Source organism: Steroidobacter flavus (assembly GCF_042651805.1).
Classification (GTDB): Bacteria; Pseudomonadota; Gammaproteobacteria; order Steroidobacterales; family Steroidobacteraceae; genus Steroidobacter; species Steroidobacter flavus.
In genome coordinates, this window is sequence record NZ_JBHSDU010000001.1 from 172,491 (window position 1) to 633,863 (window position 461,373).

At 61.9% G+C, this 461,373-nt stretch carries 348 protein-coding genes, 4 tRNA genes, 5 pseudogenes and 2 riboswitches (3 of these 359 only partly in view); of the genes and pseudogenes, 132 read left to right on the top strand and 225 right to left on the bottom strand.

Annotation, left to right across the window (positions count from 1 at the left end):
* Together ACFPN2_RS00725 and ACFPN2_RS00730 are read left to right on the top strand one after the other, a co-directional pair.
* A protein-coding gene (locus tag ACFPN2_RS00725; RefSeq protein WP_380593991.1) for a hybrid sensor histidine kinase/response regulator crosses the window boundary here: on the top strand, nucleotides 1–1,991 show its 3' portion. The gene continues 856 nt to the left of window position 1, outside the view; only the last 1,991 of its 2,847 coding nucleotides appear in the window; its start codon lies off the left edge, out of view; the stop codon is at nucleotides 1,989–1,991.
* 134 nt (nucleotides 1,992–2,125) lie between these two features.
* Complete coding sequence (locus ACFPN2_RS00730; RefSeq protein ID WP_380593993.1) at nucleotides 2,126–5,998, top strand: ATP-binding protein; 3,873 nt, start codon at nucleotides 2,126–2,128, stop codon at nucleotides 5,996–5,998.
* Here the strand turns inward: ACFPN2_RS00730 and ACFPN2_RS00735 are convergent.
* Genes ACFPN2_RS00735 through ccmA form a run of 11 tightly spaced genes read right to left on the bottom strand, consistent with a single transcriptional unit; the run spans nucleotide 5,985 to nucleotide 14,219 of the window.
* Entirely contained in the window at nucleotides 5,985–6,527 is a 543-nt protein-coding gene (locus ACFPN2_RS00735; protein ID WP_380593995.1) for a nitroreductase family protein, read from the bottom strand. The genes ACFPN2_RS00730 and ACFPN2_RS00735 overlap by 14 nt on opposite strands.
* A gap of 11 nt (nucleotides 6,528–6,538) precedes the next feature.
* Nucleotides 6,539–7,426 (bottom strand): MaoC family dehydratase, encoded by an 888-nt coding sequence (locus ACFPN2_RS00740; protein WP_380593997.1) that lies wholly within the window; start codon nucleotides 7,424–7,426, stop codon nucleotides 6,539–6,541.
* Between the two features lie 46 nt (nucleotides 7,427–7,472).
* A complete protein-coding gene (locus tag ACFPN2_RS00745) occupies nucleotides 7,473–8,552 on the bottom strand; it encodes a tetratricopeptide repeat protein (RefSeq protein ID WP_380593999.1) in 1,080 nt (359 codons plus the stop codon).
* Complete coding sequence (locus ACFPN2_RS00750) at nucleotides 8,549–8,980, bottom strand: cytochrome c-type biogenesis protein (RefSeq protein WP_380594001.1); 432 nt, start codon at nucleotides 8,978–8,980, stop codon at nucleotides 8,549–8,551. The genes ACFPN2_RS00745 and ACFPN2_RS00750 overlap by 4 nt, the downstream gene beginning before the upstream one ends.
* Nucleotides 8,977–9,510, bottom strand: coding sequence for a DsbE family thiol:disulfide interchange protein (locus ACFPN2_RS00755; RefSeq protein ID WP_380594003.1), 534 nt, complete (start codon nucleotides 9,508–9,510; stop codon nucleotides 8,977–8,979). Before ACFPN2_RS00755 ends, ACFPN2_RS00750 begins: the two co-directional genes overlap by 4 nt.
* 12 nt (nucleotides 9,511–9,522) lie before the next feature.
* Entirely contained in the window at nucleotides 9,523–11,478 is a 1,956-nt protein-coding gene (locus ACFPN2_RS00760) for a heme lyase CcmF/NrfE family subunit (RefSeq protein ID WP_380594005.1), read from the bottom strand.
* Nucleotides 11,479–11,486: 8 nt separating this feature from the next.
* Entirely contained in the window at nucleotides 11,487–11,945 is a 459-nt protein-coding gene (ccmE, locus tag ACFPN2_RS00765; protein ID WP_380594007.1) for a cytochrome c maturation protein CcmE, read from the bottom strand.
* Nucleotides 11,942–12,130: a heme exporter protein CcmD gene (ccmD, locus tag ACFPN2_RS00770; RefSeq protein WP_380594009.1), complete on the bottom strand. Its 189-nt coding sequence runs from the start codon at nucleotides 12,128–12,130 to the stop codon at nucleotides 11,942–11,944. Before ccmD ends, ccmE begins: the two co-directional genes overlap by 4 nt.
* Before the next feature lie 2 nt (nucleotides 12,131–12,132).
* The gene (gene ccmC, locus ACFPN2_RS00775; protein WP_380594011.1) at nucleotides 12,133–12,864 is read right to left on the bottom strand and encodes a heme ABC transporter permease CcmC; all 732 of its coding nucleotides are present in this window, start codon (nucleotides 12,862–12,864) and stop codon (nucleotides 12,133–12,135) included.
* A gap of 6 nt (nucleotides 12,865–12,870) precedes the next feature.
* Nucleotides 12,871–13,542: a heme exporter protein CcmB gene (gene ccmB, locus ACFPN2_RS00780; protein ID WP_380595260.1), complete on the bottom strand. Its 672-nt coding sequence runs from the start codon at nucleotides 13,540–13,542 to the stop codon at nucleotides 12,871–12,873.
* 29 nt (nucleotides 13,543–13,571) lie between these two features.
* Nucleotides 13,572–14,219, bottom strand: coding sequence for a cytochrome c biogenesis heme-transporting ATPase CcmA (ccmA, locus tag ACFPN2_RS00785; RefSeq protein ID WP_380594013.1), 648 nt, complete (start codon nucleotides 14,217–14,219; stop codon nucleotides 13,572–13,574).
* Between the two features lie 594 nt (nucleotides 14,220–14,813).
* Here ccmA and ACFPN2_RS00790 point away from each other — a divergent pair.
* From ACFPN2_RS00790 to ACFPN2_RS00815, 6 genes are all read left to right on the top strand, one after another.
* A complete protein-coding gene (locus tag ACFPN2_RS00790; RefSeq protein WP_380594015.1) occupies nucleotides 14,814–16,022 on the top strand; it encodes a tyrosine-type recombinase/integrase in 1,209 nt (402 codons plus the stop codon).
* Nucleotides 16,023–16,095: 73 nt separating this feature from the next.
* The gene (locus ACFPN2_RS00795) at nucleotides 16,096–17,079 is read left to right on the top strand and encodes a hypothetical protein (protein WP_380594017.1); all 984 of its coding nucleotides are present in this window, start codon (nucleotides 16,096–16,098) and stop codon (nucleotides 17,077–17,079) included.
* A 197-nt stretch (nucleotides 17,080–17,276) separates the two neighbouring features.
* The gene (locus tag ACFPN2_RS00800) at nucleotides 17,277–17,459 is read left to right on the top strand and encodes a helix-turn-helix transcriptional regulator (RefSeq protein ID WP_380595262.1); all 183 of its coding nucleotides are present in this window, start codon (nucleotides 17,277–17,279) and stop codon (nucleotides 17,457–17,459) included.
* Nucleotides 17,460–17,642: 183 nt separating this feature from the next.
* Nucleotides 17,643–18,101 carry a hypothetical protein gene (locus ACFPN2_RS00805; protein WP_380594019.1) on the top strand — a complete coding sequence of 153 codons (459 nt, stop codon included), beginning with the start codon at nucleotides 17,643–17,645 and terminating at the stop codon, nucleotides 18,099–18,101.
* Nucleotides 18,102–18,241: 140 nt separating this feature from the next.
* The gene (locus ACFPN2_RS00810) at nucleotides 18,242–18,478 is read left to right on the top strand and encodes a hypothetical protein (RefSeq protein WP_380594021.1); all 237 of its coding nucleotides are present in this window, start codon (nucleotides 18,242–18,244) and stop codon (nucleotides 18,476–18,478) included.
* Between the two features lie 8 nt (nucleotides 18,479–18,486).
* Nucleotides 18,487–19,104 (top strand): hypothetical protein, encoded by a 618-nt coding sequence (locus ACFPN2_RS00815; protein ID WP_380594023.1) that lies wholly within the window; start codon nucleotides 18,487–18,489, stop codon nucleotides 19,102–19,104.
* Between the two features lie 65 nt (nucleotides 19,105–19,169).
* Here ACFPN2_RS00815 and ACFPN2_RS00820 read toward each other — a convergent pair whose 3' ends face one another.
* The 14 genes from ACFPN2_RS00820 to ACFPN2_RS00885 all read right to left on the bottom strand — a co-directional run bounded on the left by ACFPN2_RS00820 (nucleotide 19,170) and on the right by ACFPN2_RS00885 (nucleotide 30,550).
* Entirely contained in the window at nucleotides 19,170–19,517 is a 348-nt protein-coding gene (locus ACFPN2_RS00820) for an addiction module antidote protein (protein ID WP_380594025.1), read from the bottom strand.
* A 3-nt stretch (nucleotides 19,518–19,520) separates the two neighbouring features.
* A complete protein-coding gene (locus tag ACFPN2_RS00825; protein WP_380594026.1) occupies nucleotides 19,521–19,817 on the bottom strand; it encodes a type II toxin-antitoxin system RelE/ParE family toxin in 297 nt (98 codons plus the stop codon).
* Nucleotides 19,818–20,024: 207 nt separating this feature from the next.
* The gene (locus ACFPN2_RS00830) at nucleotides 20,025–20,396 is read right to left on the bottom strand and encodes a helix-turn-helix domain-containing protein (RefSeq protein WP_380594028.1); all 372 of its coding nucleotides are present in this window, start codon (nucleotides 20,394–20,396) and stop codon (nucleotides 20,025–20,027) included.
* Nucleotides 20,397–20,598: 202 nt separating this feature from the next.
* Nucleotides 20,599–20,868 carry a hypothetical protein gene (locus ACFPN2_RS00835; RefSeq protein WP_380594030.1) on the bottom strand — a complete coding sequence of 90 codons (270 nt, stop codon included), beginning with the start codon at nucleotides 20,866–20,868 and terminating at the stop codon, nucleotides 20,599–20,601.
* Nucleotides 20,869–21,225: 357 nt separating this feature from the next.
* Nucleotides 21,226–22,233 carry a hypothetical protein gene (locus ACFPN2_RS00840; protein WP_380594032.1) on the bottom strand — a complete coding sequence of 336 codons (1,008 nt, stop codon included), beginning with the start codon at nucleotides 22,231–22,233 and terminating at the stop codon, nucleotides 21,226–21,228.
* 15 nt (nucleotides 22,234–22,248) lie between these two features.
* On the bottom strand, nucleotides 22,249–23,175 hold the full coding sequence (locus ACFPN2_RS00845) for a DUF2971 domain-containing protein (RefSeq protein ID WP_380594034.1): 927 nt from the start codon (nucleotides 23,173–23,175) through the stop codon (nucleotides 22,249–22,251).
* Between the two features lie 41 nt (nucleotides 23,176–23,216).
* On the bottom strand, nucleotides 23,217–23,516 hold the full coding sequence (locus tag ACFPN2_RS00850; protein ID WP_380594036.1) for an addiction module antidote protein: 300 nt from the start codon (nucleotides 23,514–23,516) through the stop codon (nucleotides 23,217–23,219).
* A 2-nt stretch (nucleotides 23,517–23,518) separates the two neighbouring features.
* On the bottom strand, nucleotides 23,519–23,815 hold the full coding sequence (locus ACFPN2_RS00855) for a type II toxin-antitoxin system RelE/ParE family toxin (protein WP_380594038.1): 297 nt from the start codon (nucleotides 23,813–23,815) through the stop codon (nucleotides 23,519–23,521).
* A gap of 213 nt (nucleotides 23,816–24,028) precedes the next feature.
* A complete protein-coding gene (locus tag ACFPN2_RS00860) occupies nucleotides 24,029–24,523 on the bottom strand; it encodes a GspH/FimT family pseudopilin (RefSeq protein ID WP_380594040.1) in 495 nt (164 codons plus the stop codon).
* Nucleotides 24,524–24,527: 4 nt separating this feature from the next.
* The gene (locus tag ACFPN2_RS00865) at nucleotides 24,528–27,632 is read right to left on the bottom strand and encodes a pilus assembly protein (RefSeq protein ID WP_380594042.1); all 3,105 of its coding nucleotides are present in this window, start codon (nucleotides 27,630–27,632) and stop codon (nucleotides 24,528–24,530) included.
* Nucleotides 27,633–27,640: 8 nt separating this feature from the next.
* Nucleotides 27,641–28,168, bottom strand: coding sequence for a pilus assembly PilX family protein (locus tag ACFPN2_RS00870; RefSeq protein WP_380594044.1), 528 nt, complete (start codon nucleotides 28,166–28,168; stop codon nucleotides 27,641–27,643).
* A complete protein-coding gene (locus tag ACFPN2_RS00875; protein WP_380594046.1) occupies nucleotides 28,165–29,589 on the bottom strand; it encodes a PilW family protein in 1,425 nt (474 codons plus the stop codon). The genes ACFPN2_RS00870 and ACFPN2_RS00875 overlap by 4 nt, the downstream gene beginning before the upstream one ends.
* Nucleotides 29,586–30,149 (bottom strand): type IV pilus modification protein PilV, encoded by a 564-nt coding sequence (pilV, locus tag ACFPN2_RS00880; protein ID WP_380595264.1) that lies wholly within the window; start codon nucleotides 30,147–30,149, stop codon nucleotides 29,586–29,588. Before pilV ends, ACFPN2_RS00875 begins: the two co-directional genes overlap by 4 nt.
* Nucleotides 30,146–30,550: a type IV pilin protein gene (locus tag ACFPN2_RS00885; protein ID WP_380594048.1), complete on the bottom strand. Its 405-nt coding sequence runs from the start codon at nucleotides 30,548–30,550 to the stop codon at nucleotides 30,146–30,148. The genes pilV and ACFPN2_RS00885 overlap by 4 nt, the downstream gene beginning before the upstream one ends.
* 152 nt (nucleotides 30,551–30,702) lie before the next feature.
* On the opposite strand from ACFPN2_RS00885, the gene ACFPN2_RS00890 reads away from it, so the two are divergent.
* The 3 genes from ACFPN2_RS00890 (at nucleotide 30,703) to ACFPN2_RS00900 (ending at nucleotide 33,368) form a co-directional block, all read left to right on the top strand.
* Nucleotides 30,703–31,128, top strand: a complete 426-nt coding sequence (locus tag ACFPN2_RS00890) for a hypothetical protein (protein ID WP_380594049.1) — start codon at nucleotides 30,703–30,705, stop codon at nucleotides 31,126–31,128.
* Nucleotides 31,129–31,242: 114 nt separating this feature from the next.
* Nucleotides 31,243–32,337 (top strand): vWA domain-containing protein, encoded by a 1,095-nt coding sequence (locus tag ACFPN2_RS00895; protein WP_380594051.1) that lies wholly within the window; start codon nucleotides 31,243–31,245, stop codon nucleotides 32,335–32,337.
* A gap of 5 nt (nucleotides 32,338–32,342) precedes the next feature.
* Complete coding sequence (locus ACFPN2_RS00900) at nucleotides 32,343–33,368, top strand: VWA domain-containing protein (protein WP_380594053.1); 1,026 nt, start codon at nucleotides 32,343–32,345, stop codon at nucleotides 33,366–33,368.
* Here the strand turns inward: ACFPN2_RS00900 and ACFPN2_RS00905 are convergent.
* From ACFPN2_RS00905 to ACFPN2_RS00975, 16 genes and pseudogenes are all read right to left on the bottom strand, one after another.
* Nucleotides 33,365–34,120: an ABC transporter ATP-binding protein gene (locus ACFPN2_RS00905; RefSeq protein WP_380594055.1), complete on the bottom strand. Its 756-nt coding sequence runs from the start codon at nucleotides 34,118–34,120 to the stop codon at nucleotides 33,365–33,367. The two genes, ACFPN2_RS00900 and ACFPN2_RS00905, sit on opposite strands and share 4 nt — an antisense overlap.
* Entirely contained in the window at nucleotides 34,110–34,868 is a 759-nt protein-coding gene (locus ACFPN2_RS00910; RefSeq protein ID WP_380594057.1) for an ABC transporter permease, read from the bottom strand. The genes ACFPN2_RS00905 and ACFPN2_RS00910 overlap by 11 nt, the downstream gene beginning before the upstream one ends.
* Nucleotides 34,869–34,889: 21 nt before the next feature.
* Nucleotides 34,890–35,339 carry a cupredoxin domain-containing protein gene (locus ACFPN2_RS00915; RefSeq protein ID WP_380594058.1) on the bottom strand — a complete coding sequence of 150 codons (450 nt, stop codon included), beginning with the start codon at nucleotides 35,337–35,339 and terminating at the stop codon, nucleotides 34,890–34,892.
* Between the two features lie 22 nt (nucleotides 35,340–35,361).
* Nucleotides 35,362–35,955, bottom strand: a complete 594-nt coding sequence (locus tag ACFPN2_RS00920) for an SCO family protein (RefSeq protein ID WP_380594060.1) — start codon at nucleotides 35,953–35,955, stop codon at nucleotides 35,362–35,364.
* An 8-nt stretch (nucleotides 35,956–35,963) separates the two neighbouring features.
* Nucleotides 35,964–36,983, bottom strand: coding sequence for an ABC transporter substrate-binding protein (locus ACFPN2_RS00925; RefSeq protein WP_380594062.1), 1,020 nt, complete (start codon nucleotides 36,981–36,983; stop codon nucleotides 35,964–35,966).
* Between the two features lie 57 nt (nucleotides 36,984–37,040).
* The gene (locus tag ACFPN2_RS00930) at nucleotides 37,041–38,261 is read right to left on the bottom strand and encodes an EAL domain-containing response regulator (RefSeq protein ID WP_380594064.1); all 1,221 of its coding nucleotides are present in this window, start codon (nucleotides 38,259–38,261) and stop codon (nucleotides 37,041–37,043) included.
* Nucleotide 38,262: 1 nt separating this feature from the next.
* On the bottom strand, nucleotides 38,263–39,405 hold the full coding sequence (locus tag ACFPN2_RS00935; protein WP_380594066.1) for a protein-glutamate methylesterase/protein-glutamine glutaminase: 1,143 nt from the start codon (nucleotides 39,403–39,405) through the stop codon (nucleotides 38,263–38,265).
* Complete coding sequence (locus ACFPN2_RS00940) at nucleotides 39,399–40,205, bottom strand: CheR family methyltransferase (protein ID WP_380594068.1); 807 nt, start codon at nucleotides 40,203–40,205, stop codon at nucleotides 39,399–39,401. Before ACFPN2_RS00940 ends, ACFPN2_RS00935 begins: the two co-directional genes overlap by 7 nt.
* Nucleotides 40,206–40,247: 42 nt before the next feature.
* Nucleotides 40,248–41,513: pseudogene (locus ACFPN2_RS00945) on the bottom strand (methyl-accepting chemotaxis protein); the annotation flags it as partial.
* Nucleotides 41,490–42,032: pseudogene (locus ACFPN2_RS38520) on the bottom strand (MCP four helix bundle domain-containing protein); the annotation flags it as partial. The pseudogenes ACFPN2_RS00945 and ACFPN2_RS38520, both read right to left, overlap by 24 nt.
* A 33-nt stretch (nucleotides 42,033–42,065) precedes the next feature.
* Entirely contained in the window at nucleotides 42,066–42,431 is a 366-nt protein-coding gene (locus tag ACFPN2_RS00950; protein ID WP_380594072.1) for a response regulator, read from the bottom strand.
* Between the two features lie 14 nt (nucleotides 42,432–42,445).
* Complete coding sequence (locus ACFPN2_RS00955; RefSeq protein WP_380594074.1) at nucleotides 42,446–43,435, bottom strand: methyl-accepting chemotaxis protein; 990 nt, start codon at nucleotides 43,433–43,435, stop codon at nucleotides 42,446–42,448.
* Nucleotides 43,436–43,457: 22 nt separating this feature from the next.
* Nucleotides 43,458–43,997 carry a chemotaxis protein CheW gene (locus tag ACFPN2_RS00960; RefSeq protein ID WP_380594076.1) on the bottom strand — a complete coding sequence of 180 codons (540 nt, stop codon included), beginning with the start codon at nucleotides 43,995–43,997 and terminating at the stop codon, nucleotides 43,458–43,460.
* A 9-nt stretch (nucleotides 43,998–44,006) separates the two neighbouring features.
* Complete coding sequence (locus tag ACFPN2_RS00965; RefSeq protein WP_380594078.1) at nucleotides 44,007–45,704, bottom strand: methyl-accepting chemotaxis protein; 1,698 nt, start codon at nucleotides 45,702–45,704, stop codon at nucleotides 44,007–44,009.
* A 17-nt stretch (nucleotides 45,705–45,721) separates the two neighbouring features.
* Nucleotides 45,722–47,707 (bottom strand): chemotaxis protein CheA, encoded by a 1,986-nt coding sequence (locus ACFPN2_RS00970; RefSeq protein ID WP_380594080.1) that lies wholly within the window; start codon nucleotides 47,705–47,707, stop codon nucleotides 45,722–45,724.
* On the bottom strand, nucleotides 47,704–48,012 hold the full coding sequence (locus tag ACFPN2_RS00975; RefSeq protein ID WP_380594082.1) for an STAS domain-containing protein: 309 nt from the start codon (nucleotides 48,010–48,012) through the stop codon (nucleotides 47,704–47,706). The genes ACFPN2_RS00970 and ACFPN2_RS00975 overlap by 4 nt, the downstream gene beginning before the upstream one ends.
* Nucleotides 48,013–48,210: 198 nt before the next feature.
* Here ACFPN2_RS00975 and ACFPN2_RS00980 point away from each other — a divergent pair, with 198 nt between their 5' ends.
* Nucleotides 48,211–48,846, top strand: coding sequence for a glutathione S-transferase family protein (locus ACFPN2_RS00980; RefSeq protein ID WP_380594084.1), 636 nt, complete (start codon nucleotides 48,211–48,213; stop codon nucleotides 48,844–48,846).
* Nucleotides 48,847–48,848: 2 nt separating this feature from the next.
* On the opposite strand, the gene ACFPN2_RS00985 is transcribed toward ACFPN2_RS00980, so the two are convergent.
* Nucleotides 48,849–49,748, bottom strand: a complete 900-nt coding sequence (locus tag ACFPN2_RS00985) for an ROK family protein (RefSeq protein ID WP_380594086.1) — start codon at nucleotides 49,746–49,748, stop codon at nucleotides 48,849–48,851.
* A gap of 182 nt (nucleotides 49,749–49,930) precedes the next feature.
* Between ACFPN2_RS00985 and ACFPN2_RS00990 the strand changes: the two genes are divergently transcribed.
* Nucleotides 49,931–51,517, top strand: coding sequence for a GAF domain-containing sensor histidine kinase (locus ACFPN2_RS00990; RefSeq protein ID WP_380594088.1), 1,587 nt, complete (start codon nucleotides 49,931–49,933; stop codon nucleotides 51,515–51,517).
* Here ACFPN2_RS00990 and ACFPN2_RS00995 read toward each other — a convergent pair.
* From ACFPN2_RS00995 to ACFPN2_RS01020, 6 genes are read right to left on the bottom strand one after another with little or no spacing between them, the layout of a single operon-like run.
* Nucleotides 51,514–51,987, bottom strand: a complete 474-nt coding sequence (locus ACFPN2_RS00995; RefSeq protein WP_380594090.1) for a DUF6644 family protein — start codon at nucleotides 51,985–51,987, stop codon at nucleotides 51,514–51,516. The two genes, ACFPN2_RS00990 and ACFPN2_RS00995, sit on opposite strands and share 4 nt — an antisense overlap.
* A 3-nt stretch (nucleotides 51,988–51,990) precedes the next feature.
* Nucleotides 51,991–52,494: a DUF6644 family protein gene (locus ACFPN2_RS01000; RefSeq protein ID WP_380594092.1), complete on the bottom strand. Its 504-nt coding sequence runs from the start codon at nucleotides 52,492–52,494 to the stop codon at nucleotides 51,991–51,993.
* Between the two features lie 11 nt (nucleotides 52,495–52,505).
* Nucleotides 52,506–53,456: a hypothetical protein gene (locus tag ACFPN2_RS01005; protein ID WP_380594094.1), complete on the bottom strand. Its 951-nt coding sequence runs from the start codon at nucleotides 53,454–53,456 to the stop codon at nucleotides 52,506–52,508.
* Between the two features lie 11 nt (nucleotides 53,457–53,467).
* Nucleotides 53,468–54,235: a hypothetical protein gene (locus ACFPN2_RS01010; RefSeq protein WP_380595266.1), complete on the bottom strand. Its 768-nt coding sequence runs from the start codon at nucleotides 54,233–54,235 to the stop codon at nucleotides 53,468–53,470.
* A gap of 20 nt (nucleotides 54,236–54,255) precedes the next feature.
* Nucleotides 54,256–54,690: a DUF6152 family protein gene (locus ACFPN2_RS01015; protein ID WP_380594096.1), complete on the bottom strand. Its 435-nt coding sequence runs from the start codon at nucleotides 54,688–54,690 to the stop codon at nucleotides 54,256–54,258.
* Between the two features lie 14 nt (nucleotides 54,691–54,704).
* Nucleotides 54,705–57,275 (bottom strand): TonB-dependent receptor plug domain-containing protein, encoded by a 2,571-nt coding sequence (locus ACFPN2_RS01020; RefSeq protein WP_380594098.1) that lies wholly within the window; start codon nucleotides 57,273–57,275, stop codon nucleotides 54,705–54,707.
* A gap of 376 nt (nucleotides 57,276–57,651) precedes the next feature.
* Here ACFPN2_RS01020 and ACFPN2_RS01025 point away from each other — a divergent pair, with 376 nt between their 5' ends.
* Nucleotides 57,652–59,103, top strand: a complete 1,452-nt coding sequence (locus tag ACFPN2_RS01025) for an esterase-like activity of phytase family protein (protein ID WP_380594100.1) — start codon at nucleotides 57,652–57,654, stop codon at nucleotides 59,101–59,103.
* A 60-nt stretch (nucleotides 59,104–59,163) separates the two neighbouring features.
* Here the strand turns inward: ACFPN2_RS01025 and ACFPN2_RS01030 are convergent, their stop codons facing one another.
* The 4 genes from ACFPN2_RS01030 to ACFPN2_RS01045 form a co-directional block, all read right to left on the bottom strand.
* Entirely contained in the window at nucleotides 59,164–60,108 is a 945-nt protein-coding gene (locus ACFPN2_RS01030) for an SMP-30/gluconolactonase/LRE family protein (protein WP_380594102.1), read from the bottom strand.
* A gap of 16 nt (nucleotides 60,109–60,124) precedes the next feature.
* The gene (locus ACFPN2_RS01035) at nucleotides 60,125–62,527 is read right to left on the bottom strand and encodes a TonB-dependent receptor (RefSeq protein ID WP_380594104.1); all 2,403 of its coding nucleotides are present in this window, start codon (nucleotides 62,525–62,527) and stop codon (nucleotides 60,125–60,127) included.
* A gap of 182 nt (nucleotides 62,528–62,709) precedes the next feature.
* Nucleotides 62,710–63,468, bottom strand: coding sequence for a TfpX/TfpZ family type IV pilin accessory protein (tfpZ, locus tag ACFPN2_RS01040; protein WP_380594106.1), 759 nt, complete (start codon nucleotides 63,466–63,468; stop codon nucleotides 62,710–62,712).
* 102 nt (nucleotides 63,469–63,570) lie between these two features.
* A complete protein-coding gene (locus ACFPN2_RS01045; RefSeq protein WP_380594108.1) occupies nucleotides 63,571–64,032 on the bottom strand; it encodes a hypothetical protein in 462 nt (153 codons plus the stop codon).
* Between the two features lie 184 nt (nucleotides 64,033–64,216).
* Here ACFPN2_RS01045 and zwf point away from each other — a divergent pair, with 184 nt between their 5' ends.
* Nucleotides 64,217–65,680 (top strand): glucose-6-phosphate dehydrogenase, encoded by a 1,464-nt coding sequence (gene zwf, locus ACFPN2_RS01050; protein WP_380594110.1) that lies wholly within the window; start codon nucleotides 64,217–64,219, stop codon nucleotides 65,678–65,680.
* Here zwf and ACFPN2_RS01055 read toward each other — a convergent pair.
* Together ACFPN2_RS01055 and ACFPN2_RS01060 are read right to left on the bottom strand one after the other, a co-directional pair.
* On the bottom strand, nucleotides 65,677–66,366 hold the full coding sequence (locus tag ACFPN2_RS01055; protein WP_380594112.1) for a PEP-CTERM sorting domain-containing protein: 690 nt from the start codon (nucleotides 66,364–66,366) through the stop codon (nucleotides 65,677–65,679). The two genes, zwf and ACFPN2_RS01055, sit on opposite strands and share 4 nt — an antisense overlap.
* A 293-nt stretch (nucleotides 66,367–66,659) precedes the next feature.
* Nucleotides 66,660–68,069 carry a serine hydrolase domain-containing protein gene (locus tag ACFPN2_RS01060; protein WP_380594114.1) on the bottom strand — a complete coding sequence of 470 codons (1,410 nt, stop codon included), beginning with the start codon at nucleotides 68,067–68,069 and terminating at the stop codon, nucleotides 66,660–66,662.
* A 182-nt stretch (nucleotides 68,070–68,251) separates the two neighbouring features.
* On the opposite strand from ACFPN2_RS01060, the gene ACFPN2_RS01065 reads away from it, so the two are divergent.
* Nucleotides 68,252–69,865, top strand: a complete 1,614-nt coding sequence (locus ACFPN2_RS01065; RefSeq protein WP_380595268.1) for an amidase — start codon at nucleotides 68,252–68,254, stop codon at nucleotides 69,863–69,865.
* Nucleotides 69,866–69,888: 23 nt separating this feature from the next.
* Here the strand turns inward: ACFPN2_RS01065 and ACFPN2_RS01070 are convergent, their stop codons facing one another.
* Nucleotides 69,889–72,201, bottom strand: coding sequence for a TonB-dependent receptor (locus ACFPN2_RS01070; RefSeq protein ID WP_380594115.1), 2,313 nt, complete (start codon nucleotides 72,199–72,201; stop codon nucleotides 69,889–69,891).
* 170 nt (nucleotides 72,202–72,371) lie between these two features.
* On the opposite strand from ACFPN2_RS01070, the gene ACFPN2_RS01075 reads away from it, so the two are divergent.
* Genes ACFPN2_RS01075 through ACFPN2_RS01085 form a run of 3 tightly spaced genes read left to right on the top strand, consistent with a single transcriptional unit; the run spans nucleotide 72,372 to nucleotide 75,290 of the window.
* Nucleotides 72,372–73,784: a serine hydrolase domain-containing protein gene (locus ACFPN2_RS01075; RefSeq protein WP_380594117.1), complete on the top strand. Its 1,413-nt coding sequence runs from the start codon at nucleotides 72,372–72,374 to the stop codon at nucleotides 73,782–73,784.
* Nucleotides 73,781–74,476 (top strand): aspartate/glutamate racemase family protein, encoded by a 696-nt coding sequence (locus tag ACFPN2_RS01080; protein WP_380594119.1) that lies wholly within the window; start codon nucleotides 73,781–73,783, stop codon nucleotides 74,474–74,476. Before ACFPN2_RS01075 ends, ACFPN2_RS01080 begins: the two co-directional genes overlap by 4 nt.
* Nucleotides 74,477–74,489: 13 nt before the next feature.
* A complete protein-coding gene (locus ACFPN2_RS01085) occupies nucleotides 74,490–75,290 on the top strand; it encodes a hypothetical protein (RefSeq protein ID WP_380594120.1) in 801 nt (266 codons plus the stop codon).
* Here the strand turns inward: ACFPN2_RS01085 and ACFPN2_RS01090 are convergent.
* Both ACFPN2_RS01090 and ACFPN2_RS01095 read right to left on the bottom strand, forming a co-directional pair.
* Nucleotides 75,278–76,204: a LysR family transcriptional regulator gene (locus ACFPN2_RS01090; protein ID WP_380594122.1), complete on the bottom strand. Its 927-nt coding sequence runs from the start codon at nucleotides 76,202–76,204 to the stop codon at nucleotides 75,278–75,280. The genes ACFPN2_RS01085 and ACFPN2_RS01090 overlap by 13 nt on opposite strands.
* A 41-nt stretch (nucleotides 76,205–76,245) precedes the next feature.
* Complete coding sequence (locus tag ACFPN2_RS01095; protein WP_380594124.1) at nucleotides 76,246–77,583, bottom strand: MFS transporter; 1,338 nt, start codon at nucleotides 77,581–77,583, stop codon at nucleotides 76,246–76,248.
* Nucleotides 77,584–77,697: 114 nt separating this feature from the next.
* Here ACFPN2_RS01095 and ACFPN2_RS01100 point away from each other — a divergent pair, with 114 nt between their 5' ends.
* The 6 genes from ACFPN2_RS01100 (at nucleotide 77,698) to ACFPN2_RS01125 (ending at nucleotide 83,185) form a co-directional block, all read left to right on the top strand.
* Nucleotides 77,698–78,669, top strand: a complete 972-nt coding sequence (locus ACFPN2_RS01100) for a glycosyltransferase family 2 protein (RefSeq protein ID WP_380594126.1) — start codon at nucleotides 77,698–77,700, stop codon at nucleotides 78,667–78,669.
* Nucleotides 78,670–78,779: 110 nt separating this feature from the next.
* Nucleotides 78,780–78,995 (top strand): hypothetical protein, encoded by a 216-nt coding sequence (locus tag ACFPN2_RS01105; protein ID WP_380594128.1) that lies wholly within the window; start codon nucleotides 78,780–78,782, stop codon nucleotides 78,993–78,995.
* Between the two features lie 106 nt (nucleotides 78,996–79,101).
* Nucleotides 79,102–80,253 (top strand): DegT/DnrJ/EryC1/StrS family aminotransferase, encoded by a 1,152-nt coding sequence (locus ACFPN2_RS01110; RefSeq protein ID WP_380594130.1) that lies wholly within the window; start codon nucleotides 79,102–79,104, stop codon nucleotides 80,251–80,253.
* A complete protein-coding gene (locus ACFPN2_RS01115) occupies nucleotides 80,250–81,422 on the top strand; it encodes a glycosyltransferase family 4 protein (RefSeq protein WP_380594132.1) in 1,173 nt (390 codons plus the stop codon). The genes ACFPN2_RS01110 and ACFPN2_RS01115 overlap by 4 nt, the downstream gene beginning before the upstream one ends.
* Before the next feature lie 80 nt (nucleotides 81,423–81,502).
* The gene (locus ACFPN2_RS01120; RefSeq protein ID WP_380594134.1) at nucleotides 81,503–82,099 is read left to right on the top strand and encodes a BON domain-containing protein; all 597 of its coding nucleotides are present in this window, start codon (nucleotides 81,503–81,505) and stop codon (nucleotides 82,097–82,099) included.
* 75 nt (nucleotides 82,100–82,174) lie between these two features.
* Nucleotides 82,175–83,185, top strand: coding sequence for an ATP-grasp domain-containing protein (locus ACFPN2_RS01125; RefSeq protein ID WP_380594136.1), 1,011 nt, complete (start codon nucleotides 82,175–82,177; stop codon nucleotides 83,183–83,185).
* On the opposite strand, the gene ACFPN2_RS01130 is transcribed toward ACFPN2_RS01125, so the two are convergent.
* Nucleotides 83,178–85,301 carry a spermidine synthase gene (locus ACFPN2_RS01130; protein ID WP_380594138.1) on the bottom strand — a complete coding sequence of 708 codons (2,124 nt, stop codon included), beginning with the start codon at nucleotides 85,299–85,301 and terminating at the stop codon, nucleotides 83,178–83,180. The genes ACFPN2_RS01125 and ACFPN2_RS01130 overlap by 8 nt on opposite strands.
* Before the next feature lie 73 nt (nucleotides 85,302–85,374).
* Here ACFPN2_RS01130 and ACFPN2_RS01135 point away from each other — a divergent pair, with 73 nt between their 5' ends.
* A complete protein-coding gene (locus ACFPN2_RS01135; RefSeq protein WP_380594140.1) occupies nucleotides 85,375–86,658 on the top strand; it encodes a PQQ-dependent sugar dehydrogenase in 1,284 nt (427 codons plus the stop codon).
* 120 nt (nucleotides 86,659–86,778) lie between these two features.
* Here ACFPN2_RS01135 and ACFPN2_RS01140 read toward each other — a convergent pair whose 3' ends face one another.
* Nucleotides 86,779–89,517: an exo-rhamnogalacturonan lyase family protein gene (locus ACFPN2_RS01140; RefSeq protein WP_380594142.1), complete on the bottom strand. Its 2,739-nt coding sequence runs from the start codon at nucleotides 89,515–89,517 to the stop codon at nucleotides 86,779–86,781.
* 253 nt (nucleotides 89,518–89,770) lie between these two features.
* Between ACFPN2_RS01140 and ACFPN2_RS01145 the strand changes: the two genes are divergently transcribed.
* The 7 genes from ACFPN2_RS01145 (at nucleotide 89,771) to ACFPN2_RS01175 (ending at nucleotide 97,528) form a co-directional block, all read left to right on the top strand.
* Nucleotides 89,771–92,554, top strand: a complete 2,784-nt coding sequence (locus ACFPN2_RS01145) for a TonB-dependent receptor (RefSeq protein ID WP_380594144.1) — start codon at nucleotides 89,771–89,773, stop codon at nucleotides 92,552–92,554.
* 94 nt (nucleotides 92,555–92,648) lie between these two features.
* The gene (locus ACFPN2_RS01150; RefSeq protein WP_380594146.1) at nucleotides 92,649–94,199 is read left to right on the top strand and encodes an alpha-N-arabinofuranosidase; all 1,551 of its coding nucleotides are present in this window, start codon (nucleotides 92,649–92,651) and stop codon (nucleotides 94,197–94,199) included.
* Between the two features lie 3 nt (nucleotides 94,200–94,202).
* Complete coding sequence (locus ACFPN2_RS01155; RefSeq protein ID WP_380594148.1) at nucleotides 94,203–94,526, top strand: L-rhamnose mutarotase; 324 nt, start codon at nucleotides 94,203–94,205, stop codon at nucleotides 94,524–94,526.
* A gap of 11 nt (nucleotides 94,527–94,537) precedes the next feature.
* A complete protein-coding gene (gene bglB, locus ACFPN2_RS01160; protein WP_380594149.1) occupies nucleotides 94,538–95,644 on the top strand; it encodes a beta-galactosidase BglB in 1,107 nt (368 codons plus the stop codon).
* A gap of 5 nt (nucleotides 95,645–95,649) precedes the next feature.
* Nucleotides 95,650–97,191, top strand: coding sequence for an MFS transporter (locus ACFPN2_RS01165; RefSeq protein WP_380594151.1), 1,542 nt, complete (start codon nucleotides 95,650–95,652; stop codon nucleotides 97,189–97,191).
* A gap of 95 nt (nucleotides 97,192–97,286) precedes the next feature.
* A tRNA-Gly gene (locus ACFPN2_RS01170) sits at nucleotides 97,287–97,362 on the top strand.
* A 92-nt stretch (nucleotides 97,363–97,454) separates the two neighbouring features.
* Nucleotides 97,455–97,528 (top strand) — tRNA-Cys (locus ACFPN2_RS01175).
* A 6-nt stretch (nucleotides 97,529–97,534) separates the two neighbouring features.
* Here ACFPN2_RS01175 and pgsA read toward each other — a convergent pair.
* Together pgsA and uvrC are read right to left on the bottom strand one after the other, a co-directional pair.
* Nucleotides 97,535–98,131 carry a CDP-diacylglycerol--glycerol-3-phosphate 3-phosphatidyltransferase gene (gene pgsA / locus ACFPN2_RS01180; RefSeq protein ID WP_380594153.1) on the bottom strand — a complete coding sequence of 199 codons (597 nt, stop codon included), beginning with the start codon at nucleotides 98,129–98,131 and terminating at the stop codon, nucleotides 97,535–97,537.
* 22 nt (nucleotides 98,132–98,153) lie between these two features.
* Nucleotides 98,154–99,986 (bottom strand): excinuclease ABC subunit UvrC, encoded by a 1,833-nt coding sequence (gene uvrC / locus ACFPN2_RS01185; RefSeq protein WP_380594155.1) that lies wholly within the window; start codon nucleotides 99,984–99,986, stop codon nucleotides 98,154–98,156.
* Between the two features lie 310 nt (nucleotides 99,987–100,296).
* On the opposite strand from uvrC, the gene ACFPN2_RS01190 reads away from it, so the two are divergent.
* The 3 genes and pseudogenes from ACFPN2_RS01190 to ACFPN2_RS01200 all read left to right on the top strand — a co-directional run.
* Nucleotides 100,297–102,882, top strand: a complete 2,586-nt coding sequence (locus ACFPN2_RS01190) for a choice-of-anchor D domain-containing protein (RefSeq protein WP_380594157.1) — start codon at nucleotides 100,297–100,299, stop codon at nucleotides 102,880–102,882.
* Nucleotides 102,883–103,183: 301 nt separating this feature from the next.
* Nucleotides 103,184–104,923 (top strand): NACHT domain-containing protein, encoded by a 1,740-nt coding sequence (locus ACFPN2_RS01195; RefSeq protein ID WP_380594159.1) that lies wholly within the window; start codon nucleotides 103,184–103,186, stop codon nucleotides 104,921–104,923.
* Nucleotides 104,924–105,329: 406 nt separating this feature from the next.
* Nucleotides 105,330–105,413 (top strand): annotated as a pseudogene (locus ACFPN2_RS01200) (hypothetical protein); the annotation flags it as partial.
* A 59-nt stretch (nucleotides 105,414–105,472) separates the two neighbouring features.
* On the opposite strand, the gene ACFPN2_RS01205 reads toward ACFPN2_RS01200, so the two are convergent.
* Nucleotides 105,473–106,255, bottom strand: a complete 783-nt coding sequence (locus ACFPN2_RS01205) for a uracil-DNA glycosylase (protein ID WP_380594161.1) — start codon at nucleotides 106,253–106,255, stop codon at nucleotides 105,473–105,475.
* Nucleotides 106,256–106,348: 93 nt separating this feature from the next.
* On the opposite strand from ACFPN2_RS01205, the gene ACFPN2_RS01210 reads away from it, so the two are divergent.
* Nucleotides 106,349–107,263 (top strand): LysR substrate-binding domain-containing protein, encoded by a 915-nt coding sequence (locus tag ACFPN2_RS01210; protein ID WP_380594163.1) that lies wholly within the window; start codon nucleotides 106,349–106,351, stop codon nucleotides 107,261–107,263.
* The gene (locus tag ACFPN2_RS01215) at nucleotides 107,263–107,883 is read left to right on the top strand and encodes a pseudouridine synthase (protein WP_380594165.1); all 621 of its coding nucleotides are present in this window, start codon (nucleotides 107,263–107,265) and stop codon (nucleotides 107,881–107,883) included. Before ACFPN2_RS01210 ends, ACFPN2_RS01215 begins: the two co-directional genes overlap by 1 nt.
* A gap of 33 nt (nucleotides 107,884–107,916) precedes the next feature.
* On the opposite strand, the gene ACFPN2_RS01220 is transcribed toward ACFPN2_RS01215, so the two are convergent.
* The gene (locus tag ACFPN2_RS01220; protein WP_380594167.1) at nucleotides 107,917–108,828 is read right to left on the bottom strand and encodes a DMT family transporter; all 912 of its coding nucleotides are present in this window, start codon (nucleotides 108,826–108,828) and stop codon (nucleotides 107,917–107,919) included.
* Between the two features lie 3 nt (nucleotides 108,829–108,831).
* Nucleotides 108,832–110,205, bottom strand: coding sequence for a leucyl aminopeptidase family protein (locus ACFPN2_RS01225; RefSeq protein ID WP_380594169.1), 1,374 nt, complete (start codon nucleotides 110,203–110,205; stop codon nucleotides 108,832–108,834).
* Between the two features lie 433 nt (nucleotides 110,206–110,638).
* On the opposite strand from ACFPN2_RS01225, the gene ilvC reads away from it, so the two are divergent.
* The 5 genes from ilvC (at nucleotide 110,639) to leuB (ending at nucleotide 115,906) form a co-directional block, all read left to right on the top strand.
* Complete coding sequence (gene ilvC, locus ACFPN2_RS01230; RefSeq protein WP_380594170.1) at nucleotides 110,639–111,637, top strand: ketol-acid reductoisomerase; 999 nt, start codon at nucleotides 110,639–110,641, stop codon at nucleotides 111,635–111,637.
* Between the two features lie 76 nt (nucleotides 111,638–111,713).
* Nucleotides 111,714–112,670: a branched-chain amino acid transaminase gene (locus ACFPN2_RS01235; RefSeq protein ID WP_380594172.1), complete on the top strand. Its 957-nt coding sequence runs from the start codon at nucleotides 111,714–111,716 to the stop codon at nucleotides 112,668–112,670.
* Nucleotides 112,671–112,807: 137 nt separating this feature from the next.
* Nucleotides 112,808–114,214, top strand: a complete 1,407-nt coding sequence (leuC, locus tag ACFPN2_RS01240; protein WP_380594174.1) for a 3-isopropylmalate dehydratase large subunit — start codon at nucleotides 112,808–112,810, stop codon at nucleotides 114,212–114,214.
* Between the two features lie 11 nt (nucleotides 114,215–114,225).
* Nucleotides 114,226–114,804, top strand: coding sequence for a 3-isopropylmalate dehydratase small subunit (gene leuD, locus ACFPN2_RS01245; RefSeq protein WP_380594176.1), 579 nt, complete (start codon nucleotides 114,226–114,228; stop codon nucleotides 114,802–114,804).
* A gap of 37 nt (nucleotides 114,805–114,841) precedes the next feature.
* Entirely contained in the window at nucleotides 114,842–115,906 is a 1,065-nt protein-coding gene (leuB, locus tag ACFPN2_RS01250; protein ID WP_380594178.1) for a 3-isopropylmalate dehydrogenase, read from the top strand.
* A 335-nt stretch (nucleotides 115,907–116,241) separates the two neighbouring features.
* Here leuB and ACFPN2_RS01255 read toward each other — a convergent pair.
* The 4 genes and pseudogenes from ACFPN2_RS01255 to metX form a co-directional block, all read right to left on the bottom strand.
* Nucleotides 116,242–116,729: pseudogene (locus tag ACFPN2_RS01255) on the bottom strand (enoyl-CoA hydratase-related protein); the annotation flags it as partial.
* 4 nt (nucleotides 116,730–116,733) lie between these two features.
* The gene (locus ACFPN2_RS01260; RefSeq protein ID WP_380594180.1) at nucleotides 116,734–117,699 is read right to left on the bottom strand and encodes an NAD(P)H-dependent flavin oxidoreductase; all 966 of its coding nucleotides are present in this window, start codon (nucleotides 117,697–117,699) and stop codon (nucleotides 116,734–116,736) included.
* Between the two features lie 61 nt (nucleotides 117,700–117,760).
* Nucleotides 117,761–118,927, bottom strand: coding sequence for a cystathionine gamma-synthase (gene metB, locus ACFPN2_RS01265; RefSeq protein WP_380594181.1), 1,167 nt, complete (start codon nucleotides 118,925–118,927; stop codon nucleotides 117,761–117,763).
* The gene (gene metX / locus ACFPN2_RS01270) at nucleotides 118,924–119,940 is read right to left on the bottom strand and encodes a homoserine O-succinyltransferase MetX (RefSeq protein WP_380594183.1); all 1,017 of its coding nucleotides are present in this window, start codon (nucleotides 119,938–119,940) and stop codon (nucleotides 118,924–118,926) included. Before metX ends, metB begins: the two co-directional genes overlap by 4 nt.
* Before the next feature lie 145 nt (nucleotides 119,941–120,085).
* A riboswitch (SAM riboswitch) is annotated at nucleotides 120,086–120,207 on the bottom strand.
* A 208-nt stretch (nucleotides 120,208–120,415) separates the two neighbouring features.
* On the opposite strand from metX, the gene ACFPN2_RS01275 reads away from it, so the two are divergent.
* The 10 genes from ACFPN2_RS01275 to ACFPN2_RS01320 all read left to right on the top strand — a co-directional run bounded on the left by ACFPN2_RS01275 (nucleotide 120,416) and on the right by ACFPN2_RS01320 (nucleotide 129,068).
* A complete protein-coding gene (locus ACFPN2_RS01275) occupies nucleotides 120,416–120,763 on the top strand; it encodes a YerC/YecD family TrpR-related protein (RefSeq protein ID WP_380594185.1) in 348 nt (115 codons plus the stop codon).
* Nucleotides 120,763–121,662, top strand: coding sequence for an ATP phosphoribosyltransferase (gene hisG, locus ACFPN2_RS01280; protein ID WP_380595270.1), 900 nt, complete (start codon nucleotides 120,763–120,765; stop codon nucleotides 121,660–121,662). Before ACFPN2_RS01275 ends, hisG begins: the two co-directional genes overlap by 1 nt.
* A 32-nt stretch (nucleotides 121,663–121,694) precedes the next feature.
* Complete coding sequence (gene hisD, locus ACFPN2_RS01285; RefSeq protein WP_380595272.1) at nucleotides 121,695–123,002, top strand: histidinol dehydrogenase; 1,308 nt, start codon at nucleotides 121,695–121,697, stop codon at nucleotides 123,000–123,002.
* On the top strand, nucleotides 122,999–124,075 hold the full coding sequence (gene hisC, locus ACFPN2_RS01290) for a histidinol-phosphate transaminase (protein ID WP_380594187.1): 1,077 nt from the start codon (nucleotides 122,999–123,001) through the stop codon (nucleotides 124,073–124,075). The genes hisD and hisC overlap by 4 nt, the downstream gene beginning before the upstream one ends.
* A complete protein-coding gene (gene hisB, locus ACFPN2_RS01295) occupies nucleotides 124,072–125,148 on the top strand; it encodes a bifunctional histidinol-phosphatase/imidazoleglycerol-phosphate dehydratase HisB (protein ID WP_380594189.1) in 1,077 nt (358 codons plus the stop codon). The genes hisC and hisB overlap by 4 nt, the downstream gene beginning before the upstream one ends.
* Entirely contained in the window at nucleotides 125,148–125,753 is a 606-nt protein-coding gene (gene hisH, locus ACFPN2_RS01300; RefSeq protein WP_380594190.1) for an imidazole glycerol phosphate synthase subunit HisH, read from the top strand. The genes hisB and hisH overlap by 1 nt, the downstream gene beginning before the upstream one ends.
* 7 nt (nucleotides 125,754–125,760) lie before the next feature.
* On the top strand, nucleotides 125,761–126,519 hold the full coding sequence (gene hisA / locus ACFPN2_RS01305) for a 1-(5-phosphoribosyl)-5-[(5-phosphoribosylamino)methylideneamino]imidazole-4-carboxamide isomerase (RefSeq protein ID WP_380594192.1): 759 nt from the start codon (nucleotides 125,761–125,763) through the stop codon (nucleotides 126,517–126,519).
* Nucleotides 126,483–127,250: an imidazole glycerol phosphate synthase subunit HisF gene (gene hisF, locus ACFPN2_RS01310; RefSeq protein ID WP_380595274.1), complete on the top strand. Its 768-nt coding sequence runs from the start codon at nucleotides 126,483–126,485 to the stop codon at nucleotides 127,248–127,250. Before hisA ends, hisF begins: the two co-directional genes overlap by 37 nt.
* A complete protein-coding gene (hisIE, locus tag ACFPN2_RS01315; protein WP_380594194.1) occupies nucleotides 127,247–127,876 on the top strand; it encodes a bifunctional phosphoribosyl-AMP cyclohydrolase/phosphoribosyl-ATP diphosphatase HisIE in 630 nt (209 codons plus the stop codon). The genes hisF and hisIE overlap by 4 nt, the downstream gene beginning before the upstream one ends.
* A 103-nt stretch (nucleotides 127,877–127,979) precedes the next feature.
* A complete protein-coding gene (locus tag ACFPN2_RS01320; protein WP_380594196.1) occupies nucleotides 127,980–129,068 on the top strand; it encodes a glycosyltransferase family 4 protein in 1,089 nt (362 codons plus the stop codon).
* 3 nt (nucleotides 129,069–129,071) lie between these two features.
* On the opposite strand, the gene ACFPN2_RS01325 is transcribed toward ACFPN2_RS01320, so the two are convergent.
* The 6 genes from ACFPN2_RS01325 to ACFPN2_RS01350 form a co-directional block, all read right to left on the bottom strand.
* A complete protein-coding gene (locus ACFPN2_RS01325; RefSeq protein WP_380594198.1) occupies nucleotides 129,072–129,854 on the bottom strand; it encodes a DUF4198 domain-containing protein in 783 nt (260 codons plus the stop codon).
* A 381-nt stretch (nucleotides 129,855–130,235) separates the two neighbouring features.
* The gene (locus ACFPN2_RS01330) at nucleotides 130,236–132,563 is read right to left on the bottom strand and encodes a TonB-dependent hemoglobin/transferrin/lactoferrin family receptor (protein WP_380594199.1); all 2,328 of its coding nucleotides are present in this window, start codon (nucleotides 132,561–132,563) and stop codon (nucleotides 130,236–130,238) included.
* A 91-nt stretch (nucleotides 132,564–132,654) separates the two neighbouring features.
* The gene (locus ACFPN2_RS01335) at nucleotides 132,655–133,602 is read right to left on the bottom strand and encodes an EF-hand domain-containing protein (RefSeq protein ID WP_380594201.1); all 948 of its coding nucleotides are present in this window, start codon (nucleotides 133,600–133,602) and stop codon (nucleotides 132,655–132,657) included.
* A 187-nt stretch (nucleotides 133,603–133,789) separates the two neighbouring features.
* On the bottom strand, nucleotides 133,790–134,596 hold the full coding sequence (locus tag ACFPN2_RS01340; protein ID WP_380594203.1) for a copper resistance protein B: 807 nt from the start codon (nucleotides 134,594–134,596) through the stop codon (nucleotides 133,790–133,792).
* The gene (locus tag ACFPN2_RS01345) at nucleotides 134,593–136,533 is read right to left on the bottom strand and encodes a copper resistance system multicopper oxidase (RefSeq protein ID WP_380595276.1); all 1,941 of its coding nucleotides are present in this window, start codon (nucleotides 136,531–136,533) and stop codon (nucleotides 134,593–134,595) included. Before ACFPN2_RS01345 ends, ACFPN2_RS01340 begins: the two co-directional genes overlap by 4 nt.
* Before the next feature lie 94 nt (nucleotides 136,534–136,627).
* Complete coding sequence (locus tag ACFPN2_RS01350; protein ID WP_380594205.1) at nucleotides 136,628–137,020, bottom strand: CopL family metal-binding regulatory protein; 393 nt, start codon at nucleotides 137,018–137,020, stop codon at nucleotides 136,628–136,630.
* Nucleotides 137,021–137,208: 188 nt separating this feature from the next.
* Between ACFPN2_RS01350 and ACFPN2_RS01355 the strand changes: the two genes are divergently transcribed.
* Together ACFPN2_RS01355 and ACFPN2_RS01360 are read left to right on the top strand one after the other, a co-directional pair.
* Nucleotides 137,209–137,733, top strand: coding sequence for an EF-hand domain-containing protein (locus tag ACFPN2_RS01355; RefSeq protein ID WP_380594207.1), 525 nt, complete (start codon nucleotides 137,209–137,211; stop codon nucleotides 137,731–137,733).
* Between the two features lie 160 nt (nucleotides 137,734–137,893).
* Nucleotides 137,894–140,398 (top strand): protein kinase domain-containing protein, encoded by a 2,505-nt coding sequence (locus tag ACFPN2_RS01360; protein ID WP_380594209.1) that lies wholly within the window; start codon nucleotides 137,894–137,896, stop codon nucleotides 140,396–140,398.
* Between the two features lie 3 nt (nucleotides 140,399–140,401).
* Here ACFPN2_RS01360 and ACFPN2_RS01365 read toward each other — a convergent pair whose 3' ends face one another.
* From ACFPN2_RS01365 to ACFPN2_RS01380, 4 genes are all read right to left on the bottom strand, one after another.
* A complete protein-coding gene (locus ACFPN2_RS01365) occupies nucleotides 140,402–143,020 on the bottom strand; it encodes a bifunctional aspartate kinase/diaminopimelate decarboxylase (RefSeq protein WP_380594211.1) in 2,619 nt (872 codons plus the stop codon).
* A 134-nt stretch (nucleotides 143,021–143,154) separates the two neighbouring features.
* Complete coding sequence (locus ACFPN2_RS01370) at nucleotides 143,155–143,379, bottom strand: hypothetical protein (RefSeq protein ID WP_380594213.1); 225 nt, start codon at nucleotides 143,377–143,379, stop codon at nucleotides 143,155–143,157.
* 162 nt (nucleotides 143,380–143,541) lie between these two features.
* Nucleotides 143,542–144,345, bottom strand: coding sequence for an SAM hydrolase/SAM-dependent halogenase family protein (locus tag ACFPN2_RS01375; RefSeq protein ID WP_380594215.1), 804 nt, complete (start codon nucleotides 144,343–144,345; stop codon nucleotides 143,542–143,544).
* Between the two features lie 20 nt (nucleotides 144,346–144,365).
* Complete coding sequence (locus ACFPN2_RS01380) at nucleotides 144,366–145,235, bottom strand: MaoC/PaaZ C-terminal domain-containing protein (protein ID WP_380594217.1); 870 nt, start codon at nucleotides 145,233–145,235, stop codon at nucleotides 144,366–144,368.
* A gap of 110 nt (nucleotides 145,236–145,345) precedes the next feature.
* Nucleotides 145,346–145,438, top strand: a riboswitch (ZMP/ZTP riboswitch).
* A gap of 24 nt (nucleotides 145,439–145,462) precedes the next feature.
* On the opposite strand from ACFPN2_RS01380, the gene ACFPN2_RS01385 reads away from it, so the two are divergent.
* The gene (locus ACFPN2_RS01385) at nucleotides 145,463–146,725 is read left to right on the top strand and encodes a serine hydroxymethyltransferase (RefSeq protein WP_380594219.1); all 1,263 of its coding nucleotides are present in this window, start codon (nucleotides 145,463–145,465) and stop codon (nucleotides 146,723–146,725) included.
* A gap of 96 nt (nucleotides 146,726–146,821) precedes the next feature.
* Here the strand turns inward: ACFPN2_RS01385 and ACFPN2_RS01390 are convergent, their stop codons facing one another.
* Nucleotides 146,822–147,922 carry an ABC transporter ATP-binding protein gene (locus tag ACFPN2_RS01390; RefSeq protein WP_380594221.1) on the bottom strand — a complete coding sequence of 367 codons (1,101 nt, stop codon included), beginning with the start codon at nucleotides 147,920–147,922 and terminating at the stop codon, nucleotides 146,822–146,824.
* A 29-nt stretch (nucleotides 147,923–147,951) separates the two neighbouring features.
* On the opposite strand from ACFPN2_RS01390, the gene ACFPN2_RS01395 reads away from it, so the two are divergent.
* Entirely contained in the window at nucleotides 147,952–149,307 is a 1,356-nt protein-coding gene (locus tag ACFPN2_RS01395) for a GH1 family beta-glucosidase (protein ID WP_380594223.1), read from the top strand.
* A gap of 5 nt (nucleotides 149,308–149,312) precedes the next feature.
* On the opposite strand, the gene ACFPN2_RS01400 is transcribed toward ACFPN2_RS01395, so the two are convergent.
* The 11 genes from ACFPN2_RS01400 to ACFPN2_RS01450 form a co-directional block, all read right to left on the bottom strand.
* On the bottom strand, nucleotides 149,313–152,480 hold the full coding sequence (locus ACFPN2_RS01400) for a discoidin domain-containing protein (protein ID WP_380594225.1): 3,168 nt from the start codon (nucleotides 152,478–152,480) through the stop codon (nucleotides 149,313–149,315).
* Nucleotides 152,477–153,298 carry a carbohydrate ABC transporter permease gene (locus ACFPN2_RS01405; RefSeq protein ID WP_380594227.1) on the bottom strand — a complete coding sequence of 274 codons (822 nt, stop codon included), beginning with the start codon at nucleotides 153,296–153,298 and terminating at the stop codon, nucleotides 152,477–152,479. The genes ACFPN2_RS01400 and ACFPN2_RS01405 overlap by 4 nt, the downstream gene beginning before the upstream one ends.
* Nucleotides 153,295–154,173, bottom strand: a complete 879-nt coding sequence (locus ACFPN2_RS01410; RefSeq protein ID WP_380594229.1) for a carbohydrate ABC transporter permease — start codon at nucleotides 154,171–154,173, stop codon at nucleotides 153,295–153,297. Before ACFPN2_RS01410 ends, ACFPN2_RS01405 begins: the two co-directional genes overlap by 4 nt.
* Nucleotides 154,174–154,249: 76 nt before the next feature.
* A complete protein-coding gene (locus ACFPN2_RS01415) occupies nucleotides 154,250–155,557 on the bottom strand; it encodes a sugar ABC transporter substrate-binding protein (protein WP_380594231.1) in 1,308 nt (435 codons plus the stop codon).
* A gap of 10 nt (nucleotides 155,558–155,567) precedes the next feature.
* Nucleotides 155,568–157,073 carry a glucoamylase family protein gene (locus tag ACFPN2_RS01420; RefSeq protein WP_380594233.1) on the bottom strand — a complete coding sequence of 502 codons (1,506 nt, stop codon included), beginning with the start codon at nucleotides 157,071–157,073 and terminating at the stop codon, nucleotides 155,568–155,570.
* 35 nt (nucleotides 157,074–157,108) lie between these two features.
* Nucleotides 157,109–159,997 (bottom strand): TonB-dependent receptor, encoded by a 2,889-nt coding sequence (locus tag ACFPN2_RS01425; RefSeq protein WP_380594235.1) that lies wholly within the window; start codon nucleotides 159,995–159,997, stop codon nucleotides 157,109–157,111.
* Nucleotides 159,998–160,104: 107 nt separating this feature from the next.
* Nucleotides 160,105–161,379, bottom strand: a complete 1,275-nt coding sequence (locus ACFPN2_RS01430) for an MFS transporter (protein ID WP_380594237.1) — start codon at nucleotides 161,377–161,379, stop codon at nucleotides 160,105–160,107.
* Entirely contained in the window at nucleotides 161,372–165,172 is a 3,801-nt protein-coding gene (locus ACFPN2_RS01435) for a hydantoinase B/oxoprolinase family protein (RefSeq protein WP_380594239.1), read from the bottom strand. The genes ACFPN2_RS01430 and ACFPN2_RS01435 overlap by 8 nt, the downstream gene beginning before the upstream one ends.
* Before the next feature lies 1 nt (nucleotide 165,173).
* The gene (locus ACFPN2_RS01440) at nucleotides 165,174–166,391 is read right to left on the bottom strand and encodes a dipeptidase (protein ID WP_380594241.1); all 1,218 of its coding nucleotides are present in this window, start codon (nucleotides 166,389–166,391) and stop codon (nucleotides 165,174–165,176) included.
* Nucleotides 166,392–166,410: 19 nt separating this feature from the next.
* Entirely contained in the window at nucleotides 166,411–168,321 is a 1,911-nt protein-coding gene (locus ACFPN2_RS01445; protein ID WP_380594243.1) for a diguanylate cyclase, read from the bottom strand.
* A gap of 206 nt (nucleotides 168,322–168,527) precedes the next feature.
* Entirely contained in the window at nucleotides 168,528–171,371 is a 2,844-nt protein-coding gene (locus ACFPN2_RS01450) for a YncE family protein (RefSeq protein ID WP_380595278.1), read from the bottom strand.
* A gap of 195 nt (nucleotides 171,372–171,566) precedes the next feature.
* Here ACFPN2_RS01450 and ACFPN2_RS01455 point away from each other — a divergent pair, with 195 nt between their 5' ends.
* Nucleotides 171,567–174,317 (top strand): winged helix-turn-helix domain-containing protein, encoded by a 2,751-nt coding sequence (locus ACFPN2_RS01455; RefSeq protein ID WP_380594245.1) that lies wholly within the window; start codon nucleotides 171,567–171,569, stop codon nucleotides 174,315–174,317.
* A 680-nt stretch (nucleotides 174,318–174,997) separates the two neighbouring features.
* Here the strand turns inward: ACFPN2_RS01455 and ACFPN2_RS01460 are convergent.
* Genes ACFPN2_RS01460 through ACFPN2_RS01470 form a run of 3 tightly spaced genes read right to left on the bottom strand, consistent with a single transcriptional unit; the run spans nucleotide 174,998 to nucleotide 183,214 of the window.
* Complete coding sequence (locus tag ACFPN2_RS01460) at nucleotides 174,998–175,246, bottom strand: hypothetical protein (RefSeq protein ID WP_380594247.1); 249 nt, start codon at nucleotides 175,244–175,246, stop codon at nucleotides 174,998–175,000.
* 10 nt (nucleotides 175,247–175,256) lie between these two features.
* Nucleotides 175,257–182,318, bottom strand: coding sequence for an FG-GAP-like repeat-containing protein (locus ACFPN2_RS01465; protein WP_380594249.1), 7,062 nt, complete (start codon nucleotides 182,316–182,318; stop codon nucleotides 175,257–175,259).
* Complete coding sequence (locus ACFPN2_RS01470) at nucleotides 182,315–183,214, bottom strand: PDZ domain-containing protein (RefSeq protein WP_380594250.1); 900 nt, start codon at nucleotides 183,212–183,214, stop codon at nucleotides 182,315–182,317. Before ACFPN2_RS01470 ends, ACFPN2_RS01465 begins: the two co-directional genes overlap by 4 nt.
* Nucleotides 183,215–183,531: 317 nt before the next feature.
* Here ACFPN2_RS01470 and ACFPN2_RS01475 point away from each other — a divergent pair, with 317 nt between their 5' ends.
* Nucleotides 183,532–183,966 (top strand): hypothetical protein, encoded by a 435-nt coding sequence (locus ACFPN2_RS01475; protein WP_380594252.1) that lies wholly within the window; start codon nucleotides 183,532–183,534, stop codon nucleotides 183,964–183,966.
* Here ACFPN2_RS01475 and dgcN read toward each other — a convergent pair.
* Complete coding sequence (gene dgcN, locus ACFPN2_RS01480; protein ID WP_380594254.1) at nucleotides 183,945–184,952, bottom strand: N-acetyltransferase DgcN; 1,008 nt, start codon at nucleotides 184,950–184,952, stop codon at nucleotides 183,945–183,947. The genes ACFPN2_RS01475 and dgcN overlap by 22 nt on opposite strands.
* 209 nt (nucleotides 184,953–185,161) lie before the next feature.
* Between dgcN and ACFPN2_RS01485 the strand changes: the two genes are divergently transcribed.
* The 3 genes from ACFPN2_RS01485 (at nucleotide 185,162) to ACFPN2_RS01495 (ending at nucleotide 189,367) form a co-directional block, all read left to right on the top strand.
* Nucleotides 185,162–186,265 carry a YkvI family membrane protein gene (locus ACFPN2_RS01485; protein ID WP_380594256.1) on the top strand — a complete coding sequence of 368 codons (1,104 nt, stop codon included), beginning with the start codon at nucleotides 185,162–185,164 and terminating at the stop codon, nucleotides 186,263–186,265.
* A gap of 50 nt (nucleotides 186,266–186,315) precedes the next feature.
* Nucleotides 186,316–187,845 (top strand): N-acyl-D-amino-acid deacylase family protein, encoded by a 1,530-nt coding sequence (locus ACFPN2_RS01490; protein WP_380594258.1) that lies wholly within the window; start codon nucleotides 186,316–186,318, stop codon nucleotides 187,843–187,845.
* A gap of 112 nt (nucleotides 187,846–187,957) precedes the next feature.
* Nucleotides 187,958–189,367 (top strand): amidase family protein, encoded by a 1,410-nt coding sequence (locus ACFPN2_RS01495; protein ID WP_380594259.1) that lies wholly within the window; start codon nucleotides 187,958–187,960, stop codon nucleotides 189,365–189,367.
* Nucleotides 189,368–189,390: 23 nt separating this feature from the next.
* Here ACFPN2_RS01495 and ACFPN2_RS01500 read toward each other — a convergent pair whose 3' ends face one another.
* Nucleotides 189,391–191,988: a sulfatase family protein gene (locus ACFPN2_RS01500; protein ID WP_380594261.1), complete on the bottom strand. Its 2,598-nt coding sequence runs from the start codon at nucleotides 191,986–191,988 to the stop codon at nucleotides 189,391–189,393.
* Nucleotides 191,989–192,128: 140 nt separating this feature from the next.
* Between ACFPN2_RS01500 and ACFPN2_RS01505 the strand changes: the two genes are divergently transcribed.
* Nucleotides 192,129–192,770 (top strand): FMN-binding negative transcriptional regulator, encoded by a 642-nt coding sequence (locus ACFPN2_RS01505; protein WP_380594263.1) that lies wholly within the window; start codon nucleotides 192,129–192,131, stop codon nucleotides 192,768–192,770.
* Here ACFPN2_RS01505 and ACFPN2_RS01510 read toward each other — a convergent pair.
* From ACFPN2_RS01510 to ACFPN2_RS01540, 7 genes are all read right to left on the bottom strand, one after another.
* Nucleotides 192,745–193,446, bottom strand: coding sequence for an aspartate/glutamate racemase family protein (locus ACFPN2_RS01510; protein WP_380594265.1), 702 nt, complete (start codon nucleotides 193,444–193,446; stop codon nucleotides 192,745–192,747). The genes ACFPN2_RS01505 and ACFPN2_RS01510 overlap by 26 nt on opposite strands.
* A 4-nt stretch (nucleotides 193,447–193,450) precedes the next feature.
* A complete protein-coding gene (locus ACFPN2_RS01515) occupies nucleotides 193,451–193,825 on the bottom strand; it encodes a nuclear transport factor 2 family protein (RefSeq protein ID WP_380594267.1) in 375 nt (124 codons plus the stop codon).
* A 5-nt stretch (nucleotides 193,826–193,830) separates the two neighbouring features.
* The gene (locus ACFPN2_RS01520; protein ID WP_380594269.1) at nucleotides 193,831–194,745 is read right to left on the bottom strand and encodes a 3-hydroxyacyl-CoA dehydrogenase NAD-binding domain-containing protein; all 915 of its coding nucleotides are present in this window, start codon (nucleotides 194,743–194,745) and stop codon (nucleotides 193,831–193,833) included.
* A 10-nt stretch (nucleotides 194,746–194,755) separates the two neighbouring features.
* Complete coding sequence (locus ACFPN2_RS01525) at nucleotides 194,756–196,183, bottom strand: aldehyde dehydrogenase family protein (RefSeq protein WP_380594271.1); 1,428 nt, start codon at nucleotides 196,181–196,183, stop codon at nucleotides 194,756–194,758.
* Nucleotides 196,184–196,292: 109 nt separating this feature from the next.
* On the bottom strand, nucleotides 196,293–197,486 hold the full coding sequence (locus tag ACFPN2_RS01530) for a helix-turn-helix domain-containing protein (RefSeq protein WP_380594273.1): 1,194 nt from the start codon (nucleotides 197,484–197,486) through the stop codon (nucleotides 196,293–196,295).
* Between the two features lie 96 nt (nucleotides 197,487–197,582).
* Nucleotides 197,583–200,231 carry a TonB-dependent receptor gene (locus ACFPN2_RS01535; RefSeq protein ID WP_380594275.1) on the bottom strand — a complete coding sequence of 883 codons (2,649 nt, stop codon included), beginning with the start codon at nucleotides 200,229–200,231 and terminating at the stop codon, nucleotides 197,583–197,585.
* A 109-nt stretch (nucleotides 200,232–200,340) separates the two neighbouring features.
* On the bottom strand, nucleotides 200,341–201,483 hold the full coding sequence (locus tag ACFPN2_RS01540) for a glycoside hydrolase family 53 protein (RefSeq protein ID WP_380594277.1): 1,143 nt from the start codon (nucleotides 201,481–201,483) through the stop codon (nucleotides 200,341–200,343).
* An 88-nt stretch (nucleotides 201,484–201,571) separates the two neighbouring features.
* Between ACFPN2_RS01540 and ACFPN2_RS01545 the strand changes: the two genes are divergently transcribed.
* Genes ACFPN2_RS01545 through ACFPN2_RS01555 form a run of 3 tightly spaced genes read left to right on the top strand, consistent with a single transcriptional unit; the run spans nucleotide 201,572 to nucleotide 204,019 of the window.
* Nucleotides 201,572–202,513 carry a 2-dehydro-3-deoxygalactonokinase gene (locus ACFPN2_RS01545; RefSeq protein ID WP_380594279.1) on the top strand — a complete coding sequence of 314 codons (942 nt, stop codon included), beginning with the start codon at nucleotides 201,572–201,574 and terminating at the stop codon, nucleotides 202,511–202,513.
* 5 nt (nucleotides 202,514–202,518) lie between these two features.
* A complete protein-coding gene (locus ACFPN2_RS01550; protein ID WP_380594281.1) occupies nucleotides 202,519–203,148 on the top strand; it encodes a 2-dehydro-3-deoxy-6-phosphogalactonate aldolase in 630 nt (209 codons plus the stop codon).
* 49 nt (nucleotides 203,149–203,197) lie between these two features.
* Nucleotides 203,198–204,019, top strand: coding sequence for a FadR/GntR family transcriptional regulator (locus ACFPN2_RS01555; protein WP_380594283.1), 822 nt, complete (start codon nucleotides 203,198–203,200; stop codon nucleotides 204,017–204,019).
* On the opposite strand, the gene ACFPN2_RS01560 is transcribed toward ACFPN2_RS01555, so the two are convergent.
* Nucleotides 203,995–206,355 (bottom strand): DNA polymerase II, encoded by a 2,361-nt coding sequence (locus ACFPN2_RS01560; RefSeq protein WP_380594285.1) that lies wholly within the window; start codon nucleotides 206,353–206,355, stop codon nucleotides 203,995–203,997. The two genes, ACFPN2_RS01555 and ACFPN2_RS01560, sit on opposite strands and share 25 nt — an antisense overlap.
* 123 nt (nucleotides 206,356–206,478) lie before the next feature.
* Between ACFPN2_RS01560 and ACFPN2_RS01565 the strand changes: the two genes are divergently transcribed.
* The 3 genes from ACFPN2_RS01565 to glgX all read left to right on the top strand — a co-directional run bounded on the left by ACFPN2_RS01565 (nucleotide 206,479) and on the right by glgX (nucleotide 210,068).
* Nucleotides 206,479–207,408: a bifunctional helix-turn-helix transcriptional regulator/GNAT family N-acetyltransferase gene (locus ACFPN2_RS01565; RefSeq protein ID WP_380594287.1), complete on the top strand. Its 930-nt coding sequence runs from the start codon at nucleotides 206,479–206,481 to the stop codon at nucleotides 207,406–207,408.
* A gap of 42 nt (nucleotides 207,409–207,450) precedes the next feature.
* Entirely contained in the window at nucleotides 207,451–207,816 is a 366-nt protein-coding gene (locus ACFPN2_RS01570) for a DUF3175 domain-containing protein (RefSeq protein WP_380594289.1), read from the top strand.
* Nucleotides 207,817–207,878: 62 nt separating this feature from the next.
* Nucleotides 207,879–210,068: a glycogen debranching protein GlgX gene (gene glgX / locus ACFPN2_RS01575; protein WP_380594291.1), complete on the top strand. Its 2,190-nt coding sequence runs from the start codon at nucleotides 207,879–207,881 to the stop codon at nucleotides 210,066–210,068.
* Between the two features lie 4 nt (nucleotides 210,069–210,072).
* Here the strand turns inward: glgX and ACFPN2_RS01580 are convergent, their stop codons facing one another.
* Nucleotides 210,073–211,299 (bottom strand): GAF domain-containing sensor histidine kinase, encoded by a 1,227-nt coding sequence (locus ACFPN2_RS01580; RefSeq protein WP_380594293.1) that lies wholly within the window; start codon nucleotides 211,297–211,299, stop codon nucleotides 210,073–210,075.
* A 131-nt stretch (nucleotides 211,300–211,430) separates the two neighbouring features.
* Between ACFPN2_RS01580 and ACFPN2_RS01585 the strand changes: the two genes are divergently transcribed.
* On the top strand, nucleotides 211,431–211,784 hold the full coding sequence (locus ACFPN2_RS01585; RefSeq protein ID WP_380594295.1) for a RidA family protein: 354 nt from the start codon (nucleotides 211,431–211,433) through the stop codon (nucleotides 211,782–211,784).
* A 22-nt stretch (nucleotides 211,785–211,806) separates the two neighbouring features.
* Here ACFPN2_RS01585 and ACFPN2_RS01590 read toward each other — a convergent pair whose 3' ends face one another.
* The gene (locus ACFPN2_RS01590; protein ID WP_380594296.1) at nucleotides 211,807–212,904 is read right to left on the bottom strand and encodes a serine hydrolase domain-containing protein; all 1,098 of its coding nucleotides are present in this window, start codon (nucleotides 212,902–212,904) and stop codon (nucleotides 211,807–211,809) included.
* Between the two features lie 105 nt (nucleotides 212,905–213,009).
* On the opposite strand from ACFPN2_RS01590, the gene ACFPN2_RS01595 reads away from it, so the two are divergent.
* The 5 genes from ACFPN2_RS01595 to ACFPN2_RS01615 all read left to right on the top strand — a co-directional run bounded on the left by ACFPN2_RS01595 (nucleotide 213,010) and on the right by ACFPN2_RS01615 (nucleotide 218,215).
* Entirely contained in the window at nucleotides 213,010–214,677 is a 1,668-nt protein-coding gene (locus ACFPN2_RS01595; protein ID WP_380594298.1) for an MFS transporter, read from the top strand.
* Nucleotides 214,674–215,819 carry an HlyD family secretion protein gene (locus tag ACFPN2_RS01600; RefSeq protein ID WP_380594300.1) on the top strand — a complete coding sequence of 382 codons (1,146 nt, stop codon included), beginning with the start codon at nucleotides 214,674–214,676 and terminating at the stop codon, nucleotides 215,817–215,819. Before ACFPN2_RS01595 ends, ACFPN2_RS01600 begins: the two co-directional genes overlap by 4 nt.
* Nucleotides 215,819–217,204 (top strand): efflux transporter outer membrane subunit, encoded by a 1,386-nt coding sequence (locus ACFPN2_RS01605; RefSeq protein ID WP_380594302.1) that lies wholly within the window; start codon nucleotides 215,819–215,821, stop codon nucleotides 217,202–217,204. The genes ACFPN2_RS01600 and ACFPN2_RS01605 overlap by 1 nt, the downstream gene beginning before the upstream one ends.
* A 63-nt stretch (nucleotides 217,205–217,267) precedes the next feature.
* Complete coding sequence (locus ACFPN2_RS01610) at nucleotides 217,268–217,645, top strand: VOC family protein (RefSeq protein ID WP_380594304.1); 378 nt, start codon at nucleotides 217,268–217,270, stop codon at nucleotides 217,643–217,645.
* 90 nt (nucleotides 217,646–217,735) lie between these two features.
* Nucleotides 217,736–218,215: a hypothetical protein gene (locus ACFPN2_RS01615; RefSeq protein WP_380594306.1), complete on the top strand. Its 480-nt coding sequence runs from the start codon at nucleotides 217,736–217,738 to the stop codon at nucleotides 218,213–218,215.
* On the opposite strand, the gene ACFPN2_RS01620 is transcribed toward ACFPN2_RS01615, so the two are convergent.
* The 3 genes from ACFPN2_RS01620 to ACFPN2_RS01630 form a co-directional block, all read right to left on the bottom strand.
* The gene (locus ACFPN2_RS01620; RefSeq protein ID WP_380594308.1) at nucleotides 218,212–218,553 is read right to left on the bottom strand and encodes a DUF1963 domain-containing protein; all 342 of its coding nucleotides are present in this window, start codon (nucleotides 218,551–218,553) and stop codon (nucleotides 218,212–218,214) included. The two genes, ACFPN2_RS01615 and ACFPN2_RS01620, sit on opposite strands and share 4 nt — an antisense overlap.
* 114 nt (nucleotides 218,554–218,667) lie before the next feature.
* A tRNA-Pro gene (locus ACFPN2_RS01625) sits at nucleotides 218,668–218,744 on the bottom strand.
* A 173-nt stretch (nucleotides 218,745–218,917) separates the two neighbouring features.
* Nucleotides 218,918–221,212, bottom strand: coding sequence for a DUF349 domain-containing protein (locus ACFPN2_RS01630; protein WP_380594310.1), 2,295 nt, complete (start codon nucleotides 221,210–221,212; stop codon nucleotides 218,918–218,920).
* 93 nt (nucleotides 221,213–221,305) lie between these two features.
* Here ACFPN2_RS01630 and ACFPN2_RS01635 point away from each other — a divergent pair, with 93 nt between their 5' ends.
* From ACFPN2_RS01635 to ACFPN2_RS01645, 3 genes are all read left to right on the top strand, one after another.
* Nucleotides 221,306–221,635 (top strand): hypothetical protein, encoded by a 330-nt coding sequence (locus tag ACFPN2_RS01635; protein ID WP_380594312.1) that lies wholly within the window; start codon nucleotides 221,306–221,308, stop codon nucleotides 221,633–221,635.
* Nucleotides 221,636–222,010: 375 nt separating this feature from the next.
* Nucleotides 222,011–223,990: an acyltransferase family protein gene (locus ACFPN2_RS01640; protein WP_380594314.1), complete on the top strand. Its 1,980-nt coding sequence runs from the start codon at nucleotides 222,011–222,013 to the stop codon at nucleotides 223,988–223,990.
* Nucleotides 223,991–224,102: 112 nt separating this feature from the next.
* A complete protein-coding gene (locus ACFPN2_RS01645; RefSeq protein WP_380594316.1) occupies nucleotides 224,103–225,971 on the top strand; it encodes an SGNH/GDSL hydrolase family protein in 1,869 nt (622 codons plus the stop codon).
* Here ACFPN2_RS01645 and ppk2 read toward each other — a convergent pair.
* The 7 genes from ppk2 to ACFPN2_RS01680 all read right to left on the bottom strand — a co-directional run bounded on the left by ppk2 (nucleotide 225,965) and on the right by ACFPN2_RS01680 (nucleotide 230,644).
* Nucleotides 225,965–226,888: a polyphosphate kinase 2 gene (gene ppk2, locus ACFPN2_RS01650; RefSeq protein WP_380594318.1), complete on the bottom strand. Its 924-nt coding sequence runs from the start codon at nucleotides 226,886–226,888 to the stop codon at nucleotides 225,965–225,967. The two genes, ACFPN2_RS01645 and ppk2, sit on opposite strands and share 7 nt — an antisense overlap.
* A gap of 969 nt (nucleotides 226,889–227,857) precedes the next feature.
* On the bottom strand, nucleotides 227,858–228,271 hold the full coding sequence (locus tag ACFPN2_RS01655) for a hypothetical protein (RefSeq protein ID WP_380594320.1): 414 nt from the start codon (nucleotides 228,269–228,271) through the stop codon (nucleotides 227,858–227,860).
* Nucleotides 228,246–228,569, bottom strand: a complete 324-nt coding sequence (locus tag ACFPN2_RS01660; RefSeq protein WP_380594322.1) for a hypothetical protein — start codon at nucleotides 228,567–228,569, stop codon at nucleotides 228,246–228,248. Before ACFPN2_RS01660 ends, ACFPN2_RS01655 begins: the two co-directional genes overlap by 26 nt.
* A gap of 98 nt (nucleotides 228,570–228,667) precedes the next feature.
* Nucleotides 228,668–229,150: an Hsp20/alpha crystallin family protein gene (locus ACFPN2_RS01665; protein WP_380594324.1), complete on the bottom strand. Its 483-nt coding sequence runs from the start codon at nucleotides 229,148–229,150 to the stop codon at nucleotides 228,668–228,670.
* Nucleotides 229,151–229,422: 272 nt separating this feature from the next.
* A complete protein-coding gene (locus tag ACFPN2_RS01670; RefSeq protein WP_380594326.1) occupies nucleotides 229,423–229,698 on the bottom strand; it encodes a hypothetical protein in 276 nt (91 codons plus the stop codon).
* Nucleotides 229,699–229,945: 247 nt separating this feature from the next.
* The gene (locus ACFPN2_RS01675; protein WP_380594328.1) at nucleotides 229,946–230,191 is read right to left on the bottom strand and encodes a hypothetical protein; all 246 of its coding nucleotides are present in this window, start codon (nucleotides 230,189–230,191) and stop codon (nucleotides 229,946–229,948) included.
* Nucleotides 230,192–230,269: 78 nt separating this feature from the next.
* Nucleotides 230,270–230,644 carry an SPW repeat protein gene (locus ACFPN2_RS01680; protein ID WP_380594330.1) on the bottom strand — a complete coding sequence of 125 codons (375 nt, stop codon included), beginning with the start codon at nucleotides 230,642–230,644 and terminating at the stop codon, nucleotides 230,270–230,272.
* 477 nt (nucleotides 230,645–231,121) lie between these two features.
* Here ACFPN2_RS01680 and ACFPN2_RS01685 point away from each other — a divergent pair, with 477 nt between their 5' ends.
* A complete protein-coding gene (locus ACFPN2_RS01685; protein ID WP_380594332.1) occupies nucleotides 231,122–231,358 on the top strand; it encodes a proline racemase family protein in 237 nt (78 codons plus the stop codon).
* 180 nt (nucleotides 231,359–231,538) lie between these two features.
* Here ACFPN2_RS01685 and ACFPN2_RS01690 read toward each other — a convergent pair whose 3' ends face one another.
* From ACFPN2_RS01690 to ACFPN2_RS01715, 6 genes are all read right to left on the bottom strand, one after another.
* Nucleotides 231,539–232,621: an alpha/beta hydrolase gene (locus tag ACFPN2_RS01690; RefSeq protein ID WP_380594334.1), complete on the bottom strand. Its 1,083-nt coding sequence runs from the start codon at nucleotides 232,619–232,621 to the stop codon at nucleotides 231,539–231,541.
* A gap of 14 nt (nucleotides 232,622–232,635) precedes the next feature.
* Entirely contained in the window at nucleotides 232,636–235,071 is a 2,436-nt protein-coding gene (locus ACFPN2_RS01695; RefSeq protein ID WP_380594335.1) for a M20/M25/M40 family metallo-hydrolase, read from the bottom strand.
* Nucleotides 235,071–236,624, bottom strand: a complete 1,554-nt coding sequence (locus ACFPN2_RS01700) for an alpha/beta hydrolase (protein ID WP_380594337.1) — start codon at nucleotides 236,622–236,624, stop codon at nucleotides 235,071–235,073. The genes ACFPN2_RS01695 and ACFPN2_RS01700 overlap by 1 nt, the downstream gene beginning before the upstream one ends.
* A gap of 54 nt (nucleotides 236,625–236,678) precedes the next feature.
* Nucleotides 236,679–238,850, bottom strand: a complete 2,172-nt coding sequence (locus ACFPN2_RS01705; protein WP_380594339.1) for a TonB-dependent receptor — start codon at nucleotides 238,848–238,850, stop codon at nucleotides 236,679–236,681.
* Nucleotides 238,851–238,969: 119 nt separating this feature from the next.
* Entirely contained in the window at nucleotides 238,970–240,646 is a 1,677-nt protein-coding gene (locus ACFPN2_RS01710; protein WP_380594341.1) for a serine hydrolase domain-containing protein, read from the bottom strand.
* A gap of 6 nt (nucleotides 240,647–240,652) precedes the next feature.
* Nucleotides 240,653–243,724, bottom strand: coding sequence for a TonB-dependent receptor (locus tag ACFPN2_RS01715; protein ID WP_380594343.1), 3,072 nt, complete (start codon nucleotides 243,722–243,724; stop codon nucleotides 240,653–240,655).
* A gap of 100 nt (nucleotides 243,725–243,824) precedes the next feature.
* Between ACFPN2_RS01715 and ACFPN2_RS01720 the strand changes: the two genes are divergently transcribed.
* The gene (locus tag ACFPN2_RS01720) at nucleotides 243,825–244,430 is read left to right on the top strand and encodes an RNA polymerase sigma factor (RefSeq protein WP_380594345.1); all 606 of its coding nucleotides are present in this window, start codon (nucleotides 243,825–243,827) and stop codon (nucleotides 244,428–244,430) included.
* Nucleotides 244,427–245,446, top strand: coding sequence for a FecR family protein (locus tag ACFPN2_RS01725; protein ID WP_380594347.1), 1,020 nt, complete (start codon nucleotides 244,427–244,429; stop codon nucleotides 245,444–245,446). Before ACFPN2_RS01720 ends, ACFPN2_RS01725 begins: the two co-directional genes overlap by 4 nt.
* Before the next feature lie 12 nt (nucleotides 245,447–245,458).
* Here ACFPN2_RS01725 and ACFPN2_RS01730 read toward each other — a convergent pair whose 3' ends face one another.
* Complete coding sequence (locus tag ACFPN2_RS01730; protein WP_380594349.1) at nucleotides 245,459–247,585, bottom strand: TonB-dependent siderophore receptor; 2,127 nt, start codon at nucleotides 247,583–247,585, stop codon at nucleotides 245,459–245,461.
* Nucleotides 247,586–247,999: 414 nt separating this feature from the next.
* Between ACFPN2_RS01730 and ACFPN2_RS01735 the strand changes: the two genes are divergently transcribed.
* Entirely contained in the window at nucleotides 248,000–248,902 is a 903-nt protein-coding gene (locus tag ACFPN2_RS01735; protein ID WP_380594351.1) for a LysR substrate-binding domain-containing protein, read from the top strand.
* Here the strand turns inward: ACFPN2_RS01735 and ACFPN2_RS01740 are convergent.
* The 9 genes from ACFPN2_RS01740 to ACFPN2_RS01780 all read right to left on the bottom strand — a co-directional run bounded on the left by ACFPN2_RS01740 (nucleotide 248,888) and on the right by ACFPN2_RS01780 (nucleotide 264,293).
* Nucleotides 248,888–250,021 carry a threonine synthase gene (locus ACFPN2_RS01740; RefSeq protein ID WP_380594354.1) on the bottom strand — a complete coding sequence of 378 codons (1,134 nt, stop codon included), beginning with the start codon at nucleotides 250,019–250,021 and terminating at the stop codon, nucleotides 248,888–248,890. The two genes, ACFPN2_RS01735 and ACFPN2_RS01740, sit on opposite strands and share 15 nt — an antisense overlap.
* A 98-nt stretch (nucleotides 250,022–250,119) precedes the next feature.
* Nucleotides 250,120–252,456 carry a penicillin acylase family protein gene (locus ACFPN2_RS01745; RefSeq protein ID WP_380594356.1) on the bottom strand — a complete coding sequence of 779 codons (2,337 nt, stop codon included), beginning with the start codon at nucleotides 252,454–252,456 and terminating at the stop codon, nucleotides 250,120–250,122.
* On the bottom strand, nucleotides 252,444–253,988 hold the full coding sequence (locus ACFPN2_RS01750; protein ID WP_380594358.1) for a serine hydrolase domain-containing protein: 1,545 nt from the start codon (nucleotides 253,986–253,988) through the stop codon (nucleotides 252,444–252,446). The genes ACFPN2_RS01745 and ACFPN2_RS01750 overlap by 13 nt, the downstream gene beginning before the upstream one ends.
* Before the next feature lie 569 nt (nucleotides 253,989–254,557).
* Nucleotides 254,558–257,800: an amidohydrolase family protein gene (locus tag ACFPN2_RS01755; RefSeq protein ID WP_380594360.1), complete on the bottom strand. Its 3,243-nt coding sequence runs from the start codon at nucleotides 257,798–257,800 to the stop codon at nucleotides 254,558–254,560.
* The gene (locus ACFPN2_RS01760) at nucleotides 257,800–261,033 is read right to left on the bottom strand and encodes a TonB-dependent receptor (protein WP_380594362.1); all 3,234 of its coding nucleotides are present in this window, start codon (nucleotides 261,031–261,033) and stop codon (nucleotides 257,800–257,802) included. The genes ACFPN2_RS01755 and ACFPN2_RS01760 overlap by 1 nt, the downstream gene beginning before the upstream one ends.
* 126 nt (nucleotides 261,034–261,159) lie before the next feature.
* Entirely contained in the window at nucleotides 261,160–262,164 is a 1,005-nt protein-coding gene (locus ACFPN2_RS01765; RefSeq protein WP_380594364.1) for a FecR family protein, read from the bottom strand.
* On the bottom strand, nucleotides 262,157–262,708 hold the full coding sequence (locus tag ACFPN2_RS01770) for an RNA polymerase sigma factor (RefSeq protein ID WP_380594366.1): 552 nt from the start codon (nucleotides 262,706–262,708) through the stop codon (nucleotides 262,157–262,159). Before ACFPN2_RS01770 ends, ACFPN2_RS01765 begins: the two co-directional genes overlap by 8 nt.
* A 130-nt stretch (nucleotides 262,709–262,838) precedes the next feature.
* Entirely contained in the window at nucleotides 262,839–263,429 is a 591-nt protein-coding gene (locus tag ACFPN2_RS01775; RefSeq protein WP_380594368.1) for a helix-turn-helix domain-containing protein, read from the bottom strand.
* Nucleotides 263,430–263,444: 15 nt separating this feature from the next.
* Nucleotides 263,445–264,293 (bottom strand): alpha/beta fold hydrolase, encoded by an 849-nt coding sequence (locus ACFPN2_RS01780; protein ID WP_380595280.1) that lies wholly within the window; start codon nucleotides 264,291–264,293, stop codon nucleotides 263,445–263,447.
* Nucleotides 264,294–264,434: 141 nt separating this feature from the next.
* Here ACFPN2_RS01780 and ACFPN2_RS01785 point away from each other — a divergent pair, with 141 nt between their 5' ends.
* The 3 genes from ACFPN2_RS01785 to ACFPN2_RS01795 all read left to right on the top strand — a co-directional run bounded on the left by ACFPN2_RS01785 (nucleotide 264,435) and on the right by ACFPN2_RS01795 (nucleotide 268,670).
* Nucleotides 264,435–267,320, top strand: a complete 2,886-nt coding sequence (locus ACFPN2_RS01785) for an ATP-binding protein (protein WP_380594370.1) — start codon at nucleotides 264,435–264,437, stop codon at nucleotides 267,318–267,320.
* A 124-nt stretch (nucleotides 267,321–267,444) separates the two neighbouring features.
* Nucleotides 267,445–268,020 (top strand): glycine zipper family protein, encoded by a 576-nt coding sequence (locus tag ACFPN2_RS01790; RefSeq protein ID WP_380594372.1) that lies wholly within the window; start codon nucleotides 267,445–267,447, stop codon nucleotides 268,018–268,020.
* A 17-nt stretch (nucleotides 268,021–268,037) separates the two neighbouring features.
* Nucleotides 268,038–268,670 carry a DUF6515 family protein gene (locus tag ACFPN2_RS01795; protein WP_380594374.1) on the top strand — a complete coding sequence of 211 codons (633 nt, stop codon included), beginning with the start codon at nucleotides 268,038–268,040 and terminating at the stop codon, nucleotides 268,668–268,670.
* A gap of 72 nt (nucleotides 268,671–268,742) precedes the next feature.
* Here the strand turns inward: ACFPN2_RS01795 and ACFPN2_RS01800 are convergent, their stop codons facing one another.
* A complete protein-coding gene (locus tag ACFPN2_RS01800; protein WP_380594376.1) occupies nucleotides 268,743–268,988 on the bottom strand; it encodes a hypothetical protein in 246 nt (81 codons plus the stop codon).
* Nucleotides 268,989–269,177: 189 nt separating this feature from the next.
* Here ACFPN2_RS01800 and ACFPN2_RS01805 point away from each other — a divergent pair, with 189 nt between their 5' ends.
* Entirely contained in the window at nucleotides 269,178–270,206 is a 1,029-nt protein-coding gene (locus ACFPN2_RS01805) for a methyltransferase (RefSeq protein ID WP_380594378.1), read from the top strand.
* On the opposite strand, the gene ACFPN2_RS01810 is transcribed toward ACFPN2_RS01805, so the two are convergent.
* The 5 genes from ACFPN2_RS01810 to ACFPN2_RS01830 all read right to left on the bottom strand — a co-directional run bounded on the left by ACFPN2_RS01810 (nucleotide 270,207) and on the right by ACFPN2_RS01830 (nucleotide 276,345).
* Nucleotides 270,207–270,929: an oxygen-binding di-iron domain-containing protein gene (locus tag ACFPN2_RS01810; RefSeq protein WP_380594380.1), complete on the bottom strand. Its 723-nt coding sequence runs from the start codon at nucleotides 270,927–270,929 to the stop codon at nucleotides 270,207–270,209.
* Nucleotides 270,926–271,882, bottom strand: coding sequence for an NmrA/HSCARG family protein (locus ACFPN2_RS01815; RefSeq protein ID WP_380594382.1), 957 nt, complete (start codon nucleotides 271,880–271,882; stop codon nucleotides 270,926–270,928). Before ACFPN2_RS01815 ends, ACFPN2_RS01810 begins: the two co-directional genes overlap by 4 nt.
* A gap of 17 nt (nucleotides 271,883–271,899) precedes the next feature.
* On the bottom strand, nucleotides 271,900–272,490 hold the full coding sequence (locus tag ACFPN2_RS01820; protein WP_380594384.1) for a diheme cytochrome c-553: 591 nt from the start codon (nucleotides 272,488–272,490) through the stop codon (nucleotides 271,900–271,902).
* Nucleotides 272,487–273,596 carry a hypothetical protein gene (locus ACFPN2_RS01825; RefSeq protein ID WP_380594386.1) on the bottom strand — a complete coding sequence of 370 codons (1,110 nt, stop codon included), beginning with the start codon at nucleotides 273,594–273,596 and terminating at the stop codon, nucleotides 272,487–272,489. The genes ACFPN2_RS01820 and ACFPN2_RS01825 overlap by 4 nt, the downstream gene beginning before the upstream one ends.
* A 97-nt stretch (nucleotides 273,597–273,693) precedes the next feature.
* Nucleotides 273,694–276,345, bottom strand: coding sequence for a winged helix-turn-helix domain-containing protein (locus ACFPN2_RS01830; protein WP_380594387.1), 2,652 nt, complete (start codon nucleotides 276,343–276,345; stop codon nucleotides 273,694–273,696).
* 127 nt (nucleotides 276,346–276,472) lie between these two features.
* On the opposite strand from ACFPN2_RS01830, the gene ACFPN2_RS01835 reads away from it, so the two are divergent.
* A complete protein-coding gene (locus ACFPN2_RS01835) occupies nucleotides 276,473–277,543 on the top strand; it encodes a phosphotransferase (RefSeq protein WP_380594389.1) in 1,071 nt (356 codons plus the stop codon).
* Nucleotides 277,543–278,778 carry an aspartate aminotransferase family protein gene (locus ACFPN2_RS01840; RefSeq protein WP_380594391.1) on the top strand — a complete coding sequence of 412 codons (1,236 nt, stop codon included), beginning with the start codon at nucleotides 277,543–277,545 and terminating at the stop codon, nucleotides 278,776–278,778. The genes ACFPN2_RS01835 and ACFPN2_RS01840 overlap by 1 nt, the downstream gene beginning before the upstream one ends.
* A gap of 22 nt (nucleotides 278,779–278,800) precedes the next feature.
* On the opposite strand, the gene ACFPN2_RS01845 is transcribed toward ACFPN2_RS01840, so the two are convergent.
* Nucleotides 278,801–279,835, bottom strand: a complete 1,035-nt coding sequence (locus tag ACFPN2_RS01845; RefSeq protein ID WP_380594393.1) for a right-handed parallel beta-helix repeat-containing protein — start codon at nucleotides 279,833–279,835, stop codon at nucleotides 278,801–278,803.
* Nucleotides 279,836–279,952: 117 nt separating this feature from the next.
* On the opposite strand from ACFPN2_RS01845, the gene ACFPN2_RS01850 reads away from it, so the two are divergent.
* Together ACFPN2_RS01850 and ACFPN2_RS01855 are read left to right on the top strand one after the other, a co-directional pair.
* The gene (locus tag ACFPN2_RS01850) at nucleotides 279,953–280,936 is read left to right on the top strand and encodes a LysR substrate-binding domain-containing protein (protein ID WP_380594395.1); all 984 of its coding nucleotides are present in this window, start codon (nucleotides 279,953–279,955) and stop codon (nucleotides 280,934–280,936) included.
* A 114-nt stretch (nucleotides 280,937–281,050) separates the two neighbouring features.
* Nucleotides 281,051–282,436, top strand: a complete 1,386-nt coding sequence (locus tag ACFPN2_RS01855; protein ID WP_380594397.1) for a P1 family peptidase — start codon at nucleotides 281,051–281,053, stop codon at nucleotides 282,434–282,436.
* 29 nt (nucleotides 282,437–282,465) lie between these two features.
* Here the strand turns inward: ACFPN2_RS01855 and ACFPN2_RS01860 are convergent, their stop codons facing one another.
* The 5 genes from ACFPN2_RS01860 to ACFPN2_RS01880 form a co-directional block, all read right to left on the bottom strand.
* Nucleotides 282,466–283,806, bottom strand: a complete 1,341-nt coding sequence (locus tag ACFPN2_RS01860; protein ID WP_380594399.1) for a peptide MFS transporter — start codon at nucleotides 283,804–283,806, stop codon at nucleotides 282,466–282,468.
* 34 nt (nucleotides 283,807–283,840) lie between these two features.
* Entirely contained in the window at nucleotides 283,841–287,101 is a 3,261-nt protein-coding gene (locus ACFPN2_RS01865) for an amidohydrolase family protein (RefSeq protein WP_380594401.1), read from the bottom strand.
* Nucleotides 287,102–287,118: 17 nt separating this feature from the next.
* The gene (locus tag ACFPN2_RS01870; protein WP_380594403.1) at nucleotides 287,119–290,355 is read right to left on the bottom strand and encodes an amidohydrolase family protein; all 3,237 of its coding nucleotides are present in this window, start codon (nucleotides 290,353–290,355) and stop codon (nucleotides 287,119–287,121) included.
* A 76-nt stretch (nucleotides 290,356–290,431) separates the two neighbouring features.
* Complete coding sequence (locus tag ACFPN2_RS01875) at nucleotides 290,432–292,513, bottom strand: TonB-dependent receptor (RefSeq protein ID WP_380594405.1); 2,082 nt, start codon at nucleotides 292,511–292,513, stop codon at nucleotides 290,432–290,434.
* A 95-nt stretch (nucleotides 292,514–292,608) separates the two neighbouring features.
* Nucleotides 292,609–293,778, bottom strand: coding sequence for a serine hydrolase domain-containing protein (locus tag ACFPN2_RS01880; RefSeq protein WP_380594407.1), 1,170 nt, complete (start codon nucleotides 293,776–293,778; stop codon nucleotides 292,609–292,611).
* A 143-nt stretch (nucleotides 293,779–293,921) separates the two neighbouring features.
* Between ACFPN2_RS01880 and ACFPN2_RS01885 the strand changes: the two genes are divergently transcribed.
* Complete coding sequence (locus ACFPN2_RS01885) at nucleotides 293,922–294,878, top strand: LysR substrate-binding domain-containing protein (RefSeq protein WP_380594409.1); 957 nt, start codon at nucleotides 293,922–293,924, stop codon at nucleotides 294,876–294,878.
* Here the strand turns inward: ACFPN2_RS01885 and ACFPN2_RS01890 are convergent, their stop codons facing one another.
* Nucleotides 294,879–296,255, bottom strand: coding sequence for an aminotransferase (locus tag ACFPN2_RS01890; protein WP_380594411.1), 1,377 nt, complete (start codon nucleotides 296,253–296,255; stop codon nucleotides 294,879–294,881).
* 169 nt (nucleotides 296,256–296,424) lie between these two features.
* On the opposite strand from ACFPN2_RS01890, the gene ACFPN2_RS01895 reads away from it, so the two are divergent.
* Nucleotides 296,425–297,801 carry a PhoPQ-activated pathogenicity-related family protein gene (locus tag ACFPN2_RS01895; protein ID WP_380594413.1) on the top strand — a complete coding sequence of 459 codons (1,377 nt, stop codon included), beginning with the start codon at nucleotides 296,425–296,427 and terminating at the stop codon, nucleotides 297,799–297,801.
* A gap of 36 nt (nucleotides 297,802–297,837) precedes the next feature.
* Nucleotides 297,838–298,476 carry a hypothetical protein gene (locus tag ACFPN2_RS01900; protein WP_380594415.1) on the top strand — a complete coding sequence of 213 codons (639 nt, stop codon included), beginning with the start codon at nucleotides 297,838–297,840 and terminating at the stop codon, nucleotides 298,474–298,476.
* Between the two features lie 10 nt (nucleotides 298,477–298,486).
* Here the strand turns inward: ACFPN2_RS01900 and ACFPN2_RS01905 are convergent.
* The 13 genes from ACFPN2_RS01905 to ruvC form a co-directional block, all read right to left on the bottom strand.
* A tRNA-Lys gene (locus ACFPN2_RS01905) sits at nucleotides 298,487–298,562 on the bottom strand.
* A gap of 63 nt (nucleotides 298,563–298,625) precedes the next feature.
* Nucleotides 298,626–299,306: a 7-cyano-7-deazaguanine synthase QueC gene (gene queC / locus ACFPN2_RS01910; protein WP_380594417.1), complete on the bottom strand. Its 681-nt coding sequence runs from the start codon at nucleotides 299,304–299,306 to the stop codon at nucleotides 298,626–298,628.
* An 80-nt stretch (nucleotides 299,307–299,386) separates the two neighbouring features.
* A complete protein-coding gene (gene queE, locus ACFPN2_RS01915) occupies nucleotides 299,387–300,079 on the bottom strand; it encodes a 7-carboxy-7-deazaguanine synthase QueE (protein ID WP_380594419.1) in 693 nt (230 codons plus the stop codon).
* A gap of 71 nt (nucleotides 300,080–300,150) precedes the next feature.
* On the bottom strand, nucleotides 300,151–300,924 hold the full coding sequence (gene ybgF, locus ACFPN2_RS01920; protein WP_380594421.1) for a tol-pal system protein YbgF: 774 nt from the start codon (nucleotides 300,922–300,924) through the stop codon (nucleotides 300,151–300,153).
* Nucleotides 300,925–300,935: 11 nt separating this feature from the next.
* The gene (pal, locus tag ACFPN2_RS01925; protein ID WP_380594423.1) at nucleotides 300,936–301,460 is read right to left on the bottom strand and encodes a peptidoglycan-associated lipoprotein Pal; all 525 of its coding nucleotides are present in this window, start codon (nucleotides 301,458–301,460) and stop codon (nucleotides 300,936–300,938) included.
* A gap of 141 nt (nucleotides 301,461–301,601) precedes the next feature.
* Nucleotides 301,602–302,903, bottom strand: coding sequence for a Tol-Pal system beta propeller repeat protein TolB (gene tolB / locus ACFPN2_RS01930; RefSeq protein ID WP_380594425.1), 1,302 nt, complete (start codon nucleotides 302,901–302,903; stop codon nucleotides 301,602–301,604).
* 41 nt (nucleotides 302,904–302,944) lie between these two features.
* Nucleotides 302,945–303,862 carry a cell envelope integrity protein TolA gene (gene tolA / locus ACFPN2_RS01935; RefSeq protein WP_380594427.1) on the bottom strand — a complete coding sequence of 306 codons (918 nt, stop codon included), beginning with the start codon at nucleotides 303,860–303,862 and terminating at the stop codon, nucleotides 302,945–302,947.
* Nucleotides 303,863–303,868: 6 nt separating this feature from the next.
* Nucleotides 303,869–304,327 (bottom strand): protein TolR, encoded by a 459-nt coding sequence (gene tolR, locus ACFPN2_RS01940; protein WP_380594429.1) that lies wholly within the window; start codon nucleotides 304,325–304,327, stop codon nucleotides 303,869–303,871.
* Nucleotides 304,324–305,034, bottom strand: coding sequence for a protein TolQ (gene tolQ / locus ACFPN2_RS01945; protein ID WP_380594431.1), 711 nt, complete (start codon nucleotides 305,032–305,034; stop codon nucleotides 304,324–304,326). The genes tolR and tolQ overlap by 4 nt, the downstream gene beginning before the upstream one ends.
* A gap of 60 nt (nucleotides 305,035–305,094) precedes the next feature.
* On the bottom strand, nucleotides 305,095–305,496 hold the full coding sequence (gene ybgC, locus ACFPN2_RS01950) for a tol-pal system-associated acyl-CoA thioesterase (RefSeq protein ID WP_380594433.1): 402 nt from the start codon (nucleotides 305,494–305,496) through the stop codon (nucleotides 305,095–305,097).
* Nucleotides 305,489–306,520: a Holliday junction branch migration DNA helicase RuvB gene (gene ruvB, locus ACFPN2_RS01955; RefSeq protein WP_380595282.1), complete on the bottom strand. Its 1,032-nt coding sequence runs from the start codon at nucleotides 306,518–306,520 to the stop codon at nucleotides 305,489–305,491. The genes ybgC and ruvB overlap by 8 nt, the downstream gene beginning before the upstream one ends.
* Before the next feature lie 9 nt (nucleotides 306,521–306,529).
* On the bottom strand, nucleotides 306,530–307,135 hold the full coding sequence (gene ruvA, locus ACFPN2_RS01960; RefSeq protein ID WP_380594435.1) for a Holliday junction branch migration protein RuvA: 606 nt from the start codon (nucleotides 307,133–307,135) through the stop codon (nucleotides 306,530–306,532).
* Nucleotides 307,132–307,635, bottom strand: a complete 504-nt coding sequence (gene ruvC / locus ACFPN2_RS01965) for a crossover junction endodeoxyribonuclease RuvC (protein WP_380595284.1) — start codon at nucleotides 307,633–307,635, stop codon at nucleotides 307,132–307,134. Before ruvC ends, ruvA begins: the two co-directional genes overlap by 4 nt.
* A gap of 221 nt (nucleotides 307,636–307,856) precedes the next feature.
* On the opposite strand from ruvC, the gene ACFPN2_RS01970 reads away from it, so the two are divergent.
* Both ACFPN2_RS01970 and ACFPN2_RS01975 read left to right on the top strand, forming a co-directional pair.
* Nucleotides 307,857–310,028 carry a RelA/SpoT family protein gene (locus tag ACFPN2_RS01970; RefSeq protein WP_380594437.1) on the top strand — a complete coding sequence of 724 codons (2,172 nt, stop codon included), beginning with the start codon at nucleotides 307,857–307,859 and terminating at the stop codon, nucleotides 310,026–310,028.
* A 3-nt stretch (nucleotides 310,029–310,031) separates the two neighbouring features.
* Entirely contained in the window at nucleotides 310,032–310,514 is a 483-nt protein-coding gene (locus tag ACFPN2_RS01975) for a WbuC family cupin fold metalloprotein (RefSeq protein ID WP_380594439.1), read from the top strand.
* A gap of 145 nt (nucleotides 310,515–310,659) precedes the next feature.
* Here ACFPN2_RS01975 and ACFPN2_RS01980 read toward each other — a convergent pair whose 3' ends face one another.
* From ACFPN2_RS01980 to ACFPN2_RS02025, 10 genes are all read right to left on the bottom strand, one after another.
* A complete protein-coding gene (locus ACFPN2_RS01980) occupies nucleotides 310,660–311,388 on the bottom strand; it encodes an ABC transporter ATP-binding protein (RefSeq protein WP_380594441.1) in 729 nt (242 codons plus the stop codon).
* Nucleotides 311,389–311,532: 144 nt separating this feature from the next.
* Complete coding sequence (locus tag ACFPN2_RS01985) at nucleotides 311,533–312,822, bottom strand: hypothetical protein (RefSeq protein WP_380594443.1); 1,290 nt, start codon at nucleotides 312,820–312,822, stop codon at nucleotides 311,533–311,535.
* Nucleotides 312,792–314,105, bottom strand: a complete 1,314-nt coding sequence (locus ACFPN2_RS01990) for an APC family permease (protein ID WP_380594445.1) — start codon at nucleotides 314,103–314,105, stop codon at nucleotides 312,792–312,794. The genes ACFPN2_RS01985 and ACFPN2_RS01990 overlap by 31 nt, the downstream gene beginning before the upstream one ends.
* 72 nt (nucleotides 314,106–314,177) lie before the next feature.
* Complete coding sequence (lpdA, locus tag ACFPN2_RS01995; RefSeq protein WP_380594447.1) at nucleotides 314,178–315,605, bottom strand: dihydrolipoyl dehydrogenase; 1,428 nt, start codon at nucleotides 315,603–315,605, stop codon at nucleotides 314,178–314,180.
* A 90-nt stretch (nucleotides 315,606–315,695) separates the two neighbouring features.
* Nucleotides 315,696–316,913: a 2-oxoglutarate dehydrogenase complex dihydrolipoyllysine-residue succinyltransferase gene (gene odhB, locus ACFPN2_RS02000; RefSeq protein WP_380594449.1), complete on the bottom strand. Its 1,218-nt coding sequence runs from the start codon at nucleotides 316,911–316,913 to the stop codon at nucleotides 315,696–315,698.
* Between the two features lie 26 nt (nucleotides 316,914–316,939).
* Nucleotides 316,940–319,819 (bottom strand): 2-oxoglutarate dehydrogenase E1 component, encoded by a 2,880-nt coding sequence (locus tag ACFPN2_RS02005; RefSeq protein ID WP_380594451.1) that lies wholly within the window; start codon nucleotides 319,817–319,819, stop codon nucleotides 316,940–316,942.
* Between the two features lie 227 nt (nucleotides 319,820–320,046).
* Nucleotides 320,047–321,522, bottom strand: a complete 1,476-nt coding sequence (locus ACFPN2_RS02010) for a hypothetical protein (protein WP_380594453.1) — start codon at nucleotides 321,520–321,522, stop codon at nucleotides 320,047–320,049.
* Nucleotides 321,512–323,005 carry an undecaprenyl-phosphate glucose phosphotransferase gene (locus ACFPN2_RS02015; RefSeq protein WP_380594455.1) on the bottom strand — a complete coding sequence of 498 codons (1,494 nt, stop codon included), beginning with the start codon at nucleotides 323,003–323,005 and terminating at the stop codon, nucleotides 321,512–321,514. The genes ACFPN2_RS02010 and ACFPN2_RS02015 overlap by 11 nt, the downstream gene beginning before the upstream one ends.
* A 191-nt stretch (nucleotides 323,006–323,196) precedes the next feature.
* Nucleotides 323,197–324,048, bottom strand: a complete 852-nt coding sequence (locus tag ACFPN2_RS02020; protein WP_380594457.1) for an IclR family transcriptional regulator — start codon at nucleotides 324,046–324,048, stop codon at nucleotides 323,197–323,199.
* A gap of 49 nt (nucleotides 324,049–324,097) precedes the next feature.
* Nucleotides 324,098–325,756 carry a long-chain fatty acid--CoA ligase gene (locus ACFPN2_RS02025; RefSeq protein ID WP_380594459.1) on the bottom strand — a complete coding sequence of 553 codons (1,659 nt, stop codon included), beginning with the start codon at nucleotides 325,754–325,756 and terminating at the stop codon, nucleotides 324,098–324,100.
* Nucleotides 325,757–326,083: 327 nt separating this feature from the next.
* Between ACFPN2_RS02025 and ACFPN2_RS02030 the strand changes: the two genes are divergently transcribed.
* A complete protein-coding gene (locus ACFPN2_RS02030; protein WP_380594461.1) occupies nucleotides 326,084–327,283 on the top strand; it encodes an acyl-CoA dehydrogenase family protein in 1,200 nt (399 codons plus the stop codon).
* 14 nt (nucleotides 327,284–327,297) lie between these two features.
* Complete coding sequence (locus tag ACFPN2_RS02035; RefSeq protein WP_380594463.1) at nucleotides 327,298–328,440, top strand: acyl-CoA dehydrogenase family protein; 1,143 nt, start codon at nucleotides 327,298–327,300, stop codon at nucleotides 328,438–328,440.
* A gap of 91 nt (nucleotides 328,441–328,531) precedes the next feature.
* Here the strand turns inward: ACFPN2_RS02035 and ACFPN2_RS02040 are convergent, their stop codons facing one another.
* On the bottom strand, nucleotides 328,532–329,176 hold the full coding sequence (locus ACFPN2_RS02040; RefSeq protein ID WP_380594465.1) for a DUF6134 family protein: 645 nt from the start codon (nucleotides 329,174–329,176) through the stop codon (nucleotides 328,532–328,534).
* A gap of 190 nt (nucleotides 329,177–329,366) precedes the next feature.
* Here ACFPN2_RS02040 and ACFPN2_RS02045 point away from each other — a divergent pair, with 190 nt between their 5' ends.
* The 3 genes from ACFPN2_RS02045 (at nucleotide 329,367) to ACFPN2_RS02055 (ending at nucleotide 332,770) form a co-directional block, all read left to right on the top strand.
* Nucleotides 329,367–331,076, top strand: a complete 1,710-nt coding sequence (locus ACFPN2_RS02045; protein WP_380594467.1) for a sensor domain-containing diguanylate cyclase — start codon at nucleotides 329,367–329,369, stop codon at nucleotides 331,074–331,076.
* A gap of 375 nt (nucleotides 331,077–331,451) precedes the next feature.
* Nucleotides 331,452–332,195 carry a hypothetical protein gene (locus tag ACFPN2_RS02050; RefSeq protein WP_380594469.1) on the top strand — a complete coding sequence of 248 codons (744 nt, stop codon included), beginning with the start codon at nucleotides 331,452–331,454 and terminating at the stop codon, nucleotides 332,193–332,195.
* A 293-nt stretch (nucleotides 332,196–332,488) separates the two neighbouring features.
* On the top strand, nucleotides 332,489–332,770 hold the full coding sequence (locus tag ACFPN2_RS02055) for a hypothetical protein (RefSeq protein WP_380594471.1): 282 nt from the start codon (nucleotides 332,489–332,491) through the stop codon (nucleotides 332,768–332,770).
* On the opposite strand, the gene aac(3)-IV is transcribed toward ACFPN2_RS02055, so the two are convergent.
* A complete protein-coding gene (gene aac(3)-IV / locus ACFPN2_RS02060; RefSeq protein WP_380594473.1) occupies nucleotides 332,728–333,519 on the bottom strand; it encodes an AAC(3)-IV family aminoglycoside N-acetyltransferase in 792 nt (263 codons plus the stop codon). The two genes, ACFPN2_RS02055 and aac(3)-IV, sit on opposite strands and share 43 nt — an antisense overlap.
* A 225-nt stretch (nucleotides 333,520–333,744) precedes the next feature.
* Between aac(3)-IV and ACFPN2_RS02065 the strand changes: the two genes are divergently transcribed.
* The 5 genes from ACFPN2_RS02065 (at nucleotide 333,745) to ACFPN2_RS02085 (ending at nucleotide 342,386) form a co-directional block, all read left to right on the top strand.
* On the top strand, nucleotides 333,745–334,302 hold the full coding sequence (locus ACFPN2_RS02065; protein ID WP_380594475.1) for a sigma-70 RNA polymerase sigma factor region 4 domain-containing protein: 558 nt from the start codon (nucleotides 333,745–333,747) through the stop codon (nucleotides 334,300–334,302).
* A gap of 134 nt (nucleotides 334,303–334,436) precedes the next feature.
* Nucleotides 334,437–336,221 carry a lysophospholipid acyltransferase family protein gene (locus ACFPN2_RS02070; RefSeq protein ID WP_380594477.1) on the top strand — a complete coding sequence of 595 codons (1,785 nt, stop codon included), beginning with the start codon at nucleotides 334,437–334,439 and terminating at the stop codon, nucleotides 336,219–336,221.
* Between the two features lie 161 nt (nucleotides 336,222–336,382).
* On the top strand, nucleotides 336,383–339,538 hold the full coding sequence (locus tag ACFPN2_RS02075) for a two-partner secretion domain-containing protein (protein ID WP_380594479.1): 3,156 nt from the start codon (nucleotides 336,383–336,385) through the stop codon (nucleotides 339,536–339,538).
* Nucleotides 339,539–339,550: 12 nt separating this feature from the next.
* Nucleotides 339,551–341,245, top strand: a complete 1,695-nt coding sequence (locus tag ACFPN2_RS02080; RefSeq protein WP_380594481.1) for a ShlB/FhaC/HecB family hemolysin secretion/activation protein — start codon at nucleotides 339,551–339,553, stop codon at nucleotides 341,243–341,245.
* A 124-nt stretch (nucleotides 341,246–341,369) separates the two neighbouring features.
* Nucleotides 341,370–342,386, top strand: a complete 1,017-nt coding sequence (locus tag ACFPN2_RS02085; RefSeq protein ID WP_380594483.1) for a LacI family DNA-binding transcriptional regulator — start codon at nucleotides 341,370–341,372, stop codon at nucleotides 342,384–342,386.
* Here the strand turns inward: ACFPN2_RS02085 and ACFPN2_RS02090 are convergent.
* From ACFPN2_RS02090 to ACFPN2_RS02105, 4 genes are read right to left on the bottom strand one after another with little or no spacing between them, the layout of a single operon-like run.
* Complete coding sequence (locus ACFPN2_RS02090) at nucleotides 342,383–343,207, bottom strand: class I SAM-dependent methyltransferase (RefSeq protein ID WP_380594485.1); 825 nt, start codon at nucleotides 343,205–343,207, stop codon at nucleotides 342,383–342,385. The two genes, ACFPN2_RS02085 and ACFPN2_RS02090, sit on opposite strands and share 4 nt — an antisense overlap.
* 37 nt (nucleotides 343,208–343,244) lie before the next feature.
* A complete protein-coding gene (locus tag ACFPN2_RS02095; RefSeq protein ID WP_380594486.1) occupies nucleotides 343,245–344,315 on the bottom strand; it encodes an NAD(P)H-dependent flavin oxidoreductase in 1,071 nt (356 codons plus the stop codon).
* 47 nt (nucleotides 344,316–344,362) lie between these two features.
* Nucleotides 344,363–345,310 (bottom strand): FecR family protein, encoded by a 948-nt coding sequence (locus ACFPN2_RS02100; RefSeq protein ID WP_380594488.1) that lies wholly within the window; start codon nucleotides 345,308–345,310, stop codon nucleotides 344,363–344,365.
* Nucleotides 345,307–345,864, bottom strand: coding sequence for an RNA polymerase sigma factor (locus ACFPN2_RS02105; RefSeq protein WP_380594490.1), 558 nt, complete (start codon nucleotides 345,862–345,864; stop codon nucleotides 345,307–345,309). The genes ACFPN2_RS02100 and ACFPN2_RS02105 overlap by 4 nt, the downstream gene beginning before the upstream one ends.
* Nucleotides 345,865–345,995: 131 nt before the next feature.
* Between ACFPN2_RS02105 and ACFPN2_RS02110 the strand changes: the two genes are divergently transcribed.
* On the top strand, nucleotides 345,996–348,683 hold the full coding sequence (locus tag ACFPN2_RS02110; RefSeq protein ID WP_380594492.1) for a TonB-dependent receptor domain-containing protein: 2,688 nt from the start codon (nucleotides 345,996–345,998) through the stop codon (nucleotides 348,681–348,683).
* A 4-nt stretch (nucleotides 348,684–348,687) separates the two neighbouring features.
* On the opposite strand, the gene ACFPN2_RS02115 is transcribed toward ACFPN2_RS02110, so the two are convergent.
* Together ACFPN2_RS02115 and ACFPN2_RS02120 are read right to left on the bottom strand one after the other, a co-directional pair.
* Nucleotides 348,688–350,856 carry an FG-GAP repeat protein gene (locus ACFPN2_RS02115; protein WP_380594494.1) on the bottom strand — a complete coding sequence of 723 codons (2,169 nt, stop codon included), beginning with the start codon at nucleotides 350,854–350,856 and terminating at the stop codon, nucleotides 348,688–348,690.
* Nucleotides 350,857–350,970: 114 nt separating this feature from the next.
* Nucleotides 350,971–351,396, bottom strand: a complete 426-nt coding sequence (locus ACFPN2_RS02120; RefSeq protein ID WP_380594496.1) for a MarR family winged helix-turn-helix transcriptional regulator — start codon at nucleotides 351,394–351,396, stop codon at nucleotides 350,971–350,973.
* Between the two features lie 89 nt (nucleotides 351,397–351,485).
* Between ACFPN2_RS02120 and ACFPN2_RS02125 the strand changes: the two genes are divergently transcribed.
* On the top strand, nucleotides 351,486–353,246 hold the full coding sequence (locus ACFPN2_RS02125; protein ID WP_380594498.1) for a chloride channel protein: 1,761 nt from the start codon (nucleotides 351,486–351,488) through the stop codon (nucleotides 353,244–353,246).
* A gap of 173 nt (nucleotides 353,247–353,419) precedes the next feature.
* On the opposite strand, the gene ACFPN2_RS02130 is transcribed toward ACFPN2_RS02125, so the two are convergent.
* The 5 genes from ACFPN2_RS02130 to ACFPN2_RS02150 form a co-directional block, all read right to left on the bottom strand.
* Nucleotides 353,420–355,036, bottom strand: coding sequence for an amidohydrolase (locus ACFPN2_RS02130; protein ID WP_380595286.1), 1,617 nt, complete (start codon nucleotides 355,034–355,036; stop codon nucleotides 353,420–353,422).
* Between the two features lie 34 nt (nucleotides 355,037–355,070).
* Nucleotides 355,071–357,938, bottom strand: a complete 2,868-nt coding sequence (locus ACFPN2_RS02135; protein WP_380594500.1) for a TonB-dependent receptor plug domain-containing protein — start codon at nucleotides 357,936–357,938, stop codon at nucleotides 355,071–355,073.
* A gap of 324 nt (nucleotides 357,939–358,262) precedes the next feature.
* Nucleotides 358,263–358,757: a nitroreductase/quinone reductase family protein gene (locus ACFPN2_RS02140; RefSeq protein WP_380594502.1), complete on the bottom strand. Its 495-nt coding sequence runs from the start codon at nucleotides 358,755–358,757 to the stop codon at nucleotides 358,263–358,265.
* Nucleotides 358,754–359,146, bottom strand: a complete 393-nt coding sequence (locus ACFPN2_RS02145) for an EthD domain-containing protein (RefSeq protein ID WP_380594504.1) — start codon at nucleotides 359,144–359,146, stop codon at nucleotides 358,754–358,756. Before ACFPN2_RS02145 ends, ACFPN2_RS02140 begins: the two co-directional genes overlap by 4 nt.
* Before the next feature lie 70 nt (nucleotides 359,147–359,216).
* A complete protein-coding gene (locus ACFPN2_RS02150; RefSeq protein ID WP_380594506.1) occupies nucleotides 359,217–360,776 on the bottom strand; it encodes a S10 family peptidase in 1,560 nt (519 codons plus the stop codon).
* A gap of 188 nt (nucleotides 360,777–360,964) precedes the next feature.
* On the opposite strand from ACFPN2_RS02150, the gene ACFPN2_RS02155 reads away from it, so the two are divergent.
* The 3 genes from ACFPN2_RS02155 to ACFPN2_RS02165 all read left to right on the top strand — a co-directional run bounded on the left by ACFPN2_RS02155 (nucleotide 360,965) and on the right by ACFPN2_RS02165 (nucleotide 365,774).
* Nucleotides 360,965–363,907, top strand: a complete 2,943-nt coding sequence (locus tag ACFPN2_RS02155; RefSeq protein WP_380594508.1) for a fibronectin type III domain-containing protein — start codon at nucleotides 360,965–360,967, stop codon at nucleotides 363,905–363,907.
* 74 nt (nucleotides 363,908–363,981) lie between these two features.
* Complete coding sequence (locus ACFPN2_RS02160) at nucleotides 363,982–364,551, top strand: cohesin domain-containing protein (RefSeq protein ID WP_380594510.1); 570 nt, start codon at nucleotides 363,982–363,984, stop codon at nucleotides 364,549–364,551.
* 35 nt (nucleotides 364,552–364,586) lie between these two features.
* Entirely contained in the window at nucleotides 364,587–365,774 is a 1,188-nt protein-coding gene (locus ACFPN2_RS02165) for a HupE/UreJ family protein (protein ID WP_380594512.1), read from the top strand.
* Here ACFPN2_RS02165 and ACFPN2_RS02170 read toward each other — a convergent pair.
* Complete coding sequence (locus ACFPN2_RS02170) at nucleotides 365,766–366,740, bottom strand: 2-dehydropantoate 2-reductase (protein WP_380594514.1); 975 nt, start codon at nucleotides 366,738–366,740, stop codon at nucleotides 365,766–365,768. The two genes, ACFPN2_RS02165 and ACFPN2_RS02170, sit on opposite strands and share 9 nt — an antisense overlap.
* A gap of 262 nt (nucleotides 366,741–367,002) precedes the next feature.
* Between ACFPN2_RS02170 and ACFPN2_RS02175 the strand changes: the two genes are divergently transcribed.
* From ACFPN2_RS02175 to ACFPN2_RS02190, 4 genes are all read left to right on the top strand, one after another.
* Nucleotides 367,003–367,359 carry a toxin gene (locus ACFPN2_RS02175; protein WP_380594516.1) on the top strand — a complete coding sequence of 119 codons (357 nt, stop codon included), beginning with the start codon at nucleotides 367,003–367,005 and terminating at the stop codon, nucleotides 367,357–367,359.
* Nucleotides 367,343–367,660 carry a helix-turn-helix domain-containing protein gene (locus ACFPN2_RS02180; protein ID WP_380594518.1) on the top strand — a complete coding sequence of 106 codons (318 nt, stop codon included), beginning with the start codon at nucleotides 367,343–367,345 and terminating at the stop codon, nucleotides 367,658–367,660. Before ACFPN2_RS02175 ends, ACFPN2_RS02180 begins: the two co-directional genes overlap by 17 nt.
* A 99-nt stretch (nucleotides 367,661–367,759) precedes the next feature.
* Nucleotides 367,760–368,587, top strand: coding sequence for a TauD/TfdA dioxygenase family protein (locus ACFPN2_RS02185; RefSeq protein WP_380594520.1), 828 nt, complete (start codon nucleotides 367,760–367,762; stop codon nucleotides 368,585–368,587).
* Between the two features lie 228 nt (nucleotides 368,588–368,815).
* Nucleotides 368,816–371,803, top strand: a complete 2,988-nt coding sequence (locus tag ACFPN2_RS02190; RefSeq protein WP_380594522.1) for a TonB-dependent receptor — start codon at nucleotides 368,816–368,818, stop codon at nucleotides 371,801–371,803.
* Here the strand turns inward: ACFPN2_RS02190 and ACFPN2_RS02195 are convergent.
* Nucleotides 371,793–373,379 carry an MFS transporter gene (locus ACFPN2_RS02195; protein WP_380594524.1) on the bottom strand — a complete coding sequence of 529 codons (1,587 nt, stop codon included), beginning with the start codon at nucleotides 373,377–373,379 and terminating at the stop codon, nucleotides 371,793–371,795. The two genes, ACFPN2_RS02190 and ACFPN2_RS02195, sit on opposite strands and share 11 nt — an antisense overlap.
* Nucleotides 373,380–373,556: 177 nt before the next feature.
* Between ACFPN2_RS02195 and ACFPN2_RS02200 the strand changes: the two genes are divergently transcribed.
* A complete protein-coding gene (locus ACFPN2_RS02200; protein ID WP_380595288.1) occupies nucleotides 373,557–374,033 on the top strand; it encodes a VOC family protein in 477 nt (158 codons plus the stop codon).
* Nucleotides 374,034–374,051: 18 nt separating this feature from the next.
* Here ACFPN2_RS02200 and ACFPN2_RS02205 read toward each other — a convergent pair whose 3' ends face one another.
* A complete protein-coding gene (locus tag ACFPN2_RS02205) occupies nucleotides 374,052–375,779 on the bottom strand; it encodes a hypothetical protein (protein WP_380594526.1) in 1,728 nt (575 codons plus the stop codon).
* A 4-nt stretch (nucleotides 375,780–375,783) separates the two neighbouring features.
* Complete coding sequence (locus ACFPN2_RS02210; protein WP_380594528.1) at nucleotides 375,784–377,874, bottom strand: hypothetical protein; 2,091 nt, start codon at nucleotides 377,872–377,874, stop codon at nucleotides 375,784–375,786.
* A 274-nt stretch (nucleotides 377,875–378,148) separates the two neighbouring features.
* Here ACFPN2_RS02210 and ACFPN2_RS02215 point away from each other — a divergent pair, with 274 nt between their 5' ends.
* Nucleotides 378,149–378,358 carry a FecR family protein gene (locus ACFPN2_RS02215; RefSeq protein WP_380594530.1) on the top strand — a complete coding sequence of 70 codons (210 nt, stop codon included), beginning with the start codon at nucleotides 378,149–378,151 and terminating at the stop codon, nucleotides 378,356–378,358.
* Between the two features lie 18 nt (nucleotides 378,359–378,376).
* Here ACFPN2_RS02215 and ACFPN2_RS02220 read toward each other — a convergent pair whose 3' ends face one another.
* The 12 genes from ACFPN2_RS02220 to ACFPN2_RS02275 all read right to left on the bottom strand — a co-directional run bounded on the left by ACFPN2_RS02220 (nucleotide 378,377) and on the right by ACFPN2_RS02275 (nucleotide 397,845).
* Nucleotides 378,377–380,428: a glycoside hydrolase family 97 protein gene (locus ACFPN2_RS02220; RefSeq protein ID WP_380594532.1), complete on the bottom strand. Its 2,052-nt coding sequence runs from the start codon at nucleotides 380,426–380,428 to the stop codon at nucleotides 378,377–378,379.
* Nucleotides 380,429–380,462: 34 nt separating this feature from the next.
* The gene (locus ACFPN2_RS02225) at nucleotides 380,463–384,092 is read right to left on the bottom strand and encodes a TonB-dependent receptor (RefSeq protein WP_380594534.1); all 3,630 of its coding nucleotides are present in this window, start codon (nucleotides 384,090–384,092) and stop codon (nucleotides 380,463–380,465) included.
* A 54-nt stretch (nucleotides 384,093–384,146) separates the two neighbouring features.
* A complete protein-coding gene (locus tag ACFPN2_RS02230) occupies nucleotides 384,147–385,097 on the bottom strand; it encodes a FecR family protein (protein ID WP_380594536.1) in 951 nt (316 codons plus the stop codon).
* Entirely contained in the window at nucleotides 385,094–385,684 is a 591-nt protein-coding gene (locus ACFPN2_RS02235; protein ID WP_380594538.1) for an RNA polymerase sigma factor, read from the bottom strand. Before ACFPN2_RS02235 ends, ACFPN2_RS02230 begins: the two co-directional genes overlap by 4 nt.
* The gene (locus ACFPN2_RS02240; protein WP_380594540.1) at nucleotides 385,684–386,376 is read right to left on the bottom strand and encodes a DUF6445 family protein; all 693 of its coding nucleotides are present in this window, start codon (nucleotides 386,374–386,376) and stop codon (nucleotides 385,684–385,686) included. Before ACFPN2_RS02240 ends, ACFPN2_RS02235 begins: the two co-directional genes overlap by 1 nt.
* On the bottom strand, nucleotides 386,373–387,824 hold the full coding sequence (locus tag ACFPN2_RS02245) for a tryptophan 7-halogenase (RefSeq protein WP_380594542.1): 1,452 nt from the start codon (nucleotides 387,822–387,824) through the stop codon (nucleotides 386,373–386,375). The genes ACFPN2_RS02240 and ACFPN2_RS02245 overlap by 4 nt, the downstream gene beginning before the upstream one ends.
* Entirely contained in the window at nucleotides 387,821–389,356 is a 1,536-nt protein-coding gene (locus tag ACFPN2_RS02250; RefSeq protein WP_380594544.1) for a tryptophan halogenase family protein, read from the bottom strand. Before ACFPN2_RS02250 ends, ACFPN2_RS02245 begins: the two co-directional genes overlap by 4 nt.
* A gap of 4 nt (nucleotides 389,357–389,360) precedes the next feature.
* Nucleotides 389,361–392,702, bottom strand: coding sequence for a TonB-dependent receptor (locus ACFPN2_RS02255; protein WP_380594546.1), 3,342 nt, complete (start codon nucleotides 392,700–392,702; stop codon nucleotides 389,361–389,363).
* Between the two features lie 93 nt (nucleotides 392,703–392,795).
* Complete coding sequence (locus ACFPN2_RS02260) at nucleotides 392,796–393,206, bottom strand: OsmC family protein (RefSeq protein WP_380594548.1); 411 nt, start codon at nucleotides 393,204–393,206, stop codon at nucleotides 392,796–392,798.
* A gap of 92 nt (nucleotides 393,207–393,298) precedes the next feature.
* Nucleotides 393,299–394,927 (bottom strand): cellulase family glycosylhydrolase, encoded by a 1,629-nt coding sequence (locus ACFPN2_RS02265; protein ID WP_380594551.1) that lies wholly within the window; start codon nucleotides 394,925–394,927, stop codon nucleotides 393,299–393,301.
* 18 nt (nucleotides 394,928–394,945) lie between these two features.
* The gene (locus ACFPN2_RS02270; RefSeq protein ID WP_380594553.1) at nucleotides 394,946–397,210 is read right to left on the bottom strand and encodes a rhamnogalacturonan lyase family protein; all 2,265 of its coding nucleotides are present in this window, start codon (nucleotides 397,208–397,210) and stop codon (nucleotides 394,946–394,948) included.
* Nucleotides 397,211–397,458: 248 nt separating this feature from the next.
* Nucleotides 397,459–397,845, bottom strand: a complete 387-nt coding sequence (locus tag ACFPN2_RS02275) for a winged helix-turn-helix transcriptional regulator (protein ID WP_380595290.1) — start codon at nucleotides 397,843–397,845, stop codon at nucleotides 397,459–397,461.
* Nucleotides 397,846–398,034: 189 nt separating this feature from the next.
* Here ACFPN2_RS02275 and ACFPN2_RS02280 point away from each other — a divergent pair, with 189 nt between their 5' ends.
* The gene (locus ACFPN2_RS02280) at nucleotides 398,035–398,616 is read left to right on the top strand and encodes an NADPH-dependent FMN reductase (protein WP_380594555.1); all 582 of its coding nucleotides are present in this window, start codon (nucleotides 398,035–398,037) and stop codon (nucleotides 398,614–398,616) included.
* A 113-nt stretch (nucleotides 398,617–398,729) separates the two neighbouring features.
* Complete coding sequence (locus tag ACFPN2_RS02285) at nucleotides 398,730–399,509, top strand: hypothetical protein (protein WP_380594557.1); 780 nt, start codon at nucleotides 398,730–398,732, stop codon at nucleotides 399,507–399,509.
* Here ACFPN2_RS02285 and ACFPN2_RS02290 read toward each other — a convergent pair.
* From ACFPN2_RS02290 to ACFPN2_RS02320, 7 genes are all read right to left on the bottom strand, one after another.
* Complete coding sequence (locus ACFPN2_RS02290) at nucleotides 399,484–399,867, bottom strand: phosphopantetheine-binding protein (protein WP_380594559.1); 384 nt, start codon at nucleotides 399,865–399,867, stop codon at nucleotides 399,484–399,486. The two genes, ACFPN2_RS02285 and ACFPN2_RS02290, sit on opposite strands and share 26 nt — an antisense overlap.
* Before the next feature lie 21 nt (nucleotides 399,868–399,888).
* The gene (locus tag ACFPN2_RS02295; protein WP_380594561.1) at nucleotides 399,889–401,250 is read right to left on the bottom strand and encodes a hypothetical protein; all 1,362 of its coding nucleotides are present in this window, start codon (nucleotides 401,248–401,250) and stop codon (nucleotides 399,889–399,891) included.
* A 34-nt stretch (nucleotides 401,251–401,284) separates the two neighbouring features.
* The gene (locus ACFPN2_RS02300; protein WP_380594563.1) at nucleotides 401,285–402,700 is read right to left on the bottom strand and encodes a serine hydrolase domain-containing protein; all 1,416 of its coding nucleotides are present in this window, start codon (nucleotides 402,698–402,700) and stop codon (nucleotides 401,285–401,287) included.
* 106 nt (nucleotides 402,701–402,806) lie between these two features.
* On the bottom strand, nucleotides 402,807–403,025 hold the full coding sequence (locus tag ACFPN2_RS02305) for a hypothetical protein (RefSeq protein WP_380594565.1): 219 nt from the start codon (nucleotides 403,023–403,025) through the stop codon (nucleotides 402,807–402,809).
* Nucleotides 403,018–406,179 (bottom strand): multidrug efflux RND transporter permease subunit, encoded by a 3,162-nt coding sequence (locus ACFPN2_RS02310; protein ID WP_380594567.1) that lies wholly within the window; start codon nucleotides 406,177–406,179, stop codon nucleotides 403,018–403,020. Before ACFPN2_RS02310 ends, ACFPN2_RS02305 begins: the two co-directional genes overlap by 8 nt.
* Nucleotides 406,163–407,308 carry an efflux RND transporter periplasmic adaptor subunit gene (locus ACFPN2_RS02315; protein ID WP_380594569.1) on the bottom strand — a complete coding sequence of 382 codons (1,146 nt, stop codon included), beginning with the start codon at nucleotides 407,306–407,308 and terminating at the stop codon, nucleotides 406,163–406,165. Before ACFPN2_RS02315 ends, ACFPN2_RS02310 begins: the two co-directional genes overlap by 17 nt.
* Nucleotides 407,305–410,172, bottom strand: coding sequence for a TonB-dependent receptor plug domain-containing protein (locus ACFPN2_RS02320; RefSeq protein ID WP_380594571.1), 2,868 nt, complete (start codon nucleotides 410,170–410,172; stop codon nucleotides 407,305–407,307). The genes ACFPN2_RS02315 and ACFPN2_RS02320 overlap by 4 nt, the downstream gene beginning before the upstream one ends.
* A gap of 365 nt (nucleotides 410,173–410,537) precedes the next feature.
* Here ACFPN2_RS02320 and ACFPN2_RS02325 point away from each other — a divergent pair, with 365 nt between their 5' ends.
* The 4 genes from ACFPN2_RS02325 to ACFPN2_RS02340 are packed head-to-tail and all read left to right on the top strand — an operon-like array spanning nucleotide 410,538 to nucleotide 415,800.
* A complete protein-coding gene (locus tag ACFPN2_RS02325) occupies nucleotides 410,538–411,521 on the top strand; it encodes a LysR family transcriptional regulator (RefSeq protein WP_380594573.1) in 984 nt (327 codons plus the stop codon).
* The gene (locus tag ACFPN2_RS02330) at nucleotides 411,518–412,624 is read left to right on the top strand and encodes a HupE/UreJ family protein (protein ID WP_380594575.1); all 1,107 of its coding nucleotides are present in this window, start codon (nucleotides 411,518–411,520) and stop codon (nucleotides 412,622–412,624) included. The genes ACFPN2_RS02325 and ACFPN2_RS02330 overlap by 4 nt, the downstream gene beginning before the upstream one ends.
* A gap of 23 nt (nucleotides 412,625–412,647) precedes the next feature.
* Nucleotides 412,648–414,465, top strand: a complete 1,818-nt coding sequence (locus tag ACFPN2_RS02335) for a vWA domain-containing protein (protein WP_380594577.1) — start codon at nucleotides 412,648–412,650, stop codon at nucleotides 414,463–414,465.
* 12 nt (nucleotides 414,466–414,477) lie between these two features.
* A complete protein-coding gene (locus ACFPN2_RS02340) occupies nucleotides 414,478–415,800 on the top strand; it encodes a hypothetical protein (protein WP_380594579.1) in 1,323 nt (440 codons plus the stop codon).
* A 57-nt stretch (nucleotides 415,801–415,857) separates the two neighbouring features.
* On the opposite strand, the gene ACFPN2_RS02345 is transcribed toward ACFPN2_RS02340, so the two are convergent.
* The 11 genes and pseudogenes from ACFPN2_RS02345 to ACFPN2_RS02390 all read right to left on the bottom strand — a co-directional run bounded on the left by ACFPN2_RS02345 (nucleotide 415,858) and on the right by ACFPN2_RS02390 (nucleotide 429,942).
* On the bottom strand, nucleotides 415,858–417,354 hold the full coding sequence (locus ACFPN2_RS02345; protein WP_380595292.1) for a M81 family metallopeptidase: 1,497 nt from the start codon (nucleotides 417,352–417,354) through the stop codon (nucleotides 415,858–415,860).
* 128 nt (nucleotides 417,355–417,482) lie between these two features.
* The gene (locus tag ACFPN2_RS02350; protein WP_380594581.1) at nucleotides 417,483–418,517 is read right to left on the bottom strand and encodes a VWA domain-containing protein; all 1,035 of its coding nucleotides are present in this window, start codon (nucleotides 418,515–418,517) and stop codon (nucleotides 417,483–417,485) included.
* A gap of 9 nt (nucleotides 418,518–418,526) precedes the next feature.
* Nucleotides 418,527–419,432, bottom strand: coding sequence for a DUF58 domain-containing protein (locus tag ACFPN2_RS02355; protein ID WP_380594583.1), 906 nt, complete (start codon nucleotides 419,430–419,432; stop codon nucleotides 418,527–418,529).
* Nucleotide 419,433: 1 nt separating this feature from the next.
* Entirely contained in the window at nucleotides 419,434–420,435 is a 1,002-nt protein-coding gene (locus tag ACFPN2_RS02360) for an AAA family ATPase (RefSeq protein WP_380594585.1), read from the bottom strand.
* Complete coding sequence (locus ACFPN2_RS02365; protein WP_380594587.1) at nucleotides 420,428–421,684, bottom strand: dicarboxylate/amino acid:cation symporter; 1,257 nt, start codon at nucleotides 421,682–421,684, stop codon at nucleotides 420,428–420,430. Before ACFPN2_RS02365 ends, ACFPN2_RS02360 begins: the two co-directional genes overlap by 8 nt.
* Nucleotides 421,684–423,141: a cysteate racemase gene (gene cuyB, locus ACFPN2_RS02370; RefSeq protein ID WP_380594589.1), complete on the bottom strand. Its 1,458-nt coding sequence runs from the start codon at nucleotides 423,139–423,141 to the stop codon at nucleotides 421,684–421,686. Before cuyB ends, ACFPN2_RS02365 begins: the two co-directional genes overlap by 1 nt.
* Nucleotides 423,142–423,153: 12 nt before the next feature.
* Nucleotides 423,154–424,563 carry a CapA family protein gene (locus ACFPN2_RS02375; protein ID WP_380594591.1) on the bottom strand — a complete coding sequence of 470 codons (1,410 nt, stop codon included), beginning with the start codon at nucleotides 424,561–424,563 and terminating at the stop codon, nucleotides 423,154–423,156.
* Complete coding sequence (locus ACFPN2_RS02380) at nucleotides 424,564–427,644, bottom strand: TonB-dependent receptor domain-containing protein (protein ID WP_380594593.1); 3,081 nt, start codon at nucleotides 427,642–427,644, stop codon at nucleotides 424,564–424,566.
* 165 nt (nucleotides 427,645–427,809) lie between these two features.
* The gene (locus ACFPN2_RS38535; protein WP_465270378.1) at nucleotides 427,810–428,775 is read right to left on the bottom strand and encodes an RluA family pseudouridine synthase; all 966 of its coding nucleotides are present in this window, start codon (nucleotides 428,773–428,775) and stop codon (nucleotides 427,810–427,812) included.
* Nucleotides 428,776–428,778: 3 nt separating this feature from the next.
* Nucleotides 428,779–429,603: pseudogene (locus ACFPN2_RS38540) on the bottom strand (sulfurtransferase); the annotation flags it as partial.
* 75 nt (nucleotides 429,604–429,678) lie between these two features.
* Entirely contained in the window at nucleotides 429,679–429,942 is a 264-nt protein-coding gene (locus ACFPN2_RS02390; RefSeq protein WP_380594597.1) for a hypothetical protein, read from the bottom strand.
* Between the two features lie 299 nt (nucleotides 429,943–430,241).
* On the opposite strand from ACFPN2_RS02390, the gene ACFPN2_RS02395 reads away from it, so the two are divergent.
* Entirely contained in the window at nucleotides 430,242–432,041 is a 1,800-nt protein-coding gene (locus ACFPN2_RS02395; protein ID WP_380594598.1) for a rhomboid family intramembrane serine protease, read from the top strand.
* Here ACFPN2_RS02395 and ACFPN2_RS02400 read toward each other — a convergent pair.
* The gene (locus ACFPN2_RS02400; RefSeq protein ID WP_380594600.1) at nucleotides 431,968–435,282 is read right to left on the bottom strand and encodes a TonB-dependent receptor domain-containing protein; all 3,315 of its coding nucleotides are present in this window, start codon (nucleotides 435,280–435,282) and stop codon (nucleotides 431,968–431,970) included. The genes ACFPN2_RS02395 and ACFPN2_RS02400 overlap by 74 nt on opposite strands.
* Before the next feature lie 176 nt (nucleotides 435,283–435,458).
* Between ACFPN2_RS02400 and ACFPN2_RS02405 the strand changes: the two genes are divergently transcribed.
* Together ACFPN2_RS02405 and ACFPN2_RS02410 are read left to right on the top strand one after the other, a co-directional pair.
* On the top strand, nucleotides 435,459–435,971 hold the full coding sequence (locus ACFPN2_RS02405) for an RNA polymerase sigma factor (RefSeq protein ID WP_380594602.1): 513 nt from the start codon (nucleotides 435,459–435,461) through the stop codon (nucleotides 435,969–435,971).
* Nucleotides 435,968–436,924: a FecR family protein gene (locus ACFPN2_RS02410; RefSeq protein WP_380594604.1), complete on the top strand. Its 957-nt coding sequence runs from the start codon at nucleotides 435,968–435,970 to the stop codon at nucleotides 436,922–436,924. Before ACFPN2_RS02405 ends, ACFPN2_RS02410 begins: the two co-directional genes overlap by 4 nt.
* Here the strand turns inward: ACFPN2_RS02410 and ACFPN2_RS02415 are convergent.
* From ACFPN2_RS02415 to ACFPN2_RS02425, 3 genes are all read right to left on the bottom strand, one after another.
* The gene (locus ACFPN2_RS02415; RefSeq protein WP_380594606.1) at nucleotides 436,843–437,529 is read right to left on the bottom strand and encodes a TerC family protein; all 687 of its coding nucleotides are present in this window, start codon (nucleotides 437,527–437,529) and stop codon (nucleotides 436,843–436,845) included. The genes ACFPN2_RS02410 and ACFPN2_RS02415 overlap by 82 nt on opposite strands.
* A gap of 85 nt (nucleotides 437,530–437,614) precedes the next feature.
* On the bottom strand, nucleotides 437,615–440,164 hold the full coding sequence (locus ACFPN2_RS02420) for a M14 family metallopeptidase (RefSeq protein ID WP_380594608.1): 2,550 nt from the start codon (nucleotides 440,162–440,164) through the stop codon (nucleotides 437,615–437,617).
* Between the two features lie 113 nt (nucleotides 440,165–440,277).
* Nucleotides 440,278–441,387, bottom strand: coding sequence for an acyltransferase family protein (locus tag ACFPN2_RS02425; protein ID WP_380594610.1), 1,110 nt, complete (start codon nucleotides 441,385–441,387; stop codon nucleotides 440,278–440,280).
* A 244-nt stretch (nucleotides 441,388–441,631) separates the two neighbouring features.
* On the opposite strand from ACFPN2_RS02425, the gene ACFPN2_RS02430 reads away from it, so the two are divergent.
* The 4 genes from ACFPN2_RS02430 to ACFPN2_RS02445 all read left to right on the top strand — a co-directional run bounded on the left by ACFPN2_RS02430 (nucleotide 441,632) and on the right by ACFPN2_RS02445 (nucleotide 448,710).
* Nucleotides 441,632–442,186, top strand: coding sequence for an RNA polymerase sigma factor (locus ACFPN2_RS02430; RefSeq protein WP_380594612.1), 555 nt, complete (start codon nucleotides 441,632–441,634; stop codon nucleotides 442,184–442,186).
* Nucleotides 442,179–443,204, top strand: a complete 1,026-nt coding sequence (locus ACFPN2_RS02435; protein ID WP_380594614.1) for a FecR family protein — start codon at nucleotides 442,179–442,181, stop codon at nucleotides 443,202–443,204. Before ACFPN2_RS02430 ends, ACFPN2_RS02435 begins: the two co-directional genes overlap by 8 nt.
* 94 nt (nucleotides 443,205–443,298) lie before the next feature.
* Nucleotides 443,299–446,409: a TonB-dependent receptor gene (locus tag ACFPN2_RS02440; protein WP_380594616.1), complete on the top strand. Its 3,111-nt coding sequence runs from the start codon at nucleotides 443,299–443,301 to the stop codon at nucleotides 446,407–446,409.
* Between the two features lie 9 nt (nucleotides 446,410–446,418).
* Nucleotides 446,419–448,710: a S9 family peptidase gene (locus tag ACFPN2_RS02445; RefSeq protein ID WP_380594618.1), complete on the top strand. Its 2,292-nt coding sequence runs from the start codon at nucleotides 446,419–446,421 to the stop codon at nucleotides 448,708–448,710.
* Between the two features lie 15 nt (nucleotides 448,711–448,725).
* Here the strand turns inward: ACFPN2_RS02445 and ACFPN2_RS02450 are convergent, their stop codons facing one another.
* The 6 genes from ACFPN2_RS02450 to ACFPN2_RS02475 all read right to left on the bottom strand — a co-directional run bounded on the left by ACFPN2_RS02450 (nucleotide 448,726) and on the right by ACFPN2_RS02475 (nucleotide 456,544).
* Nucleotides 448,726–450,321, bottom strand: coding sequence for a serine hydrolase (locus ACFPN2_RS02450; RefSeq protein WP_380594620.1), 1,596 nt, complete (start codon nucleotides 450,319–450,321; stop codon nucleotides 448,726–448,728).
* Nucleotides 450,322–450,353: 32 nt separating this feature from the next.
* The gene (locus tag ACFPN2_RS02455) at nucleotides 450,354–452,345 is read right to left on the bottom strand and encodes a serine hydrolase domain-containing protein (RefSeq protein ID WP_380594622.1); all 1,992 of its coding nucleotides are present in this window, start codon (nucleotides 452,343–452,345) and stop codon (nucleotides 450,354–450,356) included.
* 77 nt (nucleotides 452,346–452,422) lie between these two features.
* Entirely contained in the window at nucleotides 452,423–452,632 is a 210-nt protein-coding gene (locus ACFPN2_RS02460) for a hypothetical protein (protein WP_380594624.1), read from the bottom strand.
* A gap of 50 nt (nucleotides 452,633–452,682) precedes the next feature.
* Nucleotides 452,683–454,635: a serine hydrolase domain-containing protein gene (locus tag ACFPN2_RS02465; protein WP_380594626.1), complete on the bottom strand. Its 1,953-nt coding sequence runs from the start codon at nucleotides 454,633–454,635 to the stop codon at nucleotides 452,683–452,685.
* Between the two features lie 98 nt (nucleotides 454,636–454,733).
* The gene (locus ACFPN2_RS02470) at nucleotides 454,734–455,444 is read right to left on the bottom strand and encodes a LytR/AlgR family response regulator transcription factor (RefSeq protein ID WP_380594628.1); all 711 of its coding nucleotides are present in this window, start codon (nucleotides 455,442–455,444) and stop codon (nucleotides 454,734–454,736) included.
* On the bottom strand, nucleotides 455,441–456,544 hold the full coding sequence (locus ACFPN2_RS02475) for a sensor histidine kinase (RefSeq protein WP_380594630.1): 1,104 nt from the start codon (nucleotides 456,542–456,544) through the stop codon (nucleotides 455,441–455,443). The genes ACFPN2_RS02470 and ACFPN2_RS02475 overlap by 4 nt, the downstream gene beginning before the upstream one ends.
* Before the next feature lie 204 nt (nucleotides 456,545–456,748).
* On the opposite strand from ACFPN2_RS02475, the gene ACFPN2_RS02480 reads away from it, so the two are divergent.
* The gene (locus ACFPN2_RS02480) at nucleotides 456,749–458,659 is read left to right on the top strand and encodes a CocE/NonD family hydrolase (protein ID WP_380594632.1); all 1,911 of its coding nucleotides are present in this window, start codon (nucleotides 456,749–456,751) and stop codon (nucleotides 458,657–458,659) included.
* A gap of 1 nt (nucleotide 458,660) precedes the next feature.
* Here the strand turns inward: ACFPN2_RS02480 and ACFPN2_RS02485 are convergent, their stop codons facing one another.
* Complete coding sequence (locus ACFPN2_RS02485) at nucleotides 458,661–459,392, bottom strand: helix-turn-helix domain-containing protein (RefSeq protein ID WP_380594634.1); 732 nt, start codon at nucleotides 459,390–459,392, stop codon at nucleotides 458,661–458,663.
* A gap of 145 nt (nucleotides 459,393–459,537) precedes the next feature.
* On the opposite strand from ACFPN2_RS02485, the gene ACFPN2_RS02490 reads away from it, so the two are divergent.
* On the top strand, nucleotides 459,538–461,373 hold the 5' portion of the coding sequence (locus tag ACFPN2_RS02490) for an iron-containing redox enzyme family protein (protein ID WP_380594636.1). Its footprint extends 3 nt past the window's final position; only the first 1,836 of its 1,839 coding nucleotides appear in the window; it begins with the start codon at nucleotides 459,538–459,540; the stop codon falls past the right edge of the window.
* On the top strand, nucleotide 461,373 holds a 1-nt sliver of the coding sequence (locus ACFPN2_RS02495; RefSeq protein ID WP_380594638.1) for a DUF6999 family protein. The gene runs 905 nt beyond the window's last position; only 1 of the gene's 906 nt is visible here; its start codon straddles the right edge of the window (only 1 of its three bases is visible, at nucleotide 461,373); the stop codon falls past the right edge of the window. Before ACFPN2_RS02490 ends, ACFPN2_RS02495 begins: the two co-directional genes overlap by 4 nt.

The following is a 461,373-nucleotide window of genomic DNA, read 5'->3' on the forward strand; positions in this document are numbered from 1 at the left end:
CGTTGCGCGGGATGTTTTTCCAAATTGCAGGGCTCGTCGCACTGGCGCTCGTCTTCTGCGCGGCCGCGGCCATCTTCATCGCTCGTCGCACAGCGCGGCCCATCGTCAATCTCACCCAGGTCGTGCGACGAATCGCCGCGGGCGAGTCATCGGCGCGGGCGATGGTGATCGGTCGCGATGAGTCCACCGAGCTGGCCCGCGCCTTCAACGAAATGGCCGACACGCTTCAGAGCAAGACGATCGCGCTCGAAGCCGAGATGACCGAGCGAGCGAAGCGAGCCGAGGAGCTGCGCCGGACCAGCGTGCTCGAAGCGGAGATCGCCGAGCGCGAACGACAGGCGGAGGAACTGCACCAGGCGCGCGTGACCGCCGAATCGGCGAGCCGAGCCAAGAGCGACTTCCTGGCCAACATGAGCCACGAGATTCGCACGCCCATGAACGGCGTGCTCGGCTTCACCAACCTGCTGCTCGACACCGAGCTCGACAAGGATCAGCGCGAGCACGTGCAGATCATTCGCCACTCGGCCGAATCGTTGCTCCACGTGATCAACGACATTCTGGATTTCTCCAAGGTCGAAGCTGGCAAGTTGCGCGTGGAGATGATTCCGTTCGATCTCGCCCGCGCCGCGGAGGAAGTCGCGGAGCTCCTTGCGCATCAGGCGCATGCGAAAGGCCTCGAGATCGGCATCCGGGTCGCGCCCGATGTGCCGGCCATGCTCGAAGGCGATCCAGGTCGCGTGCGTCAGGTGTTGTTGAATCTCGTCGGCAACGCCATCAAGTTCACTCGCAGCGGTCATGTGCTCATCGAGGTGGATCGCATCGTCGGCGAGTCTGGCGCGGCGTTCATTCGCTGTGCCGTCACCGATACCGGCATCGGTATCCCGCAGGAAAAACAGCCGCTGCTGTTCCAGCAATTCTCACAAGCCGACTCGTCGACGACGCGCGAATTCGGCGGCACCGGCCTGGGCCTGGTCATCGGCAAGCGCCTGGTGGAACTGATGGGCGGTCAGATCGGCTTCAGCAGTGCGCTCGGCAAAGGCTCGCAATTCTGGTTCAGCCTGCCGGCGCCTGCGAGCGACACGCCGACTGTCTCGTGCGGCGATGCCTCGTTCCTATCCCGACTTCGCATCCTCGTGGTCGACGATGACGAGTTGAATCGTCGCTTGCTGAGCGAACAGCTGCAGCTGTGGGGCGTGGATCACGCCTGCGCCGATTCCGGGCAGATCGCGCTCTCGATGCTCCAGTCAGCTCATAACGCGGGACGCGCTTATGACATCGCGCTGATCGATTTCATGATGCCGCAGATGGATGGTCTGGATCTCGCGCTTCATATCAAGCGTCACGCGGACCTGGGCGATACCGCGATGATCATGCTCATCTCCAGCAGTCAGCGATCGGCTGCAGAGGCTTGCGTCGCCGCCGGTTGCACGGTGCTGTTGAGCAAACCCGTCGTTCGCCCCGCTCAACTGCTCGATGCCCTGCGCGCCGCCTGGCGGGTCGAGCCCACGGCCACCGCCCCGCCCTCCGATGGCGATCAAACCGCCAAGTTGCCCATCATTGGCGCAGAAGCGATCGAGGAACATGGCACCGCTCGCGTGCTGGTCGCTGAAGACAACGCGGTCAACCGCCTGCTGGTGAAGCGCATGTTTGAGAAGCTTGGCTGCCGGATCGATCTCGCTTGCAACGGACGCGAGGCGGTCGAGATGGCGAGGCAATTGCACTACGACGTGATTTTCATGGACTGCTTCATGCCGGAGCTGGACGGTTACAGCGCCTCTCGCGAGATCCGTGCGCTCGAACAGGATCGGCGCGTGCCGATCATCGCGCTCACGGCAAACGCCATGGCCGACGACCGTGCCAAATGCATTGCTGCCGGAATGGACGATTTCCTCAGCAAGCCGGTGAGCGTGGAGGATATTCGCAAGGCGCTCCAACGCTGGGTTTACGACGGCCGCCCGGCGCGGCCCGCCGGGCATTCCTCGGCCGCGTAGTGCCCCGTTCGCGTCGGCGTCCTGCCGACCCGAGGCCATGAAAAAAGGGCCTCTTATTCGCCCCTCGATGGAACCGCGTAAGTACAACCGCTGTTGTGCTGGTAGCTCACGAACAGGCGATAACTAGGATTCTGATGCCGCCGTCCGCCGCGCCCTCCAACCCTCTCACCTTCAACAATGGCAGTGAACTGGGCCGCCAGGTCAGTGCCTTCGATTGGTCCCAGACCCCGCTCGGTCCGCTCGAACATTGGCCGCAGAGCCTGCGAACGGCGGTCAGCCTGGTGCTCGACTCCCGTCATCCGATGTGGATGAGCTGGGGACCGCGCGCCACTTTTCTGTACAACGACGCCTACGTTCAGGTGCTCGGCCCCGCCAAGCATCCCGGCGCGTTGGGCCGTCCCGCCGAGGAGGTATGGGCTGAGATCTGGGATGTGTGCGGGCCGCTCGCCGACAAGGTGTTTCAGCATGGCGAGGCGAGCTTTGTGGACGACGTGCAGTTGTTCATGAGCCGCGGCGATTTCCTCGAAGAAACGTACTACTCGTTCTCTTACAGTCCGATTCGCGACGAGACCGGCCGCGTCGCCGGCCTGTTCTGCCCGAGCGCCGAGACCACACACAAAGTGCTCAACGCCCGCCGGCTGCGCACGTTGTCGGAACTTGCGGCTAAAGCACTGGTGGAACGCTCAGTGGACGCCGCCTGCACCTCGGCGATCGACACGCTCGCGAAAAATCCGGACGACGTACCGTTTGCCCTGCTCTACTGGATCGATCCCGTGCATCGCCGGGCCGTCCTCAATCGCAGCGCCGGGGTCGCGAGTGACGACGAAGAATGCGCGGCACCGGTGTTGGATCTCGATGCCGAGAGCGCGATGTGGCCGGTGCAAGAGGTGGTGGAAACCTGCCAACCTCAATCCGTCCGTATCGAGCCTTGCAAGTCGCTGCCGCTGGGGCCTGCCGGACGTCCCATCGTCGAAGCGGTGCTGGTGCCGGTCATGTCTGGCGGTCAGGATCAGCCCACCGCGGTATTGATCGGTGGCGTGAATCCCACTCGCCGTCTGGACGAGGAATACCGCACGTTCTTCAACCTGATCGCGAGTCACGTCGCCACCGCGATTCACAACGCCCGCGCCGTCGAAGAAGAACGTGACCGTCTACACAAGCTGGCGGAGCTGGATCGCGCCAAGACCGCGTTCTTCTCCAACGTCAGTCACGAGTTCCGCACGCCGCTCACGCTGATGATGGGGCCGCTGGAAGATGCACTCGCCGACGCGGACGCCTCGCTGCCTGCGGCACAGAAGGAACGTTTGCAGACTGCGCATCGCAACTCGCTGCGACTGTTGCGGCTGGTGAATACGCTGCTGGATTTTTCGCGCATCGAAGCGGGCCGCACGAAGGCGAAGTTTCAGCCGGTCGATCTTGCGATGCTGACCGCGGAGCTGGCGTCCACGTTCCGTTCGGCACTCGCTCGCGCGTCGCTCGAGCTCATCGTCGACTGCTCGCCCTTGCCCGAGCCCGTCTTCGTCGATCGGGAGATGTGGGAAAAGATCGTTCTGAACCTGCTGTCCAATGCATTCAAGTTCACGTTCGAGGGCGGCGTTCGAGTGCGCCTGCGTGCCACTCCGCAAGGCGCGGAGCTGACCGTGAAAGACACCGGCGTCGGCGTGCCGCCCGAAGAATTGCCGAAGCTGTTCGAGCGTTTCCATCGCATCGAGGGACAGAAGAGTCGCACGCACGAAGGCAGCGGCATTGGCCTGGCATTGATCATGGAACTGGTGCGCCTTCATCACGGCAAGATCCACGCGGAAAGCCGCGTGAACGAAGGCACGACCTTTACGGTCATCGTGCCTTTCGGCTCACACCATCTGCCGGCCGATCAGATTTACGACGCGAGCGCCGAGCGCAGCGGCGACGGTGAACGCTCGCGGGCCTTCGTGCAGGAAGCGTTGACGTGGCTATCGAATGACGGCGTGGGTTTACAGGAATATCACGACGATGCCGCGAGCGATGACCTCGCGCAGGTCGAAGGCTCCCGGTTGCTGCTGGCGGATGACAATGCCGACATGCGCCAGTACGTGTCGCGACTACTGAGCAAACATTTGCAAGTCAAAGCCGTCTCCGACGGTGCCGCCGCCCTCGCCTCGATTCGCGCCCATCGGCCGGACCTGGTGCTGACCGACGTGATGATGCCCGAGCTCGACGGCTTCGGTTTACTGAAAGCGATTCGCGAAGATCCGCAGCTGCGCGATCTGCCCGTCATCATGTTGTCGGCACGCGCCGGCGAAGAAGCCCGGATCGAAGGACTGGATGCCGGCGCCGACGATTATCTCATCAAACCTTTCTCGGCCCGCGAGCTGACCGCACGCGTGCATGCCAACCTCAAGCTCGCGAACGTGCGCAGGGAGAGCATGGCGGCGCTGGCGGAGAGCGAGCAGCGCTTCCGGAACATGGCGGAAAGCTCGCCGGTGATGATGTGGATCACTGGCGCCGACGGTCAGTGCGCTTATCTCAACAAGGGCTGGTACGACTTCACCGGGCAATCCGAGGCGGAAGGGCTGGGCCTCGGGTGGACCGACGCCATTCATCCCGAGGATCGTGAGGCGGCAAGACGCGCCTTCATGGAATCGAGCACGGGGCACAAAGGATTTCGCATCGAATACCGCCTGCGCCGGCGCGACGGCGAATATCGATGGGCCATCGACGCCGCCTCGCCCCGCCTGAACGGCGCAGGCCAATTCCTAGGTTATATCGGCTCGGTGATCGACATCACCGAGCGCAAGCAGGCCGAAGAGGCATTGTTGAATCTCAACGAGACGCTCAAGCAACGCGTCGAGGCCGAGATCGAAGCTCGCGGCGATGCCGAGAAAGCGTTACGTCAGGCGCAGAAGATGGAGTCGCTCGGCCAGCTCACCGGCGGCATCGCACACGACTTCAACAACATGTTGAACGTGGTCATCGGCAACCTCGACATGCTGTTGCGACGTCTGGCGCGCGGCGACTCGAATGTGCAGCGGTTTGCTTCCTTCGCGTTGGACGGCGCCTCGCGTGCCGCTCAACTAACCGAGCGCCTGCTCGCCTTCGCACGCCAGCAGCCGCTGCGGCCCGAGCCGATCAATGCAAACAAACTGGTCGCGGGCATGTCCGACCTGCTGCATCGGACGCTCGGTGAAACGATTCGTACCGAGACCGTGCTCGCAGGCGGACTCTGGAAGCTGCACACGGACGCCAATCAGCTGGAAAGCGCGATCCTGAATCTCGCCGTCAACGCTCGCGACGCCATGCCCCACGGCGGCAAGCTCACGGTCGAGACCGGCAATGCGCATCTGGACGATGTTTACGCCGCTCAGCACGCCGGCATCCCGCAAGGTCAGTATGTGATGATCGCGGTCTCCGATACCGGCTGCGGCATGTCGGCCGATGTGATCCAGAAAGCGTTCGATCCGTTCTTCACCACCAAATCCGTCGGCAAAGGCACGGGCCTGGGCTTGAGTCAGGTGCACGGCTTCGTGCATCAGTCCGGCGGCCACGTGAAGATCTACAGCGAAGTCGGCCAAGGCACGACGGTGAAAATCTATCTGCCGCGCTTCTACGGCCCGTCGGAAGAGATTCTGGCCAATGCCCGCTTCACACCGGCGCTGTCGGGCGCAGGCACCACCATTCTGGTGGTCGAGGATGAAGAGAGCGTGCGTCACGTGAGCGTCGAAGCGCTCAACGAGCTGGGCTATAACGTGCTGGAAGCGAACGGCGCGGCGGCGGCGCTACAGCTGCTCGATCAGCATCCGGAGATCAGCATCATGTTCACCGATGTGGTGATGCCGGAGATCAACGGCCGCATGCTGGCGGACGAAGCGCGCCAGCGGCGACCGAATCTGAAAGTGCTGTTTACGACCGGTTATACGCGCAACGCCATCGTGCACAACGGCGTGCTCGATCCCGGCGTGCATTTGATCGGCAAGCCGTTCAACCTGGAACAGCTCGCCCGCAAACTGGCCGAAATCAAAGACGCTTGATGTCCACCGGCGCTTCGACGAGCGGACCGGGCGACGTCACCGTGCCGAGATAAACGATCGCGACGATGTGATCTTCCGGCGCCAGCCCGCAGAGTGCTTTGACGCCCGCATCGTAGGCGGCCGCGCCTGTCTTCCACTGTGCGCCGAACCCGAGCTGCTGTGCGGCCAGCAGCATGTTCTGCACCGCTGCGGCCGTGGCACACACCTGCTCGATCTCAGGAATCTTGCCCTTGCTGATCTTCGCGCCGACCAGGATGACGACCGGCGCCCGCATGGCTTTGGCTTTCTCGGCATCCAGATGCTCCTGCGGCGAGCCCGGCACGCGCGTGCGCAGAGAATTCGCCATCGCTTCGCCGAGCTTTTCGCGAGCGGCACCTTCCAGCACGGTGAAGCGCCAGGGACGCAGCCGTCCATGATCCGGCGCACGCGTGCCGGCCCGAATGATCTGCTCCACCTGCGCAGCGCTAGGCGCCGGCGCCGCGAGCTTCAACGGCGACGTCCGCGACTGAATACCTTCCAGCAAATCCATCGTCTGTCCTCTCAAAGCGCGCGGACTTGCATGGCCAGATGCAAGCGGTCGCCCTTCATCGTGCACATCGAAATATCGGCGCCGCCCGGCACCGCCCAGGTGCGAGCCAGCGCCTGCGAAGGAATGTAGACCGGCAGCTTGAACTGCGTGTCGATCTGAATTTTCATGTTCGGAATATGCGGCGCGGCTGCGGCCAGGCACCGGCCCATGGACCACATGCCATGCGCGACCGCCTGCTTGAAGCCGAACATCTGCGCGGTACGCGCGGTCAGGTGAATCGGATTGAAATCGCCGGACACGCGCGCGTAACGCCAGCCGGTGTTGTCCGCGACTTCGACCGAGTCGGTGTGCGTGCCCGTCTCCGGATGATTCGAGCGCTCGATCACCGGACGCTTGCTGCCCTCTTTCGGGCCCGACGTGCCGCGAGCAAACATCGTGCTGATCTCTTCCCACACCAGCACGCCGTTCTGCTCGTAGCTGGTGGTGAAGTCATATTCCTGGCCGAAGTCGGTCAGCCGCATGGTGTCGAAATACACGCGCTGACGCAGCGGTGCGCGCTCATCGACCGGCGCGAGCACGCGGATCGTATTACGCAGATGGATCAGGCCCAGCACCTTCACCGGGAAGTTCTTCACGACGAACAGCTGCATGTGCAGCGGCATGGCGAGCACGTGCAGATAGGCCGGCGGCAACCCGGTCGCCGAAGCCGGCACGGCACACACTTCGCGATAGCTGCGCAGATGCGACGCCGACAGCACGACCTTGCGCGCTTCGAGCTCGACCGGCTCGATCACCGTGCCTTCGGGCGCGCTGTACGGCTTCTTGCCGAGCAGCACACGCGCGTACGCAGGCACCATCGAAGGGCGGCGGGCATAAGAAATCTTGGTCGGTGCTGACATCAATGAGCGATCGAACGAGCTTAAAGGGCAATGACGGTGGCGAGGCTCAAGGCACGACGCGGTCGATGATGATAGTCAACGGCCCGCTGTTCTTGCCGAATTCATATTCGGCCTCGCCATAGTAGTCTCCGCTTTGCTGCTGAGGCGCGCCCGAGCGCGACAACCGTGCAACAACTACCACCTTCGGCACGGTGGCAATGGAGCGGGACGGAATCATCGCATCCCTTTCGGAGAGTGTCACATTCAACGGCAGCGAGTCGGAACTGTGCCGCTGCACGGCAAGTGGCGGCCCGCCGGCACTCGGGTCCCGAGCCAGGATAAAGAGCGGCAAGGGGCCGCTGAGCTGCTGGCGCAGTTGCGGTGACAAAGAGACGGATACTTGTATTGCACGGCCTGCGGCCGGCACTGCGGAGGGTTGAGCCGTTTGAGCGGGAGGTGCTGCCCCTTCACCGGAAGCCGCCAACTGCTCATCGAGGTCCTGGATCTGCCGGGCCAGCACACCGCGGATTTCTTCGGGGGGATTCTGCGCCATGAGCATCTGCAGGCGGTCCCGCCCCAGGCGCAAGTTGCCCTGGCGCAAGGCCGCCACACCGCCGTACCAGAGCGCCTTGGGATGATTCGGCGCCATGGTCAGCGCCTGATCGAAGAGCTGGCCGGCCCGCCCCGTCAGCGAGGCTTCATCGGTCAGCGCCAGCGCTTCGCCAAGCCCGATGAGCACTTCGACGTTCTGGCCCTTCGACAGGTCATACGCCTGCTGAAACGCATCGGCCGCGCGCGGATAGCGGCTCATCGCCACATACGAGCGACCGAGCATGATCCAGCCATCGAGGTTGTCCGGATTCTGCTTGAGCTTCTCTTCCAGCCCGCTGACAGCCTGCTCTATGTTGGCCGCTTGCGTGGTCTCGATCTGCACCGCCTTCCAGTCCCAGTTGCTGAGACCGGCGTACATGACAATGGCAAGCACCGGTACCAGCAGCGCCACAGCGATCCCGGAGAACCGGCGTTCGGAACGATAGGACGCGAGCTCCGTCGAGTCGCCCGTTTTCGGAGCGCGCACCAGAGGCAACACCATCCACAACAGCGCCGCCACCAGCATGGCGACGCAGACGATGATAAAAGCGGTCACGAGTCACCCAGGCCCGGATCGTCGGGATCGGTGTCAGAGAGCTTGGATTTGCGCGAGATCACGATGGCCGCCGTGATGCCGCCACCAATCACCAGCAATGCCGGCGCCGCCCAGAGCAGCCAGGTGCGCGGCGACACCGGCGGCTTGTACAGCACATAGTCGCCGTATCGATCCGTCATGTACTGCATGATCTCCTTATCGCTCTTGCCGGCCGCCATCAGCTCACGCAGCTGCCGGCGCAGATCGGTCGCGAGTTGCGCGTTGGAATCGGCAATGCTCTCGCTACGGCACTGGAGGCATCGCAGTTCACGAGCCAGATGCTCGTAACGCGCTTGCATCTCCGGATCGTCGAACGCGGGCGCGCGATCGATGGCAAACGCCTGCAAGCCGAACAAAATGAGGGTCGCGGTCAATAACAGCTGTTTCATGGCGACACCGCCCTCGCCTGCGGCAACAGCGGCACGAACTCCTGTTCCCAGATCTCCACCGTGAGGGGCGCGACATGTTTCTTGATGACCTTGCCGTTCGCATCGATCAGGAAGGTTTCAGGCGCGCCGTACACGCCCCAATCGATGCCGACGCGACCTTCGCCATCGAAGGCGTTCACGACGTAGGGATTACCCAGCTGTTGTAGCCAGTTCAGCGCCGCCGGGCGCTCGTCGTTGTAGTTCAAGCCGACGATCGGTACTTCGCCTCGACGTGCGATTTCCAGCAAGGCCCCGTGCTCTTGCCGACAGCCCACGCACCAGGAGCCCCAGACGTTCAGCACATAGGGTTTGCCGGCGAACTCGGTGTTCGAGAAAGTTTTCGTAGGATCGTCCAGGCGCGTCAGCTCGAAAATCGGCGCGGGCTTGCCGATCAGCGGCGACGGCAACGTCTCTTTGTCCCGGCCCAGGCCGAAATACAAAAAGCCGACGAGCACAGCGAACAGTCCGATAGGAACGAGATATTTAAGCATGCGGTCGCGGGCTCAGGCCGTCTTCGCGCCGGCTGCGGCAGCGGCGCCTTCATCGACGGTCACGCGCTTGCGATAGCGCCGGTCGCAGATGGCGATCAATCCGCCGAGCGCCATGATCGCCGCGCCCAACCAGATGAATCGAACCATCGGCTTGTACTGCAGGCGCACGCTCCAGGCGTTGTCGCCCAGCGGCTCGCCCATGGCGACGAACAGATCGCGATTCCAGTGCGCATCGATGCCGGCTTCGGTCATGGCGTTCTTCTGCACGCGATAGACCCGCTTCTGCGGATGCACGACCGCCACTTGCTTGCCGTCGCGCGTGATCACCACTTCGCTCTGAATGGCTTCGTAGTTGGGACCTTTGACGTCGCTCAGCTGAGTCATGGTAAAGGTGAAGCCCGCATGCTCGGTCGACTGTCCCGGCTTCAGGCTCAGGTCGGTCTCTTGCTTGTACGATTCCACCGTGGTCGCGCCGACGATGAACATCGCGAGACCAAAGTGCGCGACGCTCATACCGATGATGCTCGCCGGCAGCGAATGCCCCTTACGCCAGCGGCTGATCGGATCGACCAACGCGGCACCCGCCACCCAGAACGCCGCCGTCAGACCGACGACGGTCATCACTGACTTCCAGCCATACACGCCCGCGGACACGACGAGCGCCAACACGATCGCGACAATCAACAGCACGCCGAGAATTTTCTTGGTCGACTCGAAGGATGTCTTCTTCCACGCCGCGTGCATCCCCGGCGCGAGCAGGAACACCATCGGCAGCATCGGCACGAGGAACATCGCTTCGAAGTACGGCGGCCCCACGGACACTTTGTCGAGCCCGAACGCATCCATGAACATCGGATAGGTCGTGCCGATCAAGATCACCGCGGTCGCACCCACCAACAGAATGTTGTTGAAGAGCAGGAACGACTCACGCGACACCGGCGAGAAACCCGCCTTCGAACGAAACAACGGCGCCCGCCAGGCATACAGACCCAAGGCCCCGCCGACGCATACGCCGAGGAACGACAGGATGAACAAGCCGCGGCCCGGATCGCTCGCAAACGCATGCACCGATTCGATCACGCCGGAGCGGACCAGGAACGTGCCGAGCAACGACAGCGAGAACGCCGTGATCGACAGCAACAACGTCCAGCTCTTGAACAAGCCGCGCTTCTCAGTCACTGCCAACGAATGAATCAGCGCCGTGCCGATGAGCCACGGCATGAACGACGCGTTCTCCACCGGATCCCAGAACCACCAGCCGCCCCAACCGAGCTCGTAGTACGCCCACCAGCTACCGAGTGCGATCCCGCAGGTCAGAAACATCCAGGCAACCGTCGCCCACGGACGCACCCAACGCGCCCACATCGAATCGAGCTTGCCTTCGAGCATCGCCGCGACGGCGAACGCGAACGGCACGGAGAAGCCGACGTAACCGATGTAGAGCATCGGCGGATGAATCGCCAACGCAGGATCCTGCAACAGCGGATTCAAATCGCGGCCATCGGGCGCAGCCGGCCACAAGCGCAGGAACGGATTCGAGGTCAGCAGAATGAACAGCGCGAAGCCGGCGCCGATCACGCCCAACACGCCGAGCACGCGACTCGTCATCTGTTGAGGCATGTTGCCGCTGAATGCCGCGACCCCGAGCGCCCAGGTCGCCTGCACCAGCAACCACAACAACAATGAGCCTTCGTGCGCGCCCCACACGGCGGCGAATCGATAGAACGTCGGCAGCTCCGAATTGGAGTTCTGCGCGACGTACAGCACCGAGAAATCGTTCTGATAGAAAACGTACGAGAGGCAGGCGAACGAGAACAGCGTGAACACCCACTGCCCCGCGACCGCACGATTGGCGAGCGCGATCCAGTGCGGACGACGCCAGTGCGCGCCCATCAAACCGAAAAAGGCCTGAGGCAGCGCCAGGCAGAACGCCAGGATCAGCGCGAAGTGTCCGAGTTCGGCGGCCATGTCACTTCCTAAGTGGTGGGCAACGGCCCGCTGTTCGTGGGCTTCTCATGCTGCTTTTTCAGCGTCTTCGCCACTTCCGGCGGCATGTAGTTCTCGTCGTGCTTGGCGAGCACTTCCTCGGCGACGAACACACCGTCGGCGCCCATGCGACCGCGCGCGATCACACCCTGCCCCTCACGAAACAAGTCGGGCAGCACGCCGGTGTAGCTGACTTTCACCTCGTGCGCATAGTCGGTGAGGATGAAATGCGCTTCGAGGCTGCCGGAAGCGCGACTGAAGCTGCCTTCGGGGACCATGCCACCGACGCGGAACACGCGATCCGTCGGCGCCTTGCCCGCCGTCACATCCGACGGCGAATAGAAGTACAACAGGTTGTCCTGGAACGCAGTGAGCGCGAACGCGGCGGCCGAGCCCACGCCCAGCACGATCAGTGCAACCAGCACCATACGGCGGCGACGTGGGGTCATGACGATGGCGACTCCGGGCTAATCGATTCAGACATCTTCAAGCGGCGCCTGGCATTGAGTACCTGCTCGGCCAGCGAGCGTTTCCCGAGCCATAGGTTGAGCACCAGCACGGCGAACGTCAGCCCATAGCAGGACCAGACGTAAACGCCGTAATCCCCCATGTCAAGCACGTCTTTCAAGTTCATGATCAGGCAACGCTTTCGCTCAACCAGCTGGCGTTCCGCTCACGCCGGAGAATCTCCGCCCGCAGGCGGTCGCAGACCACCGCGCCGACATACAGACCGAAGGCCAGCAGCATGACCAATAACGGCCAGAGCATGGACCCTTCGATCGAGGGGGCGGCAATCTTCGAGATACTGGGGCCTTGGTGCAAGCTGTTCCACCAGACCACCGAGTATTTGACGATGGGCACATTGACCACACCGACGATGGCCAGAATCGCACTGGCCCGGTCGGCCCGTTGCGTGTCGTCAAATGACGCTCGCAGGGTCATGTAGCCCAGATACAAGAAGAGCAGGATCAATTCCGAGGTCAGGCGCGGATCCCACTCCCACCACGTGCCCCACATGGGCTTGCCGTAGATGGAGCCGGTCGCCAGGCACACCGCCGTGAACCAAGCGCCGACGGGGGCGCAGGCCGCGGCGACCGCATGCGCCAGCTTGATCCTCCAGATAATGCCGACAGCCGCGCCCACCGCCATCACGGTGTAGATCGATAACGACAGGATCGCGGTCGGCACATGGACGTAAATAATGCGGAACGCATCCTTCTGCTGGTAATCCTCGGGCGCAAGCACCAGCCCGCCGACCGCGCCGACAATCATCAACAGGACCGCCGGCCAGAACAGCCACGGGCGCACCCGACCGGCCGTGCGGTACGCGTAAGGCGGCGAGCTGAGCTTGTGAAACCACAGCCACATAGCTTGTTAGGACTCCACACTGATCCGCATGGCGGCAGCCATGGCGAAGGGCCCGAGGCTGACAAAGAACAACAACAGCGCTGCCAGCAAGTTTAACGGACCGGCCACCGGTTCGCCGTGCATGGCCAGATCCACGGCGCGGGCACCGAAGATCAGCACCGGCATCTCCAGCGGCAGCACCAGCAACGCTAGCAGCACGCTTCCCCGCCGCACACTCACCGTAAGAGCGGCACCGATGGCTCCAAGGACGGACAGCGATCCGGTCCCCAGGGCCAGCGTTGCCGCCAGTACCGGCCATACAGACTGCGGCATTCCCAAAGCAGTTCCCACGATCGGTGCCATCAACACCAACGGCAGCCCGGTGAGCAGCCAGTGCGTGCCGGTTTTCGCCAGCAACAGCAGGGACAGCGGCTGACCCGACAGCACCCACTGCTCCATGGTCCCGTCTTCGACGTCGGGCCTGAAGAGCGATTCAAGTGCCAGCAACGAAGCAAGCATGGCCGCGACCCACACCACTCCCGGAGAAATCTTGCGCAACTCGTCCAGCGCGGGACTGATCGCCAGCGGGAACAACGTCGTGACGATCACGAAAAAGATCAGCGGCTGGAGCACCTGATCCCAATGGCGCACGGCCAGCCGCAGATCGCGCGCCAGCACCAGCATCAGGATTTTGCCCAAACCGGGCGTCGTCTGAACGGACGACTGCATCAGCGCAGCTCCAGGGTGCGCACGCCGGGCTGGCCCTGGAGCAGCAGCTGATGAGCCGCCGTCAGGATCATGCCGCCGGCTCGCATATGCTCGGTGATCCGCGCTTCGAACAGCGCGATGCCGGCTTTGTCGAGGTTCGTGATGGGCTCGTCGAGAATCCACAGCGACGCGCGCGTCAGCATGATGCGGGCCAAAGCGACCCGACGCTTCTGCCCCGCCGATAACGAGCGCACCGGTAAGTCTGCGCAAGACTCGACGTGCAGTAACTGGAGGGTTTCGCGTAACTCCTCCGTAGTGACGCCCCGCCGGACCGCCACGCCGAAGCGCAGGTTTTCCAGCGCCGTGAGGTCGGATTTGAGCCCGTTGACGTGGCCGAGATACGCCAGCTCCCGATGAAAGTCATCGAGCCCGGCTGACAGCGCCTGCCCCTGCCAGACGATCTCGCCCTGCTCGGTCGGCAACAGCCCCGCCACACAGCGCAAAAGACTGGTCTTGCCCACGCCGTTCGGCCCCACGACTTGCAGCAGCTCGCCGCTGTAAAGGGCAAAGGACACGCCGCGTAACAGGTGTTTTTCGCCGCGCCAGAGATGGACGGCACGCGCTTCTAATTGCGGCTGCGGCGAAGTCGCAGCGACCTGTGCAAGCATGCTTGGGTGTCGCTAGTTGGACTGCGAGTATTGGTATGTGTGCCGGCAGTTTAGCATGCTGCCCTCGAGTGGCTTACAATGTCGGTCCCGCCCGTGCCCGGGTGGCGAAATTGGTAGACGCAAGGGACTTAAAATTTTGAGCACCCGGCTCGGAAACGGCCGGTGTGAATGGGGTCAAATTCGGGGAACCAGCCTCACGCTTCGCACGCGTGCCTGCAATCCCGAGCTAAGCCTGGCTTGCCAGGAAAGTGTAGAGACTTGACGGCCCCTGTCTAACTTCCGCGACATGCGCGGGACACGACAAAGAGAAAGTCCAGACTCCAAAGAGCGGCTGATGCGGAATCGGTCGTTCGCAGCGAAAGCTGTAGTGAGTACGAAAATCCCTCGGGGGCAACTCCGTACCGGTTCGATTCCGGTCCCGGGCACCATCTCTACATCTGAAGGCATCCGAAGAAGATGCCACAGACACAACAGAACACCGTAAATTCCAGGGCGAAACGCTCCGCTACCGTCCGCTGTCATCCGTTGACAGCATAGCACGCGTGGGGGTATACGGAAGGGGTATCCTAAATTCTGGGATTCGAAATACCCCCAATGCTCACTGAAGCAACGGTGCGCTCCGCGAAGCCCGCGCCGAAGGCGTACAAGCGGTTCGATGAGAAAGGGATGTTTCTTTTCGTCACGCCCACGGGCTCACGGCTGTGGCGGCTGAAGTACCGCATTCACGGCAAGGAAAAGCTCCTCGCGCTTGGCTCGTATCCCGAAGTGTCGTTGAAGCGTGCACGCGAGAAACGCGATGACGCCCGGTCACTGATTGCCGATGGCATCGATCCAGCGGCAAAGAAAAGAGCCGAACGTGAAGCGACGGCGGATACCCTTGCTGTCATTGCTGACGAATACATTGAACTTCGGCGTGAGCACATGAGTGCACGCACTCTCTCAAAAGCTCGATGGATTCTTGATGATTGGCTGCTGAAGTATCTGGGCTCGCGACCGATAGCCACCATCAAGGCTGCCGACATTCTTTCAGTCTGCCGCCGGCTGGAGTCACGAGGGAAGCTTGAGACAGCACACCGCACTCGCGCCCTCGCCGGCCGCGTCCTGCGTTACGCCGTAGCCACCGGCCGACTAGAGCGCGATCCCACCGCCGATCTGCGAGGCGCGCTCGCCCCTGTCACGGTCAGGCATCACTCGGCTATAACCGACCCACAGCAGATCGGCGAACTGTTGCGCGCCATTGACGAATATCAGGGACAGCCCGCGACTGCCGCCGCTCTGAGACTCGCCCCTCTAGTCTTCGTCCGCCCGGGCGAGCTGAGGGCCGCCGAATGGTCGGAATTCGATCTCGACAAAGCCGAGTGGCGCATCCCTGGCGCACGCATGAAGATGGGCGAACCTCACATCGTTCCACTTTCGACTCAGGCAGTTGAGGTGCTACGTAAGCTTCAGGCGATCACTGGCGACGGCAAATTCCTTTTCCCCTCCCTGCGAAGTGCCGCTCGCTGTATCAGCGACAACACCATCAATGCCGCCCTTCGTCGCCTCGGCTACAGCAAGGAACAGATGGTGGGGCACGGCTTCCGCTCAATGGCTTCGACCTGCCTCAATGAACAAGGCTGGCATCCCGATCTGATCGAGTTGCAGCTTGCGCATGCAGAAAGAAACAAAGTCCGAGCTGCATACAATCGTGCCGAACGCTTGGCCGAACGTCGGAAGATGATGCAGGGCTGGAGTGACTATCTTGAGGGGCTGAAGGCGAGCGGTCAGGTAGTCGATATTAATACGGGTAAGCGCTGCGCCTAGGCTCGCTACCGAAAGTCGGGGAACCCTGCCCGATTGGCGCAGTGTTCTTTAGGGGTGGGCGCAGGGGTGCGCAATGTCCGACTCCGATGACACTCAGAGTGACCGCAGTCACGCAATCTCGTTCCTAGTGAATTTGCGTGATGACCCTCGGCTCAGAGCTAAGGCCCTCTGTCTTCCCAATCGACTAACTGCCGAGCAAGCGGCCACGAAGGAACGCGCAATCAAACTTGGAATCTCGCTGGCGGAGTACGGAGCTGAACTGAAAAGTCTGTCCGACGAAGAACTATCCGCGAAGGTCCGTGAGGCGAAAGAACTTATTGAAAAGCGCCGGATTGCCGAAGAAGCCAAGTTTCATTTCAACCAAGCAGGCGCACTGGCGGACGTTTCGTACTGGAGTGTTTGGCCTGACTGGTCGATCGACGAAAGGATAGCGCTTGCTTTAGATCGCGACCCACGCGTCGTAAACTCAAAGATGATCCAGCCGTACATCAATGTATCGCAGGTGGCGAAGCTATTCTGCGACCTCGTGACATTGGCGGAACACACGCGGAGAGCGGGCTCCAGTGGATTGAAGGTTCGCACTCCACCTGGCGAGTTCCTACGATGGGTGGAGCGCACGAAGCTAGTGACGATACCCCACCGGCTGGTGGCGGCGCTTGAAGAGCGAGGGATTCAGTTGACCGACTGGAAGGACGTTGCGGACAGCCAAGGTGCAACGTTGAGTCAATGCATGGCCACTATCGATCAGCTCGCTGAAACAATAAATTCACAGAAGGCTGCAATAAAGACGTTGAACGAGGAGCGCGACAAGCTTGTTTTGCAGGCGAGTTCGAGTGGCCCTTGGCCCTGGGGCAACCATGAGACACCGCTTCTGAAACAGCTCGTCGCTGCGGCTGAGAAATTCTGGAGGCTGTACGACCCAAGCGATCCATCGACTGCGCCGACTAATACCCAGGTCAAGTCCTGGCTTTTGGAGCGGAATGTCCCAGATCGAGTTGCGGAAGTCTTTGCGCAGGCGTTGCGACCACCCGATCTTCCGCCGGGTCCCCGGAGATAGTGGTTCGCGCTCGGCGAATAATTTCTCCTCAACAACTTAGTACAAGCCCGCGAACGACTCCGGCGGTCAAGCGCGAACGTTCGCGCCTATCCTTGCTCCATCGGGTCCATAGCATCGCTTGCAACTGGTGCCGGCCGCTCGCATCCGCAAGCGGCGCGTAGCATCCAGGGAGGAAAGCGATGACGACGACCCCTCGCATGCTCCGCCTGCCCCAGGTGATCGAACTCACCGGCCTAGGCCGCGACAGCATCTACCGACTAGGCAATGCCGGGCTATTCCCTCGCCCGAGAAAGATCAGTGAACGCGCCAGCGCTTGGCGCGAAGATGAAATCCAGAAATGGATTGAGTCCCGCCCCCTTGCCGGCAAGTCGGGGGCGTAATGCGCACCCACGACGCCGTGCACCAGTCCGGCGGGGCTGACGGCGGCAGATGCATCGCGAAGATTGCACCAATTCGACCGAGGGTGCGCATCACAGAAAAGCTTCGCACCGTGGGGCTTAGCGTTGAGTTAAGGCGCATCGGCCGCTACGTCGTGCCGATCGTTGTGGCAGAGCGCCGCTGACATGCCGAGGAGGAAATCGGCCGTCGAGAAGGAACACTTCGCTCGCATCCCCGAGAGCGTGATGATGAGTGAGGCGCTGAAGACCGCACCCCATGCTGCCTTCCGCGTCCTAGCGATCTTGGTCATTGGCAAGCCCAGAGAACGAAACGGCACGATGATGTGCACCGACTCGTATGCCGAGAAGTTCGGGATGGCATCGCGTGAGACGGTTTATCGCTCGCTTCGGCTGCTTGAGGATCGCGGGCTGATCGTTCGCACTCGCCAGGGAATGCGACTGCGGAAGATTCCCACGCTGTGGGCAGTGACGTGGTGGCCCATTCACTACCGAGACGGCCAGCCCCTCGACTATCCGCAACCAGCAACGCATGCGTATCTGAAGTGGCAGAGCGCGCCATCGGCAGAATTACACACCGATGGTCGGGGCACAGTCACACCGATAGTCGGTGTGAACACACCCTAGTTACACACCGATTTCACCCCCGAATCGCCCCAAGTACACACCGATGGTCGGGAATACTCTAAGAGTCTGGCCAGGGCGCAGCAAACTGGCACTCTGCCTTCATCCTCATCTGGGAACATTGACCGCAGGAGATCGCAGGCATGACGAACGACGTGCGATCGATGCGCAGCACCTCTGAACGCATCGTCTCGCTGGCTGGCAGCGGGCTGAAGGTTCGCGACATTTCCAGCCTGCTGCACATCCATCCGTTGATCGTCATCCGCGTATTGAACGACTCGGACGTAGACAGCTATCGAAATGGAAGTTCAGTCAGGGAGTTAGGTGTTGATTCAAAGAGCGATCACGACGCGGATGCCCAAGTGATTTGTGATTCATAGGAGCCGCTATGCGTGGCGGATATCGATACAACGCGGGTCGGCCCGGCTGGCGTCGCAAGTGCGAACATATGTTGCGGCTCGATCTTCGGCAGCTCACGAAGAAAGGTCGCGTTGCCGCCGGCCAGAGCTTTGACTGGTACTGGTTTCGGGACGAAGAGAGGATTGCCAGCATCGGTGTGCGAACGATCCCGGATGCGATCCTGCTTAACTACACGTGGACACCTAGCGGCTGCCGACCGCAGGCGATTGCGTGCCGGGTTGAGCTGACGCAGACGCCCTGCACGCTTGGTGGCTGTCGCAGCTGGTTCGTATGTCCTGAGTGCGGCCGTCTGTGTTTGGTGCTTTTTGGGATCTCTCGTCGCGGCAATTTTGCATGCCGTGTGTGCCAGCGGCTCGTGTATGCGTCGGAAGGAGAAAGTCCGATTGACCGCTGCTGGCGCGCTCAGCGAAAGCTGGAGGCAAAGCTCACCGAGGACGGTGCGCGCCCAAAAGGAATGCGCCGGAGGACTTTCGAGCGGATCAACGCGAGATGGGCAGCCATCGAAGAGCGCAAGGATGACTTGTTATGGCCAAGCCTCCTTCGTCTGGTGGGCTATCTCGACCCACCGACCAGTTCCATCGACTGATCGCGAACACCCTCGCAAGTTTGGATGGAATGAACGCTGACACTCCCCGCGCCGCGCGTCCGCCGTCAGGCTGCCGGTTTCAACGACAATCGCAAGCCAAGCGCCTTGCTGATCTTTACGACCGTCTCGAAGGAAGGCTTCGAGCCTGGGGCCAGTGCCTTGTACAGACCTGCGCGCGTCATGCCTGCATCGTTTGCGAGTTTCATGATGCCGCGAGCGCGGGCAATGTCATTCAGCACCGCAGTGATGTATGCCGGGTCGTCCGGCGCTTCTTCCATCGCAGCTTCAAGATAGCCGGCCATGTCTTCCTCGCTCTTGAGGTAATTCGCCGCATCCCAACGTCGATATCCTGCCGGCAATGCATCCTTCACGCGAGATTTCGCGCGAGGCTTCGATCGAGCTTTTGTAGCCATAGGTCAGTCCTCCAGTTCATCCACCATCTTGAGCGCCCGCTTGATGTCGGTCGCCTGCGTTCGCTTGTCACCACCACACAGAAGTAAAATCAACTTTGCGCCGCGTCGCGTGAAATACACGCGATATCCCGGCCCATGGTCGATTCGCATCTCGCTGACGGCACCCTGGATGGCCTTCCAGTCGCCGAAGTTCCCTTGCGCCAGACGAGTGATGCGAGCTGCGATTCGGTTACGTGCTTGCTGATCGCGCAGCTCAGACATCCAAGCCTGGAACACATCGGATTCGATGACTTCGAACATGCGGGCAGTGTAAACAGTCGTATACACCAATGTCAACGAGTGTATACACAGATGAGCCCAACCCTGTCGGGAAAAGAAAAGCATTCGCGACGGGAGGCCATATCAGGCGAACAAAATGCCCGCAGTCAAGAACACCGTCGTACCCCAGATGGAATGAGGAGCCCGCAGCCCAGAGCAGCGCGGGCTGATCCATGACGACGTGTTCGATCAGCTCGGCGGCGAACGATCTTCTAGCACATCGATGATGCTGACGACGAAGCGCTGCTGTGTTCTGGATAGCGCCTGCAATCGTTCAGCGTGCCGCATAGCTCTCCAGGACAGTCGCCGCTTCGGAACAGGCGCCGCCTCCTCCATGCCCATCAGCTTGTCGGCGGTGATCGGGAACAGCTTCGTAATCCTGGCCAAGAGGAGTACCGAGACGCGACGTTCCCCGATCTCGTAAGCGCAAACTGCCTGTGGACTCACTCCGATCGCTCGCGCCAGCTCCGTTTGTGTCATCTGCTGTGACTTTCGCAGCGTCGTGATCCGCTTGCCGAGGGCTCGGAAGTAGGCGCGAGATTCGGCGCCTGCGGCACTCATGGCGCATCCCTCGGCTGATCCAGCATCGTCGCGGTAGCGGTTAGCAGGATTACGAGCCCGCCCACGGCGTCCGCGATATCGATCTGGCTGTCTGCGTGGTCGGCAGCGATTTCGATGCACTGAGCGACCGCCAGTGTCTTTTGGATCTGGCGGAGCGGCTGTTGTGGGGCGCGTTCGAGCCCTGCCCTGGCCCTTCCTCCGCTCATTGGGCACCGCCTTTGAACACGCCAAGCTCGTGCGCATCCAGTCCGATGAGTTCTAAATCCATACTGGCCCCGCCAAGGCGGTCGACCACGCGCTCCAATGCGTGATGCAGACACCAATCTTCGTCGGGGCTGATTGCACGGCGAGCTATGTCGACGATGGCCGTGAGGTCACGCAGATCGGTCCGAACGCCGTGGATACGTTCGGAGAGGGATTGCGCCCCATCGATGCCAACCTCGCCGACGGCAGTCTCCTGATGGGGGCTCATGCGACACCCCCTTCGCGGCGTAGCCGCCGGATCTGCACGGCCAGTCGGGCTTCTCGCTGGGACAGGGCGAGAAAGCACAGCTCACCCCGGATTGTCCGGGGACGAGTACAGCGCGTGGAGCGCAATCCGGCGCACCGGCCGGTAGAATGGTCGGGTTGCGAACCCATGTTGCACCTCATGTAAGGTGTGGCTTGGTAGGCCCTCGTCGGGATTGCCGTCCCGGCGGGGGCCGCTTATGGCGCAACGGAGTTAGTGCAGGGGTATTCCTGGGGGTATAGCTGTTCTTTTGGTATTACCAAGGACTGTAAAAAAGCCAATTTCTGCTCGAAATTCTAGTCCGGTCCCGGCACCATTCCTTCAGATGAGCAGCGTCCTGCTGAACTCTTGAAAGACCTGCGCGCATTTGAGCTTTGCGATATGAACGGCCTCGGGTTCGATGCCGGTCAGCTTGGCCAGATCGTCCACTACGCTATCGCGGTCAGCATCTGACAGCCCGTATCCGGTCCCGTAGTAGTGAACATCGAGTCCATGATGAGCCGCCGTGTCCGGTGGCTGGAGGAGCTCCAGATTCTGCGGATGGTAGTGAAAGCCCAGGAACAACACCGTAGTTGCATCGCTGAATTGCGCGCGAATCTCACCGATCTCACTCGAATCCGGATCCGTGCCTTCGGTGAACGTCTTGATGCGCTCCGCGAGAGCGATCAGTTGATCTGGGCTCGGCGTCGCTCCATAGGCAATCCCGCTCCGGTCGCTCCAAGGTAGCGCGCCAACCGATCCGTAGGGATGAAACACCTTCAAGTGCTGGAGGATCTCCGCGGCCTTCTCCCGCGAAACGCGGTAATAAGTTTGAATACTATTAAACAGGAAGTGCTCTACGCAGCGATCGTAGTTGAAGATGACGAAGGTGATGTTATCTAAGCAGACTGCGAGATCGTCGATGCGTTTGTTTTGTGCCAGCAGCCTCCAGAACGCGACATACCACGTGTCTTTCAGCTGAAAAAAATCCATCTCCCGGCCATCGCCCATAAATAATTTGCTCGCGCTCTCGGCCTGCAGGATCGCGCGAACAATCGCGAATTTTCCGCAAGTTTCGATCTGCACATTGCCCGCATGCGCATCGAGATAGTTATCGATCGACATGGCAAGCGGCATGGCTTTGCTCATGTCCATCGCCGCTTGGTAGTACTCCGGAACGCTGTTGGTCTTCTTGTTAATGGCCAGCGCGATCAACTCGTCTCCGGACTGCCGGCGCCAGCCGTCATAACTGAAATTGAGTAGCCCCCCGATATCCTGCGTGAGCCGGCTACCGATGGGCAAGCCACACTCTTGACTTGCACCCGCCCCCACCACAATGACAGTTCGCATCGACATGCTCCGCCGCTAACCGACATTCCAATCGCGGTAAGGCGCCGCCGAGAAAAGGCAACTCGTGATGTGCCAATCGCGGAACGCCCTATGAACTGAACGTCGAGCCAACGCGGGCTCCGGATTGGGCCCGCAATACACCACGGTTTCCAGCCCGCCCATCATGACGGTACCGCCATCTTTAAACTGGATGGGCGTACGCGCAAAGAGATCCAGATCGAACTGGAACTCGACATAGGGTATCAGTTGCGTATGTCCCGGCCTGAGCTTCGGCTGTCGATGCTTGCTCGTGCCTTTTAACGCCACCCCGGCAACCAAACGCCATTCCTGCTCTTCGACAAAAGCAGGGTGCTTGCACACCGTGGCAACACGCGAGAATTCCTGGTCGAACTCGCGCTTCATATTGGCGAGGCCCCAGTAAGTCTCGAACTCCGAGTCCGTGGGAATCCACTCCAGAGGGTCCGGCGGTAGCTCAATGGGGTGAGCTTGCCACCGAGCCTGCGCGTTCTTTAGAACCGGCAGGATCAGGGAGCGCTGCCGCTCCTCATCATAAATGCATTCCTCGAGCGTAAAGTCGTTGCGCTCGGCTAACGTTCGTAACGCCTTTTCGTCCCAGCCAACGCAGTAGCCGCAGCGCCCCGCATACGATCGCCACTGACTCAGACGGTCCTGGCTCTTGGACAGAGACACCACGAAATAATCATCGGTCCAGTGATTCTCCATCCAATCCCTGCCCGGCGTCTCTTTGCCCAGCAGGAAGTCGAAATACCTGAGCTCGTTGGCGTCAGTCATCGTTAGCGAATCTGCACGCACCTTTCTCGCCACGTCGACGGCATGCAGGTACTCAGTCGAATCGTTGAGATATCGAATGTGCGTTGCCCAGAGCGTTTTACTTTCGGCGATGCCGAGCAGCCCGGCCGGCGTTGTGTAGTGGTACAGCATAGTGTCCGCGGCTGGCCGCTGGTCCGATGTTTTTTTGTGACTCAGGCAACCTTCGGCGTCAGCTTCAATCCCAATGCTTTGACGACCTTGAGCACGGTTGCGAGGCTCGGATTGCCATCCGGCGAAAGCGCCTTATATAACCCTTCGCGCGAGATGCCCGTGTCCTTCGCGAGCTGCGCCATTCCGCGCGCACGAGCGATATCTCCTAACGCCGCGGCGATGTACGCAGCGTCATCTCCCGCCTCTTCCATGCAGGCTTCGAGATACGCAGCGATGTCTTCTTCGGATTTGAGGTAGTCGACAACGTCGTAACGCGCGAACTTCTCTTTCTTGCGTACCATGGTTAAGCGCTCCAGTCTTCCGCCATCTCAATCGCACGCTCGATATCCGCGTCCTGCGTGTGCTTGTCACCGCCACACAGAAGAACAATCACGAACTGGCCCCGCCGCGTGAAGTACACGCGATAACCCGGACCGTAGTCGATTCGCATCTCGCTTACGCCCGAGCCTACCGGCTTTACATCGCCGGGATTACCGCGCGACAACCGCAGGATCCGCGCCTCAACGCGCGCTCGAGCACGGCGGTCCCGCAGTTCGCGGAGCCAGCGATCAAATGCTTCCGACCTGAATATTTCGAGCATGGTGACTGTAAACCATAGATCACACGCCGTCAACCATAGTTAACACAAGGTTTGTATCGGCAAGGCATGGATCGTCACATGCTGCTCGCGGCAACGAAGGGTGAAAAAGTCGGCAATACCTCAGCGATGAGCTGCTTTCTTATTCTGGATTTGTGCTAATGCGGCCATGTATCGAAGGCGCGAACGCGCCGTGGCCCACGGAATCAGGTCGCGCTACGAACAAGCCCCCAAACTCGTCCGCCGAACAAACGCACGCCCCGTCGCATCCATACTGACGACCCGCTCCTGACTCCCAACACTAGGGCTAGAGCGGCACAACGTGAACACCGCAGGAGTCGCATCGACGCCGGTGGACTGAAATTGCAGGGTCACGGTGCCGGAGGATTCGGTGAGCTGGAAGCCGGCGGGGATGGCGCTGACGGTGTGGAGTACGTCGGCGCCCCGGAGTACGACCCAGCCATTGCCCCACCCGCCGCTGCACGTCAGGCCATCCGAGGAAGCGCACAGAGTCACCGACGTCCCGCCCTTGATCGCTTCGCTGCGGGCAAGATTGATGCTGCCGATCAAATCGTTCGACGACGCGCGCAACTGGCTATTCAATCGCGAGCCGCTGTACGAAGGCACCGCGATCGCCAGCAGGATGGCCGCGATGGACAACGTGACCAGCAGTTCAATGAGCGTGAAGCCTCGTTCGGAAGGGAGTCGCATGACGCTAGCGCTCGATGTACCAATACACGCGGTTCTTCGGCTGCGCCGGAATGCTCGACGGCGGGACCTTCGGTTCGCTGCCTTCCAGCGGCGAGTCCGACGTGCAGCCGATACAGAACGGCACGGTTCGTCCATCGTCGAGAGTCACGAGGCCCGCCACCGGTGAAGGCGGCAAGCCGATGTCGGGCGGCAGCTCTTGCGAGCGTTCGTGGTTGCTGCTCTGGCCCCCGGCATTCAAATAGGAAACGTTGTACACGCGCGCCAATCCAAGGTTCGCACTACACATTCCCGGAGCAGCCGCCGCCGGCTCGTGCGTGCTGAAGGTGAGATTGCCGAAGATCGTGATCGCGGCGGTCACCACCTGTTCGGTGGGATTGAGGCCGAGGTACCAACCTTTCTTCGCAGCCAGCTGATCGGCGGTGGGCGTCTGCGAGTCCAGGATCGGCGTGAGCGAGCTCAAGCACAGCACGGCCGCCGAGCAATTGCCCGACTCGGTCGTCAGCCAGGTGGCATCCTGCGGCTTGTCTTTCAGCATGAAGAAATAATTCTGCGTCGTGCTCACATACTCGCGCGGCTTCTCACGATCGCCCGAGCCGAGCAACAGCACGTACGCGCCGTTATCGAGCAGGATGTCCGGGGCGAACATGAACTTGCGGTTGTAACTGCAGCTCGCGCTCGCGGTATCGCAGCCGAGCGACGCGATCTTCGTCATGGTCCAGTCGGCGGGCGCGTCGTTGCCGATGTTGATGCGATAGACGTTGCCGCCAAGATCGACCACGTAAGCATACAAAGCCAGGCCCGTCGTGAGATCCGGCACGACCGCCACTTCGGCAATCACGCCTCGGTCGGTGTTGAAGCTGCGTTGAACAGCACCGGTGGCGCCATCGAGCACATACACCTTGTGACCTTTGCTACTCGAAGTGCAGGTATTCGGCTTGGCGTCTTCGCAGGGATCGTAGCCGCCGCCCATGATCAGCAACTGCTGGGGCGTGCCGCTCGAGCTGTAGCCTTTCGCGGTGAACGGCTTGACCGGCGACCAGGTCTGACCGATTTCGTTGAAGTCGCTGCTGGTGCATTGTGAATCGTTACAACCGATCTTCCACGCCAGCTTGATATCGCTCGGATGGCTGCCATCGATGGTGAACGAGTAAACAGCGCGGCCACCCCGTCGCATGGTCGCAAGCACGCTGGCTTTCGAGCCGGCGCGATAGGCAGTGATCGCACCATCCATGGCATAAGGCTTCGGTTCCGGCGAGCCGGTGGTCACATTCGGAAAGCTCACCGGAATGACGTTGTCGTAAAGCCGTTTGAACTGCTTGTGGAATTCCGGCGGCACGAAGCCCCACAGTTCACCGCCGGGCGCCACGCCGTCGATCTTGCCATCGCTGCTCGTGGCGCCTGGGCGATTGCCGTTGATCGCGCGGAACACACCGTCGTTGGCGGCGTAGAACACCACCACCTTGGGACTGGAATCGGTACCGAAGTTGAGCGCCACAGGCCGCGAGTGCACCACGTCCCCGTGCACCGAGGGCCGCATCGCAGTCGAGGTGGTAGCAGTGGGCGTGATCGAATCAGTCGTATGCTCGTCGTCGATATCCTGGCCGCGAGCCCAGTTGACGATCTTCTGTCGTTCCGTGTCATCGGTCACACCGAGCATGGCGGCCGTGACATTGCTGATGTTGAAGCTGGTGACGGAGGAGCAAGTGAAGCCGGTGCAGGTGCTGAGTTGCCGATTCGCATTCGGCGTCGCTCGGAGCAGCTGCGCCTGGCCGCCCTTCTCCACGAACTTGCCGTCCGGATAATCCGAGCTCATGGGCGGGAACGATTCGTTCTCGACGGCGCAGCCCTCCTGGTCCTCGAACTGCTGAGCGCGGAAGTTCCAATATTTGTTGGGGCTGGTCCAGAAGCTCTTGGAGCAGATCCGGACGAAACCCGTCGTGGTATCGACCGCCGGCGCGCTCAGAGCATCCTGCAATCGCAGGTCGCTGCCGCTGTAGCCGAGCTTGTACTGTTTCAAGTTGCCGGCCCAACGTGGCAGCGCCGTGCCATCGGGGCGGAACAGACCGACATACACCTGATTGAGATAAGTACCCTGCGTGCTGGCGCTCAACGGCAAGCTCACCGAGGCGAACACGCTGTTGGTCGCCTGGATCTGTGCGAGCACGTCCCGGATCGCTTTTTCCAGATCCAGGCTGCTCACGTCCTGGTACGTGCCGCCGTTGGACAGCGCCATGTTTTCCAGCAAGGACGACCAGCCCGGTCCCTGACCGCTGGTCTTCTTGTTCACTTCGATGGCATAGGTGATCACGCCCATGCGGTCGTGGAGAAAACGGGCCCACTCGTCCGTGACGTTGTCCTGAGAGCCTGCGATCGGCAGCGCAATGGCGGTGGTGTTACCGCCCGCCTGTTGCAACATCGTGTTCGCGGTCGAGATGATCGACGCGTTGTCCTGCGACGGACCGTTGCTGAGATAGACGATGAACCGCTTGGTGCAACCCGAGCCGCCGCCCGGCGCGTTGTAAGTGATCGCTGCTTTCGTGTTCAGTGCGTTGCCGGGCAGCGCGTAAATCGCTTTCATCGCCGCCTTCGACGCAGCCGTCGTGGCGCTGTTCGACCAATCCGAGCCGGTGTTGCCGGTGTAATCCGCTTTCGCCTTGTTATTACCGGAGCGCGCCTGACCGCCGCTGAGATAACGATAGGCCTCGGCCATCACCAGGCTAGACTGACCGCCGTTACCTTTGTCCTTACCGACATCCATCGCGGAGAACATCGATGCATACAAACCTCTGTTGGCCGTGTTCATCGGCCGGATCGCCGCGCGCACGTAGCCGCCAGCCACGTTGCTGTCGCTGCTGCCGGTCTCGGCAGAGAACATGACGCCGACCTGCACCTTGTCGGCGGGCAGGCTGTTAAAGACATTACGCAGAGCGGCCATCTCGTTGTCGAAGGCCTGCGTCCAGTTCGCCGTGTTATCGATGATGAACAACACCTGCGGCTGATCGCCGGAGCTGGCCTGGGCACCGATGAACAGATCGATATCCTCGGCGGCCGCGCTCCAGCAGGCGCTGGCGGCGAGCATTCCGATGAACCACTTCAGGGACCGCGTCATGATGGTGCTCACACGTTGCAAACAGCGTTGTACTGAACTTCAGTCAGCAGCACCCGCACGCCTTGATGGACGTGCACCGCCGTGCCATGGGCAACCGTGCCCTGATCGAATGCCGAAACATCGGCCTGCAGATCCCACACCGTTCGATAAGCGTTGCTGGTGGTCACTCCGAACGATGAGCCGAGAAACAAGCTGCTCGGCGGTACGCTGGCGCCGGCGATCCGCTCGGCGCTGACGCAAGTGGGTCTCGCGAAATCGACGTGAAAATCCATGGTGCCGTCGTTGTCGATATCGACATCCACGGTCTGCGCCGCCGGCGCCGCGGTAAAAGCCGAGCTCATCACCAGCTCGATGCCGCGATTGGCCGCCGCGATCGCTTCATCGCGCAGCTGCATGTTGCCGACGGATTGCACGTTGGTGCTGCTCAAGTTGAAGGCGCTGACCACCATGATGGTGATGAGCGCCAGCAGGATCAGGCCCACCACCAAAGCGGCGCCCCGCTGCCGTCCGGCCGAAGATAACGAAGGCGTGTTCATGGCTCGGGCGTTTCCCTGCGGCCAGAGATATTGGTGAGCCGCATGCTGGTCGTGAAGACATGGCGCTTGAAGTTGTCGTTGGCGGCCGCGATGGTGTTGGCTGCCGGGCAGGAACCATCGACATCGGGCTCACCCAAGCAATAAACCTTGCTATCCGTGTAGCCCTGCGATGCGTCGCGGCTGCGCGCCAGCACGTAGAGCTTCACGGCGACGACGTTCATGAGCTCGTCGGCGGTACAGGGATCGGCGGTCGTGCAACGTTTGAACACGTCGGGCGAACCATCGCCACGATTCGTCGGCCGCATTTTGGTGCTGACATCTTCCCAGTGCACGGCCTCGGCATAGTTGACCGCGGCACCCGTCTTGCCCGTGTTATCGATGCCCAGCTCAACGCGCAGCGCTTCCACGCCATCGAGCAATCTCACCGGCGCTCGCTGCACCAACGCGCCACCGGAGAGGTCGAGTTGCGAACGCATCAGCGTCGGCACAGTGCGCCCGCCGCCGTCCGGATGAGGCAGATCCGCGATGTAATAAATGTTTGAGATCAAGCGACGTTTGTCCGCCAGCGTTCCGCCTGTGATCGGCAAGCTCGCCGGCGTTCCGGTGCCCACGCAATCGCGCCGGTGCAAAGGAAACGCGCTGCTGCCCAACGCGTACTCGAACGCGTACACGGAGGTCGTATCGGGAATGACGGTCCAGGGCGAGTCGAACGTAGCCGTTCGGCTGCTGCCCACATATGTGGTGACATTGCGCAGCTGGCCCATACCGGTGCCGCTCACGATGCGCAGAGTGACGCCGGTGTAAGCACCGTTGTTCGTCGATGCGTGACTGTCCAGAACAATGCTGTTCGAAGTAGCACCAATCACGGTCCCGGCGTTCTTCTCGGCCGCGCACATGCTCGTTTGCATATACAACCGCCCTGCGGTGTCGGTGTCGCAGTTCAGTCCGCCAGGAACGCACGTTTCCAAATGCCGGATCATGATCACGTCGGTGCCCGCGCGTTGTGCGGGGAACGAAATGCAGCCTGTGCCTGAAGGCAGCACATCCGAGGTTTGCACCGGGACGGCGATCAGATTGGTCTTGTACGCCCCCGTCCACGATGCCGGGTCCAGACACACATCCGGGATCGAGGTCGGCACATCGGCGGGCACATGTTCAAACGTCAGATCGTCGAACTGCGGCACGAAACCGGCCCAATAGCCGGCGTGCACCAGATCATTCTGTAACAGCTGGAGGGCGGAGCGTCCGTTGTCGATCAGGCTGCTGCTCTTCGCCATCTCGTCGTTGGCGCGGGCCAGATTGACGTAGACGCTCACCAGCGCCAGCAGCACCATGAGCGAGATGGTCATGGCGACCATCAGCTCGACCAAGGTCAAGCCGGCCTGCAGGCATCGAATGTTTCTGTGAGCGGAGCGCATCATTTGAGGTCCGCGATACGCACGAGAGTCGTGACGGCGCGTCGGCACAGATCGCCCGGGCATTGCTCATCGTCATAAGCGCCCTGGCCGCACCCGAGCGTCGCCGGAGGACTCGCAACCGGCGCCATCCCCTGCCACGCGACCGTGATCAAATATTCGTTGGCGGAAAGCGCCTCGACGCAGCCCCGCGCTCCGATCATTGCGCCAGCTTTGCTGCCGCCCTCGATTTCCGCCGCACCGAGCAGCGCGTTACACCACTGATTCGCGTCGATCTCAGCGCGTGTGTCCACTGACACCGGGCAAACGCCCGCGTTCGGCAGCGGGTGCGTGGTGCCTGTGACATAGCTGGCCGCATGCGCACGATTGGTCGCGATACGACTCGACATGTCCTGCAAGAGCATCAGAGCTTGCGCACGCTGATAGCTCTCCACTTGCGAGACGCCGAGACGGGATTGCAGTCCGGCCAGGCCCAGCAGGCCGATCGCCAGGATGACGACCGTGACCAGCACCTCGATCATCGAGGTGCCGTCCTGGGTGGAATGAGTCGATCCGGCCGCGGTCATCGCGACCATTTCTCGGCGGGCGCCTTTCTTCCTTGGCTGTCGAGCGTGATCGCGCCATCGCTGGCCTGCGATCCGGTGGGAGTGAAGGTGATCAGGAAACTTGGCCGGGCGCCGAGGCCCGCAATCGGGGCCATGGTCCACGTGTAATGACTGCTCACCTCGGGCGGCAGCGTGTAACCCGTCGCCACGAAGGCGGTCTTATCCGCGTAGCCGCGATGAGCGAGCAGAAACTGTTGCTGGCGGTTGGCGATGTCCATCATCGCCTCCTTCGCCGCCGCGCGGTTCGCTCGAATCACGTACTGACGGTAGCTCGGCAGAGCCACGGTCGCGAGGATCGCGACGATGACCACCGTGATCATCAGTTCGATGAGCGTAAAACCCTGTTGCGAAGAAGCGCGCATGGCCCAGCCAATAAGTGAAGTGGGCCGGATTGTTTGAGTTGGTGCGCAGCGAATTCTCGGCAACATTCACACTTTCCAGCATGCATGTGGTATCTACTTAACTCATTGCCGCGCACACACGACATAACGATCGCATCGACAGGGAATCGCTGATGCCTCAGTCCGGACTCATCTCCCTCGCCCGCCAACTGAACGAGAAGCTCAAGCCTGTTGGCGAATCAACGATCGATGCGGGTATCCGTGCGGAAGCCGAAACGCTACTCATGTCGCTGCTCGATGCGTACGCGTCCGGAACCGACGCGCAGCGAGCCGCCATTCGAAATCTCTTGCGAGAAAATTCAGCGTTCGCCTGGGCAACGCACGTGCCCCACTCCGCGAGCACGGCGGAAGGGTTTCGCATGCATCTGCTGGAGGTGTCGGCCCGCTGGGGCATCGAAGATCCGCGCGATCTCATGCTCGGCCTGAAGGAGAGTTATGAGGCCGCTCGTGCCGCCGGTGTGAACACGCAGCCCATCCTGTCGGAAATTGCCTCGCTGTCCGAAGACAGCCTGGCCGACATGCTACGACGCATGCGTTAGCGGCCTCCCCGCCCCTTCGTTACGAAATCTTAAGCAACTCTTCATCCCGCCCGGCTGCGGGGTTCTTACCATCGCGAGTAGATCTGGCGTCGTCGGTGCTCCCGAAGGCTTGCCATGGCTCGCCGCAAAACCGAAGTTTTCAGCATGTCGTTTCTCGACTGCATCACCTGCGCGTTCGGGTCGGTGGTGCTGGTCTATACGCTGATCAATGCGCAAGGCGGCTTGCGAAGGATCACCGAAGAGCGCTCCAGCGACGCTGAGGTGAGTCAGCTCGAAGAGAAGGTGCTGGAGGGCGATCAGCAGCTGGTCCAGCTGCGCAACTCCTTGGAACAAACCCAAGCGGAGCGCGTCCGCACCGAAGGCCTGGCGCCGCGGGTGCTCGCACAGATCGAGCACACCAAGCTGCAGCTGGCCGACTCCGACAAGCAAACACTGGCTCAGCACGAAGACATCGCGCGCCTCGAAGCCGATTTGAAATCGATGGAGGAAGGGCAACGGCGGCTCCAAGGCGGAGCACACAGTCCCGGCCCTCGCGGCATGAGCATCCGCGGCTTCGAAGGTGAAGGCAACCGCCACTACCTCACCGGCCTGAAAGTACGCGGCGATCGCATTCTGTTTTTGATCGACACGTCCGCCAGCATGCTCGATGAAACGCTGGTCAACGTCCTGCGACTGCGCAACATGTCCGATGCTCACAAGCGCGCGGCCGACAAATGGCGACGCACGCTCGCCATCACCGAATGGCTTGCGGCGCATATTCCCGAGACCAGCAAGTTTCAGGTGTATGCCTTCAACACTCGTTCGTGGCCGCTCATGAAAGCCAGCGAAGGCAAATGGCTCAACGGCAACGACGCCGATGCGCTCGACGCGACCCTGAAGGCGCTGCATGAGCTCGTTCCCAATGACGGCACCAGCCTCGAGAACGCTTTCGCAGCCATCAACGCCATGACACCGGCACCGGATCGGGTGATTCTGATCACCGACGGGCTGCCCACGCAGGGAGCCGCCGCGCCGGTGATCCGAAAGATGATCGATGGCGACGGCCGCTACAAATTGTTCGAGCGGGCCATGGCGAAATATCCTCACAATGTGCCGTTGAGCGTGGTCCTGCTGCCCTTCGAAGGCGATCCGCAAGCCGCCAGCGCGTTCTGGGTCGCCGCGCGCCACAGCGGCGGCGAATTCATGATGCCAGCCAAGGACTGGCCCTGACGCCTATGCCACGTCGTCACGTCCGCCGCGAAACGGAGGTGTTCAGCATCTCCTTCCTGGATTGCATCACCTGCGGGCTGGGCTCGGTGATCCTGCTGCTCGTGCTGAGTAACGTCCGCAGTCCCGCCATCGAGGAATCCGAGCAAGCGGCGCATGGACGCATTCTGAATCTGGAAGATCAGCTGGTGGACATTCGCGGCGAGAGTGAAATCCTGAACCGGGATCTACGAGCCCAGCAGGAGCAGCTGGCGGACGAAAAGGCACGCATTGCCCGCTTGTATGGCGACCTGAGTGCGCTACGCGGCAAGTTCTCGGCGTCGACCAAAGACTCCGATGCCGCCAACAAGATCCAGGGACAGCTGGTCGCTGCGCGGGAGAAACTTACTGAAGAAATGAAACGGCTGTACGCCGGCCCGGAATTCAAGCATCAGAACGGCGACATCGTCGGCGGCGTGCCCATCGACAGCGAGTACGTGGTCTTCGTCATCGACACGTCCGGCAGCATGTTCAACTACGCCTGGCCGATGATGCTCCAGAGCATGCAGGAGATCCTGAACATCTATCCGCATCTCAAGGGCATTCAGGTGACCAACGACGTCGGCACGCCGATGTTTCCCGGCTATCAGGGCAAGTGGATCACGGACAGCCCGGAAGCGCGCAAGATGGTGCTCGACCGCCTGCGCACCTGGAACGCGTTCTCCGCATCCAACCCCTCGCAAGGCATCGTCAGCGCGATCCGCACGTACTGGGCCGCGGACAAGAAGATCAGTTTGTACGTGTTCGGGGACGAGTTCACCGGCCCCTCGGTCGACACGGTGGTCAAGACCGTCGACATGGTCAATCGCACCGATCAATCCGGCGAACGCCGCGTGCGCATTCACGCCATCGGCTTTCCAGTGACGCCGCTCGCGCCCCAGTACACCAGCATCCGCTTCGCGACCTTGATGCGAATCATCTGCCAAAAGAACAACGGCACGTTCGTCGGCATGCACGAGGCCGACAGCCGCGGCCCTCGCATCAAGATGAGCTAGTCCTCGCTCTCCACGCCCAGCTCCTTGAGAATCGCGACGCGCAGCTGCTGCACTTCGGGGCTCGTGAGCTTGCGCGGGTGAGGCATCTTCACATCGAACGTCGCCTGAATGCGTGTGGGTCGCGGCGACAGCACCATCACGCGATCGGCGAGATGAATCGCCTCCTCCACGTCATGAGTGATCAGCAACACCGTGTGCCGCTCCTGCCCGAGAATTTTCAGCAGCTCATTGCGCATCCGTAAGCTCATCAGCGCGTCGAGCGCCGAGAATGGCTCGTCCATGTAAAGAATGGCGGGCTTCACCGCGAGCGCGCGGGCGATCTCGACGCGCTTGAGCATGCCGCCGGACAGCTCGTGCGGGTAACTGCCTTCGAAGCCCTTCAAGCCGACGATGTTGGCGTAATGATCGGCAATGGCGATCTTCTCGCTGGCCGATTCGGTGCCGTTGAGGCCGAACATCAGATTCTCTTGCACGGTGAGCCACGGAAACACCGAGCCGTGCTGCGAGATCAGGATGCCTTGCGGACTGGGTTGAGTCCGAGTGACGCCGTCGATGAGGATGCGACCGGAATCCGGCGGGATGAAGCCCGCGATCATGCGCATCAACGTCGACTTGCCACAGCCCGAAGGCCCGACGATGGCGATGAACTCACCGTCGCCGACCTGCAAGCTCACCTCGTCGACGACGCCGAGCGTGCCTTTGTCGGTGGTAAAGCTCTTGCGCAGCCCTGCGACTTCGATCTTAGTGGGCATAGCGCCACCGCACGATCTTCAATCCTTCCAACAAACGCATCAGCCCATCCAGTAGCAAGCCGATCAATCCGATGATGATCATGCCCGCGATGACCAGATCGTAACGATTGCCGGCATTGCGCGAGTCGATGATCAAATAGCCGAGCCCGGAGCGCAGCGCAATCATTTCGGCGGCAACGACCACCAGCCAGGCCACCCCCAGGCCGATGCGCATGCCGACGATGATCTGCGGCAGCACCGCCGGGATCACGACCTGAGTAAACAATTTGTAGCGCGACACACCGAAGTTCTCGGCCGCGCGCAGATAGCGCTTCTCGATGGTGTGCACGCCCGCGACCGTCTGCACGATCATCGGGAACACCGAGGAGATGAAGATCAGATAGATCGGCGAGGCATTGCCGACCCCGAACCAGAGAATCGCGATGGGAATCCAGGCAATCGGCGAGATCGGCCGCAGGATCTGAAACAGCGGATTGAGCGTGTCATAGGCGCCGCGCCTCCAGCCCATCCACAATCCGAGCGGCACGCCGACGATCACAGCGAGAGAAAATCCGGCGCCGACGCGGCCTAACGATGCGCCGATATGCATCCACAACGTGCCATCGCGAATCAGCTCGATCGTGCCGGTGACGACTTGCCACGGTGTCGGAAAGATCACGCTCCGAGTCGCGATCACGCTCATCCACCAGGCGGCGATCAGCAACACAATGATCGCGATGCCCGGCAGGGACTGCCGAAGTCTGCTCATGCGAAACCGCTCAGATCGAAATCACGTCGTCGGTTCATGCGTCTTGTTACCGAAGCTTTCCGCCAGTTTGAGGGCCCGCCAGCGCAGCCTGCCCCAGGGTGAGGCGGGAAACGGGTCGACAATGATAGTCATTTGTCCGCTCGCATGCGCGGTGCACGCGAATTGATAGTCGGAGGCGACTTCGAACGGCAAGCGAAAACTCTGGCCGGGCATCAGCAGCGCCGGGCCGAAGGTCTGCGGCACCGTATCCTGATTCTTCAACAACAGCACGTCGTTGATGCCGAGCGTGAGACGAATGTGCTGCGGCAGGATATCGACCGGATCGCCCGACCTCCGTCGTTGCCAGGTGCCCTCGGGAATGACGAACGGTTGCTCGCGAGTTGCACGCACCGGCAAGGGCGCCAATGCAGCCCAGCCAAGGCCGGCCACCAAGCCGATAGCGACAATCAATAGCCAGCCTCGGCGACTCATGGCGCACTCATCACTCGCGAGCTCACTCGCTCAGCAACGCGCGAACGTCGTGCACGTAATCATCAGGCAATCGCCCGTACGGCATCATCCCTCGAAGCAGCCCCTTCTGGTCGATCACATACACCGAGGAAGAATGCGCGATGGTATAGCTGTTACCGAACGGCTTGCGTTCCGCCATCACGCCGTAATTCTTGCGAACGCCCGCGAGCTGTTCGGGCGTGCCGGTGCCGCCGACGAAGGTTGCATCGAAGCCGTGCAGATAGGCGCGCATACGATCCGCATTGTCACGTTCAGGATCGACGGTGACATACACCACTTGCAACTGTTCACCCTGCGCGCCGAGTCGCTTGCGAGCTTGCGCCAAGGTCGCAAGCGTCGTCGGGCAAACCTCGGGACACGAGGTGAAGCCGAAGCCGAGCAATACGACCTTGCCCCGATAATTCGCAAGCGCAAGCTTGCCGCCGCTCGACGCATCCAAGGACAGCTCCGGTGCGGCGCGTGGCGGCTCGAACACACCGGCCTTGAGCGCTGGGCGATCGGCCGCGACCGCACACATCGCACTCAGCGACACAACCATCGCCGTCAGCCAGCCAGTAACGCGTCCGTGATGTTTCATGGCGAGCATCAAAGATTGATGGTCGCGGCCTGCGCCGCCTTGGCAAAGCTCTCATCCATGTAGGTTTCGTAGGCGATCGGATGTTTGATCGTGCCCGCCTCGATCGACAGCTGCATGAGCTCCTCGAACTCGGCGCGGATCATGCGCAGATCGCCGTAGGTCACCCGGTCCGTCGGATTCTCCATCACGAAACGAATGATGTTCGGATCCTGATTGAAGTACTGCTTGCCGGCGGCGATTTGCACCGCCTTGTCGCGATTGCCCTGTTGCTGATCGAGCCACTGCCCCGCGCCGAGCACATAGTTGACCAGGTCCTGCACCAGCGGACGATTCGTCTGAATCAATTCCTCACGCACCGTGAGCACGCAACAGATGTAGTTGCGCCATTCATCGCGCGTCATGCGCAACGGCCGCGCATAGCCCGCGCTTTGAGCGGCCGCGCCGAACGGCTCACCCGTGCAATAGGCGTCGACTGCGTTCGCATACAGAGCGGCAGGCATGTCCGGCGGCGGCATCTCGACGATCTCGATCTCGGCCGGCGTCATGTTTTCCTGCGCCAGCATCTTACGCAGGAACAGAAAGTCGACCGCGAACCGGCTGGGAATGGCGATGCGCTTGCCCGCAAGCTGACGGAACTTCTGATACGGGGAATCGGTGCGAACCATGATGACGGCGCCGGAGCGATGGCCCAGCGACACGATCTTCACCGGAATCTTCTTGTCGGCCAGGTCCATGACCAGCGGCGCCAGCATGTAGGCCGCCTGAATCCGCCCGGCCATGAGCGATTCCTTGATCTCCGGCCAGCCGCTGTACTTGCTGTACTGGAAGGCCGGGCCGGCGGCGCCCGCCCTCTGGCCCTGCGCGACGCAGGCCACCGGCAGCGTCAGATTACAGGTGACAGGCAGGCCGCCGACCACCAGCGGGCCCGCCGAGGCTTGATTGGAACAGGACACCAGGCCGGCGGGCAGCGCCGCGGCCATCATTGCCTGAAGCAATTGTCGACGCTGGATCTGATAGCTATCGGGCATTGCCTACGAGCCGAATGGAAAATCGGCGCGTAGTGTAGCGGAATGGCGGAGGCAACCCTAGGCGCGTAGCTGCGCGGCCTGCACGCGATATTGTTTCATCCAGCCGATGATGTCCTCGCCGGACATTGGCTTGGCGATCAGCCAGCCTTGACCGAGGGTGCAGCCATACTCCTGCAGCATGCGCCACTCCTGCAGCGTCTCGACGCCCTCGGCGACGGTGACCAGCCCGAGCCGGTTGGCCATATCGATGGCCGAGCGCAGGATCACCTGAAGGCTCTCGCGCTCCGGCGCACCTCGCACGAAACTGCGATCGATCTTCAGCTCGGTGAAAGGAATTCGCGCGAGCTGTTGCATGGACGAGAAGCCCGTGCCGTAGTCATCGATGGACAATCCGAAGCCTCGCAGACGCAACTGCGCGAGCACGCTCAATGCCGTGCCGACGCGAGTGACGAGCGAGCTTTCCGTGATCTCGATGACGATTTGATCCGGCGTGAGCCCGTGACACTGCTGTAACGACGATATTTCCAACGCAAGGTCGGAGCGCTCGAGCAGTGTCGGCGATAGATTGATCGCCACCGGTAAATGCAAACCGCGAGCCCGCCACGCCGCGTTCTGCAGCATCGCCTGATTCATCACATCGATGGTCAGGCGATGAATCAATTGACTGCGCTCGGCGACCGGAATGAATTGATCCGGCGGCACCTGGCCCATGGTGGGATGTTTCCAACGCGCCAGAGCTTCCACGCCGCGGACGATGCCGGTGCGAATGTCAGCCTTGGGTTGATAGTGAACGTAGACTTCGCTGCGCTCCAGTGCGTCTGACAACGAGGTGGCGTCGACGCCCAGATCGACTCGCTGCGACGTACGCCTGAGCTCCCTGCCCTCCGCGTTTTGAATGGCGTGCCGTAGAACATCGGCCTGCAGCGGCTTCTGAACGGCCGCGAGCACGTGCAAGCCGAGCACACCGCCCATTTCGCGAACCGTATCGATCAATGCCCGCTCGCGCGATGAAGCGACGATCACGGGAATATCGAAACCGAGCTCCTGCAGCTTCACCAGGAACTCCGGACCATCCATCGTCGGCATTTCCAGATCGACGATCACCAGCTCGGGTCGCGGCGAGATCGCGGTCAACAGCGCCAACGCCTCGCGGCCATTGCTCGCCTCGTGAATCCTGCCGATGCCCAGCTCGCCGCAGATCGTCACCGCATGGCCACGTTGCACGAAGCTGTCGTCAACGATCAGCACGGAAGCAATCGGCACGGGCGACGCGGTCATGTTACTTCCCTTCTATTCGCTTGCCGGCCCCGAAGTCCAGCATGGAGCGCGGCAAGTCGCCGAGCGACAGCACGCGTTGCGCGCCCCCCATGCGAATCGCTTCCTTGGGCATGCCGAACACCACGCAGCTCGCCTCGTCCTGCGCAATCGTGGCCGCGCCAGCATCGCGCATTTCCTTCAGGCCACGAGCGCCATCATCGCCCATGCCAGTCATGATGATGCCGAGCACGTTCGCACCAGCGCACTTGGCCGCCGAGCGAAACAAAACATCGACCGAGGGGCGGTGACGATTCACCAGGGGGCCGTCGACGATTTCCATGTAGTAATACGCGCCGCTGCGCTTGAGCATCATGTGTTTGCCACCGGGCGCAATCAACGCCAGACCCGGCAGCAAACGATCGCCATGCTTGGCCTCGCGCACTTCGATCTGGCATAGACTGTTCAAACGACTCGCAAACGCGGCGGTGAACTTCTCGGGCATGTGTTGAACGATGGCCATGCCCGGACTCACGCGCGGCAGACACGTCAGCACCTGCTCCAGCGCCTGCGTGCCACCGGTCGACGTGCCAATCGCAATGATGCGCTCGGTGGTCTGTTGAAGCGCCTTCGGGCCGCTGGGCGATAGGATCGCATCGGCACTGAACTTCGGCGGCACGCCGAGCGCCTGTTGCGGCTCCATCACGCGAGGCGCCGACGCGCGCAGCTTGCTCACATTCGCATGTGAGGCTGCCTTCACTGCGGATGCAAGATCCGCCGACGCATCTTCGATGAAGCGACGCAGCCCGAGCTTGGGTTTGGTGACGATGCTGACCGCGCCTGCCGCCAGCGCTTCCAGCGTGGTGGCAGCCCCCGCTTCGGTGAGCGTCGAGCAGATGACCACAGGCGTCGGCCGCTCGGCCATGATCTTGCGCAGGAACGTCAGTCCGTCCATGCGCGGCATTTCAACGTCGAGCACGATGACCTGCGGCCACTTCGCCTTCATGCGTTCCATGGCGAGCAATGGATCCGCCACGGCGCACAGCACTTCGATGCCGGGATCCGCGTTCAATACTTCGGTCAACGCCTGGCGCACCACCGCCGAGTCGTCGACGATCATCACCTGCACGCGCCGCTGGCTGGCTTGAAGGGGACGCGTGTTCAGCATGGCTTGCGATAGATCGAGGGAGCCACCGCCACCGCCGATGCATTCAAATCGTTCAAGGTCTCCGAGTGTCCGATCAGCAGATAGCCGCCGGGCTTGAGGGTCGACAACACGCGCTCCACCACCTGACGCTTGGTGTCGGCGCTGAAATAGATCATCACGTTGCGCAGGAACACGAAATCGAACGGCCCGAGCTTGGGCAGCGTCGTATTCAAGTTCACTTGCATGAACCGCACTTTATCGCGCAGCGGCCGGTCGACCAGCACCGTGCCTTCCTGGGCGCCGGTACCGCGCAGACAGAACTGTTGCAAATACGCCTTCGGCGTATGCGTCGTACGCGACACGGGATAGTGACCGGTGCGCGCTCGATCGAGCACGCGCGAGCTGATATCCGAGCCGAGGATTTCGAACGGCGTGTTCTGCAACGTTGCCGCCAGCACCATCGCGATGCTGTAGGGCTCCTCGCCCGTCGAGCACGCCGCGCTCCACACTCGAAACGGCTGCCCGCGACCGCGCGCCAGCTCCGCCTGCTCACGCAGCAGATCGAAATGTTTCGGCTCGCGGAAGAAGTAAGTTTCGTTGGTGGTCAGCAGGTCGATCGCAAGCTGCACTTCCTGCGCGTCCTGTCCGCTCGAGAGCACCTTGAAGTACTCGGCGAACGAAGTCAGCTTGCGCAGGTCGAGCCGCTTGGACAGTCGGCTCATCACCAGCGCTTTCTTCGAGGGTGACATCGTGATGCCGGCCGCGTCGTAGATGAAGCGCTGGAAAAGTGCAAACTCCTTGTCGGTAATGGCAGTCGTCATCGGCGCAGTCGTCTATCCAATGGGCTATGAGCTACAGATCGATCAGAACTTGGCGAAGTTGCCGAGGTCCGGGTCGCTGGCAGCCAGCGCCAGATTGCCAACCGTCGCTGCCGCGCCTTTCTTCAACGTGGCTTTCTCAGTCGGCGCTTTGGCACGCGGCTTCGCGCCCGAGCTGAACACCCCGCCCTGAACTCGGAAGAACGCGACCGTCTGCTGCAGCTGTTCGGCCTGACCGCTCATTTCTTCAGCGGTCGCCGCCAGCTCTTCGGACGACGACGCATTCTGCTGAGTCGTCTGGCTGAGCTGAGTCATCGCCGCATTGATCTGATTCACGCCCGAGGCCTGCTCCTGCGAAGCGGCCGAGATTTCCTGCACCAGGTCCGAGGTCTTGGTGATGCTCGGCACGATCTCATCGAGCAGCTTGCCGGCCCGCTCGGCCAGCTCGACGCTGTTGATCGCGACCGTGCCAATCTCCTGTGCCGCCACCTGGCTGCGCTCGGCGAGCTTGCGCACTTCAGCCGCCACCACCGCGAAGCCCTTGCCGTGTTCGCCAGCGCGAGCCGCTTCGATCGCCGCGTTGAGCGCGAGCAGGTTCGTCTGATACGCGATGTCATCGATGATGCTGATCTTCTGCGCGATCTGTTTCATCGCCGAGACCGTGGCCTTCACCGCCTCGCCACCCTCGCTCGCCTCACCCGCGGACTTGCGGGCCATGCTGTCGGTGACCTTGGCATTCTCAGTGTTCTGCGAGATCGACGCCGTCATCTGCTCGATGGACGCGCTGGTCTCTTCGACACCGGCAGCCTGCTCGCTCGCGGCCTGCGACAACGACTGCGCCGTCGTGCTCACCTGCTGAGACGCGCTCGACATGGCATCGGTGGCGGTGTTGATCTCGCCGATGATCATCGACAGCTTCAGCACGGTGCTGTTGGCGTACTCCTTCATCTCGTTGAACACGCCTTCGTACTGCTTGTCGATGGTCTTGGTCAGGTCGCCTTCGGAGATGGCGCGCATCACACGCGACACATCGTCGATGCTGCCACCGGCAGCGGACACCATGTCGCGCATCGCACGGAGCATGTCGCCGACTTCGTCTTTGGCATCCGATTCGATGGCAACCGAGAAGTCACCCTTCGAGAGCCGGTTGGCCGCCTGCACGGCGACACCGAGCGGACGCGTCACGCCGCGGCTGATGATCAGTGCCAGCATGATGCCGATGGCCACACCGACCGCGAGCGTCACGATGATCCAGTTGCGGCTCACCGTGTAGACGGCGCCTGTCTCTTCGAGCGCCTGTGCCGCGCGCGTTTCTTTCTGATCGGTGAGCTCGCCCATCATCGCGTCGAGCTGATCGGCGTGCTGACGAACGATATCGAGCGAGCGCACCAGGTCCTCACTGCGCGTCTGCAGCGGCTGCTTCGCAGCCAACGTGAGAGCGCGTTGCATTTCAGCGTCGTATTCCGCCCAGGTCTTGCCGATATCCGTGAACAGCTGCTTGGCGCGGTCGGAGATGAACAGCGGCTGCGCCTCTTCCATCGCCTTCAGTGCGTCCGCGGAGTTGTTCTTGATGGACAGCAGATGCTTGTCGCGCTCGGCTTCGCTGGTCGCGAGCAGGAAGTTGGAGCGCGCACGACCGATGGCGATCAGCTTGATGTTCGCCTCCTTGATGTGCGACAGGCCCATCAACTCCTTGGTGTACAGCTCCTCGGCCTTGTTATCGATCTTGCCCGCGCCATACAGGCCGACCGCGCCGATGACGATGCTGATCAGCACCAGCACCATGAAGGCCGCGATCAATCGAGGACCGATCCGCATATTCGACAGCATTGCAATCTCCAGTTCTTGTTCTCGAGGACGCGCTCAGGCCAGGCAGAGCTTGGCGACCGCGTCCAGCATGGTCTGAGGTTGAAACGGTTTGACGATCCACGCTTTGGCGCCCGCCGCGCGGCCTTCGTTCTTCTTGTCCTCGCCGGCTTCGGTGGTCAGCATGATCACCGGCGTGAATTTGTAATTCGGGTGAGCTTTGACGGCTTTCAGGAACGTGATGCCGTCCATGCGCGGCATGTTCACGTCGCTGATGATCAGGTTGATCTTGCCGGCCAGCTTGTCCAGTCCATCCTGGCCGTCGGTGGCCTCGATGACTTCGTAGCCCGCGCGGGTCAGCGCGATGTTCGAGACCTGCCGCACCGAGGCGGAGTCGTCGACGATCAGGATTCGCTTAGCCATTACCATTTACTCCGTCAAAAGAATTCGACATCCGACCCGCCCTGCACCTTCAGGGTCGGCGCGGGAACGCTGCCCGCCGTCACTTGATGATTTCTGCGCTGCTCGTCGGTGGTGTACGAGCTGACCATCTGAGCCATGTAGGCTTCAGTGTCGATCTGCTGCTGTTCGCCGCGAGCCACGGCGCTCGCACGCTCATCGAGGTCGCGCATGCTGCCCACCACCTGCGCCATGATCTGGCCGACGCGGTCCTGGAACTGCAACTGCACCAACGAATCCTCGATCTCGCCTTTGATGGCACCGCTCTCGCGACGCAGATCTTCGGCGGAGCGCGCCAGGCCTTCGCTCATGTCGCTGAACTTGCCGAGCACGCCTTGAATACGATTGCCCGAGTCATGCAGCGCCTCGCCCTCGCGCGCCGAGACGGTTTCGTTGGTCGTGATGATTTCTTCGAGGGATTGATTGACCAGTGCGATCTTCTGCGTGATGCCCTTGCCGGTCTCGCGCGAGGCCGTGGCAAGATTGCGAACTTCGTGAGCGACGACGGCGAAGCCGCGACCGGCCTCGCCCACGTGCGCCGCTTCGATAGCCGCGTTGAGCGCGAGCATGTTGGTCTGAAACGCGATCTGTTCGACTTCGCTCGCCATCTTTGCCAGCTCGCTGCTGTGCGCGGCCAGGGAGCGGATCTGCTCGGCCAGCGTCGAGCGGCTCTTATGAATCTCATTCAAAGCATTCATCACTTGCGCCAGCTCGCGTCGGCCCTCGTCCAGCGCTTGCGACAGATCCGCGCCGCCGGAGTTGTGCTGAGAAGCATCGAGCGCCAGGTCGAGCCGATTGACGATACCGGCAAAGCGGCCGCTGAGCGCGATGATGGCTTCTTCGGACTGCACGCGCGCCGTCTCGACCTGCTTGGTCCAGATCGGCAGAGCCTGGATACACACAGCGTCGGCAGCGTGGGTCTCGGCCTGTGCCGGCTGCGCGCTTCGAGCTCGACTGAACAATTTCACAACGTTTTGCACAATATCGGTCCTATGCGGCCGGCTGCACGACTTCGCCCGAGGCGGCCGCGTGCGTCAGCAGCTCCATCTCTTCGACGCACAGAACGCGGTCCACATCGAGGATGATCACGAACTTGCCACGCACCTTGCCCATGCCTTGAATGAAGTCCGCGCGGATCGACGCACCGAAGCTCGGCGCCGGCTCGATCTCGCTATCGGGAATTTCCAGCACTTCGTTGACCGCATCGACCACGACGCCGATGACATGACTTTCGTCTTCGACGCGGGTCTCGATGATCACGACGCAGGTCTTCTTGGTCACCGCCGCGCTCGGACGACCGAAACGCGCGCACAGATCGACCACCGGCACGGCGGCGCCGCGCAGATTGACGACACCGCGAATGAACGCCGGCATCATCGGGATCTCGGTCGGCGCCGAGTACTCCAGGATTTCTTTGATCGACAGGATGCCGAGCGCGAACGTTTCGCGCCCGAGCACGAACGTCAGATACTGGTTCTGGTCGTGCCGGCGCTCGGCGTCGTCCGCCTTGGCGACAGTATTGTTTGTCATCGTCTGCTCCTAGAAGCGCACGAACTGATCCATCGTCACGCTATGGTCATGGCCGTTGCCATTCGCCTTGCCGTTGCCCGCGTGGGCCGCCATCGCGACCGCGGCTACGGGCATCTCCACCGGCGACTTGGGCGCCCAGCTCGAGGGCACCCGGCTCACGCGCGTCGCCGACTTCGTCGCCGGCTTGGACGACGCATTCGACTTCCCGCCCTCGACCTTGAAGAAGGAGATGGCGGCCTGCAGCTGCTGCGCCTGGCTACTCATCTCTTCGGCAGTCGCAGCAAGTTCTTCACTCGACGACGCATTTTGTTGTGTCAACTGTGACAGCTGCGTCATTGCGGTGTTGATCTGGCCCACGCCTGAGGACTGTTCCTGGCTCGCTGCAGTGATTTCCTGTACGAGCTCGGAGGTCTTGCGAATGGCGGGCACCATCTCATCGAGCAACTTGCCGGCGCGTTCGGCGAGCTCGACCGAGGAGCCGGCGACTTCGCCGATTTCCTGTGCGGCCACTTGCGAACGCTCCGCGAGCTTGCGCACTTCGGCGGCGACGACCGCGAATCCTTTGCCATGCTCGCCAGCGCGAGCGGCTTCGATCGCCGCGTTCAACGCCAGCAGATTGGTCTGATAAGCGATGTCGTCGATGATGGAAATCTTCTGGGCAATCTGTTTCATCGCCTCGACGGTCTGGCGCACGGCCTGGCCGCCTTCGGAGGCTTCGGAGGCCGCTTTGCTCGCCATCTGATCGGTGATCTTGGCGTTGTCGGTGTTCTGGCCGATCGACGCCGTCATCTGCTCCACCGACGCCGAGGTTTCCTCGACGCTCGCGGCCTGCTCGGTCGAAGCCTGCGACAGCGACTGCGCGGTCGCCGACATTTCTTCCGACGCACTCGTCAACGTATCCGCCGAGGAGCGCACTTCGCCGACGACTTGCGACAACCGCTCGGTCATCATGCTGATCGCTTGCAACAGCATGCCCGCCTCATCGGTCGAGTCGGCGGTGACCCGCGCGGTGAGATCGCCGTCGGCCATGCGATTGGCGACCGAAGCCGCCAGCCCGATGGGACGGGTGATCGACAATGTCACCCACACGCCGGCGATGAGCGCGAGCAGTGCCGCGATTCCGGCACCGGTCATCATCATCTTGCCGGCTTCGATGTACGTTTCTTCCGCGGCCTGGCCGGCTTCGTTCACCGACGCGCGCTCATGATCGAAATAAGCATCGGTCGCGGCCGTCATGGCTTCGCGAGCTTCGCGCTGGTCGGTACGCAGCCAGTGCGCGGCGTCTTCTTTCTTGCCCGCCTGCAACAGCTCCACCATCGTGTCCTGCGCCTTTGCGTACTCGAGACGCGCGCGAACCACAGCAGCGAGCTTTTCCTTGCCACGCTCGGAGTTCACCGTCGAGGTCAACGTATCGACGATCTTCGCATTGCGCTCACGCACGGTGAGCATCTGCTGGACGGCCTTGTCGAGCTGCTTGGCATCGGTGGCGAGCAATTGATCGCGGGCCACGAGGCCCAGCGTCTCGGCATTGCGCTGTAACTCCAGCGCCATTTCCATCTTCGGGGTCCGGTTGGTGACGATGTCGTCCGTGCCAGCCTTCATCAGCTTGAAGCCGTCGATACCGATATATGTGACTGCTCCGAGCAGGATCAGGATGAGCGCGAAGCTCAGCCCGAGCCGGATCCCTATCTTCAAATTCCTGAACATGACCTCTCCAATATGAATCAATCCGTGAGTGCGCGGCGCGGCGCTACCTGGACCTGACGCGTGTTCAGGCACAGGTCGAGCAAGCTGGGCACATCCAGTATCAGTGCCAGCTGTCCCGTTCCTAGAATGGTCGAACCGCCGATGCCCCGAATCCGGCTGAACAGCCGCGACAAGGGCTTGATGACCGCCTGCATTTCTCCGAGCAAGTCATCGACGACGATGCCGATGCGCTTGCCGCCGGAGCGGATCACAACGATGCTCTCCCGACGCGAAGCAGACGATCGAATAGAAAACATTTCGCGCAGGCGGACGAACGGCAACACTTGCCCGCGCAGATTGATGTAACGCTGGTCGCCGTCCGAAGAGCGATGCTCATCGCCCAGCTCGACGCACTCCTCGACCAGCTCCAACGGGATCACGAAGGACGAGCCGCCCACGCCGACCAGGAAGCCGTCGATGATGGCGAGCGTCAACGGCAGGCGAATGCGCACTGTCGTGCCCTGACCTTCCTTGCTGTCGAGCTCGACCGTGCCACGCAACGCATTGACGTTGCGCTTGACCACGTCCATGCCGACGCCGCGCCCGGACAGGTTGGTCACCTGCTCCGCCGTCGAGAAGCCCGGCTCGAAGATCAACGCGAACGCTTCGCTGTCGGTCAGCGAGCTGCCATCGGTGATCAAGCCGCGCTCCATCGCCTTGGCGATGATGCGCTCCCGCTTCAAGCCGCCGCCGTCGTCGGCCACTTCGATGACGACCGAGCCGGAGTCGTGATACGCATCGAGGCGCACCACGCCTTCGACGTTCTTGCCGCGGTTACGACGCACCTCGGCGGTTTCGATGCCGTGATCGATGGCGTTACGGACCAGATGAGTCAGCGGATCGGTGATGCTCTCGATCAAGGTCTTGTCGAGCTCGGTCTCGGCGCCGCCGATCTCGAGCCGGATTTCCTTGCCGATCTCGCGCGCCACGTCGCGCACGATGCGCTGGAACCGCGAGAACGTCGGTCCGATCTGCACCATGCGCAGCTTCAACGCCTGATCGCGCACTTCTTCGACGAGCCGCGCCAGGCGCAGCGTCGATTCATTCAATTCCGAGAGTCCCGCCTTGCGAGCGGTAATCGTCGTGGTGGCACCCGCGGTCACGAGCTCGCCGATCAGGTCGATGAGCGCGTCGAGCTTGTCGCCATCGACACGCAGCGAACGATCGCTGCTCTTGGCGGCCTTGGTCTCCTTGATGTCCGAAGACTCGCGCTTCTCGGCCAACGATTCGTTGGCCGCCGGCGCTTTCGGACGCACTTGCAGAGTGCAATCCTCGCGCACGAACTCGAACGCACCTTCTATGCGCTGCTGAGTCTCGCTGCTCGCGAGCTCGATTTCGAAGCCCAGGTAGCAAGCCTCGGCGTCGAATTCTTCCGCAGCGGGCAGCCGCTCAGTGAGCAACTTCAACTCAACGATCTCGCCGAGCGTGCTCAGATAACGAATGAAGGACAACGGGTCCATGCCATTACGCAGGACCTCGGTATGAAACTGCACCGTGATCTGCCACCGCTGCCCTGCGGGGGGCACAACGGAAGCAGAGGCGGCAGCCGCAGAAGCAGTCGTATGTGTGGTGGCTGGGCCACCGGCACGCGCGCTCAGCTTCTGCAGCAGGCTCTCGCCTTTGGTTGCGAGCTGAACGTCATCGGGCTTGCCGTCGGCGACCGCATCGACCAGGTGTTCGATGTGGTCGCGGCATTCGAGCAGGATCGCCGCGAGCGTGCGATCCATCTGCAAGCTGTTCGCGCGGACGCGATCCAGCACGCTTTCGACGACGTGAGTGAAGGCAACGATGCCGTCCAGACCGAACAGGCCGGACGAACCTTTGATCGTGTGGGCCGCGCGGAAGATCGAGTTGACGGCTTCGGCGCCGGTCTCGCCCTGCTCGCATTCGAGCAAGGCCGCTTCCATCTCACGCAGCAGCTCGCGGCTTTCCGCGATGAAAGTAGGTAACGCGGCGTCGGTCATGATGCGGCCTGTGCTTCGCTGTTATTGAGGGCGACGTTGCACAGCTTGAGCACTTCGAGCACGCATTCGCTGGGCTGTACCACCTCGAGGCGATTACCGCTTGCCTCCACCATGCGCCGGGCCATCAACACGAGCTGCAAGCCCGCGGTGTCGAACTCCGTCACGTCCGACATATCCAGGCCCACATCGCCTGTCTGTGCGCGCACGGCGTCGAACAAGGTCTGCGCGACCTCGGTGGCGCGATAGATGGTCATCTCACCATCCACTCGCAGCTCGCTCATCGAAAATTTTTGATCGTGGTCCATCGCTTAGTCCTACGGCTCCACGGTACGTATCGGCCGGGAACGCTGTTGGATAAAGCGCGGAGAATCCCTGAATGTCCTGCGGGTATGCCACCCGCATCCGTATAAGACATCACCCTTAACAAGGAAGGCGGACTGTTGATTCTTCTATGGCGAGCGTCGTAGCTTTGACGAGTTGTTGAAGTCGATCACGGAACTCGCATGACCTCATTGCAAATCGTCGGGCGACGCAGCTCGCATTTCACCCGCATCGCGCGCATCTTCGCTGAAGAGCTCGGCCTGTCGTATGACATCGATCCCATTTACGACATGACGGCACAAACCCCTACGAGCTACGCCGACAACCCGGCGCTGAAGCTGCCCATCCTGCGCATCGGGGACGACGTCGTGTTCGGCACTGAGAATATTTGCCGCGCACTGGCGGATCACGCGCATAAATCCACCGCCATCGTGTGGCCCGAACAGCTCCGGCCCCCAGTGTCGAGGAATGCTCAAGAACTGGTCTGGCATTGCATGACTGCGCAGGTGCAGATCGTGTTCGGCACCCTGGTTGCGAAGCTGCCGGCCGACAATCTTTACTTCGAGAAAGCGCGGACCGGGTTCGAAGGTGCGCTGACCTGGCTCGATACTCACCTGCCCGACGCGCTCAATGCGCTGCCAGCATCGCGACAGGTGAGCCTGTTCGAGGTCTCGCTGTTTTGCATGATCGAGCATCTGCACTTTCGCAAGACGTTGCCCATCGAGCCGTACTCCAAGCTCGAGGCCTTTCGCAAAACCTTCGCGACCCGACCCTCGGCGCAAAACACCTCGTATCAATTCGACGTGGCGCCGGCCTGACGTCAACGAGCCGTCGCGAGCGCCCGCTCCGCCAACAGAAACGCGCCGGCAATCCCGGCGCGCGTTCCCAACTGGGGAGCGCAGATGTATGTATCGAGCGCGCCGGGATGACTCAGCGGCTCGAGATAGCCTTTGAGCGAGCTGGCCGCCGCCTCGCGGATATGAGGGAGTAGCAGGCCATTGGCCATCACGCCGCCCCCGAAGACCACTCGCTCGACCGACACCATGAGCGCAATCGTGGCGGCCAGCTGACCGAGATAACCGCCGATGATCGACCACGCTTCGTGGTTGGGCGGCAAGGCGTCGAGCTGACAACCCCAGCGCGCCTGGATGGCGGGACCGCTCGCGAGGCCTTCCAGACAATCGCCATGGAACGGACAGACGCCGGGAAAATCCTGCTCGCGCGCATCCCTTCGCACGGAGATATGCCCCATCTCGGCATGCATGAGCCGCGGCGTCGACAGATCGTGAGGCGCGACACCGCCGCCAATGCCCGTGCCGACCGTGACATACGCAATCGAGCCCAGCCCGCGTCCCGCGCCGAGCCTCCATTCCGCCAATGCGGCGGCTGACACGTCAGTATCGATCGAGATCGGCACGTCGAAGCGCGCTGTGAGCGGCTTCAGCAAATCCACCCGGGACCAACCAGGCTTCGGAGTCGCGAGCATGTGTCCGTGCGTGGGCCCGTGAGACCGCAAATCGATCGGTCCGAAACAGCCGAAGCCGAACGCTGCGATCCGCCCGAACTTCTGTTCGGCTGTGCTGAAAAACTCCACGCACGCTCTCAACGTGGTTTCGGCCTGGATCGTCGGCAGCACGACGCTGTCGAGCACGTCTTCGGACGAGCGGCCGACCGCGCACACAAACTTGGTTCCGCCGCCCTCGATGGCTCCGTACAACAAGGCAATTCCCTCCCAACGGTGGGGTCGGAAATATAGCGTGTACTTCTGCCTCGCAGGCAGCGTGATCCGCGTCACTCGGGGGTGTTTCGGCAATCCCTGACTTGAGGTGAACGGCCTCTCAGTTCAGCAATGCGCGCTAGCCCGGATCCTCATGGCACGGCAGCCTCGGCCGAAGAATGAACATGTCTGACAGTTTCCGCTTTCCCATTCCGCTCAACGAGCCGTCGCGACTGCGGGCTTTGCAGTCCTACGAGATCATGGATAGCGGGCGGGAACTGCGCTACGACGACATCACGCTGCTCGCCTCCCGGATCTGCCGCACGCCCATGGCGCTGATCACACTGATCAACGAGGACCGGCAGTGGTTCAAATCCAAAGTGGGTCTCGACGGTACTGAAACCCCGCGTGAGCTTGCGTTCTGCGCGCATGCCATCGTGGAGCCGGATAAAGTGCTCACGGTCGTCGACGCACGCACCGACGATCGCTTCTCCTCCAATCCCTATGTCACGGGCGACCCGCACGTTCGCTTTTATGCGGGCGCGCCGCTGGTATCGGCGGACGGTCATGCACTGGGCACGTTGTGTGTGATCGATCGCGAGCCGCGACACCTGGAGCCCGAGCAAAAGGACGCCCTGCTCGCCCTGTCGCGCCAGGTGATGGCGCTGATGGAAGAACGGCGCACATCGGCGGCGCTGCGCGGAGCGATGCAAGCGCTGACTCGTAGCGAGGCATTGTTTCGCGAAGCTTATGAGAACGCGCCCATCGGCATTGCGCTGGTCTCGCCCGAAGGTGAGTGGCTGCGAGTCAACCAGTCTCTTTGCGACATGCTCGGCTATCCGGCCGATGAGCTGACGCGCACCACCTTCCAAGCCATCACGCACCCCGACGATCTGGAGTCCGATCTGCTCCTGGTGCGCCGGGTGCTGGCTCGGGAGATTCGCACCTATCAACTGGAGAAGCGCTATTTACATCGCACCGGTCATGCGGTGTGGGCGCATTTGAGCGTGTCGCTGGTGTGGGACAAGCAGAAACCGCTGTACTTCATTTCGCAGATCCAGGACATCACCGAGCGCAAGAACATCGAGCGCGGCAAAGCCGAGTTCCTGACGATGGTGAGTCATGAGTTGCGCACGCCGGTGACGGCACTGCGCGGCGCGCTCGGAATTCTTGCCGCCGGCGCCGCGGGCGAGCTGCCGCCGAAGGCTCAGGCATTGACGGCGCTTGCCGATCGCAACGCCGATCGACTGCATCGTCTGGTCAATGACATTCTGGATATCGAGAAGATCGAGTCGGGCGCGTTTGCCTATCGTCGCACCGACTTCGATTTGAACCAACTGGTCACGCAAGCGGCGGTCGAGCTCAGACCGTATGCGGATCAGTATCAAGTCAAGATCGACGTGCGCTCCGACCTGCCCCGGGCCTTTTTGCACGCCGACGCCGATCGCTTGATGCAGGTGTTGGCCAATCTGATTTCGAATGCGGTCAAGCATTCGCCGGCGGGCGGCACGATCGACGTGCATGTAACTCGCACGGATGCAAGCATCCGGGTGAACATCACCGATCGCGGCGACGGCATTCCCGAAGAGTTCCGGCCGCACATTTTCGAAAAGTTCGCGCAGGCCAACTGGACCGCGACCAATCGCAAAGGCGGCTCAGGATTGGGCCTGAACATCAGCCGCGCGATCATCCAGCACCACGGCGGCGTGCTCGGGTTCGAAACTCAGCTGGGCGTGGGCTCGACGTTCTATTTCGAGCTGCCCATCCTCTAGATAAAGCCGATCATCCGGCCCGCCATCGCGACGCTGAACCACGCGGCCAGCGAGATACCCACGCTGGCGCGAGCAAACGCCGGCGACGGCTCCTGTTGACTCGCGGTCTTACGGAACAACGCCAGCTGCACGATCACCGCCACGAAGAACAGAATCATCTTCAAGCGGAATGCCGGATTGTAGAAATACAGCTTGGGCGTGGCGATGAACATCAAGGTGCCGCTCAGCGCCGTGAGCGTCAGTCCTACCCACACGAGCTTGGTCGCTTCTTTGGCGATGTCTGTAATCGGCTGATTCTTGAACGCAAGACCCACGAGGTGCAGGCTGATCAGCACCAGCGAGGCGAGCAAAGCCACCAGCCCCATGACGTGGATGATCTGCAGCCCAGCCCCCACCAGATGATCGGTCTTGCTGATCGTGTGAGCGAGCGCGCTGTCTTGCAGCCAGGAAAGGATGTCAGTCGTCGTCATGGCTCAGCCCCACGTCGGCAGATACGGAATCAATCGGCCGCACACCACGACCAGAGTCCACAGCCCAAAAGAGGCCACGCCAGCCACTGCGACACTCGAAGGCAGCACCGGATGGCTCTCCTGCACCGGCGCCCGCTGCGCGATTACCAACTCAAAGTACAGCGCGTTGAGCCCCGCGAAGAACATGAAGATCATCTTCGCGACGAACGCGGGACTGTCGAGCATGCGTGCCGCCGCCGACCAGAACAGCAGTCCGCCCGAAATGAACACCGCAATGAAGCCGCCGATGACGTACGGTCGCAGATGACGCAGCACGTCGATCACCGGCACCTTCTTCATGAACAGATTCATCAGGCGCAGGTCGGTGAGGAAGATCAAGCCCACCGAGACCGACAGGCCGATGAGATGAATGCCCTCGATGATGGGATAGGCATAGCGCGACTCGGCGATGGCCACGCCAATCGCCGACGCCTCGATCTGCTCCGCCAATGCATATAACGTAGACATGAGCCTGTTCCTTACTTGGCGCCGAGCACGGCGACGTTGCCGAACGGCCCATTGTTCTCGACGCAGATGCGCTCATAGCGCTCGATCAGCGGCGGCTTGCCCGCGGGTTGATTCGCCAGGGCCACCTCGTAGTGCCAGCCATCCGGCTCGTCTTCGAGCGTGAAGCGCCGCGCTGGAATGGTCGCTGTCCACGGCCGCGTGAACACGGTGGGGTCGGTGACCGTCGCGACGTAGTTATATCGCGTGCCTTCGTTGTTGAAGATGTAGCGCTCTTCGATGCGTGCGTTCTCGCTGAAGAACTCGCCGGTGCGAGCCAGGCGCGCCTTGGCGTTGTTGTTCGCGACATCGACGATCAGCGTGTTGCCTTCCCAGCGGCCGCGAGAGTCGGCGTTCCACAGTTTGATGTTCTCAGGCAAGTGCGGCTTGCCATCCAGATGAATGACGCGCGTACCGGAGTTGAACAGGAACACCACATAGCCCGGGAACTGGCGGATTTCGTAGCCATGCCACGTGAATGACTTCGGCACACCGGCCGGCGCGCAGCGTGCGAGCGGCTCGACGTATTGTTCCTTGATCGGGTCGTGGAAGTATTTCAGATATTCCTGCTGGACCGCCCGCGCCCAGGGCTGAAACGGCAACTCACCGTCCGGCGGATCGCTGACCCGACTCGGCGCACGCTCTGAACGCTGCGTCTTCGGCCTGGCCCTGGGGTTGGGATCGCCCGGCACGCCGCCTTGCGGATCGGTCCAGTTGTTGTGATTGGCAATGGTGTTCGACCAATGCCCTTCCACATCCGGCTGGCCGTCGGCGAGTCGCTTGCCGGTCCATTTGCCCGACTCGAGCTTCGGCACGGTCGTCTCACGTTGAATGCCCGCGCCCGGTGGCGGCTGTTGCGCGTCAGCCTGCGTCCCAGCGAGCACCGCCGCCACCGTCGCGACCGTCAATAACAATTTCGTCTTCATGCTCTGAGCCATCATTCGGTCGTGCCCTGCTGCGGCACCGGGTAGAACTTGTCGTAGCCCAGCGTGAAGCAGTAGTTCTCGATCAGCTGGAAATCTTTTTCGCGATGCCGGTTCAAGTGCACGCTCAACGTCCAGGGGCGCGAGAACACCTCGGGATCTTCCAGCGTCGCCTGATATTCGATGGTGTTCTCATCGAGGAACTTCCACCGCTCCACCACGTGCAATTTCGGGCCGTGGAAGTTACCGGCGCGGTCCAGCCACGTTTCGGTGTTGAAGTCAGTCACATCAACCACCAACGTGTCGCCTTCCCAACGGCCGCGCGAATCGCCGAGGTAGAACTCGTTGTCCGTGACCTCCGGATGCAACGTGCCGTTCGTATGAATGGTGCGCACCGAATGACCGAACTGGAACAGCAAGGTCAGGTCGCGATCGCGCTGGAAAATCTGGAACGGCTCGCGATAGTAGATGCCGCGCGGGGTGCCGAGGGTCCAGCACTTCAAGCGCGGATCTTCCGTGCCACGGGCAGCGAAGTTTTTCTTCTTCTGCTCCAAGGCGGCGGGCAAATAGGGAATGGTCTTGCCATCGATCACGCCAGCGCTCGGAGGAGCGTCGGCGCGACCGGAATGCGGCTCCAGGTCATATTCCGCGGCACTGGTGGTTTCCCAGATGCCGGAGAAGTCGGGCTTGCCACTCTTCAGTCGCGGAATCTTCGGTGCGGCGGTTGCCAGCGTAGCGGCCAGCAACCCACCTACCAACACAACCGCGATTCGGGCTGTCATCACTGAACGCATCGTTGCCCTCACTGAGTCAGGCTCGCGGTCCGGGCCGACGGCGCGTCTTGCGCACCGCCGGTCTGGAACTCACGCCCATCGGGCAACGTGACGATCACCGAATAGCCGTACGGGCCGCCGTTCTTCGCGAGATAACCGCGAATGTGAACTTCGGTGCCCGGCGCGACATCGGTCTTCTTCAAACCAATCTTCGCCAGCTGATTCGGCGCCCCGAACTCGACGCCCCAATTGGTCACGGCGCCCTTGGCATCGGTCACATCGAAGTACAGCCAGCTGTGCGGGTTGACCCACTTGATCTTGGTCACCTTGCCTTTGAGATCCAGCGGCTTGTCGGCATCGAACTCGGCCGCGAATGCATGATGCGCGGAGACCTGGCTCGATCCCGCCAGCAAGTAGCCCGCGGTAAGCACGGACAGAAATGTTTTGACGATGGCTTTGCTCATGTTGCTGCTTCCGATCAGAACGAGAAGGTCACGCCGCCCTGGATGAAGCGACCGGAGGCCCCGTTGGGCGCGATGAACGAGTACGGATTGATGCCGCTCGAGCGGTTGCCGTTGACGTACTTCTCCGGGTACTTGTTGAACACGTTCTGCACCAGCAGGTTCAGGCGCAAGCCCTGCAGCAGCTCGTAGTCGAAGCCCAGATCGAAATACGTTTCCGGCGAAAATTCCTGATCGATGTTGCCGTTCGCGGTCGCCAGGCCCGGGGTCTCGCCGACGTTATAGGTGTAGCTCGAATAGTACGTGCCGGTGAGATCCACCGACCAGGCGCCATAGCTGTAGCGACCGTTCAAGATGTACTTGTTCTTCGGGATGCCGGTTTCGGCGTCACGAACGCGTGAGGCGCCAATCACCGGCGAGGTGCCGATGTTGGTGAACGGATTCAAGCGCTCCACTTCGGTATCGAGGAAGCTTGCCGCCGCGGTCAGATCGAGCGTGCCGCCCGCCAGCTTCAGTTGCTGGCGGCCGACCAGATCCACACCACGCGTACGCGTGTCCCAGGCGTTCAAGTAGTAGGTCGCCTGTGTGTAACCCGTCAGGCCGATGGCATTGAACGCGGACGTGACCGCCGGCCCCTGAATCGTGTCCGTGATCGTGATGACATCGTCGACGTCCAGCTGATACGCGTCGATGGTCACCGAGCTGCTGCTCGTCGGACGTAGCACCAGGCCCAGCGAGATCGTGGTCGACTCTTCCGGATCCAACGGCTTGGCGCCGAAGGCGGCGGCCTGCGGATCGTTGGAACGGAACAGACGCGTGCGACCCGGCGTGAGAATGCTCGAGCCGTTGTTGGTGAACGTGCTGGTGTAGCCGGTCGACTGGTTACCCAACTGCGCCAGGCTCGGCGCATGGAAGCCGCTGCTCAACGTGCCACGCAAGGCCACGGCAGGAATGAACTCGTAACGACCGGTCAGTCGATAGTTGGTCGTGCTGCCGAAGTCGGAGTAATCCTCGAAGCGCGCGGTCAAGCCGAGATCCAGCTTGTCGAACACGGTGAAGTCGATGCCGGCATAGCCACCGTACACATTGCGCGTCACCGAACCGGCATCGATCGGGTTGATGCCCGAGGTCGACGAACCCGTCGCGCCCACCACCGACGTATCAGCCGCGAAGTTCACGCTCGGGAACAGGGATGCGTACTGGTTGTAGATACCGCCGGCACCATACAGCGACGCGATCGTGCGACCCGCGAGCGGACCACTGGTGTAACCCGCCGCATCGCCGAGATCGGCCGTGCCCCAATACTCATGTCGATACAACACACCGGACGAGAGCACCGAGGACTGCAGGCCCGAAATCTCCAGGTCCTTGGTGTAATCCAACGTCACACTGGTGGTGCGGCTCTTCCACGAGCCGAGATAAAACCTGGTCGGGCTGTCCGGGCCGTAACTGGGGTTGATGGTGTTTTCGGTGGTGCGGCCGGTCTCGTTCTGACCGAAGGACACTGCAAAGTCCAGATCGCCAAGCGATGCGCCTTCATAGCGCACGCCGGCAACGGCCGCGATGTCCTCGGCGTCGTAAGTCATGAACGGCTGGTAGCCATTCGGATACACCGGAATGACCGCGGTCTCGGACACGCGAGTCGGATCGGTCGCGGAGGCCACGCGCGTGTTCGCTTTGACGATGCGCTCGGGGTTGACGTAGTTCAGCGCCGACTTATCGGAGTAGTTGACCCAGCCGTAAGCCCGCACGCTGTCGCTCAAGCCGATCTCGGCATTGATCAACGCGGTCCAGTTGTCACGCGTGGATTGACCCCACTGGCCGTACTCCTTGTTGAACGTCTCGTTGCGCGAATCGCCGTTCGGGAACAGCTGACGCCAGTCGGCCTCGCTGCGATCGACGTTGTCGTTCTTCAAGCGATCGACGCTGACGTTGATGAAGCCGTCTTCACCGATTGAAGTCGCGGCGTTACCCAACAACTGGTGCGTCTCACCGCCACCGTCGCTGTAGCCGCCATAACGACCGCCGAGCGAGCCGCCGGAGGAATCTTTACGAAGCACGATGTTGATGACGCCTGCAATGGCGTCAGAACCGTACTGAGCGGCGGCGCCGTCACGCAGGACTTCGACGCGCTCGATCGCATTCACCGGAATGGTGTTGATGTCGACGACCTGCGCCGCCGGCCAAGGATCGGTGCCGGAAAGCTGCGCCGACAAATGACGACGCTTGCCGTTGACCAGCACCAGCGTGTACGCAGGGCCCACGCCACGCAGCGACGCCGAGCGCACGCCCTGCCCCTTCACCGCATTCTGACCTTGCGGGAAGTTGAACGAAGGATGCAACTTCGACAGCGCCTGATTGACGGTGACCGCACCCGTCTCACGCAGCTGATCGGGAGTGATGACATCGACCGGCGCGGTGCTGGTCAATGCAGTGGTGTTCTCACGCGCCGTGCCAAGCACGACCACGCTATCGATCACGCCGGCATCCGTACCGGCTCCGTTGGCGTCCACATCCTGTGCGTACACTGTCGAAATCGAGTTGACACTCAACAAAGAAACAAAGGCCGCAGCAGAGACGCGACGCATGATGGCAATTCTTCCTCGAAAGACCTACGGGCGGCGCAATCTAGCGACGCAGGCGCTCGCGGCGAAATGCCGTGTCGTTATTTAAATTGCATGCAACCTTATGTGATCGATTTCTAACCTGGCGACGACCGAAAGCGGGTCGAATCGTGACCGCGGTGACCGTTGCGGGGTCGGCGTGACCACCGTGTAACCTGGACGGTCAGTCGCTGTTACACGGCGACGGCCGGTTGGGATGGGAATCTGGGGCTGCCACGCGCAACCGAAGAACCGTCTCATTCCGGTCATCGAACAGAAATATCACCCCCCGATTATGTCGCCGCCGCTCTTTAAGAACGCGTCGAAGGTCGGCGCGTAAGCGCGCCGGAGTCGACACAACATGAAGAGTCTGAACCACCCTCTGCGTACTGCCATGGCGCTGCTTGCCATGGGCGCCGCAGCCTCCACCGTACAAGCCGCCGAACTGCTCGAGCGAGCGGTTCTGCCCAGCGCCAGCTTTTCCACCGGCCCAACATCGGGTCAGTTCGCCACCGGCGGCAACGGCGTCGCCACGCCCTTCATCAACAAGCAACCCGTGCAGGGCTTCTCGGCCGTGCTGCCCGGTCCGCACGACGGCACTTATATGGTGATGGCGGATAACGGCTTCGGTAACAAAGCCAACTCCAACGACGCGTTGCTGCGTGTCTACACCGTGCGCCCGGATTTCGAAGACGGCACGGTGACCCCGGTGAATCGTTTCACGGGCGACAATCTCGATGCGTTCACCTCCGAAAGCTTCATCACGCTGAGCGACCCGTGGAACAAGGTGCCATTCGCCATCGTCGCCGACGGCACCGTGTATCCGAGCACGCCGGTGGGCGGCGGTGCCGCGATCCCGGTCGACGCGTCCATCAAGGCGAACCGTCTGCTGACCGGCTCGGACTTCGACATCGAATCGTTCCGCCGCGCGCCGGATGGCACGCTGTGGTTCGGCGATGAGTTCGGCCCGTATCTGATTCACACTGACTCCAAGGGCCGCGTGCTCGAAGCCCCGATCCCGCTGCCGAACTTCCGCAAGCTGCCCAGCACGATCGGCGGCACCGAGATCAATCCGCTGATCCAGGCGGTGAGCAATCCGGTCCGCACCCTGGCTGCAAACCTCGCCGACTCCGGCGGCTTCGAAGGCATGGCGCTGAACGCCAGCAAGACCAAGCTGTATCCGTTGCTCGAGAAGGCCGTCACCGGCGACTCGGAGCGCACACGCCTGCTGATCAACGAATTCAGCCTCAAGGATCGCAAGTACACCGGCAAGACCTTTGCCTATCCGATGGAAAGCGCCAGCAACGCGATCGGCGACATGACCGCGCTGACCGACACGCAGTTCCTGATCATCGAGCGTGACAGCGGCCAGGGCGATGCCAGCGATCCGCGCTTCACCAGCCCGGCCCGCTTCAAGAAGATCTACAAGATCGACCTGAAGCAGATCGACGCCAACGGCTTCCTGATCAAGCAGGAAGTGGCCGACCTGATGAACATCTACGATCCACGCGACGTGGCAGCCGACGGCAAGGCGAAGAACGTGTTCACCTTCCCGTTCACCACCATCGAAGACGTGCTGATCCTGGACAACAATCGCTTGCTGGTGATCAACGACAACAACTACCCCGGCTCGGCCGGTCGTGAGTTCGGGGTGCCGGACAACAACGAGTTCATCGTGCTCCACACCGCGCCGCTGCTGAAGTGCGATGACGACGGCAAGGGTAAGGGCAAGGACAAGGACAAGTACGACTATCGGTGGGATGACCGCGGTCACGACCGCGATGACAAGGAGTGCCGTCCGGCGAAGGAATGAGCTCCGAGGCTCGAATTGGCCGCGCGGTCATATGATCGCGCGGCCTTTCGAGTAAGGGCCCTACTTCACCCGGCCCGCAAAGCCCGGTGTGAGCACGGCGATCCTATAAGCCGCACCCCGACCCACCACATACAACGTCTTCTTGCCCTCGCCCGCGAAGGCGAGATTCTGCGGAGCCTTCGGCAACGCAATCGTGCCGAGCGCCGCGCCTTTCGAATCGAACACCTGCACACCGGCCGCCGACGCCACATACAAACGTCCCTTGGCATCGACCGCGAGACCGTCGGCGCCACTGGTGATGCCGCCAATATCGTTCTGAGTCACACCGTCGAGCTTGGCGAAATTGCGACGCGCGCCCACCGAGCCATCTTTCTTGATGTCGTAAGCGAGGACGTGATCGCCAAAAGTGTTGGCGACATACAGCGTCTTCTCGTCCGGACTGAGCTGAATGCCATTCGGACGCTCGATATCGGTGGCCAGTTGCTTGAGCGCGCCTTTCGGCGGCAAGTAATAAACCGCAGTCTTAGACGCAGGCTTGCCCGCCTCGGGACGTGCGCCCGGGTCGGTGAAGTACACGCCGCCTTTCTTATCGACGACCAGATCGTTCGGTCGGTTCAGCGCAGTGCCCTCGTATTGATCCACGAGCACTCGCTCCTTGCCGGCCGGCGCCAACACGGCAATACCCGGCTTCGCAGTCACAACCGCAATCAGCTCACCGGCCGAGTTGAATGCAAGACCGTTTGCGCCGCCCGAGTTCTCCAAGTACGAGGAGACACTGTTGTCGGCGGCAATGCGAGTAATGCGATTGGCCTGACCTTCGGTGAAGGCCACCGAGCCATCGGGCAAGGCAATCGGCCCTTCGGTGCCTTTGAAATCTTCCTTGATGAGCACGATGGCCGTACCCGCGGCCACGACCCCGTCGATGGCGGGTGTGACCAATCCATCGGCCTGGGCGCCGAGCGCAATCAACAAACCGGCCAACGGCCAGGAGCGAATCGTCTTCATGTGTTTCCCTGATGAATCAGAAGCTGGAGCGCAAAATCACGCCGACGTAGCGACGCGGACCGATACCGTCGTAGCCCACCGGCGCGCTGTTGCTGAAATCGTTGACGCTGGTGGTGTACTGGGTGTCGAACGCGTTCTTCGCGACGATGCTCAGCTCGTACTTCGCTGAATCCGTCTCGTGGGTGATGCCCGCGCCCAGATCCGTGAGCGAATAGCCGGACTGCTCGCCATAAGGCGACAGCAGCTGTTCCAGGTTGTGCCTGGAGCGGTAGACATGATTGCCGAAGAAATGCGCGCCGAACCCGGACGCGAGCGGCAGTTGGTAATCGAACCCGACGATGCCGGTCCAACGAGGTGCACCCACGATCTGACGACCCGTGTTGTTACACACCGCCACCGTCGAGGGGAACGAGCGCGGGCACGTCGCCGTCGACCAATGGGTGTACTCGGCCTCGTTGTATGCACCGCCCGCCGTAATCTGAAAATTCTCCGTGACTCGAACCGCCGCATCGAACTCCGTGCCGACCGCGCGGATCTCCGGAATGTTTCCGAGTCGCGAGCTGAAGCCTGTTGGTGAGGTGGGATCGGGCTCGCTCGTGACGTTTTGATAGTCGCGCACGCGGGTGTAATAGACGTTCACGTTCAACGTCAGCAGATTCTCGAACAGCTGGCTCTTCACGCCGGCCTCGAAGTTCAACGACTTCTCCGGCTCGACGTTCGCGATGCCGCCATTGTTATCGAAGGCCACCGCACCGGACTTCTCGCCGGCGCTCGCGGAGGCGTACACCAGCACGTCATCGGTCAGCTGAAAGCTGGGATTGATCAACCACGCAATGGAGTCGTCCTTGATGCGCTGGCCTTCAATGACGCCGTAGTCCGCGCCGGCCTGCGCCGCTCGAATCGCATCGGCCGTGGCATTGCCGGTCGACACCAGCGATGAGCCATTCAGCAGCGTCGTGCGCCGATAGACTTCGTTGGTCTTGTACTCCCAGGTCTGACGCAAGCCCAGCGTCAGGCTGGCACGCTCGGTCAGATGCCAGTTCACCTGGCCGAAGACCGCGGCGCTGTCCGACACCGGCTGCTGATTGGTCACCGAGAACACATCGCGCAACGACGCCTGCAACAGCTGCCGGCCAGCGACCGTGTTCAAGGTTCGATACTGCGAATCGCTCGCATAGAACGCACCGGCATCCGCGCCATAGGTATTGCGGCTGGTCGTGTCCGTATCGATGTTGAACAGATAAATGCCGGTCTGATAATCGATGCGATCGTTGATGTCGCCAGCGAGTCGGAACTCCTGCGAGATCTGGCGCGTGTCGACCAGCGTGCCGCTGCGGGCGATGGCAAACCGGGTCTGCTCCTGATCGTTCTTGGCATCGAAGTGAAACCAACGGGCCGCCGTGATGGACGTGAGCTCCACCGGGCCTGCATTCCAAGTCACAACCGCGGACGCGCCGTAATTGTCTGTAATCAACGGCCGCGCCATGTCCAGCTCGATCTTGTCCCACGAGCCGATGATTGGCGTGTAACCGCCGAAGTAATCGCGGGCGAGCCGCGTGGTGTACGTCGTCGCGCGCACCGAGCCGTCGTTCAACGTCGTTGGATCGACCATGAACGGCTTGGTGTTGCTGTTCTCGTCCGTGAAGGCACCGTCGAGATTCAACTTCACCGACAACGTGCTGCTCGGTTGAAGCAGGAACTGCACGCGACCGCCATAGCGATTGCGCTCGTGCCAGTGCCCGCCGTTGGCGACGTTCTCGATATCGCCTTCCTGATTGTCGTAGAAGCCGGACGCACGAAACGCCAGCAGATCGTCGACGAGCGCGTTGGAATACGAGCCCCGCGCCTTATAGGACTCCGTGCTCAGACCGCCTTCGAGCTCGAGCTTGGTCTCGGGACTGAACGACGGCGCGCGACTGGTGTATTTGATCGCGCCGAGCGAGGTGTTCTTGCCGAGCAGCGTGCCTTGCGGACCGCGCAAGATCTCGACGCGCTCAAGATCGGTGAAGTCCTGATAGGTCATGCCGACGTGCCCCAGGAAGACGTCATCGACGATCACGCCGACCGCGGGCTCCATGTTGTCGTTGCCGCTGGTCTTGCCGATGCCGCGAATCGAAATGCCGGAGCGGCGCGCATTCGGCGTGGTTGCAGTCAGGCCGGGCGCACGCTGGCTCAACTCGGCAACGGTGAAGGTGCGATCGCGATCGAGCGTGGCGCCGCTCACGACCGAGATGGGAATCGGCACTTCCTGCAACAGCTCCGAGCGGTTGCGTGCCGTGACCACCACCTCCTCCAGATCGCGCTCGGCCGAGCCCGAGCCGCCGCTGGCATCCTGAGCGAACGCAGGAACATTCAGAGCCACGCCGCTGCTCAGCGCCGTGACCAACCCCAACCAATGTTTCATATGATGAGACCGCATACCGCGCCCCTCCCTGAGGGCGGTGTGCAATCTATGACCTGAACGGTCAACGGATCAGTCACGAAGCGGTTGTGACTCAGTCACCGCTCCGGCACAGTTGTTACCCGAGGCGGCGTGCTGTGCCGCCAATACTCCGGTTACGCCGATAACATCGTATTAATAAATAACCAAACGATCCGAGGTCAGGACTCGTACGGATCGAGCGGCAGATACGCCAGCGGCGGTCCGCCGTTCGAGTCGATCAGCACGGTCCAGAACAATTTGCCGCGGATGGGCAGCCAGCGCAGTTCCGCTTCGGGGAGCTTCAGCTTGGCGTCCGCGACCATTTGTCGGGCCTCGGGATGATGTTTGTAGAGCGCATCCATAGGCTTCGCCCGCTGCTTCACGCGCTCCTGCGCGGCCTCGTACGGCACGTAGTAGCGAGGCATCACTTGCAGATCTTTGCCGTTCAACGACTGGAAGACCAGATCGTTCTGTTCCTTGACGTCGGTCGGCGGTTGGGTGGCAATCAGTCGCGGGCCCCACTGCGGAATGGTGCGATAGGAAGGATCCTTGGCCGCCTGCAAGTCCGCGTCCTTGAGATCGTCGGCGAGCACGACTTCGAACCGATCGTGCACGAACGCCACGTAGACGGGACGCGCATGGGCGATCGCCACGACGCCATAGATGAATGCGGCCAGCTGAACGGCACCGACCACGCTGTAATCGAACAGCAGCTCGCGACGCGATTTCTTGCTGTTATAGATGACCAGCGAGGTCAGCGGCCCCAGCACCAGATCGCAGGCGGCGATCAGCAGAAACAGCTTGGTGCCGCCCATCAGGGTCTGGAACGGATCGGGGAACCATACGAAGAAAATCATCGCGGCCGCGAGTGCCGCCATGCCCAGTGTGATCAGGAAATGCAGCGACAGCGCACGAAACTTTTCGCGCCAGGCAATCATGGACCAGGGTCTCCGACTAACGCGCCAGCCCCGAATTATCGGCCGCGACCCCGCGGGCTGCCAAATCCGGGCCGGCCGCAATCGGCCGACCTGTGCGATAGATCACATCGCGTGGGCCTTGCGGCTGGCGAGCGCGATCGGCACGCCGATGCCGAAGGCATGCACGATCAGGCTGGTGATCAGCAGAATCGGGACGAACTTGACCTGACTCGGGAAGGCCGAGAGCGGCAGGACCACCAGGTTCATGACCCAGTACACCAGGAAACCGTACAACGCGCCCCACCCCACCGGCCGCTCCACCAGAAACCGCAGGCGGGTGCTGGCGAAGTAAAAGATCGCGGCGATGATCATCATCAGCACGAAATGCAGGATCAGGCCGAGGGTCGCGGTGGCATGGCCGCCTTGATACGCCGGCGAGCCCAATAAGCCGCTCGCAACCGATTGCAGGATGCGCGAAGGTGGCACGCCGCGCGTGGCCGAAAAGCCGACCGCGTAGCTGATATCGATGAGCCCGGCGATGAGCCCACCCCACAAAATGGCGTAAGCGGCGCGATTGCGCGGCATGACTGGTCCCCCGTTTAGGGCATTTTCTACGCCCTGTTTCCGTGCACCGGCGAGTTATGGGTGCAATCTAGCGAATCGGCCGACAAATGTCTGCGGCCAGGCCGTACGTGCTGTGGCATGTGGCGATCAGCAGCCGCGCTCAGTGAGCTATGCTGCCCGCTGCTTTTCGTTTCGGACGAGCTCGATGGCGAAAATTCCTCCTGGCGTGGGTCCGCGCTTTCCGCAGGTCGTGGTGCTGTTCGGCGCGACCGGCGATCTCGCCCGACGCAAACTGCTGCCCGGCCTGTTTCATCTGACCAGTGTCGGCTTCATCCCGGGGTGTCGGATCGTGGGCGTGTCGCTCGACGAGCTGAGCTCCGATGGCTTTCGCGACCTGGCACGGCAGGCGCTCTCCGAGTTTTCCGCCCGTCCCGTCGCAGACGCCGAATGGCAGGAGTTCGCCAACAGTCTGGACTATGTGCCACTCAGTGCGGGACCGGCGGCGCTCAAGGCCGCGGTCGAAAAAGCCGAAGCGACGTTCACCGGCGAGAGCCGTCGTCTGCACTATCTCAGTGTGCCGCCCAACGCTGCGTTATCCGCCGTGCGAATGCTGGGCGAAGCTGGCTTGGTCGATCGGGCTCGCATCGTCATGGAAAAACCGTTCGGCGTGGACCTCGCGAGCGCCGTCGAGCTCAACCGCCGTCTGCACGAAGTGTTCAAGGAAGATCAGATCTTTCGTATCGATCATTTCCTCGGCAAGGAGCCGGCGCAGAACATTCTCGCGTTCCGCTTCGCCAACGGCTTGTTCGAGCCGATCTGGAATCGGAATTTCATCGATCACATCCAGATCGACGTGCCCGAGAGCATCGGGCTTGCGACCCGCGCCTCGTTCTACGAGGCGACCGGAGCGTTTCGCGACATGGTGGTCACGCACCTGTTCCAGATTCTGGCGTTCGTCGCGATGGAGCCGCCGACGTCCCTCGAGCCGATTCCCATCGGCGAGGAGAAATACAAAGTCTTTCGCAGCATGTGCCCCATTCAGCCAAGCGATGTTGTCCGAGGCCAGTACGCGGGTTATCGCTCCGAGGAAGGCGTGAATCCGCAGTCCGAGACTGAAACCTTCATCGCCCTCAAATGCGTCATCGACAACTGGCGCTGGGCCGGCGTGCCGTTCTATTTGCGCACCGGCAAGCGCATGGCCGAGGGCCAGCGCATCATCTCGATAGCGTTCCGCGAGCCGCCGAAGAGTATGTTTCCCGCTGGCTCCGGGATTGGCGAGCGGGGTCCCGATCACCTCACCTTCGATCTCGCCGACCAGTCGAAGATGTCATTGTCCTTCTATGGCAAGCGCCCCGGGCCGGGCATGCAACTGGACAAGCTCAGCCTGCAATTCGCGATGCGCGACACGGGGCTGATCGGCGACGTGCTGGAGGCCTATGAGCGTCTGATTCTGGATGCGATGCGCGGCGATCGCACGTTGTTCACGAACGCCGAGGGCATCGAGCGACTGTGGGCGCTATCGACAGCGCTGCTGGAGAACCCGACGCCGATCCGACCCTATCCGCAAGGCTCGTGGGGACCGAACGCGATCCATCAACTGATCGCGCCACGCGCCTGGCGATTGCCTTTCGAGCGCGTGTGGCGCGATCCGGATAAGTTGGGAAGTTAAGCGGTCTTGCGGCGGCGGCGAGCCAGCAGGCCCAAGCCGCCGACAGCAAACAAGGCCATCGTGCCAGGCTCAGGAACATTGGCGGCGTCGACCACCAGATTGTCGAGGAAGAACTTGCCGTCGCCGCGGATGCCAGGAATGCCCGAGATGATCAGCGTATCCATCACGCCGAGATTCGCGCCGTTGAAACCGAACAGCCAGCTCTGCCCGCCGACCCACGCGGCGTAGTTGGACGGATCGGCCGCCGGGAAATAAACATCCGAGCTCGAGGTCAGCACGCCGTTCAAATAAGCATCGAAGCGCAACGACATGCCGGGATTGTTCAAGCCGCTGAGCAGGTCGACGCTGGAGAGCGTGAACTCGCCATCCGCGGTGATCTGCAACGGACCGTAGGCCGTCAGCAGGCCCGAATCGTTGATCGCGCGGTCGGACAGCAGCGCGTCCGGATAGTCACGCGCATAGTTGGTCTCATAGGTGCACAGCGTGTCCGAAGAGATCGCGACCGCCGAGCTGCCATAGGAGCGTGCGCATTTCTGCCAGGGCTCCATCGAGCCTGCGCTCTGATAGTTGGCGTACGAGAATTCGGGCGAAGCATCGAAATCGTTGAATCCCACCGAGACCATGCCGGCGTGCGCCGTGCAAGCCAACCCTGCTGACAATACCGTTGCCAAGACAATGCGCTTCATCGCTGCTCCTTGAACCGTCAACCCGGGCTGCTGCTCGAGCTGGGCCGCACTATGTCTTGACAGGTTATGTCGCGCTAGTGTCGCGTTGCTGTACAGGGGAAACACTGACAGTCGCGGTATCGTCGCGCTCGAGCAGGCTCGGATCGACTGCCAACTGTGACGTCGCGCACTGAAGGGCTGGATGAATATGTGACGCGGATCTCGGAATGGGATCCCGGAGATGAACTAGCCGACTTCTTGCCGGCCGCCAACCTCGACGCGGCGTGCGCAAATCGCCGCGTCGATCAGCTTCCTCAACGGCGCGCCGCGCGCTCGAATTTTATGCCCTGAAGTTCATCCGCGCCGAGCTCGAAGCCCTTGCCGCCAAAGGTCAGAGTCACATCGTGCTGCTTGCTATAAAAGCGACGGCCATCGACGGCATACAACGCGAACGGCGCCTCATAGCCCACCACCGCTTGTAACTGCTCGCCGACCACCTTCAATGTGTATTTCGCATCCAGCTCCCCGCTGTAATAACTACCCGCGAGCTTTTTCAACTCCGCGACTGTCGGCTGACGGTCGGCCGGCGGCGGAACGTTCGGTTCCTCACGCGGTTTCGGTGGCTGCGGTCCTTCCGTGAACTTGCCCTCCAGATAGATATCGGCGATTGCCTTGGCCGCCACGCGCGCCGGGCCGCCGCCGACGTTGCACAAAATCGTAGTGGCGAACTTCTGCTCCGGGAATCGGAGCATGAACGTGTTGTAGCCGGGCACGCTGCCGCCGTGTCCCACCGTGGGCAGACCGCGATAGTCCTCGATCACCAATCCGAGCGCGTAGTCGAGCTTCTTGCCATCATTGAGCGTGCCGACGTGAGTCATGTCGGCAATCAGTTGCTGAGGATTGCGGCCGAGCTTGGGATACAGAAAGTTTCTATCCCACAACGCCATGTCCTGCACTGTCGTCAGTAAGGCGCCATCGCCGACGATCTCATACGTCGGGCGCCACACGCCGAAACCGCCGCCCGGCAACTTCACGTGACCGATGGCGCGGTTCTTCATGATCATCCGACGATCATCATAGAACCGGGAATGCAACATCCCGAGCGGCTGAAAGATGTGATCGCGCGTGAACTCGCTGAAGCGCTGGCCGCTGACTCGCTCCACAACTACGGCCATCAAGTAGTAGCCGGAGTTGCTATAGGAATATTTGCTGCCGGGCTCGAAGTTCAGATGTTTCTGACGGGCGATGACATCGATCGCATATTGGGGAGGCACCGCGTCCAGCCAGTTCCAGCCGGCGAGCGCGAGCACCGACGGCAGATCGCGAATACCGCTGGTGTGATTGGCCAGGTGACGCAACGTGATGCGCTTGCCGTAGTCCGGCAGCTCGCTCACATACTTGCGGACATCGTCATCGAGCGACAGCTTGCCCTGCTCCTGTAGCAACAGCAGCGACACGGCGGTGAACTGCTTGGACAGCGAGGCGATGTTGAATACCGTGTCCGGGCGGACGGCGACGCCCTGCTCCAGATCCGCCATGCCGTAGCCGCGTTCCAGGACGATATTGCCATCCTGACTGACCTCGACCGCGCACCCCGGTCCGTCGGTGCGCGCCCAATCCTTGAACACTTGATCGACGCGCTGAGTCCGATCGACGTCGGCTGCCGCGACATTGGCACAGAGAATGGTCGCAGCCACCGCGGTGGCCAGGTTGGTTGTTCTCATGCTGATCCCCGCGCTTTGTATACAGAAGATCCGCGAGCATACCGGCTGTCGCCACCGATACTTTGCCCCGGGGGCCATATGCTTGTCGGTTCGGGCCTCGCGCCGCTTGTGGCCGGGCGGCAGGTTGGATATACCTGCCCGACAAAGCCAATCCAGGCACGGGGAAACCAAGAATGCTGTCGATGAAGGGAAGCCTGCGGGCATCGCTGCGTCTTTCGTTGGGGATGGTGGTGGCATTGTCGATGGGCGCTGGCGTCGCGCACGCGGCCGATGAGCCTGACACTCGCACGTTGAGCGAGCTGCGCGCCGATCTGGACGCGCGCAAAACCACGTCGGTCGAGCTGGTCCAGGCCTTCACCCGGCGCATCGACGCGATCGATCGTAACGGCCCGCAACTGCGCTCCATCATCGCCATCAATCCCGACGCGCTCAATCAAGCCCGCGCCCTCGACAAAGAGCTGCAAACCAAAGGGCCGCGCGGTCCCCTGCACGGCATCCCCGTGCTCTTGAAGGACAACATCGAAACCGCCGATCCCATGCCCACCACCGCCGGCTCGCTGGCCTTGATCGGCAACGTGACTCGTCGGGATGCGCCCATCGCCGCGAACCTGCGTGCCGCCGGCGCCATCATTCTGGGCAAGACCAATTTGAGTGAGTGGGCCAACTTCCGCTCGCGCAGCTCGACCAGCGGCTGGAGCGCGGTCGGCGGCTTGACCAAGAATCCCCACGTGCTCGATCGCACGCCCTGCGGTTCGAGCGCCGGCAGTGGCGCGGCTGTCGCAGCGGGCCTGGCGCCGGTCGCCATCGGCACAGAGACCGACGGCTCCATCATCTGTCCCTCGGCGATGAACGGTGTGGTCGGCTTGAAACCCACGCTGGGTCTGCTCTCCGGCAAATACATCATTCCGATCTCGCACAGTCAGGACACGGCGGGTCCAATGGCGACCAACGTGAAAGACGCGGCACTGTTTCTGGCCGCGCTGGTAGGCGACGCGCCTGCTTGCGATCCGCCGTCGGCCGGTTGCGCGAAATCCGATTACACCAAGGGCCTCGTGCCCACAGCGCTGCAAGGTAAGCGTATCGGTGTCCTGCGATTCGATCCGCCGGGCCGCAATGCCTATGTCACGCCGGTGTACGAGCGTGCGCTCAATCACTTGAAAGAAGGCGGCGCCACGCTGATCGAGATCAAGCTGCCGGACCTGCCGGGGCTCGATGAGGCCGAAGACGTCGTGCTCCACGCCGAGTTCAAAGCCGACCTCAACGCCTATCTCGCCGGTTCGCCTGCCAAGATCGGCGTGCGCTCGCTGGAGCAGCTGATCGAGTTCAACAAGAAGACGCCGGCGGAGCTGGCGTTGTTCGGTCAGGATACGTTCGAGAAAGCGAACGCGATGCCACCGCTGAGCGATGCGAAGTACATGACGGCGCGTGCCGATGGCAAACGGCTCGCCGGTGTCCAGGGCATCATGAAGATGCTGGCCGAGCATCAGCTGGATTTGATCGTCGCGCCGAGCACCGGTGTCGCCCCGCGCGTCGATTCGATCAATGGCACGCGCTCGCCCGGCTCCTTCACCTCTCTGCCCGCGGTGGCCGGCTATCCGCATCTCACCGTGCCCATGGGTGAGTTGAAGGGCTTGCCGCTGGGCATTTCCTTCATCGGCGCACCGTGGTCCGAGGACGTGCTGCTCTCGGCGGGTTACGCGTTTGAGCAGCGAGCGAAGGCGCGCATCGTTCCGAAGTTCATTCCTTCCATCGAAACGCAGGAACGAGCGTTCGCCCCGGCCGTGCCGTCACCTTAACCGGGGCGTCACTGGCCTGAGGATCAGTACTGGTAGCTCACAGTGACGCCGTAGATGCGCGGATGAACGTCGACCAGATCGCCGCTCAACGGCAGGCGGTCCTGCACGTCGCTCGGGCTCAGGTGATATTCGCTCTCGAACAGATTCTCGATGTAAGCGGCCACTCGCCAGCTGCCCTTGGTGACACCGGCGCTCAGATTCCATAGCGAGTACGACGGCAGCTCGTCGCGCACGCGATTGCCGATGTCATCGTACTGGCTGTCGCGGAAGCTGTAATCGATACGCGCGAAGCCGGTGGCATCGGGCCAGGCGCCGAGGGTCGTTTCATACTGAGCCGAGGCGCTCGCGCTCCAACGCGGCGCATAGGGCAGCTCGTTGCCGGACACGTCGACGACATCGCCATCGACCACGGCATTGCGAAACTCCTCCATGGTCGCATCGAGATAGCCAAGCGCGGCACTGACGGTGAGTCCGCGCATCGGCATGGCGAGCATTTCCAGTTCAACGCCGCGCGCCGTCGCCTTGGCGGCGTTCTGAGTCAGGCTGCTCAATGTCTCCAGATCGAACGCGGACACTTGCACATCCTTCCAATCGATATAGAACACCGCGGCGTTGAACCGCAGGCGGTTGTCGAGCAGCTGCGTCTTGATGCCGGCTTCGTAGTTCCAGGCCTTTTCCGGATCGTAAGTGAAGTCGAACGCATCGATGTCCGCAGCGAACGCCGCCGCCTGTGCGTTGAAACCGCCGGACTTGTAGCCTTCCGAAGCGCTCACATACAAATTCACCGAATCGTTCGCTTTGTACTGCAACGTCAGCCGCGGGGTCAGAGCATCGTAAGTCGTCTCGCCCTTGGCGGTGAAATAGAACGGCTCGAGCACACCTGCGAGCAAGCCCGGCGGTGAGAAGTCGCCGAAGCGACGGAAGTCGGTCGTAATGCGATCGCGGGTGTAACGCACGCCGAGCATCGAGCTGAACTTATCGGTGAACTCGTAGCCCACTTCGGCGAAGGCCGCTTTGCTCACGCTCTCGGTATCGCCGCCGAAGCTATTGAGAGGCGAGCGAACCAACGGGAACGACGGCAGCGGTGCCAGCTCCTGCGCCTGACGCGCCGGATTCGCAACGAAGGTCACGATGTTATTGATGCCGGCCCAGCCATCCACGCCGCCGCCGAACGATTCCAGCTGCGTGCTCTCATCCTCGGAGTAAATCACCCCGAGCAACCAGTTCAGACGCGCGCCCGAGTTCGATTGCAGGCGCAGCTCCTGACTGAAGGAATCGAGCCCCATGACTTCGTCGATGTAGGTGTAGTCGCCCGCCGTCATGTCGGCTTCACCGTAATAGTCATAGTCCGCTTCGATCTTGCCGGTGACCGACACCAGCGAGGCCGAGCCGAAGTCGTAGGCGAGCCGCAGCTGATAAATGTTCGTGTCGACCGATTGCTCGGTCGGCAAGTTGGTGCTGACCTTGTCGCGATTCTGCGGCCAGCGGCCCTCGCCTCCATCCAACGGCACCTCGGCGCCGAAGAACGGACCGAACAACAACGAGTCCGGCGGCAGATCCGTCCCCGGCACCGCACTCGGCAACCCTCGAGTCTTGCGTGACAACGTCACCGCCGCATCGGCCGTCAGCCCGTCGATGCCGGTGAAACGGAACGCGACGCGCCCGCCGTAGTTCTCGTAATCGTTGGTGTTGTTGCCCGGGCCCAGGTCGTCGATGAAGCCATCGGACTCGCTGTGGAAACCCGTCACGCGCATGGCGAGCACATCCTGGACCAGCGGCAACGACACGCCGGCTTTCACCAGATGGGTGTTGTAGCGGCCATAGTCGATCAGGGCATCGCCTTCGAGCTCGTTGCCGGGCTTGCGGGAAGTGATATTCACCGCGCCTGCGATCACATTCCGTCCGAACGCCACGCCCTGCGGACCGCGCAGCACTTCGAGCCGATCGACGTCCTGCAATTCCGGATCGATGCTGATCTGCAGGCCCGAGGGCGCCAGACTGAACTCATCGAGATACACACCGAACGCATTCACGTTGCCGCCGAAGTTCTGCAGGCCGCGGATCACGACCTGGCTGAAGCCCATCTCGCCGGTGTCCGGATACGAGACGTTCGGCGTCTGCTCGACGTAGTCGGCGACGCCGCGAATGCGGTTGCGCTCGATGTCTTCGGCGCTGAACGCCGTGACGCTGATCGGCACCTCCTGGATGGACTGCTCGCGCTTTTGCGCGGTCACCACGACTTCTTCGAGCCCCAGTGAATCCGCTTCCTGTGCACCGACCGCGGTGGCACACAGCAGTCCCATGCCCAATACGGGCGTCAACGATCGCTTCCGCATGACCCTCTCCCCTATGGCGCTGGCTGACGAATCAGCCCGCCAATGTTGTGTGCCGAGAGACTTGCACAGTGCCGCCAGGGCAACCATGCGCCGGCATTGATGGCAGGTATGAGCGCACGAGCGGGCCGGTGGCCGTTACTATTTCGGTGCATCGGGTTACGGGATTTCACATGCGTCGCCTCGCCTCCTTGTCCAGCTTGGGTCTGTTGCTCACCGCCGGTCACGCGAGTGCCCTGGAATTGGGCAAGATGGCGCCGGCCGATCTCGCTCGTCTCAAGGCTCGTACCGTTTGTTCGTGCGTGTTTGTCCAGCGCATGTCGCTCGAGCAATGCGCCGACGGGCGCTCCGCCATCTGGCGCTACGCTTCGCCCGACCCGGCACCGCCGTTGCTCACGTCCAACAAGCAACGATTGGATATCACACGCACCGTCGATGGCGGCTGGGTGCAACTGCTCGAAGGCGAACGGGTGCTCGCACAGTCGCGCTATCTCGCCGATGGCGGCGGTTGCGTGACGCAGACGACCGTGCAAGCACCGCCCCCATCCACCAACGCAACTCCTGCCGAGTCCCCCGACTCCGATCCGCTGCCGAGAGCAACGGTGCCAGCCGGCGTCGATACGAAACAACTCGATGCGATCCTGACGGAGGGATTCTCGGCGACCGGCCCGCTCCAGGGCTTCGCGCGAGCTGCAGTGGTTGTGAGCGGCGGTCGAGTCGTCGCCGACCGATACGCGCCCGGTTACAGCGCGCACAACCTCTTCTACGTCGGTTCGATTGCGAAGACTCAGAACAACTTGCTCGCGGGCTTGCTGGTTCGCGAAGGCAAACTGCAAGTCAAGGAGGCAGTGAACCTGCCCGAGTGGCGCAAGTCCGGCGATGCCCGCGGCAAGATCACCTATGACGACTTGTTGAAGATGGTCAGCGGACTGTCCTGGGACGAGCAGTTCTGGGCGCCTGGCGACAACGGGTATGAACTGTTCTTCGGTGGCGCGGGCAGCATGGATGAGCAGCGCTACATGACCGCGCGCACCTTGGAGGCTCAGCCCGGCACTCACTTCGAATATTCCACGGGCGCCGCGACACTGCTGGGCGGCTTGCTGCAGGCGAAGATCGGGGCCGGCACGCGAGCGCCGCTACTCAAGACTCTGCATGAGCAACTGCTGGAGCCCATCGGCGCTCGTCAGTTTGTGACCGAGTTCGACCCCGCCGGCAATTTCACACCCGGACACACATTGTTCATCGGCGCGGAAGACCTCGCGCGTATCGGCTTCTTGTTTGCCAACGATGGCGTGTGGAATGGCCAGCGTATTCTTCCCGAAGGCTGGGTCGCGTATTCGACGCAACCGGCGCTCGCCTCCGCTCCCGACTACGGCGCGCAGCTCATGTTGAACATGGCCGGCGTGTCGGGCTGCTTCGGTCATCAAGGCGTCGGCTCGAGCTTCCTGGTCGTGTGCCCGCAGCGGGATCTGGTCCTGGTGTGGCTCAACAGTGTTTTCAACTTCACCGGCGCCGTTGCGTTTGACGCGCCGGTGACGCTGTTACGTCGGGTCATCACGTCGTTCCCCGAACGAGCTACGCCGTGACCTCGACGATGAAGCGCATCGGCCTGATCGGCGGCATCTCGTGGGCGGCAACCGCGGATTACTACCGTTACATCAATCTGGAGGTGCGCCGTCGGCTCGGCGGCCATCACAGCGCGCACATGATCATTCGCAGCCTGGATCTCGAGCCGCTGCTGAAACAGGCCGACGATGTTCCCACGCTCGAGCGAGTGATGTTTCATGCGGGCGAGGATCTGCGCGCGGCGAACGCGGACTTGCTCGCTATCGCCTCGTTCACTGGCCATCGCTATGCCCGTCCTTTGCACCAAAGCTCCGTGCCCTTCGTCGATCTCACTCAGGCGATCGGCGCGGCCGTGCGCAGTGCGCGCTACGAACGGATCGCCGTGTGGGCGACGAGCTATGCGTTGCAGGACACGGCACTAATGTCCCAGCTCGGCACCCTGAGCCGTGCGCAGCTGATGCCACCGCCTCGCGACATGCACGCAGCGCTGGATCGAATCGTGTTCTCCGAACTCGCCGCCGGCGCGTTGACCGAGCGCTCGACACAAACGTTACAGCAGCTGTTACTTCAACAAGTCCACGAGGGTGCGCAGGCACTGCTGCTCGCCACCACCGACTTCTCGCCGCTACTGAGCGCCCTCGATGCTCCCGTGCCGCTACTCGATGGCGCCCGGATCCACTGCCACTGCTTAGTCGATGCCGCACTGGCTTGACGGAACGATCATCATGACCGACGCGGATCGTCGCTACCTGTTCATCGCGAAAACCTTCGACGCCCCCGGGCTCTCCCCGACTCAGTTCACCAAGTTGTTGTCGCAAACGGCCTTGCCCGTCTGGCGACAGTTGTATCGGGATTGCCTGCTTGCCTCGGTGCAGACGCTTCGTAAAGTCGGCGACGTCGATCTGCAGACCTCGTCGCAGACAGTGCGCGACTGGGAATATTTCATCCTGTTGGAATTGAGTGAGCACGCCAGTTCCGAGGAGGTACTTCGAGCCGAGATAGCTCATGGCCTCACGGTTGCAAACCTCGCCAGTCAGGGCATCGACTATTTATCGAACGAGCTCCTGCAACGTCCCGCGCAGGCCGGCACAGCGATCCCGGTGCCCTCGCCCCGCTACGCCGAGTGGCCGTCGAATCAGCACGCAGCTATCGAATATATCGACATCCCCGCAGCGCACTGGCTCGACTATCGACAGTTCATGAAGGAAGTCATGGGCCCGGTCGGCGCGCAGCTGGTGCGTCAGGGCGACAGTTATCAGGTGCAGATTCTCGAAGGCCTCGAGGTCGTGCATCGCGACGCTTCATTGCCGGCCTGGAATCGTATTCATTTGTTGTGGGGCGAGTTCGACGACCCGATCAACGGCTTCTTCAAACATACGAATGCCGCGATCGATACGGTGCTCGGTGCGGGCCGGGATGTGCAGACCGTGCTCGGCCAGGTTGCAAGCTATCGAACCAAGCCGCGCATGAGCAAGAACGTCGCGGTGCCGGCGCTGTCGATTCCGCGATCCGCTCAGGTGCGATAAGGCTCGCACGCCTCGAACACAGAGTTACGCAACCACACGTGACGCGGATCGTCGTTGTACTTCGGGCTCCAGAACATATGCAGATCCAGCGGCGGCAGCGGCGACGGCGGATCGACATAGGAGACGGGCAGGAATTCCATCAACCGTTTCGCTAGCCGCTCCTGAACCAGCGCCAGTCGCGACGTGCCGCTCACCAGCAGCGGCAGCAACGAGTAGTACGGCACGACCGCGACATTCCGCTGCGTGCTGCGTAACTGATCGATCTCAGCACTGAAGTAACTGCGCGGCGGCCCGCCGATATGAGGAGCATCGATCACGGTCGCGATGTGGCCGCGCTTCATATACTCGCTCAGCTCGTGCTGTGGCGGCGGCGGATGATCCTTGGAGTGCACGACCACGAAACGATCGCTGAACAAACGACGCGACATCAGCGCGGCGTCGTCGATGATCTGCGGAGGCGCGACGATCATGTCGATGTCCTCGCTGCGCAGGTTCGAGACCGAGCTGCGGGTGATGTTGGTGACTCGCAAGGTCAGCCCCGGCGCAACCTTGTCCAGCTTGTCGATCAGGCTCGGCAACACCAGGGCGGCTACCGCATCGGCCGTCGCCATGATGAATTCGCCGGACCAGCCCGCCGGATCCAGGTCGTTCGATTGAAACGCCGTCTCGAGCAATTCCAGCAGTTGCCGGACCGGCTCGCGAATACGCTCGGCTTTGGGCGTCAGGCGCAGATCGCGACCGACCGGCACCAGCAACTCATCGCCAAAGGCCGCACGCAACTTGGCCAGCGCGGCGCTCGCCGCCGGCTGCGTGAGATCGAACCGCTCGCCCGCGCGCGTCACATTGCGCGTGTCGAGCAGCGCGTCGAGGATGGGCAGCAGATTGAGATTGAATCGCCGGAGGTGCTCGTTCATTCCCAATGACGTCGCATGGTCGGGTAACACCGTCCTCGATCCTATGCGACGCCCGGCTGTTCGACAACGCGGCGGGCACCGAAGGCCCCCGCCAATAGCAGAGTCGCCAGGCCACAGGCCAACATCGGCACGGCCAGCGAAACGAAGATCTGCGCCGGCGCCATTCCCGCCCCCAGCGCCCAGCCGCCCAACAAAGGCCCGGCGAGCGAGCCGACGCGTCCGAAGCCCAATGCTGCACCGACGCCGGTCGAACGAATCTCAGTGGGATAAAAAGTGGTCGCGACCGCCGTGACACAGAACTGCGCTCCCATCACGCCTGCACCGGCGAGCGCGATGATGGCCAGGATCGAACCTCCATCCGCGCGAGCCAGCAACCACACCGTCGCGGCCGCGAGCAAATAGCCCACCGTCAACGTGCGAACCGCACCCAGCTTGTCCACGGCCCGCCCAAGCGCCACCGATCCGAGGATGCCGCCGACGTTGAACATCACTGCCGCCAGATTGGCCGCGGCCTGCGACGCGTTCGCCTGTTTGAGAATGGAAGGCAGCCAGTTGATCAGCAGGTACAGCACCAACAGATTCGCGAAACAGATGAACCAGAACAGCACCGTGCCCAAGCCTCGGCCGTCAGAGAACAACTGCGACAGCCGCGCTCGTCCTGCCGGTGCCTGCTCCACCACGAATCGGTCGCCGGGTTGATAGGAATAATCGGGCGCGATCCGGCTCAGGATGGCACCGACTCGTTCGGGCGCCTCGCCCGCCAGCGCACTGAATCGCAGCGACTCCGGAATCGATCGCCACAACGCCAGAATGAGCAGCAGCGGCGCGAGCCCGCCAAGCACGAACACGCCTTGCCAGCCGAATTGGGCAATCAACGGCGCGGCCACCAGGCCCGCGAGACTGCCGCCGATCGGAAAGCCCACATACATGGCCGTCACCACCGAAGCCCGAGCGTTATCGGGTGCGTATTCGGCAGTGAGTGCGAGACAGGCAACGGTGACGCCGCCGAGTCCAATGCCAGTCACAACGCGGGTGGCAATGAGCTGAGTGACATCCGCTGCGAGCGAGGACAGCAGACTGCCGGCGCTGACCAGCAACACGGCACCGAGCAGGATGGGCCGACGACCGTAACGATCGCACAGCCGGCCCGCGAGCAGCGAACCGACCAGCAATCCGACGACGCCGGCTGTCAGCACCTGGCCCATGACTGCTTTCGGAATCTGCCACAGCGGCGCCAGCACCGGCGCCACGAACGCCATCGACTGCACATCGAACCCGTCGAGCACGGCGATCAACCAGCACGACAACACCACTTGCCAGCGAAAAGCACCCAGCGGCGTACGATTCAGCAGGGAGCGAAGCTCGATGGCGCGGCTCATGGGGTCCGATTCGCTGGAATTTGTTCCAGCCTAGCATTGCGCGAGCCACCCGAGCGCAGCCCCAATCATCGCCATCGCTGATGCCTGCCATCAATGCGCAGGTAGAATGCACGCATGTCCAAGCCCGAACCCGCCCCAGCGTCCGTCAGCGTCATCGTGCCCAGTCACAACGGCGGTCCTTTCCTCGCCGAAGCGCTCGATTCCATCCTCGCCCAGAGTTTGCCGGTCGGGCAGATTCTGATCGTCGACGACGGCTCCACCGACAATACGGCGGAAGTCGTCGCTCGTTACAAAGATCGCCGGATTCAGTACATCCGCAAGCCGCAAGCCGGCCTCGCCGCTGCCTGCAACGTCGGCCTCGAAGCGACCCGCGGCGAATTCATCACGTTTCTGTATCCCGACGATCGCTGGAGCCCCACCTTCGTCGAGCGCATGCATGACTATCTTGGCGAAGACCCGGGCATCGCCTGCGCCTTCAGCAATTTCGTGCACCTCGACGAGGCGACCGGCAAGATGCTCGGCGATCAGTTTCGCCACTATCCCGAGATCAAACGTCCGGTGCTGTTGAAAGACGCGCCCAACGCACACGGTCGCATTCCCCAAGACCGGGCCTTCGGCGCGCTGGTGGCCTGCAGTGACATTCCCGCCTACCTGCAGGTGATGATGTTCCGACGGAGCGCGATCGAAGGACTGCGTTTTGAACCCAGCTTGGGGCTCGGCGCGAATACGATGTTCGCGCTCCAGGCTTTCATGCAAGGCATGGTCGTGTTCACCGATGACATTCTCGCCATCGTGCGTCGGCACGACTGCAAAGCCACGCTCGATCCAGGCAACCTGGCCGTGCAACGCCTCGACGGCTTGAAAGCCCTCGCGCCGCATGTGACTCGCGAGCGCGATGTGGGGCCGTATCGGGAGCGTCTTGGTAGAGCGCAGCTCGACACCGCGATCTCTCTGATGAAGGCCGGCCAGGCGCGTGCCGGTTTTCGCGCTTATCGAGAAGGCTACAAGCTGCCCGGCCCGGGGCTGAGAAAATTCCAAAGCACGTTGCGCTTGTTCGCGGCTTTGCCACAGGGATTGTTGAAGTAGCGCTGTCGCTTCCCCGTATGGCATCGCAACGACTACGATGACTCAATACATGTCGATGTCCTGAATCTCAACCCAGCGGCGTCTGAAAGACGAATACCGCAGGAGTGGCGATGGCATTCGGTAGAGTAGTCTTGCACAGGGACCTGGGCGCCGGCTCGGTGTCGGCCGAATGGGCTCGGCGCCTCTGGCGATGGCGCCACTGGGCCTTGTTTCTCCTGGCCTTGCTGGCGGCCGCGGTCGCCACGGTCAGCCTGGTCACCGATCCTCCTCAGAAGCCGCCGATAACGACCAGTTATCTTCCCGAACCGCACATCGACGCGCCGTGAGGAAACAAAGCACGCACTCGCAGCGTTTCGCGTACGGGGCGGTGAGCGCGCGGCTGCCCTTTATCTCTAATTAATAGTTTCTGGCACGCGCGGGGAGTACCGAAACTTGACTGATTGGCGCGTGCCGTTATCCGTGCTGGACTACGGCGTCGAGGAAGCTGAGGCCGCCCAACGGGTCATCGCCAGCAAGTGGTTGTCCATGGGTCCTGAAGTGGCCGCGTTCGAGCGTGAGTTCGCGCAGATGCAGTCGGCCCGCCACGCCTTTGCCGTCTCCAGCGCCACCGCCGCCCTGCATTTGGCAATGCATGCGATTCGCCTTGGCTCCGGCGATGAAGTCATCCAGCCCGCGATCAATTTCGTCGCCGCCGCGAACATGACCTTGCTCGCCGGTGCCACGCCAGTGTTCGCGGATATTTGCAGTCTCGCCGAACCCACCCTCGATCCCGGGCACGTCGAACGACTCATCACGCCCCGGACCAAAGCCATCGTTCCCATGCACTACGGCGGCAATCTCGCCCGCATGAGTGAGCTGCGAGAATTGTGCAAGCAACGTGGCGTGGCCATGATCGAAGATTCCTGCCACGCGGTTGGCGCCGCTTATCACGATCCGCAGGGCCGCGAGCCTCACGGCGTCATGGCCGGCAGCATCGGCGATCTCGGTACATTTTCCTTCTACGCCAACAAGAATCTGGCGTGCGGCGAAGGCGGCATGCTGGTGACCAACCGCGACGATCTCGGCGAGCGCATCCAGATGATGCGCAGTCATGGCATGACGCGCTCCTCTTGGGAACGTCACCACGGCCGGCCGGGCTCCTATGACATCGCGCTGGCGGGCTTCAACTATCGTCTCGATGAGTTGCATGCCGCCCTGGGCCGGGTGCAACTCGCGAAACTCCTTGCCGGCAACCAACGGCGACAGCAATTGTTGGCACGCTATCGCGAGGGACTGCGGGACGCCGAGCGTTGGACCATGGTGTTCGCCGACCAGATCGAACATTCCTCCGGTCATTTGATGGTCGCGGTGGCGGCTTCTGCCGAGATGCGCGCTAACGCAGCCCATGCGCTGCGCGAAGCGGGCATACAATCGAGCATGCACTACCCTTCCATCCTGGAATTCAGCGGCTTCCGGGGACGCTTTCCCGAGCCGCTGGCATTGACGCATCAATTCGCGAGCCGCGCGATCACCTTGCCCATGCATCCGGGCTTGCGCGCTGAGCAGGTCGACGAGATCACGCACATCCTGCGTGCAGTTGAGTGAAAGTCATCCTGTTTGCCGCCCCGTTTGGGCAGGGCGGCCAGATGCATATTCATTGCCGACGCTATCTGCGGCTGTTGCAGCTGGCAGGCTGCGAGGTGACGCTGATCGAACACGCCGGCGCGCAGTCGCAACCTGTTCCCGGCGTCGACCAGCGCAAGTATCCGCGACGCATGCGCCGTCTCGACGGACTGCTGACGACCCGAGCGCTATCGTTTCTCCACAAACGGCGTCTCAAACCACTCTTGGTATCGGCCAACGCGGATCTCTGTCACGTGCAGTGGCTGGATGAGCGTGTGCTCGATGTGAGTCTCGCGGGCGGTCGCCCGTTGATCGCAACGGCCTGGGGCAGCGACTTGAACGTGCCGGCCCAAGCGGCCCCGAACGATCGAACACGGCAACGTATCGGCGCCGCCCTTCGTGCGCTCGATCTGCTCATCGTCGACGCGGACGACAGCGCGACCACCGCGAATCTGTTGGCTGGGACCCGAGTTCCGGCCGCGACGCTGCCGATCGGGATCGACACAAAGCTCTTCCATCCTGACTTCGCGAAGGAACGCGCCGAGTGGCGGCAGCGATGGCAGATCGAACCCGACGCCCTCGTCTTCCTGTCGGCGCGACAACTCGGCGCTGTATATCGACCGGGCGAGATCATCGCCGCATTCGCAGGCATGCCCTCCGCCGCGCGCGAGCGCGCCTATCTGATCATGCGAACCTTCGGCCACAGCGTCGGCACATCGCTCGCATCTCTCCAACAGCAAACCGAAGCGCTTGGCATCGCGTCGCGGGTGCGCTGGGTTGGAAGCATGCCCTATGAACAACAGCCTGGACTGTTCGTCGCCGCCGACTTCACGGTGAACTTCCCCCACATGGACGCCTTCCCGGTCACGTTTCTCGAGAGCCTGGCGTGCGGCGTGCCGGTGCTGACGAATCGGTTGAAGGCTTATGAATCGAACGGCGCTCTGCCGTACTTGATGTTCGCGAGCGAAGACTCGATCAGCTCGCTGAGCGCAACGATGGCCGCAGCGCTCGATAATGTTGAAGCTCTCCGCACGCAAGCGGCTAAGGGACGCGAGCACGTCGTGCAAAATTTCGACGAGCGTGTGAGCGCGGCCCGGCTGAAAGAAATCTACGATGAGGTCCTGCTGCGCCATTCCGCAGGGAACCGCTGAAAGGCCAACCCGTTTGTTCCTTGCTGAGCTGCGCTGTGCGCGCAGCCGTCGGGAAATCACCGAAGTGCGAGGACACGACCATGGCATTGAGAGACTTGTTTCGCGGGGGCCGTCGTCATCGTGACGAGCACACCCGCTATCCGCTGGATCCGCTGTCGCGCGAATCCTGGCACGAGGAAGCCGACGCCCGTTACGGCTCGGACGTGTACCGGGATTTCGACGACGAACGCCGCCACGTCGAATACGGCGGCTCGAGCAACAATCCGTTCTACGGCGATCATCCGCTCGCGCGTGCCGGCTCCACTTACGACTCCGATTACTTCGGCTCGAAGTTCGGCTTGCCGACGACGCCCTGGCGCAGCGAGGCCGATAGCGAGCAGTTCGACGAGCTGGTATATGGCGGCCGGCCTCGCGGCGAGTTCAGCGGTATGGGACCGCGCGGCTATAGTCGCTCCGACGAGCGCATCAAGGAGGATGTGTGTCAGTGCCTCACTGACGACGATCACATCGATGCGAGCGACATCGAAGTGATGGTGAAAGATCGCGAAGTGATACTGACCGGCACGGTGCGCTCTCGCATGCAGAAACGGCATGCCGAAGATTTGATCGAGCGCTTGTCTGGTGTGCGCGACGTGATCAACAGTCTTCGCGTCGTCGACGACACGCGAAATCTGTAACCACTCTGAAATGGACATGCCGCGCTTGCGCGGGCAGCATGCGAGTTTGTTCACCTCAATGACGAGGACCGTTGCATGCATTGCTGGCTTCTTTTCCATCGGGAACTTCGTCGCGACGTTCCCGAAGCAGCGGAAGTCTTCCGCTTCCAGCAGTCCGCCGCGCAAGCGGGCATTCGCCTCGACGTGCTCAATCCCCGTGATTTCGAGCTCATCGTCGATTCCACCGAAGGCTGGTCCGCGGTTTATCAAGGTCGCAAGCTGCCCAAGCCCGACTTGATCATTCCGCGCACCGGCAGCGAGACCAGCTATTTCACGCTGGCCGTGCTTCGACATTTCGAGCGCCAGGGCATCGCGATGGTGAACAGCCCGGCCGCGGTCGAAGCGGTCGCGGACAAGCTGCAAACTTTGCAAATCCTGTCCGGCGCCGGCTTGCCGATTCCAAAAACCATCCTGGGTAAATTTCCTGTCGACGTGAACGTGATCGAGCGCGAGCTGGGCTTTCCGGTGGTCGTGAAAACTTTGCGTGGTACTCGCGGCAATGGCGTGTTGCTGTGTGCGAATCGCGAACAGTTCAACGATCTCGCCACCCTGCTCGACGGCGCGCAGTCGAGCGCCGATTTCATCTTTCAGGAGTACGTGAAGGCGAGCCACGGCCGCGACGTGCGCGTGCTCGTGATCAATGGTCGCGCCGTCGCCGCGATGGAGCGTCGCTCCACCGACGGCAGCTTCAAATCGAACATCTCGTTGGGCGGCGTGGGCTCGGCGTTCGAGCCGCCACCCGAGATGGCCGAACTCGCGGTTCGCGTAGCAACTGTCCTGGGCCTGGACGTCGCCGGGGTCGACATCCTGCTCGACGACGGTGGCTTTCGGATTTGCGAAGCGAACTCCTCGCCCGGCTTCCAAGGCCTGGAAAAAGCCTGTCGCATCAGCGTGCCGGACGCGATCTTCGGCGCCATGCGGGATCGCCTCGGCTTGCCGGCGCAGGTTCGTCGTCGCAGCTCCTGGCAACGCCTGCTCGACTCGCTGCGTAACGCGGTCCGTCTGGACAGTCGCCCGACTCCCGCCCCGGTGCGCGAACCTACTTAGCCACGGTCGCGTGCGCGGTGCCCCGAAGATGCATCAGCGGCCAGACGCTGCTGTATTGATCCGTCCATCCATGGAATGACGGGGCCGCGGTCGCCTTGTATGTATTGGCGTTTTGGAATTCGGGCCGAGCCAGCAATTCCTGATTTGAGGTCACGACGACCCAGATGCTGGTGTCGTAAGTGCCATCGCTGATACTGCGCACCACTCGGGCCGATCGATTCACGTGCTCGGCGGATCTCGCGCACACCGGCACGAGATCGATGTATCGATTCGAGATGTGCACGGCCAGCACGCCATCGGGTTTCAGATGTTTGAAGTACAGCTCGAACGCTTCGTGCGTGAGCAGATGCGTCGGGATGGCGTCGCTCGAGAAAGCGTCGATGGCCAGCAGATCGAACGCTTGGGGCGACTGATCTTCCAGCGTCAACCGCGCGTCGCCGAGTAGCACCTTCACATCACCATCTTTCCTTGCGGCCGGCAGAAACGTGAAGTACGAGTCTGCAATATCGACGACGGCCGGATTGATCTCGTAGAAGCGCGCGTAGTCGCCGTTTCTCACATAGCCTGACATCACGCCGACGCCCAGGCCGACCACGCCCATCCGCACCGGCCCTTCCGATTGCAGCGCCGTCAACGCGAGCCCGGCGCCGGAGTGCTTGGAAAAATACGAGGATGGCAGACGGCGCAGCTCCTCGTGCAAATACTGGTAGCCGTGACTGATCGTGCCGTGAATCAAATAACGACGCGCCAGTTCGAAGGAGCTCGGATCGTCCTGCACGCTCAGCGTGCCGTAGAAGTTTCTCTGCACCAGCACGCTCTCGCGGCGATCCTGGTACTCCGCCCGCAGCAGCTCGCCCATCAACGTGAGCACGCCGAGGATCATCACGATACGAAACAGCCACAGCGTGCGACGCGCGCCGCGCCGATACCATTGCAGCATCACATACAGCTCGGCAATCAACACCACCAACAGCGGAAACTCGACGTATGTGTGGAAGATGTTGGGCGCGATCAAGCCAACGAATGCGCCACCAATCACGCCACCCAGAGAAATCATCAAGTAGAACCGCGTGAGGTATCGCCCTGTCGGCCGACGCATCACCAGCTCGCCATGACAGGCCATGCAGATGAAGAACAGACTCAGCAGATACGCTGGCACCACATATTGAATCGGCCAGTTCTCCAGCCGGTTGATATACAGATACGCGAGGCCGCCCAGCGACAGGGCCACCAGCGGAAAGAACCAGGTCGGGTGATAGACCCGGTGATTGCCAAAGGCCAGGATGAACGTCAACAAGTACAGTGCGAGCGGCACCACCCAGAGCAGCGGAATCGGCGCGACGTTGGCACTGAGATTTGCCGAGACCGCGACGAGCAATCCGGACGCGCATCCCGACAGCAACAACCACAACACCATTCGCCCCACCGTCGGCGCAGCGTCGTTTGCCTTGGCGACGGGCTCGGCAACTTCCACCGCCTGCGACACAGTTTGTTTGCTGTTGAGATACGCGAGACCGACACACAGCGCGGCGAACACCACAAACAACGCACTCCATCCCAACGCGAGCGTGCGAGAGGTGAAGGCAGGCTCCAGCAACAGCGGGAAGCTGAGCAGCGCCAACAGCGAGCCTGCGTTGGACCATGCGAACAGCCAATACGGCGGCTCGCTGCCCGTTCGACGCATGTACCAGACCTGTAGCAACGGACTGGTGGCGCTCAACATCAGCGACGGCAAGCCCACAGTCACCGTCAACAGCAGCAGGATCTGTAGCGCCGGTTCGCCGCCGCCTTCGGGCCGGAAGGACTCCGCCGGCAGAATGGGCATCATCAGACAACTGACGATCAACAATGCGCCGTGAATCAGACTTTGCCGTTGCGGCGAAACATGCGTCGTGAGCCAGTGGGCATAGCTGTAGCCGCCGAGCACGCAGGCCTGAAAGAACACCAGGGCCGCGCTCCACACCGCGGATGTGCCGCCGAACCAGGGCAGAATTATTTTCGCGATCAGCGGTTGCACGAGGAACAACAGACACGCGCCGACGATCACAGTGACGGCGTATAGCGGTGTCCTGTAAGCCCAGGCTTTGGGCAGCGATCCGACGGTGGAGGCGCTCATTGGGCCGAGGATAGCGCATATACTCCGCAACATGCCCAGCCACTTCAACCAACGAGACATTGCGAGACAACGTATGCATCCGACGTATAAGCATTCATCGCTGCTGAAAGCGGCCACTCTGTCGCTGTTGGCTCTGTGTGCCGCCTGCTCGCGCGAGGCTGCGCCGCCCGTGGCGGATGCGAGTACCCCTGCTGCATCGGCCTCACCACCCACCGCTGCCGGATCACCACTCGAGACCCGGCCGCCGAATGGCACGGACTTCAAGCCCGCGTTTGCCGGTCAGACGCGTGCGCCCGGCATCAAGAGCGAATTCCCGCTGGATATTTCGGTGGTCGCGAAAGACTTGAACGGCGCCTGGTCGTTCGAATTCTTGCCGGATCAGCGCATCCTGGTCACCGAGCGCCAGGGCAACCTGCGCATCGTCGGCAAGGACGGCAAGGTCTCGGCGCCGTTGAAGGGCTTGCCGAAAGTTTATTTCGAGGGCCAGGGCGGCCTGCTCGACGTCGCCCTCGATCCGCAATTCGCCACCAATCGCACCATCTATTGGAGCTATGCCGAACCGCGCGACGGCGGTAATGGCACCGCGCTCGCCAAGGGCGTGATATCGGCGGATGAGAGCAGCGTCGAGAATGTCAAAGTGCTGTTCCGCCAGATGCCGACCTGGGATTCCAAACTGCACTTCGGTTCGCGCATCGTGTTCGCACCCGATGGCAAATTATTCCTGACGCTCGGCGAGCGCTCGCTCCCCGAAACGCGCGTGCACTCGCAGGATCTGAACAGCCACTTCGGCAAGGTGGTGCGCCTCAATCCCGATGGCAGCGTGCCGAGCGACAATCCTTTTGTCGGTCGCAGCGATGCCAAGCCGGAGATCTGGTCCTATGGCCATCGCAACGTCCAGGCCGCGACGCTCGATGCACAAGGCACACTGTGGACCATCGAACATGGTCCGCGCGGCGGCGATGAGTTGAATCATCCGCAAGCCGGTTTGAACTACGGCTGGCCGGTCATCACCTATGGCATCGAATATGCGGGCCCGAAAATCGGCGAGGGCATCACCGCGAAGGAAGGCATGGAACAGCCGGTCTACTACTGGGACCCGGTCATCGCCCCCTCCGGCATGATGTTCTACGACGGCGCCCTGTTCCCCGAATGGCAAGGCAATCTGTTCGTCGGCGGCCTGGGCAGCACCAAGCTCGTCCGTCTGCAGATGCAGGATGGCAAGGTGGTCGGCGAAGAGTGGCTGCTGCAGGATCGCGGCAGCCGCATTCGCGATGTGAAGCAAGGCCCGGATGGGGCCGTGTACGTCGTGACTGAAGCGGCGGACGGACAGCTGTTGAGGATCGGGCGGAAGAGCTGATTCGGCTGGTGAGGATCGCGTGCGTCGCGCAGAGTGACCACGCGATCCTTTGTTACGTCTGCAAGCGGTCCTTTCCTATGCCTGAAAGAAGCGCCACGCGACAGCGTAGGCGCGACCCGCTCAGCTGAGGTCCGCTGTAAACGCCAGGCACTCAATCGCCGCCAATCCCCACTGTGCCGTCGCATTGGTCGACACCCACGCGGCTTCATCCACCGCATTCATCACCGCCGGCCCGGTGATCCTCTGCGTCTCAAATCGCTGATCGGGCGCAAACCCCGCGCGTCCCGCGTAAAACTCCTCCCACGCTCGCCGGGCCAGCGCCGGATCTCGTTTCATCCTGGCTGCGTAAGCGGTCAGCCTCGAATGTCCCTGCCCCAAGTTCAGCTCACCGAGACTCTCACCGAGCGCCGCCTTCTGCTGTTCCGACGGCGCGTTGTATAGCGTGCAGTACTGCACCCACGCCCGCTCAAACTCAGGAATCTTCAGCAACTCGATCAACTCCGCACACACCTCCGGCAATCCAAACGCCGCACTGAGGTGCGAAACATTCAGGGCCTGATCCTTGGAAATATCGAACGCCCCGGTCCGCAAATTCATACGCCCGCCGCCGGTGAAGAACCCTCGCGGCTGCGAGCCAATCGATCGCATGCTCGCAACCAACCGATCACGCATCTCACGCGACCCCGTTCTCTCCCACTCCGTCAGCCACGCGCCAGCAATCGAACCCCAGTCCGTCCCGAAGCCGAGTCGCGCGTAATCACCGTCCGCACTCTCGCGAACACGATCCTGCGCCTCGGGCAACTTCCGCTCTGGAACAACCGTCCGAAGCGTGCGCGCCGCCTCCAATTGCTCCCGCAACAGTTCGCCAATACGCTCATCGGCCGTCAGGAAGTAGTAATAGCGACGATTCAACGCCGTGCTGATGCGCAGTTGCTTGGCGCTACAGCCCCAGTGCATGACGTTGTGCCGCGACCCGAGCGGCGCGAACTTGCCCAAATGATGAACGTCGACCTCGCCGGTATGACGCGTCATCGCCTCGGCGAATCGATAAACATCCGCCCGCCCCGTTCGAAGAAAATACAGCCAAAGCCAGATGTCAGTAGACAGCTCGGAGTTGTCCCACGCATAACCCCCAACGTCATAGCGCCAGGTGTGACGATCCGCATCGTAGGTATGCATCACATCGCCATAGTTCCAGAACCCATACCAGCTATGCTGATCCCGCTGCTTCTCGTAGAAATCGAACAGAAAATCCAACTGCTCTTCGATGCGCACCTGCTTGGCATTGGATCGGTCGGGCAGAGCGAACGTGCCACCAAACACACCAGCCTGATGCAACGTCTGTGGCACGGCGACCATCGCCGCCGGCGCACGCACCGCCGCCGCGAGCTGCACCAAACGTTCGCGAACCGGCGTCGCATCGAGCAACCACAACCGCATTTCGCTGGTGCGCGCGACGCCCACGGGCGTGCCGAAACCGGGCTCATAATCCTCGTAAGTGATATTGAGACCTTCGAGTTGCTTCTCGTGCGTCTCCTGACCCAGCCCGTCGTGATAGAAGCGCAGATCCATCGGCGGCGCATCCGGCGCCCAGAGCCACATCGTGACTTCGGCACGTTCGGTGCGAGCTTTACGAATATCCAGCTGCGCCGGATGACTCTCCCAGAAGTTACGAATGCCGAACGCCACGCCGCCGCTCGGCCCACCGATATATCCCAATCCGGACGCGCGACCGCCACGGCTCGAGTCGAGCCACGCATGACCGAGCCCCGTCCGCTTGCGGATCTGAAAGGAATCCGCCGTGGGTTGCAGCAGCGTCCAGTCGCCGAAGGCGGGAATCAATTCGAGTCCATCCGCCACCTTCGGACCGATCGACGTCACCTTGCGCCCGGCGACCTGCGCCTGACGCGCCTCGACGCCAGGATCGCGACGCAAGCCGGTCAAGCCGCGCACGGCCTCGCCGAACACGCCATCGTTCTCGCCGACGAATCGGACGTGTCGATTGTGGAGTTCATCCACCAGAGGCACATCGAACCGCAGGCCCAGGCCTCGAATGAAATCCCGCGACTCCTCGCCATCGAAAACAAATGTGTGAATCACGCGCACATCGTCGGCGCCCGCGTAGAAATACAGCCGTAGCGTGAAGGGCAACCAGCGACGTCCCTTCGGGCGCGAGTGGTGGCCGGTGATTTTGATCACCGCGCGCAAGGGCCCCTCGTTCTCGATCTCGGCCGACTCGATCATCGACTCGAATGTTTCCACGCTGACGGTCGAGTCCGCCTCCTCCAGCGGCATATTCTGTCGAAGCGCAATCAAGCGGCCCGCGGTGAGCAAGTCCTTGCCACCGCGACGGATCGAATCGATGCAGACCGCGCCATTCCGCAATACGCGGCAAGTCATGACGCCCGTGTCGACCTCGATCGTCCCCGCGTCCTGCTTGACCTTCAATGCCGTCGTTGGCGCCGGACCTTTCTGGCCGGGCTCGATTTGAAACGCGGTGCTCGTCAAAGTCACATCGGGCGCAATCGCATGCGCCGTCCATTTCAACGAGCCATCCGGCCAATACGCCAACGGCCAGGTCTGCAGAGGCACGCGCTTGCCATCGCGATCGCGCAAAGCAAACGGCGTGCGCGGCGAATGTTTGCTACGCGGCCAAGGCATGCCCCAGGTCACACCAGTCGCGACGTCTGACGCGCGTTCATCTAACCAATGACACCACGCACCCTGCTCGAATGTTTGATCCGCCAGGACCGCATTCGACCCGCGCGTCGTCGGTTGCGCATTCGACGCGCCGCCGATCGCGGTCGATGCCAGCGCGCTGGCGGCAATGAACTGCCGTCGTGAAATCCCCTGTGTCATCCCATCCCCCGTCATTCAGGCCCGACCACGATTGAAATTGATCGATACAGCCGGTCTTTTGCGTTGCAAAGACGATTTCTCTGACAAATGATTGCAAATTCGATCAAACTAGCGCAAATATTAGCAACGGGTGGCCGGTGGTCGTGCCGGATTGTTACCGGTGTCACGGATGCTTGCCCGAGCTGACTAAAGCACCGTCGCGCGCTCGCAGGCGCGTCGACGGACAGAAAAGGCACGAGTTTTGGGGGATTACATGGCGAATATCTATGGATATCGCGGTCCACGCTCTGCAACGCGTGCGCCGTGGGCATGGGCCGCCTCCGTGTTGTTCTTACATGGATGGTCCACACCGGCAATCAGCGCTCAATCGGGCGAGCTCGAGGAAGTCGTCGTCACCGGCATTCGTGCCGGCTTGCGCTCCTCGCTCGAGGTCAAGCGCGAGTCGATCACCGTCGTCGATGCGATTTCCGCCGAAGACATCGGCGACTTCCCCGACAAGAATCTGGGTGAAGCGCTCCAACGCATCACGGGCGTACAGATCAGCCGGCAGGATGGCGAGGGTCGCGGCGTCAGCATTCGCGGCGCCGAGCCCGGCCTGAATCGCGTCGAGATCAATGGCGTCACGGCGCTGTCGCTCACCGTCGGTGGCGGTCGCGACGTCGACTTCCGCGATCTGCCGGTCGAATTCGTGTCGCGCCTGGAAGTTTTCAAATCCTCGACCCCCGAGATGACCGAAGGCGGCATCGGCGGCACCGTGCGAGTGGTCACACGTCGACCGCTCGACAGCGCCGAGCCCTATCTCGCAGGCTCCACGCAGATGGTCTACAGCGATCTCGCCCGGGAGTACGACCCCAAGCTCGCCATCATCGGCAGTCGCACGTTCCTGAACAACACGCTGGGCTTGTTGGGCGCGGCGACGTACGAAGAGCGCCATCTCGATAGTCACAACGCTCGCACCACCGGTTGGCTGCGTCGCTCGCCGACGCCAACGGGCTCGGGGGCTACGCCCGGCCGCGGCACCGATGTGAACGGCGACGGCACCAACGACTGGATTCCGGAGATTCCGCGTTACTCGCTCGATCGTCGCGAAACCAAGCGACCGGCGTTCCTCGGGATCGTCGAATGGGCGCCCAACGAAGCCGTGAAGGTGTTCGCCGAAGGCACCTATGCCAAGGCGAAGGAACAAGTGAGCAGCATGTTGATGCAGCTCAGTGCCGCCAGCGGCTTGATCGATTATGCGAACAGCGTGGTCGGGCCCGATAACACGGTGACTCACCTGGAAGTGATTCCACACCCGCTGTTTCAAACCGATCTTGCCTATCGCAACATCGGCGGCTCGCTCGAGCGCGAGCAGTACACGACGGCGCTCGGCGGCGAATGGGATCTGGGCGCCTTCAAGCTCGACGGCCGTGTGACCTACGCATCCGCCGAAGTACAAAACGACGAGAAGAACTCTACCGCCACGATCTTCGGCGTGCCGCGCGCAATCGTTGACTACAACAACAGCGAGCGCGCCCCGAATTTCACCTTCCCTGGCATCGACACCACCACGGGCGATGCCGTGAACAACCTGACGGCCGTGTTCAATCCCCGAACCAACTCTCAGGAAGAGACCAGCGCCCAATTCAACGTCGAGTATCAGCCCGAGATTAACTGGCTCACCTCGATCAAGACCGGTTTCGAAGTGCGTGAGCTGACGATGGACAGCATCCTGTTCCAGCGCACGATCCAGCTGACCAGCCGTCCCGGCATCTCCAGCGGCGGCTCGACCATCAGCATTCCGGTGGCGCAGTCGGTGATCCGGGACATCATCGACAACAACTCGGGCGTCAACGACGTGCGCTTCTTTGCCACCGGCGATCTGGGTTTCAACGGCATTCGTTATTGGAACGACAATGGTGATGCCACCTACAACGCCACCATCGCCGCGAGCGGCCTGGGCAACATCGACGTGCATGGGTTCAATCCGAACACCGAAACCAACAACAGCTTCCAGAACTACCTGGACACCTGGGAAGTCGAGGAAAAAACCAACGCAGCTTATCTGCAGAGCTCGTTCAAGTTCGACGGGCTGGCCATTCCCATCAGCGGCACGCTGGGCGTGCGCTATGTCGACACCGAAACGATGTCTTCGGGATACAACCGCATCCGGCACGCACCGGGCGTTGTGACTTTCCCTCGCGCCTCCCACGACGGCGGCTACAAGAGATGGCTGCCTTCGCTGAACCTGCGCTTCGACCTGAGCGACGACCTCGTCGGGCGCATGACGGCGGGCAAAGTGCTCGCACGTCCCAACCCGAGCCAGCTGGCGCTGCGCAGATCGTTGGATAGCGTGGGTTTCACCGGTTCGCGTGGCAATCCAGAGCTCAAGCCTTATGAAGCGACCCAGTATGACCTGGGCCTGGAATGGTATTTCTCGCGCGACGGCTTCGTCTCCGCCACCGCGTTCCGCAAAGAGATCGCCGAGTTCGTCATCAACAAGTCGTTCTCGGAAGAAGTCGATGGCTCGCCCGGCGACAGTTCCGGCAACGAATACACGGTCGTTCTGCCGGTCAACGGCGGCGATGACGTGACCGTCAACGGCATCGAGGCCGGTGCGCAATACGCCTTCGACTTCCTGCCGCAACCGTTCAACGGCTTCGGCGCATTGGCCAACGTGACCTACCAGAAGGACAAAGGCTTCAAGGGCCCCAACATCATCACCGGTGAAATCCTGCCGTTTCCCGGTCTGTCCCGGCTCAGTTACAACTACTCGCTGTATTTCGAGAACGATCGCTTCAGCGCTCGCGCCTCGTACAACTGGCGCGAGAAATGGCTGATCAGCGCGTCGGGCCGTGGCGCCCTTCCCGAGTTCAACGAAGACTTCGGCTCACTGGATGCTTCGGTCAGTTACAACATCCTGCCGGAGATCACCGTGTTCGTGGAAGCGATCAACCTGCTGGGCGACCAGCGCATCGAGCACAACACCGAGTTGCGACGAATTGCCAACGAAACTTACGGGTCGCGCTACTTTCTCGGAGTGCGAGCGCGATTGTGAGTACGGTTCGAGGCGGTGCGCAGCATGGCAGCCCCCTTTCATCGCTGCGCGCCGTCTCGCAACCGGGTTTCCGACCCCTGGATAAGAACGCGATATGACTATTCGTTTATTGACCTTGTTTCTATTGTCCCTGGTTTCTTTGTCGGCCACCGCGGCGGAAGCGCTGCGAGCCAGCGTGACGGTCCGCACCGATCAGTCCGGCAGCGTCATCGATCCCGGCATCTACGGTCAGTTCGCGGAACATCTGGGCCGCGGCATCTATGAAGGTGTCTGGGTCGGTGAGAACTCGCCGATTCCGAACACGCGCGGTCTGCGCAACGATGTGCTCGCGGCATTGAAGGAGCTCGGCGTTCCAGTGCTACGCTGGCCCGGCGGCTGCTTCGGCGATGAATATCACTGGCGCGACGGTATCGGTCCGCGCAATCGGCGACCGACGCGCATCAATACAACCTGGGGCGGCGTCGTCGACGACAACTCCTTCGGCACGCACGAGTTCATGGACTTCGCCGAGCTCATCGGCGCCGAGGTCTATGTGAATGGCAACGTCGGCACCGGCTCCACGCAGGAGATGGCCGAGTGGGTCGAGTACATGACGGCCGACAACAACTCGACGCTGGCACAACTGCGTCGGGCGAACGGTCGTGACAAGCCCTGGCGATTGCACTACTTCGCTGTCGGCAACGAGACCTGGGGCTGCGGCGGCAACATGCGGCCGGAGTTCTACGCCGATCTCTATCGCCAGTACGCGACCTTCATCAAAACCCCACGCGATAACAAGCCTCAGCACATCGCAAGCGGCGCGAACGGCAGCAACACCGAATGGACCGAAGTGTTGATGCGCGAAGCGGCCAAGCACATGGATGCGATCAGCGTGCACTACTACACCCTGCCCCGAGGCGCGTGGAAGGAAAAAGGCGCGGCCACCCGCTTTCCCGAATCGGAATGGATGTCGACCTTTACGCGCACCATGCGAATGGACGAGATCCTGACCAACCATAGCAAGATCATGGATCGCTACGATCCGGAGCGACGCGTGGCGCTACTGGTCGACGAATGGGGCACCTGGTACGACGTCGAGCCGGGCACCAACGAAGGCTTTCTGTATCAACAGAACAGCCTGCGCGACGCGCTGGTCGCGGCCGTCAATTTCAATATCTTTCACCGTCACGCCGAGCGGGTGCGCATGACGAATATCGCGCAGATGGTGAACGTACTGCAGGCCATGATCCTCACCGACGGGCCGAAGATGCTGAAGACCCCGACCTATCATGCGTTCGCCCTGTACAAGCCCTTTCGAGGTGCCACTCATGTTCCGGTGGAGATTGCGACGGCCGAGTACCGACTGGACAGCGAGAGCGTTCCGGCTGTGCATGCCACAGCCGCGCGAGATAAAGCCGGTGCGCTGCATATCGCGCTCACGAATCTGGATCCGCACCGTGCCGCTACGGTCGAGCTGCGCCTGCCGGGTCAGGCTGGCAAGGCGCTACAAGGGCAGATTCTGACCGCCGCCACCACCGACGCTATCAACACCTTCGCCGCTCCTGATACTGTGCGCCCGGTTCCCTTCAAAACGCTCAAAGCGAGCGGCGAGCGGCTGCAGATCGAGCTGCCCGCCAAGTCGCTGCTGGTCCTGAGTCAGAGGTAACGCATGGGCAAGTCCACGACCATCGCCTTTCGGATGCAGCTGAAGCCCGGCCGGGTGGATGAATACCGGCGGCGCCACGACGAGCTGTGGCCGGAGCTCAAGGAAACGCTGCACGAGGCCGGCATTCACGACTACTCGATCTTCCTCGATCCCAAGACGCTGCAGCTGTTCGCGGTGCTCAAGCTGCGCCCCGGGCATCGGCGCGAGGAACTGCCCGACCATCCCGTCATGAAGCGCTGGTGGCTGTACATGGCGGAGCTGATGGAAACCGACGCCGATCTGCGACCGCGCGAGTGGCCCCTCGTGCCCATGTTTCATCTCGATTGAAGGTAAGTTTCATGCCCGTTCCGCTTCGCGACTACGACACGGCGCGCCTGCATCGCACCGTTCAGCTGCTGATTTCCAATCTGGTCGATCTGAAAGATTCCTCCGGCGAATTCCTGTTGAAGCTCGACGACGGCCGCGTCATCGACACCAAGGGTTGGAACGATTGGGAATGGACGCATGGCATCGGGCTGTACGGCATCCAGCAGTACTACCAGCTCACCGGCGATCCGCGCTGCTTGCAAGTCATCAAGGACTGGTTCCGCGATCGTTTCGCCGCCGGCACGCCGACCAAGAACGTCAACACGGTGGCGCCGTTCCTCACGCTCGCGAATCTCTACGAGCAATACCGCGATCCGACCTACGTGCCTTATCTGGACACGTGGGCCGAATGGGTGATGCACGACATGCCGCGCACCGAAGAAGGCGGCTTACAACACATCGTCTTCAACTCAGAAAATCCCCAGCAGTTGTGGGATGACACGTTGATGATGTGCGTGCTGCCGCTGGCGCGCATCGGCCAGGTGCTGGGACGACCGCAGTATCTCGAAGAGGCACGCCGGCAGTTTCTGCTCCACGTCAAATATCTTCACGACCGCCGCACGGGGTTGTGGTTTCACGGCTGGACCTTCGATGGCCGGCACAATTTCGCCGAAGCGCTGTGGGCCCGAGGCAATTGCTGGGTCACGATTGCGATTCCCGAGTTCATCGAGATGCTGAACCTGCCGCCGGGCGATGCGCTTCGTGAGTTCCTGATCGATACGTTGAAGGCCCAGGTGCGCACACTCCAGAAACATCAAGACGCCAGTGGCCTGTGGCACACGCTGATCAACGATCAATCATCGTACTTGGAAGCCTCCGCGACGGCGGGCTTCGCGTACGGCATTCTGAAGGCGGTGCGCCGGCGCTATCTGCCGGAGAAATATCTGGAGACCGGCCTGCGTGCGGTTCAAGGCGTGCTCGAGAACATCGCCGACAACGGCGAGCTGCGCAATGTTTCTTTCGGCACGGCCATGGGCTCGGATCTGGAGTTTTATCGCAAGATCCCGCTCACACCGATGCCGTACGGCCAAGCCATGGCCATGCTGTGCCTGGGTGAATACCTGCGCACGCGCATCTGACCCGCATGGCCACACGCACGGTTCGGTTCGGCCACTACGTCGCCTACGGCAGCAATGACTTCCTGGGCGCCGGCGCGATGTCGGTCATCAGCGGCTGGATCCTGTTCTTCTACACGACCTTCTGCGGTCTCACCGCCGTGCAAGCCGCCGCGATCTTCGCGATCGCGCGGCTGTTCGATGCCGTGGCCAGCCCCCTGATCGGCTACATCTCCGATCATTTCCATCGCACCTCCCTCGGTCGACGCTTCGGCCGTCGGCGGTTTTTCATTTTGCTCGCCGTGCCGCTGCTGCCCAGCTTCGCGCTGATGTGGATCGACGGCATGAGCTTCTGGTACTACCTCGTCACGTACGTGTTCTTCGAGGTCGTGTATGCGATGGAGCTGATTCCATACGAGACACTGGCTGCGGAGATGTCGCCCGACTACAAGGTCAAGGCGAAGTTCGCCGGGGCTCGCATTCTGTGCGGTCAGGTCGCCGCCATCCTCGCGGGCGTGCTGCCCGGCCGGATCATCGAAGCGTTCGGCAAGAGCTCGGCGGAGACGTTCTTTTATCTGGGCGTGATCTTCTCGGTGATCTTCATGCTGGTCGCGCTGGCCGTGTTCACGTTCACTTGGGAGCGGCCGCGCGAGGAGATCGAGAGCATCGCCCTCGAGCATGGCGATCAATCGCCGTTGCGACGACTGACACAACTGTATTCCGACTTGATCGCAACGCTGCGCATCCGCGCCTTTCGACTGCACCTCGGCATGTACCTCGGCGGTTACATCAGCCAGGACATCTTCAACGCCGTGTTCACCTACTTCATCGTGTTCGCGATCGGCGGCAGCGTCGTCATCGCATCGAACTTGATGGGCACGATGGCGTTCGCCCAGTTGCTGGCCGTCGCCGCGTTCATTCCGATGTGCCTGCGATTGCATCCCGCGCCCTCTTACCGCATCGCTGTCGGCTTGTACGGGACCGCCGTGCTCGGGTTCGTGGTGCTCTATCAGATGCATCCCGTGCCCACGTGGTGGATCTACGTGCCCGTGCTGATCGCTGGTTTGGGACGCGGCGGGCTCAACTACATTCCCTGGAACACCTATAACTACATGGCCGACGTCGACGAGATCGTCACCGGCCGCCGTCGCGAAGGCGCCTTCGCCGGCGTCATGACCTTCATTCGCAAGACCTCGCAAGCGGCCGCGGTCATGGGCGTCGGCTTCATCTTGCAAGCCGGCGGATTCATTTCCGGCAACACGACTCAATCGCCACAAGCGGTGCAGACCATCGTGCTGATGCTCGCGTTAGGCACGCTGACGCTACTGGCCTTCGGCTGGGTCGTCTCCCTGCGCTTCCATCTCGATCGCGACACGCACGCAGTACTGATGCGCGAGATCGCGCGCTTCAAAGAGCAACCCGATCCCGTGCCCGATGCACAGAGCCGACGCATCGTTGAAGACCTCACCGGCTGGCGCTACGAGGAGTTGTGGGGCAGACGAAAAACGGCAACTGGGCATCGCAGCCACCTTGACTCTCCCGCCAACTTGAGCAGTACGACAACGGAGTGAAAGAAAGTTGTGCTAAGTGCACGGACCGCCTTGACAGTTGGCGGCTCGACCCTAGAATAGCGGCCTCTCCGGTGGCCACGCCCGCCGGACGCGACGCGGGAATAGCTCAGTTGGTAGAGCGTAACCTTGCCAAGGTTAAGGTCGCGAGTTCGAGCCTCGTTTCCCGCTCCAATTTCTTCACTGCCGCCAGCAACTTAGAACGTCGATAAGGTCGTGGCGGCAGCGGCGGGAGCTGGGGTTTCACCACTCCTACCCACTCCTACGGCTCGGTAGCAAAGTGGTTATGCAGCGGCCTGCAAAGCCGTCTACGCCGGTTCGATTCCGGCCCGAGCCTCCAGTCTTCTTATCTCGAGCCCGACCGCATCAGGTCCGGCCACGCGGCCCGTAGGTAAACCACCATGGACCACAACGTCAGCGCCGCGGCGGCCACCAGGCAGTAAAAGCCCAGCTCGAAGGCCGGGATGAACCACACATCCTCGCGAAACAGCATCATCGACAGGCCGGTCATCTGGAAGATGGTCTTGAGCTTGCCCATCGAGGACACGGCCACCTTGCCGCGCGCCCCCATCTCCGCCATCCATTCACGAAGCGCCGAAATGGTGATCTCGCGGCCGACGATCACGGCCGCGGTCAGCGTGATCAAGGTGTGGGGATCGAACTTGATGAACTGGAGCATCGGCGGGTCGTAACTGACCAGCAGGATCAGCGCGACGGCGACCATCAACTTGTCCGCCACCGGATCGAGGAACGCGCCGAGCGCGGACATCTGGCCGAGCTTGCGCGCCAGATAGCCGTCGAGCGAATCGGTGACGGCGGCAAGAATGAAAATCCAGCCGGTGGCCGCTTTGGCCCAATGCTCCGGCATATAAAAGAGAACGACCACCAGCGGAATCATGATGATCCGCGCCACAGTCAGGATATTCGCGATGGGAAAAGTCACTGGGACGAATTGTAAGGACTTTTCAGCCATTCGCGTGCAATGTGTCAAAGATAGATTGCGCCAGCTTACGACCGATGCCATGCACCTTGGCTAAATCGTCGATTCCCGCCCGAGTCACCCCCTGCAGACCGCCGAACTGACGCAGCAGTTCCCTCCGTTTGCGCGGCCCGAGCCCCGGCACCGTCTCCAGGACGGACTGAGTCCGCGCCTTGCCCCGCCGCGCCCGGTGACCGGTAATGGCGAAGCGATGCGCTTCGTCGCGCACGCGCTGGATCAAGTGGAGCGCGGGTGAATCCGGCGGCAGCACGGTCGGCAGCTCGTGCCCTGGCAGGAACAGCCGCTCCTGACCCGGCCTGCGATCCGCGCCCTTCGCCACACCCGCGATCAACACGTTCTCAATCTCCAGCTCATTGAGCACTTCGGTGGCCTGGGCCAACTGGCCCGGACCGCCGTCGATCAATAGCACATCGGGGGTCGGCGCCTCACCCTTCTTGATGCGGGCATACCGTCGCGACAATGCCTGGCGCATGGCGCCGTAATCGTCGCCGCCCGCAATCCCTTCGATGTTGAAGCGCCGGTAGTCGCTCTTGATCGGGCCTTCCGGACCGAACACGACGCACGACGCCACGGTGCGCTCGCCCATCGTGTGACTGATGTCGAAGCACTCAATACGCCCCGGCGGATTCGGCAGATTGAACACCTCTTGCATCGCTTGCAGCTGTTCGACACTCGTCGCCTCGGTCGCCCGGCGCATCTTCACGCCCAACTCGGCGTTGGTGCGCGCCATCTCCAGCCAACGCGCCCGCACGCCGCGAACGCTCGGACGGATGCGGACCGTGCGCTCCATGCGCTCGCTCAATGCCTGTTCGAGCGTGTCGGCGTCTTCGATCTGCTCGTTGATCAGAATCTCGCCCGGCGCCTCGCGCCCCAGGTAGTACTGAGCGAGGAAGCCCGAGAGCAACTCGCCCGCCTCCGCGATGCCCGGTTTCGGAAAAAAGTTGTTGCTGCCGAGATTGCGCCCGCCGCGCACGAACACGATGGACACGCAGTGATCGCTGCCATGGGACACGAGCGCGACGGCGTCGATGTCCTCGGTGGCGTTGCGCGTCACCGATTGAGTCGAGTGGATCGCCTTGATGCCATTGATCTGATCGCGCAGACGCGCGGCCTTCTCGAACTCGAGCGCCAGCGACGCCTGCTCCATGCGCTGGGCCAGATCGTCGATCAGCTCACCGCCCTTGCCTTCCAGGACTTTGATCGCATCGTTCACGTCCTGCCGGTACTCCTCCGGCGAGATCAGCCGCACGCAGGGGCCGGAGCAGCGCTTGATCTGGTGCTGAAGGCAGGGCCGCGAGCGATTGGCAAAAAAGGTGTCGCTGCACGGACGGAGCAGGAACAACTTCTGCAGGAGCAGGATGGTCTCGCGCGTGGCCCGCGCGTTCGGATAGGGCCCGAAGAAGCGGCCCGGCAGCTTCCGACTGCCCCGATAGAAGCTGACCCGTGGGTATTCATCTTCGGTCGTGACGTAGAGGTACGGAAAGCTCTTGTCGTCGCGCAGAGTGACGTTGAAGCGCGGCCGATGCCGCTTGATCAAGTTGTACTCGAGCAGCAGCGCCTCGGTCTCCGACGCCGTCACCGTCACTTCGACATTGGCCACCTGCGAGACCATCGCCATGGTCTTCGCCGCCTGCGCCTTGCCGACAAAGTACGTCGTCAGCCGGTTCTTGAGGTTGCGCGCCTTTCCTACATACAGCACCTCGCCATCGGCCCCGATCATGCGATAGACGCCCGGGCGCTGGCTGACGTTGGCCAGGAACAGCTTGGAGTCGAAGGTGGGGCTCGGTGAACCGGTCATGGCGCCATTTTAAAGGATGAAGCCGGTCAGCGCTGGTCAGGCATTTCGCTCCCGGGGCCTGACGCCCCTCGCGCCAGATACGATCAAGCCTTGCGGGACGTTCATCCAATCCTGTCGCGAGACCTGGCATCAACCCTGACGTCGACGCGCCCCACTCAGCGACGATCTGATACGCGACAACCTGCGTTGTCTCCTCCACCGCGAAAACGTCGCCTCATCACGACATCTGTGGAGCAGTCGTCATTCTGACACTGGTGCACTGCCTATATTCGCCGCCGTCGAACCCCGCTCAAAGGAATGTTTTTTTCCCATGTCGAATTCATTGCTCCGCGCGGCACTCATCAGCGCGGGACTCCTACTCACGCTCACGAGCGCGCAAGCTGCGCTCAACCCGTCGCCGTTGCATCTCGACGTTCCGGTCAGCGACATCGGCACCGACAACAACCTCGAGAACTCCAACACGTCACGCAAACTGGCCGTCGGCGCCGACGGCACGGTCTATGCGTTGTTCCGTAGCGCGACCAACGGCATTCGCATCGCCAAGAGCATCAATCGCGGCCAGAGCTTCGGCCCCAGCGTCCAGGTGGACCCGGTCGATGGCGAAGCCGAGATCGCGATCGCCAACGACGGCGATCTGCATGTGACCTGGATCAAGGGCGGCGATGCCGTGCACGCCATCAGTCGCGATGGCGGAGCGACGTTCTCCACCGCTATCACCGCCGGTGCGGCGGGCGCCGCTCACATGGCGGTCGATGGCGACTACGTCTACATCATTCCCCAGGCCGGCAATGCCATTTACCGCAGCACCGACGATGGCGCGAGCTTCGCTCCGACATCGACCGGCGGCTCTTACGCCTTCGCAGATATTTTCGTCGATTACCTGACGCATGACGTGATCGCCGTCGTCGACGATCCTTCGGTCTATTACTTCAAGAGCACCGATCATGCGCAAACGTTCACCGCGGCCATCTCGACCGGCACATCGGTGACCTACTCGGTCGGCGCTCTGTCAATCACCGACAGCGCACGCTACATTTTCATGGCGGGCTCGGGCACGAACCTGGAACGCTTCGATATCGATACGGCCACTTACACCAGCCTGGCGGTGAACGCGACCGCTGGCAGCACCACCCGCTCGCTGTCGGCCGACATCTTCGGCAACGTGGTCTCGGGCTATCTCGAAGCGGGCACCAATGACCTGAAATTCGAGCACAGCAACGATCTGGGCGCGACCTTTGGCCCGCCGACCACCGTGGTCACCAATGCGACTCGCGCCAACGCCGCGATCAACAACATCAACGGCGACATCCTGTTCCTATACGAGAAGGCCAATCAGGTTTATCTGAGCACGTATGAGAGCGCGCTGATCGAGTACGACGTGAACGTCTCGCCGTCCGCGTTGAACTTCGGCAACGTCGATGTGGGCGATCACTCGATCTTGACGCTCACGCTCACCAGCGTCGCGAGCGTGCCCGTGGCGGTCGTGTCCATTGTTCCTACGGCAGGCTTTGCCACCAGCGACAACTGCAACGGCACGATCGCGGTCGGCGGAACCTGCACCGTGACTGTGACATTCACGCCGTCGGCAGCCGGCGCAGTGTCGGGCTCGGTGGCGATGAACTTCGGCGGCGCCAACCGCGTGGTTTCTGCTAACGGCGCGGGCATCGCTCCTCGCCCGGCGACGACGACTGCGCTGTCCGCGACCTCGACGGATCTTGAACCTGGCGACGATGTCACGTTGACTGCGGAAGTCACGGGCAGCTCGCCGACCGGCACGGTGGACTTCACCGAGGGCGGCGCCGCGATTGCGAGCTGCACGGGCGTGGCGCTCTCCGGCACCACTGCAACCTGTGCGCTCACCGGCCTCACGGCTGGAGCGAAACAGTATGCAGCCGTCTACAACGGCGACGTTGGCAATGGTCGGTCGACCTCGCCAGCGGTCACTGTCAACGTGTTTCAACGCTTCACCGTCACTGCCAACGCGGGCTCCAACGGCTCGATCAATCCGGGCACGACGCAGGTGATCAGCGGTCAAACGGCGGCCTTCAACATCGTGCCGAGCAGCGGCTATCGCATCGACTCGGTGTCCGGCTGCGGCGGCTCACTGTCGGGCTCGACCTATACGACCGGCGCAATCACCGGCGCTTGCACGATCAACGCGAGCTTCACACTCGCGAACGAAAACGTCGACGTCGTGGCGAAGTCCAAGGGTGGCGGCGGCGCGATGGGCTGGCCGATGCTGCTGATCGGCGCGCTCGGTGTGTTCGCTCGTCGCATGTTTCCTCTGCTCGTCGCCGGCGTGATGGTCGGCCGCGCGAACGCTGAAGCGCCGGAGGCGTATGTTGGCGCGACGTTCGGCCAGGCCAAGGGTGAACAGAAGCGCGGCGATGTGGCCGCCGATCTGCAAGCTTGGGGCTTCACTGGCAGCAATATCGACCTGGGCGACACGAACCGCGATGCGTATCGTGTGTTTGCGGGTTATCGCCTGACTCAGCACTGGGGCGTGGAAGTCGGTTACACCGATCTCGGCGAAGTGTCCTCCTCCGCGAGCGCAAGCGTGCCTGCCGGTCAAGCAGCGACGTATGCGCACGCCCTGGCCGCGGCGCTGCCGGTTGCGCCTTCGGGCTACGAAGCGAGCGTGAGCTATCGCTATCCGTTCACTCCGTCGCTGGCGCTGTCCGCCCGCGCCGGCGTGTGGAAGTGGGAAAGCGAACAGCGCGCCACGTTCGGCAATCAGCGTGTCACGCTCAAGCCGGATGGCACCGATGCTCTGTTCGGCATCAGCGGCGACTGGACGTTCGCCACTCGCTGGTCGGTGGGCCTCGAAGCGAGCCGCTACAAGACCAACGAAGAAGACGTCGACCTGCTGGCCGCGAACGTCAAGTTCGTCTGGTAAGTCATCGGAAGTTTATTCCAAGAAGAGCCGGGCTCGCTACCCGGCTCTGCGGCAAACAAGGTAGCGCTGCACAGCCGGAGCAGGCTGGTTTCGCGCGTGGCCAGTGCGCTCGGATAGGGTCCGAAGAAGCGACCGGCAGCATGACCTTTGCCGCCTGCGCCTTGTGGACGTACTCCACTTCCGGTCCGTGCTGCCCAGGCATTTCTGACCACCGTGGCAGCTTTCCACCTCTCAGGAGTACAGCCAGCATCCTTTACCGGTCTCTGTCTCTCGAATGTGCGCTTTACCGAGACAGGAGCCCATGGGAAGTATTCTGGTCACCAGCGTGGCTGCCAACGCGCTGAAGAAGCCCATCGAAGATCTCTACGCTGCCTCGAAAGATGCCATCCGGCGCAAACTTCGCTCGCTCGCTACGCCTGAAAAGCTCAAGGAAATCCAGAAGTCCATCAAATCGGTGCAGAAAGTCAAAACGATGTGGCGCATCGACAAGGAGGTGCCACTCACGAGCTTCTACTACCCATCAAGGCTCATCATCGACAAGACAACATGCCAGATTGGATCGGTGGCTGCAGTCTCAGCCAGAGAGAACTTCATTATTCAGGGCACAGTCGGTCAGGGCAAGTCGATTTTTCTTCGCTACCTCTGCGTCAAAGAACTGGCCGCGTCCCAAAGGATTCCGATCTTCGTCGAGTTGCGTCGTTACGACCCCAGTTTGTGCTTCAAAGCTTTTCTCATCAGCGCCGTGTCACTGTATCGGATCGCCTGCGATGAACCCATGTTCGACTACTTGGCGGAATCGGGCAAACTGGTCCTCTTGCTGGATGCGTTCGATGAAGTCGAACAGGGGTCGATCACCCATGTTCTCTCGGAAATTGAAGCATTGTCACAGAAGTATCCGACGCTCCAAATTGTCATCACCTCGCGTCCCGACAGCGGGATCGAACGCTCACCGCATTTCAGGGTGTATCAGCTGGCCCCTCTGACATCGCGCGATCATCGAGCATTTCTCGCCAGAATCGTGCCAGAAAAGGCACGCGTCGATGAAATCGCGATCGCGATCGAGAAGAGCAACGCCGAAATAAAATTGCTGTTGACGACGCCACTATTACTGACGTTGCTCGTCATGGTCTACAACTCGCGCCAGGAAATTCCCACATCGCTCTCCGAGTTCTACGACGCCATTTTCTTTACCCTGCTGACACGGCATGACAAGAACAAGCCGGGGTTTCGTCGCAAGCGAGAAAGCGGCCTAGCGGACTCTGACTTGAGGAAGCTATTCGAGGCCTTTTGTTACGCGGCGCGACGACAGGACCAACTCGTTCTCAAGGACTCGACCTTAAGGGCGCTTTTAGAGCAAGCATCGGGAGCGACCGGAATATCCTGCGTCACGGACGCATTCATTCACGACATGACCAAAGTAGCGTGTCTGATGCTGCAGGAGGGCTTCGAATGCCACTTCATCCACAAGAGCGTCGTCGAATTCCACGCGGCGGCGTTTATCAGTAGCACGTCCGAAGACAATGCTCGGAAATTCTATTTGGGTGTGAATTCCAGCAAGTGGCTAAAATGGCGGCAGGAGTTAGAGTTCCTGTCTCAAATAGATCGACTCCGCTATCTCAAATTCTTCTACGTGCCCTCGGCACAGATGGCATTGCAGTACTTCGGCATCGATTCGGTTCAGACCAAGATTACCGCCAACACCGCCGCCAAGATTCTGGACCACACAACAATCGTACCGGTATCGCCACCAGAATCCCTTGGCTCCTGCAGCTTCCAAATCAGCGGAACGCAAGGCTTCGTGGCCGACCTCATCATCAGGAGATCGTTCCATAGAGTGATACGCCCGGGCATGTCCAAATTTCTGCCCACACACTCCCTTGAAAAGCGCACGAAATTAGGGGACTTTGCGATAACGAAAGGCAAGTTCAACGAGTGCCTCGCCGTAGTTCAGGGGGTCGTCGACGACATTCTGGTATCCCTGCGCGAGGCGGAGGAAGAACTGGCTATAGAATCGCGCGTTGCGGATTTCGTCTCTCCATAGCTAACCGACTTCCTCTATCCTGCACTGGTACCTCAGCACCGGAACCAGAATTCGTGCTGATCCAGCGCAAGTTACTCCTAACGGACTGCACTGCGTGTCTGATCTGATACAAGCGCTCGATCAGTCGGCCCGATGCGCCGTCCAAGCGACTTAATTTGAGGAAGCCCGATGAAACAATCGTTTGTAGCCCTGGCACTCGTCGCCACGCTCCCAGCGTGCGCCGTGCAAAAGACGTGAGTACCGACTGGTGGCAGCCGCTCCGACGGAACCATAGCTGTCATATAACGTCGGCATGTTCGAAACACCGAAAGTTGACTTCAGGCAAGGCGCCACTGCGGCCGCGCAACGCTGCTAGGCGTGGGGTTACTCCGATGCCGAAGCCTTCGGTGGCCAAAAGACGCAATGCCACCAGTACAACGCATACGGAAACTGCCTGAACGCTACAGTCAGTGTTCAATACCAGTGCATTGGTGCGAACGAGCCCCAGTGAGCGAAATCCGTAGTTATGGAGCGCTGGTCGCGTGAATCGTCTCGAGCGCTCTGGCCAGTTCAACCTCGGATCAATTCCTTGGCTCGAGCGAACACCGCCTCGAACATTTCCTCAGTCAGCCGTCGCGTGTTGGTGTTGTAGCGGCTGCAGTGATACGAGTCGATCAGCCACTGTCCGCCCGGCAGTTTGAACTCCGCAGCGTGGCCAAACTTATATTCACTCGCCTTCAGTCCGAGCGTGCGCAGAACGGCGTTGTGCCCGATCGAGCCTAGCGCCAGCAATACAACATTCTTCGGCGCGCTCGCGAGCTCCGCTTGCAGATAGTGATTGCAGGTCGTGATCTCGATCGGCAACGGCTTGTTGTCCGGCGGCACGCACTTCACTGCATTCGAGATGCGGGCATCGATCAGCTTCAAGCCGTCATTGCGATGAATCGATTCAGGCTTGTTCGCAAATCCAAACTTGTGCAGCGTTTGATACAGCAGCACACCGGCGTAGTCGCCTGTGAATGGGCGGCCTGTCGCATTGGCCCCGTGAAATCCGGGCGCGAGACCGATGATGATCAAGCGAGCTTTGCGATCGCCGAAGGGAGCGACGGGCGCGCAGTAATAGTCGGGGTATTGCTTTCGCCCCTCCTCCAAAAATTCCGCCAGCCGTGGGCAATCGGTACAGGTGCGATCGAAGACTTCACCATCCGAGGGCCACAACCCGTTGCCGGGCGCGTCATCGGTCAGCGCGAGCTGCTTGAGCGGCGCGCTCTTGTGGGTGCGGGGAATCGAGATGGGCTCGGCGCGTTTGGGGGAGATCTTGGCGGGCGCTTTGCGGGCGGATGGCTTGCTCATCCGCCCATTGTACGGATCTTCACCTCGGCGGGTTCCTCGATGTGGGTAAAATGTATGGTGAGTTAGCCACCGATATCTGATAAATATCTCACCATGGAACTCAGACATCTGCGCTACTTCATTGCTGTGGCTGAAGAAAAGCACATGACCCGGGCGGCTGAACGGCTCGGGATTCAGCAGCCGCCGCTGTCCATGCAGATCCGAGCCCTGGAACAGGAGCTCGATGCCCAGCTGTTCCGTCGCCAGCCGCGCGGGGTCGAATTGACCGATGCCGGGCTCGCCTTTCTGGATCGGGCCCGGGTCATCCTGGATCAAGTGGATCGGGCGGTCGCGACCACCCGTCGAACGGCTCGCGGCGAGGAAGGCCGGCTGGTCGTCGGCTTTACCAGCTCTGCCCCGTTTCACCCATTCGTGCCTCGAGTGTTGCGCGCGTTTCGTGAAGCGGCGCCGCTGGTCTCGCTGGTGCTCGAGGAGAGCGGCAGTAGCGAGCTGGTCCAGGGGCTGCACAACGAAGAGATCGATGCGGCGTTCATTCGCTCGCCCGTGGCCGATGTGGTCGGGCTCACGGTGCGACATTTGTTGGAAGAGAAAATGCTGGTCGCCCTGCCGACCGGTCACATCTTCGCTCGTCGCAGCAGTTTCAGTCGCAGTGTGCTGCTGCCCTTGTCCGAGCTCGCCAAAGAAACATTCGTGCTTTACAAACGCCCCGGCGGCCCGGGCCTGTACGACACCATCATCGCCGCTTGCCGAAGCGCGGGCTTCAGCCCTCGCGTCGGACAGGAAGCGCCGCGAATTATTTCAACCTTGAATCTGGTGGCCGCCGGCATCGGCGTCTCGATCGTGCCAGCCTCGTTGCAACGACTGCAGATGGACGGCATCGTTTATCGCAAGCTCGAAGACATGCCGCAGCTCACCGCGCCGCTGATTCTCGCGTGTCGACATGGTGAAAATGCCGCGGCCGTGCAGAGATTCATCGATCTTGTACGCACGAGCGCCGAAAGTATTTAATGTCCCTGCTCCTGCTCAACAAGCCGTTCCGCGTACTCACGCAGTTCACGAGTGAGGACGGCAAGGCGACGCTGCGTGATTTCGTGCACGCGCCTGGGATGCGACCGGCCGGTCGACTCGACTACGACAGCGAAGGCTTGGTGCTGCTGACCGACTCCGGACCGCTACAAACCAAGCTCGCCGACCCACGCTGGAAGCAAGAGAAAACTTACTTCGTGCAGGTCGAAGGCGAAATCAATGACGACGCCCTCGCCCAGCTGCGCCGAGGCGTGAAGTTGAACGATGGCATGACTTTACCGGCGGGCGCCGAGCGCATCGACGAGCCGGAAGGATTGTGGCCGCGCGATCCGCCGATCCGTTTTCGCAAGGCCATTCCGACGAACTGGCTGAAGCTCACGATTCGCGAAGGCCGGAATCGTCAGGTGCGACGCATGACGGCGGCGGTGAACTTGCCGACCCTTCGATTGATTCGATGGTCGGTGGGACCGTGGTCGCTGCAAGGACTCGCACCCGGCGAGTCGCGCCCTGTCGATGCAGAGGAGATCGCGAACTTCATGAAGCCCGAGTCAGGACGACCGGCGGCACGACCAGGCGCGCCATCGAGCAAGCGACGGCGATAGCTGCGAGGGCGCGCGAGCGCCACTCGCGATTGCTTACGTGCCGGTATCGACCAGCCTCTTCTCACGCATCACGACGATGAACACACCAATCAACGTCACCGCGCCACCCAGCAACATGCGCGGCGTCAGTTGATCGTGTAGCAACGTCACACCGAAGAAAATACCGAACAGCGGCGACAGCAACGTGATCGGCGACAGGCTCGTCACCGGATATTTGCTGACCAGGTAGTACCACGCCGTATGCGCGAGCAAGCTCGACATCAACGTCGTGAACGCGAGCGCCGTCCAGGCCTTCCAGTCCGCCGCCCGGATCGCTTCCATCTGACCTTGTTCGAACAACAGGCTCAACAGCAGCAGCGTCGAGCCGCCCGCGACCCCGATCCAAGCCTGTAATTGCAGCGCTTTGATGTTGCGCAGGCGCTTCACGAAAATCAAACCGAGCGAGGAAAAAAACGTCGACGCCACGACCAACGCCAGCCCTTCCCAGTACGCAAACACGCGCGGATCGAAACTGATGACGACCATGCCCCCGAACGCGAGCGTGATGCCCAGCGTACGACGCCATCGAATCGTCTCACCGAGCAGCCAGATCGACAGCAGCGTGGAAAACGGCACGCCCATCTGACTTGCAATCGCGACCGTTGCCGCGTCTTCCGCGTAATACACGCCTAGAAACAACAGCGAGAATGCCGCAGGCCCCGTCAGCATCGCGGCCAGGAACAAATTACCCATCTGGCCGCGATGGATTTTCAACATCGGCAATAGCAACAACGCCAGCGCGCCGAAGCGCAACGCCGTGAACAGGATGGGAGGAAACTGTGCGACGCCGATCTTGGAGGCGATCAGGTTCAGGCCCCAGACCAGGTTCATCAGAACCAGCAGGACCAGGTGCCGGGGCGTGATCGAGGCGGCGTCGGCCACCTTGGCGGTAGAGCTGGCAACCATCAATCAACGCGCATATCGCTGCTTGAGGAAAGCATATAACGCACGAATCGTGTGCGGTTCCGCGCCGACCGGTCGGCCCGGGCGTTCCTTGTTGTTCCAGGCATAGAGATCGATATGCAACCAGGTGCGGGCATTGCTCACGAAACGACGCAGGAACAGTCCCGCAATGATGGAGCCCGAGAAGCCCGATGTGGATACGTTGTTCACGTCGGCAATCTTGCTCGACAGCTCATCGTCGTAACCCGGCCACAAAGGCATGCGCCAGAGCGGATCGGATTCAGCGACGCCCGCTCGCAAGACGTCGTCGGCCGCCGAGTCGTCGTTGCTGAACAACGCCGGCAACTCCGGTCCGAGCGCCACTCGCGCCGCGCCGGTCAGAGTCGCGGTGTCGATCAGCAGGTCCGGTTGCTCTTCGTCGGCCAGCGCCAGGGCGTCGCATAGGATCAAGCGCCCTTCGGCATCCGTGTTGCCGACTTCGACCGTCAGTCCCTTGCGCGTGCCGAGCACGTCGCCGGGACGGAACGCGTTCCCCGAGATCGAGTTCTCCACCATCGGCAAAATCACGCGCAATCGCACCGGCAGCTTCGCATCCATGATGGTCTGTGCCAGCGCCAGGGCCACCGCGGCGCCGCCCATGTCTTTTTTCATCAACAGCATCGAGGCGCCGGGCTTGATGTCGAGGCCGCCCGTGTCGAAACAGACGCCCTTGCCCACCAACGTGACTTTCGGCTTCGAGGCATCGCCCCACTCGATGTCGACGAGCCTCGGCGCGACGGCGGCCGCACGCCCGACCGCATGCACGGCGGGCAAGCGTTCTTTCAGCAAGTCGTCCCCGATGATGACGCGATGACGTGCGCCATGACGGCGAGCGACGTCGATGGCCACTTGCGCCAGCGCTTCAGGTGACATGTCGTTGGCCGGTGTATTGACCAGATCGCGCGCAAGGGAAGTGGCGGATTTCAATCTTTCCACCTCTGAGGCATCCGCGCCTTCAGGCAGCTGCAACTGCACCGAGCGCTGCGGACCGCCGCGCTTGTAACGCTCGAAACGATATTGACCATGCCCCCAACCGGCAGCGAACTGAGTCGCGGCTCGTGCGGGCAAGGCACTCGCCAGATGGTACTGGCCGTCGGGCAGCCGGTCGGCCAGAGCTGCGCCAATCCAGTAGCTGATCTCCTCGCGCGGATTGTGCTTACCGAGACCGGCAATCACAGCCACCGGCCGACCTTGCGGGCCCGGCAGCAACAGCACTTTGTTTCGTTCGGCCTTGAAGCTGTGAGTCGCGGCCCAGTTGCGCACCGGCTCATCTTGAGCCGCCCGCCACTGCTCGAATTCATCTTCATGGAGCAGGTGCAAAGGAATGGAAATGGTGGTCACGGTGGCGGCGATCGTTAGCTAACTTGGGGAGGTTCACGGGCCGGTCACATCGTGACGCAGCGCTCACAAGTGTAGCGCTGCTTGACAAGTTACGCAGCCGTATGGTGCCATTTGCGCGCTTTCACGCACCAAATCAGACGCGACCGACTCATTTACCCGTCGTTTACAAGTTAGGCCATGCCCGCTGTCACGCACGCTTCCGCCGAGATCGTCGGCCTCGCAATGATCGCTTCGATCATTGTAGTAGAGCGTGTAGTCGTCTCCGGCCTGCTGCGGCGGGTCGAGTGCGGGACCGGCGTCTGACCACCACAGGATAGAGATTCGCCACACGAACCCCGCACCGGCCAGCCCGAGGCGGGGTTCGCTCGTTTTTGAGATACAGATTTCTTTCAACACACACGCTGTTTTTAGCTTGTTTTACTCGGAGAGCGAAATGCCGCAGATTTACTCGCAGAAAGACGTTAACAAAAAGGCCTTGGCCAAGGCCCGCATCGCCATCCTGGGCTATGGCAGCCAGGGCCGCGCGCATGCGCTCAACCTCAAAGACAGCGGCTATGACGTCGTCGTCGGCGTGCGCAAGTCGGGTGACAGCTTCGCCAAGGCGAAGAAGGACGGCCTGGAAGTCGCCGAGCCGATCGAAGCCGTGAAAGGCGCCGACCTGATCGCGTTCCTCACGCCCGATCTCACCCAGAAGGATCTGTACAAGGACGTGATCGGCAACATCAAGCAGGGTGCGACCATCCTGTTCGCGCACGGCTTCAACATCCACTTCAAGCAGATCAAGCCGCGCAAGGATCTGAACGTGGTGCTGATCGCGCCGAAGGGCCCGGGCGGCCTGGTGCGTCGTCAGTATCAGCAGGGTCGCGGCGTGCCGTCGCTGCTGGCCGTGTATCAGGACACCAACAAGCAGGCGAAAGCGATCGCCCTCGCCTATGCCGACGGCATCGGCGGCACTCGCGGCGGCGTGCTGACCACGACCTTCGCCGAAGAGACCGAGACCGATCTGTTCGGCGAGCAGGCCGTGCTGTGCGGCGGCGCCACCGAGCTGGTGGTGAAGGGCTTCGAGACGCTGGTGGAAGCCGGCTATCAGCCTGAAGTCGCTTACTACGAGTGCTTGCACGAGCTGAAGCTGATCGTCGACCTGCTGCACGAAGGCGGTCTGACCAAGATGCATCAGTTCATTTCCGAGACCGCCAAGTACGGCGATCTGACGCGCGGCCCGCGCGTGGTGAACAAGTCCACCAAGAAGGAAATGAAGAAGATCCTCACGGAAATCCAGGACGGCAAATTCGCCCGTCAGTGGATCGCCGAGAACAACAGCGGCCGCAAGAAGTACAACAAGCTCATGAAGGCGGACTACACCCACAAGATCGAGAAGGTGGGTGCCAAGCTGCGTGAGCGCATGCCCTGGTTGCAGGAAGAGAAAGCGTAACTATCAAACGTTCGTCAATGAAAACGGCGCCTTCGGGCGCCGTTTTCGGCTACGGACACCCCACAGGAGAGTCGACATGCCCATCAATGCAGCGAAACACATCTGGTACAACGGCAAGCTCGTGCCCTGGGAAAAAGCCACGGTACACGTACTGGCCCACGCGCTGCATTACGGCTCGACGGTATTCGAGGGCGAGCGCGCCTATCCGACCCCGAACGGCCCGGTGATTTTTCGTCTGAAGGATCACACGCGTCGACTGTTCGACTCGGCCAAGATTTATTCCATCGAGATTCCCTACACGCAGGACCAGATCAGCGCCGCGTGCAAGGAGATCATCAACGTCAACGGCCTCACCAAGGGTGCGTACCTGCGGCCGTTCGCGTTTCGTAGCTACGGTGAGATCGGCGTCGCGCCGAAGATCGCTCCGCCCATCGACACTGTCGTCGCCGCCTTCGAGTGGGGCTCGTACCTCGGCTCGGAAGGTCTGGAGAATGGCGTCGATGTGATGGTGTCATCGTGGCAGCGTCTCGCACCGAACACCATTCCCGCGCTGGGCAAGGCAGCCGGCAATTACCTGTCGAGTCAGCTGATCAGCATGGAAGCGAAGCGACTGGGCTTTGCCGAAGGCATCGGCCTCGGCGTCGATGGCACCGTCAGCGAAGGCGCTGGCGAGAATTTGTTCGTAATCCGCGACGGCGTGATCTATACCCCGGGCCTCGCGAACTCGATCCTCCAAGGCATCACGCGCGACACCGTCGTGACGTTGGCGCGTGCGCATGGTTTCGAAGTCCGCGAACAACCGTTGCCGCGCGAGTTCCTGTATCTCGCCGACGAAATCTTCATGACGGGCACTGCCGCTGAAATCACTCCAGTACGCTCGGTGGACAAGATCACCGTCGGCGCCGGCAAGCGCGGCCCAATCACAGAAGCCATTCAGACCGCCTTCTTCGGCCTGTTCACGGGGAAGACCGCCGACAAATGGGGCTGGCTGGAACGGTGTGAGGACGGCGCGAAGCAGGCGGTAGGCGCCTAAACGTTTGATTCGACGGGGCGCCGCCGCAACGGCGGTGCCCCCATCGCTGGCGACGATGCCCCCTTCGGCAATCGTCAGCGCCTCCCCCGCTCCATCCTGGCATCCTGCACGCTTCACCATTGCTCAATGGTCTAGCCATGACTGCCAAGACCCTGTTCGAAAAAGTCTGGGAACAGCACCAGGTCGTCCCCGAATCCGCCGACACCCCGGCGGTGCTGTACATCGACCTGCACCTCGTTCACGAAGTTACCTCGCCGCAGGCGTTCTCGGTGCTGCGTGCTCAGAACCTGAAAGTGCGTCGACCCGATCGGGTGCTGGCGACGATGGATCACTCCACGCCCACCGATCCCGACGAAGTGTTCGGTCGCGTGCCGATCAAGGTCGAGTCCGCCGCTCGCCAGGTGAAGGAGTTCGAGAAGAACTGCCGTGAATTCGGCGTCGAGCTGCACGGCTTGGGCAGCGACACTCGCGGCATCGTGCACGTCATCGGTCCTGAGCTTGGCGCCACGCAGCCGGGCAAGACCATCGTCTGCGGCGACAGCCACACCGCAACTCACGGTGCGTTCGGCGCCCTCGCCTTCGGCATCGGCACCACTGAAGTGGGCCACGTGCTCGCAACCCAATGTTTGTTACAGCGTCGACCGAAGACGCTCGCGATCGAAGTCACCGGCAAGCTGCGCGCTGGCGTCACCGCGAAAGATTTGATCCTCGCCATCATCGGTGAGATCGGCGTGTCGGGCGGCACCGGCTACGTCATCGAATATCGCGGCCCGGCCATCGAGGCGCTGTCGATGGAAGAGCGCATGACCGTTTGCAACATGTCCATCGAAGCCGGCGCACGTGCCGGTCTGATCGCACCGGATGAAACAACGTTCGCGTATCTCAAGGGCCGTCGCTTCGCGCCGCAAGGCAAAGCGTGGGACGAAGCGGTCGCGCGCTGGCGTGAATTGAAAACCGATCCGGGCGCGAAGTTCGATCGCGTCGTCAGCATCGATGCGAGCAAGCTCGAGCCGATGATCAGCTACGGCACGCATCCCGGCATGGTGGTTCCCATCAGCGGCACCGTGCCCACGGTCGCAAACGATCCCGTGCACGCGAAGGCGCTGAACTACATGGGCCTGAACGGTGGCGAGCCGATGGTCGGCAAGCCCATCCAGGTCGTGTTCATCGGCAGCTGCACGAACGGACGACTGTCCGATCTGGAGCTTGCCGCGGACGTGCTGAAAGGCCGCAAGGTCGCGAGCGGTGTTCGCGTCCTCGTGGTGCCTGGCTCGCAGCAGGTGAAGCGTGAAGCCGAGCGCCTGGGGCTCGACAAGATCTTTACCGAGGCCGGCGCGCAATGGCGCGAGTCGGGATGCTCGATGTGCATCGGCATGAATGGCGACACCGCCGGTCGTGGCGAATATACGGTCAGCACCAGCAATCGTAACTTCGAAGGCCGCCAGGGCGCCGGTGCACGCACGCTGCTCGCCAGCCCCGCTACAGCGGCCGCTGCGGCGGTTGCAGGCAAGATCGCTGACCCGCGCGCCTACCTTCCTCACTAAAGAGCCCGACCATGCAACCCATCCGCACGATCGAGTCTCGCACTGTCGTCATTCCGGTGACGAACATCGATACCGACCAGATCATTCCCGCGCGCTTCCTCACGACGACGACGCGCGAAGGCCTGGGCAAACAAGCCTTCGCCGATTGGCGTTACGACGCGAATGGCGCGGTGAAATCCGATTTCATCCTGAACAAGCCCGAAGTCGCCGGCTGCAACATCCTCGTCGCAGGTCGCAACTTCGGCTGCGGCTCTTCGCGCGAGCACGCGCCTTGGGCGCTGCTGGATTACGGCTTCCGCGCCGTCATCAGCACCGAGATCGCCGACATCTTCCGTAACAACTCGCTGAAGAACGGCCTGCTGCCCATCGTCGTCGATGACAAGACGCACGAGTGGCTGATGAACAATCCCGGTGTGAATGTGAAGCTCGACCTCGAATCGACCACGCTCACACTGCCGACCGGTGCGACTGCGAAATTTCCCATCGAGGGCTTCGCACGCGTGTGCTTGATGAACGGCGTCGACGAGCTCGGCTTCCTGCTGCAACAAGCGCCGGCGATCGAGCGTTACGAAGCGTCTCGCGCGTTCTGATCCGCCCAGTCATTAGTCACCAGTCACTTCTAATTCCATGACCCAAGCAAGCATCGTAGTACTCGGCGGCGACGGCATCGGCCCGGAAGTCACTCAACAGGGCGTGCGCGTGCTGGACGCGATTGCCAGCCGTTACGGACACGATTTCAAGTTCGCCCATCATCTGATCGGCGGTGCCGCGATCGACGCGACGCAGAGCGCACTGCCGACGCAAACGACGTCCGCGTGCGGCACTGCTGACGCCGTGTTACTGGGCGCGGTGGGCGGTCCGAAGTGGTCTGACCCGAACGCCAAGATTCGCCCCGAGCAAGGTCTGCTCGCGCTGCGTAAGGCGCTCGGCTTGTTCGCGAACCTGCGTCCCGTCTCTCTGCACACCGACTTGCTCGACGCCTCACCGCTCAAGCCTGAAGTGCTCAAAGGCACCGACATCATGGTGGTGCGTGAACTGACGGGCGGCATCTACTTCGGTGAGAAGACTCGCACAGAGAATTCGGCAAGCGATCTGTGCACCTACTCCGTCGATGAGATCACTCGCGTGACGCGCGTTGCCGGCCATCTCGCGCGAGGCCGCCGCAAATTCATCACGTCGGTCGACAAGGCCAACGTGTTGGAAACATCGCGGCTGTGGCGCAGCACCGTCGAGAAAGTGCTGAATGAAGAATTTCCGGACGTGAAGTACGAGCATCAGCTGGTCGACTCGGCGGCGATGCTGTTGATCCGCAAACCGGCGCACTTCGACGTCGTGCTCACTGAAAATATGTTCGGCGACATTCTCACCGACGAAGCGTCGATGCTCGCGGGCTCACTCGGCTTGTTGCCGTCCGCGTCGCTCGGTGCCGGCAAGCTCGGTTTGTATGAGCCCATCCACGGTTCCGCACCCGACATCGCGGGCAAGGGCATCGCGAATCCGTACGGCACCATCCTCAGTGTCGCGATGCTGTTGCGTCACTCGCTCGACCTGCCGAAGGAGGCCGAGGCGGTCGAAACGGCGGTCCGAAATGTCATTTCCGAGGGCGTCCGGACGGCCGATATTGCCGCCGGCGAGCGGGCTGCAAGCACCGCTCAGGCGGGTGACGCGGTCCTGGCCAAGCTGCTGAAGTAAAATCGTAAGTTATTGATTTTATTAGCCAAGAAAAAATTTGTCCGGTCGCAGAATAATCTTGACCACAATCCGGGCGAACCGGTTATGATCTGTCCCAGGCGACGGATTCGATCTCTTCCGCCGCTTCCGCCTTCGGGCAAATCTCCATGTCTCGACCACTACGGTCGAGGTGTCTTTGGTGGAAACGGGACTCGTGTCGGGTTAGTCCCCAAGGCCGGTATCGGCTCAAACCGATGCCGCCACGACGTAAGTCTTAAGTTGCCACATCCCAGGCCGGCCTAGCGCCGGCCTGTTTTTATCTACAGCTTTCCCACCCGACCTGCCCTGCAGGCAGGTCACTCCGGCCCCCGGGTCCACTCCTTATAAAAGAGTGGCAGATCGGCACTGACCCGGCTGGCGAACCGGGGCGGCCGCTTTTCCAGGAACGATCGGACCCCTTCCTTGCCATCCCCGACACTGGTGTGAAACATCGCCAGCGAGTCGATCCGGTGGGCCTCCACGGATGGGGTTGCGCGGAATTCCGGTACAGCATCTGCCGGGCCAGGGCGACCGCCACCGGCGACCGATTGTCGACAATCCGGTGGGCCAGCTTCCGGGCCTCCTCGAGCAACCGATCCGACGGATAAACCGCCTTGACCAGCCGGCCCCGCAGGGCCTCCTCGGCATCGAAAATATCCGCGGTATAGACCCATTCCAGTGCCTGCTGGATGCCGACGATCCGGGGCAGGAACCAGGAGGAACAGGCCTCCGGGACGATGCCGATTTTTCCGAATACGAACCCGATCCGGGCCTTCTCGGAGGCCAGGCGGATGTCCATGGCCAAAGGCCTAGGCCACGAGCTCCGACGCCGCACGCAGATACGCGCGACAGTCCGCCACGATGCGCTCGACCAAGTCGGCGCAGCTCGGCACGTCGTCGATCAATCCGATCACCATGCCGGCGCTGATCACGCCGCCGTCGATGTTTCCTTCTCTGAGCGCCTGCTTGCCGCGAACGCCAGCAACGAGCGGGCGCACTTCCTCGAACTTCGCGCCCTTCTTCTCCATCGCCACCACTTCGTTCGAGATCGCGTTCTTGAACACGCGCGCGGTGTTATGCATCGTTCGGAAGATCAGATTGGTGTCGCGCTCGCCGGCCTTGGCCAAGGCTTGTTTGATGTTGTCGTGAATCGGCGCTTCCTTGGTGATCATGAAGCGCGTGCCCATATTGATGCCGTGAGCGCCCAACGCGAACGCCGCGGCCATGCCGCGCCCGTCGCCAATTCCGCCAGACGCAATCACCGGAATCTTCAACGCACGCACGGCGGCCGGAATCAAAATCAAATTGGGAATATCGTCCTCGCCCGGATGGCCGGCGCATTCGAAGCCATCGATGCTGACCGCATCCACGCCCGCCCGCTCCGCCGACAACGCGTGCCGCACCGACGTGCATTTGTGCACGACCCGGATCCCGTGCTCCTTGAGCTTGCCGATAAAGTCTTTGGGATTGTTGCCGGCGGTCTCCACGATCTTCACGCCGCTGTCCATGATCACTTGCAAATATTCCGCATACGGCGGCGGTGTGATCGCCGGCAGAATCGTGAGATTCACACCGAACGGCTGATCCGTCATGGTCCGGCAGCGCTCGATTTCTTTACGCAGATCTTCGGGCGTCGGCTGCGTGAGCGCAGTGAGAATGCCAAGTGCGCCGGCGTTCGAGACGGCTGATGCCAGCTCCGCAGTGCCGACCCACTGCATGCCGCCTTGAATGATCGGATAGCGCGTGCCGAGCAGCTCGGTGACCCTGGTTCTCATCCGGATTTGGCCCTGTCTTGCGAGAGGGCCAAGAGTACCGAGGTTGGCCGCGCTTGTATCGTTATTTAACGGCGGCGGCGCGGTCCAATCCAGCACGCAGATCCTGGAGCAGATCTTCCACCGATTCGATGCCCACCGAGATTCGCAGCAGCGTTTCACTGATGCCGGCGGCACGCTGAGCGTCAGCAGGCATTGCCGCGTGAGTCATTGACGCGGGATGCGCGACCAGACTCTCGACACCACCGAGGGATTCCGCCAGTGAGAACGTCTCCAGCCCTTCCAGGAAGGCGCAGACATTCGGAATACCGCCACGCAGTTCAAAGCTCAGCATCGCCCCGAAGCCGCTCTGCTGGCGCTTTGCCAGCTCGTGCTGAGGATGCGAGGGCAAGCCGGGGTAATACACCTTCTTCACCGCCGGGTGATCGTTCAGAGCGTTCGCAATCTGGAGCGCATTGTCACCGTGCACTTTCAAACGAGCATGCAACGTGCGAATGCCTCGCAACGTCATGAAGCTGTCGAACGGAGCGCCGGTGACGCCGATACAGTTCGCCCACCACACCACACGCTCGTGTAGTTCCGGCGTGGAAGAAACAATCGTGCCGCCGACCACGTCGCTGTGACCGTTCAGATACTTGGTCGTCGAATGCAACACGAAGTCCGCGCCCAACGACAGCGGCTGCTGCCACACCGGCGACAGGAACGTATTATCGACCAGCAGCCAGGCGCCGATCGCATGCGCCTGTTCAGCGACCTTGCGAATGTCGACGATACGCAGCAGCGGATTGCTGGGCGTCTCCACCCACACGAGCTTCGGCTTGCGAGCCAGCGCTGCCGTCAGCGCGGCCTCATCCGTCTGGTCGACGAACTCAACCCGCAGCTGTCCGCGTCGCGCGAGATTGCTGAACAAGCGATGCGTGCCGCCATAACAATCATGCGGAGCGATCAGCAGGTCATCATGCGACAGCAGCTGACACGCCAGATGAACCGCGGCCATGCCGGAGGCCGTCACAACAGCGCCAGCACCGCCTTCAAGTGATGCAATCGCCTCGCCCAGCGCGTCGCGCGTCGGATTGCCCGATCGCGAATAGTCGTAGGTGCGCTTCTCGCCGAAACATTTGAACGAGAACGTCGAGGTGAGATGCAGCGGCGGCACCACCGCGCCGTGCTGAGGATCGGAATCGAGAGCGGCACGGACTGCGCGAGTCGCGGCCGAAGGGCGCCAGGTCATTTCACATCTCCGGTAGTCGACAGTGCACGGGTGAACACCTCATGCAGTGCCTGCGTCTCTTTCAAGAAAGCATCGTGGCCATACAAGGACGAGAATTCGGCGAGCTGCACGGGGCCGCTGACCGACTGCCTCAACATTCGCATGTCCGAGAGCGGCACGAGCTGATCCTCGATGACCGCCACCAGCCAGGTGGGCACGCGAATCCTGGCCGGGTCGACCTGATGCAGATCGATGGATTCCGACAGGCACACGAAAGCTTCGGGAATATAGGCGGCGGCGTAGGCATCGCCACGCGACAGCAAATAGGACTCGACCGGGAATTGGAAACGTCCATCGACCCGCGTCGCCGGGCCGGCGAAACGTTGTTCGAATTCAGCGGGACTGCGATAGGTCGCCATCGCAAGCGCCCGCGCCAGGCGCAAGCCTTCGGCGCCCTGCCCGTTTTGGGCTGCGTAACGAACGACTGCGCGCTGCACGCTGCGCCAGGCGGTCGACATTGGATGAGAGCGATGCGCGGCGCTGATGACGACGATGCGCTTCACTAGATCGGGAAATCGTTCGGCGAACGCGAGCGCGACCATGCCGCCATACGACGCACCGACAATCGCTTCCAAGGGCCCGAGCTTCAGATGCTCGAGGACTCGACGCAGCAGCTCGGCCTGGTCTTGAGAAGCGATCGAGGGGAAATCATTTTGCCCGGCACGCGGACCGGTGCTGCCGCCACTGCCGCCGAGAAAATCGATGCCGAGAATGCGATAGCCGCTGCTGTCGAGCGCGCGGCCGGGGCCGATGATGTCGCTCCACCAGCCTTTTTCATTGGGGGTGTCGACGACAGCGCGACCGGCTGAGATACCGCCGAGCGCGGCAATGACCGGCGCGGCAGGATTGCCGACCAGCCGCCACGCGACTCGGACGTCTTTGAGCTCACCGCCAAAATGCAGCGGCAAGGCTCGGTCAAGCTCCAGCACGCCCTCGTGAACAGCCACAGAGGTGCGCTCGGGCACAGCATTCATGAATCGAACACTCCGTATCGACTTCAGTACCGCGACCGAAGGCCGGGACTGAACAGGTTTCGCTCATCGCAGAAACCCCACGGAGGTCCGTAGAGGGTAGGTCGCCGTGCCCCACCGCCCGCGCAATGCGAGCAGCTGCAACAGCAACTCATCTGTCGGGGCTCCAAATGGAGTCTCCCCGCAGGAGTTGGCACCTTTTCGAGATGGTTAGTCTCGACGGTTGCCCCGGCTTCAAAGGGCCTGACCCTCAGCCGGTCTCGATGAGTAGCCGGGAGTCTAGAGTCAACCGCCAGATTCGGTCAAGAAACCCGTGGCCGGTTGCCGACCTGCGTCACGAAAAAAACCACCGCGATTTCTTCGTCTTAGCGGTTCCAGGCCGGTCACGGGCTTGCCCCTAACCGCACTAATGTATTAACGTACTAATGCACTAGTACAGTTTCTCCTCGTACCGGCCCTTCAATAGATTCGGGGCACCATGAAAGACCATCGGGCATTGACGCCGCGCCAGGAGGCGCTCGCGGAACGGGCGCTGTTTGGCGCCATCCTGACCTTACGCAGCATCGATGAATGCCGCGCGTTCTTTCGCGACCTGTGTACGCCGGCGGAACTGCAGGCGCTCGCGGATCGATGGGCTGTGGTGGCCCTGCTCCAGCAAGGAGTGCCGTACCGGGAAATTCACAAACAGACCGGCGTCAGCGTGACCACCATCGGTCGCGTCGCGCGCTACCTGCTCAACGGCAATGGCGGATACACCTTGGCCGCCGAACGCATGAAAGATTCCACCGACACCCGTTCCACCGACTCAGGGCGCGTCCGACCATGATGGACAAAGCAACCCGTCTCAAAGTCGCCCTGCAAAAATCCGGGCGCCTCACCGAAAACTCGCTGGACCTGATGGTCCGCTGCGGCTTGAAGTACAGCCGCGGCAAAGATCAGCTGATGTGTTACGGCGAGAACATGCCGCTCGATCTGCTGTTCGTGCGCGACGACGATATCCCCGATCTCGTGCAACAGGACGTGTGCGATCTCGGCATCGTCGGTATCAACGTCATCGAGGAGAAACGCCTCGCCTTCCAGGCGAAAGGTGTAACGCCGCTGTTCGAACAACTAATGACGCTCGACTACGGCAAGTGCCGCCTGTCGATCGCTGTGCCCGATGGTGTCGAATACAAGGACGCGCGTTCCTTGAACGGCAAACGCATCGCCACCACGTACCCAAACATTCTCGGCCGCTATCTGCGTCAGCGAGATGTACAGGCGGAGATCGTGACTTTGTCCGGCGCCGTGGAAATCGCGCCTCGCCTCGGCCGCGCCGATTTCATTTGCGATCTGGTATCTAGCGGCTCGACGCTGCTGGCCAATCACCTGTGGGAAGCAGAGACCATCCTGGAGAGCCAGGCCGCGATCATCACCACGCCGGTGCCGGTGTCCCCTGAAAAGCAGGACTGGATCCATCGTTTGACGATGCGCATCGACGGCGTGCAGCAGGTGAAGGAAAGCAAATACATCATGCTCCACGCGCCGCGCTCGAAGCTGGCCGATATTCGCAAGCTCCTGCCCGGCAGCGAGTCGCCGACCATCGTGCCGCTCGACGGTAACGCCGACAAAGTCGCCGTGCACGCCGTGTGTCGCGAGAACGTGTTCTGGGAAACGCTCGAGAGCCTGAAGAGTGCGGGCGCGAGCGCGATCCTGGTGTTGCCGGTTGAGAAGATGTTGGCCTGAGCCAACCTTAGCCAGAGAGGTCAATCGTGAGCTTGTCGTTGCTGGAGTGGTCGAGTCTTTCCGCGGATGAACGGCGGGCTGCCTTGCGGCGGCCGGCGCAGGCGGATACCGACGGCTTGCATCGACGCGTCAGCGAGATCATCAAAGACGTCCGCGCTCGCGGCGATCAAGCGCTGCTCGAATTCACCGAACGCTTCGACGGCGTGAAGCTCACGTCCCTCGAAGCCGACGCCGCCGAATTCGCCGCCGCCGAAAAGTCGCTCAATGCCGAACAGCGCGCCGCCCTCGAACGCGCGATCAGCAACGTGCGTCGCTTCCACGAAGCACAGCTCGGCAATCCGCTGCGAATCGAAACATCGCCGGGCGTCATCTGCGAACGTCACTTCCGCGCGATCGATGCGGTCGGTTTGTATGTCCCCGCGGGCGTCGCACCTCTGCCCTCCGCCGCCATCATGCTGGCCGTCCCCGCCAGCATCGCCGGTTGCCCCACCCGCATCATCTGCACGCCGCCTCGCAAAGACGGCACGCCTGATCCTGCGGTGTTGGTTGCCGCAAGGCTGTGCGGTGTCGAGCGTGTATTCAAAGTCGGCGGCGCGCAGGCCATTGCCGCGATGGCCTACGGCACAGCGTCGATTCCAAAGGTCGACAAAGTGTTCGGCCCCGGCAGTGCCTGGGTGACGGCTGCGAAAATCCTCGCGGCCAACGATCCCGATGGCGCAGCCCTCGATCTGCCGGCCGGTCCTTCCGAAGTGCTGGTGATCGCGGACGACCAAGCCAACGCCGAATTCGTCGCCGCTGACTTGCTGGCCCAAGCCGAGCACAGCGCCGACGCTCAAGCCATTCTGGTCACAACCTCACGTGCGCTCGCCGAAGCGACGCTGGAGCAATTGGAAGCGCAGATGCGCCGCCTCGGTCGTGAGAGCACGTTGCGTGAATCCATCAATCACGCACGTTTGTTCCTCGTCGACTCGTTGCACTCCGCCTTCGAGCTCAGCAACGCCTACGCGCCGGAACATTTGATCGTGCAGGTCGCGAAGGCTCGCGATTGGCTACCCAACATTCGTAACGCCGGCTCGGTGTTCCTCGGCGCATACACGCCAGAAACAATGGGCGACTACTGCAGCGGCACGAATCACGTGCTGCCGACCTATGGTTTTGCCCGTGCCTACAGCGGCCTGTCGCTGGTCGATTTCCAGAAGCGCATGACGGTGCAGGAACTGAGCGCCGACGGCTTGCGCGATCTCGGCCCGACCGCCATCACCATCGCCGGCCTCGAAGGCCTGGACGCACACGCCAACGCAGTGCAAGTGCGCCTGCGCCAACTCGCGAATCCCACATGAACCCGATCCTGAATCTCGCACGGCCCGACATCCTGTCGCTGCAGCCGTATCAACACGCGGCTTGGGAACCGACGCTCGAGCGCATGCACGCCAATGAAATGCCCTGGCGGGCCGACGGCGACGCATCGCATGCCGGTCTCAACCGCTATCCCGAGCCGCAGCCCGATGTACTCATCGAACATCTGGCCAAGCTGTACGGAACCTCGCCGAAGAACGTGATCGCGGGCCGCGGCAGCGATGAGGGCATCGACCTGTTGGTTCGCGCTTTCTGTCGCGCCGGCGAAGACAGCGTGCTGATCTGCCCGCCCACCTTCGGCATGTACAAAGTCTCGGCGCGCATTCAAGGCGCAGGCGTCATCGAGGTGCCGCTGATCAAAGAGCGTGGCTTCGAACTGGATGTGCAGGTCGTCCTCGCCGCCTGGCGCGAGAACGTCAAAATTGTTTTCGTCTGCACGCCCAACAACCCCACCGGCAATCTGCTCGATCGCGCTTCCATCGAAGTGCTGTGCGCGCAGTTGAGCAACAAATCGCTGGTCGTCGTCGACGAAGCGTATATCGAATTCGCCAATGCCCCGAGCATGGTGCAGGACCTGGAGCGCTTCCCGAACCTCGTGATCCTGCGCACCTTGTCGAAGGCCTATGCGTTGGCTGGCGCGCGGTGTGGTGCGTTGATCGCGCATGAAGACATCATCAGTCTGCTTGCCCGCGTGATCACGCCGTACGCACTGCCCACCCACACCATCGACTCTGTGTTGCATTTGACGGATGACCAGCACGTCGCCGAATCCAAGAAGCGGATCGAGATGATCTTGGCTGAGCGTGCGCGTGTCTCCGAGGCGCTTGCCTCGCTGCCGCTGATTCGCGAAGTGTGGCCCAGTCACTCCAATTTCATCCTGGTGGACTGCGTCGATGCCGACGCCGTGCTGCGCGCCGCATTGTCAGCAGGCTTGATCATTCGCGATCCTCGCTCGCAGCTCGGCCTCGGCAGCAGCCTGCGCATTTCCATCGGCACGCCCGATCAGAACGATCGACTCATCCGCGGCGTGACCCAGGCATCGGGAGTTCCGGTATGAGCGGCCAGCGCGTTCTATTCATCGATCGCGACGGCACCATCATCACGGAGCCGGCGGACAAACAGATCGACAGCTTGCAGAAGTTCCGGCTGGTGCCGGACGTGATCGCAGGGTTGCAACGCCTGCGCGATGCCGGCTACACGTTCGTGATGGTGAGCAATCAAGACGGCCTCGGCACCGAGAGCTTTCCTGAACCGACGTTCCGTGAGCCGCACGAATTCCTGCGCGAGCTGCTGAAGTCACAAGGCATCACGTTCGCCGAAGAATTCATCTGCCCGCACAAGCCGGCCGACAACTGCCAGTGCCGCAAGCCCAAGACCGGCCTGCTCGACGATTATCTGAAAAAGACGCCCATCGATCGCGAGCACAGCTATGTCATCGGCGATCGTGAGACCGATCTGCAGCTCGCGACCAATCTCGGCATTCAAGGCATTCGCGTTCGTACGGACGAAACACCCGGCGACACGTGGCCTGAGATTACCGCCCGTCTGACTGCGAAGGCTCGCACCGCGACGGTGGTTCGCAAGACCAAAGAAACCGACATCAAGGTCGAAGTGAATCTGGATCGCGAGACCCCGATTCATATCGAGACCGGGCTCGGCTTCTTCGATCACATGCTCGAGCAGATCGCCAAGCATGGCGGCTTCTCGCTGCAGCTCACCTGCAAGGGCGACCTGCACATCGACGAACATCACACCGTCGAGGATTGCGCGCTCGCCCTGGGCCAGGCGTTGAAACAAGCGCTCGGCGACAAGCGCGGCATTCATCGCTACGGCTTCCTGCTGCCTATGGATGAAGCGCTGGCGCAGGTGGCCATCGACTTGTCGGGTCGCCCCTATTTCGTGTTCGAAGGTCAGTTCGGTCGCGATTCCGTCGGTCAGCTGCCCACCGAGCTCGTGCCCCATTTCTTCCGCTCACTGGCGGAGACCTTGGGCGCGGCCATCAATCTGAAGGTTCAAGGCGAGAACACTCATCATATGATCGAAGCCTGTTTCAAAGGCGTCGGTCGTACATTGCGCCAGGCGTTTCGTATCACGGACACGGAATTGCCCAGCACCAAGGGTACGTTGTAATGCAGCTCGCGATCATCGACAGTGGCGGTGCCAACATCGCCTCCCTCCGCTACGCCATCGATCGACTCGGCGTGGCCTCCGAGCTCACGACCGATCCTGAAAAGGTTCGCGCCGCCTCGCATGTGATTCTGCCCGGCGTCGGCGCCGCGGCCGATTGCATGGGCCGCTTGCAGAAGATTCCCGGCCTGGTCGATACCATTCGCAAGCTGCGACAGCCCATGCTCGGCATCTGCGTTGGCATGCAGCTGTTGTTCGAATCGTCGGAGGAAGGTGAAGTGCCCTGTCTCGGACTGCTGCCCGGACGCGTGCGACGCTTCGCCGATCGCGACGATCTGCCGGTCCCGCACATGGGCTGGAATCAGCTGGAGTTCGAGCCCGGCTCGCCGCTACTCAAAGACATCCAGCCCGGCGATCATGTTTATTTCGTGCACAGCTATTCGGCGCCGGTCAGCCCGCTGACGGTCGCGACCGCGACGTATGGCGAGCAATTCTCCGCTCTGGTCCAGAGCGGCAATGTGTTTGGCGCGCAGTTCCACCCGGAACGCTCGGCGCGCATCGGCTCATTGCTGCTGCGTAATTTCCTGCAACTGCAACCGACTCACTGAAAAAACCATGGAGCTGATCCCCGCCATCGATCTCAAGGACGGCCGTTGTGTCCGCCTGTTCAAGGGCGACTTCGCCGCCGAGACGGTGTATTCGAACGATCCGGCCGAAATCCTGGCCCGCTATCGTGCCTTCGGGGCGCGACGCATTCACGTCGTCGATCTCGACGGCGCGAAGGACGGCACCCAGGCGAACCGCGATGCAATCGTGAAATTCGCCGGCGACCGCTCGCTCAAACTCCAAGTCGGCGGCGGTCTGCGCTCGCTGGAGCGCGTCAAAGCGCTGTTGGATACGGGCGTGGAACGCGCCGTCATCGGCAGCGTCGCCATCAATTCACCCGACGTGGTGATTTCCTGGCTGTCGGATGTCGATCCGACGCGTATCGTGCTTGCATTGGACGTGCGCTTGGATGACTCGGGCCTGCCGATGCTCACAACCCACGGCTGGCAACAGACGAGCAGCGTCAATCTGTGGGCACTGGTCGAACGTTATATGCGATCCGGCATCGCTCACGTACTGTGCACCGACGTCGCCCGAGACGGCGCGCTCACCGGCCCGAACTTCGAGCTGTATGCGGACGCGGTGCGAAGATTTCCCGAGCTGCAGTGGCAAGCGTCCGGCGGTGTCGCCACCGCGCGTGACCTGATCGCCCTGCGCGAATGCGGCGTCGCCGCTGTGATCAGCGGCAAAGCGCTGCTGGAAAACAAGATTTCACCTGAGGAGCTGCGGCCATTCTTGCCAAACGCATCATCCCCTGTCTCGATGTAAGAGACGGTCAGGTCGTCAAAGGCGTGCGCTTCCGCGACCACGTGGTCGTGGGCGACATCCTCGAGCTGGCACAGCGCTATCGTGACGAAGGCGCCGACGAACTGGTGTTCTACGACATCACCGCGAGCCCGGACGGACGCACGGTGGATCGCAGCTGGATCCGTCGTATCGCGCGTATTCTGGATATTCCTTTCTGTGTGGCCGGCGGCATTCGCAGCGTCGCCGACGCCGAGGAAGTACTCGGTGAAGGCGCGGAGAAGGTGTCGATCAACTCCCCTGCCATTGCCGATCCTGAATTGATCAACCGACTGAGCGCACGCTTTGGCGCGCAATGTGTGGTCATCGGTATCGACAGTCAGACGGTCGAAGGGGTCTATCAGGTGTATCAATTCACCGGCGATCCAAACCGCACACGTAACACGGCACGCAAAACCTTGGACTGGGTGCGTGAGGTGCAGGAGCGTGGCGCCGGCGAGATCGTGCTCAATTGCATGGCGAGCGACGGCGTGCGCAAGGGCTATGACATCGCACAGCTCAGCGCCGTGCGTGCGTTGTGCCGAGTGCCGCTCATTGCATCGGGCGGCGCAGGCGCGAAGGAACATTTCGCGAGCGTGTTCAACGAGGCCAAGGTCGACGGTGCGCTCGCGGCCAGCGTGTTTCATACGGGCGCGCTGCCCATTCCCGATCTCAAGCACTATCTGCGCGAGACCGCCATCGAGGTCCGGCCATGAAGCTCGAGCAGATCGAATCCTTCGACTGGGGCAAAGGCGATGGCCTGCTGCCGGCAGTCGTGCAGGACGCGACCAACGGCAAGGTGCTCATGCTCGGTTACATGAATCGCGAAGCGTTGCGTAAGACGCTGGGCGAGAAGCGTGTGACTTTCTACAGCCGTAGCAAACAACGGCTCTGGACCAAGGGCGAGACGTCCAGCAACTTCCTGCATCTGGTCGATGCCGCGATCGACTGCGACAACGATACGCTGTTGATCACCGCCCGGCCCGATGGCCCGACCTGTCACAACGGCACCGATAGTTGTTTTGGCGATGAGATCGGCACGACCGCGACTCACCTCGCCTTCCTGTCGCGGCTCGAGTCCGTCATCGAGAAGCGCGTCAGCGAACGGCCCGAGGGCAGCTACACCGCGCGCTTGTGGGCCGATGGCCCGACTCGCATGGCGCAGAAAGTCGGCGAGGAAGGCGTCGAGGTCGCGCTCGCGGCGGTGACCCAGAGCGACGACAAGCTCGTCGGCGAGGCCGCCGACCTGCTGTTTCATCTGACCCTGCTGTTGAAGAGTCGTCAGCTGTCCCTGGGCCATGTGGTCGCGGAACTGGAGCGGCGTCACGCCGCCAAGCGGTAAAAGGCGACTGGGTCCGGGTAATCGGTCAGAAGGCCCCTTATAATCCGCCGCCAGCCCCGCTATACCCTCCCGAATAACAAGCGGGGTCGAGGACGCAAGCGCAATGGGCAACGTGTTGATGGTCGCCAACTACGAGCCGGACGTGGGCTACGCCTGGAACTTCATTCAACAGTTCTGGGTGGTGCTCGCCAAGAAGTTTCCCGGCCGCTGTCACCTTGCCTACCCCCTCCATGGCGCCGTACCCGCCGTCATCTCCGACGCGGGCATCAAGATCCATTGGCAGAACATGCGCGACAAGAGCTCGACCGACTTCATCCGGCAGCACCGGATCGAGCACGTCTATCTGACCGACTGGACCGGTCTGAACCCGCTGTATGCGCGCTGGCGGCTGGCCGGCGTAAAGGACATCGTCGTGCACGATCATGTGCCCGGCGATCCGCCACCCGCGCGAGGCTGGAAAGGCGCGCTCAAAGCTTCATTGAACAGCCTGCGCGTGATGTCACCGACTCAGTGCCTGGCCGTGGCCGAACATGTGACAAAACGTCACATCGAGACCTGGCGCATGGATCCCAGCATCTGCGTCACCGTGACCAACGGCATCCGTCCCTTCACCGTCGATCCGTCGTTGCGCCCTTCGGTGCGTAGCGAGCTGCAGCTGCCGGCCGATGCAAAGGTGTTCCTGATCGTCGGTCGTGCCACCAAATACAAAGGCGTCGACTTCGCCGTGCGTTGTCTGGCCAAGCTGCCGGCTCATGTGCACTTCGTGCATGTCGGCGATGGGCCGGATCTCGACGAATTTCGCAAGCTCGCTCGTGAGCTCAACGTTGCCGAGCGCATGCACTTTCTCGGTAAGCGCAGCGACGTGCAAAGACTCATGACTGGCTGCGATGCCGCTTTTCATCCCAGCCGCGGCGAGGCGATGTCGCTCGCCATTCTCGAATACATGTGCGCCGGCCTGCCGCCGGTCGTGCCGAGCCTGCCATCGGTGTCCGTGGCCGTCGAACATCAGGTAACGGGTCTCGTGTATCAAAATCTCAATGTGGAGGCCGCCGTCAGTGCGCTCGGCGCCCTGGCCGATGACGATGCCCTGCGTGCGCGGCTCGGTTCGGCCGCGCACGCCAAGGTGCTCAGTTCCTATACCATCGAACAGACCATGCGAACGTTCGATGAGAAGATCGCCATCCGGGCGTAGCGCTTACTCCGTCGCCTCGAGTACGACCGAATACGTGTAGCTCACGCCCTGCTGGCTGTCCTTCGCCGGCGTGGGGCGATGACGCGACATCGCGAGATACACGCCCGGTGCGCTCGGCGTGAAGCTGAATCGACCGTCCTTGTCGGTGGTCACTTCGGCAAACGGCTTCTGATCCGCCGAGAGCGCCTTCGCTCCATACACCGATACGGCATGATCCGCGAGCGGCTTGCCATCGAACCGCACTTCAAACTTCACGTCCGAACCGACGAAGGCTGAGTTTGGATGGGATAGCGCTCGATATTCCAATCCCGTGTTACGCGGCGCGAGTGCCTGCTCGGTTGGCTTGCCTTGCGTTACATAGACTTCAGCCATGGTGATGCTGGTGACGTCGTAGATTTTGGAGCCGGCCGGTGCTTCGTCCTTGGGACCGAGGAATTTCCAATCGCCGTTGACCCACGCGGCCTTCGCTGTCCGACCGCCGCGCTTGCCCGTCGAGATGCGGTAAGTGCCCGCCTCCTTCGTATCAACTTCAACGATCGCCAGATCGCGCGTGTACACCGGAGTCAGCGCAACCTTCGCACCGGCGGGCGTGACGACGTGATAGTCATCCGACTTCATCACCACGTCCGGCGAGAAGAACTCCTCAGTGAAGCTCCCCTGCACGGTGACGTGATCGCGCTTGCCGAGATCGAACAAGTTCGGCAGCAAGAACGGCGAATGCGCCTGCGCCGTGCCAACGCACAACAACGCAGCGCTCAATGCCAACATAACGCCAGGCTTAATCATGCAATCCATCTCCATACTCAACGAATCAGAACATCGCGAGGCGTGCTAACGCACGCTCGCTCAGGCTTGGGGTCGCGAGGCGTGCTAAAGCACGCTCGCTGAGGCTTGGGGTCGCGAGGCGTGCTAAAGCACGCTCGCTGAGGCTTGGGGTCGCGAGGCGTGCTAACGCACGCTCGCTCAGGCTTGGGGTTGCGAGGCGTGCTAACGCACGCTCGCTGAGGGTTGGGGCGCGAGGCGCGCTTTCGCACGCTCGCGGCAAGTAAGGTCGGCTACAAATCTGCGAGGCGCGCTTTCGCGCGCTCGCGTAAGTTAGGCCGACTGCAAATAGAAACGACGCTGCGGGCGTTGCGCACGCTCGCGGCAGGTTAGGTCGGCTCTGGTTCAGAACTGCCACGACAACGATACGCGGAAGTTGCGCCCTGGCTCGCTGTAGCGCCCGATGCCATCGCCTGTGACGTAGCCATACAGGGTCGTCGTGCCTTCGTTCACGAAGCGCACGCGGGGCCACTGGTAGTACTTCTTGTCGAAGACGTTGTAGACGCCAGCGTTGAGACGCAAATCCTTGGTGATGTTGATGTCGCCGAACAGGTCCAGCACGGTGTACTCGTTGCTCAAATAATCCGGCACGAGCGACGTGAAGAAATCATTGGCCGCCGTCTCTGTGAGAACCGCGTCTGCCAACTTCTTCGCCTCGGCATGCGTCACGTTGCCCGTCAGCGACCAACGCTGCGTCGGCGATTGGTAACGAATCCCGAGCACGCCACTGGCCGGCAGAATGCTCGGCAGCGGATCGCCATTGCCCTTCTCGCCTTCGCTGTAAGCCCAGGCGAGGCGCGCCGACCATTGCTGAGAAATCACCCAGCGACCTTCGACTTCGACGCCTTTCACCGTCACCTCGCCGACGTTCGCGGCCATCGTATATTCCTTGCCCTGCGTGACAGTGCAGGTGGTGCCGGTGCAGCTGCGATACTGCGTGCCCGGGTTCAGGATGAACTCGGCGTTCTCGACGAAGTTGGTGTACTTGTCGCGATACGCGGAAAGGCCGATCTGAAGGCTGTCGGTCTGCCAGCGATACCCCAGCTCGGTATTCAAGCTCTCTTCCGATTCCAGATTCGGATTGGACGCCGAATCCCACAACGAAACCTGGTTACCGGTCGCCACCTCGGTCACGATGGAGCTCTGTGTCGGCGCATACAGCTCACCCACCGTCGGCGCACGGAAGCCACGACCGACTTGCGCCCAGACGGAATGTTCAGGCGTGAACTTGAAATCGACACCGGCTTGCCACGTCGGCGCCGAGAACTCCACGTCACGCACCGAGCCTGTCGGATCGACGAACTGTGCATCGAGGTTCGGCGAATACTCGGTGCGGTCGTAGCGCACGCCGGCATGCAGCGTGAGTCGATCATTCAGCAGATACAGGCTGTCACGCAGATACGCGCTGTAAGAAGTGACATCCGTATTCGGCACTTGATCCGGATCGACGGTCACAGAACTCGTATCTCGCGTGGTGCCGATGTATCGCGAGTCGACCGCGACGAAATCGACTTCGCGCTTCTGCCACGCCAGGCCGTAGATGAGATCATGACCCACACTGCCGCTGCGCCATGCCTTCGTGAGATCCAACGCCGTGCGGTCGAGCACCTGATCGGTCGCGCGATTTTCACTACGCAAGCACGGCACCACATTCACCGGCACGCAGCCGGTGCCCGCGAGAATCGTCGTCAGCCCGCGGCTCTTGGTCTCGACACGATCGGCCGTCCATTCGAGGCTGTCGAAGAATGTCCCGGCGGCGTCCCAGGAATAACGCAAGCCGTAGCGATCGCGATCTTTGTCGTCATCGGCGCGGCGGGTCAGATAGCCGGGACCGCCGACGCGGGACAGATTGTTGATCTCATTCGTGGCGCGACTGTATTCGCCGACCAGGCCGAAGCGCTGGTTGTCGCCGATCAGGAAATCGACCTTGGCGAGCACGGTGTCGCTCTCATGGTCGATGGGATCGGGCGTGCGTCGCCCCGAGCCCGTCGCGATAGGCGATGAGTCGTACCATGACTCCGCGTCGTGACCGCGACGACGCGTGTACAACAGCATCGATTCCACCGGGCCAGTGCGATTGGCCAGCGTTGCCGTGGTCATCAGCTCATCGGTGCTGCTGGTGTAGCCTGTCTTGACGCGGAAGTAACTGTCGTTGCCGTCCGGACTCAAGTAATCGTACGGATCCTTGGTCGTGAACATGACCGCGCCGCCGAGCGCGCCGCTGCCAGCAGTGATGGAGTCAGCACCTTTCACGACTTCCATGCCCTTGAGCGAATCGATATCGATGTCGCCGCGGCTCGCGCGAAAGAACTCATACGCCGGCGTCGTCTCCACGGATTCGGCGAACGACAAACCGTCGACGGTCAGCGCCACGCGATCGCCTTCGAGGCCGCGAATGTTGAAGCCGTTATCCCCGAAGCGTCCCATGTCGACGATGCTCACGCCCGGGATGTAACGAATCGCGTCCTCGAAGTTCTGCGCCTGCTCTTCCTCCAGCTCCTTGACGCCGACGACTTTGGCATTGCCAACCGTCGACCGGCCTTCGTCCTCGGCGGTGACTTTGACCTTGTTCAGCTGCTGAGCCTTCGCCTCCTCGGCGGCAACGCTGGGACGAAACGCCGACAACAAGGTCGCGGCAACAGCCAGTGACAGAACGGTACTCGAGGTACGCATGGGAAACTCCAGACAGAATGCATTTGAAGCGATGCCTGGTTGGCGTCCTGCGCTGACTGGGCGTTTGTTGGTGTAGTTGGTGAGTGCGCGTTCAGCGCTCTTGCACTTGGCTCGTCACAGCCCGCCGATCCTGACGCGGCTCACGCACGGGCGGCGGATCGTCCTGCGTGATGGCGCCATCTTTGTTGGTGTCGGTCCGATCGAACATGCGAGCGCTCATCGCGAAGTATTCGTCGCGGCTGATGTCGCCGTTCTCGTTGCTATCGATGGCCTTGAAGCGCACGCGGCCCTGCTTGAGCTGCGCCTGGCGGCGGTCTTCGATGCGCTGGCCCAGGCGCGCCACGAATTCGTTCACATACTCCTCGTGATCGAGCTTGCCGTCTTTGTTGGTATCGGTGGCGGCGAACACTTTGGCCCGCTCCGCGTCGTACTGGGCGCGCGTGAGGATGTCATCGCCATCGTCGTCGTAGATCTCGAGCATGCCGGCGAGATTGTGGGAGGTCGGCATACCGATGATTGAGCGGCGACGCGGCGCTTCCTTCGCCTCCGGCTCGGCGTCGTCCTTGGTGATACGACCATCCTTGTTCCGATCCAGATGCACGAACGCGCGATCGCCCGAGTTGTCGTACTCGGCGCGGCTGATGAACTTGTCTTCGTCCTTGTCGAGCGCCTTGAAGCGCGTGTCGGTTTGCTTCAGCGACGCGTTGCGCTCATCGGCGATATCGCGATCCAGGCGAACGGCATATTCGTTGAGATATTCATCGACGGTGAGCGAGCCGTTGTGGTCGCTGTCCGTCGTCGCGAATCGGGCTTTACGAACCGTTTCATACTCGGTGCGTGTGACTTTACCGTCGCCGTCGTCGTCCCAGGTGGCAATGAAGGCATTGCCAGTGTGGCCGCCGGTAGGCAGCGCTTTCCCGGCCTCTGCCGTTTCAGCGCCATGAGCCGCGCCCGCCATCGCCGACAGCACAGCCAGACTGCAAATACGCAAGGCATGACGAACCATCAGCGATGCTGATGCGCGAGAGGAAACGGACATGGCGGGAACTCCCTTGTTGTCGGACGCACGATTTCGTTCCACAACGTCGAGAGCGGTGCCAGTTCACTCAGAAGCTCAGCCGTCCGTTGCGGACTGTTGTTTGCTGGCCCGAGAGCTGGCGGCTCGCTGGAGAGCCCAGCGAGCGCCAGAGATGATAACGATTCTCAAATGGTTGGCAAGTGCCTTGTTAGAACCAGACTCGCAACCCGGCGACGAACTGCAGTTCATCTGCATCGTCACCGTGGTTTCGCGCGAGGTCCGCGGTCTCTCCAAATTTCCGTGACCACACCACGCCAAGATAGGGCGCGAACTCGCGGCGAATCTCATATCGCACGCGCAGTCCTAGTTCGGCGGTGCTGAAGCCTGAACCAATGCCGTTGGCGGGATCGTCCTTGCCGTAAAGCTTCAATTCCAACTTCGGCTGCAACACCAGCCGCTGCGTCAGAAACATTTCGTATTCCGCGGAAAAGTTGGCCGCGGTCCGGCCCTGCTCGCCGACATACGCCAATGCTTCGACTTCGAACCAGTACGGCGCGAGTCCTTGCACACCGAAGGCCGCCCACGTTCGCGACGGACCTTCGCCAAAGTCGTGAGCAACGCCGCCTTGCAGGCTCCACCATCGCGAGAGGACACGATCCCAGAGCAGCTCGACCGAACCTTCATAGTCGCCGTTGACGCGCTCGCCTTCGGTCTTGAGCAACGCCTTGTCATAGTCATTACCGAACCACGCACGCCCGTCCCAGAACAGCGCGTTGCCTTCATCGTTGTCACGCCATTCGAGTTGATCGAACGCCACCATGCTGAACGACGCACTGTCGTCCATGTTCATGAGCTCCGCCATTTCCTTGTCGGACATGTCGCCCATTTCATGTTGAGGCGGATCCGGTGGAATATGGGCACGTTCGCTTTCGGTGCGCTCGTCCTGAGCGACAGCGGTCGTTACCACGGCGGCAAACAACGCCAGCGCGACGTGCAATTTGATCAGCGCGCTCATGAGTGATCTCCATGACCGCTGTGATCAGCCATATCTTCGCCCGGTGCGACATGCACCTCGCGCATCATGCCCGCCTCCATGTGATACAGCAGATGGCAGTGATACGCCCAGCGCCCCGGCGCATCGGCCGTGACGGCGTAACTCAACTTCTGCCCCGGCTGGACATTCACCGTGTGCTTGCGCACCTGAAAGTTGCCCGACGCGTCTTCGACTTCGCTCCACATGCCGTGCAGGTGAATCGGATGCGTCATCATGGAGTCGTTCACCAACGTGATGCGCAGACGCTCGCCCAGCCGGAATTTCAGCGGCTTGGCATCAGAGAACTTCTGTCCGTTGAACGACCAGACAAACCGTTCCATGTGACCGGTGAGATGCAGCTGAATCTCACGCCCCGGTTCACGGCGGTCGATGGGACCGCCGATGGTCCGCAAATCGGCGTACGCGAGCACGCGGCGTCCGTTGTTTCTCAAGCCAACACCGGGATCGTCAAGTCCGACCTTGGGCTGATCGACTTGCATGTCGAGCAACGGCGTTCGCTCGGTGGCAGGATGCTCAACCGTCGCCGACGACCCATGCCCCATCGCTGCGTGATCTACCGCTGCCGACGGGCCGTGTCCCATCGCTGCGTGGTCTACCGCTGTCGATGGCCCATGTCCCATGGCCGCGTGATCCACCGTTGCCGAAGGCCCGTGTCCCATCGCTGCATGATCTACCGCGGCCGATGGCGCGTGTCCCATCTCTGCGTGATCCACAGCGCTCTCGGTCTTCGACGTATGGCCGAAGGGAGGCGCCCTGTGCGCATCGTGACCGCCATGCCCCATATCTCCCATCGTCAGCAAGGGTCGCGGATCGAGCGGCGGAATCTCCGCCTCCATTCCCGGACTCGGCGACAACGTGCCGCGTGCGTACCCCGATCGATCCATCGCCTGCGCAAAGATCGTATAAGCGCGATCGTCCTTGGGCTCGACAATCACGTCGTAAGTTTCCGCCGCGCCGATGCGGAACTCATCCACCGACACCGGCTCGACATCCACGCCATCGGTTGCAACGACGGTGAGTTTCAATCCCGGGATGCGCACATCGAAGAACGACATCGATGAGCCGTTGATGAAGCGCAGCCGAACCTTCTCACCTCGCGAGAACAGACCGGTCCAATTGCCTGTCGGCGTCACACCATTCATCAGATACGTGTACGCGTAGCCCGAGACATCGAGCATGTCGGTCGGATTCATCCGCATCTCGCCCCACATGCGGCGATCCGCGAGCGTCGCCCCCAAACCGTTCTTGCGCACGTCAGCGAAAAAATCGCCGGCGGTGCGACGGCCGAAGTTGTAATAGTCGCTGTGCTTCTTCAGCACCGAGAAAATCCGCTCCGGATCCAGATCGGTCCAGTCGGACAGCATCACGACGTAGTCACGATCGGTCGGAAAGCGCTCGCCGCCGCGACGCTCGATCACGATCGGCCCATACAGCCCGGTTTGTTCCTGAAAGCGCGAGTGCGCGTGATACCAGTAGGTGCCCGCCTGATTCACTTTGAAGCGATACAAATACTCGCCGCCGCTCGGAATGCCCGCGAAGCTCAGGCCCGGCACGCCGTCCATGTCCGCCGGCAGGATCATGCCGTGCCAATGAATGGAGCTACGCGCGGCAAGTCGATTGGCCACACGCAAAGTGACCGTGTCGCCCTCCCGCCAGCGAAGCAGCGGCCCGGGAATCTGGCCGTTCACGACGGTGCCGATGCGTCGGTTGCCGGTGAAGTTGAACGAGGCCTCGCCGATCTGAAGATCGAAATGGCTGCCCGTCAACACGGTCTGGGCTTGGTTCTGGGCCCAGGCCTCGGAGCCTCGATGGGCCCCAAGGACGAACAGTCCAGCGCCTGCCGCCTGTAAGAAACGCCTGCGCGAGAGCTGCGGCAAGCGCGCTCGCGATGATTGCATCGATGACATGAAACTCTCTCGAACGAATATTCGACCTGCGCACACCGATACCCAGGGGCACCGGCGAGCACTCAGCAAACATCGGCCAAGAGAATCAGGCGGGAGGTCGGAATAGCCTGGAGGGACGAAGGGACGTGACGGTCTCAGCACCGTGCGGAATGCTGAGCAAGGCAAGCGAGACAGGACTCAAGACGGCCGCATCGAGCGCCACGCAAGGCAGATGCAGGCACGGGCACTCGCAGTCGCCGGATTTACAGCAGTCGTGCTCGCCGCCGGAGTGAGTACCGGCATCGTTGGAAACATCGTCCTGATGTGCCATGCCGCCACTATCGTGCTCGGCGCAGGCCGGATCGCCAGCCATCCCGACCGTCGTGGGCTCGAGCGGCGACATCGCCGCCATCGGCATGGCATGACCCAACTCGCCGATGACCAGACGAGCCATCAGCAGGAAAATCGGGGTCCAGCGTTGCCAGCAAAATCTACGCACGGCGCGAGAGTACAGGCCGCGCCTGCAGCGCGCAATCGCGCGGGCATTAAGTCCAGGTCATTCAGCGAATGACGCGTCTTACAGCACGTCGGACGTTGCTGAAGGCCGCCGCCCGAGCCTGTCACCGGCCCGGAACTTGAGTTTGGCCGCTACGTTGAATGGGTACTCGAGGCTTAGGGAGCTTCCCCATGAAATCCTTCTCTTCAAGGCTCATTCCCGTCGCCGTTGCCAGCATTCTGTGCGGAGTCGCGCTGGCCGGCGGCGGCAAAGACGATCACATGAAAATGATGGACAAGAACGGCGACGGCAAGATTACCGCCGCCGAGCACGACGCCGGCGCCAAGGAAATGTTCTCCAAGATGGACACCAACAAGGACGGCTTCGTCACCGCCCAGGAAATGGACGCCATGCACGCGTCGATGATGGACAAAGGTCATGCGACGGCACGCACCGAGAGCGGTCCGACCGAGGACAAGATGGCCGACAAGAAGGCCTACGATCCGAGCGGCACGGGTAAGTCCATGCCCAAGATGATGTCCTCGGAAGAAAAGATCGCGAAGATGGACACCAATAACGACGGCAAGCTGAGCGCCGCCGAGCACGCTGCCGGTGCCAAGCAGATGTTCAGCAAGATGGATACGGACGGCGACGGAACGTTGACGGCGCAGGAAGTGCGCGAGGGCCAACGCTCCATGATGGCGAGCGACGAATAGCCGTCGGTAGGAATGGCTCCATCGAGCCCATGGCCGGGCGATCCCGCCCGGCCGGGCTCCGCGAGACCGCCTCTCTGCCGGTTTTCTTGACGCCGAACCCCTTGAGTTTGTGAGCTTTGGCCGCGTTCGGCCACGTCAGGATTGTTACAATCCGGCGTCAATGCAACTCGAACGCTGGCATCAGATCAAGGACCTGTTTTCCTCGGCACTGGAACACCCCACGGCCGAACGCTCGGCATTCCTCGATCGGTCCTGCGGCAACGATATCGAATTGCTCGCCCAGGTCCGCTCGCTGCTCGACGCTCACGAGAGCAGCCTCGGTTTCATCGAACGCCCCGCCGTCGAACGGGCCGGCCTCGCCGACTCGTTCGAGCCGCTGAATTGGCAGGGCCGTCGCCTCGGCAACTATCGCATCGTCAGCGAGCTCGGCCGCGGCGGCATGAGCCACGTGTACAAGGCGGCCCGCGACGACGATCAGTACTACAAAGAAGTCGCGATCAAGCTGCTGCGTCCGGGCCTCGACACGCACAGTCTGCTACAACGGCTGCGCGACGAGCGTCAGATGCTCGCCCAGTTGAGTCATCCAAACATCGCGCAACTGCTCGATGGCGGCGTCACCGAGACCGGCGCGCCCTATCTGGTCATGGAGTACGTCGAGGGTCAGCCCATCGACGCCTATTGCGAACAGCGCGAGCTGAGCATCACCTCGCGCCTCGATCTGGTCCGCACCCTGTGCGGCGCCGTCCGTTACGTGCACCAGCATCTGATGGTTCACGGCGACCTCAAAGGCGGCAACATCCTCGTGACTCAGAGCGGCGTGGTGAAGCTGCTGGACTTTGGCATCGCCAAGCTGCTCAACGCATCCAGCGATCCTTCTCACACCATGGTCAATCAGGTCGTGGCGCTCACGCCGGCGTATGCGAGCCCGGAACAGATACGCGGCGAACCAATCACCACGACGAGTGATGTTTATTCGCTCGGCGTGCTGCTCTACAAATTGCTCGCGGGCACCTTGCCTTTCGAGGTGCCGGCCGAGTTGTTCGGTTGGGAAGCAGCCGCGGCGATGGGCGATCGTCAACCTCGCCTGCCCAGCATCGCCGCCGCAGAAAACAATGTGCCTGCGTATCGTCGCATCGCCCGACAGCTGCGTGGCGATCTCGACGCCATTGTGATGAAGGCGCTCGCGAAGGAGCCCGAGGATCGTTACGGCTCCGCGGAGCACCTTGCGGAAGATTTACATCGCTATCAGCGGGGCTTTCCGGTGCACGCGCATCCGGCCCACCCCATGTATCGCACGCGCAAGCTGGTGATGCGACACAAAGCCGCGACGGTTGCCATCAGTTTGTTTGCTGTGGCGATCGTCACCGGCGTCGTCACCACCGCTTGGCAAGCGCACGTCGCGCGTTCGGAGCGCGCACGTGCCGAGCGTCACCTGGCCGAGATTCGGAAGCTCACCAACACCTATTTGCGCGACGTCTACGACGCGGCAGTCAACCTGCCCGGCGCCACTGAAGTCCGCAAGCTGCTGGTCGAGAACTCTCTGAAACATATCGCCGCGCTGGAGAGCGAATCGCAGGACTCACTGGAGTTCAAGCGTGAGCTGGCGCAGGCGTATCTGCGCTTCGGCGATGTCCAGGGCGATTACCTGGGCGCCAACCTCGGCGACACCGAAGGCGCCGTGCAAAGCTATCGTCATGCCTTACGCTTGCGCAAACAGGTTGCTGAGCAGAGTCAGACGGTGGAAGACCTGGCCGCGTTACTGCGGAGTTATATCTCGTTGAGCGAGCTGCTGGGCGCGCAGAGCAAGCTCGATGAAGCGATCGCGCTGGCGGAATCCGCCATCGAGGTCGGCACCAAGCTCGTTGCCATGCCCGGCGTCAGGAGCTCCGATCACCGACTCGCGGGAGCCGCGCACATGTTGCTCGGAACGAATCTGAGCACGATCGATCTGCCGCGAGCGCTCGAGTCGCTGCACTCGGCACAAGAAACGTTCGAGCGTCTGGAGCGGGAGCAGCCCAACGATATCGGCACACGCTTCGATATCGCGCTCATTCAGAGCCGCATCGGCTTCGCCTACGTACGCTCGCAACAATACGAGTCGGCATTCCCGCATTACTTAAAGGCATCGCAGTACATCGAGCAAATTGCCCGGGAGAGCCCGGGCGATGCGGCCGCACTCCGAGGCGCAGCCTTCGCGGCCGTCAATCTCGGCGAGGTTTACAACAACCTGAACAAGCCCGATCTGGCGCTGGAGCCGATCAAGCTCGCACTGGAGCGCGTCGAGCATTTACAGGTGGTCGATCCCGCCAACGAGCAAGCCTCGCTCGCCGTCGCGTACGTGCTGAATCATCTCGGGGACAGTTATCTGCTGAAAGGTCAGCCCGAGATGGCGCTGACCCATTTGAATCGGGCGCTGCAGCTGGTCAACGAAGCGCCGCCTGCGAAACCGACCGACATCGCCGAGATTCGCATGCTTCCAGGCATGACGAATTTCCGTCTCGGTAAAGCGCACGCGATGCTCGGCCAGGAACATCGGCGTGACGCCACGGCCTATCTGCAATCCAGCGTCACGCGCCTGCAGGAGCTCACCAAGGACCCGGTCATCGGCAAGGACGTGCAGCGCCTCACCGATCAGGCGAGGCAGCTGCTTCGGGACGTCAGCTGACCGTTAGATCAGCACCTCGATCGCCGGCTCGCGCAGGTTGTACGTCGAGCTCATCGCCCGTCCATACGCGCCCGCCGTCGCGATCAAGAGCACGTCGCCTTCCTGCGTCGGCGGCAGCAGGCGATCGTTGCCCAGCTGATCGCCCGACTCGCAGATCGGACCGACGACGTTGAACACCTCGGTCGCGAGATCGTCGATACGAGTGAGATTCACGATCTCATGATGCGCGCCGTACAGCGCCGGGCGAATGAGTGAGTTCATGCCCGTCGCAACGCCGACGTAGTTCACTTCACCCTTGCCCTTCAGCTGCGTCACTTGAGCGAGCAGCACGCCGGCTTCGGCCACCAGATAACGGCCCGGCTCGATCCACAGCGTCAGCTTCGGATGCGCGGCCTTCAGCGCCGCCAGCGTCTCGCCGAACTCAGAGAGCTTCACGCCCTGCTGTCCCAGACGCTCCGGCACACCGAGGCCGCCGCCCAGATCGACGATTCGCACATCCTTGAAGCGCTGAGTGAGCGCCGTGAGCGTGTCACCCACCGACTTCCAATTATCGACCGTGAACACGCCGCTGCCGGTATGCGCATGCAGGCCGACCACGCGTGCGCCCGACGCCTTCACCAGACGCTCGAGCTCGTCCATTTCAAACAACGGCACGCCGAACTTCGAATGCACGCCCGCCGTGCGCACCTTGTCGTGATGACCGCGGCCATAACCGGTGTCGATGCGGATGAACACATCGCGGCCCTTGAACACTTCCGGCCACGCCTTGAGCGGATGCAAGTTATCGAGCGTCACCCAGATACCCTGTTGCACGCCCCACTCGTATTCCGCGCGCGGCGCGAAATTCGGCGTGAACAGAATTTTCTTCTTGTCGAGCGTCGGCAGGGTCTTCATCACGTGCTCGACTTCGAAACGAGACACGCACTCGAAGCCCAGGCCTTGCTCGGCGAACAGCTTCAGGATTTCCGGATGCCAGTTGGCTTTCAGCGCGTAGAACACGCCCTCGATGCCCGGCAACGCACGCAGTGCCTTCGCCTTGGCGGTCAGCGTCGCACGGTCGTAGACGAACGCCGCGCCATGCTCACGCCCCAACGCCAGCAGATCGTTGCGCCGGTCGTGCCACCACTGCTTCAGATCGATCGCAGCCTTGTCCTTCGGGCCGTACAGCTCTTCCCAGGTCGGGCCGAGCACGCGATCCGCCGTCATCTTCTGGATCGCGATGTCGTGCAGCCGCGAGACCAGGCGATCGCCCTGCTCCTCTTCCACCACGAACGTGATGTTCAGATCGTTGGCGGCCTGCGTCACCAGATAAATCTTCTGCTCTTCGAACAGCTCGAGCGCATCGCCCAACCGGTGCAGGATGGCGCGAATGTTTCTTCCGACCAGGCTGACCGCGGCGCACGGGCCGATGACTTCGACCCGGCACAGCTTGCCGAGATCCACGACGAGCGCATCGAGCGTGACCTTATCCAGCGTATTCGCGGCCGGATCGAGCGACACGGTGACGCTGGTCTCCGACGTCGACACCAGATCGATCGACAAGCCATGATCCTTGAACACCTGGAACGCATCGGCGAGGAAGCCCACCGAATGCCACATGCCGACGGTCTCCATCGACACCAGCGTGATGTTCTTCTTGATCGTGACCGCCTTCACCTGCGCGGCAACGTTGCCACCGTGCGTCGTGATCACGGTGCCTTCGAGCTTGGGCGTCTGCGTCGCATAGACATACAGCGGAATGCCGTATTGCTTCACCGGCATGATGCAGCGGGGATGCAGAACCTTCGCACCGCTGCTCGCGATTTCCTGCGCTTCATCGTATTCGAGCGCGCGAAGCAAACGAGCCGTCGGCACGGAGCGCGGGTTCGCGCTGAACATGCCCGGGACGTCGGTCCAGATTTCCAGACGACGCGCACCGAGTTTCGCTGCGAAGTAGCTGCCCGATGTGTCGGAACCGCCGCGCCCTAACAGCACCGTGTCGCCCTGCTCGTCGCTTGCTATGAAGCCCTGCGAGATGAACACCGTGCCCTGCGACGACCAACGACGCTGCAATTCGAGATCGGGCTCGAAGTTACAAGTGGCCGACAGATAGCTCGAACGCAGATTCGCGTTACGACGCTGCTCGGCCTTCAACACCGTGCGCGCATCGACCCATTGCACATCCAGACCTTGAGCCGCGAGGAACGCAGCGCCGAGACGCGTCGCCATCAACTCGCCCTGCGCCATGACGCGAGCCCGCAGGCGTTCGCTCACTTCGCCGACCAGCGCGATGCCGGCCGCGATCTGTCGCAATCGTTTGAACTGTTCTTCCAGATCCGGACTGGGCGTGACCCCGAGATCGCGCGCCAGATCGCGATGGCGCTGCTCGATCTGATTCATCACCGCCTGCGCTTCGTTGCCCAGCGTGTTGTGGCTGTCGAGCGAGATCGCGAGCAATTGCTCGAGACGATCGGTAATGCCGGAGAGCGCAGAGTGAACGATTACCGGACGCAGCCCTTCGGCCAGCCGGTCGCGGACCACGGCCGCGATGTTTTTCCAGTTGGCGACCGAGGAAACACTGGTGCCACCAAACTTGAGCACCACCCACGGCGACGCCGCGGGCGTGGAATCAGCCATCGTCATTTGTAAGCTCTTCTAGAGTGTGTGGATGGATCGGGGTCGCGGGCCAGCGCGCACCATCCTGGCTCCGGCCTCGAGAGCTTGCCGGAAAGGTCAGCTGCAGGGGCGGTAGCCAGAGTGGCTAACGCGGCACCTTACTATCCCTCTTCCTCGAAATCGTTCAGTTCTTTCTTCAAGCGCCGGTCAGCCAGGACATCCTCGAGTTTGCTCCAGGCTGCTTTACCTTTTTTCGCCGCGGCGTTGGCGTTGGGGCGGGCACGTCGGGCGCCCGAATCGATGAACTTCTCGTAATTCGAGTCCTCGTCGCTCTCCGCCACGAAGTCATCATCGATATCGAAGTGATCGTCGTCTCTCTCCACCATGGGCTTTCCTGAAAAATCCAGCCAAATCAACCAGATCGGTAACCGGCGGGGCCGGAAGCCTGCGGACTATATACGAGTCGCGGCGGTTTTCAATGGCTTGGAGGACAGGCACTTCAAATAGTTCGCCCCGGCAAGTCCGGGGTGCGCCGCGCTGGACTGAGGTTAAATGCCGTTGCTGACGACGACCGGAGCCCCCCGCCCCAACCCCAGCGCCTCGGCCGCGCTCTGCTCGGCTCGGGCGATTTCGACGACGCCGAAGGAGTTGACGAGGGCCAGGAACTCGCCCGGGCTCACGTCGCCGTAGGTGCGTCTGAGGGCAAAGCTGTGACCGCCGGTTTTGACCATGGGACGGCGGAAAGACTCGATCAAAGTGCCGTCGATATTTGTGATCAGGTTGCCGAAATGATCGGTGGTGATGACCACCCCCGCCACCTGATCGGCGGCGACCGTGGGCTCGTCCACCCAGGAAGGCACGATGTCGTGAGTTTCCGGACCCAGGTCGGCCGGCTGGGCCCGCCGCCCGGCGATCTCGGCTGCCAGCGGCGCGAAAATGTCGCGGCCATGAAAGGTGGCGCTGGCCGCCGGCAGCTTGAACTTAACGCCCGCATGAGCCGCATCGAACCGATAGATCTTGGCCGTCGGCACTTTGGTCACGATGGGCGCGAGCAGCCCGTTGTCCGGCGCGAGAAAGGCATGCCCATTGGCGACGACCGCCACGATATCCCGCTTCGTGCCGACGCCCGGATCGACCACCGCCACATGCACCGAGCCTTCGGGGAAGTAGCCATAGGCCCGCGCCAGCCAGAAGCCCGCCTCCGCCGGCCAGTACACCGGCACGTCGTGCGTCACGTCGATGATGCGCGCCTCCGGCAGCCGCGCCAGGATGCGTCCCTTCATGGTGGCAACGAACGGCCCTTGGGGACCGAAGTCGGTGGTGAGCGTAATGACGCCGCAGGCTGAGAACATGATGATGAGTCGTCTCGAGTTCAGTTGCGATATTCGCAGCGACCGAAGTCTTGCACGATGACGTTGCGTTCGCTCGCGACTACCCGGAATGACGCGTCACCGCCACTGATGTTCCAGAGGTCCACTCGCAACGTCTCGCCAGGATAAACGGGACTGGTGAAGCGCGTATCGAGTTTCAGCAATCGCGACGGATCGTCGCCGCACAGCGTCTTGATCAACGCGCGCCCCGCCATGCCGTAATGACACAGTCCGTGCAGGATGGGCTTCTTGAAACCGGCCACCCCCGCAATCTCCGGATCGCTGTGCAAAGGGTTGTAATCGCCCGAGAGCCGATAGACCAACGCCTGGTTGAGCGGGCTCCTCATCGTGACTGAGCGATCCGCCGGGCGATCCGCAGGCACCGCACGCGGCTTCGGCGCACCTTCGCTCTTGCCGCCGAATCCACCATCGCCGCGCAGGAACGCCACGTTGCCCATGGTCGCGATCAGATCGCCGGAGGCGGTATCGAAGATCTTGCGCGTCATGTACATGATCGCGCCCTTCTCCTTGCCCTTGTCGTAAATCTCATCGATGCAGAACTCACCGCTGACCGTGCCTTCGATCGGCAGCGGCTTGTGCATGACCAGCGTCTGCTCGGCGTGCAATAACAATTTGTAGTTGATGCCGAATGCCGGATCCGCCAGCAGCATCGGCACCGCCGCGAGCGTCACCGCTTGCATCGGCAGCGCGACCAGCGATTTCTCATAAACGTATTTGAGATCGCTCGCATCGGTCGGATCGTCCGCGCCCACCCCCAAGCCGAGCGCATACAGCATCGTGTCGCGCCGCGTGTAGGTGTGGCGCACGGCCTCGAACTGAATGCTCTTGATCCTGGCGTAGTCGATCGGCATGGTTGCTCCCTAACTCGTCGAGTGCGTTGCTTGCGAGGATTGTCCCCGAAACATTCGCACGACGCCACGGTGCCAGCTTGCAGAAGAACAAATCGATGGCGTAGCATCGGCTCCGCGCATGTGACTGGCGTAGATGGAACAACCATCGGGAAGCATGCGTGCAGGGATCCTCCCTGCCGCGGCCGCTCGCCTGGGCAACCAAGTCCACCCTTCACAGGAGCGCCGCTATGCAGATCTCGTTCGACTTGTTGCGATCGTCCGATCCCGACGTGTTCGATGCCGTGCTCGGCGAGGAACGCCGCCAACGCGAAGGCCTCGAGCTGATTCCGTCCGAGAACTACGCCTTCCCCGAGGTTTACGCCACTAACGGCTCGGTCTTCGCCAACAAATACGCCGAAGGCTACCCGGGCCGCCGCTACTACGGCGGCCAACAATTCACCGACCGCATCGAATCGCTCGCCGTCGAACGCGCCAGGCGTTTGTTTCGCGCCGAGCATGCGAACGTTCAGCCGCTCAGCGGCTCGCCGATGAATCAAGCGGTGTATTTCGCTTGCCTTGCGCCGGGCGACACGGTGCTCGCGATGGATCTTTCACACGGCGGGCATCTCACGCACGGTGCACCGGTGTCGTGCATGGGGCGCATCTTTAATTTCGTTCGCTATAAAACCGTGGGATCGGATGGTCACATCGATTACGACGCCGTGCTCGCCACTGCGCGCGAGGTGAAACCGAAAATCGTTCTTTGCGGTCACTCGTCTTATCCGCGTGAGGTCGACTATGCGCGCTTTCGGGCGATCGGCGATGCCGTCGGCGCGCTCTGCATGGCGGACGTATCCCACGTCGGCGGTTTGATCGCCGGCGGCGCGCTTTCGAATCCGCTCGATTCGGGTTTCGATGTGATGACGACCACGACGCACAAGTCCCTTCGGGGCCCGCGCGGCGGAATGATTTTGAGCAAGGCGTCGCTGGCGCAGAAGATCGATTCGGCGGTTTTTCCTGGCATGCAGGGTGGGCCGCACATGAATGCGGTCGCGGGCATCGCAGTGACTTTAAAGCTCGCCGCCGAGCCTGCTTTCAAAGCCTACGCTTCGCAGGTGCTGCTCAATGCCCGCGTGCTGGCCGAAGAACTATTGAATCACGGCTGCACGCTCGTCACTGGCGGCACGGAAAATCATTTGATCGTGATCAATACCGTGCAATCGTTTGACATCGATGGCCGCGTCGCGGAGACGGCGCTGGATCTGGCAGGGCTCACGGTCAATAAACAAGTGATTCCGGATGACCCGCGCCCGCCGTTGAAGCCGAGCGGCGTTCGGTTAGGAACGCCGGCGCTGACGACGCGCGGGATGAAAGAGCCGCAGATGAAACAAGTCGCCGGCTGGATCGTGCAGGCACTGCGTGCGTCGGCCGATCAGAAGAGACTGGAGGCTATTCACGAGGAAGTGAAAGTGCTGTGCAAGCAATTCCCGGTGCCCGGCCTCGACTCATAACGCAGCCGCAGATTTTATTTTCATAGCGCCGCGCTGGTACGGAACGAGCCCAGCGGCGTCGAAGCGACGCCCGCTGGGCTCCGGTCCGGTTAGCTCTCAACCGCCAGACGCCGCCCCACCGAGCCCAATCCGAACCCCGCTATCGGAATCGAAGAAGTGCAATCGATCCGGCGCCACCTGCAAGGTGATCGTCGATCCCAGCGGCGGCAGATGATACGGCGACGATCTCACAATGATCCGCCACGCCCCGGCGCTCGCGTGAATGAACGACTCGTTGCCGACCGTCTCAATGAGATCGACCAGCACGGCCAGGCGAATGTTTCCTGGCGGACTCGCCCCATCGACCCGCTGCAAGTCTTCCGGCCGGATGCCCACCACAATGGGCTTTCCCGCAGGCAACCCCGGAGGAACAGACAGATCGGCGCCCTCGCCCTTCAACACCGTGCCACCGGCATCCAGCGAGCCGCGAAAGAAATTCATCGCGGGATTGCCCAGAAAGCCGGCGACAAACAAATTCACCGGCCGCTCATAAATGTTCATCGGAGTGTCGATCTGCTGCACGATGCCTCGATCGAGCACCACGATGCGTTGACCCAACGTCATTGCCTCGACCTGATCGTGGGTCACGTACACCATGGTCGTCTTCAGCGACCGATGCAGCCGGGCAATCTCGGTCCGCATGGCCGAGCGCAGCTTCGCATCCAGATTCGATAAAGGCTCATCCAGCAGAAACACTTTGGGATGCCGAACCAGCGCCCGCCCGAGAGCGACGCGCTGACGCTGCCCACCCGACAATTGCTTCGGTAGTCGATCGAGCATGGACTCCAGCTCGAGCCGGTCGGCCGCAGCCTTGACCCGCTCCGCAACTTCCGCCTCCGAATGACCGCGCAGCTTCAATCCGAACCCGAGGTTCTCCCGCACCGTCATATGCGGATACAGGGCATAGCTCTGGAACACCATCGCGATATCCCGATCGCGCGGCTCCAGGGAAGTCACATCGCGCTCGCCGATGTGGATGGAGCCGCTGGTCGCCTCCTCCAGCCCGGCGATCAGACGCAGCAGCGTGCTCTTGCCGCAGCCGGACGGCCCGACCAGCACCAGCAGCTCGCCATCGGCGATATCGAACGTGGCGCTGTCGACGCCGACATGGCCGTTGCTGTAAACCTTACGTACGGCTTTTAGTTTTACTGCTGCCACGCTCGCCCGCGCTCCTCTACACTCCGACCATGACCAAGCCCAGCATTCACTTCCCCAAGGATTTCCTGTGGGGCTGCGCCACCTCCGCATATCAGATCGAAGGCTCGCCACTCGCCGACGGCGCGGGGCCGAGTGTGTGGCACCGCTTCTCGCACACGCCCGGTCGCGTGCAGGACGGCGATACCGGCGATGTTACCTGCGATCATTATCGGCGTTGGGAAAGCGACGTCGATCTGATGCAGTCGCTGGGCTTGAATTCGTATCGTTTCAGCATCGCCTGGGGCCGGGTGTTGCCCGAGGGCACCGGGCGCGTCAACGCCGCCGGCCTCGACTTCTACGAGCGGCTGGTCGACCGGCTCCTGTCGCGCGGCATTCAACCCATGGTGACCTTGTTTCATTGGGATCTGCCGGCCGCATTGGACGATCGCGGCGGCTGGTTGAATCGTGACATCGCGCACTGGTTCGCCGAGTACGCCAACGTCGTGTTCCGTCGGCTGGACGACCGCGTCAAATACTGGACGACCTTGAACGAGCCCTGGGTCGTCGCCGATGGCGGCTACATGCATGGTGTGCTGGCGCCCGGCCATCGCAATATTTTTGAAGCGCCGCGGGCCGCGCATCATCTCATGATGGCGCATGGCGCGGCGGTACAGGCGTACCGCGCGGTGGGGCGCAACCAGATCGGCCTGGTCGTGAACATCGAGCCCAAATATCCGGCGTCTCAATCCGACGCGGACCTGGCAGCGACGCGACGTGCCGAGGCGTACATGAACCGGCAATATCTCGAGCCCGCCCTGCTCGGCTCGTATCCCGAAGAACTGCACGAAGTGTTCGGCGACGCTTGCCCGAAATGGCCGGAGGCCGATCTCAAACTGATCAAGCAACCGATCGACTACGTCGGCGTGAACTACTACACGCGTGCCGTCGTTCGCTCCGATCCCACCGCGTGGCCGCTCAAGTCCACGACGGTGAAACAAAAGCAGCACACCCACATGGAGACCGGCTGGGAAGTCTTTCCCCAGGGCCTGGTCGACACGTTGCTGTGGATCAGGGACAAGTACGGCAACCCGCCGGTGTACATCACCGAGAACGGCGCTTGTTTCTTCGATCCGCCGCAGGTCGAAGGCCCCGTGCTCGAAGATCCGCTGCGGGTCGACTACCTGCGCAAGCACATCACCGCCGTCCACACCGCCATCCAACGCGGCGCGGACATTCGGGGTTACTTCGCCTGGTCGCTGTTCGACAACTTCGAGTGGGCGTTCGGCTTCTCCAAACGCTTCGGCCTGGTTCATATGAACTACGAGACGCTGAAGCGCACGCTCAAGACGAGCGCGCACTTCTACTCGAAGGTGATCGCCACCAACGGCGCGGCGCTGGTGGAGTAGCGATCTCATCGTGGGAAGACGATGGTGAACGGCAGCTCGCTGACGCGCAGATCGGTGCCGAGCCAGCGCGCGAAGCCCTTCTTGATCGAATGATTCTTGGGCGGCGCCTCGCCGGGCCAGGAGACCGCGATACCGCCCACCGGCATTTGCTTCAGCGGCTCGATGTGTAGCGTGGCCTGATCGTCGTCGATCTTCAGCGAGTAAGTCAGCGGGCCGAACGGCGTGCGCAGGTTACGCACCTCGAAGCCTTCCTTCTGAGTCCAGGCTTCGGGCACACCGGCCATCAGCACCAGGGTCTCATCGGCCGGCCGTTCGTACGCGAACATATCGAGCAAGGAGCGTCCGTAGTCGGAGGCGACCCAGCCATGCGGCATATCGCCGATGAAACGACTCTTGCGCGGCTCGCGACCGATGACTTCCGCCCACTGGTTCCATTCCTTCGGGCGGCGATCGTTCATGAAGAACTCAATCAGCTCCTCGCCTCGCTCACGCCAGCGCAGGCGAATGAACGCGCCGAGATTGCGCCATTCGTACGGTGTGTAGGCATCCCAGCTGGTGTCGGTGCGCCGTTCGACAAACTGTTTCCAGTAGCGCTCGAAGGTTGCGTGCAACTCGTTCGGCGGCAGCATCTGCGTCTCGCCCACCGGCGCGAGCGCAATCGTCGTTGACGTCGCGTCGAAATCTCCGAGCTCGGCCGCGCCCGGCAGATAGTCGATCTTGTGCATGCGCATAGCGGTGTTGAGTGAGCGATACAGATCCGAGCGGAACTGATCGCGCGACTCGATGAACGCATACATTTGTTTCTTTTCTTTGAGCGCGCGAGCGATGCGGATCGACGCTTCATAGCCGCCCAGCGCCCAGAAGTTGTCCCAGTACGAATGCATGGGCTTCGCCGAGTAGCCTTCGTGACTGATGGACGCCGGCATCACCCCGTAGAACGCCGCGCGCTCGCCCTTCTGATTTTCTGGCGTGCGCTCGGAGAGACGCAGCTTGTCCATGTACTCGACCGCCTTGACGACCGCCGGCCACATGGAGCGCAACAGCTCTTCATCGCCGGTGTAACGGTAGATCTCATCGATCAGGAACAGGAACTCACCGCCGCTGTCGTTCTCTGGCACCGGGTCGGCGCCGCGACGATCGACACAACACGGCACCTTGCCGTTCGCGAACTGATACGGCGCGTACCACGCGAGGAATTCCTTTGCGACCTCCTCGTGCCCCATGCGCAGGAGCATTTCCGACGTCATCGCGCCGTCACGAATCCACGAGCGCTCGTACGAACGAGAGCCGGGCTGAATGGCCGGGCCATCGCGATTGATGAGCACGTGAGCGAGCGCCGTTCGCAGCGTATCGTAAAGCTCCTGGTGGGCCTTCGGCAGAATCAGCTCGACACGATTCAGCTTCTCGCGCCACTGCTGCTCAACCTCGGCCTTGGTCTTCGGCGCTTGCGAACTGGTCGCGAGCTGCTTCTGCCGCTCGCCGATACTACCTTCGCTGCGCGGTTCGCCAACGTGCTGCGGCAGATCCAGGATGATGTCTCGACTCTCGCCCGCCGACAGATCCAGCGTGTACGTCAACGCACCCGACGCGAAGCCCGCCTCATCGATGATTCTCGTCGGACCGCCAGGTGCCGCGAGCCAATCGCACGGCGTATCGGCCGCCAAGGTCACCGCACGGAAAGATTGCGGAGCCGTTCGCGGGAACACACTCGCCACCTTGTCGACGCTCACGGCGCCGTTCTCGAACGCCAGCTCTCGAATGGGGCTCACACCACCGGCGGTGTTCAGGAATTGAGCCGGCGGATTCACCTGAAACGGCCGCACCGTGAGCGCGAGCGTGTATTGACGCCGACTCTTGGTGGGATTGCGAATCGTATAAACCGCCTCAGTGCGCCCTTTGCCCGGCTCGCCGATGCTGTACGCCGTCGTCGACAGCAGCACGTCGGAATGTTTCCAATCGACGGTCGGAATCGGGAGATAGTCGTCGGCCAACGAGTGCTTGATCGAAACATCCGCCCAGGTGATCCATTTGTCGCGAACCCGCACGAAGGGCTCGATGGAGAAGCTGCCTTTACGCACTTCGAGCGCGCCATCCTCCGACAGCATGCTCTCCTCGGTATCGCCATCGACACCGATGATCGTCCAATACGTTTGCTCGTTGTAGTACGCCCGCGGATAACAACCCCGCCGTGAGTCCTTCGCCAACGATTCGATGAAGGCATTCGGCGAGGCGCCGAACTGCAGGTCCCGCACATGGAGCTCTGAGATACCAACCGCCCGCCCGGGCTTCGGCATCGTCAGGCGAATGTATCGGGCTTCCGACTCCGGCAGCAGATGCGAGTCACGACCGCCGTTGCCCGCTTCAATCGTGCGCACCTTGTTCCAGGTCTTGCCGTCGATCGACAGCTCGATGCTGTAACGCTGCGCATACAACTGCGGCGCCCAGTCGATCTCCAACCCGCCGAACTCCTGCACCGCCTGCAAGTCGATCTGTAATGTTTGATCGTTGCCGCTCGCATCGCTCTGCCACGCCGTCTTCGCCTGGCCATCGAGGACACGCGCAGCGACGTTGTTGCCCTCTTGGGACGACGCCGTTACCGTGGGCTTGGCGACTTGAGACGACTTATGGATGGGCTTGAGCGACAATCGATCGAACCACAGGTTGCCCTTGCCGCCATCCTTGCCGGCCGCGACCACGAACTCGATGCCCGCGAAGGATTTCAGCGTGCGATCGCTGGTCGGGCCCCAGGCGAATTCGATCTGGCGACGCTTGATCCGGATCTGCTGCCAGTCGCCGGATACCTCGAAATTCGGGCGTCGGAACCACCAGACGTTATCGCCCGAGGCATCGACGAACTTCACCTCGAAATGATTGCGCCCGGCCTCGCCGCGCATCCAGAACGAGATCTCGTAATCATCGGGGAGCTCCACCGGCAACTTGCGAGTCGCCACGGCGTAGCCTGCGGTGTTGTTGAGGTTGTACTCCAATACGAGCGCGTTGCCTTCGACACCCTTGGCGTTATGCACCGAGGCATCGACGCCATCGGACGCCAGCGACTTCCACTCGGCAGCGTTCTCCATCTCATCCAGAGAGCGGACTTGCAATTGAGGTACCTCTTCCGCCGCGAATGCGAACATCGGCCACAACAGCGCTACCCAGCACAGAGCCCTCATCCCTTCACACTCCCCGCCAGGATGCCGGCGATGTAATACCGCTGCAGCGCCAGGAACAGCGCCAGCACCGGCAACACCGTGATCACCGCGCCCGCCATCATCAACTCATTGTCCTGCACGTGCTCTCGTGACAACCCCGCGAGTGCCACCGGCAGCGTGTGCAGCTTCTGATCGGTCAGCACGATCAGCGGCCACATGAAGTCATTCCAGGTCGCGAGGAACGTGAGAATCGCGAGCGTCACGAGGATGGGCTGCAGGAGCGGCACGACCAGCGACCAGAAAATTTTCCCCTCGCTCGCGCCATCGATGCGCGCCGCCTCGAGCAGTTCATCGGGCAGCGACAACGCGTACTGGCGGATCAGGAAGATGCCGAACACGCTCGCGAGCGACGGCACGATCACGCCGCCATACGTGCTGATCAGGCCCATCTGCTTCACCAGCGCAAACAGCGGAATCATCGTGACCTGCGCCGGAATGACCAGCGCGCCGAGCAAGGTCTGGAAGATGCGCTCGCGGCCTTTGAACCGAAGCTTGGCGAACGCGTAGCCCGCCATCGTGTTGAGTACCAGCGCGATCACCGTCGCCAGGCTCGCGACGATGGCGCTGTTCAACATGTAGCGACCGGCGTTGTGATTGGCGAACAACTGTCGATAGTTATCCAGCGTCGGCGACGCCGGCAGCAACGGCGGCGGATACGTGCTTGCAGCCCCCGTCGGCATGAACGACACGGACAGCATCCATAGCAGCGGAAACGCCGTCAGCACGGCGCCCACGATGAGCAGCGTGTTGACGATGATCGCCGGTCCTCTGCGCTTCATCGATCACCTCGCTGCCGACCGAGACGCAACTGAAACGCCGTCACCAGGAACATCAGCACGAACAACAGGAACGCCACCGCCGAGGCGCGGCCCAGGCTCCACCACTTGAAGCCCTCTTCGTACATGAAATACAGCACGCTGAGCGTACTCTGCAGCGGCCCGCCTTCCGTCATCACATACGGCTCGGCGAACAGCTGGAAGTAACCCGTCATCGTGAGGATGCTGACCAGCAATAGCACCGGCGCGATCCCCGGAATCGTGATGTGCCGAAACACCTGCCAACCCGACGCGCCGTCGATGCGCGCCGCTTCGTAGAGATCTTCGGGAATGTTCTGCAGCGCTGCCAGCAGGATGATCATGTTGTAGCCGAAGTTCTTCCACACCGCGAGAATGACGATCGCGGGCATGGCCCAATGCGGATCGCCCATCCAGTCGATGGGCCCGATGCCGAGGCCGCTCAATGCATAATTCAAAAAGCCGTAGCGCGTGTGAAAGATGTAGCGCCACACGACCGCCACCGCCACCAGCGTGGTCACGACCGGCGCGAAATAGACCGTTCGAAAGAAGCCGCGGAACCGCCCCAGTTTGGAATTCACCAACAGCGCCGCGCCCAACGAGGTGCCGATCGACAACGGCACGCCGAGCACGACGAAGTACAACGTATTCCACAACGACTTCCAGAACAGCGGGTCCTGCAACAACGTCACGTAGTTGTGGAAGCCGATGAACCGCAGATTGCGCCAGTCACTGAGCGCGTACAGATCGAAGTCCGTCAAGCTCATGAACAGCGCGCCGATCACCGGCACGAAAAAGAACACCCCCAGCACGATCAGTGCCGGCCCCACGAACCACCACGCCGCCATGGAACGCTTCATCGCAGCTCTACCAAAAAATTGATCCCCCTCCCGTACACGGGAGGGGGCCAGGGGGTGGGTCTTCCGGCTGCGCACTTCATGTCGTACCTGGCAGCGTGTTTCGTTCGAGCATCCAGCGTCGCTTGGCCAGGATCTCATCGGTCTTGCGATCGAGCGCGACCACCGCTTCATCGACGCTCTGCACTCTCTGCACGACCCGCTCACCGGTCAATCGCATCTCCTGGGCGATGCGCTCCCACTCCGGCACTTTCGGCGGCGAGCGCACTCGATCCAATTGCTCGAGAAAGGCTTTCGCATACGGCGACTCGACCAGCGCCGGCAGTTGCCACGCACTCCGTCGCGCCGGCATGTCGCCCGTGAGCTCATAAAACCGCTGCTGTGTTCCCGGCCTCGACAGATACTCCGCGAGCAACCACGCTTCCGGCTTCACTTGCGACTGCTTGAACACGACCAGACTGGAACCACCAGCACTCGACAGCCCCGGCCCCTCCGGCCCCGGCATCGTCGCGGTCATCCATTCGTTCTGCACCGCCGGCGGCAAGCGTTTCTTGAACTCCGCGATATTCCACGGCCCCGAGATGTAGAACGAAAAGAACCCTCGCCCAAACTCATCCCACACGTTCGAGATCTGCGTGTTGGTCATGCGTGGCGCCCAGCTGTGCTCGAACAGGCTGTTGTAGAACGTGAGCGCCTTCCGAAAATCCTCACCTCGAAAATTCCCGTAGCGCCCACCCTCGCGCAGCAGCTCCGCCGGCAGCTGCAGCGACAGCACCAGAAGCGGCTCGAATTCATTCAACGGCAGCAGCACCGAGTACCGGTCGGGCCCGACGAGTTGCTTGATCGCGGCCAGCATCTCGCTCCACTGCGGCCAGCTCTGCGGCGGCTCATCGAAGCCGGCTTGCTTCAGCAGGTCGCGACGGTAATAGAGCAAGCGCGTATCGACATACCAAGGGATGCCGAACAGCGTCTTGTCGATCCGGTTCGACGCGAGGATGCCCTCGAAGTAATCGTCGAGCTTCACTTCCTGGGAGCTTGAGACGTAGCTGTCGAGCGGTTCGAGCGCATCGAGCGCCGCGAACTCGGGAATCCACGTGTTGCCGAGCTGACACAGATCCGGCAACGTGTCGCCCGCATACGCGGTCAACAACTTCTCGTGCGCAACCGTGAACGGCATCTTCTGCACGTTCACGCTGATGTCGGGATGCTCTTGCTCGAAGCCACGAATGAGCTCGGCAGCAATATCTCCTTCCCGACCGGCGCCCCAGAACGTGATCTCTTTCTTGCCGGTCGAACGGCCGCAACCCGCGAGCGCGAGCGCCGCGCCCGAGAGCGTGGCGATCGCCTCACGACGATTCATCCCGGCGACGAACGGCGTCGATGCCATGACGGCTTTGTTATGAGCTGGGTTGTGACGGCGCGGGTACATCGAGCCAGCCGCCCGTGAAGCCTGCCCGCTGCAGCCCCCGGCGGATGTGCGGATTGGTCCGCATGATGCTCCAGATCAAGCCGCTGCGATAATTCTCGATCATGGCGACGATCGGGCCCTGGTCGATGCCCAGATAGTCATCCGCGATCCAGCCGATCCCTTCGACGATCCGGCCATGGCGCAGCGGCACGTCGGCGAACGTGAAACTCGGGTTCACCGAATCCAGGAACCCGTATTTCTGATACAGGTGTTCGCCGAAGCGCGCCCGGAATGCACGAATCGCCGGGATCGCGATCTCCGGCGCAAAGGCAATCGAGGCGACCGACGCGGTCGGCGCAATCGTGCCGTCGTCCAGAATGTGAATCGAGGCCGTGCTTCGGGCCGCGTAGGTGAAGAAGCCGCGCTCCTCGTTGTTATAGATCTGCACGGTGTCGGCAGGGCCGTCGCAGGCCGTGAGGCCCCAGATTTCGCTGTCGTAGCCCCGCCAGCGCATCGGGTTGGTTCGCGCGTACTCTCGCTGCGCATACGAAGCCCGACGGCTGTTCTCGAAATAGTCGTAGCCCTTCTCGCGATTCCACGCATCCATGATGCCGCGGAAGTCGATCCACACATGCGAGTACTGATGCCCGAACTGCGGCCCGAACGACAGGAATTCCTGGCCGTTAAACTTGCCGTACGAGTCCTTGTACGTGCTCATCCATTCAGTCCAGGCCTCGGGCTCGATGGCATGCGTCGGCGAGCCCAGCGCAAGGATGTACATCAACATGCCTTCGTTGTAGCCCCGCCAGTCGAAGCGTAGAAAGCCGCTCTCCGGACGCCAGCCGTGCGACAGCGTGGGCGGACGGTTTTGTGCCCACTGCCAATCGACGCGCGAATAGATTTTCTCCGCGAGCTCTCGAATCTCACGCTCAGAGCTGGTGTCCCGATCGAAGTAGCTTTGTGACAGCAGCACCCCGCCGAGCAACAGCGCGGTGTCGACGGTCGACAGCTCCGAGGTGCCGAAGCGCTGACCGTTGTGCATGTGAACGAAGTGATAGAAGAAGCCCTTGTAGCCGCCCATGCCGGTTTCATCCGGCCCTTGCGGCATGGACTCGAGGAATCGCAACGTACGCAACGTCCGCAATCGCGCTTGTGAGCGCGACACGAAGCCTCGCTCCGACCCGACCACATACGCGGTGAGCGCAAAGCCCACCGCCGCCGTGCTCGCGAACGACGGCGACGGGAAGCGATCGGGAGCGAGACCGTTTTGCTTGTTGGTCGTGTCCCAGAAGAAGCGGAAGGTGCGGCGCTGCAGATTGTTGATGACCGGATCGCCATCGCGCTCCGGATCGAATACGCGCGAGCGCTCCACCACCACTCCCGGCACCTTGGGTTTCGTCGGCTTCTGTTCGGCGGCGCCCGCGGCGCCTACGAACAGAGCCGCCGCGAGCAGCCAGACGAGCCGTGGCCAGGAGAAGGAGTCATGCAACCTCATCGTGTACGAATGCCATGGTGTTCCTGGTGGGAGACTCAGAAACTATACGACATCCCGACCTGGAAGCGGCGACCGGGTTCAATCAGCTGCGTCGGCTTGCCGAAGGCCTCGTTGGTCGCCCCGCCAAACGGGATGTTGCCATTGTACGAACGCGGATCGTAGTTCTCATAGTCGAACACGTTGAAGACCTCTCCGACCAGGCTCAAGGCCTGCGATTCGCCGAATTCGAAGCGCTTTTCCAGGCGGAAATCCAGGCTGCGATAGCCCCACGCGTCAGGCACGATGAACGAGTGCTTCTCCGGCCGGCCGGTGTAGTAACGATACTGGATCTCGCCAGGGCCCGTGCCTTGCGACTGATCCGTGATCGTGTAACCCGTGCCGGAGCCCAAGGTCAGCGTCGACGACAGCTTCATATCCCACGGCAGCGCCATGATGCCGGTCATGACGATGCGATGACGCTCGTCACCGCTGGTGGGATGGCGGGGGTAATCAGAGACCAACGGGTAGTCGAGACTGAATAGGTCGCCGCCCGTTTCTTCCGCCTCGCTGTAGGTGTAGGCGAGCGTCATACCCCACGGCGATGCTTCGCTGTACGCCTTTTCCAGGGTCACGTACACGCCGTTGTACCAGGTCTGCTTGGCATCGCTGGACACCAGGATGTTACCGAAGTTGCCGCTGACCGGCGCGCAGCAGCCTTCATCGGGCAGCGGGCCGTTCAAGCCATCGGGATTGCGATTGCCGAAGATGTATGTGAAGCCGTGACGACTGCGATTGCGCGCAAACGTGAGCGACGTGAGCCAGTCATCGCCGAGGCGCTGACGCACGCCGAGGCTCGCTTGAATGGTCTCGGGAATGCGGGTCTTGCTGTCGATCAGAAAGATTTCCGGGTTCGGCGCGACGCCCGACGCGATCAACTGCTGCAAGCCTGCGACGCTGAGATACGAATCGTTCCATACGATGGTCGGCTGGCCGTTGCGCGGCAGGCCGTCCTGCGAGAACTGGAACTTGCGCACGCCCCACTGCAAGCGGAAGCGCTCGTCGAGAATCTCGTTGTACAGCACGCGATCGAAGTAACGGCCCACGCCGCCGAAGATCACCGTGCGATTGTCGTCGAACATGTCGAACGAGAAGCCGAGGCGCGGCTGGAACAGATCGGTCGGGCTGTCGCGATCGTTGCCATCGGTGAAGTAACGGTCGGGCACGTACTGAGAGGCCGCCGCTCTGATCGCAGCCGGAGTCACATAGTCCTTGCCGAGCAGATCGGTGTCGTAGTCCCAGCGCACGCCGAGATTCAACGTCAGCTTGGACGTGACCGACCAGTCGTCCTGAATGTACAGACCGTACTGCGTGGTCTTGCCCGACAGGTCCGGATCGCCGGTGCCGTACTCCGCTTCCGCCGGGAACGCAAAGCCGCCCACGTCGGGACGGTAGCGGAAGATCGGATTGGAGACTTGGAACTTCTCGACATCGTAGTCGACCTTGCTGATGCGCAGGCCGGTCTTGACCGAGTGCCCGCCCATCCAGTCGAACTCGGTGAAGGTCAGATCGTCCTTGAACGTCCACACTTCCTGGCCGATGCTCTGTTTGGTCGCGCCGCCGCCAATACGGATGATGCCGACATACTCGCGCCCGATCAGATCGTAGTTGATCGGGGTCGGATGCCACTCGTACTTCATGTACAGCAGCGTCGCTTCGTTGGTGAAGCTCTCGGCATCGTAGGTGTGGCCGAACTTGATGGTGCGCACTTCGTTCTGGATGTCGTTTGCCGCCTCGTAGCTGTTCTGGCCTTCGAAGTCCTTGATGTCGGACTCATCGCGCAGACTGAACGACAGGTCCATCGTCTGGTTGTACGAGGGCTGGAAATCGAGCTTGCCGAAGAACAGATCTTCACGAAACGGCTGCACGAACGAGCCTTCATACTGACCGAAGATCGGCGCCGCCGCGGGATTGCCGAGTGTCACGCGCTCGGCGCGATCCTGATCGTTGCCTTCGTAGGCGACAAAGAAATGCAACTTGTCTTGAATGATGGGCCCGCCGAACGACAGGCCGTATTGCTTGCGCTCGTACTGTGCCTTCGGCTCGCCGGGACGCGCGAAGTCATCGCTCGCGACCAGGCTCTTGTCCTGGTAGTAGATGAAGGTGTCGCCATGAAACTCATTGGTGCCTGACTTCGTTTTAGCCGTGATGATGGCGCTCGACGCCTGCTCGTACTCGGCCTTGAAGTTCTGCGTGATCACGCGGAACTCCTGCACGGCGTTCTGTGGAAACGGATTGCCGCGACTGGAGTCCTGACCGACCACCCCGCCGTTGATCACTTGATTCTTGTAGCTGACGCCGTCGATATACACGTTCACGGCATTCGCGGTGAGCGCGCCGGCCTGGAACGTTTTCTCCGTGTCGCGATCGTTGATGCGCACGCCGGGCGCCAGCGCGGCGAAGTTCAGAAAGTTGCGATTGCCCTGGGGCAACGATTCGATCTGCTCGACGCTGATGTTGGTCGCGACCTCGGAGGTGCGCATATCGACCAGCCGCTCGGCCGTCACGACCACTTCATCGCTGACCGTGGCCGCCTCGGTCATGGCATTCAAATCCAGATCGATCACTTGACCGATCGACACGCGCACGGCCCGCGCGGTGGGTTGATAGCCTTCGCCTTGAATCTTGAGTTGATAGGTGCCGGGCACCAAGCCGATCAATGCGTAGGAGCCGTTGTCCTGCGTGATCGATTGTTTGGTGAAGCCGGTCTCCGCATTGGTCGCAATCACTTGCACGCCTGCGGGCACCGGGTTGCCATTTGCCAACACACGTCCGCGCACCACGGCGCTGGTCACTTGCGCTTCGACGACGCTCGGTGTGATTGCCGTGCCGACTGCGATCACAGTCAACCCTAGGGCCTGCAGAATCCCCCATCGCAACGTGTTCATGTGTCTGGTCCTTTTGTCAGCAATCTTCTGCTAACGAATCTGAGACAAAAGAGTTCCGACCTGTTGTCGGAGTACAACGGCGAGGAGAATCTTCAACCGAACTATTTTCAATCGAGCTGATCGCGTGCTCGCTCTCGTACCACCAGCAATATCACGCACGTGATCGCCAGGGCGAGCGCTGCATACGAAGAAACCGCAAGGGTGGTTCCGTAGCTTTGTAACAATGCGGTGGACATCATTGGCGCGATGCCACCGCCGACGATACCGGCCAATGTATACGCGAGCGATGCGCCGGCATATCGCACGCGAGTGGGAAATTGTTCAGCGATGAAGGCGGCCTGCGGGCCATACATCATCGCGTGCACGGTCAATGCGACGACGACCGCTAACACAATGAGCGCCGGCTGCTGGGTCTCGAGCAGCGGAAAGAACGCAAACATCCAGAGGAGGCCGAGCACGGCGCCCGCGCCATACACCACGCGTCGACCGTAACGATCCGACAATCCACCGAACAATGGAATACTGAATGCGTTGACGGCGCCACCGAGCGACAGTGCGCTCAATGCCAGTGTTCGTGACAGACCGAGCACCGTCGTCATGTAACTCAGCGAGAACGCGACCGACAGCGAGTACAACACATCGGGCCCGATACGCACGCCGCCCGCCACGACCAGGCTGCGCCAATGCCCTCGTATCACTTCACTGATCGGCGCCTGTGCTTTGGACTGTTGCCGCTCGATCTGCTTGAACAACGGCGTCTCATCCACGCCGATGCGAATCCAGAGACCAAACCCGACCAGCACGACGCTCGCGAAGAACGGCACGCGCCAGCCCCAGGCGATGAACTCTTCGGACGACAACAGCAACGTGATCAAGGCGATCGAGCCGGTCGCAAGCAACGTGCCGAGCGACGGGCCCATCTGCGCCCACGAAGCATTGCGGCCGCGACGCTGCGGATCGCCATGCTCGACACTCAACAACACTGCCCCTGCCCACTCGCCCCCTAGCGCCGCGCCCTGAACGAATCTCAGCAGGACGAGCAGGATGGGACTGGCGATGCCCGCGGTTGTATAGGTCGGCAACAGCCCCATCAGCGCGGTGGTCACGCCCATCAGCAAGAGCGTCGCCACGAGCACGAAACGTCGACCATACCGATCGCCGAGATGACCGAAGATCACTCCGCCCACAGGCCGCGACAAATAACCCACGGCGAAGGTCGAGAACGCGAGCAACGTGCCGGAGAGCGGATCGAACGAAGGAAAGAACAGCTTGTTGAAGACGAGCGCGGCCAGCATGTTGTAGACCGCGAAGTCGTAATACTCGAGCGTCGTGCCGACGATGCTCGCCGTCGCCAACCGGCCTGTTGCCGGCCGCTCAGCCAAAGCCGCCGCCTCCTGGCGTCTGAATCACGAACACGTCGTCTTTGTCGAGTTGCGCTGTGTGGGTGGCGCCGAAGTGCTCGACGCTGCCGTTCGCCCGTTCAATCCAGTTCTTACCGATCTGCGCGGGCTGACCGCCGTTCACGCCGAACGGCGCGACGATTCGATGATTCGCGAGCAGGTTGGCGGTCATCGGTTTCAGAAAACGTACGCGACGCTCGACGCCGTCGCCGCCTTTGTGGCTTCCTGCGCCGCCCGAGCCGCGTCGGATGCTGAACGCATCCAATCTCACGGGGAAGCGCCATTCGAGCACTTCGGGATCGGTGAGACGTGAGTTCGTCATATGCGTTTGAACTGCATCCGTACCGTCGAAGTCCGGGCCGGCGCCGGAGCCGCCCGCGATGGTTTCGTAGTACTGATGCTGTCCGTCGCCGAAGGTGAAGTTATTCATCGTGCCCTGGCTCGCGGCCAGCACTCCGAGCGCGCCATACAAACAATCGGTGACGACCTGCGACGTCTCGACGTTGCCTGCAACGACCGCCGCGGGTGCCTGCGGATTCAGCATCGAGCCCGGCGACACGACGATGTTCAGCGGCTTCAAGCAGCCGGCGTTCATCGGGATCTCGTCATCCACCAGCGTGCGGAACACGTACAACACGGCGGCCCGCGTGACTGACACGGGGGCGTTGAAGTTGTTCGGTTGTTGCGGGCTCGTGCCGGTGAAGTCGATGGTGGCTGAGCGGGATTTCGAGTCGATACGAATCGTCGCCTTCACGCTTGCGCCGTTGTCCATTGCGTAAGTGAACTCACCGTCGTGAAGTGCGTCGATGACTCTTCGCACCGCTTCCTCGGCGTTGTTCTGCACGTGCTGCATGTACGCTTGCACGACCGGCAAGCTGAAGTGCCGGACCATCGCTTCGAGCTCGGCGGCACCTTTCTGGCACGCTGCCACTTGCGCTCGCAGGTCGGCGAGGTTTTGCTCCACATTTCTCGCCGGGTATTTTCCTGCTGTGAGCAGCTTGCGCATCTCGGCTTCCAGGAATACGCCGTTCGCGACGAGTGGCACGTTGTCGAGCAGCACGCCCTCCTCTTCGATATGCGTTGAGTTCGCCGGCATCGAACCTGGCGTTGAGCCGCCGATGTCGGCGTGATGACCTCTTGCGGCCACGAAGAATGTTGGCTGCTTGGCATCGGCGATGAACACGGGCATTACAACGGTGACGTCAGGCAGGTGTGTGCCGCCGGCGTATGGCGCGTTCAGGACGAACACGTCACCTCTCCGCATCGTGGTCGCTCGGCGCCTCAGGATTTCCTGCACGGATTCGCCCATCGAGCCCAGGTGCACCGGCATGTGCGGGGCGTTCGCGATCAGATGACCGGCTTCGTCGAAGAGCGCGCAGGAGAAATCGAGGCGCTCTTTGATGTTCACGGAGGTGGCTGTGTTGGCAAGGGTCACGCCCATCTGCTCGGCGATGGCCATGAAGAGATTATTGAAGACCTCGAGCAGGACGGGATCGGCCTGCGTGCCGATCGCGTGCTCCCTTCGTAGGGGCTCTGTTCTTCGCAGGACCAGATGGTTTTGGGACGTGACCTCGGCTTGCCAGCCGGGCTCGATCACGATGGTCGTGTTACGTTCGCGGATGACCGCCGGACCCGGCAGCTTCGCGCCGGGTGAGAGTGAGGGGCGGTCGAAGAATGGTGTTGTTTGCCAGGCTTTATCGAAGTACACCGGCCGCGCATCAATCGGCGCCGGCAGCGCCGCGCCCATCCCCGTCGCCGTTGATCGAGATCCGCTCTGATGTGAGGCGCCGATCGCCTCAACGCTGATGGACTCGATCACCAGTGCGCGTCCGGACATCAAGAATCCGTATCGCTGCCGATATTCGTCATAGAAACGCTCAGCCAGCTGCGAACTCGGCGTCTGATTTGTTTCCTCAGCCACAGAGTTTATTTTTTCCCTCTGCCCTGGCTCGGAACGGAGTGATCCGCTCGCTGTCGCCGCAGATGCGCCGGGCGACAGCTGCAGTGTGCTATCCGTGCCGGCGTACTTGATTGCGAGCTTGCGCTCGACGCGAATGCGTTCGAGCGGCACGCCCTGCGTTAGCAGGGCTTCGCGGGCGGAGGTTTCCAATGTGGCGAAGGCGGGCTGCAAGCCGGTGAGCACATCGTCGCGTAACTCTGCTTCGACGGCCTGCTGTTTCATCGACGTCACATCCGCCAGCCCGATACCGTACGCGGACAACACACCCGCGAGCGGATGGATATAAACCGTCTGCATCCCAAGCGCGTCAGCAACCAAACAAGCATGCTGCCCGGCTGCACCGCCAAAGCACACCAGCGTGTACTCGGTAACATCGTGTCCCCGCTGAACGGAGATCTTCTTGATGGCGTTGGCCATGTTCTCGACCGCGACACGAATGCACCCGGCGGCGATGCTTTCCTCAGTATGAGCCGGCGCGCCCGCTACATCGCCAGACGCGCCGTCAACCGTCGCGCTTGATCCCTGCGTCGCGACTTGATCCCGCCCGAGCCGCCGCGCTAGCGACGTAGCGACTTGCGCCGCCAACGCGGCAAATTTCGCTTTAACGGCCGCGGCATCGAGCCTTTCATCGCCGCCCGGTCCGAACACCGCGGGGAAAAACTCCGGCTGGATCCGGCCAAGCAACACATTCGCATCTGTCACCGTCAGCGGCCCGCCGCGGCGGTAGGCGGCGGGGCCGGGGTCGGCGCCGGCGGACTCGGGTCCAACTCTCAAGCGAACGCCGTCGAACCGACAAATCGATCCTCCGCCCGCAGCGACCGTATGAATCTGCATGATAGGCGCCCGCAGCCGCACGCCTGCGACTTCTGTATCGAACGCACGCTCATATTCGCCGGCGTAATGAGCAACGTCCGTCGACGTCCCGCCCATATCGAAGCCGATGATCTTCGAGAATCCTGCCTCGTTCGCCGCGCGCACAGCGCCGACGATGCCGCCGGCGGGCCCGGACAAAATCGCATCTTTCCCTTGAAACTGATGCGCATCCGTCAGCCCACCCGACGACTGCATGAACTGCAATCGAACCCCAGGCAGCTGCGAAGCCACCTGCTCCACATATCGCCGCAACACCGGCGACAAATAAGCGTCAACAACCGTCGTATCACCGCGCGAGACCAGCTTCATCAGCGGACTGACCTCGTGCGACACAGACACTTGTGAGAATCCAATCCGCCGCGCCAACGCCCCAAGCAACCGTTCGTGCTCAGGAAATCGATAGCCGTGCATCAGCACGATCGCACAGCTTCTGATACCGAGAGCGAAGACAGCGCGCAGTGACTGCTCGGCAGCCGCGAGATCCAACGAACGAACGACGCTACCATCGGCAGCGACACGCTCGTCGATCTCCACCACCTCTTCATACAACAGCGACGGCAACTCAATGTGCCGAACGAACAGCTTGGGACGATGTTGATAAGCGATGCGCAACGCATCGGCAAAGCCGCGGGTAACGAGCAAGACGGTGCGATCGCCTTTGCGCTCCAACAGCGCATTGGTCGCCACCGTCGTCCCCATCTTCACGGCATCGATGCGCTCCGAAGGAATCGGCGCATCGGCAGCGAGTTGCAGTAACTCGCGAATTCCCTGAACCGCGGCGTCCCGATAACGCTGCGGGTTTTCGGAGAGCAGCTTGAGAGTAAGCAGCTCGCCGTCGGGACGGCGGCCGATCACATCCGTGAACGTGCCGCCGCGATCGATCCAGAACTGCCATCGGCCGGCATCCCGGCCGTCATGCCCGCGTTCCTTCGCGGCGCTCACCTTATTTCTTGCTGAGCTGCCGTGACACGGTCTCGGCCTGGGCCAGAGCACGCAGCACGTTCTCGCCGGCGAGCAGCGTCAGGTCCTCATCGCTCCACCCGCGGCGGATCAGCTCGGCAAACAAATTGGGATAGCTGGACACGTCTTCGAGTCCGACCGGCCAGTCCGAATTGCCATCGAAGTCGCCGCCGAGGCCGATGTGCTTCACGCCGGCCACTTTGCGGATGTGCTCGATGTGATCGGCCACCTTGGCGATGCTGGTCTTGGGCAGCTTCAGCTTGCCCATGACTTCGTCAGAAATTTTCTCGGCCTCTTCCACCGACTTGCCCTGGCTGCGGCGACCGATCTCGGCCATCGCGGGCACCTGCAACTTGGCGACTTCCGGATCGATGAAGCCGGCGACGAACGTCACCATCACCACGCCGCCATTCGCCGGCAGACGCTTCAGGATGGTATCGGGCACGTTACGCGGCACATCGCACAGAGCGCGAGCCGACGAGTGCGAAAAGATCACCGGCGCCTTCGACACGCGCAGCGCGTCGTCCATCGTTGCATCGGACACGTGCGCCAGATCGACCAGCATGCCGATCTTGTTCATCTCGAGCACGACTTCCTCACCGAACTTGGTGAGACCGCCATGTTCCGGCGGCTTGGCGGCCGAGTCCGCCCAGTCCAGATTCACATTGTGAGTGAGCGTCATGTAACGCACGCCGAGATCGTAATAAGCGCGCAAGGCACCCAACGAGTTCTCGATGGCATGACCGCCTTCCATGCCCATCAGCGACGCGATGCGCCCCTGACTATGGGCAGTGCGAATGTCCGCGACGGTCGTGGCGAACTGAAATTTCGGATAGCTCGCGATCACCTGGCGAGCAATGTCGATCTGCTCGAGCTGCGTGCGGGCATAGCCCGTGCCGATCTCGCCAGGAATATAGACCGACCAGAACTGGGCGCCGATGCCGCCCTTCTCCATCCGCTTGATGTCGGTCTGGAACGGCACCTTACCGTTCAGGTCGAAGGCGGCGACGTCGCTGGGATGGTTCTTGTCGGTGCGGATGGCCCACGGCAGATCGTTGTGGCCGTCGACCAGGATCACTTTCTTGAGCAGCTCACGTGCGTGAACGAGGGCTTTGTCCTCGTCGGCATGAGCCGGGCTCAGCGCCGCAAATGTCACCAAACCACAAGCGGCCAGCAAGGCCCGTCGCAGTATCGTCATCATGTCCCCTAATTGTTGTGGGCTAAGCGAATTCCACTTGCGCCGGCTTGAGCGGCGCGGGTGTCTCACTCTCCGTTGCGGGCAACTGCACCTTCACGCAATTGCGACCCGCGCGTTTGGCGTCATACAACGCCGCGTCCGCCCGTTGCAACATGGTGCTGGGCGTATCGCCGGTCGGCTTCGACATCGTGACCCCGATGCTGACCGTAATGCGACGATCATTCAGCCATCGTCGTGTATCGATACTCATCACGCCTTCCCGGAAGCGCTCGGCCAGGCGATTGGCCCGGTCGAAGTCCGCGCCCGGAATCACCACCACGAACTCTTCGCCACCGAGGCGACCGATGAACGCCGGCTCGTGCACGTCCTCGCACAACTCCCGCGCCACCGACTTCAGCGCCTCATCGCCCTCAGCATGGCCATGCTGATCGTTGATGCTCTTGAAGTGGTCGATGTCGATGATGAGCATCGCACAGCTGGGCGGATTTGGCTGTTGCAATAGTGGCGCGAGTCGCGACAGCACGGCGCGACGATTCGGCACCCCGGTCAGCTCGTCCGTCATCGCCAGCGTGCGCATGCGACGGGTCGAGCGCCATTGATGCCAGGCCAATGTTGCCAGCAACAGGGCCAGGATGACTGTCAAAAAGATCACCGCTCTTTGCAGATTGCGTGCGCGCTGGCCTTGCGCCAGGGCCAGCTGATTGGCGGTGTTCTCACGCAGCAGCAAGGCGTTCTCTTTTTCCTTGGCCGCGGTATCGAACTCCACCTTCAAAGTCGCGAAGCGCTGATCGACCTGATTGCGAAACATGCGCTCGGACGTTTCCTGGGCGTTCACCAAGTGCGCATAGCCTTCACGCCAGTTGCCCATGTCGGAGAGAACCGCCGCCAGCTCGCCATAGGTGGCGCGCAGCTCGCTGAGCGAATCGGCCTGACGAAACACGTCGAGCGCCGACTGCAACGCTTCGAGGCTCGCGGGCAGTTGCCGCAGCCGATGCAGAGCGACGCCACGCGCCAGCTGGATTTGCGCGTTGAGACGCGCATCCGGGGTCTGGCGTTGCAAGGCCATCGCTTGTTCGAGCGTTTGCAAAGCGCCTTGCGGATCACCCTTGGCGTTCTTGACTGCCGCCAAACCTCGCAGCGCATATGCTTCACCGCGCGGATAATTCAGCTGACGACTGATCTCGTACGATTCTTGAAACGCCGCTTGCGACGCGTCCCACTCGCGCAGGTTCTCGTGCACCCGGCCGAGGTTGTGCAAGGTCACGCTCTGCTCGCGGTACATGCCAGCGTCGCGCTGAACCTTGAGCGCCTGATCGTACATATGTCCCGCCTGGGAGAAATCCCCCATGCGATTGTAGAGAATGGCAATGCCATTCATCGCTGTAAGCGCGTGGTCCGGCAGGTTGAGATCTTCGTAGAGCGCCTGACCGCGCTTGAGATCGGCGAGCCCCATGGCGTACTGACCTTGCAGGCCCAGCAGATAGCCGCGAGCGAACAGCGCCGCCGCCAGCATCTCGTCATCATGGGCGCGGGTCGCGACGGCCACCGCCTGCTCATATTTCTCGCGCGCCCGGGCATTCTCGCTCGCGGTCTCGAGAATGGTGCCTTCGCAATCGAGCACGCCCGCTTCCAGACCCCGGCGGGTCGCCTGCGGCAGCAACGCGCGAGCCTTGGCCACTTCGGCTTCGGCCGCCGCCTTGTCGCGTTCGGAAAGGTGGTCACAGAGCAGCAGTCGAGCCCGGATTTCGAGGTCTGCGTTGGGCTGGCCGACCAGAATTTTCAGCGCGGCTTCCGCATCCCGGACGCTGTCTTCGGGGCTGCTACGAACCGCAGCGGCCGCCCGATCGATGTAGCTCTGCGCGGGATGCGCTGTTTTCGACTCCGTTTCTGCCGGGCGCGACTCGGCCGCCCGCGCCGTCCCTGCCACAGTCATAAAGGCAGCGGCCAATAACAGGCACGCCGTTCGGGTGAGAGTGAGGAGTCGCAAGCCTGAGAATTCGTCGAATAGTCTGTGAGGCGAGCTGCGATGGTATCGGCTTCCCCGCCCCGCCACCACCTTCACCCTCACAGGGGTGCAAATAAAAAGCCCGTGCGCCGGATCGGGGCGCACGGGCTGGCAGGATTAAGTCACTCCGGTGGCTATAGGCCCAGGCCGATGCGCTGGCCCGAGCCCGGCGGCACGCAGGTATATGTCACCTCCTGCCCGGTCGTCGCCGCCAACGCCCGCAAGGCCGCGTCGGTGCGACGGGTCCCGTTGGCGGCCACGAAGTCGCCCGCCGCCGCATCCAGCAGATAGCCGGTCAAGCTGCCACCGACGGCCACCTTGGCCACCAGGTCGCACTCCCGGGTCGAGCCGCCCAGCTCCTTCGACACGAAGCTCGTCTTGGCTCGCGCGATCAACAGATTGATACGCGGGTTCACGGCGCTGGCATTGCCGTTCGTAAGCGTGACCTGTTGCCCGACGATGGGCGCGAGGTCGCTGTCGAACGCCAGCATGAACTGCACCACGTCGCGACGGGTCGCATCCGGATTGATGATGGGGAAGCCCGCGTTCAACTGCGGGTTGAACACCACCGCCGTGAAGAATCGGAACAACGTGTCGACCGAGCCGTCGTTGACGAAGCCGAAGCCTCGGATTTGATCGCCCATGGCGCCGGTATCCGCCGCACCGAAGAAGTTCACTTTCGGTGCGCCGAACATGCCGACCTTTGCATACATGTTCCGTAAGTGCGGGATCTTCACGATCTGCGTGATGCCTTCGAAGCTCGCCGAGCCGCCGGTGCCAAAGTAGCCCTGCGACGGATCGAGACGATGGCACCCTTCGCAATTGAACGCGGTGTCGCCCGGGATGATGCCGCCCAGAATTGGAATCTCGATACCGTCCGACGGACGCGTGCCGGTGTAGAAGTTCTTGCCGCGGGTCTGCGCGGCATTGAGCGAGTTATCGAGCGCCCGCACCGGATTCGGCGGCGGCAGCACCTTCAACTGGAAGTTGGTGAAGCGCTGCATGTCTGCATCGCTGGGCATGCCATCACGCCCCATCAATCCTTCGAAGGCCACGATGAAGTTATTGAAGGACAGATTGGCGTCGAGCGGATCGCTGCCGAAATGCCCCGTCGCCCGATCGCCCCGCCAGTGCATCGCGCCTGAATTGCGCAGGCCGCGCAGCGTCTGTGTCGTCATCGGACCTTTCATCGGATGGAATTCTTCGACATCGTCGCTGCCGTTGATGGGCGTGCGCACACCGAACAGCGTCTTGCCGATGGCGATTTCCAGAGCGCTGGTCAGGTTCTTCGGCAATGGATTGTGAGTCACGACATCGTCGGGATTACCCAGATCCCACGCGATATCGTCCATGTCGCCAAAGATATGACAGCTGGCGCACGACGCCTCACCATTCGCGGACAGCGTGGTTGCGTCGTACAGCATCGGTCGGCCTTGCACGATCGCTGCGGGCTCGGGGTTCGGCAATGTCACGGCCGCGACCTGCGCTTTCGTCGCCGTGTCGATGACTTTCACCGAGTTGTCGAAGCGCGTCGTTACATACAAGCGCCCTCTTGTTTCATCCAACACCAGGCCGCTCGGGCCGCCGCCGCTCACACTGATGTAGTTGGCACTGGCCGTGCGCGGGTTGAACGTATCCGCCTCGAGCGCAGCGGTATTGAAAACACCGATCCGGCTGGAGCCGAACGCCGCGACGTAGAGCGTCTGGCCATTGCTGGTCACCGCCATGTCGAGCGGCGTCGACAAGCTATGATTGCGTGCGGTGGGATCGAAGCCCGACTCGTTGGCGAGCTTGGTGTAATCCAGATGCTTGTTCAGGTGCCTCGGAGTCACCGTCGAACCCGAGATCACGGTGATGCGCGTCTCGGCCAGGTGACCTTGCACGGTCGAGCCGCCGAACTGTCCGGGTCCTTCGAAGCGCGTGAGATTGAACGCCTCCGTGTTGGATACATACAGCTTGCCGGTCGCCGGATTGGTGACCATGTTGAACAGCGTCGTGCCGACGTGCGCAAAGCTCGCCGTCTGTGCGAGCGTCGTGGCGTTCACCGCGAACACGTCCAGATCCGGCAAGCGGAATCGCACGGCGTTGTTCCAATTGCGGCCGAGCTCGTCTTCCCAGCGGCTGGTCGTGTTATTGAATTTCACAATCAGGCCGGTCTCGGGCGCCCGCTTGCCTTCGAAGTTCGTGCCCGGGCCGGGGTTGCCGCCCGGCATGATCGACAGGTTATCGACCAGGCACGGCGTGTTGGGCTTGAAGCCGTCGCACACCATGGGCTCCAGCACCGTAGTGGTTTGATTGCCCGACTTGAACGCGGCCACATACACCGTGCTTTTATCCGGGCTCACCGCCAGAGCGCGCGGCGTATCGCTGAAGAAATTCAGGATTCGGACCGGCGTGCCGCCGACGGTGTTGCCCAGGCTGGAAGGATCGAACACCCACACGTCATTACGACCGATGCTAGGCGTGATCAACTGAGGATCGCCCGCGCCCGGCACGCTGCTGATGGATGCATCGGTCCGCTGCTGTCCACGATGCGCGGTCGTGATGAATGCCCTCACAGGCGAGCCTGCGAACACGATATCACGGGGCTCATCGCCGACCAGCAGCGTCCGTGTAACTCTGGGAGTGCCACTCAGCGTGACCACACTGATGCTGTCGGAAAGATGATTGACGACCCAGACTTCCGCGTCGTTCCGGGCCGCGACCGCCACCGGCTCCAGGCCCACCGGCACCCGGGCTCGCAAAGCCAGCCCGGTCAATGTGATGTCGAAGACCTCGAGCGTGTTGTCGGGTGTGTTGGTGACGAACAGTCGAGTGCGATCGGGCGACATGGCGATCGGTCGCACGTGCCCCGACTCGAACCCGACGAAGTTAGGCGCTTGCGCGAGCGCCCCGAAGCTTATGAAAAGTGTTGCGCAGAACAGAACGACTCGTGCATACGCACGCTCCCTCACGGTCGGCCCGTGATGGGAGCACATGGCTTTGCTGCACATGGCTGGTGACTCCCCCTGGATGGCGTCGTGATGTGATCGACCGCTGCGGTTCAGCGGATGACGCGGATGCTAGGCAGCTGCATAATCGACGCGCCCCCTTCGATCGGAGGGGCGGCGTCGATGTTTTCCGGCCAATATTTCATTGGCTCATCATTAGAAACGGATCGTTCGGGGGAGCGCGTGGCACACCAGCTCACCAGCAGCGGCAAGGATCGGGCCGAGCGCCTGGCGCTTCGTTCAGCGTCACCCGCCGTCAGCGACATCGGTCCGCACTACCTCATTCACAGCAAGTTGAAGCCGCCCCAATCCGCGACAACTTGCCTCGAGCGTGGCACCTTGCTCGCGCGCCTCGATGCCGCCGCCAAACAAAAGCTGACGCTGCTCGCCGCGCCGATCGGGTCGGGCAAGACAACGCTGCTGGCGCAGTGGCATGAACGCTCGTCGGCCACACAATCTGTGGCGTGGCTGTCGCTGGATGAGCAGGACAACGAGCCGGTGCGGTTCTTTTCTTATCTGATCGCCACGGTCCGATCTGTGTGTCCGGCATTCGATGCGTATCTTCCTCATCAACGGCGCGAAGACGCCTCCCTCGACGCCGCCATTGCGGTCGTCATCGCGAGCCTCGCACGGCTGAACTCTCCTCTCTGTATCGTCCTGGACGATTTACAACTGCTGAGCACGCCGGTGCTGGTGCGCGCCATCGATGCGCTTCTCTTACAGTCGCCGGCTGGGATTCGATGGATTTTGTCCGGTCGCGGCTTGCCGTCTCTGCACATGAGCCAGCTGCGATTGAACGATCAGCTCCTGACCCTGGCTCCCGTCGATCTCAACTTCGATCCGGCTTCCATCGTGCAGTTGGGCGAGCTGCTTTGCCACCGGACGCTGACGAGTGACGAGGTGAATGGCATCTGGCGCAGCACCGAGGGTTGGGTGGCTGGCGTCAAACTCGCCTTGCTCGCCGCCGCCGAGTCGCGCGATGGCATTGGCGATTTCAACGGCTCTCACTACGAGGTCGCTCGCTATCTCGGCACCTCAGTGCTGCAAGAACAGGCTCCGCATCTGCGAGAGTTCTTGATCGCCAGCAGCGTCGTGGACCGGATGACCGCTGAGCTTTGCAATGCCTTGATCGGTGCCGCGCACAGCCAATCGTTGCTCGAGCAGTTGGAGCGGTCGCAACTGTTCATTCAACCGCTCGATAGCCACGGCCACTGGTACAGATATCACACGCTGTTTCTGGATTTTTTACGCAGCCACTTACGGCACGACACTGCTCGATTGTCGTTACTAAATGAGCGCGCGAGCCGTTGGTATGCGGAACATCAACTGTACGACGAGGCGCTTCATCATGCCTTCGCCGCGACCAACGAAGAATGGCGCCTGGAGTTGCTGGAACGGTGCACGACCAACTGGCTTCGCGCCGGTGAAACCATCGCGGTGATTCATTGGGCCAGCAAGCTGCCTCACAACGTGATTCTCGGCCATGCGGGCATCTGCAGGGTTTATATCGCGAGCTTGATTCTCTCTCGACGGTTCAACGAGGCGGCGGCGACGCTGCGAGAAGTCGAGGCGAACGTCAGCACCGAGCGCGCACTCGGGTCTGCACATCTTCGTTTGTTGCACGCCATGCTCACTGTGCTCGCTGACAGCAGCGGGCAAATTGGCATCTCCTCTCCAGAGGCGCTGCGAGATCGCGGCGCCGACAGCTTTCTCATCGGCACGTTGCTGACGCTGCAGGCGTACACCATGCTCCGCCTTTCCCAATTCGATAAGGCGTGGCGCCTCGCCATGCGGGCGCGCGACACGTTCGACTCGATCAGCTTGTACAGCCTGGGCTATGCCGAAGTGGTCGCGTCGCTGGCCGATCGCGCCCAGGGCGACATGAAAGCCGCCGCCGATCGATGCGAACGCATGTTTGCCATGGTCCGCGGCGGCCATCGCACGCCCGCGTGGGTGAATGCAGCGAATGCCCTCGCTTATATGCGCTATGAGGAGAATCGACTCGACGAGGCTGAGGCGCTTTGCACGGAAGTGTTGCCGCTGCTGTGTGTCCAATCCACCGTCGAGAACGTCTCCACGGCGTATGTGACGCTGTCGCGGGTCAAAGCGATCAACGGCCGGCACTACGAGGCGTTTCAGCTGCTCGACTACTTGCATAGCATGCTCGAGAGCGGCTCGCATGCACGCTTTCTGGCTCAGGTGTGTGCGGAGAAGATTCGGCTCCTGTTGTCCCAGGATAATCTGCAGCGAGCGCGAGCCGTGGCCCTGGAGTTTGGCTTGCAACGACGGGCACGGTCAGGTGAGTGGCGCCGTTCTCGCACTTACGATGAAGCATGGGAGCGCTTCGGCTCCGGTTACGCGGCGCTGCTCATCAAACAACGCCAATACGACGAGGCTCGCGCCATTCTGCTCGTGTTACGAGATAGTGCTCACGAAGTCGGGTTTGTATATCGCGAGGCCCCACTCGAAGCCGCGTTGGCCTGTTGCTATTGGCACTCCGGCGACATCGAATCCGCCTTCGATTCCTTGAACCGCGGCTTCGCCCTAACCCGCGGCCACGGCTTCACCCGCGGCGTCTTCGACGAAGCCCCCTCCATGATCCAAGTCATCTCCGCCGCCCTCACCACCGGCCGCCTCCACTCTCCTCTACCCGCGCACTACTTCGGCAAATTCGAGAACGTCTTCTCCCAAGCCGTGCCCGTGTCCGCACCTTCACCTCGCAAGCCTGCGTTGCCTCTGGAGCCGTTGACTGAGCGGGAGATCGATATGCTTCGGCTACTGGCATTGGGCTTGAGCAATCACGAGATCAGCGCGCGATCGCAGATCGCACTGTCCACGGCGAAGTGGCATTTGAAGAATGTGTTCGCGAAACTGGATGTGAGTACGCGGACGGGGGCGATTGCGCGGGCGCGGGAGATGAGGTTGATTGAGTAACTACTAGGATGGCAGCGCTGCTAACGACGATCTTCCCAACTATCGGCGAGATCAAATCTATCGCACTGACCGTCACGCAAGTAGACCAGAACACTCAACCATGGAGCTTGGGCTCGGCCCCACGAATCACCAACTCGAAAGCTGGCTCCACTACGTACGCAGGTTTTTTGCAGACACGACGTCCGCCGCAGTCGCACGCAACAGCCGCTCCTCACGCTTCTTCGCACCAGGTTCGCTACTCTCCAACCGGTATTTCCCACCTTGGCCCCTATCGCCCAGATCTAGTCTGGGTCGCGAAGCGTGCGACAGCACGCCGTCCAGTGCGCATACTTTCTGAGCGTCCATGTTCCAATGCCCGCCCGAAGCGCCGTCTCAGGGGATGGGGGGCTGATCGGGCACGCACGCGGTGCTGCGCACGGCACGAAGTGCAGCGAACGGGTCAACCGCTTGGATGCACGATCAGTTGAACCACTTCCAGCACCCGCGTCTTCGCGAGCGCCGACAGACTTATTCCACTACGCCCACCGAAGCTGCCGACGTATCAACGCTCCACTGCCGCAGCCCGGCGCGTTGCTTGCGTTGCCAGCGTAAGCCGCAGGGCCAAGCGGGCTGCGCAGAGCGCCGGCGGCGCGCAACTCAAGCAAGCGGCGACGGGCGGCGACGAGACCACTGCATTCCAGCTACTCGTCGCGATTGATTTTTTCCATCTCGCCTCGGACGTGCGAAAGAACCGCCAATAGATCCTCCAGACTGAAGCGCATGTCCACTTGCGCCCCCAGCAGTCGAGGATTGAGATCGAATTCAAGTTCAATCTCGCCTCTTTCTTTGTTCGCTTGGAACAGCCGCTGCCCCCTGAACGAGACTTCAATGGCTAAAAGCTCGTATCGTGGATCACTGACATACTCCATTGTGAAATCTGTGGGCATCATGGTCTGGACCTTAAGGGATTGGAGGATCGAGGAATCCGCTGAACACATCTCCGGCGTTGTACCGCACTCCCTGACCATTGGGTAACCGAACCTCGAAGCCGCCCCGACTCAGACTGGTTCGCACCGCGTTTGGATGCCCAAGGATCTCTCGCAAGACTCTCTCCGCCTGCGCATTTCTTTGCGCAACGTTACCGGCGGCTCGCTCAAATGTTCCACCAGCTCTCTGCGAATGCTTGCTCAGGGCTCGAGCAGCAGCGCTTAGACCGTCTTTGGCGATGGGGACATTCGCTGCATCTACCAGACGATCAATCTGCCTCAAAGCGCGCCAGCTTCGGTACATCTGTATGCCGCGGACGATCGGCGGTACAGGCGCCACTGTTAGCCCAGCTTCGAGTGCCAGTTCCTGCCCTTCGAGTACGCCAGCTTGCACATCAGAGGCTATGCCAGAAGGTACGGTGAGATACATAGGTATCCCGCCGCTTGCCTGAGCGACAAAAATGTCGCGCGTCCCACCGACTGTGCCATCCGCACCGGCCGCCCCACCGCCGCTGCCACCACCGCCCCCGCCCCCGCTACCGCCATCCGGGTCGCCTTCGCCGCCGGTCCAGTCCCCGTACCAATACCAATCATCGCAAGTGTCGTAGCGATCGGCTTGCACCACCCCACCGTTCGCGTCTTGATAACTGCTTTCGTGGTGCCAGCAACTAAAACCTGATGGGTCGACGTTCGTTAGCGGATCGTTGAACGTGTAGCTGTATCTGTTGAGGCTCTGACCGTTGAACGGAGCCTGCACATTCGGATCGGCAGACGTAAAGCGGCCAAGCATCGGGTCGTAAACGCGACCGTTCATGTGCACCAGATTCAAGTTGTCGAGATGCTCATGGAACGTGAAGCCACGCCGCGTGGTGGTGGCGATCTGCGTCATCTCGAGCGCGGTCGGCGCGCCGGTCCAGTTGCTGCCTCGACGTTGGCCGAAGGCGTCGAAGCTCTCGCGCACGACGACGGCACCTGTGGCATCGGTAATGACACTGGTACCGCCGAGATGATCGCTGGAGACGTAGTAGGTCGATGCCGATGTGGATCCGGAATTGCGCTCGACATACGCCACTTGGCCGTTGCCGCCAACGACAAGGTGTCGATACTCGATGTCGGTACCGACAACTCGCTTCTCGAACAACTCACCTATGTACGTGATGGTTTCCGTGCCCCCAGCACCCGTGGTTTGCTGCTTCCAGCGCTGGCGGTCGTGGTTATAGGCAAAGGTGCTCGTTGCCGTCGCGGAGCGAATGGTCTGTGGCAGGTTATAGGTAAACCAATCTGTCTGAGCGCCGTCCCGAGTCAGCATATTGCCGTTGTTGTCATACGTGTAGCTGTGCGTCTGCACGTTGTTGACGGTAATCCGACTCACCGCATGTTTCTTGGTGGGGTGTTCGTACTTGTAGTCCCCGAGCCCGGTCTTCGCCATGATGTTGCCGAGCGCGTCGTAGTCGACATTCAGATTCTGACTGCCGTTCAACTCCGAATAGTCGAGCCGTCCCAGTGAGTCATAGTAGAACTTCTCGGTCAGCGACTGATTGTTGTCGCTCCGCGTGTCGAGTTGCTCGTTCGCGTACCAGGTGAAGGCGAGGTTCTGAATGCTCTGGCTCAGACCCGGGCCGGTCTTGCGATCTTTTAGCAGTCCTGAGATCAGGTCGTAGGTGCTACGCGTCCGCAAACCATTACCGTATTGCTCATCCGTGTACTGCCCCCTGGCGTTGCTCACATTACTGGTCGCCTGCCAGTAAATCGTGCCGGGCGAGTTGTCGACATACGAGCGCACGCTGTTGTTGATGCCGTACTCGTAGCCGTACCGCACCTTGAACGGAGAGCCACTGGTGGACATTGGATACGTCAACGTATCCAGCAAGCCCGCAGAGTTGTAACCGTAAATGTAGTTGTACGCGACAGCATCCGCCTCGATGGACCGTTGGCTCGGTCGTCCGGCAATGTCATAGGCCAAGGTTTCCTTGTATCCACCGGGGGCCAATACATAGTGCAATTGCCCTATGCCATGCGCGGCACTGTCAAAATAGAAATTGGTCGCTCCTTCTTGCTCATGTCTCACCGTGAGACGTGACAGCTTGTCGTACTCTAAGGTCGCCTCCTTCAAGTTGGCATCCTTCTGCCAGCGCAACTCACCCATCGGATAGTAGTCGTAGTACCAGTGGCCCATGTCGGGATCGACCGACTCGAGCTTCCAACCTAGCTGGTTGTAGGTCAGCGAGGTGACGTTCCCTGCAACGTCCGTAACCGTACGCAGATTGCCAAAAGCGTCGTAGGCGTAGTCGGTGTCACTGTTGGCCGCATCGAGTGAGCGCACCACCCGACCCAATGCATCGCGGACGTGCGTTACCTTGCGCGACGGCGCAGCTCGCGAATCAGTTATTTCCTGCTGCAAGCCCAGATAACTGATCAAGATGAGTGGCTCGGTCAAATTGGACTCGCTGACCGGACGCTTGATCGACAGCAACCGGCCAAGATCATCGTAACCATAAGTCGTGTTGCCTTCAGGCCCGCCGGATGTATACGGCACTGACTGTTTGAAAAGGCGGCCCAGCGAGTCGTATGTCGTAACCACACGGCTGACCGATCCGCTCAACAACTGCTGGTCGTTGTAGCGAAGCTTCTCGAAGCGATCGAAATACTGAGTGTCGGCGCGAATCACCGCGCCGCTATTGTCGTAACTGTAGTTCTGAACTTGCAGACGGAGATCGGACGCGCCTGAGCAGTAACTATTGCCGGCTGTACAAGCAGTAAAGCGTTGTTCGCTGCGCGTACCATCAGGCCGGGACTCCTGAACGACTCGCCCGAAGACGTCCGGATACCAGTACGTGGAGATGCCGTTCGGATCCGTTGCACGCGTCATGACGCCGAGTTTTCGGCTCCAACCGTAGGTGGTGGATTGAGACAGAGGATTCGTCACGACCGTCGGAAACTGCCCCGTCGCCCCCCAGTCGATCGTGGTAGTACGAGCTGTCTGCTGCGGCACGTGAGTTGCCACGGCAATGGGCGTCTCTGTCGTCGAACTCACATTGCCGAAGCCGTCGTAACCGTAGTTGGTCGTCACCTGCCATCGAGGATCGCCCGGTTCCGCAATCGAATAGTCGGGCCGACAATAGCTACCATTCCAGGCGATACTTGTTTTCCTGATGATCTCGGCCCCCGTCACTGCGATCGTGTTGCTGCGCTTCTGCGTAATTTGCTGGGGTCGCCCGAGGCAACTATTTCCGACGTCGTTGAATAGCGAGATATGTACTTCAGCTGTGTGCGTGGCCCCGCCCTGCAAACCGTTGGCAGTGGCGGCTTCTACTACCCCGGTCGTCGAATCGGTCAGTGCTCCGGTGCTAACGTCAAAGGTGTTCGTTGTCGTCGCGGTCGACAACAGCTGCGCGTTCTGGGCGCCGAGAAACTCGTACTGCTTTGTTTCGCCAGTGCGCAGGTATGCGAAATAGCGCTTGTGGGCACCGAACATGTAATCGAACTTCTGGTTGGTATTGGCGGTGACCTGAATCGGAGTGGTGCCATTGGCCTGCAGCAGCTCGGATCTCTTCACCATACCGACCAGCGGGAACACTTGCTCATAGGTGGTCTTGCGAACGAGATTGGTACGAAGGTCGATCTCCTTCACCTGCTCGAAGCCTGCGAAATCATCGCGATCGAGATTGATGCGACCCGCGATGTACTCATAGGTGCGGTTATATGTACCGCCCGAACCGTTGGAAGCAGTCACTTGGCCCACGACGGTACGACTGCCAGGCATGCTTCGCAGCACCAGATCGTCGGAGGCTGCCGCCGTGTAGCTGCTGTTCGCCGTCGAAACATAGCTCGGCGAATAGTTCACGCTGAAGCCATCGGTAAAGCTGACCGCCAGATCCGGAGTTGTCAGATCCAACGGCAGCGGCGAGCCGGTCGCTGCCGGGCGCTTATAGAACGTAAGCACGCGCGGCGAACTGGCACTTGCATGAACCACATCATCCAGACCATCGCCGTCCTGGTCGATGGAGAAGTAGGTTCCAGTGCTGGCACCGATACCAGTGGCTTCCGCCGGTCCAACACTGTTCCCCAGCGAGCGATGCGCGACTAGGTATCCGCCGCTTTCGACGAGAAAATCAGTGCGTCCATCGCCATCCCAATCCATGATCAGCGTCGGCGTTCCCGGCAGCGCTACGGTGCTGGCGGGATTCGAGCCGCATTGCTCTATGTACACCGAGTTGAAGTGCACGCGATCGGTGCAAGCATCGTCATTGAAATTGATACCGCCGGAGCTTTGGGGGACGAACTGGAAAGTCTCGGCTGGGCTGAAGCCGACCTGAAACGTGTTGTCACGAGACAGCAGCGGCACGGAGGTATACCGAAAGGGGTTGGGGTTGTTCGGCAGCGTGAGCCTCGTCAGGACGATCAAATCCTGCTTGCCGTCACCGTCGAAGTCGTGTCGCCGGACACCCTGCGACTCACCGTTTCGGAACGTGAGGATGCCGCCTCCCAATGCAACGGTCGCGGCCAGTTGCTCAGTGGCTTCAAACGACGGCACAGTAGCGCCAGGCGCCGAAGTGTTGCGACGAATGTATACCTTGTTGCCTGCGACGGCCCAAACGAGATCGCTCAGCCCATCGCCGTTGGTATCCGCGACAACAGAAGCGATTGCGGTGACCGCCTGAGCGTTCGTCGGAACCGAGGAGAACGCTCCGGTTGTTTTGTTCCAAAAATAGTAGTGCCAAAAGCCGCCCGAGGGCGCGAGCAGAGCGTCTTGATTGCTACGCACGAATCTATCGCTGATCGGTGTCACACCGGACGCGATGCCTGTACTTTGCGGCGTCGTGAAGCCACCACCCGCAATCGCAAAAGCCACGTGCCACGTGCTGCCCGAGACGTATATCAGATCGTCCCGGCCGTCACCGTTGAAATCGCGCGGGTCCGTCAACACGTTGCCTGAAGCACTGCCTCCCGAGATTCCGTTCGCAAGAATGCGGATGCCGTCCTGATACGCAATCGCGGTGGGCGCCAGACATGCGCCGAGCGAATCGTCCGCGCACTCCTGAATCGAGATCAGGCGGGAACGTGCCGTTCCCGGCGAAATGTCATAGCCCAAAACATACCTTCGCACCGTTTGCGAGATGCCGTTGGCTGAATTCTGGACCTGAATGCTCTCCAGCCGACGACTGTTAGAGACCGACGAACCGGCAACGTAACCTGTGACCGTGTCGGCGCCGGTACGCGTGTCCATGTACGAGAACACAGCAGTGTATTGATAGGACGATCCTCCTGCCGTCGTCGGCGACCAGGAGATGCTTGTAGGCACAGCGTATCCCGTTGCTTTTGAGTATGTGACGACATAGCTGTTACCGGCCTGGTCGAAGACCTTGTTGAGTTTCCAGCGAAACGGAGTGACGGCCCCGTCGCCGGCGACCCGCGAGTCGGTGGTATTGCCAAACTCATATGAGATGCCATTCCGGTCGCGCATCGTGAAGTGATCCGGGCCGCCGCCGAGGGTGCCGACTGCGGTCACTGTCGAAAAGTCGTCGATTTCCTTTCGATACGTCGACCCGTCGGTGGCATTGCTGCCGGAGAACAACTGCAGACGCTGACCGTTCAAACAAAATCGATCGTACACCGAAAGCGAGATGCCGCTGGTATCGCCATCCTGAGCAATCGTGTGCCTGCAACGTTCAATGGAAGACAACCCAGTCAACGACCACCCGACGCCCAACACACCGTTTCCCGCATTGCTGTCGTATGTCAACGAAAGGTTGGGCTGCATACCGCGTGGTCCGGATGGCATCCAAAGCGGCAGGTCGTAGGTGGCTGAACCCACACTCGAAACCGCGAATGAACCGGCAGTACGCCCAACTGCGGTAGTCGGATAAACTCCGCCAGGCTGTACCGGAGAGTGAGCAGTCGTGGAAACACTGCTGCCGACAGAATTGGAAACGTAATTGGTGGCGCCCGATCCCTGCGCTTGCCAATACACCCCCGCACCACCGCTGCCGTCAAAGTTACCGGCGATCAGTCTATAGCCGCTACCCGACCAATTTACGTTCGTAGCAGCTGGGGTCGCGTCCGCGAACTTGTCTCCGGTGCTGGACGCAACCCCCAGTAGCAACGAGCTCGCTCCGGACGAGGTGCGAGCCTGTAACAGTACGTCCGTAACACCGTCGCCATTGAAGTCAGCGACGAGGAGGTTGCCCCCGGCGACCGACCAATCCGCTTTGAATTTGCTTCGACTCCATTGACGGACGCCGCTCTGCTGGAACGGCGTGGCACCGCCCTGTGACAGGACCACGCCGAATGTATTGATACCATACGTCGGGATCGGGATTGCTACCTCGTAGTCGATGATTGTGATCGTCGGCTTGCCCTGCACCAGCAAGTCGCTCGAACCATTACCGTCGAAATCACCGACGAAAATGTTTGAATGTTGGGTCGACCAGCTGAACGCCGCCCAATCGCTGTCGAACCAATGCTGGGAAGACGAAACGAATCCTCCGCTGGCATTCGACAGGAACACCGCATGCTCGTTGGCAGGCCGATTGCCCTGCAGAAACAGATCGTCGCCGCCGACGCCGTCGAAGTTGCCAACGTGGATCGTGTGCTGATCCGCCGACCACACCTGACTCAGATAGTTGTTCGGAATCGGCTGACTGATGGCGGTGAACTTGCCATCGGTATTGGCCAGCAGCACGTAGTGATCGCCCGGCGTCGAACGCTGCAGGAACAGGTCTGAGCGCCCATCGTCGTTGAAGTCGCCGACCAGAATTCGGTACAGGTTGCTATGCCACGGAATGCCCAGATAGTTACTGAGCCAGGTCTGCCAGCTCGTATTGGGTGCGCCCGTGTTATCGGAACGTGCGATACCGCTTTCACCGGACGGGCTCTTCGCGACGTACAACAAATCGGTCTTGCCATCGCCATCGAAATCGCCGGGATACAGATCGTAATTGTCCGTGTTCCATTGCGATGCTGCTTGGACCTGAGCCCCGAAGCTCAACCACAGCACCATCAATGCTGCCAGAGCCGCTGCTTTGTTCTTCATCATTCGCCCTTGAATTTACGATCCGTCGCCTGCTCGCGACTGGCAACGACTGCGCCGCCATCGAGAGTGAGCATCTGCTGTTGTTGTCTGCGTTCGACGGTGACGGTCAACACCACGCCCGTATCCAGCTCGCGCAGCATCTGTAAGGTTTGTTCGGCATCGGTGACCGCCATGCCATCAATGGCGACGATCACATCGCCAGATTGCAGTCCGAGCTGCGCGAACAAACCACGGTTCTTCCCAGGATAGACTTCGTACCCACGCAAAATATCGCCGTCGAACACCGGGTTGGGGCGAAGGAATTCAGTGAGCGGCTCACGAGTAGGCTGTGAATCCGCTGTTTTCCCGGTTTCATAGTCGATCGTCAGCAGTTCATCGTTCTTGCCAGGAGCCTTTGGCGACATGCCACGGTCGTACAGCATCAACCGGGCAGCACGATCTCCGCGTTTGAGCACGACATGATCGGAGTGAATCTCCGCGAGGGTCGATCCGTTCACCAACAGTGCGCCCGCTGCATAAGTTTGAGGATTGTCGACGCTGGTCCCGATGCGCGCCGTTCCCTCATTCGCATTTCGACCTGGCGTGACTCCAACCAGATACAGTGGCAACGGAACGTCGGAGATTGAGGAATCGGTGCCAACGAAGGGGTCCGCTGATTGGAAAGGGAGTGCGGATGAGACTTTGGAATCCGCTGACACGCCCTGCGTCGGCTGGCCCAATGATTCGGCGGCTCCATGTTCGAAGAATCCTGCCACTCGCGCTACCCAGTCGCCCGGTGGCCAGCCTGCCGCCCACAGCAACGCCATAGCAATCGACGCAGCGGCGCCGAATGAGGCGACCCTTATCCAACGCTTGCGGCTCGACGCTTCTTGGGGGACTTTGTTCTCGACGCGAGCCACAGCTGCAAATCCGTCTCTTCCTTTCCCTAGTCGCACGCATAACGACGCTGCGGAAGGCTTGTGTCTTCCCTAACAGTGCTATGTCGTTGCACTCAGTGTGATGCTCTGCAGGCGCGAAGTTGCATGGTCCAATCTTCAGCGTCAACAGATTTACGAGACCCGCCTCTCAAATCAGGGTTTCACCCAACCGGGGTCAGGCCCCGTTGACAATGAAACTCGAGCGCCGCTAGTTTCGCCCCACCATCGATCGGGCATACTTAGATGAAACGGAAAATTCATATGCGCAAGCACCGACTTGTCGCACTCACGAGTAGAACGTGACTTGGGAAACCTGGGACGCCATCGCCGACAGCTACATTCCCATCCTGGCCCTCATCGCCCTGCTCTGGCCCTGGCTCCGCTGGCGAGGCGCGTGGCAGCGAGCCACGCTTAGCATCGTAGCGACGTTAGTAGGCATCGGATACGCCTATGCGCTGTCCGCGCTCGATGGGAAGTTCGGCTGGTGGCCAGCACTCGGGCTGGATTTCAGTACGCACACCGCGGTGGCGATTGCGCTGGTCGTGGCGTTGTGCGCGATCAAGCCGCAGACCTGGATGGCGTGGACGGCAAGCCTGCTCGCCTACTTCGTGCTGATGGTCTATCAGCGCTATCACACCTGGGCGGACATTCTCACAACGGCGGTGGTCATCGCACCGCCGTTGATTGCAGCTCGCTGGCGTCTAGCGCGTCATCAAGCCGGCCAGATCGTCTGAATGTGGTCGACGATGCGGTCCATGCCGTGACGGATCGGGTCGCGGCAAGGCAGGCCGGTCTGACGCTCGATCTGCGCAATCGAGTCTTCGATCTGCGCTTCAGTCATGCGCGACGTATTGATCGCCACACCGACCGCACGAGCCTTGGGATTGGTCAGTCGAGCAGCGCGCGTAGTAGCAGCAATGCATTCCTCGAGATCCGCGACCGGATAGTGATCGAAGCCGACGAGCTGACGACGCACTGGCTCGTGACACACGACCAGCGCATCCGGCTGGCTGCCGTGAATCAAGCCCAACGTGACGCCCGCGTACGCAGGATGGAACAACGTGCCCTGCCCCTCGATCACGTCCCAATGATCCGGCTCATTGGCCGGCGACAGCCACTCGGCCGCACCGGAAATGAAATCGGCGACCACCGAGTCGACCGCCACGCCGCGGCCTGAAATGAAAATGCCGGTCTGGCCGGTGGCGCGGAAATCCGCCTTCATGCCGCGAGCACGCATCGACTTCTCGATGGCAAGTGCGGCGTACTTCTTGCCGACGGCGCAGTCAGTGCCGACCGTGAGCAAGCGAAGGCCAGGACGTTTGCGTCCATTGCCGGGAGGAAACGTCTGCGTAGGCTGACGCACGTCGTGCAGCGTGCGACCAAGGCGCTTCGCGGTATCGCGAATGATCGGGAGATCGGCCAGGCGCGTGTGCATACCAGCGGCGAGATCGAGCCCCGCTTCGAGCGCAGCGACGAGGGTCGGAATCCAGCTGTCGGGGATGAAGCCGCCAGCGTTCGCGATGCCGATGATCATGGTCTTCGCGCCCTTCTGCGCGGCGACTTGCGGCGTCATCTCCGGCAACCCCAGATCCACCGTGCCACCGGCCACACGAATCTGACCGACGCAGAATTCCGGCCGCCACTGCAGGATGCCAGCGGCCGTCTTGGCAGCGGCCAGCTCGACGACATCCCCCAAGAACAGCAAATATGGACTCAGCATGCGATGCCCCTCCTAGTGGGCTCTCAATACAGATGCGCTACGGTAACCTTCCGCAAGCAGCGTTACTTCTCCGCCGGGCGCAGGCGCTTAACAGATTGGCAGACTGGCGGCGCCGATGTGCGAAGTTACCGGTCCTGGCCGCCAAGCCAATCGAGCAACGGCACGCGCACGCTTGACTACTACATGGGGAGAATCGGGAGCTTTTAGCCTTGTCGATACGTCATTTTCTCGAGCGCTACATCGTCCCGGGCCTGGTCATCCAGGCAGTCATCGTCGGCGGCGGTTACGCCACCGGACGCGAGCTGGTGGAATTCTTCATCAGCAAGGGCCCCGCCACCGGCCTGCTCGGCATGATCATCACCGCGGCACTGTTCAGCGCCGGCTCGATGATCGCCTTCGAGCTCGCCCGCCGCCATCACGCGTTCGACTATAAGAGCTTCTGCGCCGTCTACCTCGGCCGGTTCGGCTCGATGATTTTCGAGCTCGGCTACTTCTGCTCGCTGCTGCTCGTGCTGGCGGTGATCTCCGCCGCGGCGGCCAAGCTGCTCGCCGAAATGTTCGGCTCGCCCGAGCTCATGAATGCCACGCTGTTCCTGATCGTCGTCGCAGCGCTGGTGTTCTTCGGCAACCGGGTGATCGAGCGGTTGATCTCGGCGTGGTCCGTGTTGTTCTACGCGACCTACCTGACCATGTTCCTGTTCGTCTGGTCGAAGTTCGGCGATGCCATGACCGCGTCGCTCGGTGCCGAACCGATCCGCTGGGGCACGGCGATCGTCAACGGCGTGAGCTACACCGGTTACAACATCTGCGTGCTGCCCATTTTGATTTTCGTCGCACGCCACTTCACCTCCCGCTCCGAAGCGCTGATCGCCGGCGCGCTCGCGGGTCCACTCGTGCTGCTACCAGGCTTTGCATTCCTGTTGGCGCTGTCTGCCTTTTATCCGCAGATCGTGAGCGCGCCACTGCCCGTGTCCGTGGTGCTCGAGCAGTTGGACATTGCCTGGATGAGCACCGTCGTGCAGCTGGTCATTCTCGGCGCGTTGTTCAAGACGGGTGCCGGTTTGTTGCACGGCCTGAACGAACGAGTCGCGCGCACTTACGTGGATAAGGGCGAGTCGATGCCCCCATGGCTGCGCCCGGCCATCGCTGTCGGCGCCATGGTGGTTGCCGCGTATTTCGCGACCACCATCGGCTTGATCGATCTCATCGGACGCGGCTATCGCTACAGCTCGGCGTTCTTCCTGATCGTGTTCCTGCTGCCGCTGCTGACCCGGGGCACCTGGCTGGTGCTCCGCGAGCAGCGCGCCACCTGAGCTCGATCTGTCGCATAATCGAGCGCGCTTCTGGCATGGAGAGGTCCCCCATGAAACAGCTGTTCGCGCTCCTGCTCGCCGCCGCCCCGGCCGTAACGTTCGCGGCGGCGGCGCCGAATCTGGACAGCGTCGTCATTACCGATGTCACGATCGTCGATGGCACCGGCGCGCCGGCTCGTAAAGGGTCGGTGCGCATCGCTGAGGGCCGCATCGTTGCGGTCGGTGATGTGATCCCCGGTAACAGCGAGATCGTGATCGAGGGCAATGGCAAGACGCTCGCGCCCGGCTTCATCGACACGCACAGTCACCACGACTTCGACATTCCCAAGTCGCCGGACATGGTCGCAGTCACCAGTCAGGGCGTGACGACCATCATCGTCGGCCAGGACGGCACGTCGCAGTGGCCGCTGCGGGAGTTCTACGCAAAGCTCGAGAAAGACCCGATCGCCGTCAACCTCGGCTCTTATTCCGGGCACAACACACTGCGCGAACAAGGCATGGGCAGCGCCCGCCGTGCCGCGACCGACGATGACCTCGCCCGCATGAGCCAGCTGCTCGAAGACGACATGGCGGCCGGCGCCTTCGGCCTGTCGACGGGACTGATCTACGAAACCGGTAACTTCTCCACGCCCGCCGAAGTCATCGCCTTGGCCAAGGTCTCAGCGCGTCTCGGCGGCCGTTACATCAGTCATATTCGCAACGAAGGCTTCGAGCTCATGTCCGCGTTGCAGGAAGTCATCGACATCGGTCGCGAGACCGGCGCGCCCGTGCAGGTCTCGCACATCAAGGTCGGTGTTAAAAAACTTTGGGGCACGTCGGACAAAGTGCTGAAGCTGCTGAACGACGCCCGTGCTTCCGGCGTGGACATCACCGCCGACATCTATCCGTACACGTATTGGCAATCGACCATGCGCGTGATGTTCCCAAACAAGGTGTACGACGATCGTAAGGGCCTCGAATTCATGCTGAAGGAATCGACGCCTCCGGAAGGACTGCACTTCTCGCGCTATCAACCTGATCCGACCATCGTGGGCAAATCGCTCGCGCAGGTGGCCAAGGAACGAAATACCAACCCGGTGGATCTGTATCTGGCCCTGATGAAACTGGCCATCGAGTACGAGAAGGCGCATCCCAACGAGGAGCGGATCGAGTCCGTGATCGGCGAGAGCATGCGCGAAGACGATGTCATTCGTCTGATGACTTGGGAGCACACAAACATTTGTTCGGATGGCGTGTCCATCGGCCATCCGCGCGGACATGGCACCTTCCCGCGAGTGCTCGGTCACTACGTGCGCGACAAGAAAGCGATGACACTCGAGCAAGGCGTCTACAAGATGACGGGCCTCGCGGCGAAACATCTTGGGCTCACCGATCGTGGCACGATTGCCGAAGGTCAGAGCGCCGACCTGGTGTTGTTCGATCCCGAGACCATCGCCGATCGCGCGACGCTGCAAAACCCGACCGCTTTGTCGGTGGGCATCGAGAAAGTCTGGGTCAACGGCAAGCTCGTGTATCAGGACCGCCGCACCACCGGCCTGCATCCCGGACAAGTGGTGCGCGCCCCGAAGAAGACCGAGTAACTCAAGCCGCGTACGAGCCAATCTGCTAACTCGGCCGTCCTCGCCGCCAGGACGGTGCCGCGCCCTACTGCCTATGCTTCCGCCACACGATATTGGTGGAAGTATTACGCTCATGGTGAATTCGAGGGACGCACTGGCCATTGGCCGTTTGGATGCTCACGCGCAGGCGGACTTGGTCCGCTCCGGCGAGCTCAGCGCCAGGGAACTTGTCGAAGCGGCAATCGCTCGCATCGAAGCACTCGACCCGGCGCTCAACGCCGTGACGTATCGGGCCTTCGAACAGGCGCTGCAGAAGGCGTCGACATTGAACGGCGATTCAGCACTGCGCGGCGTGCCTTATCTGTTGAAAGACGGCATGGACTACGCGGGCATGCCGAGCCGCAGCGGCTCGCGCCTCAAGAAGAACGCGCCGCCCATGAGCACCGGCAGCGAATATTCCAATCGACTCGATCGCGCCGGCCTGATCCCGCTTGGAAAAACCAATGCGCCGGAGTTCGGCTTGCTGCCGACGACCGAGCCGGTGCTGTATGGGCCGTCTCGTAATCCTTGGAATGTCGCGCATTCCAGCGGCGGTTCGAGCGGTGGCGCGGGCGCGGTCGTTGCGTCCGGCATGGTGGCGCTTGCTCATGCCGCCGACGGTGGCGGTTCGATTCGCATTCCTGCGTCTTGCTGTGGCGTCTTCGGTCTGAAATCGAGTCGCGGTGCCAATGTGAGAGCGCGCGGTCCTCACATCATCGAAGATTTCCTCGTGGGCGACACGCTGCTGTCTCGCTCGGTGCGCGATGCCGCCTGGGCATTCGCAGTGACGGCGCCTGAGCAGAAGCAGCCATTGACCTTCAATCCGAAGTCACGTCGCCTGCGCATCGGCTTCGCGCTCGAGAACTTCAACGACGAGCAGCCCTCGCCCGACGTCGCGGCCGTCATTCGTCGCTCCGCCGAACTGTGTCAGCGCCTCGGTCACACGGTTGAAGAGATCAAGCGTCCCTTCGACGGGCCCGCGGTCGATCGCGCGTTCAAGCTGATCTGGGCATATCTCGCGCAAGACCTGGTGAGCTCGTCGCGAGCGTCCCTCCGCGAAGGTCGGCTCGAAGATGTGCTGGAGCCGTGGACCATGAACCTGGGCGCCAGCAGCGAAAGCCTGACGCTGACCGATGTCGATCGGATCTTCGTCGAAGCGGCCACGGCCGGACGTGCGCTGGAAGCTTTCTATTCGCGCTATGACGTCCTGCTGACACCGGTGCTGAGACATTCGCCACTGCCGCTGGGCGCCCTCGCGCCGACGCAGGCGTTCGAGCCGATGTACGCGCGAATGTTTGATTACGTTTCGTACACGCCGCTCCAGAACCTCACCGGCACACCGGCCATGTCAGTGCCGTTGTATATGAATGAGAACGGCCTGCCCGTCGGCTCGATGTTCGCCGCCGGTCGCGGCCGGGACGAGCTGCTGCTGCAACTGGCGTTCGAGCTGGAGCAAGCCGAGCCGTGGGCCGCGCGCTGGCCGAAGTTTTCCGTGGGAGCTTGAGATTAGGCGGACGCAGCTCGACGTCAGGGAGCGCTGCGTCCGTCCCGTTCCAGCTTGTCGAGCATTGACGCGAGCTTCGCAGTGAGCTCTGGCATTTTGTCCGCCAGATTCTCCCGCTCGCCCGGATCGCGCGCGACGTTGTAGAGCTGATGCTTCGGCAGCGTCCCGATCTCGTTGCCGTGAAACTCATGCGGCTCGACGCTGCCACGAATCAGTTTCCAATCGCCCTGCCGTAACGCGAGGATTCGCGCTCCGCTGCTCGCGACCGTAGTACCAGTGGTCACCATCAGCTTGGTGTCCTCCACCACGAACTCCCGACCGCGTTCGCTTCGTCCCATCAGTGGGGCAAGCATGTCGAAACTGTCGACCGCGGCATCGCGCGGCAATGGCTGCCCGACCAGCTCGGCGAGCGAGGCGACGAGATCGACGTGGTCGATGAGCGCTTTGGAAACGTGACGTTCGCGGACACGCCCCGGCCAGCTCACGATCATCGGCACGCGGGTGCCGCCTTCATAGATACTGTACTTGCCGCTTCGATAAGGGCCGGCCGGCTTGTGCTCGCCGGCTCGCTCGACGGCCTTGTCATCATAGCCATCGAACAGGATCGGTCCATTGTCGCTGCTGAGGATGACCAGCGTGTCGTCGGCGATTCCCAGCTCCTCGAGCTTCTTCATCAACGTGCCGACCGTCCAGTCGAACTGAACGATGGCATCGCCGCGCGAGCCCAGGCCCGATGACCCGACGAAGCGCGGATGCGGCGCCCGGGGAACATGCGGCTCGTTCACCGCGAAGTAAAGAAAGAAAGGTTGTTTCTTCCGCTCCGTCACGAAGTCGATCGCCTTGCCTAGCAGCTGGTCGCTGAGCCCTTCGTCATTCCAGCGCGCGGCCTTGCCGCCCGTCATATAACCGATACGACTGATGCCATTGACGATGGTGTTGGAATGTTCAGGATCCGCGCCGAACTTCAGTAGCTCGGGGTGTTCCGCGCCGGTCGGTTCGGCCCCGACTTTGTTGCGATAATCGACCTGGATCGGATCGGACGGATCCAGATTCACCACGCGACGATTCTCGATCAGGACGGTGGGAACGCGGTCGAGCGTCGCCGGCATGAAGAAGCCATGGTCGAAACCGACCTCCAGCGGCCCTGGCGCGATCTCGCCGTTCCAGTCGACCTTGCCGTTGCCGAGTCCCAGATGCCATTTGCCGACGATACCGGTCTCGTAGCCGGCCTTCTTCAACATCAGCGGCAACGTGAACTTACCCGGCCGAATGAGCGCCGGCGCGTCGCCAGGCAATATCTGCGTTCCCGATGCACGCCACGCATAGTCGCCCGTCAACATCGCGTAACGCGAAGGCGTGCAGGTCGCCGAGGGCGCGTGGGCGTTGACGAAACGGGTTCCGCGCTCGGCCAAGCGATCGATGTTGGGCGTCCGGATCGTCGTCGCGCCATAACTGCTGAGATCGCCATAGCCGAGATCGTCGGCGTAGATCACGATGATGTTGGGCTTGCGCTGAAGCGCTTTGAAATCCTCGAGCCACGCATAGTTGGCGGCGGCACTGCCATCGGGATTGGCCTGGACGGTCCGCGGCGCGAACACACTGTTGAGTAGCCACGGCGTCTTGTCAGGGCCGAAGTTGTTCGACATCGAGCTGCCCTGCTTGAAACCATACGTTGCGACCGCGAGCCGTCCGGTGTCACGGAACATCTTCATCTGATCGCGGAGATAATGTTTGCGACTTTCGAACCAGGGGCTCATCGCCAGGAAATCGTCCCAACGCTGCTTGGCGACCGGCTGGTCGAGCGCGGCCTTGATGGCCTGCCAGTTCTGCTCATTCTTCGGCACGCCATATCTTTTCGCGAACGCCGCCGGGATGGGCTTCGTCAGATTCTGTTTCCACCACCACACCACCGAGAACTCAGTCACCAGAAACTGTTGCTCGGCTCGCATCCGCGGCAGGATGTAGTCAAGAAACGGTTTTGACTGCTCGATGGAATCGAGGTGCGGATGGATGTCGACCCCGTCGATCTCCGGCGTCGCTCTCACATACTCCATCCAGCGATCGGTCGATGGGGTGAGGTTTTTCTCCAGATCGAGCCGGTTGAGCGCGCCCATGTACAGACGCGTCTTGCAGCTCTCGCCACACTTCTGCGCGCGATACGCGATCACGCGTGCAGCCATCGTCTCGTAAAACGCATTGAGATCGAAGTCTCGATCGGCTTCGCGGCTTTCGATGTAGGGCTCGTTGCCGATGACCAGGATGTCGACCTTGCCCATGACGAGCGGCAGCACCGCGTCGAGCCGCGCGAGCTCCTGATTCATCTCGGCGCTGCCCGGCTTCGGAAAATCGCGGTTCGGGAACGGCCACTTGAGCGACAGGATCGTTTTGTAGCCGCGACTGCCGACCTCGAGCGTCGTGCGAACGACGCCATGCTCGGCCGCGCCGTGATCGAGTTGCGGCATCGTCAGGAAGATGCGGACCCAGCTCGCCTCGGCTTTTTCGAGGTCGCGATAGTCGACGTCCTCGTAGTGCTCATTGTAGTTCGCGCCCAGCGCGGCCTGCGCCTGGACCACGCCGGGCAGGCAAACGAACGCCGCGCAGGCGGCCAGAAATCCCCGCATCGATACTCTCCATCAAGCCGGGATCTCTTTTATCATATTAATCGGCTTATCTGAACCCAGGCTCTCGTGGTGCAGCTGGCTCACTACCCACGGCACCGTTCGCAACCAGCCGCACCGGCGCCGTGGCTAGACTGCTGAACATGAGCAGTCCCGCAGCCGCCCGAACGATGTACGCGCCGAGCCACTTTGCCGCGGCCGACCCCGTTGCCATCGTCAGAAAATATCCCTTCGCCCATTTGATTACGGCCACGGGGGAGGAAACCTACGCGACGCCGACGCCGATCTTCTTCGAAACCGACGACACGGTCACGACGCTGGTCGGTCACATGACTCGCATCAATCCGCAAGCGCAGACGCTGCAAACCGGGCAGAAAGTGCTGGCGGTCTTCCCCGGCCCGCATACTTATATTTCCGCGAGCTGGTACAAGTCGCTGTTGACGGTGCCGACTTGGGACTATGTGTCCGCGCAGATCCGCGGCCGGCTCGAGATCATCGACGACGATGAAGGTCAGATCAAAGTGCTACGTCGCGTGGCCCAGGTGCTGGAACGTGACAACGAGCATCCGTGGACGCTGGAACAAGCGCCGCCGGGCAAAGTGCAACAGCTGTTGCCGCGAATCCGTTCGTTCCGCATCACCGTTGAGCGCATCGAAGGCGTGACCAAGCTGAATCAATCTCACCCGCCATCAGATCGAATGCTGATCATCCAGCAGCTGCTGGCGCGTCAGGATTCGGACAGTCGTGAGATTGCGCGCCTCATGGCGCACTTGCCTTCAACATAGAGCGCAGTTGCTCGACAGCAGTACGCGGTGTCGTGAGCACGGGAGACGACACCGCCGCCTGCACCGCCGGCGCTGCTTGAGCCAGCGAGAACTGCCCGAGGATCAAACAATCCGTCGACGGCATTTCGGCGGCGACGGCTGCGGCAAGTCGATCGTGCTTCTCTCCATCGCCGCTCTTCAACGCGGCCAACGCACCCTCGATCACGCGGCTCGTGATCGAAATCTCCACGCCTCGCTCTGCCGCCATCTGCCGCAGCTCCGCCTCCAGCGCAGGCAACGATGGAGGAAACGTCACCATCAGTCCGATGTGACGCCCCATGTCGAGCGCACGATTGAACGTCGCTTCATTCGGGCGCAGCACCGGCATCGGTAACGCCTTCTTCACCGCATCGATGGCCGGACCGAAGGCCGAACACGTGAACAGGATGGCGGCCGTACGACCGCCCTCGCCCTCCGCCGCGGCCGCATAGCGCCCGAGCGTCAGGAAACGATCGATCATCGCCGGCTCGAGCTTGCCGGCATGCGCCAGGTCGGGCGCGAGCGATGAGTCGAATACATCGAACGGAATCGCTTCAGGCCAATGCTGCTTGAACGCCTGGTGAATCGGCGGTAACGACTCGGCCAGCGCATGAATGAGTGCGATGCGCGGGCCGCGACGGGATTCACCAGGCTTCATAGGCTCAAGCGTCGACGTGCGTGAACAGCTTGTTCGTGATCAACCAGCGCTCGCCGTTGTGCATGAGGGCGAGATAGTCGAAATAGTTGAAGCCGAGCATGGGGCAACGAGCGCGCACGTACGCGATCTGGTTGTGCAGCTGGACGTCCAACGTTTCCATCTGGAACGACTCGCCCTTGGCATGCGGCGACGGACGGCTCGCGACGGCGTTGAGCCAGCCATCGAGCGTGTTTTGATACGGCGCGCCGCGCACTTCGCCGAACAGCTGCGCCTGCGGATGAAACACTTCGCGCAGGCTTGCGGAATCGCCGTGATACAGGCCGTGGAAGTACTTCGACAGCAGCTCGATGATATCTTGCCGTGCTTGTTGCTCTTGCATGATCTCTACTCGTCAATCGTCGGATGTTCGCGTCGCAGCCGCAGAATCTCCATCAGCTGGCGATCGCGCTGCTCTTCGAGCTGTGCGATGTCGCGGCCGCGCACTTCGGCTTGCACGCCGGCGCTAAGCATCTCGCAGACCTCATTCGTCAGTTTGGGATTGCCCAGCGTCGACCAGCGTCGCTCCTGACTCGGCCCCAGATGTCGCAGATAGTGTTCGATGCCGCCGTCGCCGCCGCCCAGGTGATAACCCAGATGCGTGCCGATCACCGACCATCGCAATCCCGGTCCATGAATCAGCACGCGATCCACATCTTCTACCGTCGCGATGCCATCGGCGACGATATGCACCGCCTCGCGCCACAACGCAGACGCCAGGCGATTGCCAATGTGACCGGTCGCTTCCTTCTTCATGCATACGGGCACGCGCCCGACACCGCTGAAGAACTTCACGGCCGCATCCAGCGTCGTCGCGTTCGGTGAGTACAGTTCCACCAGCGGCACTAGATGCGGCGGGTTGAACGGATGCGCGATGACGAAGCGCTCGGTGTGTTTCAGGCCGGTCGCAAGTTGCGACCAGGTGAACGACGACGTACTGCTCGCGATGATGCAATCGCGCGTCACCGCCGATTCAACATGAGCGAACAGCTGCGCCTTCAGCTCCGTTTTCTCGGGTGCGTTCTCTTGCACCCAGTCCGCACCCCACAGCGCTTCTTCGATGCGATCGAACACCGCGACCGGCTCGCCAGCTTCCGCGCCAAGCGCGATGAGCTGGCTCTGGGCACGCGCCACCTTCTCCGGAAATGCTTCTCTGGCCGTGGCCGAAGGATCCCACGCACGCACTCGATGACGGCCGACGGCAGCAAACAATGCCGCCCAGCTGGCACCGATCAATCCGCATCCCAGAATCGTGACGTTCACAGGAATCTCTCTAGGTGAAGTACCCCATCATGGCCTTGGTCTCGAGGAATTCCTTGAACCCCTCGCGGCCCCACTCGCGACCGTTGCCCGACTGCTTATATCCGCCGAACGGCGCGAACATATCGCGAGCCGCGCCGTTCACGTGAATCATGCCAGTGCGCATCTTCGACGCCACGCGACGCGCGTTGTCGAGGTTCTTCGAATGCACGTGGCCGGAGAGACCGTAGACCGTGTCGTTCGCGATCCGTATCGCATCGGCCTCATCCTTGTACGGAATCAGCACCATCACCGGCCCGAAGATTTCTTCACGCGCGATGGTCATTTCGTTGTTGACGCCGGCGAAGATCGTGGGCTTCACGAAATAGCCTTTATCGATGCCCTCGGGACGACCGAGACCGCCGATCACCGGCTTCGCGCCTTCCTCGATGCCCTTCGCGATCAACGCCTGCACTCGTTCGAACTGCAGCTTGTTGGCGAGCGGACCGGTGGTCACGCCGGCCGCTTTCGGATCGCCGACGACCAACTGCTCCGCGGTCTTGCGCGCGACTTCGACGGCTTCATCGTAGCGATTCGCGGGCACGAGCATGCGCGACGGCGCGTTACAGGACTGGCCGCTGTTCGTCATCATCCAGTTCACGCCGTGCGCCACAGACGCGGCGACATCGGCATCTTCCAGAATGATGTTGGCGGACTTGCCGCCCAACTCTTGAGACACCCGCTTGACGGTATCCGCCGCAGCCTTCGCGACGAGCACGCCGGCACGCGTGGAACCCGTGAACGACACCATGTCGATGTCGGGATGACTGGAGAGTGCCGAACCCACACCCGGGCCGTCGCCGTCGACGAGATTGAACACGCCTTTCGGCACGCCCGCTTCAGCGAGGATTTCAGCAAAGATGTGCGCAGTCACGGGCGCAGCTTCGCTGGGCTTCAACACAACCGTGCAGCCCACCGCGAGCGCCGGCGCGACTTTGCAGCTGATCTGATTCAGCGGCCAATTCCAGGGCGTGATCAGACCGCACACGCCGATGGGCTCACGCGCGATCAGCGTCGTGCCCAGGCGTTCTTCGAACTCGAAATCTTTGAGAATTGTCAGCGCGGTGGACAAGTGACGAAAGCCGCTGCCCGCCTGCGCTTGCACGGCCAGCGTCATCGGCGCGCCCATCTCATCGGAGACCGCCTGCGCGAGCCGGTCGATGTTCGCTTCGTAAACTTTGACGATGCGCTCGAGCAGCGCGATGCGCTCTTCCCGCGTGGTCTGCGAATAGGTCACAAACGCCGCGCGTGCCGCTTTGACGGCCACGTCGACGTCCTCGGCCGTGCCCAACAGAATCCGTCCGACCGGTTGTTCGGTCGCCGGATTGATCACCAGCGATTCTTTGCGCCCAGCCGGAGTCAGCCACTCGCCATTGATGAAGAACTGCCTGCAATCGTACATGACACCCTCGAAGCACTACTCAAGGGCGCAGTACACCACACGGACGTCCCCGTTCGTGCTGACATCGGCGCGTGAAGCGTTGCGGCTGGAACACCGCCGCGAGCAAGCGTCAGATCTGCGGGGCTTCGGCGACTCGGGTCGTCAGCGCCGACTGCTCGCTCAACCGACGCATGCGAGCCGGCGACACACCGAAGGCCGCCTTGAAGGCGCGCGTGAAGCTGGCCGGGTGTTCGTAGCCCGCTTCCAGACCGATATCGATCATGGACAGCGTCGAGCTGCGCACCAGGTTCAAGGCGCGCTCCATTCTCACCTTGTCGCGAATACGACCGACGGTGTCGCCGTACACGACGCGGAATCCCAACTGCAAGCGTTGTCGAGTCATGCCGACCGCGGTCGCAAGCTCGGCGATGCTGAACGGCTCGTCGAGGCTGCGACGAATGTAAGCCATGGCTTTCTCGAGCTTGGCGTAGTCGGCCGCCGAGAATGCGACGTCGCTCAGCTCTTCAAGCGAGTCGTGCGCCATCGTGAACAGCACGTGGCAGATCAGCTCCAGCGCCTTGCCATGCAGATAGGCACGTTGCAGGCCGCCTTTGAACGGACGCTCCAACATCTGCTGAACCGTCAACGACGCGGCGTTCGATAGCGGAATATTCCGATGTGGCAGCCGCATGCCACTTTCGATGAAGTCACGTAACGCGGGCGGCAGATCCTGGCCTTGCAGCCGCGTGGCGTTAACGAACGCGTGGCGGTCGATGAAGATGCTCACCCACTTCAGCGGGCGGCCGGATTCGTAGACGGTCTCGAACTCTTCGCCGGTCTGCATGCCGTAGATCGTGCAGTAACCGTTGCTGAGCTCGCCGTGGACACCGCAAGGTGCGGTGATCGGACTGCTGCCCTCGATGGTGGCGGAGATGACCAGGTGGTCGCCCAGGCTATGCAGCCTGGCGATTTTGCGACAGGCGACGAACTCGACCAGCGCGACCGACAGGCCTTCGCCGACCAGGTAGAAGTCCCAGCCGCCGCGAGCCACGTCGGCATCGTAGTCATGCCGGAACCCGGAGCCGTCAGGGAGCGGATGCCGCCAGCCGTCGCCGGTGCGAACCCCCTCGGGCGACTGTTGCGCCTTGAGGGTGGCGAGCAGGTCCTCCATCGCGGTGATGCGCGAAGTACGGGCCTCGTAGGGCGACTGGGCCTCGGATGCGGGGCCGACCGGAGCGGTAACAGGAGCCATGATGGACTCTCTATCATAGACGCCCAGCTCGGTCGAGATCGTCATCTTCATGCGCGCTGGCGTCGCTTTCATTGAGTCATCCCCAACCTCGAGTCAGCGCTGACAATCCTCCCCTGGCCGGGCCGCCGCTTAACCGGAAAGGCAGGGCACTTTGCCGATCGGGCCCGCCTAGAACTTCATGGTGACGTCGATGAGGTAGCGCCGGCCGTACTCGTCATAACGCCCGATGCGGTTGGCCTGGTTGTCCCGATGCATGCGCAACGGCTCGTCGGTCAGGTTGTTCACCTGGAAGCGCAGCTGGATTCCCGAGGTGAGCTGATACGAGGTGCTCAAATCCAGCACCGACTCCTCCTCCAGCGTCTGCAAGTCCGCGCCGCTCCAGCCATAAATGACCGTGAACGGGCTGTGGTACTTGTACCCGAGCCGCGCCTCGATCGGGCCCGAGCTGTACCAGAGATCGAACACCGCCGTGTGCTGGGCGAAGCCGGTGCCGGTCAGCGGGTTGGTGATGGGCACGAACTCCTGCACGTCCGAGTCCACGTACGCGTAGTTCGAGTACACGCCGAAGTTCTCCAGCCCGCTCCAGAAGAAGAACGGCGTCTGGAAGGTAACCTCCGCGCCCGTAATCGACCCGCCCTCGCCGTTCACCGGCGTCGCGACGGCATAGGTAATTCCGTGGAACGTCTGCGGGTCCTGGCGCCAGCCGATGTACGAGGACACATCCTTGTAGTAGGCCGCGAAACCGAGCAGTGCCTCATCCCGGAAATACCACTCGTACGAGGCGTCGAACTGGGTCGCTTCGAACGGTTCCAGATTGGGATTGCCGGCGTTGCCGGTGTACGGCAGCCAACTGGTCAACGTGCGGCTCGCTCGCAGCTCATCGAGCGGTGGACGCGCGACCACCTTGGCCACGCCGAAGCGCAGGAGCGTCGTCTCGGACAAGTTGAAATTGACGTTGGCGCTGGGCAGAACCTCGCTGTAGTCATGATCGACGGAGACTGGCGCAAGCGCGCTCGCTCCGCTTGCCTGCTGAAATCCATCGCTGGTTGTTTGCACGTCCAACACGCGCACGCCGATGTTTCCTGTCATGCGCCGTGCGATGGCGTCGCTTTCGAAGCCGAGTTTGAAATATCCCTCGGTGACGTCCTCCTTCACTTTCCACCGCTGCGACAGATTCTCGCGAGCATTGCTCGGATCGAGTGTCGAGCCGTACGCGAGGCGAGCGATTGAATCATAGTCGCCGAGGAGCACAGGCGGCAGATTGACCGAGGGCACCTTGTACACCCGAAACATCGACGCCGGAATTTCTACGCCCCCGGGAACAGTGAACGGATAGTTCTCCATGCGATCGTGTTTCTTGGTTCGATTCGACAAGCGCGCACCGAACTGCACGGATGAGAGCAAGCCGCCATCGAGTGACCGTGCAAAGTCCAATGCGCCGGCGGTCAGTTCATCGTTGAGGTGTTCCGGACCATCGACGCTCCCGCCGCGGTAGTCAGGCGCGAACTGCCGCAGGGTCGTCGGATCGACGCTGGTCGTGATGGTGGGCAGCCGGCCGCCTCGAGTGTCCCAGGTCATCCACTCCGGATAGACCTCGGTGCGCACCGCCTTCCAGGTGTTCTCTCGTTCGGCCTGCGAATAGGAAATATCGCCCGTGACGCTCCAGCGCTCGCCGGTCCAGCGGCCATTCAAGCCGGTCACGGACAGATCTTTCTTTTCATCGTAGTCGGACACGACCGTTGTGACCGAGCTGAACGGCAGCGTCGCCGCCACGACCGTGCCATCGACGATGGTGTAACTCGCCCCCGGCGCGTTGTAGGCGCCCCAGTTGCCATTGTCCCAATTGCCCCAGTTGTTCTGGCCGTAGACCGTCTGCCCCTGATCCTCGTGAATGTCGACGTCCGAATACAACGCATCGAACCGCAGCTCGAACTGATCGGAGGGCCGCCACTGCGTGCCGAGAGACACGCCGCGTCGATCCTGATCGATGCCGTTGACGGACACCTGCGCGCCCCACGGCGTCGCATCGGGACTGCCGTCGCCATTCAGATCACCCGTGAAATCGCTCGCGCCCGCGGGCGGTCGCGCCCGGGAGTCGTTGTAGCCCCAGCCTGTGAACGAGGGATAGCCGTTCTTCTGTTGTTGCGCGGTCAGGCCAATGACCAGACCGAATGTTTCGTTTGCCTTGAACACATACGAGCCGCTGGCGCGGTAACCCCACGGATCGTAATCGGGAATGTCCGCGCCTTCGTCGTAGTAGACCGGCCCGCCGCGAACGACGAAATCGGCGCCGTGATAGTCGAGCGGCTGCAATGTTTGTATATCGATGGTGGCCGCGACGCCGCCCGCGATCAGATCGGCGGACTGGGTCTTATAGACTTTCACGCCGGAGACTACCTCTGATGGATAGATCTCCCAGCGAACGTTTCGATCCGGCTCGGAAGACGCAACTTCACGGCCGTTGATCATGCCGAGAACCAACCTCGCGCCAAGGCCGCGCACGACGGCCTGACTGTCATTGCCACGATCGCGCGTGGCGTTGATGCCCGGGAGTCGATTGATGGATTCGGCGATGGTGACATCGGGCAGCTGGCCGATGTCTTCCGAGGAAATGGCATCGACGACCAAATCGGAATTCATCTTCACCGACAAGGCATCGCGCAGACTTTCGCGAATGCCGGTGACCTGAACTTCTTCGATGATCCCACCGTTTGCCGACTGCGGCTCGGCGGCCTGTACCGTCGTCCATAACAGCACTGGCGCCGAATAGTTAATAGCTGTGCGCCATAGCCGGTTTGTCCGTACTCGAGTATCCATATCTCCCCCTGCAAAGAGACATTTTTTTACTCAGACAAAAGCCGATTTGTATTATATATAGCAGGTTTTTCGGGAACGCAAGCATGAAATAAAGGTTTGCCCTGCAGGACTAGTCGCGCACGTCCTTCGTTGCAAACACATACGGAAAACCAAAGTAATCCGCCCCCGGCAACAGCTCGCCGCGATGATCGAACAATGTCGCGTTATCCCAGCCCGAGCCGGTGCCCCAACGCGTCTTGCATTTGCTCGACACCCACGCCGGCTCCCAGTAGACGAGCCCGACACCGCCGCTCGAGATCGTTCGCTGAGTGAGATCGATGAGATATTGTCGCTGTCCCTGCGGCGTGGCCGGATAGCCTGCAATGAGAGAACTGCTTTCCAACAAGTTGGGCGATCGATCCGCGTTCTCCAGCGTCCAGGGATAAGCCGCTTCGACGACCAGCACGTCCGCCCGATAGTTCTGTCGTAGCCGACGAATGACGGCGTCGAGTCCATCGAGATCCTGCGTGGACCAACGGCGGTAATAACTGATGCCGATCAGATCGAAGTCGGTGACACCTGCTGCTTTGGCGGCAGCAAACCACGGCTCGACGTTCTCCGGTTGCGCGATATGCAACATCACGCGCGGCTTGATCGATGACTGAGCGCCCGCGACGCGAACGGCACGAATGCCGGCATTGAGCAACTTGGCATTGCGTGCCCAATTGATCGGTTCCTTGGCGCGTTCCAGCGTGCTCAGGATTTCGCCATTGGTTTCGTTGCCCACCTGGACCAGCTCCGGCATCAGACCGTCGCGATCCAGCTCACGCAGCGTTCGCAGCGTGAAGTCGTACAGCGCCTGAGCCAACGCCTCCGGATCGGTCAGATGTGCCCAGGCTTTGGGAATGATCTGTTTATCGCCGTCCGCCCAGTCATCCGAGTAATGAAAGTCGAGCAGCACCTGCATACGTGCCTGACGTGCGCGTCGAATAGTCTTCTTGACGTCAGCTAGATTCGAGTACCGCGTCCACTGGGCATCGTTCCATAAACGAACGCGGACCAGATTCGCACCGCGTGCCTGCAATAGCGCGAACGGGTCGGCCGGCTTACCGTGGTCCCGATAAACGACGCCGCAGTCCTCCATCTCGTTGACGTAGGACAGGTCGGCCCCCAGATAGTAGCCGCGAGGGACTTCTCCCCGCGCGTTCCCGGTCATACCCACGAGCAGCGCCAGTCCGGCCAGCGTCAGCGCGATTTTTCGATTTCCTTGCATCGCTCCCCCTGCCAATCCGTCGGTTTTCCAGGTCGGGCTTTACATGGAGAATATTAATCATATAAAAGGCCCACATGGAATCCCGCTCATGACCAATTCACCGACCCACATCGCCGGCGACTGGGGCACCACCCATCTGCGGCTGCATTTGTGCCAGGGCGCCACCGTGATCGACAAAGTCGACGGCGCTGGCATCGGCTCCCTGACGATCAGCGCCGAGGCGACCCTGTTCGGCGCACTCGACGCCTGGGCACGCAAGCACGGGCCGCTGCCGGTCTGGCTGGCGGGAATGGTCGGTTCACGTAACGGCTGGCGCGAAGTCCCGTACGCATCGTGCCCCGCCGGCGCCGCCGAGTTGCGGGCCGCGCTGTTGCGCTTCGATGCCCGCGGTCATTCGATCGCCATTGCTGCCGGCGTTTCCTGTACCAACCCGCATGGCGCCCCGGACGTCATGCGCGGTGAGGAAACTCAGATTCTCGGCGCCATTGCCACACACCCTTCGCTCGGGCGCGGACGAAACATCGTCGCCCTGCCCGGCACCCATACCAAGTGGGCCCTGGTGGAAAACGGCAAGCTCATGTCGTTTCAAACCAGCTTGTCCGGCGAGTTGTACGCCCTGCTCCGGGATCGCAGCACCCTGCTCAAGGCGTCGGCGGCCGAAACCAACGAAGAGGCCGAACGTCGTGGCTTCGAAGCGGGCTTGCAACGCAGCCGTGAGCTGCGCAGCGTTCCGCTCAGTCATTTGTTGTTTGAAGTGCGCTCTCGCCAGTTGATTCAAGGCATGACGCACGCGGAAGCGTCGACCTATCTCTCCGGCCTCATCATCGGCCAGGATGTGTTGGGCGCGCTGCCTTTGTTCGATGGAACCCTGCGAGCGACCAAGTCGGTGCCCATCATCGGCGCCCCCAAGCTGGCGGAGTTCTATGGTATCGCCCTGGCCGCGCACGGCATCGAAGCGCAGCCGCTGGACGCCACCGAGCTGACCATCGCCGGCCTCAACGCCCTCGCTCATCCCGATATCCCGGAGTAGCTCTCGTGTCGACGCCTGTTGATCTGCCGCCCTTGATCGCCATCCTGCGAGGCATCCGTCCCGACGAAATCCTGGAGATTGCTCAGGCCCTGGTCGACGCCGGGATTCGCGGCATTGAAGTGCCGCTGAACTCGCCCGAGCCGCTGGTGAGCATTCGCCGCTTGACCGAGCGCTTCGGCGATCGCTGCCTGTGCGGCGCTGGCACGGTGCTGAAGGCCGCCCAGGTCGACGCCGTCGCTGAAGCCGGCGGCAAGCTGATCGTGACGCCGAATATCGATCGGGCCGTCATCTCCCGCAGCGTGGAGCTGGGGCTACAAGCCGTGCCCGGATTCGCCACCGCGACCGAGGCTTTCGCCGCCATCGACGCCGGCGCAACCGCGCTGAAGCTGTTTCCCGCCTCCACTTATGGCGTGCAGCATGTGAAAGCGCTGCGGGCCGTGTTGCCAGGGACTAAAGTATTCGCCGTCGGCGGCGTCGGTGCTGCCAATCTGGCCGAATGGGCCAACGCAGGCATCGACGGTATCGGCTTCGGCACGGATATCTATGCGCCGGGCCGGACCGCCCTCGAAGTCGCGGCACGCGCGACCGCAATCGTCAACGCCTGGAATCAGGCGCGAGGCTCGGCCAAGGCGTGATCGTGATATGTTGCTGGTCTGATCCCGGAGCCGTTAGAAGCCAGGCAGCATGCGCAAACCCAGCGGACAGAACCTGACCTACGCCATCGTCGAAGAACTGGGTCATGCCGTCGTCACCCAGACTTATGGCGACGCCGTGCCGTTTCCCATCGAAGCCGAGCTGTGCAAACAGTTTGGCGCGAGCCGCACGGTGTTGCGCGAAGCGGTCAAGATGCTCACCGCCAAAGGGCTGCTCAGCGCCCGCCCTCGCCAGGGCACCTGGGTCGAGCCGGAAAGCAATTGGAACCTGCTCGATCCCGATGTGTTGCGCTGGCTGCTGGAACGAAAGTTCTCGCTCGAGCTGCTCGCCGAGTTCACCGAGATTCGTTATGCCATCGAGCCGATGGCGGCGGCACTGGCCGCCCGTAGCGCCACGCCCGAAGGCATTGCACGCATTCGTCGCGCCGTGGAGCGAATGAAAGTCGCCGCCGTCGGCGAGGACGACCCGCTCGAATCTGACATTGCCTTTCACGTCGCCGTACTCCACGCCACGGGCAACCGCTTCTACGCGCAACTCGAAGACGTGATCAACGCGGCGCTGCGCATTTCCATCCGACTCACCAACTCGGTGAAAGGCGTGCCGCAGGCGGACGTCGGTATTCACAAGAAAGTGCTCGATGCCATCGAAGCGGGTGACGCGTCCAAAGCGCGCACTACGATGGAAGGCATCATCAGCGAAGTGCTGGATCTGATTAATACGGCGAGAAGGAAGAACAGCAAGGCCGCGGCAGTCGCAGCGGCATCGCAACGCCCGACATCGACGCGCGCTGCCGCCAACGGTCGCAACGGCTCGGCGCGCCGCCGAACTCAGCGATCGCCCAGCAACGCGTAGAGATCCATCTGTCGGCTGTCGCCGATGACCTGCTCGAAGTCGAGCCCCAACGTGGCAAGCACCGGCTCCGCGACCGGTTTGATCTGCTTGATCACATAGTGCTCGCGATCCAACGGATGCTGGATATTGTCGAGCGGTTCGGGACCCGCCGTCGTAATCACATAGCTGATCAAGCGGCCTAACGGCTGGGTGGACTTGCGAGCGGCGACCACATGAGGCGGCGTGGTCGCGGTGTATTCCTCAGTGTCTTTGCGGAGATTCTTTTTGTAGACCAACTGATCGTCGAGCTTGCCGTCGCGCACCCGGCCGACGATGTCGGCGAGATACACGTCGACGGGCTGATCCGTAAACAAACGATGATAGAGCTCGCGCTGCACTTGTTTGGCAAGCGCAGTCCAGTCGCGTCGCACGACTTCCATTCCGACGAACTGCACGCCGTCGATATCCGAAGCATTGAGCAACCCTGCGTAACGTTTGCTCGCGCCACGCGTGCTACCGCGGGCTCTGGGAAGAAAGAGCCGCAAGTAAAGCTTCTCGAACTTCAGCTCCATCTTGCTGGTGACACGCCATTCCTTCGCGATGTACTCCGCGATCTCGCGATTCAACTTGGCTGCGAGCTCTTTGCCGGTGGCGCGGGCCTCGTCGGCATCGGGCATGCCGGAGCGAACAAACAAGCTGTCGGTGTCGCCGTAGAGCACGGTGTAGCCCGCACTCTCAAACCACTGCTTGGACCACAGCAGAATCTCCCGGCCCGTGCCGGTAATCGAGTTGGCGAGTGCCGGGTTATAGAAGCGACATGCAGGCGTGCCCAGCACGCCGTAGCATGAATTCATTAGAATCTTGATAGCGTGCGAGGCTACTTCGTCGCCGTTCTTCTTCGCGACGTCACGTCGAGGGAACAACTCATCGAGCACTCGCGGCAGAATCGCTGGCTCTCGACGGAACGCGCCACCCGGCGTTTCGATCAAGTCGTCCTCCGGCTGCGGCCGGGCCACATAGGACAGCGGATCGATGTTGAACGTGCGAATGATGCTGGGGTACAGGCTCTTGAAGTCGAACACCCAGACGTTCCGGTGCAGCCCGGTCAGCGGCTCGAGCACATGCCCGCCCTGCTGAGCCTCATACACACGGGAGTCGCTGGAGCGAACCGTCGGCGCGACGATGCCGAGCTTCTCCAGCTCCGACAGATACAGGAAGTCGAACGACGCGATGCTGGCCGCAACTCGGTCCGGCGTCATACCCGTCAACTGACTGCGCGCCACGGCGAGATGAATCACATTCAACTTGCCGACGATCTCGAACACCAGTCGCGCATCGGTGCGTGCGTACAGCGCGAACGCGGGCAGGTCGTTGCGATAGTTGTGAATGATCTCGGCCAGACGATCGCGCACATCGCCCGACACCGCCTTGCCCTCGCCGAGCACTTCGCGAGCGACTGCATCGAGCGAATAATCGTCCATGCGCACGAACGCGCCGCGCAGCAGATCGATGCCATCCATCACCAGCCGTCCGGGAATGCTGGCCTGACCGCTGCCGAAATAGCCTTCCGCCTTGCGGATACGAATCGCGCCGGTGTCGCGGCCAAGATTGAAGGGATGTCTCAACCGCTGCGCCATCTTCTGAAGCGCGGTCAAATCGAAGTCGACGATATTCCATCCCGTGATCACGTCGGGATCGAGACGCTGCACCCGCTCGCAGAACGCAGTGAGCGCGGCGTATTCGTCGACACAACGTGTGGCCTTCTCTGGCATCGGCCGATCGCTGCCATCGACGATCAGCACTTCATCGATCTCGTTCGAGTACATCGAGATCGCCAGCAGCCGCTCGCCCTTCCCGTCCGTTTCGATATCGAACGACAGCACGCGCGGCTCGATCCTGACATCGGCCGGCCGCATCACGGGATTGTCGAACACCCAGGTGATGCCCTCGCCCGGCGTCGCCTCGCCTTCGATCTCGCAGCCGCCTTTGATGCCGCGCTCGATCAGATAACGAATCGCAAACCGCACATCCGCTTCGTAGGTGTCGATGCCCACATCGTGCAGGCGGTCGCGCAGACCGGGCACATCGGTCGGCGTCTCCATATCGAAGCGGGACACCGGCTCGCCGTTGAAGGTGCGCTTCTCCAACGGCACGGGCTGCTGGGATGTCAGCACGCTCGCGCGCTCGACATCGGCGGTCCGAATGTAGAAGTGCGGTCGCTGCCGATTGTCGCGGACCAGAAAGGTGCCGCCGTCTTCCAGGCGACCGTACACATGAATGGCAGGAATGCGCGTTCCGGCCGGCCCGGACACCACGCGATAACTGGCCTGGAGAATGAAGCCACGGAGCGTTGTCACCCGCGAATTGTGCGCTAAACGGGCCCGGGCCGCGAGCCGGAAAACATGCCAGCCACTGGCAGGAACCGATACTTGACACCGTCAAGTAATTGCGCGAAGGTCTGCCCGCAAGGGAGAAATGCCATGAATGCCGCGTCCGAGACCATCATCGCCGATATCCGCCAGTTCAACCGCTTCTACACCCGAACCATCGGCGTGCTCGGCAACAATCTGCTGGGCGGCGACTATTCGCTGGCGGAGATGCGGGTGCTCTACGAAATCGCCAACAACGACGACGTGATGGCGGCCGACCTGGTGCGGACCTTGGGCATGGACTTCGGGTATATCAGCCGCATCCTCGCGCAGTTCGAAAAGCGCGGCTGGTTGAAGCGCGAGCGCTCTGAGGACGATTCCCGCAAGTCTCACCTGCTACTCACGGCGAAAGGCCGCAAAGCCTTCGCCGCGGTCAATCAGCAAGCGCGCGACGAAGTCGCGCAACTGCTCGAGCCCCTGTCCTGGCATCAACAAGTCCAACTGCAAGCGCATCTACGTCAAGTGCAAACACTCCTCAGTCCCCGCCCGACGACGCCGGCCGTCCGGTTGCGAACTCACAGAGCCGGCGACATGGGCTGGATCATTCAGCGACACGGCGCGCTGTATGAACAGGAATATCACTTCAACAGCGAGTTCGAAGCGCTGGTCGCCGAAATCTGCGCCAAGTTTCTACGCGAGTTCGATCCGGCCGCCGAACGGTGCTGGATCGCCGAGCTGGGCGATGAACCCGTCGGCACCATCATGTTGGTCCGCGGACCGGAGGGCATGGCGAAGTTACGACTGCTGCTCGTTGAAGACACCGCACGAGGTCACGGCGTCGGTCGCATGCTCGTGCAAGAGTGCGTCAGCTTTGCACGCCAGGCAGGTTACAAGGGCGTGACACTCTGGACCCAGAGCAACCTGCTCGCGGCGCGCAAACTCTACGCGGCGGCGGGCTTCAAGCTCGACAAGAGCGAGCCCCACACCAGCTTCGGTCAATCGTTGATCGGCGAGACCTGGACCTTGCACTTCGAGGAATAGCTCCGCGGCGGGAACGTTGGCGCGGCTGGATCATTCGGTCACATGGCCACCGCCCGCAAGAAACGCTGGTCGCAGCGGGTCACCAACACCAGCGATGCACTGACGCTGGAGGAAGGCGTATTCACTCGCGCCAGCTCTCGCGGCATCGCTCTGTCCTTGAAGCGCTCAGCCGATCGCAGTCACAAGCGCAAGTCATCGCCGTACCGATCGGCGATGTCCATGCTCACCTTCTATGAGAATCGTGCCGGTAAAACCCTACCGGCCGCGAGCAAGCGCAAGCTCGAAGGCGCCAAGGAAGAGCTGCGTAAGCTGTACGGCAAGTCGGCGAAGAAAAAGACGGCGTCGAAAAGAAAGTCCGCCCACAAGAAAACCACCCAGCGACGCACTTCCAAGAAAGCCCGCGCTTAGGGAACGTTCCTACGCGCTGAGCGTTGCTCCTGCGGTCGTTCCCTGCTCGATCGGGTATTACTTTGAGCCGAAGCTTCGCGTCGCAATTGCGTGAGGGTCTGCCCTATCCCAGAGGGGCGTTCTGGGACGGTCAAGGCACCAATTTCGCACTGTTCTCCGCCAATGCCACCAAGGTCGAGCTGTGCTTGTTCGACGCGGACGGCCAGAAGGAGCTCGAGCGCATCGAGTTGCCGGAGTACACCGACGAGGTCTGGCACGGATATCTGGTCGATGTGGGCCCCGGCACGGTGTACGGCTACCGAGTGCACGGCCCGTATGAACCGGAAGCCGGTCACCGCTTCAACCCCAACAAACTGCTGATCGATCCATACGCGCGCGAGTTCGTCGGCGAATTGCGCTGGGATCACGCCTTGTTCGGCTACACCATCGGCGCCGAAGGCGACGATCTGACGTTCGATGAACGCGACAGTGCGCCCTTCATTCCCAAATGCGTGGTCGCGGACTCGACCTTCGATTGGAAACAATCGGTGAGCCCGCTCGTGCCGTGGGATCGCACCATCATTTATGAAACTCACGTGCGCGGCTACACGAAGCAGCACCCTCTCGTTCCCGAGGAACTGCGCGGCACGTTCGCAGGGCTCGGCACACCCGACGTGATCAAGTACATCAAGTCGCTTGGCGTCACGACGGTCGAGCTGTTGCCGATTCACGCCTTCGTCAACGACAGCCTGTTGCTCGACAAAGGCCTGACCAACTATTGGGGCTACAACTCGATCGGCTTCTTCGCGCCCGACCCGCGCTACCTGATCGATCCTCGACGCGGCGTGCAAGAATTCAAGGAAATGGTGGCGCGCTTTCATGACGCCGGGCTCGAAGTCATTCTCGATGTGGTCTACAACCACACCGCCGAAGGCAATGAGCGCGGCCCGACGCTATGTTTCAAGGGCGTGGACAACGCGTCCTACTACCGGCTCATGCCCGAGCAGAAGCGCTATTACATCAACGACACTGGCACCGGCAACACGCTGAACCTGAGTCATCCGCGGGTGATTCAGATGGTCACCGACAGCTTGCGGTTCTGGGTCAACGAAATGCACGTCGACGGCTTCCGCTTCGATCTCGGCACCATTCTGGCGCGCGAGCCCAATGGCTTCGACAATCAAAGCGGCTTCCTGAAAGCCTGCTCGCAGGATCCAGTGTTGAGTCGGGTCAAGTTGATCGCCGAGCCGTGGGATTGCGGCCCCGGCGGCTATCAGGTCGGCGAGTTTCCGCCGGGCTGGGCCGAATGGAACGATCAGTATCGCGACACCGTGCGTGACTTCTGGCGGGGCGAAGCGTCGGCCGGCAAAGTGTCACCGCGCTTGTATGGCTCCGCCGATATCTTCAACAAGTTCGGACGTCGGCCGTACGCCAGCATCAACTTCATTACCGCGCACGACGGCTTCACGCTCAACGATCTGGTGAGCTACAACGAGCGCCACAACGAGTCGAACAAAGAAGACAACAAGGACGGCCACGAGCACAACCGTTCCTGGAACTGTGGCGCCGAAGGCCCGACCGACGACGAAGGCATCAACACGCTGCGTGCCCGACAGATGCGCAACTTCCTCGCGACGCTGCTGTTATCGCAAGGCACGCCGATGCTGCTCGCCGGTGACGAGTTCGGTCGCACACAGAACGGTAACAACAACGCTTACTGTCAGGACAACGACATCAGCTGGGTCGATTGGTCGCTTGCCGAGAAGAACGAGACGCTCGTCCGGTTCGTGCAGCAGATGACCGCGCTTCGCACGAAGTTCCCGATTCTTCGTCGCAACCGCTTCCTGTCCGCAGAGGAAGATCCGCGCCTCGGCCTGAAAGAAATCACCTGGATCAACGCCAGCGGCAAGGAAATGGAAGACGAGCAATGGACCGACGACCGCATGCTGTGCTTCGGCATGTTGCTCGACGGACGCGCGCAAGCCACCGGCCTTCGTCAACGCGCGCACGACGCCGCGCTGTTGATCGTGCTCAATGCCTTTCACGATCTGGTCGAGTTCACCCTGCCCGGCGATTCGCCCGATGCGCGCTGGACCTTACTGATCGATACCAACCTTCCCGATCTGCCGACCGGTCGCAAAGCCATCTTCACGACCGGCGAAGCCTACGGCGTGACCGGCCGATCGCTCCTGGTATTCAGCCTCGAAGCCCACAGCGAAAATGCAATCGACCGTGCCGTGAAGCCCGGCAAGAAATCTGCGCAGAAAGAGTAACGCCTCAGCTGGCGCGCTGCTGAACGATGCGCTCTGTTACGGCGCCGCTCACTCGCGTGCGGAACGTAAAGCGCGTCTCGTCCTTGGAAGAGGTGGCCGTCAGCGTACCGCCATGAGCTCGGGCAATCTCGCTCGCGATATACAAGCCGAGCCCGAGCCCATGTTGCTGAGATTGCGAGGCCATCCTGACGAACGGATGAAACAACTTGTCGAGCACGGCCGCGGGAATGGGCTCGCCGGCATTGCTCACATCGATGACCAATTGCCCGCCTTCCGTGCGCACGCCAATTCTCACCGGCGCACCAGGCGCGCCATGGATCAGCGCATTCGACACCAGGTTCGAGACCAGCTGCCCGACTCGAGCGCGATCGCAATCCACGACGCCAAGCTGCCCGAGCGACAGATCGATCATGCGATCCGGCCAGGCGGTCTGCAGCTCATCGACCACATGTAACAACGTCGGCTCGAGCGGCTCTCTGGCATTCCTGTCGAGCACCAGCCCGCCGCCCAACCGGCCGCGAGCGAAATCGAGCACGTTGTCGATCAAGCCTGACATGCGCCGGACACAGCCTTGCATCAACGTGAGCACGTCGTGCGCTTGATCGTTGAGTTGCTGCTTCATCAACACCCGGCTGCCCGCTGAGATCGCGGCCAGCGGATTGCGCAGGTCGTGGCCGAGCACCGCGATGAACTGCTCACGCAGATCCGAGCTCTGGCGCGCGTCCAGCAGCAGCGCGGCGTTGGCATCGATCTTCTTCTGCGCATCCAGATGAAATGCCAACAGCTCCGCAAACAGCTTGAACATGCCGAAGGTCTCTTCGCTGCTGACCTTGGCCGGCAGCGGATCGAGCGCGCACAGCGTGCCGAAGAACTCGCCGTTGGGCAGCACCACCGGCAGCGAGATGTAGCTTTGAAAGCCGTACTTTGCGGGAATGGGATGAGCACAGAAGCGCTGATCTTCGGCGACGTGATCGATGACCACCGCATGACCGCACTGACGGATGTCGTTGCAGATCGTGGTTTCGATGGCCAGCTCGCTGCCAGGTCGGAGCCCGAGTCCGAGCTCGTCGCGCACCTGGCAGGCAATCCACCGATCCTCGGTGACCCGAGCAACGGCCGCGAACCGCATTTTCGTCACGCGGCAGATGACGTTGAGAATGGCGGCAATCGCGTCGATTCGGCCCGCCATGGCCACATCTGCCTGCAATTCCTGTTCCGATGGAGCATGCATGGCCCGCGTCATAGCACGGAACCCCGCCGTAAGTCATGGGAAATATTTCCCGGGGCGCATTGCCCAGGCGGGCACGGATGGGGAAACTACGCGCCCCTCGTGACTCCCGAGGCAACTCGAAGGTAAGACAAATGAGTGAGATCAAGCGTTACGAAGTCGGCCCGCGCATGAGCGCCGTGGTGGTCCACAACGGCACCGCCTACTTCTCCGGCTATGTGGCCGAGAACGCGCCCGGCCAGTCGGTGGCTGCACAGACCACGGACATTCTCCAGCAGATCGACGAATCGCTCGCGGAACTCGGTATCGACAAGACCCGCGTGCTCGAGGCGACGATCTGGCTGGCCGACATCAGCACCTTCGCCGAGATGAACTCGGTGTGGGATAAGTGGGTCAGCCCGGGCAACACGCCGACGCGCGCAACCGTGGAAGCCAAGCTTGCTTCGCCCAAGTATGGCGTGGAAATCCGCGTCCTCGCCGCGCTCTAAGAGCCGCCTCGAACGGCAGCGCTCATTCGTGAGCGCTGCCGAACAGCACGCCGAGCATTTTGGCTCGCAGCTCGCCCGCCCCGTTTTGAGTGTTGGTCAGGATGACCAGGGTCATTTTCCGCTCCGGCAGATAGACCAGATTCGATTCGAAGCCGTCGATACCGCCGTTGTGACTGATCAACGGATGACCCTGTTCAGGCTTCAACCACAGCCCCAGTCCATAGAACACGTCGTCCTTGCCAGGCACGCGCGCCACCGTCGTCATCTCTTTATATGAAGCGGCGCTGAGCACGCGACCGCCATGGAGCGCCTCGGTCCACTTGATCAAGTCCGAGGCCGACGCTCGAAGCGCACCCGCGCCTCCCGGTACGCTCATGTCCGAATACACCGCGTTGACGTAGGTGCCCGGCTTCGCGCGATCGCGCTCGTAGCCCGTCGCACGATGCGGAACGACGTCCTGGTTCCTATCGACTGCGGTCTGAGACAAGCCCAGCGGTTGAAACAATCGTTCCTTCGCGAAGTCACGGAACGTCTGACCGCTGACCTTTTCGATGATGGCGCCGATCAAGAAATAGTTGGAGTTGCTGTAGTCCCAGTTCGTGCCCGGATCGAAGTCGTAGCCCAGGCCGCCCAGATGTTTCACCATGTCCGCGACGGAGATGCCGGCACGCACGATCGTCGCTTCGGTCCGACCGGGATAACTGTGCACGCCCGAAGTGTGATTCAACAGCTGGCGGATACTCACTTCACCGGCGCGCGGGAACTCCGGAAAGTACTTCGAGAGCTTGTCGTCGAGCGATAGTTTCTTTTGCTCAGCGAGCAACAGGATGCACGCGGAAGCAAACTGTTTGGTGATGGAACCGACACGAAAAACAGTATCGGCCGTGGTGGCCGCCTGCCATTCGAGATTGGCGAAACCATACGCGTGCACGACCGGCGGCTTGCCCACCTCGCCCACGGCAACGACCAATCCGGCTGTCTGACCCTTGCCGACTGCCTCTTTGGCCAGCGCATCGAGGGCGGCTTCCTCTGCAGGCTTGAGCGCGGCCTCGGCCTGCGCGACGACACCCAACCATGCGATCAGGAACAGCGCCCGCAACCACACCGCACTCTTCACCATAAAATCGACGCTCCCCACGCCACTCTTCGCCAGATAGTACCTGTAGGGGGAATCCCCCGGTAGTTCACTACTGCGGGCCGCGCATCGACCCCGTACGATGCCCGCATGACTGACGACGAGGCGGGCGAATACCAATTCAAGCCGCATGAACGGCCGATGATGCCGGGCTCACCCGCATCCCCCGATCACCCCACCGGACGCCGCGTCGGCTACTTCCTGATCGGGCTGCTGATCGGCATCACCGGCGCGATGGGCAATGCGCTGGTCTCGGCGAATCTCCAGAATATCCAGGGCGCGCTCGGACTCTATAGCGACCAGGCGGCGTGGATGACGACGGTCTACACCATGACCAACGTGTCCATGAGCCTGCTGCTGGTGAAGTTTCGCCAGCAGTTCGGGCTCGTGCCCTTTGCGCGTATCTTCCTCGCTGCTTATATCCTTCTGACGGCCGCACACGTATTCGTTCACGAGTATGCGACGTCGCTCATGGTCCGTGGGGCCAGCGGCATCGCCGCCAGTGCGCTGTCCACGCTGGGTCTGTTGTACATGATTCAATCGATGCCGGCCGCGCATCGACTCAAGGGTATCGTGCTCGGCATCGGCATCCCGCAACTCGCCACTCCACTCGCGCGTCTGTTCTCATCCGATCTGCTCGAGCTGGGCCAATGGCGCGCGTTGTATATCTTCGAACTGGGACTCTCCATCCTGTGCCTGGCCGCGGTGTTCCTGCTCCGCCTGCCGCCGAGCGAGCGCATGAAAGCTTTCGAGAAGCTCGACTTCGTCACCTTCGCGCTGTATGCGCCGGGCGTCGCGCTGTTGTGCGCATTCCTCGGGCTCGGACGCGTCCTGTGGTGGACCGAAGCTCCGTGGCTCGGCTACGCGCTTTGTGGCTCGATTGTGTTGATCGCCGCCGCTCTGCTGATCGAGCACAACCGCGCCAATCCCCTGCTGAACACGCGGTGGATGGGCAGCGGGATCATCGTTCGCTTCGCTTTGATCGCAGTCACGGTTCGCGTCCTGCTGTCGGAACAGACCTATGGCGCCATCGGTTTGTTGACCGCGCTCGGCGTGAACAACGATCAGCTGTTCAATCTGTTCGTGGTGATCTCCTTTGTTACCGCGCTTGGCATCGCTGCCAGCGCGCTCACAGTGAATCCGGCCAACCTGGGTCGACCCATTTTCTATTCGGTGCTGCTGATCGCGATCGGCGCCTACATCGACGCGCAATCGACCAATCTGATCCGGCCGCAGAACATGTACATCAGTCAGTCGTTGCTCGCCTTCGCCGCCGTGTTCTTCATGGGACCGACGCTGCTGATCGGCATCCTGCAAGCGATGGCCCGCGGCCCGAATCACATCGTCACCTTCTCTGCCGTCTTCAGCATCACTCAATCGCTCGGCGGACTGGCGGGCTCGGCCTTTCTAGGCACCTTTCAGATCATGCGCGAGAAGTTTCATGCGCACGCCATCGTGCAATCGTTGACGCTGACCGATCCGCAAGTCGCCGCTCGTCTGCAAGCGCTGGGCGGCGCGTATGGCGGCGTCGTCAGCGACCCGACGCTGCGCTCGGCCCAGGGTGCGGCACTGCTGGCCCAGCAAGTGACACGCGAGGCGAACGTGCTCGCGTTCAATGATGTGTTTCTCACCGTCTGCGTACTCGCCTGCTTGACCCTGTTGTGGGTCGGCACGCGGCAACTGCGCATGTACATCACTGGCGAAAACCCAATGGCCGCCGCCTTGGAAGCCATCGCGAAGAAACGTACCCAACAATGAGTGCAGTCCCTCCTCCCGAAGAGCCCCGCGTCACCGAGCCCATCGAAACACCGGTGCAAAAGAACTCACCGACGGGTTGGGCGCCGCCGAAGCACACACTCGCGACGACTCTTATCGTCATCGTCGCCGCGCTCGCGGGCGTATTGATTGTGCTGTATGCGTGGGAGCTGCCACCCTTCTCACGATCGATTCAAACGACCGATAACGCCTATGTTCGCGGACAGACCACATTGATCAGCCCGCAAGTGAGTGGCTATGTCGTCGCCGTGCCCGTGCAGGACTACGAGAAGATCCAAGCTCACGACGTGCTGGCGCAGATCGACGATCGCATCTATCACCAACGCGTCGATCAGGCACGCGCGAATCTGGCCGCGGCCACTGCCAATCGTGCCAACTCAGAGCAAACGCTGCGATCCAAACACGCGACGGCCGCCGCACAGGCAGCTTCGTTGGAAAATGCGAAGGCACAACTGCTCCGAGCGCAGGCCGATGCAAAGCGCGTTGAAGAATTGATCGCCGATGGATCGGTGTCGTTCCGTGAACGCGACCAGACCACCGCGGCGCTGCGAGCCGCCGAAGCGGCCGTCGACCAATCACGCGCGGCCGGTGAGATCGCCAAGCAGGACATCGTCGCAGTCGAAGTAGGTCGCGGCGGTCTCGATGCTGCTGTCGAATCGGCGCAGGCGGCGCTGAAACTTGCCGAGATCGATCTGTCGAACACGACGATTCGTTCGCCGGTGAATGGACAACTTGGAGATGTCGGTGTGCGTGTCGGTCAGTACGTCACTGCGGGCACGCAACTGATGTACGTCGTGCCTGAGAAGTTCTGGGTCACCGCCAACTTCAAGGAAGCGCAGACCGCGCACATGGCGCCCGGCCAGCCTGCGGTGTTCTACGTGGATGCACTTGCCGGCGCTCGCCTCACCGGACGCGTCGAACGTCTCGCGCCGGCCACCGGCTCCGAATTCGCCGTGCTGAAATCCGACAACACGACCGGCAACTTCGTGAAGGTCGCGCAGCGAATGTCCGTGCGCATCACCGTCGATCCCGATCAGCCGTTGGCGCGACGGCTGCGACCGGGCATGTCGGTGGAAGTCAAAGTCGACACGCGTGAGAACGCTCAAGCGCAAGGTGCGCCTTGATGAACCGCAGCAGCTTGCTGCCGATGTTGGTTGCGCTTGTCTGCGCACTCTCCGGCTGCGTGCTCTCGGATCGTCCGCCGCCACCCGGCGCGGCCATCCAACCGCCCCAGCAATGGCGAGTCTCGACCGGCCCGACCGTTGCGATCGAACGTGAGTGGTGGCATCTCTACGGCGATCCCGTGCTCGACCAATTGATCGAACGCGCGTTAGCAAACAATGCCGATGTCGCCATCGCTGCGGCACGCGTTCGAGAAGCACAGGCGCAGGAACGTCAGACTCGCTCGCGTTTGTATCCTTCGCTGGATTTAGCTGTCGGCGGCGCGCGTGCTCGCTCGCTGAGTGCCTTCGGTACGCCGTCGACCGGCTCGTCGGTCGAACCTCAATTACAGGCGGCGTGGGAAGTGGATCTGTTCGGTCAAGTCCGCAACCTCGCCGGCGCCGCGCGTCAGCAGTACTTTGCGAGCGAAGCCGCCCACGATGCTGCCCTTCTCTCCGTCGCTTCTGCAACCGCCAGCGCGTATATCACTTTGTGCGCGCTCGATGCGCGACTCAAAGTCACTCGCGAAACACTCGGCGCTCGAACAGAAGCGCTACACATCGCCGAATCCAGAGCACGCGTGGGCTATTCCTCACGGCTCGATCTCGCACAAGCCCAGGCCGAATATGAATCGACCGCGCAATCTGTTCCTCAACTCGAACTCGCTATCGCTCAGCAAGAGAATGCACTGAGCACCCTCATCGGCGCGCCACCCGGCACGATTGAGCGCGGCGTCGCGTTGAGCGCGTTGCATATTCCGCCCATTCCTGAAGGCTTGCCCGCCGAAGTGCTGCGCCGTCGACCCGATGTCGCCCAAGCCGAATATCAACTCGCCGCCTCCGATCTTAGTCTCGCCGCTTCCCGTAAAGCGTTCTTGCCCAAGCTGCAACTCACCGGCGCGGCCGGCGCGGTGTTTGCAAGCGGCTTGGAAGATGATCCCATCAGTTTGTTTTCTATCGGCGCCAGCGTACTCGCGCCCATCTTCGACGGCGGCCTGGCCTCTGCTCAACGCGATGAAGCCGCCGCGGTACGCGACCAAGCAGCATACAACTATCGAGCAACCGTGCTCGACGCGCTGTCTGAAGTGGAGAATGGCCTGATTGCCCTTCAACGACTCGCCGAACAAGCCGAACATGTCGAAGCTCAACGCAACGCCCTCGCCGAAGCGCTTCGTCACGCAACCAATCGCTATCGCGCGGGCTACTCGCCCTTTCTCGATCAACTGGATGCTCAACGCGGCCTGCTCTCCGCCGAGCTTGCGATGGTGCAGATTCAAGCCGACGGATTGAATGCGAGCGTGAATTTATATCGAGCCATGGGCGGCGGGTGGCAGCCGGCCGAGCGGTAGTTACTCGAGGAACTTCCCGGCAGTCGTGTCGGTTGAACAGCTTTCCATTGGATGGGTGCTGCCATGATCAATCATGTTTCGCTTGGGACCAACGATGTGGAGCGCTCACGTCGATTCTACGATCCTGTGTTCGCCCTGCTAGGTTTTCGCCTGCTGAAATGCGATCAGACCGGCGCGCACTACGGCACGGGAGAAATTCTGTTCAGCCTGGTGGTGCCCACCAACAAACAACCTGCCTCCGCCGGCAACGGTACTCATATCGCCTTCCAAGCCCGTAGCCGAAAAATGGTCGATGAGTTCCACGAGATTGCGCTGAAGAATGGCGGACGCAGCGATGGCGCACCCGGCATTCGCCCCGACTACGACGATAATTACTACGGCGCGTTCGTCTTCGATCCGGATGGCAACAAGATCGAGGCGGTGAGTTATTCGGCGCAGTAGGTACTTCCGGCACAAGACGGGCGCTGTGCATCGCACGCTTGATCTGTTTCGTCATGGAATCACAAAGCTCGGAGCACTCGAGGTCAGCCGATGGACACAAAGCGAAGCACGCCGACCGAACAGCCGCGAGCCGACTTCCCCCTCAACAAAAACAGATATGCGGACCCGCCCTTTCACGATCCATCGATCGACAGCAGCGTCATCCAGGAATTCGTCAACCGGTTTCCGTGGCTTCAGTTTCATAGCTTCCAACGAAACAGCATGCACGGCGCGAAGGAAGCGCACACGATGCATTGCATTGGCTTCGTCGGCACGGCCGATGAGCTGGTCGCAGCGGGACTCCCATCGGACGGCGTAGCAACAGCCTATGCACTAGGGTTCGCCTCCAGCCCCTATCCGGCCAGCGGTGGCTGGACCTTGTCACTCGATCGGCGCCGAAAGAAAGGATTGCTGGCGGCTCGGATCTGGGTCTACGACCATAAACTGAGTCCCGACCATCCATTCACTTGGCTGGAGCCTCGGCACTGGGCGCCGCTGGCCAGCGAGCGTCAGGAAGCGAATGTGCCCTAGTCGGACAACCAGCAAAAAGAGCGATCAAAGGCTCTGCTCCGCAAGTCAGCCTCCGAGATGCAAAATTGCAGGGCACCGAGATCCTCCCACAGCATCATCGCGTCGATATCGCTGTCGAGCTGCAGCAACAGCACATTCTCGTAATGGTCCTGCGGGGGATTCTGGCCGTCATTCCCGAGCCCCAGGATCTGATGGGGAAGGGTCGGCCACTGCACTGACTCCGGGAGCATGGGAGCCCCGCCGATGTAGCTCCTTGTTCGCTCGCTTGAGGGCAGCCGACGGGTGATTTTGATGCCGCTCCTTATCCTGGTGAGGCTTGGCGGATCATCGAGTTGCACAATGTTTCTCCTGCTGCGAAGTGGATGAAGCAGGAGCGGACGACTTTTGTATCCCTGGCTGTATCCTGCAGCGACAGGGCCAAAGAAATCGTCGTTCTAACTTATTGATCTGATTGGTCGGGACGGCGAGATTCGAACTCGCGACCCCTTGCACCCCATGCAAGTGCGCTACCAGGCTGCGCCACGTCCCGACACTGAAATCGATGCTACACGGCCGCACACTTTACGACAACTTTGGGGACTAAGTCGTTGTTGTGCGAAGGGTTCCACCCCGAGTCGATTACGTCTGCGCTAACCTGCGCGACCGCCGACTCGCTCCGCGGCGCGCGATATTACACTTTTTGAGCGGTGGGTGGCAGCTGAACTACAGAGCCTTGCCGCGACAGGCCTTAAAGCGCTCCAGCAGCTGTAGGTACGTGCCTGCTTCGGTTGGGCCGATGGCCAGCCATTCGAGTGTCAGCGCATCGAGGCCTTCGTCGGATTTGATGCCTTGACCCATGCGCTGCATGAGGCGCTTCACTTGATACTCGCGACGGAGCGTCTGATCGGCAGACGGGGTCGGCGCATCAGTCAGAATCTCGGCGCGGACGCAGAGGGTTCGCAGCGCCAACTCGTTCGAAGCGAGATCAGCATTGCCGGGCTGAGCGAGCGCGTGCTTCAACACATCCAGTCCTCGCTTGGGCAACTTGATGGAACTGGTCAGTTGAGCTTCGGCGGCTTCCTTCAACGAATCGCGTTCGGCGGAGTCTCGAACGACAGCGAGTCGATAAGCGCGCACGGCGTTCGATGCATCGAGCAGCGCCACCCAGCCCTGCTCCGCTTCGCGAGCGTGTTGTTGAGCGACGGCTTTGTGACAACGTTCGAAGGCCCGCTCGAACCGGGACTGCAGTTGACGCGCGTTGGCCTTGGGCAATTCCTCGATCGCGTCGAACGCAACGCGCAGCTCGGGGAGTTTCCTCGCGCCCTCGTGCAGCTCCGGACCGGAAAGCTCGGCAATCTTCTCCAGCTCTTCGCACAAGCTGACGGCTTGTGACTTGTTGGAATCCAGCGCCGCATGCTGAGTGGCGAATTCCTGTTGTCGCTTCTGAAACAACGCGTCGCATTGTTTTCGGAATTCTTCCCACAGCTTGCGATCGTCGTCGCGCGATACCGGGCCGACGTCTTTCCAGCGCTCCTGCAGCCGCTTGACCTCATCGATGGCCTTGCGAGTCTCGGGCGAACCGGCCAGCGCACGAGCGCGCTCGATCAAAGATTTCTTCTCTTTGACGTTGCGCGCGTACTCGGCATCGATTCGGCTTTGCAGAGCCGCCGTCAATGCGTTGAAGCGACCTTGCAGCTCTTCGGCCGCCGCAGGATCGACAGGTGAGTGTTCACGCCAGAGTTGCCGGGATTCGCGGACCGCGGTGATCACGTTGCGCCAATCGGGCTGCTCCCAATTGTGTTGAGCTTCGAAGGCGGCGAGCCGGTCGAACAACAGGCCGCGTTGACGCAGGTTCTCTTCCTTGACCTTGTCCTGGGCTTCGAAAAACTCACGGCACGGCTGAAACGCTTTCTGGGCGGCTTCGTGGAAGCGTTGCCACTCCGCCTCGCCATTCTCGCCCGCGCCTTTACTCAAGGTGCGCCATTGTTCCTGCAGATCTTTGATGTGACCGGCGAGCGCCGTGGGATGAAGGGTCGCGCCGATCAGCGACTCCATTCGTTCGATGAGCTCGATGCGCTTGGGCGCGACCGAGAAGCTCTTCCAATCCTTCAGCTCTTGCAGCTTCTCATCGAGCTGCCGAAGTTGATTGGCCAGATGCGCCGGCAGCGCCGGTGCGTGCGCGAGCTTATCTTCGATGCCTCGACGCAGACCCGCAGCCGTCTTGCTGCTGCCGGCAGCGAGGGCGCCGTGAGCCTTGCGAACCAATCCGCCAATCTGGCGCAGCGCCTTGGCGTCGGCGTCGTGCTTTTCCGTTTCAGCCTTGCGCTCCGCTTCCTGAACTTGAGCACGCTCGGTGGCGGCAGCTGCGGCGGCCTTCTCGTCCTGCTCCCGTTGGAGCTGAGCTTGGGCGGCCGCGTTGGCGGCGGCCAGCTGGCGCGCGGCTTCGGCGGCGATTTGTCTCAAATGTTGAGCGATGGTTTCGCGCGCCCGGTCGATGGCCTGGCGGGTTTTCTCGGCGATATCCGGCGCTGCATGCTCGGCCACCGCTTGCCAGCGACTCTCAAGCTGCTCCAGGGTTGGCGTGAACAGCGGGTCGAACGGGCGATGGCTGTGCTTCTCGATCGCGGCGGCCGCGGCGGCCACTTCGGCGTGCAGGTGCTCGACTTCGCGTTCCTGCGCCAGGAGCAAATCGCGCTTATGGGTCAGAATCTTGTAGACGCTCTTGTCCTTACCGCCGCGAGCATCCCGGATGAGCTGGCGGATCTGTGCCGGATCGTCGATGGCTTCCGCCGCCAGTTGTCTGATCTTTGTCGACGTGCCGTCGATGACCAGCTTGGCTATCGTCTCCATATCGCCGGCCGCAATCGCCGCCTCCAAGCCCTGCTCTTCCTGCGCGGGAACGAGGGCGGCCTCCGGCGCACCCGGCTGCGGCTCCTGAGCCTTGGGCGCGACAGTCTCCGGCGGTTTCGCGGGAACTGAAGGTGACGGCGGCTTGCGAAAGCGTGAGAACAACGACATCGATCGATCCTGACTCCCCTCCCCAGACGCCTACTCTAGCGGATTTCGGGGGACCACAGCGTTTCTTCATGGCCGGCCGGCTAGAATCGGCGCATGGGACATCTGATCGAACTCAACGACACGCTCAAGCTCAAGCGGGGCGCCGGCTTTCCCGCCGAGCTTCGCGTCGGCGGCATTTATGATTTTTCGATCGCCGGACGTCGGCTCTACAACCTCAGGCCCACGCGCGTGTTCCTGGTGGAAGAGATCGACGGCAAGTGGAACCTGCGCGGCCACGCGATGATCCTGCGACAGACCATCGATGCGGTGACCGATAGCACCAGCGGTCAATTCGAAGTGACGAAGCTCTATCCGCCGGAGTACGCGCAGCTGGCGAATCGATTCGACACACCGGCGGGCAAAGGATACGACGTCGACGTGTAGAGGAATCGCTGCCGCGCCTGTCCGCAAATTTTCGCTCGCACAATGTGCAGGAACTTTGCTGGAGAGAAGACGTTGCAGGTTTTATGACGAACTGCGCACGACAATCGATCACGAGCATGTCGGTGCTCTGTGTGCAGTTATTACGCAAGGCCATCTGGCGTCGACGTAAAGGCCGTCATTCGCTTCGTGTCCCTCCCCGCTTCTCCACGATCGGTGAACAGCATCGCTCGCAAGATCGGCCGATGCTGAGTAACACCAGTTGTTCGGCCCTGCTGGCCCCCGGCTCGTCCGGCGCCGCCTGTCTCTCCTCCCCACCGTAGTAGCCGGCTCTCTTAGCTCTCGAATTTTCTCTCTCGAGTCGAAGAGGGTCTGGCCATGCACCCTGACGTCCAGTCAGCGGGGCACGCCAAGCATTTCCACTATCGTCCCGCGGTCGACGGGTTGCGGGGCGTGGCGGTGCTGGCTGTGCTCGGATTTCATGCGTTCCCGGAAACCGTGTCCGGGGGCTACGTCGGTGTCGACGTATTTTTCGTCATCTCCGGATTTCTGATCACCAGCATCATCGCCCGCCAGCTGCTGCACGCGGATTTCTCGTTCGCGGATTTTTACTGGCGGCGGGTGCGGCGTTTATTTCCCGCGCTGATCCTGGTGCTGGCAACGACGCTGGCGCTCGGCTGGTTCTTGCTGTTACCGAATGAGTTCAAGCAACTCGGCAAGCATGCGACGGCGGCGGCGGCATTTCTCGCGAACTTCGCTCTGTGGCGTGAGAGCGGCTACTTCGACACCGCCGCCGAGTTCAAGCCGCTGCTGCATCTGTGGTCGCTGGGAATCGAGGAACAATTCTATCTGGTGTGGCCCGCGATCCTGGTCGCGCTCTGGAAACGCAAAACCGCGTTGTTCGCGATCCTCTCGATCCTGGTGCTAGCCTCGTTCGCACTGAGCGTGAGCCTGTCGCAATCGGCGCCGGTCGCGAATTTCTACTGGCCCGTGTCTCGCTTCTGGGAGCTGGGCGCCGGGTGCCTGTTGGCGTTGTCGATGGAGAAATCGACCCGAGCACCCGCGTCCACCGCCAGCAATCTCCTGCCGCTTGCCGGATTGGTACTGATCCTCGCGTCCATCGTGATATTCGACACGACCACGCCGTTTCCAGGCTGGCCCGCGCTGCTGCCGGTGACGGGCAGTCTGTTGATTCTGGCAACGCCCGGCGACAGCTGGTTTCAACGCAAGGTGCTCGCCTCGCGGCCATTGGTGTGGACCGGACTGATCAGCTATGCACTGTATTTGTGGCATTGGCCGCTGCTGTCCTTCTTGAACATTCTAGCGGCGGGCCTTCCGCCTCTGGCGCTGCGTTGGGTGGCGTTGGGATTGAGCTTCCTGCTCGCGTGGCTCACCTATCGTTACATTGAGCTGCCGATCCGCAGACACAAAGAACTGCGCTTCAACCTGCGCCTGGCAGCGGCAGCGACCATCGCGGGCCTTGCAGGCATCGTCGTCTATGTCACGGGCGGCGTCGCGCAGCGCTTCGATTCAGACATACAAGCCCTGCATCACGGGCCGAGGCGCGACGCGTTGTGTCCCACGCGATTCGACGCCAAAGCACCGATCAACTACTGCCGCACGACCAGCGAGAAGCCGCCGTCGATCTTGTTCGTCGGAGATTCGAGGGCACACGCCATCTATGAAGTCACCGCGCCCCTCCTCGCGCCAAAGCATTCGGTCATGCTGCTCGGTCGGGGTGGTTGCCCGCCGCTGTTGAATGTTCGGCTCCGCGGCTACGACCAGAATGAAAAAGAATGCCAGCAAGTCTGGCAAACCTTCGTCCAGTACGTGCATCGAACCAAGCCGAGGGTGGTCGTCGTCATCGGCAACGATTCTTCGCTGATCAACGATCCCGAGATTCATTTGACGCGCGCGGGCGCGACGGCCGCCGAGTCGAAGGAGGCCACCTTCGAGTACGGTCTACGCAGTTTGTTGAGCGAGCTCACTCAATACTCCCGCGTCATCTATTTGGGCGAGATCCCGGTTTTCCCCACGTCCCCTTCTTGCTTCCTGCGCGCCTTCCGACTGCCGACCACGCACTGCCATCCCGAGCGCGACCGTGTGCAAGTCGAGCGGGCCGTGGCGCCCTACAACCGCGTGCTCGCCCGGCTCCAGACAGCCTTCCCGCAGGTACAGCTGGTCGATGCCATCACCGTACTGTGCGCCGCCAATGTTTGCTCACAACGACCGCCCGGCAAACCCATCTTGTACAGCGACGCGGTTCACTTGAGCCCGGCAGGCGCGCGGCTGCTGGTCGAAAATACCGGCTTGACGAGGCTGATCTCACGCGACGTTGTGAACCCGGACTCCGGTTAGGAGATTTCACGGAACTAAAGTCCCTCTCGTCGACGTTTAATGATCCGAGCACGGGGCGATGAATCAACTCGACTCGAGTCAGTCGCGCTCGCATCGTTAGGACGAAGACAAGATGTTGCGAAGAATCGCGGCACTCGCACTGCCCGCCCTCGGCGCGGCCGTACTTCACTGGCCCTCGATCGCGAGCGCTCAGCAGACGTACGCCAGCTTTCGAGAGGTCGATTTCTTTTACTCGCAACGGCCGGAAGTATTTCGCGAGCTGTGGCAGGACGCGAAAACCCAAACGGTCCGCGTCGCGGTGCTCGGCGATTCTCAGGAGACGAGCCCCGGCTCGCATGGATTTCAGTACATCCCGCTATTGAACTACGAGATGTGGAAGCGCTTCGGCAACTCGCCGGAGACGCCGGTAGTGGGATGTTTCTATTACGGCAGCTCCCCGCCCGCGAACTGGCTGCTCGCCGGGCAATGCGCAGCGCCCGGGCCCACGGCCACGCGACTCAACGCCACGCAGATTCTGCCGAACGCCCGACCCATGGCGTTCTCGACACTGAACAGCGCGACCAACATCACCGGCGGCAATCGCGGTCAGCTTACGTTGCTACAACACGATGCAAACGGCGCCGATGCGAGCGCCGGGATTCCGACCGATGTTTCCTACTTCAACACCTCGGGTGTGGTCAAAGCGCGCATCTACGCCGCCACCCATCCCGCATCGGGCGAGATTGCCTATCAAGCGCGCCCGAATGCGAGCGCGGCGCCCTCATACTCGGCCGCTGCCACGTCGAGTGGAACGCTCACGCTCGGACTGCAATCGCCAACGTTCGAAATCAAATCGGGCGAGACCGATGCGCTCGAGTTCAATGGCAATCACTATATGGGGCTCGAGGTGTTCGGATCGAGCGATAGCGCGCTCACCGATATCGTTGGACTGCGCTTCGTCAACGAGACGCATCCCGAGGGCGTGGTCGTCGATAACTTCTCGCTGGGCGGCTACACGGCGTCGCGGTTCCTGAGTCAGCATGCGAACGCCGGCGCCATGTTTGCCGCATTCGGCTTTCATGCCGCCATCATCCACTATGGCGCGAACGAAGGTGGCAGTGTCTCGGCCGCGCAGTTCAAATCGGACATCACGACTGTAATCTCGCGCGTGCGCGGCTGGGTCGGCGACTCGAATTTCCCCATCATCCTGATCGCGGACGTCTACGAGAACGGACTCACGACGGCGCAAACCGCGGTGTACGACCGATACGTCGGCGCACAGCTGTCGATCGCGCAAGCGGACCCGAATGTCATGGTCATCAACGCGCGGCGCTTGATGGAAGACATCGGTTGGAACGCGACGAGCGGTCGGAGCGCCGAGTTTCTTGTAGACCGCGTTCACTACACCGGGCTTGGAGCACAGAAGCTTTCTGCAGCGGCCGTCGCGGCAATGATGGGAGAAATTCGCGTCAACGACTGCCCTAGCGATCCGGGCGCAGTGACGTTGCAGTCGAGCATGACGCTGGTCGTCGAGCTCGGCGGGACGACGGCATGCACGAATCACGGTCAGCTCACCGTCGCGCAAGCGTTGACGCTCAATCAACCGACGCTCAAGGTCGATCTGAAAGAGGGCTTCACGCCCAAGACGGGAGACACCTTCAAACTGCTCTCGTTCGCTTCGCTGACGGGCACGTTCGCATCTTTGAGCCTGCCCGAGTTGCCCTCGGGCTTGTCCTGGAACACGGACGAGCTCTACACGACCGGAACGATCGCTGTCGAAGCAACGCCAGATCCTCCGGCAACATCACCGCCGCCGGCCGCTGAACCCGGCACGGGCAATGCGAGCGGCAATGGCTCTCAAACCGTCAGCAGCGGCGGCGGCGGAAGTGCGAACTATTTCTTCCTGGTGCTGCTGGGTCTGACGGCCTTGCTCAGAAAGCTCGTGAAAATCTCAGTCGCGCCCTTTCGAACGAGAGCGCGTCATACATTTGTCGGTCAATAAACCTCCGGCACCACCATGTCCTGCGGTACCGCCTGTCGCGAATAGTCTTCGTGCCGTTCACGCTGCGGCAACGTGACCGACGACTTCTGCACTTCTTCGTACGGGAACTGCTTCAACAGGTGATCCATGCAGTTCAAGCGAGCACGCTTCTTGTCGACAGCCTGCACCACCCACCAGCGCGCCTCGGGAATGTGTGAACGTTCGAGCATGACTTCCTTCGCCTTGGTGTAGTCCTCCCAACGGCGACGCGACTCTAGATCCATGGGGCTGAGCTTCCACTGTTTGAGCGGATCGTGAATCCGCCCGAGAAATCGCAAGTGCTGCTCCTCATCCGTGATGGAGAACCAGTACTTCAGCAGATGAATGCCCGAGCGCACCAGCATGCGCTCGAACTCCGGCACCGAGCGGAAGAACTCTTCGTATTCTTCCGGCGTGCAAAAGCCCATCACCTTTTCGACACCGGCGCGGTTGTACCAGCTGCGATCGAACAGAACGATTTCACCAGCGCCCGGCAAGTGCGTCACGTAGCGTTGGAAGTACCACTGCGTGCGCTCACGCTCGTTCGGCGCCGGCAGCGCCACCACGCGACAGACACGAGGATTGAGCCGTTGCGTGATGCGCTTGATCGCGCCGCCCTTGCCCGCAGCGTCCCGCCCTTCGAACAGGATGACGATTTTCTGACCGGTGGCGACCACCCAGTCCTGCAGCTTCACCAGCTCCGCCTGCAGTCGCAGCAGTTGCCGGAAGTACTGACGTCGATATTCCTTTTCCGCCTCGCCATGAATCGGGCCCTGCGCGTCGGGCAGCGGATGATGATCCTCGAACTCCATCTCCAGCTCTTCGTCATAGCTGTCGGCGAGATCACGACCGATACGCAGAATCAGTTCGTCGTGATCGAGCTCCGGCGATTCGTTCATGGCAGTCTCTCGTGCGCGAAGATGTGCCCATATTGCTGACTCGCCGCCGGCGCTGGCAAGGGTGCGTCGGCCCGGGGCAGAGATTGCCGCCCCGACTCCAGGCGGTTGCGCCCCGCCCGCGCTTGGTACGCGCCGCCGAGCAGCTCGCTCGACGTGCGACGCCGGACGCCTTCGACGTACCACCATTCCGCGGAGGGTGCGCTGAGCATCTATATCGAGCAGCAGGTAGCCGCGCTCAGTCACGTTCGCATACTTGAACTGCGGATTGATGGCGATCGCCAGATCCGCGACGGCGGGCGATCCCTGTAGCGCTAATGACGTTACACGATCAGCACGAATCCGAGCCGCCCTAGCATGCGTCCACCCCAGGCGCCGATCCCGAAGCTGCACGCATTATCCAGACAATCGACATCGCAACAAACAATGATCAGAACGGTTAGCCATGATGCTGGACTCGAGGCTCTGAAGGATTCTGTCGCCCGCGCTTACGTTCCTCGGGCGCACCGAGGCTTGGCCCGCTATTGGGGCCTTGGCGGCGCCACACGCCGCAAAGTCACTCGGTACCTGAGATCGTCCATCGTGAATTGCAGAACGATCTTCGGTGGAAGTGTGGGAAGGATCTGCTCCGTGCAGATCTCTTTCGCGCCGTAACGCTGTTCGGCGACCGCCGGATCGAAGGGTGGCGCCAAGGTCAAAAAGCTCTCCATTACGCCAATGATCTTTGCGTAGTGATCTGAACGACGCTGGAGTACTTGCCGAAGCGCGCCAGGATCCACCTGGGGCTCACCCAGATCGATCAGTTCCTTGGTTTGCGAGTCAGCACATCCCTTAACATCTCCATGCGCGATTTGGGCCGCAAGCGATGCGAGCAACGCTATAACAACTGCTGATCTTCGTGCACACTTCACGATAGTGGGTCCGCGACTGCTGAGAAGAGGAGCGCGATTGCGCGCTCCTCTTGCGTATCGACTAGCCAAAGGGAACAGGCACAAAACAGTTCACATACTGATAATCATCCACCCAAGTACCGGTGGAGTACTGCGACTGGACATGCCCGGTATTCGTGTACGTCATCGGTGCGAGCACCCACCATCTGACATAGATCGTGCTGTCTCCCGGCCCCCAGTCGCGCACATAGCACTGATAATACTCTCCCATCAGCCCGCCAGTGTTGTTGTACAGCTGAGCGAGATGATGGGCTACATACCACAGCTGCACCGGGTTTGTATCAATCTCATCGAACGTCACCCGCGTGCCGCGAGTCTGCCAGCCCGCGTAATCCCCTTCGCTGGCCGGTGCTGCCAGATCGACGCAGCCAATACGCAAGTCGTGATATTCAATTTCATGTGAGCTCTCCTTAGCGCACCACGGTTCCGAAGGCATCGTCTCCCTTCGGAGTCACTGACTGAGGTTTTGCAGCCGGGGATCGAGGTGCGCATGCGGCCTCGATGGCTTGCAGCGCCAGCTCTGGCTTCTCACGAGCAAATGCGGCGGTATCGAAGCGTGAGTGCGTGACCCGCCCGGAAGCTGCGATCGCATCGACGCGGCTCGCCACAGCCACCCTGCCCGCAGCGCTCAGAGAATTCAGAATGGAGCGGTAGTATTCGTCACTTTCGGCACTCACGGCGCGGATCGATTCGGCGAATGCAACCTCAAGCGCAACCGCATCCTTGCCCTGCACCGGACCGACCAGTTCGTTCTCGGTGCTCCCCTCGACGCGCGTGCGACGCCCGACCGGCCCCGTCGGCACCCATCGGGCATCGCTTCGATTGCCTGCGCTCAGTTGATGGCAATGCGCTTCACATCGCGCTGAGCCTCAGGCTTCTTCGTCAGCGCGATGGTCAACACTCCGTCCTTGAAGGCCGCTTTAACCTTTTCTGAATCGACATCTTCACCGACCGGGATGTCACGTTGGAAGGCACCACGCCAACGCTCGCTGTAGCACGTACCGGTCTGCTCCAAGCGCTTCTCACCGCGCAACGTCAGGATGCCATCGTGCAGGGTGACCTCGACATCTGCCTTGGTGAGACCGGGGACCTCGGCCACGACCTCGATCTTATCCTCCGTCTCGTTGATCTCGATGCTGGGCCAACTCGTCGAGGTGGATAGACGGGGCATGTCGACATCGCCGAAACCTCGTAGGAAATTGTCGAACATTCGATCCATCTCACGATGCAACGAGGCGAATGAATTTGCCCGCTCGTTTGAGGCACTCACTTCGCCGCGGTTCCTGCTCCAGGGAATGAGACTTCTAGGATTCATGGCGCTTACCTCCTCATCGAATGGATGGCGGCGCGCTCTCGCCGCCTCAAGCGGCAAGATATAAACCGTCGCACAGTTTTCAAGAGGAAGGAATCGGCCCAACAGAAGGACTTACTTGAGGGCTGAGGCAAATGGGACGCACGACGACCACTGCCGTTCAGCAGGACTGCACGACTTGGAGTGGCCGTAACATGAGTGCGATGTCTACATCGAGTGGGCTGCGCTTCAATCACCTTCCAAAACTACCCCCCCCTGGGTATCGGTGCGTCACGTCAGTTGGCCATCGACCCTCGATGCGCAAGGCGAGATCCGAACACGCCGCCCGTCGTCAGCGTGCGTAGCATCTTGAGGCAATCGTCCTCGGCGACCGCACGTCGTACGCTGTCGATGCTCAGACCGGTTCGAGCGGCAATCTCTCGTTCGTGCAAGCCGCTGATGGCGAGTCGACGGATGGTTCCTCGCTGCACCTCATCGGGAAGCGCGCGAAAGTGCCAGTGCATCGGCGAGTCAGCTGCAACCCCTGATGTTCCAGGCTCGAACGTGTTCATGGCGTCACCTCATTGTGCGAGAATCCCACTCCCAGCCGGGCCAACAATCTAAGCATTGGCCAGCGACTTTCAAGACCCGGCCGGCCTAGCCCATCGCTCGAAACGGCCTTCTCGCTTCGCAGCGAGGTCGGGCGTCACCTCGTAGGAAACCGGCCGCGCGGACGCGCAGATGTTTATTACCGTGTGCGTCGGCACGGCTATATGAAGTCCTGTTTGACGTTCCCACGCGACCCCCGGGCATCGCCGCTTACGGATTGTCGGGGTCCGCCGGTCCGATTTCGAGCCAAACGCCGTCCCGACATTTCAGCACCATCGTGCCGCTTCGCACGAGCTCGCCCGTCGCGAACATCTCGCCGTTGAAGTAGCACACGTCCATCTCGGGTATTTGATGCCGGGGTTCGTAGGACTCCTCCGCCGTTTCTTCCAATACCGGCGAAGTCTTCAGAGTGGGGTCCACCGCCCCGACGTTACGCAGTCCGACCGGTGTTGCCATGTGAGACCTCCTACGTCCCGCCCAGGCCGGGCACCGGCTCGATGCTTCCGAGCGCCGGTGCCGGCAATGGATCGCGGATCAGCTCGTCCTTTGCGCTTGTTTCTCTTGAGCACGCCGCTTCTGGAACTCGGTATCCCGCACCATGACCCAGATACACAGCGCTACCACCAGCGTACCCACGATGGCTGCGTTCATCGCTGCCGTTTCGTGATCCGCGAACGCGAGCACCCAGGGCGAGGCCACTAACGCGGCGCCCACGACGATGTTCACGCCCTCTTCCCACAACTTAGGCATGTACACGGCAATGCCGGCGAACACCGCGATCACCGCACCGATGATCCACGCGGTCGGTGCCGCGACTTGATGGTCCGCAAAGCCCAGCGCCCAGGGTGAGATCACCAGCCAAAGGCCCAGGATGAGATTGCCCCAATCTTGCCAGCGTTTCTGTCTCATAACGCCTCCGAAGCCTTTCCTCGAAAAGCCAATGCCCTTCAGGATCCGGTCGGCTGCAGCTCGAGTCCAGGCAGACTCGCCACGCCCTCGCCGCAGCAACGGCACTGCCTGAATCGCCCAAATTTTAAGGTCGAGACGGAGTGATTCAAGCCGAGGATCGTTGGAAGACCGGCGTTGAGAAAATTCTGTGTGACAGTGGCATCGGCTCGGACCGCGAAGCCATGTGGATGCCTCATAAACACGGTGTAAGAAGGCAACGGACACCGCTTGCGTAATCATCCTGCACCCAGTTAGCCGCGAGCGGTCACTGCGCCCTCCGCCTAGGCGCCGATAGCTCCAGCGCGGTTGATTCCGTGCGTCTGGAATCACGCAGTAGCACCTCTGAGCCGGAAGCTCGCCGGCTTGTCCCCGCGTTGGTGGGGAACACGAGTCCATGTTGCCGCTCTTCGCGTGCTCGGTCGGTTCATCCCCGCACCCATGGGGGATCTCCCGTCCCGTCATCCCCCAGGCCCGTGGGGAACACGAGTGCATGCCGGAGCTGGGTCCTGTGACAGGCGGTTCATCCCCACGCCCATAGGGAACACGCGAGCTACGTCGTCTGGACCTCACTCGGCCATCGTTCCTGAGGTGAGCGGTACGGCCCACATCACGGGCCGCAACGAGCTGTATCTCGATCCCAATGATCAGCTCGGACGAGGGTTCAACTTCCGGTGATCATTCAGACGTACGTTTCGTGAGCCGAGCACTATGACGAATTCAAATGAAACGGCAGTGAATCCTCGCATCTCCGGCACTGACCTTTACGTTCTCTGTGAATTACCCAGGAAACTGCCGTTCACGCCCCGACGACGCGCTCCGTTGTAGCCTCTCGGGCTCTGTCGAACCTGCGCTCGGTCAGGGCGCTTCGGCCAGCTGATACGCCTTGTTCAACGCTTCCAGCGCCTCCTTCTGCCGCCCGGCGCCCGTCAGCGCGGTGGCCAGACTGCCATAGGCGCGAACCGAAAGAGGATTCAGCTCGACGTTACGTTGAAACACCTCGACCGCCATCTCCGGCTTGCCCTGCTGCATCAAGTAATAGCCGCACCAGTCCACCATGCCCAATGGCAGCGGAATATCGAAGCCATAGCGGGCCGGCAAAGCCGCGTACTGCTGCTCGATGCCCTTCAGTCCCTGCGCACGGAGCAGATCTCTAGGGACCTGCATGCCGGAGAACATATATTCCAAACCGTCGTAAATGGAACGATGGGGCGTGCTCATGTGCTCTTCGTTCTTCAATCTAACGTAGCGCCACTCGAGATTCTTCGGCGCCGCGCGCTCGAACACGGCAACAGTCTTCGCTACGGCATTGGTGAGCTGTTCCGCTTCATCACCGTCGGTGATGGAAAGAAACCGACGCGGTGGCAGGCGTTTGAGCTTGGCTTCCAGGTCCCCGAGAATGGCCTGATTGTTCCACCACAACGCCGGGCTCATCGCGATATAGCCGTTGAACGCCTCGGGGTGATTGAGCAACGTATGCAAGGTGAACAATCCGCCGCGCGAATGCCCGGCAATGATCCGGAACGGAGCGGTCCGATAGCGACGCTCGACCCAGGGCGCCAGCTCGGTCGTGAGGAACGTCAGGAAGCGGTCGCCGCCTCCGTTGGGCGTCAGGTCCTTGCCGCGATCGAGGTTGGGAATGCCGACGACGATCATCTCCGGAATACGCCCGGTCCCGATGAGGAAATCCACAGCCGCAGCGGTGTGAACGAAGTTTTGCGCGCCGTCCAACAAATACAGGACCGCCGCGGGCGCTCGCCGCTCCTGTGACGGCGGCGTATAGATACGCACCGGACGATTCTCACCCAGCGTCTCCGACCAGATCGTCGTCTCGATGCCGATCTCGATCGGTTTGCTAACGACGGCATCGTCGGCCGTTGCGACCAGTGGCGCGCACAGCAAAGCAAACAGCAGCGCGGCGAAGCTCTTGCGTCGGATCATGCGGTCATACTCTGTTAGCGTCGATCTTCCAACAGCGGCTCGGTCACTCCATCGACGCCAACCAGCCCCAGCACTGTGAGCAACGCAACTTGTGGGCCCACCCATGCATCCTTCGGCTCGAACCACTCACCCGGCGAGTGCAGGTCGCCAGCAAGTCCACCGCCCGACAGCATGATTGCAGGGACGCCGAGAGCGACGGCGGCATTCGTGTCCGTGCTGACGGTCGCCAAGTTGGCGTCGGGCCGCTGCAAAGCTTCGTAGGATTGCCGAGCCGCACTGACGAGCGGCGAATCCGCGCCCGTCGTTCCCGCAGGCCGATCGCCCGCCAGTTGTTTGTCTGCTGAGATCTGCTGACTGTGCCAGCGCAGATTCTCTTCCTGCACGCCGCGATCCACGGCCGCGAGCACTTGTTTTTCAAACGCAGCGAGCGCTTCCGCGCCATCGGAACGAATATCGACTTCCATGACCGCTTGTGAGGCAATGGTGTTGATCGAGGTGCCACCCGACACCACGCCGACCGTGAACGTGGTTCGAGGCTGCAGCGGCGGCTGCAGATCCGAGATATGGGTGATGGCCCGACCCATCGCGTGAATCGCGCTTGCGACACCGAAGTTCACCGAGCTGTGTCCGCCGGGACCCTTGAATGTGACTTTCCAGCGACGACTGCCGGTCGCGCCGACACCGATACGATCGCCGCCCGGTTCGATGGTGATGAAGCCGTCGATGTTCTTGTTCTGCTGAAGCAGCGCTTTGACACCGCGCAGATTGCCCAGCCCTTCCTCGCCGACGGTGCCGACAAACATCACGTCGCCACGCGTGCGAATGCTTGCGTCCTGCATGGCTCGCAGTACCGCGAGCACGGCAACCAGACCGCGCGTGTCATCTGCGAGCCCCCGACCGTAATAACGCTCGCCCTGCTTGCGCACGGTCACATCGGTGCCTTCGGGAAAGACCGTATCGAGATGGGCCGAGAGCACCAGCGTTGCGCCCTGCCCCGAGCCTTTGCGCGTGGCGATGACGTTGCCTTCCGAGTCGATGGTCGTCTGCAACCCGAGCTTTTGCAGCCGCGCCTGAAAATCGCGAGCACGCACTTGTTCCTTGAACGACGGCGCGGGAATCTCCGCGATCTCGATCTGCTCTTTCAGGGTCTGCTCGTCGTTCTTCTTGATGAAGTCCAGCGCTCGCGTGACGCGCTCATTGGCCAGCAATGATTGGTAAGTGGCCGTAACGTTCGCACCGATGGCCGGAGCGATGTGTTGCTCGGCGAAGCGCACCGCCAGTATCGCGAACTCGGATTTGTTGGCGACATGCGGTGCGGACGTCGGCACGTCACCCGCATGCATCGTGCCCACATTGCTGGTCACAGCGACAACCGCATCTCCCTGCTCGGTCCAGTAGAAGCTCCCGGTAAATCCGAGCACGCTGCCGTTGTGGCCGATGACATTGCCCGCCTCGGTGCGAGTTCGGAACAAACCATGACCGACCTCGGCGCGCTCCGACACCGGCGTCCACTGCGTCAAGAATTTCAAACTCGCGGGAGCAACGATGCGAGCGTCACGCAGCGCCACTGCGAGCCGCGTGAGATCGGATGGCGTGGACACCATGCCGCCAGCGGTCCATTCGACGGAGAGATTCGAGCCTGTCGCATCGATGAGATCCGGCCGCACCCGCTTGAAGCCCTTGGCGATGCCCGCAGTCTGCTCGAACGTGGGCGTCGCCCAGTGATACCGATGCGGCAGCTTGCTCGTATCGAAGCTCTCGAAACCTTCGAGGAAGGTCTCGCGCATCCCCAACGGCTCGAGCACGCGTCGACGGATCTCCGCTTCCGCCGTGTTGCCGGTAACCTTCTCGATCACCAGGCCCAGCAAGGTGTAATTGGTGTTCGAGTAGTTGTGCTTCTCGCCCGGCTCGTTCAGTGCCGGATGTCCGGGGCCGCGAATGTAGTCGAGCGTTTCGGTCTTGCCCCACACATGCGCGGGCTTGAGCTTGCTGCCCCGGCCTTCGCGAATCCAGCGAGGATCGTCTTCCCAACTGGTAACGCCGCCGGTATGAGCCAGCAGCTGCGCGAGGGTCGCGCGATCCGCGTTTGCGATGCCCTTGGTGACGTCGCCACCGAGAATATCGGCGGCGGTGCGATTCAGATCGAGGCGCCCTTCCTGCGAGAGCTGCATGATCACCGTGGTCACGAACACCTTGGTGATGCTGCCGACGCCGAACAGGCTCGACGTCGTGAGGGGCGTCTTGGCCTTCACATCCGCGTAGCCCGCCGTCCCGGTCCAGATGATGCCGTCGCGAGTGGCAATCGCGGCGGACACGCCTGGCGCCCCTTGCTCGACCGCCTTTTCCAGCGCGGCCTGCAGTTGCTGAGGCGTAACCTCCTCAGCAGCGGCGACGGCCGAAAGCCCGAACCAAACGGTGACGGTCAAACACCAGGCGAGTGGTTTCATCATCAGAGCCGATCGTACAAAGCCGTGGATTGTGGCGCTTCGAACTGTAACGGCAGGCTGACCTCGGAAGGAAATGATTTCAGCATGGCGGCGGCGTCGAGCGTGGTCTGGGTATCGAGATCGATGAACGCGGCGATCTTCTCGCTCAGCTCGGGCTGAAACTCTTGCAGCTCGTAGCCGACGATGTGAGTGCCGGTACGCACAGTGATCACCGCGCCGGTCTGCAGGTGCTTGCCCAGATCCAGCACGTTGTCCAACGGCGTGCTCCAATCCATGTCGCCCTGGATCAGCAGGGTCGGGATCTCGATGGGATAGAAGTTGCGGAAGTCATCGTCGACGACTTTGGTCGGCGTCACCGACGCCCAGCTGCGATAGAAGAAGTTTGGATCGCCGATGAGCGCGACCGCCGGCTCTTTCTTCAGCCGGGCATCGCGCTTGGCGGTGATGCCGAGGCTGATATCCACCAGCGGCAGATTCACGTTGCCATTGAAGGGAAACAAACCCTGCAGCTTGCGGGCCGCGACGTAGCGATAGTCGCCGTTGTAAACCTCGGTCACGAACTTCGGCCACATCGCCGGCGAATCGCGCAGCGCCTTGCCGCGCCATGGACTGAACAGCAGCGCACGAAAATCATCCGCACGCACAGTGACCGTGACTGCCTTGCCCGTTGCCGGGTCTTTTACTTCCACCGTCGCCGGTGCCTTTTCCAGGCGAGCGAGGACGGTCTTGACCGCGGCGATCAGTCCGCCCTTCGGCAGCTGCGCGGCAATGGGAGATTTCTCGGCGCTCGAAGCAATGCGTTCGAGCACGCCCCACAGGGCTTGCGGCGAATCGTATCCATAGTCCACTGGCTCGACGCCGCTGAACATGGCCCGGCTGACATTCTCAGGATGCACTCGCATGTACGAGAGCCCCCACTGCGAGCCAAAGCTGATACCGCTCATGATGACTTTGCCGTAGCCGAGCGCGACGCGCACGTCTTCGACATCTTCAACCATATTGACGATGTCATAACCGGACAGATCGACGCCGCCCGCCGTCAGCGTCTTGAAGGTCTGCTCGATGGATTGTTTCCAACGCTCGGTGGCCTGTTCCTTGGTTTCGTCGTTGCCCGGCACCGGCGTGGGGCGAGACGCTTCGAAGCCGCCGTTGTTACCGAGCGCCCAGAAATTGCCGCGTTGATTCACGACCACGACATCGCGATGCGCGGTTTGACGATACAGCGCCTCTCGAATGCGGGAATGCGGATAATGTTTCTTGGCGAAATCACGGCGATCCAGCAAGTCGCCCGGGCCGCCCGGAAGCACGAAGAGCGGATCCCGGCCGCTCTCGCCGCGCGAGCGGAAGCGCAGATAATTCACGAGAATGTCGCGGCTGTCGGCCTTGCCGCGGTTTTCCTTGACGACGATGAAGCCTTCGTCGGCGAGCAGCGGCCCCTGCTCGGTCGGCAATTGAATCGGATTGGAGAAGATTGGCCGTGCGGGTGCATCGGCGTGACTGACAGCGCTCAATGCCAGGGACAGCGCCACAGCCGCTGCCGTTCGACGAAATTTCATCAATCGTTGCTCCACCAGAAAAAACGGCGCTCCGTGGAGCGCCGTTGAGTAGGGTCAGAAATTGGCCTGGAAACCGACGCCCACATTGCGCGAGTCACGCATCCAGCGGGACTGCGGCAAATTCCATAGCGTCACTGCATCTTCATCGAAAACGTTCTTGGCGAACACGAACACTTCGCCGAAGCCGGTATCGTAAGAAATGTTCACGTTGACCAGCGTGTAGTCGGGGACCTTCGCCGTGTTGGCGGCGTTGATATAGGACGAGCCGACATACGAGCCGTCGATGGCGGCCCGCAGGCCGAAGTCCCAACGATAGCTCGCGCCGATCGCGCCCTTCACATTGGGGCTGTAGCGAAACTCCTTGCCATCCAGCTGCACGCCGGCGTTGAAGCCGAGGTCGATGTAACGCTGCGCCAGCCCCTCGATCGCGTCGTACTCGGTCTTGGAATAGCCGACGGAGGCAAACGTCTGGAAGCCGCCGAACGTGCCCAGCAGCTCGAGCTCGGCGCCGTACAGCGACGACGACGTGCCGTTGACGATGACGAAGTCATCCAGCGACGAGAGCCGGCCGCTCAGCACGATCTGCTGATTCTTCCAGTCGACGTAGTAGGCGTTGGCGTTCGCGATGAAGCGGCCGTCCAGCCACGAGGTACGCAAGCTGACTTCGTGGTTGTCGGTCTTCTCGGCGTCGAACTCATAGAACAACACGTCGGAATAGATCGCCGACATCACGTCGACACCGGTGCCGCCCGGCCGATAGCCTTTGGAGAACACATAGCCAAGCGAGACATCGTCGGTGAAGTGATAGACGATGCCGGCCTTCGGCAGGAATTCCGTGCCGGACAACGACGTCTCGTTCGCCGGGATCGGACGCAACAGCTGTACGGTAGGCTGACCGGCCGCGTTCAACCAGAACGCGCCTGCGGAGTCGCGCGTGAAATCGGCTTCTTCGCGATCCAGACGACCGCCGGCTTGCAGCTCGATCTTGTCGGTCAGGCGATAGGTGATATCGGTGAAGGCCGCGTAGTTGGTGATCTTCTCCTCCACCTGCGAAGCGACGACGGCATCGCCCGCCGGCCCCCCGAGCGCGCCCGAGTTGATGCGAGCGCCACGCCCCTGCTCTGTCGTCAGATCCGCGAAGTACAGACCGAACAACGCGGTCAGCCGCTCGCCCGAGTACGCAATCCGCAATTCCTGCGAGATGGTCTCATCGTCGAAGTCGCCGTAAGTGATGCGCTGAGGATTGGCGATATCGGTGGCGCTGAACGGTGCGAGATTCAACGTATCGCTGCTGGAATAGGCGCTGATCGATGTCAGCGACAGGTGGTTGCCGAAGTCATACTCGACTTGCAGCGAGCCGGACTTGCTCTCCGAAGTGGAGCCTTCGGCCGACGTTACGATGGTCTCGCGATCGCTATAGTTCGCACCGAGGATGTAGCGGGAGCCAGGCGCCGGATCTGCTTTGTTGTACGTGAAGGTCGCCAGCGCACGCAGGCCCGGCAGGCTCGAGGGCGTGAACAGCAGTTTCGCGCGCACGTTCTCTTGCGAGTACTCGCCGTATTTGTCGTCGCGGGTCGTGGTGTTGTAGATGTCGCCGTCGCTCGCTTCTTTCTCAGCGGCGATTCGGAACGCCAGCACGTCGTCGACCAGCGGGCCGGTCAACGCACCGGCGACTTGATAGGTGTTATCCTCACCGTAGCTGGCGCGTAGCTTGCCGCCGAAATCGAATTCCGGGTCGTTGGTGTTCACGACGATGGCACCGGCCAGCGCGTTACGACCTTGCAGCGTGCCCACCGGGCCGCGCAACACTTCGACCTGCTTCACGTCCCAAGTCGACGACGAGAAACGCTGACTCTGATAACTCTGTGCGACGCCGTCGACATACACACCCAACACCATGCGGTTGGTCGTGCTGCCACCGGAGCCGTTCTTGTCGATACCGCGAATCGAGATGTTGCCGGCGGGATCGATATTGGCGTTTGCCACGCGCAGCAGCGCCTCTTCCAGGCCGACCACGTTGTCCGCTTCCAGCTCGAGGCCGGTGAGCACCGACACGCTGGTCTGGGTTTCCTGCAGGGTGCGCTCGATCTTGGTGCCGGTGACGATGATCTCCTCGACCACCAGAGACTCGGTTTGCGCCAGCGCGGTGCTCATGCCGCTTGCAGCGAGCGTCAATGCCAATGCGGCGCCTTGCAGACGCCCGGTTCCATCGATTTGTCTTTGCATTTTGGTCCCAATCATGAACATGCCAGAGGATCGGCCCGTCGCGCGGACCGGCACGATCGAACGTAAGCGATCCCGGCGTTGCGAAAAAATCAAATGTTCTGAAGTGTGGCTTTCGAAACTCAACTGGCCTCGTGGCGCTCCAACAACACATTGCGAATACGCCCGCCCTGGAGGCGCGCACCGGTGGGACGTCCTTTGGCATCGCGCTCGATGAGCATCACGCACTCGCCTGCTTCCGGGATGGATAGTTCGAAGCGGTCGCGTTGGCGCGGTGTTACGACGATGGGCTGCGTCGTCCACAATGAGCGCATCAGCAGCCGGCCGTTTTCCGCGGCCAGCGTGTATGTGATGTCGAGCTCGGGGCTGCGATAGTCGCCGAGCACATCGCGGAAGGATTCGAGTCCTGGCGCAGCCACGGGTTGAACACGCCGATAGCTCAGCTGCGTCAAGTCACGAATGGAGATTCGTTCGACGCCGCTGATCTTCCCGGCCCCATCGCGCACGATGCGGAAGTGCTCGCGATAGTGAGGGCCGTAGCCAAACGTGCCATCGCTCCAGAACTCAGCTGGGGTTTGCTCCTCGCCCGAACGGATCTGCAGCACGCCCTCCTTCGCAACCAACTCCAACAACGGCAGGCGCTCATTCTGATAGCTGCCGACCAGTTCCTTGACCAAGGCCGCGGGCGTCGCCACCGCCGTAGGCCAACCGTCATCGGCCGGTCCATTGCCGATATAGATTTCAGTGATGCGATCGAGCACCGGGCGCAGATTGAAGGACAGATTCGTCCCCAGAAAGAAGCCAAAGTCCTGACCCGGTACATAGCCGACGAACGCAAGGAAGCCCGCGTCTTTGCCGCTGTGAGTAATGGTCTCGTGACCGCCGACCACGAAGCGTCGCAAACCGAACGCGTAGTTCACTGCAGAGCCGTCGTTCAACTGGCCAAGCGTCGACACCTGGTCGATCAAAGCGGCATCGCCCACCGTCGGGTGCGAGAAATTCGCCACCCACTTCACCATGTCCTCGGCCGTGGTCAGCAGGCTGGTCGCGCCGACATTGTTATAGTTGAGCAGCACGCGACTCCAGCGATCGCCGTGCCGTTCATAGGAATTGGCCCGCCCCGTCACCAGCTCGGTCACGTCGTCATAGAAGAACGTGTTCTTCATGCCCAGCGGCTGAAAGATGTTCTCGGTGGTGTACTGACGCAGCGTGCGACCGCTGACCGCTTTGACGATCTCCGCCAGCAGCGTGTAGTTGGTATTGCTGTACAGCTGCTCCGAGCCGGGCTCGAAGTTCAAACCGGTCTGCCGTTCGACGACGTTCAGAATCTGCTGCTGATCGATCACGCCGGCCATCGAGTGACCGCCGAGCACCATCAGCGCCCATTGGTCGCGCAGCCCGCTGGTATGCAGGATCAGCTGGCGCACCGTGATCTTGCGATCGAGGTTGGCGAGCCGCGGCAGATACTTGCGGATGTCCGCGTCGAGATCGATCTTGCCCTGGCGCGCCAGCATCGCGATGGAGTACGCGGTGAATTGTTTCGACACGCTCGCGACATGGAACCGGGTGTGTGGCGTGTTGGCCCGCCCCTGCTCCAGGTCCGCCTGGCCGAAGCCGCGCGCGTAGACCATCTTGCCATGGTGATAGATACCGACTACGGCACCGGGACTGTCAGGTCGATCGTACTGTTTGAAAAGCGCGTCCACCTGGCGAGCGCGAGCATCTTCGCCATCGGCATGCACCGGCGCGGCTGCAAACGCCACGGCGGCAACGGCGACGAGTATCGAATGGAACATCATGGAGCTTTAGAACCTCTTGCCTAGCGACGCCCACACGCTGCGCAGGCGCGAGTCGCCGAACGGACTGGAATAGAGATAAGCGGGAAAATACACATCGAGCGGCGGCCGCTCGTTGAAGAGATTCTTCACGCCGAACTGCACAGTGACGCCGGCCAGGGCGCCCCGGGTCTGCTCGAAGCGATAACTGCCCGAGAGATCGTGATAGCTCTGGCTGGAAACCTCGGTGTCGCCCTGAGCGCGCACGTAGATATCGGTGCCGACGTTGTATTGCGGATAGGAACCGAAGTACGACATCACCCAACCGGCGGACCACGGACCGCGATACCAGATCAACGCGGCATTGCTACGAAACTTCAGCGGCGCACCGTATGCCACCTGATTGACGATCTCCTGCAACGGCGAACCGAGCGAGCTCTGCACTTGATAGCTGTCGATGCGGGTCGCCTGCGCGGAGAGAAGATACGAACCGTACCGCTGCGTTCGCCAGCGATACGACGCGGTGAAATCGAACCCTTCGGTGCGCGACTCGTTGGCGTTGACCAGGCTGTAATCGACCAGCGTGATGGGACCTGCCTGATAGGGATCGCCCGCGGTCGGCGCGGCACGCTGGACACGCCCGGGGAACTGCGATTCGTTGTCGACGATCTGCTGCGCCGTCGGCGTCAGAATCACGTTGCTCTGCTCGATGCGGTACCACTCCAGGTTGAAGCGCGCCCCTTGCAAGAACCCCGGCTCGAAGATCACGCCGACATTCCAGCTGGTGGACTCCTGCGGCTTCAGGTCGGGATTGCCCCCGCGAATACGATTCACGCTGATGGCGGTAAATCCCCGCTGCGGATCGATCACTAACAGCGGCACGGGATCGAGCGTGCCTGCGACGATCTGCGAATACGCCGGCGGCAGGAACGCGGTGGCGTAGCTGGCACGGAGCGTCAGACTATCGATGGGCTTGTAACGTAGCCCGAGCGTGGGATTGGTCGACGTGTACTCGACGGTGTTGCGCTCTATGGTGGACCAGTCGATCCGATAGTCGGGGCCGGTGTTCTGCGAACCCGTGCCGGTGTCGACGTCATAGCGCTCGGTGCGCACAGCCATCTGCAAGTCGAGCGCACGGACGCCGGGCACGCGAGCCACGAGAGGAAACAACGTTTCCAGATAGACGCTATCGGTGGTCTGCGATTGATTCAGAAAGTTGGTGTAACGCGTGTAACCGCTGCTCGGAAAGTCAGGCGAGACCCGCTGGAAGTAACCATTGTCCAGCCCCTCTTTGCGATGACCGATGCCGATGGCCAGCGTCGGCGCGCCCGCCCACAATCTCGGTAGCGGACCGGCGAGGCGCACGGCAAAGTCATCGAGCGTGGAAGGCGCTGTGTATGCGAACGGCGCGTAGTAAGCGGACAGGTCGAGCGGCGAGCGCAACGTATCGACGAATGGATTGACCGCGCCGGTGTTGAGTGCGGTTTGGAGGGCGTTCGTATCGAGGCCCACGCTACGGTAGTTCGCGCGGCTCGAACTCCACGTGTAGTCCGCCTCGCCGCGCCAATCGTTCGGCAGATCCATGACCGCGCCGACGACGACTCGGCGCGTGATGCTGCCTGTTTCATAGGGCTGGGTGATGTCGAGCGGGAGACTGACCGTCACCGCCTGTTGAAAAGGATTGGTGGGCGCAGTGTTGGGAATCCGATAGTTGTCCGCGATCGGATTGACCGCCGCATGGGTGCCATTGCTGGCATAGAAATATTCGGCGAACGCTTCCAGGCGCTCTGTCATCTGCCGCCGTGCCACCACGCCGAAGGATTTCACAGTGGCTTCCCCACCGACCTGCCCCCGTAACGATGCGACGTTGGCGAGCCGGCCTGTGATATCGGGCCGTGTGTAATTGACGCCGCCCGCATTGGCCACCAGCGCGGCAGGATCCGATCCCGCCGTGAACCCGGCCGGGATATAGGTCATCGCCGAATTCAATGCGGTGCCATTGCGCAGCGTGAGCAGGCCGCCGTCGCTCGCAACGATGTTCGGCGTCGTGCCGAAGCTGTAGGGCAACGTCGTCGAAGAGATCAGCGCCGGATAGTTGGCGAGGATGGTATCGAGACCGCGCGACGCGAGCTCCGGCCGGTCCGCAATCTGCATCGAATCGGATTCGGAGTAATAGCCGCTGAACATCACATTGGTCTTGCCGTTCTCGAAGGCCATGCCATAGGCGCCATCGACGGCGCCTCGTGCAGCGGCGCCGTCAGTCGGCGTGTCATAGGAAACTTTCAGATCGCCGCCCCGATAGTCGTGCTTGAGCACGACGTTGATCACGCCGCCGAGCGCCGCGCCTCCATAGATCGCCGCGGCTGAGTTCGGCAGCGTTTCTATGCGATCGATGGCCGATAACGGAATGCCGTTGATATCCGGCTGATTGACGGCGCCGAAGTACACAGGGGCAGCGCTGCGCCGACCGTTGATCAGGATCAGCGTCTGGTTCGCCCCCAGACCGCGCAAGTTGATGGAGCTGGTGTTGCCGAGGTAGTTGCTGGCCTGCGCGCCGTTGGTCTGCGCGGTCGTATTCATCGTCAGGTTCTGTTTGAGAAAGTCCTCGACGTTGACCGCCCCGGAACGCTCGATCTTCTCGCTGCTCAGAATCTGATAAGGCTGCACATCGTCGCCGGTGCGCACGATGTCCATATTCTGATCGGTGAACGGCCGCCGGCTCTGCACCAGCACCTCCTCGGTCAAACTCTCTTCCTCAAGCTGCGTTGAGGAGCGAGGCGCCGGCGCGATCCGCACCGTGCGCTCGTTGATGAGCTCGTAGGTCAGTCCCGTGTTCGCGAGCAACCGCTGTAGCGCCTCGATCGGTGACAGCTGGCCGGTCACCGCGATCGAGACGGTCTCGTGCAGAGCGCTGTCGAGATTTCGCTGCAGGACCTGCAGGCCGGACTGGCGCGCCCACTCCGCCAGCGCCTCGTTGAGCGGCTGCTTCGGGATATCGAAGGCCACCCGACTGGCGGCCGCGTCGCGGTCCTCGGCCACCGCAATGCTCAGCGCACCCAGCGCGAGCAGCAGCGCGGTCAGCCGGGTTCGATTCTTCAGCACCAGACTTTGCCTCCCCATACCCGCTAAAGAGCACCCGCCGGGGCATTTCATGGATGGCGTAAATTTCCTATCTATGAAATGACTGCGACCGGCCTCTTTAATGATGACGGTCCCCTGCTTCAGGTTTTCCCCGGTTCGAATGAAGGCGCCCCGACTCCAAGCCAACGCCACCACCGCGCCGCTGTCCGCAGCGGCGCTGAGCCGCTATGCCCAGACCCTGCACCGCTACTTGACCAAGCGCGTGCGCAGTCGCGAGGACGTGGCCGATCTGACCCAGGAAATTTTCGAGCTGTTCCTGCGTCGTAAGGACCAGACCGAGACGGTCCGCAACCCGCTCGCATATCTGTTCCGGATCGCTTTTCACGTGGTCGGCGACTCGCTCTCCGACGCGCAACGCAATCCTGTCACCTTCGATTCGAGCCTGACCGGTGACGGCGGACCGCGCGAGGCACACTCCTCCGATCAGGATGCGGAACAGCTGGCCGTGCAGGAAGACGTACTTGCGGCACTCAACCGTCTTCCCGCCCAATACCTGACCGCGCTCTTGCTGGTCGAGGGCCAGGGCATGTCCTACAAAGAGGCCGCCAAGGCCAGCGGCTTTACTCCCAGCACCATCGCCACCTACGTCATGCATGGCCGGGCGGCATTGAAACTGGCCCTCGACGGCCAACGCCTCGGGCGCGACAGCAAGGACTCGCAGCGATGACCTTACAACAGCAAATCGACCGGCTGGTCGCTCACCAGGCGGCCGAGTGGTACGAAACACTGCGGCTCGGCAACGAGCGGCAGCACGCCGAATTCATTCGCTGGATCAGCGAATCGCCACGGCACCTGGAAGCTTTCCTGGCCATCGCCAGTGAAGCGTCGGCGATGCGCGCCATCTTCGCCGGCAATACGTTCGATCTCGACACGCTGCTGAAGCAGGTCTCGCCGGACACCCTGCCCTTGCCGAACGCGCTCGGCACAGTGTCATCTGCACCGCCCGCTCCCCGCTCGCATCGACGCTGGCCCTGGGCCGCTGCCGCTTGCCTGGTGGCGACGGTCGCCGCCGTCTGGTTCGGAATGAAACCCGATCAACGCATCGAAACCGGGATCGGCGAACAACGCGTCGTGCCGCTCGCGGATGGCTCGGTTCTCAACCTCAATGCGCAGTCTCACGTGGAAGTGCGCTTGAGCCGGCACGCACGCGACATCGAGCTGTCGCAGGGCGAAGTGTTGTTCAAAGTGGCCGCCGATCAGTCGCGACCGTTCCGAGTCCACACGCCCCATGCGCTCGTGCAGGCGGTCGGCACGCAATTCAACGTTTATGTGAAGCCGGATGGCACAGCAACCGTCTCCGTGGTGGAAGGCAAAGTGCGGATCTTGTCCTCGGATGACACCGCCGTGCCCGCAACGGCGCCGTCATTGATTGCAGGACAAGCGGCGGAAGTTGCCAAGACCGGCGGCATCGAGCGCGACGAGTCCGCCAACATCGGCGACGCCATCGCTTGGCAGCGGCGCAAGCTCATCTTCAAACGCACGCCGCTCGAAGACATCGCGGCGGAGTTCAATCGTTACAACCGAACCTTGCGCCTGCGAGTGGAACATCTGCCCCCGGGGTCTTATATATTTTCCGGTGCGTTCGACGCGGACGATCCCGCGTCGCTCGCCGACTTGCTGATGCGAGAGCCCGATCTATCGATCCAGCGGACGGACCACGAAATCGTAATCCGTCCGCGCTGACCGACAGCAACGTTAGTAGCTGTAGTTCAAGCCGAGCGTCCACGCGCGCCGGTTGCCGTAGTACGCATACGTGTTGGCATTGAAGACCGCCGACACGTAGGTCTTGTCGAGCACGTTGGTGCCGTTCAACGCCACGCGCCACTTGCCGAACGTGTACGAGGCCATCAAGTCCAGCAACGTGCTCGCATCGGATTCGACCGTGTTGGTGCTGTCGGGGCTCTTGCCGACGTAACGCACGCCGCCGCCGAAGCCCAGGCCCTGTATCGGTCCCTGCTCGAACTCATAGTGCGCCCAGATCGAGCCATACACGTCGGGCACACCGAAGGGCGTGCGCCCCTGATCGCCGTTGTTACTCTTGGTGATCTCGACGTCGTTGTAAGCCGCCGACGCCACCAGATCGATGTTGCCGATGCTGTACGAGGTTTCGAATTCCACGCCCTTGGAGGCGATCTCGCCGCTCTGAACCGTGTTGAGCGGATCGTTCGGATCGGCGGTCTGGATATTCTGGCGACGCAAGTCGAAGGCCGCGAGCGTGAACGACACCGCCTTGCCTACCGGCTGATACTTCAAGCCCACTTCGACCTGCTCGCCGGACTCTGGATCGTAACTCTCGCCGCGCAGGTTGGTGCCGAACAGCGGCGTGAAGCTGGTCGCGTAACTCACATAGGGCGAGAAGCCATTGTCGGTGAGATAGACGAGACCGACGCGATAAGTGAATTCGCTCTGGTCGTCCTTGGCCGTATTGGTTTCGCGCTCGACCTGATCGTAACGCCCGCCGAGCAACACCACGAAGTGGTCCGCAATCTTCAGGTGCTCCTGCGCATAGAAACCCAGTTGATCGACGGTCTGATCGACGAAGGTGCTGTAAGCCGGACGAGTGATTGAGACTCCATACGTCGGCGTGAACAGATCCAGCGCCGGCGCCGTGCCCATGCCGATGCGGTAATCCAGATCTTTCTTCTGATAATCGACACCGACCACGACGGTGTGATCGAAGATGCCGTGCGACCATTTGCCTTCCAGCGTGGTGTCGGTGGTCAGGATGTCGGTGTCTTCCTTCGAGACCACCGCCTGCCGATTGAAGAAGCGCTGGTTCGCTTGCAGGCCGGCCGGATTCACCGTCTGATAATCGAGCTTCATGTTGGCGAAGCGCGTGTTCTGACGCAGCGTCAGCGCATCGGCCAGGTGCCAGGTCAGCAGCGACGTGCCCGCCACCTGATCGCGGTCGAAATTGTCGAAGCTCGGCTCGCCGACGAAACGATTGGTCGGCACACGACCGTTGACGTTCGGCAGCAGGATGCCGCGCGTGGGATACGCATTGGCCTTGCCGAGCTCATCGACCTGATATTCGCCGAGCAACGTCCAGATCAGCTTGTCGCTCGGACGGAAGGTCACTGCCGGCATCAGATACTTGCGTTTGTTGTCGACGAAATCGACCTGGGTCTCGGCATCGCGCAGCACGCCCACGCCACGCACCAGCACGGTCTCATCGGCATTCACCGCGCCGCCCAGATCGAAGCCGGCCTGCTTGCTCTCGAAGCTGCCGTACTCGACCTGAAAGTTCGCCACTGGCTTGGCGGTGGGCCGTTTGGACATCTGATTCACCAGACCGCCGGGGCTGTTCGCGCCGTATAGCATCGAGCTCGGCCCGCGCAAGACTTCGACGCGCTCGAGCGCGAACGGCTCGCTGCGCCAGTTGCCGTATTGACCGTTCGGTGTCGTGAGGCCGTCGCGATACAGGCCGGAGGTGGTCTGATTGAAACCGCGAATGAAGAAAGTATCGTTGCGAGGATCGTTGCCGTAAGGCGAGGTCTTCACGCCGGCGGCATAGCGCAGCGCGTCCTCGACGTTCTGGATGTTTTGCATCTCCATCCAGTCGGAGGTGATCACCGTGATGGCTTGCGGCGTTTCGTTCAGCGGCGTGGTGGATTTAGTGCCGGTGGTGGAAATGCCTGTGTACACGCTACGAGCGCGCTCGGCCTCGACGGTGATGGTCTCCAGCAACTCTCGATCCTGATCGCTGCTCGAGGCGGCATGCGAGGTACTCTGCGCGAACGCTCCGTTCATGTGCGCGCTGCCTGCCAACAACAACGCGAGCGACACTGCCCGCGCGATCGAGACATTTTGAATTGGTTTCATCGATCTCTCCCCGGTGACTGCGAAATCCGCCCGGGCCAGCAGGCGGGTGTGACCGGAAATTACGAGCGATGTCAGATGGGACTTTGCCGCGCAGATAGCGCTTTTGACAGTTAGGGACGGGGCCCGATACACGCCGCGTACGAATGACTGCTCCCGATGAACCGCCGGCCGAGCCACCCGCCCGGCTTCGCGACGGTAAAAATCCCGAAGAAAATGCGGCTAAACCGATTTCCGCGGAACCCTCGTGCGTGTGTCTGGACGAGCCTGCATTAGTCCTATCCCCTAATGCCTGATACGAGGTCCCGCACTTATTGATGTATTTTTCTTCGAGGCCGTGCTCCGATCCAAGAAGCGCCTTTGCGCCCCCGGGCGCGCAATTGACTCGCTCGCGACCCCTGTCGCACGATGCCCGGCATGAAGGTCAATCTCGATCTGGATTTGCTCCGGACACTGGTCGCGTTCGCCGATTCCGGCAGCTTCAAAGGAGCCGCACAGCTGGTGTTTCGCTCCCCGCCCGCGGTCAGCATGCAGATGCGCCGCCTGGAGGAGCTGGTCGGACATCCGCTGTTCGCCCGCCGTGGCCGCGATACCGTTTTCACCGACAAGGGCGAGCAACTGGCGCAGCAGGCGCGACAGATCCTCACCCTGCACGACAAGCTCGTTACCACCTGGCGCGGCAGCGATGCGGGCGGACGCGTCGTGCTCGGCTTGCCGGATGACTATGCCGCCCTGCTGCTGCCCGACATCTTCGCCGAGCTCGCCAAGAGCTGGCCGGGCGCGAATGTCGAAGTGATCGTCAACACCACGCCCGTGCTGATCGAGCAGCTCGACAACGGTCAGCTCGATCTCGCCATCCTCGCCACTCAAGCGCCCAAGCGCACCGATGTAGTGCTACGAACCGAGCAAGTGGTCTGGACGAGCTCGCCCACTCACGAGACGCATCGACAGCGTCCCTTGCCGCTCGCGGTGTTCTCCGATGAGTCGCCGGTGTATCGCGCGACCATCGCAGCCCTGCGCGACAGCGTTCGCGAGCGCGGCGAAGCGCTCGACTTTCGCATCAGCGTGAAGAGCAAGAGCTGGACGGTGCTGGTCGCCGCCGCCAAGGCAGGCTTCGCCGTGACGACCATGGCCAAATGCGTCGTGCCGGAAGGCTTGCGCATCCTGACCCCGGACGATGGCTTTCCGGAGCTCGGCAAGATACACATCATCATGCGAGGCACGCCGGACACGCAGTCCATCGCCACCTCGCACCTGGCCGAACGAATCCTCGAAGCGTTCCGGATGCATCAGCCCGCAGCTGTCTCAGCCGCCGAATAGCTTGGTCACGAACGCGCTGGCCTTGAGACCCGAGCCGGACAACAACGCGACGGTCGTCTCGCCCGACTTGATCTTGCCACTCGCGTATAGCTGATCCAACGATGCGCCGACGATGGCCGAGGTCGGCTCGACGAACAGGCCCATGCTCGCGAGTCGATGCAACGCTTTGAGGATGTCGTCCTCGCCGACGCTGACGATACCGCCGCCACAACGGCGCAGAGCGGACAGCACTTCCTTCAGTCGTACCGGTTTGCGGATCGACGCACCTTCGGCGATGGTGGTGCTGAATTCGGTGGGCACCAATTCGTCGACGCCCGCTTCGAAGCTCGCCTTGATCGGCGCGCACGCGGCCGGCTGCACCCCGAAGATGCGGGGCAGTTTCTTGATCTGACCCGCGGCCAGCAGCTCACAGAATCCCAAGTCACATCCGAGCACGTTGCTGCCCGCGCCGACCGGCACGATCACGTTGTCCGGTGCGCGGAAACCCAGCTGTTCCCAGATCTCATACGCGGTCATCTTCGTTCCCTGGAGGAAGAATGGATGCCAGTTATGGCTGGCGTAGAAAACTTCAGATGCTTGCTGGAGCGCGGCGTTTTCCGTGTCCTGACGCGTGCCCGGGATGAGCCGCACGTCGGCACCGAAGATTTTCATCTGCGCAACCTTGGCCGGCTGCGTCGACTCCGGACAGAGGATGCGCACTTTCATGCCCGCAGCCGCGCCGTAGGCCGCGATCGCCGCGCCACCATTGCCCGAGCTGTCTTCCAGAATGGCGTCGATGCCCAGATGGTTCAGGAACGACACCATTACCGTCGCGCCCTTGTCCTTGAAACTGCCGGTCGGCGAAATCCAGTCGGCCTTGAATAACAGCTGCTGGTTGCCCCAAGGCTTTTCCACCAGCGGCGTGCAGCCCTCGCCCAACGAGATCGGCTTCGGGAGATCCAGCGGCAATGAGGCGCGGTAACGCCACAACGACTGGGTCTTGGTATCGACGTCGTCCTTGCCGATGCCCGGCAGGGCTTCGACCAGCAGCGGCCCCTGATCGTCCGAGCGCCAGCGCGGCTCCAGCAACGGGTAACGCTTACCGGTACGAGGATCGACGAGTTGAACTGAATTGGCCATGGGTGCTTTTCTAATGGGTCATCGAGCCCGGCTTATTACAGCCTGATCAAGCCGGGCAACAAGCTCATTTTCCAAAAGTGTCAGTTCAACGCAGCTCACTACTCGGCGATACGGGCGCTGCTCTTCGCGTCGGCGCGAATCTGCTCCGCCGTGAAAGGCAGCGTCTGCCACTGCTTCTTCTCGAACAGCAGGGTCTGATCGACATAGTGAGGCGACGCCGGATCGGTCGATTGGGAATAAGCGAGCAACCCCTTAGCAACCGGCCCGTTATCGTCGAAGCCCACCATCTGCAGGTAGCTGGTGCCGTGCTTGACCGACCACAGGCCGCCCTCGGGCAGCGGATGGATGGCGTTATAAACATCGCGACCCACGCCGCCGTGAACCGGAATGTCGCCGCCATCACGCTTGATCTTCTGCACGTCACGCAGTGGCTTGTGGAAGTCGATGGACTGCTTCTGCAGAGTGAGAATCGCGCGGGCGAGCCCCTGCTTCACGGTCTGCACCGACGCCGCATCGTCATGCTTCACACCCCGCGGCGTGTTGACCGGGTCAGCGGCATTGAACGGCACCGCGAATACCTGCGGCACCTTTCGCAGCTCATCGAACCACTCCTTCGCGAGCGGATAACCGACGCTGTCCAGCTCAGCCGTGCCATTCCACGCAACGAACACCGAGCAGGCGTCCTGGACGTCGACTTGCTTCGAGTCGATCGTCACCGGCTCGACATTCTTGCACACCTGATTCAAATCGTCCTTCAGGATCATGGCGGTGTGGACGCGATTGTTGAACGTCACCTGCGGCAGATTGCTGAGATCGAACTTGTTGCCGGGCAAGCCGTCCTTGCCTTGCAGTCGATCGTCGACTATTTGAATGCCAAGGCGCGTGCGCGCGGCCTGTTCATAGTCCTGATCGCTGATGAGAGGCGAGAAGCCGACCAGAGGCGCGGAAGCGTTGGCCAGCCAGGCGCTGTCATTGGCGTTCTGCACGTAGTCCGTCCGACGCAACGTCGGCAAGCGATCGCCGGGAACGATGCCATCCTGCGGCGCCTTCGCACTCTTCTCCCATCGGCACGATTCCTCACCACGCAAAACGATGGTGCGCCTCTTGATCAGCGGTTGATACTTCTCGTCCACGCATCGCTGCAACATCTCCGAAGAAACGTTGGCTACGACGGCATGACCGGCGAACAATGCGTTGCCACGATCGTCCGCGGCGATGGTATTCACCCAGGGAATGCCGAGGATGGTCTGCGTCGCCTTCTGCAGCTCATCGATGGAACGGGCTTTGTTCATCGCGTACCAGGTCGCGACGGCTCGATTGTTTTCGAAGTTGGCATCGCGCAGTGAGTACGCCGTGGTCGCGCTCCACTCGAACTGACCAGGCACATGCAGGACCGGGCCGAACTCGGAGCTCCAGAACTCGCGGCTCTCTTGTTTGGTGCCGCCATTGCCATCCGACACATCGATCGACAACGTTTGTTTCACCAGGCTGCGGGTGCGCTTGCCGTCCCAGTATTTGGTTGGATCGGTAGCGTCGAGCTTCAATGCGTACAGCGTCGCGCTCTTCGAGCGATTGACGGTGTGACTCCAGGCGAAGTGCTGCGTGAAACCGATGTTGACCACCGGGAAGCCTGACAACGACGCGCCCATCACATCGATCTTGCCGGGAATCGTGAGATGCATCTGGTAGAACCGCATGATGCCGTTCCACGGAAAATGCGGGTTGCCGAACAGCACGCCGCGGCCGTTCCAGGTGGCGTCCTTACCGAGCGCGATTGCGTTGCTGGCCAGAGACTGACGATCCGGATCGTCGTTATCCAGCACCGGCGCCGTGGCGTCTCTGGTCGTCCGCGTCGCAACCGGCGGCTTGGCTGTCACCAGTGCATCGATGAACTGCGCCGTGCCCGCCGCGGCGGCATAGCGACGCATCAGCTTGATGAGATCCAGCTCCGTCAGATCTCGCAGCCACGTGGCATTTCGGCAAGCCACGGGCAAATTCGCCCGCCCCGTGTCGGCGACGAAACGATTGAACCCGCGCGCGTAGCCTTGCAGGAGCGCCTTGACCTCGGAGGTTTGTTCCTTCCAGGCGGCGTTGACCAGCGACGGCTGATTGAGCCACTTGAAATAGAAATCGGAGTTGCGGTTCAGTGCAAAGATGACGCCTGACTGCACGTCCGGGCCATTGGCAACGTCGGCGCCAAAATATTTGGACCGCTCGCCATTTACGGTGACCATCTCCTCGGCCAGCATACAGACATTGTCCTGCGCATAGGCGTAGCCCACGCCGTAACCGATGCCGGCCTCATCCTTCGCTTTGATATGCGGCACGCCGTAGGACGTGCGGGTGATTTCTGCTTCGTACCGGGGGCTTTTCGCGACCGCCGAGGACATCATCAACGTAGCGCCGACAGCGGCGCAGAGACTCAACTTTTGCATTTCGGGAACCGTACTCGCTCAATAGTAACCGCGGTCGCCTGACCGTCCTGGCCGAGCTCCACACCCACCGGCCTCGCTGAATTACGAGGGCCGTTCCAACGCAACGCCAGCTGATTGTCACGAACATAGGTCAGCTTGCCGCTGCGCTGGGGCCCTTGCTCCAGCGTCAACACATCGCCCTCGCCGCGCACCCACACCGTGCCGTAAACATCGTGGCAATACTGGCCCACGATTTTCGGCCCCAACGGGTTGCTCACTGCTTTGGCAGGTTCAGCCGGTTTGGCCGGGGCGCGCGTTGCGCGGAAATAGCCTGGCCAATCGAGCGGCTTCAATCCCAATTCCACATCCAGCAGATGAAACAACATCGACAGCGAATGCCCGCTCTCGACGACCCGTTCATTGGTCAGCACAATGATCCCAAGGTTCCGTTCCGGCACGAGCACCATGTTGGTCGCGACGCCGAGCATCGTGCCGCCATGCTGGCGGACTTCGATATCGCCATAGCGACCGCCCCACCAGCCCAGCGCATAAGAGCTCACCCACTTCGCGATACGTCGCTCCTGCTCCTCGTATCCTTTCAATGGCTCTTCGTCCTCGGGATCGACGAACGCACGCGGCCGAAGCAACTCACTCACCGTATGCTCGGACAGCACGCGACGGCCGTCTACTTCGCCCTTGTTGAGCATCATCCGCATGAACTGCGCCATGTCATGCGCGCTCGACATTGCCGCGCTGGCCGGCGTCGATGCGACGTGTCGCCAGGAGATGACCTTGGAGCCATCAGCCGTCGGGACGTGTAACAGCGCGACGTTCTTTTCGCGAATGGCTTTTTCAGGCGACAACGCGCCGTCGGGAAGCTCACATTCGTGACAGGATGCGAGGCCTTTGGGATCGATGATCTTGTCGAAGTTGGCGACGCTGCGGGTCATGTTCGCCGGCTTGAACACGCGCTCCTGCATGGCCGCGCTGTAATCGTCGCCACGCTCTGTGATCATCAGGCCGCCGACGCTGTACATAAAGTTGTCGTAGCGGACGGCGGTACGGAATGGTGTTTTCTGCGGGAGATAGCGCAAGCGTCGGGCTGACTCTTCCCACGTCAATTCCGGGACGGTCAGCATCCAGCTGCTGACTTCGACACCGACCCGGTGTGACAGCACATCTTCCAGCCGCACTTCGGCGGTCAGCCAGGGATCGCTCAGCCGAAACCAGGGCAATCGATCGATGACATGATCGGACCAGTCGAGCTTCTTCTGATCCACGTAGGTGCCGATCAAGGCTGACGACAAGGGCTTGGAGATCGAGGCCAATTCAAACAATGTATCCGAATCGACCGCTCCGCCGCTCTCCGCCGAGCGCACTCCGAAGCCCTTCAGATATTTGATGCGATCGTCGCGAACGATGGCGACCGCCATACCTGTCACCGGCCAGTCGCGGACCAAACGCTTTGCGTACGCGTCGTAGTCAGCCGCCGAAGCGCTGCCTGCCGTGAAGGCCAGCCCCGCCGCCGCGACCGTTATTGCTAATTTGTTCACTTCATCGTCCCCGACAGACCTTGGCACTGCTCATGATGGCGACAAGCCCGGCCGACGCGACCATCATTCCCCATTTGCTCACTTACATCGTCCCCGGCAGAGGTTGGCACTGCTCATGATGGCGACGAGCCCGGCCGACGCGACCATCATTCCCCATTTGCTCACTACATCGTCCCCGGCAGAGGTTGGCACTGCTCATGATGGCGACAAGCCCGGCCGCCGAGACCATTCCCCATTTGCTCACTTACATTGTCCCCGGCAGAGGTTGGCACTGCCCGTGATGGCGACGAGCCCGGCCGCCACGACCATCACTCCACATTTGCTCACTTTCATTGTCCCCGGCAGAGGTTGGCGCTGCCCGTGATGGCGGCGAGCCCGGCCGCCATGACCATTCCCCATTTGCTCACTTACATCGTCCCCGGCAGAGGTTGGCACTGCCCGTGATGGCGGCGAGCCCGGCCGCCACGACCATCACTCCACATTTGCTCACTTTCATTGTCCCCGGCAGAGGTTGGCGCTGCTCATCGCGGCGACGAGCGTCGTAGCAGCGACGATGGCTTCGACTTGTTTCATTTGTCCTTGGCGGGCGTTGCTACCGACAGCGTGTCGCCGTCGTACAGCACGCCATTTCGCATCACGTATTTGATAGCGTTTGCATTGGCAATCCCTTGCAAGGGATTGGCTTCGAGCACCACGAGATCGCCCAGCTTACCCTTCTCGAGCGAGCCCAGATCTTGTTCGACGCCGATGATCCTCGCCCCGTCGCGCGTGGCTGCGCGCAGGATCTCGGCCGGTTGCATGCCGCCCATTTCCATCATCTGCAGCTCCCAGTGATAGCCCAGCCCCTGGACTTCGCCGTGGCTGCCGATACCGACCAACCCGCCGGCGCGTTGAATCTTCGCGGCCTGCTCCGCCATCACTCGGAATCTGAACTCATCGTCTCGCGCCCAGACCCGACGCCGCGCGCTCAACTCCAACAATCGGCTTCGCGGATAAAACCGGTTGAGCTTGGCATCGTTCTGAACATCGACACGCGCCAGGAAATACTCGACGCCAGCCAAACCATAGTGCGTGATATTAAGCGTCGGCGTATGAGAGATCTGAGTCCGCGCGAACGTCTGGACCACGTCGTCATAGAGCGGCGAATCCATCAGCGCGTGCTCGTTGCCATGCATGCCATCGAGCGCGTGCGTGATCGCGAGGAACGGATCGCCGAAGCCTTCGGTCGTCGGCATCAGCCCCAACTGTTCCGACGCGAGCACGATCCATTGCCGTTGCCGTCGGTTGCCGGGCAGGTACGCTTTGATGTTGCTGGTTCGATAGTCCTGCTTATAGCGGCGCAGATAAGCCAGGGTCTCTTCGTAAGACTGGAAATTAGTCTCGAACGTCTTGTAGTTGTTGATGCCGAAGACGCCGGGCCCAACCATCATGGCACGCGGACCGATCGTTTGTCCGGTCTCGACCATGTCCTGATAAACGAAGTTCTCAGCATGGTTGGTCTGCACGTCGAGACCCGTCGTCACGCCGTAGGCGAGATTGGCGCGCAGGCTCCAATTGTCCGGGTCCTGGATCTCGCGGCTGTTGAATTTCCAGTGAGAGTGAACGTCGATGAAGCCCGGAACGATGAACTTGCCCGCGACATCGACAACACGAGCGTTGGCCGGAAACTCGATGCTGCCTCGTGGCCCGACGCCAACGATGCGATTGCCGTCGATGACCACGTCGGCGTTCGTCACAACATCGGCCGTCTGCGAAGACATCGGAGCGACGTTCTCGCCTCGGAGCGCCAGCGTTCCATTCGGCGAGGACATCGGAATAACGTTCGCGCCCCGGAGCACCAACGTTCCTTTGGGAGTCGCCCTCGGAACGCTCAGCTTGACCGAAATCGCTTCTACGTCCGGGGCGGATTCGCGCGCACCCGCGCCGATGCTAGCTCCCGTATCGGCCCGGTCGATCTGCCTGCGATACACCGTCGAGCCCACAGCCCAAGCTGCTGCCTTCCCATTCCGCGTCCAATCAAAGAAGTCCGCACCGTAATCCGTCAATCGAACGGCCGATGGATTGTCCCCGTGCACATTGATCGCAAGATTAGGCTCGCCCTGCGGCAGCGACTTCACCCACCAGACCTGCTTGTCAATGATGGCGAGCGCCGCATCGGCTTTCGGGCTCACTACAATCCGCTCCGCCGTCGGCTGACTGTTGCTTCGAGCGTCGAAGCGCCCCGTGATGCGCAGGTGTGTGCGTTGATCGGTGCCGTCGTAGAGAATGGAATACAGCCCGTGACCGTCCGTCGTATAAACCCGCTCGGCGTCATTCGAAAAGTGGGGATAGCGGCTCGAATAGGACGCGGCAATCACATTCGCATCCCCACCGCTCGCAGGAATCCAGATCAGATCCAGCGGGATCCGCAGCAGTGCGCTCTCAGCCGTGTTCGCCAGCATGCGAGCATTGCCTCGCATGGCGAGCACGCGCTGCCCATCGGGAGAGAACGCGAGATCCGTATAGAACGCCGCATTCGTAGTCAGTTGCCGGGCGTCTCGGCCGTCAGCGCGCACCTTCCAGATCTGTCCGCTGTCATGCGACCAAACGATGTAAGCCAGCCACTCACCGTCCGGCGACCACACAGGCTGATATTCCAAAGCATCGCCGCGTGTGACTCGCTTGGGCGCCGCGCCCGCGCGGGCTGGCATGACATACAACTTGGCGAGCATGGACATGGCAATGCGCTGTCCATCGGGGGAGAAGCTGGGCGATTGAGCGATGCGAGCCATCACCGGCCCCTGCTCCACACGCTGCGGTTTGTGCAGCTGTGGCCCGACTTCTAAAGAAACATCCGCGCGGAACGGAACGTCGCGCGACATCCCATCGCGCAGTCGAATGCGTCGAATCTTGCCATCGGCGCTCAACAACACCGATTGATCGTGATCCGTAAGCACATAACCCGGCAGATGATCGCCGCGCAGAACGCGACCGTATTCCTGTCGATCCTGTTGTACCGTTCCTGTCAGCAACACATCAGCGCCCGACGTAAGATCGCGCCGTCGTAGAACGGTCTTGCCCTCTTCGCGAGAGGCATAAATCAGTAGCTTGCCATCGGAAGACAGCACAGGCTTGGTGCCGCCACCCCGACCATTGGTCAATGTTTCCAATGTGCCGCGCGCCAGATCGAGCCGCCGAATCTGCGCGATGGGCATGCCATAGCGGGCCTCGTCGGCCGGATCGCGTTGGGCGAAATAAAGATATTTGCCGTCCCGGGACAGCACGCCGCCCGAGCCCGTCACCGGCTTGCCGTCTTTGTCCTTGATATCGACGACGTCGCCGGACAGCGAGTACAGACGGAACTTCGCCTCCGCCGCCAGATACGCCGTCGCTTCGGCAACCAGCACTTGCTGACTGTCCGCCGTCCACGACGGCGCAATCGCAATCCCTTGCGGAGTATGAGAGAGCTGGCGGATCGTGCAATCCGACCGACGCATGATCCAAAGGTTGTCATCGCCATCGCGATCGCTGATGAAGGCGATCCATTGGCCATCGGGCGACACCCGCGGTTGACTGTCGAAAGGAATGCCGCGAGTCAATGCCACGGCCGTGCCTCCGGCCGCCGGCATGCGATACAGGTCGCCGAGCAGGTCGAACACCACCTGTTCGCCGTTCGGCGTCTGATCCACCGAGATCCAGGTGCCCTCGTCGACCGTAAAACTCACCGGTCGCGTGTGCCCCTGCAAAGGTAGCGACTGACTATCGGCGCCAGCTTCCGCCAGCGCCGATAGTGCAAGGAGCCCGAAGATCGTTGCGACCTTCGCGAGACGCATCAGAAGCGCTTGCTCAACGTCAGATAGTAGTTGCGCAGGCGCCAGTCGCCGAACGGGCTGTAGTAGTTGCTGTTCAAGTAGTACGCGTCGAACGGCGGCGTCTTGTCGAACACGTTCTTGATGCCGGCCAGCACCGACATTCCGCCCAGCATGCCTTCGCCGTCGAACTCATAACCGGCGTAGATGTCGTGATACATCTGGCTCGGGATGGTGTTGCTGCCCTGAGCCTGAGTGTAAGTCGTCACGCCGCCGATGTTGTACTGGTCGTAGCTGCCGTAGTACGTCGTCATCCAGCCGGCGTTCCAGTTGTTACGGCTCCAGCCGATCGACAGATTGCCTCGATACTGCAACGGGCCGGTGTAGGCGACCTGATTCACGATGTCCAGCATCGGCGCATCGAGCGCGGCCTGAGTCTTGAAAGACAGCACTTTGGTGCCGCCCAGGCCGATGGCCAGCGCACCGAGCGAGCCCATGTCCAGCCGATAGTTCATGCTCAGATCGACGCCTTCGGTCTCGGCCTTGTTGGCGTTGAACATGCTGTAGTCGACGAACGTCAGCACACCCACGCCGAACGGGTCGCCGGCCTGCACCGGTGCACGCTCGATACGATCGCCGAAGCGGCTCTCGTTGTTCAGGATGATGTTCGGGTTGGGCGGATTGACGATGACGTTGTCCTGCTCCAGCCGATACCACTCCACGTTCATGCGGAAGTCGGGCAGGAACGTCGGCTCGAAGATCAAGCCGACATTGACGTTCTTCGATTCCTGCGGCTTCAGGTTGGGATTGCCACCGGAAGTGTATTCGATCGTGGTCAGCTGATTGCCGCGACGAGGATCGATGACATTCATGGTCTGCGGCACACCTGCGGACAACACCAGAGAAACATTGCCCGGCACCAGCTGGCTGTAGGTGGGCGGCAGGAACGACGTGCCGTAGCTGGCACGCAGCGTCAGATCGTCGATCGGCTTCCAACGCAAGCCAATGGTGGGATTGGTGGATTGCAGGTCCGACTGGAAGCGCACCCGCTCCTGGTTGGTGGCGATGAACGAGGCCGCCGAAGGCTCGACGTATTGAAACGGCGTGCCCGACCCGATCGAGAAGTCTTCGGTGCGCACCGACAACTGCGCATCCAGCAAGCGCACCGCTGGAATATCCATGTTCTCGCTCACCAGCGGAATGTTTGCTTCGGCGTAGGCGCTCTTGATGGTCTGCGACTGGCCGAAATATTTCCGATACTGGGAGTCGTTCGGATAGTTGGGCTTCTGGTTGTGGAAGTTGCCGTCGCGCAGGCTTTCCTTGCGGTAGCCGAGGCCGATGGTCAACATCGCGGGACCGGCCGGCAGGTCGAACACCGGGCCTGCCACGCGCACGTTGATGTCACCCAGCGTGCCGTCCTGCGAGCTGCCGAACGTGCCGCGATAGCGAGACAGATCGAGGGGCGCGACGTTCGTGTCGACGAACGGATTGAGCGTGCCGGCGAGCAGATCGGCATTCATGCCGACCAGGCTGTAAATGAAGCCGCCGTACTTCATGCGGCTCTCGCTCCAGGTGTAGTCGCTCGACAGCATCCACTCGGCGGGCAGCTTGAGCGTGAAGCCGACCGTCGCACGACGGTCGAGACTCTTGGCCTCGTAATCGTCGGTGTAGAAGTCGGGAATGGACACGATCACGGCCTGCTGGAACGGATTGATCGGCGAAGCCGCCGGCACCGTCAGCACGTTGTTGAACGAGCTGTAACCTGATGTGACCGCGGTGTTGCTGCTCCAGTAAAAGTCCGCGAACACATTCAGCGAATCCGTCATTTCGCGCTGAAAGCTCGCCATCACTGTGCTCAGCTCCGGCGCCGAGCCGACAGAACGTCGCAGACCCGTGGTCGGATGTGCGGTATTCGGCAAGTTGGTGTTGTACGAGCCGGCGCTCGTTCCCAGCAGCGCAGGATTCGACGTGGCGGTGTAGCCGGCCGGAATGGAAGTGATCGTCGAGCTCAGCGGCGTGCCATTGTCCAGGATCAGGTTGCCGGTGGTGGCCGAGCCGATATTGGTGGTCGCACCGAAGAACGGGCTGGTGCGCGAGAACAGCAACGTCGGATTGTTTTGCCGGATCCGGGCAACGCCCCGTTGCAACAGCTCCGGACGATCCGCGTTGGTCAGCGTGTCGCCTTCGGAATAAAGACCGCTGAAGGAAATGTGCGTCCGGCCCTCCTCCAGAGAAAAGCCATAGCTGCCACCGATGGTGCTGGTTGGCGCATCGCCGTCCATGACATTTGCATAGGTGCCGCGAACGTCGCCGCCTTCGAAGCCACGCTTGAGCACGACGTTGACGACACCACCGACGGCACTGCCGCCGTAGATCGCGGCGGACGAGGACGGCAACACTTCGATACGCTCGATGGCGCTCGGCGGAATGCTGTTGAGGTTGGGCTGATACGTGCCGCTGAACAAGCCGGGGCTCGCCGTGCGACGACCGTTGATCAGCACCAGCGTCTGATTGTCGCCCAGGCCACGCAGGTTGATCGTGCTGCTATTGCCGCGAAAGTTCGCGGACTGCTGCGACGAAGTCAACGCGGCGCTGTTCATCGACAAGCCACGCTTCAGGAAGTCCTCAACGTTCACCGCACCCGACTGCTCGATCTTGCCGGAGTCGAAGATGTAATACGCCTGTGCGTCGTCTTGAGTGCGCACGATGTCGACGTTCACCGAGCGCGAGCCCATCACCAGAATTTCAGGCACGCCACGCAGTGCCGGGTTGGTGGATTCGTGCTCGGCCGTGTCCGCAGAGCTGCTCGATTCGGAGGCATTGCTCATTTCCGCAGGTCCGCCCGATGTCACGGCGGCGGTGCGAGTGAAGCGCGCGTCGCCGGCGTTCAAGCTCGACACGGGCGTCATCTGGCGCGGACGAATGGTCGCGGCGTTGTCCTGGCTGTAAACCACTTCGAGGTTGGTGCCGTCCAGCAGTCGCAACAGTGCGTCCTGCTTCGGCATCTCGCCGCGCACCGGATGCGCCGTCAGCTTGTCGACGACTTCCGGGTTGTACAGCAGCTGCATGTTCGCCTGATCGGCGAACGCCTTCAGTGCAGCCTTCAGCGGCTGCGCGGGAATGTTGAATTGAATGGGCTGCGCGGCCTGCGCGAATACAGTCGCGGAAATTCCGAGCGCCGTCGCCAGCACGCTTGCCTGTAACGTGCGACGGACACTCTCGCGGACTGTGCCAGCGGTACCAGTCTTCTGCTTCATCGACCTGTCTCCCCGTTCTTGTTCATGTCGTAAACGGTCCATCTGATGAACCGCCTTGATGACCAAGAACCGCGGCAGGTCCCCTTCCCCCCATTCCGAATAGATCAGTTGTATTGATGCGTGAGATCAGTCGACGTAAATCTTATCGTCGCCCTCGCTGCGCACTTGCAGGCCGAAGCCATCGCGCAGCATGCTCAACAGCGCATCGACACCTTGAGGATTGGTTCTAAACGTACCGCCCACCCGCAACTCGCGAGTGCGCTCGCTCAACTCGATCCGCAGTGGCGTGTAACGGCTCAACTCATCGACCACTTCGTGCAGCGGCCGATCCTCGAAGTAAGCCGTCCCGCCGCGCCATGACACTTCACGCGCAACGTCTGTAACAGCAAGCGCACGCATATGAGTGACCGGGCCACGCAAGTCCGCCTGTTGCCCGGCGTCCAGCTGCGATGTTGGCATCTGGGACAGCGCGCCGTCGGAAGGCGCATCGACGATAGGCGTACCCGCGGCCACCTTCACTCGCCCTTCGCTGACTGTTACACGCACATCGCCTTCGCGACGATAGACATTGAACGCGGTACCGACCGCTCGCACCCATGTTCGATCGGCGACGACCCAGAACGGCCGCGAGGTATCGTGAGCGACCGTGAAGAACGCTTCGCCCCGATCCAGTCGGATCACCCGCGCGCCGTCGCTGTACTCGACTCGAACCGCGCTGTTGCTGTTGAGCTCGAGCACCGAGCCGTCGGACAGCTTGATCGACGCTTGCTGACCGATATCCGTGGCGAACGTGGCCGGCAGGCGCAAATGCCACCAACTCAACAACGCAATCGCGCAGATCATCGCAGCAGCAGCCAGCGCCGCTCCATGACGTTTCTTCGGCGCTTGAGTCGCCGACTGCATGGCGTTACCAAACGACACTGCCCGCACCGTCCGCCCGGCAGACACGAATTCCCGCCAGGTGCCCATCAGCTCGTCATAAGCACGCGCATGCCGGGCGCTGGCCCGGCGCCATTCGTCAAAGCGTGCGTAATCCTCCGCACTCACGTCGTCGGATTGTAAACGCGCGATCCAGTCGCTGGCCTCGCGCTCGGCATCCTCGACACTCGGGAGCCGATGAACTTCACTCATGGCGGTCCGTCTCCTGCCGTCCTGACACATCCCCATAGCGGCGACGTAGAAATGCGTTCGTGTCACGCAGTCCCCGCGAGATGTGCTTTTCCACCGTCTTGGTGGAGATACCCAACTGATCCGCGATCTCCTTGTAAGAGCACGCGTTGAACACTTTCAGCGCGAACGCCGCCCGACATTGCGGCGGCAGATGTTCGATCGCCGCCTTCAGCAGGCTTGCCGCCTCATCCGCAACCAGGCCGTCCTCGGTCGAGGCGCCATCGCTGTGAAGCGCGCCCAGATCGTCGATGTCGGCCACCGAATCGGTCTCGGCCACGCGTTGATGACGACGCGCGTTCCAGACCAGATTGCGCGCGGTCACGAACAAGAACGCCTTGGGTGTCCGCACTTCATCGCCCTGCTCCAGGGTGCGGGCGTAAGCCTCCTGCACGATGTCCTCGGCCGACTCGTTGGAACGGATCAGCCGGCGGACATAACGGAGCAGCCCCGAGCGGGTTTCGGTGACGAAACTGGAGAAGCGGGCGTGAGGGGTCTTCGACGGCATGTGCGTGGACAACTTTGAGCCGAACGACGCCCCCAATCAATACCTCATCGGACTGTCGCGCCCGCCCTGCCATACCTCCGGCACGGGCGTCTTCGCAACTAGGACACTTGAGTGGAACATTTCCCCCAGTTCATGTGGCGGAGGCCCCGCTCCAGCCGATGCGGGCCCGGCGCCAGGCACGGGGGCTCTCCCCGGCGAAGCGGCGGAACAGCCGGGTCAAGTGCGACTGATCCGCGAGCCCGCAGTCCAGGGCGATCTCGCTCAGAGTGGCATCCGTCGACAGCATCAGCCCCTGGGCTCGCTCGACCCGACGACGAATCACGTATTCGTGCGGCGGCTCGCCGAGACTGTTGCGAAACGCACGACCGAAGTGCGATGGATTCAAGCGCACCAGCGTGGCCAGCTCTTCGTTTCGGATGGAGCGATCCAGATTCGCCTCGATATAGCTGGTCACTTTTCGAATCTGCCAGGGGGCCAGGCCGCCCCGCGCCGGCTCGGGGCCCGTAGCATTCGCGCCCATCTCCCGAAGGATTTCAGCGGCCCGTCGCAGGCTGTCCTCGGCGGAGCCGCGCTCTTCGTCGAGCGCACTCCGGATGGCGGAACATAACTCCGCCATCGCGGAGCGCATCTTGAGATCGGCGCCGCTGCTGTCGCCGGCTTCGGAATCGCAGGTCGCGGGCACCACGCCGGTGAGCGCGATAGAGAACGTTGGATTGTTCATGGTTCACTCCAGGATTCAGCTACGAAGGAAGGCGAGCAGATCGGCATTGATCCGATCCTGATGCGTTGTGGTCAGGCCGTGCGGTGCGCCGGCGTAGTAGATCGCCTTGGCGCCCGCGATCAGCTTCTCCGATCTGCGGCCTGTGATATTCACGGGCACGACCTGATCGTCCTCGCCGTGCATGATGAGCGTCGGCACGTCGATACGTTTCAAGTCCTCGGTGAAGTCGGTTTCCGAGAACGCCTTGATACATTCGTACGCATTGCGCAGCCCGGACTGCATGCTCCAGAGCCAGAACTGATCGAGCGTGCCCTGCGAGACTTTCGCGCCTTCGCGATTGGCGCCGAAGAACGGCATCGCAAATTCCTTGTAGAACTGCGCCCGGTCCTTCGCGAGCGCCGCGCGTAGCCCGTCGAACGCTTCGATCGGTAGCCCGTCGGGATTCGTTTCGCTCTTCAACAGAATCGGCGGCACCGCTCCGATCAGCACGACCTTAGCAACTCGCTTCGTGCCGTGACGACCGATGTAACGCGCCACTTCGCCGCCGCCGGTGGAATGCCCCACCATCGTGACGCTCTTGAGATCCAACGTATCCATGACCGTAGCCAGATCGTCGGCGTAGCCATTCATGTCATTGTTCGAGGATGCTTGCTCCGAACGTCCGTGCCCGCGCCGGTCGTGAGCAATCACTCGAAAGCCCTGCTGCGCGAGGAAGTTCATCTGCCCGTCCCACGCATCGGCATTGAGCGGCCAGCCGTGCGAAAACGTGACGATCGGCCCGCGGCCCCAGTCTTTGTAATAGATCTGTGTGCCGTCTCTACTGGTGATGGTGTTCACTGCTCGGCTCCTTGGGATGGGGTGGATCTGTGCGAGGACTGTCTCACCGCCGCGTGCGTCTCCCAAGTTCAGTGGCGTTCAACAGCGTTAAACCGCGTAAACCGCCCGGGGTTGCAACTGCGAGCCGCCGAGCTATCCTCACTGCCTCCTGCACCCGATGCCCGTGTCATGAATGCTTCACACAGCGGGATCACAGCGTTCGGGCCGTTTCGACTGTCACCGATCGCTCGCGTGATCGAGCGGGACGGCGTGCCGCTCGCGCTGGGGGACCGCGCGCTCGACATCCTGATCGCATTGGTGGCGCGCTCCGGCGAGATCGTCAGTCATAGAGACTTGATCGCCCACGTCTGGCGCGATCTCGTGGTCAGTCCCGGCACGCTTCGGGTCCACATGAGCGCGCTACGCAAAGCGCTCGGCGACGGCAATGGCGGCGCGCGTTACATCGAAAATGTGACCGGTCAGGGCTATTGTTTCGTTGCCCAAGTTACCTACGACGCCGCGGCCAGCTCGCCGACGGCGCTGGCCGAGTTTCCCGATGTTGGCCACAAACGACTGCTGCTGCCCTCGAAACTGAGCGGCATGGTCGGCCGCGAACTGATGGTGCGCGAGATCGGCGATGACCTGATCGCCGAGCGCTTCATCACCATCATCGGTCCAGGCGGCATGGGAAAGACCACGGTCGCTATCGCCGTCGCGCACGACATGCTCAAAGAGTTCTCGGGCGTGGTGTGTTTCGTCGATGTCGGGGCCATCGAAGACGCGAAGCTCGTCGCCGCCACCGTCGCTGCCTCGCTGGGCTTATCGGTGCAGACCGCGGACGCGATGCCAACCCTCATCGAGTATCTGCGAACGTTGCGCATGCTGCTCGTCATCGACAACTGCGAGCACGTGATCGATGCGGTCGCAACGCTGCTCGAAACCATCTACAGACAAGCGCCGGGCGTGCACATTCTCGCCACCAGTCGTGAGGCGCTGCGCGTCGAAGGCGAGCACGCCTGCTGGTTGCCGGCACTCGCAAGCCCCTCGCCCGACTCCAGCATGAAAGCGGTCGACGTGCTGCAGTTCCCGGCGGTGCAGCTGTTCATGGAACGCGCGGCCGCCAGCGGCCATCGTTTCAAACTGGACGATGAGAACGCACCGATTGTTGCCGGCATCTGCGGCAGGCTCGAAGGGATCGCGCTCGCCATCGAACTCGCCGCGGGGCGCGTCGGCAGTCACGGTATCGCGGCCACCGCCGACCTGTTGAACAAGAATCTCGGTCTCGATTGGCACGGACGACGGACCGCTCTGCCCCGTCATCAAACATTGCGTGCCCTGCTCGACTGGAGTTATGGACTGCTGCCCGAGGCCGAACAACTTGCGCTGCGCCGGCTGTCGGTTCTGGTCGGTACCTTTACGCTCGAGGCGGCCTGCGCCATCGCACGCGGCGGGCAGTCGGATCGGGCCGCGATGCTCAACACACTCGATGCGCTGGTCGCCAAGTCGCTCATGTCCGCGCAGGTCGGCGACGACCGCACCGAGCGCTATCGGCTGCTCGAAACGACGCGCATCTATGCTCGGGAAAAGCTGCAGGAAAGTGGCGAGTCCACGCTCACTGCACGACGCCACGCTGAGCACTTCGCGACGCTCCTCAATTCAACCCACGGTGGACAGGTCGACCTCGAGTACACGGGCCGTTCACATGCACTGAGAGAACATCTTGGCAACGTTCGCGCCGCGCTCGAATGGTGTTTTTCTCAAGACGATAAAGTTGCAAATGCAGCGTTGGCGGTCGACCTCGCCGCGGCCGCTGCGCCGGTGTTCTTCGAGCTCTCCTTGTTGAGTGAAGCCTACAAATGGAGCGCCGCCGGGCTTGGTGCCCTCGATGACAACACACGCGGCAGCCGGCGCGAGATGCTGTTACAAAGCACCTGGGCGATTTCGTCCATGTGGATGCGAGGAAATAGCGAAGACGTGTTGACCGCTATCGCCCGCGGCCTGCAGCTCGCACATCCCCAGGACGAGCCGTCGCAGCGCCTGCGAATGCTCGCGACACGCCATCTGTTTCTAACGCGCGTCGCCGACTTTCGTGGCGCGCTCACCGCGGCGAAAGAATGGGATGTCGTGGCCCAGCAAGCTCGCGATGTGACTTGTCTCGCGATCTCGGATCTGATGCAAGGCGTCGCTCGACATTTCCGGGGCAATCAGGCGGCCGCGAAACGTCACTTCGATGCCGGCTTCGATCAGGCAGGCGAGCGAAGTCTGCAACTGTGCGGCAACGATCACCGAGTGCGAGGGTTGATCACCCAGTCCCGCACCTTGTGGCTCTCAGGGCTTCCCGATCGAGCGATGGAGACTGCCCGCCGCGCGGCCACCACGGCGCTCCGATCAGGGAAGCCGCTCGATACCTGTTTCGCACTGATGTTCACGACGCCTGTGTATTTGTGGTGCGGCGAGTGGGATGCCGCGCAGGACGTGCTCGAACAGCTGGTGAATCACACGCATTGGCCCGTGCTCAAGCCTTTCCACTCGAGCGAGGTCGCGATGCGCGGCGCACTGCTCATTGGGCGCAACGAGGCGGCGCAAGGCACGCCGATGGTCCAGACGGCTCTCCAGCAGATGAAGGACGAGCGGCAAAACGTCATTGGAAGTTTCATCGCGTGCTGGCTGGCGGAGGGATTGACGACGATGGGCCGATCGGAAGAAGCGCTCGGCGTCATCCGCAATGCGCGACGCGACGCTGCGAATCGCGCCGAAGCTGTGCTCTTGCCTGAGCTGTTGCGTCTACAGGCTCGGACGCTGCTTTCCATGTCGGAGGCAAACGAAGCGCAGGCCGAGCGTCTGCTGATTCGATCCTGCACGATCGCTCGTCGACAGTCCGCGCCGTCATGGGAACTGCGCTCAGCGCTGGATCTCGCACGCATTCAGGCTCGACGAGGTCATGGCATAGAAGCCCGCCAGCGACTCGCGCCGATCAACGATAAATTCACCGAAGGGTTCGCGACTCAGGATTTGCGGGCAGCAGCGCAGCTGCTGGGTGAGCTCGATCCACTCGCCACGCGTGCCGCGGTCTAGCCTTTGACCGCGACAAGTTGCGCAAGTTGCCTGAACGATGTGTGCGCCCGAACAATTGATTACAACCTGTCGCACCTGACTGCGGGATGCTTGGAGTCACGATGTCACGCCCCAGGTGAACTTCGTGGACACCGCGAAACGAGCTGTACTTTCCATTGCCGCCTGCCTGAGTCTCGGCGCCTGCGCATCGACTCCCCCGACGGTCAGTAGCCCACCGCCCGCGCCGCCCGTGGCCGCGCCTGCGCCGCCGCCTGCCCAGGACTCCGTCGTCTACGCTTATCCACTCCGGGATCAGACGCCGGAACAACAGGACCGCGATCGTTACGAGTGCCATCTCTGGGCCGTGAAGCAATCGGGATTCGATCCGAGCGCCCCCAATCTTCCACAACACACTCGCATTCGAGTCGTGCGAGCGCCCGAAGCGCCCAGCTCGATTCCTGGTGCTGCCGTCACCGGTGCCGTGCTCGGCGCCATCATCGGCGGTCCGCACGCGAGCGGCGAAGGCGCTGCGGTGGGTGCTATTGCTGGAGCCGCTGTTGGAGCCGCGACCGATGCACAACGCGACCAGCGCACTCAGGAGATATCGCAAGCCCGTAGCGACGCGCAACGAAGCCGCGATTCAGCAGTCGAACAGAAAGCGGGCGACTATCGCCGGGCAATCGCCGCTTGTTTCGCCGGCCGCGGCTACAGCACGAATTGATCGGAAGATTCTTTGTCATGAATACGCGAATGAGTTTGAGCTGGTTGGCGTGCGTTGCCTTGTGTCTCACTCAAGTGGCTCACGCCGCGCCCGGCCCCGACCGTGACCGCGGCCCCGATCGCAACTATCCCCGCGAAGGTTACGTCGTCCGCTCTCTGCCTCGCGAACGACACGCCATCGTTGCCCCTGGCGGCAGTCGCTACTTCTATTCGCGCGGCGTCTGGTACGCACCTCGTGGGCCGAGCTTCGTGGTCGTCCACGCACCCATCGGTGTGTTCGTCCCCGTGTTGCCGCCCTTTTACTCAACCGTCTGGTTCGGCGGCGCCCGATATTTCTACGCTGACGACACCTATTACCTGTGGCGCGAGCGAGAACGTTCCTATGAAGTCGTCGACCCGCCTGAGCAGGCCGCCAGCCCCTCGAGCAGCGCCGGCAGCGACGATCTCTTCACGTATCCGAAGAACGGCCAATCGGCAGATCAACAAGCCAAGGACCGCTATGAATGTCACCGCTGGGCGAAAGACGAAACCCAGTTCGACCCGACCCAACCCGGCGGCGGCGTCGCCGATACTCAGAACGCCAGCAAGCGCGCCGACTATCGACGCGCGATGACGGCGTGCCTCGAAGGACGCGGCTATAGCGTCAAGTAACTGCGAACCCCAAACTTCACTCGTCACCCGAGGTGCATTTCATCGTAGTCATCATCCGGCAATAAGCACGCCCTATAAAGCGGGATTCGTTGATCTTCCAAGAGCTACCCAAAAAGGCTGATCGCCGAAGACGGCGATGGCGAGGACATCGACGGCGGCACCACCGGCCTGCGCGGCTTGAGTCTCGATAGCGAAATGTTTGCTTTCGCGGAGAACTCGACGCCGCTCGATCTGGAGCCGTTCGGTGAAACCGGCATCGGCCGCAGTGAATACGCCGGCGTACAGTTCGGCCCGGGCGGCCACTGGCTGTTCTGCCATTTGCAATATCCTGGCACGACCTACGCGATTACCGGGCCCTGGGAACGCGGCTGTCTCTAAGCGATCGTCGGGCGCGTCGCAACAACTTTCCTGCTTCCGTTCGAGGAGCCAAGCTCCTTATCATTCGCTCTCGCCTGCACGGACCGCAGATCTGAAGGACTTCCCTTCACTCTGTTCGTGAGCATCGTCATGAGCGAATCTCCCAACGGCCTCGCGCGTATCCTGGAAGTCGGCTTCGGCTTCTGGCCATCGAAGGTCTTGCTGACCGCCGTCGAGCTCGAAGTCTTCACCAAGTTGGGCGCCAACGCGATGACGGGTGAAGAGCTCGGTCGCGCGCTATCACTGCATCCGCGTGGCATTTGGGATTTTCTCGATGCGCTCACCGCGCTGCAGTTTCTCGAGCGCGACGGTGACGGAATCAACGCGCGCTACCGAAACACGCCGAGCACCGCGCAGTTCCTGGACAAGAATCAGCCGGCTTACATGGGCGGCATTCTCGAAATGTGCAGTCACCGCCTGTTCCGATTCTGGAGCGATCTGAGCGAGGCGCTGAAAACGGGCCGGCCACAAAACGAGATCAAGAGCACCGGCAGCTCGATGTTCGAAGCGCTGTATGCGGACCCGGCGCGACTCGAACAGTTCATGAGCGCCATGCGCGGCATCTCCACACCGAACTTTCAAGCACTCGCCGAGAAGTTCGACTTCTCAAAGTATCGAACCCTCTGCGATGTGGGCGGCGCGACCGCCCTGCTCTCGACGCTGGTAGCGACACGTCATCCGCATCTGCAATGTGTGAGTTTCGATCTGCCGCAGGTCGAGCCGATCGCAAGACGTTGGATCGACAAAGCGGCGCTTTCAGATCGTGTGCAAGCCGTGTCGGGCAATTTCTTCGAGCAGCCGCTGCCGCGCGCCGACGTCGTCACCATGGGCCTGATACTTCACGACTGGAATCTGGAAAAGAAACAGCACCTGATCCGGCTCGCCTATCAGGCGCTGCCGCCCGGCGGTGCGTTGATCGCCATCGAAAACTTGATCGACGATGCGCGCCGCGAGAATGCGTTCGGTCTGATGATGTCGCTGAACATGCTCATCGAATTCGGCGACGCCTTCGATTTCACCGGCGCGGACTTCTGGACCTGGTGCCAATCCGCCGGCTTCCAGCGTTACGAAGTCCTGCACCTGGCAGGTCCGTGTAGCGCCGCCATCGCTTACAAATAGCTAGACGAGCCGGGCCCCCAACGCTCGCAACAACTGTGCGCCGTCGCCCTGCCACGCGCTCCCGTGCATGACCGCAAGCGTCGTCGGCTCATGATCCGCGAGTTTGTCGAGTATCGTCGCGGTCTGTGGCGCGTGGGCGAAGTAATCCATCGGGCGACGGAACGCTTCGCTCGGCTCGAGAATGTCATCGGTGGTGAGCGCTCGTTCGCCCTTACCGCCTTGAGTAAACAGATCGCCGCAGAAGAACGTCCGCGTCGTCATTTCCATCAACAATCCGCACTCCCAGGAATGCGGGACGTGCGGCGTAAAGAACCAACGGAACCGACGCTTGCCGGTGACGAACTCCTCACCATCCGTTAGTGCGCGCGGTGGACGGTCGGCAAAGTCGCCCACGCTCGTCATTGCGGCGATGTGGCTGCAGAACGGCACAGCCTGCGGAGCCGCCGCGAGGAAAGAATTCAAGGCGCCGCATTCATCGGCCTCGAAATGCGACAACCCCACATGCCTGAGATTTTCAACCGGGATCACGCTGGCAATCGCCGCCTGGACGACCGGAAACAAGCTGCGCTGGCCGGTATGAAACAACACCGGCTCGTCGTCGACGACCAGGTATTGATTGAAGTTGAAGGCCCGGCCCGGACCGATCGCGACGGGCGTATTGATCCGGTAGATGCCCTCGCCGATCTCCTGGATGTTCGTGCCGGTCGTGGTGTCGGTAATCATGATGTCTCCCGCAACGACGCTCGCAAACGATCGCGATGAAGGGCAGCCCACTGGCCGAAGCTCAGCAGCCCCGGATGCAGCTCACGCGACAATGCCACCGGCCGCTGTGCGGAGAATTCGGCGTTGAAGTCGCAGTAGTATTGAAACATGTTGGCCAAATCCTCCGCGCCTGGAAAGCCGAGTTGCGCATAAACGGCGTGCGGCATCGACACATGCCGGACTGGCTCTCCCAAAACCGCGGACAGCTCCGCACTCATCTCACTGCCCGTCAGGTGTCCGCCGGCAATGCCGACCGTCTGCCCGATGAAGCGCGATCCGCGCTTGAAAATCCCGAACGCACAGGCACCGATGTCCGCGGCCGCGATGCCGGCCAGCTTCTGCTCGCCCATGGGCAACAAGAAGTTCAGGGTGCCATCCTCGCCCCGTCGCGGGCCCATCCCGAAATAAATCAGATTGTCCCAATAGAAGGATGTCCTCAGAAACGTGGTCGGCAATCCGCGAAACAACGCATCGGACTCGCCCTTCGCATCGAAGTGGGGCACTTTGTAACGCTGCATCAGCGTGGGCATGCGCTGGTCGTGCAAAGGCACACGCTCGCGAGTGTCTTCGAGCGTGGACCAGATAATGTGGCTCACATCAGCGCGACGGGCCGCATCCGCGATGTTCTGGGCCTGGGAGTGTTCGCGCTCCGGAGAGAAATGCTCCCAGAAGTTGGTCACCGCATACACACCGTGGGCGCCCTTGAATGCCCGCTCCAGACTCGCGGGATCGTCCAGATCGCCGAACACGACTTCCGCCCCCTTCCCGGCCAGCTCACGCGCGGCGGGCGAATCGATCTTGCGGCTGATCGCGCGCACGCTGAACGCGCGATCAGGATCAGAAAGAATCGAGCGCACGAGGCCGCCCCCTTGTGCACCGGTGGCGCCAACGACAGCAATGATTGGCTTGGTCATGAGCAACTCCTCGAGCGTTAGTGTTCCGTCGCCGCAGTCGTCGCAGCTACCGGCGGCGGCAGCGGCTGGGGCACGCGGTTGCTGACTGCGGGTATCGTCTGCAGATAGGCGAACACTGCTTCCAGATCAGCATCGGTCATTTGTTTGTACATGGGAATGGGCATGGGCGGCAGGATGGGCCGACCGCGGCCGAGGTGACGACCGCTGCGGATCGTGTCTTTGAAATTACGCACCGTCCAGCGACCCAGCCCGGTTTCCTGATCCGGCGTGAGGTTCGCGGTGAAACTCACACCCCAGGGCCCGGCCCAGGCGGTGTTGGTCGCAGCGAACGATGAAGTCCACGGGCCCGGCGGCAAGGTCGGTGCCGTCGGCATCGTCAGCGACTCGGGGTGACCGGACAGCATACGACTCATATCCGGCTCAGGCCCGTTCGGCCCGACCTTGAGCGGTGTGTGACAGTCGTTACAAGCGGTAATGGTCACGAGGTATTTACCACGCGCCACTTTGCTGTCGGCTGGCGTGACCTCCTCGCCTGCGCTCGGCGTCGCGACGCCCAGCAGGAACACACACGTTGGAATGATCGTAAGGAACGAGGCAGCGGGTTTCATCTTGTTGACTCCCTGGAGGTGGATGGATTCATGTCGTGGTCGATCCAGCGCGCGATCAGCGCCAGACCTTCGGAATCAGGCATCGCCGTGCCAAGTGGCGGCATCTGTACGCTCGCGTCGCGCGATCGCATCCTCATCAGCAACGCGCTGTCATGAGACGCACCCGGCGAAACGAGCGGCACGGCTGTGGTCGTGCCCGGCAATCGGAACTGGGCGGTGGAGGATCGCAACGATCGCAAGACCTTTTGCGAGCTGGCCGGATCGGCGACGCCTTGAGCCAGCCGCAAGTCGATAGGCACCGACGCATCCGACGAATCGGTGTGGCAATGACCGCAGTTGCCATGCAGATAACCCAACGCGGCGCGCTCCGTCGGCGATGCGGCGCTGATACGCGGCGGCGTCTTGATCAACGACTCCGGTAGATTTCTTACCAACCCACGCTCGATCAACTGACTCAGATCGACTTCATCTGAACGGGGCGACTCGCCATGCGCGGCCAGCGGATCGCGATCGGGCGAGAGCTGCAGCGCGCTGAAGCCCAACACCGGCACGGCAGGTCCTTCGTGACAGGCGCGACAATCCGACTCGGAAGGAATGGAATATTTCCGTGGCTCGGTGCTGTTCAGCGCGAGCGAAGGAATTCCGTCTCCCGACGCGAGCACGGCGTCTTTCTCGTCCTCGCTCCAAACGTAGGTCGCGTATCGCCACGACCCATCGGCCAGACGCTCGATGAACCGCGTCTCCACGCGCCGCTCCAATCGAAATTCCTTCCACAGCCGCGTGCCCTCCGGAAACTCCCACGCCGAGGGACGACTCGCATCGATGAAAGTGCCGGGCGGCAGATAGATCCAACGCCGCTTGATCGCGCCGTCGGACCACAGCGGGTATTGCGGAGAGAACGACACGACCTCCGGATGCACTTCGGTCGTCGAGCCTTTGACGAACAGGCCGGTGTCACTCAGGTGCACAGGCAAGGGTTGCGTCGACGCGGCCGCATCGACACGAGCAACAGGCACCACGCCCAAAAGGACAATGATCGCCGCAGCCATGAGAACTTTGCCCGAAAAAGCAGTGATCGCCGCAGCCATGAGAACTTTGAAACTCATGGCGAGATGGTGCTCCCATGCCTTGGCATGGGCATCGCCTGCAGTGGGCTATCCGCGTGGCCTCAATGGGCCATGCCGCGGGCCATGCCCATTAGTATCAGAGCTGGCTTCGATAGGTTTGCACGGCTTCGGCCCGCGAAGTCACGCCCAGTTTGTCGAGAATATTGGCGACATGGCGCTTCACCGTATGCGGGCTGAGATCGAACGCACGTGCAATGAGTTTGTTTGTATCGCCCGCGGCGATGCGCTGAAGAATTTCGCGCTCACGCAGGGTCAGCCGGTTCTGGCAGTCCGTCTCATTCCCGACGACGCTCGCCGGCTGACCCCGCTTGGCCCAATCGCGAAGCTGGGCGAGCTGGACTGGCTCGAGCTCATCCCGCCACGGCGCCGCGGCCAATCGCGAAATCGCGGCCGGGCCCGCCAGCAACGCGCCGCCGATTTCTCCCGTCGCCGCCACCTCATCAAACAAAGGACGCAAGACGACAGCCGCCTGCGCACGACGACCCAGCGCTAGCAGAGAACCCGCGTAGCGAACTCTCGCTTCATGGGCCTGGCCGATGATATCGATGGCCGTGTCATCGACCAACGCACGCGACCAATGTTCGCACGCCTCGGCATGCCGACCGTCAATGGCAGCCAGACGCGCTGGCAACGTGAGCAACGGTGCACGTAACATCGGCGCGTTGGTGATCCGCTCCGGCGGCGGCATGCGAGCGGCGAACTCTCGCAACGATTGAGCATCGCCGACGGCATCGGCTATCCGAATGCCGTAAAACAAATAGTGCCCCAGCATCGACGTAGACTGGCCGAGACGAATGTGCGAGTCCTCGTCGAAGTAAGCAAGCAGCTCGCGCATTGCCTGCAGGGCGGCGTTTCGATCGCCGGTCATGGCGTGGGCCGCCGCCCGGAAGGTATTTAGAAACATCTTCAAGTTGGTCGGCATGCCGAGCCAACGCGCGTCGGCCTCGGCAGCGACGATCAACTCCATGGCCTGCTCACGCTCCCCGCGCCACAATGCGAGCCACGCGGCCATCACCGTCGCAATCGTCTGCATCTGAGAAGGCGCTTCGATACCCCGACGCATTGCCGCCTCGACGAAGCGCGTCAACGGCTCACGCATTCCCGGCAAGCGCACGTACAAGGGTCGGCCGAACACGTGAATCCAGATCTGCGTGCCGTCGAGCCGCTCGAGCAGTTCTACCGCCTTGGCATAGCGGCCCGCGACCGCACCGAAATCGCCGCTATCGAGTGCGTGCCACGCATGCAAGGCGAACGCAACGACTCGCGTATCCAGATCGAGCGCGTCCCAGGAAATCTCGGCCAGCTTGACGGCCGATTCGGCGGGCGCGCCCTTTCCGGTCAGCGCAATGGCCTCGGCAATCAACGCGCGCTGGCGCAGTGGCTCGTCTCCCAGTCGTGAAAAGCCTGCGACCGCGTCGCGAGCATCATCGATCATTTGCGACCAGTCCCAGCGCCACCATGCGGTCCACGCACGCACCAGTGCAATCATCGGCGACGACTTGCGTCGCTCCGCCGGGAACTGCGCGATCAATCGCGGCACAGCCTCGACGACACCATTGGCGAGAAGTTGGCTGGCCACATCGTTGAGTGTGGACTCCGCCTCCGCCCATGCCCCCACGCTGACGAGAAACGACAGCCGGCGAATCGGATCCGGCTCGCTATCCGCGGCCGCGCGCAGCAGATTCGGCACTTCATCGGGCAGCTCGCGTCGCAGTCGATCGTTCAGACATTCGCGAAACAGATCGTGCAACGTCAGCGTCAGCTCCGGGCCATCGCGCACCGTGACGAACAGATCGCGACGTTCGATTTCATCGAGCAGCGCGGCCGCACGTGGATTCCCTGAGATCGCTGAGCAACGGGCAACGGTCAGTTCCGGCAGGACCGAACAACGCATCAGAAACGTCCGCAGCTCGACCGACATGTCATCGAGCACTTCGGCCGCGAGATAATCGAACACCTGTCGATCCAACGCTCTCGCCGGCGCCGGCCGCGTCGTTTCCTCCCCTGAACGGATCGCGCTCAAAGTGAGACGCAGCGCCGCCGCCCACCCGCGTGTGCGTGCAAGCAGACGGGTCACGTCGGATTCCGCAATCGCATGTCCGCTCGCAGCGATGAGTGAGACGATCTCGTCGCGATCGAAGCGCAGCTGTGCCTGACGGATCTCGACCAGATCGTCCGTTGCACGTAACCGGGCCAGCGCCAAAGGCGGATCGTTGCGACTGCCGATCACAAAGCCCCAGCGCTCCGGCAACCGTTCGAGCAACAAATCGACGAACTCGAACACCTCGTCATCGGTGATGCGCTCCGCATCGTCGATGACGATGAGACCACGCGGCGAGTCGCAGGCCGCGAGCGCATTCAACAACTCGTTGGCGACCGCACGTCGCTCGCGGGAGGAATTCACAGCTGCGGCCACCAATGCATCCGGCGCCGTTCGCCAGGGCAAGTCGAACGCTTCGAGCGCGGCAAAGAGACAAGCCAGGAAACGATGCAGATCATCGTCCTCGTCAGCCCCGATCCAGGCGACGGCGGTCCCTTCGGGCACCAGTTCGAGTTGTCTGGTCAGTGCGGCGGTTTTTCCGAAACCGGCCGGCGCGACCAGGACCGTCAATCGGCAACTCGCCAACGCCTGCGCCAGCCGGCGCTCGAGCGTCGGGCGCACGACCAAATGCCCCCGCGAGCGTGGCGGCCGGATCTTGGTGAGCGCGAATGCCGAGGATGACGACACTGGGTCGACCCGAGCTGTAGCTTTTTCCGGATCATACCCAGGGATCGGGACGCGCAACACTCGCTAAAAGGGCCAGACCCCGCCTCGGTCGGTGCGCTCGGCTCACCGCGGCACGCGGCGGATACACTTGTTCGACCGGCCCGCGCCGGGTGTTAATCCTGAGGCCATGCGAAAAGAACTCAGTGAACTGCTGTCAGGCATGACCGCCCAAGCAGCCCCGGTGTCGACCGGCCACGCCGAGCGGATTGCACTCGATTGCTACGGGATCGAGGCAATTGCCCAGCGCCTGACCGGCGAGCGCGACGAAAACTTCCAGCTGCGGACGCCGGATGGCGCCATGTACGTGCTCAAGGTCGCGAATCCCCTGGAAGAGCGCGCGTTTCTGGAGCTTTTGACGGCCGCACTTCTGCATGTCGAGCAGGTGGATCCGACGCTGCCCTGCCCGCACGTGCATCGGGATCTGGCAGGCCGCGCCCAAACCGAAGTGCATGACGAGGACGGCACCGTCAGGTCCGCTCGCATGCTGACCTGGGTCGCCGGCAAACCGTTGCGAATGGCGGAACGATCGGCTGAACAACGCCGGCATTGCGGCCAGCTCGCGGCACGGCTGTCGCTTGCCCTGCGCGATTTCTCACATCCCGCCGCGCATCGCCCGATTCTCTGGAATCTGTGCCACCTGCCCAAGATGCAGGACCTGCTCCAGGAGCTGCCCGACTTCCCGCGCGCCGATCTCATCGCAGAGTTTATTGCTCACTTCGAGGCCGACATCGTTCCCCGGCTCGCCACGGTCCGCCAGCAAGTGACCCATAACGATCTCAACGATCGCAACATCCTGGTCGCCGACAACGACGATGATCGGATCGCCGGCATCATCGACTTCGGCGATACGGTCCATACCCCGCTGATCGCCGATGTCGCCATCATGATGGCCGAGCAGATCTGCGAACCGCACGAGGCCGAGCCGGTCGTCGCCGAATTGCTCGCCGGCTATGAAAGCGTAACGCCGCTGCTGAAGTCCGAGCTTGCGATATTGCGTGAGCTGATCGTCGCGCGCATTGTAATGAGCGCGGTCATTCCCTCGTGGCATCGTCATCGCAATCCCACCAACACACACTACGCCCGAGTCACCCGCGACTTCGTCAGCAAACGCATGCTGATCGCCGAAACGCTGCTGGCCACTGCCGAGAGACCCGCCTGATGTCGAGCTCATCTTCCAGTACCGCTGACCTGCTCGCGCGTCGCCGTCGCCTGCTTGCGCCGACCTACGGGCTCTTTTACGAAGAGCCAGTGCACATCACGCGCGCCTCGGGCGTATGGATGTATGGTCCGGACGGTCGCGCCTACCTGGATGTTTATAACAACGTTCCGGTGGTCGGCCATTGTCATCCGCAGGTCGTCGAAGCGTTGGCTCATCAGGCCGCGCTGCTGAATACACACACGCGTTATCTCACCGAGAAGCCCCTCGAGCTGGCGGAGCGGTTGCTTGCAACCTTCCCATCGGAGCTCGCGACGGCGATCTTCACCTGCACCGGCAGCGAATCGAACGATCTCGCCATCCGTGTCAGCAAGGTGGCGACCGGCGGCACGGGCGTCATCATTAGCGAGTGGGCTTACCACGGCACGACGGAAACGCTGGCTGGCATGTCGCCCTCGTCGGGCATGGGCCGTCTCGGCACGCATGTCTATACGGTGCCGGCACCGATCGACCAGGAAAGCGCAAGTCAGTTCGCCTCGCGCGTGCAGGCTTGTATCGAAACAATGCGAGCCGCCGGTGTGAAACCCGCTGCACTGCTGGTCGACACGATCTTCTCGAGCGATGGCGTCAGTGCAGATCCGCCGGGTTATCTGGCGGCGGCGGCCGAGCACGTGCGTGCAGCCGGGGGGTTGTTGATTGCCGATGAAGTGCAGCCAGGCTTCGGTCGCACCGGTCATTCAATGTGGGGCTTTCAGCGGCACGGCGTCGTGCCGGATCTGGTCACCATGGGCAAGCCGATGGGCAATGGACATCCGGTCTCGGCATTGATCGCACGGCCGGAAGTGATTGCGGAGTTCGCGCGACAGACGCGCTACTTCAACACCTTCGGTGGCAACACCGTCGCGTGCGCCGTTGCACTGGCGGTCCTCGACATCATCGAGCAGGAACAACTGATCACGAACGCTCGCGAGATCGGTGCACAGTTGCGTCGCGGCTTGCAGGAGCTTGCGTCACGTCATCCCACGCTCGGCGCGATTCGTGGCGCGGGTCTGTTCATCGGCGCGCAAATCACTACAGGCAAAGCGGAGACCACTCGCATCGTCAACGCGCTTCGTCAACGTGGCGTGTTGATCGGCTCGGCCGGTCGCAATGGCGACGTGCTCAAGATCCGACCGCCCCTGGTCTTCAAACAAGAGCACGTCGATCAGTTGCTCGGCACGCTGGCGCAGGTGTTGTGACGCCAGCGTGCCTTCGACTGCGTTAGCGCAGCCCGATTTGCGACGGGCTGCCCACTGGCGAGCCGAAGTCCGGATCGCCTTTGCCAGCCAGCGGCGACTGCGGCTGCTGGCGATAGTCCGCATCGAGCTTCGGATCTTGCTCGATCACGTTCGGCCCCTTGCGCACCGACGCCGCATCTTTCGCGAGCATCGCGTTCTCATTGCCGAACAGCGCGCTGTAGCCTATCCAGATCTTGCTGTTGCCGAGGGCATGCGCCGCATAGGGCTCGTTGTTCAACAGGATCGAGTTCGTCACATAGATCGACGCTTCGTGCTCTGTGTACAGACCGTCATCGATGTTCCGATCAACGACTGAGTGCGCGACATGCGCCGTCGATTTGTCGTAGGCGGCGATGGCGCTGGAATCGTTGCCCCGGATCACGGCATTGCTCAGGCGCAGATACGCCGTCTCGTGCAACCAGATCGCGACGTGTCCATCGAGGATACGCAGCCCGTCAGCATCCAGAAGGGTATCGCCGCGACCGGTGAGGCCCATCTTCTGATACTTCTCGATGGTCACGTCATGCAGACTCACGCGGCTGTCGATCGCGAAAATGCCGTGGCCTTCGTAGATCTCATCCTCCTCGACGTCGAATTTGAATCCGGTCAAGGTGAGGCCGCGTACCTCGAGGTCGGCACGATTCACGACGATGCCGGTGCTGCGAGGGCCGCTGCCGCCGTCGAGCACGACGCCGGGCTCGCCCACCAGGCTCAATCGCTTGCCATCGACCACGACGAAACCGCGAATCGTATGGATCTTGTAGGGCACGTCTCGCACCGCCGTCGCGCTGTAAGTACCGGCGCGGAGCTGGACGGTATCGCCGTCGGCGGCCGCATCGATTGCAGATTGAATGCCGGCGCCACCCGCGAAGGCGCAGTCGGTCGCCATGTTCGCCGTCGGGCACACGATGTGAGTATGGGGACCGGCGTTCGCGGAGACGGTTTCGGTCGGGCGCGGCGAGCAGCCGGTCAGGACGCTCGCGATCAAGACGGCGATCAGGCTCGTTCGTTGAGACATTCGGGTTCTCGCTGTTCGATGAGTGTCGTATGGTGGCAGCCCCTTCGCGTTGGGAAGATGCGAACTTGGCAGCTCCTGGTGCCGAGGGATCACCGCTGTGACACAATCGGATCCAAGATGGGCGATGAAAAGACTGAGCTGTACGTCCCGAGCCCGCGGCTGCCGCCTCGCAAGGGACTCCCGCCGTTCGAAGCGCTGCGGGCGTTCGACGCGGTCGCCCAACTCGGCGGAGTTCGCAAAGCCGCCGATTATCTGTACCGCGACCAGACCGTCATCAGCCGCCACCTGCGCACCGTCGAAGACTGGGTCGGCGCCAAGCTCATCGTGCGCACGCCGTCGGGCAGCATGCTCACCGAGCAAGGTTCGCAGTACCACAAGCAAATCGCCGCAGCCATCGATGCGATCGCCGCCGCGACCGCCGATCTCGTCAAGCATGGCGATACCGGCAGCCTGCACATCCGCTGCATGCCCGGCTTCGCGTTGCATTGGTTGTCACGTCGACTCGGCAGCTTCGAGGAATCTCATCCGGGCTTCTACACCGTGCATCCGGCCGAGCGCCGACCGGACTTTTTGAGCTTCGACGCCGATGTCGAAATCCGTTTCGTCGCCGCTTACAACCGCGAATCGGAGCCGCCGGAGGAATTCCGCAGCTCATTGATCGTGCACTCGCCCGTGCTCGCGGTTGCCAATCCCGACTATCTGGCGCGCAGCGCGCCGATTCACGAGCCTCGCGACCTGCTCCAGCATCAGCTGCTCCATGAAGAAAGTTTCGACCGCTGGCGCAACTGGCTGGGCTCGTATCAGGTTCAAGACGCCGCGGACTTGACCGGTCCGCGCCTGTGGCAAGGGCACCTGACATTGCATGCGGCCTGCCAAGGCCGCGGCATCGCACTCGCCAACTATGTGATCGCAAGCGAAGACCTCGCGGCGGGTCGCCTGGTCGATATCGGTGCAGGCAAGGCCGGCTTTCAGCCGCAGGCCATGGGCACCTACTATTTCATCGCCAAAGCCAACCGCTGGGATTCTTCCCTCATCCGCCGCTTCCGTGACTGGCTCACCGACGCCGTGCGCGCCGACTTTCCCAACCTGAAAACTTCCTAGCGACGTCACGCGGTGTGCCGCGCTCACCACGAGCGGCGCGGCATCCCAAACCTGGGCGCGGCTTTGGCGTCATCATCGCCGTTCCACCCTCGTTTGCTCATTTCTGGAGGCGACATGATCGTCCGGCGATCGCTGCTCATTGCTCTGGCCATCACCGCAACTCTCTCGGGCGCGGCCCACGCGGCCGACGATCAATCGTCGTTGCAGCCGGTGCTGAATGCCGGCGACAACGTGCTCAAGTTCGACTGGCCCGCCGTGTCGGTCGGCACCGGCGAATATGAGGAAGGCCCGACGGGCGTCACCGTCTTCCGCTTCGATCGACGCGTGCATGCGGCGGTCGACGTGCGCGGCGGCGGTCCCGGCACGGTGAATACAGACTATCTGCGCATCGGTTACGAAGTGCCCGAAGTGGATTCGGTCGTGTTCTCCGGCGGCTCGTGGTACGGCCTCGAAAGCACGACCGCGGTGGCCACCGCTCTCAAGGACGATGATATTCGCGACGGCATCTGGACCAACCTCGCGCTCTCGGTGGGCGCCATCATTTATGACTTCGGCGATCGACGCCTCAACGAAATCTATCCCGACAAGCGGCTGGCACAGGCTGCGGCGCGTGCCGCCCGAACCGGAATGTTTCCTCTGGGTGCGCGCGGCGCGGGGCGCATGGCGAAGACCGGTCACATCTTCGATTGCGGCGCGTACTCGGGACAAGGCGGCGCCTTCAAACAAATCGGCGACTTGAAGATCGCGGCGTTCACGGTGGTCAACGCGGTCGGCGTCGTCACGGATCGTGAAGGACGAGTCGCGGCGTGTTATCGCGACAAAGACTGGCCGCAGGGCGAGCTGAAAACAGCGGAGTTGTTCGGCGCTTTCCCAGCGAGCAGCAAGCAAGGCGCGTGGCGACCGATGGCCCAGAAACTCGATGCCAAGCGCAACACCACCGTCAGCCTGGTCATTACCAATCAAAAGCTGGATCGCGCGCGATTGGAGCGGCTTGCCACGCAAGTGCATTCTTCCATGGGCCGCGCCCTGCAACCGTTCGCGACAGAGCTCGATGGCGATGTGCTCTATGCGGTCTCCACCGCCGAACTGGAGGGCCCGGTCGATGAGTCCCCCACTCCCAACGTGGATCTCGACATCATCGCCTCGGAACTGATGTGGGACGCGGTGCTGGCCTCGATCCCGCCGCAGCAGCAAATCAAGCAGCCCGATCCCAATGTGACATTCACCACCGCGCAGCTACGATCCTTCGCGGGCGACTATGTCTTCAGCCCGAATGTGAGCGTGCGTGTGACTGTCGAAGGTAACAAGCTCGTAGCACAGGCCAGCGGCGCACGCCCGGCGTTCGCGATTCGCAAAGAGAACACGGTGGAGTTGTTACCGGCGTCGAAGACGGAATTCGTCGTCCCCGGCCGTTATCCGACGACCCTGAGCTTCACTGAGAAAGGCAAGCTCGTGCTCAATCCCGGGCACTGGCAGCAGGTGGGCTCGCGCAAGAAATGACGAGCCTCGGCGCTTCGGAAACGACTGCGTTAACCCAGCCGCAGCTCGCGTACGAAGCGCCGCTTGAAGATGAGGATCACCACGCCTCCGCCGATGCCGATCGCCGCGTGCAATAGCCAGAACACACTCGGCTGCAACGATTCGTAGAAGCGCCCCAGCCAGCCGCTGACGATGCCGCCGATGAAGATGCCCAGATAATACGAGCCGACGAGCATCGCATTCACCGCGGTCGGTGCCGCCCGCGACACGAGCGACAACGCAATCGGCGCTGCATATAGATAGCCGGCCGCGACCAGGAAGTGAAACACCACGGGCCAGCCCACCAGCACGCGCCCCTCAACTGCCAGCGCTTGCCCCAGGGCCAGCAGTACGCAGGACAACCCGAAGAAGCCGCAGCCCAATGCGATCTTCACGAGGTCGGTGGGCTCGGCGGCTCGCTTCGACTGCCAGCGCCAGAACAGCACGGTGAACGGCGCGAGCACCAGCACCGCCAGCGCGTCCAGCGATTGAAACCACGTGACCGGAATCGTGAAGCCGGACAACTGACGATCAACGACATCCCGCAGCCACAACGGATAGATGTTCCAGACCTGCGCCTGCACGATCCAGAACGTGGACGTCAGCGCCAACAGCACCAGCAACGCCACGATCACTCGGGCATCGCCCGGCTCGAGTTTCACTCTCGACGAAGCGTGTCGCGGCGAATCGGGTGGCAAGTAATGACGACCCGATAGATAAATCACGATGCCGATCAGCATGCCAAAGCCTGCGGCCGTGAAGCCGTAGTGCCAGCCGTACAACTCACCGAGCGAGCCACACACCAACGGCGACACAAACGCACCGATATTAATCGCCGTGACATAGGCCGTGTACGCACTATCGCGCCGGCGATCGTCCTTTGCATACAACGCGCCAACTTGCGCGGCCAGATTGCCCTTCAGCAAGCCGGAGCCGAGGATCAACGACAGTAGTGCCGGCAGGAACGCCGCCTCGAAAGCCATCATGAAATGGCCCGCGGCCATGAGCAACGCTCCCGCGAGCACCGCTCGGGTGCGTCCGATCAGACGATCGCCGATCAGACCGCCAACGATGGGGGTGAAATAGATGAGCGCGACGTACAGACCGAAAATCTGCGACGCCAACGCCTGTGTCGACAACTCACCGAACACGATCTCCAGCGCGCCCTTGAACCCCGCGAAGCCGGCAATGCCTTCCACCGCGCCCGGCTGCAACAGGTAGCCGGTCATGTACAGCATCAGCAGCGCCTGCATGCCGTAGAACGAGAACCGCTCCCAGGCCTCGGTGAAAAAGATATAGGCCAGGCCGCGAGGATGGCCCAGGAATTCGCCGGCCACGACTGGGTGTGGCACGGCGACATCACTCTCGAGGTTGGCGGTATTCACGCTATTGATGCGCCCAGGCTTTTTTCCAATCGATGATGTTCTGAGTGTGGCCCACTTCCCAATAGAACTTGCCACGCGGCCGCTCGCGCAGCCCGATCTCGTTCATGCTGTATGAGTCATAGAGCCGGCCGTTCACCATCGTGTAGCGCACGGTGTTGGTCTGGAGGATATCTTCGAGCGGATTGCCATCCAGCACGATGACATCGGCGAGCTTGCCCACTTCGAGCGAGCCGATCTGCTTATCGAGGCCGAGCGTCCTGGCGCCATTCAATGTACTCGAGCGCAGCACATGAAGATTGCTCATGCCGCCTTCGGCGAGCAGCCACATCTCCCAATGCTGAGCCACCCCGGGCGCTTCGCCGTGCGAGCCCGCGTTCACCGTCACGCCCGCGTCATCGAGCTTCTTCATCGAGCGCGATACCGAGCGGAAGCCGATGTCATAGATCTCATCCGCTGCGTGGATCGTGGTCATGCCACGGACATAGGGCGGCGCGTAGTGCGGCGAGCCCAGCGGGTTGTAACCGCTGGTCGTCACCTGAATGAACGTCTGTGCTTTCGGATCGTCCCACAGCCGAGTGTGCTGATAAATGTAGTTCTCGCCAAGCAGCTCCCCGAACGTCATCACCAGCGTGGGCGTATGGAAACTCTTGGCACGCGCCATCAACTGCACGACGTCGTCGTAGTACGTCGCCACCGGCATGTTGTGTTGCAGGTTGGTGTTGCCGTCCAGAATCATGGTGATGTTGTTGAAGAAATTGCTCTCGCCCTCCACGTCCACCATGATGCCGGTGTCGCGACCGGCCTTGATCAATTGCTGACGCTGGCTGCGCATGGGCTGGCGATAGCTCTTGACGATGATGCCGCCGAGCGCCCGCTTGCGCTCCATGAGCACTTTCGCGTCCTCGTAGCTGTTCACCGGCAGAAACGCGTTGTCGCCCTTGCCATTACGACCGAACGCAATGAAGCCAGACTCGATGGCGCGCGGTCCGACCATGTCGCCCGACAATGTCATCTCGGCCTGCGAATAGCTCGGCAGCTCGGAGGTGTAAGGGTCATAGTTCGTCGTGACGCCATACGCGAGGTCCGCGTAACGGGACTGCTGCTTCTGAGGCATCAGCCCGGACGACGTGTAGTAACAATTGTTGATGTGGCCGTGCATGTCGATGAGCCCGGGCATGATCGTCTTGCCGGTCACATCGATGACTTTCGCGCCCGCCGGAATCGCGACGCTCTGCGTCTCACCGAGCGCAACGATGCGATTGTCCTTGACCACCAACGTGCCACGTTCAATGACGCCATCGCCAGCGGCATTCTCTGCCATGGTGATGATGCGGGCGTTGGCAAATGCCACCGTGCCCGAGGGCCGATCCACCGGCGCAGTCAGCCCCGCGTCGACTTGTTTGGTCGTCGGCGCCTGTCCTGCATCGAGCTGCGCACCGATCGGGGCCGTGTAGAGAATGTTGCCCACCGACCAGTGCAGACGCTGCGAGGTCGCCGACCACTTGAGACCGTAGCCACCGAGATCGCTGATCTGCACGGCTTTGAATGAATCGCCGCTGGTATTCACCCTCAACGGCTCGGCAAGCTCCCGATACTTGCCAACGTAGTACTGTTGATGGTCGCGGAACGCCAGCCACTTCAGGTCCGGGCTCAGGCGCAACTCTGACGTATCGGCGTCGCGCGTCACCGCGTGCACGCGCTTGTCCAACCCGTTCAGATCCACGCTTTCCAATGTCGTGACAGTCTGGTGGTCGACGTAATTTTCGACGGTGTAGTAGATGCGCTTGCCGTCCGGAGCAAACATCGGCGCTTCGCCCGGGAGGGTCACGTAGTGATTCTCGCCGGTGCTCAGCTCCATCCAGTAGATGCCAATCTTCGCTTCGTGACCGCCGAGGCAACGATCGCCCGCGTCGATCTTGTACACCAGACGCCGCCCATCGCGAGAGAACGATGGCGCACGCAACACGCCGCCGCTGGTCATGAGCGAGCGCGATGTGCCGCTGGCGAGCTCGAGTAGCTTCAACGCGCCGCCGACCTCATCGCTCCATTCCACGTACGCGAGCCGTTTGCCATCGGCCGAGAATGCGGGCTCGAACTCCAGCGCCGATGTCTTGGTCAGACGCGTCGGTGTCGCCGCGCCGGACTTCCGCCACAAGCGACCGAGCGCATTGAAGATCACCGTGTCACCGTCCGGCGAATACGCAGGCTGACGGATCGCCTTCACCGGAAAACGCTCGGGCGCGAGATCGTGCGTGAATCTTGGCGGCGTGGTCACCTTGTGCCTGGCATGCACCCGAAATGGAATCGGCGTCGCTGAGCCATTCTCCATATCGATCTTCCAGAGCTTGCCCTTGCCCCAAATGGCCACGTGACGACTGTCCGGGAACCAGTCGAAGGCGGGATAGTAGATGCCTTGCCAGGTGTAATCGGCCTGGGCATCTCGATCCAGCGCATCGTAGATGGGCCGCTGCTCGCCGCTTGCGATGTCGTAACTGAACAGCACCGTCTTAGCCTTCACCCGTCGCACGAAGGCGATGTGCTTGCCATCGGGCGAAGGTTGCGGCGTGGTGGCACTGCCGAAGCCGCGAATCAACGACTCGGTCGCACCCGTGCGCAGATCTCGACGCATGACCGCGTAGTGAATGGCGTTGGCGTCGATATACACCACCGAGTTCGACGGCGGCGTGATTTTCTCGGTGTAGTAGAGATAGCGGCCGTCTGGCGAGAACTGCGCCTCATGCACGTTCTCACCGCTGGCCGGCGCCGGCACCAGCATCCGCCCCTCGCCACCCGACAGCTCGAACAAGCGCAGCTCCGCCGCATGCAACTTGTCATCGCCCGAGAACAACTGTGCCGCGGCAAACGATTGCCCATCGGGCAACCACTGTGCGCCGGTCAATGAATTCACAGTCTGCGAAGTCACGGCGTGCGCAGCGGAGCCGTCGACGTTGGACAACCATACGTTGTCGCCCCCGCTTCCGTCACTGATGTAAAGCATTTGCTTGCCATCGGGGCTGAAACGCGGCGCGCGTTGCATGGCTGCGCCACCATGCACGAGGCGCGCTTCGCCCCCGGTCGCCGGCAACGAATAGATATCGCCGAGCAAATCGAACATCAGCGTATGGCCATCCGGACTCACGTCGACACTCATCCAGGTGCCTTCCTCGACGTCGAACGCTACGTCCGTCGCCGGTTGACCGGTGTTCTCGACATCCCAGTTCGTAGCCGCACTCGCGACACCGCACGCCAACAGCGCGCTCATCAGACACGGGCGCATGTTCAACGCCCTCCCCATGCTTCGTTCCAATCGATGCCGTTGCGTTGTTGCAGCTCCCAATAGAACTTGGTGCGAGGGCGATCGTAGTTGCCGGTCTCGTTCATGGTCATCGAGTCATAGAGGCGGCCGTTCACCATGGTGAGCCGCACGCTGTCGGTGTTGGCGATGTCCTGGAGCGGATTGCGGTCGAGCACGATGAGATCCGCCAGCTTGCCGGGCTCGAGCGAGCCGATCTGTCGATCGATGCCGAGCGTGCGGGCGCCGTTGATCGTGGCGGCATGCAGGATCCGCATCGGACTCATCCCGCCTTGGGAGAGCAAGCGCATCTCCCAATGCATCGCCAGCCCGGGAACCTCGCCGTGCGAGCCCACATTGATCACGACACCAGCCGCATCGAGCTTCGCGGTGGCACGAGCGACGCCGCGAAATCCGATCTCCCACAACTCATCGGCGACGTTGATGGAACTCATGGCACGCGCATACGGTGGCGCGCCATAGGGCGTGCCCAGCGGGCTGTAGCCGCTCAATGTTTCCTGCACGAAGGTCTGTATCCGAGGATCTTTCCAGGCCTCGGTGTGCTGATACATATAGTTCTCGCCGAACAGCTCGCCGAAGTTGACCACCAAGGTCGGCGTGTTGTGCACCTTCGCCTGCGCGAACAACTGCACGATGTCGTCGTAGTAGTTTGCGAACGGCAGGTTGTGCTCCAGGTTGGTGTGGCCATCGAGCACGGCGGTGATGTTGTTATAGAACTGACTTTCGCCTTCGATATCGACCATCACGCCTGCCTCGCGACCGGCCGCGATCAACAGCTGGCGTTCGCGCCGGGCCGGATAGCGATAGCTCTTCACAATCATGCCGCCAATCGCTCGCTTGCGAGCCATGACGTTGCGGGCATCGTCGAGCGTTTCGATGGGCTCATACAGATTCGAGGGCTGTTGCGATCGACCCCACAGCGCGCCGCCGGTGCCGATCCAGCGCGGCCCGACGTTCAGTCCGGCGAGCGTCGTTTCGGTGCTCTCGTAGCTGGTCAGCTCATTGGGATAGGGATCAAAGTTGGTGGTGACCCCAAACGCCAGTGCCGCGTAACGGCTCGCCTGCTTCTGCGGCGACGTGCCGGTACCGTAGCAACAGTCGATGTGACCGTGCGCATCGATGAGTCCCGGCAGGATGGTCTTGCCGGCGGCATCGAGGATCTTGGCGCCCGCCGGCACGGTGACGCTGGCCGAAGGACCGAGTGTGGCGATTCGATTTCCAGTCACGACCACTGTGCCGTCTTCGATCACCTCATCGCCGCGCATGGTGACGATGGTCGCGTGGGTGAATGCGACGGTGCCTTTGGGGACATCCAACGGCATTGTCAAACTAATCGAGCCCTGCGAGTTGGCCGATGCATTGGCAAACGGTGCATTGACTCGATACAACTCAGGCCCCAAGGCCCAATGCAGCGACCGGGAATCGGTCGCCCAAGTGAGCGCATAGCCGCCGCGAGTCGTCAGCTTCGTGGCTATGACTTCAGCGGTATTTGCGCTCACTCGCAGCGGCGAGCCAGTCTCCCGATACGGCACGACGAAATACTGCTGCCGATCCCGGAATGCGATCCAGCGCAGATCGGGGCTGGCGCGCAGGTCTGTGGTATCGGCATCCGGCGTGCGAGCGTGCTCGCGAACATCAAACCCATCGAGCGTCGCGCTACGCAAGCTCTGCGCAACGCTCGGCCCGGAGTAGTCCGACACGACGAAGTACACGCGCTGGCCGTCCGGTGAGAACTGTGGCGCGTCGTCACCTTCGGCGATGAAGTGAGTCTCGCCACCTGCGGCATCCACCCAGTAGATGCCAGGCTTAGCGCGAGCCCCGCCCATGCTCACGTCGGCGGCTTGAATGCGAAACGTCACGCGCTTGCCGTCCGCAGAGAACTGCGGCTGACGGATCACGCCGCGACTCGTGGCAATCGTCCGCAGGCCTTTGCCGTTCTCATTGGCGACGTTGAGCGCGGTGCCTCGCTCATCATCCCATTCGACATAGACGACGCGTTTGCCATCTTTGGCGAATGCCGGCTCGAAGCCCGCCGCGCTCGGTCGACCGAACGCCGTCGGCTTGCCATCGGCTCCGGCACGACGCCACAAACGATTCAACGCAGTAAAGATCGTCACCTTCTCATCGGGACTCACCGCGAGATCGCGGATCGCACGCACCTGCACCTGAGCGGGTGCGAGGTCCTGTTCGAAACGCACCGGCTCGACGACGCGCTGACGAACATGTGCCCGGAAAGGAATCGGTGTGGCCGCACCGGTTTCCACATCGATCTTCATCAGCTTGCCCTGCGCCCAAATGGCAATGTGCTTTTCATCCGGAAACCAGGCGTAGCCGGGATAGTAGTTCACCTGCGCTTCGTACGACGCTTGCAGGTCGCGATCGAGCCCGTCATAGACCGCGCGTTGTGCGCGTGACGTGAGATCCATATGAAACAACAGCGTCTTGTCTTTGACCCGACGCACGAACGCGAGGTGCTTGCCGCTCTTCGAGATCTGTGGCGCGAGTGCTGCGCCCCAGCCGCTCGCCAGCTCCTCACTCTCGCCGGTGCGCACGTCGCGTCGCTTGACCGCGTAGTTGATGTGATTGGCGTCGATATAAATATTCGGCGTGGTCAGACGCTCCGTGTAGTATACGTACTGACCATCTGGCGACATCTCAGGCTCGGCGACATCCCGCAGGTTCTTCGGAACCGGCACCAGCGTCCGACTGCCCCCGCCCAGCTCATAAAGCTTGATCTCAGCGCTCAGACGCATCGGATGCCGCGCGGGGATGAACGACGCGACCACACTTTGCTGATCCGGCCCCCAGTTGGCCGCCTGAATCAGATCACGAGTTTCATGCGTGACCGCTCGCGCATTGCTGCCATCGACGTTGGAGATCCAGACGTTTTCCGCACCCGAGGCATCGCTCACGAATAACAGCTGCTTGCCATCGGCACTGAAGCGCGGCGTGCGTTGCATCGCCGGTCCGCCCTGAACCAGCTTCGCCTCGCCGCCATTCACCGGCAGCGTGAAGATGTCGCCAAGCAGATCGAACACCAGCTGTTGTCCATCCGGGCTCACATCCACGCTCATCCACGTGCCTTCCTGCACAGTGAACTCGACATCGCGATAGGGCTGACCGGGACTGGACACGTCCCAACTCTGTGCCGACGTTGCGGCGCTCGCGAGCAGCGTCAGCGCCAATGCTTTCGACTGAAACATTCTGGAGGCTCGATCCCCTGGGGTCGTCATTGTTGGATAAGGCACGGCCGCTACCTTCGTAGCGGCCGTGCGCTCATCAGAAGTTGAATGCCGCCTTGATGCCGATGGTCCGCGGTTTGGTACGATTCGCCTGCGACCACAGCACGAACGGGTCCACCGCCTTGTTCTCGTTGGTGAGGTTGGTGCCGAACAGTTCGAGCGACGTTTTCCCCCAGCTCATGCCGAGACGGGCGCCGAGCAGCGTGAAGCTGTCCGAGGCCTGCGTGACGTACTGCGGGTAGTACATGAAACGGTCCGTGTACAGCACTTCGTCGCGATGATTGACGTCCAGGTGCACGAAGCCGTCGATGCCCGCGGCCCACTGGAACGAATAATTCGCCGCCAGCGTGTAGCTCACCTTCGGCACGTAATCCGATGGGTCGCCGACCTTATTCGCGGCGTTGTCGGCATCGAGCTCGACCACTTCGGTCTCGATGTACGAGCCGGACGCACTCAACATCAATTGATCGGTGGCGCGCCAGCCGAAGCCCGCCTCGATACCTTTGATCTCCACCGTACCGATGTTGGCGGCGATGTTCTGGAACTGTTGATTCACCACCACCAGGCCGCGGCGAATCATGTTCTTGTAGTCGGTGTAGTAAGCCGCGGTCTCGAACTGGAACCGGCCGTCCATCACCGAGCCCTTGGCGCCGATCTCGTAGTTGTAGATCTTTTCGGGATCGTACGGCGGCTGGCCGTACGTATTGAAGCCGCCGCTGCGGAAGCCCTTCGCGACGTTGGTGTAAAGCTTCACGCTGTCGGTGAGCGCATAGGAGGCGTAGATACGCGGATCGGTCGACTCGAACGTATCGCTTTGCGTGCGCGTGCCGTCGAAGATCGAAGAATCGTCGGTGAAATGACGCACGCCCGCGCCCACTTCGAAGCGCTCGCCGAGCTTCACCGAGCCATCGGCGAACACCGACCAGGATTCGCTGTGGTTGTCGGAAATATAAATGTACGGCTCCAGCACCACGGAGTTGTACAGCGTCTCGATCGGGCCCGAGAATGCCGAGTCGACCTGGCGATAGTAAGCGCCGAGCGTGTAGTTGAAGCGACGCTCGCCGGTGGACACCAGCCGCAGCTCCTGCGTGAATTGATACGTTTGGTCGTCGTAGGTGCTGATACCTTCGAGATTGCCGCCCGGCGGCCGATAGGTCGACTCCACCGGCGTGATGTAAGGCAATGCGTAGTCACGCATGTAGTCGATGTAGCTGGTCGCACTGGTCAGCGCCGAGTTGGCGAATGAGTACGTGCCGGTCAAGTTATACAACTGATAACGATCGATGCGCGGACGGATGCGACGCGAGCGGTCGAGGCCCATGTCGATGGTGCGATCCGGTTGCTCGTAGTCGAGACCGAGCTCGCTCTTCAATTGATACGCAGCGATGGTGCCTTCGATCTCCAACGCTTCGGTGGGACGCCACAGCGCCTTGGTGCGGATGTTGTAGACGTCCTGATTGTTGGCGTCCTTGAGACCGGCCTCCGGCTGATCGATCCAGCCACCGCCTTGTTCGCCCGAGGCAGCGACACGCACGCCGAACACGCCGTCGACGATGGGCATGTTGACGATGCCGGTCAGCTTCTCGTTCGAGTCGCCGTCCTCGATGAACGACAGCTCCCCTTCGGCGCGACCCTCGAAGCGATCCAGCTTCGGCTTCTGCGTAATGAAGCGGACGGTGCCGGCCGCCGAGCCCGCCCCGTACAGCGTGCCCTGCGGGCCCTTCAGAACTTCGATGCGCTCCATGTCGAGCGAGCGCAAATCCAGCTGTCGAAACAAGTACAGCGTGGTCGGCGTTTCGTCCATGTACACGGACGTGAGCGCTTCGGAGCCGGCGAGATTGCCGATGCCGCGCATGAAGAGCTGCAGCGAGCCCGGGCCGTCGACGCGCATGGCCACGCCGGGCACTGCGAACGACAGGTCCTGAATCGAGCGCACGCCGCGCTGTTCGAGCTCGGTGGCGCCCATGACCGTGAGGCTCATCGGCACGTCGATGGTGCGCTCCTCACGCTTCTGCGCCGTCACGACGATTTCTTCGACCACGCTATCCTGGGCCCAGCTCGTGACCGGTGGTACAGCCGCCAGCGACATTGCCAGCAGGTATTTGGTATTTCTGTTCATTCCCCATCCCCTTGTGCCGGGAAGCCGGCACGATGCCAAAATAATTGACGTGACCCGCTACGTGAACACTGCATCCGATGCAGGCAGCGGTGTGTTCAGCGCAACGCCGCCACCACACCGTTGAAGAAATCGTTGTCGACGATGGCCTCGGCGAACTTGGGCTTCGAGCGCGAACTGCACACCGCGATCACCACTTCGGCGCGCGGGTTGACGTAAATGAACTGGCCGAAGATGCCGCGTGCGCCGAACGCACCGTCAGCGAACGAGCCTTCGGCGTCGGGCACCGGCCACCACATGTAGCCGTAGTCCACCCGCTTGCCATGAATGGCCAGCGGCGCGCTTGCCTGAGCAACCCACCCTTCGGGTAATACGCGCTTGCCCTCGATGAGCCCGTCGTTCATGAGGAACAGGCCGAAGCGCGCGTAATCACGCAGCGTCGCGTGAATCCCGCTGCCGGCGACTTCGAGACCGTCGGGCGACTCCAGCCACCAGGTCGCCTCGCTCTGCATCCCGAACGGGGCCCAGATTTTTTCCGACAGGTAATCGCTCAACCAGCGGCCGGTGGCGGCTTGCACCAGTGCCCCGACGACGTGAGTCTCGGCTGTGCTGTAATTCCAGACGCTGCCGGCCGGCGCGACCCGCGGCAAGCTGGCGACGAAATCGAGAATGGCACCGGAGCGCTGGGCAATCTGCAATTCCAGCATGTGCGAACGTTCGGAGCCCGGATCCGTGTGGGTATCGTCCCACTTCACGCCCGACGTCATCTGCAACAGCTGTCGCACCGAGACGCCATCGTACGAGCTGCCTCCGAGCTGCGGCAAGTAATCGGTGAGCGCATCGTCGACGCCGCCGATCAGGCCGTCCTGAATCGCGGCCCCGACCAGCGTCGTGCTGACCGACTTGGCGCACGACATCGAAATCCAGCGCGCGTCCGCATCTAGCCCCAGATCGTAGTGCTCCAGCGCCACGCTGCCTCGATGAGTGATCAACAGGCCGGCCACGCGGTTGCGCGAAATGTAATCGGCGAGATCGAACTCGACACCGCGCGATTGAATCGTCACGTCACGCAGCTCGCGATTGCCGGCTGGCAGCGGACGCACTCGCGAGCCGCGTGCGATGCTTCGGGTCGCGAAGGCCCAACTGCCGTCGAGGAACAGCGTGCTCTGCGTCGGCGGCAGCAACTTGCCCGCGTAGGCCAGGCGACTCAGCTGCCGCCGATCGGGCGGCGTCTCGCCCTCCACTTCGAACCGATTTCCCGTTTGCAAGATACCGACCTGCGCTCTACGTGACAGGTCTCTATTTACGCTGCTTGCCCGCGGCAGGTGATTGCAATCCGATCCGGTGCCGGTGAGCTGATCACACCAGCGGGCTGGACCCCGGCGATGCCGGCGGCTATCGTCCCTGGAACATGAAGAACGATCCGCGCAAATCGCTGCCGCCTTTCGAAGCGCTGCGTGCTTTCGACGCAGTCGCGCGTCTCGGTGGCGTACGCAAAGCGGCTCCTGCCCTGGGTCGCGATCACGCGGTGGTGAGCCGGCATCTGCGTACCATCGAAACCTGGACCGGCGCGACGCTGTTTCAACGCAGCCCGGCGGGCATCGTGCTCACCGAGGACGGCAAGCGATATCACAAACAAGTGGCCGCGGCCTTCGACCTGCTGACGCAGGCGACGATTGAGCTGATGCGACATGGCGAACTACGGCGCCTGCACGTGCGCTGCATGGCCGGGCTGGCGCTGCAATGGTTGTCCAGCCGGCTCGCCGAGTTCGAACGACTTTATCCCGATGTCGATATCGAGCTGCGTCCCACCACGCGTGTGCCCGATTTTTCTTCGCAGGAAGTGGACGTGGACATTCGCTTCATCGCGACCTATCGCGTCGAGCCCACGCTGCCGCCCGAGCTGCGGAGCATCGACATTGCACACGCGCCCATCGTCGCGACGGCAAGCCCGGCCTATCTCGCCAAGGCACCGGTGATTCGCAAACCCGGCGACTTGCTACAGCACAAACTGCTGCACGAAGAAAACTTCGATCGCTGGAGTAACTGGCTGGCCGCACACGGCGTGCAGGAGGAAGTGGATCTCATCGGCCCGCGCCTGTGGCAAGGCGATCTGACCTTGAACGCCGCACGCTACGGCCGTGGCATCGCGCTTAGTAACAAACTCATCATCGCGGATGACATCGCCGCGAAACGACTCGTCGAAGTCGGCGCCGGGCTGGCGACCTTTCAACCCTATAGCATGGGCATTTATCAGCTGGCCGCACGCGCGGATCGATGGGATGCGCCGCTCATCCGTCACTTCCGCGAATGGCTCATCGAAGAGATCGCCAAGGCGGCACCCAACCTGGTGCCGCCCGCGAGTTAGTCATCCCAGCTGTGCCGCGGCCTGATCGAGGCCCGCGCTCAACTTGCCGATCAGCTCGTCGATCTCATCGCGCGTGATGATGAGCGGCGGACTGAGCACCACCGCTTCGCCGACCGCGCGAACGATGAGCCCTTCGCTCAAGCAGGCTTCGCGACATTTGATCGCCGGCTCCTGCTTCGCGTCGAACGGAATGCGCTTTTGTTTATCTCGCACCAACTGCACGGCGGCCATCAAACCGACGCCACGCACCTCGCCGATCAACGGATGACGCTGCGCCAGTTCCTGCAGCTTCTGGAAGAAATAAGGCGACGCTGTCTCACGCACGTGATCGACGATGCGTTCGCGCTTCATGATGTTGAGATTCGCAATCGCAACGGCGCACGCCGTCGGATGTCCCGAATAGGTGTAGCCGTGCGCGATGGGGCCGCCGCCAGCGATGACGTCGAAGATCCGATCCGTCATTGCGACAGCCGAGATCGGCAGATAGCCGGACGACAGGCCTTTGGCCATGCTCATCAAGTCGGGCGCAATGTCATAAGTGTGCGAGCCGAACCACTGACCGGTGCGCCCGAAACCGCAAATCACTTCATCGGCCACCAGCAGCACGTCGTGCTTCTTGCAGATCCGTTGAATCTCGGCCCAGTAACCCGCGGGCGCCTCGAACACCCCGCCCGCGCCCTGCGCCGGCTCGCCGATGAAGGCGGCCACGTTATCGGCGCCGAGCTCGAGGATTTTCTCTTCCAACGCCCGCGCCGCCTTCAATCCATAACTTTCCTTGGTGACCCCTTCGCCCTGCCAATACGCATGAGGATGAATGATATGTTCGAACTCAGGCAGCGGCACGCGATCCATGCCTCGCATGTTGGGCATGCCCCCCAAACTCACCGCCGCCAGCGTGCTGCCGTGATAGGCCAGGGTCCGCCCGATGAACACGCGCTTGGTCGGCTTGCCCAGCGTGGCCCAGTAATGACGCACCAGTCGAACGACGGTGTCGTTGGCCTCCGAGCCCGACGATGAATAGATGAAATGACGCAGCCCGTTCGGCGTGAGCTCGGCGAGCATGCGCGCCAGCTCGATCTGCGACACGTTCGCTGTCTGGAAAAAGTTATTGTAGTAAGGCAGCTCTTCCATCTGCCGCTGCACGGCCTGCGTGAGCTCCTTGCGCCCGTAGCCCACGTTCACGCACCACAGCCCGGCCATGCCGTCGAGAAATCTATTGCCCTCGCTGTCCCAGATATAAACGCCTTGCGCGCCCGTGATGACGCGCACGCCGCGACCATGCAGCGCTTTCTGGTCGGTGAACGGATGAACCTGGTGCGCATGATCGAGCTGCTGCCATTCGCTCGTCGTGCGGGAGCTTGCGGATAGAGTGGACACGATCAGCCTCGTTGGAAGGAACGGAGGCTGTTATACCCACGGAACGATCGGGGCCTGGCTGCAATCGGTGCAGCGCTGGTGAGGGGTACTCACCGCCACGAGGCGTTCGGGGCCCCCTCCCAAAATGCTGACTGGCGCGGCAGCTCGATCCGCGGTAGTCACTGTTGTCATGGCTCACCTAAACAATCCGCCGGGGCGACTGCTGTTCAGCATCGTGCTTGCCTGTTTCTGCTCGTCACCTGCCTGGTCCAGTGAGGATCCGCACGCATCACGCGACGAGCTTGCGGCCTACATCGCGCGCCCGGACCCTGACTTCGGATGGCGTGAGATCACATCCGGCGCGTTGGGGAAAACCGAGTACACGGAGTACTTGCTCACATCGCAGGCCTGGCGAGGCACGCTTTGGAAACATCAGCTCTACGTATTGCGTCCCAGGAACATGGCCCCCGATGCCAGACACGGGCTGCTGTTCATTCACGGCGGACGATGGAAGCCGGAATACGAGGCAGCAGCACAGCCCGCCGATCTGCCTCGCGAAGCGCCATATTTCGCCCGTCTCGCCGAATCGATACGCGCGCCGGTTGCCGTGCTCCGCCAGGTGCCCTTTCAACCGCTCTTCGACCGGCGGGAAGATGCGCTCATCGCGTATACGTTCGATCAATATCTGCAAACGGGCGATGCCGGCTGGCCCATCCTGCTGCCGATGGTGAAGAGCGCGACCCGAGCGATGGATGCCGTCCAGAACATCGCGCGGCAACGTTGGAATATCTCCCTGGAAACCTTCACTGTCACCGGCGCCTCCAAGCGCGGCTGGACTGCATGGCTGACCGCCGCGACCGATCCTCGGGTCATGGCCGTCGCGCCGATGGTGATCGATGTCCTCAACATGCGCGCCCAGATGGATCATCAGCGTGCCACGTGGGGCGACTTCTCGGATGAGATTCGCGACTACTCGACGCTGGATATTCAGAACCGGCTGCAGAGCGAACGCGGCGACTCGCTCCTGAGCATGGTCGATCCTTTCAGCTATCGACAGCGACTCAGCCAACCCAAGCTGATCCTGCTGAGCACCAACGACCGCTACTGGCCGCTGGATGCGCTCAACATTTATTGGCCCGGCCTGCCCGATCCCAAGAACGTCATGTACGTGCCGAATCAGGGCCACGGACTGCACGACGCCAATCGCGTGATCAACGGCTTGAGTGCGCTACATCGGTACGCAGCCGCAGGCAAGGTCCTGCCTCGCACGACATCCTCAGTCGAGCTCGAGCCTCACGCCATCACTCTGGCAGTCGAGTCCGATCGCCCCGCCAGACGCGTGCTCCTGTGGAGTGCACGCAGTCCGACGCTGGATTTTCGCGAGGCGCATTGGTCCTCGCATAGCTGCACCAGGTCCAGCAAGGGGCATCGCTGTTCGGAACGCCGTCCCGATCGAGGCTACGCCGCCGCTTACGCGGAAACATTTTTCCGCGACGAGGATGGGCCGGCGTTTTCCACGACGACCACGGTTTGCATTTTCGATCGGCAGACGCCGGCGTGTCGCTGAGCCGGAACCTATCCGCATCGCGCCCGTTAGCGGTGAATGAGCCCGTCGTGCCTGCTCATTCCGTTCGCTCTACTGCTCGCTTTCGACGCGCACAGCGACGATAAAGCGTGCTGGTCTATGGAGCTGCTGATCGGCGATGCCTACAACGCGGCGAGTCGCACCCGCATCGAACAGGTGCAGTTGGACGGGCACTCGTTCAACGGCGACTACGAAACGCGGGGCTTGGAGAGCCCTCTGCACTACGCATGGAGAATTGCGCGATGGGAGGATGCGCGTGGCTGGGAGCTGCAGTTGCTGCATCATAAGATCTTTCTGCAGAGCCGCCCGGCCGGCGTCGACGCGCTGTCGGTGAGTCATGGATTCAACATAGTGACCGTCAATCGCGCGATCGAGTACGGACACTGGCGCATCCGGGCTGGACTCGGACCTGTCGTCGCGCATGCTGAAGCGCGAATACTCGGCTCTTCCTACGACGGCCCGTACGAGCTTGCCGGAGCGGCCGCACTCATCGGCGTGAGCCGTCAACTGAAGTTAGGTAAGAACTTTTATCTGCTGGGCGAAGCGGCCGCGACGTTCGGCTACATGCGAGCCCGCCCGGAGGGCAGCCCTGCGCTGGAAGTGACAATTCGCAATCCCGCGTTTCATGCGCAGGCGGGCGTGGGCTATCGTTTTTAGAAGGTTGGAATGGTGGGTCGGGAGGGATTCGAACCCTCGACCAATGGATTAAAAGTCCAGTGCTCTACCAACTGAGCTACCGACCCACGGCACAGGTCAGGCTCGGCTGCCTGACGGGGCGCGCATCATACCTAAAGAGGCGCGGAAATTCATCGAAAATACCTTGTCGGGTCCGGCACGCCGGCGGACTGGAAACCTGCCCGACGCAGGCGGCAGGAATCGCAGCTGCCACAGGCCCGGCCGTCGGCGTCGGCCTGGTAACAGGACACTGTCAGTGAATAGTCCACGCCCAGCGACACGCCGCGCTGAATGATCTGGGCCTTGGTCAGGTCGATCAGCGGCGTCACCACCTTGAACGCCACCGTGCCCTCCACGCCCGCTTTCGTCGCCAGGTTCGCGACCCGCTCGAAGGCGGCGACGAAGGCCGGGCGGCAGTCCGGATAGCCTGAATAATCGACCGCATTCACACCGATGAATATGCGCGGGGCTTCGAGAACTTCGGCCCAGCCCAAGGCGAAGGACAACATCACCGTGTTGCGCGCGGGGACGTAGGTGACCGGAATGCCCATCTGCGGCGACTCGGGTACGGCGATGCTCGTATCGGTCAGCGCCGAGCCGCCGATGCCACCGAGATCGATGCGCAAAGTGCGATGCTCGACGGCGCCCAACGCTTGAGCAACGCGCGTGGCTGCATCCAGCTCAGCCCGATGCCGCTGACCATAATCCACGCTCAGCGCGTAGCACTGAAAGCCTTGCTCGCGAGCGATCGCAAGCACGGTGGCGGAATCCAGACCACCGGATAACAGCACGACAGCGCGAGCACCAGACATGACTGCGACAACTCTCTCCGCCAGCGCTGGTAGAGCACTGGACTTTTAATCCATTGGTCGAGGGATTGGATCCCACCGATTTACTTGCCGGGCGTATCGCCCCACAAAATCTTGTGCAGCTGAATCTGCAGCCGCACCGGCAGCCGCTCATCCAGCACCCACTGCGCCAGATCGCGTCCGTCCACCTGACCGTAGCTCGGGCTGAACAGCACCATGCAGCGCTCGTACAGCCGGCGCTCGCGAACGAAGTCGCGGGCCCATTCGAAATCGGCGCGACTGCAGAGCACGAACTTCACCTGCTCTTCCGGCCGCAATACATCCAGGTTCTCGTAACGATTGCGACCGACCTCGCCGCTGCCCGGCGTCTTCACATCGACAACTCGCACGACGCGCGGATCGACATTGCTCACATCGATGGCGCCGCTGGTTTCCAACGAGACGCTGTAGCCGGCATCGCACAGCTTCTGTAGCAGCGGGAAACATCCCTTCTGCGCAAGCGGCTCGCCGCCGGTGACACAAATGTGTTTCGTATTGAACGAGGCGACGCGCGCCAACACATCGTCGAGCGCAAACCATTCACCGCCGTAAAACGCGTAAGCGGTATCGCAGTACTGACACCGCAGCGGACACCCGGTGAGACGCACGAAGACAGTGGGCCAACCGACGCTGTCGGCTTCACCTTGAATCGATAAGAAGATCTCGGTGAGCTTGACGCGTGCGGCGCCGGTGCCGGTTACGGCGGAATCGATAGTGGTGGAGTCAGTGAGGTTCATGAGACTGATCTGACCACCAAGAGGCAGCGGCGCTGATGGCGTCCCCAGGGAGACGCCATCAACAAACCGAACTATCTGCCCTCGCTATCCAGCTTCGCGATGCGTTGGCTCGCGAGACGGGCGGCGGTGGTATCGCCAAAACGCTGCACGACCTGGTTGAGCGCCGAGCGCGCCTCGCCCCAGTTCTTCAGCTCGTAATTGCAGTAGCCGATCTTCAGCAATGCATCCGGAATCTTGCGCGACTCCGGATACTTCTCGATCACCGTCCGGAAATCGCGCAACGCGTCCGGATATTGTTTGGTGACGTAGTGCGCCTCGCCCAGCCAGTACTGCGCGTTGTCGGCCAGCGGGCCGTTCGGGAACGTCGTCAGGTACTGTTTGAACGCGTTGATCGCTTCGGGATATTTCGCATCCTTCAGCAGATCGAACGCGGCCTGATAGTTGGCGCGATCGTCGCCTTGCGGGACCGGCAAGCCGCCCGCGGCCGGCGTGGCAACAGAAGCTGCCGCACCGGGATTGCCTTCGAGGGCCGAGAGCCGCCGATCGACATCGCCATACAACTCACGCTGCTGCGTCTGATTCTGCGTTGCCTGGTGTTGCAGCTCATCGAGCTGCCCCCGCAACAGGCGCGTTTCCGCCTGCGCCGCTTCGATCCGTTGCGACAGATCGAGCAGGCTTTGATTGGCGAGCACGCGCTCCAGACGTAACAAGCGGCTGTCGAGCTCGGACAACTTCTGCACCGTCGGATCGGCTTCCGGCGGCGTCGTCGCACAGCCCGACAGCACCGCCGCCACGACGGCGATCAGACCGACGCGGACAGCAGTAATGTTTGGCACAGATGTCATGGCGGCTCGGCTCATCGACCGTAGACCAGCTCGACGCGGCGGTTCTTGGAGTACGCCGCTTCGTCACTGCCCTGCACGGCCGGACGCTCTTCGCCGTAGCTCACAGTGGTGATCTGATTTTCAGTCACGCCCTGGAGCATCAGCGCGCGACGCACGGCTTGCGCACGACGCTCGCCCAGACCGATGTTGTACTCACGCGAGCCGCGCTCGTCGGAGTGACCTTCGAGACGAATCTTGCGCGTCGGGCTGCCGTTCAGGAATTTCGCGTGCGCGGTCACCACCGGCACGAACTCCGGCTTGATCTCGGCGCGGTCGTAATCGAAGTAAACGATCACACCGGCGGCCTTGGCCGCTTCCATCGCCTGCTGCTCGGCTGACAGCGCGCTGCTGCCGACGCCGCTGCTGTCCGCACCCGAGGTGCTGGTCGAGGGGCCCACCGACTCAGAGGTGTTCTGCGCCTCGGGCAGCGGCTTGTTGCCACAGGCCGCCAGCATCAGACCAGTCGCCGCGATCAGCATCAGCCGAGTTATACGCATCTACACTCTCCTGAATTTAGTAGTTGTTACGACCTTGGGACCCGCTGAAAAATCCCTTGTCGCCATTCACAGACCAAAACTGCGGCGAATTTTGCCACAACTCGGCCCAAAACACGGCGCTTTGCGGGTCTTTTTTGCCGCTCAACGCTGCGGAAACGGCGCCCACACGGGCTCGCGCACTTCACCCACGGTATTGGTGAACCGCTCGGCCGTACGCCCATCGGTCGACACCGTCGCCAGCACACCTTTGCCCCGCTCCTGGGTGGCATAGATCAGCACGGCGCCATTGGGCGCGAAGCTCGGGCTCTCATCCTGCCGACCTTCCGAGAGCACCTGCATGCCCTTGGAGGCCAGATCGATGACAGCAATTCGGTAATTGCCACGGTCCAGGGTCACGACCGCGAGTTGTTTGCCATTCGGCGACACGCGCGGCCGGGCGTTGTAGCCGTTCTCGAAGCTGACCCGCGTGGCCCGATTCGGATTGGCGACCTCGATCTCGTAAATCTGCGGACCGCCGGCGCGATCGGAATTGAAGTACAGCTTCTTGCCGTCGGACGACCAGCTCGGCTCGGTGTCGATGCCGGGATCGAAGGTCATGCGCGTGAGCACCTGGCTGTTGAGCTCCAGGGTATAGATATCGATATCGCCATCCTTGCGCGACAACGTGATCGCCAGTGTCTTGCCATCGGGCGACCAGGACGGCGCGCCATTGATACCCGCGCGTGCCGACACACGCTTGCGCTCACCGGTGCGCAATGTTTGCACATAGATCGCCGACGCTTTGGTCTCGAACGACACGTAAGCGAGGCTCTGGCCATCCGGCGACCACGCCGGCGACATGATCGGCTCGTCCGAGCTGGTGATCACCTGCTGATTCTCGCCGTCGTAATCGGAGACGATGAGCTTGTAACGTTGCTTGGGCGGCGTGCCTTCAGCGCTGATGAAGGCGACGCGCGTCGAGAAGGCGCCACGCACACCGGTCAGCTGTTCGAAAATGATGTCCGAGATCCGGTGCGCGAGCGCACGCATGGAGTTGGCATTCGCGGTGAGACGCTGGCCGGCCAGCCGCTGACCGGTCAGCACGTTATACAGCTCGAAGTTGGCGGCGAAGCCCTGGCCCTCGGGCATCAGCTTGCCGACCGCGATGAAATCAGTCTTGAGATAGCGCCAGTCCTGGAACCGGATCTGATCGCCCTGAGTCGGACGATCGATCATTTCCTTGCGATCCAGGGGTGCGAAGCGGCCGCTTCGTCGCAGGTCGGCGGCCACCACTTCAGCCACATCGAAAGGCGCGGCGCCGCTGGATTCCCAGCCGAACGGCACGATGGCGACGGGCACCGCATCCTCGGCGGACTTGGTGATCTCGATCACCAGCTGTGCGTTGGCCGGGACCGCGAACCACGACAGTGCGAAACAAATCCAGACGGCAACAGTTTTTTTCATCAGTCACAGCTCCTTGGAGCGAAATCGGTGAGCGAGGCGCGTCAACCCGCGCCCGGCCTGAAATTAAACGTCAACTCCGGCCGGAACAGGCGCGGGTTGGACGGCGTCGGCAACGGCGACGCGCTGACCACCGCGTTCTCGACCGACTGTTTGACGGCAGCGTCGCCATTGCAGCTGCCGACCTTCGCGGACAGAACGACGCCGGCGGGCGTTTGCCGCACCGTCACCTGGCACAACAAGTCGTCGCGGGCCGACAGCGGACGATTCCAACGACGCTCGACCGCCTGCGCGACCATGGCGATGTACTGTGCCATCTCCGGCGAGCTGGCGGCGGCCGCATCGGCCGCGGCGTTGGACTCTTCTTCCTGCAACTGACGCTGCAAATCCGACTCCACTGCCTCCTGCCTCCGTTTGTCATCGGCCGCCTTGCGACGTTCCGCCTCTTCCTTCTGCTTGCGCTGGATTTCGGCGACTTTCTTCGCCTCCTCCTCGGCCTGCTTCTTCCGAGCGGCGTCCTCGGCGGCGCGTTTCTTCTCCGCCTCCTGCCGTTCGCGCAATTGTTGCTCTTCCGCCTGGCGGCGCTGGTCCGCCTCCTGGCGTTGTTTCAATTCGACCTGACGCTCCGCTTCCGCCCGTTGTTCCGCTTCCTTACGCTGAACCTCTTGCTGCTGCTCCTGCTCGCGCTGCTTCTGTTGCTCGGCTTCCCGCTCACGTTCGCGCTGGGCCTGCTCTTCGCGCTGCTGTTGCTGAGCCCGGTCACGCTCACGTTCCTGACGCTGCTGACGGGCGGCTTGATTCAGCGCCTTGGGATCGACGACGACGGCCTGGATGGCGAGCTGCACCGGCGGCGGCGTGCGCTGCATGTTCAGCATGGTCATGCCGAAAATCCCGGCAAACACCGCGTGCAGCAGCAGCGCGCCGAGAATGTACGTCCAGTGTTGTTTGATGAAATCGACCATGCAGCCTTAGCGCTTTTTGTTATTTCGCGCTTCCGCCGGATCGGTGATGAAACCCACCTTCTCAGCGCCCGCTTCTTGTAACAGCACCATGCCGGTGACCACGCGGCCATAGGGCACATTGGTGTCGGCCTTTACCAGCACCGGGGTCTGCGGCTCACGCTTCAACACCGTTCCGACACGCTCGACCACGGCGCTTTCATCCAACGCGCTTTCCTCGTCCTTGCCGATGTTCAAGTAATACTTGCCCGCAGCATCGACGCTCAGGATCAAGGGCTGATGCTGGCGCATGAGATCTTCCGGCAACGGCTCGGCCGCGGCCTTGGGCAGATCGACCTTGATGCCCTGAGTCAGCATGGGCGCCGTGATCATGAAAATGATCAGCAGCACGAGCATCACGTCGATATAGGGAACGACGTTCATCTCGGCCACGAGCCGCTTGCCGCGGCGGTTGTTCATCGGACTCATGCGTGCGCCTCGGCGCCTCGCTGCGGCTCACGAGGAGCGGATGCGTGACGCTGCAGAATCGTCGAGAGCTCTTCGGTGAAGGTGTCATAGCGCGTTTCGACGCGGCTCACCTGATCGGCATACCGGTTGTAAGCAACGACCGCGGGAATCGCGGCGAACAGACCCATGGCGGTGGCGATCAGCGCTTCGGTGATACCCGGCGCCACCATCGACAGCGTCGCCTGTTGCACGTTACCCAGACCGTGGAATGCATTCATGATGCCCCACACCGTGCCGAACAAGCCGACGTACGGGCTGGTCGAGCCGATGGTCGCGAGCATCGCCAGGCCCAGTTCCAGACGATCGCTTTCCTTCAGCAGTGCGACCCGCATGCCGCGACGGGCGCCTTCGATCAGCTGCGCCGAGGCGATGCCGCCCTGTTGGCGCAATCGTGAGAACTCACGAAAGCCCTGCTCGAAGATCGCTTCCATGCCCCGGGTGACCCGGCGGCTCTGGTCGATGGTTCGAAACATCGCGGTCAGATCGCCGCCCGACCAGAACGTTTCCTCGAAGCGGTCGGCGTCGGTGCGCGCCTTCTTCAGCTCGGCGCGTTTACGCAGCATGATGGACCACGACACCAGCGATGCCAGCAGCAGCAGCGCCATCACGATCTGCACCACGATGCTGGCGTTCAGCACCAGCTCCAGAGGATTCAAGTTCTCTGCCATTGTCCCATCACTCCCGATTATCTCGTTAGATTGCGCCCCGCGCGGGGCGCGGGGGCGCACTCACATCAGATCCTTTGGTAACGCCGTCGGCCTCAAGCTCACGGCATCCAGGCACGCCACGCGCACCTTGCCTTCGACCAGCAGCTCGCCGTCGAGGCCGCCGCGAAACACCTGTTGCTGAAACGTGAAGCTGGCGCGCGTGCGCTCGGCAATCACGCAGGTCACCAGCAGCTCATCGCCATAACGCGCCGGCCGGCGATAGTGCGCCTCGATATCGACGACCACGAACATCAGCCCGTGCTGCTCCTTCAAGGGCAGCTGTTCGATACCGGCGGCCCGCAACCATTCGGTGCGCGCCCGCTCCATGAACTTCATGTAGTTCGCGTAGTAGACGATGCCGCCGGCATCGGTGTCTTCCCAATAAATTCTCACCGGCCAGGCAAACGTCCGCGACTCAGTCATTGAACAACTCGCCGGTGCCCGGCCGTTCCGGCAGCTTCAAGCCGAAATGCTGATACGCCAGGCGCGTCGCCATCCGGCCACGCGCGGTGCGCATGATGAAACCTTGTTGGATCAGATACGGCTCGATCACGTCCTCGATCGTGCCGCGCTCCTCGCCCAGCGCCGCCGACAGGCTTTCCACGCCCACCGGCCCGCCGTCGAATTTTTCGATGATGGTCAGCAACAGCTTGCGGTCCATGAGATCGAAGCCCAGCGGGTCCACGTCCAGCATATCCAGCGCCGCCTGCGCCACTTCGTCGGTAATCCGGCCACCGGCGCGCACTTCGGCATAGTCACGCACGCGCCGGAGCAATCGATTGGCGATACGGGGAGTTCCCCGGGAACGCTGCGCAATCCTCCCCGCTCCCGCGCTGTCCGCCGGTACGCCGAGCAGGCTCGCGGAACGAGTCACAATGCGTTGCAGCTCCGCCTGATCGTAAAACTCCAACCGTTGCACGATGCCGAACCGGTCTCGCAGCGGCGAGGTCAGCAGGCCGGCGCGCGTGGTCGCGCCGATCAAGGTGAACGGCGGCAGATCCAGTTTGATGGAACGCGCGCCCGGGCCTTCGCCGATCATGATATCGAGCTGAAAATCTTCCATCGCCGGATACAGGATTTCCTCGACCTGCGGGCTCAGCCGATGAATCTCGTCGACGAATAAAACATCGTTGGCCTGCAGATTGGTGAGCAGCGCGGCCAGATCGCCGGCGCGCTCGATCACCGGGCCCGAGGTCTGCCGCAAATTCACGCCAAGCTCGTTGGCGACGATGTTCGCCAGCGTGGTCTTGCCCAGGCCGGGCGGACCGAAGATCAGCACGTGATCCAGCGCTTCGTGCCGGTTACGCGCCGCCTGGATGAATATTTCCATCTGCGTCTTGACCGCCGTCTGACCGACGTAGTCGGCCAGTCTCTTCGGCCGCACGGCGCGGTCGAGGGCGGCTTCATCGCCCTGCGAAGAGGCGGATACGATGCGGTCCTGCTCGATCATGATGGCTTATCGGGTGGCAGCGGCCTGCAATGCGCGGCGAATGATTTCCTCGGTGGTCTGCACCGACGCGTCCACCGCCTTCAGCAGCCGCGTCACTTCGGCAGGCTTATAGCCCAACGCGACCAGCGCGCTGAAAGCCTCCGCTTGTGGACCGATCGCAGGCTCGGCGGTTCCGCCCGTCGGCAATACCGCAAGGCCCGTGTCGCCAAAACCCTTCACCCGGTCGCGCATCTCGACCACCAGTCGCTCGGCCGTCTTGCGGCCCACGCCGGGCGTGCGCACCAGCGTATCGATGTCCTGCGCCTCGATGCACATCAGGAAGGCATCCACGGTGAGGCCCGACAGCAGCGCCAGCGCCAGCTTCGGCCCCACATTGGAAACTTTCAGCAGCTCGCGAAACAGCCGCCGCTCGCGCTCGGTGCCGAAGCCGAACAGGATGTGCGCATCCTCGCGGACCACCAGGTGCGTGAACAGATGAACGTCCGCCCCGGCCGCCGGCAACCCATAAAACGTCGACATCGGCGCTTCCAGCTCGTAGCCGACGCCGCCCACGTCGATCACCAGCTGCGGGGGTTGCTTGGCGGTCAGCCGACCGCGCAAAAAACCGATCATTGCGCCGGGCCCGCCGCGAGCTGGTGCAGCTGGCCGTTGAGATTGCGGGAATGCGCGTGGCAAAGCGCGATGGCCAACGCATCCGCCGCGTCGGCGCCGAGCGGGCCGGAAAGATTCAACAAACGTCGCACCATCAACTGCACTTGTTCCTTCTGAGCGGCACCGGTTCCCACCACGGCCAGTTTCACCTCACGGGGCGCGTACTCAAAAACACGCGGGCGCACGGCAAAAGTCGCACTCAACGCCGCCCCTCGCGCCTGGCCCAGCTTCAACGCGCTATCGGCATTGCGGTGCATGAACACGCGCTCGATGGCGACTTCGTCCGGCTGGTACTGGGCCGCCAGCTTATCGACGCCGGCAAAAATTTCCTGCAGACGATCGGCCAGCGACGCGCCCCGGGCGCGGATCGATCCGCTCACCACATAGGTGACCTTGGGCCCCGTCTCCACCACCGCGTAACCGGTGCATAACGAGCCCGGGTCCAGCCCGAGGATTCGCACGCTCGGCGCCGGCGCCAAGGCCACCTTGGACGCGCGCTGACGGAGGCTGACGACGGCCGTCGATACCTTCACGTCACCTCGGGCAAGGTTGAGCTCGGCGAGACTTTTCGGGCGCCTGTGTCTGCGCAAGGACTCCCTCTGCCTGGACCCGCGCGGGTCTCGAGTTGCGAAGGTCGGTATGATACCGGCAACGGCTACAAACCGACACGATCCGCGCTTCCATGCCTTCCGTCGACGACGCTGCATCCGACACCGAGCAGACCGCGAACGCCCGCCGCCGGGCTCACGAGCTGTTGTCGAAACTGTCGACCACGGTCGGCGAGCAGAACCCCAAGGCGCTGGTCGCGCTGGCGCGTGCGCAGGCCATCGTCGACATCCTGGTCACCTTGACCGATGACGACGACATTCTCGGCGGCGCCCTGCTCCTGCCGCTGCTCGAAGCCGAGGTCATCACCCCCGAGCAGGCGGTCGCGACGCTGAGCGCACCGGCCAATCGAATCGCCAGCGAGCTGCAGCGGCTGGGCTCGCTGAACATCACCATTCCGACCGGCACCGGCGGTGGACGCGGCACGCCCTCGCTTTCGGGCAATCAGGCCGAAGGCTTGCGCAAGATGCTGCTGGCCATCGTCACCGATCCGCGACTGGTGCTCGTGAAGCTCGCGGCTCAATTACAGCAACTGCGAGATAGCAAGGATGCCCCGCCGAGCGAACGCCAGCGTCTCGCTTATGAAACGCGGGAGATTTACGCGCCGCTCGCGAACCGCCTCGGCGTGTGGCAATTGAAGTGGGAGCTGGAGGATCTGAGCTTCCGCTACCTCGATCCCGACAACTACAAGACGATCGCCGGCTGGCTCGCCTCCAAGCGCATCGATCGCGAACGTTACATCGGCGAAGTGATCGACGTGCTGCGTCGGGAGCTCGAGAAAGCACACATCGAGAACGCCGAGATCGCCGGCCGCCCGAAGCACATCTACAGCATCTGGCGAAAGATGCATCGCAAGGGCCTGCAGTTCGATCAGCTGTACGACGTGCGCGCGGTGCGTGTGCTTGTGGACAGCATCGCCGACTGCTATGCCGCGCTCGGCATCGTGCATGGAATGTGGCCGTATATTCCCGGCGAGTTCGACGACTACATTGCGACCCCGAAGGACAACCTCTATCGATCCCTGCACACCGCCGTCATCGGCCCTGGCAAGCTGCCGCTGGAAGTGCAGATCCGCACGCGCGAGATGCATGCGCATGCCGAGCTCGGCGTCGCCGCTCACTGGCGCTACAAGGAAGGCGGCAAAGCGAATCCCGCCTATGAACAGAAAATCGTCTGGCTTCGGCAAGTGCTCGAGCCCAGCGAGCGCGGCGAGGAAACCGAAGGCGAGTTTCTGGATCGGGTGCGCTCGGAATTGTTCGAGGATCGGGTGTATGCGATCTCACCGCGAGGCGAAGTGGTCGATCTGCCGCGCGGCGCGACGCCGCTCGACTTCGCCTATCACGTGCACACGGATCTGGGTCATCGCTGCCGGGGCGCCAAGGTCAACGGCCGCATGGTGCCGCTGAACCACATTCTTCAGAACGGCGATCAGGTCGAGATCATCACCAGCAAGCAGCTCAATCCGAGCCGCGACTGGCTGGTGCCCTCGCTCGGCTATCTCGCCTCTCCTCGCAATCGAAACAAAGTCCGCGCGTTCTTCCGCAAGCTCGACGAGCAACAGAACACTCAGCAAGGCCGGCAGATTCTCGAACGTGAGCTGCAACGACTGGCGGTGCACTCGGTGACGCTGCCGGAGCTGATTGGCGAGTTCAAATTCGACAACGCGGATCAGCTGTATCGCGCCATTGGCGAAGGCGAGATCAACGTCGCTCAGATCAGCGGCGCCGTGCAACGCCGGGCCAAGCCGCAGGAATTGCCGACGCCGGTCTTGAAACGGCCGGCCGCCGAGCCGAAGAAGGCGTCGGGCATCACTATCGACGGCGTCGACGATCTGCTGTCGAACTTCGCCGGCTGTTGCAGCCCCGTGCCGCCCGAGGCCATCGCCGGCTACATCACGCTGGGCCGGGGCGTCAGCATCCATCGCGACGATTGCCCCAACTTCAAACGGCTGGCGCTCGCCAATCCCGAGCGGGTCATTCCGGTCGAATGGGGTTCGGGCGGCGAACGTTCGTTCCCGGTCGATATCAATGTTCGCGCCTATGACCGTCGCGGCCTGTTACGCGACGTGACCGCGATTCTCGCGGACTCGAAGATCAACATTCACGCCATGAACACGTTGACGCACGAGACCGACGAGATCGCCGACATGAATTTGAAAATCACGGTCCACGACCTGGAAGAGCTGTCCCGCGTGCTGGCTCGAATCCAGGGCCTGCCCAATGTGTTGAGCGCCCGACGCAAGGTTTGAGCAATGAAACTGATCTCCAACACGCTGCTCGATGAGATGACCGCCAAAGCGGCCGCCAGCCCTCGCCGCCGTACTCACCACAATCTGCACAGTTCACCGAGCGATCCAGTGCAGCGCTTTGTGGTCGTGGCTCACAGCGACACCTATATTCGCCCGCACCGGCACATGACCAAGTCGGAACTGTGCACGATCGTGCGCGGCCGGTTCGAGTGCGTGGTGTTCGATGCTGATGGGACGATCATCGAACGGAATGTCATGGGCGAAGGCACGTCGAATGTCGCCTTCGAGCTGCCCTCGCAAACGTGGCATACGCTGCTCGCGCTGACGGATGGCGCTGCGTTCGTGGAAGTTAAAGAGGGACCGTACGATCCTGCGACCGCCGCCGAGTTCGCTCGGTGGGCACCGGAGGAAGGTGGTGCCACGGCTGAGTTTCAACGCTGGGTTAGGTCTGCGCCGGTTGGTGCGCGCGTGCCATCCTTCACCTAACAACCCTGGCTCGACTGCCTCGATTGCCGACGACGCCGACCTACACATGGCAGCGCCGCGTCGGAACAGGGCCGATGGCGCGTGCCGATCATCACCTGGTCGTTGCGTTATCGGCTGCTGCCAATCGGGCCGTCGTCGCCGGTCGTCAACTTGCGGCTTGTGCCAGGGCCGTTTCCATCGCACTGTCTCCTTGCACGCGGAACGCGGCAATCTCGGTTTCGCTCCACTCGCGAACGATGCGGCCGTCGATGAGCAAGGCCGCTTTGTCAGCGTAGTGCTCGACGATATCCAGTGAGTGTGTCGCGAGCAGTACGGCACAACGGCCGTCCGTCAGACGGTGCTGCAAGTGATGTTTGACCTGCAACGCACTCGCCGGATCGAGCCCGTTGAATGCCTCATCCAGCACGATCAGCGTCGGCTCGCCGAGCAGTGCGAGCAGGATGCAAAGTTTCTGTCTCGTACCCAGCGAATAGGTATCGACGAAGCTATCGAAATACCCCTCGAAGCGCAGCTCACGAGCCAGCGCCAACACATCCGCACTGATATCTCGCAGACCTTTCGCTTGAGCGTACACCTCGAGACACTGCCTTCCTGTTAGCAGCCCCGGCAATTGCTCGGGCGCACACGCATAACCAAGACGTTGCTTGGCTGCGAGTGGATCGGAAATCGCCGAATGCCCGGCGATCAATAAGTCACCCGATGACGGCGTGAGCGCCCCGCTGATACAACGTAACAACGTGCTCTTGCCGACGCCGTTCGGCCCGAGCAGGCAGAACCACTCACCCGCCGGCACCTGCAAACTCACACCGCTCAGCACTTCACGCTTGCCGTACTTGGCATGCACCTGACGGACATCGAGCACCATCGAAGTCATGTCTTTGCTCCCGAATGGCTGCAATGCCTCTCAACGCCGCAGCTGAGGGCACTACCTTCACGCGACGTCATGTCTTTACCCCGGCGCGTAGCTGCAAGATCGTCGCGAGAGCGGCGAACGCTGCAATCGACAGCGCGATCTTCGCTAGTGGCGAACGGCCGCGATAGTGATCGACCAGCGCGAAGCCGGAGATCGAGATGAACAACCCGACCCAGAGCGCCGCGGCCTGCAACGCCATGCCAATCGGCGCGCCAGCAGGACCATGCAGATAACCGCCAGCGCTACGCCGATACATTGATGAGCGAACGCTCGACGGGAGACTGACCAAACAAATCCCATCAACGTGATCGGCGTGGCCCGCAACCAGATGGCCGCCGACTTCGCGACGGTAGTCATCGCAGAGACCAGCGCGGCCAGGTAACTTGCAACGAAGTACATCGCCACAACGGATAACCCGGCAACTGCCGACGACCCGCCCTGCACCGCCAGCAACGCCGCGATCAGCACATACCGCGAGTTCTCCGGGCGGCTCCAGGATAGAACTTGAGCGATGGGCCAGCCGGCCAGGCCGGCTGAATCGGGCTGCATGCCGACACTTGTACATTCGGCCGCCCCATTCGCAGACGTCTCTGACGATTGCGAGATTTCGCACGTAGCCTGCTCGGGTCCGCTCAAGACCTGCTCACGTTGACGCGATGTCTGCTCGGGTTCGCTCGAGCCCTGGGTACGTTGACGTGACGTTTGCTCCGCTTCGCTCGAGTCCTGCGCACGTTGACGTGACGTTTGCGCGGGCTCGCTGGAGACCTGTGGTGGCTTGCCTGAGGACCGAGCGACGGCCGCACGACGAACGCGGGGCCGCGGCACGTATCGCGACGGCACGACGCCGGACGGTTGCGTGCGGCGAGCGGTCCACCATCCAATCACGCCACCAATAAACAATCCAGCGGCGGCGGCGCCTGCAACCTTTTCAGCAGAAGCGACGATGCCTTCAGTTGTGAGTGCGGCCAACGCAGGCACCATCACCACCATCACGACGAGCGCGCACAGAGGCAGGAGCACGCGAATCGCCTGCGATATGATCAAGCTTCGCGGCGGGATGGGCGTGGCGATGAGCCACGACTGCGACTTCGATTCTTCGAGCTGCCGTCGCCGCCCACTCACAGAGCTCGCCGCATAGACAGCCGCGACCGCCGCCAGCAACACCCAATACTCCGCGAGCGTCTCGACCGCACCGGCAACGCGCCCCGTCAACAAAAACACCAGCGCAACGACAACCGCGACAGCGCACAGAACGAGCAGCACAGCGCGAAGACCGTCGCCGCGCAGGCGCGACAGCGAATTCGCGACTCGCAGCCATTCAACCCAGAGCGCCGGATGCCGGCGCAGGAAGGTCGGCGCGGGCGTTATGCGGTCTGAGCGGCCTTCAGTCGCCACGTTCTCAGCCCGTACAGAACGAACACCACGACCAGCACGATCGCCAACGCCACGAATTGCTCGAGCGTCACGGTCTCATAGAACAACCAGGACAACGACAGGCACGCGGCGATGGGCACCAGCGGGCCGCCGGGCGTGAGGTACGGCTCGCCATCGGTACGAATATCTTTCTTCCGCAGCACATACGCCGCGATGGCGCACAGGAAATACAGCATCAACGCCGACAGATTCGCGAAGATGGTCAGCGTCTCATAGGTGCCGGACAAGGCAATCGAAGCCACGATCACGCCATAGATGATGATGGCTTTGTGCGGGCTATGAAACGTCGGATGAACCGCGGTCAGGATGGGCGGCAGGAACCGGTCGCGGCTCATCGCAAACAAGCCGCGCGGTTCCGACAACACATTCGCGCTCAGATAGCCGAACATCGAAATCACCGCGCCCACGACCAGAATCGTGCGACCGACCGGCCCGACGATCGACCCGGCCGCGCTCGCCAGCGGGGTCGTGCGATCGTGCGCCAGGTCCGTTCCCATCACGCCGAGCGCGACAAACTGAATCGCCAGATATAACAACGTCGCCGCCCCCAGCGCCATGAACGCCGCACGCGGCACGGTCTTGGCGGGATTCTTCACTTCGCCGCTGGGCATCAGCGAGCCTTCGATGCCCGAGAACGCGAAGATCACGATGCCAGCCGTGCCCAGCACGGTGCTGGCTTCAGGCACGGCGGTCCAGGCCAGATTCGACGGCTCGATGAAGAACGCACCGATGAATACGAACGCCAGCAGCGGTAACAATTTGGCCACCGTGACCGCCTCGATGACCCGCGCGCCGGTCTTCACACCGCGATAGTTGATCGCGACCAGCGTACCGACCAGCAACACCACGACAACCTTATAGACCCAGCTCGGGCTGCCGGGCGCCAGGGTCAGAATGGATCGGGCGAGAACGTTACAAACACCCGCGGCCGCCGAGGTGCCCGTGGCCAGCACCAGACATCCGGCCACGAAGCCCCACATCGGTCCGATCGCCGTTTCCACATAGGCATACGGCCCACCGGTCGCCGAGACCCGGCTGCCCGCTTCGGCGAAACACATCACGACCAGGCCAATGATGATCGCGCAGGCCACATAGGCCAACGGCGCGGCGGTCCCCAACTGGAGCACGGCGAATGCCGGCAGCACGAAAATGCCGCTGCCCACCGTGTAGTTGAAGATGGTTGCCGCCAGCTGGCGGGTGCCGAGCTCGCGGGATAGCAGTGCGTCGGGATTGGAGTTGTGCATCGGCCGGAGAATAGCCGATGGCGCGGAAGCCGGACAAAGGGGACAGATTTAAAACCTGTCCCCTATCCAGGATTATCGGTTCGGGAAGTCGATCGCGATCTTGTCCGCCGCCAGGGCCGCTTCGTGCACGGCCTCGGACAGGGTCGGATGCGCATGAATCGTCCGCTGCAGGTCCTCGGTGCTCGCCGAGTACTCCATCGCCAGTACGGCTTCGGCGATCAGCTCGCCGGCCATCGGGCCGATGATGTGCACGCCCAGGATCTCGTCGTCATCCGTGGCGGCGACGATCTTCGCGAAGCCGGCGGTGGCTTCCATCGCGCGGGCGCGGCCGCTAGCGAGGAACGGGAACGAGCCGACCTTGTAAGCACGGCCGCTCTTCTTCACTTCCTCTTCGGTTTGGCCGACCCAGGCGATTTCGGGCGCGGTGTAAATCACGGAAGGAATCGTCTTGTAATTCACTTCGGCGATCTTGCCGGCGATCAGGTCGGCGACCATCACGCCCTCTTCCTTGCCCTTGTGCGCGAGCATCGGGCCACGTACCACGTCACCGACCGCCCACACATTGGCCACGTCGGTCTTGCAGTCGTGATCGACCTTGATGAAACCGCGCTCATCGATCTGCACGCCGGTGCCGTCACCGAGCAGATCTTTGGTGAACGGACGACGGCCGATGGCGACCACGACCTTGTCGACTTCGAGGGTCTGTTCGCCCTTGGCGTCGGTGTACTTCAGCTTCACGCCGCTGGCCGACTTGTCGGCGCCGCTGACCTTCGCGCCCAGGCGAATGTCGAGGCCGAGCTTCTTGAAATGCTTGAGCGCTTCCTTGGACACAGCGCCATCGGCGGCCGGCAGGAAGGAATCGAGCGCTTCGAGCACCACGACTTCCGAGCCCAGACGACGCCACACGCTGCCCAGTTCCAGACCGATCACGCCGGCACCGACCACGCACAAACGCTTCGGCACGGAATCGAATTCCAATGCACCCCAGGAGTCGACGATCTGCTTGCCGTCGAACGGCACGCTCTTCAATTCAGTGGGCGAGGAGCCGGACGCGATGATGACGTGCTTGGCGGTGAGCTCTTCCTTCTTACCGTCCTTGCCGGTGAACTCGACCTTGTTGCCCTTGAGCAGCTTGCCGTGACCTTGCAGACCAGTGACGCCAGCGGCTTTGAACAGCGCGGTGATGCCCTGAGTCGAGGCCTTCACGATGCCGGCGCGACGCTTCTGCATCGTCGCGACATCGACCGACACGTCGCCGACTTTGATGCCGTGAACCGCGAACTCGTGCTGAGCACGATGCACCAGCTCCGAAGACTCGAGCAGCGCCTTGGAAGGAATACAGCCGGCGTTCAAGCAGGTGCCGCCGAAGGCATACGAGCCATCTTTGTTCACCCACTCGTCGATACAAGCCACTTTCAACTTGTTTTGACCGGCACGAATGGCCGCGGGATAGCCGGCGGGACCGCCGCCGATGACGATGACGTCGTATTCAGAAGACATGCGAGCTCCGCGATGCTTATTTCTTTAGAAGTGGAAATGGGGACGAGCTAGGGCGCTGCAAGGGACAGCGCCCTAGTCATGAATCGAGTGTTACAGCTGCAGCAGCAGGCGCGCCGGATCTTCCAGCGCATCCTTGATCGCCACCAGGAACTGCACCGACTCGCGACCGTCGACGATGCGATGGTCGTAAGTGAGCGCCAGGTACATCATCGGGCGGATCTTGATCTCGCCGTCGACCACCATCGGGCGCTCCTGGATCTTGTGCATGCCGAGGATGGCGACCTGCGGCGGATTCAGGATGGGCGTCGACATCAGCGAGCCGAACACGCCACCGTTGGTGATCGTGAACGTGCCGCCGGTCAGCTCTTCCAGAGAGATCGAGCCGTCGCGAGCCTTCTTCGCGTAGTCGCCCACGGCCTGTTCGAGCTCCGCGAAGCTCAGCGCTTCGGCGTTACGGATCACCGGCACCATCAAGCCGCGCTCGGTGGAGACGGCCACGCCGAAGTCGTAGTACTCGTGATACACGACGTCGTTGCCGTCGATGGACGCATTCACCGCCGGGAACTTACGCAGCGCTTCGATCGCGGCCTTGATGAAGAACGAGCTGAAGCCCAGCTTCACGCCGTGCGCCTTCTCGAACTTGTCCTTGTAGCGGGCGCGGATTTCGTTCACCGCCGTCAGATCGACTTCGTTGAACGTCGTCAGCATCGCCGCAGTGGACTGCGCCTGAATCAAACGCTCGGCGATACGAGCGCGCAGACGAGTCATCGGCACGCGCTGTTCGTTGCGCGAACCGACGGCCGCCGGCAACTTGACTGCCGGTGCCTTGGCAGGAGCCTTCGCTTCGGCCGGAGCCGCCGACTTGCCCGCCAGGTGTTGAATCACATCGCCCTTGCTCACGCGACCATCGCGGCCGCTGCCAGCGATCTGACCGGCATCGAGCTTGTGCTCTTCGACCATGCGCTTCGCCGACGGAGCAAGCTTGCCGCCGGTGGCAGCAGCAGCCTTCGTTTCAGCCGCAGCCGGAGCTTCAGCCTTGGCAGCAGCAGGAGCGGCGGCAACCGCGCCCTCGCCCGCTTCCAGAATCGCCAGCACCTGACCGCTCGTCACAGTCGCGCCGTTCGCGACCTTCAACTCCTTGATCACACCGGCCGACGGCGCCGGCACTTCCAGCACGACTTTGTCGGTTTCCAGATCGACCAGATTCTCATCGCGGCTGACGGCCTCGCCGGGCTTCTTGTGCCAGGACACCAGGGTAGCGTCGGTAACGGACTCGGGCAGTTGCGGGACTTTGATTTCGATTGTCATCACTTGATCCTGTTATTGCTCGCGGCTTACTTGTTCGCGGCCTTCAGGCGCGTGGTATGCCGGAGGGATTCTTCGGTGCTGGTGGAACGCAGCGCGGCGTCGACCAGCGCCTGCTGTTGTTCCTGGTGCATCTGGGCGATGCCGGTGGCGGGAGCGGCCGCGGGAGCGCGACCTGCGTACAGCAGCTGATGATCCTTCGACAGCGACTCCTGCAGACGATGGCGGATCTGATACCAGGCGCCCTGATTCTGCGGCTCTTCCTGACACCAGACGATTTCCTTCGCGTTCGGGTACTTCTTGATGATCGCCGCGTATTCCTCGCCCGGGAACGGATACAACTGTTCCACGCGCACGATGGCGATGTTGTGCAAGCCGTCGCCGCGACGCGAGTCGAGCAGATCGAAATAGACCTTGCCCGAGCAGAACACGACGCGCGTGACCTTCGACGCTTGAATGTCATCGACCTCGTCGATGACGGTACGGAACGAGCCCTGTGTGAGATCGTCCAGCTGCGACACGGACAGCTTGTGACGAAGCAGGCTCTTCGGCGTCATGATGACCAGCGGCTTGCGGAAGCTCTGCTTCATCTGACGACGCAGCATGTGGAACATCTGCGCCGGCGTCGACGGCACGCATACCTGCATGTTCTGCTCGGCGCACAACTGCAGGAAGCGCTCCAGACGCGCGGAGGAATGTTCCGGGCCCTGACCTTCATAGCCATGCGGCAACATCATGGTGAGTCCGCACAGGCGGCCCCACTTGGCTTCGCCGGAGCTGATGAACTGGTCGATGATGACCTGCGCGCCGTTGACGAAGTCGCCGAACTGAGCTTCCCAGATTGTCAGGCTGTTCGGCTCGGTGGTCGAGAAGCCGTACTCGAAGCCGAGCACCGCTTCTTCAGACAGGAACGAGTCATACACGTCGAAGCGCGGCTGGCTCGGCGCCAGGTGCTGCAACGGAATGTAGTTCTCGACGCTGTTCTGGTCGTGCCACACGGCGTGACGATGGAAGAATGTGCCGCGGCCGCTGTCCTGGCCGATCAAGCGCACTTCATAACCTTCGGTCAGCAACGTCGCGTACGCGAGGTTCTCGGCGAAGCCCCAGTCGAGCGGCAACTGGCCGGCCGTCATCTTCTCGCGATCCTGGACGATCTTCGCGACCTGACGGTGCAGCGTGAGATTCGACGGCAACGTGGTGAGCTGGGTGGCCAGCTCGCGCAACTGCTCGATGCGCACGCCGGTCTTGACCGTCTCGGTGAGATCGACGTTGTGATATTTGGTCCAGTCGACGGTGTGCTTGTTGCCGATCAGGCCGAGCGACTGCTTGGCCTGCGACTTGCCCTCGTCCATCTCGCGACGATACTGATCGACCATCGCGTCGGCATCCGACATCGCGATCACCTTCTCGGCGACCAGGCGTTCGGCATAGATCTGCCGCGGCGTCTTGTGAGCGCGGATCTTCGAGTACATCACCGGCTGCGTGGCCGATGGCTCATCCGACTCGTTGTGACCCAGGCGGCGATAGCAGACCAGATCGATCACGACGTCTTTATGGAACGTCATGCGGTAATCGAGCGCGAGGCGCGTGACGAATGCCACCGCTTCGACGTCATCGCCGTTCACGTGGAAGATCGGCGCTTCGATCATCTTCGCCACGTCGCTGCAGTACATGGTCGAGCGCGCATCTTCGGGCTTGGAGATGGTGAAGCCGACCTGGTTGTTGATGATCACGTGCACCGTGCCGCCGGTGTAGAAACCGCGCACCTGTGACATCTGCAACGTTTCCATCACGACGCCCTGACCCGCGAAAGCGGCGTCGCCGTGAATCAACAGTGCCACGACCTTGTCGCCCTTGGCATCGCTACGGCGCTGCTGACGGGCACGCACCGAGCCTTCGACCACCGGGTTCACGACTTCGAGGTGCGAGGGGTTGAACGCCATCGCCACGTGCACGTTGCCGGCCGGGGTCTTGATGTCGGTCGAGAAGCCCTTGTGGTACTTCACGTCGCCCGAACCCTGCATGTGGTTGGTGTCGTAGATGCCTTCGAACTCGGAGAACAGCTTCTGCGGCGACTTGCCGACCACGTTCACCAGCAGGTTCAAGCGGCCGCGGTGGGCCATGCCGATGACCATTTCTTCGACACCGCGCAGGCCGCCCTGTTGAATCAGGTCGTCGACCAGCGGCACCAGCGCGTCGCCGCCTTCCAGCGAGAAGCGCTTCTGCGCCGGATACTTGGTGGCGAGATAACGCTCGAGACCTTCGGCCGCGGTCAGATGACGCAGGAACGTCTTCTTCTCCTCGCTGGAGTAGCGATTCGTGACCCGGCCTTCCTGGAAGCGATTCTGCAACCACAGACGCTCGGTCGAATTGGACACGTGCGCGAATTCGGCGCCGATGGTGCCGCAGTAGATCTGGCGCAGCTGAGCGACGATGTCCTTCAGCTTCATGCGCTTCGGGATCGCATCGGTGCGGCTGCCGGTGAAGAACTCGGTCTCCAGATCGGCGTTGCTCAGACCGAAGTGCGACAGCTCGAGCACTTCGGGCACCGGGCGCTTCATCAGACCCAGCGGGTCGATGTCCGCGACCAGGTGACCCCGGTTCGAGTAGACCTGCACCAGTCGAGCTACAGCGCCCTGCTTGGCAGCGGCATCGCTCGATACGGAAACAGGGGCCGAAGCGGCCGGTGCACCGATCGAGTAGGCACGCTTCGCGAGAGCGTCGCGAATCGGGCCGTGCGCGACATCGGTCGTGCCGCCTGCTTTGCCGAGGCCAGCGAAATAGTCGCGCCACTTGGGCTCGACCGACGCCGGGTCAGCAAGGAATTGTTCGTAGAGAGATTCGACGTAGGGGGCGTTGCCAGCCCCGAGAGGCGTAGAGTCGAGCAAAGCTCGCAAAGAGTCGCTCATTGCGCTCGCAAGTTCCTGTTAGAACTGAGGAAGGTTTGGCCCCACTGGGCCGTATACAGCACTTTAGAGGGCCGGTAGTGTAGCCGAACCACGCTGCGGTTGAGAAACGCAGTGTGATAAGTCGCGTGCTTAGCGAGATCGAATTCACACCTTGACCCCGCCGGAGCCTCGGTCAACAGCCTGTCCATCCTGGTGCAAGATGGGGTCGACGGCCCGAATTTCAGCGGCTACGCGGCGGGTTTTTGACGAGGCGGCCGGGGAAATCGGGCGACTTTCGCGGCTTCACCGCCCACCGTCGCCGAATTGCGACTGGTGGCGACGATGCGATCCGCGCCGACGACCGTCGCGCCGGGAGGAATGTCGCGGGTCACGACTGCGTTAGCGCCGATCGTCGCGCCCTTGCCGATGCGCACGTCACCCAGAATGCGTGCGCCCGCGCCGATGACGACGTCATCGCCAATGACGGGAGCAATGTTGGGATCGCCATCGCGACTGCCGATCATGACCTGCTGCATGATCGTAACTCGGTGACCGATGACAGCCTGTCGGTGCAAGACGATGCCGTACGGATGCGGCATGTGGACGTCGGCTGGCAAGCGGCAATGGATGTCGCTATTGAAGAGCACGCGGATCAGCTTGCTCAGCGCCGGCACGTGTCGCCGGCAAAAGAACAGCAACACGTCCGTCGACGCGGGATTGTCTTTGCTCGTGTCCGGCAGGCCTAGGCGTCGAGCGGTACGACTCGCAAGCTGCGCGACAATCGCTCTCTCCGCCTCCGCACACACTTCATCGATGGGCTGCTCGGCGTCGAGCACGACCACGTCTTCACGACGCCGAAGCACTTTGCGGTATTCGCTGCGCAGTCTCGCAGCCTCCTCCGCTGCCACTTCACGCGTTCGGGTCTGCAGGACTTCGGAAGGCACATCGAAGACGAGCCACAGCTCGGGCCGCGGAATCCAGGGCAACAGCCAGCGAGCCAGCCGGCGCGAGCGATCGATCCGGTAGTAGCCCGGGTCGACGAGGATGTCGTCGAAGTAGCGGTTCGACACCACCATGGTCGAGGCCACCAGCTTGGGACGGATCTGCCACCAATAGCCCAACCAATAGTCGGCGACGAACATCATCAGCTTGGCCATGGTGCCGAGTCGGCCCCGAGGTACGCGCGACTCCGGATCGACCGGCACCGGTCGCATGATGTGCGGTCGAAGCTCCATTCGATGAGCTGCCAGGAACGGTGCGAGCGGTCGGGCGCCCAGATGCTCGACCACGCTGGTGCGACCGCTGCCATCGGGACCGATACACGCGATCAGCAGTCCCGACGGCTCGCGCCAGCGTCGCCAGTCGTCGCGCTTTCGTTGCCACCACGTGCCCTGCTTCGCGGCGTGCCGCTTCACATGCAAAGCCATGAAGTCGGGTCGCTGCTGCTCGTTGAGCCAGCTGAGCAGGAACAGCTCATCGCTGCCCCGGCACCAGTGATGCACCAGTTGCATCTCGTGCCGGCGACAAAATTCATTCAATACTGGAGGCAATAACGGCAAAGTTTCTGAAGCCACGACAATCGTCGCGGTGAGCTGCACGCCCGAGCAAGCCTCGTCGGCCGGCTCATCCGAGACCACGTGCTCGATCGGCTCCGTCTGCAAATAACGAAGCAGCGCGGCGAGTCGGATCTCGCCGGCATCACTCACATTCGGATCAGTACGCATTACGGTCGCGCCACACCAGCGAAGCGGTCCGGAACAGAATGGTGAGGTCCAGGCCCAGCGACCAGTTACGCAGATAGTCGAGGTCGAACTCGACCCGACGCTGCATCTTGTCGACTGTGTCGGTCTCACCGCGCAGGCCGTTCACCTGCGCCCAGCCTGTGATTCCCGGCCGCACTTTGTGGCGGAGCATGTAGCCTTCGATGATGCGGCGATATTCCTCGTTATGAGCAACGGCATGCGGCCGCGGGCCGACCAGGCTCATCGAGCCGAGGAACACATTAAAGAGTTGCGGCAGCTCATCAAGCGATGTCCGCCGTAGAAAACCGCCGAAGCGGGTCACGCGCGGATCGTTCTTTTGAGCCTGCGTGACTTTGGCGCCGTCCTCGCACACCGTCATGCTTCGAAACTTGAATACGTTGATGGCTTCGCCGTACATGCCGTAACGCCGCTGGCGGAACAGGATGGGGCCCGGCGAGCTGAGCCGCACCCCGAGCGCAATCGCGAGCAACAGCGGCCAGAGCATCAGCAGCAGCACCGATGAGAACACGATGTCACTGGCCCGCTTGATCACGCCGTCGAGACCCGCGAACGGCGACTCGCATACGGCCAGCATCGGAATTCCGTCGATGTCACAAACGCGGGCCTGAATCAGATCGAACATGAAGATGTCAGGCACGAAGTACACGGACGCGGTCGTGTCCTTCAATTCTTCGAGCAACTTGTTGACGCGTTCGTCGGCCCGCATCGGCAGACAGATATAAATGTTGCTGACGGCGTTGATCCGCACGTAATTGACGATGTCCGCCATGCCGCCGAGCAATTGTTCCTGAGGCATGTCAGGCAACCGCGCGGTATCGCGATCGTCGAAGAAGCCTTTGAACCGGCCCAGATGCGGATGGGCCAGCAAACGACGGGCCAGACGTGAGCCGGCTTCGTTCGCACCGATGATCACATGGCTCTGTTGAATCTTGCCGCGCAGGGCGGAGAACGCCGTGTAACGACGCAACCCCGCCTCCGCCGCCACGACCACAAACGGCGTGATTGCAAACCAAGTAAGAATTACCCGTCGCGAGAAAGTCTCAGTGACTTTGAATGCAAAGGCCATCAGCAACAGCGCCGCCGATACCAGCAGCCACTCGGCGAAGATCCGATGCTGAAGCAGATTGGTCAGTCCATTGCGGGCCGAGCAATCCATCACAGGTTCGCTGACGATTTGCGAGGCGATCAGAAACGCGAGCGCGGCCAGAGCAAAATAGGACGGCGTCAGTTCCTGCGAAAACAGGAAAACACAGACCATCAGCGACAGCACGATCACCGATGGATTCAAAACGTGTCGAAGCAGAGCGACAGTCGGCGGCTCCGACGTGCCACGATGAACGCGCTGGTTGCGACGACGAAGCGCCATGCTCATATCGAGCGAAGCATGCGCAGCGGAGCCGCGCGAATCAGCGCGTGAATTCTCTGCTTGAACTGATTCGCGCATGACTCGCCGATCACTTACCAAATTACCAACAGCTGCCTTGTAACTGGCGTTGCTGCACAAAAGTTCCAGCTTGCATGGGCGTCGGCTGGCAGCTACGTCTCAAGTCGATGACACCCTGGTTACAGCGCACAAAAGAAAACGGCGCGCACCTTCCGATGCGCGCCGTTCATATCAATCGCGAGTCGAACGGATCAGGCGCGGGCTTGACCCAAGCCTTCTTCGATCCGGCGCACGAGTTCCACCAGCCGCGGCCGCACGTCGTTGAGCAAATATTCCTGTGACACCTTGAAAGCTGGCGCCCCGCAGTTGATGGACATCGGCGGCAGACCGTTACCCGGCCGGAAGCCGACGGCGATCCCATTCACATCGGGCTGCCATTCGCCGAACGAGCTGCACACGCCCAGCTCCGAATACATGGCCAGCGCTTTGTCGATGCCCTGCTTCAAGCCCGGCCACGCCAGATGATCCAGTTCTTTCAATTGATCGAGCAGATCCGCGCGCTCGGTGTCGCTGCAAACGGCCAGGTACGCTCGACCGATCGCTGACGTCGCGAGCGGCAGACGCATGCCCACTTCCATATTTAATGAGAGCACGGCGTTGCCCTTGCAGACTTCGACACACACCATGCTGAGTCGCTGACGCGCGCCCAGTGCCACCGAGGTGCCAGTCGCATCCGCGAGTTCCTGCATCAGCGGACGAGCCAGATCGCGCACTTCGAAGCGACCGAGCACCGCGCTGCCCAGCGCCAGCGTCGCCGTGCCGAGGCGATACTTACCCGACTCCTTTACATAGTGGAGATAGCCGAGCTTGGTGAGCGTGTAAGTCAGGCGGGACACTGTCGACTTGGGCAGTCGACAACGTTCGGAGATGTCCTGATTGCCCAGCAACCGGCTGCCGCTACGGAAGCACGACAACACGTCCAGGCCGCGCGATAACGCGGTGACGAAATGCCGGTCCTGTTTGCCCACGTGGGGTTTCGGCGCGGCGCTGGCCGCTCCGGTGGTCTCGATCATGCGGGTCGTTTCTGATGCTCTGGTCGCCATAAAATGTTCCCCAGCTGGTTCGTACTACCTTGTTCGATTCGGAATCCGCTCAAGCCCGCGCCAACTCCGCTTCCTGCAACTGACGCCATTGCACTTTGCCGGTCGCCGACTTGGGTAGCGCATCGACAAACTCGATCACCCGCGGATGTTTGTAAGTCGCCATGTTCTGGCGGGTCCACTCGATGATCTCTGCTTCGCTCACTTTGCCTTTGTGACTGGCACGCAGCACCACGACGGCTTTCACCGTCTCGCCGCGATGGGCATCCTTGGCCGCGATCACACAGGCTTCCTGGATGGCCGGATGCTTGTACATCTGCGCCTCGATCTCGGCCGGCCACACCTTGAAGCCCGAACAGTTGATCATTCGCTTCAGCCGGTCGACCAGGAAGAAATACCCGTCCTCATCGACATAGCCCAGGTCGCCGGTCCGGAAGAACTTCTTGCCCTCGAGCGTGACGAAGGCCGCCTCGGTGGCTTCCGGATTGCGCCAGTAGCCCTGAAAAATCTGCGGCCCGTGGGTGACGATTTCGCCGACCGTGCCCTGCTCCACTTCCTTCAATGTTTCAGGGTCGATGATGCGCGAGTCGGTGTTGAAGATCGGCACGCCGAGACACTGACGCTTGGGCCGGTGCGGCGGGTTCACGTGCGTCGGCGCGATGGTCTCGGTCAAGCCGTAACCTTCGATGTACGGCGAGCCGATCAACTGCTGCAAACGTTCGCCCACAGCGGCCGGCATGGCCGCGCCGCCGCCGCTCACTTTGATCAGCGACGACAGGTCATATTGATCGAGCTTCGGATTGGCGAGAAAGTCGATGACCATGGTCGCGATCGCGGTCCAGGACATCAGCTTGTTCCGTTGGATCAGCTCGGCCGCGACATCGCGATCCCAACGACACATCAACACAATGGTGCCACCGTAGAACATCGGCGCGTTCATGCCGCCCTGCATGCTGGTGACATGGAAGAACGGCAGCACCACCAGCTGACTGGTATCGGAGTTACCGCCGAACCAGAACGCATTGGTGAGCAAGGTGTGCATCACGTTGCGATGGCTGAGCATGCAGCCTTTCGGCCGGCCGGTCGTGCCGGAGCTGTAAGGAATCACGCAGAGATCATCGGGGCCGGTGGTCAACGGTCCAGGCGTGCGCTTCGCCGCCAGCGCATCCACCCACAAAGTCACATTCGCATCCGAGATCGGCTGTCTCGGCGCGCTCACGACCTCGGGCATGCGCAGATCGGTTTTCGGATCGATGTAATCGCTGTAGGCCGCGACGATGGCGCGATCGAGCTTGCCCAGCAGCGGCTGCAGCTGCGGATAAACTTCCTGGGCCACCAGGGCGACTTTGGCGCCGCTGTCTTGAAGATAATGCTCGAGCTCGGCGGTGACACTCATCGGGTTCACCGGCACGACGATCGCGTTCGCTCGCAAAACGCCGTAGTAAGCCAGGATGAACTGCGGACTGTTCTGCATCACCAGCAGCACCCGGTCGCCAGCTTTGACGCCGCAGTCCTGCTGGAGATAACCCGCGAGACGCTCTGCTTCGTCCTTGAACCGCGCATAGCTCAGCGGTGCCTCGAAGAAGATCAGATACGGCTTGTCTGGATAGCGAGCAGCGGAAACCTCCACGTTATAAAAGAGGTTGGTCGCCGGCGCGGTGATATTGCGTGGCAGGCCGACAGGCCAAAAATCGAAATGCTTTTGGGACATGCTCCCCATCCCCCCACTGATCCTTTTCAAGGTGGCCCGGCACCCTCATCGGTCTTCTGCACACTCGCCGTCGATTCCACAATGCGGGCGTCCGTTCTGCTCGAAAATTATCACACCCGCACTGCGCAACCAAGCCGCGCGTCCGTCAAGGTATGTGAGCATGCATTGCCAGGCAAGGACCCTTCGGGAGGAAATGCGCCCTGACAGCGCGAGACCGCATTAACCTCGCCGAAGTTTCGCTCGGTTGCGAATAGAAAGGTCGAGCCCCTATCATGCCGATCTGCATCGAGAATTATTGTTCTGCATAGCAGTCATCACAGGTTGCCCATGGATTTGAACTTCACTCCCGCCGAGCTGGCATTTCGCGACGAAGTCCGCCAGTTCCTGCGTGATCAGCTCCCAGTGGACATAGCGCAGCGGGTCAAGAATGGCCTCGCGCTTCGAGCTCAGGACTACACCCGCTGGCAAAAACTCCTGTATCAGCGCGGTTGGGGCGCGCCGGGGTGGCCGAAGCAATTCGGCGGACCGGGCTGGGGTCCGGTCGAAATGCATATATTCGATGAGGAAGCCGCCGCGGCCGGCGCGCCTCGGACCATCCCATTCGGTTTGAAGATGGTGGCGCCGGTGATCATGGCGTTTGGCTCGCCCGCTCAACAGCAACGTTTCCTGCCCGGAATCATCAGCGGCGAAGTGTGGTGGTGCCAGGGCTATTCCGAGCCGGGCGCGGGCTCCGATCTCGCCTCGCTCAAGACGCGCGCCGAGCGCCAGGGCGATCATTACATCGTCAACGGCCAGAAGACCTGGAACACGCTCGGCCAGTACGCCGACTGGATTTTCTGCCTGGTGCGCACCGATCCGAACGCCCCCAAGCAACAGCAAGGCATCTCGTTCCTGCTGATCGACATGAAGACCCCGGGCATCACCGTGCGCCCCATCATCACCATGGACGGCGCGCACGAAGTCAACGAGGTCTGGTTCGAGAACGTCAAAGTGCCGGTCGAGAACCGCATCGGCGAAGAAAACAAAGGCTGGACCTACGCCAAATTCCTGCTCGGCCATGAGCGCACCAACATCGCCGGCGTCGGCGCGTCCAAGCGCGAGCTGGGCCGCTTGAAAGACATCGCGCGCAAAGAAACAAAGAACGGCCGCCCGCTCTTGGAAGATCCGCTGTTCGCCGCGCGCGTCGCGCAGGTCGAGATGGAGCTGATGGCGCTCGAGATCACCAATCTGCGCGCCCTGTCGGCTGAATCGGAGAAGCGCGCCCCGGGACCGGAAGCGTCCATTCTCAAGATCAAAGGCACCGAGATTCAGCAGGCCTTGAGCGAGCTGATGATGTATGCGGTCGGCTCGTACGCCCTGCCGTTCGAGCGACGCTCCATCGAGGAAGGCGATCTGGCGAGCGTCGCCGGCCCCGAATACGCCGCGCCGCTGGCCGCGACCTACTGCAACGTCCGCAAGGTCACGATCTACGGCGGCTCCAACGAAATTCAGCGCAACATCATTTCCCAGATGATTCTGGGTCTCTAAGAACGAGACAGATCATGGATTTCAATTTCAGCGATGAACAGCAGCTGCTGGCCGATACCGTCCAGCGCTTCGTCCGCGACAACTATTCGTTCGAAGCCCGGCGCGGCATTCTGCAGGGAAAGGACGGCTGGAGCCGCGATCTATGGAAAGAGATTGCGAACCTCGGCCTCACCGCGCTCAACGTTCCCGAAGAGCATGGCGGCCTGGGCAACGGCCCGGTGGAAACGATGTTGGTAATGAACGCACTGGGCGAAGGTCTGGTGGTCGAGCCGTTCCTGGCCGCCGCCGTGATCGCGCCGGTGTTTCTGACTCAGATTGGTGACAAGGCTGCGGCCGAGCAGCTGCTCCCTAACATCGCCTCGGGCGAGCGCATCGTCATCCTGGCGCATCAAGAGCCGCAGACGCGCGGCGAGCTCAATCACGTCGCGACCCGCGCCGAGAAAACATCCAGCGGTTATGTGATCGACGGTCTCAAGAACGTGATCATTGGCGGCGGCGCCGCGGACGAATTACTCGTCAGCGCACGTACCAGCGGCCGCACGGGCGACACCGACGGGATCAGCGTGTTTCGGATCGATCCCAAAGCGGCGGGCGTTACGGTCAAGGACTACGGCACGATCGACGGCCTGCGCGCCGCTGACATCGCGCTGAAGAAAGTATCGGTGCCCGCCTCGGCTCTGGTGGGCGCGGAAGGCAAGGCGTTCACTGCCATCGAGGCCGCTCACGATCAGGCCCTGAGCGCGCTGTGCGCCGAGGCCGTGGGCGTCATGAAAGCGGTGAATGCCACAACGCTCGACTACACCAAGAACCGCAAGCAGTTCGGTCAGCCGATCGCGAAGTTCCAGGTGCTCCAGCATCGGATGGCGGACATGTTCCTGCACGGCGAGCAGGCGCGCTCGATGAGCTATCTCGCGGCGATCAAATGTGTCGATCCGGATGCGGGCGAGCGGCGCCGGGCGTTGTCGGCCGCCAAAGTGATCATCGGTCAGGCCGGTCGGTTCATCGGTCAGCAGGCCGTGCAGCTCCATGGCGGCATGGGCATGACCGAGGAGTTGATGGTGAGTCATTACTTCAAGCGCCTGACCGCCATCGATCTGACGCTGGGAGATGCGGACTTTCACACTCAGCAGTTCATCGCGTCCGCCAACGCGAACTGACCCGCCCCGACATACGGGCGAGCGGCCTTCGCTCGCCCGCGCCCCCCGCACGATCGTCAGCTCGCGGCGCCGACCGAGCTTCGGGATGGGCTCATTTCAACTTATAGATCAGCTTCTGGCCGCGCTTGGTCCTCGACTCCAGCGCCAGCCATTCCTGTTTCTCCGAATACCACAGATCGATCGACAGCTTCTCGCTGCGCAGCTCGTAGCGGCGCGCCGGCGTCTTCACGCCGCGCACATCGATGGCGTCGACGCCAGCATCGGTGATCTTGACCTTCACCCACTCGCCATCCTGTGAGTTGAGCAGCTCCGTCTGCTGCAACATCGCGGGATTCCAGTAAGCAAACGTGAGCACGCACTCGCTCAGTCGCTGCGTGCCTTCGAGCGTCTGCACGACCGTCTCGCCGTCCCGACGCTGCACGTCGACGCGATGTTTCTCGCCGTTGTCATCGGTGGTCGACGACAGTTTCGTCACGCAATCGCCATTCCAATGTTCTACGTCGTGATGGTCGTACGTGTACGCAGTCACGAACAGCAGCTTGACCGCCATGCGCGCCTCGCTCGTGAGCTCGCGCCCGCCATCGCGCTCGACCAGATCGAAGCGGTGCGTGCCGATCTCCTTCTGATCCAGGAACACCCGGAAGTCCCAGGTCTGATTGGCCGACGCGGGCATCGCCCCCGCCGCGAGCAACGCCGCCACGAGGCCGCGTCCGAAAATCTTACCGATCCAGCGCATTGTCATAACCAAGATGGGGCAACCTGAACGGAAGGTTCGGCGCCCGCACCGGTTTGGATGCCCGATACAAATCGTTATGCGTCCCCAAATATTGCCGGTGTATCCCATGTTAAGCTTCGCGCCGTTCCCTGCGGGGGGAAGCCGGCCGTACCGGCGCCGTTGGGACGTCATCGGGCTGGGGAGGCAAATCGTGCGTGAATGGTTGGCCACGTGGCTGCTGGCGCTGGGCGCCTGCCTGCTGGCCCTGCCGTCTTCGGGCAGCGCTGCGGCTACGGTCGTCGCGAGCGGCACCGGCCTGCGAGTCGACCTGCTCGACCCGACCACGGGCGATGTCAGCATCGACGAATTGACCGGCGGCACGCTCGACCCGCGCTTCCAACCTTTCGATCCCGCCGCCGCTCGCAAGCGCGACGGTGCGTTCTGGCTACGACTTCGCGCCGAAGAAAACTCCACGCCCGGCGCCGTCCCGACGCTCAACATCAGCAAGAGCCGGCATCTACAAATCCAGGCCTACACCGTCGAGGGCGGCCACACGGTGCCGCTGCGAACAGCGACTTATCTGCCGGGCTTCCGTGGCATGCATCAGCAGGTGTTCGCCCTGCCCGATCGGCTGACCGAAGGTCAGCTGCTGTACGTTCACATCGATCCGCAAGGCCAGGGCTGGGAAGGACTGATGTTCTCGGTCTCCACGCTCGAACAAACACTCGCGACCGGCGCCGAGCACGCACGCATGATCGCCCTCGCCTTCGGCGCCTTGATGGCGATGGCATTCTCGTCGTTACTGATCTGGCTGGTGCTCTCCGATCGGCTGCTGCTGTTTTACGCGACGCTGTTCTCTTTGCAGGCGTTATATGTCGCCTATCTCTCCGGCCAGGGCTTCGAATGGCCGGTGCTCGAGCTGGGCGCCTCGGTTATGTCTTACACATGGAATGTCACGGCCGCGCTGAGCGGCGCGGCCGCGTGTCTATTTGTACGTGAGATCGCCGAGTTGCGGCTCTATTCGCCCAAGGTCTATTCGATCTTCGGCTGGATGGCCGGCACGTTCGTGGTGCTGGCATTCGCCAATCTCGCTCAACACATCGGTCTGGGCGGTGTGGTGGCGGCGATCGGCAACCTGGTGTTCCTGGGCTCGGCGATCTTCACCCTGGTCGTCGCCTTCCTGGCCTGGCAGCGAAACAACCGGGCCGCGGGCTGGTTCCTGATCGCCTGGGGATTGCTCGAAGGCTTCACCATCGCGACCGCCATTCGACTGCTGCTCACCGACCCCGAAGGCGCCGAAGGCCTGCTGTATTACGGCCTGCCGTTGTCGATGGTCGCCGCCGCTGTGCTGATCGCACTCGGCGTGGCGGATCGGCTGCGCGATCAGCGGCTCGCGCTGTCGGATGCTGAAAAGCGGGCGCAGACCGATCCGCTCACCGGCGTGCTGAATCGACGCTCGCTGGTGGAACGACTCGAAGCGGCCTGCCTGCGCGCACGGGCGCGCGGCCTGCCGATCGCGCTGTTGTTCATCGATCTCGATCACTTCAAGGAGATCAACGACACCCGCGGGCACCAGGCCGGCGATGCCTGTCTGCGCGCCATCATCGATCCCATCCACGCCGAGCTGCGTCAGTCGGATGTCATCGGTCGGTATGGCGGCGAGGAGTTCGTGGTCATTTTGAGCAGCGCCGACATCGCGGCCGCCGGCCCCATCGCCGAGCGCATCCGTCATCGGGTCGCCGACGTGCGGGTCGAGGGCTTCGGCGACCCGATCCGGGTGACCTGTAGCATCGGAGTGGCAACGAGCGACACCCTCGGCGTCTGGGGCGAGCACCTCATCGCTCGCGCGGATGAGGCCGTCTATGATGCAAAAAGGTCAGGTCGGAACCGGGTTCAGATCGCCGGAGCGCTCACGGCGTGAGCTCAAGGTCCAACGGATTCTGCCGACCCAGGGGTTGCGGCTCGCGCACCGGTGCGAGCGCCCCACGGACAATAATTTTTTCGCCTAAGCCTTGGATTTTTCAGGCCCCGCCCCACTTTTGGGGAGCGCCCCGAGGCAGTGCGGCTACATCCGTGCCGGCCGTTTGAGGCGAACTGGAAGCGAATTGAGTCCGAATCTGAGCCCCGATTGAGCGAATTTCACGGTGAAACCCGTGTTAGAGGCGGCCCCAGCGGCCGCGTTTTGGCATACAATCCGCGCCCCGAAAAACTCCCTCTGCCTGATCTGTCCAATTATTGGCCTCAATGGCGAGCTAACGTTTTGTCTACTCCCCGTAACCAACCCCAGGAAGTGAATGTGGAACAAGCGCAACTTGAGCTGCAGTTGAAAGTTTGGAAAGAGCTTGCGATCAGCAAGCAGATTTTGATGCGGTCGGCGACCGATGCCTTGAAGCTGGATCCCAACTGCTCTCAGGATGAACTCAAAGTAGCGCTTGACGCAGTCATCAAGAAGATCGCCGAGGCCGACACGAGCGTCGCCGTCGCCCGTCAGGACGCCAAACTGGCGATCGCCGAGATGGAGAGGAAGCTGCAGGTCGCCGAGAAGGCCCGCGCTGTGGCCGAAGCCGCCTCGCAGGAAATCCGCGTCGCGCAGGAGAACGCCACTCGGCAGATCGAGATCGAGCGCGCCAACTTCACTAAAGAAATGCAGCAGATGAAGAGCGTCGTGTCCGAGAAGGACAAGACGGTCAAGGCCATCAACGCCGCATTGGCGGACACGCCCGAGAACGTGGTGAAGAAGCTCAAGGCGCTGCGCAAGGAGAAGCAGGACGAGGCCGATGGCCGCCGTCAGGCCGAATCCAACATGGCGACGCTGCGCAAGGAAAAGCAGCAGACCGACGAGCAGCTCACCAAGGCCAACGACAAGAACGCCAAGCTGGTGACCGCGTACACCGAGACGCATGCCCTGGCGAGCAAGCTGCACGAGCAGCTCAAGCCGTTGCTGACGGACGAGAAGGACCTGCCGGCGCTGCCCGAGCTCGACAAGAGCCTGACCGAAGAAGCCAAGGACGAGCCCAAGGGCAAGAACGGCAAGAAGTAAGCTGGCGAAAACGCGTCATTTGCTCCAATGGCGCGTATACGCAACAGCAATGACATGCGGCGGCTGGAGTTGAGACACAGCCGCGCATCGTCCGCTAAGCCCGCGTAATCTCACACTTCGTCCGGCTATAACTTAGGTTATTCCTGGCCGCTCGCGAGCGCGTCTGACCTGTTGCGTTGACGCGCTGACAACAATTGTCGCCGATCTCCTACGGAAAACCGATTGTAAAACGGCCGCCGGCAGGCATATGGTTTGAACCTCTCACAACAGCGAATAAGCGGACGGAGGTTCTCATGTACGCCACTGTCATTCCCGCGGGCACGCTGACCATCCGAGCCGCCGCCGACGACACCATGAGTTGCGAGTTGTGGCTCAACGACGATTTCGTCGGCTCGTTTCCGTCGGCGGACGCGGCGGCGCAAAGCGTGAGTCATCACAGCAGCGGCTGCGAGCTGATCGACGACACCGGGGCCGAGCTGCCGCCGAGCATCGATTCGTGGCAATGGATCAGCGTCTCGTCGAAAGCCGCCAATCAACCGGTGTTCTTGATGAAAGGGGCCATGCCGACCGTTTGACGAGCTTCATCGCACTCCTCGCATCCCGCGCCGACGGGATGAAGAAATAACAGCGGGTCCCTGGATAGATATTCGAGCGCGACACTAACCAGGTCGCGCGATCTGACGAGACGGGCGTGCGCCTGCCCTACTCGCCCTTCCGCCTGTAACTGCCGGGCCCGCAGCCAATCGTCTGCCAGCGCGAAGCGCACACAACAGTGATTGTTCTCGCCGTAGTCGATACGAGTCGGCCGGCCGTGCTCGAGCACCGTGCAATAGCTCGGCGTTCGATAGGGAACGCCGGCGATGAGCTCCGCCAGATGCAACGTGGTGTTTGCGTCGTGACCTACGCCAAGTAACAACACCTGACCGTCCAGATCGTGCACGCGACCCACCGGGCTCGCTGGAATGTGTGGAGGCAACGGCAAGGGATCGGCGGTGATGACTTCCGCCTGCGGGCCGAGCGCCGCGAACGCATGGAAATGATCGCTGCGACGAACGCCCGGCAATCGCCAGAATGTTTGCGCGACGACACCGAGATCCTTAGCGCTAGGCGTCGTGCGCGCATCGAACGGTTCGTCATCCAACTCGGTCCACGACGGCATCACCAATGTGCCCTCGGGACCCAATACATCGCACAAAGCATCTATCAAACCGAGCGGGCCACGCTCGATCGGACGAACCGCACGAAACGACGTATGCACAAGTAACACGCCACCGCGTGTGACTCCCAGGCGCCGCAGCTGATCGGCCGTCTCGAATATATTCATCGCACAAGTATCCGACACGCGCACAGAAAACATTGGCCGCGCACGAAGCCGCGATTGCTTATCTGCTGCGATGAACCTCCCATCAGTACTTCCACCAGCTTCCCTTACTTCAAATCGCTGGTTTTTCAGTGAAACGGGCGAATCGGACGCCTTCCCTGCGTATTGTGCAATACTGCCGAAATCCTCTAAGTTACGTTTTGGCGTCATATACCTCAGGCCAAGCCAATGATGCAGGCAATCGAAGAAGAGATGAGGTCGCTGCGTCGCAAGATGCTTCACTGGCTGGAGCGCTTCGGCTGGCAACGCGGACCCGAATCCATCGCCAGCGCCCGGCTCGCCCGGGACCTCGGACTTCCCAACGATGCGGTCAGTCGCATCCTGGACCGTACCGCCGCCGATCTGCGCAAGCTTTCGGTCACCGAGTCCGACGACGTCGATGCCCGGCCCATCATCGATCGCGCCGTCGCCGAGCTCGCCAAGCTGGGATTTCAGTCGCGCCCGTTCGAGGAAGCGACGATGGAGCGTTATCTGCGGGAATTGCCGGAGCGCGATTATCAGATCCTGCGCTACTTCAAGCTCGGCAAGAAACATAGCGAGATCGCCGCGCTCATGGACACCAACATCGACACGGTGCGCGCTTCGCTGGTGAAGACCTATGCCGATCTCAGAGTCAGAATGATCGCCACCGACGACGATGGCGGCGGCATCCCGACCAACCCGGTGCCGTACTCGAAAACCTTCGTCAAGCAACCGCTCAAGCAAACATCTTTCGGTCAGAGCTGACCCGACCGTATATCGGCCCGGGCACGATCCTGTGCCGGCCGTCGCATATTTCGCCCACCGCGCGCAAACGCAACGCGATTGTCATCTTTGCCGACTAAGTTACGCGCCCATCAAAGGCGTGAGCTTGAGGATCGATGCCGATCTCCGCGTCACCGTTCGAACTCACTGGACCGTTGAAGCGCGTTCCCGCGGTCGGTCCTCTCATTCTGAATGTCGCCGAGCGTGCGCTCGCGTTTCAGCGACTGGCGAATATTCATCGCCAGCTCGCCGGACGCGATCTGTCGCCCGAACAGTTCGCGCGCGAAGCGCTCGAAATATTGCAGGTTCGTTTCGAGCTGGATCCCGCGCGGCTCGAGGCGATTCCCAAGACCGGCCCGGTCGCAATCGTCGCGAACCATCCGTACGGCGGCCTCGAAGGGCTGTATCTGATCCAGCTGCTGCTCAGCCTGCGCTCCGACAGCAAGTTGCTCGGCAATCAGCTGCTGCAACGAATCCCCGAGCTGAGCGACGCGATCATCCCAGTCGACGTCTTCGGCGGCTCGCGCGCCGCCCAGGCCAACGTCCGTGGCATGCGCGCCGCGCTCCGGCATGTTCATGACGGTGGCTTGATCATTTTGTTTCCTGCCGGCGTCGTATCTCATCTGCATCTTTCTGCCGGACGCGTTTGCGATCCGCCATGGAGCACGACGGCTGCGCGTTTCCTGCGCAAGTGCGAGTGCCCGGTCATCCCGCTGCACTTCGGCGGCGGCAACAGCTCGATCTTTCAAACGCTGGGACTGCTTCACCCGCGCATGCGCACGGTGATGCTGACCCACGAGTTCCTGAACAAGCGCAATCACGTGATTCCGGTCACTGTGGGTCGGGCCATCAAAGCCAGTACCCTGGCCGGTGAGGCCGACGATGTGGCGCTCGCCCGCTCGTTGCGATTGAGCACGTATGCATTGGAAGCCCATCGCACCGTGCAGCGTCGTGTCGCTCGCACCCCCGAGCCCACCGCCGAGCCGGTCGCAAACGCCTTGCTGGAAGCGGAGATCAACAATCTGCCGCCCGAGAACGTGCTCGCCTCGACGCAGGGCACGCAGGTGATGTTTGCTCGCGGCGAGCAGATTCCCTGGACGCTGCGTGAGATCGGCCGGCTGCGCGAAATTGCGTTCCGTGCCGTCGACGAAGGCACTGGCCGCAGTCGCGATCTCGACAAGTACGACGATCACTACGTCCATATGTTCTCGTGGGACACGCAGAAGCGCACGATCATCGGCGCGTACCGGATCGGTCACGTGGACGAGATTCTGGCCAAGCATGGCCGCCGCGGACTCTATACGCACTCTTTGTTTTCTTACGGCGCGCCGTTCCTGCGGGCCGTGGGCAACGCGCTGGAACTGGGACGTTCCTTCATCGTGCCCGAGCATCAGCGCAACTTCGGCGCCCTGCTCCTGCTATGGAAAGGTATCGCTCAATACGTCGTGCGCCATCCGCGCTACAACGTGCTGATCGGGCCAGTGAGTATGAGTGCCGAGTACCGTCCGCACTCGCAGGCCCTGCTGGTGGACTTCATCAAGCGTCGTTGCTTCGATAATCAGCTGGCGCAGCTGATCAAGCCGCGACGGCCGTTCCGTCGCACGCACTCGCTGGCCGCGCTGAGCGGCGATCTCGCCGGGCTTGGCGATCTCGACGGCCTGTCGCAATTGATGGAAAAGATCGAGCCGGATGGCAAGGGCGTGCCGGTCCTGCTGCGTCAGTATCTGAAGCTCGGCGCCCGCGTGGTCGGCTTCAATGTCGACGCCAACTTCAGCGATGTGGTCGACGGCATGATCGTCGTCGACCTCACCCGCGTCGAGCAGCGCGAGCTCTATAAATACATGGGCCGGGAAGCCGCCGAGCAATTCCTGAGCGCCACCAAGGCCGCCGCCGGACATTAAGTCACCTCGCCGCATGCAGGGATACTCGCAATTTTCATAATCTGCGGGTCTCTCGTCGCCGGGATGTGAGCGAGTGCTCACCGGCGGAATTGCGCACCGCGTTAAAAAGGCAGCCCCTTGTTGGCTCAGGACACCTGTTGCGATAACAGGTTGCGGTGTCGATGACGACCCTAAAGAACAAGCGGCGCACGGCTGCCCCGAAGCGCCCGCTCAACTGCGTGCTCACCACCTTTGTGGTCGCTGGCTTTTCCAGCGCGGCACTCGCCAATCCTCAGAACTCGAGCGTGGTCCAAGGCAACGCGGTCGTGACCACGAACGGTTCCGAGCTCACCGTCACCACCACCGGTCGAACCATCCTGAACTGGGATTCCTTCTCCATCGGTAGCGGCGAACTGACCCGCTTCGTCATGGACAGCGCCAACCAGGCGGTCTTGAACCGCGTCATGGGCGGAACGCTGTCGCAGATCGACGGCCGGCTCGAATCGAATGGTCGCCTGTATCTGATCAATCCGAACGGCGTGATCATCGGTGCGACCGGCAGCGTGCAGACCCAGAGCTTCATCGCCAGTACGCGCGACATCACCAACGCAGACTTCATGGACGATGGCGATCTCACCTTCGTCGGCGTCGGTTCGGGCGAGGTGCATAACCTCGGCACGATCCAGGCCGCGGATGGCGACGTTGCTCTCATTGGCAAGCGAGTGCTCAACACCGGCACGATTACCGCGTCTGAAGGCATCATCGCGCTCGCCGCCGGCGATGAAGTCATGCTGGCCGCGCCCGGATCCGAGCGACTGCTGGTGCGAGTCGATGGCGTCTCCACTCAAGCCACGCTCATCGATCACACGGGCGTCCTCAGTGCGGCGCAGGCCGAGTTGCAAGCCGCTGGTGGCAATCCTTATGCGCTCGCCGTCAACGTCGGCGGCCAGATCATCGCGACCGGCGTGCAGAATCGCGCGGGCCGCATCTATCTCACAACGGACACCGGTCTGATCGACGTTGCCGGCACCCTCACCGCTAAAAACAGTGACGGCAGCGGCGGCGGTATTCACCTCGACTCCACCCTGGGTGCCGGCAGCGAAGTCAACGTGAGCGGTACGCTCGACGCCTCCTCTACTTCCACCGGCGGCAGCATCAACATCGATTCGTCTCACATCACGCTGGACGACGGTGCTCAGTTGATCGTGTCCGGTGGCAGTGGCAACGCTGGCGGCGTGTTCATTGGCTCGCAGTCAGAGACCGACTCTGTGCACGTCAACGAAGGCGCCAGCATCGAAGCCAACTCGGGCTCGGGCGACGCAGGCAACATCGATCTCACTGGCGCCGGTGTCTATTTCCATGGCCAGTTGCACGCTCGCGGCGGAGCATCGCAGGGCGTCTTCAACATTCTCTCCGGCGAAGCCATCGAGTATACGGGTCTCGCCGACCTGCGGTCCTATGACAACGAGCCCCGCTTCGGCTCGGTCAACATCGAGAGCCTCTATGCGAACCTGACCATTGCCGCAGACCTCAGCAATGTGATCGACGTGGATGCACTCGCGACGCAGCTGAACTACGGCAATGTGACGCTCGCGGCGAACCGGACGGATCGTTCCATCAACGTGAACGCTCCTATCAGCTGGCAGAGCGCCACACGACTCACGTTGCAGGCCGACGGCGATATCGGAGTCAATGAAGCCATCGAAGCCAGCAACGGCTCGTTGCATTTGACCTCGCTCAATGGCGACGTAACGGCCCTCGAGCCCGCGAGCCTCACGGCTCGCAATCTGTGGCTGTCAGCAGCGAACGACGTGAATCTCACCAATCGCGTCGTCGCGCAGAACGTCACGCTCTACGACATCGGCGGCCGCATCTCGCTCGCCAACGAGCAGAACCAACTCGGCGCCATCACCTTCTCTCGCGATCTGCGCCCTCAAAGCGGCGAAGTGAATATCGTCGACAGCGCCGATGGCCTGACCTTGACCACGAGCAATGTCGGCGGCATCGCCTACTCCACCGACGGCAACTTCCTCGTGCGTACCGCGGGCGATCTGACGTTGTCGCAGGCTTTCCAAACGCAGGTGGGCGGCGATATCACGTTGGTCGCGGCGGGTGGCGTGTTCCGCAACCAATCGACCGCGGGTGCCAACGTGTTCGGCACATCTTCGACAGGGCTCGAGCGCACACGCGTGTACGCCGCGAGCGCCGGCGAGAACGGCGGGCTCGAAGGTCCCGCTCAGTACAATGTTTCCTATTCGGACGGGCACGCCGAGACGGCCAGCACCGGCTTTTATTACAGCGGCAGCACGCCGCAGGACCCGGGCCCGTCGGATCCAGAAGAACCAGTTGATCCGGTCGATCCGGTCGATCCGCCGCCCGCGCCCGAGCCTGTGCCTGAGCCGCCTGCGCAAATCATCCAGACCGCGCTGGGTGGCAATTCCTTCGAGCAGCTCAATCGTCCGCCGGAGAACTTCAATCTTCCGCCCTCGGTACCGATCGTGCTGCCGTCCCCGCCCCCCGCGCCGACGCCGAATTCCGTCACCCTGACGAGTGCCATGACGGACCAATTGCAACAATTGGCGGAACGAGCCGCCATCGACAGCAACCCCACCAAGCAGCCCTCGCAGCAGGCAATCGATCAGCTCGATGACGCCATGACCCAGATGATGGCCTTCCTGCAAGGCCTATCCGCCGGCGCCGGCGCCCCCACCGCTGAACAACTCGTGCAGAAGCTGGGCTCGCTGCCGCCTGAAATCACGCAGTTGATGAATCAGTCGCCGGCGCTGTTCCAGCAACAGTTGGCCATCATCCTGACCCAGTACGCGGTGAATGCGCAGAAAGCGTCGCTGGACGATCGCAAGCAGGCCATGGATCAACAGCTCGACCAGGTGCTGCAAGCCGCACAGCAGATGCGAGACCTGGCGATCCAGCAGATGACCAACGCGATTGTCACGATCGTCACGCAGGTCGCCAATACAGCGCTGAACGCCGGCAACGATCCGAAAACCAAGAACCCGGCGCTGCCGAAGGCACCGGAACCCCTGCCCATCATCCCGCCGCTGGTGTCGGCACCGGTCAAGAAGGATCCGCAGCCGAGCTCAACGCCGCCCATCGGCTACCAGGCGCCGCGGACTGCGCCGCCGCCCATCGTGGTCCCCGTGGCGCCCTCACTGCCACCGGCGCTGCAAGCCCAGTTGGATGCCCAACGGCAAATGTTGCAAGGATCGCCGACGCAGACCACACCGCCGCCGGTCGTCGTTCCGCTGCCGTCACGCCTCATCCCGGTGCCGCCCCCGATTCCGTCGGCGGTGCAGGCGAAGATCGATGCAGGTCGCTGAGCAAATACAACCATGAAACATCTTGCTCTTCTCACCGCCCTCGGCTGCTGGTCCGCAACGTCCGTCGCGCAGGATTTGAATCGTATCCAACCCGCACCAGTACCGGCCGTCGAGCCGCCCGCCACGCCCAATGCCGGTGACACGCAATCTCCCGCTGCGACTTCGGCCGTGCTGCTCGCCGAGCTGAAGGGAGTGATCTTCATCACCGAGCCCGGGCAGCTCACCGAAGCGAAGGTGGGCACCGAGGCTTTGGATACGTCTCGCGTGCCGCTGCTCGACAATCAAACATTCCGTAGCCGCATCGAATCGTATCTCGGCCAGCCGCTACGACAGAGCGGACTGAAACGTTTGCTGACGACAGTCAACCTGTACTACGCCGGCCACGACAAACCCTTTGTGAACGTGAACGTACCCGGTCAGGAAGTCACTGACGGCGTGTTACGCATCCTGGTCGTCGAGGGCCGCGTCGAGCACGTCAAGGTCGAAGGCAATCGCTATTTCGCCGACGATCAATACATCGCCGCGCTCGGCGTGAATCCCGGCGACCCGCTGCAGAAGTCACAGCTCGACGCCAACATCGCTTGGATCAACCGCAATCCGTTCCGCGCGGCCACGATCGTTGCGGCACCGGGTGAGTCCTTCGGCGGCACGAATCTGATCGTTCGCGCCAACGAGCGCTATCCGCTGCGGGTCTACGCCAATGCCGACAACACCGGCTCGCCGACCACCGGCGAAGAGCGCCTCGGCGTCGGTGTGAATTGGGGTAACGCGTTCGGCTTGGGACATCAGCTCAACTATCAACTGACCACCAGCACCGATTTCGATCGCTCCATCGGCCACTCGGCCAGCTACGTCATTCCGCTGCCGTGGCATCACCTGCTGACGTTCAGCGGCGCGTGGTCGCGGATCAATGCCGACATGCCGGTGGATTTCGATTCGCAGGGCACGTCGTGGCAAACCGCGTTTCGCTACGAAGCGCCGTTGCAACCCAACGCGCGCGGCTGGAATCAATCGCTGCTCGCGGGCGCCGACTTCAAGCGCTCCGACAACAACCTGGAATTCGGCGGCATTCCGGTCACCGACAACACCACCGATATCGTGCAAGCCGTGCTCGGCTATCGCATGAGCTCGGAGGACAACTACGGCCGGACGGGCTTCGCCGCCACCGTCGCGTATTCGCCCGGCTCGCTCGGCAGCCGAAACAAAACCGAGTACTTCGATATCAGCCGTTGGGGCGCCGAGTCCGATTACTCCTACGCACGCCTCGATCTGGATCGCTTGACCCGCTTGCCCGCCAACTTCAGCTGGCACTTGAGCGCGTCGTTGCAAGTGGCGAGCGGCAACCTGCTCGGCTCCGAACAGCTGGCATTGTCCGGCACGTACGGAGTGCGAGGTTACGGCGAGAACGACAGCTTCGCGGATGGCGGCTACATGATCCGCAATGAATTGTTGTTGCCCGTCATGAATGCCAGCTCATTGTTCGTCCGGGTGCAACCGCTGGTGTTCCATGACTATGCCCAGGGCTCTAACAAGCGCCTGCTGCCCGGCGAGCGCGACCGGACCACGTTGAGCTCCGCGGGCCTCGGCGGCCGCGTGTCGTTCGGCCAGTCCTGCGAGCTGCGCTTCGCTTACGGCTGGCAGATTCATGCGCTGCCTGGCGAAGACAAGGGCGACCAGGCGCACGCCGGTATCACCTTCAGTTACTAATCTTGACGCCCCGCCGAGCCGCAGCGCATCCTCGCGCTGCGGTCAAATTCAGGCGGAGACAGCGCTGGCTACGCAGGACAAACGGCGACCTCGCCGTCAGGTACAAGAAGTCACGATCGACGATGTGGCGGACGAAGCCGGCGTCTCTCGCATGACCGTGTCCCGGGTCTTGCGTGGCGGACACCTCGTGCGTGCGCCTCTGCAAGAACGCGTCTTCGCCGCGGTCAAGAAACTCAACTACCGGCTGAATGTTTCGGCTCGTGCGCTGGCCGGCTCGGGCCCGTCGCGAGTCGGTCTGGTGTACTCAAACCCCAGCCAGGCCTTTCTCAGCGAGCTGTTGACCGGCGCGCTGAAAGAATCGAGCAAGCTCGGCATGCAGCTCACGTTGACCGCCGATGCCGACTCCCATGACCGCACCTCCGAGATCGAATCGCTCCTGCGCAGTGGCGTGACGTCTTTTCTTCTGCCCTCGCCAGCCTGCGACGCGCCCGATGTGCTCGAGCTGCTGCGAGAAGCCAAAGCGCGTTGGGTCGCGATCTCGCCGGCCAATCTGGAGATTCATCCGTTCAGCGTCTCCGCCGACCATTTCGACATCGCCGGCCGCATGACAGCGCGGCTCATCGAGCTCGGTCATCGGCGCATCGGCTTCATCGCCGGCGATCCCGCCTCCAAAGGCGGTGCCGAGCGCTTGCGGGGACATTTGCGAGCCATGGCGTCCGCCGGCATCGCGGAGTGCCCGGTCGAGCAAGGCTATTTCACATTCCAATCGGGGCTCGAAGCCACCGAGCGCCTGCTGAAGTCGACCGCCGCCTGTACCGCCATCATCGCTTGTAACGACGACATGGCCGCGGCGGCGATCTCAGTCGCGCATCGTCATCATCTCAACGTGCCCGAAGACCTGACCATCGTCGGCTTCGACGACACGCCCATCGCGTCGATCGTTTCGCCGGCGATCACGACCGCGCGCCAGCCCATTGCGGAGATGGCTCAAAGCGCGATTCGCATGCTTCATGCGGCAGCCATGGCCGGCGAGGCGGATGAAAACAAACGGACTCAGAAAGTCTTGCCGTGCACGCTCATCGAGCGCGAGTCGAGTGCAGGACCGCGAGAGCAGCCGTTGCCCGAAGCTGCGCTCAGCTAACGACGCGCGCCTGATTTCTTCTGCTCGACTTGCTCGGTGTGGTCTTTCCACACGCCTTTCGCCGAGCGCATGACGAGCAACGCCTTGGTCCAGCGACGCGCGTTGGATTTGAGCATGAGCTTGGCGAGCGCCGGACGCATGCCACCAAACACTCCCGAGCGCAGAAATAACAAATAACCGCCGCTCACCAGCAAGTCATAGCCATACTTGCGCGCGACCTGACCCAGCGCCCGGCGGCTATAAAAGAAGATGTGCTGACCGGCCTGCGGCGCGAGATACCACCAGTCCTGGCCTTGATTGGTGTAGATGCCCGTGCTGGCCAACACCGCCTTCGGCCCTTGTTTGAATAGAGCGTCCAGATCGTCACGAGGCTGCGGGTAATGCTCCAGCACTTCGAACGCAACGATCAACTCGGGCGTCGCGAAGTCCGGATGTTCGAACCCCTGCGCGTACGTCGGCTTCGCGTAACGATCGTGCACGTAGCAATTGATCTCATAGTCACGCAACAAGCGGCATAACAAGCCGTCGCCACCGCCGATATCGAGCACATTCTTCAACCCGAGCAGCTTCGCCATCGACCAGCAGGCCGCCAGATTCTGCAGATTCCGCTGCACGGCGCCGGTATCGAGATTCGACAAATTGTTGTCGCGATAAGCCTCATCGAGCCAGTACGGCGGCTCGGTCTGCAGCGACTGGCACTGTTCACATTGCAGATAGGCAACGTCGTGCTTCTCGAGGACTCGCAACGAAAAACGGGGCGCAAGCGCGCCGTCACACAAGCGACATCGGAGTGGGTCGGGAGTCTGCGCCGTTTCAGTCATCCGCTTCTCATCAACCGGTCGGAAGCCGGCGATTCTATTATTCGCCGCAGGCCGCACGCCACTCTTGAACCAGCTGGCTCATCAAGACCGACGCCGGCAACTCGCGCGCCAGCGACGCCCCCTGCCCGGCCCAGTAAGCCGCGAACTCGTGATTGCCCTTCGCGCTGGCCGCCGCGTGCAAGGCTTTCGCGGCATCGTAGGCGATCGGATAGTCAGGTAGGGCCGGCGCACCGTCGCGAATCAATTCATACATCCGATTCGGCAGGCCCCGCGCCCCGCGTCCGGAAATGGCCGCCGTGATTTGCGTGTGGCGCGCACGCTCGCTCCTCATCTGCTCTCGATAGGCCGCATTCGCGGACGACTCCGGACAGAGCACGAACGCCGTCCCCAGTTGCACGCCGGAGGCACCCAGCGTCATTGCAGCGGCAATGCCTCGTCCATCCATGATGCCGCCCGCGGCGATGATGGGTAGACCGCACTGTTTCGTGAGCATTCGAACCAGCGCGAATGTGCCGATACCATCGTCACCGCGCTCGGGATCGAACACGCCGCGATGACCGCCCGCCTCCACTCCCTGTGCGACGATCGCATCTACGCCGGCGCGCTCGCAAAGCGTCGCTTCTTCTGAATTCGTCGCGCAGGCCAGTGTCACGATCCCGGCTGCACGGAATCGCTTGATCCACGGCGTCGCCGGCAAACCGAAATGAAAACTCACGATCGCCGGCCGCTCCTCGAGCAGCATGGCCAGCATCGCTTCGTTGTCGACAAACGTCTCGTAGATTTCTTTCAGCGCCTGCGGCGGTTGCGCGCCGAACTCGGCAAAGTGCGGCTGCAGATACGCCAGCCAAGCCGTCTCGCGCGCGGCGTCCGGCGTCGCACGCCGATGACAAAACAAGTTGGCGTTGAACGGCCGCGCCGTGAGCGCCCGCGTCGCCCGAATCGCAGCCCGCGACTGCTCGACGTTACTCGAGCCCAACCCGAGCGATCCCAGACCGCCGCTATTCGACACCGCCGCGGCCAATGCCGGCGTCGACACGCCGGCCATGGGCGCCTGAATAATAGGATGCTCGATGCCCAGCAGGGCCAGTAGCGCTTGGACGTTGCTCATGCCGCGATGGTAACGCATGCGGCGGCCCCAGCAGCGCCCGGCCGATTTCAAGGCCCCCGCGAGACCCGCAGCGCTTTCGGATCGGAGCGGTCGACGACGATATTGCCTTTGGTCTTCAACACGGCCACGAACTGTTCCGGATCGTCGAGATCGACGGAGGCGTGGGCAAAGACCACGCTACCGAGCCGCGCGTCGGCGATCTCGATCTTCACCTTGTTGTGACGATTGAACTCCTCGGCGAGCTGCGCAACGGTCTTGTTCGTGAAGCCGACGACCGTGTGCGCCCACGCCAGCTGCTTTTTCGCGTCGACCGGAGTGACGACCATCTTGCCCGAGGGGTAGATGATCAGTTGCTGGCCCGCCTCGAGCGACTTTGATTCCCCACCATGCGCCACGCTGACCGATCCTTCCTCGACCACGACTGACGGCACATCGTTGACCTGACGCACGGCGAAGCGCGTGCCGAGAGCGGTGATCAAGCCTTCGCCCACATTCACCCGGAAAGGTCGCGGATCCTTCGCCACGTCGAAAAAAATCTCGCCGTGCTGCACGACTGCGCTCCTGAGCGCGCCGTCCATCTTGAACTCCAACCGGGAATTCGGCCGCAGACTCACCCTCGAGCGATCGGGCAAGGGGTAATCCGGCCGGGCCTCCGACTGTGTTTTGACGACCGTCGTTACCGTGGGCCCGACTGGCATCAGTACCCAGGCGACGCCCAGACAAGCCAGCGCCGCCGCCACTCCCCAGGCCGCCCGGGATTTACGAAGTTTCGATACGGGCGCGCTCGCCGATGATCGCGACGCCGCCAGTGCGCCCACTGCATCCCACGCACGCTGCACCTCGCTCAGCGCTCGCATGTTCTCCGGATCAGCCGACCACACCTTGTATTTGGCAATCTCGTAGGGCCTCAGCCGACCGCGCTCCAATCGGGTATTCCACGCCGCGGCCTCGGCGTTCCGGCGCTGCTCAGTCTTGATCCTCGTGTTCGCGCTCATTTGCGTTCTCCTGAGGTGCGATCGAGCCTGCCCAGACCCAGCTGCCGCGCTCGGCTCATCGCTCCGCCAAGCAAACGCTCGATCCGACGTTCTGAAATGTTCATTGCCGCGGCGGCCTGCCGATACGTGAGTCCCGCTCCTTTGACCAGCTGCACCGCTACGCGCTGCTCTGGAGTCAGTTGCTCCAGAAATTCTTCCCACTTGTCATTGATCATGCATTTCTCTTCCGCCGAGTGCTCTTGTTGCGCATGCAATTCCAATAATTCTTCCAACTTTGCGGGAGCCACCGACTGCTCTGTGCGCCGCCGATAACGATCGATGGCGACGCGCCTGGCCACGCGCACCACATAGCCGTTGAAATTCACGACCGACTCGGGCACGCCGCACACCAGCAGTTTCACGAGGGCGTCATGCAGCACATCCTCCGAATCGTCGGGCACGCGCAGCTCACCCCGAAGCTTGCGCACGATGCCCTTACGACCGTCCCGACACATCTTCTCTATTCGCTTCGCGGTCTCGAGCAAAGTTGTGTTCGTGGTTTTTCGATCGGGCATCGACGCTCCTTTCGTGGCTGTCTCGATTGCTACGACGGGTTGAAACGAGCCAAATCCCCGCGCGCGTCCAGAAATATTTTCTGGCGGACCGACAGGGGTTCAGACGGCGGCGCGAGCCGATCTATCGAATCGTGCAAAATTCGTCCGGCTCCAGATTCGCGCTGATATTGGTTCGTTATTTGTTTTTCTGGGCGGTGGGCATCGCCCTGGTCACCGGCACGTCACTGGCCGCCAGTACGACAGATGTCGAACACGATCTGAATATTCCGCGGACATCGCTGAATGCGGCGCTGACAGAATTCACTCGCCAGACCGGCTGGCCGACTGAAAGCGCGGTCGCGCTCCCGGACTCGACGTGGGTCGGACCGCTGAAAGGCACTTACACTGCGGCAGCTGCACTAGCGCAGTTGCTTGCCGGCAGCGGCTTCGAATTCAAGCAGAAGGAACAATCCTTCTCCTTGTCGCCCCAGACCGCCAGACCGGCCGCACCGAAGAAGCCTCCACCCCGTCCCAGCCCGCCCGCTCCACTCCAGAGCGATGAGGTCATCGTGTTGGCGCGGCGACGGCTGCAAGCTCAGGAACCCAATCCGTCGCGCGACATCGCGTTCGGCGAACAGGACATCGAATGGCAAAGCCCCTCGCAAATCGGCAACATGTTGAGCAACTCGAGTCAGCAACCGTTTGCGATGAACCGTCGCGCCAATGGCGCGCAGTTCGCGGAGCTTCGCGGGCTCGGCATCGACGCAACCTCCGTGACAATCAACGGCCGACGAGCGCCGCCCACCATCGGTGAAACCACCGGCAGCTTCGATCTGGGCCTGGTGCCGGTCACCGCGGTGGCGGGCATGAAGATCGCGCTCGAGCCCACCGAACTGCAAATTGGGCCGCCCGCCGGCGGCGGCAACGTGGACATCGAGCTGAAGAAACTCCCGCATCCCATTGTCGAGCTCCAGTACGGCGATGCCGATGGCGGCTCCGAAGAGCGCCGGCTGGGCATGGGCACGGGCATCGAAACGGAGCGCTTCACGGGCAGCATCGTCTGGGAACATTTCGATCGCGACCCGTTGTATGGAGACGCACGCGATCGCTGGCGGAATCAGGACTTTCGTCGCTTCGGCGGCCGCGACTACCGGGTCAGCAGCGACCGCGCCAGCTTGAACAGCTACTACACGGCAATGCCGGAGATCGATCAGAACAGCCTGGTCGCATTGGCGGAACTCGAACTGACCGAGCGGACGTCCCTGTTTGGCGAGCTGCTGTTCACCGATCGGGATGTCATGCAGCAGTTCAGTCCACCGGTGGTGTCGCAAATGCTGCCCGCGACCAATCCTTTCAATCCTTCCGGCCGACCGATACCGATCGACACGTTTTTTTCACAAGAGCCGGCGAGACAACGCGGCACGCAAAGCGAGTGGTGGCGCGGAGTCGCTGGATTCAAGAGCCAATGGCAGTCATGGCATCTGGAGCTCGCGGCCGTGGGCACGCGGGACGACGTCCTGGTCATTTCTTCGCATGACCTGAATCAACAGCGGCTGAGCGAGGCGCTGGCGGAGAGCGATCCTGGCCGGGCATTAAACGTTCTCGATCCAGCCTTCCCAGGCAATCGCGAAGTGCTCGATCATCTTCGCGCGCCGCCCAGCGACATTCACTTCCAATCGAAGACGAGCACGGTGACGGCCACCGCGCGAGGCACGTTCGACATTGGCGAGCGCGACATTTCGGCGTCCATCGGCGGCGAATGGGAACAAAGTGACATCCTTGTGGGTGCGTGGTTGCCGATGCGCCGCACGGTCCAGTCCGGATTCGCACAATTCGAAGTGCCGTTGACTCAGCAGACGACGCTTAACCTCGGCTCGCGCCTGGATCGGGTCAGCGACGTGGGTCTCTTGTGGAGCCCGCAGCTCGCATTCGAATGGCGGCCCTCCGAATCGCTCACAGCTTACGCGTCTGCAGGCAGCAGCGAGCGGGCCGCGTCGCCGGTGGATTTGTTTCAGCCGATCTCGATCGTCCCGACCTCCGCTTTCGATCCGGTCCGCCAGCAAGCGAACAAAGTCGACGTCGTGATGGGCGGAAATCCCGATCTCGAGCCGGTGAGCTCTCGCACCTTCGCGATGGGCTTGCTGTGGGAGCCCGACGCCCCTTTGCTGAAAAAGCTCGGAGCGAAGTACTGGCGCATCCACCTCGACGATCGCATCACCTTTCCCGCGATCTCCTACCTGCTGAGCAATGAAGGCCTGTATCAGGATCGGATTGTTCGCGACGCTTCGGGAACGTTGCAGCTCATCGATATGAGGCGCATCAATGGCGGCCCGCTCGATACCAGCGGCGTGGATCTGGAAACATTGCTGTCTTTCGACAGCAAGCTGGGCAAGATCACGAGCAAGCTCGATATCACCTTTGTCGATAAATACTCGAGTAACGAAATGCGCGGCCTGCCTCGGGTGGAACGCGCCGGCATCGCAAACTCTTACGGAACGATTCCTCGCTGGCGCGTCATCGGCTCGCTTGCAGTGGAGCGAGCCTTCGGCACGGTAGTCACGACCGTCAGGCACATGCCCGCCTACCAGGACGCCTACGTCGTGCCCAACGGCCGCACCATCGAATCGCAAACGCTGCTCGACCTCACGATCGTGCTCGATCTCGGGCAAGTCGTGGCTGGCTTCGCGCCACTGAAGCACTGGAAGGCCACTTTCGGCGTCGAAAATCTGCTCGACGACCCGCCGCCGTTCGCGGATGTGGGCATGTCCTCCGGCTTCGATCCGTCACAAGGCGATCTGCGCCAGCGATACGTCTTCTTCAAGCTCTCCCGCGAGTTCTGAGCCTTCAGGGTTGCACGGCCAGGAAATCGTCCGCCTCCGCGGCGGTTTTGTAACTTCCCACACCATATCGACCCGCGGCGTGCGGCGACGACGCGTCGGTGGCTTCGAGCACCAGCCGCTCATCCACATACGCTCGCAATTTGTTGCCGACGATGTCGAGTCGCAAGTTGTACCAAGTATTCAACGCGACCGGCATCGCCGCTGTATCGAGCGTCGTCGCCACGCCATTAGCGAGCTTGCGCAACGAGATGTTGTTACTACTGCGAACCGTAATGTAGTAATAATTGGATGCGTCGACGTAACGTCCGATCAGACCGAACCATCGATCTGCGCCCGAGAACTGAGTCGCCCGCATGCGTGCCCGGATGCTCTGATTGGCATAGCCTTCGGTGGGCCCCGCAACCATATATGCGCCACCACCGACACTCGGTTGCGTAAACACCGTGGTGTTGGGCAGCTTCACCCATTGATAGGCGTAGTTCGCATAGTCCCAATCCATGCGAATCGTCTCCGAGTTGAAGTTCTCGTCCTTCAGGATGCGGCTTGGATCGGGATTCAGAATCAGATTGTCGTAGTCCGCCTGCGTTCGGTACATGGTGACGCCTGGCCGGCCATGAGTCAGTGCGCTGTCAAACACGCTCAGGATCTCTCGCCCCGCCGATAGCACTCGCAGCTTTTGCCCGTGCGATTCCAATCGCAACGGATAAGGCCGATTGAGCACGACCTGCAGCGGCGCGGTCGCGAGTGTCTGGACAACGCCGTTTTGTATGCGCCTCAGCAGCACCGTATTCGAGTTACGCACGGTGATGTAGTAATAGTTGTTCGGATCGGTGTAGCGAACCATCAATCCGAACCAGCGATCGCCCGTGCCCGTCGCATATGCGCGCGGTGTGATGTCGGCCTGAATGGACTGACGATCCCAATCGGCGCTTTGATAGATGGACGTCGCGCCGCTCGCCGTATTGGTTTGACGATACGCGCGCGTGCCATCAGCGCTCGCCACGAAGAAAGTGCTGTTTGGTTGGGCCACCCAACCATTCGCGGTGCCATCCTCCAGATCCTCTTGAACCAGAGGCGGATTCGGCCGCAGCGTGGCGGGCAACGTGAACACGAATGCACCCGGGCGATCGTAGGAGCCGCCGATCGCGCGGCTGCCTTTGATTTGGAACGCGTTCACGAAATCATTCGTGCTCGAGGCCAACGAGGCTTGATGCGTCCACGTTCCCGACGACGTGCGGCGATAGGCGCGAACGAATCCCAGCGGCGCGCCGGCGAGCAACGTGTTTCCCGAGATCGACGCCGCGCCCTCGATTGTCTGTATCGGATTCCAGACGCCCTGCGCATTTCGCTGGAAAATGAAGGGGAACGGGACCGCTGCAATGATGGCAGTCGAGCCGTCGATGTCGACCCAGCTGGAGAATCCGTCGGCGCCCGGGCCGCCATTCGGCCGAGTGATGGCCGTGGGCGGCGCCCCCGTCCATGTGTGATTTGCGCCGAGTGTGTAGATATATGCTGTCCCGGACGGCGACCCGGGCGTCGTCTCATCAACGCCGTAACTCCCGTGGATTGCATAGTTGTCGGCAATCGCGACTCCGGGCCCCACATAGTCGGCATCCGCTTGCGGGACGCCGTTCTGTAGTCTTTGTACCTTCGCCCAGCCATTCGCTCCACGCTGGTACAGGTCCGCACCTTCGACGAACGACGTGATGATCGTCCCGTTACGAATGCCGACATCGACGCCACCCGTATCGCCGAGCGTGGCCACACGGGTCCACACACCGCCTTGTCGTTCGAACACCGCCGTCAGTGGACTGAAGTAACAGCCCACTACGATCACGTCACCTTCCACCGCGACTGAGGTGCCGAAGTTACTCGTGCCATCTTCGGTGGCTGGCAGCAGCTTCGCAGTCTGACGCCATGTGCCATTGCTTTGCCGCTCAAAGACGTAGGCGGCGCCGGGCCTGCTTTGCTCAGGCATGCTCGCCCCATCGGTTGCGCCAACAACGGCAACGTCGCCATCGATGGCCACCGAGTTGCCGAAACGCCCTTGAGGCGAGCCGTCAGTGGGTACCAGTTTGGCGTCTTCGAGAATTAAAGGCTCGGCGGCAAGCGCGACGCCGGACGAGGTCAGTAAAGAGACCGCGAGGACTCTGGCCAGGTGAACCGCACGCATATATTTCCCCCGGAATGCGCATCGCTTTTATCGGCTCGGTGCTACAACGCCGGCTCGCTCGCGGGGTTCCTCGAAATCGGCAAGAAACAACTGTTGCAGGGCCGCAAGCGCTGGTCAGTCGCGCGGGGAGTCCCGTCGTAACACCCGCTCCAGCGACGGCCGCAACGCCTGCAATTCATTTAAATGGGCCGCCGACAGTCGATCGAGAATCCGTTGCGCCTTGGCGGTGAGCACCAGATCGACGCGGCGCCGATCCGCCGGATCCACTCTACGCCGCGCCAGATTCGAATCGACCAGGCGATCGACGAGCTCCACCGCGCTGTGATGCCGGCACACCAGTCGCTCCGCCAGCATGGCGATGGTGGCCTGCCCGCCCACGCTCAATCCCTTGATCGCAAGCAGCGCCTGATGTTGTTGGGGAGTGAGCCCCGCCGCGCGGGCCGCCCTGGCGCTGAAGTCCAGGAAGAGCCGCAACGCGTAGCGGAAGTCCGCCAGTTGTTGATACTCCGCATCGCTCATGCTTGCTTTGGATGTCGCCATCTTAATGTTCCGGTCCTGTCTTGGCGTTCGACCTATATATCGCTCTGCGATATATTAGCCGGCCGTTGTGCTCCCGTCCCGACGACCGCATGAAGACAACTTCCCGACTGCCTCACCTGGAATTGGCGGACTTTCGCGTCAGCCCGCGGCTGCTGTATCTGGTGGCAATGGCGGCGGCGGTCGGTGGCTGCGGCCTGCTGGCGGCGTGGGGGCTCGTCAAGTTGATTGCGCTCGCCACCAACCTCGCCTACTTCGCCGATTGGTCCACCGAAACCCGCGCCGTTCACAGCACGACGTTGGGATGGGGACGCGTGCTGATTCCCGCGGCTGGCGGCATCATCATCGGGCTCATGGCTCGATTCGGCAGCGAGAAGATTCGCGGCCACGGCATTCCTGAAGCCATCGAAGCGATTCTGATGGGCGGCAGCCGGATTCAGCCGCGCGTGGCGATTCTCAAGCCGTTGTCCTCCGCCATTTCCATCGGCAGCGGCGGACCGTTCGGCGCCGAAGGTCCCGTCATCATGACCGGCGGCGCGCTGGGGTCGTTGTTCGGGCAACTGTTTCATCTCACCTCCAACGAGCGAAAGACGTTGTTGGTTGCGGGCGCGGCGGCGGGAATGACCGGAATCTTCGGCACCCCGCTGGCCGCGATCCTGCTCGCGGTCGAATTGCTGTTGTTCGAATGGCGGCCGCGTAGTTTTCTGCCCGTCGCGATGGCCGCCGTCGTATCAGCCAGCTTGCGACCGCTGCTGTTCGAGACTCCGCCCTTGTTTCCTTTCAGCGGCGAAGCACAGACCTCGATCTTCGCCGTCGGCAGTTGGATCGGCATCGGCGTGTTGGCAGGCCTGGGCTCCGCGGCGCTGACGGCGCTCGTTTATGGATGCGAGGACGCCTTTCAAAAGTTGCCGCTGCACTGGATGTGGTGGCCGGCAATCGGTGGCCTGATCGTGGGACTCGGCGGCCTGATCGAGCCGCACGCCTTGGGCGTCGGTTACGACACGCTGCAATCCATGCTCGACGATCGATTCACTCTGCATGCGCTGGTGGTGTTGATGGTGGTCAAGGCGGTCATCTGGTCTGTCGCGCTCGGGTCCGGCACGTCAGGCGGTGTGCTCGCGCCGTTGCTCATCATGGGTGGTGCACTCGGTGCGCTCGTCGGCAAGTTGCTGTCACCCGCCGACGCGCCAATGTTTGCTCTGCTAGGTATGGCGGCGATGATGGGCGGCACGATGCGCTCGCCCTTGACGGCGACGATCTTCGGCATCGAGCTGACCGGCAACATCCACGCACTTCTGCCTCTGGTTGCGGCGTGTGCCGCGGCCCATTGCTTGACTGTGCTGTTGCTCAAACGCTCGATCCTCACCGAACGCATTGCCCGCCGCGGTCATCACCTGACGCGCGAATATAGTGTCGATCCGTTTGAGTTGGTCCGCGTGAAGGAAGTGATGGTCCACCGGGTAGATACATTGCCCGCGACGATGACGGCCGGCGACGCCATCGAGTTCTTCTCTGCCGTCGAACATCGACACAAGAGTTATCCGCTGGTCGATGCGAACGGCACGCTGGTCGGCATGGTGTCGAGAACCGACACACTCAAATGGATCGTCGACGGTCAGGATGAACAGACGCCGCTGAGCGAACTGTCGAGTCGCGACGTGCTGGTCGCGTTTCCCGACGAGCTCGTCGGCCGCCTCGCGGATCGCATGGCGCAGGAAGACGTCGGCCGCATGCCCGTCGTCCGTCACGAAGATCGCCGGCTGATCGGCATCGTGTCGCGCAAGGATCTATTGCGCGTCCGCGCCGCTCTGCTCGCGCACGATCACGAGCGCTCCGCTCCGCTTCGAGCGTAATACGCCGTCGCCGAACGTTCGATCTGTACGGCCCACGACGGTGGAGCAAGCTCCGCCCGTTTCGGCGGCAACTCGTTTTTCTACGAACAGTCGTTCCAGGTCACGCCCGTCCGGATGGTTGCTGTCCGGGTTGGGCGTGACCTCGCTGCTGAGCCGGCGGCGCCGGCCCGATATCAAGGCGCCGCGCCTGACGGCATCGCCGGTGCGGTCGCGACGGCCGGGTACGCGATGCCGAGCTGCTCGAGATAGCTACGGTATTTCTTCGGGTTGTAGTAATACTTGGTCATCTGCGGCCGCATCCGATCCATCAACTCCTTGTTGAGATGAATGGCCGGCTGATCTTCCGCCGTCAGCACCGGCTCGTACTTCATATCCTTGAGCTGTTCGTTGTTGAAGTAATCCTTGGCGCTGGTCAGCAGCGCGGGCGTCGTCATCAGGTCCATCACGGTGAGCGCCACCGCCTTTGCACCCGTCACCGCGCCCTTGTGTGCGATCGGCGTAGCCATCGCCATGGCGGCAGTGACATTGTGGCCAATCGTGTTGGGAATGTTCGACGGGAAGCGGATCGTGATCGTCGGCACCGTCCACATGATGTCGCCGATATCGTCGGAGCCCCCGCGCATGGCGTTATCACGACTTTCAGGCGTCGTTAGCGGCGCCACTTCAGTCGCGAGCTTTTCCACCTTGAACCCGTTCGTTTCCTGCACCGCCTTTGCGAACGCCTGGTCATCCTCGGTCCATTGCGGCATGCCGATGGCCTTGATGTTCTCGTACGCGGCTTCCGCCATCGGCTTGTTACCGAAGTTCGGCGCCGCATAGCCGAGCACACGCCGGCTGACGGTGGTGCCCGTGGCTTGTGCCGCCGCCTGCGAGATCGTATTGCCGATCTCGTACAGGTCACGAATGGAAGCGAAAGTCTGGTCGCGGAAGTAATACCAGACCGTGCCCACGCCAGGAACGACATTCGGCTGCCCGCCGCCGTTGGTGATCACATAGTGCGAGCGTTGCGTGAGTGGCAAATGTTCGCGTCGCATGTTCCAGGCGATGTTCATGAGCTCCACACCATCGAGCGCGCTTCGACCGGACCAGGGCGAACCGGCCGAGTGCGCCGTCTTACCGATGAATGTGTATTCGACCGAGACCATGCCGTTGTTCCCGGCCGATCCCCACGACGTGCTCAGATCCTTGCTGACATGCGTGAAGATGGAGGCGTCGACGTCTTTGAACAGCCCAGCGCGCACGTAGTACGCCTTCGTGGCCAACAGCTCTTCAGCGACGCCCGGCCAGAGCATCAGACGCCCCGGGATCTTGTTCTTCTCCATCACTTCTTTGACCGACAGGGCCGCCGCGACAATGGCTGGCATGCCGGAGTTGTGACCTTCGCCATGGCCGGGCGCACCCGCCACCTGCGGCGTGATCGCAGGCGAGCCTGGCACCTGCGACAGCCCGAGCAACGCATCGATGTCACTCCCCAAAGCGATCAACGGACCCGAGCTGCCCCACTTCGCCGTCCACGCCGTGGGAATGCCTGCGACGCCCCGTTCGATGGTGAAACCATTCTTCTCGAGAATGCCGGTGATGTATTCCGACGTCCGGAATTCCTGGAAGCCCGGCTCGGCAAAACTGTAGATGGAATCCACCATCTCCTGAACCAGCTTGGTCCGCTTGTCGACGCCGGCAAGCGTCGCCTTCTTCAATTCGGGCGCCGCTTCCGCGAACACGGCCGGAGCCGCGACCTGCAACGCGCAGCCTGCGAACAGAGCGGTCAAGAGTCCCTGGTTGGTTTTGATCACGTACGATCTCCGTTTGATGCTTGCTTGTTGATTAGAATGACATCCGCACGCCGAGTCGGAACACCCGGCCCATCGTGTCATAGAGGATTCGATTGGTTTGCGGATAGGCCGGCGTGTTGTTGCCATCCGGGCCATTACCCACCAGCTCCGGGTCGGTATTGAACAGGTTGCGCACCGAGAGGAACGCCTCGGCCTCCGCCGGCCCCACCGTAAATGAGTACGTCGCCGAAGCATCCAGATAAAACGCGCCATCGATGTCGTTCTCGTTGATCGTGCGATGCTCGACCGTCGAGGTCGGGCAGCCGCTGGTGCACTCGATGAACGAGTTGTTATAGACGCCGCTGCTCACACCGCGCCCGATGAGCGTAAACGACATCGCGTCCAGCGCATAGGTGGCGCTGAGTCGATAGCTCCAGCTCGGCGTCGCGCTGGTGCCTTGGTTCACGCCGGCGTAATCGACCGGGAAGTCGATGCCGTTGTCGGTGACATTCTCGATGTAATGAGTTGCCAGCGCACGCAACGACAGATCGCCGTGGCCCAGCGGGCGTCGATAGCTGGCCTCGATGTCCAGTCCTTTGGTTCGCTGGCTGGCGAAGTTGAACGGCACTAGCAGGATTTCCGAGATCTGCTGTACATCCCCGACCGTAATGTAACTGATGTTGTCGCAAAAGCTTTGCACGTTCTGCTCGAAACATAGATCAACTGTGTTCTGGGCCGTGACCGTGCCGATCGCATCCTCGATTTCGATGTCGAAATAGTCGACCGAGAACGCCAGGCCGGGCACGAACGACGGCGTGACCACCACGCCAATGCCCAGCGACTCCGCCTCCTCCGGCACGAGCGCCAGACTACCGGTCTGCTTTTGTACGAACTGCAGCGCTTGATTGCTCGGCGGCACATTGACCGTGTTGGTACGCGCGGTACCGGCGGCGAACAGCTCGTTGAGATTCGGCGCCCGAATATCCTTCGAGCTGGTCACCCGGAATTTGAGGTCCGAGATCGGCTGATAGGTCAGCCCCGCCTTCCAGGTCTCGACCTTGCCCGAGATGCTGTAGTCGGTGAAACGCAATGCGCCGTTGAAATCCAGGCCGCTCCACAGCGGCACCACGGTTTCGATATAGCCTTCGGCGACGTGATAGTCGCCCTGGGTGACCAGATAATTGCCGTATAGCCAGCCCGTCTGATACTGCGGCTCGACGAAGCCGTCGATCTTCTCCTCGCGCCACTCGCCGCCGAACGCGAGCGACACGGGGCCGGCCCAGGTGCTGAGAATATTGTTGGTCGCGAAGTTGAACGCGGCGACATCCTGCGTCAGCTCCTGCTTGCGATAAGGATTGCTCGGGATGATGTAATCGAGCGCGGCCTGCGTCACGCCGCCGATGCCGATCCGATTGATCGGCACACAGCCGTTGCCTGGATCGGCAATCGACGAACGGCATACGACCTGCCCGGTCGTGGGATGAACGACGGCGTCTTGCGCCAACGCCATGCGCGCGTTGTTCCAAGTGTTGATGAGCTGCTCATCGAGCTTGGCGACGCCCCGCTGCACATAGGTGTCCCAGTGCCAGTCCCGGCCGATCAAGACGAAATCGCCATCGGCACCGATGAGGTATCGATTCACCTCACGCTCGTTGTCGCTGCCCGCCGCCGGAATGCCTGCATTGGTGGAGCCCATCACAAAGGACGTGATGTCTGGATCATTCGCGGCGTTGTACTGTGCGATCTGCTGGACAACCGACGCTGGCAGATAGGCATTGTCCGCGCGAATCGTGATGTTGCCGACGTTGGGCGTCTGTTGGTAATAACTCAGCCCTCGATACTCGTTATGCGAGACCTGCGCAAAGATGTTCACGCCCGGTGTCACCTCGAAACTCACCCGCCCGAAGATCGTCTGTCGCTCCTCATCGGGTGCGAGTGAGTTACTGCCTTCGTGCCCCTGGCTCGTGTACTGCCAATCGCCGCCAATCATCCAGGGATTGCTGGCGCTGGTCGTGCCATAGGCGAGCCGCCCCACGGTGGCACGACCGGTCGTCTGATCAATCGTACCGAAATAGGTCCCTCGCAACGGGCCACTGACGATCAAGCCGCCTGGCGTGTGCTGACTCGGGCCAATCCCGGACTGCACCAGTCGAAACGGCTCACCGTTGGTCGCGGTGTAGTTCGGATTGTTGATTTGAAAGACGCCGCTGTCGTTCCAATCGCGGTCGATGGTGTGGACACCGTCCTGGGTGAAGTACTCGCTACTGAACAACACGTGACCTCGACCGCCCGCGAACGGCATGCCGGCGGCGAGCGTGAACGTGTGATTGGGATTGTCATCGTAGGTCGTGACACCGTACTCATAGTCGGTCTTCACGCCGGTGAAATCGCGATCGAGAACGAAGTTCACGACTCCACCAACGGCGTCCGAACCGTACGCCGCCGACGCACCCCCGGTGACGATCTCGACCCGCTCGATCAGCGCCTGAGGAAACGTGTTGATATCGACGGTGCCGGTCGATGCAGAGGCCACCGAACGCTGGCCGTCGAGCAGCACCAGCGTGCGATTCGTGCCGAGCGAACGCAGGTTGAGCGCCGCGATACCCGCCTGTCCGTTGCTCAACGCGCCAGACGAGTTGGATGCAGTGGCGCTGCCGACGACCGAGGGCAGCGTGTTCACGAAGTCGGCGACATTCGCAGTACCGGCCGTCTGGATTTCTTCCGCACCCAACACGCTCACAGGCGTCGGCGCGTCGTAGCCGTCGCGGGCAATGCGTGAGCCGGTCACCGTGACCGAATCGATGGGACCGTCAACTGAAGAGACTTCTTGCGCTTCGGCCATCGAGACACAGGCCAACGCGGCACCGAGACAGTTTGCAACGACCAGACGCAACGAGAGACAAGACGTGACCGTCGACATGGCGCGACTCCCTCTGTTCGATGGATGTTTGTTCTTGGTAGCGACGCCCTTGTCACTCAGCCGCCGCGCAGGCCAGTGCGCCAGCTATGCATGTGGTCATACAAGCATCTTGTGTGCCAGCGTATTTCCAGTCGCCCGCACCACAGTGAAGCGCGCCCGGCCGACGCCAGCTCGCGCTCGCTTTGTTTCGAGAAATTCAGCTTGTTTGGAAGGAAGATGCGCGCATTCTTTGCTGAGCATTGCTCACAAAGAGGGCACGCACGATGCCGCACGCGAGAGCGGTGCGCGGGAACAGCTGCTTCGGGACAGTGCAGCCGGTTTTATCTAGGAGACGGGCTTGAAAATGTCGATCGGCTCGATGGGCGTCATCATCACCAGCGGAATCTCACGCGCGGTCGACGCCTGATAGTTCTTATACGGAGGAAACACACTCACCATGAAATCCCACACCCGAGCACGCTCCTCGCCTCGCGGCTCACGCCACGTTGCCCGATACGCTTGAGTGGCGATCTGGAAGTCCAGTTTCTTACTTTCCTTGACGTTCAAGTACCACGCGGGATGATGGTCCGCGCCGCCCTTGGAGGCGACGACCACGACTTCGCCGCCGATATCGCCATAGTTGAGCGGCGTGATGATGGTCTTGCCGCTCTTGCGGCCGACATAGCGAAGTAACAATGTGGTGTTGAGCTTGTGCCCGCCAATGTCGCTGACATCGACAATGTGCCCTTCGGCCCCCCCGGAGCTTAGATACAGCTCGAGGTGCTCGGTTTTCCAGTTACGGCGCGCCTTGGCGATTTCCAGATACGTTTCGTCACTCATGACGGCTGGACCTCTGACGAGCCCATGGGCGAGTCGAACTCCTCGACGGTGCAGACCGGATTGCTGTTGGTCGCGAACAGCTTGCGCTCATCCTCGAGCCGGGCCTGCAAGAACTGCGGATTGCTCAAGCCCTGCATGGCGGCCTCGAAATCCGCCCGCGTGTTCCACCAGATCTCCATGATGCAGTCATAGCCCGGATGGATCACCTCGCCGGTGAGCGGATTCTTCTCAGGCTTCACGTAGCGACGCACATAGCGCTGCGCGTTCGGCAACGACGGCTTGGCCCCCATGCGCCTGGCGAGCTGCGTGTGCTGCTGCTCGTAGTAGCTCATGAACTCTTCCATGCTCATGTCGGCGCGCTTTTTCAGGAACACGACCTGCTTGATCATGCCCCACTTTGCTCGCCGGTCCGTGCCGCCGCCTTGACAGAAGGCGACACGGAACCGGACATCGACTAGGTCACCTGGCGTTCTCGTCGATGAAGGTCTTGATGTGATCGCTGAACTTGCCCATCGAGCCCGGATGCACATACATCATGTGGCCGGCTTCGTAGAACTCGATCTGCACGTTACGCCGCAGCTCCGGCGTGATGTTGAGATGATCGATGGCGTGCTTCACGGTGCCGTACGGACACGCCAGGTCGAAGTAACCCGATTGCACCAGCACCTTCATCTTCGGGTTCATGGTCATCGCATAGGAAATATCGGGCAGCACATTGGCATACGGCACCTTCTGGCCGTTCGTATCCGGCTGCACGTGGCTCACGTCCCAATCCTTGTACAAGCCGGCCGACAGCTCATACTTTTGATCCGAGACCACATTGAGCTCATCGCGCACGTAAGCGTTGTAAGTCGCGACGACGGCCGGAGCGACGGCGCTTGCATAAGGATCGAACGCGGTGGTCTCGGCGATCCGGCTCGGCATGCCGCCGGCGAAGCGTGAGTCGATGCGTCCGATCGTCTTGCCCTGGGCTCGCATCAGCTCCTGCAGGAAATGGTTTTCGTCCATGCGCAGGTTGGCCGCATCCCAGTACGCAGCGCTCACGCCCGTGTAGCGAGCAAGACCTTCGAGCGCGGTTTGTCGCTCGGCGGCCGTCGCACGCGCGCCCTTGTAGAGCACCGGCAGATACACGGTCTCGATCCACTGCTCCACTTCGCGCAAGAACGGCTGCAGCTCAGGCGGCTGCGGGTTGAGCGCCTTGTGATACCAAGCCGTGGACGCATAAGTCGAAAGGAAGTTGGCGTCGCCAGCATCGGTGTTCAAACCGGCCGTGCCGCTGACGAAGTCCAGATACGGCGACACCAGGATGATGCCGTTGAGCGCGACGTTGTGACGGGTCAGCAAGTCGTAGGTCACACCGCCGGTGCGGATGCCACCGTAGCTCTCGCCGAGCACGAACTTCGGGCTGGCCCAGCGGCGGTACTCGCCGAGATAACGGACGATGAAGTTGGAGACCGACTTGATGTCGTTATCCACGCCCCAGAACTGCTTGCCCTCGGCCTTGCCCACCGGCCGCGAAAAGCCGGTGCCGACCGGGTCGATCAACACCAGATCGGCGCGATCGAGGAAGCTGTACTCGTTGTCGACGACTTTGAAGGGACCGCGCGTGTTGCTGGTGAGATCTTCGAGCACGGCGCGACGCGGGCCGAGAATGCCCATGTGCAACCAGGCCGAGGCCGAGCCCGGGCCGCCATTGTATGCAAACACGATCGGGCGAGTGCGCGCGTCCTGCCCCTGGCGAACGTAAGCCGTGAAGCCGAACAGCGCGATCGGCTCATCCTTCTCGTCCTTCATCAGCAGCGTGCCGGTGGTCGCCTCGTAATCGATGGCTTTACCGCCGATGCGAATCTGATGGCGCGAGGTCCACACCTTCGGCTCGGGCTTCGGCTTCTCCTGCTTGTCCTCGGCGGCTTTCTTTTCCTGCTCCGCCGGCGGGGTTGGCTCGGCGGCGTTGGATACAACGGGCGCCGAGAGCCAGAGCAATGCAGCCAGCGCGGCGATCACGCCATGTTTTTTCATCGTGCGGTCTACCTGTCGAAATCAGGGGACGGCAAGTATAGGGGGCGCGCCTGCGCATGACGAGCGTAAGCGCTTCGGCGGACAAACGTTCACGCAACTGTGGAAAATCACCAAGCTTGCTAAAAATCGGTAATGAACTTTTCTTAATCTCTCGCGCGTCGATCACGCGAAGAAGGCTTGAAGAAAAGATGCGTCTTACCGGTTGGCTTCGGTCCCTGCGCTCCTGCGCGATGTTGCTGGGATTGTTTCTGTGCGCCTTGAGCGCCCACGCTCAGCAGATTAGTCCCTACCTGCAAACTCCGACCGCGAACTCGATCTGGGTTTCGTGGAAAACCACCGCGGGCACCGAGTCCCGCGTCGAGTTCGGCACCGCTCCGGATCAGCTCACGCAAGTCGTCAACGGCTCGGTCCAGCAGCTGGGCACGAACTACCTGTACCACTCGGCGCAACTCACCGGCCTGCAGCCCAACACGTTCTACTATTACCGCGTCCGGACCGGCACCAACACCTCGCAGGTGAATCGCTTCCGCACTCAGCCCGTGATCGGCGAACAAGCCGGCCATGTGCGCATCCTGGTGATGGGCGACAACCAGATCATCGCCGACAACCGCTATGAAAAGCTGGTGCGAGCGGCGCGCACGAAGCTGGAAAGCATGTACGCGCAGCCCATCGAGGCCGCGCTGAATCTGGTCGTCAACGTCGGCGACCAGGTCGACGTCGGCACGCTCGAGCAGTACGAGCAGGTGCACTTCAAGATGTCCGCTCCGGTGTCGGCGAACCTGCCCATCATGACGACGGTCGGCAACCACGAGTTCTACTACGACGGCGACCTCGCCCTCTATCAAGCGCACTTCAAGTATGAAGGCATTCGCTATCAGGGCATCGCCGGCGCCGCCAACGAAAGCTACTACGCGAATCAAGTGGGCCGCGTGTTGTTCGTGCATCTCAACAGCATGAACACCGATGCCGCCCAGGAAGCGTGGCTGCGCAGTGTCGTCAATGCGGCCGAGCGCGACAGCACGGTCGATTGGGTCATCAGCTTGATCCACCATCCGTATCAGGCCGAGCAGTACGTCGGCGATATTTCGCAGACACTGCGTAACTCGTGGATGTCGATCCTCGCCACGTCACGCAAGCACATCCTCAACGTCGGCGGCCATCACCATCTGTATGCGCGTGGCCAGACCCGCGACTGGCCGATGTATCACATGATCTCCGGCGGCACGGCGTGGGATCAGTATTGGGGTCAGTCTCGCGAAGAAGACTTCGACGACGTGCAGAAGACCATCGCGAACTGGGCCTGGCAGATCGTCGATATCGACATCGCCAACCGTTCGATGACGGTCGAGACCTATGCCGAAGCGCATCCCATCGTCTATCGCACGCAAGGCTTCAACTACAACAGCCGCCTGATCGATCGCTTCGAAAAGAAGCTCGACGAGGTCGCGCCCAGCCGTCCGACGATTCAGAACACCATCGGTGCGCCTGTGACGCTGCCGTACACGTTCAACAGCAGCGCCTTCAACAGCAGCACCGGCGAAACGCTGAACAGCACACAGTTCCAGATCGCCACCGACTCGGCGTTCCGCAACCTGAGCGTCGATCGTATTCGCGACTTCGAAGACATCTATGGCGACACCGGCGCGCCGCTGTATGAGCCCGTCGACCGCAACCAGGGCGTGAACATTTTGAACTGGACGGTGCCCGCCTTCGGCCTGCCCAATGGCAACTACTTCGTTCGCGTGCGTCATCGCGATGCCAATGTGATGTGGTCCGCCTGGTCGGACGCCAAGGCGTTCACGGTCACCGGCAGCAACAACGGCACACCCTCGATCAGCATCACGCAATCCATCTATGCGCCGACCGAGCCGGTCGTGGTGACGTACGCCAATGGCTATGGCCTGGCGCGTGACTGGATTGGTGTCTACCGCAAGGGCCAGACGCCGGGCAATGTCACCTCGACGCAGTACAAGTACGTCACTGGCCCGAACGGCAGCGTGAGCTTCGCGAATCTGCCGGCGGGTCAGGAATATTTCGCGGCGTTCTTCACGAACGACAGCTTCACTGAGATCGCGCCGCGCGTCAGCTTCTACGTCGGCAATGAAGTGGGCATTTCCATTCCGCGAACCGAATACGCGGTCGGCGAGTCAGTGCCTATCGCTTGGACGGGCGCGCCCGCCCATGCCAGCGACTGGATCGGCGTCTATCGCGTCGGTCACGTGCCGGGAACTCAGACCTCCACGCAGTGGCAGTACACGCCAACTGCGTCGGGCACGGCCACGATCAATGGCCTGAGCAAGGGCTACTACTACGCGGCCTTCTTCCTCAACGACGCTTATTTCGAAGCGTCCGAGCGTGTGTTCTTCTCGGTCGGCGATCAGATCGCAACCGTGTCGATGCCGAGCACCGTGCTGGCACCAAACGCGGACTTCTCGGTCAACTTCGCGAACGGCCCGGGCACGCCGAAAGATTACATCGGCATCTTCCGCGCCGGTGCGACACCGGGCGTCGACGTGCTGGTCGACTATCTCTACGTCGACGGCCGCGCCTCGGGCAGCGTGACGTTCACCGAAGATCTGCCGGAGGGCGATTATTTCCTCGCGCTCTATATCAATGACTCGTACACCGAGGTGTCGAATCGTGTCGCGTTCCGCGTCGGCAACGGCACAACGCCGACACCGACGCTGCGTGCGGATCGGAGCAGCTATCGTCAGGGCCTGCCCGTGGTCTTGAACTGGACGAACACTCCGGGCGGCACGCGCGACTGGATCGGCATCTATCACGCCGGCAGCAATCCGGGCAGCAGCAATCCTTCTGTGTCGTGGCGTTACGCGCCGAGCAACTCGGGCCAGACGAGCTTCACCGGCCTGGCGCGGGGCAATTACTACGCGACGTTCATGGTCAACGACGGCTACACCGAGATCACACCGCGGGTGAACTTCACGATTCGCGCTGCCGGCGATCTGAACGGTGACAACGTCGTGGATATCAACGACCGCAACCTGTTGCGCGCGTCACTGGGCAAGTGCGAAGGCAACCCGGCGTACAACCGCGACGCGGATTACGACAACGACGCGTGCGTTACGCAGCTCGATTACCAAGCCTGGTACTCGTACTACACGAATCCGTAGCTCAGCTCGCGGACAATCCACACAAGCGTGCCGGCCTCGCCCGGCACGCTCGAATGAATCACAGGACTCGAATCATGCACAGCTTCCGGAATTTCACCTGGGCCGCGATGGCGGCCTTGACCACGTTGTTCGCCACGAACAGCCAGGCGGCCTCCATCGTTCTGCAGCCGCAGTCGAGCACCGTCCACGTCGGCGACGAGTTCCGCATCGACGTGATCCTGCAGGACGCGTTCGAAGGCGAGTTCGTCGGCGACACCTTGCTCGCGTTCGGGTTCAACCTGAGCTTCGACAACAGCGTGCTGTCCCTGCTCTCCAGCAACGTCGGTGCGGGTTGGGACGATGATTCGCCGTACCTCGACGTCGATGTCGCGGGCTCGAGCTTTCCTGGCATTTCCGATGACGGTTCGGGCGCCAACATTCTGCTCGGCCAGTTGTCGTTCAGTGCGCTGAGCGCCGGCAACTTCACGCTCGCCATCAACGGCAACCCGTTCGACGATCCGAACCTCGGCTTGATCTTCCTCGGCGGCGAAGCTCCGATTCTGGCGCAGACGCTGGTTAGCGTGACGCCGGTGCCGCTGCCCGCGATGGGCTGGTTGTTCGGTAGCGCGTTGCTCGCACTGTTCCGCGTGCGCCGTTGCCGTTGAGTCGTGCGCAGCGGCTGGGAAGCCGCTGTTGCTTATTGATCCTGCTGTTGCTGCAGGCGACGGCGGCGCTGGCGCATCTGAGTGGATTCACCGATACCTCCATTCAGATCGCGCAGCCCGGCGTCAAAATCATCTATACCCTGCCGGCCGACAATCTGCTCGAGCTGGAGTCGCAGCCTCGCGTCGAAGGCGCGCCACCGCGAGCGCCCGACGAATATCTCGACGCCGTCATCCAGGGCTGGAGCATCTCTGCGAAACGTCGCCCCTGCTTTCTGCGCGAGCGCGAGGCGAGCGCGTTACGCACGATCGAGTCGTATCAGTTCACGCTCCGTTTCGAATGTCCTCAAGGTTTCGATGAGCTGCTGATTCGTTACTCGCTATTCGGCGAGCAGTGGCGTGGCGAGCAAAACTTCACGCGCGTCTTCATGGCGGGCGAGCAGCTGCGCATGCGCTTCACGTTCGACAAGAAGGAGCTGTCGCTGCAGGTTCCTCAGCTGCTGAAAGACTGGAACAAGCCCCTGCAGGCGGCTTTCTTCGAAGTCGATCCGAACAACAAACTCCGCAAAGACTCGTGGACGGGCTTTGCCAACACCACCGAGTCGAACGACACGTCCTGGTGGCAGGACCTGTGGCGCACCGATCCGGGCTTCATCACGCTCGGCCTGAAACATATCCTCGAAGGCGCCGACCATCTGTTGTTCGTGATCGGCCTGTTGCTCGTGCCCGCCAGCTGGGCGCGCTTGGCCGGACTCGTCACCGCCTTCACGGTCGCGCACTCCATTACTCTGGCGCTGTCCTCGTTTCACGCCATCGTGCTGCCTCCATCACTCACCGAGCCGCTGATCGCCCTCACCGTTGCCGCCATCGGCGTCGAGAACGTGCTACGCACGCGCTGGTTTGCGGCAGGCACCGATCAAGTCGCAACCATTCGCTCGCAACCCAGCCGCCGATGGATGACCACGTTCGCCTTCGGCCTCATCCACGGCATCGGACTCAGTTACATCCTGACGGAAATGGGCCTGGGCGATGACCTCATCGGCACGCTCTTGTTCTTTAACATCGGCGTCGAGCTGGGTCAGCTGAGCATCGTGGCGGTTTGTTTGCCGATCACAATCTGGCTGTTCAAACGAAGCTGGGGATTGAGCGTGAGCTCGGCGCTGTCCTGCGCTCTCGTTCTGATCGGGCTGGCTTGGTTCGTGGAACGCGTCAGTTCGTCACTTTGACCTCTCCGGGCGCCCAAACAAACGAATCAATCCATGCAGCGCATCCATATTCGGCGTCTCGACACCGACCAGGCGGCCGATCTCGCAAGGCGCGGCCACTAACGCGTCGATTTCGAGCGAGCGGCCGGCCTCCGCATCTTGCAGCATGGATGTTTTGAACGCGCCGAGCTTGCGAGTGACGGTCATGCGGGCCTCGCCGCTCTCGGCGATGGGGCAGCCGATTCGCGAACCGATCTCGGCGGCTTCCGCCATGACTCGCAGGATGAAACCGCTGACGAGCGGATCGTCCAGAATGAGATCGCAGGTGGCCCCGGTGAGTGCGGAAATGGGGTTCATGGTCATGTTGCCCCAGAGCTTGTACCAGATGTCCTTTTGAATCTGCGGACTGATGGTCACATCGAACTCCGCCGCGCGAAGCGCAGCGACGACCGCTTCGAGTCGTGCGGACGTGCCGCCGCCCGGCTCGCCGATGATGAGTCCGTTGCCGCTCTTATGTATGGAACATCCGGGCGTCTGCACCGAGCACGACGCATGAACCACGCCGCCCAACACTCGCGCCGGCGGCATCAATCGCGTCACGCGCCCGTCGGGATCGACCGAGCGCAACGAAGTCCCCGCATAGGTCACAGGCAACCCGTGAAAGAACCACCACGGAACGCCGTTCATCGCCGACAGAATCGTTGTTTGCTCTCCCAGCAAAGCCGCAACCGACTCCGCCACACCCGCCAATGCCTGACCTTTGACCGCGAGCACCACCACGTCCTGCTTGCCCAGATCCGCCGCGCGATCGCTCGCATTCACCCTCGCAACGCGCGTGGCGCCACCGATGACGAGCCTCAACCCCTGCTCCCTCACCGCCGCCAGCGTCTCTCCTCTCGCCAGCACACTCACATCCAGCCCGGCATTCGCCAGTCGAACGCCCAGCCAGGTCCCAATCGCACCCGCTCCGACGATTGCAACGCGCATGGCTACTCCGGCGACAGTGACTCTCGATGAGCTGAGCGTAACACGGCGCCGCAACTCTGCTGCCCGCAGGACTTAGCCAAGCCGCAACGACTTCCATCGATCGCTAACACGAAAGTCGGCTCCTGGACGCAGTTTTACTGCATGCATCCGCGTCCTTAACGCGCATCAAACCGCCTGGCGAGCCCATCAACATAGCCCTCGTCCCCATTGACCTGTCGGCGCAACGCCGAATGCGCTGCCTACGTTATTTGCGTATACTTTCATGAAAGCAGTTTTCGTCGAGTTGCCCGCATTTGAGCGACACCGCGCCAATTATCTGGACGAGGACGGCTTCCTGAAGCTGCAGGATGCGCTACTGGCCAAGCCGGAAGCTGGCGAACTGATCGAAGGAGCCGGAGGCCTTCGAAAAGTACGTTGGGCAGATCCTCGACGGTCCAAGGGCAAACGCGGCGGCCTGCGAGTGATTTATTACTACTGGAGCGACGGACCTGAATTCTGGCTGTTCACGCTGTACAACAAGGATGCGGTGTCCGATCTGACTCCCAAGCAACGAGCGGCTTTGAGGGAGCTCATTAAAGGCGAGCTGAGAATGAGGAAGACGTATGAAAAAGAAGCGTGATCTGTCCGCCGAACTGACGGAAGGCTTCGATGCGCTCGCCGAACAGCGTACAGGGAAGCGAACCTTGCGCACGCATACCGTCAAAATCAAACCCGCTCCGAAGATCACGCCTCGCGAGCTTGCCAAGCTTCGCAAGGACATGAATCTTTCCCGAGGATTGTTCGCGGGCTATTTGCGCACCAACGTACGAACCATCGAAAACTGGGAACAAGGTCGGGCGAAACCCAATGCTCAGGCTGCGCTGCTGATTCGCATGGTTCAGCGATACCCGGACACCGTGCGTCGGCTTGCTGAGATCTAGAGTCTTTCTTCTGTCGCCTGCTATCAAGACGCCCCGCATCTGTCTTCATAAGGTAGGACTTGAATGGGCTCTGCCCGCATGCAGTTCACCGGATAAGACATGAAGACCGAAGACATCAGCCCTGCCATTGGCACCGCGGTTCATGTGGAGAAGGACGCGCTTCGGGACGACGAGATCGCGCGACGCTGTCTGGAATTGCTCGAAGAGCGCGGTGTGCTGGTTTTCCCGCGCATCGGCTTGAACGACGCGGAACAACTCGCTTTCACCGACAAGCTCGGTGCAAGGGTGAACTTCACATCGCGCGTGCCGGGAGGAAACAAAAGCGCGCAGGATGTTTACACCATCACGCTCGATCCGAAGATCAACACCGAGCCCGAGTATGTGCTCGGCACGTATTTCTGGCACATGGATGGACTGACTTCACCGATCATTCCGCCGAAGGCGAGCGTGCTGAGTGCGCGCACCGTTGCGCCGAAAGGCGGCCAGACCGAATTCGCCAGCAGCTATGCCGCCTACGAAGCCTTGCCCGAAGAAGATAAGAAAGATCTCGAGGGCCTGCGAGTCATTCATAGCGTCACGGCAGCCGTGCGTGCGGTGACGACGCCGGACGCGCTCGATCCCGTCAGAAGAAACATGTCGCACGAGCATCCCCTCGTGTGGAAGAGACAATCCGGTCGCAAGACCATGTTGATCGGTTATACCGCCGACTCGGTCGTAGGTATGTCACAGGCTGAAGGCCGGGCGCTGCTGGCCCGGCTGCTGGAATGGACCGCCCAGCCCGCCTTCACCTATCGCCATCATTGGCAGGTCGGCGATCTGGTCATCTGGGACAACACCGGCGCCTTGCATCGGGTCGTTCCATACTCGGTGGATTCTGGACGCAGAATGCACCGAACCTCCGTCGCCGGCGCCGAGGCGGTGATCTAAAGCCCTGAATTTACGAGCATCTGGAAAATCCTAGGCAGCCTGCCCCAGCTGCCTCAATGACTCGGCCTGTCCTGCCGAGCCATCATTTGGCTTCAAAATATTTCACTTTCAATCAAGAGCTGTCATGATGGCACCTAACTCGGACAAATGTGGGCGCCGGAGGTAACCGGTTACCCCCAAGCCGAGGTAACAGCTCTTATAACGAATGTGATTGGGGGACCTATGTCGATGTCGAATCGTGGTCGATCCGTCGTTTCTGCCGCTGTCTCTGCGGCCCTGTTGAGCAGCTCCTTTGTCCTCCCCCTGGCGGCGTTCGCAGCCGAAACCGGCCCGACTCCTCAGCAAGACGGCACTCAGCTCGAGGAAATCGTAGTCACCGGCTTCCGCGGCTCGTTGAACACGGCGCTGGCCGAAAAGCGGGCGGAGACCGGCTCGATCGATGTCATCGCCGCGGAAGACATCGGCAAATTCCCAGACAGCAACCTCGCCGAATCCATGCAGCGCATCCCCGGTGTGACGCTGTCCCGAGGCGACGGTGGCGAAGGCCGAAACATTTCCGTGCGCGGCCTCGGCCCACTCTTTACACGCGTACGAGTCAACGGCATGGAAGCCGCCGCGCAAGCCGGCTCGAGCGACATCTACGGCGCAGGTAACAACGGGCGCAGCTTCGACTTCAACGTCTTCCCCACCGAAATCTTCTCGCAGCTCGCGGTTCGCAAGACACCGTCGGCGGACGTCGAAGAAGGCTCGCTCGGTGCGACGGTCGATCTGAAAGCGCCTCGCCCCTTCGATTTCGCACAGGATCGAGTGTTCAGCCTGACGGGACGCGGCGTGTTCAACACGATCAGCGAGGACGTGGATCCCCGCGCGTCGATGTTGTTCTCACAAAAATTCTTCGACAACACCTTCGGTGTATTGGCCTCCGCGGCCTTCCAGAAACGAAACATTCGCGAAGTCGGTTATTCGGCCGTCGACGTGCTCTCGGCCAACACCAATGGCAACAACCTCGGCACGGCTGCCGCTCCGATCATATTGCCCTACTGCACTCCGCTCGGCTGGACGGCCACCGCTGCGAGCCCGGTGCCTGGCAGCCGCGGAGCCACGGGAACGGACTGCAGCGCCTTCACCGCTCGCTCCAGCAATCTGGCGGCTTTCAACACCGTCTACAACATGCGTCGTGCGGACGCGCCCAACACACCGGGCAGCGGCGCCTTCCTGCCTCGCCTGCCTCGCTATGTGAATTCCGAGCAGGACACGGAGCGCACCGGCGGCACGCTGACCCTGCAGTGGAAGCCCAACGAAAACACCGACATCGCCCTCGATGGTTTGCTGTCGCGCTATCAAGTGGAGCGTCGTGACAACTACATCCTCGGTCTGTCGTTCGGCCGCAGTCTCACCAACAATGGCCAGCCAATGGTGGCCGTCGAAGACATCTCTTTCGATAAGAACGGCTCGGTGGAATATGCCGTGTTCGACGGCGTCGATGTGCGCTCCGAAGGTCTGGTGGATCAATTCGTCTCGACCTTCGAACAGGTCAATCTGACGTTCGAGCACCGCTTCAACGACAGCTTCAAGATCAGCGGTCTGGCCGGCCGGTCGAATTCCATCTGGGACGGCCCGATGCGTCTGCAAACCTACATGGATCACATCGATGCCCAGAACTTCACACTCGACTTCCGCGGCGGTCGCGAGACACCGCTGATCGGCTTCGGCATCGACGTGAACGATCCGAACAGCTTCCAGTACGCGCCGACTCCGGACGGCAACCAGACCGTGCTCGGTGGCTTCTCGACGCAGGGCAAGCCGTCGCGCAACGTGACGCAGATCGCCAACTTCGATCTGGCCGGCGAGTGGCAGGCCACCGATCAGTTCGCCCTGACGCTCGGCGGACAATATCGCGAGAACGATTTCCACAGCCGCAATTCCAACCTCGTGCCTTCGCAAGCGGCGACGCTGGCATTGCCCAACGGCGTGACGCTTGCCGATATCACTCGTCGCATCACCGGTCTGAATGACTCGTTCGGTTCCGGCGCGCCGGCCAGCTGGGTGGCGATCGATTCCAAGAAGTGGCGTGAAGTGTTCAATTTCGCGGACATGGATTTCTGCGAAGTCGAGTGCGGTGCCGCCCAGTCGCAGATTCTCGAGAAAGTCACCAGCGGCTACTTCATGTTGAAATTCGATAGCAGCACGGACTGGCGGTTCCCACTCCGCGGCGATATCGGTGTTCGCTATGTGAAAACGGATCAGAGCGCCGTCGGCTACATTCCTGTCGTCGCGCCTGCAGGCGCGCCGTTCCAAGCCGTCGGCCAGCGCAATCAGGTGGATCGCGAGTACAGCGACACCTTGCCGTCGCTGAACGTGGTGGTCGATCTGACGCCCGACCTGTTGGCACGCTTCTCCGCATCGAAGGTGATGTCCCGTCCCGAGCTCGGCAACCTGACGCCGACGGCGACGATCACCGCCACCACGCGCACCGGCACAGTGAACAATCCGTTCCTCGATCCGATTCGCGCCAAGACTGCGGACCTGGCCCTCGAATGGTACTTCCGCCCGGGCTCGCTGCTGTCGGCCGCGTACTTCTACAAGGACATCGAAACTTACATTCAGCGCATCACCAGCCCGATCGTCTACACCGAGCTCGGACTGCCCGACTCGCTGCTCGCCGGCACGCCGACCTTGCCCAGCGAGGTCTTCAACGTCAGCCGACTGGAGAACACCAAGGGCGGCCCGCTCAAAGGCTTCGAGCTGAACGCGCAGCTGCAGCTCGACATGCTGCCGGGCGTCTGGAGCCACTTCGGCGTGCTCGCGAATTACACGCGCGTCGAATCGAAGATCCAGTACATCCTGACGAGCGTCGGCGGCGTGATCACTTCGTCGACCACGGCCGATCTGGTCGGTTTGTCGAAGAACTCCGCGAGCGGCACGCTGTTCTATGACGACGGCACCTTCAGCGTTCGTACCACCGGCACCTTCCGCGATAAATACATTCGCGGCATTCCGGCTTCCGCCGGCAGCGATCTGCAAGGCAACGGCGAAACTTTCTATCTCGATGCCGCCGCCTCGTGGAACTTCAATGACTATCTGACGGTGATCCTGGAAGCGCAGAACCTCACGGAAGAGCGCAACACGTTGTTCATCGACAGCACGCGCGAAGACACGCTGTTCCAGACCGACATCGGCCGCACCTACACACTGGGCGCGACGATCAAGTTCTAGAACGGCGATTGGGTTCGATAGTCAGCCACCCGCACACGGCGCTCGCGAAAGCGAGCGCCGCTGCAACCAGCGACACGACCCGGAAGCTGTGAACGAAAGACTCCTTGAACGCTTGTTGAAGCGCCGTTCGTTGCGCGCCATCGACTGACGGCGGCGCGGCGGCTTCAGCAAGCTTCGGGACTTCCGCACGCACCAGCTCGCGCGTTTCACTCGATAGCGACATCTTCGCCAGGCGTTCGTCCAGCGCGTTGCCGAACGAGGCGACCGCAATCATTCCCAGCACAGCAACCGCGAGCATGCCCGCGATTCGCGCTGTCGCATTGTTGATGCCGGACGCCACGCCAGCGTGACGATCATCGACCGCACGCATCACACTCGTTGTCAACGGTGCGACGCTCACCGCCATCCCGAACCCGAACACGACCATCGATGGAAAGAACGTCGTCCAGTACGAGCCGCCGATGCCGGGCACCGCGAGCAACACAAATCCAACGCCGACGATGGCGGGCCCAATCGTTAGCAACGTGCGTGCGCCGTATCGTTCGATGAGCCCGCCCGACCAGCGCGACAGCACGCCCATGATCAAACTGAAAGGCAGGAACGCCGCGCCCGCGGCCGCCGCGGAATAACCTTGAATTCGAATCAGATTGAACGGGATGAAGAACATCGCGCCGCCTAACGCGAAGTACAGCAGCAGCGTAATCGTATTCGCGCCACTGAAGTCTCGAGACCGGAACAGCTCGAGCGGCATCATGGGCGCACGCGCCTGAGTCTCACGCCACACGAACAAGCCCAGCATGACGACCGCGATTCCAAGGGAACCGAGCACAGTCGCCCCGCGCCAGCCGCTTTCCGACGCGAGCGTCAATCCATAGGCAAGCGCGCCCAATCCGACGACCGCCAGCGCGCCACCCACCCAATCGACCGCCACGTCGCGCGATTCAACGCGACTCTCCGGCACATGCCACATCGCGAGCACGACAGCAACTGCCGCGATCGGCACGTTGATCAAAAAAATGATTCGCCACGACCAGGTGTCGACCAGCCATCCACCGATCACCGGCCCCAACGCCGTCGTGAGCGCCGACGACCCGGCCCAGGTACCGATGGCCCGCCCTCGTTCGTTCTCCGGAAATGTGGCACTGATGATTGCAAGGCTGCCAGGAACCAGCAGCGCCCCGCCCATCCCTTGAATCGCCCTCGCCGCGATCAAAGCCGACGCATTAGGCGCCCAGGCACAAGCAACAGATGCAACTGCGAACACCACGGTACCGATTACAAACATTCGCCGTCGACCAAATCGATCGCCCGCCGCGCCCCCGACCAGCAGCAGCGCGCCCAGCATCAGCATGTAAGCATTGACCACCCACTGCGCTTCACGCACCGGCGCAGCGAGGTCGGCTTGAATGGCAGGCAGCGCAACGTTGACGACCGACGTATCAATGAACGCCATGGCAGAGCCGACGATCGTGGCAGCCAGCACCCACGGTTTCGAGCGTTCAGCGCAAGGTGTTGCGCCATCGCGCGTGCCTCGAATGACGCTCTCGTCGCAGGCGATGAAGGCCGAGCTGTTCATTCCACGCACGATACAGGTCGTCTCGTGCCCCGAGATAGTCGGAAAGTGCGCGAGTTAGATCGTTTGGGTCATTGGATCGTCGGCCTCGTCGGTGTTTTCCCCAAGCCTGCCCCGAACGCGATTGACCGAAGATCCCGTCTTCAGGTGTCATGTCCGACGCTACCACCGGAGGAGACGATCATGGTCAATCCCATTCCCCAAGGTCATCACTCGATCACGCCGTACCTCATCATCAAGGGCGCGAGCAAGGCCATCGACTTCTACAAGAAAGCATTCGGCGCGACTGAAGACATGCGCATGGCAAGTCCCGACGGCAGAGTCGGTCATGCCGAGATCTCGGTCGGCGACTCGAAGATCATGCTGGCGGACGAAATGCCGGAAATGGGTCATCGCAGCCCGCAGTCGATCGGCGGCACCGGCGTGAGCATGATGTTGTATCTCGACAAGGTCGATGATGTATTCAAGCGGGCGATCGCGGCGGGCGCGAAAGAGCTGCAGCCCGTCAAGGATCAGTTCTACGGCGATCGATCAGGGACGCTGCAGGATCCGTTCGGTCATGTATGGACGGTGGCCACGCATGTCGAGGATGTGCCACCGGATGAGATGCGCCGACGTGCCGAGGAATTCATGAAGAAGGCGGCGACCAAGCACTAGGCCGAGCGAAGGCGGAAATTACGGGCACCCGGCGAGATCCGTCCAGACGTCGGTCGGTGCAGCGGCTCGCACCGTGGCCCGCTGATCGGCGGTGAATTGCTCACAAGTGCGATTCCACGCTTGCGCGAGCGTGCGATGGTGTCCTTGTGTCAATTGACCGCCGCTATTCAGAAACTCCGTCTCACGTCGCAGAAAACGCAACACAACTTCGAGCCGATCCGGGAACGCCAGCGTGGACAGCGGCACATCTAACAATCGCACCGGCCCCTGCTCCGTTCCCCACGCTGTAGCCAACTCCCCACGCGACTCTTCCCAGCTTCCATATAAATAGAGAAAGCGCAGCTGCTCCGGCCCGAGCCCCGCGCCCGATGCTGCCGTCAGCACGTCCTGATAGTTGAGCGGCCGACGACCGCTGCTCAAACCCCGCCCCGGATTCGCAGCAAGCTGAGCCCACCACCACGACATCGTTTGGTCCATCGCTTCCTGAACCGCCTTGCCCGCCGCGGCCGCTTCGAAGAATGCGAAGCCCACTTCATACGGATAAGCCGGTCCGCCGTCCGGCAACCCATGATCCGGGCTGTTGAATCCGGAGCGACGTGACCAGTCCCAAAGTTTGACGGCGGCGAACCGCAACACATCGATGCGGGCGTGATGATCGCCGGTAGTGACGAGAACATCCGTCCCCACTCGCATCGCCGCCGACATGAAGGTGCGCGCGTTCTCGATTGATGGTTCGCTCGCAAGCGCCTGCTCCGCCTTCGCGAGTACTCCATCGTTGCGCGTGAACCAAGTTGGGTCCAACGTTCGCGGCAACCAACGGAGCCACGTCGGCGCTTGCACCGATGTGGGAAGAAGAAACGTATCCACGGCGCCCGCCGATTCCCAAGGCGCGTAACTCACAACCGACTTTGCAAACGCCGCGTCGTCCGTGAGCACGGTATTGATGCTGGCGCCCGCCGCGCCGACGTTGTCGGCGCCCGGTTGAAACGGAGCCTGATAAGGCCGTCCCGCGCTCACGACATTGAGCGAACGGATATAGCTCGCTATGTCCTCCGCCTCTTCGCGCGTGAATCGATGAAACATCGCCCGCTCGACGATGCTGTTGTTCGAGAACGCGTAATACTGCAGATCCGCGCCCGAGTCAGCATGACATCGCGTACACGCCGGCCCGTCGTCACGACTCACGTCGCTGAAGAAGAACCGACCGCGTTCCAGCGACTGGGCATCCTCGCGCATCGGCCGCCAGAGCTGCGGATCCTCTGCCGGAGCTTCGACTTGTATCGTGCGATCTCCGACATTGATCGCGACCTTCAGCACGCGATACCCAGAGATCGCCGACCCATCATCGACAACCTGCCGCTTGTAACGAAAGACGAAGCGATTGTTGCCGGCAACCAGCTGCGCGCGATCGATCGGCACGGTCGCAGTTGTGACGCGTCCATCGGGATGATTGAACGGTCCATCGGCGCTGCTGAGATCGATGGGCGGTCCGCCGTTGATCGCGAGATCCGCGCTCTCTGTCTGCACGATGTTGTGCAACGTCAAGGCCACAGCGACGGTCGACGTACTGCTCAACGTCGCTGCATCGAGCTTAACGATCAGCGCGACTTCCTTGCCCGGCGCCCCAAGCACTTCCAACGGGAACGTCACCGCCCGCGATTCAGCAGTCGCGTGATCTGGCGAATCGTTCTCGCTACACGAGACGACCGCCAGATAACACAACAGTGTCCACAGAACCCTGCTCACATTACTAGCGAGGCACGAGCCAGGCATCGAACGCGGCGTAGTAGTAGCCGCCGGCCACCGTATTGTCGCGTCGATACAGATCGAAGTTGGCCGGCAGCGCCGGATAATCCGGATGCGAGAACCCGCGCACCTCCCACAGCGAATATTTGTTCACGTGATTGCCGAAATCGAACGGCACGGTGCCGGCCGGGATGATCGGGTTTTCCAGTCGCAGCCAGGCGCGAATGCAGTTGCCATCGGCCGGATCGTTCTCGTTGCCGCCGACGCACGTGTCATGCACCTGAGTGAACGCGGGCGAACGAGTGCCGGTGAACTTCAGATTGCTCATGGTCACCGGATAGTCCGGCACGAAGGTGTAAAGGATCGGCCCAACGTCATCGACCATACCGCCGACGATGCGCTTGCGAGTCGCATCCATCATGGTCGATTTGATGCCGAAGCTGCGATAGCCGTTGTCGACCGCGGTCAGGTCCTTGAACACGACGCTATTGCCGTACGCGCCGTGCAGGAATCCGTTCGAGCCGTTCGACCAGCTCTGGTTGTCGGCGAACGGCGTGTCGTTCTTGGTGTTGTTCTGCCAGTTGCTGATGCCGTTGCCGGCATTGTTGTGAGCGACGTTGCGATTGAACAGGTCGATCGGCGAGTGGCCCGCTCTCTCCTCCGCCCAGGTGAGTGCGGCTTCATTGCCGAAGTCGTGAAAGTTATAGGCAATGCCGGTGGCCACGGAATCCAGCGTGTCGCCGCCGCCCGCAGTGATGCCTCTCGCGCGACCGATCGCTGCGCAGTCTTCAGGACGCCCCGGCACCGCCACCTTGGCGGCAAGCACTTCGGTGAAATTGACGCGACGGATCGCACCCAAGCCGTCCTCGGGCTCCATACAACGCAACCCGCAAGCGCTGAAGTCGAAGTCGCGCACGAATCCGTCGCCTTGTCCGTCGTAACCGGCGACGTCGGTCACTTCGATGCCATTGCTGGTCTCGGCATGGAAGAACTCGCGCTTGCCGCCCCAGATCGCGGCGTGACGTACGAACGAATCATCGGATGCGTCGCGCTGTTGATGGAAGTAGAGCGCCGCTCGACGCATCGGCTCTTCGGCTCGAGTACAAGTGTGCTCCGGACCGAGCCAGCGCAACTCCACGCTGTCGAGCTGCACGATGCCACGATGCGCGACCATGACATGCGCATGCGCCGTTGCATCGAACGAACGCACGACCACGTTGCGTGACAGATTCGCCGCCTCACCGCGACGAATGCAGTCGGTACAACCTGCGTGCGCATAGGTCGGCGACTGCGAGAGCGTCACCGTGTTGCCCGAGACGCTGGCGATCTCGCGCTCATCGAACTGCTTCGCGTAGCCTGCGACTGCAATCTTGGCGGTCGGTGTGAGCACGACGCGATCGCCCACCCGCCAGCCCGTGGCGTCGGCGACGCTGAACATCGCATCGCTCGCGTCCGTGCCTTCCGTCAGCTTCGACCACGCCTTCTTGAGCTGCCCGGCTGCAGTGAAGACGCCATCGTCCACGACCCACAAGCCCACATCGGAATTCACGACCGTCAGCGTCGTGTCTTGCGGCGGCCCACGCACGCAGTCGTTCAAATCGCGCGTCACGCAGGAGAAGTCGCTCGGCGTGCCAACGTAGTTCTGATCCAGCATGCCTTTGAAAACAATTTCGGCGACGACGCCATTGCCGATGCGATCCGTCGGCGTGCCGTAATCGAGCGTTCCCTTCACGACCAGATTGCCGTGCAGAGTCAGCGTGGAAGAGCGCGAACGTGACGCGCTCAACTTGCCGCCGGCCGCAATCGTCACCGAGCGCACTTCAGCGTTGCAGTCGAGCACGACCGCATTGCTGATCGTCACATCGCTGGTTGCGCCGGGAACTGTTCCGCCCCAGGTCGCGGAATCGCACCAAGACCCGCCGCTCACGCTTCCGCCGGTGGGTTGCGGAGTCGTGACGACCGGAGGCGTCGTGACCGTGCCGCCACTGGCAGCGCCGCCCCCAACGGGAGCGGCGCCACCACCACCACCGCCCCCTCCACAACCCGCCAGAACAATCGCCAACGCCGTTGCCAGCGAACGGATGCGCAGTATCAACCGAATCTCCTTATCGAGCTGCCGTGCAGTACCCCACTCGCTAGTGGGCTTCCAAATTGCGCGGTAGCTTAGTGACGCCGGTTGGCTGCTCTAGTGACGCCCGAAAGAGACGTCGCGATCCGCATACAGAGCGTTGCTGTTTGTGTCACCCGAGGTTAGAGCTTGCCACGACCGACAACGTGACGCTGCGGGGCTCGCCATACCAGCGCTCCGTCGCCCTCACCTATCGCTGTCGAACGCTCCGTCGCATGGCTGAGCGGTCGCGTGGTCTTCGATGACGACATCGCTGGCCGATGCGGTGGCCGAGTTCAATCGTTACTCGCAGGCTCGGATCAAGCTCGATGATGCGGAGCTCGGCTCATTGCGCATCACCGGCGTCTTCGCCACCGATCGAAACGAAGTGTTCGTGAGCGCCGTCATCGGCGCCTTTCCCCTTGAAGCCGAAGCCCGGCTGGACGGCAGCTATTTGTTGAAGTCGCGCTAGTCCCGAGGGCGTCCTGACTCAGTTCAGTGCTTTGAACCGAATCGCCGCCCCGCCGCCGGGGCCCATGGCCAGCGGCAATCGATCCGTCGAGCGCACCGTGCGCTTCTCGATCACTTGAGCGAGCGGATTGGTCCGGTAATCCGCGTCGGTTTCGTCGCGATAGATAACGGCCTGATAGCTGCGGCCCGGTTGCAGAAAATCCAGCGCGACCGACAACGATCGCGGCTGCTCGTCGGTCAACGCGCCCAAATACCAATCGTCGCTGTTGCGCTGCTGACGAGCGACGACGATGTAATCGCCGATGCGGGCATCGAGTGTGCGCGAGCGCTCCCAATCCGTCGGCACATCCTTGATGAATTGAAATGCTTCGGGTTGCTTCTCGTAGTTCTCCGGCAGATCCGCCGCCATGTGCAGCGGGCTGTAAATCACGACGTAGAGCGCGAGCTGATTGGCAAGCGTCGACTGCACGCGCTTGCGAATGTCCTTCTTGCCGGCGGTGATGTCGAAGATCCCCGGCGTGAAATCCATCGGCCCGGCTAGCAATCGAGTAAACGGCAGGATCGTGACATGCTCCGGCGGATTGGTCGGATCGCCCCACGCGTTGAACTCCTGTCCTCTCGCGCCTTCGCGCGACATGATGTTGGGATAGGTCCGTCGCAGGCCCGTGTCCTTGACCGGTTCGTGCACATCGATGGCGATCTTGTATTTCGCGGCCGTCTCGGCGACGAGTTGGTGATGTCGAACGAGGTATTGGCCCGCGAACCATTCGTTATGCGCCGTCCCGTCCGGTGTGAGCCGCTGAATCGTTCCATTCGGCTTCACATAGCCGGTCTTCACCGTGTGGACACCATACTTTGCATACTGCTCGAAACCTGCGGCCATCTGCGACTCGTAGTTGGCAATCGCGCCCGCCGTTTCATTGTGACCGATCAATGAGACACCTTTGCTCTTCGCGTACGAGGTCACCTCCGCAAGATCGAACTCAGGATAGGTTTGGGTAAAACTGAAGCTAGCGCCATTGGCGATCCAGTCGCCATCCCAGCCGGTGTTCCAGCCCTCGACCAGCACGCCACTGAATCCATGCTTCGCGGCGAAATCGATGTAGCGCTTGGTGTTCGCCGTGGTCGCACCATGCTTGGGCCCGCTGCCCCAGGTGGACCGATTCAAATGCATCTCCCACCAGATGCCGACGTACTTGCCGGGACGCGCGTAAGACGAGACATCGCCGAGCTTGTTCGGCTCGTTCAAGTTCAGCTCCATGCGTGAATCGGCGAGCCCGCCCGCCGTCTCAGCAATCAGCACCGTCCGCCACGGCGTCTGAAACGGCCCCGTGCGTCGAACCTTGACGCCGTCCGACCAAGGCATGAGATCGGCCTGCAAGGTGTCCGGTGCGGTCAGCCGCAGCGTCATGCTCGCGTAGTCGACCAGAGCCGCTTCATGGATGGAAAGAAACAACCCCGGCGACTCCAGCGTCAGCGGCGTCTCGGCCCGGGTCAGCTGTTCGAGCGGCGAGCGGCGATACAGATACTCATCCCGCTCCTTCTGATAGGCCTCGAACCACCACGCTTGATACTTCGCTACCGGCCGGAACTGCGTCAGCTCGTCGCTGATCGCGATCTCCTGGCTTGATGGAATGCCGTAATAGTCATATCGAAGTCCGAAGCCCTCATCGAAAGCTCGCACAACGATGTCGAACGCTTTGCTATTCGGCGTATCGCCGCGCATCGCCACGCGCATCTCGTTGTGATGATCGCGAATGATCCGTTGCTCGCCCCAGGGCTGCTCCCAGTTCTGATCGTGAGCGCTGCGTTTGGTCTCACCCAACGTCACTTTCGCCCGCGATTCACCCACGAACGCGAGGCCGAGCGTCCCGCGCTTCAGCACTGATTGGCCGCGCCGGCTGACTTCATAGAACGGCTGCCCGCCTTCGGCGCCCACGCAAACGCGAAGCACTTTGCCGGGCGAGTCGACGCACTCGGCCGCCTCGACCGGGCACGCTTGCAGGATCAGGACACAGGCAAGTCCAATGACAAATTTCACAGCAGCTCCAAGCCGCGGCGATTGCCGCATACCATTGACGAACGAAAGGGCCCTTTGCCTCAGCTCAATACTTGAACCGGAACCCCAGCTGGAAGCGGCGATCGCTTCGAATCCAGGCCGAGTCGCGTCGGACCGGCGCGGCGCCGGGCGTCAACGGCGAATCGCCGAACAGTTGTTGCTGACTCACGGTGGTTCGATCGAGCAGATTGGAGCCATCCAGCGAAAGCTCGACGTTATTGCCGACCTGCAGCCGGACCGAGCCGTCCAGATACCCGCCCGCCTTCTGCCACATCGGCAGCCCGATGCAACAGTCGAGATTGTTCGTCAGAAATTCCGAGCGCCAGCTGTATGCGAGCCGCACGCCGATCGGGCCGCGCTCATACAGCGCCACGACATTGTAAGAATCGTCGGAGATGCCAGCGAGGCGATGCGAGTCGATGATCTGGTCGTTGCCCTGCAATCCGCCACCGAACGCGATCGTGCCACCGGGGGCATAGCCGGGCTGAACTGCCAGGTTCGAATTGTTGATGCCGGACTGCTCCAGATGGGTGTAATTCAGCTGCGTGCCCAAGCCATTCCAGGGCGCCGGCAGAAAATCGAAGAACGTCTGAAAAGCCACCTCGACGCCGTTGAGCGCGCCACCGCCGGCCCCGTTGCGCGGACCGCGCACGATGACGGTTTGCGTCGTGCCGTTGTTCTCGAATTGCCGTTCGAAGTCGCCATAACCGATGCTGCCATTGAAACGCTTATGGAACAGGCCGAGGCTGAACGAGCTGCTCTTACCCCAGTAGTGCTCGTACGCCATATCGAAGTTATCCGCGGTGATCGGCGCCAGCCCACCGAACCCCGCATCGGCATCGAACACGAATCGATAGCCCGTCACATTCTCCGGCGTATGAGGCGCGCCCGGGCGATAGATCACGTACGGCGAATCGGCCGACGTATTGTCCACCGGCGACTGCACGCTGACGTAGTTACGAAGCAAACCGAAATCCGGTCGCGACATCGATCGGGATGCACCGAACCGGAGGTACTGACGCGCATTGAGCCGGAATCTCAGATTCAGGCTCGGCAGCAGGTTCTCATGGCTGCGATGCAGATCGTTGTCCGTGCCGGCACCGTTACTGAATGCGAGCAATTCCGGTGTCAACCAGCATGAAAGGTGAGTGACGTCAGCACCGACGAGCGGCGCATTGCAGGGTGTGGCAGCCGCAGTCTGATACCAGGTGGACACTGGAAAAACGACCGCGCCGTCGCTCGATACATCCGTGCGGACATAGCGTAGCCCGATGTTCCCACGAACGCCGATGCCGAAGATTGTCGCGTTGTCCCCGCCGAACCGAAGCATGGCGTACAGCGCCTTGGTGCGCTCTTCGACATCCAGAATCTCCGAATCGATGAAACAACCGTCGGTGTTGGACGCGCGCTGACACAGCGGCGTCCAGCCCATGGGCGAGCCGGTCGTCGCGCTGCTCAATGCGTCGATGTGACGTTGTCGATCCAGCAACGTCGCACGATTCAAGAACACCATCGGCCCGTTCGCGAACACATTGCCGTCATACATGTCACCGAGGCTGCCCATTTCCCAGATGCCCGCGCCGTATCCTTGAAACGTGCGGCCCGCTTCGCCGCATCCCGCCGGATAAGCTGCAGCCTCGGTGTTGTCGATGTTGAATCCCGGTCCATTGCACAGCGACGGCCCCGCGATCGGTGACCAGTTGTAAACCGAGTAACGTACCCGCTGCTTACGATTGGCGTAGCGGGCACCGAACTTCAAACCATCGAGCCAGGTGCCCCCGAACCGATATTCCAGGTCGCCACGCAACGCGGTCTCGCGAGCCGCATTGTCCTCGAAGTGGTCCTGCACGTATGGAATGTAGTAGTTGTGCGGGTTCGTCAGAAAGCCCGGCGCGTAGTTGATGTTGGAGCCCGGCAGCAGCTCGATGCGCGGCGTGCCATCGCCATTGGTCGAGTACTTCGCGTTGGCCATGGTGCGGTTGCCGACCAGGATGTCGTAGTTGTCGGTCTCGGCATCGATACGCTGAACGTCGACCGTCGCGCGCAACCGATCGGTCGCGTCCCAACGCAGGCTCAAAGAAACGTCGCGCGTGCCTTCGGTGTGGTCGAAGTTGCGGGCCTCATTGCCGACATAGACACCTTGCCGTTGCGTGCTACAGGTCGAAGGACTGCCATCGGCCTGAGGTCCGCAGTAATTCACGAAAGGGAGCCCGGGCACTGCTGACCCGTACATGAGATTTCCCGCCGTGCTGCCGCCGAGCCAATCGCCCGTAGGCTGGGTCAGTACACCGGACGCCAGCATTCCATCCGGCCCGAAGGTAAAGGCAGGGGTGCCGTCCGCGGGAGCGATGAATGCATTGCTCTGAGGAGAGTAGCTGTCCGCCGCCCAGATGTTGAAGAAAGAAACATTGGAGCTGCGCTCGCCCCACGCGTTGTCGTACCGCGAATCCATGTACTGCGCGGTCGCGAGCCAGCGTCGATCGGTCGACTCGAATTGCAACGCCGCCGATGCGCCATGACGTACCCGGTCATAGAGCACCTCGGAAAAGTTCACCTGACTCGGCAGGTAGCGCCAGCCCGAGCCTCCATAGGGGTTCGAGGCACAAGGAACCGAGCCATCCGCCGCGATGAGCGCATTGCCGCTCGCATCGACATTGCCACTGCTACAGAACGCACCGAGCCGTTGCATGATGACACCCTCGGTCTGCGTCTTCACATGCGAGTACGCGTAGTTCGCCAGCAGCCCGAAGCGACCTATGTCCGTGTTCCAAACATCGGCAAAGATGCCCGACCCTTCATAGGTCGTGTCATCGCTACGATCGCCGTAGTTCGCTCGCGCGGTGAGCGAGAAGACGCGCGACGGAGTATCCAGCGGCAAGCGTGTGCGCAAGTTGACTGTGCCCGCGATGCCGCCTTCGATCATCTCCGCGGTCTGGTTTTTGTACACATCGACGCCGGCCATGAGCTCCGGCGAGATGTCGTTGAAGTTCAATCCCCGATAGCCGTCGGCGGAAAAGCTGTCGCGTCCATTGAATTCTGTTCTTACGAACGTGAGCCCGCGGATCAGCACACCGGCCGGCTCGGCGGAAAAGTGTGTGCTGTCATCGCTGGATTGCAGCCGGGACACAGTGATGCCGGCCACCCGCTGGAGCGCTTCGGCCACCGACTTGTCCGGAAAGGATCCAATGTCCGTGGCCGTCACCGAATCAACGAATGTCTCGGCGTCGCGCTTGATCTCCTGTGCGGTCTCGAGCGCTCGACGCACGCCGACGACGATGACCTCCTCCAACTCCAGATCGACATCGAGATCGAAGTCGTCCGGGTTCAGCTCGTCAACACTCGTTTTAGAAATGGAACGACGGCGCACGATCAGCGCCCCGGTCAAGTCGCGCACAACTTCCAGGTCGGTGCCTGCAGTCAATGCTCTGGCCGCCGCCTCCGCCGTCATCACTGCCTTGATCGACGTCGATTTCAATCCCTGCACGGCCGCCGGCGAAAACAGGATATTGGTATTCGTCTGGCGTGAGAGCTCCCGGAGCGCGGCGTCGACGGACTGCGCCTCAATGTTCACGTTGACTGCCACTTGCTGCGCGACTGCCACACCCAAAGCACTGACGGCTGCAAGAGCAACCGCGCACCTCACGGCCACGCGCAGCGCGCTACTCAGCTTCGACATGCTCCCCCGGGTAGCCGCCAGTCACGCCAGCGGTCTATCCAATCTGTGACGAATTCAGGCCCGACTTTCCTCAGTCCTGCGTAGCGTGATTCGATTGCGTTCCATCTCCACCCGAACCGGCAGCAGGACCGAGATCGAGGTGGCGAAGGCCTGCGGATCGCCCACGCTGTAATTGCCGGATATCGGCATCTGCGCGATCTCCGGATCCAGAATCACAATCGGCCGGCGCGTATAGCGATTCATCGCGGCGACCGCCTCTGCAAGCGGCTCACCGAAGAATGCCAGCCGCCCCTGCCGCCAGGCGCCCGCCCGTTCCATGACCGGTCGCTCTTCGCGGACGACCTTGTCTTCGGCGAATACCACGAGTTGCCCGGCCGCCAACAGCCGCGGCATCGGCACGCCGGCCACGGGATTCTCCAGCTCGACCTCGAGCAGGCCTTCTTCCAGCAACACCGACACCACCATGCCATCGCGACTCACGTCGAAATGACCTCGCGGCGTGCTGATCCGCTGATCTCCCGCGATCACCTGGAACGGTCGGACTTTATCTTCAGCCACGTCGAAATGCGCCCGGCCTTTGCGAAGCTTCGCCTGGCGTCGCGTGTCGTTCATGGAAACGTGGATTTCAGTATCGGTATCCAGACTGACGAGCGTGCCGTCCTCCAGCGAAACCTTGTGCTGCTCGCCGATCTCGGTTGCATAGGTGGTGCCGGATCGCAAATAGACGACGAGCCCCGCGACCGATGCGGCCGCCAGGCCCATGCCCGCCCGCAAGACGTGGCGACGATTGACCCGCAGATCCGCTCGAGCCTGCTCGGGCCGACGATCGGCGGCGCCGGCCATCTCGAAGATCGCATTCGTGACTTCGAAGGCCGCGCGGTGGTCTTCGCTTTCGGCGAGCCAGGCGCGAAAGCCCCGCTCATCTTCGGCGGTCCGATCTTCGGAACGCAACCGGGCCAGCCACGCGGCTGCCTCGGCCCGCACTGCTTTGTCGCCGCCGCTCATTCGCCTTCCACCCAGTTCACCAGGAACAGGCTGGCTTTCGCGATGTGCTTCTCGACGGCACTCACCGTGATGTCGAGGCGCGCGGCGATCTCGCGATACTTCAACCCGTCCAGACGATGCAACAAAAAGATCTCCCGCGTTCTCGGCCCGAGCGAGTCGAGAGCAGCCATGACCTTCTCAAGACGTTCTCGGGCGGCCAAAACCTCAGGATGCAGCGGCTGGCCATCCGCCAGATTGAACATTTCACCGATATCGATCGGGCTTTCGCGGCGGACCTGCACCCGGCGCCGCTCGTCGATGGCCAGGTTCGCCGCCGTTCTGACCAGGAAGCCGGACGGATTATCGACCGTGTCCCGGGCGCTGTACTCGGACAGCCGCACGAACGCCGAATGCAATAGATCCTCGGCACTGTCGGCTCCGCCGACTGCACGCTTCACGGCCCGCAGCAGGTCCAACCACCCGCTTCGAGTATTCGGCAACTCTGCCATCTTGTTCGTTCCGACCTGATCCGTCGGGTGCGGACGGTCCCCCTGTGTTGTCGAATATGACAACGCTGAGCCGTCCGCACAAGAGGCGCGCTTTGGCATTACTTCGCTGCCTCGATGAACCCATTGACGGTGAGCCTGCCGACGGCAGGGTCCGCGCTGCCGGCGGCATCGGTCAGCAGCGCCGAATGTAAAACGTGACTGCGATAGACGATGAGACGATTGAATACAGCCTCGGACTGGCCGATCCGTTCGTAGTTCGTGTCCGACTGCATTTCCGCGAGCTCGCGACGAGCCGTGCTCTCATACTGAGCGAGCCTGAAGGCATCGACCGATTCAAAGCCCGTCGCCCGATGACGAAAGAATCCGGTGCCGCCGAAGAGGCCCCGACAAAGATAATGAACCATCGCCAGCCGATTCGGATCGGGCGAATCGCGATGGGGAATTTTCTGAATGGGCTGCGCCTCGGCCGCCCCGATCGTGGCCAGCGCGAAGAAGCCGAAATAGGAAAGGTACGCCGAGCTCGACAGTCCGAACGCAGCTTCGATGGGCCCGCGCAATGCCGTGATCACGGTCAGGTAATACGACTGCGGGACTGGCGCATTGATGCCTGGATAGTTGGTGTGATGTGGCACGTAGAACTTCGCCGCGCGAGCCGCGTCGATCATTGCCTGCGGGTCGGCGAGGACCTCATCTACAATCATGAGTGGCTGGCGTTCTACTCCGATGTGCTGTAACCGGACGCTGATAGCGCGTCCCAGCTGCAGCGGCTCACTCGCTTCAACTGCGCTCATGGACACACTCTCTGCAGATACGCGTCATGCGTCGCCTGTTCGAGCACCTTGTCCTTGATGAAGCGCAGGATGCGTTTCAGCTCGGACTTCAATACATCCAGTGGCGTGCAGTCAGCGGCGGGGTCGTAGGTTTCGGGGATCAGTCCGTGCCCGATGAACTGCGCGAGCCAGCTGTCCACGGGGAACGTTTCATGCTCGTACAACGGCACCTCGCCGCGAGCGCGGAAGGTCGCGATCCTGTGTGCCAGCTCGGGTGACGGATTTACCTCCCGTTTATTGAGAAGATAGTGGGCCACCTGGAAGTCGCGAAGACGCTCGCAGCTGAGCCGACTCACTCGATTGAACTCCGCCCGCTCGGCGGCCTCGACTTGCTCGCCCGCTGGGAACAATGACAGCAAGTGCACGAGCCCCATCTGGAGTGCTTGCACCTCCACGCTATGGATCGGATCAAACGTGCACGCCGCACCACCTATCGCGACGACGTTGCGGTCCCATGATCGCGAACGAATTCCAGGATCGCAGATTCGTATCGCTGCGTTCTGAAGTGCGAGGCGCGACACTGCGGCCGCCGATTCCAACGCCTCGCTCGAACTGCAACCCTCACTCGAATAGGCTTGAATCACGTGCGTGCATGAGCGACTTGGATACAACCCAACCCAGCCGTTCGCATGCGCTCGAATTTCCGCATACGCCGGGACGGACGCGAACGCGTTGCCCGAAGCAATGACGATCCGATCGATCGGACTGCCCTTCCGCCAGCTCTCTCGCGACACGCCCAGTGCGGAACCGATCAGCACAGCTTCGGGCCCACTCGCATCGATGAACAGCTGCCCGCCTATGCGACGCTCTTCATCCAAGACCACCGCTATCACGTCGCCCGTGAGTGGATCGAGGGTGCAAGTGGTTTTCTGCGCTTCATGCGCGGTGACTCCGGAGCGGAGTGCCAGTCGCTTCAAGTAGTCCGCGTACGCAACGGATGGGAGATGATAGCCATAGTCCGTGCGACCATAGCTCTCCGTCGCTCGATCAGGCACGAGCATGCGCCCATGTTTCGCGGCCGCCGCCGTCAGCGAGAAATCCTCGAGACTGGCGTTCGCGCCGAGCGCACGAGCCCGCAACCAATGCGGAAAGAAAGATTTGTAGTCGATCGCGGAGCCGTAGGCGCCGTATGCATGGACGTAAGCATGCTGCCCGCTCTTGAAATTCTGCCCCAACGAGAACACCCCGCGCGTCGCACCCAGCAACTCCGCCTCGTCGATCCGCAGACGATTGTGAAGCGCCTCGAGCGCCGGCTGCGTCGCATACACGTCGGCCGCATGAAGCTGCGTGGGCAGCTCAACCGCCGTCACACTGATGCCGGCCCGGTGCAGCGCCGTCTGAAGCACGCACGCCGAAAGCCACAGGTCCACATCTCGGCCAACGACGACAACCTTGCTGAGCGCGCTCATGACATCACGGCCGCGTCAGCTCGCACGCCGGCGCAATAGCGCGCGACGAAGTCCGTATGCGGCGGCATCGCTGCCGCATTCGATGCAATCGCCTGGTGCAACCAGCGCATCAACTGTTCGACTTGCTCGGCACTGACATTGTCGGCGAGGCGGTCATAGGCGCGCGGCATCAAGCCCTGACCGAACAGCACCGCCAGCCAGCTGTCGCGAGAGAACAAGCCGTCCTTGTAGTACGGCACATGGCCTCGTCCTAAGAACAAACTGATCTTGTGTGTGAGCGTGTCCGGGATGGGCACGCTCCGCACGTAGTCCCAGAGCGGTTCACCATGGCGCCGGTTGGCGAAGTAATGAAGGATCAGGAAGTCGCGCACGCGCGCGTACTGGATGTCGCTAAGTCTGTTGAACTCGTCAGCGAGTCGCGGATCGACCGCCCGGCCACGCTCCGGCGACGGCATGAGTCGCAGCAGATCGGACACCGCCGCTTGAATCAGAAAGATGCTGGTCGACTCCAGCGGCTCGAGGAACCCGCTCGCAAGCCCGATTGCAACACAGTTGCGTATCCATGCTCGAACGCGTCGCCCAGGCTTGAAACGCAGCAGCCGCGGCTCACCCAGCGGAGCGCCATCGAGCTGGCCGAGCAAAACATCGCGCGCCTGTTCATCGCTGATGAAATGACTGGAGAACACATAGCCATTTCCCGTGCGATGCTGTAACGGTATCCGCCAGATCCATCCGCCCGTTTGCGCCGTCGAGCGAGTGTACGGCGTGAACTCGGCTCCTCGCTCGCAAGGCACCGCCCATGCCCGATCGCATGGCAGCCACTGACTCCAGTCCTCCCACGGCACGCCAAGCTTCGCCCCCAGCAACAGCGAGCGGAACCCAGTGCAATCGACGAACAGATCTCCTTCGATGTGCGCCCCCGACTGCAGCGTCAGCGACTCAATAGCCCCTGACTCAGAGAGCGAGATGTCGCGAACCAGCCCCTCGATGCGTCGAACGCCGCGACCTATCGCCCAGCGACGCAGGAAGTCCGCGTACAAGCCCGCATCGAAGTGATATGCGTACGCATAAGACGCCCGGACCGACTTTCGATCCTGGTGAGGAAACTCAAACGCGTTACGACGGCACGCGGCAATGGCATAGGAATATTCCTGAAAAGGCGCGACCTGCTGACCAAGCTGCCGCGCCCGAAGCCAGTGATGCTGAAAATCCACCCCGCCCCACGGCTCGCCGAACACGCCGAACGGATGAATGTAACGATCGCCCGGCTCGCCCCAGTCCCGGAACTCGATACCAAGCTTGAACGTCGCGCGGGTCTCGCGCATGAACTGCGCTTCGTCGATGCCCAGCTGATCGTTGAACGTCTTGATGTGAGGAAGCGTCGCCTCGCCCACGCCCACCGTACCGATCTCATCCGACTCGATGAGCGTGATCCGATAGCGCCCTGAAGGCAGGGCGCGAGCGAAGGCGGCGGCGGACATCCAGCCCGCCGACCCGCCACCGACAATGACGATGTTCAAGGCTTGCGCCATGACCTCAGTACTTGAACCGCACTCCGAGCTGGAACCGACGATCGCTACGAATCCAGGCCGAATCGATCTTCACCGGCTTCGCGCCCGGCGTTGCCGCCGAGTCGCCGAAGATCTGCTGTTGATTGACCGTGGTCGTGTTCAGCAGGTTCGACGCATCCAGCGACACCTCCATGTTGTTGCCGATCTGATAACGAACCGACCCGTCCAGATAACCGCTCGCCTTCTGCCACATCGGCAAACCGATACAGCAGTCGAGGTTGTTGGTCAGGAACTCGGAGCGCCAGCTGTACGCCAGACGCGCGCCGATCGGCCCGTACTCGTACAAGGCGACCACGTTGTACGCATCGTCGGAAATACCGGCCAGACGATGCGAATCGAGCACCGCGCCGTTGACCTGCAAACCACCGCCGAACGCAATCGTGCCGCCGGCTGCATAACCAGGCTGAACCGCGAGGTTCGAGTTGCTGATGCCCGACTGATCGACGTGCGTGTAATTCACCTGCGCACCCAAACCGCTCCACGCGCCGGGCAGGAAGTCGAAGAATGTCTGGAAGCCCACTTCCACGCCTTTCAACGTACCGCCACCTTCGCCATTGCGCGGTCCGCGAACCGTCACCACCTGGGTCGTGCCGTTGTTGTCGAACTCTCGATCAAACTCGCCGTACGCAATGCTGCCGTTGAGCCTCTTGTAGAAGACGCCCAAGGTCAGCGAGCTGCTCTTACCCAAATAGTTCTCGTAAGAGAGATCGAAGTTATCCGCGGTGATGGGCTTCAGGCCGCCGAAGCCCGAATCGGCGCTGAACACGAAGTTATAACCGGTGACCTGGCCGGCGGCGTTGCGATTGACGTACGGCGAATCGGGACGCACGTTCAGCACCGGCGCCTGGACGCCGACAAAGTTTCGCAGCAGCCCGAAGTCCGGTCGCGACATGGACCGCGAGTAACCGAAGCGGACGTATTGACGATCGTCGATACCGAAACGGACGTTGAAGCTGGGCAGCCAGTTTTCGTACGACGCATCGACATCGTTGTCGGCCCCGCCGCCGTTGCTGAAGGCGAGCAAGTCGGGCGTCAGCCAGCAGGAAATGTTCGTGACCGCATCGGGGCCCAACGGAGTATTACAGGGCCGGGCGGCCTCCTGCAGATACCAGTTCGAGGTCGGGAACGAGACGCCGCCGGTGCTCGTAACATCGGTCTTCACGTAGCGCACGCCGACATTGCCGCGCACGTTCAAGCCGAACAGCGATGTATCCGCCCCGCCGAATTTCAGCATCACATACGCTGCCTTGCTCTTCTCCTGCACATCCAGCATCTCTGGATCGATAAAACACCCCGCGGTGTTCGTGAGTCGACTGCACAGAGGATTCCACGCCAGCGGCGAATCGGTCTCGACGCTGCTCAGCGCCGCGATGTGAGCATCGCGATTGGCGAGCGTGGCGCGATTCAGATAAACCAGCGGGCCGTTGTTATAAACGCTGCCGTTATAGAAGCTGCCGAGGCTGGTCGATTCCCAGATGCCGGCACCGTAGCCCTGGAACGTGCGCCCGGCGGCACAATCCGGATAGGCCGCGGGCGCGGTGTTGTCCGCATTGAAACCCGGACCGTTGCAGTTCCAGGGCGCCGCCACCGGCGACCAGTTGAACGTCGAGTAACGCACTTCCTGCTCGCGATCGGCATAGCGCACGCCGACCTTCAGCGAATCCAGCCAGCCGCTCTCGTCGATGTCGAATTCAAAGTCGGCTCGGGCGGCGGTTTCCTCGGCGTCGTTGTCCTCCCAGTGATCCTGGATGAACGGCACATAATAGTTGTGCGGGTTGGCCAGGCCACCGGCGGCATAGTTGATGTTCGAGCCCGGCAGCAACTTGATCTGCGGCGTGCCGTCGGAGTTGGTCGAGTACTGCACATCCGCCATGGTGCGGGCGGCGACCAGGATGTCGTAATTGTTGGTCTTCGCCTTGATGCGCTGGACATCGAAGGTGCTTCGAACGCTGTCGGTGATGTCCCAACGCAGGTTCAAAGAGATGTCTCGCGTCCCTTCGGTGTGCCCGAAGTTGCGCGCTTCATTCGTGATATCCAGGCCCTGACGATCGGTCGTACAACTGCCGTCGCCGCAGTAGTTCACGAAGGGCATGCCGGGCACAGCGGAAGCTCGATTGATGCTTTCCTGCCGGCTGCCCGTGCCCCAACCGCCCGCGCCCGAAGGCTGCGTGAGCACACCGGATTCCAACATGCCGTCCGCGCCGAATCTGAAAGCGGGTGTACCGGCGGCGGGCGCGATCGTCGCTGTCGTTTGCGGCGAATAGGCCGCCGCGCCCCACAAGTCGAAGAAGCCGACGTTCGAGCTTCGCTCCAACCATGGATTGTCGTAGCGAGAGTCAATGAACTGCAGCGTCGCCAGCACCTTCTCGTCACTGCTCTCGAACTGAAGTGCCGCCGAGGCACCGTGACGCTCACGGTCATACTCCACTTGTGAGAAGTTCACTTGGCGCGGCATGTACTGCCAGCCACTGCCACCGTACGGTGACGAGGTACAGGCGGGAGTGCCATCCGCGTCGATGATGGGATCGCCGTTGCCATCGATGTTGCCGCCGTTACAGAAAGCACCGATCCGTTGCATGACGACGCCTTCGCTCTGCGTCTTCACATGCGAGTAGGCGTAGTTGACCATCGCGCCGATGCGGCCGGCACTGATTTCCCAGATGTTGCTGTAGATGCCCGACGCCTCATACGTCGTGTCGTCGACGCGATCGCCGTAGTTCGCCCGGCCCGTCAACGACAGCACTTGTCCATCGGAATCGAACGGCAGTCGCGTCCGCAAGTTGACGGTGCCGGCGATGCCGCCTTCGATCATCTCCGCGGTCTGGTTCTTGTAGGAATCGACGCCCGCCATCAACTCCGGCGACACGTCGTTGAAATTCAGGCCGCGATAACCGTCGGCGGAAAAGCTGTCGCGCCCGTTGAACTCGGTGCGCACGAACGTCAGGCCGCGAATCAAAACGCTGGCCGGCTCCGCCGAGAAGTGCGTGCTGTCGTCGCTCGACTGCAGCCGGGAGACCGTGATGCCCGGCACCCGTTGCAGAGCTTCGGCGACCGATTTGTCTGGAAAGGCACCGATGTCCGTCGCCGTGATCGAGTCGACGAACGTGTCCGCATCCTTTTTGATTTCCTGCGACGTCTCCAACGACTGCCGCACACCGACGACGACGACTTCCTCCACCTCCGCCGCCGCACTCACTTGCACCACCGACGAGAGCGCCGCTCCCGTGGCAATCGCAATCGCGTTACGCAGCTTCAGGTTCTGACGGACGCAGTTGCCCGCTCGCACACCCTTCTTTGGCAGTGTCACGTGAATCCCCCTGATTCGAGTTTGTTGGCGCAGCGTCTGGCACTGCTGTCAACGTCATGACGAACTCGGGGGAATTTTCCTCAGCGGGAGGCGTTATTGACCGATCGACACGTTCGAGGCGATCCCGACGCCCTGCTTGATCGCCAGCGTCACGGGCGTACGCTCGATGATGTCCGCGAGCCGGGCGCGCTGCTCTTCGCTGATCGCGGCGGAGACTGAGACCGCTCGCGTGATCCTGGCGACTTCTTTACTTTCCCGGATGTACTCGAGCTTCACCGAGACATTGCCGAGATTCCAGCCTTTGCGATCGGCATACATGCGCAGGGTGATGGACGTGCACGAGCCGAGTGCCGCGAGCAAGTAGTCGAACGGCGCGGGACCGGCGTCGCCGCCGTCGCGATCCTTGGGCTCGTCGGCAAGCATCTTGTGGGGCCCAGCCGTGACGTGCTGAACGTACTGTGCAGCCCCGGCCTCACCGAACACGGCAACTTCAGAAATGACCATTTTTAATGCCTCTGTCATCGACATTCGACAGAGGCATTGTACATGGAGGGCGGTCTATCCCGCCCTCACCCACTTGAAAGCCCCGTGCGCGATTAGAACGTACCGCTCAGCGTAAACGGCTGTCCGCCAGCCGTTCCCGTAACGGTGTAGGTGTCGCCGCTGGTCGGATGCACCGTCCCGTTGCCTCCCATTTGCACGGCGAAGGTGCGATTGGTTCCAGGCGTCAGCGTCTGGCCCGCATTCAGCGAGAACACATAGGTGATCGCGCTCGCCGTGCTGCTGTTACTTTGCGAGATGATGCCGCCGATGGTGTTGTACTGACCGGATGCGCTCACGCCCGTCGTTCTCTGCACGGTGATCGTGATCGACAACGCAGTGATATTCGCCGTGTTTGACAGCCGCAACTGCTCCTCACTGAACCAGCCACTGTTGCTCGTCACAACACCTGTGGCGGTCACCGATCCTGTGGGCGAGCTCTGGCCTGCCTGCGTTACGGCGATCGGGCGCGAGATCCCTCCGCCGCTCACCGTCACTGTTCCCGTGCGAGCAGTCGTTCCCGTGTTCGCCGTCGCGCTGACAGTGAAGCTACCGTTGTTCGTGCCCGACGTAGGCGCGACGGTCAACCAGGTTTGATTGTCCGTAACCGTCCAGCTGACGTTGGATGTCACCGCCACCGGCGACGAAGACGCGCCAGCGACGAACGAGAGCGCGGCCGGTGAGACGTTGAGACTGTTGCCGGTGCCCTGGAAGACACTCGCGATTACCGAGGTGGCTCTAATGCCGTTCGCGCCATTCACGATGCGCTCGCCCCAGGACGTAAACGTCGTGCTGAAGTTCTGCACCATGTCGAGCACGACGCCGCCGCTGCCATTCCCGGACCAGGACCAGCCGATATACCCATTGGCGCGCTGCTGGGCCTGGGAAAAAATCGTCTCCACATCCACCGGCTGCCCGTTGTTCTGCGGACCGAACTCACCGATCACGAGCGGCAGCGCCATGTCATCGAAGGCCTGCATGTACGCGATGATCGGCGCCGACGTTTGATACACCTCGTACATGTGCACGCTGAAAAGCAAATTGCGACGTGAGTCGGCATTCCACAACTGCATGGCGTTGGTGCGCATGGTGTTGGACCAGTCCTGCCCCCAGGTGGCGCCATCAATCATGATCGTGTGCGTCAGACCGGCGGTACGCAGCGCCTGGATCGCGGCGATGGTGTCGGGCAGATAGTTCGCGGTCGTCGTATTGCCGAACGGCTCGTTCGCGATGTTGACGATCACGAAGTTTTCCTGGCCATTGATGGCCGCGCGAATATCGGCGCTGGTCCAATATGCAACGGCATTCGAGATCGGCACTGCTGTCGTCTGTTCGCTCCAGCCGGTGGAATCGTGGACCTCGAGCACCGCAATCATGCGATTGTCCTTGGCCCATTGAATGAGCTGGCTGACTTGCGTGCCGGACACGCGCGCCCACTGCCCACCGGTCGACAGCACGATTCGCACCGTGTTCGCCCCGGTGGCCGCCATCGCCGCGAAATCCTGCTGCGTCGGCCGCGATTGGTACCACGTGTACGGATAGTTGATGCCGCGCATGACGAACGGCACGCCGTTGTTGTCGACCAGCTGGCCGCTCTGAATGGAAAAGCCCGCGAAACTGAGGCCAGGCGCGAGTAGCAGCGTCAATAGAAGCAGCCGCGCGAGACTCTGAAAAGCAGCTCTCATAACCCCTCCTTGGGTGTGCTATTGGACGGCGATCTGATCGATGTTGCCGAGGTCCTGCCCGGTCGACTCGAATCGCACCACATTGCTGCCGTTGTTGAGCGCGACAGCGACGTTCAAGCTCGACCACGCGGTCCATGCGCCGGTCGGATTGAATGTGAGGTTCTGAGCCACGCCGTTCACCAACAGTCGTCCAGTGCGACTCGAAGTCGCTCCCAGTGCATAGCGAATGACCAGCGTCTTGTTTCCTCCACCGGCGCCGTCGACGCCTTGGATCTCGAGATATCCGCCGTTGGCCGACGAATTCACATAGGCGCTGCCGATGTAGCCTGCGTTGGTCGCTTCAGTGACTGTCCCGCCGCCGAGCACGCCGCTTTCGGCCTGATACGTATCTTGAGTTCCTGGATTCTCACCGCCGACAATCGTGATATTCGGTGTCGGCGGCGACGACATGTTGGCGCCGACAAAGAAACTCGGATGCGGTGGCTGGTTGTAGGCCACGTTCTGCCACGCCAGCGCGACTCGATACTGCGGATCGTGCAGGAATGTATAGAAACGATTCGTTGCCACGTTGGTCGTGGTGAAGATGCGCAAGTAGGCGTTGTCGGTGGTGCGCCAGATCACCTCCTCGCGCCAGTCACCGAACACATCGCCACTGAGCGCCGGCGTCGACTTGGTGCCGTTGTTCGAGGTGACGCCCGAGGCCGTGAGCAAGCGGGTGTCGGCCGAGGTCCCGTACTTATCGATGTGATTGCTATCGAGCAACTCACGGATCGTGTCCGAGTCCCACCACACGAGGAAATTCGCGGAGCCTGGCGTGCGCCCGATCGACGTGCCCGACGCGTTAAATAGATTCGTCATCCCGGGCCCGGAGCCCCAATACTCCGCGCCGGCGTTTCCGGCGTAGATGTCACCCGCAACGCCTCGACCCGGCCCCTCCGTGCCCGAGGTGTTGTTGATAGCAAATATTCGCGCGCCCGTGCGCGCATCGCGAAGGTCGGCACCGGGCACGGAGCTGGACTCATGAATGTCCCAGATTTCGAGACCTGCGCGCGACGGCACGAAGTCGCCGACATGCAGGGCATCGCCATGCCCCAGGCCGCTGACGTAAAGCCCCCGACCCGTGTCATCGATGGTCGCGGCCCCAAAGATGATTTCCTGACGACCATCCGCATCGACATCGGCGATCGACAGATTGTGATTGCCCTGCCCCGCATACGCCGAGTTTCCTGACGTGTTGCTGTCGAACGTCCAGCGCTGGGTGAGCGCGCCGTTGCGCCAATCCCAGGCGACGATCACCGCACGCGTGTAATACCCGCGCGACATGATCAAGCTGGGCCGTTGCCCATCGAGATACGCGACGCCGGCCAAAAAGCGGTCGACGCGATTTCCGTAGCTGTCGCCCCAAGAGCTCACGTCGCCACGCGCCGGGACATAGTTGGTCGTTGCCAGGATCGCGCCATTCTGTCCGTTGAAGATCGTCAGGAACTCCGGCCCGCTCAATACATAGCCGCTGCTGTTTCGATAGTCAGCGCTCGAGCTGCCGATGACTTGCCCGGTGCCGCTGCGCGTACCATCGGCGGTTTTCACCGCCACTTCGGCGCGGCCGTCGCCATCGAGGTCGTACACGATGAACTGCGTGTAGTGCGCTCCTGCTCGGATGTTTCGCCCGAGATCGATGCGCCACAGGCGTGTGCCGTTCAGCTCATAGGCATCGAGATACACATTGCCCGTGTAGCCGGATTGCGAGTTGTCCTTCGCGTTGGTCGGATCCCACTTGAGCACGTACTCGTACTCGCCATCCCCGTCGAGGTCGCCGATGCTCAAATCATTCGCCGTATAGGTGTACGCCTCGCCGCTCGGCGTCGTCCCGCCTGCGGGGATCTGCAAGGGAATTTGCAGATGCTGTTGGGTCGCCGCGTTGGCCGGCAATGTGAACGATGCGCTATTGGCCTGCTCGACACCGTTCAGCACCGGCCGCACGAAGTAAGTATTGGCTTGCGTCGCTGGCGCCGAAGTGTCGACGAAGTTTGTGCTCGCCGTGATCGGCGTGCCATTCAGCAGCGTGGCGGCGCCGCCCGCAGTGGAACGATAAACGTTGAAGGCGATGGCGGACAAATCGATACCAAACAATCGCCAGCCCACGTAGACCTGAGAACTGCTGCTGCGAACCGCGACGACGCCGCGCGATAGTCGCTCCATCTGTGCTTGCGAGTGTGCCTCGAACATCACGGCAAACAACATTGGAAACAACAAACAGACCCGCATCCATCCTTGATGCCTCATGACTGCTCCTTTGCATCATGTTCAGCGCTGTCGGCGGAGGGGTCGCGCACGATCCATCGCGCAAGGCCGCGGCCAAGCGTTAGTTGATTTCGTTCTCGCATCCCCCGGTCGCCTCAACTTTGTGAGGCGGTTCTAAGCGCGCTCACAGTAACGCAAGCATCGCCACAAACCAATCATATTCGATCATATAATTTGAGCCGGCAGTCAGTATCAATCGGGATCGCTGATATATGTTTCAGTGCGCGATCTCAGCTGCTGACGCCCGGACGTTTCGGCAGCATCGGCACGCGCTTGGGCCTGCGTCGATGACTCGGCTTCGCCGTCCCGCCGTCATCGAAAACTTTGCGTGCGGCTTCGATGCTCGGGCGATTCCGGCGCACCCACGCCGCCACCGCAGAGATCGGCTCATAGAGCGAACGACCTAACTTCGTCAGCTCATATTCCACTCGCGGCGGAATCGTCGGATAGACCGTTCTCGTCACCAAACCGTCGCGCTCGAGATCGCGCAGCGTGAGCGTGAGCATGCGCTGGGAGATTCCGCTCACCGTGCGGCGAATCTCGTTGAAACGCATGGGCCCGCTCTTCAGCAGCTCCACGACCAGCACGGTCCACTTGTCGCCGATGCGCGCGAGCATCTCGCTGATCGCGCGACACTCGGTGTGATCGCCTTCCTCAGTAGGTATCAAAAATGTGCCTCCGGCTAGAAAAAGTGCCTACCGCTCAAAAAAGTGCCTTCTTGCGGCCGCCTCTCGCAGTACTCATCCTAGCGTCAGTTCTGAAAAGTAACCAGGCCACCATTGTAGCCCACGCAAGCAGAGCACATCATGACCGTCATTTCCGTCATCGTCGGCAGCGTTCGTCAGGGACGTTTCTCAGAGAAATCCGCCCGCTGGATCCTCGATCATCTGAAGAGGCGCGAAGGCATCGACGTGCGCTTGCTCGACCTCGCCGAGTACCCCATGCCCTTCTTCGACGCCCCACTCCCGCCCGGAATGCCGGGCCGGCCAGCCTACGGGCCCGAGGTGGTCAAGCGTTGGACCCAGGCAATCGCAGCGTCCGACGGCTTTGTCGTGGTGACACCGGAGTACAACTACGCGCCGCCCGCCGTACTGAAAAACGCAATCGACTGGGTTTATCAAGAATGGCACCGCAAGGCCATCACCTTCGTCGGCCACGGCGGCGTCGGCGGCTCACGCGCCATTCAGCAACTCCGCGAGATCAGCGTCGAACTTCATCTCGCCCCCGTCCGTCACGCTGTTCACATTCCCATCGCCGCCGTGTACGCGCATTTCCAAGGCAAGGATGTCTCCCCGCACCTGGCCGAGCTGGATGGCGCTGCCAATCAAGCGATCGACGACTTGTTGTGGTGGACGAAGGCGCTGAAGACTGCACGGGAGAACGTGTGACCGCTTAGTGCCGATACGCGCTGACGCGTGCCTCAAGCGTCAGCGCGTCGTAACGTCAACCCGCCCCGCGGCTCCTCCAGTATGATGGCGGACCTGAGCAAAGGAGGCGGACGATGTCGGCGATCAGGCTGGGATTCACTCTCGGGGCGGTGTTACTTCTGACGATCCTGGCAATCGCACTGCTCGCATTGACGGGAACGCCTGCATTTCAGGGTCAGGTTCGTGCCGAGGTCGTCAAACATCTGCTGCAACTGTCGGTGGTCATCGTCGTTGGCGGCGGCGTTGCCGCCCTGTACAAGACATTTGAACACGGCAGAGATCGTGCAGCGAAAGCCCGGGATGAGGCTGCGCGTCAAGCTCAGTTGCGAGCACAAGCCCACGAGGACTACATCAAGCGCCTCGGCAACCTGTATCGGGCCATAAAATATTCGCGCCGAAAGCTGCGAACCGCCGGCATTGGCTTGAGCCTCGCGGAGAATGCTTCTCTGACCAAAGATCAGCAGGCAGCCATCAACCGCGAGATGGCAGATATCAACTCAGGACAGCTCGAGCTCGAAGGCATGATGCTGGAGTCCGAGCTGCTGCCCGGATTCATGGCTGTTCGCCCTCTCGCACAGCACCTGCATGCCATGGAGGACTACCTTCGCGAGTTGATTTCCGAACACGAAGTGTGGGTCCCCAGGGCGGGGGCAGGTCGCTCGATCCAGCTCAATGAGCTGAGCCGACTACACGAGTTCGTCTCACCGGTCGGCGCACCGATTCAAGAGCCGCGGTTCCTGACTTGTTTCACTGAGCCCTACACTCAATCCCTCATCGCGCTCAGCGAGTCCATCGCCGCCGCCACACCTGATCCGGCCCAAGCTGCACTCATTTCGAAGCCCGGCCGAACCTGATCTCATCGACATGAGCGCAGAATTGTCGCAACTCCGGAAAGTGGAAAATCGCGACCATGGCCACTTCGATGCCGAACTGACGTTTCACCTGCGCGATCACTCTCAGGACCATCAGAGAATGACCGCCCAGCTCGAAAAAATTATCGCCGCGGCCGATTCGGGCGATCTTCAATGCGTCGGCCCAGATATTGGCCACCGTTCTCTCGGTCTGTGTCGCAGGCGGGACGAACTTCCTGAGCAATAAGTGATGCTCCGGGCGAATCGCAGCTTCGATCTCACCCAATTTGAGCGCTGCGGAAGCATCCAACAGGCTGGAGGCCCCCACCGAAAAACCAGAATCTCCATCACCGGCAGCCATGGGTCACCTCCCTTCAAACGTTCAGAGCGCCCCGATATCCACCATCAGCTTCCCATCCGTCCCAATGCGCGAAGTCATCACACCGGACGTCGGGTTCGTATCGCTCAGGATGTGCTTCTCCACGGAGTTGCCAATGATCTTCTCAACGATCACCTCGTAACTCCAGCGCAGATTGCGTGCTCCGGTTGGAAGCGGGGGCTCGTATTTGAAGAGGAAAGATCGCTGGCGAATGCCCTTGGTCTTCTGCTGCTCCGTGTGCGGGGGCGTCACGGTGGGGGCGTACTTTTCCGCGTGCAGGGCGCCGGAGTAAGCGAGGCAGCCTGATCCTTTGCAGTTGCAGATCTTGCCGACCAGCAAATTCACGCAGTCGGTTCCGCAGGCCTGGAAGTGCGCATCGACGACGATGGATTTGTCGCTGGTCTGTCTCGTGCCGTTGACGCCCGAGCCGCAGCGTGAGCAACTCACGCCGGGGGCCGAATAGCCCAGCAGCCGCGAGTCATCCGGCACCTTGAACTCCTTGGTGACGTTGTAGTTCGCATTGCAGTCGTCGTTGTGTTCGGTCCAGTTGTAGGGAATATCGTAGGTGGTGGGAACTTCAACGTTGGCCGCGATACTTGCGGTCACAGTGACTTCAGTCGTGGGAACGACCCGGACCGCGGCCGAGAGCGGCCGGCCGTCCTTCTCGCTGTCCCAGCACGTGACCCAGAGATTCGTGCGCACACGCTGCCGGGGTGTCAGCGCAACCGAGATCGAATGTTCCGCAGTGAGATTTGCAAAGACACCGGCGGGCAACGGGATGCGAATCTCATTGTCGGATCGGGCGAGCGGCTTGACTGCAATGCTCTCGACCAGAATCGCGGGCTCCGCTCCGATTGCCAGAAAGTTGCCGCGCAAAGTGACTTCCCGAACGTCGTTCGCGGCGACACGCTCAGGCTTCACGTAAATGACGCGGGGGACTTGAGAGCGACAAGGCAAACCGTAGAGGCTGTTGTAGGCCAAGATGTCAGCTTCGGCGAGACTCATCTTGGCAGTCTCGCCGACGCGGTCCACGACATCGTTGGCGGCCTGGTTCATCTGTGCCACGACAGCGCGTGCATCGGCGAACAGTTTCTTTTCCTGATCGTCGAGCTTTTCGAAGGTGTATTGCAGCTTCTGGCCCAGGCGCGAGTCGAAATCTGCAAGCAGCGAGCGCGCGTTGCCGGTCAAGCCTTCGCCGATCGATTTGACGTTCCCGGTCTGATTGCTGAGCGCGGTATCGAGACGTTCGATGGCATCCACCAGCGCCTGCCTGACGGCCGCCACCGTCGCGACGCCTTGAGCCGTGGCATCGCCAGCGCAGAAGATCAGTATCGCCAGGGCCGCAAACAGCGATCGAAATTTCATATTCTTATTCTCCTGTAACGATCGACGAGCCCCCTCAGTGCAGCGGCATGCGTGCGGAGAAGAACTCCACCATGAGCTCCGCCGCCGGGGGATCGAAGTTACTGAGCCCGACCAGGACATAGCCCAGCTCGGGGTAAATCCTCAGCTCACCGTTCATTCCAGGAGCGCCCCCGACCGCTCCATAGAAACGTGTGGCGCCCTCGCCTTGAACGGCGAAGCCATAGCCAAAACCGCCGTCACTGCTCTTTGAAGACGTTGCAGTTGCAAGCAGTCGCTTCGGAATGAGCTTCCCGGCCTCGAGGGCCTGCGCGAAACGTAACAAGTCGCCAACGGTGGAGTAACCGCCGCCCGCGGCCATGCCACGAAATGGCAGTGAGCTCGCGTTCGACACCAACCGACCGTCTTCCTTGGTATATCCCAAAGAGCGAGCAGGAACGACCTCCGACTCAGGCAATGAGCCCGTCGATTGCATGCCAGCCTTGGCATAGATGTGTTGCTGGACATAGTCGTAGTACGACATACCGCTGACGGCCTCGATCAAACGACCGAGCAGCACAAAGCCATAGTTGGAGTAACTGATCTGAGATCCGGGCTCGAAGTCGGGCCCGCGCTTGCCAAACAGCGCCACGTAATCGGCATGCTCTTTGAGTTCTAACCGGTGAGCATCGAACTCCGGGCCGAAGATGTCCCCGGTTCCACCGGTATGCGTGAGCAGATGGAGCAATGTGACTTTGGCTGCGACTTCACGATTGGGATAGTCCGGCAGATATCGTCCGACGGTCCCCTCCAGCGACAGTTTGCCGGCGTCCACGAGCTGCAAGACGGCAACCGTCGTGAACATCTTGTTCATCGAACCCAGACGGAACTGTGTCTCGGTCGTTGCCGCTCGCGACGCCCCGCGATCTGCATATCCCCAGGCCTGCTGGAGCAGAGTCTGCCCACTCTTCGCGAGCAGCAGTGCGCCGGAAAATTGATCCGCTGCGGTCTTCTGAGTGGCCCGTTCTCTGAGCGCAGCCAACGCGTCAGCCATCGCCAGTCTCGGCACCGCGAACTGCGGCGGCAGCGCGGTGGGACGAAGCTCCATGATGAGGTTATCGCCGAGCCCGTCGCCCTTGAGGGTCAGCTCGAAATACATCCCCCGTTGGGACTCGACCTCCCTCGCCAACGCCAGGAGATTGTCAGGGGCACTCCGCTCCAGCTGCAGCAGTTCGAGGCCACCGGTGTACTCACGAAACTGCAACAGCCCGTCCACGTCGCCCTTACGCGCGTACTTCTGATTGAAGGCGGCCATTTGTTTCGGATCGGCCGAGTTGAACGACGTGAGCCAGTCCGCGAACGCCTGCCCCGCCGGAGTCTTGGGAATCTCAGGTTGAGCGAACGCGGGCAGGCAGATCAGGAGCAATGCGAGGAATAGAGACGATGCACCGAGCTTCCTTCGATGGTGATTCATCAATAATCCTCGCCCCGCGTTTATGAGAATTCCGGCGCCGCCTGGGATCGGTGCACTATGTTAGTACAAGGTTATGTCTCCGTGGAAGAAACATAGGCAGTAGCCGTCAGCGCGGCAACCGCAAAGAAATACCTTGCATGCCCGCCTTGTTTCTCACGGCGGAAGTCGTGCGCCTGAGCGCAGCGGCTATGGCATTCAGCGGGGTACCGGTGGCCGCCAGCTCCCGCAAACGATGCAGATCATCGCTCGACCATTCATTGCGCCGGCTGCGACGGGAAAAGCTGGGGGCGCGATAGCTGGATCCGAGGCTCGACAACTCATTCACTCTCAAATTTCTCCGCAAGGATCGACGGGAACGGGCCTGTCTCGTACACGCGGCGGGCAAAGAGGCGGTCGAGCCAGAGATAGATAACGGGGGTCGTGTAGAGCGTCAGCAGCTGGCTCACCAGCAACCCGCCGAAGACGGCGATACCAAGGGGCTGACGTAGCTCAGACCCCGTGCCGAAGCCGAGCATCAGTGGCACGGCGCCGAGCATCGCGGCCACCGTCGTCATGATGATCGGTCGAAACCGCACCAGACAGGCTTCGTGAATGGCCGCCGTGGGTGAGGCTCCAGCGCGCTGACGATCGAGCGCGAAGTCGACCAGCAGAATGCCGTTCTTCTTGACGATGCCGATCAGCAACACCACGCCGATCAGCGCCATGATGGAAAAATCCTGGCCCACGGCCCACAGCGCGAAAATCGCGCCGACGCCCGCCGAGGGCAGCGTCGAAAGAATCGTCAATGGGTGCACGAAGCTCTCGTACAGCACCCCCAGGATGATATAGACCGTGACCAATGCGGCCAGAATGAGCCAGGGCTGGGTGGCCAGTGCTTCCTGAAACGCCTGCGCGTTGCCTTTGAATGTTCCCTTGATGGTAGCCGGCGCGCCGACCTCCGCTTCCGCCTGCGCGATCAATTCGACCGCGTCGCCCAGTGCGATGCCCCGGGCCATGTTGAAAGAGATGGTCGCGGAAGGAAACATGCCGTCGTGAGTGATGCTCAGCGGACCGACCGACGGCGGCTCGACTCGCGTCACCGCGGCAAGCGGCACCATCCGACCGGTCGTCGGCGAGCGCAAATAAAAGTGCTGCAAGCTGTCGGCCCGGCTGCGCTGTCGCGGGTCCGATTCGAGGATGATCTTGTATTGATTGATCTCGTTCTGATATTCGCTGATCTGGCGTTGGCCGTAGGCGTCGTACAGCACCTGATCGATATCTTCCGCCCGCAGCCCGAACCTGGCAGCCGCGACCCGGTCGATGGTGAGCTTGGTCACGGCCGCGCGCAGTTGCATTTCATTGGACACGTCTCGGAACTGCGGCATGCTTTGTAACTTGTCCGCGAGTCGATTGGCCCACTCGCCCAGCTCGCCGCTGTCAGCACCGCTCAATACATATTGATACTGCGAGCGCGAGCCCCGCCCGGCGAGGTTGATATCCTGCTGGGTGCGCAGAACCAGATTGATGCCGGGCACCTGGTTCAGTTGCGGGCGCAGCCGCTCGATGAGCTCTTCCGAAGACACGTCCCGATCGCTTCGGTCCTTCAATACCAGATAGAAACGTCCGTTCGCCAGATTCGGGTTGGGCGGAGCCGCGCCGACCACGTGGCTGATCGCCTGGATCGCTTCGTCCCGACTCAGGATCTGAGCGAGGGCCTGGTGTTTTTGCACCATGCTGGAATAGGAAACATCGTCGGCGGCCCGCGAGGAGCCGACGATGTAGGCGGTATCCTGAAGCGGGAAGAATCCTTTGGGCACGAACACGTAGCCCGCGATCGCGACACCGAGCGTCGCCGCGAATCCAGCCAGCACGACGCGCTGATGACCGAGAGCCCAGCGGAGCCCGCGGCCGTAGGCCGCAACCAACCGGTCGCTGAAGCTGGTGGTCTCAGGCGAATGGGCCGGCAATGGTTTCATGAAGCGCGCGGCCAGCATCGGTGCGAGGGTCAGCGATGCGATCACCGAAAATACGATGGCCGCCGTGAGCGTCGCGGCAAACTCACGAAACAATCGGCCGACCACTCCGCCCATCAACAACAAGGGAATGAACGCGGCAATCAGCGACAGGCTGATGGAGACGACCGTAAAGCCGATCTCCGCGGTGCCTTTGAGCGCCGCTGTGAGCATTCCCTCGCCCGCTTCCAGATGTCGATGAATGTTCTCGACCACGACGATGGCGTCGTCGACCACGAACCCCACCGCCACGACCAGCGCCACGAGGGTGAGATTGTTGAGACTGAATCCCGCTACATACATCGCGGCAACGGTCGCGACCAACGCGACGGTCAACACGCATGCAACGATGATGGTCGCCGACAGCTGCCGCAGGAACGCGCCCATGACGAGAACGACCAGCACGAACGTCACCGCCAGCGTGAGCTGCACTTCATGCAGAGACGAGCGGATCGTGCGCGTGCGGTCGTTGAGCACCGCGAGATCGACACTCGCCGGCAAGCGCTCGCGAATCGCGGGCAATGCGGCTTGCACCGCATCCGCGGTGGCGACGATGTTTGCTCCGGGCTGGCGCCGGACCATGATGTAAACGCCGGGCTTGCCGTTCTGCCAGGACGCGATGTAATCGTTCTCGGCGCCGAGCGACACCTTGGCGACATCGCGCAGAAACACCGGCGCGCCTTGTCGGTAGGCCACCACCAGATTGTCGTAGTCCGCCGGTCGAAAGATTTGATCGTTGGTGGCCAGCGTGGAAACGCGACCCTCGCCGTAGATCGCCCCCTTGGCTCGATTGACGCTGCCGGCTCGCACGATCTGCCGCAGATCAGCGAACGTCAGTCCCAGCGCCGCCAGCTTCTCGGGCGAAGCCTGCACCCGGAGCGCCGGCTTGCGCTGACCGTAGATATTGACCTCCGACACGCCGCCAATCTGACTGAGCTGTCGCGCCACGGAGGTTTCCGCGATATCGCTCAGCGCAGTCAGCGTCATGACCTCCGACTGCATTCTCAGGCCGAGAATCGGGCTGTCGTTGGGATTGGATTTTTTCCAGCTGGGCAGACTCGGCAATTCCGCTGGCAAGCGCGCGGCCGCCCCGTTGATCGCGGCCTGAACTTCCTGCGCGGCCGCGTCGATATCTTTCTCGAGCTCGAACAACAGCGTAATCGAGGTACGCCCGAGCGAACTGCTCGACGTCATCTCACGAATCCCGGGCACGCCGCTCAGTTGCACTTCCAAGGGCGTCGCCACGGACGACGCCATGGTTTCGGGGCTCGCGCCCGGCAGCGACGCGCTCACTTCGATCGTCGGCAGGTCGACTTCCGGAATGGGCGCGACCGGCAACATCGGATACGCGACGATGCCGAGCAGGATCAGGCCGATCGTCAGTAACGTCGTACCGATGGGATGAGCGATACACCAGCTCGAGATCGTCGCTCGCGCCAGGCTTGCCTGGGCACGACTCATCGGCGCGGGCTCAGGTGCCGGCGACATGTTCTTTGCCGCTGGTTGTCGATGGCTTCACCTTCGCGCCCGGCCGGAGCCGCGACTGTCCATCGATCACGATCAGATCGCCGGGCACGACGCCGGTGGCAATGACCGCGATCTCGTCGTCGAGATAACTGGTGACCACCGGGATCGGCTCGGCGACCGCATCCTGCACGCGATAAACAAACGGCCCTGCCAATCCTTGTTGGATCGCATGCGCCGGCACGACGGTCGCGCCCGCGCTGGTCCCGGTCTCCAGCTGCAATGTCACGAACTGTCCCGGCCAGAGCTCGTTACTTGCGTTGTCGAACTCCGCACGCAGGCGCAGAGTGCCGGTCGCGGTATCGATCTGGTTGTCGACTGTGGTCAAGCGACCTTGCGCCAGCGGCGCACTGCCGTCGCGATCGAAAGCAATCACCTGCATCCGCCGACTTGCTTTGGAAACATCGCGCAAGCGTGGCAGCGCTTCTTGCGGCAACGTGAACATGACCGAGATCGGATTGACCTGAGTGACAGTCACCAGGCCCTGTTCGTCGCCGACTTGCACCAGATTGCCGGGATCGATCCGGCGAATGCCCACGCGACCGCGCACCGGCGAACGAATCTCGGTGAATGAGAGCTGCACGCGTTGTGCTTCGATGCGCGCTTCGCTCGCCCGAATCGCCGCTTTGAGTTTCTCGACCAGCGCTGCCTGCTGTTCTAGCGTCTGGCGCGGCACGATACTACGATCGCTCAAGCCGTTGTATCGAGCCAGGTCGAGCTCGGCGATGCGAAGGTCGGCCTCGGCGCTCGCCTTCTCCGCCTGCGCTTGGGCTAGCGCCGCCTTGATGGTGCGATCGTCGATCCGCGCCAGCAACGTGCCGCGCTCGACCAGCGCGCCTTCGTCGAACCGCACCTCGGTAATCGTGCCGGAGACCTGCGGCCGAAGCACGACGGTGTGCAGCGACTGAACCGTGCCGATCGCCGAAATGCGCTGAGGCACATCCCGCCGCTCCACTTCGGCAACCGTCACAGGCACACCGGAACCGCCGCCGGGTGCGGCGGCAGGCTTTGCCGAGGTTCGTGCGTAAAACCAAACACCGGCGGCGAGCAGCACGACCGCACCGATCGCCGCCGTCCGAGATCCGTTCGTCATGAGCCCCAGTCGATACGAAAGCCGATGCGGAAGGTGCGGCCGAGATAGTCGTAGAGCGCCCGATTGATGCCCGGCTCGACGTTGCTGCTGTCGCCGGGGCCGAGGCCGACCACCACCGGATCCTTGTCGGTGACATTGTTCACCTTGAAGAAGATCTGGTTTCGCAAGCTCTCGGTTTGCATCGTCCAGGCGATGAAGGCGTCCAGATAGAACGCGCCGTCGATGTGGTTGGTGTTGATGGTGCGAGCCAACGCCGTCGACTGCGGGCAGCCCGAGGTGCACTCGATGTATGTATTGTCGTATGTGCCCGAGCTGATGCCGCGCCCGGTGAATTGCACCGTCAGCTGATCCAGCGTGTAGGCCGCCGACAATCGATACTGCCAATCCGGCGGACCGCCGTTGGTGTTCTGACCGGCACGATCGGTCGTCGGGTCGACGCCGTTGTTCGAGGACATCTCGATATAGTGCGTGGCCAGCGAGCGCACTGTGATATTGCCGGGCAAGGAGCTGCCCAGATCCGACAGCGCGAAGCGATAGCTGGCCTCCAGGTCGAGACCGCGCGCCCGCTCGGAAACGAAGTTGAACGGGCTGTTGGTGATGATCAGCTCATTACCCGTTTGCGACGTCGGATCGCGCGTGAAGGCGGCACAGAAGGTCTGATTGCCGTCATGGCACCGATCGACGATATCTTGCGCCGTCACCATGCTGATCGCGTCTTCGATCTCGATGTCGTAGTAGTCCACCGAGAGCGCCAGGCCAGGCACGAACGACGGCTGATAAACGACACCGAGCGTCAACGCATCCGCCTTCTCCGGCTGCAGCTCGGTGTTGCCGATGGTCGTTTCCGTAAAGCGTTGCGCGATCCCGCCGAAGAATGGATCCGAAAGCGAGTTGGTACGCCGCCGCCCCGCCTGATACAACTCTTCGAGATTCGGCGCGCGAATATCGCGAGACAGGGTCAATCGCGTGCGCAGGTCCGCAAGCGGCGACCACGCGAGGCCAGCTTTCCAAGTCGTCACAAAACCAGACGTACTGTAATCCGTGCCGCGTGCCGCACCGTTGAACTCCAGGTGCCAAGGCAGCGACACGAGCGTTTCGAGGTACGCTTCGCGCACGTTGTAGTCGCCGAACGTGGGCAGGAAGTTGCCGACGATCCAGCCTTCTTGATACTCCGGAGCGACGTAACCCGAAATCTCTTCGCGCCGATATTCGACACCGAAGGCGACGCCGATGGGATCGAGCCAGGGATTGCTCACCTTGGTGCTGAAGTTGAGCGCCGCCACGTCCTGCTCGAATTTCTGTGTGCGCTCCGGATGGCCCATGAAATAGGCCAGCGCCTCCGGACTGTTAACGCCGATGCCCATACGATTGAACGGCACGCAGCCATTGCCCGGGTTGGCGATCGAGGAACGACAAACGATCTCGCCCGTGACCGGATGGAACACCGCGTCTTGCGCCAGCCGCAGCCTCGCCGTGTTGGCGGAATACAAGCGCTCATCGGCATCGGTGACGCCGTGCTGATAATAAGTATCCCACTTCCAGTCGCTACCCAGCAGGAAGGAGCCCTCCGCGCCCAGCACGAAACGTTTCACCGTGCGCTCGTTGTCGCTTTCGCGAGTCGGAATGTCAGCGTTCGAGGAGCCCAGATTGAATTGATTGATATCCGCGGACGGCAGCGCGTTGTATTCGGCGATCCGCTGACGCACGGACGCGGGGATGAACGCGTTGTCCGCCATGATGACGATCGTGCCCTTATCGGACTGCACGCCGCCCCACTGCTTGGCACTGTTACGATTCCACGATGCCTCGGCGAACACGGCAGTGCTATCGGTCAGTTCCCACGATAGACGTGTAAACACGCCATCGCGATCGCTCTCGGGCTCGAGCGACGTGAGCTGGTTGGATTGCCCCAGCTCCCAATCGCCGCCGACAGTCCAAGGATCGCGCGTGGCTCCGTACGCGAATTGATTGACCGAGCCACCCACGCCGAAGTACGTGCCACGCAAAGCGGTGTTCGTAATGATGCCGCCGGGCGTCATCACGCTCTGACCGGCATGGTTGGTGACGAAATATTCGGGCGCGCCGTTGCCGGCCTGGTAAGCGGGGTTGTTGACCATGTACCAGCCGTCATCCGCCCATTCGCGATGCATGCCGTAGATGCCGTCACGACGCGCGGACTCCGCATTGAACAGCAGATGTCCGCGACCGTCGGCGAAAGGCATGCCGGCGGTCGCCGTCGCCTGCCAGTTCTCATCGTCGCCATACGAGGTTTCGCCGCGCTCGATGTTGAACTTCACGCCGCTATAGGTTTTATCGAGGATGAAGTTGACGACACCGGACACCGCGTCGGAGCCATAGGTGGCCGAGGCGCCGCCGGTGACGATCTCGATGTTCTTGATCAAGCCTTGTGGAAACGTGTTGATGTCCACCGTGCCCTGCGCGAGCGAGCCCACCGAGCGGCGGCCATCCAGCAACACGAGGGTGCGCGCATTGCCGAGCGAGCGAAGATTCACCGAGCTGATGCCGGCCGCGCCATTGCTCAAGCTTCGATTCGCAGTCGAGGGTGCGCTGCTGCCCGCCACGGACGGCAGCTCGTTGACGAAGTCGGCGATGTTCGGCTGGCCCGACGACAGGATGTCCGCCTCTCCGATCACCGTCACCGGCGTGGGCGTTTCGTAACCGGTTCGCGCCAGGCGGCTGCCGGTGACGACCACATCTTCGATTGCGCCCTGCTCATCGGTCACGGGCGGTGTCGTCGTAACTTCCTGTGCCACGAGCGGCGTAGCGATGGTCAAGGCAAATAAAACATTCAGTCCCTTGATTGAGTCGCCGATCCTCCTGATCTTTGGAACTGAATCGATCAACGGCGCAATCCTCACGTGCAAAGCGGTACAGCTGCAAACGCTAGCAACACTCGCGCCAGAGCGGCATGAAAAGGCCGTTCGAGTGCATAACGATGGGTTATACGCACCGTACTCGCGCCTGCTGCCCGTGCCTCGCACTGTTTCGTTGCAATTTCGTCGGGTCGTGAGACTCCAAAGAGTGCATGAGCGCGCCGCTGACGAATTTTTTAGGGCACGCCCAAAAAATCATGCGCGCCGTGACGTTGTGACAATGTACGGACAGCTCGAGTGCGAGCGTCGACGCACGATCTCGGCTGCGCGTTGCTGCGTGGCATGAAAGCTGCAACTTCGCTTGCCGTCCCACACGCGGCAATTCGGGGAGTTGCATGCAATCGACATTGCGCGATACCAACGCCGACCTCGCTCCATTGGGGGTCATGCATCTGCGCTACATCGAAATGTTCCAGGCCATCCTGCAGGCAGGAACGTTGACCGATGCGGCCTCGCTCTTGAATATTTCACAACCCGCGGCCACCAAGTTGCTCAAGCAAGCGGAGCGCCGGCTCGGCTTTCCTTTGTTCGTGCGCCTGAAGGGCCAGTGGCACCTCACTCCCGAAGGACGCCTGTTGCAGGGACAAATGGAGCGCATCTTCGAAGAGCTGCGCGATCTGCAGCGGCTCGTGTCCAACATCGCTCGCGCCGATAAGTATCCGTTACGCGCAATCAGCACGCCGACGCTCGCGAACGCCATCATTCCCAAGTCGCTGACCCGTCTGCGACAGACGCTCGGGCAATCCTCGGTGGAACTGTCCACACAACACTCCCCCGAGATGCTCAAGTCCATCATTCTTCGCGAGGCCGATGTCGGCATTACTCTGCAAGAGCTTTCGCATCCGGACATTCGCTGCGAGCATCTGTGCGAGGGGCCGCTGGTGCTGATCGCGCCCAAGGACACCTGGTCGCGCACCGCCGCCTTGCAGCCGATCTCGATCGACTCGCTCGCGAACTCCACGCTGTTGGGCATCACACGCGCGGATCAACTGGGCCGCCAGCTGCAGGCCTATCTGGAACAGCTCGATCCGCCGGCGCGCATCTCGACGTGGGTGCAGACGTATCAGATCGCCAAGGACATCGTGTGCAGCGGCGAGGGCCTGGCACTGGTCGATCCGTTCACCGCCGTGTCGGCGGGCGCCGAGCTGCAGACCCGCGTGGTCGAGCCCATCATGAAGATCAACCTGTATGCGGTCTATCGCGCCGACGGTCCGCTCAACAGCGTGCAAAAGGCCTTCGTGCAGTCGGTCAAGACGATCGCCACGGAGCTGATCAGCTTTCTAAGGAACAGAGAGCGCCGCCTGCACTCCGTGCAATGAGTCGCCTGTTCGCGATCCTGCTGCTGTCGCTGACGGCGGCTGTCGTGCACGCCCAGTCGGCGCACGAATCCTTGCTCACGTTGCACGTCGATCAGGCGCGCATCCGCGGCGAGTGGCAAGTGCCGTTACTCGATCTCGATGCGGCCCTGGCCCTCGACAGCAATCGCGATGGCGAGATCGCCTGGCCGGAAATCGAAGGTCGCCGTAAAGACATAGAAGAGGCCCTGGATGCGAACCTCCGCATCCTGGCCGACGGCGAGAACCCGGGGGTGCACTTCGACAAGCTCACCTTCGGCACGCGCAATGACGAACCCTTCGTGCTCTCGGAGTTTTCCGCCGTCGCCGCCCACCCCATCGACGCCCTCGATGTCGACTACACCCTGCTCTTCGAGCAACGTCCTGAACGCCGCGCATCGTTGAAGATCATTTGGGAAGGCACCGGCTCGCAGCGAGCCGAAATCACCGCACCCGGCGGCGCCACGATTTTCACGCGTGCCGATGTGACGCGGACAGCATTCCTCGAGCTGCTCAAATCGGGCGTCTGGCACATCTGGATCGGCTACGACCATGTGCTGTTCCTGCTGGTGCTATTGATTCCCGCCGTGCTCAGACGCACCGAGCATGGGCGCGAAGCCGCCACCGATTTCGCCGGACCGTTTCTGCGCGTGATCGCGATTGTGTCGTCCTTCACCGTCGCGCACTCGATCACATTGAGCTGCGCCGCCTTGGGTTGGATCGTACTACCGGCTCGACTCGTCGAATCGGCGATTGCCGCGTCGGTCCTCATCGCCGCGCTCGTCAATCTTCTGCCGCGGACCGCTGGCGCGAGCGGCGTCTGGATCGCCTTCGGATTCGGGCTGCTGCACGGCTTCGGTTTCGCCAATGTCCTGAGTGAAGTCGGTGCGGAAGGCGAGCCCGTCTTGCGCACGCTGCTCGGATTCAATCTCGGCGTGGAGCTCGGGCAGCTTGCGATCGTCGCGGTCTTTCTGCCCATCGCTTATCTGCTGCGCGGGACTCGCTTCTACCGGACCGGCGTGTTGTATGGCGGCTCGTCCGTGGCAGCGGCCTGCGCGATGTTCTGGCTGTGGCAACGCGCGTTGTGAACGATCGATAGAGGATAGATGCGATGAGCTGGGGCAATCCCTGGATGCTACTGACGCTGATCGTTCCGGTGCTGGCATTCATCCTGCTACGCCGAGCGGCACGCCGCGACCCGCTCATGCGCTGGCCCGCCATGCAACGCGTGGCGATCTCAGGCAATCGAGTCCGTCCCGCCGCGCCCCAGAGATGGCGCACGCCTGTGCTCGTGATACTCGCGATTGCATTTGCTCTGCTGGCCATTGCGCAACCTCGCTGGGGCGAAGATTCATCGCAGGCGTACAGCCAGACCCGTGAAGTCATGATCGCTGTCGATCTGTCGCGGAGCATGCTGGCCGAAGACCTGCCGCCTTCCCGTCTCGATCGTGCCAAACAGCTCACCGAGAACCTGCTCGATAGTCTGCAAGGCGAGAGCGTCGGCCTCGTGGTGTTCGCAGGCACGGCGTTCGTGCAAGTGCCGCTCAGCCCGGACTATCGAATCATCCGCGAGTTCCTGCCGAGCCTGGACACCGACTACCTGCCGCGCGGCGGCTCGGATTATTCGAAGATGCTCGACGCGGCGCTGGACGGCTTCAGCGAAGCGGCGGATCGCGATCGTTATCTCATCGTGCTCAGCGACGGCGAGAGCAGCACCGAAGGCTGGGAGCAGCGGCTCGGACGCATGGCGGAGCGTGAGATTCACGTGGTCGCCATCGGGCTCGGCACCGCGAAAGGCGCGTTCGTTCCCGATTTGCAGAACGGCGGCTACCTCGCCGACGCCAACGGCGATGCCGTGCATTCAAAGCTGATGCCGGCGACTCTGGAAGCACTGGCGCGCAGGACGCTCGGCAAATATGTCGATGCAAGCTCGCTGACCGACATCGACGATGTAAAAGCTCTGTTGAAACAAACCGTCGAGACCGGACGCAAAGGTCGGGCGGCCAACGCGGCGGGCAGTGCCGGGATCGAGCGCTTTCAATGGTTCCTGTTGCCCGCCATTCTGCTCGGCCTGGCCGCCCTGCTCCGTGAATTCCAGCAACGACCCAAGCCACGTCAGGTCCGCAAACAGGACGACGCGCCGGCCACCGCATCCTCCGACGTGCCCACTCGCCTCGCGGCCTGCGTCGCGTTCGCTGTGGCACTAAGCCTCGCTGCGCCTCCCTCCGCCCGTGCCCATTTCGACTCGGAAGCAGAATTTCAAGTTCGCGAAGTCTTCGACAGCAATCCCACGGAACGGCTGCGCGCCATCACCGATCACCTGGCCCGGTTCGGCTACGACGCGTTCGATCTGCGCTTGATGGTCGAGGCGACGATTCGCTATGGCATCGACGCGCAACGCGCCGGCACCGCGATCTCTGAAGGCGCGATTCGCGATGCTGTCGAAGCCACGCATCAAGGCGAACGCCTAGACACCTCAATTGCGGACTGGCCGTACTATCGAGGTCAGCTCGCCGCGATGCTGGAGCCCCCGCCTTCGGCTACCACCGAAGATAAATCGCAGGCGCCGGATGCGGTGATGGACGAAGAGAACGAAAGGCCGGTCGTGACCGGCGACAGCAGCCAGCAATCCGCGAATGACTCGTTCGGCGAAGGTGCCTCGGCGAAAACAGATGCGACGCTCGGCGATCTCACGTCCGACGGTCAGCCCGAGGCGCAACGTGGCAAGAAGCCGAAGCCCCCCAGCAAGGTTAAAGCCGCCGCGCTCCGGCCCGCGCGCTCCAGCAGCCCCGGCGACGCCGACGATCCGATTCTCAAGCTCACTAAAAAAAATCTGGACGAAGCCGCGCGTCGCGATTCTCCCGGTCGGCTGCATCAGTTGATGTCGGCCGAGGAATCGCAGGCGGATCCAAATCGGTTCGATTGGTAAGAGGTCTTTCACATGCAACCGCTGCCGCTGGGCGAGCTCGCCGCGACACCTTGGTCGCTCAGTCCGTTCTGGTTCATCGCCTTGGCCGTCGCTATTCCCGTGCTGCTCTGGTTGGGGCTCGCGTGGCGTCGCGCATTGCTGGAGTGTCCGAATCGAGTGCGGCGTGCCGGTGTCAAGGAAATGCGACGCTTGCTGAAATCGTTGGGGCGTACCGACACGCCGCCCCGCCCGGCGCACCTGCACGCGTGGCTGCGCGCCTCCGCTCGTGTTTGGGACATTCGCACCTCGGCGCCGTGCGTCAGCGAAATTTCACAAGCGGCGCGTACGATCAGCGGCGACTCGACCGTGAGTTCCCGCTGGCGTGAGCTGTGGCAAACGACCGAGCGCGGTCTATACGGCCCTGATTCAGATCCCACGCGGGAATGGTTGCAGCAGGCAACGAACGTGGCAGCCACGGTCGATATGCCAAAGCGCCAACGGTTCTTTCCCAATCGTCTCGGGCATTGGCTACCGTCATTCGCCGGCGCTGCGCTCGTCGTGATATTGATTGGATCGCAAGCGATTGCGGATGTGCCGTGGTCGGCGCCGCCGGCTGAAACGAGCAGCGCGGCGATGGAAGCATCGCCGGAAGATCCCCCGGAACCGTTGGCCCCGGACGTCGCAGAGAACGCCCAGGCGGCGCTGGACCACCATTGGACCGACTGGGCCGCCCATCGCAATCTCGCGGCTTATCAAGTCCAACAGGGCGAATTGAATCTCGCCATCGCCCACGCGACCGCGGCTTTCGTCCAACACCCCACCGGTTCGGAGACTCGCGATGTCTTGCTCACCGCGCTCGGCGAAACCGAGATCGTCGATAGAAACTTAAGTCGCTTATTGTCCGGCCCCTGGTATCAGCGTGCGCCGACTCTGCTTTCGCCCGCCGGCTGGCAGCGCCTGGCACTGTTCGCTGCACTGGTCGCCGCGGCCGGATTCTGTGTCATGGTCGTCTCGTTATATTCACCGGCCCATCGGCCGCAATCGTCGCGAGACATCGTTGTGTGGACCAGTCGTGGTGTCGCCGCGCTCGGCGCCATCGTCCTGATCGCATCGATCGTATGCTGGAACGCCTACGGCGCCTTCAACCAGCCCGAAGCAGCGATGCTAGTACAGAACACGAATGTGAGCCCGGTGCCGACAGATCTGGTGCCGGCGGAAGAAACATCGCCGCTGTCGGCCGGCACGGTCGTAGTCGCCGGACGCAGCTTTCTGGGCTGGCGTCAGGTCGAGGGAGAGCGGGAAATTTCCGGCTGGGTTCGTGGCAACGCCTTGATGGCGTTATACGCCGGCCGCTGAAGAAACCTATCCAAACCGTGCCGCGGCGACAGCCACCGCGGCACTGCCAGCCTCGAATCAGGTTTTGACCGGCGGATAAGTCACGTTCTTGCCGTACGGATAGAATTTGTCGAGCTTCAGATATTTGTAGTTCAGCGCCTCCAGGCGCACCGTGCCGACGAACGGCTCGTCCGGCTCGACCAGCAGAATGGTCTTCGCGTAGCCGCTGTCGTAGAAGCCGCGACGGAAGTGTACGCGCGACTTGATCGCGAATCCCTTGAACGCATTCGGATCGATGCCCAACTGCGTGAACGACTGCGGCTGCACGATCTGACTCAGATAGGGGCTGATCACGACCACGTTGCCGTCGCCGAACTTTACGCTGACCCACAGTTGCGAGCCGCCTGCCTGGCTGCTGCCCCGACTCAAGCCGCCGCTGACCGTATGCACCTTGCCGACGACGCGCACCGGCTTGCCGGCCGAGACATCGAGCTTGCCGCCGATCTCCATATCGAAGTCGTCGCCGACCTTCACGCCCTTCTTACGCAGCGCGTTGATCGCATCTTCATCGGCGATGGTGCCGATCAAGCAGCCGCTGAGCTTCTGATCGATGATCTCCTTGAGCAGCCAGGTCGCAGCGCCCGTGCGGTCGCTGTGATCGGCGAGCACGTACGGCACGGCGCCCTTCTGCAACGCCTGCTTGGCAAGCGCCACGCCCTCCTTGTGACGATAGACCTTGGTGCCATGGACGAGGTCGTCGCGCAATCGCCAGGCGGTCTGCGCCAGGTCGTCGGCGATGTGCTTCGCCAGTTCCGGATCGCCGTTGGTCATGACCTGGAACGTCATGCCCGCATCGGCCGCATCCATGAAAGCAAAGCCATAGTAGAAGCTCACATACACATCGGTCTCACGCGCCTCCCACACCAACGCACGCTGAACCAGATCCATCCAGGGCGACTGGCCGGTCCACTGCAATACCGACGGTGTGATGATAGGCGGCTTGGCAGTCGCAGTCGTCGGCTTGTAGTCGCCACGAATGCACCGGATGAGCGTGCGAGCCGCGCGCTCGCCCTGCAGAGCGCCATCGTAGTGCGGGTAGTACTTGATACAGAACGCGAGATTCGCGTAACGCAGGAACTCGTCGTCCTCGTTGCCGTGCGGATCGAAGGTGCCGGCGATGAAGCCTTTGGGCCCGATCACTTCTCGCACCCGACGCGCAAGCATCGCTTCGGGCTTGGCGACATCGCGCACGCCCATCGCTCCATGCAGCGACAGATAAGCGCCGTCGAACGGGCCTTGCGCCTTCAGGTCGGCAATCATGCGCTCGGTAAAATGCTCGAACGCTTCCTTGGTGATCCAGCCCGAGCCCGAGCCCTTCTTCGAACCGAGCGGCGACTCGATGCCGACCAGCTCGACGTTCGCGTGCTCGCGCGCGACCTTCACAAAGCCACCCATGTAACCGTCCGGCGAGGACGTCAACAGCGCTTCGCCACGCGCCGGCGAGCCCTCGTAAATGAAGTCTTCCGTGGTCGTGTCATACGGCAGGAAGGTCACGGTCTCGTGCGAGAAATGCATGCAAGCGATGCGGATCTTGCGCGTGGCCGCGTTGGAGCGGGCGGCATTCTGGGCGCCCACCGCCCGCGGCAGCGCGGCGGCAGCCGACCCCAAACCCAGGCCCGCCAGGACCTCGCGTCTCGAAATCTTCATGGTTCGATTCCTGTATGAGTGGTTATGGTGGAAGAAAAGTGCACCTGGTACGACGCCAGCACGAGCAGCACGACGCCGATCAGGGCCAACATGGGGAACAGCTCGCGACTGACGAGCGGCGGCGAGGCGGCGAATTCGATCTTCTGCGCCTCGTCGATACGAGAGAAAGCGTCCCGAACGGCGTTGGCATCGGTCGCACGGAAGAACAATCCGCCGGTGCTCTCGGCAACATCTCGCAACAGCAACGAATCGATTTCCGATTCGCGCATTTCCGTGCCGGTGCGTTTCCCCGCGTAATCGAAGATGGGCGTAGGCACCAACCCTTCAGCGCCGGCCCCGATCGTATAGATCACAACGCCTTCCTCAGCCGCGAGCTGCGCCGCCTGACGCGGATCGAGCGAACCTTTGTTACTCGAGCCGTCCGTGAGCAGCACGATGAACGATCCCTGTCGCGGCTGACCTTCCGATCTGCCCTCCCGCAATCGGCGCAGCGATACTCCGATGGCATCGCCAATCGCCGTGCCGTCTTCGATCAGGCCGATGGACAGCCGCGCGCTTTGCTTACGTAGCCATTCGTGATCGAACGTCAGCGGCGCGAAGGTGTAAGCCCGACCGCCGAAGACCACGATGCCGATGCGATCGTCAGGGCGCTCGTTGATGAAGGCGGAAATGATCGGCTTGACCGCCTGCAACCGATTGACCGTCGCGGCGCCCCGCTGGAAATCCTCCGCATACATGCTGGTGGACAGATCGATGGCGACCATGAAGTCATAGCCGCGGCGCTGATGATCTTCCAAGGGAACGAGCACCTGTGGCCGCGCCAGTGCGAGCGTCAGCAAGACGATGCCGATGTAAGCACAAGCGATTGGCCAGAGCGCCGACGACGTTGCGCCTGGCGAATGCCATTCGTGTGCGCCGGGCACGACCAGCGCGGGCACACTGCGTCGGCGGCGGAGCCAGGCGATGACCGGCAGCAGTAACAACAGCAACAACCAAAGCGGATCGTGGAACGTTGCGCTGGAAATATTCACGTCGCTGCCTCAGGCCCGAGCGCCGCCGTGGCGGTGACGATGGAACCACGCGATCAGGCTCTGCAGCGGATCGTCCACGTTGCCGACGATCAGCCGATCGTCGCTCCGAGGAAACATTTCTGTGAAATATTCTTCGCGTCGCTCGCGCCAGGCGGCATGCGCCGCGCGTTCCGCGCTCGACGCGGTGTTCAGCAACGTCAATCGGCCCGCCAGCGGATCGTATGCTGAGAGCTTCGCATTGCGCGGCAACTCCACATCCCACGGATCGTCAGCACGCACGCCAACGGCTTGATACCTTTGCTGGAGCTCGCGCCACAACTCCGGCATTCCTTGTGGAGCAAAGGGACCGAACCAGAGCAACACGCTGCCGCGCGTCGCGCTCTTTTTCACAAATGGCCAGGACAGCGGGCATGCGGTTGGGCCGTCGAGCGACGGAGCCGGCTGATCGAGCAAGGTCGCGGCGATACGCATGATCCCTTTGCGACCCGGCAACGCCCGCTGAAACCAGGACTTGCCCGGCGCGCTATATAACAAGCCGACTCGATCCCGATTGATGGCGCTGATCGTCATCAACAACGCCGCGGTCTCCAGCAGGGTCTGGCGTCGTGTGCGCCCGTCGGAGCCGAATTGCAGCGCCGGCGAATCCTCGAAGACGAACATGATCGTGAGATCACGCTCTTCGACGAACCGTTTTCGATACGGTTCGCCGAGGCGAGCGGTGACGTTCCAATCGATGTCTCGCGGATCGTCGCCCCACTGGTACTTGACGACCTGATCGAATTCCATGCCGCGGCCACGAAAGGCCGAGCGGTATTCGCCGCTCACCGTCGTGTTGACGGCGTGCCGTGCGCGCCACTCCAGTCGCTGGAGCAGCGACGTCGGTGCCGACGGCATCGAAATCATTTCCGCCGACATCTCAGGCACCGCTCTCCGGTACCGCGGTCCGATCGAGAATGTCCCTGAGAATCCGCTCGGCGGTGAGCCCGCGCGACTCGGCTTCATACGACAAGCCGACTCGATGCCGCATCACATCCGCAAAGACTTCCTGCACCAATGCCGGCGTCACATAGTTCGCGTCACGCAGCCAGGCCAACGCCTTACTGGCTTGAAACAAACCGAGGCACGCTCGAGGCGAAGCGCCGTAGGACAGTGTCTTTTGCGGGCCGGCCGCGATCTCACGCGTCGCACGCACCAGCTTGACGACATACGCCTGCACCGATTCCGCGACGTGCACGCGATCGACCTCCTGCCGCAGCCGCAGCAGCTCTTCGCCGCTCGACACCGCGAACAATTCAGGATGTGACGTGACCGAGCCCCAACGCTGCACCATCTGCAGCTCGTCCAGTTCGCTCGGATAGTCGAGCAGCAACTTGAACAGAAACCGATCGAGTTGCGCTTCCGGCAATGGATACGTGCCTTCCTGCTCCACCGGGTTCTGCGTTGCCATGACCAGGAACGGGCTCGGCAACGGATAGGTCATGCCGCCCAGGGTCACCTGCCGTTCCTGCATCGCTTCGAGCAGCGCGCTCTGCACTTTCGCGGGCGCGCGATTGATCTCGTCGGCGAGCACCAGGTTGGCAAAGATCGGTCCGTGATGCGGCGAGAAACGGCCGTCGCCGGGCGAGTAAACCATCGTGCCGACGATGTCGCTGGGTAACAGATCCGGCGTGAACTGGATGCGCTCGAACTGCATGCCCAGCGCTTGTGACAATGACTTCACCAGCAGCGTCTTCGCCAGGCCCGGCATGCCTTCGAGCAGCACGTGGCCGCCGGTCAGCAGCGCGATCTGTAAACGCTCGATGATGGTGAGCTGGCCGAGCACCGCCTTGCCGATCTCCGCGGAGACTCGACCCGACCATTGCGCCCCGCTCTGCGGTCTGGCTTCGACGTGCACGTGACTGACTCTTTCGCTACGCATGGGTGGGTCTCACATCGGCTTCGAGAGTTTGCAACTCGCCTTCCCAGCGGCAGACCACGGCGGTTGCGATGCTGTTGCCTACGACGTTGGTGGCCGAGCGGCCCATGTCCAGGAAATGATCGATGCCCAACAGCAGCAGCATGCCGGCCTCCGGCAAGTTGAATTGAGTGAGCGCGGCCGCGACGACGACCAGCGAAGCACGCGGCACGCCGGCAATGCCTTTGGACGTGAGCATCAGCACCGCGACCATCGCGACCTGCTGCGCGAGGCTCACTTCGATGCCGTAGGCCTGCGCGATGAACATGATCGCGAACGTGCAATACATCATCGAGCCGTCGAGATTGAACGAGTATCCGACCGGCAGCACGAAGCTCGCGACGCGGTTACTGCAGCCGAAGCGCTCGAGCTCTTCGAGCGTGCGTGGATAGGCGGCCTCGGAGCTCGCAGTGGAGAACGCGAGCAGCACGGGCCCGCGAATACCGCGCACCAGACGTAACACGCCCGGACCGACGAACACGACGCCGAGCGTGACCAGAATTCCCCACAGCACCGCGAGCCCCAGATAGAACTCGCCGATGAACAAACCGTAGACGCCGATAATTCCCAAGCCCTCTTTCGCCACCGTGCCGGCCAGCGCGCCGAGCACAGCGAGCGGCGCGAAGATCATCACGTACCCGGTGACCTTCAGCATGATTTGGGCCAACGCGTCGAGGCCTTCGAGAACGACGCGGGCACGCTCACCCAACGCCGCCATGGCTGTGCCAAAAAACAGCGAGAACACGACGATTTGCAGGATTTCATTGCGCGCCATGGCGTCGATGGCACTGGTTGGCAGCGTGTGCTCGATAAAACTCTTGAGCGACATGCCGCTGGCTGACAGGCCCGAGGTTGCCCCGACATCGGGCACCGGCAGGTGCAAAGCCCGGCCCGGCTCGAAAATCTGCACAATAATGAGGCCGAGCACCAACGAAATCAGCGAGGCGCCCACAAACCACGCCAGCGCCTTGCCGCCGACGCGGCCCACCGTTGCGATGTCGCCCATCTTCGCGATGCCGACCACCAGCGTCGCAAACACCAGCGGCGCGATGATCATCTTGATGAGCCGCAGGAATGCGAAAGGCAACAGCCCGATGCCGTCCGCGAAGCGAGTCGCTGTCGCTTCGGATGCTCCAACGTGCACGCCATACCCGAGCACGACCCCGAGCACGAGGCTGACGACGATCCACGTGGTGAGCCGCTTCGATGTCATCAGCGCCTCGACCACATCATCGCCGCGGAGACACAGCGTTTGGCGAGAATGTCGGTCGGGTCGACCAAGGTGACGCGGTTGCCCCTGGCAGTGACGCGCTCCGGCTCGGACATCAACAGCGGCAACTCGGTGCAGCCGAGCACGATGACCTCGACGCCTTGCGTGGCCAGCTCATCGATCGCCGCATCGACGTCCGCTACGCTCTCGGCGCTGGTGAAGCCAGCCTTCACGCCTTGCGGGCCGTAGATCGCGTTCATCACCCGGCCCTGCAGCGGCGGTGACGGGATGACTTCCTGCAGACCGTGATCTTCCAACGCCCGCCGGTACACGCCGCTGGAAATCGTCCCACTGGTGGCGAGCAGACCGACCTTGCTCAGTGTTGGAAACATTTCCCGGATGTGCTTCACCGTGACGGTGAGCATGTTCATGATCGGAATGTCGAGCTCGGACTGAATCGCTTCGACGAAGGCGTGCGCCGTGTTACACGGAATCGCGATCAGATCCGCCTCGCCCGCCTGCAACTTCTTGCACGTCGCGTACAGCGCCAGCGTCGGGTCCATGCCGTCGCCGACCAGATGCTCAGTGCGATCCGGGATTTGCGGATTCTGTTCGACCAGCAGCCGCAGATGGTCCTGGTCCCGCCTGGCCGGCGTGTTACGCACGACCTTATCGAGAAAATCCACCGTCGCCGCCGGACCGACGCCGCCCACGACACCCAGCTTGAATGGCCGCTCGACCTCGGCCGCGGGATCGGCAACGAGATGCTGTGCGTACACACGATGCGGATCGAGTAGCGGCACAGCCCCCTGAGCCAGCTCATTCGTCACCAGCGCGAGCTCGGTCACGCCGGGCAATAACAATTGCGCGCCCTGTCCGATCAGATCGGCGCAAGCTTCGCGCAACAGCTCGATAGAATAGCCGCTCCGGCTGCCACTCTTGATACCGTTCTTGCCGTACACGGCCTCCGTGACCAGATCCAGTCCGTCACGGGGGCGCGCGTAGAGCAGTTCGAACTCCTCCGGCCCGAAGTAACGTTCAAACAATGCGCTCTCACGCAGCGGCGCGGATGTGAGCACGCCGATGCGCCGTCGTTGCGGCGACAGGCTACGCACGTGACCGCGCAACACTTCGATCATGTCGGCGATCGGCAGCGGCGAGTTCTCCTTCAGTTCCTCCATGAAGGTATGACTCAGAAAACACGGCAGGACCACCGTACCGATGCCTCGCGCCTTGAAGCTGTCGATCCTGTTGAAGATGTACAGCATACGGGCCGTGTCCGCCGCACTCGGCCCGTGGGACCGCGCGAACGGTCGCTGCTCGAATACGATCTCGAACTGACCGGCATCGACGTGTCGCTCGGTCGCCTCGATCAGCTTCGACAGCAGATCCGCATCCGCGATGGGCGACAGGCCGCCGATGATGCCGAACGACCGTTCGCGCCTCACTGGTAAACTCATGGCACCTTCGCGTCACTTTTTCCAGGAGATCGTCCCGACACCGTTCTTGTAATTGACGGTGGTACCGAACGGAGCGCTGACTTCCGAGAGATCCTTGAAGATCTGCTCGGCCTCGGCGGCCGGCGACGGATACGGCTGGCCGCGCTTGCTGCGTGGCTGACCGAAACCCATCGACACCGGATGCAACCGGACTTCCTGCAACGTGCGGTCGTTGTCGTAAACCACCTGGGCAACCACCGACTGCCAGTACTTGCGATCCGCCGGAAACCCGACCGTGTCGTTCTTGGAACGTTTGCTGAAGTAATCGCTCGGCAATGAGTCGTTGTTGAGGCCCGTCTTCTCGTAGTTGTCGGCGGGCTGCAGCTCGACCAGATCGTTCTCGAAAATGAAATTCGCGAGCGAATAGAAGATCGGCTTGCCCTTGTACACCTCGATGCCGCGCAGGATATGAGGGCCGTGGCCCACGACCATGTCCGCGCCCGCGTCGATCATCGCGTGCGCGAACTCGACGACGAACTCGGCCGGCATCCATTGATCTTTCGGATTCGCCGCCTCGTGCGCATGAATGCTCACGACCACCCAGTCCGACTGCTGATCCGCATCGCGCACGCTCGCCTGCAGCTCGGCCAGATCGGTCTTGTTCGCCTTCGAGCTGATCTTGATCTCATCGCCGACCACATACTCGGCGCCACCGAACACCAGCTTGTCGCCACCGCCACCGCCACCCTCACCCATGTTCGAGCGCACCGGACCGCGCAAGGTCATGAGCGTGTCGTAGGTGGCCTGTGGCACCGTGTATGTCACGGTGCTGCGTAAGGGATTGAGGCCGGGTCGCCCAGGCATGTCCTTACGCTGCGCACCGGCGACGATTGGCGAAGGAAACGTCGACGACGTGGAGATCAACGCCACGCGGCCCTTCGGTGTATCGAGAAATCCCGGCTTGCGCGCCAGCGCGAGATTCTCACCGACGCCGGCATACACGAAATTGGTCTTCGCCAGCGCCGCCACAGTGCTGCGCATACCGTCGACGCCGTAGTCGTTGACGTGATTGTTCGCCAGGCCCAGCAGATCGAAGCCAGCCCACGCCAGCTCGTCGGTGATGAACCGCGGCGATCCCATGTAAGTGCCACCGCTCTGCTGCGCGCCCGGAATCGTGAAATCGTGAATCAACGTTTCGAAGTTGGTGAACGCGACGTCGGCCTGGCGGATCACGCCGAACATATCGTCGACGCCCGGCGCGCGGAACGTCGACAAGCGTCGATTGATGATCGCGTCGCCGGTCAGCGCGAACACGGTTTTTGTTTCCTGGCCCGCGGCCGATTCCCACCCCTTGGCGGGACGCGACGGTGACGCCGCGTCCGCCGCTTGCGCGGCCAGCAAGCCCAGCAACACTGCCTCAGCGATTCGAATGGTATGTTTCATTTAGAAGCTCTTGGTGAGTCTCAGGGTCCAGACGCGTCCCATTGCGACGCTGTTGTAGACGGCGGCGTCATAACCGGCCGGGTCCGTGGTCAGCGGTGCATCTTCGTTGGTGAGATTCTTCACGCCGACGCGCACGTTCAGATCGCTGAGCCAGCTCTCGCCCGCCGGCTGGAAGGTGTAGGCGCCGAACGCGTTGAACGTGACTGAATCATCGACGCGCCAGAAATACACACCGTCGATCGGATAGATGTAGCTCGGTCGCCCCAACGATTCGTAAGTGGCCGCGCTGATGCTGGCGCCCGTGTCGGCGTAAGCGCCGATGTAGTAAGCGCTCAGACCGGCGGACCAAACATCGTCCTTCGACCAGAACACATTCAGCGCGCCGCGCCACTTGGTCGCGCCGCTCTTGCCCACCCGCGTTTCGACCGCCGCATTCGGCCCGGCCTGACGCTCGTACTTGCTCAGGTAAGTCGCATCCGCCGTCACGCCCAGCCGGCCCCACGACAAGCGCGGCGAGTTGTAGGTGAGGTTGAAGTCGTAGCCCTCGATCGTGGCCGAAGCCAGATTCGAGTACGGCGTGTATGTGATTTCCAGAATGCCGACCGGCGCCACCCACTGAGACTGCGGCCGGCTCGCGTTGTATGCGGCGAACAGCTGGCGATCTTCTGCGGTGATGGTCGCGGAACGTTTGATCAGTGGATCGCCGGCATAAGAGCCCGTGACACCGCTCCCCAGATCGATCTGATCGTAGGGAATGCCGCGAGCCAGGGCCGCTTGCGTCGCAGCCAGCAACATGGCCGCGTCGTTGTTACGAATCTCTTCGGCGTTGGGACTTGCGATCAGGTTCTCTTGATCGATCTTCCAATAGTCCACCGAGAAGCGCAGGCCTTCCACGAACGGCACATCGAGCACGAAGCCCAGCGTGCGCCCTTCGGAAGTTTCCGGCACCAGATTCGGGTTGCCTTCGATACCGGTCTGACGCTGGAATTGACCGTCGACCGGCAGGTTCGTGACCGGACCGCGATACGGATCGAAGCTCGAGCCCACGGTGAAGCGGGTCGGATAGTTCATCACGCTCAGGTTCGGCGCGCGGAATCCCTCGTTATAGGACGCGCGAATCATCAGCGGCTCGATCGGGCGCCAATCCATCGTGAACTTGGGATTGGTCGTGGAGCCGAAATCGCTGTATTCCTCGTAGCGGATCGACGCGCCGAACTGCAGACGTTCCAGACCCGGCAGCGCGTTCGCCGAACCGAAGATCGGCACCACTGTCTCGGCAAACGCCGCGACCACCGTGCGGTCGCCGATTACGTCGCCGGCCGCGGAGGCCTGCACGAAATCGTTGTTCGTCGGGCTCAGCCCGAGATCGTTCGCGCCGTTGACGCCAGCGAATTGCGGACGCACCAGCTCATAATCGTCCCAGCGATGTTCCGCACCGACCGCGATGGCAATCGGGCCGGCCCCAAGATCCCACAACTCGCCGTTCACGCGCGCATCGATGCTGCCCAGGATGTTTCTGCCTTCCTGGTGGAATTTCTGGACGAACGCTGAGGTGACCGACTCGGGATTGGTGTACGGCGTGGTCGCAACCACCGCTCCGTTCTGAACCGCAAAGTTATAACCAAACGGATTGTAAGCACTGCTGTCGGTGCGCAGTGCCTGCGCGAGCAACGCGGATTCGCGCACGGCATTCAGCGAGTCGTCTTTGGTCTGGGCCCGGGAGTACACCGCACCGGTTTCCCACGTCCAGCCTGGAACGATGTCACCTCGTAACCCAGCGGTCGCGGTGATCGACGTCGTTTCGATATCGATAGTCTCGGCACCGATGTCGGTGAAACGTTTGGAAACGATGGTGACCGATTGCGGCGCTCCCGTCAGACGAGCGGTGCCGTCCGCATTCGGCGCTCCCGTCGGGCTATAGAAACGCGAGCCGTAGGGGTTGTAGGGATTGTCGGCGGACACCACCAACGGAGCATCCGAGTTGATGCCGTACGCGACCGGCGGCCGCACCATGGTCGAATTGGCGCGATACAACGCCAGATGGCCGAACGCGGTCAGCTTGTCGTTGATCTTGAAATCGAGGGCGTTGAACCAGTTGAAACGCTCGGTTTCCGGAACGGAATAACCATCGGCGTTCACGTCGTAGTAATAGCCCAGCTCAGCACCCGTGCGATTCGGCGCGCTGTTCTTGATACCGACGACACCGCCTTCCATCGGCGTGAGATAACGCGTCGTGGTCTGCGCGCCGATGCGGAATGAGGGATAGGCGCTGGAGGCATTGCGATCGAAGAACGGACCGTTGGCCGCGTCGAAGCCCGGCAGCGCGACGGCACGCTTGTCGGAATCGCCGGCATTCGGCAGATCCGATGTCTTCAGCTCTTCGCGCGTCAGATAGTCGAACGTCGAGATCCAGTGCAGGCGCTCGTCGAACGCATAGTTGCCGTGCGTGAGCGTGACACCGATATCCGAGCCCGAGCCGATCTCGGTAATGCCCGTCTGCACCTGCATCTCGTTGCCCACGTAACTGCTGTCGGTGACGAAGTTGATGACGCCGGCGACGGCGTCGGAACCGTACACGGCCGAGGCACCGTCACGCAGGATGTCGACGCGCTCGAGACCTCGCGTCGGCAGCGTGTTCACATTCACCGACATCTGCGGCACGCCGTCTTCCTGGGAAGAGATGCCGTGCGCCGCGACTCTGCGCCCGTTCAACAACACCAGCGTGTTGCCCGAGCCCAGACCTCGCAGGTTCACCGAAGCGATGTCACCTCGGGCGTTGACGCCGCCTTGATTGGAATCGTTGATGGGAACGTTGACGACCGCCGGCATGGCGGTCAGCAGGTCGACGGGCGTCGCCGCGTCGCGCAGCTCCATCGCTTCCTGACTGACGATGGTGACCGGCAGCGCCGCGTCGTCGGTGCGTTTGATGCTGCTGCCGGTGACGGTAATTTCTTCGAGCGGCGGCGCATCCGTGGTAGCGGCTGCTTCCTGCGCTCGGACAGCTGGTGCGTGGCCGATTGCGGCGATGACAGCCAGCGCAATCAGGCTTCTGGAGGATAAAGGCTCAGTAGCTCTCGACACGGCGTTGCTCCCCAAGTTTTTGTGTTAGCCCCCGTGCTCAAGCTAACCAACGTCATTGGGGAGTGCGATGAAAAGGCGCGGCCTGTCTATAACCTCGCGTTATTCTCGGATCGGAATTGCCTCATGGTGAGGCAGGTCGCGGCGGCACGCGACCTATTTGAGTGCTCAGGCCGGGGTCGCCCACGCCGGTGGCGGCGCTTTGAACGTCACAGGCTGACGGCTGACCGGATGTCGGAATGTGATTTCCGAGGCATGCAGACACAATGGCGGCGCGTCGACGCTGAGAGTTTGCACGTCGCCCAGTTCGCTTCCTGTGAGATAGGCAGGATCGCCACACACCGGCCAGCCGAGATACGCGGCGTGAATTCGAATCTGGTTCGTACGCCCCGTGCGAGGACGCGCTTCGAGCAGCGCCGTGCCGTCAGGCAATCGACGCAGAACGCGGAAATCAGTGTGCGCCGGCAGCCCAGCCTCCAGATCGACGCTGCGTGAGCCAAGCTTGCCCGGCTCGTTACTAATCGGCGCCTTGCACGCGATCTCATCAGCGTCGGGATGACCGGCGACGCGCACCAGATACACCTTCTCCACCTGCATCTGCGCGAACTGATCCTGCACGCGAGCCGCGAAGTGACCGGTGCGTGTGAACACCTGCACGCCCGTGGTATTGGCGTCGAGTCGATGCGCCGGACGCAGCTTCTGCGGTGAGTACACGTCGTACAGCAACCATTGCAGAGTGTTTCTATAGAAACGTCCGCCGGAATGGATGGGCAGTGGCGCCGGCTTGTTGACGACGACGAGCGCTTCATCCTCGTACAGGATGCGCACATCCATATTCACTGGAGGCTCGATGACCGAGGGCAGTCGATGCAAATAGCGCTCGCCTGACTTCACCCGATGACCCGCGGCAACAGGCTCGCGGTCCGCGGTGAGTATCAATCCATCGGCACATTTCTGTTCCCACACTTCCATGGGAATGTGCCTGACGACGCGGTACAACGTTTCAACGACGGTCGAGCCGTCGCAATCCACCGGCACATTCACCGGCTTGAAATGATCGTAAGGCTGGCTGCCTGGCAAGGGGCTCGCGAACTGCCGGATGACTTCGTGGCGTCGCTCGATGTTCGCCTGCATCTGCTCGGCCGGCGTCTTGAAACAATACGGGCACGACTTGCCCCACACATAGTGAGGATGCTCCTGCTCCGCCGGCGTCAGCGGCGACTGGCACTGATAGCATTGGGTCGAGCCTGTCTCGTGCAGCTTCGGATCGAGCCCCACGCGCTGATCGAAGACGAAACATTCGCCATCGTAGTGCTCGGCGCCGACGTCCTCGAAATACTTCAGGATGCCGCCGTCGAGTTGCAGGATGTTCTTGAATCCCACCTGCTCCATGTACGGCCCGGCCTTCTCGCACCGAATGCCGCCGGTGCAGAACATCACGATCGTTTGTTCTTTCATCGCCTCGGGCAGCTTCGCCACGGCCGCGGGAAAATCGCGGAAGTGATCGACGCCGATGGGCAGCGCGTTCTTGAACGTGCCGAGCTTGACCTCGTAGTCGTTGCGCGTATCGAGCAGCGTGATCGGCCGGCCTTCGTCCAGCCATTGCTTCAACTGGCTGGCGGCGAGCTTCGGCGAGGTGCGACGGGACGGATCGATGCCGGGCACGCCGAACGCGATGATCTCTTTCTTGATCCGCACCAGCATGCGGCGAAACGGCTGATGCTCGGTGTGACTGATCTTCGGCTGCAGGTCCGCCAGCCCCGGCCAGCTGCGCAACTCGGCCAGCAAGCGCTCGATCTGCGGCTCGCCGCCGGCGACAAACAGGTTGATGCCTTCCGGGCTGAGCAGAATGCTGCCTTTGAGCTCTTGCTCCGCGCACAGCGCCTGCAAACGGAGGCGCAGCGACTTCAGGTCATGGAGCGGCAGGAATTTGTAGGCGGCGATGTTGACGACGGCTTTCATGAGGCCGCGCATCTTATAGAAGCTGCCCGGCCGCCGCGAGAAGCGGAGGCTCGAAGGCCTCCGCCGGGGTGGGCATCAGACGCGGACGAAGTGATCCCAGTAGCTGTACTCGGTCTGCGTACGAGTGCGCTTCCAGCCTTCGTAGGTCTGACGGGTCAGGTAACCGTCGTGATAGGTCTGGCCGACATAGGTGCTGAACATCTGCGAATAGGCGCTCCACGAGCCGGTGCTGATGTAGCTGCTGCGCAATTGCCAGTCGGCGCCGCCGGACAGCTCGGTCATGGCCTTGCGATCCAGGGCCTGGGAAAGGGTGAGGTCATTGAAGTTCAAGTTCGTCATTACTAGGACTCCGACAGGGTTGAGAGGTTTCGATCAAAGCGCTTTGCTCTGCGCTCGGCGGAGGAATAGCAGGCGTCGTGCCAGATCCTGCCAACGACCGCCGGGATGGCTCTAAGTCACTGGAGTCCCTGGAAAAATGAGCCGTGTCCGCAAAGCTCTACGGGGCTCCAGGACAGCCCGCGGGAGGCTGGGTCCGTTGGGGCACCGCCAACAATCTCGGCCGCATCGAACGGGCAGCCGCCAACATCGGTAACACCCATCGGGTATCGTCTGCGCCAGTTGCACTGACGACGAGGCGCATGAATACCCACGACGAGACCGCCGAGCGCGCGTTCAACGAGGCGCTTCGAGCCCGTGCGCCACGCGCTTGGGCGACACCCGCCCTGGTCGTCACGAATGTGCTCGTGTTCATCGCCTGCATCGTTGCCGGCGCCGGCACCTGGGCGCTCGATCCGCAGGCCCTGACCCGCTGGGGTTCAAACGCCGGCCTGCTGGTCATGAGCGGCGACTGGTATCGACTGTTCACCGCGATGTTCCTGCATGGCGACCTGCTGCATCTGTCGTTGAACATGTGGGCGCTCTGGAGCATCGGCCGACTGGTCGAGCGTCTGTATGGGACCTGGACCTTTGTTTTCATCTACGTCGTCTCGGGGGTATTCGCCGGGCTGGCAAGCATCGCGTGGAATCCCTATCAGAACAGCGTCGGCGCCTCCGGCGCGATCTTTGCCCTCCTCGGCGCGCTCATTGTCTTCATCTCGAAGGCTTCGACGCGTGTTCCCAAACAAATGGTTCGCGCTCATGGCCTCACCGCGTTGGTGTTTATTTCGTACAGCGGCGTGGTCGGCGTGCTCAGTGACAAGATCGACAACGCCGCGCATATCGGCGGACTGATTTGCGGCGGCCTGCTCGGCTGGTCGCTCGCGCGGCCGTTGGACCCCGCTTTATCGACACACTTGTCATTCGGCAAAGCGAGCGCCGCGGGCATCACTGCCCTCCTCGTGCTGGGCTTGGGCGTGGGACAAATCCACTCGTTGAACTCGAATCAATCGGTGGTTCAACATTATTGGGCGAGTCATCCGTGGCTGATGTCAGGCCAGAACGAGGCCGTGCGAATCGATGCCGACATGAAGGCTCGCGTGGCCGCCGGCAAGATCAGCGAAGCTGAGTTCCTGGACATCATGGAACAGAAGCTGCTGCCCTTCTGGAAAGAGGCCGAAGCCCGGCTGACCGCCGAGGCCCCGGTCAACGACGAAGAACAACAGAAATTCGCGGCGTCGATGGCCGAGTACGTCAAGCTGCGTCACGCAGCGATTCGCACAGGCTACGAAGGGGTCAAGAATCGAGATAAGGAACAGTTGTTGAGCAGTCGGCACTACGCTCAACAGGCCGACTTCGCCTCGAGCAAGGTCTCGCGCCTGGAAGTGCGAGCCGAGGCCGATCGGATTCGTTCGTGGTCGCAGGCCAAGCCCGTGAGACAGCTGCGATATGCGCTCGCAAGCTTGCACTGGACGTGCGTGCCGCCAAAGACGGCCAATGGCCCGGCCGACAAGAATCGCGGGTCGAGCGACAGTTCGCTGGAAAGGAGCGTTGGCGGCTGTGCCGCTCAACGCGCATTCGCCAGCGGCGACTACGCCGCGCTCGACGCGATGTTACATCCGGCGCAGGCTAGCACTGACGACACGGCCTTCATGAGCGGCTTGGGAGATCTGTTCAACCAACGCCAGTCGCTGAACACCTCATTGTCACAACTTGCCGAGTGGCGCCGCGAGCATCCCGGCTCGGATGGCCCCGATCTAGTCGAGACCATCCTCTTTCGAACTTGGGCCTGGGCCGCACGCGGTGCCGGCCCGGCAAAAGAGATACCGCCGCAGCAGTGGCAGGTATTCCAACAGCGGCTCGCCATGGCGCAGGCCGCCCTGCAGGATGCCGATCGCGGTGCGCAGTCGAGTCCCGTTTGGTATCAGCTGCGGCAGCTGCTCGGCCTCGATCGCTCGCAATCGAAGGACGAGCAGCGCGCCAACAAAGTTACTTCGTACTCCCTGCGTCGAAATTCCATCGCAACGACAGCGTCACTGACTGATCTTCCAGATCGCCCTTGAAGTTCTCCAGTCCATACTGCTCGGTGCCGAGGTTCGTGCGTCCGTTACTGTCCATGTCCCACTTGCGATCGGGCACATAGAAGTAACGATAGCTCACATCCGCCTGCAAACGATCTGTCAGGCGAATCGCGAGCCCGGCCAGCCCCTGCATGGCTGCGCCAACCGCATGACTGTCCGTACCGGCGAGATAGCGGCTGCCACCATTCGCAGGCTGCACCGGAATGCGTCCGCCAATCTCAACTTGCGTGACCGCAAGGCCGAGTCCGAGACCGACGAACGGCGAGATGCCTCCCATGGGCCACGGCTCGTAAATGCCGTTGAACATGCCACTGTAAGTATCGAACTTGCCCGACGAAGGATCGCAGTCAGGAAATGAAGGCGCTCCGTCGCTGACCTTGCACATGCCGCCGGTCACCGGACCCGGCGTGTACGTGCTCTCGATGTCGATGGGGCGATAGCCGCCTTCGAACTCCACGCGCCAACGGTCGTTCAAGTGACGACCGACGCGCCAGAACGTCGCGAAGTTCGAGCCCAGCTGCCAATCCCACTGCGTCGCCGAGCCATCGTCGTTGCGCTTTGGCGAGCGCGCGGCGATCGTCGGCGACGTGCGATAGCCAAAGTCGAGCGAGGTGTACCACTGGCTCGGATCGCCGAACGGGAAATGATCGCTGACCGACGCGCCGCCGCCCCAACGTGCAATCGACGGATCGCTCCAGCGAAACGACAGCGAGACGCTGCGAGGCTCGCCGTAGTAGCCGCCATAGTTGTTCGCTGTCGACAGATAGCTCTCGTCGGTGAGATTTTCGACCAGCAGCGAGAATTTCAGCGCCGGCGAGTAATCGAAGCTCGCACCCGCGCTGAAGAGATGATAGCCCGCCGTGACAAAGTCCACCGGCACGTACCCGACGATCTGGCCGTTGTCGAAAACATAGTTCCCGCTGCGCGTGTAGACGTCGCTTCGATACGAGTAGCCCGCGTTGAAACGCCAGCGCGGCAGCGCCGGCGGCGCCCAGTTGAGGAACAGCTTGGCCGTGCGCGCCGGAGATTGCGTGTTCAACGGTAGATTCGCGGCAATGTTGGTTGTTTCGTTGAAGTTGTAGCTCGCCAGCGCACTCAGCTGCTCGAAGAACGTGCCAGTGAGTTCCACGTCGTAGCCCTTCGACTCGACATCCGAGCCGCCAATGAAATAACACGTCGAGCTATGTGTCGGGCCACACGTATTCGAGCCCGTCATCGGCTGAGCGACATTGTCATTGTCGGCGGTATAGTAGCTGCTGCTCGCCACCCACCGTCCGGAGGAGTAACGCACCATCAGCTCCTTGTTCTTGTACTTCATCGCCGACAACGGCTCGCCAGACGGCGTGAAATAGAAGGACTGCGCACTGGTGCCTTCGGCATAGCTCGGCGCGATGCTCCAGCCGCGCCAGGGCTTGAACACCACCGAGTACGACGGCGTCAGGTTGGCCTTGGAATTGCCGTAGGAAACACTGGAAGGCATCAGCCGACCGGTCCCGTCAGGGTAATAGTTCTCCCATAGAAACGGGCTGCTGAAGGAGAAATTTTTGGCACGGCTGTAGCCCACCGCCAGTCGCAGATCGATCTTGTCTCTCCAGGCGATCAGATCTTCGATCGATCCGGTGATGCTTCGGGTCGAGCCGACGCTCTGGCCGCGCCGGTAGGGCACGATGCGCACATCGTCGAGATAGAAGTCCTCGATGGAGTCGATGATGTCGTTCGCCCGACGGTTGCGCCAGCCGTTACTGATATCGGCGGAGTCGATGTCGAAGTACGAGCCTCGCAGCAGCAGGTTGTGATCGAGGCCCCAGAGCTGGAATTTTCCGGCCAGGCTCACATCGCCCGTCAGCCACTCGGTCTCGGTGTCGAAGGTCAACAGATCGTCGCGCGGCGTCTCGAACCCCGTGGTGGTGCCGTCGCTGCGAAAGGTCACATTGAGGATGTCGCCCATGTATGACGTGGTCTTCTCCAGGCTCTTGCGACTCACGCCGACATTGAGCGTCCAGTCATCGGAGAAATCGGTCTTGATGCGCGTAAAGAGTTCCGCGTCCTTGCTATCGGCGTAACCCCACTTCGGACCGAAGTTGGTGCTGCGAGGAACGTTCAGCAGCGGACCGTCGGCATACCGGAACACCATTTGATAAGGGCTATCGATTGCCGACTTCGAGTAGTTCACACCGAATTCGGCACGCGACGTCTCCGACAGCGGAATGTCCAGGATGCCGTAGAGCGCGCGATTGTCTCGGCTGTATTTGTCGTAGAACGCTTCGCTCGTCTGCCAGTTCGCCACGCCGCGAAAGGCGATGTTCGAGCCGGCAATGTTTGGCACTGTCACATCGTACGTGCTCTCCCAGCGATTCCAGCTGCCTGCAGTCAGCGTCAGGGTTTCGGCAGGCTGCGCCGACGGCCGCTTTCTCACCAGATTGAGCGTGCCGCCGTAGGAACCGTCGCCGACGGCGGCAGCGTTCACACCGTGCAGCAGCTCGATGCGCTCATACGCCGCCATGTTGAATGCGTTGGCGAACTCCGGGCCATACTGCATCTGCTGCCGTAGAAAACTATTGATGTTGTAGGCTGGGCCGCCGTCCACTTGCACGGCCTCGAGCGTTTGGCCGCGTGAAAAAATACGCGAGCTCACCGACACCCCCGGCATCCGATCGAGCGCTTCGCCGAGATCGTTCACGTCCTGATCTCGCATCAAATCAGCTGTCAGCACCGACACCGAACGCGGAGTGTCTTCGATAGGAATGGGCCGGCCGCTGCCAACAGTAGCCACCAGCGCGCGATAACCATTGCTCTCATCTTCCTGATGACCGCGCACGCCGCCAAGGGTGGCGATGCCTTCACCGATCTTCGGCTGTACCCGCTCCGCGCCCTCGACGCGAACCGGGCCGAGCGTGCGAGCCCCTTTTGTTTCTCGTGCCCGCTCGATGGTCACCGTCGTCTTGTTCACAAAACGGAAATTCAAGCCGCTGCCCTCGAGCAGCGCGCGTAACGCAGCCGCCGGCTCCATCGTGCCGGACAACGCACGCCCTTGTAGATCGGCTACCAGCTTGCCGTCATAAATCAGTTGTAACTTCAATTGTTCGGCGAGCGCATTCAACGCATCGGTCATCTTCTGCGCGGCAAGCTCGACACGCACCGGCTCGGCAAACGCCGGCATCGGCGCCACCGCCGCCGCCAGCCCGCAGGCAACACCACTCAACACCATAACCACAGGACTCACTGAGCCTCGATGCTTCGACAAGGTCGCTCTCCCCTTCGACGACCGGCCGGCCGTCTTCGTGGGCGGGATGACGAACGACCTGGCAAAACATGCCACGAGAAACGCGCAAATTTATCGATGTCGCGTGACGCTGCGGTGTCGGGCCGCGCCACTCGTTTCCCAACCAGGATTTCAACATGCGCGACTCCACCGCCCTCAGCACGCAACAACTCGCGCAGGTGTTCAATGAGCACCGCGGCGAGCTGCGTCATTTCCTGCAGGGCCGGTTGAAGTGCCGACACACCGCTGACGATCTGACGCAGGAGACTTACCTGCGGCTGATCCGCACGCGTGCCGAGTCCGTCAGCGACTGGCGTGCGCTCATCTTCCGGATCGCCCGCAATCTGCTGATCGATCACGTGCGCGGCAATAGCCGTCGCGGAGTCGTTCAGCATGAGCTGCAGGCCGTCTATGACCTCACCGGCGACCGTCCCGAGATGGACGAGCAACTGGTCAGCGAGGAACAGCATGCGCTGCTGGAATCGGGATTGAGCCAGTTGCCGGACCAGACCCGACGCGTCTTCGAGCTCTGTCGTAACGAGGGCCTGTCGCATCGGGAGATCGCCGAACAGCTGGGGATTTCGTTACGGACGGTCGCGCGTCAGATCGAACAGGCCATCCGCTTCCTGCGCTCCAGGATGGAGCCGTGACGGACAACGAGCTGGATATCCAGGCGGAAGCCTGGCTGGTGCGGGTGACGTCGCGCGAAGCGACGCCCGAAGATTTCAAAGCCGCCCGGGAATGGTGCGAGCAGAGCCCGGCGCATCAGGATGCATTTCGTAGAGCACGTAGATTCTGGCGCATGGCCGGACCGACGCTGCCAGTACAGCAGCCCACATCGCGGTGGCGTGCGCGTCCCGCCCTTGCCCTGGCGGCGAGCGTCGCGATGGCGATCGGTCTCAGCGTGCTCTCGGCACATCAGGACTGGACCGCCGACTACCGCACCTCCGCCGATATCGAGCGCGTGACGCTCGAGGATGGATCGACGCTCCTGCTGGATGCCGAGACCGCCCTCGATGTCGAGTACACCGCTCAACGCCGCACGATTCGACTACGGCGCGGCCGAGCGCTGTTCGATGTCGAACACGATCCTTCGCGCCCCTTTGTCGTCGACGATGGCACAGCGACCGCCACCGCGCTGGGCACGGTGTATGCCGTACGTCATCACGATGAAGGACTGCAAGTGACGGTGCGCGAAGGCCGGGTGGCCGTCAGGCGCGGCAACGATTCGATCGTCGTCACGGCGGGCGAACAAGCCACCGCGTCCGCCGCTCACCTGTCGAGCGAGCGCATCGATACGAACAATGCGTTGGCCTGGGAGCGCGGCATGATCGTCTGCAAACTGACGCCGCTATCCGAAGTGATCGCGCAGCTCAATCGTCATCGCCCGGGCATCGTCCTGATCGGCGACGACAGTTTGCGAGACTTGCGGGTCAGCGGCGTCTTCAGGCTCGACGCCGCCGAGGAAACGCTCACCTCGTTGCTGGAGGTGTTTCCAATCGAAAAGCTGGAGCTCTCGCGCTACTTCGTGGTGCTGACACCGCGTCGTCCGGGAATGCCGGCGAGCACGACGATCGCCGCCCCCACCGCGCCGGCGACGTAGTTCCACCAGGTCGGCAGGCCCGCCACCACCGAGTGCAGGGCCACGTCATGCAGAAGCATGCCGCCCGCGATCCAGCCCAGCAGACCCGCACCGATCGTGATCACCCAGGGGAAGCGGTCCATGAGCTTCAGCACCAGTTTGCTGCCCCAGACAATGATGGGCACGCTGATGACGATACCGAACGCGACCAGTCCGATGTCGCCCTTGGCGGCCGCAGCCACCGCGATGACATTGTCGATGCTCATCACCGCGTCCGCCACCACGATGGTGCGGATCGCGCCGAACAGATGATCGGCGGCGTGAACGTCATGATCGTCGCCGCCCTCTTCCCGTAGCAGCTTGATACCGATCCATAGCAACAGCAGCGCGCCGACGATCTTCACGTACGGCAGCGCCAGCAGCTTCAGGGCGAAGAAGATCAGCACGATCCGCAGGGCGATGGCGCCGAACACGCCCCAGAAAATGCCCTTGTTGCGCAGGTGTTCGGGCAACCCCCGGCAGGCCAGCGCGATCACCACTGCGTTGTCGCCACCCAAGAGAATGTCGATGAGGATGATCTGCAGGACGGAGACCAGCAGGCCACCTTCGAGGGTCAGTTCGTGCATCCGGGGTTGAAGGACTGGGAATCGGGGGCGCGCAGGATAGCGCACCCACCCGATCCACTTCACCCCTGCAAAAGTGGGTAGCCGCTCAGAACGGCAGCAGCGAGTTGAACACCAGCTTGAACGTGCCGTGGGTCTGATCGCGATGCTGGGGACGGAAGCCGAGCAGAACGACCCGGCCCTCGCCGTATTTCACCGTCATGACGGCGGCCTTGTTGGCGATGACCCGTTCACCCAGCAGCCAGCCGCTTTGCAAAATGTCGCGGTCCAGATACGTGGCCGGGATCTTCACGTCCTCGCCCTTGTCGTTGACGGCGACCTCGTAGACCTCGCCGCCCATCAGCAGCGCCAGCCCCTGCGCCGGCATGCCGTAGGCAATTGGATCGTGAATATCGAAGCGGACTCGCAACGTCGAGCCGGGCGACCAGAATTCCTTCGCCGGCAGGTTGGCGATCACATTGCGCACCGGCAGCTTGAAGCGACTCACCGGCAGCTCGCCTGAGCGGCCGAAAGTCACCAGCGTGCCACCCTTCTTCACGAACTCCTGTAGCGCCTTGGCGCCGACCTTGCCGAAGCCGCTGCGATACTCGGGCGGCCGGGTCAGGTCCTCGTCGCCATCCGCGACTTTTTCATCGGTGCCTTCGCCGAGCAGAACCTGCGCCTTGTCGGAGGGCAGCACGATCACATCGAAACTGCTGTTGAGATCGCCCTTCTTGAGCCTCGCATCCATCAACGTGGCATAGGGCACGTCGAACTGCTCGAACATCAGCCGCGTCCAGCCCTCGTCGGCATTGCCGCCATCGTAGCGTTGAAACAAACCGATCCGCGGCTTGCGCAAGGCATAGGCACCCGACGGCGCCTGTTTGAGCGCGACGAAATCGACGCCGGTACGTTTCGCAACCTCGAGCAGTTGCGCCTGGCTCGCACCCGTCACGATGAAATCACCCGGCGTGAAGCCCGGGGCGTCGGCGACGCGCTGAACCTTCGCGCCCTTCTCCAGCAACAGGAACGCCGCCCGGAAACTATCGTTGAGCTTGGTGCTGAGGACATAGCCATGGCCCGCGTCGGTTTCGACTTGACCTTCAGGCGTCAGCAGCGCCGTCAACGTCGTTGCATCGACAGTAACCGGCACGCCCACCGGATCGGCGCGCACGCCCATGAACTCGTTGAACGTGTCCGTCGACATGTCGTACGGCGTAATAGGATTGTTCTGAGTGTCGCGTGTGAAGGCGTTGTCCGGATAGAACGTGCGGCCGAGCATCCAGCGGACCAGGCCCTGCTTGGGTTGCGCCATCGACACGACGAACGAACCGGCCCCATAAGCACGGCCATCCGCGACGAACGACGTCTTCGCCTGTTTCACCTCGACGCCGGAGCGAACAAACATATTGACCAGCTTCTCCACCGTCAGCGGATCGTGCTGGGCAGCCTCGATGACATAGGCCTTCACCTCCGCGTTCGCGCCCCGCTCCACCTGACGCACGCCCTTCAAGTACATATCCCACAACAGCGTCTCGCGATCGCGTGCCGCCAGATCCACGATCGACCAGGCCACGATCTTCTGCTGTTCGACGATGTCCCGCACTCGCCACCAGCCGCCGGGCCACACACTCGGCATCGCGACCTGCGATTCATACGTCGGCATGTTTCGATCGCCGCCGCGCAATTGATCGGGATGCATGTAGATGGGCGTGGCCAGCCGGGCGCCGGCGGACTCCGCCAGCATGCCGGCGATGTTGTGAAATGGCGTGATCCAATGAAAGCCCATGTGACCCCAACCGGAATACACAGCCGAGCCGATCACGCCGGTCTTGCCGGCCGCTTCCAGCTTCGTGCCCATGTGCCCGCCGAACCAGCTCATCTCGCGCCAGACCAGCGGATCGGCGTCCGGCCGGATCGGTTCGGCGTACGGCGGGATGACCAGACGCGAGCCATTCACGCCCTGCTGGTGATGATCCATGTAAGCCTGCGGCACCCAATCTCGATACATCAGCTTGCCCAGGTGCTGCGACTCGACCAGGTTCAACGCGAAACCGTCGCGGTTGTTGTCGTGACCCGCGTAGCGCTGATACAGCGAGGGTGGACGCGCGCCTTCGTATTTCGTGCCGACGTACTTCGAATACCAGTCAGCGAGCATCTGAGTGCCGTCCGGATTGATGGAAGGCATGACGATGTTGATGACGTTGTCGCGAATCCTGACCGCCTCCGCGTCCTCGCGGGCGATGCTGTCGTAGACGAATTCGGCCGCCGTCTGCGTCGACGCGACTTCGGTGGAATGCAGCCCGAACGACTGAATGATCACCGACCGCGCCTGGTCGACGACCTGGCGGGCCTGCGCCTCCGACAAGCCGCGTGGATCGGCCAGCCGTGCATTGAGCTCGCGGAATTGTTCGAGCTTTGCCAGGTTCTGAGGCGAGGAAATGAAGATCGCGACGAACGAACGCCCTTCGCTGCTCTTGCCGAGCTCGACCATCTGCATGCGGTCGGACGCCGCATCGAGCTTCCGGTAGTACGCGTGCAGTTGCTCCCATCCCGCCAGCTTCCGATCCGCCCCCATCCGATAGCCGAAGAACTGTTCCGGCGTCGGCAGCGACCGCTGTTGAGCGAAGCCAGCCTGAGCCACGGCCAGCAATAGCATGCCGGCTATCAATCGAAGGGATCGGGGTGCGATCAAGGGATCAACCTGCAATGGCGCCGTCCGCATTCACGGCGGGTATAGGCGATCAAATCTCCCGGCCAGCGACTTGGCGATCAGGCCGGGCTTCTTTGCATGTCGGCCAGATTCGAACGGGGCGCCAGGGAGAACGGGCGCTCGATGGTGAAGAACAGCGCGGCAGACGGCACCAGCGTGAGTGCCAGCATCGGCAGCAGCAACACCCAATGCAGGAACGACTGCTCCCCCGTCGGCGGCAGGAGCTTCGACAGCAGCATGAAGCCGCCTTTGAGCACCAGGCCATGCAACAGGTAGTACGAGTAACTCATGTTCCCCAGCCACCGTAGCGGAGTCCACGAGAAGGCCATCGGCAACCACCCCTGCGACGAGCGCAGGCAAGCCAGCCCGAACACAAAGAAGCTCACGAACAGCACCGAGACCTTGATCGACTTGCCGACCGGCTCCGCCATCGGCCAGAGCATGAACAACAACCCGACGACCAAGGCGTGAGCGCCCAGGCCGTTGCCGATCTTCAGCTCGCTGTTATTGATGGCTTCGTACAGCGCGATGCCCGAGATAAACATGATCAAGCGAACCGGTCCGCCATTGAATGCGGTGTAAACAGCGAACGCCACCGCGATCGACAGAAAGAACGTCACCCGCCAGGTGACAGAGCGGTCACGCAGCTTGAACAGCGCCACCAGCAGCGGCAGCGCCAGGTAGCAGAACATTTCATAACTCAACGACCACGCCACCGTGATCATCGGTTGCACCGGCCATAAGTCCGGCAGCAGCAGATAGTTGGCGATCAGGAACCACGCCGCATTGTCCTCGGGGATCTTGCTCTCGGCCGGCAGCAGGATCGACAAGGCGAGATAGATCACGAACACCACAGTAAACGCCGGATAAATCCTGCGCAGGCGCCGGGCGAAGTATTTCTGGAACGACTGGCGACGGCTCAGCAGCGAGCCGTAAATGAGATAACCGCTGAGCACGAAGAACAGATCGACGCCGTTGTAACCGATCGTCTCCAGCGCATGGGCGAGCGCGACCAGCGGCGCGTCGTGCGCGATCCACGGCGCCAACAGCGATTCGTAGTGAACCAGGAACACCAGCAGCACGGCGAAACCCCGCAGACCTTCCATAGGCCTGATGGTGTGTCCGCCGCCATCGCGCTCGAACTCGAAACGATCTCTCAGCCAGTCCAACAAAGCCCCGGTCCCCGCCCCCCGGCTGGAGTCTTGAATTTTTTATAGGTACGGATTTGTACAGATGCGCTGTGTGCGCCGCAACTTTTTTTGTTTGACTGTAACGACGTTCGACAGTGAAGCAAATGTGACAGCTGTAAGACGCAGGCCCGAGCGCAACCCGAACCGGTTTTGACTTTCTTTTTCGGTGTATTGCCTGGGCAACGTCGTTGGGTCATCGTTGACTCATCACGACGGCGAACCGATGGCCTCCGTTTCCAACACCGCCTCCAGCACGCGCGAGCGGCTCGATGAAATCGTGCGACGCTACTATGCGCCGCTGCTGAGCTTCTTTCGCAAGCGAACCCGTAATTCGCCGGAGGTGCCGGATCTGGTCCAGCAGGTATTTCTGCGGCTCGCACAGCGGCCGGATGCGCACACCGTCGAGAACCCCGATGCTTACATATTCCAGACCGCCTCCAATGCGCTGAAGGATCACTATCGCCGGATGTCCGTTCGCGAACGGCACATCAAGACCAGCGAGGGCGAGGACGACGCAACGGATCTGGTTCCGTCCGACTTGTCTCCCGAGCGCGTGGCCCTGGGGCGCGAGGCGATCGCAAGATTGTCGAGCGCGCTACGCGAACTGCCCGAGCGGACGCGGGACGTTTTCATCCTTCGCTGTGTCGAGGGATTGAAACATGCAGAGGTGGCCAGCTTGCTCGGGGTCTCGGTACGCGCTGTGGAGAAACATTCGGCGAAAGCGCTCGCGCACTTGAATCGTGCGTTGACTGACGAAGGAGTGTCGCCCCGTGAGTGACCACGATCTCATCGAGCGTGCAGCCCGGTGGCTGGATGAAACGTCACAGTCAGGCTCGGCGGACAAGCAAGCGGCGCTGGCCCGCTGGCTCGAGGAATCCGAAGCACACCGCCAGGCTTATGAGCAAGTGAAAAAGACCTGGGCGCTGGCTCGGCAAAGCGCCCACGACTCGCAAATGCTCGCCCTGCGTCATGAGACCGCTCTGCGAATCACCCGACGCTCGGCACGAACGACGGCTCGACAAGGTTGGCTGGCTGCTGGCGTGGCGTGTCTGGTGATCGGCGCCGCCGTCCTTCTCGGCATGTCGCCGCAACTCACCTCTCAGACCAATGCGTTGCTTGCGTCGTTCGGTATTGCTCGCGACGGCACCTATGTGACCGGCGTCGGTGAGCGACTGGTGATCAATCTCAAAGACGGCTCGCAGGTCACACTCAACACCGGCTCCTCGGTGGAAGTCGCGTTCTCCGCCACCGAGCGCGGCCTGCGCTTGTTACGAGGTCAGGCGTTGTTCGAAGTCGCCAAGGACCCTGCGCGTCCCTTCGTCGTCACCGCCAACGACCGGCGCCTGGTCGCGGTCGGCACCGCATTCGACGTCCGTCTCGATGGCGCACGCATGCAAGTGACGATGGTTGAAGGCACGATCCGAGTGGAACGGGTCGCGCGCGTTTCATCCGCACCGGCAACGATCACGGCCGGCGAACAACTCACCGTCGACGCTGCGCAGCTCGATCGAATCCGCACCGCCGATCCCGAGCGCACGACCAGCTGGCAACACGGACAACTGCTGTTCGACAACACGCGGCTGGCCGACGCCATTGCCGAGATGAATCGTTACAGCGATCGCCAGCTCGAGCTCGGCGACGCATCGCTCGCCGATCTGCGCATCAGCGGTGCGTTTTCCACCAGCCGACCCGCCGTGTTCGTGGAAGCCCTCACGATGTATTTTCCGATCTCAGTGGACCACGCCGATGAGCAGAAGCTCACCCTGATCGGGCGTTCGTCCTCTGCCACACCCTAATCTTCGCCCGCCTCCGCGTTCGGCTTCTGTCGCGACGCGCGTCGTACTCCGCATAACGCGTCCGATTCAGAGACGCCTTGGGGAGTCCGTCGCAATGTTCAAGCTGAGATCGAAGACATTGGCCGCGGTGGTCACCGCGATGCTGGCCGGCGCTGCGCACGCCGAAGAAGCCGCCTCACGCGCATTCAACATCAACGCACAGTCGCTCAACGCCGCGTTGAGCGAATTCGCACGGCAAAGTCAGCAGGAAATTCTGTTCACGCCGGAGATCGTCGCGAAGAAATATTCCAGCGGCGTGCGCGGCACACTCAATCCCATCGAAGCGCTCGCCGTCCTGCTCAAGGACACCGGCCTCACCTTCGCCACCACACCGCAAGGCGCGATCCTGCTCCAGCTCGAGAAGACCACGCACTCAGCGAAGGCATCTCGCATTCGGGTCGCGCAGGCGGAGGCCAGCGACGATGAGACGATCGACGCGGATCCCTCCGACATTTCCGAGGGAACATTTCGCGTTCCCGAAGTGCTCGTGACCGGCGCGCGGCTGCTCAACACCGACATCCGTCGCACACAAGACGACCCGCAGCCGTATGTGATTTTCGAGCGTGCCGTCATCGAAAACTCGGGCGCGGTCGATATCAACGACTTTCTCAAAACTCGACTCACCATGAGCGCCACCGGCGGCACCAGCGCGCAGACCACTAACGTCGCCGGCGCGGTCAGCGGCGTGAACCTGCGGGGCCTCGGTGAAAATCAAACATTGATCCTCATCGACGGCCGACGCGCGGCGAAAACCTCCTCCGGATTCTCGCCCGGTCAGCCCGATCTCAACGGCATTCCGCTCGCAGCCATCGAGCGCATCGAAGTACTGCCGACGACCGCTTCCGCGATCTATGGTGGCGCGGCGACCGGCGGCGTCGTAAACGTCGTGCTCCGACGCGACTATTCAGGGCTGGAAGTCAGCGCGACTTACGACAACAGCTTCGACAGCGATTCCTCCAGCCGACGCATCGACATCGCCAGCGGCTTCAACTTCTTCGAAGGTCGCACCAATGTGTTGCTGTCGGGCAGCTACAGCGACAGCAATCCGCTCGAGCTGCGCGACCGGGATCTGATTCAACGCGGTCGCGAGCGCATCGTCGCAAACAATCCGAATTGGCAATCGTCGCTGACCTTTCCAGTGTCCGGCGCCGCGGCCAACGTGCGAAGCGCGAACGGCACGAACCTCGTGCTCGACGATGGCACACCGTTGAATGCCACATTCACCAGTGCGCCGGTCGGTTATGCAGGCGTTGCATCGGACGGCGGTCACGCGCTGGTGGCCAATGCCGGCCAATACAACCTGGATCTGAGCGGCGCCGCGAACTTCAACGCTGGCAATGGCAGCTTCGGGCCCACCCCGAGTGTGAAAGCCATCAGCGGCACGGTTCGTCACGAATTCACGCAACGCCTGCATGGCTTTTTCGAAGCATCGCATTCGGAGAACACCAGCCGAGGGCCTGGTTCCGCCGCCTATTACGGCACACTCGCCGCCGATGCGCCGAACAATCCCTTTCAGCAATCCATCACGGTGGTCGGCGCAACCAGCCAGTTCAATACCACCGATTGGATGGAAAGCGAGTACGACCGCCTCGGGGCCGGCCTGATCGTGAAATTGCCGGGGCAATGGACGATGTCGGCGGACTACACCTTTACCCGAGCCAAACTGAGCTATCAAACCGGCCTCTGGGTCAACGCGCGCGTCAACGCCGCGCTGGCCGATGGCGGCCTCGACCTGCTGCGCGACGCCGATGCTAACGGCGACGATTTGACCGGTTACATCGAAGGCCCGGCGACGGTTGGCGTTCCCGTCACCTCGACCACTCGCAACCCGGCGCTACGCATGAGCGGTCCGCTCGGATTTGGATTCAAGGCCGGCGCGCCGCAACTGTCCTTCCTGCTCGAACAGCAGGATGTGAATTACGGCAGCGGCGATCAGTTGGTGAGAAACAGAACGATTGGCGCGCACTTCCCGGAGCGCACGCAGAAGATCGACAGCGCTTACATGGAGCTGCGCGTGCCGCTGCTCTCAGTGCTGGAATTGCAGCTCGCGGCGCGCTGGGATCGATATCGCAGCCGGAACGCCAACTATGTGAGTTACAACCCGCCGAATCCTCCCGGACCGGCGATCTATATCAGCAACGACGCGGACGACGTGAATCCGCTGGTGGCATTGCACTTCCAGCCCATCGAATCGTTGGCGCTGCGTGCGAGTTGGGGCACGGGCTTCATTCCACCAGAGATCAATCAGCTGACCGCCCCGCGACAGTCCATTGCCAATGGCGCGTATATCGATCCGCGACGAGGCTACACCGGCGCGCCCGGGCCGTGGACGGCGATCTCCGGCGGCAATCCCAATCTGCAACCCGAATCTTCCATCAGTTGGTCGGCGGGCTTGATCTGGACGCCACGCGCGCTCGCCGGGCTGCGCGTTTCGCTCGATTACACCAGCATCGAAAAGGAAGACAACATCGCCACGTTGAGCGATCAGCAGATCATCGACAACGAGGCTTATTTCCCCGGCCGCGTGACGCGCGGCCCGAACCTACCCACCGACCCCGCTGGCTGGGCGGGCCCGATCACCGTGATCGATTCCACGACCATCAACTCGGCGTGGGCCAAGCTCGAAGCGTTCGATTTGCAGATGAGCTACGAGCTGCCGCGCAGCCGCTTCGGTCAGTTCGGAATGTTTGCGTTCGCGACTTATCAACCGACCTATGACACGCGGCTCGCACAGTCGCTGCCGGTCTCGGAGCTCGCCGGTGTCGCGGCGTTCTCCTTGTCGATTCCAGTCAAGTTCAAAGGCAATTTCGGCCTCACCTGGGGCGCGGGAAATTGGAATGCCGGCTGGACGTCGCGCTATATCGGCTCGTACTACGTCGCCAATCCCGCCGCCGCCAGCAGCGCCATCGTGTTCGTCAATCAAGGCGATGGCGGCCGCGTCGACCGTCAGATCTATCACGATGTGTTCGCCAAATATCGTTTCGACGACGCGGCCCACGCAGGCCTGCTGACCGAGCTGCTCGGCGGCCTGGAAATCCAGGCCGGCGTGCGCAACGTGTTCAACAGCAAGCCGCCGTACGACACGGTCAACGGCTATCAGTTCTACAGCTGGCTCGGCGATCCCCGCCTCGCCACCTACTACCTCACCGTCAAGCAAAGCTTCTAGGAGTCGATCATGCGCAAGTTCGCGTTGGCGGCCATGCTGCTGCCAGTGCTGGCCGCGGCCGCCCAAAATTCTGAGTTCGATTATGAGCTGGCGTTCGATCCCATCCAGATTCCGGGGTACGACACGCTCCGACTCACCAGCGACGATCGCCGCCTGGCCTATACCCTCCAGCGCAAGCCGTCGAGCCTGCCTGGCGAACAGAAGTACGATCCGCACGCGACGCCGGGGTATTACCTGGGCGCGAGCATTCAACTGGCCGAAAGACAGGAGCGCACTGGCAAACTGACTTCTCGCGCCTTGTGCAACCTCTCGGCAAACAGCTGGGCCGGCGCCTGGTCGCACGATGACAGCAAGCTCGCGTTCTACTCGGACGCCGGCGGCCAACCAGGCTTGTGGCTGTTCGACGGCAGCACCTGCAAACAACTAGGAAACATTCTGGTCGGTGGCGTGCTCGGCGGCGCTCCCTCCTGGTCGGCGGACGATCGTAAGCTGTATCTCACCTCCCCGGCCGTCGCCACCGAGCCGGCGGCGACCAAGAGCGCGGCGATCACTGTGTTCAGCGCCGGTGGTGAAGGCGAACCTCAGCAGGCCGGCGCTCCCATCTCGTGGGCACCGTCGAAATACTCGATCCTCGAAGTCGACGTCGCCAGCGGCAACGCCCGCACCCTCGTTCCCGCCGATGCGGAGCCCACACCGGTGTGGCAGCAAGTCTCCGCCTCAGGTCGATGGCTGACGTATTTGTCCGCACCGACCCAGAAAGACTCGGCGGCGGGATTTGAAAAGAGCCTCGTGGCGGTATCGCTGGTCGACGGCACGCGCCAGACCATCGCGTCCGGACTGCGGGAGCTGTGGCCGACGAGCGCACGCTTCCATTACACCTGGCATCCGAGCGCGGATCGCCTGGTTTACTGGAACGACGGCGGCATCTATCTGGTCGACTTGTCGGGCGCGGGCCCCAGCGAGCCGCAACGCCTGGCGCCCGAGCTCGGCCGGATTGAATCGTCCACTTATTCCTTCACGCGCGACGGTCGCTTGGTCGTCGGTGTGGATCCCGTTCACGCCGATAAGAGCGACCGGCCCGATGTGACTCCTCGCGGTCTGGTTGTGATCTCGCTCGATGGCAGAACGTCGCGGCGACACGCAATCGCGTCGACGGCTGATTTCATCTCACTGCTGCTCGCGGATCAGCGCACCGCCTGGCAACCGGACGCGTGCTGTATCACCTATCAGCAACGCGACAAGACGAGCGGTCGACGCGAGGTCGTGCGCGCCGATATCGCGACCGGCCGCCAGGAAATCCTGTGGCAAGGTCATGCCGACTTCGGCAACAACTTCATCGCCACGCACGATCACAAGTCGCTGTTCAGCGTATATGAGGATCTGCAGACCGCCGAAAACATCTCCGTCTTCTCGCCGAAGTTCACGCGGGAGCGCGCGATCGTTACCGACCCGCGCATGGATGCATTCAAAATCGGCGCCGCGGAAACCTTCCAAACAGTCATGCCCGGCTACCTCGGCGCCCTGGAAACCGTCCGCAGCACCGTCTTGCTGCCGCCCGGTGCCAAGCGCGGCGACCGCTTGCCGGCCATTGTGATGATCTATCCCGGTGGCGATCTGTCGAATCGGATCGAGTCGTTCGGTGGCGGCGCCGGCAACACCATTCCAAGCCTCGTTTATACGAGCCGGGGCTTCGCGGTCCTGATGGCGAACGTCAAGCTTGGCCCCGAGAAAGCGCAGAACGATGTTTCCAAACAGATGGTGGATTCGCTGCTGCCGCAGGTTTACCGCGCGAGCGAGCTAGGCTACATCGACATCGAGCGCGTGGCGCTGAGCGGACAATCGTACGGCGGCTATAGCACGGCCTTGATCGCCAGCCAGACCAACTTGTTTCGTGCGGCCATCCCCGTGAACGGCGTCTTCGATATCGCCGGCAGCTACGGTCGCATCGATAACAACAGCAGTTCGATCAATATCACCTGGTCGGAGCACAGCCAGGGTCGCATGGGCGTGCATCCCTGGGCCGGGCTCACCCGATACATCGAGAACTCACCCTACTATCGCGCCGACCGCATCTACACACCGCTGCTGCTACTCAGCGGCGAAGCCGACACGCGCGTGCCCAGCGAGGAATCACGACGAATGTTTACTGCGCTTCGTCGACTGGACAAGCCGGTGCAGCTCGCGCTCTACGCCGGACAGGGCCATGTCGTTTCGGAATGGACTCGCGCCAGCGCCGTCGATGCCAGCCGGCGCAGCGTCGAATTCCTTCGCAAACATCTGCAACCGGCGGCCCCCAAGTAGCTGCCCAGCCGGTGCTCAGTGAGCGCTGGGCACCGGCTTGAACAACAGATCGTGGTAATCGAAGCTGAAGTCGGCGAGCGGCGAGATGGCCTTCAGGGTCATCGTGCCGATCGAGCCGTCGGGCTGCAGAGTGAACGTCACGTAGGCATCCTCCGCCATCTTCGGATCGATCCAGCGAGTGCGGAACGTGTCGTAGCGGACATGCTCGAGCTTGCCGGTGAGCGCCGCTGAGTGCTCGAAGCGGATCGAGAGCCCGTCCGCGCCCTTCTCGATGGTGGCGTGTCCATACCAATCGTCGCGATAACGACCCGCATACTTTTCCAATGGCAGCGAGGGCCCCTTGCCACTCTGCTCCGGCGTGGCTGCTGCGGCCGCCAGCACTTCCTGCCCCTGCGCGATCTTCGACTTCATCACGCCGGAGATTGCACCGATCCAGTCGGGGCTCGACAGACCGAGATAATGATCCAGCAATCGATACTGCAGGGCCGAGAGCGCGCCCAGCTCTTCTGAGTTGGTCAGGATCGCGAACGCGACGTCCTTGCCCGGAACGATCACGACCAACGCGACGCTGCCCAGCACACCGCCGGTGTGCGCAATGATCGGCTGGCCTCGATAATCGCTGTACCCCCATCCCAACGCGTAAGCGCGGAAGTTCGCTTGTGCGAGCTTGAGGGGTTCGGGGTTCTTGGCGATGGGGATGAGCGTCTGGCCAGTCCACATCTCTTTTGACTGCGCTTCACTGAACAGGCGCGCATTGGTGCGAGGATCGAGCCCCCGACCGAGCTGCAATTCAAGCCAACGTGCAACGTCCGCGATGCTGGCATTCAACGATCCGGCCGGTGCGGAATTGTCGAAACTCATTTGGCCCGGCAGCGGCACCATCGGCCCAGCACCCCGCAGTTCAGTCGTGGCACGCGCGTGAGGCCAACCTTTGTTCGCCCCGGGAGGCGTCGTTGACGAAGTGATCGTATGGTCCATCTGCAGCGGGGCGAGGATGCGCTTGCGAACGACATTCTCCCAGCTGTCTTTACAGATCTCTTCGATCAGCTGGCCGGCCACCACGTACAGCAGATTGTCGTAGGCATAGCTGCTACGAAAGCTCGTCGCAGGCTTGATATAGCGCAGCTTCTCGACGATCTGCTTACGAGTCAGAGTGGTCTCCGGCACGAACAGCAGATCGCCCGCGCCGAGGCCCAACCCGCTGCGATGGACGAGCAGATCCCGCACCGTCATCTCGCTGCTCGTGTACGCGTCGTACATTCGGAAGCCCGGCAGCAGATCCACGACTTTGCTGTCCCAGGACAGCTTGCCTTCATCGACCAGCATCGCCAGCACGGCGCTGGTGAATGCCTTGGTCGTCGAGCCCATCGAGAACATGGTCTGTTCGTCGATTTTGGCAGCCTCGCCCAGACGCCGCACACCGTACGTGCGAATGACTGGCGGCTTGCCGCGCTCGGAAATCGCGATTGCCAGGCCCGGCGTCTCGAACGTGTCGAACACTCGCTTCGCGTAACGATCGAGATCGCTCGGCGGCGCGGCGTGAGCCGATGCGAACACGAACACCGTCGTCGCAATCGCCGCACGCAAGGCCACTCGCACTGGATTCATCATCGACATCCTCATCACCCGAGCAGAAATCGTTGTTAGTAGTTCACGTCGAAGGCAATGAGATGGAACGCCAGACCGATCCAGAGCATGACCAGCACCGCGAGGGCCAGCACCACCGCCCAGGTCTTCGCATACCACTTACGAGCGCCGCGCACGACGACGCTCGCGTTCCAAACACCAATTGCGGCGGCCCCGAAGAAAACAATCAAGGACAGCAACTGGACAATCATCAACAGGACATCGGACGTGGAAGATGTGACGCTCTCGCCCAAGATGAGAGAGACCACCACGCCCCAGAGGATGAGCAGCGCGATGACCGCGGTCGACGCGATGCGTATCCAGCGATGCGCCGTCGCGTCACGGCCCGTCAGCGCGTAGGTCACGCCATAGTGCCGGCGCGTCAGCGCAGAGATCGGCCAAGCAAGTGTTGTGAGAAGGAGCGCGATCAACCCAGCAAACGCCGCGGGCATGAGCCAGCTCGGGGAGATCGAGGCCGGCATGGGCTCGAACACCATGAACGGCGACACCCATTCGAACGCGAGGCGCGTGATCCGTCCGTCCTTCGCTTCGGCGGACAGGAAGCTTTCACCGTCGACATCGCGCCACACGAAGGGCTCGACTTCACGCCACTTGATCGGCTGGCCCGCGGCGTTCATAGCCATCGAGACGCTGATCGTGCCGTCGTCGTTCGCAAATACTTTCGTGGGGCTGAGCAGTCCGAGCACCCGCAGGAAGTTTGTTTCCATGCGACGCGAGACCTGGTACAGGCCGGTCATCATGCGCGCATGCTCAGCCGCCACTTGCGGATCGACCTTGCCGTCGAACGTCGGGCCCGGCAGATAGCGATCGGTAAACTGCTCGAACACAGCCTTGCGGATCTTGCCGGCCGCGCCCTCCTTGCCCGCGCTGTTCAAGGAAATGAACAGACCGACGTTGTCGTCGAGGAACAGGAACAGATCGGAATGAAACCACGCCGAATCGCCGGCATGTGAAATGATGCGCCGGCCGTTACGGTTCTGCTCGTAGAAGCCGAGCATCATGCGATCGACACGCGGCAGTACCGTGAGCGCGGTGGTGTGCATCTGTTCGGCGGTTTCGGCCTTGAGAATACGGCCTTCGCCGAACGCGCCCTTCTGCAGATGAGCGATCATGAATCGCGCCATGTCCGCGCCCGAGGAGGCCTGACTGCCGGCCGGTGCCGCCGCCACGATCTCGTATGGCTTGGCCTTCCCGTCCGAAGCCAGCGCATAGCCGCTCGACATGAATGGCTTCAAACGGTCGGGCAGCGGCTGACGGAACGTCGAATATTCCATGCCCAGCGGCTGAAGAATGCGCTGGTCGACGTAGTCATCATAGGAGAGACCGGAGACGCGAGCGACGATATAACCCGCCAGCGACGTCGCATAGTTCGAATAGGCCGGCGTCGTGCCCGGCGCGAAGATCCGGGCCGGCACCCACTCCTTGAGATACACATCCAGCGGATCGAACGGCGTGCCCTCGGCGACGATCAGATCTTTGATCCGCTCTTCGAACCCGGGCGTGTGAGTCATGATGTTCCGTAACGTGATCGGCTCACCGTCACGGGCCGGAATCTTGAAATCGAGATAGCCGTTCACGTCGGCGTCCAGGTCGAGCTTGCCCTGCTCGACCAGTTGCATCACCGCGGTCCAGGTCGTGAGCTTGGAGATCGAACCGGGACGAAACAGCGTGGTGGCTGGATCGACGGGCTTGCGGGTCGCAACGTCGGCGTAGCCGTAACCCTTTTGCAGAAGAGTCGTGCCATCTTTGACGACGACGACGACCGCACCCGCCACGTCACCCGTGGCCAGCGCATATGGCATAAAGCCATCCAGCCAAGCTTCGGCATCCTCACGCGTCAGCGGCCTGACATCGGAGTTCGGCACTTCGGCGGATGTGACTTGAGGCTCCGGCGCCGGCGGCTGCGATGAGACATCGCCGGCGGCCGCCGCGAACAGCGCCCGCGAAAACAGCGCCGTCGTCATCAATATAAAAGTAGCTGCACGCATTCCGATCCCCAACGCAATTTTTAGGAATGGGCGAAAACAATCCTTATCAGGACATCTTATCCCTATATAGAGAATCGTCAACCACGCTTGTGACACGAGAGCGTGCCCACCCGAATCATCAGCACGTATGCCTGCTCGCACTCATAGATCAGTTTCCGTCCGCATCCCTCGGCCTCCAACGCGTATGCGCCGAGATAATGGCGCACGGTCTGCTTGACCTTGACCTGCGTGGCATCGCAGGCCAGCTCGCTGCTGGCCTGTTCTCGAACCTCTTTTGGAGCGGACACACACCCTGCGCATAGCGCAGCGACCGCGGCGACGATGAGCATTCGCATGATTAGTAGTAGAGATTGAGTTTGATCAGATTCAGGGTGAACGCCACCCACGTGATCGCGACACAGGACGCCGCGAGCACGACGCTCCACGATTTGCTCCACCAGCCGCGACCGCTCTGAAGTGAGATCCACGCATTCCAGAGCGCGACACCCACGCCGATCAGCCCAACGAAACCGAGCAGATGGAGCACGAAGAACCAGTGATCCATCCGGCCATCGAACAGCGCGAGATTCGCCAGGCCCGACTGGATCAACATCGCCCAGCCAATCAGGAACACCAGGTTGACGACGGCCGCTGCGATGACCAACCGACGCGCGAACGTCTGCCGTTGGGTCATTTCCAGCGTCACTCCATGACGGCGTCGGATCAACGCGGCGACCGGCCATACAATAACTGTCAGCAACAGACTCACCGCAGACAGAAGCACGACTGGAATCATCCATCGGCCGGACATGCCGGCCGGCACCGGCATGAAAACCTGGATACCGCTCGACGCGTCGTGACCCAGGAATCGTACTTTACCGTCCTCGATCTTCGCAGCGAGGCGCTCCTTGCCACCGACCTCGCGCCACACGAACGGCCCCACCTCGCGCCAGACTTTGGGCTGACCGTTCAGCCCCGTGAGCGGTGGGATCACCAACGTGCCGTCCGCGTTCGCAGTGACCTCGAATTGGCCGAGCATTCCCACGGCCACGAAGAACGCTTTCGCCGAGCGACGCGAGCTCTCATATCGACCGGCCACGAGCCGGCTGTGCTCGACCGCCGTCGACGCCGTCGGCTCATCCGGCACGGGCGCGGGAAAATATCGATCGGTGAACTGCTCGAACAGCGCGGTACGAATGCCGCCCACAGCGCCTTCCTTGCCCGTGCTGTTGAACGACATGAACAGGCCGACGCCCTGGTCCATGAACAGAATCATCTGACTGTGGAACACCTGCGTGTCGCCGCCGTGCTCGATGATCCTCTGACCATTGCGGTTTGCTTCGAAGAACCCTAGTGCCACCCCGTTCACCGGCGGGGTCGCTTCGAACACCGAGGTATGCATGAGATGTGCGGTCTCCGGCTTCAGCAAACCTCCCTGCTGCTCCATATGCAGATGCGCGTTCATGAAGCGCGCCATATCGGCGCCGGTCGCACTGAGACTGCCGGCCGGCGCGGGGCCCACCAGCTCGAAATACAAGGGCGGCGCCGATGCCTGGTGATATCCCTTCGACAGGTCCGCCTGAAACTTTTCGGGCAGCGGCTGCCGGAACGTTGAGTGCTGCATGCCCAGCGGCGCAAAGATGTGACGATCGAGATAATCGTCGAACGTTTCACCGGAAACTCGCTCGATGATGTAGCCCGCGAGCGCCACGCAATAGTTGCAATAGGACGGCACTTCGCCTGGTGGAAACATGCGCGTCCGGCCCGGGATCTTCACTAACGACTCGAGGGTGCCGAACTTCGTCGGATCGGAATGCATGAGCTCGCGCACCGACTCATCGAACCCAGCTGTGTGAGTGATGAGATTGCGCATCGTCACCGGCTTGCCAAAGGCTGCCGGGATCTTGAAGTCGATGTATTGATCGATAGGCGCGTCAAGATCGAGCTTGCCCTGCTCGACCAGCTGCATCACCGCCGTGGCCGTGAACAGCTTGCTGACCGAGCCGGCTCTGAACAGGGTGCGCTCGGGATCGACGGCCCGACGCTTTTCCACATCGTCGTAGCCATAGCCCTTCTGCAGCAGAACTTCGCCGTCCTTCACGATGACGACGACGCCTCCGGCGATGTCGCCTCGCTGCAGCTCATAGTCCAGAAAGCCGTCGAGCCAGGTCTCGACATCGGCGCGCGTGAGCGCGGGTGTCGATACAACTGCAGGCTCTGCGTTGGCAGCGGGGGCCGAATCGTCAGCAAGCGCCGCGCTCAACGAGCCCAAGCTACAAAGTGCGACAGCGAGAATCCTGGCAAGACGCATACATTCTCCAGCAAGGTCCATTTGGCCGAGAATCTACGGCGGTCGCCGGCCGGTCGGTCGATTTCGTGTCGAACGGTCCGATCGGCCGGCTGAGTGGTCTACACGCTCATCTGCAGGCGGAACAGTCGGGCCTGGCGGCGGGAAATATCGACCTCGGAGCCGCCCCGTAACTTGACGTGCAGCTGCCCGCCAATGCCGAGCTCGACGTTCTCGATGAAGTCGACATTGATGATCTGCTTCCGGTTGGCGCGAAAGAAGCGTTTCGGATCGAGCCGTTGCTCCAGGCTGTGCAGCGGTCGCCCAAGCAACGGACGCTCCTGTCCCCAGAACAGACGGACGTAATTCCCTTCCGCCATCAACATGCTCACTTCACGCAACGGCACGAACCAGCAACGATCGCCATCGCGCACGAACAGCCGCTCGAGAACGTCGGCCGGCGGCACATCGACCGCACGCTCCTCCGGGGCCGATCGTGCCTTGGTGAGTGCGGCTGCCAATCGCTGCGGCTCGATCGGCTTGAGCAGATAGTCGAGCGCGTTGACCTCAAATGCGCGTACCGCGTGATGATCGTATGCGGTCGTGAAGATGACTCGCGGCACGTGGTCGAGTCGCGCAAGCAAATCGAACCCTGAACCGCCCGGCATCTGGATATCCAGAAAGATCAGCTCCGGCGCCAGCGCGTCGACCCGCGCCGCGGCTTCGCTCACATCGCCCGCTTCGCCGACGATGTCGATCCAGGGAAAATCCGCGAGCAAACGCCGCAGCTCACGCCGCGCCAGCGGTTCGTCATCGACGATGAGCGATTTCATGCAAGGATGTCACTTGGAACACGGATTCGTGCGATGGCCCGGTCCGATTGCGACAGGTCCAGCTCGAGCGTGGCGCGGGATCCGAACAGCAATCGTAACCTCTCGGCCGCATTGTACAATCCCGAGCCCGGTTGCTCGCGTGGCGTCGGATTCGTCGGACGCGGATTACTCACATCGACGTGCAACGCCTTGTCACGGAGCGTCGCAGAGATTCGCAGGACGCCGCCACCGGGCAGCTCCGCGATGCCATGCTTGATCGCATTCTCGACCACGGTCTGCAACAGCATCACAGGAATGCGTATTTCTTGCGTACCGGCCGCGATGTCGAGCTCGACGCGCATTCGGTCGCCCAAGCGCAATGACTCGAGCGCCAGGTAATCCCCAACGGTTTTGAGCTCGCGTTCCAGCGTCACGAGCTCATCGTGATCCGACCTCAGCGTATATCGCAGCAGCCCAGCCAGCTGTGTAACCGCATCTCGGGCACGAGAAGGATCTTCGGCGATGAGTGCACGGACGCTGTTGAGCGAATTGAACAGGAAATGCGGATTGAGCTGCGATTTGAGTAACTTCAGCTCGGCGGACTGCAGCGCCTGGCTCAGCTGGGACTGACGCAACTCGGCCGAATGCCGGTCGCGCACCGAGGTAATGCCCATGTACAAGGCAATCCAGATAAAAAAGATCAGGCTCCAGTTGACGGTCCGGAGCGTCAACGGATCCATGGCCACGATGAAGGCCGGCAGCGATTCGAGGGCCTCCTTGTCGTGGATGGTTTCCAATCCCCACAGCGGCGCGACCGCCATGAAATGCATCACCGATCCCATCAGCAATCCCAGCAGCACGCTCGCCACCACACTCCGCGGCAACAGCTGGCGCAGGCTCAATTTCTTCCAGCCCCGGCGTAGCATGAATTTTCGGAGCAACTGCGTGAGGCCGACGGCGGCCACGTTCAACAGCGCAATTTCCAGCACGATGCGCTCGAACGGCACCGGCAGCGTGGCGATGGCGTTGGAGACCTGGCTCGCGCCATAGAGTCCCCAGCCGATGAGCTGGCAGGTCCAGTACGCGCGCGTGGTGTCGATTGGGGTGATGGACTGTCTCATTCGCTCACCAAGCTAAACCATCGGCGGCCGGCGAACGAGATGGCGGGGTGAACGGTCGCGGCAGCGCTTGAACGGTAGCAAATCGTGTTGACCGGCGTGATCCCGGCGGCCGAGGCCGCGCCGTGCGGTCGATTGGATTTGAGAACCCGGGTCGCATTGGATAGCATTTTTCCACTGAGGACTTCATTGCGAGAACCGCTCAAGATGTCGAAGCGTGCCCTGCTCTCGTTGTTGTGTGCCAGCCTGCCGGCCGCGGTGCTGGCCAGTACTCCCGCGCCGTCGAACCGGGTGGACTACTCGAAGTACAGCGAAGAATCGCTGAAGAGCGAGCTGAAAGAGAGCGCCGCCGACGAGCGCGCCGTGCTCGTGCCGATGCGCGACGGCGTCGGGCTCGCAACCAATGTGTTCCGCCCGAAAGACGCCAAGGGCGCGCTCCCCACCATCCTGTGGAAGACACCTTATAGCGAACTGGGCATGCGCGGCGCTTCGCTCCGTTACGCGCTCGCTGCCGTCAAGCAAGGTTACGCGTTCGTCATCCAGAACGAGCGCGGCCGCTACTTCTCCGAAGGCAAATATCAAATCCTCGGCTACCCGCAAACCGACGGCTACGACGCGCTGAGCTGGATCGCCAAGCAGCCGTGGTCGAATGGCAAGGTTGGCACGCTTGGCTGTTCTTCATCGGCCGAGTGGCAGCTCGCACTGGCCGCTCAGAATCATCCCGCTCATGCCGCGATGGTGCCCATGTCCGCGGGCGCAGGCATTGGCAAGGTCGGCCGATTCCAGGAACAGGGCAACTGGTACACCGGCGGCGTGCCTCGCAATCTGTTTTTCGTGTGGCTGTATCACGTCGATAATCCGTTACGTGCGCAGCTGCCTGCCGAACTCGATCCGAAGATCCGCTCCCGCATCTCTCAGTACAACGACCTGGACGCGAAGAAACCCGACGTGGTGTGGACCAAGCAGATCAAACATCTGCCCGTCGACACGATGCTGACCGATCTCGGCGAGCCGCCCGGCACGTTCGAAGAGCTCATCAAGCGCAGCCCGGCCGATCCGGCCTGGCGCGCGGGCGGGCTCTATCACGATGACATGGGCTGGGGTGTGCCGGCGCTGTGGTTCAACAGCTGGTACGACGTGTCGATCGGGCCGAACCTCGAGCTGTTCAATCACGCGCGCAACGCGAACACCGACGCGGAAGCGAGCGCCAACCAATATGCCGTCGTCGCACCGGTGGCTCACTGCCAATACGCCAAGCTCAGCTCCGACACTGAAGTCGGCGAGCGCTCGATGGGAGATGCGCGCTTCGACGTGGACGGCACCATCTTCGCCTGGTTCGACCGTTGGCTGAAGGGCGACAAGAAAGCATTCGCGCCGTCGACGCCTCATGTTCAGTACTTCACCATGGGCGAGAACGCGTGGAAGTCCTCGCCGCAATGGCCGCCGAAGCCAGCGAAGACCGTTCGCATGTATCTGCGCAGCGGTGGCGGTGCCAACAGCTTGTATGGCGATGGCCGGTTGGAGCTCACGGCGCCGCCTGCCAACGAGAAGCCCGATCAGTTCTCTTACGATCCGTTGAATCCGGTGCAGACCGTCGGCGGTGGCGATTGTTGTAACGGCGGCATCGTCATCCCCGGCGCGTTCGATCAGCGTGCCGTCGAGTCGCGGGCCGATGTGCTCGTGTACAGCAGCGAGCCGCTGAGCGAGCCCATGGAAGTCACGGGATTCGTCGATGCGGTGCTGAAGGTCTCATCGAGCGCCAAGGACACGGATTTCGCGGTGAAGCTGGTCGACGTAGCGGCCGATGGCACGGCGTACATCATCGGTGACACGATCTTCCGTGCGCGCTATCGCAATGGCTTCGACAAGCCGGAGCCGATGACGACGGGCAAGATCTACGAGATCCGCCCCACGCCGATGGCCACGAGCATTCGTTTCGAAAAGGGACATCGCATCCGGGTCGAAGTCACCTCTTCCAACTTCCCGAAGTTCGTTCGGAATCTCAACACGGGCGGCGCGAACGAAAGCGAGAGCGAGCCGGTGATCGCGAAGAACACCATTCATCACGCCGGAGAGGATGCGTCGTATGTGGAGTTGCCGGTGGTGACGAGCCGATAAGCTACTTACGCCGGAGCTTACTGAACTCCGAGAACTCCCACGAGCGTAGAGACAGGATCGCGCTACAACTGTCTCGTTCCTCGAGCGGACGCCTCGCATCCTTGTGAGCCAGCTCCTCGAACTCGGTGGCGAGCCGATCGATCCCGGCCTTGAATTTCATCAACGATTCGGCGGTCAGCAGGCCGCCGAAGAAGCGCAGCTCGTCGCCGACGCCGTCGAAGCGTCCGCCAAAGAATTCCGGCACCACGCGCTTCAAAAAGAACTCGTGCACCGGCCCGTCTTTGCGCCATGAGAAATTGCGCGCGGTGAGCTTGCGGATACGGTTGGGTGGTTTGAACTCAGCGATGCCAAGACGCTCGAGCTTGATCAGGATGTCGATCAACTCGCTCTCGCTCAGTTGAAACGTCGACAGAATCTCCGGAAAGCGCCAGTCGTTGGCGGTGAGATACGCCACCAGCAGCAACTTCGGCCGACTCACGATGGCCCGCTCCTGCTCATCGCTGAGTTGCGTGAGCATCGCGCCCGGTACCGGAGGATGCACCAGTTCCTCCAGATCGATGCCCACGGCGTCGCAGATCTGATCCAGGCGCTCCAACGAAAACGAGCCACGACTCAAGTCACGTTTGATCGTGGGCTCGCTGACCTCCAGCCGCCGCGCCAGCTCGCGATAGGTCACGCCTCGCAATTTCAGCACCGATTTCAAGTTTTTGATGAGCGACTTGGAGTTGGCCATTCGGCTGCGCAGTCCTGGTCCGGGGTCGACGCCAGAGTATAAGAATACGATACCCGCCGTATCGACCGGTGTCACGCCACGGTGAGAATTTGGCGCCCGCCCGGCATCCCGTCAGGCTGCGCTCCAGGTTCCACGGGAGATCCACATGCCGATTCGATTCGACAGTGTCTATGTGACATCGACAGGGTCCTTTCTGCCGGGCGCGCCCGTCGGTAACGACGACATCGATCGTTACATCGCTCCTCTCAACGCCACTTCCGCACGTATCAAGCGACGCATTCTCGCGGAGAACGGCATCACCCGCCGGCATTACGCAATCGATGCCAACGGCGAGACGGTGGTCTCGAACACGCAGATGGCGGCGATGGCGATCAACCAATGTCTGGCCGAAGCCGAGATCGAGCTGAAGGATGTAACAGTCCTGTGCACGGGCTCCTCCGGTGGCGATCTGGCCATGCCCGGCTTTGCCAACATGGTCCAGGGCGAGCTACACGCGCCTCCCATGACCACGAGCGCTCACCAAGGTGTGTGCGCCGCTGGCATGGCAGCCTTACAACACGCGGCCAGCGCGTTGGAGCTGAGTGATACCGGCAATGCGCTCGTCACCGCGAGCGAGATGCCGTCCCGAATGTTCAAGCGCTCCCGGTTCGCGCCGCGAGGCTATGAGACTGACTTCGACTCGCACTTCCTGCGCTGGATGTTGTCCGATGGCGCCGGCGCATGTTTGCTCAGCAAACGTCCGCGACGTTCGGGCGTGTCGCTCAAGTTGCACTGGATTCACAATCGATCGTTCAGCGGCGACCTGCCGGTGTGCATGCAGATCGGTCAACCCAGCAGCCCGCAAGGTCGGACTTATCTCGATTACGCGTCGGTCGCTGAAGCGGAAGCCGACGGTGCGTTTCTTTTGCGTCAGGACGTTCGCTTGCTCCCACATTTGTTCGAGCTGGGCATTCACGAGTATGCGACGCTGGTTCAGCAGGCGGCGTTTCGCCCTGAGCAGATCGACCACTTCCTCTGCCACTACTCGTCGCAAAAATTCGCGGGCGTCGTGGAAGATCTCATGCAACGCGCGGGGCTCTCGATCCCACGCGAGCGCTGGTACAGCAATCTCACCTGGCGCGGTAACACCGGTGCCGCCTCGATCTTCATCATGCTGGCCGACTTCATGCGCGACCGCGAGCTCCAGCCCGGACAGAAAATTCTGTGCTTCGTGCCGGAGTCGGGCCGCTTCAGTATCTCTTTCATGCAGCTCGAAGTCGTAGCGGCGGCCGACAATAAGACGTTTCAGATCGCCCCGCCTCACGAGGCCTCGCCGACCCAGTCTGCGCCGGCGTCGCGGTTGATCCAGGAGCTGGCATCGGTGTGGCACGACTATCGCTCGCGCGCCTGGCGCAGCGGTTTGATTCGAAAAATCGTGGCTGGCGATTTCACCAATGCCGACTACGTGCGTTGGATCTCGTGCTGGATTCCGCAAGTCCGTGAAGGCAGCCTGTGGATGTTCACCGCCGCTAACAACCTCGATCCGCGCTACGCCGCGTTGACGGCTCTCGTGAGCAAACATGCCGGCGAGGAACGCAACGACTTCAAAATCCTATTCGAGGACTATCGACTGGCGGGCGGCACCGCCGGCACGGTCGAGGAACTGCGCCGTAATCCGGGCGGTGAAGCGCTCAACGCGTACATGCATGCGCTGGCGATCGAGCCAACGCCGCTCGGTCTGCTTGGCGCGATCTACATCATCGAAGGCACCGGTCAGCGAATCATCCCTGCCCTATTGCCGCTACTACGAGAACAGCTCGACCTGCCCTCGCAAGCGTTTCGCTTCCTGAGCTATCACGGCGAGAACGATGCCTCCCATCTCGCGCGCTGGCTGACCGCGGTGGAGATGGCCGTGCAGCTCAATCCAGGCTGCGAACAGCAGATCCTGAACGTGGCCCGTAGCACTGCAGAACTCTACGTCCTGCAGATGGAGCATGTGCTG

Coding starts and splice junctions, on each gene's coding strand:
- ybgF (WP_380594421.1), bottom strand. CDS start 300,924: ATGACATCTGTGCCAAACATTACTGCTGTCCGCGTCGGTCTGATCGCC.
- ACFPN2_RS01605 (WP_380594302.1), top strand. CDS start 215,819: ATGAACCGCAGCAGCTTGCTGCCGATGTTGGTTGCGCTTGTCTGCGCA.
- ACFPN2_RS01635 (WP_380594312.1), top strand. CDS start 221,306: ATGGGACATCTGATCGAACTCAACGACACGCTCAAGCTCAAGCGGGGC.
- ACFPN2_RS00895 (WP_380594051.1), top strand. CDS start 31,243: ATGGCTCGCCGCAAAACCGAAGTTTTCAGCATGTCGTTTCTCGACTGC.
- ACFPN2_RS02405 (WP_380594602.1), top strand. CDS start 435,459: ATGCGCGACTCCACCGCCCTCAGCACGCAACAACTCGCGCAGGTGTTC.
- ACFPN2_RS01345 (WP_380595276.1), bottom strand. CDS start 136,533: ATGCAATCATCGCGAGCGCGCTTGCCGCAGCTCTCGCGCAGGCGTTTC.
- ACFPN2_RS02250 (WP_380594544.1), bottom strand. CDS start 389,356: ATGGCGCAAGCCTTGAACATCGTCATTGTCGGTGGCGGGTCGGCGGGC.
- ACFPN2_RS01060 (WP_380594114.1), bottom strand. CDS start 68,069: ATGAGAACAACCAACCTGGCCACCGCGGTGGCTGCGACCATTCTCTGT.
- ACFPN2_RS00960 (WP_380594076.1), bottom strand. CDS start 43,997: ATGACAAACAATACTGTCGCCAAGGCGGACGACGCCGAGCGCCGGCAC.
- ACFPN2_RS02265 (WP_380594551.1), bottom strand. CDS start 394,927: ATGAGAGCTGCTTTTCAGAGTCTCGCGCGGCTGCTTCTATTGACGCTG.
- ACFPN2_RS02415 (WP_380594606.1), bottom strand. CDS start 437,529: ATGCACGAACTGACCCTCGAAGGTGGCCTGCTGGTCTCCGTCCTGCAG.
- ACFPN2_RS02360 (WP_380594585.1), bottom strand. CDS start 420,435: ATGCGTAGCGAAAGAGTCAGTCACGTGCACGTCGAAGCCAGACCGCAG.
- ACFPN2_RS02280 (WP_380594555.1), top strand. CDS start 398,035: ATGACCGTCATTTCCGTCATCGTCGGCAGCGTTCGTCAGGGACGTTTC.
- ACFPN2_RS01155 (WP_380594148.1), top strand. CDS start 94,203: ATGGGCAAGTCCACGACCATCGCCTTTCGGATGCAGCTGAAGCCCGGC.
- ACFPN2_RS00885 (WP_380594048.1), bottom strand. CDS start 30,550: ATGCGCGCTTCTTCGCAACAGGGTTTTACGCTCATCGAACTGATGATC.
- ACFPN2_RS01275 (WP_380594185.1), top strand. CDS start 120,416: ATGAAAGACCATCGGGCATTGACGCCGCGCCAGGAGGCGCTCGCGGAA.
- ACFPN2_RS02375 (WP_380594591.1), bottom strand. CDS start 424,563: ATGAAACATACCATTCGAATCGCTGAGGCAGTGTTGCTGGGCTTGCTG.
- ACFPN2_RS02445 (WP_380594618.1), top strand. CDS start 446,419: ATGCGCAAGTTCGCGTTGGCGGCCATGCTGCTGCCAGTGCTGGCCGCG.
- ACFPN2_RS01380 (WP_380594217.1), bottom strand. CDS start 145,235: ATGCCGATCGACTACGCCAGGATCAAGAGCATTCAGTTCGAGGCCGTG.
- ACFPN2_RS01070 (WP_380594115.1), bottom strand. CDS start 72,201: ATGCGGAAGCGATCGTTGACGCCCGTATTGGGCATGGGACTGCTGTGT.
- ACFPN2_RS01755 (WP_380594360.1), bottom strand. CDS start 257,800: ATGCGTCTCGCGAAGGTCGCAACGATCTTCGGGCTCCTTGCACTATCG.
- ACFPN2_RS00730 (WP_380593993.1), top strand. CDS start 2,126: ATGCCGCCGTCCGCCGCGCCCTCCAACCCTCTCACCTTCAACAATGGC.
- ACFPN2_RS01800 (WP_380594376.1), bottom strand. CDS start 268,988: ATGGCAGAACAGCCAGTGGCCGCCCGGGCCGAACTGTACGCCGGCGTA.
- ACFPN2_RS00810 (WP_380594021.1), top strand. CDS start 18,242: ATGACGAACGACGTGCGATCGATGCGCAGCACCTCTGAACGCATCGTC.
- ACFPN2_RS02020 (WP_380594457.1), bottom strand. CDS start 324,048: ATGGCGACCAGAGCATCAGAAACGACCCGCATGATCGAGACCACCGGA.
- ACFPN2_RS01220 (WP_380594167.1), bottom strand. CDS start 108,828: ATGGTTGCCAGCTCTACCGCCAAGGTGGCCGACGCCGCCTCGATCACG.
- ACFPN2_RS02355 (WP_380594583.1), bottom strand. CDS start 419,432: ATGTCGGCGGAAATGATTTCGATGCCGTCGGCACCGACGTCGCTGCTC.
- ACFPN2_RS00740 (WP_380593997.1), bottom strand. CDS start 7,426: ATGTCAGCACCGACCAAGATTTCTTATGCCCGCCGCCCTTCGATGGTG.
- ACFPN2_RS02080 (WP_380594481.1), top strand. CDS start 339,551: ATGAAACATCTTGCTCTTCTCACCGCCCTCGGCTGCTGGTCCGCAACG.
- ppk2 (WP_380594318.1), bottom strand. CDS start 226,888: ATGAACGAATCGCCGGAGCTCGATCACGACGAACTGATTCTGCGTATC.
- ACFPN2_RS01770 (WP_380594366.1), bottom strand. CDS start 262,708: ATGCCGTCGAAGACCCCTCACGCCCGCTTCTCCAGTTTCGTCACCGAA.
- ACFPN2_RS01320 (WP_380594196.1), top strand. CDS start 127,980: ATGGGCAACGTGTTGATGGTCGCCAACTACGAGCCGGACGTGGGCTAC.
- ACFPN2_RS01515 (WP_380594267.1), bottom strand. CDS start 193,825: ATGCAAGAGCAACAAGCACGGCAAGATATCATCGAGCTGCTGTCGAAG.
- ACFPN2_RS01765 (WP_380594364.1), bottom strand. CDS start 262,164: ATGAGTGAAGTTCATCGGCTCCCGAGTGTCGAGGATGCCGAGCGCGAG.
- ACFPN2_RS01700 (WP_380594337.1), bottom strand. CDS start 236,624: ATGAAATTTCGTCGAACGGCAGCGGCTGTGGCGCTGTCCCTGGCATTG.
- ACFPN2_RS01785 (WP_380594370.1), top strand. CDS start 264,435: ATGAATGCTTCACACAGCGGGATCACAGCGTTCGGGCCGTTTCGACTG.
- ACFPN2_RS02240 (WP_380594540.1), bottom strand. CDS start 386,376: ATGAGCGCAGTTGAAGCGAGTGAGCCGCTGCAGCTGGGACGCGCTATC.
- tolA (WP_380594427.1), bottom strand. CDS start 303,862: ATGGTCGATTTCATCAAACAACACTGGACGTACATTCTCGGCGCGCTG.
- ACFPN2_RS01000 (WP_380594092.1), bottom strand. CDS start 52,494: ATGTCTACGTTATATGCATTGGCGGAGCAGATCGAGGCGTCGGCGATT.
- hisC (WP_380594187.1), top strand. CDS start 122,999: ATGAACCCGATCCTGAATCTCGCACGGCCCGACATCCTGTCGCTGCAG.
- ACFPN2_RS01325 (WP_380594198.1), bottom strand. CDS start 129,854: ATGATTAAGCCTGGCGTTATGTTGGCATTGAGCGCTGCGTTGTTGTGC.
- ACFPN2_RS02120 (WP_380594496.1), bottom strand. CDS start 351,396: ATGGCGACATCCAAAGCAAGCATGAGCGATGCGGAGTATCAACAACTG.
- queC (WP_380594417.1), bottom strand. CDS start 299,306: ATGTCTGGTGCTCGCGCTGTCGTGCTGTTATCCGGTGGTCTGGATTCC.
- ACFPN2_RS02040 (WP_380594465.1), bottom strand. CDS start 329,176: ATGCGCTGGATCGGTAAGATTTTCGGACGCGGCCTCGTGGCGGCGTTG.
- ACFPN2_RS01085 (WP_380594120.1), top strand. CDS start 74,490: ATGACCGACGCGGATCGTCGCTACCTGTTCATCGCGAAAACCTTCGAC.
- ACFPN2_RS01865 (WP_380594401.1), bottom strand. CDS start 287,101: ATGAGCGCGCTGTTGGCGTGCGGTGTCGCGAGTGCGGCTACGAACTGG.
- ACFPN2_RS01015 (WP_380594096.1), bottom strand. CDS start 54,690: ATGAGCAAAGCCATCGTCAAAACATTTCTGTCCGTGCTTACCGCGGGC.
- hisG (WP_380595270.1), top strand. CDS start 120,763: ATGGACAAAGCAACCCGTCTCAAAGTCGCCCTGCAAAAATCCGGGCGC.
- ACFPN2_RS02245 (WP_380594542.1), bottom strand. CDS start 387,824: ATGAGCGCGCTCAGCAAGGTTGTCGTCGTTGGCCGAGATGTGGACCTG.
- ACFPN2_RS01795 (WP_380594374.1), top strand. CDS start 268,038: ATGAATACGCGAATGAGTTTGAGCTGGTTGGCGTGCGTTGCCTTGTGT.
- ACFPN2_RS01065 (WP_380595268.1), top strand. CDS start 68,252: ATGAAGGGAAGCCTGCGGGCATCGCTGCGTCTTTCGTTGGGGATGGTG.
- ACFPN2_RS01145 (WP_380594144.1), top strand. CDS start 89,771: ATGGCGAATATCTATGGATATCGCGGTCCACGCTCTGCAACGCGTGCG.
- ACFPN2_RS02420 (WP_380594608.1), bottom strand. CDS start 440,164: ATGCTATTGCTGGCCGTGGCTCAGGCTGGCTTCGCTCAACAGCGGTCG.
- ACFPN2_RS01805 (WP_380594378.1), top strand. CDS start 269,178: ATGAGCGAATCTCCCAACGGCCTCGCGCGTATCCTGGAAGTCGGCTTC.
- ACFPN2_RS01610 (WP_380594304.1), top strand. CDS start 217,268: ATGATCAATCATGTTTCGCTTGGGACCAACGATGTGGAGCGCTCACGT.
- ACFPN2_RS01735 (WP_380594351.1), top strand. CDS start 248,000: ATGAAGGTCAATCTCGATCTGGATTTGCTCCGGACACTGGTCGCGTTC.
- ACFPN2_RS00990 (WP_380594088.1), top strand. CDS start 49,931: ATGTCTGACAGTTTCCGCTTTCCCATTCCGCTCAACGAGCCGTCGCGA.
- ACFPN2_RS00995 (WP_380594090.1), bottom strand. CDS start 51,987: ATGACGACGACTGACATCCTTTCCTGGCTGCAAGACAGCGCGCTCGCT.
- ACFPN2_RS02145 (WP_380594504.1), bottom strand. CDS start 359,146: ATGATCAAGCAGGTCGTGTTCCTGAAAAAGCGCGCCGACATGAGCATG.
- ACFPN2_RS01645 (WP_380594316.1), top strand. CDS start 224,103: ATGTTGCGAAGAATCGCGGCACTCGCACTGCCCGCCCTCGGCGCGGCC.
- ACFPN2_RS01150 (WP_380594146.1), top strand. CDS start 92,649: ATGACTATTCGTTTATTGACCTTGTTTCTATTGTCCCTGGTTTCTTTG.
- ACFPN2_RS01365 (WP_380594211.1), bottom strand. CDS start 143,020: ATGACGATGGCTGATTCCACGCCCGCGGCGTCGCCGTGGGTGGTGCTC.
- ACFPN2_RS01900 (WP_380594415.1), top strand. CDS start 297,838: ATGAGCCCGTCGTGCCTGCTCATTCCGTTCGCTCTACTGCTCGCTTTC.
- ACFPN2_RS01140 (WP_380594142.1), bottom strand. CDS start 89,517: ATGACACAGGGGATTTCACGACGGCAGTTCATTGCCGCCAGCGCGCTG.
- ACFPN2_RS00925 (WP_380594062.1), bottom strand. CDS start 36,983: ATGCCCGATAGCTATCAGATCCAGCGTCGACAATTGCTTCAGGCAATG.
- ACFPN2_RS02025 (WP_380594459.1), bottom strand. CDS start 325,756: ATGTCCCAAAAGCATTTCGATTTTTGGCCTGTCGGCCTGCCACGCAAT.
- ACFPN2_RS00840 (WP_380594032.1), bottom strand. CDS start 22,233: ATGCGAACTGTCATTGTGGTGGGGGCGGGTGCAAGTCAAGAGTGTGGC.
- ACFPN2_RS01815 (WP_380594382.1), bottom strand. CDS start 271,882: ATGACCAAGCCAATCATTGCTGTCGTTGGCGCCACCGGTGCACAAGGG.
- pal (WP_380594423.1), bottom strand. CDS start 301,460: ATGCGTATAACTCGGCTGATGCTGATCGCGGCGACTGGTCTGATGCTG.
- ACFPN2_RS00805 (WP_380594019.1), top strand. CDS start 17,643: ATGCCGAGGAGGAAATCGGCCGTCGAGAAGGAACACTTCGCTCGCATC.
- ccmD (WP_380594009.1), bottom strand. CDS start 12,130: ATGAACTTGAAAGACGTGCTTGACATGGGGGATTACGGCGTTTACGTC.
- ACFPN2_RS01340 (WP_380594203.1), bottom strand. CDS start 134,596: ATGAGCGCGCTGATCAAATTGCACGTCGCGCTGGCGTTGTTTGCCGCC.
- ACFPN2_RS00870 (WP_380594044.1), bottom strand. CDS start 28,168: ATGAACACGCCTTCGTTATCTTCGGCCGGACGGCAGCGGGGCGCCGCT.
- ACFPN2_RS01400 (WP_380594225.1), bottom strand. CDS start 152,480: ATGAGGGCTCTGTGCTGGGTAGCGCTGTTGTGGCCGATGTTCGCATTC.
- ACFPN2_RS01490 (WP_380594258.1), top strand. CDS start 186,316: ATGAAACAGCTGTTCGCGCTCCTGCTCGCCGCCGCCCCGGCCGTAACG.
- ACFPN2_RS00905 (WP_380594055.1), bottom strand. CDS start 34,120: ATGCCCACTAAGATCGAAGTCGCAGGGCTGCGCAAGAGCTTTACCACC.
- ACFPN2_RS01530 (WP_380594273.1), bottom strand. CDS start 197,486: ATGAAAGCGACGCCAGCGCGCATGAAGATGACGATCTCGACCGAGCTG.
- ACFPN2_RS01095 (WP_380594124.1), bottom strand. CDS start 77,583: ATGAGCCGCGCCATCGAGCTTCGCTCCCTGCTGAATCGTACGCCGCTG.
- ybgC (WP_380594433.1), bottom strand. CDS start 305,496: ATGACTGAGTCGCGGACGTTTGCCTGGCCGGTGAGAATTTATTGGGAA.
- ACFPN2_RS01090 (WP_380594122.1), bottom strand. CDS start 76,204: ATGAACGAGCACCTCCGGCGATTCAATCTCAATCTGCTGCCCATCCTC.
- ACFPN2_RS01640 (WP_380594314.1), top strand. CDS start 222,011: ATGCACCCTGACGTCCAGTCAGCGGGGCACGCCAAGCATTTCCACTAT.
- ACFPN2_RS01375 (WP_380594215.1), bottom strand. CDS start 144,345: ATGTTCTCAGCCTGCGGCGTCATTACGCTCACCACCGACTTCGGTCCC.
- ACFPN2_RS00845 (WP_380594034.1), bottom strand. CDS start 23,175: ATGCTGTACCACTACACAACGCCGGCCGGGCTGCTCGGCATCGCCGAA.
- ACFPN2_RS02015 (WP_380594455.1), bottom strand. CDS start 323,005: ATGCGCGAATCAGTTCAAGCAGAGAATTCACGCGCTGATTCGCGCGGC.
- ACFPN2_RS01035 (WP_380594104.1), bottom strand. CDS start 62,527: ATGCGGTCTCATCATATGAAACATTGGTTGGGGTTGGTCACGGCGCTG.
- ACFPN2_RS02010 (WP_380594453.1), bottom strand. CDS start 321,522: ATGCGTACTGATCCGAATGTGAGTGATGCCGGCGAGATCCGACTCGCC.
- ACFPN2_RS02150 (WP_380594506.1), bottom strand. CDS start 360,776: ATGAAAAAACATGGCGTGATCGCCGCGCTGGCTGCATTGCTCTGGCTC.
- ACFPN2_RS01545 (WP_380594279.1), top strand. CDS start 201,572: ATGACCAATTCACCGACCCACATCGCCGGCGACTGGGGCACCACCCAT.
- ACFPN2_RS02440 (WP_380594616.1), top strand. CDS start 443,299: ATGTTCAAGCTGAGATCGAAGACATTGGCCGCGGTGGTCACCGCGATG.
- ACFPN2_RS01590 (WP_380594296.1), bottom strand. CDS start 212,904: ATGGTGAAGAGTGCGGTGTGGTTGCGGGCGCTGTTCCTGATCGCATGG.
- ACFPN2_RS02335 (WP_380594577.1), top strand. CDS start 412,648: ATGAGCTGGGGCAATCCCTGGATGCTACTGACGCTGATCGTTCCGGTG.
- leuB (WP_380594178.1), top strand. CDS start 114,842: ATGACCCAAGCAAGCATCGTAGTACTCGGCGGCGACGGCATCGGCCCG.
- ACFPN2_RS01695 (WP_380594335.1), bottom strand. CDS start 235,071: ATGATGAAACCACTCGCCTGGTGTTTGACCGTCACCGTTTGGTTCGGG.
- ACFPN2_RS01535 (WP_380594275.1), bottom strand. CDS start 200,231: ATGGATACTCGAGTACGGACAAACCGGCTATGGCGCACAGCTATTAAC.
- ACFPN2_RS01235 (WP_380594172.1), top strand. CDS start 111,714: ATGCCCATCAATGCAGCGAAACACATCTGGTACAACGGCAAGCTCGTG.
- ACFPN2_RS00970 (WP_380594080.1), bottom strand. CDS start 47,707: ATGACCGACGCCGCGTTACCTACTTTCATCGCGGAAAGCCGCGAGCTG.
- ACFPN2_RS02455 (WP_380594622.1), bottom strand. CDS start 452,345: ATGCGTGCAGCTACTTTTATATTGATGACGACGGCGCTGTTTTCGCGG.
- ACFPN2_RS02390 (WP_380594597.1), bottom strand. CDS start 429,942: ATGACGAACTTGAACTTCAATGACCTCACCCTTTCCCAGGCCCTGGAT.
- ACFPN2_RS02220 (WP_380594532.1), bottom strand. CDS start 380,428: ATGCGGCAATCGCCGCGGCTTGGAGCTGCTGTGAAATTTGTCATTGGA.
- ACFPN2_RS01725 (WP_380594347.1), top strand. CDS start 244,427: ATGACCTTACAACAGCAAATCGACCGGCTGGTCGCTCACCAGGCGGCC.
- ACFPN2_RS01440 (WP_380594241.1), bottom strand. CDS start 166,391: ATGATGACGATACTGCGACGGGCCTTGCTGGCCGCTTGTGGTTTGGTG.
- ACFPN2_RS01355 (WP_380594207.1), top strand. CDS start 137,209: ATGAAATCCTTCTCTTCAAGGCTCATTCCCGTCGCCGTTGCCAGCATT.
- ACFPN2_RS02135 (WP_380594500.1), bottom strand. CDS start 357,938: ATGTCGACGGTCACGTCTTGTCTCTCGTTGCGTCTGGTCGTTGCAAAC.
- ACFPN2_RS02115 (WP_380594494.1), bottom strand. CDS start 350,856: ATGCGTGCGGTTCACCTGGCCAGAGTCCTCGCGGTCTCTTTACTGACC.
- ACFPN2_RS02215 (WP_380594530.1), top strand. CDS start 378,149: ATGACGACATCGCTGGCCGATGCGGTGGCCGAGTTCAATCGTTACTCG.
- ACFPN2_RS00735 (WP_380593995.1), bottom strand. CDS start 6,527: ATGGATTTGCTGGAAGGTATTCAGTCGCGGACGTCGCCGTTGAAGCTC.
- ACFPN2_RS01420 (WP_380594233.1), bottom strand. CDS start 157,073: ATGAGGTTGCATGACTCCTTCTCCTGGCCACGGCTCGTCTGGCTGCTC.
- ACFPN2_RS01615 (WP_380594306.1), top strand. CDS start 217,736: ATGGACACAAAGCGAAGCACGCCGACCGAACAGCCGCGAGCCGACTTC.
- ACFPN2_RS02270 (WP_380594553.1), bottom strand. CDS start 397,210: ATGAGGCATCAAGGATGGATGCGGGTCTGTTTGTTGTTTCCAATGTTG.
- ACFPN2_RS02100 (WP_380594488.1), bottom strand. CDS start 345,310: ATGAGCGCGAACACGAGGATCAAGACTGAGCAGCGCCGGAACGCCGAG.
- ACFPN2_RS02480 (WP_380594632.1), top strand. CDS start 456,749: ATGTCGAAGCGTGCCCTGCTCTCGTTGTTGTGTGCCAGCCTGCCGGCC.
- ACFPN2_RS01570 (WP_380594289.1), top strand. CDS start 207,451: ATGGCCACCGCCCGCAAGAAACGCTGGTCGCAGCGGGTCACCAACACC.
- tolQ (WP_380594431.1), bottom strand. CDS start 305,034: ATGGCAGAGAACTTGAATCCTCTGGAGCTGGTGCTGAACGCCAGCATC.
- ccmC (WP_380594011.1), bottom strand. CDS start 12,864: ATGTGGCTGTGGTTTCACAAGCTCAGCTCGCCGCCTTACGCGTACCGC.
- ACFPN2_RS02230 (WP_380594536.1), bottom strand. CDS start 385,097: ATGAGCGGCGGCGACAAAGCAGTGCGGGCCGAGGCAGCCGCGTGGCTG.
- ACFPN2_RS02340 (WP_380594579.1), top strand. CDS start 414,478: ATGCAACCGCTGCCGCTGGGCGAGCTCGCCGCGACACCTTGGTCGCTC.
- ACFPN2_RS00830 (WP_380594028.1), bottom strand. CDS start 20,396: ATGAGTGCCGCAGGCGCCGAATCTCGCGCCTACTTCCGAGCCCTCGGC.
- ACFPN2_RS02125 (WP_380594498.1), top strand. CDS start 351,486: ATGAAGACAACTTCCCGACTGCCTCACCTGGAATTGGCGGACTTTCGC.
- ilvC (WP_380594170.1), top strand. CDS start 110,639: ATGCCGCAGATTTACTCGCAGAAAGACGTTAACAAAAAGGCCTTGGCC.
- ACFPN2_RS02095 (WP_380594486.1), bottom strand. CDS start 344,315: ATGAGCAACGTCCAAGCGCTACTGGCCCTGCTGGGCATCGAGCATCCT.
- ACFPN2_RS01705 (WP_380594339.1), bottom strand. CDS start 238,850: ATGCAAAGACAAATCGATGGAACCGGGCGTCTGCAAGGCGCCGCATTG.
- ccmA (WP_380594013.1), bottom strand. CDS start 14,219: ATGCTTGCACAGGTCGCTGCGACTTCGCCGCAGCCGCAATTAGAAGCG.
- ACFPN2_RS01205 (WP_380594161.1), bottom strand. CDS start 106,255: ATGAGCAAGCCATCCGCCCGCAAAGCGCCCGCCAAGATCTCCCCCAAA.
- ACFPN2_RS01845 (WP_380594393.1), bottom strand. CDS start 279,835: ATGTCTCAACGAACGAGCCTGATCGCCGTCTTGATCGCGAGCGTCCTG.
- ACFPN2_RS00855 (WP_380594038.1), bottom strand. CDS start 23,815: ATGCTCGAAATATTCAGGTCGGAAGCATTTGATCGCTGGCTCCGCGAA.
- ACFPN2_RS01670 (WP_380594326.1), bottom strand. CDS start 229,698: ATGAACACGTTCGAGCCTGGAACATCAGGGGTTGCAGCTGACTCGCCG.
- ACFPN2_RS00800 (WP_380595262.1), top strand. CDS start 17,277: ATGCTCCGCCTGCCCCAGGTGATCGAACTCACCGGCCTAGGCCGCGAC.
- ACFPN2_RS01745 (WP_380594356.1), bottom strand. CDS start 252,456: ATGCAAAAGTTGAGTCTCTGCGCCGCTGTCGGCGCTACGTTGATGATG.
- ccmE (WP_380594007.1), bottom strand. CDS start 11,945: ATGACCCCACGTCGCCGCCGTATGGTGCTGGTTGCACTGATCGTGCTG.
- ACFPN2_RS01720 (WP_380594345.1), top strand. CDS start 243,825: ATGATGACGGTCCCCTGCTTCAGGTTTTCCCCGGTTCGAATGAAGGCG.
- ACFPN2_RS02290 (WP_380594559.1), bottom strand. CDS start 399,867: ATGGCTGCCGGTGATGGAGATTCTGGTTTTTCGGTGGGGGCCTCCAGC.
- ACFPN2_RS01010 (WP_380595266.1), bottom strand. CDS start 54,235: ATGACAGCCCGAATCGCGGTTGTGTTGGTAGGTGGGTTGCTGGCCGCT.
- ACFPN2_RS00760 (WP_380594005.1), bottom strand. CDS start 11,478: ATGGCCGCCGAACTCGGACACTTCGCGCTGATCCTGGCGTTCTGCCTG.
- ACFPN2_RS00910 (WP_380594057.1), bottom strand. CDS start 34,868: ATGAGCAGACTTCGGCAGTCCCTGCCGGGCATCGCGATCATTGTGTTG.
- ACFPN2_RS01330 (WP_380594199.1), bottom strand. CDS start 132,563: ATGCGTACCTCGAGTACCGTTCTGTCACTGGCTGTTGCCGCGACCTTG.
- metB (WP_380594181.1), bottom strand. CDS start 118,927: ATGACCTGGCGCCCTTCGGCCGCGACTCGCGCAGTCCGTGCCGCTCTC.
- ACFPN2_RS00915 (WP_380594058.1), bottom strand. CDS start 35,339: ATGAGTCGCCGAGGCTGGCTATTGATTGTCGCTATCGGCTTGGTGGCC.
- ACFPN2_RS01840 (WP_380594391.1), top strand. CDS start 277,543: ATGTCGAGCTCATCTTCCAGTACCGCTGACCTGCTCGCGCGTCGCCGT.
- ACFPN2_RS01450 (WP_380595278.1), bottom strand. CDS start 171,371: ATGTGCTCCCATCACGGGCCGACCGTGAGGGAGCGTGCGTATGCACGA.
- ACFPN2_RS01885 (WP_380594409.1), top strand. CDS start 293,922: ATGAAGAACGATCCGCGCAAATCGCTGCCGCCTTTCGAAGCGCTGCGT.
- hisIE (WP_380594194.1), top strand. CDS start 127,247: ATGAAGCTCGAGCAGATCGAATCCTTCGACTGGGGCAAAGGCGATGGC.
- ACFPN2_RS00825 (WP_380594026.1), bottom strand. CDS start 19,817: ATGTTCGAAGTCATCGAATCCGATGTGTTCCAGGCTTGGATGTCTGAG.
- ACFPN2_RS02395 (WP_380594598.1), top strand. CDS start 430,242: ATGAATACCCACGACGAGACCGCCGAGCGCGCGTTCAACGAGGCGCTT.
- ACFPN2_RS00860 (WP_380594040.1), bottom strand. CDS start 24,523: ATGCGACTCCCTTCCGAACGAGGCTTCACGCTCATTGAACTGCTGGTC.
- ACFPN2_RS00975 (WP_380594082.1), bottom strand. CDS start 48,012: ATGGACCACGATCAAAAATTTTCGATGAGCGAGCTGCGAGTGGATGGT.
- queE (WP_380594419.1), bottom strand. CDS start 300,079: ATGAACCTCACTGACTCCACCACTATCGATTCCGCCGTAACCGGCACC.
- hisH (WP_380594190.1), top strand. CDS start 125,148: ATGCAGCTCGCGATCATCGACAGTGGCGGTGCCAACATCGCCTCCCTC.
- ACFPN2_RS01165 (WP_380594151.1), top strand. CDS start 95,650: ATGGCCACACGCACGGTTCGGTTCGGCCACTACGTCGCCTACGGCAGC.
- ACFPN2_RS02185 (WP_380594520.1), top strand. CDS start 367,760: ATGAAGACCGAAGACATCAGCCCTGCCATTGGCACCGCGGTTCATGTG.
- ACFPN2_RS01045 (WP_380594108.1), bottom strand. CDS start 64,032: ATGCCGCGCAATCGCGCCGCTTACGCCATTTTGTGGGGTGGGCTCATC.
- ACFPN2_RS02225 (WP_380594534.1), bottom strand. CDS start 384,092: ATGTCGAAGCTGAGTAGCGCGCTGCGCGTGGCCGTGAGGTGCGCGGTT.
- ACFPN2_RS01335 (WP_380594201.1), bottom strand. CDS start 133,602: ATGTCCGTTTCCTCTCGCGCATCAGCATCGCTGATGGTTCGTCATGCC.
- ACFPN2_RS01465 (WP_380594249.1), bottom strand. CDS start 182,318: ATGATGAAGAACAAAGCAGCGGCTCTGGCAGCATTGATGGTGCTGTGG.
- ACFPN2_RS01030 (WP_380594102.1), bottom strand. CDS start 60,108: ATGAAGACGATTCGCTCCTGGCCGTTGGCCGGTTTGTTGATTGCGCTC.
- ACFPN2_RS01680 (WP_380594330.1), bottom strand. CDS start 230,644: ATGAGACAGAAACGCTGGCAAGATTGGGGCAATCTCATCCTGGGCCTT.
- ACFPN2_RS01895 (WP_380594413.1), top strand. CDS start 296,425: ATGGCTCACCTAAACAATCCGCCGGGGCGACTGCTGTTCAGCATCGTG.
- ACFPN2_RS01210 (WP_380594163.1), top strand. CDS start 106,349: ATGGAACTCAGACATCTGCGCTACTTCATTGCTGTGGCTGAAGAAAAG.
- ACFPN2_RS01260 (WP_380594180.1), bottom strand. CDS start 117,699: ATGAGAACCAGGGTCACCGAGCTGCTCGGCACGCGCTATCCGATCATT.
- ACFPN2_RS01740 (WP_380594354.1), bottom strand. CDS start 250,021: ATGGCCAATTCAGTTCAACTCGTCGATCCTCGTACCGGTAAGCGTTAC.
- ACFPN2_RS01020 (WP_380594098.1), bottom strand. CDS start 57,275: ATGCGTCGCGTCTCTGCTGCGGCCTTTGTTTCTTTGTTGAGTGTCAAC.
- tfpZ (WP_380594106.1), bottom strand. CDS start 63,468: ATGATTGCCTGGCGCGAAAAGTTTCGTGCGCTGTCGCTGCATTTCCTG.
- ACFPN2_RS01075 (WP_380594117.1), top strand. CDS start 72,372: ATGCGTCGCCTCGCCTCCTTGTCCAGCTTGGGTCTGTTGCTCACCGCC.
- ACFPN2_RS01580 (WP_380594293.1), bottom strand. CDS start 211,299: ATGCATGCTCCATCGGAACAGGAATTGCAGGCAGATGTGGCCATGGCG.
- ACFPN2_RS00850 (WP_380594036.1), bottom strand. CDS start 23,516: ATGGTACGCAAGAAAGAGAAGTTCGCGCGTTACGACGTTGTCGACTAC.
- ACFPN2_RS02160 (WP_380594510.1), top strand. CDS start 363,982: ATGCACAGCTTCCGGAATTTCACCTGGGCCGCGATGGCGGCCTTGACC.
- ACFPN2_RS02170 (WP_380594514.1), bottom strand. CDS start 366,740: ATGCGCGTTGCAATCGTCGGAGCGGGTGCGATTGGGACCTGGCTGGGC.
- ACFPN2_RS38535 (WP_465270378.1), bottom strand. CDS start 428,775: ATGCAGGCGAACATCGAGCGACGCCACGAAGTCATCCGGCAGTTCGCG.
- ACFPN2_RS01500 (WP_380594261.1), bottom strand. CDS start 191,988: ATGCGGGGATTTCTGGCCGCCTGCGCGGCGTTCGTTTGCCTGCCCGGC.
- ACFPN2_RS02485 (WP_380594634.1), bottom strand. CDS start 459,392: ATGGCCAACTCCAAGTCGCTCATCAAAAACTTGAAATCGGTGCTGAAA.
- hisA (WP_380594192.1), top strand. CDS start 125,761: ATGGAGCTGATCCCCGCCATCGATCTCAAGGACGGCCGTTGTGTCCGC.
- ACFPN2_RS00835 (WP_380594030.1), bottom strand. CDS start 20,868: ATGAGCCCCCATCAGGAGACTGCCGTCGGCGAGGTTGGCATCGATGGG.
- ACFPN2_RS00965 (WP_380594078.1), bottom strand. CDS start 45,704: ATGTTCAGGAATTTGAAGATAGGGATCCGGCTCGGGCTGAGCTTCGCG.
- ACFPN2_RS01405 (WP_380594227.1), bottom strand. CDS start 153,298: ATGAAGCGCAGAGGACCGGCGATCATCGTCAACACGCTGCTCATCGTG.
- ACFPN2_RS01975 (WP_380594439.1), top strand. CDS start 310,032: ATGAAACTGATCTCCAACACGCTGCTCGATGAGATGACCGCCAAAGCG.
- bglB (WP_380594149.1), top strand. CDS start 94,538: ATGCCCGTTCCGCTTCGCGACTACGACACGGCGCGCCTGCATCGCACC.
- ACFPN2_RS01600 (WP_380594300.1), top strand. CDS start 214,674: ATGAGTGCAGTCCCTCCTCCCGAAGAGCCCCGCGTCACCGAGCCCATC.
- dgcN (WP_380594254.1), bottom strand. CDS start 184,952: ATGCTGAGTCCATATTTGCTGTTCTTGGGGGATGTCGTCGAGCTGGCC.
- lpdA (WP_380594447.1), bottom strand. CDS start 315,605: ATGTCTTCTGAATACGACGTCATCGTCATCGGCGGCGGTCCCGCCGGC.
- ACFPN2_RS01100 (WP_380594126.1), top strand. CDS start 77,698: ATGTCCAAGCCCGAACCCGCCCCAGCGTCCGTCAGCGTCATCGTGCCC.
- ACFPN2_RS01120 (WP_380594134.1), top strand. CDS start 81,503: ATGGCATTGAGAGACTTGTTTCGCGGGGGCCGTCGTCATCGTGACGAG.
- ACFPN2_RS02345 (WP_380595292.1), bottom strand. CDS start 417,354: ATGCATTTCTCGCACGAGACCGTGACCTTCCTGCCGTATGACACGACC.
- ACFPN2_RS00950 (WP_380594072.1), bottom strand. CDS start 42,431: ATGGCTAAGCGAATCCTGATCGTCGACGACTCCGCCTCGGTGCGGCAG.
- ACFPN2_RS01525 (WP_380594271.1), bottom strand. CDS start 196,183: ATGTACGATTGCAGGCAGTTCTTCATCAATGGCGAGTGGCTGACTCCG.
- ACFPN2_RS02450 (WP_380594620.1), bottom strand. CDS start 450,321: ATGATGAATCCAGTGCGAGTGGCCTTGCGTGCGGCGATTGCGACGACG.
- ACFPN2_RS02260 (WP_380594548.1), bottom strand. CDS start 393,206: ATGGTCATTTCTGAAGTTGCCGTGTTCGGTGAGGCCGGGGCTGCACAG.
- ACFPN2_RS01105 (WP_380594128.1), top strand. CDS start 78,780: ATGGCATTCGGTAGAGTAGTCTTGCACAGGGACCTGGGCGCCGGCTCG.
- ACFPN2_RS02285 (WP_380594557.1), top strand. CDS start 398,730: ATGTCGGCGATCAGGCTGGGATTCACTCTCGGGGCGGTGTTACTTCTG.
- leuC (WP_380594174.1), top strand. CDS start 112,808: ATGACTGCCAAGACCCTGTTCGAAAAAGTCTGGGAACAGCACCAGGTC.
- ACFPN2_RS01125 (WP_380594136.1), top strand. CDS start 82,175: ATGCATTGCTGGCTTCTTTTCCATCGGGAACTTCGTCGCGACGTTCCC.
- ACFPN2_RS01025 (WP_380594100.1), top strand. CDS start 57,652: ATGAAGAGTCTGAACCACCCTCTGCGTACTGCCATGGCGCTGCTTGCC.
- ACFPN2_RS01360 (WP_380594209.1), top strand. CDS start 137,894: ATGCAACTCGAACGCTGGCATCAGATCAAGGACCTGTTTTCCTCGGCA.
- ACFPN2_RS01540 (WP_380594277.1), bottom strand. CDS start 201,483: ATGCAAGGAAATCGAAAAATCGCGCTGACGCTGGCCGGACTGGCGCTG.
- ACFPN2_RS01445 (WP_380594243.1), bottom strand. CDS start 168,321: ATGACTGTGGCAGGGACGGCGCGGGCGGCCGAGTCGCGCCCGGCAGAA.
- ACFPN2_RS01395 (WP_380594223.1), top strand. CDS start 147,952: ATGACCAAGCCCAGCATTCACTTCCCCAAGGATTTCCTGTGGGGCTGC.
- ACFPN2_RS01775 (WP_380594368.1), bottom strand. CDS start 263,429: ATGAACAATCCAACGTTCTCTATCGCGCTCACCGGCGTGGTGCCCGCG.
- ACFPN2_RS02275 (WP_380595290.1), bottom strand. CDS start 397,845: ATGCTCGCGCGCATCGGCGACAAGTGGACCGTGCTGGTCGTGGAGCTG.
- ACFPN2_RS01460 (WP_380594247.1), bottom strand. CDS start 175,246: ATGATGCCCACAGATTTCACAATGGAGTATGTCAGTGATCCACGATAC.
- ACFPN2_RS01685 (WP_380594332.1), top strand. CDS start 231,122: ATGGGGGATCTCCCGTCCCGTCATCCCCCAGGCCCGTGGGGAACACGA.
- pilV (WP_380595264.1), bottom strand. CDS start 30,149: ATGACCGCGGCCGGATCGACTCATTCCACCCAGGACGGCACCTCGATG.
- ACFPN2_RS01980 (WP_380594441.1), bottom strand. CDS start 311,388: ATGACTTCGATGGTGCTCGATGTCCGTCAGGTGCATGCCAAGTACGGC.
- odhB (WP_380594449.1), bottom strand. CDS start 316,913: ATGACAATCGAAATCAAAGTCCCGCAACTGCCCGAGTCCGTTACCGAC.
- ACFPN2_RS02300 (WP_380594563.1), bottom strand. CDS start 402,700: ATGAATCACCATCGAAGGAAGCTCGGTGCATCGTCTCTATTCCTCGCA.
- ACFPN2_RS01510 (WP_380594265.1), bottom strand. CDS start 193,446: ATGAAGCCTGGTGAATCCCGTCGCGGCCCGCGCATCGCACTCATTCAT.
- ruvA (WP_380594435.1), bottom strand. CDS start 307,135: ATGATCGGTTTTTTGCGCGGTCGGCTGACCGCCAAGCAACCCCCGCAG.
- ACFPN2_RS01990 (WP_380594445.1), bottom strand. CDS start 314,105: ATGCACAACTCCAATCCCGACGCACTGCTATCCCGCGAGCTCGGCACC.
- ACFPN2_RS02055 (WP_380594471.1), top strand. CDS start 332,489: ATGTACGCCACTGTCATTCCCGCGGGCACGCTGACCATCCGAGCCGCC.
- metX (WP_380594183.1), bottom strand. CDS start 119,940: ATGAATGCTGTGCCCGAGCGCACCTCTGTGGCTGTTCACGAGGGCGTG.
- ACFPN2_RS00935 (WP_380594066.1), bottom strand. CDS start 39,405: ATGCTGAACACGCGTCCCCTTCAAGCCAGCCAGCGGCGCGTGCAGGTG.
- ACFPN2_RS01850 (WP_380594395.1), top strand. CDS start 279,953: ATGGGCGATGAAAAGACTGAGCTGTACGTCCCGAGCCCGCGGCTGCCG.
- ACFPN2_RS01870 (WP_380594403.1), bottom strand. CDS start 290,355: ATGTTTCAGTCGAAAGCATTGGCGCTGACGCTGCTCGCGAGCGCCGCA.
- ACFPN2_RS02030 (WP_380594461.1), top strand. CDS start 326,084: ATGGATTTGAACTTCACTCCCGCCGAGCTGGCATTTCGCGACGAAGTC.
- ACFPN2_RS01385 (WP_380594219.1), top strand. CDS start 145,463: ATGCAGATCTCGTTCGACTTGTTGCGATCGTCCGATCCCGACGTGTTC.
- ACFPN2_RS01005 (WP_380594094.1), bottom strand. CDS start 53,456: ATGAAGACGAAATTGTTATTGACGGTCGCGACGGTGGCGGCGGTGCTC.
- ACFPN2_RS00865 (WP_380594042.1), bottom strand. CDS start 27,632: ATGACGCGGTCCCTGAAGTGGTTCATCGGAATGCTCGCCGCCAGCGCC.
- tolR (WP_380594429.1), bottom strand. CDS start 304,327: ATGAGTCCGATGAACAACCGCCGCGGCAAGCGGCTCGTGGCCGAGATG.
- ACFPN2_RS02035 (WP_380594463.1), top strand. CDS start 327,298: ATGGATTTCAATTTCAGCGATGAACAGCAGCTGCTGGCCGATACCGTC.
- ACFPN2_RS02070 (WP_380594477.1), top strand. CDS start 334,437: ATGCCGATCTCCGCGTCACCGTTCGAACTCACTGGACCGTTGAAGCGC.
- ACFPN2_RS02105 (WP_380594490.1), bottom strand. CDS start 345,864: ATGCCCGATCGAAAAACCACGAACACAACTTTGCTCGAGACCGCGAAG.
- ACFPN2_RS00940 (WP_380594068.1), bottom strand. CDS start 40,205: ATGACGACTGCCATTACCGACAAGGAGTTTGCACTTTTCCAGCGCTTC.
- ACFPN2_RS02430 (WP_380594612.1), top strand. CDS start 441,632: ATGGCCTCCGTTTCCAACACCGCCTCCAGCACGCGCGAGCGGCTCGAT.
- ACFPN2_RS02090 (WP_380594485.1), bottom strand. CDS start 343,207: ATGACTGAAACGGCGCAGACTCCCGACCCACTCCGATGTCGCTTGTGT.
- ACFPN2_RS01370 (WP_380594213.1), bottom strand. CDS start 143,379: ATGGTGGAGAGAGACGACGATCACTTCGATATCGATGATGACTTCGTG.
- ACFPN2_RS01855 (WP_380594397.1), top strand. CDS start 281,051: ATGATCGTCCGGCGATCGCTGCTCATTGCTCTGGCCATCACCGCAACT.
- ACFPN2_RS00920 (WP_380594060.1), bottom strand. CDS start 35,955: ATGAAACATCACGGACGCGTTACTGGCTGGCTGACGGCGATGGTTGTG.
- ACFPN2_RS02140 (WP_380594502.1), bottom strand. CDS start 358,757: ATGAGTGACGAAACGTATCTGGAAATCGCCAAGGCGCGCCGTAACTGG.
- ACFPN2_RS01970 (WP_380594437.1), top strand. CDS start 307,857: ATGCCTTCCGTCGACGACGCTGCATCCGACACCGAGCAGACCGCGAAC.
- ACFPN2_RS01195 (WP_380594159.1), top strand. CDS start 103,184: ATGGGAAGTATTCTGGTCACCAGCGTGGCTGCCAACGCGCTGAAGAAG.
- ACFPN2_RS01055 (WP_380594112.1), bottom strand. CDS start 66,366: ATGAAGCGCATTGTCTTGGCAACGGTATTGTCAGCAGGGTTGGCTTGC.
- ACFPN2_RS02190 (WP_380594522.1), top strand. CDS start 368,816: ATGTCGAATCGTGGTCGATCCGTCGTTTCTGCCGCTGTCTCTGCGGCC.
- ACFPN2_RS00790 (WP_380594015.1), top strand. CDS start 14,814: ATGCTCACTGAAGCAACGGTGCGCTCCGCGAAGCCCGCGCCGAAGGCG.
- ACFPN2_RS01215 (WP_380594165.1), top strand. CDS start 107,263: ATGTCCCTGCTCCTGCTCAACAAGCCGTTCCGCGTACTCACGCAGTTC.
- ACFPN2_RS02310 (WP_380594567.1), bottom strand. CDS start 406,179: ATGTCGCCGGCACCTGAGCCCGCGCCGATGAGTCGTGCCCAGGCAAGC.
- ACFPN2_RS00820 (WP_380594025.1), bottom strand. CDS start 19,517: ATGGCTACAAAAGCTCGATCGAAGCCTCGCGCGAAATCTCGCGTGAAG.
- tolB (WP_380594425.1), bottom strand. CDS start 302,903: ATGAAAAAAACTGTTGCCGTCTGGATTTGTTTCGCACTGTCGTGGTTC.
- uvrC (WP_380594155.1), bottom strand. CDS start 99,986: ATGACCGGTTCACCGAGCCCCACCTTCGACTCCAAGCTGTTCCTGGCC.
- ACFPN2_RS02325 (WP_380594573.1), top strand. CDS start 410,538: ATGCAATCGACATTGCGCGATACCAACGCCGACCTCGCTCCATTGGGG.
- ACFPN2_RS01730 (WP_380594349.1), bottom strand. CDS start 247,585: ATGAAACCAATTCAAAATGTCTCGATCGCGCGGGCAGTGTCGCTCGCG.
- ACFPN2_RS01555 (WP_380594283.1), top strand. CDS start 203,198: ATGCGCAAACCCAGCGGACAGAACCTGACCTACGCCATCGTCGAAGAA.
- ACFPN2_RS02295 (WP_380594561.1), bottom strand. CDS start 401,250: ATGAAATTTCGATCGCTGTTTGCGGCCCTGGCGATACTGATCTTCTGC.
- ACFPN2_RS01655 (WP_380594320.1), bottom strand. CDS start 228,271: ATGCCTTCGGAACCGTGGTGCGCTAAGGAGAGCTCACATGAAATTGAA.
- ACFPN2_RS02315 (WP_380594569.1), bottom strand. CDS start 407,308: ATGACGAACGGATCTCGGACGGCGGCGATCGGTGCGGTCGTGCTGCTC.
- ACFPN2_RS02180 (WP_380594518.1), top strand. CDS start 367,343: ATGAAAAAGAAGCGTGATCTGTCCGCCGAACTGACGGAAGGCTTCGAT.
- ACFPN2_RS01190 (WP_380594157.1), top strand. CDS start 100,297: ATGTCGAATTCATTGCTCCGCGCGGCACTCATCAGCGCGGGACTCCTA.
- ACFPN2_RS00890 (WP_380594049.1), top strand. CDS start 30,703: ATGCCTCAGTCCGGACTCATCTCCCTCGCCCGCCAACTGAACGAGAAG.
- ACFPN2_RS02465 (WP_380594626.1), bottom strand. CDS start 454,635: ATGCGTCTTGCCAGGATTCTCGCTGTCGCACTTTGTAGCTTGGGCTCG.
- ACFPN2_RS00795 (WP_380594017.1), top strand. CDS start 16,096: ATGTCCGACTCCGATGACACTCAGAGTGACCGCAGTCACGCAATCTCG.
- ACFPN2_RS01875 (WP_380594405.1), bottom strand. CDS start 292,513: ATGAACAGAAATACCAAATACCTGCTGGCAATGTCGCTGGCGGCTGTA.
- ACFPN2_RS01825 (WP_380594386.1), bottom strand. CDS start 273,596: ATGAGTTTCAAAGTTCTCATGGCTGCGGCGATCACTGCTTTTTCGGGC.
- ACFPN2_RS02330 (WP_380594575.1), top strand. CDS start 411,518: ATGAGTCGCCTGTTCGCGATCCTGCTGCTGTCGCTGACGGCGGCTGTC.
- zwf (WP_380594110.1), top strand. CDS start 64,217: ATGGCGAAAATTCCTCCTGGCGTGGGTCCGCGCTTTCCGCAGGTCGTG.
- ACFPN2_RS01665 (WP_380594324.1), bottom strand. CDS start 229,150: ATGAATCCTAGAAGTCTCATTCCCTGGAGCAGGAACCGCGGCGAAGTG.
- ACFPN2_RS00755 (WP_380594003.1), bottom strand. CDS start 9,510: ATGCTTAAATATCTCGTTCCTATCGGACTGTTCGCTGTGCTCGTCGGC.
- leuD (WP_380594176.1), top strand. CDS start 114,226: ATGCAACCCATCCGCACGATCGAGTCTCGCACTGTCGTCATTCCGGTG.
- ACFPN2_RS02235 (WP_380594538.1), bottom strand. CDS start 385,684: ATGCCAAAGCGCGCCTCTTGTGCGGACGGCTCAGCGTTGTCATATTCG.
- ACFPN2_RS00980 (WP_380594084.1), top strand. CDS start 48,211: ATGACCTCATTGCAAATCGTCGGGCGACGCAGCTCGCATTTCACCCGC.
- ACFPN2_RS02365 (WP_380594587.1), bottom strand. CDS start 421,684: ATGACATCGAAGCGGCTCACCACGTGGATCGTCGTCAGCCTCGTGCTC.
- hisB (WP_380594189.1), top strand. CDS start 124,072: ATGAGCGGCCAGCGCGTTCTATTCATCGATCGCGACGGCACCATCATC.
- ACFPN2_RS01710 (WP_380594341.1), bottom strand. CDS start 240,646: ATGATGTTCCATTCGATACTCGTCGCCGTTGCCGCCGTGGCGTTTGCA.
- ACFPN2_RS01415 (WP_380594231.1), bottom strand. CDS start 155,557: ATGGCATCGACGCCGTTCGTCGCCGGGATGAATCGTCGTGAGGCGATC.
- ACFPN2_RS01690 (WP_380594334.1), bottom strand. CDS start 232,621: ATGATCCGACGCAAGAGCTTCGCCGCGCTGCTGTTTGCTTTGCTGTGC.
- ACFPN2_RS02155 (WP_380594508.1), top strand. CDS start 360,965: ATGCGTCTTACCGGTTGGCTTCGGTCCCTGCGCTCCTGCGCGATGTTG.
- ACFPN2_RS02470 (WP_380594628.1), bottom strand. CDS start 455,444: ATGAAATCGCTCATCGTCGATGACGAACCGCTGGCGCGGCGTGAGCTG.
- ACFPN2_RS01820 (WP_380594384.1), bottom strand. CDS start 272,490: ATGAAACCCGCTGCCTCGTTCCTTACGATCATTCCAACGTGTGTGTTC.
- ACFPN2_RS01595 (WP_380594298.1), top strand. CDS start 213,010: ATGACTGACGACGAGGCGGGCGAATACCAATTCAAGCCGCATGAACGG.
- ACFPN2_RS00875 (WP_380594046.1), bottom strand. CDS start 29,589: ATGATGCGCTCCGCTCACAGAAACATTCGATGCCTGCAGGCCGGCTTG.
- ACFPN2_RS01495 (WP_380594259.1), top strand. CDS start 187,958: ATGGTGAATTCGAGGGACGCACTGGCCATTGGCCGTTTGGATGCTCAC.
- ACFPN2_RS01505 (WP_380594263.1), top strand. CDS start 192,129: ATGAGCAGTCCCGCAGCCGCCCGAACGATGTACGCGCCGAGCCACTTT.
- ACFPN2_RS01585 (WP_380594295.1), top strand. CDS start 211,431: ATGAGTGAGATCAAGCGTTACGAAGTCGGCCCGCGCATGAGCGCCGTG.
- ACFPN2_RS01130 (WP_380594138.1), bottom strand. CDS start 85,301: ATGAGCGCCTCCACCGTCGGATCGCTGCCCAAAGCCTGGGCTTACAGG.
- ACFPN2_RS01135 (WP_380594140.1), top strand. CDS start 85,375: ATGCATCCGACGTATAAGCATTCATCGCTGCTGAAAGCGGCCACTCTG.
- ACFPN2_RS00900 (WP_380594053.1), top strand. CDS start 32,343: ATGCCACGTCGTCACGTCCGCCGCGAAACGGAGGTGTTCAGCATCTCC.
- ACFPN2_RS02065 (WP_380594475.1), top strand. CDS start 333,745: ATGATGCAGGCAATCGAAGAAGAGATGAGGTCGCTGCGTCGCAAGATG.
- ACFPN2_RS02175 (WP_380594516.1), top strand. CDS start 367,003: ATGAAAGCAGTTTTCGTCGAGTTGCCCGCATTTGAGCGACACCGCGCC.
- ACFPN2_RS01675 (WP_380594328.1), bottom strand. CDS start 230,191: ATGGCAACACCGGTCGGACTGCGTAACGTCGGGGCGGTGGACCCCACT.
- ACFPN2_RS02075 (WP_380594479.1), top strand. CDS start 336,383: ATGACGACCCTAAAGAACAAGCGGCGCACGGCTGCCCCGAAGCGCCCG.
- ACFPN2_RS01810 (WP_380594380.1), bottom strand. CDS start 270,929: ATGATTACCGACACCACGACCGGCACGAACATCCAGGAGATCGGCGAG.
- ACFPN2_RS00930 (WP_380594064.1), bottom strand. CDS start 38,261: ATGACCGCGTCGCCCGTGCCGATTGCTTCCGTGCTGATCGTTGACGAC.
- ACFPN2_RS01565 (WP_380594287.1), top strand. CDS start 206,479: ATGAATGCCGCGTCCGAGACCATCATCGCCGATATCCGCCAGTTCAAC.
- ACFPN2_RS01410 (WP_380594229.1), bottom strand. CDS start 154,173: ATGAAGCGTTCCATGGCGGCGTGGTGGTTCGTGGGGCCGGCACTGATC.
- ACFPN2_RS01425 (WP_380594235.1), bottom strand. CDS start 159,997: ATGAACACGTTGCGATGGGGGATTCTGCAGGCCCTAGGGTTGACTGTG.
- ACFPN2_RS02005 (WP_380594451.1), bottom strand. CDS start 319,819: ATGAGCGACTCTTTGCGAGCTTTGCTCGACTCTACGCCTCTCGGGGCT.
- ACFPN2_RS02475 (WP_380594630.1), bottom strand. CDS start 456,544: ATGAGACAGTCCATCACCCCAATCGACACCACGCGCGCGTACTGGACC.
- ACFPN2_RS01630 (WP_380594310.1), bottom strand. CDS start 221,212: ATGTCGTTGTTCTCACGCTTTCGCAAGCCGCCGTCACCTTCAGTTCCC.
- ACFPN2_RS00815 (WP_380594023.1), top strand. CDS start 18,487: ATGCGTGGCGGATATCGATACAACGCGGGTCGGCCCGGCTGGCGTCGC.
- cuyB (WP_380594589.1), bottom strand. CDS start 423,141: ATGAGTTTACCAGTGAGGCGCGAACGGTCGTTCGGCATCATCGGCGGC.
- ACFPN2_RS01760 (WP_380594362.1), bottom strand. CDS start 261,033: ATGAAGCAGAAGACTGGTACCGCTGGCACAGTCCGCGAGAGTGTCCGT.
- ACFPN2_RS00750 (WP_380594001.1), bottom strand. CDS start 8,980: ATGAAACAGCTGTTATTGACCGCGACCCTCATTTTGTTCGGCTTGCAG.
- ACFPN2_RS02195 (WP_380594524.1), bottom strand. CDS start 373,379: ATGAACAGCTCGGCCTTCATCGCCTGCGACGAGAGCGTCATTCGAGGC.